At 48.5% G+C, this 461,373-nt stretch carries 471 protein-coding genes, 9 tRNA genes, 14 pseudogenes, 1 CRISPR repeat array and 1 riboswitch (2 of these 496 cut by a window edge); of the genes and pseudogenes, 281 read left to right on the top strand and 213 right to left on the bottom strand.

Translation table 11 applies throughout. The features are described 5' to 3' along the window. The 3 genes in view from FZP57_RS06700 to eif1A are tightly spaced (at most 42 nt apart) and all read right to left on the bottom strand, a layout consistent with a single transcriptional unit that may run on beyond the window. On the bottom strand, window positions 1-119 hold the 5' portion of the coding sequence (locus FZP57_RS06700) for a KH domain-containing protein (RefSeq protein ID WP_074359297.1). It extends 448 nt beyond the left edge of the window; only the first 119 of its 567 coding nucleotides appear in the window; the start codon lies at window positions 117-119; its stop codon lies beyond the left edge, outside the window. Window positions 120-161: 42 nt separating this feature from the next. Then, complete coding sequence (locus FZP57_RS06695) at window positions 162-977, bottom strand: serine protein kinase RIO (RefSeq protein WP_191216113.1); 816 nt, start codon at window positions 975-977, stop codon at window positions 162-164. A gap of 25 nt (window positions 978-1,002) precedes the next feature. Beyond that, window positions 1,003-1,302: a translation initiation factor eIF-1A gene (gene eif1A, locus FZP57_RS06690; RefSeq protein WP_191216112.1), complete on the bottom strand. Its 300-nt coding sequence runs from the start codon at window positions 1,300-1,302 to the stop codon at window positions 1,003-1,005. Between the two features lie 153 nt (window positions 1,303-1,455). Here eif1A and glp point away from each other — a divergent pair, with 153 nt between their 5' ends. Further along, window positions 1,456-2,676 (top strand): gephyrin-like molybdotransferase Glp, encoded by a 1,221-nt coding sequence (gene glp, locus FZP57_RS06685; RefSeq protein ID WP_074359294.1) that lies wholly within the window; start codon window positions 1,456-1,458, stop codon window positions 2,674-2,676. Window positions 2,677-2,797: 121 nt separating this feature from the next. Here the strand turns inward: glp and cobK are convergent, their stop codons facing one another. The 3 genes from cobK to FZP57_RS06670 form a co-directional block, all read right to left on the bottom strand. Then, on the bottom strand, window positions 2,798-3,589 hold the full coding sequence (cobK, locus tag FZP57_RS06680; protein WP_074359293.1) for a precorrin-6A reductase: 792 nt from the start codon (window positions 3,587-3,589) through the stop codon (window positions 2,798-2,800). A gap of 4 nt (window positions 3,590-3,593) precedes the next feature. Beyond that, complete coding sequence (locus FZP57_RS06675; protein ID WP_074359292.1) at window positions 3,594-6,089, bottom strand: calcium-translocating P-type ATPase, PMCA-type; 2,496 nt, start codon at window positions 6,087-6,089, stop codon at window positions 3,594-3,596. Between the two features lie 180 nt (window positions 6,090-6,269). After that, window positions 6,270-6,701 carry a UPF0146 family protein gene (locus FZP57_RS06670; protein WP_074359291.1) on the bottom strand — a complete coding sequence of 144 codons (432 nt, stop codon included), beginning with the start codon at window positions 6,699-6,701 and terminating at the stop codon, window positions 6,270-6,272. 19 nt (window positions 6,702-6,720) lie between these two features. Here FZP57_RS06670 and rimI point away from each other — a divergent pair, with 19 nt between their 5' ends. The 8 genes from rimI to FZP57_RS06630 all read left to right on the top strand — a co-directional run bounded on the left by rimI (window position 6,721) and on the right by FZP57_RS06630 (window position 15,957). Then, window positions 6,721-7,224: a ribosomal protein S18-alanine N-acetyltransferase gene (gene rimI, locus FZP57_RS06665; RefSeq protein WP_084531363.1), complete on the top strand. Its 504-nt coding sequence runs from the start codon at window positions 6,721-6,723 to the stop codon at window positions 7,222-7,224. Between the two features lie 13 nt (window positions 7,225-7,237). Continuing rightward, window positions 7,238-8,320 (top strand): glutamine-hydrolyzing carbamoyl-phosphate synthase small subunit, encoded by a 1,083-nt coding sequence (gene carA / locus FZP57_RS06660; RefSeq protein WP_074359290.1) that lies wholly within the window; start codon window positions 7,238-7,240, stop codon window positions 8,318-8,320. Window positions 8,321-8,337: 17 nt separating this feature from the next. Further along, window positions 8,338-11,517, top strand: coding sequence for a carbamoyl-phosphate synthase large subunit (gene carB / locus FZP57_RS06655; RefSeq protein ID WP_191216111.1), 3,180 nt, complete (start codon window positions 8,338-8,340; stop codon window positions 11,515-11,517). A gap of 134 nt (window positions 11,518-11,651) precedes the next feature. After that, the gene (locus tag FZP57_RS06650; protein WP_074359803.1) at window positions 11,652-12,983 is read left to right on the top strand and encodes a PKD domain-containing protein; all 1,332 of its coding nucleotides are present in this window, start codon (window positions 11,652-11,654) and stop codon (window positions 12,981-12,983) included. Window positions 12,984-13,082: 99 nt separating this feature from the next. Next, window positions 13,083-14,231 carry an amidohydrolase family protein gene (locus FZP57_RS06645; protein WP_074359288.1) on the top strand — a complete coding sequence of 383 codons (1,149 nt, stop codon included), beginning with the start codon at window positions 13,083-13,085 and terminating at the stop codon, window positions 14,229-14,231. Window positions 14,232-14,236: 5 nt separating this feature from the next. Continuing rightward, window positions 14,237-14,668, top strand: coding sequence for a universal stress protein (locus FZP57_RS06640; RefSeq protein ID WP_074359287.1), 432 nt, complete (start codon window positions 14,237-14,239; stop codon window positions 14,666-14,668). Window positions 14,669-14,702: 34 nt separating this feature from the next. Beyond that, entirely contained in the window at window positions 14,703-15,548 is an 846-nt protein-coding gene (locus tag FZP57_RS06635) for a CBS domain-containing protein (protein WP_074359286.1), read from the top strand. Then, entirely contained in the window at window positions 15,535-15,957 is a 423-nt protein-coding gene (locus FZP57_RS06630) for a hypothetical protein (protein WP_238338021.1), read from the top strand. Before FZP57_RS06635 ends, FZP57_RS06630 begins: the two co-directional genes overlap by 14 nt. Before the next feature lie 87 nt (window positions 15,958-16,044). Here FZP57_RS06630 and larE read toward each other — a convergent pair whose 3' ends face one another. The 6 genes from larE to ercA form a co-directional block, all read right to left on the bottom strand. Then, window positions 16,045-17,115: an ATP-dependent sacrificial sulfur transferase LarE gene (larE, locus tag FZP57_RS06625; RefSeq protein ID WP_074359802.1), complete on the bottom strand. Its 1,071-nt coding sequence runs from the start codon at window positions 17,113-17,115 to the stop codon at window positions 16,045-16,047. A gap of 79 nt (window positions 17,116-17,194) precedes the next feature. Continuing rightward, a complete protein-coding gene (locus tag FZP57_RS06620) occupies window positions 17,195-17,839 on the bottom strand; it encodes a TfuA-related McrA-glycine thioamidation protein (RefSeq protein WP_191216110.1) in 645 nt (214 codons plus the stop codon). Between the two features lie 214 nt (window positions 17,840-18,053). Further along, window positions 18,054-19,241 carry a YcaO-related McrA-glycine thioamidation protein gene (locus FZP57_RS06615; protein ID WP_074359801.1) on the bottom strand — a complete coding sequence of 396 codons (1,188 nt, stop codon included), beginning with the start codon at window positions 19,239-19,241 and terminating at the stop codon, window positions 18,054-18,056. Window positions 19,242-19,283: 42 nt separating this feature from the next. After that, the gene (locus FZP57_RS06610; RefSeq protein ID WP_074359283.1) at window positions 19,284-19,859 is read right to left on the bottom strand and encodes a site-2 protease family protein; all 576 of its coding nucleotides are present in this window, start codon (window positions 19,857-19,859) and stop codon (window positions 19,284-19,286) included. A gap of 126 nt (window positions 19,860-19,985) precedes the next feature. Then, entirely contained in the window at window positions 19,986-21,089 is a 1,104-nt protein-coding gene (locus FZP57_RS06605; RefSeq protein WP_074359282.1) for a sensor histidine kinase, read from the bottom strand. 62 nt (window positions 21,090-21,151) lie between these two features. Then, entirely contained in the window at window positions 21,152-22,282 is a 1,131-nt protein-coding gene (gene ercA, locus FZP57_RS06600; protein ID WP_074359281.1) for an alcohol dehydrogenase-like regulatory protein ErcA, read from the bottom strand. A 134-nt stretch (window positions 22,283-22,416) separates the two neighbouring features. Between ercA and FZP57_RS06595 the strand changes: the two genes are divergently transcribed. The 8 genes from FZP57_RS06595 (at window position 22,417) to FZP57_RS09505 (ending at window position 29,402) form a co-directional block, all read left to right on the top strand. After that, window positions 22,417-22,776: an HIT family protein gene (locus FZP57_RS06595; RefSeq protein ID WP_238337877.1), complete on the top strand. Its 360-nt coding sequence runs from the start codon at window positions 22,417-22,419 to the stop codon at window positions 22,774-22,776. 243 nt (window positions 22,777-23,019) lie between these two features. Continuing rightward, window positions 23,020-24,012 carry a Xaa-Pro peptidase family protein gene (locus FZP57_RS06590; protein WP_238337876.1) on the top strand — a complete coding sequence of 331 codons (993 nt, stop codon included), beginning with the start codon at window positions 23,020-23,022 and terminating at the stop codon, window positions 24,010-24,012. A 150-nt stretch (window positions 24,013-24,162) separates the two neighbouring features. Next, on the top strand, window positions 24,163-25,104 hold the full coding sequence (locus FZP57_RS06585; protein ID WP_074359280.1) for a type II secretion system F family protein: 942 nt from the start codon (window positions 24,163-24,165) through the stop codon (window positions 25,102-25,104). Between the two features lie 31 nt (window positions 25,105-25,135). Further along, on the top strand, window positions 25,136-25,324 hold the full coding sequence (locus tag FZP57_RS06580) for a class III signal peptide-containing protein (protein ID WP_074359279.1): 189 nt from the start codon (window positions 25,136-25,138) through the stop codon (window positions 25,322-25,324). A gap of 10 nt (window positions 25,325-25,334) precedes the next feature. Then, window positions 25,335-26,747, top strand: coding sequence for a lactaldehyde dehydrogenase (locus FZP57_RS06575; RefSeq protein ID WP_074359278.1), 1,413 nt, complete (start codon window positions 25,335-25,337; stop codon window positions 26,745-26,747). A gap of 468 nt (window positions 26,748-27,215) precedes the next feature. After that, on the top strand, window positions 27,216-28,421 hold the full coding sequence (locus tag FZP57_RS06570; protein WP_191216109.1) for a chitobiase/beta-hexosaminidase C-terminal domain-containing protein: 1,206 nt from the start codon (window positions 27,216-27,218) through the stop codon (window positions 28,419-28,421). A gap of 61 nt (window positions 28,422-28,482) precedes the next feature. Continuing rightward, complete coding sequence (locus FZP57_RS09510; RefSeq protein WP_238337875.1) at window positions 28,483-28,950, top strand: radical SAM protein; 468 nt, start codon at window positions 28,483-28,485, stop codon at window positions 28,948-28,950. Further along, window positions 28,839-29,402 carry a radical SAM protein gene (locus tag FZP57_RS09505; RefSeq protein WP_238338020.1) on the top strand — a complete coding sequence of 188 codons (564 nt, stop codon included), beginning with the start codon at window positions 28,839-28,841 and terminating at the stop codon, window positions 29,400-29,402. Before FZP57_RS09510 ends, FZP57_RS09505 begins: the two co-directional genes overlap by 112 nt. On the opposite strand, the gene FZP57_RS06560 is transcribed toward FZP57_RS09505, so the two are convergent. Further along, window positions 29,399-30,121, bottom strand: a complete 723-nt coding sequence (locus FZP57_RS06560) for a tRNA-binding protein (protein ID WP_074359276.1) — start codon at window positions 30,119-30,121, stop codon at window positions 29,399-29,401. The two genes, FZP57_RS09505 and FZP57_RS06560, sit on opposite strands and share 4 nt — an antisense overlap. A 294-nt stretch (window positions 30,122-30,415) precedes the next feature. Here FZP57_RS06560 and FZP57_RS06555 point away from each other — a divergent pair, with 294 nt between their 5' ends. From FZP57_RS06555 to FZP57_RS06540, 4 genes are all read left to right on the top strand, one after another. Further along, a complete protein-coding gene (locus tag FZP57_RS06555; protein WP_074359275.1) occupies window positions 30,416-30,745 on the top strand; it encodes a PRC-barrel domain-containing protein in 330 nt (109 codons plus the stop codon). 21 nt (window positions 30,746-30,766) lie between these two features. Beyond that, a complete protein-coding gene (locus tag FZP57_RS06550) occupies window positions 30,767-31,531 on the top strand; it encodes an aspartate dehydrogenase (protein ID WP_074359274.1) in 765 nt (254 codons plus the stop codon). Window positions 31,532-31,545: 14 nt separating this feature from the next. After that, window positions 31,546-32,289 carry a tRNA(His) guanylyltransferase Thg1 family protein gene (locus FZP57_RS06545; protein ID WP_238337874.1) on the top strand — a complete coding sequence of 248 codons (744 nt, stop codon included), beginning with the start codon at window positions 31,546-31,548 and terminating at the stop codon, window positions 32,287-32,289. A gap of 77 nt (window positions 32,290-32,366) precedes the next feature. Then, entirely contained in the window at window positions 32,367-32,774 is a 408-nt protein-coding gene (locus FZP57_RS06540) for a Mov34/MPN/PAD-1 family protein (protein ID WP_238337873.1), read from the top strand. Between the two features lie 163 nt (window positions 32,775-32,937). Here FZP57_RS06540 and serA read toward each other — a convergent pair whose 3' ends face one another. Continuing rightward, window positions 32,938-34,506, bottom strand: coding sequence for a phosphoglycerate dehydrogenase (gene serA / locus FZP57_RS06535; protein WP_191216602.1), 1,569 nt, complete (start codon window positions 34,504-34,506; stop codon window positions 32,938-32,940). Window positions 34,507-34,615: 109 nt separating this feature from the next. Here serA and FZP57_RS06530 point away from each other — a divergent pair, with 109 nt between their 5' ends. Next, window positions 34,616-35,356 (top strand): hypothetical protein, encoded by a 741-nt coding sequence (locus tag FZP57_RS06530; protein WP_074359272.1) that lies wholly within the window; start codon window positions 34,616-34,618, stop codon window positions 35,354-35,356. 171 nt (window positions 35,357-35,527) lie between these two features. On the opposite strand, the gene FZP57_RS06525 is transcribed toward FZP57_RS06530, so the two are convergent. Further along, complete coding sequence (locus FZP57_RS06525; RefSeq protein WP_191216108.1) at window positions 35,528-36,463, bottom strand: transcriptional regulator; 936 nt, start codon at window positions 36,461-36,463, stop codon at window positions 35,528-35,530. A gap of 21 nt (window positions 36,464-36,484) precedes the next feature. Between FZP57_RS06525 and FZP57_RS06520 the strand changes: the two genes are divergently transcribed. From FZP57_RS06520 to FZP57_RS06450, 15 genes and pseudogenes are all read left to right on the top strand, one after another. Continuing rightward, window positions 36,485-37,777, top strand: coding sequence for a tRNA(Ile)(2)-agmatinylcytidine synthase (locus FZP57_RS06520; protein ID WP_191216107.1), 1,293 nt, complete (start codon window positions 36,485-36,487; stop codon window positions 37,775-37,777). Between the two features lie 38 nt (window positions 37,778-37,815). Next, on the top strand, window positions 37,816-39,135 hold the full coding sequence (locus tag FZP57_RS06515; RefSeq protein WP_191216106.1) for an MmgE/PrpD family protein: 1,320 nt from the start codon (window positions 37,816-37,818) through the stop codon (window positions 39,133-39,135). Between the two features lie 48 nt (window positions 39,136-39,183). Continuing rightward, window positions 39,184-40,083, top strand: a complete 900-nt coding sequence (locus FZP57_RS06510) for a U32 family peptidase (protein WP_191216105.1) — start codon at window positions 39,184-39,186, stop codon at window positions 40,081-40,083. Window positions 40,084-40,087: 4 nt separating this feature from the next. Further along, on the top strand, window positions 40,088-40,930 hold the full coding sequence (locus tag FZP57_RS06505; RefSeq protein ID WP_074359267.1) for a fumarate hydratase: 843 nt from the start codon (window positions 40,088-40,090) through the stop codon (window positions 40,928-40,930). Window positions 40,931-40,949: 19 nt separating this feature from the next. Continuing rightward, window positions 40,950-41,792: a citryl-CoA lyase gene (locus FZP57_RS06500; RefSeq protein WP_191216104.1), complete on the top strand. Its 843-nt coding sequence runs from the start codon at window positions 40,950-40,952 to the stop codon at window positions 41,790-41,792. A 224-nt stretch (window positions 41,793-42,016) separates the two neighbouring features. Then, window positions 42,017-42,331, top strand: coding sequence for an ATP synthase archaeal subunit H (gene ahaH, locus FZP57_RS06495; protein ID WP_074359265.1), 315 nt, complete (start codon window positions 42,017-42,019; stop codon window positions 42,329-42,331). A 10-nt stretch (window positions 42,332-42,341) separates the two neighbouring features. After that, on the top strand, window positions 42,342-44,309 hold the full coding sequence (locus tag FZP57_RS06490) for a V-type ATP synthase subunit I (RefSeq protein ID WP_191216103.1): 1,968 nt from the start codon (window positions 42,342-42,344) through the stop codon (window positions 44,307-44,309). Window positions 44,310-44,314: 5 nt separating this feature from the next. Next, on the top strand, window positions 44,315-44,803 hold the full coding sequence (locus tag FZP57_RS06485; protein WP_074359264.1) for a V-type ATP synthase subunit K: 489 nt from the start codon (window positions 44,315-44,317) through the stop codon (window positions 44,801-44,803). 4 nt (window positions 44,804-44,807) lie between these two features. Beyond that, on the top strand, window positions 44,808-45,428 hold the full coding sequence (locus tag FZP57_RS06480; protein ID WP_074359263.1) for a V-type proton ATPase subunit E: 621 nt from the start codon (window positions 44,808-44,810) through the stop codon (window positions 45,426-45,428). Between the two features lie 16 nt (window positions 45,429-45,444). Beyond that, complete coding sequence (locus FZP57_RS06475; RefSeq protein ID WP_191216102.1) at window positions 45,445-46,602, top strand: V-type ATP synthase subunit C; 1,158 nt, start codon at window positions 45,445-45,447, stop codon at window positions 46,600-46,602. Beyond that, complete coding sequence (locus FZP57_RS06470) at window positions 46,599-46,919, top strand: V-type ATP synthase subunit F (RefSeq protein ID WP_074359261.1); 321 nt, start codon at window positions 46,599-46,601, stop codon at window positions 46,917-46,919. The genes FZP57_RS06475 and FZP57_RS06470 overlap by 4 nt, the downstream gene beginning before the upstream one ends. Continuing rightward, window positions 46,916-48,669, top strand: a pseudogene (locus tag FZP57_RS06465) (ATP synthase subunit A). The gene FZP57_RS06470 and the pseudogene FZP57_RS06465 overlap by 4 nt, the downstream one beginning before the upstream one ends. Before the next feature lie 2 nt (window positions 48,670-48,671). Beyond that, on the top strand, window positions 48,672-50,063 hold the full coding sequence (locus FZP57_RS06460; RefSeq protein ID WP_074359259.1) for an ATP synthase subunit B: 1,392 nt from the start codon (window positions 48,672-48,674) through the stop codon (window positions 50,061-50,063). Window positions 50,064-50,096: 33 nt separating this feature from the next. Continuing rightward, on the top strand, window positions 50,097-50,738 hold the full coding sequence (locus tag FZP57_RS06455; RefSeq protein WP_191216101.1) for a V-type ATP synthase subunit D: 642 nt from the start codon (window positions 50,097-50,099) through the stop codon (window positions 50,736-50,738). Then, complete coding sequence (locus tag FZP57_RS06450) at window positions 50,738-51,121, top strand: DUF22 domain-containing protein (protein WP_238337872.1); 384 nt, start codon at window positions 50,738-50,740, stop codon at window positions 51,119-51,121. Before FZP57_RS06455 ends, FZP57_RS06450 begins: the two co-directional genes overlap by 1 nt. 60 nt (window positions 51,122-51,181) lie before the next feature. On the opposite strand, the gene FZP57_RS06445 is transcribed toward FZP57_RS06450, so the two are convergent. Beyond that, the gene (locus tag FZP57_RS06445) at window positions 51,182-51,604 is read right to left on the bottom strand and encodes a hypothetical protein (RefSeq protein ID WP_147671653.1); all 423 of its coding nucleotides are present in this window, start codon (window positions 51,602-51,604) and stop codon (window positions 51,182-51,184) included. Window positions 51,605-51,617: 13 nt separating this feature from the next. Beyond that, window positions 51,618-51,950: a hypothetical protein gene (locus FZP57_RS06440; protein WP_147671654.1), complete on the bottom strand. Its 333-nt coding sequence runs from the start codon at window positions 51,948-51,950 to the stop codon at window positions 51,618-51,620. 62 nt (window positions 51,951-52,012) lie between these two features. Between FZP57_RS06440 and FZP57_RS06435 the strand changes: the two genes are divergently transcribed. Together FZP57_RS06435 and FZP57_RS06430 are read left to right on the top strand one after the other, a co-directional pair. Continuing rightward, window positions 52,013-52,420, top strand: a complete 408-nt coding sequence (locus tag FZP57_RS06435; protein WP_147671655.1) for a DUF61 family protein — start codon at window positions 52,013-52,015, stop codon at window positions 52,418-52,420. Then, on the top strand, window positions 52,420-52,584 hold the full coding sequence (locus tag FZP57_RS06430) for a hypothetical protein (RefSeq protein ID WP_160323049.1): 165 nt from the start codon (window positions 52,420-52,422) through the stop codon (window positions 52,582-52,584). The genes FZP57_RS06435 and FZP57_RS06430 overlap by 1 nt, the downstream gene beginning before the upstream one ends. Before the next feature lie 41 nt (window positions 52,585-52,625). Here the strand turns inward: FZP57_RS06430 and FZP57_RS06425 are convergent, their stop codons facing one another. The 3 genes from FZP57_RS06425 to FZP57_RS06415 all read right to left on the bottom strand — a co-directional run bounded on the left by FZP57_RS06425 (window position 52,626) and on the right by FZP57_RS06415 (window position 53,971). Then, window positions 52,626-53,735 (bottom strand): ATP-grasp domain-containing protein, encoded by a 1,110-nt coding sequence (locus FZP57_RS06425; RefSeq protein ID WP_191216099.1) that lies wholly within the window; start codon window positions 53,733-53,735, stop codon window positions 52,626-52,628. A 26-nt stretch (window positions 53,736-53,761) separates the two neighbouring features. Beyond that, window positions 53,762-53,833, bottom strand: a tRNA-Gln gene (locus tag FZP57_RS06420). Window positions 53,834-53,899: 66 nt separating this feature from the next. Beyond that, a tRNA-Gln gene (locus tag FZP57_RS06415) sits at window positions 53,900-53,971 on the bottom strand. 194 nt (window positions 53,972-54,165) lie between these two features. On the opposite strand from FZP57_RS06415, the gene FZP57_RS06410 reads away from it, so the two are divergent. From FZP57_RS06410 to brxL, 6 genes are read left to right on the top strand one after another with little or no spacing between them, the layout of a single operon-like run. Next, window positions 54,166-54,759 carry a DUF1819 family protein gene (locus FZP57_RS06410; protein ID WP_191216098.1) on the top strand — a complete coding sequence of 198 codons (594 nt, stop codon included), beginning with the start codon at window positions 54,166-54,168 and terminating at the stop codon, window positions 54,757-54,759. A gap of 9 nt (window positions 54,760-54,768) precedes the next feature. Next, on the top strand, window positions 54,769-55,350 hold the full coding sequence (locus FZP57_RS06405; protein WP_191216097.1) for a DUF1788 domain-containing protein: 582 nt from the start codon (window positions 54,769-54,771) through the stop codon (window positions 55,348-55,350). Between the two features lie 24 nt (window positions 55,351-55,374). After that, window positions 55,375-58,926 (top strand): BREX system P-loop protein BrxC, encoded by a 3,552-nt coding sequence (gene brxC, locus FZP57_RS06400; RefSeq protein ID WP_191216096.1) that lies wholly within the window; start codon window positions 55,375-55,377, stop codon window positions 58,924-58,926. 7 nt (window positions 58,927-58,933) lie between these two features. Beyond that, window positions 58,934-62,476 carry a BREX-1 system adenine-specific DNA-methyltransferase PglX gene (gene pglX / locus FZP57_RS06395; RefSeq protein ID WP_370518349.1) on the top strand — a complete coding sequence of 1,181 codons (3,543 nt, stop codon included), beginning with the start codon at window positions 58,934-58,936 and terminating at the stop codon, window positions 62,474-62,476. Window positions 62,477-62,503: 27 nt separating this feature from the next. Beyond that, window positions 62,504-65,008 (top strand): BREX-1 system phosphatase PglZ type A, encoded by a 2,505-nt coding sequence (pglZ, locus tag FZP57_RS06390; RefSeq protein WP_191216095.1) that lies wholly within the window; start codon window positions 62,504-62,506, stop codon window positions 65,006-65,008. 16 nt (window positions 65,009-65,024) lie between these two features. Further along, window positions 65,025-67,082, top strand: a complete 2,058-nt coding sequence (brxL, locus tag FZP57_RS06385; protein ID WP_191216094.1) for a protease Lon-related BREX system protein BrxL — start codon at window positions 65,025-65,027, stop codon at window positions 67,080-67,082. A 17-nt stretch (window positions 67,083-67,099) separates the two neighbouring features. Here the strand turns inward: brxL and heR are convergent, their stop codons facing one another. Beyond that, a complete protein-coding gene (heR, locus tag FZP57_RS06380) occupies window positions 67,100-67,924 on the bottom strand; it encodes a heliorhodopsin HeR (RefSeq protein ID WP_191216093.1) in 825 nt (274 codons plus the stop codon). Between the two features lie 131 nt (window positions 67,925-68,055). Next, window positions 68,056-69,507 carry a phosphoenolpyruvate carboxylase gene (ppcA, locus tag FZP57_RS06375; protein WP_191216092.1) on the bottom strand — a complete coding sequence of 484 codons (1,452 nt, stop codon included), beginning with the start codon at window positions 69,505-69,507 and terminating at the stop codon, window positions 68,056-68,058. Window positions 69,508-69,687: 180 nt separating this feature from the next. Here ppcA and FZP57_RS06370 point away from each other — a divergent pair, with 180 nt between their 5' ends. Continuing rightward, window positions 69,688-70,248, top strand: coding sequence for a M48 family metallopeptidase (locus FZP57_RS06370; RefSeq protein ID WP_191216091.1), 561 nt, complete (start codon window positions 69,688-69,690; stop codon window positions 70,246-70,248). A gap of 12 nt (window positions 70,249-70,260) precedes the next feature. Here FZP57_RS06370 and FZP57_RS06365 read toward each other — a convergent pair whose 3' ends face one another. Together FZP57_RS06365 and FZP57_RS06360 are read right to left on the bottom strand one after the other, a co-directional pair. Next, window positions 70,261-70,602 (bottom strand): Mth938-like domain-containing protein, encoded by a 342-nt coding sequence (locus FZP57_RS06365; protein ID WP_074359250.1) that lies wholly within the window; start codon window positions 70,600-70,602, stop codon window positions 70,261-70,263. A gap of 107 nt (window positions 70,603-70,709) precedes the next feature. Next, window positions 70,710-71,003 (bottom strand): TIGR04076 family protein, encoded by a 294-nt coding sequence (locus tag FZP57_RS06360; protein WP_074359249.1) that lies wholly within the window; start codon window positions 71,001-71,003, stop codon window positions 70,710-70,712. A gap of 65 nt (window positions 71,004-71,068) precedes the next feature. On the opposite strand from FZP57_RS06360, the gene FZP57_RS06355 reads away from it, so the two are divergent. Both FZP57_RS06355 and FZP57_RS06350 read left to right on the top strand, forming a co-directional pair. Beyond that, window positions 71,069-71,464, top strand: coding sequence for a metal-dependent transcriptional regulator (locus tag FZP57_RS06355; RefSeq protein ID WP_074359248.1), 396 nt, complete (start codon window positions 71,069-71,071; stop codon window positions 71,462-71,464). A 33-nt stretch (window positions 71,465-71,497) separates the two neighbouring features. Further along, window positions 71,498-71,788, top strand: coding sequence for a carboxymuconolactone decarboxylase family protein (locus FZP57_RS06350; RefSeq protein WP_074359247.1), 291 nt, complete (start codon window positions 71,498-71,500; stop codon window positions 71,786-71,788). Window positions 71,789-71,867: 79 nt separating this feature from the next. Here the strand turns inward: FZP57_RS06350 and FZP57_RS06345 are convergent, their stop codons facing one another. The 5 genes from FZP57_RS06345 to FZP57_RS06325 are packed head-to-tail and all read right to left on the bottom strand — an operon-like array spanning window position 71,868 to window position 75,140. Beyond that, on the bottom strand, window positions 71,868-72,305 hold the full coding sequence (locus tag FZP57_RS06345) for a hypothetical protein (protein WP_191216090.1): 438 nt from the start codon (window positions 72,303-72,305) through the stop codon (window positions 71,868-71,870). Between the two features lie 2 nt (window positions 72,306-72,307). After that, entirely contained in the window at window positions 72,308-73,039 is a 732-nt protein-coding gene (locus FZP57_RS06340) for a nitroreductase family protein (RefSeq protein WP_191216089.1), read from the bottom strand. Between the two features lie 24 nt (window positions 73,040-73,063). Then, window positions 73,064-73,795, bottom strand: a complete 732-nt coding sequence (locus tag FZP57_RS06335; RefSeq protein WP_074359244.1) for a DUF6544 family protein — start codon at window positions 73,793-73,795, stop codon at window positions 73,064-73,066. Window positions 73,796-73,831: 36 nt separating this feature from the next. Continuing rightward, on the bottom strand, window positions 73,832-74,341 hold the full coding sequence (locus FZP57_RS06330) for a MarR family transcriptional regulator (RefSeq protein WP_074359243.1): 510 nt from the start codon (window positions 74,339-74,341) through the stop codon (window positions 73,832-73,834). Further along, window positions 74,313-75,140 (bottom strand): hypothetical protein, encoded by an 828-nt coding sequence (locus FZP57_RS06325; RefSeq protein ID WP_013296122.1) that lies wholly within the window; start codon window positions 75,138-75,140, stop codon window positions 74,313-74,315. The genes FZP57_RS06330 and FZP57_RS06325 overlap by 29 nt, the downstream gene beginning before the upstream one ends. A 159-nt stretch (window positions 75,141-75,299) precedes the next feature. Here FZP57_RS06325 and FZP57_RS06320 point away from each other — a divergent pair, with 159 nt between their 5' ends. From FZP57_RS06320 to FZP57_RS06280, 9 genes are all read left to right on the top strand, one after another. Further along, window positions 75,300-75,995 (top strand): endonuclease/exonuclease/phosphatase family protein, encoded by a 696-nt coding sequence (locus FZP57_RS06320; protein ID WP_013296121.1) that lies wholly within the window; start codon window positions 75,300-75,302, stop codon window positions 75,993-75,995. 155 nt (window positions 75,996-76,150) lie between these two features. After that, window positions 76,151-76,546: a hypothetical protein gene (locus tag FZP57_RS06315; protein ID WP_048901217.1), complete on the top strand. Its 396-nt coding sequence runs from the start codon at window positions 76,151-76,153 to the stop codon at window positions 76,544-76,546. A gap of 168 nt (window positions 76,547-76,714) precedes the next feature. Beyond that, window positions 76,715-76,918 (top strand): ATP-binding protein, encoded by a 204-nt coding sequence (locus tag FZP57_RS06310; RefSeq protein WP_048175579.1) that lies wholly within the window; start codon window positions 76,715-76,717, stop codon window positions 76,916-76,918. After that, a complete protein-coding gene (gene fwdF / locus FZP57_RS06305; protein ID WP_013296119.1) occupies window positions 76,908-77,906 on the top strand; it encodes a tungsten-dependent formylmethanofuran dehydrogenase subunit FwdF in 999 nt (332 codons plus the stop codon). The genes FZP57_RS06310 and fwdF overlap by 11 nt, the downstream gene beginning before the upstream one ends. 32 nt (window positions 77,907-77,938) lie before the next feature. Beyond that, a complete protein-coding gene (locus FZP57_RS06300; RefSeq protein WP_010876558.1) occupies window positions 77,939-78,649 on the top strand; it encodes a Rossmann-like domain-containing protein in 711 nt (236 codons plus the stop codon). Between the two features lie 2 nt (window positions 78,650-78,651). Then, a complete protein-coding gene (gene modA / locus FZP57_RS06295; RefSeq protein ID WP_010876557.1) occupies window positions 78,652-79,434 on the top strand; it encodes a molybdate ABC transporter substrate-binding protein in 783 nt (260 codons plus the stop codon). A 21-nt stretch (window positions 79,435-79,455) separates the two neighbouring features. Continuing rightward, window positions 79,456-80,163: a Rossmann-like domain-containing protein gene (locus FZP57_RS06290; RefSeq protein ID WP_013296118.1), complete on the top strand. Its 708-nt coding sequence runs from the start codon at window positions 79,456-79,458 to the stop codon at window positions 80,161-80,163. Window positions 80,164-80,288: 125 nt separating this feature from the next. After that, entirely contained in the window at window positions 80,289-80,954 is a 666-nt protein-coding gene (locus FZP57_RS06285; protein ID WP_231855378.1) for an ABC transporter permease, read from the top strand. Then, entirely contained in the window at window positions 80,926-82,005 is a 1,080-nt protein-coding gene (locus tag FZP57_RS06280) for an ATP-binding cassette domain-containing protein (RefSeq protein ID WP_238337871.1), read from the top strand. Before FZP57_RS06285 ends, FZP57_RS06280 begins: the two co-directional genes overlap by 29 nt. A gap of 7 nt (window positions 82,006-82,012) precedes the next feature. Here the strand turns inward: FZP57_RS06280 and FZP57_RS06275 are convergent, their stop codons facing one another. The 5 genes from FZP57_RS06275 to FZP57_RS06255 all read right to left on the bottom strand — a co-directional run bounded on the left by FZP57_RS06275 (window position 82,013) and on the right by FZP57_RS06255 (window position 86,229). Next, window positions 82,013-83,323, bottom strand: coding sequence for a formylmethanofuran dehydrogenase subunit B (locus FZP57_RS06275; protein ID WP_010876552.1), 1,311 nt, complete (start codon window positions 83,321-83,323; stop codon window positions 82,013-82,015). After that, window positions 83,320-84,522: a formylmethanofuran dehydrogenase subunit C gene (locus tag FZP57_RS06270; protein ID WP_013296115.1), complete on the bottom strand. Its 1,203-nt coding sequence runs from the start codon at window positions 84,520-84,522 to the stop codon at window positions 83,320-83,322. The genes FZP57_RS06275 and FZP57_RS06270 overlap by 4 nt, the downstream gene beginning before the upstream one ends. Before the next feature lie 17 nt (window positions 84,523-84,539). After that, window positions 84,540-85,082 carry an FmdE family protein gene (locus tag FZP57_RS06265; protein ID WP_010876550.1) on the bottom strand — a complete coding sequence of 181 codons (543 nt, stop codon included), beginning with the start codon at window positions 85,080-85,082 and terminating at the stop codon, window positions 84,540-84,542. A 77-nt stretch (window positions 85,083-85,159) separates the two neighbouring features. Next, the gene (gene tfx, locus FZP57_RS06260; RefSeq protein WP_074359241.1) at window positions 85,160-85,576 is read right to left on the bottom strand and encodes a DNA-binding protein Tfx; all 417 of its coding nucleotides are present in this window, start codon (window positions 85,574-85,576) and stop codon (window positions 85,160-85,162) included. Window positions 85,577-85,605: 29 nt separating this feature from the next. Beyond that, a complete protein-coding gene (locus FZP57_RS06255; RefSeq protein WP_013296113.1) occupies window positions 85,606-86,229 on the bottom strand; it encodes an RIO1 family regulatory kinase/ATPase in 624 nt (207 codons plus the stop codon). 149 nt (window positions 86,230-86,378) lie between these two features. On the opposite strand from FZP57_RS06255, the gene FZP57_RS06250 reads away from it, so the two are divergent. The 5 genes from FZP57_RS06250 (at window position 86,379) to FZP57_RS06230 (ending at window position 93,219) form a co-directional block, all read left to right on the top strand. Next, a complete protein-coding gene (locus tag FZP57_RS06250) occupies window positions 86,379-88,943 on the top strand; it encodes a hypothetical protein (protein ID WP_191216088.1) in 2,565 nt (854 codons plus the stop codon). 192 nt (window positions 88,944-89,135) lie between these two features. Then, window positions 89,136-90,326 (top strand): site-specific integrase, encoded by a 1,191-nt coding sequence (locus FZP57_RS06245; RefSeq protein ID WP_191216087.1) that lies wholly within the window; start codon window positions 89,136-89,138, stop codon window positions 90,324-90,326. 240 nt (window positions 90,327-90,566) lie between these two features. Beyond that, entirely contained in the window at window positions 90,567-91,001 is a 435-nt protein-coding gene (locus FZP57_RS06240) for a hypothetical protein (RefSeq protein ID WP_191216086.1), read from the top strand. A gap of 154 nt (window positions 91,002-91,155) precedes the next feature. After that, window positions 91,156-92,997: an ATP-binding protein gene (locus FZP57_RS06235; RefSeq protein WP_191216085.1), complete on the top strand. Its 1,842-nt coding sequence runs from the start codon at window positions 91,156-91,158 to the stop codon at window positions 92,995-92,997. Window positions 92,998-93,057: 60 nt separating this feature from the next. Next, window positions 93,058-93,219, top strand: coding sequence for a hypothetical protein (locus FZP57_RS06230; protein WP_191216084.1), 162 nt, complete (start codon window positions 93,058-93,060; stop codon window positions 93,217-93,219). A 13-nt stretch (window positions 93,220-93,232) separates the two neighbouring features. On the opposite strand, the gene FZP57_RS09615 is transcribed toward FZP57_RS06230, so the two are convergent. Continuing rightward, entirely contained in the window at window positions 93,233-93,367 is a 135-nt protein-coding gene (locus FZP57_RS09615; protein WP_255477753.1) for a hypothetical protein, read from the bottom strand. Between the two features lie 712 nt (window positions 93,368-94,079). Here FZP57_RS09615 and FZP57_RS06225 point away from each other — a divergent pair. Further along, window positions 94,080-94,487, top strand: coding sequence for a hypothetical protein (locus FZP57_RS06225; RefSeq protein WP_147670837.1), 408 nt, complete (start codon window positions 94,080-94,082; stop codon window positions 94,485-94,487). Further along, on the top strand, window positions 94,488-94,745 hold the full coding sequence (locus FZP57_RS06220; protein WP_191216083.1) for a hypothetical protein: 258 nt from the start codon (window positions 94,488-94,490) through the stop codon (window positions 94,743-94,745). It begins immediately after the preceding gene. Here the strand turns inward: FZP57_RS06220 and FZP57_RS06215 are convergent. Further along, complete coding sequence (locus FZP57_RS06215; RefSeq protein WP_191216082.1) at window positions 94,720-95,043, bottom strand: hypothetical protein; 324 nt, start codon at window positions 95,041-95,043, stop codon at window positions 94,720-94,722. The two genes, FZP57_RS06220 and FZP57_RS06215, sit on opposite strands and share 26 nt — an antisense overlap. 431 nt (window positions 95,044-95,474) lie before the next feature. On the opposite strand from FZP57_RS06215, the gene FZP57_RS06210 reads away from it, so the two are divergent. The 3 genes from FZP57_RS06210 (at window position 95,475) to FZP57_RS06200 (ending at window position 97,149) form a co-directional block, all read left to right on the top strand. After that, window positions 95,475-96,059 (top strand): hypothetical protein, encoded by a 585-nt coding sequence (locus FZP57_RS06210; protein WP_191216081.1) that lies wholly within the window; start codon window positions 95,475-95,477, stop codon window positions 96,057-96,059. Window positions 96,060-96,169: 110 nt separating this feature from the next. Further along, entirely contained in the window at window positions 96,170-96,892 is a 723-nt protein-coding gene (locus FZP57_RS06205; protein ID WP_191216080.1) for a metal-dependent hydrolase, read from the top strand. A gap of 32 nt (window positions 96,893-96,924) precedes the next feature. Next, the gene (locus FZP57_RS06200; RefSeq protein ID WP_191216079.1) at window positions 96,925-97,149 is read left to right on the top strand and encodes a hypothetical protein; all 225 of its coding nucleotides are present in this window, start codon (window positions 96,925-96,927) and stop codon (window positions 97,147-97,149) included. 17 nt (window positions 97,150-97,166) lie between these two features. Here the strand turns inward: FZP57_RS06200 and FZP57_RS06195 are convergent, their stop codons facing one another. Further along, the gene (locus FZP57_RS06195) at window positions 97,167-98,654 is read right to left on the bottom strand and encodes a sensor histidine kinase (RefSeq protein WP_191216078.1); all 1,488 of its coding nucleotides are present in this window, start codon (window positions 98,652-98,654) and stop codon (window positions 97,167-97,169) included. A 16-nt stretch (window positions 98,655-98,670) separates the two neighbouring features. Between FZP57_RS06195 and FZP57_RS06190 the strand changes: the two genes are divergently transcribed. Both FZP57_RS06190 and FZP57_RS06185 read left to right on the top strand, forming a co-directional pair. Continuing rightward, window positions 98,671-98,916, top strand: a complete 246-nt coding sequence (locus FZP57_RS06190; protein WP_191216077.1) for a hypothetical protein — start codon at window positions 98,671-98,673, stop codon at window positions 98,914-98,916. Between the two features lie 240 nt (window positions 98,917-99,156). Continuing rightward, window positions 99,157-100,656, top strand: a complete 1,500-nt coding sequence (locus FZP57_RS06185) for a DUF11 domain-containing protein (RefSeq protein WP_191216076.1) — start codon at window positions 99,157-99,159, stop codon at window positions 100,654-100,656. Between the two features lie 104 nt (window positions 100,657-100,760). Here FZP57_RS06185 and FZP57_RS06180 read toward each other — a convergent pair whose 3' ends face one another. The 4 genes from FZP57_RS06180 to FZP57_RS06165 form a co-directional block, all read right to left on the bottom strand. After that, a complete protein-coding gene (locus FZP57_RS06180) occupies window positions 100,761-101,744 on the bottom strand; it encodes a restriction endonuclease (protein WP_238338019.1) in 984 nt (327 codons plus the stop codon). Between the two features lie 167 nt (window positions 101,745-101,911). Further along, on the bottom strand, window positions 101,912-102,325 hold the full coding sequence (locus tag FZP57_RS06175; RefSeq protein WP_191216074.1) for a DUF365 domain-containing protein: 414 nt from the start codon (window positions 102,323-102,325) through the stop codon (window positions 101,912-101,914). A gap of 14 nt (window positions 102,326-102,339) precedes the next feature. After that, entirely contained in the window at window positions 102,340-105,534 is a 3,195-nt protein-coding gene (locus FZP57_RS06170) for a helicase-related protein (protein ID WP_191216073.1), read from the bottom strand. Further along, window positions 105,528-109,154 carry an Eco57I restriction-modification methylase domain-containing protein gene (locus tag FZP57_RS06165; RefSeq protein WP_191216072.1) on the bottom strand — a complete coding sequence of 1,209 codons (3,627 nt, stop codon included), beginning with the start codon at window positions 109,152-109,154 and terminating at the stop codon, window positions 105,528-105,530. Before FZP57_RS06165 ends, FZP57_RS06170 begins: the two co-directional genes overlap by 7 nt. A 117-nt stretch (window positions 109,155-109,271) precedes the next feature. On the opposite strand from FZP57_RS06165, the gene FZP57_RS06160 reads away from it, so the two are divergent. Next, window positions 109,272-109,736, top strand: a complete 465-nt coding sequence (locus tag FZP57_RS06160) for a hypothetical protein (RefSeq protein ID WP_191216071.1) — start codon at window positions 109,272-109,274, stop codon at window positions 109,734-109,736. 19 nt (window positions 109,737-109,755) lie between these two features. Here the strand turns inward: FZP57_RS06160 and FZP57_RS06155 are convergent, their stop codons facing one another. After that, window positions 109,756-110,148, bottom strand: coding sequence for a hypothetical protein (locus FZP57_RS06155; protein WP_191216070.1), 393 nt, complete (start codon window positions 110,146-110,148; stop codon window positions 109,756-109,758). Window positions 110,149-111,200: 1,052 nt separating this feature from the next. Here FZP57_RS06155 and FZP57_RS06150 point away from each other — a divergent pair. After that, window positions 111,201-112,676, top strand: a complete 1,476-nt coding sequence (locus tag FZP57_RS06150) for a ribonuclease J (RefSeq protein ID WP_191216069.1) — start codon at window positions 111,201-111,203, stop codon at window positions 112,674-112,676. A 64-nt stretch (window positions 112,677-112,740) separates the two neighbouring features. On the opposite strand, the gene FZP57_RS06145 is transcribed toward FZP57_RS06150, so the two are convergent. From FZP57_RS06145 to FZP57_RS06105, 10 genes are all read right to left on the bottom strand, one after another. Next, window positions 112,741-114,807 (bottom strand): right-handed parallel beta-helix repeat-containing protein, encoded by a 2,067-nt coding sequence (locus tag FZP57_RS06145; protein WP_191216068.1) that lies wholly within the window; start codon window positions 114,805-114,807, stop codon window positions 112,741-112,743. A gap of 152 nt (window positions 114,808-114,959) precedes the next feature. Beyond that, on the bottom strand, window positions 114,960-115,598 hold the full coding sequence (locus tag FZP57_RS06140; RefSeq protein ID WP_191216067.1) for a chitobiase/beta-hexosaminidase C-terminal domain-containing protein: 639 nt from the start codon (window positions 115,596-115,598) through the stop codon (window positions 114,960-114,962). Window positions 115,599-115,753: 155 nt separating this feature from the next. Further along, a complete protein-coding gene (locus FZP57_RS06135; RefSeq protein WP_238337870.1) occupies window positions 115,754-116,284 on the bottom strand; it encodes a THUMP domain-containing protein in 531 nt (176 codons plus the stop codon). 130 nt (window positions 116,285-116,414) lie between these two features. Then, the gene (locus FZP57_RS06130) at window positions 116,415-116,612 is read right to left on the bottom strand and encodes a hypothetical protein (protein WP_074359216.1); all 198 of its coding nucleotides are present in this window, start codon (window positions 116,610-116,612) and stop codon (window positions 116,415-116,417) included. A gap of 10 nt (window positions 116,613-116,622) precedes the next feature. Then, entirely contained in the window at window positions 116,623-117,732 is a 1,110-nt protein-coding gene (locus tag FZP57_RS06125) for an aldo/keto reductase (protein WP_074359215.1), read from the bottom strand. A 73-nt stretch (window positions 117,733-117,805) separates the two neighbouring features. After that, window positions 117,806-118,237, bottom strand: coding sequence for a DUF1284 domain-containing protein (locus tag FZP57_RS06120; protein ID WP_084531246.1), 432 nt, complete (start codon window positions 118,235-118,237; stop codon window positions 117,806-117,808). Further along, a complete protein-coding gene (locus FZP57_RS06115; protein ID WP_191216066.1) occupies window positions 118,191-118,853 on the bottom strand; it encodes a biotin transporter BioY in 663 nt (220 codons plus the stop codon). The genes FZP57_RS06120 and FZP57_RS06115 overlap by 47 nt, the downstream gene beginning before the upstream one ends. Before the next feature lie 93 nt (window positions 118,854-118,946). After that, on the bottom strand, window positions 118,947-119,879 hold the full coding sequence (locus FZP57_RS06110) for a hypothetical protein (protein WP_238337869.1): 933 nt from the start codon (window positions 119,877-119,879) through the stop codon (window positions 118,947-118,949). After that, the gene (locus FZP57_RS09500; protein WP_238337868.1) at window positions 119,849-120,280 is read right to left on the bottom strand and encodes a deoxyribodipyrimidine photo-lyase; all 432 of its coding nucleotides are present in this window, start codon (window positions 120,278-120,280) and stop codon (window positions 119,849-119,851) included. The genes FZP57_RS06110 and FZP57_RS09500 overlap by 31 nt, the downstream gene beginning before the upstream one ends. A gap of 144 nt (window positions 120,281-120,424) precedes the next feature. After that, entirely contained in the window at window positions 120,425-121,366 is a 942-nt protein-coding gene (locus tag FZP57_RS06105; RefSeq protein ID WP_074359213.1) for a DUF523 and DUF1722 domain-containing protein, read from the bottom strand. A 60-nt stretch (window positions 121,367-121,426) separates the two neighbouring features. Here FZP57_RS06105 and FZP57_RS06100 point away from each other — a divergent pair, with 60 nt between their 5' ends. Together FZP57_RS06100 and FZP57_RS06095 are read left to right on the top strand one after the other, a co-directional pair. Then, on the top strand, window positions 121,427-122,815 hold the full coding sequence (locus FZP57_RS06100; RefSeq protein WP_191216065.1) for a sensor histidine kinase: 1,389 nt from the start codon (window positions 121,427-121,429) through the stop codon (window positions 122,813-122,815). After that, window positions 122,812-123,876 carry a sensor histidine kinase gene (locus tag FZP57_RS06095; protein WP_191216064.1) on the top strand — a complete coding sequence of 355 codons (1,065 nt, stop codon included), beginning with the start codon at window positions 122,812-122,814 and terminating at the stop codon, window positions 123,874-123,876. The genes FZP57_RS06100 and FZP57_RS06095 overlap by 4 nt, the downstream gene beginning before the upstream one ends. A 115-nt stretch (window positions 123,877-123,991) precedes the next feature. On the opposite strand, the gene FZP57_RS06090 is transcribed toward FZP57_RS06095, so the two are convergent. From FZP57_RS06090 to FZP57_RS06050, 9 genes are all read right to left on the bottom strand, one after another. Then, on the bottom strand, window positions 123,992-124,336 hold the full coding sequence (locus tag FZP57_RS06090; protein ID WP_074359210.1) for a helix-turn-helix transcriptional regulator: 345 nt from the start codon (window positions 124,334-124,336) through the stop codon (window positions 123,992-123,994). Between the two features lie 22 nt (window positions 124,337-124,358). Next, window positions 124,359-124,796, bottom strand: coding sequence for a universal stress protein (locus FZP57_RS06085; protein ID WP_074359209.1), 438 nt, complete (start codon window positions 124,794-124,796; stop codon window positions 124,359-124,361). A gap of 123 nt (window positions 124,797-124,919) precedes the next feature. Further along, entirely contained in the window at window positions 124,920-125,123 is a 204-nt protein-coding gene (locus FZP57_RS06080; RefSeq protein WP_074359208.1) for a hypothetical protein, read from the bottom strand. A 61-nt stretch (window positions 125,124-125,184) separates the two neighbouring features. After that, window positions 125,185-125,415, bottom strand: a complete 231-nt coding sequence (locus FZP57_RS06075; RefSeq protein WP_074359207.1) for an MTH895/ArsE family thioredoxin-like protein — start codon at window positions 125,413-125,415, stop codon at window positions 125,185-125,187. 12 nt (window positions 125,416-125,427) lie between these two features. Then, on the bottom strand, window positions 125,428-126,396 hold the full coding sequence (locus FZP57_RS06070) for a permease (protein ID WP_191216063.1): 969 nt from the start codon (window positions 126,394-126,396) through the stop codon (window positions 125,428-125,430). A 115-nt stretch (window positions 126,397-126,511) separates the two neighbouring features. Continuing rightward, window positions 126,512-127,435: a site-specific tyrosine recombinase/integron integrase gene (gene xerA / locus FZP57_RS06065; RefSeq protein ID WP_074359206.1), complete on the bottom strand. Its 924-nt coding sequence runs from the start codon at window positions 127,433-127,435 to the stop codon at window positions 126,512-126,514. Between the two features lie 34 nt (window positions 127,436-127,469). Beyond that, the gene (locus FZP57_RS06060; protein WP_191216062.1) at window positions 127,470-128,975 is read right to left on the bottom strand and encodes an ATP-binding protein; all 1,506 of its coding nucleotides are present in this window, start codon (window positions 128,973-128,975) and stop codon (window positions 127,470-127,472) included. A 26-nt stretch (window positions 128,976-129,001) separates the two neighbouring features. After that, window positions 129,002-130,147 (bottom strand): DNA primase DnaG, encoded by a 1,146-nt coding sequence (dnaG, locus tag FZP57_RS06055; RefSeq protein ID WP_074359204.1) that lies wholly within the window; start codon window positions 130,145-130,147, stop codon window positions 129,002-129,004. A 64-nt stretch (window positions 130,148-130,211) separates the two neighbouring features. Next, window positions 130,212-130,619: a toprim domain-containing protein gene (locus FZP57_RS06050; protein WP_074359203.1), complete on the bottom strand. Its 408-nt coding sequence runs from the start codon at window positions 130,617-130,619 to the stop codon at window positions 130,212-130,214. 192 nt (window positions 130,620-130,811) lie between these two features. Here FZP57_RS06050 and FZP57_RS06045 point away from each other — a divergent pair, with 192 nt between their 5' ends. From FZP57_RS06045 to FZP57_RS06025, 5 genes are all read left to right on the top strand, one after another. Further along, window positions 130,812-131,105, top strand: coding sequence for a DUF211 domain-containing protein (locus FZP57_RS06045; protein ID WP_074359202.1), 294 nt, complete (start codon window positions 130,812-130,814; stop codon window positions 131,103-131,105). A 4-nt stretch (window positions 131,106-131,109) separates the two neighbouring features. Further along, entirely contained in the window at window positions 131,110-131,769 is a 660-nt protein-coding gene (locus FZP57_RS06040) for a dimethylmenaquinone methyltransferase (protein ID WP_074359201.1), read from the top strand. A gap of 8 nt (window positions 131,770-131,777) precedes the next feature. Next, window positions 131,778-132,830 carry a UPF0104 family protein gene (locus FZP57_RS06035; protein ID WP_074359200.1) on the top strand — a complete coding sequence of 351 codons (1,053 nt, stop codon included), beginning with the start codon at window positions 131,778-131,780 and terminating at the stop codon, window positions 132,828-132,830. Window positions 132,831-132,900: 70 nt separating this feature from the next. Then, the gene (locus tag FZP57_RS06030; protein ID WP_074359199.1) at window positions 132,901-133,179 is read left to right on the top strand and encodes an H/ACA ribonucleoprotein complex subunit GAR1; all 279 of its coding nucleotides are present in this window, start codon (window positions 132,901-132,903) and stop codon (window positions 133,177-133,179) included. Beyond that, window positions 133,176-134,108 carry a transcription initiation factor IIB gene (locus FZP57_RS06025; RefSeq protein ID WP_074359198.1) on the top strand — a complete coding sequence of 311 codons (933 nt, stop codon included), beginning with the start codon at window positions 133,176-133,178 and terminating at the stop codon, window positions 134,106-134,108. Before FZP57_RS06030 ends, FZP57_RS06025 begins: the two co-directional genes overlap by 4 nt. A gap of 80 nt (window positions 134,109-134,188) precedes the next feature. On the opposite strand, the gene FZP57_RS06020 is transcribed toward FZP57_RS06025, so the two are convergent. Together FZP57_RS06020 and FZP57_RS06015 are read right to left on the bottom strand one after the other, a co-directional pair. Then, window positions 134,189-135,943 (bottom strand): MJ1255/VC2487 family glycosyltransferase, encoded by a 1,755-nt coding sequence (locus FZP57_RS06020; RefSeq protein WP_191216061.1) that lies wholly within the window; start codon window positions 135,941-135,943, stop codon window positions 134,189-134,191. A 90-nt stretch (window positions 135,944-136,033) separates the two neighbouring features. Next, window positions 136,034-137,032: a hypothetical protein gene (locus FZP57_RS06015; protein ID WP_191216060.1), complete on the bottom strand. Its 999-nt coding sequence runs from the start codon at window positions 137,030-137,032 to the stop codon at window positions 136,034-136,036. 78 nt (window positions 137,033-137,110) lie between these two features. Between FZP57_RS06015 and FZP57_RS06010 the strand changes: the two genes are divergently transcribed. Both FZP57_RS06010 and FZP57_RS06005 read left to right on the top strand, forming a co-directional pair. After that, window positions 137,111-137,899 (top strand): sulfite exporter TauE/SafE family protein, encoded by a 789-nt coding sequence (locus tag FZP57_RS06010; RefSeq protein ID WP_191216059.1) that lies wholly within the window; start codon window positions 137,111-137,113, stop codon window positions 137,897-137,899. Between the two features lie 135 nt (window positions 137,900-138,034). After that, window positions 138,035-138,514, top strand: coding sequence for a DUF308 domain-containing protein (locus FZP57_RS06005; RefSeq protein WP_074359194.1), 480 nt, complete (start codon window positions 138,035-138,037; stop codon window positions 138,512-138,514). 3 nt (window positions 138,515-138,517) lie between these two features. On the opposite strand, the gene FZP57_RS06000 is transcribed toward FZP57_RS06005, so the two are convergent. Next, window positions 138,518-138,706, bottom strand: a complete 189-nt coding sequence (locus FZP57_RS06000; protein WP_084531242.1) for a DUF2116 family Zn-ribbon domain-containing protein — start codon at window positions 138,704-138,706, stop codon at window positions 138,518-138,520. Between the two features lie 17 nt (window positions 138,707-138,723). Continuing rightward, on the bottom strand, window positions 138,724-139,398 hold the full coding sequence (pyrH, locus tag FZP57_RS05995; protein WP_074359192.1) for a UMP kinase: 675 nt from the start codon (window positions 139,396-139,398) through the stop codon (window positions 138,724-138,726). Window positions 139,399-139,552: 154 nt separating this feature from the next. Here pyrH and prf1 point away from each other — a divergent pair, with 154 nt between their 5' ends. Further along, window positions 139,553-140,776, top strand: a complete 1,224-nt coding sequence (prf1, locus tag FZP57_RS05990; protein WP_074359191.1) for a peptide chain release factor aRF-1 — start codon at window positions 139,553-139,555, stop codon at window positions 140,774-140,776. A 91-nt stretch (window positions 140,777-140,867) separates the two neighbouring features. Here the strand turns inward: prf1 and FZP57_RS05985 are convergent, their stop codons facing one another. From FZP57_RS05985 to FZP57_RS05950, 8 genes are all read right to left on the bottom strand, one after another. Next, window positions 140,868-141,743, bottom strand: coding sequence for a UbiA family prenyltransferase (locus FZP57_RS05985; protein ID WP_074359190.1), 876 nt, complete (start codon window positions 141,741-141,743; stop codon window positions 140,868-140,870). A gap of 363 nt (window positions 141,744-142,106) precedes the next feature. Next, on the bottom strand, window positions 142,107-142,715 hold the full coding sequence (locus FZP57_RS05980) for an orotate phosphoribosyltransferase-like protein (RefSeq protein ID WP_191216058.1): 609 nt from the start codon (window positions 142,713-142,715) through the stop codon (window positions 142,107-142,109). A 12-nt stretch (window positions 142,716-142,727) separates the two neighbouring features. Next, a complete protein-coding gene (locus FZP57_RS05975; RefSeq protein ID WP_074359188.1) occupies window positions 142,728-143,684 on the bottom strand; it encodes a Gfo/Idh/MocA family protein in 957 nt (318 codons plus the stop codon). Further along, on the bottom strand, window positions 143,681-144,550 hold the full coding sequence (gene hemC, locus FZP57_RS05970; RefSeq protein ID WP_074359793.1) for a hydroxymethylbilane synthase: 870 nt from the start codon (window positions 144,548-144,550) through the stop codon (window positions 143,681-143,683). Before hemC ends, FZP57_RS05975 begins: the two co-directional genes overlap by 4 nt. A 155-nt stretch (window positions 144,551-144,705) precedes the next feature. Continuing rightward, complete coding sequence (gene cfbE, locus FZP57_RS05965; protein ID WP_238337866.1) at window positions 144,706-145,992, bottom strand: coenzyme F430 synthase; 1,287 nt, start codon at window positions 145,990-145,992, stop codon at window positions 144,706-144,708. A gap of 22 nt (window positions 145,993-146,014) precedes the next feature. Continuing rightward, window positions 146,015-146,869, bottom strand: a complete 855-nt coding sequence (locus FZP57_RS05960) for an NAD(+) kinase (RefSeq protein WP_084531240.1) — start codon at window positions 146,867-146,869, stop codon at window positions 146,015-146,017. Window positions 146,870-146,924: 55 nt separating this feature from the next. Beyond that, window positions 146,925-147,770 (bottom strand): bifunctional fructose-bisphosphatase/inositol-phosphate phosphatase, encoded by an 846-nt coding sequence (locus FZP57_RS05955; RefSeq protein WP_074359185.1) that lies wholly within the window; start codon window positions 147,768-147,770, stop codon window positions 146,925-146,927. Window positions 147,771-147,788: 18 nt separating this feature from the next. Next, entirely contained in the window at window positions 147,789-148,232 is a 444-nt protein-coding gene (locus FZP57_RS05950) for a pyruvoyl-dependent arginine decarboxylase (RefSeq protein WP_074359792.1), read from the bottom strand. Between the two features lie 158 nt (window positions 148,233-148,390). Here FZP57_RS05950 and eif5A point away from each other — a divergent pair, with 158 nt between their 5' ends. From eif5A to ade, 4 genes are all read left to right on the top strand, one after another. Continuing rightward, entirely contained in the window at window positions 148,391-148,783 is a 393-nt protein-coding gene (gene eif5A / locus FZP57_RS05945) for a translation initiation factor IF-5A (RefSeq protein ID WP_074359184.1), read from the top strand. Between the two features lie 11 nt (window positions 148,784-148,794). Beyond that, window positions 148,795-149,667, top strand: coding sequence for an agmatinase (gene speB / locus FZP57_RS05940; protein ID WP_074359183.1), 873 nt, complete (start codon window positions 148,795-148,797; stop codon window positions 149,665-149,667). A gap of 76 nt (window positions 149,668-149,743) precedes the next feature. Beyond that, complete coding sequence (locus FZP57_RS05935) at window positions 149,744-150,979, top strand: TIGR00300 family protein (protein ID WP_074359182.1); 1,236 nt, start codon at window positions 149,744-149,746, stop codon at window positions 150,977-150,979. After that, window positions 150,966-152,597: an adenine deaminase gene (gene ade / locus FZP57_RS05930; RefSeq protein ID WP_238337865.1), complete on the top strand. Its 1,632-nt coding sequence runs from the start codon at window positions 150,966-150,968 to the stop codon at window positions 152,595-152,597. Before FZP57_RS05935 ends, ade begins: the two co-directional genes overlap by 14 nt. Window positions 152,598-152,681: 84 nt before the next feature. On the opposite strand, the gene FZP57_RS05925 is transcribed toward ade, so the two are convergent. Next, entirely contained in the window at window positions 152,682-153,335 is a 654-nt protein-coding gene (locus FZP57_RS05925) for a DUF447 domain-containing protein (RefSeq protein ID WP_238337864.1), read from the bottom strand. A gap of 148 nt (window positions 153,336-153,483) precedes the next feature. Further along, the gene (locus FZP57_RS05920; RefSeq protein ID WP_074359181.1) at window positions 153,484-153,951 is read right to left on the bottom strand and encodes a DUF2124 family protein; all 468 of its coding nucleotides are present in this window, start codon (window positions 153,949-153,951) and stop codon (window positions 153,484-153,486) included. A gap of 83 nt (window positions 153,952-154,034) precedes the next feature. On the opposite strand from FZP57_RS05920, the gene FZP57_RS05915 reads away from it, so the two are divergent. Both FZP57_RS05915 and FZP57_RS05910 read left to right on the top strand, forming a co-directional pair. Continuing rightward, window positions 154,035-154,595: a thiamine-phosphate synthase family protein gene (locus FZP57_RS05915; protein WP_074359180.1), complete on the top strand. Its 561-nt coding sequence runs from the start codon at window positions 154,035-154,037 to the stop codon at window positions 154,593-154,595. Next, a complete protein-coding gene (locus FZP57_RS05910; RefSeq protein ID WP_074359179.1) occupies window positions 154,595-155,599 on the top strand; it encodes an SIS domain-containing protein in 1,005 nt (334 codons plus the stop codon). The genes FZP57_RS05915 and FZP57_RS05910 overlap by 1 nt, the downstream gene beginning before the upstream one ends. A gap of 118 nt (window positions 155,600-155,717) precedes the next feature. On the opposite strand, the gene FZP57_RS05905 is transcribed toward FZP57_RS05910, so the two are convergent. The 4 genes from FZP57_RS05905 to FZP57_RS05890 form a co-directional block, all read right to left on the bottom strand. After that, window positions 155,718-156,185: an Hsp20/alpha crystallin family protein gene (locus tag FZP57_RS05905; RefSeq protein ID WP_238337863.1), complete on the bottom strand. Its 468-nt coding sequence runs from the start codon at window positions 156,183-156,185 to the stop codon at window positions 155,718-155,720. Beyond that, window positions 156,169-157,158, bottom strand: a complete 990-nt coding sequence (locus FZP57_RS05900) for an NOG1 family protein (RefSeq protein WP_191216057.1) — start codon at window positions 157,156-157,158, stop codon at window positions 156,169-156,171. Before FZP57_RS05900 ends, FZP57_RS05905 begins: the two co-directional genes overlap by 17 nt. Before the next feature lie 64 nt (window positions 157,159-157,222). After that, the gene (locus tag FZP57_RS05895) at window positions 157,223-157,792 is read right to left on the bottom strand and encodes a TIGR00296 family protein (protein ID WP_191216056.1); all 570 of its coding nucleotides are present in this window, start codon (window positions 157,790-157,792) and stop codon (window positions 157,223-157,225) included. Window positions 157,793-157,901: 109 nt separating this feature from the next. Beyond that, a complete protein-coding gene (locus tag FZP57_RS05890; protein WP_074359176.1) occupies window positions 157,902-159,269 on the bottom strand; it encodes a TldD/PmbA family protein in 1,368 nt (455 codons plus the stop codon). Between the two features lie 264 nt (window positions 159,270-159,533). Here FZP57_RS05890 and FZP57_RS05885 point away from each other — a divergent pair, with 264 nt between their 5' ends. The 4 genes from FZP57_RS05885 to FZP57_RS05870 all read left to right on the top strand — a co-directional run bounded on the left by FZP57_RS05885 (window position 159,534) and on the right by FZP57_RS05870 (window position 163,599). Continuing rightward, the gene (locus FZP57_RS05885; RefSeq protein WP_074359175.1) at window positions 159,534-161,081 is read left to right on the top strand and encodes a homocysteine biosynthesis protein; all 1,548 of its coding nucleotides are present in this window, start codon (window positions 159,534-159,536) and stop codon (window positions 161,079-161,081) included. Next, window positions 161,078-161,464 carry a 4Fe-4S dicluster domain-containing protein gene (locus FZP57_RS05880; RefSeq protein WP_074359174.1) on the top strand — a complete coding sequence of 129 codons (387 nt, stop codon included), beginning with the start codon at window positions 161,078-161,080 and terminating at the stop codon, window positions 161,462-161,464. The genes FZP57_RS05885 and FZP57_RS05880 overlap by 4 nt, the downstream gene beginning before the upstream one ends. Before the next feature lie 40 nt (window positions 161,465-161,504). After that, complete coding sequence (locus FZP57_RS05875; protein WP_074359173.1) at window positions 161,505-162,680, top strand: FAD-dependent oxidoreductase; 1,176 nt, start codon at window positions 161,505-161,507, stop codon at window positions 162,678-162,680. Window positions 162,681-162,804: 124 nt separating this feature from the next. Next, window positions 162,805-163,599, top strand: coding sequence for a succinylglutamate desuccinylase/aspartoacylase family protein (locus tag FZP57_RS05870; protein ID WP_238337862.1), 795 nt, complete (start codon window positions 162,805-162,807; stop codon window positions 163,597-163,599). Between the two features lie 107 nt (window positions 163,600-163,706). Here the strand turns inward: FZP57_RS05870 and FZP57_RS05865 are convergent, their stop codons facing one another. The 6 genes from FZP57_RS05865 to argC all read right to left on the bottom strand — a co-directional run bounded on the left by FZP57_RS05865 (window position 163,707) and on the right by argC (window position 169,484). After that, window positions 163,707-165,356 (bottom strand): pseudomurein-binding repeat-containing protein, encoded by a 1,650-nt coding sequence (locus FZP57_RS05865; RefSeq protein ID WP_238337861.1) that lies wholly within the window; start codon window positions 165,354-165,356, stop codon window positions 163,707-163,709. Between the two features lie 36 nt (window positions 165,357-165,392). Then, window positions 165,393-165,857, bottom strand: a complete 465-nt coding sequence (pyrI, locus tag FZP57_RS05860; protein WP_074359171.1) for an aspartate carbamoyltransferase regulatory subunit — start codon at window positions 165,855-165,857, stop codon at window positions 165,393-165,395. A 5-nt stretch (window positions 165,858-165,862) separates the two neighbouring features. Further along, entirely contained in the window at window positions 165,863-167,071 is a 1,209-nt protein-coding gene (locus FZP57_RS05855; protein WP_191216055.1) for a preprotein translocase subunit SecD, read from the bottom strand. Further along, entirely contained in the window at window positions 167,068-167,901 is an 834-nt protein-coding gene (locus FZP57_RS05850) for a protein translocase subunit SecF (RefSeq protein WP_370518348.1), read from the bottom strand. Before FZP57_RS05850 ends, FZP57_RS05855 begins: the two co-directional genes overlap by 4 nt. 13 nt (window positions 167,902-167,914) lie before the next feature. Beyond that, a complete protein-coding gene (locus tag FZP57_RS05845) occupies window positions 167,915-168,409 on the bottom strand; it encodes a flavodoxin (protein ID WP_074359788.1) in 495 nt (164 codons plus the stop codon). Between the two features lie 70 nt (window positions 168,410-168,479). Continuing rightward, window positions 168,480-169,484, bottom strand: coding sequence for an N-acetyl-gamma-glutamyl-phosphate reductase (gene argC / locus FZP57_RS05840; protein ID WP_074359168.1), 1,005 nt, complete (start codon window positions 169,482-169,484; stop codon window positions 168,480-168,482). Between the two features lie 268 nt (window positions 169,485-169,752). Between argC and FZP57_RS09610 the strand changes: the two genes are divergently transcribed. Next, window positions 169,753-169,887, top strand: a complete 135-nt coding sequence (locus FZP57_RS09610; RefSeq protein ID WP_255477750.1) for a hypothetical protein — start codon at window positions 169,753-169,755, stop codon at window positions 169,885-169,887. After that, window positions 169,838-170,564 (top strand): annotated as a pseudogene (locus FZP57_RS05835) (transglutaminase family protein). The gene FZP57_RS09610 and the pseudogene FZP57_RS05835 overlap by 50 nt, the downstream one beginning before the upstream one ends. Window positions 170,565-170,611: 47 nt before the next feature. On the opposite strand, the gene FZP57_RS05830 reads toward FZP57_RS05835, so the two are convergent. Beyond that, window positions 170,612-171,067 (bottom strand): adenylyltransferase/cytidyltransferase family protein, encoded by a 456-nt coding sequence (locus FZP57_RS05830; protein ID WP_191216054.1) that lies wholly within the window; start codon window positions 171,065-171,067, stop codon window positions 170,612-170,614. Window positions 171,068-171,076: 9 nt separating this feature from the next. Then, the gene (gene hisA / locus FZP57_RS05825) at window positions 171,077-171,829 is read right to left on the bottom strand and encodes a 1-(5-phosphoribosyl)-5-[(5-phosphoribosylamino)methylideneamino]imidazole-4-carboxamide isomerase (protein WP_074359786.1); all 753 of its coding nucleotides are present in this window, start codon (window positions 171,827-171,829) and stop codon (window positions 171,077-171,079) included. A 181-nt stretch (window positions 171,830-172,010) separates the two neighbouring features. On the opposite strand from hisA, the gene FZP57_RS05820 reads away from it, so the two are divergent. After that, window positions 172,011-172,598, top strand: a complete 588-nt coding sequence (locus FZP57_RS05820) for a V4R domain-containing protein (RefSeq protein WP_191216053.1) — start codon at window positions 172,011-172,013, stop codon at window positions 172,596-172,598. Between the two features lie 8 nt (window positions 172,599-172,606). Here FZP57_RS05820 and FZP57_RS05815 read toward each other — a convergent pair whose 3' ends face one another. Further along, complete coding sequence (locus FZP57_RS05815) at window positions 172,607-173,512, bottom strand: DMT family transporter (RefSeq protein ID WP_191216052.1); 906 nt, start codon at window positions 173,510-173,512, stop codon at window positions 172,607-172,609. A 174-nt stretch (window positions 173,513-173,686) separates the two neighbouring features. Here FZP57_RS05815 and truA point away from each other — a divergent pair, with 174 nt between their 5' ends. From truA to FZP57_RS05780, 7 genes are all read left to right on the top strand, one after another. Then, entirely contained in the window at window positions 173,687-174,517 is an 831-nt protein-coding gene (truA, locus tag FZP57_RS05810) for a tRNA pseudouridine(38-40) synthase TruA (RefSeq protein ID WP_191216051.1), read from the top strand. A 203-nt stretch (window positions 174,518-174,720) separates the two neighbouring features. Beyond that, window positions 174,721-176,061 (top strand): DUF460 domain-containing protein, encoded by a 1,341-nt coding sequence (locus FZP57_RS05805; RefSeq protein ID WP_191216050.1) that lies wholly within the window; start codon window positions 174,721-174,723, stop codon window positions 176,059-176,061. Window positions 176,062-176,082: 21 nt separating this feature from the next. After that, on the top strand, window positions 176,083-177,390 hold the full coding sequence (wecB, locus tag FZP57_RS05800) for a non-hydrolyzing UDP-N-acetylglucosamine 2-epimerase (protein WP_074359785.1): 1,308 nt from the start codon (window positions 176,083-176,085) through the stop codon (window positions 177,388-177,390). 16 nt (window positions 177,391-177,406) lie between these two features. Next, the gene (locus FZP57_RS05795) at window positions 177,407-178,702 is read left to right on the top strand and encodes a nucleotide sugar dehydrogenase (RefSeq protein WP_191216049.1); all 1,296 of its coding nucleotides are present in this window, start codon (window positions 177,407-177,409) and stop codon (window positions 178,700-178,702) included. Further along, a complete protein-coding gene (locus FZP57_RS05790) occupies window positions 178,699-179,658 on the top strand; it encodes an ATP-grasp domain-containing protein (protein WP_191216048.1) in 960 nt (319 codons plus the stop codon). The genes FZP57_RS05795 and FZP57_RS05790 overlap by 4 nt, the downstream gene beginning before the upstream one ends. Window positions 179,659-179,715: 57 nt before the next feature. Continuing rightward, a complete protein-coding gene (locus FZP57_RS05785; protein ID WP_191216047.1) occupies window positions 179,716-180,738 on the top strand; it encodes a hydantoinase/oxoprolinase family protein in 1,023 nt (340 codons plus the stop codon). 19 nt (window positions 180,739-180,757) lie between these two features. Continuing rightward, the gene (locus tag FZP57_RS05780; RefSeq protein WP_074359783.1) at window positions 180,758-181,423 is read left to right on the top strand and encodes a hypothetical protein; all 666 of its coding nucleotides are present in this window, start codon (window positions 180,758-180,760) and stop codon (window positions 181,421-181,423) included. Window positions 181,424-181,537: 114 nt separating this feature from the next. On the opposite strand, the gene FZP57_RS05775 is transcribed toward FZP57_RS05780, so the two are convergent. After that, complete coding sequence (locus FZP57_RS05775) at window positions 181,538-182,053, bottom strand: CDP-2,3-bis-(O-geranylgeranyl)-sn-glycerol synthase (RefSeq protein ID WP_191216046.1); 516 nt, start codon at window positions 182,051-182,053, stop codon at window positions 181,538-181,540. Window positions 182,054-182,209: 156 nt separating this feature from the next. Between FZP57_RS05775 and tes the strand changes: the two genes are divergently transcribed. The 6 genes from tes (at window position 182,210) to FZP57_RS05745 (ending at window position 187,947) form a co-directional block, all read left to right on the top strand. Further along, on the top strand, window positions 182,210-183,694 hold the full coding sequence (gene tes, locus FZP57_RS05770) for a tetraether lipid synthase Tes (RefSeq protein WP_191216045.1): 1,485 nt from the start codon (window positions 182,210-182,212) through the stop codon (window positions 183,692-183,694). A 14-nt stretch (window positions 183,695-183,708) separates the two neighbouring features. Then, complete coding sequence (locus tag FZP57_RS05765) at window positions 183,709-184,698, top strand: beta-ribofuranosylaminobenzene 5'-phosphate synthase (RefSeq protein ID WP_074359159.1); 990 nt, start codon at window positions 183,709-183,711, stop codon at window positions 184,696-184,698. Further along, window positions 184,695-185,204, top strand: coding sequence for a homoaconitase small subunit (gene hacB / locus FZP57_RS05760; protein WP_074359158.1), 510 nt, complete (start codon window positions 184,695-184,697; stop codon window positions 185,202-185,204). Before FZP57_RS05765 ends, hacB begins: the two co-directional genes overlap by 4 nt. Before the next feature lie 4 nt (window positions 185,205-185,208). Continuing rightward, window positions 185,209-185,817 carry an HVO_0476 family zinc finger protein gene (locus FZP57_RS05755; RefSeq protein ID WP_074359782.1) on the top strand — a complete coding sequence of 203 codons (609 nt, stop codon included), beginning with the start codon at window positions 185,209-185,211 and terminating at the stop codon, window positions 185,815-185,817. A gap of 168 nt (window positions 185,818-185,985) precedes the next feature. After that, window positions 185,986-186,639 carry a protein-L-isoaspartate O-methyltransferase gene (locus FZP57_RS05750; RefSeq protein ID WP_074359157.1) on the top strand — a complete coding sequence of 218 codons (654 nt, stop codon included), beginning with the start codon at window positions 185,986-185,988 and terminating at the stop codon, window positions 186,637-186,639. A 45-nt stretch (window positions 186,640-186,684) separates the two neighbouring features. Further along, on the top strand, window positions 186,685-187,947 hold the full coding sequence (locus FZP57_RS05745) for a tRNA (N(6)-L-threonylcarbamoyladenosine(37)-C(2))-methylthiotransferase (RefSeq protein ID WP_074359781.1): 1,263 nt from the start codon (window positions 186,685-186,687) through the stop codon (window positions 187,945-187,947). A gap of 378 nt (window positions 187,948-188,325) precedes the next feature. On the opposite strand, the gene FZP57_RS05740 is transcribed toward FZP57_RS05745, so the two are convergent. Together FZP57_RS05740 and FZP57_RS05735 are read right to left on the bottom strand one after the other, a co-directional pair. After that, window positions 188,326-188,398: transfer RNA gene (locus FZP57_RS05740), tRNA-Phe, on the bottom strand. Between the two features lie 4 nt (window positions 188,399-188,402). Further along, window positions 188,403-188,474, bottom strand: a tRNA-Val gene (locus FZP57_RS05735). A 377-nt stretch (window positions 188,475-188,851) separates the two neighbouring features. Between FZP57_RS05735 and FZP57_RS09490 the strand changes: the two genes are divergently transcribed. From FZP57_RS09490 to FZP57_RS09480, 3 genes are all read left to right on the top strand, one after another. Then, a complete protein-coding gene (locus FZP57_RS09490) occupies window positions 188,852-189,016 on the top strand; it encodes a hypothetical protein (RefSeq protein WP_238337858.1) in 165 nt (54 codons plus the stop codon). A gap of 113 nt (window positions 189,017-189,129) precedes the next feature. Next, on the top strand, window positions 189,130-189,570 hold the full coding sequence (locus FZP57_RS09485; RefSeq protein WP_238337857.1) for a PAS domain S-box protein: 441 nt from the start codon (window positions 189,130-189,132) through the stop codon (window positions 189,568-189,570). Then, window positions 189,545-190,591 carry a sensor histidine kinase gene (locus FZP57_RS09480; protein WP_238337856.1) on the top strand — a complete coding sequence of 349 codons (1,047 nt, stop codon included), beginning with the start codon at window positions 189,545-189,547 and terminating at the stop codon, window positions 190,589-190,591. The genes FZP57_RS09485 and FZP57_RS09480 overlap by 26 nt, the downstream gene beginning before the upstream one ends. A 45-nt stretch (window positions 190,592-190,636) precedes the next feature. Here the strand turns inward: FZP57_RS09480 and FZP57_RS05725 are convergent, their stop codons facing one another. Next, window positions 190,637-191,128 carry a rubrerythrin family protein gene (locus tag FZP57_RS05725; protein WP_074359154.1) on the bottom strand — a complete coding sequence of 164 codons (492 nt, stop codon included), beginning with the start codon at window positions 191,126-191,128 and terminating at the stop codon, window positions 190,637-190,639. 270 nt (window positions 191,129-191,398) lie between these two features. Further along, window positions 191,399-191,605, bottom strand: coding sequence for a histone HmtA1 (hmtA1, locus tag FZP57_RS05720; RefSeq protein WP_074359153.1), 207 nt, complete (start codon window positions 191,603-191,605; stop codon window positions 191,399-191,401). A gap of 152 nt (window positions 191,606-191,757) precedes the next feature. Between hmtA1 and cofH the strand changes: the two genes are divergently transcribed. Next, entirely contained in the window at window positions 191,758-192,873 is a 1,116-nt protein-coding gene (cofH, locus tag FZP57_RS05715) for a 5-amino-6-(D-ribitylamino)uracil--L-tyrosine 4-hydroxyphenyl transferase CofH (protein ID WP_074359152.1), read from the top strand. Window positions 192,874-192,977: 104 nt separating this feature from the next. Here the strand turns inward: cofH and FZP57_RS05710 are convergent, their stop codons facing one another. From FZP57_RS05710 to FZP57_RS05695, 4 genes are read right to left on the bottom strand one after another with little or no spacing between them, the layout of a single operon-like run. Further along, a complete protein-coding gene (locus FZP57_RS05710) occupies window positions 192,978-193,328 on the bottom strand; it encodes a cyclophilin-like fold protein (RefSeq protein ID WP_074359151.1) in 351 nt (116 codons plus the stop codon). Then, window positions 193,306-193,992, bottom strand: a complete 687-nt coding sequence (deoC, locus tag FZP57_RS05705; RefSeq protein ID WP_074359150.1) for a deoxyribose-phosphate aldolase — start codon at window positions 193,990-193,992, stop codon at window positions 193,306-193,308. Before deoC ends, FZP57_RS05710 begins: the two co-directional genes overlap by 23 nt. Before the next feature lie 43 nt (window positions 193,993-194,035). After that, window positions 194,036-195,643, bottom strand: coding sequence for a tRNA uridine(34) 5-carboxymethylaminomethyl modification radical SAM/GNAT enzyme Elp3 (locus FZP57_RS05700; RefSeq protein WP_074359780.1), 1,608 nt, complete (start codon window positions 195,641-195,643; stop codon window positions 194,036-194,038). A 23-nt stretch (window positions 195,644-195,666) separates the two neighbouring features. Then, window positions 195,667-196,707, bottom strand: coding sequence for a site-2 protease family protein (locus tag FZP57_RS05695; RefSeq protein WP_074359149.1), 1,041 nt, complete (start codon window positions 196,705-196,707; stop codon window positions 195,667-195,669). A 73-nt stretch (window positions 196,708-196,780) separates the two neighbouring features. Here FZP57_RS05695 and FZP57_RS05690 point away from each other — a divergent pair, with 73 nt between their 5' ends. Continuing rightward, the gene (locus FZP57_RS05690) at window positions 196,781-197,050 is read left to right on the top strand and encodes a PRC-barrel domain-containing protein (protein ID WP_074359148.1); all 270 of its coding nucleotides are present in this window, start codon (window positions 196,781-196,783) and stop codon (window positions 197,048-197,050) included. A gap of 20 nt (window positions 197,051-197,070) precedes the next feature. Then, entirely contained in the window at window positions 197,071-197,373 is a 303-nt protein-coding gene (locus FZP57_RS05685; RefSeq protein WP_074359147.1) for a DUF2098 domain-containing protein, read from the top strand. Window positions 197,374-197,471: 98 nt separating this feature from the next. Here the strand turns inward: FZP57_RS05685 and FZP57_RS05680 are convergent, their stop codons facing one another. From FZP57_RS05680 to sppA, 7 genes and pseudogenes are all read right to left on the bottom strand, one after another. Then, window positions 197,472-197,993, bottom strand: coding sequence for a DUF2115 domain-containing protein (locus FZP57_RS05680; RefSeq protein WP_191216044.1), 522 nt, complete (start codon window positions 197,991-197,993; stop codon window positions 197,472-197,474). A gap of 48 nt (window positions 197,994-198,041) precedes the next feature. Further along, on the bottom strand, window positions 198,042-198,596 hold the full coding sequence (locus FZP57_RS05675) for a DUF2115 domain-containing protein (RefSeq protein ID WP_238337855.1): 555 nt from the start codon (window positions 198,594-198,596) through the stop codon (window positions 198,042-198,044). A 5-nt stretch (window positions 198,597-198,601) separates the two neighbouring features. Then, complete coding sequence (locus FZP57_RS05670; protein ID WP_191216043.1) at window positions 198,602-200,674, bottom strand: DEAD/DEAH box helicase; 2,073 nt, start codon at window positions 200,672-200,674, stop codon at window positions 198,602-198,604. Window positions 200,675-200,686: 12 nt separating this feature from the next. Further along, the gene (gene moaC, locus FZP57_RS05665) at window positions 200,687-201,160 is read right to left on the bottom strand and encodes a cyclic pyranopterin monophosphate synthase MoaC (protein WP_074359144.1); all 474 of its coding nucleotides are present in this window, start codon (window positions 201,158-201,160) and stop codon (window positions 200,687-200,689) included. A gap of 51 nt (window positions 201,161-201,211) precedes the next feature. Beyond that, a complete protein-coding gene (gene cbiD / locus FZP57_RS05660) occupies window positions 201,212-202,306 on the bottom strand; it encodes a cobalt-precorrin-5B (C(1))-methyltransferase CbiD (protein ID WP_191216042.1) in 1,095 nt (364 codons plus the stop codon). 37 nt (window positions 202,307-202,343) lie between these two features. After that, window positions 202,344-202,600 (bottom strand): annotated as a pseudogene (locus tag FZP57_RS05655) (MJ0307 family thioredoxin). 121 nt (window positions 202,601-202,721) lie between these two features. Continuing rightward, complete coding sequence (gene sppA / locus FZP57_RS05650; RefSeq protein WP_191216041.1) at window positions 202,722-203,570, bottom strand: signal peptide peptidase SppA; 849 nt, start codon at window positions 203,568-203,570, stop codon at window positions 202,722-202,724. A 210-nt stretch (window positions 203,571-203,780) separates the two neighbouring features. On the opposite strand from sppA, the gene FZP57_RS05645 reads away from it, so the two are divergent. The 9 genes from FZP57_RS05645 (at window position 203,781) to FZP57_RS05605 (ending at window position 210,447) form a co-directional block, all read left to right on the top strand. Then, the gene (locus tag FZP57_RS05645; RefSeq protein ID WP_074359140.1) at window positions 203,781-204,641 is read left to right on the top strand and encodes a shikimate kinase; all 861 of its coding nucleotides are present in this window, start codon (window positions 203,781-203,783) and stop codon (window positions 204,639-204,641) included. Window positions 204,642-204,724: 83 nt separating this feature from the next. Next, window positions 204,725-205,021: a chorismate mutase gene (locus FZP57_RS05640; RefSeq protein WP_074359139.1), complete on the top strand. Its 297-nt coding sequence runs from the start codon at window positions 204,725-204,727 to the stop codon at window positions 205,019-205,021. 1 nt (window position 205,022) lies between these two features. After that, window positions 205,023-205,211: a 30S ribosomal protein S17e gene (locus tag FZP57_RS05635; RefSeq protein WP_074359138.1), complete on the top strand. Its 189-nt coding sequence runs from the start codon at window positions 205,023-205,025 to the stop codon at window positions 205,209-205,211. Between the two features lie 47 nt (window positions 205,212-205,258). Then, a complete protein-coding gene (locus FZP57_RS05630) occupies window positions 205,259-206,479 on the top strand; it encodes an aspartate kinase (RefSeq protein ID WP_191216040.1) in 1,221 nt (406 codons plus the stop codon). After that, the gene (dapA, locus tag FZP57_RS05625) at window positions 206,476-207,366 is read left to right on the top strand and encodes a 4-hydroxy-tetrahydrodipicolinate synthase (protein WP_074359136.1); all 891 of its coding nucleotides are present in this window, start codon (window positions 206,476-206,478) and stop codon (window positions 207,364-207,366) included. The genes FZP57_RS05630 and dapA overlap by 4 nt, the downstream gene beginning before the upstream one ends. A 15-nt stretch (window positions 207,367-207,381) precedes the next feature. Then, window positions 207,382-208,200, top strand: coding sequence for a 4-hydroxy-tetrahydrodipicolinate reductase (dapB, locus tag FZP57_RS05620; protein WP_074359135.1), 819 nt, complete (start codon window positions 207,382-207,384; stop codon window positions 208,198-208,200). A 13-nt stretch (window positions 208,201-208,213) separates the two neighbouring features. After that, window positions 208,214-209,260, top strand: a complete 1,047-nt coding sequence (gene asd / locus FZP57_RS05615; RefSeq protein ID WP_074359134.1) for an aspartate-semialdehyde dehydrogenase — start codon at window positions 208,214-208,216, stop codon at window positions 209,258-209,260. A gap of 94 nt (window positions 209,261-209,354) precedes the next feature. Next, window positions 209,355-209,825, top strand: a complete 471-nt coding sequence (locus FZP57_RS05610; RefSeq protein WP_238337854.1) for a phosphatase PAP2 family protein — start codon at window positions 209,355-209,357, stop codon at window positions 209,823-209,825. A 100-nt stretch (window positions 209,826-209,925) separates the two neighbouring features. After that, window positions 209,926-210,447 carry a hypothetical protein gene (locus tag FZP57_RS05605; protein ID WP_074359132.1) on the top strand — a complete coding sequence of 174 codons (522 nt, stop codon included), beginning with the start codon at window positions 209,926-209,928 and terminating at the stop codon, window positions 210,445-210,447. A 1-nt stretch (window position 210,448) separates the two neighbouring features. On the opposite strand, the gene FZP57_RS05600 is transcribed toward FZP57_RS05605, so the two are convergent. The 3 genes and pseudogenes from FZP57_RS05600 to FZP57_RS09475 all read right to left on the bottom strand — a co-directional run. Then, complete coding sequence (locus FZP57_RS05600; RefSeq protein ID WP_191216039.1) at window positions 210,449-211,018, bottom strand: cyclase family protein; 570 nt, start codon at window positions 211,016-211,018, stop codon at window positions 210,449-210,451. A gap of 109 nt (window positions 211,019-211,127) precedes the next feature. After that, complete coding sequence (locus FZP57_RS05595) at window positions 211,128-212,159, bottom strand: transglutaminase family protein (protein ID WP_238338018.1); 1,032 nt, start codon at window positions 212,157-212,159, stop codon at window positions 211,128-211,130. 6 nt (window positions 212,160-212,165) lie between these two features. Next, window positions 212,166-212,303 (bottom strand): annotated as a pseudogene (locus FZP57_RS09475) (hypothetical protein); the annotation flags it as partial. Window positions 212,304-212,807: 504 nt separating this feature from the next. Here FZP57_RS09475 and thsA point away from each other — a divergent pair. Beyond that, window positions 212,808-214,424: a thermosome subunit alpha gene (gene thsA / locus FZP57_RS05590; RefSeq protein WP_191216596.1), complete on the top strand. Its 1,617-nt coding sequence runs from the start codon at window positions 212,808-212,810 to the stop codon at window positions 214,422-214,424. Window positions 214,425-214,748: 324 nt separating this feature from the next. On the opposite strand, the gene FZP57_RS05585 is transcribed toward thsA, so the two are convergent. From FZP57_RS05585 to FZP57_RS05570, 4 genes are all read right to left on the bottom strand, one after another. Then, window positions 214,749-215,900 carry a thiolase domain-containing protein gene (locus FZP57_RS05585; protein WP_074359128.1) on the bottom strand — a complete coding sequence of 384 codons (1,152 nt, stop codon included), beginning with the start codon at window positions 215,898-215,900 and terminating at the stop codon, window positions 214,749-214,751. Window positions 215,901-215,912: 12 nt separating this feature from the next. Beyond that, window positions 215,913-216,953: a hydroxymethylglutaryl-CoA synthase gene (locus FZP57_RS05580; RefSeq protein ID WP_074359127.1), complete on the bottom strand. Its 1,041-nt coding sequence runs from the start codon at window positions 216,951-216,953 to the stop codon at window positions 215,913-215,915. Window positions 216,954-217,115: 162 nt separating this feature from the next. Further along, window positions 217,116-217,189 (bottom strand) — tRNA-Gly (locus FZP57_RS05575). 2 nt (window positions 217,190-217,191) lie between these two features. Beyond that, window positions 217,192-217,265, bottom strand: a tRNA-Gly gene (locus FZP57_RS05570). Between the two features lie 191 nt (window positions 217,266-217,456). On the opposite strand from FZP57_RS05570, the gene FZP57_RS05565 reads away from it, so the two are divergent. Together FZP57_RS05565 and FZP57_RS05560 are read left to right on the top strand one after the other, a co-directional pair. Continuing rightward, window positions 217,457-218,197, top strand: coding sequence for a heparan-alpha-glucosaminide N-acetyltransferase (locus FZP57_RS05565; protein WP_074359126.1), 741 nt, complete (start codon window positions 217,457-217,459; stop codon window positions 218,195-218,197). Window positions 218,198-218,355: 158 nt separating this feature from the next. Next, a complete protein-coding gene (locus FZP57_RS05560; protein ID WP_191216038.1) occupies window positions 218,356-219,753 on the top strand; it encodes a DASS family sodium-coupled anion symporter in 1,398 nt (465 codons plus the stop codon). Window positions 219,754-219,793: 40 nt separating this feature from the next. Here FZP57_RS05560 and cobQ read toward each other — a convergent pair whose 3' ends face one another. Further along, the gene (gene cobQ, locus FZP57_RS05555) at window positions 219,794-221,308 is read right to left on the bottom strand and encodes a cobyric acid synthase CobQ (protein ID WP_074359124.1); all 1,515 of its coding nucleotides are present in this window, start codon (window positions 221,306-221,308) and stop codon (window positions 219,794-219,796) included. 197 nt (window positions 221,309-221,505) lie between these two features. On the opposite strand from cobQ, the gene FZP57_RS09605 reads away from it, so the two are divergent. The 4 genes from FZP57_RS09605 (at window position 221,506) to lonB (ending at window position 224,901) form a co-directional block, all read left to right on the top strand. Further along, complete coding sequence (locus FZP57_RS09605) at window positions 221,506-221,691, top strand: PAS domain-containing protein (RefSeq protein WP_255477748.1); 186 nt, start codon at window positions 221,506-221,508, stop codon at window positions 221,689-221,691. 35 nt (window positions 221,692-221,726) lie between these two features. Beyond that, entirely contained in the window at window positions 221,727-222,446 is a 720-nt protein-coding gene (locus tag FZP57_RS05550; RefSeq protein WP_255477747.1) for a PAS domain S-box protein, read from the top strand. Then, on the top strand, window positions 222,406-222,741 hold the full coding sequence (locus FZP57_RS09600; protein WP_255477746.1) for a PAS domain S-box protein: 336 nt from the start codon (window positions 222,406-222,408) through the stop codon (window positions 222,739-222,741). Before FZP57_RS05550 ends, FZP57_RS09600 begins: the two co-directional genes overlap by 41 nt. A gap of 222 nt (window positions 222,742-222,963) precedes the next feature. Beyond that, window positions 222,964-224,901, top strand: coding sequence for an ATP-dependent protease LonB (lonB, locus tag FZP57_RS05545; protein WP_074359123.1), 1,938 nt, complete (start codon window positions 222,964-222,966; stop codon window positions 224,899-224,901). An 87-nt stretch (window positions 224,902-224,988) separates the two neighbouring features. Here the strand turns inward: lonB and FZP57_RS05540 are convergent, their stop codons facing one another. Next, entirely contained in the window at window positions 224,989-225,846 is an 858-nt protein-coding gene (locus tag FZP57_RS05540) for a ribose-phosphate diphosphokinase (protein WP_191216037.1), read from the bottom strand. 101 nt (window positions 225,847-225,947) lie between these two features. Here FZP57_RS05540 and hypA point away from each other — a divergent pair, with 101 nt between their 5' ends. Genes hypA through FZP57_RS05525 form a run of 3 tightly spaced genes read left to right on the top strand, consistent with a single transcriptional unit; the run spans window position 225,948 to window position 228,036 of the window. After that, on the top strand, window positions 225,948-226,316 hold the full coding sequence (gene hypA / locus FZP57_RS05535) for a hydrogenase maturation nickel metallochaperone HypA (RefSeq protein ID WP_074359121.1): 369 nt from the start codon (window positions 225,948-225,950) through the stop codon (window positions 226,314-226,316). 10 nt (window positions 226,317-226,326) lie between these two features. Then, a complete protein-coding gene (hypB, locus tag FZP57_RS05530; RefSeq protein ID WP_074359120.1) occupies window positions 226,327-226,980 on the top strand; it encodes a hydrogenase nickel incorporation protein HypB in 654 nt (217 codons plus the stop codon). A gap of 18 nt (window positions 226,981-226,998) precedes the next feature. Continuing rightward, window positions 226,999-228,036 (top strand): DUF354 domain-containing protein, encoded by a 1,038-nt coding sequence (locus FZP57_RS05525; protein ID WP_074359119.1) that lies wholly within the window; start codon window positions 226,999-227,001, stop codon window positions 228,034-228,036. A gap of 83 nt (window positions 228,037-228,119) precedes the next feature. On the opposite strand, the gene FZP57_RS05520 is transcribed toward FZP57_RS05525, so the two are convergent. Further along, window positions 228,120-228,193, bottom strand: a tRNA-Ala gene (locus FZP57_RS05520). 138 nt (window positions 228,194-228,331) lie between these two features. Between FZP57_RS05520 and FZP57_RS05515 the strand changes: the two genes are divergently transcribed. From FZP57_RS05515 to FZP57_RS05475, 9 genes are all read left to right on the top strand, one after another. Further along, a complete protein-coding gene (locus FZP57_RS05515; RefSeq protein WP_238337853.1) occupies window positions 228,332-228,814 on the top strand; it encodes a GNAT family N-acetyltransferase in 483 nt (160 codons plus the stop codon). Between the two features lie 73 nt (window positions 228,815-228,887). Beyond that, on the top strand, window positions 228,888-229,964 hold the full coding sequence (locus FZP57_RS05510; RefSeq protein ID WP_074359117.1) for a hypothetical protein: 1,077 nt from the start codon (window positions 228,888-228,890) through the stop codon (window positions 229,962-229,964). A 20-nt stretch (window positions 229,965-229,984) separates the two neighbouring features. After that, window positions 229,985-230,440, top strand: a complete 456-nt coding sequence (locus tag FZP57_RS05505; RefSeq protein ID WP_074359116.1) for a DUF1890 domain-containing protein — start codon at window positions 229,985-229,987, stop codon at window positions 230,438-230,440. Continuing rightward, window positions 230,440-230,748: a DUF1894 domain-containing protein gene (locus FZP57_RS05500; RefSeq protein WP_074359115.1), complete on the top strand. Its 309-nt coding sequence runs from the start codon at window positions 230,440-230,442 to the stop codon at window positions 230,746-230,748. Before FZP57_RS05505 ends, FZP57_RS05500 begins: the two co-directional genes overlap by 1 nt. A gap of 40 nt (window positions 230,749-230,788) precedes the next feature. Then, window positions 230,789-231,733, top strand: a complete 945-nt coding sequence (locus tag FZP57_RS05495) for a methionine synthase (protein WP_238337852.1) — start codon at window positions 230,789-230,791, stop codon at window positions 231,731-231,733. 12 nt (window positions 231,734-231,745) lie between these two features. Then, window positions 231,746-232,408 (top strand): thymidylate synthase, encoded by a 663-nt coding sequence (locus FZP57_RS05490; RefSeq protein ID WP_074359114.1) that lies wholly within the window; start codon window positions 231,746-231,748, stop codon window positions 232,406-232,408. Further along, window positions 232,408-233,370 carry a methenyltetrahydromethanopterin cyclohydrolase gene (mch, locus tag FZP57_RS05485; RefSeq protein WP_074359113.1) on the top strand — a complete coding sequence of 321 codons (963 nt, stop codon included), beginning with the start codon at window positions 232,408-232,410 and terminating at the stop codon, window positions 233,368-233,370. Before FZP57_RS05490 ends, mch begins: the two co-directional genes overlap by 1 nt. A 42-nt stretch (window positions 233,371-233,412) precedes the next feature. Beyond that, window positions 233,413-234,537 (top strand): DUF362 domain-containing protein, encoded by a 1,125-nt coding sequence (locus tag FZP57_RS05480; RefSeq protein WP_191216595.1) that lies wholly within the window; start codon window positions 233,413-233,415, stop codon window positions 234,535-234,537. A 194-nt stretch (window positions 234,538-234,731) separates the two neighbouring features. Continuing rightward, a complete protein-coding gene (locus tag FZP57_RS05475; RefSeq protein WP_074359111.1) occupies window positions 234,732-235,151 on the top strand; it encodes a secondary thiamine-phosphate synthase enzyme YjbQ in 420 nt (139 codons plus the stop codon). Window positions 235,152-235,348: 197 nt separating this feature from the next. On the opposite strand, the gene pheT is transcribed toward FZP57_RS05475, so the two are convergent. Beyond that, the gene (gene pheT, locus FZP57_RS05470) at window positions 235,349-237,004 is read right to left on the bottom strand and encodes a phenylalanine--tRNA ligase subunit beta (RefSeq protein WP_074359110.1); all 1,656 of its coding nucleotides are present in this window, start codon (window positions 237,002-237,004) and stop codon (window positions 235,349-235,351) included. A 506-nt stretch (window positions 237,005-237,510) separates the two neighbouring features. Between pheT and FZP57_RS05465 the strand changes: the two genes are divergently transcribed. After that, a complete protein-coding gene (locus FZP57_RS05465; RefSeq protein ID WP_238337851.1) occupies window positions 237,511-237,858 on the top strand; it encodes a hypothetical protein in 348 nt (115 codons plus the stop codon). Between the two features lie 45 nt (window positions 237,859-237,903). Here FZP57_RS05465 and FZP57_RS05460 read toward each other — a convergent pair whose 3' ends face one another. Continuing rightward, window positions 237,904-238,263: a hypothetical protein gene (locus FZP57_RS05460; protein ID WP_074359108.1), complete on the bottom strand. Its 360-nt coding sequence runs from the start codon at window positions 238,261-238,263 to the stop codon at window positions 237,904-237,906. 148 nt (window positions 238,264-238,411) lie between these two features. Here FZP57_RS05460 and FZP57_RS05455 point away from each other — a divergent pair, with 148 nt between their 5' ends. The 4 genes from FZP57_RS05455 to nth all read left to right on the top strand — a co-directional run bounded on the left by FZP57_RS05455 (window position 238,412) and on the right by nth (window position 243,549). Next, the gene (locus FZP57_RS05455; protein WP_074359107.1) at window positions 238,412-241,051 is read left to right on the top strand and encodes a valine--tRNA ligase; all 2,640 of its coding nucleotides are present in this window, start codon (window positions 238,412-238,414) and stop codon (window positions 241,049-241,051) included. Between the two features lie 11 nt (window positions 241,052-241,062). Then, window positions 241,063-242,331 carry a 3-phosphoshikimate 1-carboxyvinyltransferase gene (aroA, locus tag FZP57_RS05450; RefSeq protein ID WP_191216594.1) on the top strand — a complete coding sequence of 423 codons (1,269 nt, stop codon included), beginning with the start codon at window positions 241,063-241,065 and terminating at the stop codon, window positions 242,329-242,331. Window positions 242,332-242,444: 113 nt separating this feature from the next. Next, entirely contained in the window at window positions 242,445-242,900 is a 456-nt protein-coding gene (locus FZP57_RS05445) for an ATP/GTP-binding protein (protein ID WP_074359777.1), read from the top strand. 43 nt (window positions 242,901-242,943) lie between these two features. After that, window positions 242,944-243,549, top strand: a complete 606-nt coding sequence (nth, locus tag FZP57_RS05440; protein ID WP_074359105.1) for an endonuclease III — start codon at window positions 242,944-242,946, stop codon at window positions 243,547-243,549. A gap of 139 nt (window positions 243,550-243,688) precedes the next feature. Here nth and FZP57_RS05435 read toward each other — a convergent pair whose 3' ends face one another. Then, entirely contained in the window at window positions 243,689-245,869 is a 2,181-nt protein-coding gene (locus FZP57_RS05435; RefSeq protein WP_074359104.1) for a DHH family phosphoesterase, read from the bottom strand. A 156-nt stretch (window positions 245,870-246,025) separates the two neighbouring features. On the opposite strand from FZP57_RS05435, the gene FZP57_RS05430 reads away from it, so the two are divergent. After that, entirely contained in the window at window positions 246,026-246,793 is a 768-nt protein-coding gene (locus FZP57_RS05430; RefSeq protein WP_074359103.1) for a prenyltransferase/squalene oxidase repeat-containing protein, read from the top strand. Between the two features lie 4 nt (window positions 246,794-246,797). Here FZP57_RS05430 and FZP57_RS05425 read toward each other — a convergent pair whose 3' ends face one another. Beyond that, the gene (locus FZP57_RS05425) at window positions 246,798-247,565 is read right to left on the bottom strand and encodes a slipin family protein (RefSeq protein ID WP_191216035.1); all 768 of its coding nucleotides are present in this window, start codon (window positions 247,563-247,565) and stop codon (window positions 246,798-246,800) included. A gap of 426 nt (window positions 247,566-247,991) precedes the next feature. On the opposite strand from FZP57_RS05425, the gene FZP57_RS05420 reads away from it, so the two are divergent. Together FZP57_RS05420 and FZP57_RS05415 are read left to right on the top strand one after the other, a co-directional pair. Further along, on the top strand, window positions 247,992-249,128 hold the full coding sequence (locus tag FZP57_RS05420) for an MFS transporter (RefSeq protein ID WP_191216034.1): 1,137 nt from the start codon (window positions 247,992-247,994) through the stop codon (window positions 249,126-249,128). A 129-nt stretch (window positions 249,129-249,257) separates the two neighbouring features. Continuing rightward, window positions 249,258-249,321: riboswitch (Fluoride riboswitch) on the top strand. A gap of 33 nt (window positions 249,322-249,354) precedes the next feature. Beyond that, window positions 249,355-250,563 carry a sodium:proton antiporter gene (locus tag FZP57_RS05415; RefSeq protein ID WP_191216033.1) on the top strand — a complete coding sequence of 403 codons (1,209 nt, stop codon included), beginning with the start codon at window positions 249,355-249,357 and terminating at the stop codon, window positions 250,561-250,563. A gap of 16 nt (window positions 250,564-250,579) precedes the next feature. Here FZP57_RS05415 and FZP57_RS05410 read toward each other — a convergent pair whose 3' ends face one another. Then, complete coding sequence (locus FZP57_RS05410) at window positions 250,580-251,068, bottom strand: hypothetical protein (RefSeq protein WP_074359100.1); 489 nt, start codon at window positions 251,066-251,068, stop codon at window positions 250,580-250,582. 334 nt (window positions 251,069-251,402) lie between these two features. Between FZP57_RS05410 and FZP57_RS09470 the strand changes: the two genes are divergently transcribed. Next, window positions 251,403-251,555: a VOC family protein gene (locus tag FZP57_RS09470; RefSeq protein WP_370518347.1), complete on the top strand. Its 153-nt coding sequence runs from the start codon at window positions 251,403-251,405 to the stop codon at window positions 251,553-251,555. A gap of 22 nt (window positions 251,556-251,577) precedes the next feature. On the opposite strand, the gene FZP57_RS05400 is transcribed toward FZP57_RS09470, so the two are convergent. The 4 genes from FZP57_RS05400 to FZP57_RS05385 form a co-directional block, all read right to left on the bottom strand. Continuing rightward, window positions 251,578-251,952 (bottom strand): desulfoferrodoxin, encoded by a 375-nt coding sequence (locus tag FZP57_RS05400; protein WP_074359099.1) that lies wholly within the window; start codon window positions 251,950-251,952, stop codon window positions 251,578-251,580. Between the two features lie 10 nt (window positions 251,953-251,962). Continuing rightward, complete coding sequence (rbr, locus tag FZP57_RS05395) at window positions 251,963-252,547, bottom strand: rubrerythrin (protein WP_074359098.1); 585 nt, start codon at window positions 252,545-252,547, stop codon at window positions 251,963-251,965. 136 nt (window positions 252,548-252,683) lie between these two features. Then, window positions 252,684-254,627, bottom strand: coding sequence for a heavy metal translocating P-type ATPase (locus tag FZP57_RS05390; RefSeq protein WP_238337849.1), 1,944 nt, complete (start codon window positions 254,625-254,627; stop codon window positions 252,684-252,686). A 2-nt stretch (window positions 254,628-254,629) separates the two neighbouring features. After that, a complete protein-coding gene (locus FZP57_RS05385) occupies window positions 254,630-256,669 on the bottom strand; it encodes a thioredoxin domain-containing protein (protein WP_074359776.1) in 2,040 nt (679 codons plus the stop codon). A 160-nt stretch (window positions 256,670-256,829) separates the two neighbouring features. Here FZP57_RS05385 and FZP57_RS05380 point away from each other — a divergent pair, with 160 nt between their 5' ends. The 3 genes from FZP57_RS05380 to FZP57_RS05370 all read left to right on the top strand — a co-directional run bounded on the left by FZP57_RS05380 (window position 256,830) and on the right by FZP57_RS05370 (window position 258,832). Beyond that, entirely contained in the window at window positions 256,830-257,759 is a 930-nt protein-coding gene (locus tag FZP57_RS05380; protein ID WP_074359097.1) for a DUF2121 family protein, read from the top strand. A 142-nt stretch (window positions 257,760-257,901) separates the two neighbouring features. Next, the gene (locus tag FZP57_RS05375) at window positions 257,902-258,672 is read left to right on the top strand and encodes an MBL fold metallo-hydrolase (protein ID WP_340222428.1); all 771 of its coding nucleotides are present in this window, start codon (window positions 257,902-257,904) and stop codon (window positions 258,670-258,672) included. Window positions 258,673-258,759: 87 nt separating this feature from the next. After that, a tRNA-Thr gene (locus tag FZP57_RS05370) sits at window positions 258,760-258,832 on the top strand. A 207-nt stretch (window positions 258,833-259,039) separates the two neighbouring features. Here the strand turns inward: FZP57_RS05370 and FZP57_RS05365 are convergent. Genes FZP57_RS05365 through FZP57_RS05355 form a run of 3 tightly spaced genes read right to left on the bottom strand, consistent with a single transcriptional unit; the run spans window position 259,040 to window position 261,853 of the window. Then, window positions 259,040-260,101, bottom strand: a complete 1,062-nt coding sequence (locus FZP57_RS05365) for a threonine/serine exporter ThrE family protein (protein WP_191216031.1) — start codon at window positions 260,099-260,101, stop codon at window positions 259,040-259,042. Between the two features lie 15 nt (window positions 260,102-260,116). Continuing rightward, window positions 260,117-261,214, bottom strand: coding sequence for a chorismate synthase (aroC, locus tag FZP57_RS05360; RefSeq protein WP_074359096.1), 1,098 nt, complete (start codon window positions 261,212-261,214; stop codon window positions 260,117-260,119). 12 nt (window positions 261,215-261,226) lie between these two features. Continuing rightward, window positions 261,227-261,853, bottom strand: coding sequence for a TIGR00266 family protein (locus FZP57_RS05355; protein ID WP_238337848.1), 627 nt, complete (start codon window positions 261,851-261,853; stop codon window positions 261,227-261,229). A 161-nt stretch (window positions 261,854-262,014) separates the two neighbouring features. On the opposite strand from FZP57_RS05355, the gene FZP57_RS05350 reads away from it, so the two are divergent. The 5 genes from FZP57_RS05350 (at window position 262,015) to FZP57_RS05330 (ending at window position 267,109) form a co-directional block, all read left to right on the top strand. Then, window positions 262,015-262,722, top strand: coding sequence for an endonuclease III domain-containing protein (locus tag FZP57_RS05350; RefSeq protein ID WP_074359094.1), 708 nt, complete (start codon window positions 262,015-262,017; stop codon window positions 262,720-262,722). Beyond that, entirely contained in the window at window positions 262,715-263,542 is an 828-nt protein-coding gene (locus tag FZP57_RS05345; RefSeq protein WP_238337847.1) for a 4Fe-4S binding protein, read from the top strand. Before FZP57_RS05350 ends, FZP57_RS05345 begins: the two co-directional genes overlap by 8 nt. 84 nt (window positions 263,543-263,626) lie before the next feature. Next, window positions 263,627-264,595 carry a porphobilinogen synthase gene (hemB, locus tag FZP57_RS05340; RefSeq protein ID WP_191216030.1) on the top strand — a complete coding sequence of 323 codons (969 nt, stop codon included), beginning with the start codon at window positions 263,627-263,629 and terminating at the stop codon, window positions 264,593-264,595. Further along, window positions 264,596-265,510 (top strand): triphosphoribosyl-dephospho-CoA synthase, encoded by a 915-nt coding sequence (locus FZP57_RS05335; RefSeq protein WP_074359092.1) that lies wholly within the window; start codon window positions 264,596-264,598, stop codon window positions 265,508-265,510. It begins immediately after the preceding gene. Between the two features lie 69 nt (window positions 265,511-265,579). Next, window positions 265,580-267,109: a phenylalanine--tRNA ligase subunit alpha gene (locus tag FZP57_RS05330; protein ID WP_191216029.1), complete on the top strand. Its 1,530-nt coding sequence runs from the start codon at window positions 265,580-265,582 to the stop codon at window positions 267,107-267,109. A gap of 52 nt (window positions 267,110-267,161) precedes the next feature. On the opposite strand, the gene FZP57_RS05325 is transcribed toward FZP57_RS05330, so the two are convergent. Both FZP57_RS05325 and FZP57_RS05320 read right to left on the bottom strand, forming a co-directional pair. After that, window positions 267,162-267,641, bottom strand: coding sequence for a hypothetical protein (locus FZP57_RS05325; RefSeq protein WP_145924535.1), 480 nt, complete (start codon window positions 267,639-267,641; stop codon window positions 267,162-267,164). Window positions 267,642-267,677: 36 nt separating this feature from the next. Then, window positions 267,678-268,082, bottom strand: coding sequence for an HPP family protein (locus FZP57_RS05320; protein WP_074359090.1), 405 nt, complete (start codon window positions 268,080-268,082; stop codon window positions 267,678-267,680). Window positions 268,083-268,397: 315 nt separating this feature from the next. Here FZP57_RS05320 and nikR point away from each other — a divergent pair, with 315 nt between their 5' ends. The 9 genes from nikR (at window position 268,398) to FZP57_RS05275 (ending at window position 276,301) form a co-directional block, all read left to right on the top strand. Continuing rightward, window positions 268,398-268,820, top strand: coding sequence for a nickel-responsive transcriptional regulator NikR (nikR, locus tag FZP57_RS05315; protein WP_191216028.1), 423 nt, complete (start codon window positions 268,398-268,400; stop codon window positions 268,818-268,820). 5 nt (window positions 268,821-268,825) lie between these two features. After that, entirely contained in the window at window positions 268,826-269,578 is a 753-nt protein-coding gene (locus FZP57_RS05310) for a methyltransferase domain-containing protein (protein WP_074359088.1), read from the top strand. 190 nt (window positions 269,579-269,768) lie between these two features. Beyond that, window positions 269,769-270,248, top strand: a complete 480-nt coding sequence (hycI, locus tag FZP57_RS05305) for a hydrogenase maturation peptidase HycI (protein WP_074359771.1) — start codon at window positions 269,769-269,771, stop codon at window positions 270,246-270,248. A gap of 114 nt (window positions 270,249-270,362) precedes the next feature. Next, window positions 270,363-271,442 (top strand): ATP-grasp domain-containing protein, encoded by a 1,080-nt coding sequence (locus FZP57_RS05300; protein WP_191216027.1) that lies wholly within the window; start codon window positions 270,363-270,365, stop codon window positions 271,440-271,442. After that, window positions 271,439-272,506: a glycosyltransferase family 4 protein gene (locus FZP57_RS05295; RefSeq protein WP_074359086.1), complete on the top strand. Its 1,068-nt coding sequence runs from the start codon at window positions 271,439-271,441 to the stop codon at window positions 272,504-272,506. Before FZP57_RS05300 ends, FZP57_RS05295 begins: the two co-directional genes overlap by 4 nt. Window positions 272,507-272,650: 144 nt before the next feature. Continuing rightward, window positions 272,651-274,045, top strand: a complete 1,395-nt coding sequence (locus FZP57_RS05290; RefSeq protein ID WP_191216592.1) for a Mur ligase family protein — start codon at window positions 272,651-272,653, stop codon at window positions 274,043-274,045. A gap of 203 nt (window positions 274,046-274,248) precedes the next feature. Next, window positions 274,249-274,692, top strand: a complete 444-nt coding sequence (locus tag FZP57_RS05285) for a hypothetical protein (protein ID WP_074359085.1) — start codon at window positions 274,249-274,251, stop codon at window positions 274,690-274,692. Further along, entirely contained in the window at window positions 274,692-275,948 is a 1,257-nt protein-coding gene (locus tag FZP57_RS05280; protein WP_074359084.1) for a hypothetical protein, read from the top strand. The genes FZP57_RS05285 and FZP57_RS05280 overlap by 1 nt, the downstream gene beginning before the upstream one ends. A gap of 2 nt (window positions 275,949-275,950) precedes the next feature. Beyond that, entirely contained in the window at window positions 275,951-276,301 is a 351-nt protein-coding gene (locus tag FZP57_RS05275; protein ID WP_074359083.1) for a DUF356 domain-containing protein, read from the top strand. 134 nt (window positions 276,302-276,435) lie between these two features. Here FZP57_RS05275 and FZP57_RS05270 read toward each other — a convergent pair whose 3' ends face one another. Next, window positions 276,436-276,900, bottom strand: coding sequence for a multiprotein bridging factor aMBF1 (locus FZP57_RS05270; RefSeq protein ID WP_074359082.1), 465 nt, complete (start codon window positions 276,898-276,900; stop codon window positions 276,436-276,438). Window positions 276,901-277,006: 106 nt separating this feature from the next. On the opposite strand from FZP57_RS05270, the gene FZP57_RS05265 reads away from it, so the two are divergent. After that, a complete protein-coding gene (locus tag FZP57_RS05265; protein ID WP_074359081.1) occupies window positions 277,007-278,239 on the top strand; it encodes a proteasome-activating nucleotidase in 1,233 nt (410 codons plus the stop codon). Between the two features lie 221 nt (window positions 278,240-278,460). On the opposite strand, the gene FZP57_RS05260 is transcribed toward FZP57_RS05265, so the two are convergent. Beyond that, the gene (locus FZP57_RS05260; RefSeq protein ID WP_074359769.1) at window positions 278,461-279,186 is read right to left on the bottom strand and encodes a UPF0280 family protein; all 726 of its coding nucleotides are present in this window, start codon (window positions 279,184-279,186) and stop codon (window positions 278,461-278,463) included. A 175-nt stretch (window positions 279,187-279,361) separates the two neighbouring features. Between FZP57_RS05260 and FZP57_RS05255 the strand changes: the two genes are divergently transcribed. The 5 genes from FZP57_RS05255 (at window position 279,362) to cgi121 (ending at window position 284,288) form a co-directional block, all read left to right on the top strand. After that, window positions 279,362-280,078, top strand: coding sequence for a PH domain-containing protein (locus FZP57_RS05255; RefSeq protein ID WP_191216026.1), 717 nt, complete (start codon window positions 279,362-279,364; stop codon window positions 280,076-280,078). Beyond that, window positions 280,075-281,208 carry a geranylgeranyl reductase family protein gene (locus FZP57_RS05250; RefSeq protein ID WP_191216025.1) on the top strand — a complete coding sequence of 378 codons (1,134 nt, stop codon included), beginning with the start codon at window positions 280,075-280,077 and terminating at the stop codon, window positions 281,206-281,208. The genes FZP57_RS05255 and FZP57_RS05250 overlap by 4 nt, the downstream gene beginning before the upstream one ends. Beyond that, the gene (locus FZP57_RS05245) at window positions 281,196-282,206 is read left to right on the top strand and encodes a TIGR01177 family methyltransferase (RefSeq protein WP_191216024.1); all 1,011 of its coding nucleotides are present in this window, start codon (window positions 281,196-281,198) and stop codon (window positions 282,204-282,206) included. The genes FZP57_RS05250 and FZP57_RS05245 overlap by 13 nt, the downstream gene beginning before the upstream one ends. 114 nt (window positions 282,207-282,320) lie before the next feature. Further along, a complete protein-coding gene (locus FZP57_RS05240; RefSeq protein ID WP_191216023.1) occupies window positions 282,321-283,796 on the top strand; it encodes a 2-isopropylmalate synthase in 1,476 nt (491 codons plus the stop codon). A 21-nt stretch (window positions 283,797-283,817) separates the two neighbouring features. Beyond that, window positions 283,818-284,288: a KEOPS complex subunit Cgi121 gene (gene cgi121 / locus FZP57_RS05235; RefSeq protein ID WP_191216022.1), complete on the top strand. Its 471-nt coding sequence runs from the start codon at window positions 283,818-283,820 to the stop codon at window positions 284,286-284,288. A 202-nt stretch (window positions 284,289-284,490) separates the two neighbouring features. On the opposite strand, the gene FZP57_RS05230 is transcribed toward cgi121, so the two are convergent. The 4 genes from FZP57_RS05230 to FZP57_RS05215 all read right to left on the bottom strand — a co-directional run bounded on the left by FZP57_RS05230 (window position 284,491) and on the right by FZP57_RS05215 (window position 295,264). Continuing rightward, window positions 284,491-285,447: a DegT/DnrJ/EryC1/StrS family aminotransferase gene (locus FZP57_RS05230; protein WP_191216021.1), complete on the bottom strand. Its 957-nt coding sequence runs from the start codon at window positions 285,445-285,447 to the stop codon at window positions 284,491-284,493. A gap of 186 nt (window positions 285,448-285,633) precedes the next feature. Beyond that, window positions 285,634-286,797 (bottom strand): Nre family DNA repair protein, encoded by a 1,164-nt coding sequence (locus FZP57_RS05225; RefSeq protein ID WP_191216591.1) that lies wholly within the window; start codon window positions 286,795-286,797, stop codon window positions 285,634-285,636. Window positions 286,798-287,409: 612 nt separating this feature from the next. Next, window positions 287,410-294,052: direct repeats of the CRISPR family, unit length 30 nt; unit sequence GTTAAAATCAGACCAAAATGGGATTGAAAC. A 135-nt stretch (window positions 294,053-294,187) separates the two neighbouring features. Next, complete coding sequence (locus FZP57_RS05220; RefSeq protein WP_238337846.1) at window positions 294,188-294,922, bottom strand: hypothetical protein; 735 nt, start codon at window positions 294,920-294,922, stop codon at window positions 294,188-294,190. A gap of 15 nt (window positions 294,923-294,937) precedes the next feature. Beyond that, window positions 294,938-295,264 (bottom strand): YbjQ family protein, encoded by a 327-nt coding sequence (locus FZP57_RS05215; protein ID WP_074359076.1) that lies wholly within the window; start codon window positions 295,262-295,264, stop codon window positions 294,938-294,940. Window positions 295,265-295,480: 216 nt separating this feature from the next. Here FZP57_RS05215 and FZP57_RS05210 point away from each other — a divergent pair, with 216 nt between their 5' ends. Continuing rightward, the gene (locus FZP57_RS05210) at window positions 295,481-295,960 is read left to right on the top strand and encodes a DUF308 domain-containing protein (protein ID WP_084531224.1); all 480 of its coding nucleotides are present in this window, start codon (window positions 295,481-295,483) and stop codon (window positions 295,958-295,960) included. 176 nt (window positions 295,961-296,136) lie between these two features. Beyond that, entirely contained in the window at window positions 296,137-296,490 is a 354-nt protein-coding gene (locus FZP57_RS05205; protein ID WP_074359075.1) for a hypothetical protein, read from the top strand. Here FZP57_RS05205 and FZP57_RS05200 read toward each other — a convergent pair. The 4 genes and pseudogenes from FZP57_RS05200 to FZP57_RS05185 all read right to left on the bottom strand — a co-directional run bounded on the left by FZP57_RS05200 (window position 296,487) and on the right by FZP57_RS05185 (window position 298,977). Beyond that, the gene (locus FZP57_RS05200; RefSeq protein WP_191216020.1) at window positions 296,487-296,720 is read right to left on the bottom strand and encodes a hypothetical protein; all 234 of its coding nucleotides are present in this window, start codon (window positions 296,718-296,720) and stop codon (window positions 296,487-296,489) included. The two genes, FZP57_RS05205 and FZP57_RS05200, sit on opposite strands and share 4 nt — an antisense overlap. A 41-nt stretch (window positions 296,721-296,761) precedes the next feature. Then, window positions 296,762-297,217 carry a peptide-methionine (R)-S-oxide reductase MsrB gene (msrB, locus tag FZP57_RS05195; RefSeq protein WP_074359073.1) on the bottom strand — a complete coding sequence of 152 codons (456 nt, stop codon included), beginning with the start codon at window positions 297,215-297,217 and terminating at the stop codon, window positions 296,762-296,764. A gap of 151 nt (window positions 297,218-297,368) precedes the next feature. Next, window positions 297,369-298,294: pseudogene (guaA, locus tag FZP57_RS05190) on the bottom strand (glutamine-hydrolyzing GMP synthase). Between the two features lie 116 nt (window positions 298,295-298,410). Further along, window positions 298,411-298,977, bottom strand: a complete 567-nt coding sequence (locus tag FZP57_RS05185; RefSeq protein ID WP_191216019.1) for a GMP synthase subunit A — start codon at window positions 298,975-298,977, stop codon at window positions 298,411-298,413. Window positions 298,978-299,052: 75 nt separating this feature from the next. Here FZP57_RS05185 and FZP57_RS05180 point away from each other — a divergent pair, with 75 nt between their 5' ends. Beyond that, a complete protein-coding gene (locus FZP57_RS05180; RefSeq protein ID WP_191216018.1) occupies window positions 299,053-299,196 on the top strand; it encodes a hypothetical protein in 144 nt (47 codons plus the stop codon). Window positions 299,197-299,233: 37 nt separating this feature from the next. Here FZP57_RS05180 and trxB read toward each other — a convergent pair whose 3' ends face one another. The 9 genes from trxB to FZP57_RS05135 all read right to left on the bottom strand — a co-directional run bounded on the left by trxB (window position 299,234) and on the right by FZP57_RS05135 (window position 308,859). Continuing rightward, on the bottom strand, window positions 299,234-300,142 hold the full coding sequence (trxB, locus tag FZP57_RS05175; protein ID WP_074359070.1) for a thioredoxin-disulfide reductase: 909 nt from the start codon (window positions 300,140-300,142) through the stop codon (window positions 299,234-299,236). A 122-nt stretch (window positions 300,143-300,264) separates the two neighbouring features. Then, complete coding sequence (gene gatE / locus FZP57_RS05170) at window positions 300,265-302,115, bottom strand: Glu-tRNA(Gln) amidotransferase subunit GatE (protein ID WP_074359069.1); 1,851 nt, start codon at window positions 302,113-302,115, stop codon at window positions 300,265-300,267. A 4-nt stretch (window positions 302,116-302,119) separates the two neighbouring features. Further along, entirely contained in the window at window positions 302,120-303,427 is a 1,308-nt protein-coding gene (gene gatD / locus FZP57_RS05165; RefSeq protein ID WP_191216017.1) for a Glu-tRNA(Gln) amidotransferase subunit GatD, read from the bottom strand. Next, on the bottom strand, window positions 303,427-304,869 hold the full coding sequence (locus FZP57_RS05160; protein WP_191216016.1) for a 2-oxoacid:acceptor oxidoreductase family protein: 1,443 nt from the start codon (window positions 304,867-304,869) through the stop codon (window positions 303,427-303,429). Before FZP57_RS05160 ends, gatD begins: the two co-directional genes overlap by 1 nt. After that, window positions 304,866-305,921 (bottom strand): 3-methyl-2-oxobutanoate dehydrogenase subunit VorB, encoded by a 1,056-nt coding sequence (vorB, locus tag FZP57_RS05155; protein WP_191216590.1) that lies wholly within the window; start codon window positions 305,919-305,921, stop codon window positions 304,866-304,868. The genes FZP57_RS05160 and vorB overlap by 4 nt, the downstream gene beginning before the upstream one ends. Window positions 305,922-305,954: 33 nt before the next feature. Then, complete coding sequence (gene vorC, locus FZP57_RS05150; protein ID WP_191216015.1) at window positions 305,955-306,194, bottom strand: 3-methyl-2-oxobutanoate dehydrogenase subunit VorC; 240 nt, start codon at window positions 306,192-306,194, stop codon at window positions 305,955-305,957. Next, entirely contained in the window at window positions 306,191-307,876 is a 1,686-nt protein-coding gene (locus FZP57_RS05145; RefSeq protein ID WP_191216014.1) for an AMP-binding protein, read from the bottom strand. The genes vorC and FZP57_RS05145 overlap by 4 nt, the downstream gene beginning before the upstream one ends. A gap of 10 nt (window positions 307,877-307,886) precedes the next feature. Beyond that, window positions 307,887-308,435: a helix-turn-helix domain-containing protein gene (locus FZP57_RS05140; RefSeq protein ID WP_191216013.1), complete on the bottom strand. Its 549-nt coding sequence runs from the start codon at window positions 308,433-308,435 to the stop codon at window positions 307,887-307,889. A gap of 277 nt (window positions 308,436-308,712) precedes the next feature. Then, a complete protein-coding gene (locus FZP57_RS05135; protein ID WP_191216012.1) occupies window positions 308,713-308,859 on the bottom strand; it encodes a hypothetical protein in 147 nt (48 codons plus the stop codon). Between the two features lie 80 nt (window positions 308,860-308,939). Here FZP57_RS05135 and FZP57_RS05130 point away from each other — a divergent pair, with 80 nt between their 5' ends. Together FZP57_RS05130 and FZP57_RS05125 are read left to right on the top strand one after the other, a co-directional pair. Further along, entirely contained in the window at window positions 308,940-309,422 is a 483-nt protein-coding gene (locus tag FZP57_RS05130; protein ID WP_074359062.1) for an adenosine-specific kinase, read from the top strand. Window positions 309,423-309,560: 138 nt separating this feature from the next. Then, window positions 309,561-309,878: a hypothetical protein gene (locus FZP57_RS05125; protein ID WP_074359061.1), complete on the top strand. Its 318-nt coding sequence runs from the start codon at window positions 309,561-309,563 to the stop codon at window positions 309,876-309,878. 5 nt (window positions 309,879-309,883) lie between these two features. Here FZP57_RS05125 and afpA read toward each other — a convergent pair whose 3' ends face one another. The 5 genes and pseudogenes from afpA to FZP57_RS05105 form a co-directional block, all read right to left on the bottom strand. Then, window positions 309,884-310,459, bottom strand: a complete 576-nt coding sequence (gene afpA, locus FZP57_RS05120) for an archaeoflavoprotein AfpA (protein WP_074359060.1) — start codon at window positions 310,457-310,459, stop codon at window positions 309,884-309,886. A 196-nt stretch (window positions 310,460-310,655) separates the two neighbouring features. Continuing rightward, window positions 310,656-311,320 (bottom strand): annotated as a pseudogene (locus FZP57_RS05115) (ABC transporter ATP-binding protein). 8 nt (window positions 311,321-311,328) lie between these two features. Continuing rightward, a complete protein-coding gene (locus tag FZP57_RS09755; RefSeq protein ID WP_340222464.1) occupies window positions 311,329-311,646 on the bottom strand; it encodes an ABC transporter permease in 318 nt (105 codons plus the stop codon). A 204-nt stretch (window positions 311,647-311,850) separates the two neighbouring features. Then, window positions 311,851-312,440, bottom strand: a pseudogene (locus tag FZP57_RS09460) (ABC transporter permease); the annotation flags it as partial. A 252-nt stretch (window positions 312,441-312,692) separates the two neighbouring features. Beyond that, entirely contained in the window at window positions 312,693-313,091 is a 399-nt protein-coding gene (locus FZP57_RS05105) for a helix-turn-helix transcriptional regulator (RefSeq protein ID WP_074359059.1), read from the bottom strand. 225 nt (window positions 313,092-313,316) lie between these two features. Here FZP57_RS05105 and FZP57_RS05100 point away from each other — a divergent pair, with 225 nt between their 5' ends. From FZP57_RS05100 to FZP57_RS05015, 18 genes and pseudogenes are all read left to right on the top strand, one after another. Then, window positions 313,317-313,748, top strand: coding sequence for an NfeD family protein (locus tag FZP57_RS05100; RefSeq protein WP_074359058.1), 432 nt, complete (start codon window positions 313,317-313,319; stop codon window positions 313,746-313,748). Beyond that, window positions 313,745-314,704 carry an SPFH domain-containing protein gene (locus FZP57_RS05095; RefSeq protein ID WP_074359057.1) on the top strand — a complete coding sequence of 320 codons (960 nt, stop codon included), beginning with the start codon at window positions 313,745-313,747 and terminating at the stop codon, window positions 314,702-314,704. Before FZP57_RS05100 ends, FZP57_RS05095 begins: the two co-directional genes overlap by 4 nt. A 144-nt stretch (window positions 314,705-314,848) precedes the next feature. Beyond that, window positions 314,849-315,172 carry a carboxymuconolactone decarboxylase family protein gene (locus FZP57_RS05090; RefSeq protein ID WP_074359056.1) on the top strand — a complete coding sequence of 108 codons (324 nt, stop codon included), beginning with the start codon at window positions 314,849-314,851 and terminating at the stop codon, window positions 315,170-315,172. Between the two features lie 153 nt (window positions 315,173-315,325). Next, window positions 315,326-315,871, top strand: a complete 546-nt coding sequence (locus FZP57_RS05085; RefSeq protein ID WP_074359055.1) for a 50S ribosomal protein L15e — start codon at window positions 315,326-315,328, stop codon at window positions 315,869-315,871. Between the two features lie 55 nt (window positions 315,872-315,926). Next, window positions 315,927-316,334: an RNA-binding protein gene (locus FZP57_RS05080; protein WP_074359054.1), complete on the top strand. Its 408-nt coding sequence runs from the start codon at window positions 315,927-315,929 to the stop codon at window positions 316,332-316,334. Between the two features lie 18 nt (window positions 316,335-316,352). After that, on the top strand, window positions 316,353-317,096 hold the full coding sequence (gene rnp3 / locus FZP57_RS05075) for a ribonuclease P protein component 3 (RefSeq protein WP_191216011.1): 744 nt from the start codon (window positions 316,353-316,355) through the stop codon (window positions 317,094-317,096). After that, on the top strand, window positions 317,093-317,473 hold the full coding sequence (gene rnp2, locus FZP57_RS05070; protein ID WP_074359052.1) for a ribonuclease P protein component 2: 381 nt from the start codon (window positions 317,093-317,095) through the stop codon (window positions 317,471-317,473). Before rnp3 ends, rnp2 begins: the two co-directional genes overlap by 4 nt. Before the next feature lie 73 nt (window positions 317,474-317,546). After that, window positions 317,547-318,293 (top strand): archaeal proteasome endopeptidase complex subunit alpha, encoded by a 747-nt coding sequence (gene psmA, locus FZP57_RS05065; protein WP_074359051.1) that lies wholly within the window; start codon window positions 317,547-317,549, stop codon window positions 318,291-318,293. 4 nt (window positions 318,294-318,297) lie between these two features. After that, the gene (locus FZP57_RS05060; RefSeq protein WP_074359050.1) at window positions 318,298-318,996 is read left to right on the top strand and encodes a ribosome assembly factor SBDS; all 699 of its coding nucleotides are present in this window, start codon (window positions 318,298-318,300) and stop codon (window positions 318,994-318,996) included. A gap of 45 nt (window positions 318,997-319,041) precedes the next feature. Next, window positions 319,042-319,887, top strand: coding sequence for an exosome complex RNA-binding protein Rrp4 (gene rrp4 / locus FZP57_RS05055; RefSeq protein ID WP_191216010.1), 846 nt, complete (start codon window positions 319,042-319,044; stop codon window positions 319,885-319,887). 2 nt (window positions 319,888-319,889) lie between these two features. Continuing rightward, entirely contained in the window at window positions 319,890-320,612 is a 723-nt protein-coding gene (gene rrp41 / locus FZP57_RS05050; RefSeq protein ID WP_074359048.1) for an exosome complex exonuclease Rrp41, read from the top strand. Window position 320,613: 1 nt separating this feature from the next. After that, complete coding sequence (gene rrp42 / locus FZP57_RS05045; RefSeq protein ID WP_238337843.1) at window positions 320,614-321,417, top strand: exosome complex protein Rrp42; 804 nt, start codon at window positions 320,614-320,616, stop codon at window positions 321,415-321,417. Between the two features lie 104 nt (window positions 321,418-321,521). Next, a pseudogene (gene rpl37A, locus FZP57_RS05040) lies at window positions 321,522-321,790 on the top strand (50S ribosomal protein L37Ae). Between the two features lies 1 nt (window position 321,791). After that, the gene (locus FZP57_RS05035; RefSeq protein ID WP_048901205.1) at window positions 321,792-321,923 is read left to right on the top strand and encodes a DNA-directed RNA polymerase subunit P; all 132 of its coding nucleotides are present in this window, start codon (window positions 321,792-321,794) and stop codon (window positions 321,921-321,923) included. Window position 321,924: 1 nt separating this feature from the next. Continuing rightward, window positions 321,925-322,392, top strand: coding sequence for a Brix domain-containing protein (locus tag FZP57_RS05030; RefSeq protein ID WP_013295883.1), 468 nt, complete (start codon window positions 321,925-321,927; stop codon window positions 322,390-322,392). Then, the gene (locus FZP57_RS05025; RefSeq protein ID WP_074359046.1) at window positions 322,389-322,667 is read left to right on the top strand and encodes a KEOPS complex subunit Pcc1; all 279 of its coding nucleotides are present in this window, start codon (window positions 322,389-322,391) and stop codon (window positions 322,665-322,667) included. Before FZP57_RS05030 ends, FZP57_RS05025 begins: the two co-directional genes overlap by 4 nt. Before the next feature lie 18 nt (window positions 322,668-322,685). Next, complete coding sequence (locus tag FZP57_RS05020; protein ID WP_013295881.1) at window positions 322,686-323,051, top strand: prefoldin subunit beta; 366 nt, start codon at window positions 322,686-322,688, stop codon at window positions 323,049-323,051. Next, window positions 323,052-323,327, top strand: coding sequence for a DUF3194 domain-containing protein (locus FZP57_RS05015; RefSeq protein ID WP_013295880.1), 276 nt, complete (start codon window positions 323,052-323,054; stop codon window positions 323,325-323,327). 215 nt (window positions 323,328-323,542) lie between these two features. Here FZP57_RS05015 and FZP57_RS05010 read toward each other — a convergent pair whose 3' ends face one another. Then, the gene (locus tag FZP57_RS05010) at window positions 323,543-324,073 is read right to left on the bottom strand and encodes a GNAT family N-acetyltransferase (RefSeq protein WP_191216009.1); all 531 of its coding nucleotides are present in this window, start codon (window positions 324,071-324,073) and stop codon (window positions 323,543-323,545) included. A 329-nt stretch (window positions 324,074-324,402) separates the two neighbouring features. Between FZP57_RS05010 and FZP57_RS09595 the strand changes: the two genes are divergently transcribed. From FZP57_RS09595 to FZP57_RS04970, 9 genes are all read left to right on the top strand, one after another. Next, window positions 324,403-324,900, top strand: coding sequence for a nicotianamine synthase family protein (locus FZP57_RS09595; protein WP_255477730.1), 498 nt, complete (start codon window positions 324,403-324,405; stop codon window positions 324,898-324,900). Continuing rightward, window positions 324,846-325,205 carry a nicotianamine synthase family protein gene (locus FZP57_RS09590; protein WP_242451210.1) on the top strand — a complete coding sequence of 120 codons (360 nt, stop codon included), beginning with the start codon at window positions 324,846-324,848 and terminating at the stop codon, window positions 325,203-325,205. The genes FZP57_RS09595 and FZP57_RS09590 overlap by 55 nt, the downstream gene beginning before the upstream one ends. Window positions 325,206-325,561: 356 nt before the next feature. Next, the gene (locus FZP57_RS05000; RefSeq protein WP_191216008.1) at window positions 325,562-328,459 is read left to right on the top strand and encodes an FmdE family protein; all 2,898 of its coding nucleotides are present in this window, start codon (window positions 325,562-325,564) and stop codon (window positions 328,457-328,459) included. Between the two features lie 187 nt (window positions 328,460-328,646). Then, the gene (locus FZP57_RS04995) at window positions 328,647-333,566 is read left to right on the top strand and encodes a cobaltochelatase subunit CobN (protein ID WP_191216007.1); all 4,920 of its coding nucleotides are present in this window, start codon (window positions 328,647-328,649) and stop codon (window positions 333,564-333,566) included. Between the two features lie 195 nt (window positions 333,567-333,761). After that, window positions 333,762-334,472: a DUF2162 domain-containing protein gene (locus FZP57_RS04990; protein ID WP_191216006.1), complete on the top strand. Its 711-nt coding sequence runs from the start codon at window positions 333,762-333,764 to the stop codon at window positions 334,470-334,472. Window positions 334,473-334,485: 13 nt separating this feature from the next. Beyond that, a complete protein-coding gene (locus tag FZP57_RS04985; RefSeq protein WP_191216005.1) occupies window positions 334,486-335,166 on the top strand; it encodes a MotA/TolQ/ExbB proton channel family protein in 681 nt (226 codons plus the stop codon). Further along, window positions 335,123-335,461 carry a DUF2149 domain-containing protein gene (locus FZP57_RS04980; RefSeq protein ID WP_074359039.1) on the top strand — a complete coding sequence of 113 codons (339 nt, stop codon included), beginning with the start codon at window positions 335,123-335,125 and terminating at the stop codon, window positions 335,459-335,461. Before FZP57_RS04985 ends, FZP57_RS04980 begins: the two co-directional genes overlap by 44 nt. Before the next feature lie 155 nt (window positions 335,462-335,616). Then, complete coding sequence (locus FZP57_RS04975; protein ID WP_074359038.1) at window positions 335,617-336,300, top strand: HisA/HisF family protein; 684 nt, start codon at window positions 335,617-335,619, stop codon at window positions 336,298-336,300. Further along, window positions 336,297-337,124, top strand: a complete 828-nt coding sequence (locus tag FZP57_RS04970) for a PfkB family carbohydrate kinase (RefSeq protein WP_191216004.1) — start codon at window positions 336,297-336,299, stop codon at window positions 337,122-337,124. The genes FZP57_RS04975 and FZP57_RS04970 overlap by 4 nt, the downstream gene beginning before the upstream one ends. A 43-nt stretch (window positions 337,125-337,167) precedes the next feature. On the opposite strand, the gene FZP57_RS04965 is transcribed toward FZP57_RS04970, so the two are convergent. After that, complete coding sequence (locus FZP57_RS04965) at window positions 337,168-337,362, bottom strand: hypothetical protein (RefSeq protein ID WP_074359036.1); 195 nt, start codon at window positions 337,360-337,362, stop codon at window positions 337,168-337,170. Window positions 337,363-337,488: 126 nt separating this feature from the next. On the opposite strand from FZP57_RS04965, the gene pdxS reads away from it, so the two are divergent. Beyond that, window positions 337,489-338,370 (top strand): pyridoxal 5'-phosphate synthase lyase subunit PdxS, encoded by an 882-nt coding sequence (gene pdxS / locus FZP57_RS04960; RefSeq protein ID WP_074359035.1) that lies wholly within the window; start codon window positions 337,489-337,491, stop codon window positions 338,368-338,370. Between the two features lie 22 nt (window positions 338,371-338,392). Here pdxS and FZP57_RS04955 read toward each other — a convergent pair whose 3' ends face one another. From FZP57_RS04955 to FZP57_RS04940, 4 genes are all read right to left on the bottom strand, one after another. Continuing rightward, complete coding sequence (locus FZP57_RS04955; protein WP_191216003.1) at window positions 338,393-338,923, bottom strand: hypothetical protein; 531 nt, start codon at window positions 338,921-338,923, stop codon at window positions 338,393-338,395. 102 nt (window positions 338,924-339,025) lie between these two features. Continuing rightward, entirely contained in the window at window positions 339,026-339,364 is a 339-nt protein-coding gene (locus FZP57_RS04950; RefSeq protein WP_191216002.1) for a P-II family nitrogen regulator, read from the bottom strand. Window positions 339,365-339,372: 8 nt separating this feature from the next. Beyond that, a complete protein-coding gene (locus tag FZP57_RS04945; RefSeq protein ID WP_074359032.1) occupies window positions 339,373-340,596 on the bottom strand; it encodes an ammonium transporter in 1,224 nt (407 codons plus the stop codon). Between the two features lie 193 nt (window positions 340,597-340,789). Further along, window positions 340,790-341,128, bottom strand: coding sequence for a P-II family nitrogen regulator (locus FZP57_RS04940; RefSeq protein WP_074359031.1), 339 nt, complete (start codon window positions 341,126-341,128; stop codon window positions 340,790-340,792). 129 nt (window positions 341,129-341,257) lie between these two features. On the opposite strand from FZP57_RS04940, the gene FZP57_RS04935 reads away from it, so the two are divergent. The 6 genes from FZP57_RS04935 (at window position 341,258) to FZP57_RS04910 (ending at window position 348,491) form a co-directional block, all read left to right on the top strand. Continuing rightward, window positions 341,258-341,554, top strand: a complete 297-nt coding sequence (locus FZP57_RS04935; protein ID WP_074359030.1) for a hypothetical protein — start codon at window positions 341,258-341,260, stop codon at window positions 341,552-341,554. A gap of 72 nt (window positions 341,555-341,626) precedes the next feature. After that, window positions 341,627-342,199 (top strand): helix-turn-helix domain-containing protein, encoded by a 573-nt coding sequence (locus FZP57_RS04930; protein WP_074359029.1) that lies wholly within the window; start codon window positions 341,627-341,629, stop codon window positions 342,197-342,199. A gap of 12 nt (window positions 342,200-342,211) precedes the next feature. Beyond that, window positions 342,212-342,613: a thioesterase family protein gene (locus FZP57_RS04925; protein WP_074359763.1), complete on the top strand. Its 402-nt coding sequence runs from the start codon at window positions 342,212-342,214 to the stop codon at window positions 342,611-342,613. Window positions 342,614-342,625: 12 nt separating this feature from the next. Continuing rightward, the gene (locus tag FZP57_RS04920; RefSeq protein WP_191216001.1) at window positions 342,626-344,269 is read left to right on the top strand and encodes an AMP-binding protein; all 1,644 of its coding nucleotides are present in this window, start codon (window positions 342,626-342,628) and stop codon (window positions 344,267-344,269) included. Window positions 344,270-344,291: 22 nt separating this feature from the next. Further along, complete coding sequence (locus tag FZP57_RS04915) at window positions 344,292-346,781, top strand: DUF5814 domain-containing protein (RefSeq protein WP_074359027.1); 2,490 nt, start codon at window positions 344,292-344,294, stop codon at window positions 346,779-346,781. Window positions 346,782-346,961: 180 nt separating this feature from the next. After that, on the top strand, window positions 346,962-348,491 hold the full coding sequence (locus FZP57_RS04910; RefSeq protein ID WP_191216000.1) for a hypothetical protein: 1,530 nt from the start codon (window positions 346,962-346,964) through the stop codon (window positions 348,489-348,491). Window positions 348,492-348,661: 170 nt separating this feature from the next. On the opposite strand, the gene FZP57_RS04905 is transcribed toward FZP57_RS04910, so the two are convergent. Genes FZP57_RS04905 through FZP57_RS04895 form a run of 3 tightly spaced genes read right to left on the bottom strand, consistent with a single transcriptional unit; the run spans window position 348,662 to window position 352,249 of the window. Next, a complete protein-coding gene (locus FZP57_RS04905; RefSeq protein ID WP_191215999.1) occupies window positions 348,662-351,076 on the bottom strand; it encodes a ribonucleotide reductase N-terminal alpha domain-containing protein in 2,415 nt (804 codons plus the stop codon). Beyond that, window positions 351,069-351,764 carry a 2-amino-5-formylamino-6-ribosylaminopyrimidin-4(3H)-one 5'-monophosphate deformylase gene (arfB, locus tag FZP57_RS04900; RefSeq protein ID WP_074359026.1) on the bottom strand — a complete coding sequence of 232 codons (696 nt, stop codon included), beginning with the start codon at window positions 351,762-351,764 and terminating at the stop codon, window positions 351,069-351,071. The genes FZP57_RS04905 and arfB overlap by 8 nt, the downstream gene beginning before the upstream one ends. 2 nt (window positions 351,765-351,766) lie before the next feature. Beyond that, window positions 351,767-352,249, bottom strand: a complete 483-nt coding sequence (locus tag FZP57_RS04895) for a DUF1947 domain-containing protein (RefSeq protein WP_191215998.1) — start codon at window positions 352,247-352,249, stop codon at window positions 351,767-351,769. A 224-nt stretch (window positions 352,250-352,473) separates the two neighbouring features. Between FZP57_RS04895 and FZP57_RS04890 the strand changes: the two genes are divergently transcribed. From FZP57_RS04890 to cfbC, 7 genes are all read left to right on the top strand, one after another. Next, the gene (locus FZP57_RS04890; RefSeq protein WP_013295846.1) at window positions 352,474-352,710 is read left to right on the top strand and encodes an LSm family protein; all 237 of its coding nucleotides are present in this window, start codon (window positions 352,474-352,476) and stop codon (window positions 352,708-352,710) included. A 70-nt stretch (window positions 352,711-352,780) separates the two neighbouring features. Beyond that, window positions 352,781-352,963, top strand: a complete 183-nt coding sequence (locus tag FZP57_RS04885) for a 50S ribosomal protein L37e (RefSeq protein ID WP_074359024.1) — start codon at window positions 352,781-352,783, stop codon at window positions 352,961-352,963. Then, the gene (locus tag FZP57_RS04880; protein ID WP_074359023.1) at window positions 352,964-353,809 is read left to right on the top strand and encodes a toprim domain-containing protein; all 846 of its coding nucleotides are present in this window, start codon (window positions 352,964-352,966) and stop codon (window positions 353,807-353,809) included. 32 nt (window positions 353,810-353,841) lie between these two features. Continuing rightward, a complete protein-coding gene (gene purF, locus FZP57_RS04875) occupies window positions 353,842-355,245 on the top strand; it encodes an amidophosphoribosyltransferase (RefSeq protein ID WP_191215997.1) in 1,404 nt (467 codons plus the stop codon). 26 nt (window positions 355,246-355,271) lie between these two features. Beyond that, on the top strand, window positions 355,272-356,468 hold the full coding sequence (locus FZP57_RS04870; RefSeq protein ID WP_074359761.1) for a peptidase U32 family protein: 1,197 nt from the start codon (window positions 355,272-355,274) through the stop codon (window positions 356,466-356,468). 259 nt (window positions 356,469-356,727) lie between these two features. After that, entirely contained in the window at window positions 356,728-357,201 is a 474-nt protein-coding gene (locus FZP57_RS04865; protein ID WP_191215996.1) for a CBS domain-containing protein, read from the top strand. 13 nt (window positions 357,202-357,214) lie between these two features. After that, window positions 357,215-358,018 (top strand): Ni-sirohydrochlorin a,c-diamide reductive cyclase ATP-dependent reductase subunit, encoded by an 804-nt coding sequence (cfbC, locus tag FZP57_RS04860; RefSeq protein WP_074359020.1) that lies wholly within the window; start codon window positions 357,215-357,217, stop codon window positions 358,016-358,018. A gap of 222 nt (window positions 358,019-358,240) precedes the next feature. Here cfbC and FZP57_RS04855 read toward each other — a convergent pair whose 3' ends face one another. Next, window positions 358,241-358,663: a DUF123 domain-containing protein gene (locus FZP57_RS04855; protein WP_238337842.1), complete on the bottom strand. Its 423-nt coding sequence runs from the start codon at window positions 358,661-358,663 to the stop codon at window positions 358,241-358,243. A 378-nt stretch (window positions 358,664-359,041) separates the two neighbouring features. Here FZP57_RS04855 and FZP57_RS04850 point away from each other — a divergent pair, with 378 nt between their 5' ends. Then, window positions 359,042-359,455, top strand: a complete 414-nt coding sequence (locus FZP57_RS04850; RefSeq protein WP_074359759.1) for a DUF371 domain-containing protein — start codon at window positions 359,042-359,044, stop codon at window positions 359,453-359,455. A 152-nt stretch (window positions 359,456-359,607) separates the two neighbouring features. Here the strand turns inward: FZP57_RS04850 and FZP57_RS04845 are convergent. Continuing rightward, window positions 359,608-359,691, bottom strand: a tRNA-Leu gene (locus FZP57_RS04845). Window positions 359,692-359,838: 147 nt separating this feature from the next. Between FZP57_RS04845 and FZP57_RS04840 the strand changes: the two genes are divergently transcribed. From FZP57_RS04840 to galU, 4 genes are all read left to right on the top strand, one after another. Beyond that, window positions 359,839-360,141 carry a DUF167 domain-containing protein gene (locus tag FZP57_RS04840; RefSeq protein WP_074359019.1) on the top strand — a complete coding sequence of 101 codons (303 nt, stop codon included), beginning with the start codon at window positions 359,839-359,841 and terminating at the stop codon, window positions 360,139-360,141. 105 nt (window positions 360,142-360,246) lie between these two features. Beyond that, window positions 360,247-360,486: a hypothetical protein gene (locus tag FZP57_RS04835; RefSeq protein ID WP_074359018.1), complete on the top strand. Its 240-nt coding sequence runs from the start codon at window positions 360,247-360,249 to the stop codon at window positions 360,484-360,486. Continuing rightward, complete coding sequence (locus FZP57_RS04830) at window positions 360,479-361,123, top strand: hypothetical protein (protein WP_238337841.1); 645 nt, start codon at window positions 360,479-360,481, stop codon at window positions 361,121-361,123. The genes FZP57_RS04835 and FZP57_RS04830 overlap by 8 nt, the downstream gene beginning before the upstream one ends. A gap of 40 nt (window positions 361,124-361,163) precedes the next feature. Beyond that, entirely contained in the window at window positions 361,164-362,030 is an 867-nt protein-coding gene (gene galU / locus FZP57_RS04825; protein ID WP_074359017.1) for a UTP--glucose-1-phosphate uridylyltransferase GalU, read from the top strand. 91 nt (window positions 362,031-362,121) lie between these two features. Here galU and FZP57_RS04820 read toward each other — a convergent pair whose 3' ends face one another. The 4 genes from FZP57_RS04820 to galE all read right to left on the bottom strand — a co-directional run bounded on the left by FZP57_RS04820 (window position 362,122) and on the right by galE (window position 366,089). After that, complete coding sequence (locus tag FZP57_RS04820) at window positions 362,122-363,384, bottom strand: CPBP family intramembrane glutamic endopeptidase (protein ID WP_191215995.1); 1,263 nt, start codon at window positions 363,382-363,384, stop codon at window positions 362,122-362,124. 8 nt (window positions 363,385-363,392) lie between these two features. Beyond that, the gene (locus FZP57_RS04815; RefSeq protein WP_238337840.1) at window positions 363,393-364,406 is read right to left on the bottom strand and encodes a KAP family NTPase; all 1,014 of its coding nucleotides are present in this window, start codon (window positions 364,404-364,406) and stop codon (window positions 363,393-363,395) included. A 5-nt stretch (window positions 364,407-364,411) separates the two neighbouring features. After that, entirely contained in the window at window positions 364,412-364,930 is a 519-nt protein-coding gene (locus tag FZP57_RS09455; protein ID WP_238337839.1) for a hypothetical protein, read from the bottom strand. 190 nt (window positions 364,931-365,120) lie between these two features. Beyond that, window positions 365,121-366,089 carry a UDP-glucose 4-epimerase GalE gene (gene galE, locus FZP57_RS04810; protein ID WP_191215994.1) on the bottom strand — a complete coding sequence of 323 codons (969 nt, stop codon included), beginning with the start codon at window positions 366,087-366,089 and terminating at the stop codon, window positions 365,121-365,123. A gap of 151 nt (window positions 366,090-366,240) precedes the next feature. Between galE and FZP57_RS09750 the strand changes: the two are divergent. Together FZP57_RS09750 and FZP57_RS04795 are read left to right on the top strand one after the other, a co-directional pair. Next, window positions 366,241-366,593, top strand: a pseudogene (locus FZP57_RS09750) (EamA family transporter). A gap of 237 nt (window positions 366,594-366,830) precedes the next feature. After that, window positions 366,831-367,220, top strand: coding sequence for a GyrI-like domain-containing protein (locus FZP57_RS04795; protein ID WP_370518346.1), 390 nt, complete (start codon window positions 366,831-366,833; stop codon window positions 367,218-367,220). A gap of 144 nt (window positions 367,221-367,364) precedes the next feature. Here the strand turns inward: FZP57_RS04795 and FZP57_RS04790 are convergent, their stop codons facing one another. After that, a complete protein-coding gene (locus FZP57_RS04790) occupies window positions 367,365-367,862 on the bottom strand; it encodes a hypothetical protein (protein ID WP_074359011.1) in 498 nt (165 codons plus the stop codon). Window positions 367,863-367,972: 110 nt separating this feature from the next. Between FZP57_RS04790 and FZP57_RS04785 the strand changes: the two genes are divergently transcribed. The 3 genes from FZP57_RS04785 (at window position 367,973) to FZP57_RS04775 (ending at window position 370,210) form a co-directional block, all read left to right on the top strand. Then, window positions 367,973-368,362, top strand: a complete 390-nt coding sequence (locus FZP57_RS04785) for a GerW family sporulation protein (protein ID WP_074359010.1) — start codon at window positions 367,973-367,975, stop codon at window positions 368,360-368,362. Window positions 368,363-368,432: 70 nt separating this feature from the next. Beyond that, window positions 368,433-369,008 (top strand): DUF2953 domain-containing protein, encoded by a 576-nt coding sequence (locus FZP57_RS04780; RefSeq protein WP_074359009.1) that lies wholly within the window; start codon window positions 368,433-368,435, stop codon window positions 369,006-369,008. A gap of 398 nt (window positions 369,009-369,406) precedes the next feature. Continuing rightward, a complete protein-coding gene (locus FZP57_RS04775) occupies window positions 369,407-370,210 on the top strand; it encodes a type II CAAX endopeptidase family protein (protein ID WP_191215991.1) in 804 nt (267 codons plus the stop codon). Window positions 370,211-370,304: 94 nt separating this feature from the next. Here the strand turns inward: FZP57_RS04775 and FZP57_RS04770 are convergent, their stop codons facing one another. The 4 genes from FZP57_RS04770 to FZP57_RS09450 form a co-directional block, all read right to left on the bottom strand. Then, entirely contained in the window at window positions 370,305-371,165 is an 861-nt protein-coding gene (locus tag FZP57_RS04770; protein ID WP_191215990.1) for a sulfurtransferase, read from the bottom strand. A 126-nt stretch (window positions 371,166-371,291) separates the two neighbouring features. Next, window positions 371,292-371,681, bottom strand: a complete 390-nt coding sequence (locus FZP57_RS04765) for a hypothetical protein (protein WP_191215989.1) — start codon at window positions 371,679-371,681, stop codon at window positions 371,292-371,294. 353 nt (window positions 371,682-372,034) lie between these two features. Beyond that, entirely contained in the window at window positions 372,035-373,645 is a 1,611-nt protein-coding gene (locus FZP57_RS04760) for a sensor histidine kinase (RefSeq protein WP_238337838.1), read from the bottom strand. After that, window positions 373,621-374,304: a hypothetical protein gene (locus FZP57_RS09450; protein ID WP_238337837.1), complete on the bottom strand. Its 684-nt coding sequence runs from the start codon at window positions 374,302-374,304 to the stop codon at window positions 373,621-373,623. Before FZP57_RS09450 ends, FZP57_RS04760 begins: the two co-directional genes overlap by 25 nt. Window positions 374,305-374,364: 60 nt before the next feature. Here FZP57_RS09450 and FZP57_RS04755 point away from each other — a divergent pair, with 60 nt between their 5' ends. The 3 genes from FZP57_RS04755 (at window position 374,365) to FZP57_RS04750 (ending at window position 376,262) form a co-directional block, all read left to right on the top strand. Beyond that, the gene (locus tag FZP57_RS04755; protein WP_238337836.1) at window positions 374,365-374,820 is read left to right on the top strand and encodes a methylated-DNA--[protein]-cysteine S-methyltransferase; all 456 of its coding nucleotides are present in this window, start codon (window positions 374,365-374,367) and stop codon (window positions 374,818-374,820) included. Window positions 374,821-375,021: 201 nt separating this feature from the next. Then, window positions 375,022-375,228: a hypothetical protein gene (locus tag FZP57_RS09445; protein WP_238337835.1), complete on the top strand. Its 207-nt coding sequence runs from the start codon at window positions 375,022-375,024 to the stop codon at window positions 375,226-375,228. After that, window positions 375,228-376,262 (top strand): chloride channel protein, encoded by a 1,035-nt coding sequence (locus tag FZP57_RS04750; protein ID WP_238337834.1) that lies wholly within the window; start codon window positions 375,228-375,230, stop codon window positions 376,260-376,262. The genes FZP57_RS09445 and FZP57_RS04750 overlap by 1 nt, the downstream gene beginning before the upstream one ends. Before the next feature lie 87 nt (window positions 376,263-376,349). On the opposite strand, the gene cdhB is transcribed toward FZP57_RS04750, so the two are convergent. Then, window positions 376,350-376,862, bottom strand: a complete 513-nt coding sequence (cdhB, locus tag FZP57_RS04745) for a CO dehydrogenase/acetyl-CoA synthase complex subunit epsilon (RefSeq protein WP_074359002.1) — start codon at window positions 376,860-376,862, stop codon at window positions 376,350-376,352. Between the two features lie 152 nt (window positions 376,863-377,014). Here cdhB and FZP57_RS09155 point away from each other — a divergent pair, with 152 nt between their 5' ends. The 8 genes and pseudogenes from FZP57_RS09155 (at window position 377,015) to FZP57_RS04715 (ending at window position 382,471) form a co-directional block, all read left to right on the top strand. Next, window positions 377,015-377,413 carry a hypothetical protein gene (locus tag FZP57_RS09155; RefSeq protein WP_202879456.1) on the top strand — a complete coding sequence of 133 codons (399 nt, stop codon included), beginning with the start codon at window positions 377,015-377,017 and terminating at the stop codon, window positions 377,411-377,413. 53 nt (window positions 377,414-377,466) lie between these two features. Next, window positions 377,467-378,117 (top strand): hypothetical protein, encoded by a 651-nt coding sequence (locus FZP57_RS04740; RefSeq protein WP_238337833.1) that lies wholly within the window; start codon window positions 377,467-377,469, stop codon window positions 378,115-378,117. Between the two features lie 8 nt (window positions 378,118-378,125). Continuing rightward, window positions 378,126-378,776: a 4Fe-4S dicluster domain-containing protein gene (locus FZP57_RS09745; protein WP_202879454.1), complete on the top strand. Its 651-nt coding sequence runs from the start codon at window positions 378,126-378,128 to the stop codon at window positions 378,774-378,776. Window positions 378,777-378,914: 138 nt separating this feature from the next. Continuing rightward, window positions 378,915-379,364, top strand: a complete 450-nt coding sequence (locus FZP57_RS09740; RefSeq protein WP_370518317.1) for a hypothetical protein — start codon at window positions 378,915-378,917, stop codon at window positions 379,362-379,364. A 6-nt stretch (window positions 379,365-379,370) separates the two neighbouring features. Next, window positions 379,371-379,421, top strand: a pseudogene (locus FZP57_RS09735) (hypothetical protein); the annotation flags it as partial. A gap of 3 nt (window positions 379,422-379,424) precedes the next feature. After that, the gene (locus tag FZP57_RS04725) at window positions 379,425-379,754 is read left to right on the top strand and encodes a 4Fe-4S dicluster domain-containing protein (RefSeq protein ID WP_191216621.1); all 330 of its coding nucleotides are present in this window, start codon (window positions 379,425-379,427) and stop codon (window positions 379,752-379,754) included. Window positions 379,755-380,054: 300 nt separating this feature from the next. Next, complete coding sequence (locus FZP57_RS04720) at window positions 380,055-381,383, top strand: ATP-binding protein (RefSeq protein ID WP_074359000.1); 1,329 nt, start codon at window positions 380,055-380,057, stop codon at window positions 381,381-381,383. A gap of 65 nt (window positions 381,384-381,448) precedes the next feature. Further along, window positions 381,449-382,471, top strand: coding sequence for an adenylosuccinate synthetase (locus FZP57_RS04715; protein WP_074358999.1), 1,023 nt, complete (start codon window positions 381,449-381,451; stop codon window positions 382,469-382,471). Here FZP57_RS04715 and thiD read toward each other — a convergent pair. From thiD to proS, 4 genes are read right to left on the bottom strand one after another with little or no spacing between them, the layout of a single operon-like run. After that, a complete protein-coding gene (gene thiD / locus FZP57_RS04710; protein ID WP_370518345.1) occupies window positions 382,468-383,235 on the bottom strand; it encodes a bifunctional hydroxymethylpyrimidine kinase/phosphomethylpyrimidine kinase in 768 nt (255 codons plus the stop codon). The genes FZP57_RS04715 and thiD overlap by 4 nt on opposite strands. Before the next feature lie 5 nt (window positions 383,236-383,240). Continuing rightward, window positions 383,241-383,921, bottom strand: coding sequence for a 2-phospho-L-lactate guanylyltransferase (gene cofC, locus FZP57_RS04705; RefSeq protein ID WP_074358997.1), 681 nt, complete (start codon window positions 383,919-383,921; stop codon window positions 383,241-383,243). Beyond that, window positions 383,918-384,610 (bottom strand): hypothetical protein, encoded by a 693-nt coding sequence (locus tag FZP57_RS04700; RefSeq protein ID WP_074358996.1) that lies wholly within the window; start codon window positions 384,608-384,610, stop codon window positions 383,918-383,920. The genes cofC and FZP57_RS04700 overlap by 4 nt, the downstream gene beginning before the upstream one ends. A 12-nt stretch (window positions 384,611-384,622) precedes the next feature. Next, window positions 384,623-386,020, bottom strand: coding sequence for a proline--tRNA ligase (proS, locus tag FZP57_RS04695; protein WP_191215988.1), 1,398 nt, complete (start codon window positions 386,018-386,020; stop codon window positions 384,623-384,625). A 133-nt stretch (window positions 386,021-386,153) separates the two neighbouring features. Between proS and FZP57_RS04690 the strand changes: the two are divergent. The 3 genes and pseudogenes from FZP57_RS04690 (at window position 386,154) to rpiA (ending at window position 388,326) form a co-directional block, all read left to right on the top strand. Further along, window positions 386,154-387,196: pseudogene (locus FZP57_RS04690) on the top strand (NAD(P)-dependent glycerol-1-phosphate dehydrogenase). Further along, on the top strand, window positions 387,197-387,637 hold the full coding sequence (locus FZP57_RS04685) for a UPF0179 family protein (RefSeq protein WP_191215987.1): 441 nt from the start codon (window positions 387,197-387,199) through the stop codon (window positions 387,635-387,637). A gap of 17 nt (window positions 387,638-387,654) precedes the next feature. Continuing rightward, window positions 387,655-388,326 (top strand): ribose-5-phosphate isomerase RpiA, encoded by a 672-nt coding sequence (gene rpiA / locus FZP57_RS04680; RefSeq protein ID WP_074358992.1) that lies wholly within the window; start codon window positions 387,655-387,657, stop codon window positions 388,324-388,326. A 143-nt stretch (window positions 388,327-388,469) separates the two neighbouring features. On the opposite strand, the gene FZP57_RS04675 is transcribed toward rpiA, so the two are convergent. From FZP57_RS04675 to FZP57_RS04660, 4 genes are read right to left on the bottom strand one after another with little or no spacing between them, the layout of a single operon-like run. After that, window positions 388,470-388,676: a hypothetical protein gene (locus FZP57_RS04675; protein WP_074358991.1), complete on the bottom strand. Its 207-nt coding sequence runs from the start codon at window positions 388,674-388,676 to the stop codon at window positions 388,470-388,472. Between the two features lie 2 nt (window positions 388,677-388,678). Beyond that, window positions 388,679-389,512: a metal ABC transporter permease gene (locus FZP57_RS04670; RefSeq protein ID WP_191215986.1), complete on the bottom strand. Its 834-nt coding sequence runs from the start codon at window positions 389,510-389,512 to the stop codon at window positions 388,679-388,681. Window positions 389,513-389,516: 4 nt separating this feature from the next. Then, on the bottom strand, window positions 389,517-390,311 hold the full coding sequence (locus FZP57_RS04665) for a metal ABC transporter ATP-binding protein (RefSeq protein ID WP_191215985.1): 795 nt from the start codon (window positions 390,309-390,311) through the stop codon (window positions 389,517-389,519). Further along, on the bottom strand, window positions 390,311-391,243 hold the full coding sequence (locus FZP57_RS04660) for a metal ABC transporter solute-binding protein, Zn/Mn family (protein WP_238337832.1): 933 nt from the start codon (window positions 391,241-391,243) through the stop codon (window positions 390,311-390,313). Before FZP57_RS04660 ends, FZP57_RS04665 begins: the two co-directional genes overlap by 1 nt. Window positions 391,244-391,366: 123 nt before the next feature. Between FZP57_RS04660 and FZP57_RS04655 the strand changes: the two genes are divergently transcribed. After that, window positions 391,367-391,747, top strand: coding sequence for a CopG family ribbon-helix-helix protein (locus FZP57_RS04655; protein ID WP_191215984.1), 381 nt, complete (start codon window positions 391,367-391,369; stop codon window positions 391,745-391,747). A gap of 9 nt (window positions 391,748-391,756) precedes the next feature. Here FZP57_RS04655 and cobM read toward each other — a convergent pair whose 3' ends face one another. The 3 genes from cobM to FZP57_RS04640 are packed head-to-tail and all read right to left on the bottom strand — an operon-like array spanning window position 391,757 to window position 393,704. After that, the gene (cobM, locus tag FZP57_RS04650) at window positions 391,757-392,557 is read right to left on the bottom strand and encodes a precorrin-4 C(11)-methyltransferase (RefSeq protein WP_238337831.1); all 801 of its coding nucleotides are present in this window, start codon (window positions 392,555-392,557) and stop codon (window positions 391,757-391,759) included. A gap of 11 nt (window positions 392,558-392,568) precedes the next feature. Further along, window positions 392,569-393,453 (bottom strand): DUF166 domain-containing protein, encoded by an 885-nt coding sequence (locus tag FZP57_RS04645; RefSeq protein ID WP_191215983.1) that lies wholly within the window; start codon window positions 393,451-393,453, stop codon window positions 392,569-392,571. A 5-nt stretch (window positions 393,454-393,458) separates the two neighbouring features. Next, window positions 393,459-393,704 (bottom strand): TIGR00304 family protein, encoded by a 246-nt coding sequence (locus tag FZP57_RS04640; RefSeq protein ID WP_191215982.1) that lies wholly within the window; start codon window positions 393,702-393,704, stop codon window positions 393,459-393,461. A 289-nt stretch (window positions 393,705-393,993) separates the two neighbouring features. Between FZP57_RS04640 and FZP57_RS09435 the strand changes: the two genes are divergently transcribed. The 4 genes from FZP57_RS09435 to FZP57_RS09135 all read left to right on the top strand — a co-directional run bounded on the left by FZP57_RS09435 (window position 393,994) and on the right by FZP57_RS09135 (window position 394,753). Beyond that, the gene (locus FZP57_RS09435) at window positions 393,994-394,173 is read left to right on the top strand and encodes a nucleotidyltransferase domain-containing protein (protein WP_238337830.1); all 180 of its coding nucleotides are present in this window, start codon (window positions 393,994-393,996) and stop codon (window positions 394,171-394,173) included. After that, window positions 394,113-394,358, top strand: a complete 246-nt coding sequence (locus FZP57_RS09430) for a hypothetical protein (protein WP_238337829.1) — start codon at window positions 394,113-394,115, stop codon at window positions 394,356-394,358. Before FZP57_RS09435 ends, FZP57_RS09430 begins: the two co-directional genes overlap by 61 nt. After that, entirely contained in the window at window positions 394,355-394,525 is a 171-nt protein-coding gene (locus tag FZP57_RS09140) for a hypothetical protein (RefSeq protein ID WP_202879453.1), read from the top strand. The genes FZP57_RS09430 and FZP57_RS09140 overlap by 4 nt, the downstream gene beginning before the upstream one ends. Before the next feature lie 69 nt (window positions 394,526-394,594). Beyond that, on the top strand, window positions 394,595-394,753 hold the full coding sequence (locus tag FZP57_RS09135; RefSeq protein WP_202879452.1) for a HepT-like ribonuclease domain-containing protein: 159 nt from the start codon (window positions 394,595-394,597) through the stop codon (window positions 394,751-394,753). Window positions 394,754-394,909: 156 nt separating this feature from the next. Here FZP57_RS09135 and FZP57_RS04625 read toward each other — a convergent pair whose 3' ends face one another. Together FZP57_RS04625 and FZP57_RS04620 are read right to left on the bottom strand one after the other, a co-directional pair. Then, window positions 394,910-395,122 (bottom strand): hypothetical protein, encoded by a 213-nt coding sequence (locus tag FZP57_RS04625; protein WP_191215981.1) that lies wholly within the window; start codon window positions 395,120-395,122, stop codon window positions 394,910-394,912. Window positions 395,123-395,219: 97 nt separating this feature from the next. Beyond that, window positions 395,220-395,633 carry a methyl-coenzyme M reductase family protein gene (locus FZP57_RS04620; protein WP_238337828.1) on the bottom strand — a complete coding sequence of 138 codons (414 nt, stop codon included), beginning with the start codon at window positions 395,631-395,633 and terminating at the stop codon, window positions 395,220-395,222. A gap of 81 nt (window positions 395,634-395,714) precedes the next feature. On the opposite strand from FZP57_RS04620, the gene FZP57_RS04615 reads away from it, so the two are divergent. The 7 genes and pseudogenes from FZP57_RS04615 to FZP57_RS04590 all read left to right on the top strand — a co-directional run bounded on the left by FZP57_RS04615 (window position 395,715) and on the right by FZP57_RS04590 (window position 400,481). Beyond that, the gene (locus FZP57_RS04615; RefSeq protein ID WP_191215979.1) at window positions 395,715-396,161 is read left to right on the top strand and encodes a hypothetical protein; all 447 of its coding nucleotides are present in this window, start codon (window positions 395,715-395,717) and stop codon (window positions 396,159-396,161) included. A 377-nt stretch (window positions 396,162-396,538) separates the two neighbouring features. Further along, entirely contained in the window at window positions 396,539-396,916 is a 378-nt protein-coding gene (locus tag FZP57_RS04610) for a roadblock/LC7 domain-containing protein (protein WP_074359755.1), read from the top strand. Between the two features lie 2 nt (window positions 396,917-396,918). After that, complete coding sequence (locus FZP57_RS04605; protein WP_191215978.1) at window positions 396,919-398,094, top strand: ATPase domain-containing protein; 1,176 nt, start codon at window positions 396,919-396,921, stop codon at window positions 398,092-398,094. Between the two features lie 161 nt (window positions 398,095-398,255). Then, window positions 398,256-398,792 (top strand): annotated as a pseudogene (locus FZP57_RS04600) (RAD55 family ATPase); the annotation flags it as partial. Then, window positions 398,789-399,109, top strand: coding sequence for an RAD55 family ATPase (locus FZP57_RS09425; protein WP_238337827.1), 321 nt, complete (start codon window positions 398,789-398,791; stop codon window positions 399,107-399,109). The pseudogene FZP57_RS04600 and the gene FZP57_RS09425, both read left to right, overlap by 4 nt. Before the next feature lie 32 nt (window positions 399,110-399,141). Next, on the top strand, window positions 399,142-399,474 hold the full coding sequence (locus tag FZP57_RS09420) for a hypothetical protein (protein ID WP_238337826.1): 333 nt from the start codon (window positions 399,142-399,144) through the stop codon (window positions 399,472-399,474). Window positions 399,475-399,602: 128 nt separating this feature from the next. Continuing rightward, window positions 399,603-400,481 carry a tetratricopeptide repeat protein gene (locus FZP57_RS04590; protein WP_191215977.1) on the top strand — a complete coding sequence of 293 codons (879 nt, stop codon included), beginning with the start codon at window positions 399,603-399,605 and terminating at the stop codon, window positions 400,479-400,481. Window positions 400,482-400,560: 79 nt separating this feature from the next. Here FZP57_RS04590 and FZP57_RS04585 read toward each other — a convergent pair whose 3' ends face one another. The 4 genes from FZP57_RS04585 to metG form a co-directional block, all read right to left on the bottom strand. Further along, on the bottom strand, window positions 400,561-401,469 hold the full coding sequence (locus tag FZP57_RS04585) for a glycosyltransferase 4 family protein (protein WP_238338016.1): 909 nt from the start codon (window positions 401,467-401,469) through the stop codon (window positions 400,561-400,563). Between the two features lie 114 nt (window positions 401,470-401,583). Beyond that, window positions 401,584-402,048 (bottom strand): DUF1699 family protein, encoded by a 465-nt coding sequence (locus tag FZP57_RS04580; RefSeq protein ID WP_074358977.1) that lies wholly within the window; start codon window positions 402,046-402,048, stop codon window positions 401,584-401,586. Window positions 402,049-402,056: 8 nt separating this feature from the next. Next, entirely contained in the window at window positions 402,057-403,634 is a 1,578-nt protein-coding gene (locus FZP57_RS04575; RefSeq protein WP_074358976.1) for a DUF530 domain-containing protein, read from the bottom strand. A gap of 181 nt (window positions 403,635-403,815) precedes the next feature. Further along, window positions 403,816-405,774, bottom strand: a complete 1,959-nt coding sequence (gene metG, locus FZP57_RS04570; protein WP_191215976.1) for a methionine--tRNA ligase — start codon at window positions 405,772-405,774, stop codon at window positions 403,816-403,818. Between the two features lie 332 nt (window positions 405,775-406,106). Here metG and FZP57_RS04565 point away from each other — a divergent pair, with 332 nt between their 5' ends. From FZP57_RS04565 to priS, 3 genes are read left to right on the top strand one after another with little or no spacing between them, the layout of a single operon-like run. Beyond that, window positions 406,107-407,444 (top strand): DNA primase, encoded by a 1,338-nt coding sequence (locus FZP57_RS04565; protein ID WP_074358974.1) that lies wholly within the window; start codon window positions 406,107-406,109, stop codon window positions 407,442-407,444. Further along, the gene (locus tag FZP57_RS04560; RefSeq protein ID WP_191215975.1) at window positions 407,410-407,547 is read left to right on the top strand and encodes a hypothetical protein; all 138 of its coding nucleotides are present in this window, start codon (window positions 407,410-407,412) and stop codon (window positions 407,545-407,547) included. Before FZP57_RS04565 ends, FZP57_RS04560 begins: the two co-directional genes overlap by 35 nt. A 4-nt stretch (window positions 407,548-407,551) precedes the next feature. Beyond that, window positions 407,552-408,514: a DNA primase catalytic subunit PriS gene (gene priS / locus FZP57_RS04555; RefSeq protein ID WP_074358973.1), complete on the top strand. Its 963-nt coding sequence runs from the start codon at window positions 407,552-407,554 to the stop codon at window positions 408,512-408,514. Window positions 408,515-408,591: 77 nt separating this feature from the next. Here priS and FZP57_RS04550 read toward each other — a convergent pair whose 3' ends face one another. Both FZP57_RS04550 and FZP57_RS04545 read right to left on the bottom strand, forming a co-directional pair. Continuing rightward, window positions 408,592-410,430 carry a cobaltochelatase subunit CobN gene (locus tag FZP57_RS04550; protein ID WP_191216588.1) on the bottom strand — a complete coding sequence of 613 codons (1,839 nt, stop codon included), beginning with the start codon at window positions 410,428-410,430 and terminating at the stop codon, window positions 408,592-408,594. Between the two features lie 7 nt (window positions 410,431-410,437). Next, complete coding sequence (locus FZP57_RS04545; RefSeq protein ID WP_191215974.1) at window positions 410,438-413,341, bottom strand: cobaltochelatase subunit CobN; 2,904 nt, start codon at window positions 413,339-413,341, stop codon at window positions 410,438-410,440. Between the two features lie 553 nt (window positions 413,342-413,894). Here FZP57_RS04545 and FZP57_RS04540 point away from each other — a divergent pair. Then, window positions 413,895-414,185 carry a HEPN domain-containing protein gene (locus FZP57_RS04540; protein WP_074358969.1) on the top strand — a complete coding sequence of 97 codons (291 nt, stop codon included), beginning with the start codon at window positions 413,895-413,897 and terminating at the stop codon, window positions 414,183-414,185. A gap of 304 nt (window positions 414,186-414,489) precedes the next feature. On the opposite strand, the gene cca is transcribed toward FZP57_RS04540, so the two are convergent. The 7 genes and pseudogenes from cca to FZP57_RS04505 form a co-directional block, all read right to left on the bottom strand. Further along, entirely contained in the window at window positions 414,490-415,851 is a 1,362-nt protein-coding gene (gene cca, locus FZP57_RS04535; protein WP_074358968.1) for a CCA tRNA nucleotidyltransferase, read from the bottom strand. 49 nt (window positions 415,852-415,900) lie between these two features. Beyond that, window positions 415,901-416,455, bottom strand: coding sequence for an RNA 2',3'-cyclic phosphodiesterase (gene thpR, locus FZP57_RS04530; protein WP_074358967.1), 555 nt, complete (start codon window positions 416,453-416,455; stop codon window positions 415,901-415,903). A gap of 3 nt (window positions 416,456-416,458) precedes the next feature. Beyond that, window positions 416,459-417,388, bottom strand: a complete 930-nt coding sequence (locus tag FZP57_RS04525) for an HPr kinase/phosphorylase (RefSeq protein WP_191215973.1) — start codon at window positions 417,386-417,388, stop codon at window positions 416,459-416,461. 61 nt (window positions 417,389-417,449) lie between these two features. Continuing rightward, entirely contained in the window at window positions 417,450-418,574 is a 1,125-nt protein-coding gene (locus tag FZP57_RS04520) for a 3-dehydroquinate synthase II (RefSeq protein WP_191216587.1), read from the bottom strand. A gap of 2 nt (window positions 418,575-418,576) precedes the next feature. Then, entirely contained in the window at window positions 418,577-419,377 is an 801-nt protein-coding gene (locus FZP57_RS04515) for a 2-amino-3,7-dideoxy-D-threo-hept-6-ulosonate synthase (protein ID WP_074358966.1), read from the bottom strand. After that, a pseudogene (locus tag FZP57_RS04510) lies at window positions 419,367-419,917 on the bottom strand (class I SAM-dependent methyltransferase). Before FZP57_RS04510 ends, FZP57_RS04515 begins: the two are co-directional and overlap by 11 nt. A 226-nt stretch (window positions 419,918-420,143) precedes the next feature. Further along, window positions 420,144-421,007, bottom strand: a complete 864-nt coding sequence (locus tag FZP57_RS04505) for a pantoate kinase (protein WP_074358964.1) — start codon at window positions 421,005-421,007, stop codon at window positions 420,144-420,146. 79 nt (window positions 421,008-421,086) lie between these two features. Between FZP57_RS04505 and FZP57_RS04500 the strand changes: the two genes are divergently transcribed. After that, on the top strand, window positions 421,087-421,752 hold the full coding sequence (locus FZP57_RS04500; protein WP_074358963.1) for a histidinol phosphate phosphatase domain-containing protein: 666 nt from the start codon (window positions 421,087-421,089) through the stop codon (window positions 421,750-421,752). 179 nt (window positions 421,753-421,931) lie between these two features. On the opposite strand, the gene FZP57_RS09415 is transcribed toward FZP57_RS04500, so the two are convergent. Then, window positions 421,932-422,543 (bottom strand): Ig-like domain-containing protein, encoded by a 612-nt coding sequence (locus FZP57_RS09415; protein WP_238337825.1) that lies wholly within the window; start codon window positions 422,541-422,543, stop codon window positions 421,932-421,934. A gap of 51 nt (window positions 422,544-422,594) precedes the next feature. Next, on the bottom strand, window positions 422,595-422,774 hold the full coding sequence (locus tag FZP57_RS09410; RefSeq protein ID WP_238337824.1) for a hypothetical protein: 180 nt from the start codon (window positions 422,772-422,774) through the stop codon (window positions 422,595-422,597). Between the two features lie 306 nt (window positions 422,775-423,080). Here FZP57_RS09410 and FZP57_RS04490 point away from each other — a divergent pair, with 306 nt between their 5' ends. Beyond that, entirely contained in the window at window positions 423,081-424,034 is a 954-nt protein-coding gene (locus FZP57_RS04490; protein WP_074358962.1) for a zinc metalloprotease HtpX, read from the top strand. 188 nt (window positions 424,035-424,222) lie between these two features. Here the strand turns inward: FZP57_RS04490 and FZP57_RS04485 are convergent, their stop codons facing one another. Together FZP57_RS04485 and aroD are read right to left on the bottom strand one after the other, a co-directional pair. Further along, the gene (locus FZP57_RS04485; RefSeq protein WP_074358961.1) at window positions 424,223-424,837 is read right to left on the bottom strand and encodes a S24/S26 family peptidase; all 615 of its coding nucleotides are present in this window, start codon (window positions 424,835-424,837) and stop codon (window positions 424,223-424,225) included. A gap of 1 nt (window position 424,838) precedes the next feature. Continuing rightward, window positions 424,839-425,507, bottom strand: coding sequence for a type I 3-dehydroquinate dehydratase (gene aroD, locus FZP57_RS04480; protein ID WP_074358960.1), 669 nt, complete (start codon window positions 425,505-425,507; stop codon window positions 424,839-424,841). A gap of 189 nt (window positions 425,508-425,696) precedes the next feature. Here aroD and FZP57_RS04475 point away from each other — a divergent pair, with 189 nt between their 5' ends. From FZP57_RS04475 to FZP57_RS04460, 4 genes are all read left to right on the top strand, one after another. Beyond that, window positions 425,697-426,425, top strand: coding sequence for a hypothetical protein (locus FZP57_RS04475; protein WP_074358959.1), 729 nt, complete (start codon window positions 425,697-425,699; stop codon window positions 426,423-426,425). A 113-nt stretch (window positions 426,426-426,538) separates the two neighbouring features. Next, a complete protein-coding gene (gene sucD / locus FZP57_RS04470; protein WP_074358958.1) occupies window positions 426,539-427,399 on the top strand; it encodes a succinate--CoA ligase subunit alpha in 861 nt (286 codons plus the stop codon). 53 nt (window positions 427,400-427,452) lie between these two features. Next, complete coding sequence (gene hmgA / locus FZP57_RS04465) at window positions 427,453-428,646, top strand: hydroxymethylglutaryl-CoA reductase (NADPH) (RefSeq protein WP_074358957.1); 1,194 nt, start codon at window positions 427,453-427,455, stop codon at window positions 428,644-428,646. 109 nt (window positions 428,647-428,755) lie between these two features. After that, window positions 428,756-429,334 (top strand): TIGR00267 family protein, encoded by a 579-nt coding sequence (locus FZP57_RS04460; RefSeq protein ID WP_074359753.1) that lies wholly within the window; start codon window positions 428,756-428,758, stop codon window positions 429,332-429,334. 96 nt (window positions 429,335-429,430) lie between these two features. Here the strand turns inward: FZP57_RS04460 and FZP57_RS04455 are convergent, their stop codons facing one another. From FZP57_RS04455 to FZP57_RS04440, 4 genes are all read right to left on the bottom strand, one after another. Next, window positions 429,431-430,264: a TatD family hydrolase gene (locus tag FZP57_RS04455; protein ID WP_191215972.1), complete on the bottom strand. Its 834-nt coding sequence runs from the start codon at window positions 430,262-430,264 to the stop codon at window positions 429,431-429,433. Between the two features lie 19 nt (window positions 430,265-430,283). Beyond that, on the bottom strand, window positions 430,284-430,976 hold the full coding sequence (locus tag FZP57_RS04450) for a DUF116 domain-containing protein (protein WP_191215971.1): 693 nt from the start codon (window positions 430,974-430,976) through the stop codon (window positions 430,284-430,286). Window positions 430,977-431,054: 78 nt separating this feature from the next. Continuing rightward, complete coding sequence (locus FZP57_RS04445) at window positions 431,055-431,534, bottom strand: hypothetical protein (protein ID WP_191215970.1); 480 nt, start codon at window positions 431,532-431,534, stop codon at window positions 431,055-431,057. A gap of 2 nt (window positions 431,535-431,536) precedes the next feature. Next, complete coding sequence (locus tag FZP57_RS04440; RefSeq protein WP_145924529.1) at window positions 431,537-431,692, bottom strand: hydrogenase maturation nickel metallochaperone HypA; 156 nt, start codon at window positions 431,690-431,692, stop codon at window positions 431,537-431,539. Between the two features lie 204 nt (window positions 431,693-431,896). Here FZP57_RS04440 and FZP57_RS04435 point away from each other — a divergent pair, with 204 nt between their 5' ends. The 4 genes from FZP57_RS04435 to FZP57_RS04420 are packed head-to-tail and all read left to right on the top strand — an operon-like array spanning window position 431,897 to window position 435,426. Continuing rightward, window positions 431,897-433,951, top strand: coding sequence for a VWA domain-containing protein (locus FZP57_RS04435; RefSeq protein ID WP_074358953.1), 2,055 nt, complete (start codon window positions 431,897-431,899; stop codon window positions 433,949-433,951). Between the two features lie 39 nt (window positions 433,952-433,990). After that, window positions 433,991-434,500: a DUF367 family protein gene (locus FZP57_RS04430; RefSeq protein ID WP_115892286.1), complete on the top strand. Its 510-nt coding sequence runs from the start codon at window positions 433,991-433,993 to the stop codon at window positions 434,498-434,500. A 2-nt stretch (window positions 434,501-434,502) separates the two neighbouring features. After that, the gene (locus FZP57_RS04425; RefSeq protein ID WP_115892287.1) at window positions 434,503-434,649 is read left to right on the top strand and encodes a 50S ribosomal protein L40e; all 147 of its coding nucleotides are present in this window, start codon (window positions 434,503-434,505) and stop codon (window positions 434,647-434,649) included. Between the two features lie 36 nt (window positions 434,650-434,685). Beyond that, window positions 434,686-435,426 carry a geranylgeranylglyceryl/heptaprenylglyceryl phosphate synthase gene (locus tag FZP57_RS04420; RefSeq protein ID WP_115892288.1) on the top strand — a complete coding sequence of 247 codons (741 nt, stop codon included), beginning with the start codon at window positions 434,686-434,688 and terminating at the stop codon, window positions 435,424-435,426. Window positions 435,427-435,809: 383 nt separating this feature from the next. On the opposite strand, the gene FZP57_RS04415 is transcribed toward FZP57_RS04420, so the two are convergent. After that, the gene (locus FZP57_RS04415; RefSeq protein WP_170130282.1) at window positions 435,810-435,956 is read right to left on the bottom strand and encodes a hypothetical protein; all 147 of its coding nucleotides are present in this window, start codon (window positions 435,954-435,956) and stop codon (window positions 435,810-435,812) included. 262 nt (window positions 435,957-436,218) lie between these two features. On the opposite strand from FZP57_RS04415, the gene polX reads away from it, so the two are divergent. Beyond that, window positions 436,219-437,871 carry a DNA polymerase/3'-5' exonuclease PolX gene (gene polX / locus FZP57_RS04410; protein ID WP_115892523.1) on the top strand — a complete coding sequence of 551 codons (1,653 nt, stop codon included), beginning with the start codon at window positions 436,219-436,221 and terminating at the stop codon, window positions 437,869-437,871. A 58-nt stretch (window positions 437,872-437,929) separates the two neighbouring features. Further along, the gene (locus FZP57_RS04405) at window positions 437,930-440,056 is read left to right on the top strand and encodes a response regulator (protein WP_191216556.1); all 2,127 of its coding nucleotides are present in this window, start codon (window positions 437,930-437,932) and stop codon (window positions 440,054-440,056) included. A gap of 195 nt (window positions 440,057-440,251) precedes the next feature. On the opposite strand, the gene FZP57_RS04400 is transcribed toward FZP57_RS04405, so the two are convergent. Further along, window positions 440,252-441,535, bottom strand: a complete 1,284-nt coding sequence (locus FZP57_RS04400) for an amino acid permease (RefSeq protein ID WP_238338002.1) — start codon at window positions 441,533-441,535, stop codon at window positions 440,252-440,254. A 389-nt stretch (window positions 441,536-441,924) separates the two neighbouring features. Here FZP57_RS04400 and FZP57_RS04395 point away from each other — a divergent pair, with 389 nt between their 5' ends. The 10 genes and pseudogenes from FZP57_RS04395 to FZP57_RS04355 all read left to right on the top strand — a co-directional run bounded on the left by FZP57_RS04395 (window position 441,925) and on the right by FZP57_RS04355 (window position 458,634). Further along, on the top strand, window positions 441,925-445,137 hold the full coding sequence (locus FZP57_RS04395) for a helicase-related protein (protein ID WP_191216555.1): 3,213 nt from the start codon (window positions 441,925-441,927) through the stop codon (window positions 445,135-445,137). Continuing rightward, on the top strand, window positions 445,134-447,764 hold the full coding sequence (locus tag FZP57_RS04390; protein ID WP_191216554.1) for a DUF1156 domain-containing protein: 2,631 nt from the start codon (window positions 445,134-445,136) through the stop codon (window positions 447,762-447,764). Before FZP57_RS04395 ends, FZP57_RS04390 begins: the two co-directional genes overlap by 4 nt. A 31-nt stretch (window positions 447,765-447,795) precedes the next feature. Beyond that, complete coding sequence (locus tag FZP57_RS04385) at window positions 447,796-450,363, top strand: ATP-binding protein (RefSeq protein WP_191216553.1); 2,568 nt, start codon at window positions 447,796-447,798, stop codon at window positions 450,361-450,363. Between the two features lie 36 nt (window positions 450,364-450,399). Further along, window positions 450,400-450,684: pseudogene (locus FZP57_RS09730) on the top strand (zinc-ribbon domain-containing protein); the annotation flags it as partial. A gap of 48 nt (window positions 450,685-450,732) precedes the next feature. Then, window positions 450,733-451,056, top strand: coding sequence for a heavy metal-binding domain-containing protein (locus tag FZP57_RS09400; RefSeq protein WP_238338015.1), 324 nt, complete (start codon window positions 450,733-450,735; stop codon window positions 451,054-451,056). 68 nt (window positions 451,057-451,124) lie between these two features. Further along, a complete protein-coding gene (locus FZP57_RS04375) occupies window positions 451,125-452,183 on the top strand; it encodes a DNA double-strand break repair nuclease NurA (RefSeq protein WP_084531207.1) in 1,059 nt (352 codons plus the stop codon). After that, window positions 452,183-453,703: an ATP-binding protein gene (locus tag FZP57_RS04370; protein ID WP_074358945.1), complete on the top strand. Its 1,521-nt coding sequence runs from the start codon at window positions 452,183-452,185 to the stop codon at window positions 453,701-453,703. Before FZP57_RS04375 ends, FZP57_RS04370 begins: the two co-directional genes overlap by 1 nt. 163 nt (window positions 453,704-453,866) lie before the next feature. Further along, window positions 453,867-455,129, top strand: a complete 1,263-nt coding sequence (locus tag FZP57_RS04365) for a DNA repair exonuclease (protein ID WP_074358944.1) — start codon at window positions 453,867-453,869, stop codon at window positions 455,127-455,129. Between the two features lie 50 nt (window positions 455,130-455,179). Then, complete coding sequence (locus tag FZP57_RS04360; protein WP_238338001.1) at window positions 455,180-457,645, top strand: SMC family ATPase; 2,466 nt, start codon at window positions 455,180-455,182, stop codon at window positions 457,643-457,645. A 470-nt stretch (window positions 457,646-458,115) separates the two neighbouring features. Further along, a complete protein-coding gene (locus tag FZP57_RS04355) occupies window positions 458,116-458,634 on the top strand; it encodes a hypothetical protein (protein WP_238338000.1) in 519 nt (172 codons plus the stop codon). Between the two features lie 136 nt (window positions 458,635-458,770). On the opposite strand, the gene FZP57_RS04350 is transcribed toward FZP57_RS04355, so the two are convergent. The 4 genes in view from FZP57_RS04350 to FZP57_RS04340 are tightly spaced (at most 40 nt apart) and all read right to left on the bottom strand, a layout consistent with a single transcriptional unit that may run on beyond the window. Beyond that, window positions 458,771-459,112, bottom strand: coding sequence for a hypothetical protein (locus FZP57_RS04350; RefSeq protein WP_238338014.1), 342 nt, complete (start codon window positions 459,110-459,112; stop codon window positions 458,771-458,773). 40 nt (window positions 459,113-459,152) lie between these two features. Then, a complete protein-coding gene (locus tag FZP57_RS09395) occupies window positions 459,153-459,440 on the bottom strand; it encodes a hypothetical protein (protein WP_238338013.1) in 288 nt (95 codons plus the stop codon). Window positions 459,441-459,466: 26 nt separating this feature from the next. Next, window positions 459,467-460,018, bottom strand: a complete 552-nt coding sequence (locus FZP57_RS09390) for a thiamine pyrophosphate-dependent enzyme (protein WP_255477831.1) — start codon at window positions 460,016-460,018, stop codon at window positions 459,467-459,469. After that, on the bottom strand, window positions 460,015-461,373 hold the 3' portion of the coding sequence (locus FZP57_RS04340; RefSeq protein WP_202879481.1) for a 2-oxoacid:acceptor oxidoreductase subunit alpha. It continues 315 nt past the right edge of the window; the window shows 1,359 of its 1,674 coding nt (coding positions 316-1,674); the start codon falls outside the window, past its right edge; its stop codon occupies window positions 460,015-460,017. The genes FZP57_RS09390 and FZP57_RS04340 overlap by 4 nt, the downstream gene beginning before the upstream one ends.

Genomic DNA, 461,373 nt, shown 5'->3' with positions numbered 1-461,373 from the left:
CTGTCAATTTCAAGTTCTGTCTGGGTTAAACGTTCTATCCTGGCTTTAACCTCGCCATTTTTACCTATTAAAACTCCAACCCTTTCGCGGGGTATTTTAAGATATTCCTCGCTGGGCATTTGATTCACCTCAATGAAATAAATGATTAACTGTTAGGGTAACTAATCCTTTCTGGTTATCTGCTTCATTATCTCACTGCCATTTACAGACAGCCCTATCCTTCCAAAGTCCCTCACAATATTTTCAACATCCCTTTCAAGGAGCTCGGGGGCCAGGGGGTGTTCAAGCACCATTGCCTGGGATACATCTATTATTACAGGTTCACCCCCGTGGTTGAGGATATTGAAGAATGATAGATCACCGTGCACAAGCCTAGCACGTGTATAGAGGAGGTGCATGTACTCGACTATACGCTCAAGGACTCCCTCAGGATCTTCAGGCGGGGCCTCCCTCATTGTGGGTGCAGGAGCACCGTCATCCCCTATGAACTCCATTATCAGGATATTGTCCCTTGCAACAGTGGGTTCAGGGACACGGACACCGGCCTCATGGGCCCTTTTAAGGTTCCGGAATTCCTTGTTGACCCATGCCTGGACAAGCTGGCGTTTATTTGTTGTCCTCACCCTGAAGCGGGGGTCGCCCTGGATATAATACTGCATCTTCCTGAAGTCGGATGTGGAGACCCTGTAGATCTTAACCGCAACGAATTCATCACTCTCGGTGATGCCCTTGAAGACGTTGGCCTCCTTTCCGGTGCTCACGGCACCGTTGAGGACCGACAGGTAACCTGCATTTGCAAGCTTGTAGAGTGTCTTGAGGGTGAGCTCATCGAAGACCTCGCTTCCAACACGCCTGTCTTCAACGCTCTTAAGCCTCTTCTCGGCCTCCATCCTTCCAAGGTCAGAGTCAGCCCTGTCCACAGCCCTCGACTTAAGGGCCCTTAATTCAGGTGCGCTTCCAGCTTTTTCAGGATCCATCAAAATCAACTTCTAAAAGAAACCATTAAAGTTTAAGGTAGCCCTTCCTTTCAAGCCAGTTTGACTCTGTACGGGTGTATCTCCATACAACATCTGCCTTTTCATCGCTCTGGAATTTCCAGGGCTTTACAAGTACAACATCGCCTTCACGGATCCATATACGTTTTTTCATTTTCCCAGGGATCCTGCCAAGCCTGATATGGCCATCCGCACACCTTACCTTGAGTTTACCGTGCCCCATTATCTGTTCAACAACTCCGGGTATCTCACCCTTCCTGGGTGTTCTAACACGCCTGACTTCCTGTGTCTGATGTCCTCTACTCAAATACTCTCCTCCTGATTTTTTTAGTTGATTAACTTTGATTAGGGGAATTAAAATCCTTGTCTGCCAATCAAAGAAATAGACACTATAATTTATACCCATCAAGATATAAATAAATTGCTTAGGTATTCAGTACAACTCATTCATGGTGATTACATGGGAACAGAATTTCTTGAAATAATTGATGTTGATGATGCAAGGATGATCATAGGCGAACTGGTGGATGAACTCTACAGCAGAGGCTCTGAAGTGGTTGAAATCGGTGATGCAGCAGGAAGAGTCCTTGCAGTGGACGTGGAAAGCCCCATTGACCTTCCACCCTTTGACAGGGCATCCAGGGACGGGTATGCTGTTGTGGCAGCAGACACATTTGGGGCAGGGGATGAGAACCCGGTAAGGCTTAAGTGCATCGAGATGGTTGAGGCAGGGTCAATACCATCCCTCAGGGTTACGGAGGGGTTCTGCACCCGTATAAGTACAGGGGCACCGGTGCCTGAGGGTGCTGATGCCATCGTGATGGTGGAGTACACCGAAGCCGATGGCGATGATGTCTTCATCTATCGCCCCGCATACCCCTCACAGCATATAGGTGCAAGGGGCTCCGACATAAAGGAGGGGGAGATCCTGCTCCATTCAGGAACACTCCTTTCCCCGGATAAGGTGGCGGCCCTCTCTGCTGCAGGCATCTCCAGTGTCAGGGTCATCTCTGAGCCATCTGTTTACGTGATATCCACAGGGAACGAGCTTATAGGGCCATCAGAAACACTTGAACCGGGAAGGATATTTGACTCCAATTCAGCGGGAATTGCAGCGGCCCTGGAGGAGGCAGGGTGTTCCGTGATACATGGAGGTATAGTCAGGGATGATCATCATGAACTCAGGGAAGCCATCTCCCGGGGCGTTGAGGAGGCAGACCTTGTTATAACCTCAGGAGGCACATCTGCAGGTACGGGTGACGTGCTCTCGGATGTCCTTGAGGAACTTGGGGAGGTCCTCATCCACGGCATATCCATGAAACCAGGTAAACCTACAATAGTGGGTGTGGTATCCGGGAAGATTGTGATAGGACTCCCGGGGTTCCCTGTGGCAGCCCTCCTTGTTTTCAAATCACTCATAGACCCATTCCTGAGGAAGCTTTCAGGGATGAAAGCTTCAGAGGAATCAGTTAAGACATTCAAACTCTCTGAGAGGTTCCATTCATCCAAGGGGCGGGTCCAGTATGCCCTTGTAAGGGTTGATGGAGGATACGCCCACCCCATCTTCAGGGACTCAGGCGCCATAGCATCCCTTGCACAGGCAGACGGGTACATTGAGATACCAAAAAACGTTGAGATACTACATGAGGGGGAGGATGTCCAGGTATTCCTCTTTGAATAGCAGGGTCATGATTTCAGGACGTGTTTGCTGTGCCAGGAACCGATAGCAGTTCCAGTCCCAGTATCATTTTATTCATGGGGTTTGCGCCCCACGGACCCATCTCCTGCTGATGGACTGGATCTCAGGGCCCATCGCCCTTCAGGGATGAGAGAACACCCTCAACATACTCCACCAGGTCTTCAGGGTCACTGAACACGGCTTCACCCTCAAGATCGACACTGGGCCTTTCAACGAGTATCACGGGTATCCCCAGCTCATTCGCAGCCCGCACCTTCTCCTTAAGACCCCCTGTTTCTCCACTGTCCTTTGTTATGACGGCACCGGCACCGTAATCCCTGAGGAGGGCCCTGTTCAGCTCCACCGAGAAGGTCCCCTGCATTGCTATGATGTTCCTGCCGGGGACGCCAAGTTTCCTGCAGGCCTCAATGGATGGGGTGTAGGGGAGTACACGTACAGCGACCCTTTCAGGTCCAAGGACCCCGGTTACTTCAGGAAGGGTTGAAACACCTGCAAGGTGCATCACAACCTCACCATCATCAAGTAGTGATGATGCAAGCTCAGCAGCCTCCCTGAATGTCCCGACCCTTATCACTTCCCCGGCGTCCACAGGGGGCCTCTCAAACCTCACGTACACAGCCCCTGTTTCATGGCAGGCCTTCAGGGCGTTCCAGGTGGCCCTCACAGCAAAGGGGTGGGTTGCATCAACAAGAACACCCGCCCCCTTCTCCTCTATGAGTTCACAGAGCTCTTTTTCAGTGAGGGGACGGGATACAGTTTCTGATGCACCGGATATCCCTGCAAGTTCGGCGCCGTAGTCAGTTGTTGCCGTTGCTGTAACTTCAACTCCCCTTTCACTGAGTTTCCCTATTATCCTCCTTGCATCGGCGGTCCCTGCCATTACAATGACCCTCATCTTCTCACCTTTGATCAGCGAATCTCAGGACAGCCTCCATTATAAGGATGAGGGATGCCACAAGGACTATGAGGACCCAGTCCATGGCGGTGAGGGGCACGGTCCTGAAGATTCCCTCAAGGGGTCCCAGGTAAACGACAAGGAGCTGGAGGATGAGGGATGCCGCAACAGCGACGATAAGGGTCCTGTTTGACAGTCCGGTCCTTGATTTGCAGTTGAACACGTTGAATATCTGGAACATTACGAATACCGTGAATGCAACGGTCATGGCCCTGGCTGTCCCTGCACCAGTGGACAACATGTAACCGTAGAGTCCGAGTGTACCCGCGGCCATAACAGCACCTGCAAGGATTATCCTCAGGAGGTTCCTTCCAGGGAGTATGTCCTCGCGTTCAGGCTTCCTTAACATTATATCTGCTTCAGGGGGTTCAACACCCAGGGACTGTGCAGGGGGACCATCCATTATTATGTTTATCCAGAGTATCTGTATGGGGTTGAAGGGGACCGGTATGTTGACGAGGGAGGCGGATACTATTGTGAGTATGGCCCCAACGTTTGTTGAGAGCTGGAATTTAACGAAGCGCCTTATGTTGTCGAATATGGTCCGCCCCTCCCTGACAGCCCGGACTATGGTTGCGAAGTTATCATCCTGGAGGACCATGTCAGATGACTCCCTGGCCACATCGGTGCCGCTCCCCATGGCAACACCTATCGCCGCCTTTTTGAGTGCCGGGGCGTCGTTCACACCGTCACCCGTCATTGCAACAACATGTCCCCTGCCCTGAAGGGCCTCAACTATCCGGACCTTCTGTTCAGGGAAGACCCTTGCATAGACCTTCACATCCTCCACAACATCCATGAATTCCCGGTCATCCATCCCGTCAAGTTCCCTGCCGGTAAGGGCCAGGCCGTTCTCCATGAGGCCCAGTTCCCTCGCTATTGCCACTGCAGTGTCCTTATGGTCACCTGTTATCATAACAACCTTTATACCGGCCTTCTTACAGGTTTCTATGGCCTCAGCAGCCTCCTTCCTTGGGGGGTCCATCATGCCGATAAGGCCCACGAATACAAGGTTCCTTTCATCCTCTTCATCATCAGGGAGCCTCCTGTATGCAAGGGCAAGGACCCTCAGGGCCTTTGAGGTCATCTCATCAAGCCTTGAGAGCCATTCTTTCACTTCTTTATCCTCAAGGGGCCTTACAGCACCTTCCTCGTCGATGTAGCTGCACCTTTCAAGCACGATCTCAGGGGCGCCCTTGACAAGGAGGTAGCGCCCATCTTCGAACCGGTTTACGGTACTCATACGCTTCCTTGTACTGTCCAGGGGGATTTCCATGAGCCTGGGATAGTTCTTCTCAAGTTCCTCCCTCCTGTAACCGTGTTCCTCTGCGAACATGAGTATCGCTGCATCTGTAGGGTCCCCTATGGCCCTTTCACCTGATATGGTGGCGTTGTTGCAGAGGGCGCATATAAGGAGACCCATCTCCTCTGAGGTGATCTCTGATTCCCTCACGGTCATCCGGTTGTGGGTGAGTGTACCTGTCTTGTCAGTGCAGATCACAGAACAGGAGCCAAGGGTCTCAACTGCAAGGAGCCTTCTTACAATGGCGTTGCTCCTTGCCATGCGCTGCATGCCCAGTGCAAGGGTGAGGGTCAGTATTGCAGGGAGGCCCTCGGGTACGGATGCAACGGCCAGTGAAACCGCTGTCATGAAGGTCTCCACCAGGGGGATTCCCTTCAGGAATTGAAGACCGAAGACAAGGGCACAGACGACCACAGCTATTAATCCAAGGTTTTTCCCGAGGGATGCTATCTTCTCCTGGAGGGGTGTTCTACCTTCCTCTTCCTGTATCATCTCGGCAATCCTACCGATGGATGTATCCATACCCACAGCGATGACGGCACCCTTTCCCCGCCCGGATACAACGTTGGAGTCCATGAAGGCAAGTACATCCCTCTCGTCTTCAGGGTTTTCACAGGTCTTCTGGACGGGTATGGATTCACCTGTAAGTGCTGACTCATCTATCCTGAGGTCATAGGCCTCTATGAGCCTCAGGTCTGCAGGCACATTGTCCCCTTCCTCTATGACAACAATGTCACCGATGGTCAGTTCAGAGGAGGGTATCCTTGCGGGTTTACCATCCCTTATGACAACAGCCTCGGTTGATACGAGGCCCTTCAATTTTTCCATTGCCTTCTCGGCACGGTATTCCTGTATAAACCCTACAGTGGCGTTAACAACCACAACGAACAGTATGACTGCAGAGTCAAGCACATCACCCACAAGGTATGATGCCACGGCAGCCAGAATAAGCAGTATTATAAGTATATCCATGAACTGGGTCAGGAACAGCTTCAGTGGTCCGGCCTTTTTCTCCTCAACCAGTTCATTCCTACCATACCTTTCAAGTCTTTTACTGGCTTCCAGGGAGCTTAAACCATCCTCTGATGTTTCAAGTTCCCTCAGAACGTCCTTTATACTCATCTTAGCCCATTTCATTTTGAACACTTGAATGTGTTTTTTTCTGGAAAACTGATAAGCAGAATTATTCTGCGTTTAGCATCATGAATATTATCAATTATATGTATTATATCTTGGGTGGATACTGGGTTCATCATGGCTTATTTAGTGCCGCCGAGGAAGTTCCAAGATAGACCGAAGAATATTTCAGGGGTTTCATCATGGCTTATTTGCACCCGGCTGATGAGCCCGGGGATTTTCAGGGAGCGGTTTGTACTCATAGAAGAATGTTCTCTGAAAGTTCACAAGCTTCATCCTTTTAGGGGTGACTATATCCTCCCCTGTAAGTGGTTTAATTATCAGGCGGGCCCCTGCAGCATCGGCAACCCTCATGAGGGGGGCGTGAAGTTCAGCCGGCGGCCTTATGGAGTATATGAGGCTCGCCCCCCTGTAAATGTCCATCCTCGGGGATGTTACATCATCTTCAATGATGCCCCCATGGGAAGGTTTAATATCTGTTAGTATCAAATCAATTTTTGAATGTTTCCGGATATGCTCTGAAACATCAAGGAACCTTCCGGCACCAACCTCAACAACCCGGGCGCCGGGTTCGCAGCTTCTGATTATGTAGATTGCAAGGTCTTTCCACATGGTACCAACGGAGATACAGATGATAATAAGAGAATTCAAGCCCCAGGACCTTAAAAGGGTCCTTGAGATCGAGAAGGCATCCTTCAGGGATCCGTACCCCGCCAACCTCCTTAGGGACATCTACAACCTTGGAGCAGGCTTTCTGGTTGCTCAGGAGGACGGTAAGGTAGTGGGATTCATAATCTTCTGGATCCGCTTTGAGGATGAAGGTCATATTATTTCACTTGCAGTGGATAAAGATTACCGTCGCCGGGGTGTTGGAAGGGAACTGGTGAGGATGACCATAAGTATATTTGAAAAATTTCACATTAAAAATATTAAGCTGGAGGTAAGGGCAGAGAACAGGGTAGCCATAAGTTTCTACAGGTCCCTTGGATTCAGGGAGGAGAAGATTATAAGGGACTACTATGAGGATGGGGAGGATGCGGTGGTAATGACAATGGATATATCTGAACCAGGAGTTAAGAGGAGGTCTGCAGGCGCAGATCAGTTACGATCATCATTAAACCAGGAAGAATCATGATTATGGTGGTGAAATGTTTAAAGAAGCAAAACTCGCCTTGGAAGATGGCACTATACTTAGAGGAGAAGCCTTCGGATTCGAAACAGTCACAACAGGGGAAGTTGTTTTCGCAACAGGCATGACGGGCTACGTGGAGTCGCTCACGGATCCATCATACAAGGGCCAGATACTCATGCCAACCTATCCCCTTCAAGGTAATTATGGTGTATCAGAGGAATGGTACCAGTCAGACGGTATAAAGGCCGAGGGCCTTATCGTAAGGGAGGAATGCAGAGCACCCTCACATGAACTCTCCCAGAAGACCCTCTCAGAGTTCCTGGAGGAGTACAGGATCCCAGGGATCTCAGGGATAGATACAAGGGCGCTCACAATAAAAATCAGGGACAAGGGGGCAATGAAGGGGGCCCTGGCCACTGAAGAAATAGATGATGAGGAGCTCCTTGAACTTGCGGTTAACCAGCCGGACATAACAGAGATTGACCTTGTGGATAAGGTCTGTGTGAAGGAACCCGTGTTCATGAATGAGGATGCAGGAAGGAGGGTGGTTATAGTTGACTGCGGTATAAAGAGGAACAGTATAAACGCCCTCCTCAGGAGGGATGTGGGTGTTGTCATCGTACCCTACACCATGGAACCCGAAGAGATCATGGACCACGACCCCGACGCCCTCCTGATTTCAAGCGGACCAGGGGACCCAACAAGGGTCAGGGAGGCAATAGAGGCTGTTAAAAGACTATCCAGCCGCCTCCCGGTATTCGGGATCTGCCTTGGACAGCAGATAATCTCCCTGGCCTTCGGAGCAAGGATTTACAAGATGAAATTCGGGCACCGGGGAGTGAACCAGCCTGTCAAGGACCTCAGGACAGGTGAGGTTTCAATAACCTCCCAGAACCATGGCTTCACGGTTGACCCATCATCGGTTGAGGGCACCGATATTGAGATAACCCAGATGAACCTCAACGATAAAACACCCGAGGCCATAGAGCACAGGGAACTGCCCGTGTTCAGTGTCCAGTATCACCCTGAAGCAGGGCCGGGGCCTCATGATACAGACAGCATCTTTGACAGATTCGTGAATGTGATGAAGGAATACTGACCTTAAGTGGGGATAAAATGCCGCGGGATGAAAGCATCAACAAGGTACTTATCATAGGATCAGGCCCTATACAGATAGGGCAGGCAGCAGAATTTGACTACTCAGGTTCTCAGGCATGCAAGTCTCTCAGGGAGGAGGGAATAGAGACGGTACTCGTTAACTCAAACCCTGCCACAATCCAGACCGATATGGATATGGCTGACAGGGTCTACATTGAACCCCTCACACCTGAGATCGTTGCAAAGATAATTGAAAGGGAAAAACCCGACGCCATACTCCCGACCATGGGGGGCCAGACAGGCCTCAACGTTGCAACGGGACTTGCAGAGATAGGGGCCCTTGAGGGTGTAAGGGTTATAGGTTCATCCATTGAAACAATAAGGAACGTTGAGGACCGTGACCTCTTCGACAGCTTCATGAAGAAACTGGACGAACCAGTACCCGTAGCAAGGGCTGTTAATTCAGTTGAAGAGGCCTTTGAGGCGGTTGAGGAGATAGGATACCCTGTCATCGTGAGGCCCGCCTTCACCCTGGGAGGTACAGGCGGGGGGGTTGCCCATAACCGTGAAGAACTCGTTGAGATAGCAACAAGGGGCCTGGAGATGAGCTTCATCAACCAGGTCCTCATAGACCAGTCCGTCCTTGGCTGGAAGGAGTTCGAATACGAGGTTATGAGGGACCGCAACGACACCTGCATAATAGTCTGTAACATGGAGAACATCGACCCCATGGGTATACATACAGGGGAAAGCATCGTGGTTGCACCGGCCCAGACCCTAAGCGATGAGGACAACCAGCGGCTCAGGGATGCGGCCATAAAGATCATAAGGGCCCTGGGTATTGAGGGGGGCTGCAACATACAGTTCGCTGTCCACCCGGAGACCGGCGAATACAAGGTTATAGAGGTTAACCCGAGGGTCAGCAGGAGCAGTGCCCTGGCATCAAAGGCAACAGGGTACCCGATAGCAAAGATAGCCGCCAAGATAGCGGTGGGAATGACCCTTGATGAGATACAGAATGATATAACAAAGGAAACCCCAGCATCATTCGAACCCACAATTGATTATATCGTGACAAAGATACCCCGCTGGCCCTTTGACAAGTTCAAGGGGATAAGCAGGGAGATAGGGGTTCAGATGAAGTCAACAGGGGAGGTCATGGCCATAGGCAGGACCCTTGAGGAGTCCCTTAACAAGGCCATAAGGTCCCTTGATGTGGGTGCTGATGGCTTCGTCAGGGTGCCCTACACCATGGATGACCTTAAAACACCAACTGACCTCAGGCTCTTCCAGATCTACACCGCCCTCAGGGACGGGATGAGTGTTGATGAGATACACGAGGTAACCAGCATCGACAGGTTCTTCCTCGAGAAGATAAGGAACATCGCAGAATTCGAATCCGGCCTTAACAGGGAATCCATCACAGATCCAAGGGTCCTGCTGAAGGCAAAGAGGCTCGGTTTTTCAGATTCAAACCTTGCACGCATCACAGGGATGGATGAGTCTGAAATAAGGTCCCTGAGACTCAAAAATAATATAAAACCCGTTTATAAGATGGTGGACACGTGCGCTGCAGAGTTCGAGGCCAGAACACCCTACTACTACGGATGCTATGACCTTGAGGATGAGGTGGAGGTTTCAGACAGGAAGAAGGTCATTATAATAGGTTCCGGACCCATAAGGATAGGTCAGGGGATAGAATTCGACTACTGCTGTGTCCACGCCGCAATGGCCCTGAGGGATGATGGCTATGAGGCCATAATGGTTAACAACAACCCGGAGACAGTGAGTACCGATTATGATATATCCGCCAAGCTTTACTTCGAGCCCCTGACACTTGAAGACGTCATGGCCATCATAGAGAAGGAGAAACCTGAAGGCGTTGTTGTCCAGTTCGGCGGCCAGACATCCATCAACCTGGCGGTGCCGCTTGCAGGGGAGGGTGTGAGGATACTTGGAACCCCCCATGAGAGCATAGACAGGGTTGAGGACCGTGAAAGGTTCACAAAGGTCCTTGATAAGCTCGGCATACCCCAGGCCCCCTATGGAATCGCAAAGTCCTTTGAAGACGCCAGGGAGGTGGCTGAGCGCATAGGTTACCCTGTCCTGGTGAGGCCCTCCTATGTACTTGGCGGAAGGGCCATGGAGATAGTTTACGATGAGGGTGAACTTGAGGAGTACATGAAGGAGGCTGTGAGGGTTTCCCCGGAGCACCCCATACTAGTGGACAAGTTCCTTGAGGATGCCATAGAGGTTGATGTTGATGCCCTTGCAGATGGCAGGGACGTCTACATTGGGGGTATAATGGAGCACATAGAGGAGGCGGGCGTCCATTCAGGTGACTCGGCATGCGTAATACCGCCCCAGACAATCCCTGAGGATATAATTGAAACCATAAAGGACTACACAAGGAGGCTGGCCCTTGAACTGGATGTGGTGGGCCTTATAAACATCCAGTATGCCGTTAAACCTGGCTCTGACCCGTCGGTTTACATACTGGAGGCCAACCCCAGGGCAAGCCGTACGGTTCCCTTTGTGAGCAAGGCAACCGGTGTGCCCCTTGTAAAGATGGCCGCAAGGCTCATGATGGGTTCAACCCTCAGGGAACTTGGACTTACAGGTGAAGGCACGGTGGAACACGTTGCCGTCAAGGAATCTGTTTTCCCGTTCATAAAGCTCCCGGGCGTCGACTCCGTCCTGGGCCCTGAGATGAAATCCACGGGTGAGAGCATGGGGATAGATGAGAACTTCGGGATAGCCTACTACAAGTCCCAGCTCTCAGCAGGCATGGACCTCCTTACAGAGGGCAAGGTGTTCATCAGTGTTAGGGACCAGGATAAGGATAAGATCGAGGATATTGTAAGGAAGGCCCATGAGCTTGGCTTTAAGATCATGGCCACCAGGGGCACTGCAAGGGCAGTTGAGGGTGTTGCCGATATTGAGGTCGTGAGGAAGGTCAGCCAGGGGTCACCCAACATAAGGGACGCCATACTCAGGGGTGAGGTTGGCCTCATAATCAACACACCATCAGGTAAACAGTCAGCCGATGACGGTTACCTGATAAGGAGGATGGCCGTTGAACTTGGAATACCCTACGTAACGACACTTGCAGGTGCAAGGGCGGCCTTAAATGCAATTGAGGCTGTTCGCCTTGGAAGGATAACGGTCAAATCCCTTGGGGAATACCATGGTAGCTGATGGACCCATCTAACAGGCAGGAAGGCCATATATATTTTTACTTTTTTTAACTTTACAGAAACTGTGATGTGCTACACAAACTCCCCATGAAAACTTAATATAATGTGACATTATATGGGTGATCGGTGAAGCATATGCGATATGGAAAAATAGTCCTCGCAGTATTCATACTCTCTTCTATAATCACATTACCACTGGCAGAGGCCCACATACTTATAATAGCCAATAGTCGTTCAGACATGGGCGAAGCTTACGATGAGGCCAGGAAGGTTGCAACAACCCTTAAAAATAAGGGATACCAGGTACTTGAACTTTATAATGGCAGTGCAACCGTAAAGAATATACTCAAGGGCATGTACGGTGCTGATGCCGTGATATACGCGGGGCACGGCGGTTACATGAAGGGAAACTATGATGATAATGGAGGAGATGCAAGCCCACCCTTCTCCCTTGTGGCATCAGACGGCTACATATGGGGAGACGGTGAGATGATGCGAGTCGGGAACACATCATTCTATGCCCCATTCAAGGATGGCATACCTGTGATACTGCTCCATGCATGCTTCTCAACGGGATGGGTTGATGAATACGAGGTTAAAAATCCAGTAGAGACAATATACCACTTCTCAAGGATGTTCATGGGTTCAGGAGCCAACTATTATGCGACTGCATGGGACGGCGCAGAGATAATCTACGACTTCCTCAATGGAGCAGCAAACTTCCAGGAGGCCAACCAGAGGAACTGGGAGGTTATCAATAACAGCTCAGTCTACAATGGAACGAGGGTATGGCGCAATGAACATGGATACGCTGCATTTGTAGGTGACTGGAACGGTACATTCCCGAGGGCAAACCAGACCACAAGCTATGATGATGCGGCTGCAGAGGAATGGTACGCCACAAAGACAAGGCCGAACTTCACCGATAACCGGCCACCGGTATGTGACTTCACATACGCCTACTCAGGTTCAACAAGTATCAGGACATTAACATTCCAGTCAGCAGCATACGACCCGGACAGCGACGATATCACACTTAAATGGAAGTTCGGTGACGGCTCAACAGCCACAGGATCCACGGTAACGCACACCTATGCAAGGGAGGGCTACTACACGGTAACCCTTACAGTAACAGACAGCAAAGGAGTCATATCAGGTAAAAGGAAGACGGTTAAGGTCGGATATCCCAGGCCGGACCTTGTAGTCACCGGTGTCAGGAAATCAGGAAGCACGCTCTACATCACAGTAAGGAATCAGGGAACAGACACGGCAAGGAACTTCTACACCCGTGTATGGTACGGTAAATACTCCACAAGGAACTATAAACAGTTATACACGGGAACACTCACCCCTGGGGCCAGCGTAACACTTAAGACATACTACGGATACCGGCGGGGCACGGTTAAGGTGGACTACTTTAACAGGGTCCCTGAGAAGTCAGAGACAAACAACATAAGGACCTTCTAATAATCCTTTTTTTTTATTAATTTCTTAATCAGTTTCTGTTTTTTCCGCACCCATCATATACTGGAAACTGTTAATAGAGCCCCCAACATATAGGTCATCATGCTTGTCATTGAGAACGGCACCATCCTGAGGGGCCCCCACCTGAAACCCGAAAGGGGCAACATGGTAATAGAGGATGGTGTAATAAAGGAAATAACATCTGAAAGGATCCCCTGCAGGGACAGAATAGATGCATCGGGCCTTATAGTGGCACCTGCACTTGTGAATTCCCACGTACACCTTGGTGATACGGTTGCAATGGACGAAGGGGATGGAAGACCACTCGATGAGATAGTAAGACCCCCTGATGGCATCAAACACAGGATACTGGAGTCAAGCACACCCGATGAACTTGAGGGGGCCATGGGGTCCTCAGTGGACTTCATGATGGACCATGGCACATCCGCCTTCGTGGACTACAGGGAAGGCGGCATCGGGGGTGTTGAGGCCATAAGGCGGGCCACGGACCCCAGTCCAGTGAAGGGGCTCATACTCGGCAGGGACCCTGTAATCTTTGATGAAGATGCATCACCCGAGGAGGTGAGGAGGAGGGTCCGGAGGATCTTGTGGGTTGCCGATGGAATAGCGCCAAGCGGGATGGGTGAGATCACCGATGAGACGGCAATGATAATCACTGAAGAATGCAGGAGAAGGGGTAAAATAGCATCCATACACGTGGCGGAACACAGGAAATCCCAGATACGCTCCCTTGAAGAGACAGGGATGACCGAGGTTGAAAGGGCCCTCAGGGCAGGCTTCAGACTCCTCGTCCACCTCACACACCCAATGAGGGATGACCTTGAACTTGTCAGGTCCAGCGGGGCAGACGTTGTGATATGCCCCCGGTCCAACGGTGCACTGGCGGCAGGGATCCCCCCTGTAAAGAGGATGCATGAGATGGGTATAAACCTCCTCCTAGGCACGGATAACGTAATGTTCACCTCACCCGACCTCTTCAGGGAGATGGAGTACACCCTGAGGGTTACAAGGGGCATCACCGGCGAGTACTTCCCGCCGGTGGAGGTCCTCAGGATGGCCACTTCAAATGCGCGCAAACTGACAGGGACAGGGTGCCTGGAGGAGGGCTTCCAGGCAGACATAATGGTCACCGAGAAACCATCAGCTAACCCCTATCTCTCCCTCATCAACAGGACTGAATCGAAAAATATAATATATTTAATAATAAAAGGTAAATTAGTTAAGAGGTGAGTTCTATGTACAGTAAAATCCTGCTCCCAACCGATGGCTCAAAACATGCCAACAAAGCCGCGGAACATGCGATATGGATTGCCAGAAAAAGCGGAGCTGAAATAATTGCTTTAACAGTCATGGAGACATCATCACTGGTGAGTCTCCCGGCAGACGACCTTATAGTACGCCTTAAGGAAATGCTTGAGGAGGAAGCCTCCAGATCCCTTGAAGCCGTTAAGAAACTTGTGGAGAAATCAGGAGCAGGTGTGAAGATAACCCTGAGGACAGATGAGGGTTCACCCGCAGACGCCATACTCAGGACCATAGAGAAGGAAGAGGTGGACCTTGTTGTTATGGGGACATCAGGCAAACACGGACTTGACAGGTTCCTCCTTGGAAGCGTGGCTGAGAAGGTTGTAAGGTCTGCAGGGTGCCCTGTTCTCGTTGTTCACTAAAAACTTTTTTTATGGATCATCACCGGTGTTGATCATGCTTGTAAAGGAGATAATGTCAGAGAAAATACACTATGTAACCGTTCCAGGGAACCGTTCAACAGCCCTTGAACTGATGAGGAAGGAGAACATATCAGGACTTCCAGTTGTTAAGAAGGGCACGGAGGAACTTGTGGGTATAATAACAAGGACGGACCTTGTTGAGAATCCTGATGAGGAGCAGATAGCCCTCATAATGACAAGGAACCCCATAACGGTATCCCCTGATGATGACGTCAGGGTAGCTGCCAGGAGGATGCTTGAGAACAACATCCGCAGGGTCCTGGTGGTTGATGGATCTAAACTGGTGGGTATTGTCACAAGCTACGACCTTGTTGCCGGTGCCATAGCAGAGATGGATATATCTGACCCTGTTGAGGATTACATGACACGGAACATTCCAACGACATGGGACAGGACACCCCTCAGCGTGGCCTTTGAGATAATGAGGTACTTCAGGTTAAAGGTCCTCCTGACCCTTAACAGTCAGGGTAAACTCTCAGGGGTCCTTACAGAGACGGACTTCATAAATGAGAGTGAAGTAGTCTCGGAAAGCACCGTCCACAACACCTCAGTGGGTACCGAGGGCGACCGCTGGTCATGGGACAGCAAGAACGTCCTCTACGTTATAAAGAATCAGCTCAGGTTCCCTGATAAGGAGGTCAGGGAGGTTGCAACCACAGATATTGTCACGGCAACCACATCAACAACGGTAACCTCCTGCGCAGAGAAGATGAAGAGGAGGAATATTGAACAGATACCGATCATAGACTATGAGGGTGACCTCGTGGGCCTTGCAAGGGCCAGTGACCTTATAAAAGCCCTGATTGATGGAAATGACTGACCAGCGGATACACCTCAAGGCATCAGGGGACCTCCTCACGGTGGCTGCCAGGAACCAGGGTGAGGTCTCCATAAATGAAATACACCTGAAGCCTCTACTGGCCTACGCATGGTGGAACAACCTTCCTGTTATTGAAACGGTGCTGGATGTGGTTGAATCCACACTTAAGAAGACGGTGTATGATGTGATGCCACATGATGAACTCCTCATTGAATACACCCTGAGGACGAATGACATCCCTGATGATTCAAATGAGGTTGAGATAATCTTCAATGGGGTAAGCGCTGATGGAGTGCCCTTTGAGGTCTCAGGCGACCTCCTTCTTATGGGCGAGGATTCAAGGGGTTTTCTAAAGAGGATGACGGCATTCAGAAGAAGGACTGATGAGAATATAATCAGGGTTATCTGAGGATTTTCTTTTTTGTTTTCGTCGGTTTATTGTCTGTGGTCTGAGGATTTTCTTGCATGTGTCATCAGTTTTCTCTGCAGATCATGATTAAGTAACGGGACTGCTGTCATCAAGTCTTCTTATTATATGCGGCAGGACTTTAAGGAGGACGTCCTCTGCATCTTCCCTGTCCTTAACATTCCTTGAGACTATCTTACCGTTCCTGAAGATGGTCACGTTCCTGCCGTCAAGGTCAAGCATGATGACCCCCATCTTCTCTGAACACCTCGGCTTCATGGATTCGAGGCTGCTGCAGGTTTCCTTCACATCAATCGGGTAGGGGAGTTTAACCTCAAACATTATCCTTGAATCCGCCTCACGGCATGGCCTGTAGAGGACAAGCTCCTCCTCCCCCTTACTGTAACCTGAAAGGTCCAGCAGAACCCTTTCAAATCCGATTGCCCTGAGTTCACCCTCAATGTGCCTGAGGATGTTCTTATTCAGGAGGCCTTCAGGGTCCTCTACCTGGATGACCGCACTGTTCCCGTCATGGCGCACCCTCACGGCCCCGGCATCTGAGATGCTCCCTATAAGACTCTCAGCATATGAAACCCTGTTTATCTTCTCGGGGGTTATCTCCTCACCTGTATTTATCCTCGTTGCAAGGCATGTCGTGTTCTCCGAGTAATCAAGCCCCCTCAGTTTAAGGTACTCCAGGACGTCGCTCCTCTTCATCCCTGCATTTAGAAGGGGGCTTTCTATTCCAAGCAGGTGGTTCACAAGAACCCCGGGCCGGTCCTCGAACATGTCACTTACGGTTGTCCCGTCCACAACAACATCCAGGCCCATGGCATGCGCTTCACTCATTATGGAACTGTATATGATGTTTTTACAGACAAAGCACCTTTTCGCACTGTTTTCACGGAATTCCCGGTTATCAAGGAGGTTAAGTTCTATGATTTTATGGGGGACCCCTATCCTGGCTGCGATTTCTGAGGCCCTTTCAGTAAAGCCCCGGGGCATGACACCGGTATCAACGGTGAATGCAACCACCTCCTCTGCGACTCCCGCTGCAATATCAAGGAGCGCCGTGCTGTCGGCTCCCCCTGAAAATCCAACGGCAACACGCCTCCCCCTAAGGGATTCTTTAACCCTTCCAATCTTTTCATCAAGTTCCATGGACATCACATTACTTAGGTTATGGCAGGAGAAATCTTTCCATGCAGCTCATGAGAACCTGTTCGTGTAACCATCACGGTTAACCTCTTAGGAGTTTCCTGATGTAACCTATAACTTCAAGGGCGTCCTCCCTTTTGATATCGACACCCTCCCCTTTAATGAACTCGGAGAGCGCATCCTTCTTCCCTTCCTCCATCTCAGAATCATTCAGCACCCTCCTGTAGTTCCTGAGGGGATAGAAGAGGTTCTTCGCAGTGGTAATCAGTCTTTTGTAATCCTCTCTGGATATCAGACCCTTCCTGAGGGCACGTCTGAAGTTGTAATCCATGCTCACAAGGGAATCAGATAGTGGCTCAAGGGTTTCGGGGTCAAAGGCAACCGCAACATCATCATCTGATTCAATCTCCCCTGAAAGGTATGCCCTGAATACGCGCCCCACCCCTATCATTCCAAGTTCACTCAGCTCAGAGGCCCTGAGGGCACCCATACTCGCACCGCCAACAACCGTAACACCACTCTGCAGGGCCTCAATGATCTCCCTGTGCCCCACAGCAGGGCTCTGATGGAAAACACCGTCTATAATTCCAATTATATCCGGAGAATCAGAAAGAGCATCTGTAACATCACCCCTCCTCACAGGGGGCCTGTAGTCGGCCCTGAGGATCTCTGATGCCTCGGCATGGGAAAGTGAGGGGCCTGTGAAGATGATTATCCTTCTCTTCATGAGGGATCAGCCCTCCTTTTTCAGGTTTAATCATTAACTCTTCTAGTAAGTTGAACATGACCTATGATGCGCGTGATGATCCATTAGGGCCCATAAAGGTGTGTGTGGGTTTTGTTCTCTGAGTCCTTCGCTTGTGATGATCCGCGTAAATTGATCGTGGCTGTGGAGTGTGGCCCTGTTCAATGGGCCTCTCCTGGTGGTGATAATGGAGGCTTCATAGAGCCGACCTTAACCGGGGACCGGCACGTTCAGGGTCAACAGAGAACACCTCAAGGCCGGGTACTATTACACGAACCACTGGAACACCCACATCCCTTGTAAGGTCCGTAAAGAGGACGTCCCTGAGCCCCACCCTTCTGAGCCTTTCAAGGGTCACCTCAAGGTCCCTTCTGAAGGATCTTGTTGAGAGGTCCTCCATATCACAGATTCCGATGGTTTCATCGGCCTCCCTGAACCAGTGCCGGTTAAGGCGTTTCATGCGCTCATACCCTGCCCTCCTCATGAAAACGGCCCTTACGGTGTCCTCACGGGTCCCGTGTATCTGGGTGGCCCTGCTCTGGGCGACCTCTGTAAGGGCCCTTATAACGGCAACCTCAGGGTCAAGGTGCGTCCCGACACCCATTGTGAGGAGCGCCGGGTCCCTTAGTTTAACATCATCTGCAACTGCAGCCACGGTGGCAATACATGTATCTGATGTAAGGTCCAGGAGGGTTACCTCTATCTCCGCCCTCTCAAATCTTTCAAGAAGCCCGGCTATGATGTCATTATCGGTCCCTGAACAGTCAATTTCTATCTTAGGCCCCCTTCTGGCTTCAAAGATGCTCCATGCGTCCCTCTCAATCACTTCCATCAGTCCATGAAAAACAGCCTCCTCGGTGAAGTTCCCTGAGGCAAGACCATTGGTGTTTGACCTGAAAAGACCGATCCCATCCACTGGCGGGTTGTAGGGGTGGAAGACAGCATTTGCGGGTACAAGGACCCTCTCCATTGTTTCAATGTTTTCAGCTTCAATCCATTCAATTTCATGGTCAGGGGCACTGCCCCCTGGGAGTATGAGTGAAGATGGGTCTATGCAGTTTTCAGCCTCATCCGGATGGGCGAGGATGGTCCTATCCCCTTTTTTTCTCTCTGCAGAGTACCTTTCAAAGGCCTCCATTATGGCAGATGCCCTTGCCTGGTTTCTTGTGGCACCCTTACCCGCGTATATGCTAACCGCCCCCTCCTCTGCAGTGGGCCTTATTGCAGAGAATACCGGTATACCAACCCTGTCAAGGTGGGTTATCTCGGTTATCCTCGTGACGCCTATTGCCGGTAGTTTATCCTTAAACTCCTGCACGGTCTCGGCGGGTTTAAGGGCACGGTGCGTGCATCCAACATATTTAACAGGAATATCCCTGAACATCCTATCACTCTGGGTCATGCTAAGATTGTATCCAGCTCCATTCTAGAACATGCTGTTAAATGTGAGCGTAAATGCGGCTGCAGCTGCAGCGAGCCATATGAGGGGGTTCCACCTGAAGACCTTTGCACCGTCAAGGACCGCGATGGGTATCAGGTTGAATAATGCCAGGAAACTGTTAACAGCATAGCCGAGCATCGCCACATAGCCAAGGGGGCCGGGGAGTACCGATGATGCCATAAGGAATATGATTGCGAGGGCTATGTTTGTCAGGGGCCCTGCAATTGATATCTTACCGTTAACATCCCTCTCAATGTAGTTCCCATGTATGTAGACGGCACCGGGGGCTGCGAATACAAATCCGAAGTAGGCTGTTACAACTGCAAGTATAAGTCCCTCAACCCACAGTCTGTACTCGGCCCAGAACCCGTAATGTATAGCCGTCAGCTTGTGGGCGATTTCATGGAGGACGAATCCAAGCCCCACGGTTAAGACGGTTACAGGTAACAGGATTACCGTGGCCTGGATATTCCTCCCTGAGAAAACATAGGCAAATACTCCGGCAATCACAATCATGGAAACCAGGATGTCCCTGAGTTCCCCTCTGCTGAATCTGACCATACTCTTATATAACCCAGCCCTCCACTTATAATGGTTTCTACCGGTGATGTTTCATGGGAGTTTTTTGTTCATGGCCTTTTGGTGTGCGGTGCTGCAACCGGAATCATACCGACTTCATGGGGTTTCCTATGGCTCCATATCCATCCGGTTCCTGTAAACCGGACCCCTGAATTTTATCCTGAAGTAGCCGCCGCCTTCACCCGAGACCTTAAGGGTCCCATCAAGCTGATCTGTTAAAATTTCAACGAGCTTGAATCCCAGGGAGTCACTGTTTCTGAGGCCTTCCTCCCTGAAACCGGTACCGTTGTCCACCACTTCAAGGACATAATACAGGTCCTCCCGGGTGAATCTGACGGTGATAAGACCACCATCCATACCCTTGAAGGCATGTTTCAGGGAATTAGTTATGAGTTCGCTAAGTATAAGGCCAAGGGGGATGGCGGTTTCAAGGTTAAGGTTTATCTTATCGATTTCAAGTGAAAATTCAATGTTCTTATCGGTTGAATAGGACTTCCTGAGGTTCCGGATAAGTTCAGAGGCATATGAACTGAAGTCTATTGCACTGAAGTCTCCTGACCTGTAGAGCTGCTCATGTATGAGTGCCATTGACCTTATTCTGTTCTGACTCTCGCCAAGAAGCGCCCTGCATGTCCGGTCATGCATGTTATGTGCCTGGAGGCTCAGGAGGCTTGATATTATCTGGAGGTTGTTCTTGACCCTGTGGTGCACCTCGCTGAGTAGGATTTCCTTTTCCCTGAGGGACCTTCTGAGCTTTTTCTCCATTTCAAGCCTCTCGGTTATGTCTCTGGCAACAAGGACAGCGTATCTCTCGCCCCTGAAGTCCACCATATCCATTCCTATTTCAACCGGGATTTCCTCACCGTTTCTTTTTCTGAGAGCCCCATCGAGTTTCAGTTTTTTATCTTCACCCTGGAGGATCCTTGAGAATTCACTGTGAAACCCTTCGGGTAGAAGATCATGGATGGTGTGTCCGGGGAGGTCCTTTCTTGAGTACCCCAACCTCTCACAGGCTGAACGGTTTGCATCTGCAAGTTCACCTGTGGGGGTTTTAACAAGGAATATGGCGTCGTCTGTACAGTCAAGGAGCTTCCTGAATCTTTCAAGTTCTGCAAGGGACTCCTGAAGTCGGGGGTAATAACTCTTCCTTATTGACTTCTCACCGAAGCCTATTATCCTCCTCCGGAGTTCTTCCCAGTCCTTTCCAGGCATCAATACACACCATTTATAGTGAACTACCCCGTTCTCGCGGACGGGACTTTTTAGTGACAATGTTAAAGGGCCCTTCTGAATATCTCCTCAACATCTTCCACCCTGGGCTTCATGGGATTTGTGACAATGCAGGGGTCATTCATTGAGGTTTCTGCAAGTTCAGGGATCTCATCGGGTGTCACACCAAGATCAGAGAGGGTCTTGCCGATCCCGATGTCCTCCCTGAATTTACGTATGTAGCCTGTGAGTTCATCCCTTGATGCGCTTTCGAGGCCGAGGGCCCCTGCGATTTTTGAGTACTTCTCCTTGGCAGCAGGAAAGTTGAAGTCCATCACATGTTCAAGGAGGAGTGCGTTGGCCTCCCCATGGGCAATGTCGAGTTTACCTCCAAGGCTGTGAGCCATGCCATGAAGCAGTCCGAGGCTGGCATTTGAAAACGCGAGGCCCGCCTCGAGGCTTGCAAGCATCATGGATTCACGGACATCAAGGTTTTTGGGTTCAGACACCGCGACGGGCAAGCACCTGTTTATGATCCCTATGGAGTCAAGGGCGTTCAGGTCTGTTATATGGAAGCTTGCATTGGATACGTAGGCCTCCACTGCATGGGCGAGGGCATCCATTCCAGTTGCAGCGGTCAGCTCCCTGTCCATGGTCACCGTTGTCTCGGGGTCTATGAGGGCGGCGTCAGGGACCATTGTCTTGCTTATTATGGCCATCTTGACACTTCTCTCTGTATCCATTATGATTGCAAACTGGGATACATCGGCACCGGTACCTGCAGTTGTTGGTATACATATCACCGGTGCTGATGGGACAGGGATCATATCAACACCCTCAAACTCCCTTACATGCATACCGTTGGATGCAACCGCACCTATCGCCTTTGCACAGTCAATGGGGCTCCCTCCTCCAAGGGCAACGATGATGTCGCATTCCTCTGCCTCAAAGACCTCGGCGCCCTTCATAACCTCATGGTCCCTGGGGTTCGGTGTGACCTCATGATAAACAGAGTATTCAAGACCCTCATCATCCATACTGGATTTCAGGTCATCAAGAAGCCCGGTATCCATTATGCCGGGGTCTGTTACTATGAAAACATGTTCGCCTCCAAGATTTGAGGCGTATCTTCCTGCAAGGAACCTTGCCCCGTTCCCGAAGACGAATTCGCTTGTCACGAACTTTCTAAGTTCCATGGTTAACACCAGCTGGAGGCGACCACTGAAGGGCATCCCTATACGTATAATACTCTCTTGATGATATAAACAACTAACGGTAATATACATTAGTGTACTCCTGATGATATAAACCTTGACTGCTGGTGTTTAGAATGAGCTTCTGTGAATACTGTGGTATTGATGGCTACTATGGCCGTGAAATCCTCAGGACAGGGCACTGGATAATATACCTTGCCCCGAGTCAGAGGTACCTTGGGACATGTGTCCTTGCACTGAAGAGAAAGTGCAGGGACCTCTCGGAACTCGACAGGGCCGAATGGAATGATTTCTCATCAGCCCTGAGGATGCTTGAAGCTGCATTAAGGATGCTTTTCAGTCCGGAACTCTTTAACTGGAGCTGCTTTAAGAATTCGGCCTTCAGGGACCCGGAACCTGACCCTGAAGTACACTGGCATTTCATACCACGCTACAGCAGACCGGTGCATTTTGCAGGTGAATGTTTCTTTCACTGACCCTGACTTTGGCCACATACCACTTCCCATTGTAGGGCGCGTGAGTGAGGCTGTGATGGATAAACTTGAAAGCGCACTGAAGGATGCTCTTAGAGGGTAAACCAGGTTTATAGTGATCAGGTTAGAGTATATTTGAGGTCTACAATAACCTCAATGGCCTCTAGGACCTTTATACCTTAATCAGGGCGGTAGATCCAGCAGGCATTCAACCGGGTCATATCCCTGGTATTTAGAGGTGATACCTTGAACAGGATTGAAATGGCACTGAATAAATCCACCGAAGGTGGTAAACACATCATAACAAAAAGGGAGAACATTTACTACCTGACGGGTTTCATGCCCTCATCACTATCCATCCTGATCCTGGAGGATGAACCATTCCTCCTTGTAAATGAGATGGACCGCGAGGCCGCCACTGAAAACTCAACCGTTGAGGTGAGGACCTTCAGTAGGATGGGTGACCTGAGGGAGGTTCTTGCTGACACAGAGGATCTGGTTGTGGAGCCATCAATGACGGTTGGGCTCATGAAGAGCCTTGGCATAGGGTCATTTGAAGTGGATGACGTTGTATCGGAGCTCAGGATGATAAAGGACAGGGATGAGATAGGGAATATCAGGAGGGCACTTCAGATTGCCGAGGAGGCCCTGAAGGAACTTGAAATTGAGGGTTCAGAATCATCCATTGCAGCGAAACTCGAGTACCTGATGAGGCTTGAAGGGTCAGAGGGGGCGTCCTTCGATACTGTTGTGACTTCAGGGGCGAGGTCAAGCATACCACATGCCACTCCGACGGGTGAACCAGCAGGGTCACCGTTACTCCTAGACTGGGGTGCTGTTTACAAGGGCTACCATTCAGACACAACAAGGACGGCTGCATGGACTGAAAGGGAACAGGAAATACTTGAAATAGTGTTTGAGGCCAAAAAGGAGGGTTTAAGGACAATAAAGGATGGTGTCAGGGCATGTGAAGTTGACAGGGCCGTAAGGAGTGTTATGGAGGATTACGGTTACCTGGAGAACTTTATACATTCAACTGGTCATGGAGTTGGTCTCGAGGTCCATGAAAAACCATCACTGGCTCCCGGGGATAAAACGGTTATCAGGAAGGGCATGGTAGTTACGGTGGAACCCGGCATATACCTTCCCGGTGAATTCGGGGTTAGGATGGAGGACATGGTTGTGGTTGGAAATGGTGCTGAGGTCATAAACAGGCTGCCAGACTATAACTGGATTTGAGCGAATTTCCTGTCCGCAATCTTCCTTATCTTGCACGGATCATCACATTACAGGTGCTTCTGTATTAATCTTCCTTGCTGTGCGGACATCACCATATAAATAATAGGGTGAACAGAACATTAAACTGAAACATGGAGAAATGGTGGAAAGATGGCTGTATTACCCAGCGCGTTAAAACCGGTAAGTGATGCCTTTGAGAGTATAATCCCTGACAAGTTCCTTATAAGCGTGCAGGAGATACTTATAAGGACGGGGCTCTATGTTAAGGCATCTGATGTTATAACACTGGCTTTTCTTGGTGGGGTGTTATTTGCAATTCTTGGATCCGTTGCAGCGGCTGTCCTTGGCTTAAATGTAATCCTGGCAGTTTTAATTGGTTTCTTCACACCATCTATCCTTCTTGGGGCATACATATTTATAATGATGGAGCGGCGTATTGATGCCATTGAACAGGGCACACCCGACTTTTTAAGGCAGATAGCATCCCTCCTTAGGGCAGGTGTGGGCCTTGAAACAGCCCTTGAGGACGTATCAAAGCAGGGGGAGGGACCCCTCTATGATGAACTCAAGAGGGCTGTTATTGAGATAAAGATTGGAAGAACCTTTGATGATGCCATACTCTCAATGAGTGAACGTCTGAAATCAAAAAACCTTGACAGGACCTTCAGGATGATCCTTGAGGGCAGGAGGGCAGGAGGAAGTCTTTCAGATGTCATCGAGACGGTTGCAGAGGACCTGAGGGCTGTGCTGGCCCTTAAAAGGGAGAGGAAGGCTAATGTGATGATGTCAGTAATGTTTCTGGTTGTTGCCGCCATAATCGCAGCTCCCTTTGCCCTCGGGATGATAATGGTGTATTCAGGGTTCATGGAGTCCATAGGGCAGCCGAACCCCATGCTTGGGGCAGCTAAAACCGCTGCAGCAGGTTATATTATAATACATTCAATCATCGCAGGACTCCTTATAGGAATAATAATGTACGGGAGTGCAAGGAAGGGTGTCAAGTTCTCCATCCCCTTGGCAATAGTTGCCTACGGGATATTCTATGTCCTTGGAAACTTTGGAATGACACTCGTGAGCAGTATGGCACCATGAGATCATTTTGATTAATTAAGGAGGATTTTTTATGGATTTAAGGGGTGATGAATCAGGACAGAGTTCAGTTGAACTCATACTCCTCTTTGGAGGGGTCATAGTTGTTGTAACCTTTGCAGTGGTATGGTACCGTAACTATGTTACAGGTGCGGAGAATGCAATGACCTCCGATGTTAAGAATGTCACCAACTCCATCAGTAGCCTTAAAAACAAGTTTTAGGTGATGCGACTTGGATATGATAATCAACGGGGAGATGGTATCCGGCAGCGATACGTTCAGTGTCACCAACCCCTTTGATGAGAGCACCGTCGACAGGGTCCCTCTTGCAGGCAGGGCTGAGGCTGAAAGCGCCATTATGGCGGCACACAGTGCCAGAGATTCAATGAGGAGCCTGTCGGCACGTAAAATATCTGATAAACTATATGATGTTGCCGATGAATTGAAGGCTCAGATGGATCCCCTTGCAGAGATGATAACCCTTGAATCAGGAAAACCAATACGCTTCTCAAGGGATGAGGTCCGAAGATCGGTTGAAACTGCTATTCTATGTGCTGAGGAGGCCAGAAGACTCTACGGTGAATCCATACCCATGGATGCGGGTATAGGTGGAGGGGGCCTCTATGGTTTCACGGTGAGGCTCCCCCTGGGTGTGGTGGCAGCCATAACACCCTTCAATTATCCCCTTAACCTTGCAATCCACAAGGTGGGACCGGCACTTGCGGCGGGAAACACCGCCGTACTTAAACCTTCTCTTGAGGCACCCCTCTCTGCAATGAGACTCGTTGAGATAATGAATGAACACTTACCCCCTGGAGCTGTTAATGTTATAACAGGGAGGGCCTCTGAGATTGGGGATGTTATAATTGACAGTCCCCTTGTGGATAAGATCAGCTTCACGGGCAGCGTTGAGGTGGGGCGCTACATATCAAGGAGGGCTTCTATGAAGAAGGTCACCCTTGAACTTGGAGGCAACGACCCCCTTATTGTTATGGATGATACCGATGTTGACCTTGCGGTTGAGTCTGCAGTCAGGGGTTCATATCTCTATTCGGGTCAGGTCTGTATAGCCGTGAAGAGGCTCATTGTCCACAGGGACGTGGCAGATGAATTTGCTGATAAACTTGTGAAGAAGACCAGGAGTCTGAGGGAGGGGGACCCCATGGATCCAGAGACGGATATAGGTCCCCTAATAAATGAAGAGGCTGCCATTGGTGTTGAGAAAGCAGTACTTGATGCAGCAGATTCAGGGGCTGAAATCCTCTGCGGCGGGAAGCGGAGGGGTAACTTTGTTGAACCCACGGTACTTGACCATGTGAATCCATCAATGGACTTGGTTTCCAGTGAAACCTTTGGACCGGTATCACCCATAATAAGGGTTGCTGATGCTGATGAGGCCATCAGGATAGCCAACGGCACATGCTACGCCCTCCAGGCAGGGGTATTCACTGATAATATAAGAACCGCCCTGAGGTTCGCCTCTGAAATCGAGGCGGGAACTGTTCTTATTAACAAGCAGTCGACGTTCAGGGTTGATCACATGCCCTTCGGGGGATTCAAATGCAGCGGTATGGGTAAGGAGGGCGTTAAATATGCTGTGAGGGACATGACCCGCACCAAACTCATAGTCCTCAATACCCGGTGATGGGCCCGGGAGCTGATACTTCACTTTCACCACATTTACTTAGGAGGAAGCTGCATCGGAGAGTCATTTCTGGAGCTTCAGCGCATCAGGATTTTTAAGGATTTTTAGATTCTATTCTCTTATCGTTTCGATGTTCCATCACCCAGTCATTATCCTCAGAAATCTGAAGGCAGATCATGGGCTCTTATTTTACTTTTTTAAACCTTTATTTTTTCTAAAATTCTCTGGACTCTACACACACTAATTACTCGAGCACACTGAAATTTTTATATTACTAGTATAAAAACCAAAATATTCGATTTTTATCTAAATTATATGGTTTTATTCACCAATATAATTAATTTAAATCAATAAATTCAATAATTAATAATCAATTTCATATAAAATTTTTTATTCTATATTTTTAAAAAATTTTATATATTAAAAATTTACACATTAAGATATTGAAAGTAATAAGGAGGTAAAATATTGAACCAGAGATTTTTGCTTTCAGCGCTGGTTTTACTTGCTTTCATGGCCGGAATCTCCAGTGCATCGGCGGTAGGAGATGGCAATGGAGTACCGCCCCTACCAGATAACGCCGTTAACCTGACGATGCAGCAGAACCTGTCTGACCCAGAACAGATAATCGTTAACGTTAGCTACAGTGATGAGCTTCAGGATGTCCCCCAGGACATTGCAGTCGATGCAATGCTTGAAATCCTCGAGGGTGACATTACAGGTGCAAACATCAAATGGTACTACACAGATGATCTTCTTAATGGACCATACGCAAACTACACAGTACTGGCAGATGTAAAACAGGTATGGCTCAGCTCATTTGAAGGTGCACCTGTACCGCAGGGACAGGCAAAGCTCTACATGGAGGACGGTCGGAAATACACATGGCTCTTTGTAGTTGAAAATGCTAGGGGCAAGGTTTTCAAGATAAGGGCAAATTCAACAGCCATCAGGATGGTAGATGATAATCTTGAGGTTGTGAAAGTCCTTGTTTCAGAGGAACTAACTGTGGACCTTCAGCCACACTTCTCACTCTCAGACCTCAAAGTTGAACCGGTCAGTGGCAGCGCACCCCTCACAGTAATGGTGAGAGTCAACGTCACCAATACAGGCGTTGCAGATGACTACACAGCCGAACTCAAAATTAACGGTGAAGTGAAGAACACAACAACTCTTGTTAACCTCGCAACCGGTGAGACAAGGGAAGTGATATTCACATACGAACTCCCTGCAGGTCTCTACAACGTCACCGTCGATGACTTAACACCGGTAAGCGTCACATCAATTCCAGCAGCACCCTCTGCAAGCCCTGCATCAGGAACCTACCTCAACAATGTAACCGTTACCCTCACAGGACCTGAAGGCTCAACAATATACTACACTACCGATGGATCCACACCAACCGTTTCAAGCAATAAATACACGGCACCCATCGTCCTGAGCAGATCAGCAACACTCAAATTCATAGCAGTTGCTAACAGTGCATCATCAGCCGTTTCATCAGTAGAATACACAGTCCTGAAGCCAGCGACACTCACCTACTACGTTAAGGTGAAGGTCAAGAAGTGGTACAAGAAGTGGTACAGGTACATGGGTAAATGGAGATACAAGTGGAGATACTACTGGACCTACAGGTACGTTAAAAGGACCAGCACCTACTGGCAGATGACCTAACCCCAACTCTTTTTTACTTTTTCAGGAAAATGTATTAACCATCATCTGCACACTACTTTTTATGGATGAATTTAAGAGCTGCAGACTCTGTGGGTGGAGGTGTGGTGCTGACAGACTCGCAGGTGAAAGGGGAGTCTGCGGGGCCTCAGAGACAGAGATAGCCTACACAAGCATAAGCGATGGTCTAGGGACCTTCTCAGTAACCCTCCTTTCATGCCCCTTCAGATGCGCATACTGTAACGCCTACAGGATATCACAGTACCCTGAATCAGGATGGATTTACCGTGGCCACGTTAGCCCTGAAAAACTTGCAGGGGAGGCCATTGAGCAGCTTGAATACAGGAACCTTTCAGGGGTGAGCTTCACCGGGGGTGAGCCATCCATACACACCCATACATCGAGGAGATGGTCAGACACATCCAGAGAAAGAGGACCGACGCGGAGTTCATCCTCGCCACAAATGGATTCTGCACACCCGGAACACTCAGGAGGCTCCTTGATTTCACATCACTCTTCAGCTTTGAGATAAAGGCACTGTCAGATGAACTCCACAGGAACCTTACCGGCGCACCATCAGAACCGGTGCTCAGGAATGCAGGGTACCTTGCAGGGAAGTTCCCTGAAAGGATCAGGATCTTCAGGACGGTTGTGATACCGGGCATAAACCACCATGAGATACCTGAAATAGCAGGTTTCCTTGCAGAGATAAACCCTGAGGTCCCCTACCGCCTCATAGGATTCAGACCAAACTTCATGCTCTACTACCACAGGGGCCCTGAAAGGAGGCTCATGGAGAGACTCGTTGAGGAATGCAGGGCTGCGGGACTGGAAAGGGTTGACTACTCAGGCCACTATCCCCTCCTTAAGGCCGACCTTGAATCCATACTCAGGGGGAAGGGCTGTGACCTCCCAGGGGACTGTGGAAGCTGCAGGCACACAGTCTGCAGGGCGATGGTCAGGGAGCCCTGGAGGGATAGTTAGGATTTCAGGAACTCCTCCACAAGGTTCCTTGCCTCGTTGAGGGCCTCTAGGGGTATGCCCCTGGGCATCTCTCCGGGTTCCCCCTTAACGTCCCTGAGGACGCCTTCAACCCCCAGGAACATGCCCTCACTTGTTATCCCCATGAAGTTCTCAGGGGGCAGGAGGGCAACGGCCACCCGGTCACCCTCACGGACGTCAGGGTCATTTGTAACGACCTTAAGGGCCCTTCCCCCAATGTTTACATTGCAGACCTGCAGCTTATCCGCCCCGGGATGCCCCCCAACACTCATAACCTCACCTGCAAGGATATCAACTCCAATCACAGGGTCGGCTATCTTTCCAAGCATGAGCCTCTTCTTCAGGTTGCCGATGGTGTTCAGGAAGAACCTGACCCTTGCAATGTTCTCCTCAACCTTTTCCCGGTCATCCTTTCCGGCCTCAGAGGCGAACTTCATGGCCCAGTCCTCACCACCAAGGGCCTCCACGATGACGTCAAGTTTTTCCATGACCCCCTCTATTTCAGGGGACCCTGCAAGTTCCCCGGGTTCAAGGTAGGAGTAGAGGATGCCCTGCAGCGTCCTTTCGATTTCACCGGCTGTGGTGAGAGCCAGTTTCTTCTTCCACTGCCCCCTGAAGCTACCTGTTTCAAGGGTTCTCCTGAAGAGTTCAACCGATTTCAGTGCAACCATGAGTCTGTAATCCTTGCTGGTATCCCACATACAGTTCACCTTTCATGATAAGAAAACCTTATTGACCGGTCCTTAATCATTTTCATGGACGGTCCTTATTGGATGGGTTGTCTTCCTGTAAACATGTTTTTAATCATTTTCATGGACAGTCCTCTTAGATGATTATTATTTTCCCATAAACAGGTCCTTAATATTTTCGCGGACTATCCTGTCAGCTGATTATTAATCTTCCTATAAGTATTTAAGCTATGAACAGAAATATAAATTAAGAGTTTACGGGTTAATTCAGGGTGAATCCCTCTTTAACTGTCTGGTGGTGGAAAAATGGTTGAATTATCCAATCTCTATGGACTTGAAATATACACCTCAAGGGGCAAGTATGTTGGAAGGGTTCAGGATGTCGTCCTGAACATAAAGAAGGGACGTGTCTCAACACTCAAGGTTCGTCCCATGAGGCATGATAAGAAGAACGTTGGAATCAAGGATGTCCTGAAAACCAGTATAAGGATAGTGCCTGAATCCGATGAGATAAGGTCCATCCAGGAGGAGGGTATAATAGATATAAACTATGACAGGGTCCAGGCAGTTGGGGATATACTCATAATATCACCTGATGTTTCTGTCCAGAAGGCTGCAAGCCCCCTTGAATCATAATTCATTTTTTCCGGGATATGGATGATTGTAGGTATACTTGGTTGCGGTGCCATAGCCAACCTTATAACGGGATTCGTGAGGGATGGCAGGGTACCTGTGGAATTGGGCTTTTTCTATGACAGGGACCTTGAGAGGGCTGAGAACCTTGCCTCAATGGTTGATGGAACAGCGGTCCTTGATGTGAGGGACATGCTACCCGAGGTTGACCTTGTGGTTGAGGCCGCTTCACCGGAGGCGGTGAGGGAACTGGTCCCGGTGGTCCTGGAGGCAGGAAGGGACGTTGTGGTGATGAGCGTCGGGGCCCTCATGGACCCTGAACTCAGGAAGATGCTGGAGGAGACGGCATCACGCAACAATGCAACCATCCATGTACCCTCAGGGGCAATCGTAGGCCTTGATGGTTTAAAGGCAGCCTCCGTGGGAACTATAGAATCTGTTAAACTTGTCACAAGGAAGCCCCCAAGGTCCCTCGGGATAAGTATGGATGAAAAGAAGGTCCTCTACAGGGGGAGGGCCTCGGAGGCAGTTAAAAGGTTCCCTCTCAACATAAACGTGGCAGCCGCCCTTAGCCTTGCATGTGACAGGGATATAGAGGTTGAGATCATCGCTGACCCGGTAGTTGACCGCAACGTCCATGAGGTGACCGTCAGGGGGGACTTCGGAGAATTCAAGACAATAACCGAGAATGTCAGGTGCTCCGTGAATCCGAAGACAAGCGTGATGGCAGCATACTCTGCCATAAGGCTCCTCAAGTCCCTCAGTGAGAACATGCATGTGGGGACATAGGAGGGGAGTCTTTCATGGTCTTTGATGTGCGTTCACATGAAACCTATTCCAGTCTCAGGGTTCCCCCATCAGCAGAGGTTGTGCTCAGACTTGACGGCCGAGGATTCCATGGCCTCACAGAGAAGCTTGGATTCACCCGCCCCTACGATGAAAACTTCCGGGACATCATGGCGGCCACTTCCATGGACATCATGGAGGAGTTCAGCCCGGCATTCATATACACATTCTCAGATGAGATAAACATCCTCCTCTCAGAGGTCCCCTTTTCAGGGAGGGTGGAGAAGCTTGACTCTGTATTCGCAGCCCTCGCATCATCCTCATTCACCCTTGAAGCACTGAGCCTCGGATTCAAACTGGACCAGGCGGTTTCCTTTGACTGCAGGACCATACCCCTTGCAGGTGGTGCAGTTCAGGAGTACTTCAGGTCAAGGCAGAGCGAGGCATGGAGGAACTGCCTCAACGGATACGCCTACTGGACCCTGAGGGCTGAGATGGGAAAGGAAGAGGCTGTCAGAACCCTTGAGGGCCTTAAATCTGAGGGCATCCATGACCTACTCTTTGAGAGGGGTATAAATATCTCGAGGGTTCCATCATGGCAGAGGAGGGGTATAGGTGTCTACAGGAGGCCTGTTGAGGTTGAGGGATACAACCCCCTCCGTGATGAGAGGGTCACAGCGTCCCGGATGAGGACCATTGTTGACATGGACCTACCCCTCTTCACAGGAGAATTCTTCAGGGAACTTATCAGGACTGGTTGATTGGATTTTTTTTGGGGTTGTTACAGAAAAAAACTTATCAGGGTCGATTGATTGGGATGGGTTTAACTGATAAAATAATGGCTTCACTCTTTGGTTTCAAACCGGTAAGACGGGTCATCGTGGATTCAGGAGTTATGGAGGGTGCCCTTGAAATTGCCAGGAATTCACATCCAAGGGAGTTCGCAGCCCTACTTGAGGGCCATAGGGAGGGCGACACCCTCCACGTAACAGGTCTAATCTTCCTTCCATCCAAGACATCTGATGAGGGCGCTGTTATGGACGTCCTCATGCTGCCACCATTCACAGGGGCTGCTGGCTCCGTGCATTCACACCCGGGACCATCAAACGCACCATCACCCGCCGATATAAGGTTCTTCTCATCAAATGGCATATTCCATATGATAATAGCCTACCCCTACAGGAGGGAGACTGTGGCCGCCTACACCAGGAGCGGAGTCCCGGTTGCCTTTGAGGTTGCTGACTGAACCTGAAAATGAGCAGTTAAAAAAATGGATTCGGCCAGTAAAAAGTATTTTTCATTGATTCATGGGCATTCATCAAATGCAGGTGATTCCGGGCCCTTTCCATGGATTTCAGAATTATAAAATAAATTATATGTTGAATGATGCACCATCAGCTGTAGGGTAATTAAAGCTCTATTGATACCGCGTCATCAACGTTTTCCAGTTTCTTGATCTCCTCTATGACATCAGATGGCACGCTCTGATCCACCTTGAGGACCATGACGGCTTCGCCGCCGATTTCCCTTCTACCCACCTGCATTGTTGCAATGTTGATGCCGTGCTCACCGAGCTTGGTGCCTATGGCACCGATTGTACCCGGGAGGTCCCTGTAGCGTGCTATTATCATGGTGCCCTCGGGCTTCACATCAACCCTGTAACCGTTTATACCTATGATGGTGGGTTCCTTGATGTGGGTGGCCTCAACACTGAACTCGCCCCTGTCAGAGACGGCCCTGGCCATTATGATGGACCTGTAACCATCTGACTCGGACCTCCTGGCCTCCGTCACCATGACTCCCCTCTTCTTTGCAATTGAGGGCGCGTTTATCATGTTCACGGGCTCTGTGAGTATGGGGTTAAGTATACCCTGGAGCATGGTCCTTGTGAGGATGTCGAACTGCATATCCGCCAGTTCACCGCAGTAGGTGACGTCGAGCTTTTCTATGTTACCTGGTAGGGCCTGCACAAGGATGCTTCCAATCTTCTCTGCAAGTTCAAGGTAGGGCCTCATTAACTTGTAAGTCTCGGAGTCCATCACCGGCATGTTAAGGACGTTCCTGGGGGTTCCTCCCTGAAAAACCGTCTTTATCTCATTCGCGACGATTATAGCAGCATCCCTCTGGGCCTCTGAGGTTGATGCGCCGATGTGGGGTGTGAGGACCACGTTTTCAAGTTCAAGGAGGGGGCTTCCCTCAGGGGGTTCCTCCTCGAAGACGTCAAGGGCTGCGCCGGCTATTTCACCATCCTTAAGGGCCCTGTAGAGGGCTTCCTCATCGATTATACCTCCCCTGGCACAGTTCACAATGAAGGCGGATTCCTTCATCAGTTTGAACTCTTCATCCGAGATCAGGTGTTTTGTTTCAGGTGTGAGGGGCACGTGGATGGTTACTATATCGGATTCCCTGAGGAGGGTTTCAAGGTCTGTTACCGTGACACCCATCTCCTCGGCAGCCTCACGGCTTATGTAGGGGTCGTAGACCATTATGTCCATGCCGAAGGCCTTTGTCCTTACAACGACCTGTGAACCTATACGGCCCATGCCTATTATCCCGAGGGTCTTTCCGTTGAGCTCAATACCCATGAACCTGTTCTTCTCCCATTTACCCTCCTTAACGAATTTATCTGCAAGGGATATCTTCCTGGCAAGGGCCAGCATAAGGCCTATTGAGTGTTCGGCAACCGTTATTGAGGTTGATTCAGGGGCGTTTATCACCATCACACCCCTCTCGGTGGCGGCCTTCACATCAACGTTGTCAACGCCAACACCGGCCCTTGCGATTATCTTGAGCCTGGGGGCTGCCTCTATAACCTCACGCGTAACCTTTGTCCGGCTCCTCACAACGATGGCATCAAAGTCCTTTATTGTTTCAAGGAGTTCCTCAGGGGTTATGGTGGTGTTAACAACAACTTCCGCCACCTCTTCAAGTTCTGATATTCCCTTTTCATTGATGGAATCAGCAATAAGCACTTTCATCTCACGCATAATTATTCACCACACTTATCACAGTGATAGACATATAGAATGATATGGATAGAATCTATAGAGGTAGTGTATATTATAATTTTGGTTGGAGGAGCGGCTAATGTTCAATGGTTCGGTGAGAGTTGACGGAGTGGAGATGCCTGAGGCATTCCTTGGAAGCGCACCCTTTGTCGCTGCAGAGTACTTCGGACACCGTTCAAGGCTGTACCAGATGGATCTTAAGAGGAGGCCTGGAAACATTGCGAATGTCATGTTAGGGGCCTATGAGGCCGGTGTGAGGGGGTTTCAGCTGATCCCGGAGGACCCTGTCCTTGAGGCCCTTGTGATGGCGGCTGATGCCGGGTGTGAATTTGAGATCATGGGAACCCTGAGACCCGACCACTTCCAGGAGGACCTTGAAGTCCTCTCTGAACTCGGAGCCTCAGCAGCACTCCTTGATGAACACTACACTGATCTCATGCCGGCATCAGATGTGTCGGAGCTCCTTGATGAGATTGATGGGATGCTCAGGGGCCTTATAACAACCATGCCATCGGGGACCACCGTGAGGCTCCTTGAGGAGGGTGTTGATAACTTTGAACTCTACATGATACCCCTGAACCGTCTCGGTTACATGATGGACTTCTCCATGTTCCTTGAGGATGAACGAAGAAGGCTCGGGGAACTCCTGGGGGAACTCGGCCGGACGGTTGTTGCAGAGAAGGTCCTTGCAGCAGGGATACTGTCACCGGTGGAGGCCTTTGATTTCCTTGAAGGGATAGATTACGTTGACATGGTGACCCTGGGTGTGGCGTCACCTGCCGAGGCCCTTGAGACCTTCGGAGAACTCTTCGGGAGGTAGAAATGTACTGTTAACCTGTGAACTCCTTTAAGCTGATGGAACCCTTAAAATCATCCAGGTTATCTAATGATCAGCTGACCAGAACTCAGCTTAAAAATCAGGAAAAGTCAATTGCAGCGGGCAGCTCTGATTTCATTCTGCTATGGCTTTGAGGGTGTTCCTTCTGGGGGGTCAGTTGTAATCCTTTCTCTCTGCTATGGCTTTGAGGAATTCCCTGCTGCTCTCCATATCATTGATCTCCCAGCTCTTAATGACCGGGATGCCCTCAAGGTTTTCCTTTATCCTGGGGTTGTCGATTATGAAAACCGAGTCGGATCCACTGACCAGTGAAAGGTCCCTGAGGGGGATTGCCATCCTTTTAAGGGTCCTGGGGTCCCTCTCCTTTTCAAGGTTTGTTATAACCGTACTGTCAAGTTTAAGTTCCTTTGCTAGGGCATCGAAGGGCGTTTTACGGGTCTCGATCATGCCAAACCCTATATCCGCAAGCTTGCCTGATGGCTTTATCTCAATATCCTCCCTTTCAGGGGCCCCGAAGATGTCTATTGAGAGCGTTATCCTTATATCAAGTATCTGTTCCAGTATCATGGCTGTTTCAGGCGAGGCACGTGCAAGACCATTCTCATACTTGTATATGGTCTTTCTGGAGACATGGGCAAGGTCTGCCAGGTCCTTGAGTGAAAGGTTGTACTCCTCACGCACCCTCCTTAGGGTCTCCCCGTCGATGTGCACATAGTACCCTCCCCTGTCGGCGATTATCTCAGGGTATTCACCATCAACAACCATATTCCTGAAGGTTTCAGGTGCAACGACGGGGATGCCGTGCCTCTCATAGACCACATCCTCTTCAAGATACTCTGTCTTTGACTTAACACCCACAAGGAGTGGTGATGCAAGGAAGGTGTGTGCGATGGTCTTTATCTCATGGGCCTGCAAACTATTTATACCATCAATATTTACAAGGACCTTGAGCAATAATAGTAACAGCTTCCTCCTTGCCATGAGGTCAAAGCAGCTCCGCTCATATATACCGGAGGTTTCAAAGCCATTACTGGCAAGGAGCCCATGTATTTCCCTTAATACATGTTCCCTTCTAACAGATTTATCCAATTCAGATCACCAGGTGATGTGATGTGCAGAATTCATGTCGGTATAGATGACACAGATTCCCCCCAGGGAATGTGCACTACCTATGTATCATGTGTAATAATCCAGAAACTTAAAAGTTGCGGTTTTTCTCTTGAGGGCTACCCGCGCCTCATAAGACTCAACCCCTTCGCACCCCACAAGACCAGGGGTAACGGCGCCGTTGCTTTCACTGTGCTGGCAGCGTCATCAGGGGAGCTGGAAGTTATAAGGGACCTGGTCCTCAGGGAGGTGGAGGGGCTGGCTGAACTTGAGAACGAGAACACCAACCCCGGCGTAGTCTTCCATACAGGGGAGATCACCCATGAGATGAGGGATTTCTCCCTCAGGGCAATAAGGAGTATACTTAAAATTGATGATGCCCGGCGTGTTGCAGAGAAGGCAGGGGCGGAGGTCCATGGCTTCAAGAAGGGAAGGGGTATTATAGGGGCCCTTGCAGCCATAGGATGCCCCCTGGATGACAGGACCTATGAACTCCTCACCTACAGGGTCCCTGAAAACTATGGCAGGCCCCGCCGCATCGACCCCGACTCTGTGAGGAGGATGGATGAAATCACGGGGGATGAAACCTTCGATAACATTGACGGTGATTACCTTGCAATCGAACCCCACACACCCTGCCCCATACTCTACGGTATAAGGGGGGAGTCCCCTGAGGTCCTCATGAAGGCCATGGAACTTGTTGAGGTGGGCGAGGAGATCGAGAGGTTCTGCATATTCGAGACAAACCAGCACACCGATCAGCACATCCAGGAGGCTGACAGGATATCTGAAATGGAGGCCTTCGGATGTTACCGTGTCAGTGGGAGGGTCAGGGACACCCCCAGGGTCATCGAGGGGGGTCATGTCTTCTTCACCCTGGCCGATGATTCGGGTGAGATTGAATGTGCCGCCTATGAACCCACCAAGGACTTCAGGAGGGTGGTCCTTGAACTTGTACCCGGGGACGTCCTGACGGTCTACGGGGGTATAGGGAGACACGGGACCCTCAACATTGAGAAGATGAAACTTGAAAGGGCAGCCGAGCTCTATGTTGAGGAGAATCCCCTCTGCACCTGCGGCAGGAGGATGAAGTCCGCCGGCAGGGACAAGGGATTCAAGTGCCCTTCCTGCGGCAGGAGGGTAAGAAATTCCAGAAAGGTTAAGAGGGTCCTTGAAAGGTCACTGGTGGAGGGATACTATGAGGTCCCCACATGTGCAAGGAGGCACCTTTCAAAGCAGCTTGTGAGGATGGGGATCAGGGGATGCGGTGTTAATAAAAAACCACAGCATTCATAACAATCACGGTTATATTTAAAGGCAACATAGTAGGACCAATGATAACCCGAAGGCTTGCAGAGTTCACATCATCAATCTCATACAGTGAAATACCATCAGATGCCACTGAAATGGCCATCACATGCTTCCTGGACTTCCTTGGCGTCTCGCTGAGGGGTTCCGGTGAGAGGAGCAGCAGGATAGCCATGAAGGCCCTTGGCCCCGGTGAGGGTGAATCAACCATCATCGGACATGGATCCGGGGCACCTGAAAGGGCAGCCCTCATAAACGGGATATCCGCCCACAACCTTGACCTGGATGACGGCCACCGCCTGGCAAGGATGCACCCCGGCGCATGCGTCATCCCGGCAGCCCTCGCAGCCGCAGAGTACATGGACCTTGAATTCAGGGACCTCATCACGGCGATGGTGGCGGGTTATGAGGCGACGATCTTCATGGGGATACTTGTAAACCCTGCTCACAGGATGAGGGGATTCCACACAACAGGGACCTGCGGGGCCATTGGCGCTGCAGCAGCAGCATCAAGGGTAATGGGCCTTGACGCTGATGAAACAGCATGCGCCCTTGGACTTGCAGCAACCCAGGCCGCAGGGCTCCTGGAATCCGACCATGCAGGGACAATGGCGAAACACCTGCACGCAGGGAGGGCGGCCCAGTCAGGAATCATATCAGCCCTACTGGCATCCGAAGGGTTTACAGGCGCAGAATCAGCAATCGAGGGCCGTGAAGGATTCTTGAGGGCCATGTCGGATGGGTCGGATGCAGGGATGCCTGAACTGGGCGCCTTCCATATAAGGGGTGTTTACCTCAAGAGGTACCCTGTATGCAGGCACCTGCACCCGGCGCTTGATGCAGCAGCAGACATCATGGCAGCCAGGGGCTTCATGGCCCATGAGATAGAATCAGTCACCGTATCAACCTATGATGTTGCGGCGGAGCATGATAACTACTCACCCGACACCATTGAAGCCGTCAGGCAGAGCCTCCCGGTCTCCCTGGCGGTTCTCCTTGAGAGGGGGGAGCTGAGCGTTGAAAACCTTCAGGACGCCTTTGATGTGGGTGAAACAGCATCAAAGATCACCGTAAGGAAAGACCCCCTGATGGAGGGGTGCGGTGACAGGAGGCCCGCGGAGGTCACGGTCAGACTCAAAAACGGCGAGGTACACACCTGCCGCAGGGACCTGCCGGCTGGTGAACCAGAGGAGCCATTCACATGGGAGGACGTGGTTGAGAAGTTCTCCCGGCTCAACCCGGGTTACCGGATGGAGAAACTTGAAATCCTGCAGGAAAACCCATCAGTAACCGTCCGTGAACTCATGGATGGACTTGAACTGAAGCAGACTCCCTCAGACGTCTGATGTTTTACAGGAGTGATGCAGGGTTAGAATGAAATGGAGGTGAAGTATTTGGAAGAAACCCGCAGATACCTTAACAGTATCGGGATAGGGGAGCCTCATCTCGCTGAATCCGAGAAGAGGTTCGGTGACGGTGGACAGTACAGATTTGAGGTTCCAGGGATACAGAAACCGGGCGCCATGAGGGTCCTCATCGATGCAATGGAAGAGAACGATGTTAAGGTCCACAGGATCACCCAGACGAAGGGTATAATGCTCCTGACAGACACCGAGATCCAGGAGATGGTGGACCTTGCACTTGATGCAGGTGTTGAGCTCTTCCTGAGCGTGGGTCCAAGGGCAACCTATGACACCAGCGCCTCTGCAAGGACACCTGAAGGCGCCAGGATAGGCTACAGGCTAAGGGGATACGATAACCTTGTCTATGCAGTGGAGGATGTCAGGAGGGCCGCGGACCTGGGTGTCAGGGGCATAGTGGTCTATGATGAGGGCCTCCTCTGGGTGCTTGGAAGGATGCGCGGGGACGGGGAGCTTCCAGGCGACATGCACTTTAAGGTTTCAGCCCACTGCGGCCATGGAAACCCTGCATCCGCACGTTTACTCCAGGATATTGGCGCCGATTCAATTAACCCTGTAAGGGACCTGCAGGTACCTATGCTGGCATCAATAAGGCAGGCCGTGGACGTATCTATCGATGTGCACACCGAAAACCCCAGGTCGTCAGGAGGATTCATAAGGCACTATGAGGTCCCTGACATCATAAGGTACGCCTCACCAGTGTACCTGAAGACAGGGGGATCCGTTGCAGGGCACCATGGATGGGACACCACCGAGAGCCAGGCCCGTGAAAGGATAAGGCAGGTGGTCCTTGTAAGGGACATGATAGAACGCTACTACCCCGAGGCTGTCCTTTCATCAGGGGGGGAGCTCGCATTACCCTCACGGAGATGATAGATTGGACCTTGCAGCCAGGGTGCGTGATGCCGTTATCTCTGCAGGTACAGGTTACTCCCCGGACATCATGAGGGCATATGAGAGGGCCCTTGAAGTGGAGGAAGATGATAAATCTGCGTGGATACTTGAGCTTCTGATTGAAAATGCAAGGATAGCAGAGAGGGAGGGAAGACCCCTCTGCGATGACACCGGCATACCCCACCTGATGGTTGAGGTGGGGGAGGACGCCCTTCTACCGGCGGGCTTCTTCAGCTTCATCAGGAAGGGTGTTGAGGAGGGCCTGAGGAGCCTTCCGGGGAGGCCGATGGCTGTACGGGGGGATGAAATTGAAAGGATAGAGCAGAGCCGCGGCCTATATGATGACCCTGCAAAACTCCCGCCGGCGCCCTTCCTTGTGGAATCAGTGCCCGGGGACGGCGTCAGGATCCATGTGCTCATGCTTGGAGGAGGCCCCGAGATAAGGGCGAGGACCAGGAGGGTTTTCCACAGGCACAGTTATAGAAAAGTATTTGAGGAAGTTCTAACATGGATGAAAACAGAGGTCCCGATGCTTGGATGCACACCATGCATACCTGTTCTGGGTGTCGGGAGGACTCATTTTGAAGCCACATCCCTGATGCTCAGGGCGATGGCAACAGGAAACCTTGATGAACAATCAGAAATCGAGGAATACATTACAGAATCCCTTAACAGGATGGGAACAGGGCCCCTGGGTCTTGGGGGATCCACAACAGCCCTGGGATCCATGGTGAAGGTCGGGCCGCAGCGTGCCAGCGGTGTTAGAATAGTCTCCATGAGACTGGCGTGCTGCGTGGAACCCAGAAGGGCTACAATAGAACTTTAAATCTCAGTGAGGTGGATGAATGGCGATAGGGAAGGAATCACTGGAAAACGTATTCAGGGTGGGTTCCCCAAAGTGGAGGACTTCTATTACTTGTGTTGAGCCTAATCGTATTGTTACCAGGGGTTATTCTCAGGAGGAGCTTATTGGTGGTGTTTCTTTTTCTGAGATGGTGTATCTTCTGATCAGGGGTGAGCTTCCCTCTGAGAATGTGGCCAGGATGCTGGAGGCTGTTCTGGTTTCCTTCTGTGATCATGGTGTTACTCCTCCCAGTACTCAGGCTGCGCGTATGATTGCTTCTGCCGGTTCTCCGGTGCATGCCTGTATCGCCGGGGGGCTCCTGGCCTTTGGTAAGAACCATGCAGGGGCCATTGAGCGTTCCATGAAGCTCTTCCAGGACACCATCTCAAAATGCAGCTGTGAGGATGATATACCCTCTGCTGCCAGGGAACTGGTTGACGACCACCTCAGGAGGAACCGGAGGATTCCTGGTTTCGGTCACAGGTACCATAACGCCGATCCCCGCGCCATCAGGCTCCTTGACCTGGCCGAGGAGTACAGCTGCATAGGACCCCACACCCGCCTGGCTATGGAGGTCCAGGAGATACTTGTTGAGGAGAAGGGCGTCCGGATGAACGTTGACGGCGCCAACGCAGGAATACTCTCGGACATGGGATTCGACTGGAGGACAGGAGCAGGATTATTCATGATAGGACGCCTGCCAGGACTCATATCCCACGTATACGAGGAGAAGGTCAGGGAACCCGCCTTCAGGAAATTCTTCGACATCGAAGAAATACACTACGACGGAGAAGAAGAGAAGGATCTCCCGGTGACCACGGACTCAGAGCCGATGCCGGAATAGTCCTGATGATGCAGTGCCGGTCCAGGGGTCACCATATGCCATAAGAATCTTCAGTATCATTCAGGAGGATAATCAATTTCATCTGATAATCTAATTAACCAAGGGAGGGATTATGAAGGCTTTGTTAATGAAATAAATTTGGTTGAATATCATAAATTTCCGAATGAAATAGTAAAAGATAAATATACCACAAAATAGACCTTTGCATTATAAGGGTGGTTTAAATGACAACGATATCGGAAGCTATCACTACCATAAAAAAGGCTGAAAATGATGCTGACGGGTTAATACATGATGCCAGAGATGAATCATCCCGCCTCATTGACAGTGCCAGGATAGAGGCCCAGGAGCTCCTGGAAAAGGCAGAGAAGGAAGCCACTGAGAAGGGCGAAGAGCTCATAATGGAGGCAGAGGAAAGGGCGAGGAAAGAGGCCATCAGCATTTCAGGGAAGGCAAAGCGTGAAGTTGAAACCATGAAATCCGCGGCCATGGGCAGGGTCCCTGAGGCTGCCAGTCTTATTGTGAAAAGTATCTTGTAGCGTGAGTAACATGTTTCTACCGGCAAGGATGCGAAAACTCAAAATCATAACCCTGGATCGGTACTCGGATTCAGTGGTTCGTTCCTTGCATGAGGAGGGAATAACCCAGATCGACGACATATCAGAGCGCATCCAGCAGGATGCAGAGTGGGCTCAGATACTGAAACCCTCAAGGGCAACACCATACACAGGGAGAATATCATCCCTCCTCATGAAGACCAGCGGTATCCTGGACTTCCTTGGCTCAGTGGCAGCCGAGGAGAAGGGTCTCAGGGATACCATCAAGGAGTTCATCAACCCCCCGGTATTTGAGAAGAGGGAAGTTGAGGAACTGGACACAGAGGCCCTCATAGAAAGGGCCGAGGACATCCTGGGAAGGGTCGAGTCAAGGACCAGGGTTATGGAGGAAAAACTGAACGAGCTTGATTCAGAAAAGGCAAACGTTGAATCAGGCCTTAGCGTTGCAGAGAAATTAACAGCATTTGATATTGATTTTGGCGATCTCCATGATTCAAAGTACATAACTGCAATAGCCGGCAGGATGCCCCTGGAGCAGTTCGCCGACCTTGAAGAGAAACTATCGGAGATCACAGACGAGTTCCTGATCTTTGATGCTGAGGCAGATACAAAGTCAGAGCGCACGGTGATCATAATAACCCTCAGGAAACACGGAGACAAGGTCGCGGCACTCCTCAGGAGAATGGAATTCGAGAGGTTCGAGATCAGCGAACTCAGGGGAAGACCATCAGAGATAATCTCAAACTCCAGGAACCGCCTCAAAGAGATTAGTGAGGAGCGAAGGGAGATCATCACAGGGCTCAGAGAGGTTAACAGGGAATGGGAGGATGAACTCCTGGTCCTTAAGGAACAGCTTGAAATCGAGAAGGAAAGGAACGAGGTGTTCTCCCTTTTCGGTGAAACAGAGAAGACTGTGATGCTGGAGGCATGGGTACCCCTCAAGGAGGCTGAAAGGGCCATCAGCATAGTCGAGGAGGCATCCGAGGATCACTGCGTCACCGAGCTTGAGGAACCCGACCCTGATGAGGTCCCGGTGCTCCTTGATAACCCCCGCTTTGCAAGGCCCTATGAGAACTTCGTTGAGATGTACTCACCCCTCAGGTACAATGAGATAGATCCCACGGTCTTCATAGCCTTCGTGTTCCCATTCTTCTTCGGATTCTGCCTTACAGATGCAGGATACGGTATATTCGACGCACTCATAGGTTTAATACTCTACAGGGGACTTGGAAAGGTTAACGGGTTCATGAGGGACTTCGGTATAATACTCATGTCCTGCGGGGTCTGGGCCTTCATCCTTGGAATGGTCACCAATGGTTTCATCGGCGACTTCTTCCCCAGGTTCCTTAACATCAAGCTCCCGACGGTCATCCCCGCCATCGATGCGTTCGTTAACCCCCAGAACATACTCATAATGGCCTTGGCCGTGGGGGTGCTGCACATAAACTTCGGTCTCATCATCGGTGCAAGGAACAACATAAGGCTCGGGAACATGAGGGAGGCCCTGGGTTCCCAGATAGTCTGGCTGATACTTGAGCTTGGCATAATCCTCTACATATTCGGAGGCATGCTGCTGGGCGCCCCGCTTATCGTGCTGGCATTTGCAATGCTGCTCTACTACAACGGGCTCTTCGGCCTTATGGATGTTTCAGGGTTCCTGGGGACCCTGCTATCATATGCAAGGCTCCTGGCCCTCTGTCTATCAACGGGGGGTATAGCCATGACAGTGAACATCCTCACGGGCCTCAGCTATGACATGATACCCGTCGTGGGAGCCGTGCTGGCCCCGGTGATATTCGTCTTTGGGCACCTGGCCAACAACGCCTTCCAGAGCCTCGGTGCCTTCATAAACTCACTTCGTCTACACTACGTAGAATTCTTTGCCCAGTTCTATCTGGGCGGTAAAAACAAATTCAATGCATTTTGTGCTGAAAGAAACTTCACTAAGATAAGGAGGTAATTAGAATGGTTGAAATAGCATTAGGAACAGCTTTAGCAGCCATAGGTGCTGGAGTTGCAGTAGGATTTGCAGGTCTCGGATCAGGATTAGGTCAGGGGATAGCAGCCGCAGGAAGTGTGGGTGCAGTTGCAGAGGACCCTGACATGTTTGCGAGGGGTATTATATTCTCAGCCCTTCCTGAGACACAGGCTATATATGGTTTCCTGATAGCCATACTCCTACTGGTGTTTTCAGGTCTCCTTGGAGGAGGAAAACCACTGGATGTCACCGCGGGGCTCGTTGCTGTGGGTGCAGGTGCAGCCATAGGGTTCGCGGGTCTTGGTTCAGGTATGGGTCAGGGTATAACATCAGCATCATCAGTCGGCGCGGTTGTTGAGGACCCTGACATGTTTGCGAGGGGTATTATATTCTCAGCCCTTTCTGAGACACAGGCTATATACGGTTTCCTGATAGCCATACTCCTCATGGTCTTCGGCGGAATCCTAGGAGGCTAAATAGATGAGCTCCGGAGCCGAAAAAATTGTCTCCAGCATACTTTCAGAGGCTCAGGCAAAGAGAGATGCTATCATTCAGGAAGCTGAAAAAGAAGCTGCCAGGATACGTGAAGAAGGCGAGAACAGGGCCAGGATGGCTGCTGAACGCATACTTGAATCAGCCAGGAAACAGGCTGACATGAAGTACCAGCAGATAATCTCAGAGGCAAAGATGAACGCCCGCAGGGCGGAGCTGGAGGCAAGGGAAGAAGTAATACAGAGCGCATTCGAGAAGGCTGAAGATGAACTCAGGAAGCTCTCATCAGAGTCCTCAGAGGAGTACCTTAAAGCCCTGAGGGAGATGATAAAGGAGGCTGCAGTTGAGATAGGCGGCGGCGACCTCATCGTGAACCTCAGAGAGGAGGATTCAGGAAGAGTAGGGGACCTTGATGGCATAGCAGCCGAAGTGGAAGCTGAAACAGGTAAAAAAACAACTCTGGAAGTTGGAGACAGCATCAAAACCATTGGAGGAGCAGTAGTAAAAACCAGGGATGGTCTGGTGGAAGTCAACAACACAATAGAGGCCAGGATGTCCAGGTTCAGGAAGGCTCTACGTTCAGAGGTGGCCAGGGTCCTGTTCGAATAAAGAGGGGAGATGACAGATGGCTGACAGCATCACAACAATTGTAACAGCGCTTGGATTCCCATCAGTAGAATCTTTTATAGGCCTGCTCCTGGTAGGGGGAGCAATAATAGGTGCTATCGTGGTGATAGCAACCATAAGGCCTATATTAGATTTATTCCCCTTCGCATACCCTAATGCAAGAGTCAGGGCAAGAATAGGACGCTTAATAAATGAAAAACAGTTCTCAGAGATCCTTGAAACAGAGAACCTTGAGGAGTTCATGAACTACCTCAGGGGCCTCCCTGACTATGCAAAATACGTGGACCGCTTCCCGGTTGAAAAGGCCCTTGAAAGCCAGCTTGCAGAGACCTACGAGACAGTATCAAAGATTGCACCGGCCTCAATAAGGGAGCCCTTCAGGGTTAACCTTAAAAAATGGGATATAAGGAACATCAAGAGTCTGATAACAGCCAAAGACGCAGGTCTGGGCGCGGAAGAAACACTCAACCTCCTGGTGCCCTTCGGTGAAATCTACGAAACCCTTGAGGCACTAACAGACTCGGAGACAGTCCAGGATGTTGTGGCAGGACTTGAGGGAACAGAGTACGCCCAGGTACTGGAGGACGCCCTCTCCGAGTACGGCGAAACAGGCATGATCCTGCCCCTTGAGGCAGCCCTCGACAGGTACTACCTTGAAAACATGATGAGGGCGGTTGGAAGTCCATCAGACGATAACACGAAGCTCCTGCACACCTACTTCGGTACACAGGTGGACATCTCAAATATAAAGATAATACTCCGTGCAAAGGCAGATGGACTCAGCTACGATGACATAAGCCCCTACATGATACAGGAAGGCTACCAGTTAAGGGAATGGAAACTCAAGGACCTCATGGAAGCAGAGGATGTCAGCGGCGTTATAAGCGGACTTGAAGGGACAGACTACGGTCCGATGCTCTCAGAGGCCCTCTCAGAGTACAGTGCAACAGGATCAATCTCGGTATTTGAAAGGGTCCTTGAAGAGAACCTCAACAGGATGGCAAGGAACTTCGCACTCAAGAAGCCCTTCGGAGTCGGCCCCATGATAGGCTTCCTGAGCAGGAAGGAGGTTGAGGTGAGGAACCTCAAGGTCATTGCAAGGAGCAAGAGGGAGCCAGGGTTCCCTGAATCAATGGTTAAGGAGATGTTAGCATGACTTCAGGTATTGCAGTGGTTGGTGACAGGGACACGGTAACAGGGTTCAGGCTTGGAGGTGTCAGGGAAGGATACGTTGTTGAAGGCCCTGACGAAGCAGAAGAAACAATAAGGAATCTCATAAAGGAAGATTTTTCCATAATAATAATCACAGAAAAGATTGGTGATGAACTGAGGGAATTTATTGAGGAAACCACAAGTTCAAGCGCATTACCAATGATAATAGAGATACCAGACAAAACAGGCCCCTCAGAACGCGAAACCGATCCATTGAGGGACCTGATTAAAAGAGTTATTGGGGTTGAGATGGTAAAATGACACAGGAAGGAAGAATTATAAAGATAGCGGGTCCTGTTATCATCGCAGAGGGGATGAGAGGATCCCAGATGTATGAAATGGTTAAGGTGGGTGAAGACAAGCTCATAGGAGAAATCATTGAACTTGAAGGGGACACGGCAACAATCCAGGTCTACGAGGAAACAGCAGGTATCAAGCCAGGGGAGACCGTCGAGAGGACAGGCGGGCCCCTGTCAGTGGAACTCGGACCTGGAATACTCAGTTCAATCTTCGATGGTATACAGAGGCCCCTGGAGGACATAAAGGCACTCACCGGCGACTACATCGAGAGGGGTGTGGATGTACCGTCCCTCCCAAAGGACAAGAAATGGACCTTCAAGCCACTGGCACAGGCAGGTCAGATGGTTAAGGGCGGGGACATCATCGGTGAGGTTGATGAGACATCATCAATCACACACAAGATAATGATCCCCCGAACGTTGAGGGTAAACTCCTAAGCATAGCACCCCAGGGCGAGTACACGGTCCTTGATGACATAGCAGAGGTTGAGACAGATAAGGGTGTTGAGAAGATACAGATGCTCCAGAAGTGGCCTGTAAGGAAGGGAAGGCCATACAAGAAGAAACTCGACCCTGACGTGCCCCTCATAACAGGTCAGAGGGCCCAGGACACATTCTTCTCAGTTGCAAAGGGCGGTACAGCAGCCATACCAGGACCCTTCGGTTCAGGTAAAACCGTCACCCAGCAGCAGCTTGCGAAGTGGGCCGACGCAGACATAATCGTCTATGTTGGATGCGGTGAGAGGGGTAACGAGATGACAGAGGTTCTCAAGGAGTTCCCTGAACTCGAGGACCCCAAGACCGGAAACCCCCTCATGGACAGGACCGTGCTCATCGCCAACACCTCAAACATGCCCGTGGCTGCGAGGGAGGCCTGCGTGTACACCGGTATAACCATAGCCGAGTACTTCAGGGACATGGGCTACGACGTGGCCCTCATGGCAGACTCCACCTCAAGGTGGGCCGAGGCAATGAGGGAGATCTCAGGAAGGCTCGAGGAGATGCCCGGTGAAGAGGGTTACCCTGCATACCTGGCCTCAAGGCTTGCACAGTTCTATGAACGTGCAGGAAGGGTCATCACCGTGGGTTCAGAGGACAAGGTGGCCTCTGTCTCTGTTGTCGGTGCTGTTTCACCACCAGGCGGGGACCTCTCAGAGCCGGTTACACAGAACACCCTCAGGATATGTAAGGTGTTCTGGGCACTTGACGCATCCCTTGCAGATAAGCGTCACTTCCCATCCATCGACTGGCTGCAGAGCTACTCACTCTACGTTGACAGTGTTGAGGACTGGTGGGCAAAGAATGTGAACCCTGAATGGAGGTCCGTGAGGGACGAGGCAATGGTACTCCTCCAGAAGGAAGCGGAGCTCCAGGAGATAGTCCAGCTCGTGGGACCTGACGCCCTGCCTGACAGGGAAAGGATAACCCTTGAGACAACAAGGATGATAAGGGAGGACTTCCTCCAGCAGAACGCCTACCACGAGGTTGACACCTACTGCTCCCCATCAAAACAGTTCGAGATGCTCAGGACCATCATAATGTTCCACAGGAACGCAACAGCAGCCCTCGAGAAGGGCGCGCCTGCAGCGGACCTCATAGGGCTCCCTGTCAAGGAGGACATAGGGCGTATGAAGTACATACCCGAAGATGAATTCCCCGGAAGAATCAAGGAGATCCAGGAAAGGATCGTCAAGGAATGTAGTGAGGTGTGAAGATGAACGTAAATATCAAGACCCGTGAATACACCACAGTCACAGAGGTCTCAGGTCCTCTCATGATAGTTGAGGGTGTTGAAGGGGTTGCCTACAGTGAGATAGTCGAGATTGAAACACCCACAGGTGAAAGAAGAAGGGGACAGGTACTTGAAGTTAAGGAGGACCTTGCGGTTGTACAGGTCTTCGAGGGTACCAGCGACCTCAACACAGAGACAACAAAGATAAGGTTCACAGGCGAAACAGCCAAGATAGGCGTCTCCCTTGACATGATGGGCCGCATATTCGACGGTACAGGTAAACCCATAGACGGCGGACCCGAGATCATACCCGAGAAGGAGCTTGACATCAACGGAAGCCCCATGAACCCGGCTGCAAGGGAGTTTCCTGCTGAGTTCATCCAGACAGGTATATCAACAATCGATGGGATGAACACCCTTGTCAGGGGACAGAAACTCCCTATATTCTCAGGTTCAGGTCTCCCCCACAATGAACTGGCGGCCCAGATCGCAAGGCAGGCGAAGGTTCTGGCAGAGGAGAGCGAATTCGCGGTTATATTCGCGGCCATGGGTATCACCCACGAAGAGGCAAACTACTTCATGAGGGACTTTGAACGTACAGGGGCCCTTGAACGTGTTACGGTGTTCATGAACCTGGCAGACGACCCTGCAATTGAACGTATCATCACCCCGAGGATGGCACTGACAACCGCCGAGTACTTCGCCTTTGAACATGACATGCACGTCCTGGTCATACTGACGGACCTTACAAACTACTGTGAGGCCCTCAGGGAGATCTCAGCTGCAAGGGAGGAGGTGCCTGGAAGAAGGGGTTACCCAGGTTACATGTACACCGACCTTGCAAGCCTCTACGAGAGGGCAGGGCGAATAGTGGGCAAGGAGGGTTCAATCACCCAGATGCCAATACTCGTGATGCCTCAGGACGACATAACACACCCGATACCTGACCTTACAGGTTACATCACCGAGGGCCAGATCGTGCTGAGCCGTGACCTCCACCGTAAGGGTATCTACCCGCCAGTGGATGTTCTACCATCCCTCTCAAGGCTCATGAGTGGGGGTATAGGTGAGGGCAGGACACGTGAAGACCACAGCGGTGTCTCAGACCAGCTCTACAGTGCCTACGCCGAGGGGCGTGACCTCCGTGACCTCATGGCTGTTGTGGGTGAGGAGGCCCTCACAGAGAGGGACAGGAAGTTCCTCAAATTCGCCGATGAATTTGAGAAACGCTTCATCACCCAGGCACGTGATGAGGACCGCTCCATAGAGGAGACCCTCAACCTTGGCTGGGAGCTCCTGTCACTCCTGCCAAGATCCGAACTCAAGAGGGTCCGCGAGGAGCACATACCCAAGTACCTCCCGGGTGCCGAATAAACACCCAACATATTTTTTCAGGAGAGGTAGCAGATGGCACAGGAAATGATTGAGGGGATCAACCCAACGAGGATGGAGCTCCTGAAACTCAAGCAGCGGGAGAAACTCGCTGTTAAGGGTTACAGTCTCCTCAAGGAGAAGAGGAACGCCCTTATCATGGAGTTCTTCAACATCCTTGAGAGGGTTAAGGGTTCCCGTGAAAAGGTGGAGGAGCACCTCAGGGAGGCCTTCAGGGACCTCACAGAGGCCCAGGTACTCATGGGTGATGCCGCAGTTGAGAGGGCCGCAATGTCAGTGAGGGAGTCAGTGGAGGTTGACATAGACTCAAGGAGCATAATGGGTGTCGTCGTCCCTGTCGTGGATGCCCGCGCAACCAGAAGGACAGTGGTTGAGCGTGGCTATGGCCTTGTGGACACATCAGTTAAACTTGACGAGGCAGCCAGGAAATTCGAGGAGTCCCTGGCACTCATAATAGAACTCGGTGAGATCGAGAAGACCATAAGGCTCCTTGCCGGTGAGATAGAATCAACCAAGCGAAGGGTCAACGCCCTTGAGCACATAATAATCCCGAGACTCAAGAACACCGTCAAGTACATTGAGATGAGGCTCGAGGAGATGGAGAGGGAGAACTTCGTCAGGTTGAAGATGATCAAAAAATCCATGGAGATGGAGTGATGGTTAGGATACTTACAAGGCTCGGTCAGGTCCGTGAGGCCGAGGAGAGGTATAAGAGGGAGCTTGTTGACTTCAGGATGGGTGAGGTCTACGGCAACCTCAGAGCCATCATTGCAGACGAGGATGTTGAGGTGAGGGCCGGCGAGGCAAAGCCCGTGAAGATAAAGGAGATCAGCATACCTGCAAACCACATAGTCTTCATGTGTGCCTACGCCACGAACCCCCTGGGTCATCCAATAGCGGCCGGGGAGGAGACACCCCTGCCAATAAGCATGGACCGTAAGGCTGACCATGCTACCTTTGTGGCTGCAGTGGATGGTAAAATAAGCAGGAACGACCTCCTGGGAGTCCTCATAATCCTCCCTGTTGAGCTAACCCACTAATCTTTTTTTAATTTAAAAGAGTCTATGGTTTTATAGTTCATAGAGTAAAAAAAGGATCTTTTATCCAAGAAATGACTTCATTAACTCATAGAGTTCAATCATAAGGTCCTCGGTGTACTCCAGGAGTTCCCCTGTGTACTCCAGGAGTTCCCTGTAGGTTTCAATAAGGGCATCACGGTTTCTATGGAGCTGTCTCATGGCCTTTGTCTGGGCAGCTGCAGGGTTACCTGTTATTATTCTTTTAAGTGCGGATGAGTTCTCCTTGAGGCACTCAACCTCACTTCTTATCTCTGCCATCCGATCCAGGTAGTAGATTTGAGCCCCCCGAATATCCCTCTTTATTCGCTTCCGGATCTCAAGTAACTGTTCTCTCCTCTCAGTGAGTTCCATGAGGGATTTTCTGGTTGATGCGATGGTTGATGTGTCGATTTCACTGAAGTCTGCAAGTTCCATCAGGATGTTCCGGTAATCCTCTGGATCCATCACCCACCACCCATCAGCCAAACTGGATCCTTACCTCTATCAGGCCGTCACTGACACGGGTTTCGGTTTCAATCTCCTCGTTCTCCTTTTCAATTTCACGTATACGGTAGAATATGTTGGTGAGGGCGCCTGTCCTGAATACGCCTGTCCTGTTATCTGGCTTGGAGGATATGAGGAGGATTGAAACACCATCATCTGTTATCTTAACGTTGTAGTTAACCCCATTTATGTATATGCCGTCGGAGAGCCTCAGAAGAAGTTTTATGTACTTTATGGGGAGTCCGCTGCTACTTATTATCTCCTTTATCTTATCATTTTCCCTGCACTGCTCTATATCAATATCCAAGGTCCACCCTCCATCCAGTTAAGATATTAATCTTTTATAGAATATAAAACATAGCCTATACGATGAGAGGTGACAGGTCAGACAGGCTCATAAAGAAGGAGATCTTCAACCTCAACAAGCACCTTCCATCCAGGAGAAAGACCCTGGAGGAGCTCATGGGGGAGGACAAACCCCACGTCATTGGTTCTGATGGTACGAGGCACAGGTTCAAGTGGGCTGAACTTGAGGAGCTCAGGGACATGCTGACCCCCCAGGAGGCACGCCGTTTGAGGTTACCCATCTACATTGAGATAGAATCGGATACATCCGGTGCAAGGATAGCTGGTGAGGTTGAGGTTAAGGTGGTAGGTGAGGTTCTTGGCAGGGATGATGAGGGGGATGAGATCTACATCTACAGGCCCGAGATCAGGGTGTTGAGGGCGAGGTTTCCAACGGCAACACAGTACATATTCCTTGTGAGGGAATTTTAATGGAGGTTGATGATGTGAGTAAGGATCCGCTTAAGGAGTACCTTAAGGACCCGGATAGAAGGGCGAAACTCTTCCTTTTAATGACAGGCGGCATGATTCTGAGCACAGTGCTCATAACCATAGGCACCATAATACTGATACTCCTGCTTCTCGGCATAATATAACTATAGGTTTCATTTTCTGACCAGAAACACTCAGGTGCACCCTATTTTTTCAGGCTTATTACGGGGTTCAGTCTTTCCTGGACCATTGAGCACATCATGGATGCAGCTGAAAGTGCCCTTTCAGGGGTTTCATCTGCAGCCAGCACAGTTACTAGGGGCTCGCCCTCCTCAATTATTGCACCGGGAAATGGGAGGTCATGGACCCCGGGGATTTTTATCTCACCCACCATGCACCTTGAGGGGGCGTAGAGTATCCTCTTAACAGCATACCTGAGAGGTTCCGGCTTTTCAATGAGCTCACCCATACAGGCCATCACATGGGCCTCGGTCATGTTTATACCAAGAGATGCCTCTGCACACTCAAAGGTCCCCTGGATGCGGGGGTTCACCTCCACAACATACACTTCGGAGCCCTGAATTATGAAGTCGACACCATTGGAGCCCCTGAGTGAGAGGTCAAGTATGAGGTCCTCTGCCATCTCCTCAATCACGCCACGGGGCCCGGGTGTTATGTTACCGGCGTAGATGAACTGGCCCTCAAATCCAGGGATGTCCCTTTTGATGATCTGTCTGCTTGTAAGTACCGTCAATGCCTCAGAACCCGTGGATAGCACCGAGGCACTCACAGGCACGCCCTCAATGTACTCCTGCAGCAGGAAATCGCCGCTGGCCTCATGGAAATCCATCACACCGAAACCCCCGGCACCCCTCACGGGTTTTATGAGGTACCTCTTCTCCCCACCGGATACGATCTCCAGTGCTTCCTCGGGGTCAGTGATGAGGTGGGTCTCTGGAGTGGGGTATGAGTTCTTTATCCTCCGGTAGAGGCGGTACTTGTCCTCAACGTGGTCTGCCCGTGTGTTACCCAGCACCTTATCCTCTGGGAGTCCAGGGGCCCCTGTGAGGGGTATTATGCCATCAACCATTTCCATGAAATCCGATGCTGCTTCGAGGAGTTTCTCTGTGCTGAAGTTCTCCTGGAATCTCCCGCAGCTTTCACCCCTTCGCTCCTGGAGGATGCACCTCCTCTCCGTGTATCCACGAAAGTCCAGGGTGCAGTAGTAGGATGCAGAGTAGACACTGTAACCCGCCCTGAAGGCTGATTCAGCGACGGGTCTTGTGTTGACACCTATTATGAGAAGTTTTTCCATTCTAGACACAGAATAAGTTGATTTGATAGTCCCGAGCGGAGTCGAACCGCTGTCGCCGGGTCCAAAGCCCAGCAGGATTACCACTACCCCACGGGACTATGACAGTTAATAGGTGGTGAGGTTCATAATAAATAGGTTTCGATAAAAAGGGGGTTTTGGGGGGATAGTCCCGAGCGGAGTCGAACCGCTATCGATGGATCCAGAGTCCATCAGGATTGCCATTACCCCACGGGACTGTATGTGAAAAACAGTTCATATCGGCAGAATAAGTGTTAAGCGAAAGCCATATAAATAGTTTGCGGTTCGATTATCAAGTTGATATTGAGTAATCCTAGTCGTAATAAGGGTGGTGTCTCTTATCATGTTAAGGAAATTCATTAAAATTTAAACCGAAAAACTTTAAGATGATGCTTGATAAACCAGAACATTGATGAAGTACAGTGCAGGTATTGTTTCAAAATCATTCTGGTTTTTAGAATCACGCAAGACCGCCAGATACATAATTGAAGGTTTAAAAAGACAGGATATAATTGAATTGGCCGTTAAAGAAAACATATATCAGGTAGAATCAGAATACAGGGCCAGAAGAATGGCTAGTTCGATATATCAACGGTTGAAAAGTCTGCCTGAGGATGTCCTCAAATTACTCGTGGAGGCGGATTCTGAGACTTCAAGAATAATCGTTTTAATTTCGATTATGAAGACGGACCGTCTCTTCTTTGAATTCATGCATGAGGTATTCAGAACCAAGATAATAACGGGTGATCACATTCTCGAGGATAGGGATCTCAATATTTTCTTTGAGGAAAAGAGGATTCAGAGTGCAACAGTTGATAAATGGGTTGATTCAACCATAAAAAGATTGAAATCCGAGTATATAAGAATGTTAAGGGAAGCGGGTCTCCTTAGATATAAGGGAGATAAAAGAGAAATATTGAAGCCGTTCATCGATTCTGCTGCCAAAAAAAGACTTATGAAGGAGGATATGGCTCCATATTTCAGCACTTTAGCAGGAAGAGTGTAGGGTGACCAGATGTCAGAAATCCACGAAAGACTTGATATGATCGAACTGAAGATAAAGGATCCGGCATTTCGTGAAAACAGGGGCCTTGGTAATGAGGTTGGCTACTACATATTTGATTATGATCCGCGGTATGAACTCGAGGTCCGCAGTTACATTTCATATCTTCGGAAAAAAATCAATGAAAACCCAAACCACCCATTCAAAATCGCTGAATTTGACCTCTATGAAATCATAATCAGCATACTTAAGGAAAAGGGGTACCTATCTAAGACATTTGAGTTTGAGGAGAAGAAGGGAAGTGAATATGCAAAAAAAGCCGTAAACAAATTACTAAAACTTGGAACAGCCTCAAACCTGATTGTCTCCCACATTAAAGAGAACACTGAAGAAAACTCCGTTGTCTTTCTGACTGGAGTCGGGAAGGCCTATCCTATACTCAGGTCCCACAATGTCCTCAACAATCTCTATGAGGTTATGGATAATGTGCCGGTCATTCTATTCTTTCCGGGGAGGTACTCCGGGTCTGAACTTATACTCTTTGGAACAATCCATGACAACAATTACTACAGAGCTTTTCCTCTAGTTGAATAGTGGGATTTGGTAGGGTGAACCAAAATGAAAATTGGAGAAATGTTTGAAAAACCCATTGATAGGGATATCAAGGGTGTTATAAAGGTGGGGCAGGATGATGAAGAGAGCATCTACCAGGAACTCAATGAATATGTTGTGACAGCTGAATTATCAAAACATTTCCGCGAATTTTTTGAAAACTATAAAAAGGGGATAGATGGTCAAACCGATGAAATGGGGGTATGGATCTCGGGCTTCTTCGGAAGCGGTAAATCACACTTCCTCAAGATACTCTCATACATCCTCGAAAACAGGGAGGTCAGGGGAAGGAGGGCCATTGACTTCTTCCTTGAGGATGGGAAAATAACTGACCACACCATAATTGCTGACATGGATCTTGCAACCTCAGTCCCCACTGATGTCATACTATTCAACATAGCATCCAAGAGTTCAGGGACTGAGAGCAGCAGGGACCCGATACTTGACGTTTTTGTGAAGGTATTCAATGAGATGAGGGGATTCTGTGGCGAAATTCCATTCCTAGCTGAAATGGAGAGTAAACTGGATTCTGAGGGGTTATTTGATGATTTCAAGGCAAAGTTCCTTGAAATAAATGGAAATGATTGGCTCAGTGAACGTGAGGATTTCTACTTCATCCAGGATGATGTAGTTGAAGCACTCTCAAGTATAAACTATATGAGCCGGGAGGCAGCAAGGAACTGGGTCGAGAAGGCTGAAGACAACTACTCAATCTCCATAGAGAAATTCGCAAAGATGGTCAAGGAATACTGCGACAGCAGATCTCCAAAACATCATGTGGTCTTCCTTGTTGATGAAATAGGACAGTACATAGGTGATGATTCAGGGCTCATGCTCAACCTCCAGACCCTCGTAGAGGAGCTTGGCATACATGGTAAGGGAAGGATATGGGTTGTGGTCACCAGCCAGGAGGACATAGATTCAATCATAGACGTTAGAAAAAACGACTTTTCAAAGATCCAGGGACGTTTCAAAACCCGTTTATCACTGACATCAGTCAACGTGGATGAGGTCATCCGAAGGAGAATTCTGAAGAAAAATGAGTCAGGAAGCCAGACCCTGGAGGCCCTCTACGATAACAAGAACGCCATACTGAAGAATCTTATAAGTTTTTCCTCTGATACCTCAGAGAAGAAGATGTACGTTAATGGTCAGGACTTTGCCGAGGTTTACCCATTCATACCCTACCAGTTCAATCTTCTTGGAGATGTGCTGACCTCCATAAGAATACACGGAGCATCAGGGAAGCACCTTGCAGAGGGGGAAAGGTCGATGCTTGCACTCTTCCAGGAGGCCGCAATTTCCATCATGGAGGAGGAAGCAGGTGCTCTGGTGCCATTTAACAGGTTCTATGACTCACTGGACAGATTCGTTGATCACACCCACAGCTCAGTCATCAAGAGGGCAGCCAATAACGATAAACTTGATGAATTTGACGTTGAAGTCCTGAAGGTTCTGTTCCTGATAAAGTACGTTAAGGGAATAAAGGGTACTCCAGAGAATCTCACCACCCTCATGATTGAAAATATTGATGATGACCGTGTCGAGCTCAGGGAAAAGGTTGAGAAATCACTGGGAAGATTACTCAGGGAGACACTGATACAGAAAAATGGCGATGTATACTCATTTTTAACCGACGATGAGCAGGCTGTCTGGAGGGCAATCAAACAGGAGAATGTGGAAATAGGGGAGATTCTGAATGAAACAGCCAGGATAATCTTTGAGGATATCTACGAAGATAAAAAGTACCGTTACAATAAGCGATATAACTTCCCATTCAACAGGGCAGTCGACGACATCTACTATGGGAAACAGCATGCAGAGATAGGGGTTAGAATCATAACACCCTACCATGACATTGGGTACCCTGAGGACAGTGGACAGACAACCCTATCCCCCCACTCAGATAGACAGAGACTCACCATGGCCCTCAGGGCGATGTCTGAGGAGAAAAATGAGGCCATATTCTACCTGGGCGATAACGCACCGTTCCTGGCTGAAATCGAGGAGTTACTCAAAATCAAGAAATACCTTACCCGGGAGATGGCGTTTGATGATAAATCAAAGGCGACCATCATCAACACCATAAACGAGGAGAGGGACGAAAAGAATCAGCGAATCAGGATCTCAATAGAGAATGCACTTAAGGTGTCAGAGGTGTATGTTAAGGGTGACCGGGTGGATATCAATGACAGAAACCCTTCTGAAAGGATAAACAGCGCCCTTGAGAAACTTGTAAACAAGATATACTCAAAACTTCCTTACATGGAGTTTTCCCCGGTGGACTCTGATATACTTGAAATCCTGAGGAGGGCCAAAAATGAGACACTCACAGAAAAGCCGGAAACCAGGAACCAGAATGCAATTGATGAAATAATGGATTACATTGAAAGACAGACGAGAATACACGCCAAACCATCACTCAAAACAGTCTTTGACCGATTCAGAAGACCACCATACGGTTACATTGACGACGATATAGCATGGCTCATAGCAGTTATCTTCTCCCAGAGGAAGATATCCCTTGAGAGGAAAGGCCAGAACCTATCCTTAAGGGACTACAATCCAAATGACTTCCGGAGGTTCTTAAAGGAAAGGCGTTTCCATGAGGAGATACTGATTGATAAAAGGGAAAGCATCCCTGAATTCAAAATTAAATCAGTGAGGGAGGTATTCAGGGATCTCTTCAGCGAAACCCTATCCTCTGATGATGAGGATGTCATTATGGGGGAGTTCCAGAGGAGGACAGCGGATAAACTGAATGAGCTCGGCGAGATATTCCGGGAATATCAGAATGAAAAAAGGCTTCCCGGAAAAAACATAATAGACGAGGCAGCGGAAATGCTCAGGGAAGTCTCAGATTTAAGTTCAACCAGGGAATTCTTTGATTTCATCCACAATAATAAGGAGGAATTACAGGACTTATCTGAGGAACTGGAACCTGTAATTAAATTCTTTGAAGGAAAACAGAAAGAGATATTCGAGAGGGCCTGTGAGGATATTGATCTCTACGAGAAAAACAGGAACCTCCTTGAAAGCCATGAACTCAGAAACATTGCAGATAGAATCAGGGAAATAATCGAAATGGAAACCCCCTACTCAAAGATACCTGAACTCCCAGATTTATCCACTAAATTTGAGGATATCCACAACAGCGTTCTGGAGGAAAAAAGGGCTCCGGTAAGGGGGTACCTGAAAAATAATCTCAAAGAACTACTTGAACAACTTGAGTCCATGGGAATTGATGAAAAATTCGAATCAGATATCCGGAGGAGCTTCAGGGACCTGTGTGATAAACTGAAACGCTCAGAGTTCATACATGAAATAAACGGGATAAAGGACGAATGCGACAAAATTACAGAATCATTCCTCAATAGAATAAAACCCGATAAGGGGGATGAAACCCCTGAGGAGAAAAGGGTGAACATAAGGGACATCATAAACAGCGGCTTCATAACCATAAGGAAAAAAGAGGATATAGATGAACTCGTCACCAAAATCAGGATGCGCTTAGAGGATGAACTTGACAGTGAAACTGTCATAACTCTTAAAATTTAACGGGGGAATTCCAATAAATAAGAAGGCAATAAAGACATTTGCTGTCGAGGCAAGAAAGAAGCTGATCGATGAGATAAAATACAGGGCAAGCCTCCTGGGAATAACAGAAGAGGGAATATCCGATCCAGTGGAAAAAATTGATGGGATGGAGGTCTATGATGTTGGGGGGACGCCATACAAAATATACGACGAGGCCATAGAACAGAGGAAAAGCCTTGTTAAGAGGATAAATGAGAAGGGATTTGATAATGTCATAGAAGAGGTAGCATACACCTGGTTCAACAGGATAATAGCCATAAGGTTCATGGAGGTCAATGATTACTTACCCGGGCATGTAAGGGTACTTTCAAGTGAAAAGGAGGGGAAGATAGAACCTGATATCGTAACAATGGCCCCCGACGTTGACCTTGATTTCAGTGATGAAGAGATAGAAACAGTTTACCGGTTGAAGGATGAGAACAGGCTTGATGAACTCTTCAGGATGCTTTTCATAAAGCAGTGCAATAAGCTGAATGAAATACTACCTGAACTCTTTGAGGAGACAGCGGATTACACTGAGATACTCCTTTCAATATCCTACACAAGTGAGGATGGGGTTGTAAGGCGACTTGTGGACCTCATACCTGAGGAGGACTTCAGGGACCAGGTTGAGATCATCGGCTGGATGTACCAATATTACATCTCTGAGGTTAAGGATGAGACATTTGCAAAGGCAAAGAAGAATGTCAAGATCAGTAAGGAGAGGATACCCGCGGCCACTCAACTATTCACACCCAGATGGATTGTAAAATATATGGTTGAGAATTCTCTTGGAAGATTATGGATTGAAGGGCACCCTGAAAGCGAAATCAAAAGAAACTGGAAATACTATCTTGAAGAGGCTGAACAGGAACCTGAGGTCCAGGCCGAACTTGAGAAGATCCGGCAAGAGTATCGAAACCTTAAGCCAGAGGATATCAGGGTTATTGACCCTGCAATGGGAAGTGGCCACATACTTGTCTATGTATTCGATGTTTTGATGCAGATATACACTTCAATGGGTTACTCTGAAAGGGATGCTGCTGTTTCAATACTTGAGAATAATATTTATGGCCTTGATATTGATGATAGGGCCTATCAGCTGGCCTACTTCGCTGTAATGATGAAGGCCAGATCATACAATCGGAGAATATTAAAGATGGGAATAGAACCCCATTTATGTTCTATACAGGAGAGCAACGGCATAACCGATGAATTAATAGATTTTGTGGCATCGGGCAATGAGCAGATAAAGAGGGATCTCATTTACCTCAGGGAAGTATTTATTGATGCCAAGGAGTATGGAAGCTTAATAGATGTTGATAAAATTGATTTTGATTCCATTCTTGAAAGATTGGCCGAAATAAGAAAAACGAGATATTCTGACTTTGATTCAATTAGAAAACAGGAAGAGCTCTTTGATTTATTAAATCCTATTATAAAACAATCAATAATATTGTCTGAAAAATATGATGTTGTAATAACTAATCCTCCATATTTGGGCAGCAAAAACATGAATAAAAAACTAAAGGATTATTTGAGGAAGAGGTTTCCAGATACAAAATCAGATCTTTTCGCGGCTTTTATTGAGAAGTGCCTATCCCTTATGGGCGAAAACAGATATATTGCTATGATTACTCAGCACTCTTTCATGTTTTTATCAGCTTATAAAAATTTAAGAGAGAGGTTACTAGATTGTACAATAATTAACATGGCACATCTTGGAGCAAGGGCATTTGATGAAATTGGGGGTGAAGTTGTACAAACAACGTCATTTGTATCTGCTAATTTTTGTTTAGATGAGTATAAATCCGCTTACATGCGATTAGTAAGCTTTAAGTCCCAGATATCAAAACAAAACGGGTTTTTGAGAAAAGAAAACGAATATTTCGCTAAGAAAAAGGATTTTTTGGATATTCCAGGACATCCTTTTTCTTATTGGATATCAGACAATGTAAGAAAAATTTTTAAAGTAGGAATTCCATTAAAAAATATTGCAAAACCTGCTTTAGGTGTTTCAACCCATAAAGATGATTATTTCTTGAAATTGTGGTATGAAGTAAATTCCAACAAGATAGGCTTTGGCATAAAGGATAGATTTTTGGCTTTAAATTCTAAAAAGAAATGGTTCCCTTATAATAAAGGGGGGAATTATAGAAAATGGTATGGTAATAATGAGTATGTAATTAATTATGAGAAAGATGGTTATGAGTTAAAAAATTTTAAACGTGCTCAAATAAGTAACGAGCATAGATACTTTCAAAAAGGAATGACTTGGTCTAGAATTTCAACAAGCAATTTCAGTGTTAGATATCATGGCAATGGTTATATTGTTGGTGATGCGGGACCTTCCGTTTTTGCACCCCCTGAGAAATTTTTCTATATTTTGGGACTATTAAATACACCTATCGTCCAGACAGTTTTAAATGCGATCAACCCTACTTTCAATTATCAAACAGGCAACATATCTGAAATACCTGTTATTTTTAAAGAAAATTCTCAAATCAATTTTTTAGTTAAAGAAAACATAAAATTATCCAAAGAAGAGTGGGATTCATTCGAAAAGTCATGGAATTTCAAATGCCATCCCTTCTTCATGTTTAAAACCTCTCTTATCGAAGAATCATTTGAAAAATGGGATGAATTAACTCAGAAAAGATTTTCAAAACTTAAATCAAATGAAGAAAGGCTTAACGAAATTTTTATCAAAATATATGGTTTAGAAGACGAATTAACCCTTGAGGTCTCTGATTCTGAGGTGAGCATAAGAAAAGCAGACCTTTCAAGAGATATTAGAAGTTTCATCTCCTATGCAGTGGGGTGCATGTTCGGCCGCTACAGCCTCGATGAGGAGGGCCTCATTTTTGCAGGCGGTGAATGGGATCCATCAAGGTACTCAAAATTCATTCCAGACGAGGACAACATAATACCCATCCTCGATACGGAGTACTTCGAGGACGATATAGTCGGCAGGTTCATTGAATTCGTCAGGGTAACCTTTGGAGAAGATAACCTGGAGGAAAACCTGGACTTCATTGCAAAGGCCCTTGGAAAGAGGGGTAAAACAAGCCGTGAAATTATAAGGAACTATTTCATGTCTGAATTCTATAAGGACCACGTTAAAACCTATAAAAAACGCCCAATCTACTGGCAGTTCGACAGTGGAAAAAAGAATGCCTTCAAGGCACTCATATACATGCACAGATACGAACCAGAGCTCGTGGCAAGGGTGAGGACAGACTACCTCCATAGAACACAGAAAGCAATTGAAAACAGAATAAAACAGAATGAAAGGATTATAGAAAACTCAAAGACCAAATCAGAGATTTCAAGATTAACAAAGGAGAATAAAAAACTTATAGAACAGCTTGAAGAGATAAAGGTCTATGATGAGGCACTCGCACATATCGCCAACAGGAAGATAGAGATAGACCTTGACGATGGTGTGCAGGTGAACTATGCGAAATTCCAGGGCGTGGAAATAAAGAGAAATGGAAAAACCGTCAAGGTAGACCTCCTCAAAAAGCTTTAAGGATAATTAAAGGGCGCGGGTATTACAATGAACCTGAAATACATCCAGAAGAAGCTTAACCAGATCTTCAAGGGTGATGAAAGGCGTATAGTGGTATGGTATGATGATGACGCGGAGTTCAGGGACATCGTCAATGAACTGGAACTTGAAAACGCCAGGATTCACCACCTCAGGGACAATAACCAGTTATACACCAAGTACCTCCTGGAGGTTGAAGACACAGTAAACAGTTACCTTATATATGCACCGTTCCCAAGGCCTTCTGATGAGGAAAACTATCTGGCAGATATTGTCTACTACTCCACACCATTTGCAGCAGACAGAATATCTCTTATAATACAGGAACTTAAAATCCCTGAGCATTTCAGGCCAGTACTGGAGAAGTACAGAAAGTTCTGGAATGCAGATAGCCGCATCGGAAAATTTGAGAAGCTAAATATAGATGATTATTCTGATGAAAACATAAAAATAGGTATTCTATGCGTCCTTGCGGGTGTAAAGGTTCCTAACTTCGATGAACTCCTGAAGAAGGTCCTGATTGAGGACTTCCATGAAAACAGGCATCTTTCGAAATTTGAGAAAATGGGGATCCTTGAGGATTTCTGGGAACTCTGCAGGAAGAGGTATGGTTACAGTGCTGAGAGACCAACCATTAAGAACTTCCTCATAACACTCCTGATAACCTATACAGCGACAAGATTCAGGGGAACCATCCCTGGGGCATGGGATAAACTCATATCAGAAAGGGAAAATAATGTGACGGTCTTTATAAGCAACCTACTGAACAACACCCACTACAGGGATAAATATGATGAGGTGGCCTCCTACATCGCAGAGTCAATAAAAATTGAAGAACACATCAAAAAGATTCCCCCTGAATGCTACCTTGAATGCGACACATTTGAAGTTTTTGACAGGAAAATAATAGAACATAACATTGACCTCCTTCTGGGGACAGGTTCTGAGATAGGGGGACTCGATGATGTCTTAACTGAAAGGAAAAGGACCCACTTTTATGGTAAATACAGGAATCACTATGAGGTTCTAAAATGGGCCAACAGCCTCATAGGAATGATAAATATCTTCAGTGAGGAATCATCATCAGGTATCGATGACTTTGTTGAAAAGTACTGCAGTAGGTGGTACATGATAGACCTGGCATATAGGAAGTTTTATTACGCCTACGACAGGCTACCATCAACAGATAAACCCCATGACCTGGCCCAGCTCATTGAGAACATGTACATAAACACCTACCTATCAAAACTAAACCGCTTATGGTCGATGAAACTTAAGAATACAAGCATTGAGGACCTTAAATATGATAAGCAACATCAATTTTACAGGAAACACGTCGCACCATCCATAAATGAACACAGAACCGCAGTTATAATCTCAGATGCGCTGAGATATGAATGCGGTGTTGAACTATGCAAAAAACTCAGCAGTAATCCCAGAAACTCGGCCGAAATTCAGCCAGTCATCTCATCAATACCATCATACACGGCCCTTGGAATGGCGGCACTTTTACCCCATGATAGTATAAGTTTCACCGAGGACTGCAAGGTACTTGTGGATGGTAGAGCAACATCCAGTGTTTCGGAGAGGGGGAGGATACTTGAGGAAAAAAATGAAAATTCACTCACATGGACCCACAGTGAGGTTATGTCACTCAGGATGGAGGATCTACGTGAAAAAATTAAAAACAGGGATCTGATTTATGTCTACCACAACCAGATAGATGCACGGGGGGACAAACAGGCAACAGAGAGCGAGGTTTTCAACGCGGCCAGTGAAGCAATTGAAGAGCTACTTGAACTTATAAAGAAGCTGACAAACCAGGCGGGCATCTCCAATTACATCATAACAGCCGACCATGGATTTATCTACAGAAGAGGAGATGTTCCTGAGAGTGACAGGATCGAAATACCATACGGGGAATTCAAACTTAAAAATAAGAGGTTTATAATCTCAGAGGAGGATCCTCAGATAGAGGGGACCCTTACATTTTCCCTTGATTACCTGGGAATGGACCACATCATGGTCACGGTTCCAGAGTCACTTGAAGTATTTAAAATCAGCGGCGGAGGACATAACTTTGTCCATGGAGGCACATCAATACAGGAAGTCATCATACCCCTCATAAAGCTCAAATCCCGGACCGGAAAGACTGAGCAGAGGGTAGTGGATCTTAAACTGGTTTCAATAGATCGCAGATTAACAAACCTCAACAGTTACCTCACATTCGTTCAGACTGAAAGCGTCTCAGAAACCGTTCTACCACTTGAAGCTAAGATTTACTTTGAGGATGAAAATGGTGAAAGGATATCTAATGAGGTCATAATTCACGCTTCAAGCAAGGCAAGTTCACCACGGGAAAGGGAATTTCGGGAGAAGTTCACACTCCGACACAGAGAATATTCAAATAGGAAAAAATATTACCTTGTTATTAAAAACATGGAGAACGATGTTGAATTAGAACGATGTGAATTTACCATAGACATACCATTCAGTGATGATTTTGTATTCTGATAGGGAGGGGACCTGATTGGGAGATTATAATGACATTAACGGCGAGGATGACCTCAACACAAAACTCAACAGGTACTTTGCAGGAAGAATAGTGAGAAAGGATCTAACCAAGAAGATAAAGGAGGGTGCCAACGTCCCGGTCTATGTACTTGAATACCTCCTTGGTAAATACTGCGCCACAACCGAGGAGTCACTTATACAGCAGGGTGTTAAGAACGTTAAAAGGATCCTCTCAGAGAACTATGTACGCCCTGATGAGGCCCAGCGAATACTCTCAAAACTGAGGGAATCCGGAAGCTACACCGTCATTGATATGGTAACTGTGAGGCTGAACTATAGGGCGGACCGATATGAGGCAGAATTCTCAAATCTTGGCCTTTCAAATGTGCCGATCTCCAAGGAATACCCCTCAAAATATGAAAGGCTCCTTGGAGGTAAAATATGGTGCATGGTTACTTTTGAATACTTCTATGACGAGGCTGACCCATCAAGGAACCCGTTCATCATAAGGAAACTCGCACCGATACAGATGCCCAACCTGGACCTTGATGAGATACTTAGTGTAAGAAGGCACTTTACAAAGGATGAGTGGATAGATTTAATCCTTAGGTCATGCGGACTGGAGCCCACCCAGTTTGATGACAGGGTTAAATGGCTGCTCCTCACCCGACTGGTGCCCCTAGTTGAGAACAACTTTAACCTCTGTGAACTGGGTCCCAGGGGAACAGGAAAGTCCCATGTTTACAGGGAGATATCCCCTAACAGCATACTTGTTTCTGGTGGGCAGACCACAGTGGCCAACCTCTTCTACAACATGTCCACAAGGATGGTGGGACTTGTGGGTATGTGGGACTGTGTGGCATTCGATGAGGTTGCCGGCATAAGATTCAAGGACAAGGACGGTATTCCCATAATGAAGGACTATATGGCTTCAGGTTCCTTTTCAAGGGGAAAGGAGGAAAAAAATGCCACAGCATCCATGGTATTCGTGGGTAACATCAACCAGAGTGTCGATGTACTTCTTAAAACATCAAGCCTCTTTGATCCATTTCCTGATGATATAAGAAATGACACGGCCTTCTTTGACAGGATGCACTGCTACCTTCCAGGATGGGAGATACCAAAGTATCGTCCGGAATTCTTCACAGACCAGTACGGTCTGATCACGGATTATCTGGCAGAATTCCTCAGGGAGATGAGGAAGATATCATATGCCGATGCATTCGATGAATACTTTGTACTTGGCAATAATCTGAACCAGAGGGACGTAACTGCCGTCAGGAAGATGGTGTCAGGTCTCATCAAACTCATATACCCTGATGGCGAGTTTGATAAGGAGGATGTGAGGGAGATCCTCATATTTGCCCTTGAATGTCGCAGAAGGGTCAAGGAGCAGCTTAAAAAGATTGGTGGAATGGAATTTTACGATGTTAACTTCTCTTACATTGACAGGGAAACACTGGTTGAGGAATTCGTCTCTGTACCCGAACAGAGTGGTGGAAAATTAATCCCTGAAGGGATACTAAAACCGGGCCACCTTTTCACTGTAGCACCCGCCGATAATGGCATGATCGGCGTATTCAAAATTGAGACTGAAATGATTAATGGGACAGGTAAATTCAGCTGTACTGGCATAGGCTCAAAAAAGGAGGTCAGGGAGGCTATAAACACAGCATTCAGTTTCCTCAAGTCCAACAGCCAAAATATAAGCAGAACCATCAGCACAAAGAACAAGGATTACCTTATGCAGGTACATGACCTGAATGGTGTTGGGATGACCAGATACCTCGCACTACCAGCATTTGTGGCTCTCTGCTCAGCCGCCCTCAACAAACCTGTACTTCCCTCAACCGCCGTACTTGGAAGTTTAAGTATAGGGGGCACACTAATGAAGGTTGAGGAACTTGCCAACACCCTCCAAGTATGCCTGGATAGTGGGGCCAAGAAGGTCCTCATACCCATAAGTTCCAGTCAGGACCTCACAACAGTACCACCAGAACTTATAGGAAACTTCAGTTTAATATTCTATCAGTCTGCAGAGGACGCTGTTTTCAAGGCACTTGGAGTGGAGTGAATAAAAAAAAAATAAAATTAGAATGGTGAGAAGACCCCTATGAATACCAGCCAGGCCAGTATGGTCTTGGCAACGAGGCTCAGTATGATGTACACCCGCTCACCGTAGAGGTAGTCCTTCCATTTACCGACACCCTTATACTGGAGCAGCATGTTGATGGAGAAGGTGTTGAACATCACAAAGTAGAGGAGGAGTGCGAGGTACACGAAGTCAGGTGGCTGGGTCTCTGATGAACCAAGGGCCGCCACAAAGTATGCTGCAATTACGATCCAGGGCGTGAAACCGGAAATACAGCCGAGCAGGTAGGGTGACCAGTCGATGTTCTCGGTGTACTGGTTGATCTTCTCCATGAGGTAGCCGAACATTATCATTGAGGCGTTGAGTACAAAGATCATCACAAGGGACCAGAGGTCCCAGACACCAACGAAGGTAGCCAGTATAACGATCATTATTGAACTTGAGAGGGCATACTCGTACCACCGGTAGGGGTTCATACCCCTTTTGAGGTTCTCGATGTAGCTCTCATTCCTCAAGAATGCTATTATGAAGTGAGCGGCTGCAGATATCAGGAGGAAGGATGCCAGTATAACTCCAAGGTAGCTCACCGTGAATACCACCTCAGGGTTCGGCAGAACCTGGAATGACGGCGGGTTCAGTGAGAGCACCCTGAACTTCAGATAGAAGGTGTATATGTCCCTGTCCCAGGTCAGCAGATAACCCAGGAAAACCATCAGGAGTCCCTGTACAAGGTGCAGGGATCCGGCTGCAATGTTCAGTTTACGGAGCCCCTCAAAGGTTATGGGGGAGCTCCTTATCCTTTCAAGTCTTTCCCTGTTGTCCATAAATAAAACCCCCTACAATTTAATTATATTATCCGACCCATATAAAATTAATAAATCTGATGGGAACCAGAAAGCCTGCGGTCCCCACCACCATCAGCCATGATCAGGGGGCATCCTCCGATGCCGGTGATTTACCCCAGGAACTTCCTTATACTTGCAGCCTCCAGTATCCTGCCCTGCAGGTTACCGGTCCTGTTGAGTGCAAGGGAGTGGTTGATCTCGTCGGTCACCCTTACATGTTCAGGGTCATGGCTGATGTCAGGGAAGTGCTCCTCAATTGAGCTCCTGAGTTCAGGGGGCAGGTGGGGTGAATGGGGGTTCATGTACCTGAGGGCATCATGGAAGTCCCTCTCAAATCCAGGATAGATCTCCATTATGTAGTCAAGGTCAGGGTCCGTGAGGGAGCTGAAACCAAGTATCTCAGGGGGCACCCCGATGGAGTAGAGGGCCGCGGTGAAGGTTATGGCCCTGGGGAGGGAAACCCCTCCCATACTCCTCGAGTAACCGAAGAGTCCAATGTGGAGCTTCCTCTTCCTCCTCCCGGGGACGTGCCTTGAAACCCTGTTTATCATATCAGCGAGCCTCATGACATGCCTCCTGTACTCACTGGAGTAACGGTTCACAATATCGATTATCCTCTCCCGGTCCACATCCTGGGGTTTACCAGGCTTATGTTCCCTGAGCAGCCTCACGGCATCGCTGACCTCGGCAGGGGGATGGTCGAACTTGAAGGAGGACTGTACAGTGAAGGTGAAGGCACCAGGGTAGTCCTCAACGGCGCGGGTGTTTGATGGTTTCAGGTTGCCCCTGAAGGGCGCTGAACCCATACCTATGATGGGGCAGATCATGACACTTGTCTCCTCCTCAACCTCCCCCAGGGACTGGAGGGCGACCTTGTTGAGGAGTGTGGCCGGGATCATCCCGTAGTTCATTGCAGGGTCGGACCTTGCAAGGAACACCCTCTGATGTTCAGGGTCCTTGCCCTCAAGGTACTCGGCGGTTATCCTCCCAGCTGCCAGCATACCGTCCATGTCCTCGAAGAGGGGGATGACGTTTATCTCCTCTGGACGGAACTCCCCTATCCATTCACCCACCGTCACATCATCCTTGAGCTTCAGGTTCTCCTTCCCGGCCACGAAGTCCCTGTAGTAGTGGTAGACACGGTTAAGGCACCTGCTTGAGGCCGTCATGGGGAGTATAACCTCAAATACCGGCGGCACATCCCTTTCATAGAATAGGGCTGCCGTATCATAGGATCGGGGTATGCTCTCAAGGGTTTCAAGGAGGATCTTTGCCTCGGCCCTTTCCACCGTAGGGTTGGGGACCCTGAGTGTCAGTCTGCAGTCCTCGCCGAGGATGTTCTCCCTGAAGAATGACTCGTATTCTGTGAGGAGCTTCTTGACAACGTAACTGTCCACCTCCTTACCCTCACAGTCCCACATCTGCTCATCACAGCCAAGGTGTGAGAATACATAGTAGGCCTCCTTTATCTCATCCTCCCCTCCAAGTTCAGGGCCTGATGCAAAGAATGGGGGGTTCACGTTGTCAGGGTGCTGTGTGCTCATGCATCTTGGAACATTCATAGGTTACACTCCAGTTCTCTCAAATTTACTTACTCCCCTAAAATATCTGCTGAACAGTTATATATGTCTTGTGTACTGAAGTGTACATATAGGGTATTTACGGGGATGTTCAAGTAAACAGCTCAGAAACCCGAAAAATAGAATTCAGAAAATTTAAAGTACAACTAATAAGGTCTGAAAATGAGGAATATAAGAATAGGTGACATTGAAACGGCCTATGAGGTCATAAGGAGGCCGGTCAAGCATCCAAGGATAGAACTGAGGGATGGCGGGATAAAACTCATACTCCCACATTCCTGTGATGACCCCGAGGGCATCCTGAGGAGACACGAGGCATGGATCCACAGGAAGCTCTCCTACATAAGGGACGCCAGGAGGGAGGCTGAGGGTATCAGCCTCGAGGACAGGTCAGTGGATGAGCTCAGGGAACTCATAGAGGGCCTTGCAGCTGAACTGGCAGGGAGGCTCGGGGTTGAGTATGGCAGGATAACCCTGAGGACCATGAGGACAAAGTGGGGTAGCTGCAGCTCCAGGGGGAACCTCAACTTCAACACCCTCCTCCGCCACCTCCCTGATGAGCTTGTGGAGTACGTTGTCCTCCATGAACTGGCACACCTAGTTGAGAGGAAGCATAACAGGGACTACTGGAGGATAGTCTCATCAGTTAACCCTGCCCATGAGAGGATGGAGCACCTTCTCTCGGTTTACTGGTTCGCCATAGACCGTGATGAGGGTGAATGAGGAACCTGCATCTCAGCAGGTTACATGTATCACCGCAGCCACCCTCTCTCTTTTTATGAGTCTGTTGTACTTCTCTGCGGCTTCGCATGTTGGAAGGCTGATTATCCTGGTTTCAAGGTTCATATCAGGGACCCTGAGGGCTCCATGGACCCATGTGCCCACGATGATGACATCGGGTTCCTCTTCAAGGATCTCTGATAGTTCATCCTCGGAGAGGATGTGTGATGTCCCGTACCTTCTCCTTGAGAGCTCCTTCATTCTTTTACTGACCCTTCCATCCGTGTGTATCACAAGGTCATGGGTGTACTCCCTGCCCCTGAAATTCACCCTCCCGAAGCTGCAGTGAGAGAACATGCCGTCATACCCCCTGTCCTGGTTCTATGGTTCCAGTAACGATCCCAGGCACTTTGGAGAACATCTTATCCTACGTCCTGTCAGGGAATTAGCCCTGTCTGAACACACTATCTGATCCTCCTGCACCTGAATATGACGGTCCCGCCATGGGTGTAGGGTCTGCCCGGGTCAATGCACTGCATGTATGCGCTCTCCTCGTCCCCCTCCACAGTGAGTCCGAGTTCAAGGGGGCACCAGTTCCTCTCAAGGATTGTGGTGTAGTGGAGGATGGTTGAAAGGGCATGGGTGCAGAGGGCATCCGTCCTCTCAAGGTCTATCTTGGGGTCATCGATGACTATACGGTCCCCCTCCCTGTACACCGGGCAATTCCCCCTTATCTCATGTACCCGTATCTCAAGCATAACATCACCCGTGGTGGAGTATGAACAACAAAGCTTAAATAGGTTTTGAATATATATTCATTACCATGAGACTTACAAGGAGCATGGAAAACTACCTTGAAGAAATGTACAGGATAAGGAGCCATGGCATCATAAGGACATCAGACCTCTCGGCCAAGATGAAGGTCAAACCAGCCAGCGCAACCCAGATGCTCAAGAAACTCCACGGGATGGGCCTTGTAATCCACCACCCCTACCTTGGAGCTGAACTCACAGATGAGGGAAGGAAGCTTGCAGCGGAGGTCATGAGGAGACACATGCTGCTTGAGTGCCTCTTCCATGAGGTACTGGGCATGGACCTGGAATCCGCCTATGATGAGGCATCCCGCATGAAACATGAGCTCTTCAGGGAGACAGAGCTTGCCCTCATGAGGTACCTTGGCAATCCATCAAGGTGCCCCCACGGCATACCCATACCCTGAAGGTATTTAAGGGAAGGGTGTCAAGTTAAGACCATGAAGACAGGAGCAGACAGATTCCTAGAAGAATTACCTGCAGTTGCAGAGGCATTCAAAGGCTTTAGAGAAGCTGTAAGATCTGAGGGAAAACTCACAGAGAGGGAGAAACTCCTGATATCCGTCGCATGCGCGGTTGCGGTTAGATGCGATGCATGCACCAGAAGGCACGCTGAAGAGGCCCTTGCCCGTGGTATAGGGGAGGATGAACTTGCAGAGGCGGCAGCACTCGCCGCACTTATAAGGGCTGGTTCTGCAATGAACACCGCAGCAGGGATATTCCGTGATTGATCAGGTCCTTTGAGCCCCCATGCAGCGGTCATCAGCACTTCAAAATGATTCATCAGGAACCATCACCCTATCCACACATTCACCCGTACTTCACAATGAATTTAAGGACGAATTTGAGTCCATGGAGAAACACAGCCACGGCCATAACGATCATTGCAATTAAGAGGGCGAACCTTACAGAATAGAATATGTAGATGTTCCTGAAGGTGAATGGGAAGACACTGTAGAGTGATGAAACCATAAGGTAGCCGAGGGCGTTCAGGATTATCTGGGTGAATGACCAGAGCCACTGCTTCCTGAAGAAGATAAATACAAGGTTCACGGCCAGACCCGCAGCAACCACCAGGTTTATGAGGGGTATGAGGGTGGCGAAGGAGGGGTCAATGAAGGACAGGTTCCATCCCATGACACTGTTGACGATATAGAGGACCACCATATTGGCCACTGAAGCTGCAATGAACTCTGAAGTACTGAACTCCTTGTCCCTTAGAAATTCCCTCAGGACGTCTTTACCCATTTTTATAACTCCATGTAGCTGAAGGTCCCGGTGTACCTGAAGTTCTTAAGTTCCATGGGATCCTCAAGCACCCTGAACCCTGTTCTGTAGCCGTGGTGCTGGAGTGAGATCTGAAGGTGTGCCAGGGCTATACCCATATCGATGGGGTTCCAGCGGCCAACAAGGCGCCTCTTTATGGGTCCGGGTATTCTGCAGTAGACGTGGATCTCACCATCACCTCCTGTAAGGTACCATGGCTGGTTGTTGACTGCAGATGGAGCCAGCCTCACGGCCTCAAGCACATCATCCATCCCGGTTATATCTGTTATCTCAGAGAGGGGCTTCCTCCTGAACTCTGAGCGGCTCCTGTGAACAGGTTCACCGGCCTCTCCAAGGGCAAGGAATATTACAAATTCAAGTTCAGATTTCAGGTGACCCCTTGGTGAGGGTATCCCCTGCCAGCAGCTCCCGATTCCCATGGATGAGAGCTTCAGGTCCATCTGCTGGAGCATGAAACCGGCATTCATTTTCCCTTCATCACCATCTGCAAAGGCTGCAATGTAGTGGGGTGCCGGGCGCTGCATCCCTGTCCTGACATCATCTCTTCCAACAATTTTAAGTTCAACTTCAGAAGATAAGAGCGGCTCCAGTTCCTTGAGGCTTGCTGAAACCATGTTCAGCTCCTCTTCACCGACGGGGCCAGTGTACTTCCTTGTGGACTTCCTCCTGAAGATGAAGGGGTAAAGTTCTTTCATAACGTTCTCCTTTATCATTCATAACTAAAGTGTGTTTATGTTGAATTCTGCTTCCCCAATTCTACCATGGAAGTACTTCAGGTCACCATCAGGCAGGTGCCAGGTTGCGGTGCACTCGGATGGATACAGGAAACCACCGGTATCCTGGTAGGACAGCACCTCAACACTCCAGGGGTGCTGTTCCATGTTGAACTCTGCACAGTACCTGTCCTCGGTGTAGAACTTTATGAACCGCCCCCTGTCATCGAAGGTGAAGATGCCCCCGGCGGCGGTGCCATGGTCCCGGATTCTGGCCTCAACCCTGTTCTCATCCAGCTCTGACCATTCTATGTATTCTGCAAACAGCAGTGATGGCAGGAGCGGGGCCTCTGAGAGGATGGTTACAAGGCCTGACTGGTCCATGGGGGCTCCGCCCTCATCGGCCAGTTTAAGGAATTTCAGGGCCCTTATGATCATCTCGCCATGACCCCCGGAGTAGATATCGAGGCCCTCTACCGGGATTCCGAAGAGGCGTCCATTTATGTAAACGCTCCTGAAGGGTGTCGGGGTGTTGAACTGCAGCATATCCACATCCATCCACCCCGAGCCCCTCCTTATCCTTGAATCAGCCCACCTCATGAGGAGGTTCCTGGGGTGAGGGGGTAGACCGCAGAGGTCAAGGTACCTCATGAGGATCCCGGGGACTTCCCTATCCCCCTGCGCGTAACCTTTTCTGAGTTCTTCTTCAACTTCCATTCTGAATCTTTTTCCAAGCATCTTATCATCTTCTTTCCTTGTGGTTTTCTTCAGCTTTCATTTTGAACACCTTCTTCCACAGTATTCCAGGTACCTCTCCTTTGATGCTTCCTCAAGCTTTGCAAATATGTTAAAGAGGCTTTTGACCTCTTCATCGTCAAGTGAATCGAAGAGGGATTTCACTGCTTCAGCGTCCCTTTTGTCCCTGCCGGCCCAGAATCTATGGAAACCCTCTGCGGGCTCAAGTCGGAGCATCCTCCTGTTTTGAGGGTCAGGTTTTATCCTTATGAGCCCCTTATCCTCAAGGCGGACCGCGAGCTGCTTGACGTTCTGGTGGGTGGTGCTCATGGCATCAGCCATCTCCTGCATTGAGGGGGGCCTTTCAAAGACGTTTCCAAGGATCACCATGAAGAGCCACTGCTTTGCTGTTATGCCATCTTCGCGGAACTCGCGGCTCACTATGTAGCTCCAGCGCTGCTCGATGAGGAAGAGGGCTACCAGTATGTACCTCTCCATGGACTCCCTTGTCTCCCGGTGTTCATCCCGTATTGCCTGCATATCCTTCATCCAGTGTCAACCTCCCTGATGTGATTGCCATTCCCCGGTAGAAAATCCCGGTGACGGCCAGGCCTGTGAAGGTGAGGACCATAAAGAAGGCAGCCTGCCCCCAGCTGAATGGGACCCCCTCCATGGCCATGAAGGCCACCATTGAGAGTATGGCTGTTCCCAGTAATGATACCTTGACAAGGAATACCGGTGCAAGTATGTAGCCCCACACTTCTCTCTTCAGGAGGAAGTATGATGTGAGGAGGGCCGCTGGAACCACGACGCCGAGGTCGAGTGCCTGTATGACGAGGGTTGTGTAGCCCTCAAGGGCCCCCGGGGCCATGCCGGTTATCAGGGAATCTGTGATCATCTTGATCCACATGGCTGCCAGCATTAATCCGGTGAGGGTGAGGTAGATGGCTGTGAAGCCTGATTTTTTTTCATCAACCTTAACCCTGTAGGTGGTTGTGAACAGCTCTCCCATGAGGCCGTAGAGTGATAAGGCAAGTATGCCCACATACAGGAGGAAGAGACTGTTGTAGGATGCGAGGAAGGCCATGGAGGCATAGGTGTAGGTGAAGTAGAACATTCCACCCATCCACAGCAGCCTGGCTTTGGCCGAGGAACGGCTAAGGTATGCTGAAATGATTAGGAGGGGGATCCCTGTGGTGAGTGTCACGAGGTCCTGGCCCATCATCTGTGCAGTTGCTGATAATGAGTCGTTGATGTATGTATTCTGGTCCAGGAGGCCAGATAGTGTTGCAAAGAGCCCCATAAGTGTTATGAGGGCTGTTAGTGTATGGATCTTATTTATTTTCATCTTCTCAAAAACTCCTATGGTAATATATTACATGTTTAGGTAATATATTACATTCTTCCCATATAAATGTTTCCGGTTGTGTTTAAGTTAATGGGCATCACAATTTTCTATAGGATAACTTAAGGTTCTGACATGGAACCTGAACCTGGGGGTGATTGAATGGAACTTAAGGTTCTGACATGGAACCTGAACCGGGCATCCTACAGGCGGAGGAAACTCTGGAGTTATATGGGGGAACTGGAATTTGATGCAGGATTTTTCCAGGAGGTCTACATGATACCCAATGAGGTAAGGTGGAATTACCATACCTTCCGCGGGGAGATGAACACATTACTTCTTCATAAGGATCTCATGCTGGATTCCATGAAAAGGAACTACCTTGAAATCTCAGACAACCACTGTATAGAAGATTTTTATGTTTCCTGCAGAATAGAAATCGGAGGAAATAGTCTTTCCCTCTTTAGCATATACAATTACATTGGGCCAGCAGATAGTGACTTTTCTGAGTTCCTTGACCTCCTGTATAACTACATTGAGGAGGGAGAGGACCTGATCATAATTGGCGGTGATTTCAACATCAATAAAAACTTCAGCCCATCCCTGAGGAGGTTAGCACTCCTTGCAGAGGAGATGACCGGAAGACTCTCTGAACTTGGATTCAGGGATGTTCTCAGGGAGGAGGAAGATCCATTCACATTCATGACACCTAACGGGGGGAAATACCAGATTGATTACCTCTTTGTCCCGGAAGGAGTGAAGATCCTTGACGTCTGGCACCCTCCGGCAGGTGAAATTATAGAGACCAGGCCAAGGTTATCTGATCATATACCCCTCAGGGTAACCCTGGAGATCTAGCACCCTGTGATTAATTTATTAAATATAATTTTACATAACCGGTGCATTGAATGGCACTAAATGGCCTCTTCAGTTGATTGATCGATTCCGATTTTTTGAACATTTAAAGGGCTTTCCAGATTAACCTTTATTATGCGTGTATTAATGAGTGAGTCATGCAGTACATGAACCCGGACCTTCTCTCAAGGGTCAGGGAGAAGCTTTACGCTGCCACGAAGAGCTCAGCATTCGCACTATCCCCCGATGGAGGATCCACACCGACAGCACCATCAAATCCAGGACAGCCACAGGCACCGGGTACATCAGCAGACAAGGGGGAGCCACATCACGAGGAATCACAGGGTTCAGATGTTTCAACATCAGCACCTGGAGTGGAGGCAGCAACTCATTCCTCAGCGGGCGAAAACCAGGGTAAGGCCTATGAGGTCAGCAGCGCCTCAGGTTCAGCTAACCCGGAGACCGGGCTACCTGTCTATGCCATAGTTGGTATAGTGGCGATAGTGGGCCTTCTAGGTCTGGGGTACTTCTTTGGACCTGGAAGAACAGATTAATTTTAATTTTTTATTTTTCAGGAAATATGTGAGGATATCCATTATAACTGCGGGGGTCTTCAGCTGCCATGTAAAACAGTACTGTTTTCATGAGGTCCATTAAGAAAGATTTATATATGGACTTTTGGAATATACGATATGCAAAAAATTACATTTCGAGGTTGGTCTATGATAGTCATCAATAGGGAGAAATGTAGCGGTGTTGAAAACTGCGCGGGAAAAGGCCTCTGCATTCTCATCTGTGAAAAGGATGCAATAATTGAGGACAACGGATTTCCCCTTGTGATAAATGATAAATGTGATAATTGTAGGCTTTGCATCTCTAACTGCCCAAACGGCGCTATTTCTGAGGTAGATACTGATGTTGGTTAATGAAAGGATGGGTTCTGAAAGGAGGACACTGAATTACAATCCGGATCTATGCACGGGTTGTGGGTTATGTTCAGAGACATGCCCTGTGGACGCTATAGATATAGCTCCTCTTCTCCCAATAGCGAGGGGTTTAATCAAAATGAACAGAGTGTCCTTCAACAAGGAGAAGTGTGTTCTATGTGGGTTATGTGCTTCAGTATGCATCTTCGGAGCCATAGATCTCCAGAAGGATGGTAAAAGCATAAGGGGCGCCGATGAATATCCGTTCTGGGACTTTAAACTTGAAATTGATGACGAAAAATGCTTTTTATGCGGTAATTGCGCCGATGCATGTCCAAGGAATGCACTCTTAACCATCAGGGATCTTCCTGAACGTAAATCCCTTGTAAAAGGGGAGATAAATGTATCAATGGAAAAATGCATCTATTGTGGTGAATGTGCAGCTATGTGTCCTGTATCAGCCATTGAAATAAGCTGGAGAGACCCGGATTCATCAAATATGGCGATAGCCGATGGAATCCGGGTGGATGAGGATAAATGTCTCTACTGCGGCATATGCAAAAGGATATGTCCTGTTGGCGCCATCCGTATGAGCTGTCTGACATGCATGTATAAGGAGGAACTGAAGGCCACTGTTGAGGGTGCTGTCATAACAATTGATGAAAAATGTGCTCACTGTGGTTGGTGTATGGAAATATGCCCGGCAAATGCGATCACCGTTAAAAAACCCATCAGAGGAACCATAGGCCAGGCAGATGAGCGATGCAGGGGTGAGTCATGCCACGCGTGTGTGGATGTTTGTCCCTGTAATGCAATCAGTATAATAAATGGTACTGCCCGGATCGATGAGAAATTCTGCGTATTCTGCGGAGCATGCTCCAGTGTCTGTCCCGATGGACTCCTCTCTATTGAAAGGTCTGAACTAAGGATCAGGAATCTAAAGTCAGTGGCATGGGAACACATCATAAAGACGGCACTCCAGAAATAAATGCCCGAAATTGCCATTATACTGGTGCTATTATGATACTTGATGATATACTGGATGAGATTGAGAACATGCCTGAAATCAGAGTAAGGGATGTGGCCATAGGCAGATCATGGACGGCTGTTTGGAGCAGCTCCTGCGGTATAGCCAGTAATAATGGATTCATCAGAGATTTTGAAATTCCAGAGATGACTCATGAATTACTTGAACTTTCAAGGTCATGGGACCCATTTTATTCCAGCCTGGGAATTGCTACTGTTAACTCAGTGATCGAGGGAGGTGGTAAACGATGCAATGCATTTGATATACTGATGGAGGAATGCCGAAATCGAAAAATCGCTATGGTGGGTGAATTCCCACGCCGCTACACTGACAGGATAAGGACGGTTTCGGACGAGTTCTATATTCTGGAGATCAATCCATTTAAGGTCAATCCTAAAAGGGGTGTTTTTCCTGAAACAGCGGCTGAACAGATTATCCCCCGGGTTGATGTACTTGCAGTGACTGGCAGCACACTGGTCAATCACAGCACAGAACGTTACCTTGCACTGGCAGAACTTGATGCTTTTGTGGCTATCATAGGACCCACAACGCCAATGACAGATGTTTTTTTTGAATACGGGGTTGATATGATTGCAGGGGTTGAAATAACTGATCCTGTTAATATTCTAAAGAAAATAAGGTTCAATGAGGGCATGTTACATGAAAAAGATGGAGGAATAATCTACAGGGTAATGGAGGCCTGATCATGGATAAGAAGATAATGGCGTTTGTAATAGGGTTGCTGATCCTTTCAGCGGTTACAGGAGCGTATCTTATCACAGGAAATTCAAAGACTATGAAGGGATCAGAGATCACAGTCCTTGCAGGGGCAGGGCTCATGAAACCAATGAATGAGATAATAACTAATTTTGAGAAAAAGACAGGAAAAAAGGTTAATGTTCAGTATGGGGGTTCAGGAGAACTTCTTGCAACACTGATGACATCAAAAAAGGGCGATGTACTCATAACAGGCGAATATACGACAATGGACAAGGCAAAAGAAAAGGGTTACATAATCAATGATACCATTGTGAATGTAACCTCACATAAACCCGTCATAGCCGTTAAAAGGGGAAATCCGAAGAACATAACCTCCCTTAAAGATCTGGGTAAAGAAAACGTGAGAGTTGCGATAGGAGATCCCAAGGCATGCGCGATAGGCAAAGTCGCCCAGAAAATGCTTGATAAAGAGGGCGTAAATATAAATGAAAATTTAGTTGCAAAGACTCCAACAGTTAATCAGCTCTTAACATACATCCTCTCAGGACAGGTAGATGCAGTTATAATATGGGAGGACATGTTGACATGGAACAACAGTAAATCAAAGCTGGAAATGATTGAAATCGAGGGAGCAAAGAACCAGACAATACCCGCAGCGGTCACTTCAATTTCAGGAAACGTTGAAACATCAAAAGAATTCGTTGAATACATTAAATCAGATGAGGCCAGGGTTATATGGGAAAAATGGGGGTTCAAAGTCATTTTCTGATTTAAACCAGGATCTGATACCATGATACATGAGTTTATCAGGGATAAAATGAACTATCTGATACATTCGTCAGCCATGGAGTCCACATATGTCGAGATCTCTGTGAAGAACCCTCTCCTTGATACATCAACCATCAAGGATTATCCTCTTGTTGAGGGGAGAGAGGTCATGCTCAGAGCGACTCTTGAAGATGGTACTGTAGGGGAGTGCTTCACAGCTACTCCCACTCATTTCAGAGGAACCCTCGGGGAACTTTTAGTAAAAGGGAAACAATCGTGTTTGATAGCTACTTTCAATGCACTCATGAGGAAGAAGGGTTTCATTGATAGGACAGTTCACTGCACTGGAAACGCTCCTGAAAGGTGTGCTGAATTACTTTCAGATTACCTTGAATTGCTGGGATATGACAGAGTTGCTTTGCTTGGGTTTCAACCGGCGTTTGTAAGGAAACTTCACGAGACATTTGGAGACAGATTGCAGGTTACAGATCTGAATCCTGGAAATAAGGGTAAAAAATATGGTGTAGATGTATTTGATGCAAAAAAAAGCAATAAGAAGATAATTCATAATTCTGATGTTTTAGTGGTAACCGGTTCTACTGTAGCTAACGGTACATTTGAGGATATCATGGCCATGGCATCAGATAAAAGAGTAATATTTTATGGAACAACGATAGCAGGGTTAGCAGCACTGATGGGAGTTGAACGGTTTTGTCCATTGAGCGAGTGAGTATTTTCAGAGGTACTTGCAGATTCTTTGCGGTCATCTTTGTGGCCGCATTTTTTATAATATGTATTTCACTCTGGACAGTATCCTCTCCGCAATCCATCCTGAATTCATTCACAAGTGCTGATATGATCCACTCAGTGAAATTATCTCTTTTAACATCCACTATAACAACAGTGATTGTGATGTTATCTGCGCTGCTCATTGCTTATTCACTATCAGAGGACTCCTTCAGAGGGAAATCCATTGTTAAAACAGTGCTGGATATTCCTATAGCATTCCCTGAAATTCTTATAGGTATAATGCTTCTCATATTTCTTGGAAACACCCCTCTAAATTATATGATGGATGGACTCGGTATTCAGATAGTCTTCACGGATCTTGGAGTCATCTGTGCACAGTTCTTTGTCTCTTTACCGTATACGGTCAGAATATGTTACTCCACATTCTGTAACATAGATAGGAGACTCAAATTTGTTTCCCGTTCCCTTGGATATACAGAATTTGAGACATTCAGGAATATCATGATCCCTTTATCAAGGGATGGAATATTAGCTGCAACAATAATTACCTTTTCAAGATGCATAGGCTGCTTTGGAGCGGTACTGATAGTTGCTGGAGGTACCTATCAGAAAACAGATACGCTGCCTATATCTCTGTATCTTAATTTATCCTATGGAAACGTGGAGATGGCTGTGGCATCCGGTATCTTCCTTATGATAATTTCATTCATAACAATATTTTTCCTTGAAAAAATGGGGGCTTATGGGAATGAGTTTTCTGGATATAGATAATTTAGAAATCGACCTTGGCGAATTCGTAGTCAGGGTAGATGAACTCCACCTTTCGAGGGGAGATTATCTTGTTATAATCGGCCCGACTGGTAGTGGTAAGTCTATCTTTCTTGAGACCATCATGGGGTTCTTTGAACCGATTTCGGGGACGATATCTCTTGATGGGGCGGATCTAACCACCCTCCCACCTGAGGAACGTGATGTTAGCATAGTATATCAGGATCACTGTCTCTTCCCTCACATGACCGTGGAGGAGAATATAGCCTACGGCCTTCGTAAGCAGACAGAGATGAAGGAAAATATTCACAGACAAGTCCATGAAATCGCAGCTATGATGGGTATAGATCACGTACTGAATAGATACCCTGGAACCCTCAGTGGAGGTGAGCTCCAGAGGGCATCGATAGCAAGGGCAATCATAGTGAATCCCCGATTGCTATTGATGGATGAACCATTCAGTGCCCTTGACCAGAGAACAAAGATATCCCTAAGAAAACTTATCGCAGATATCAGGGATAATTTTGAAACCACTGTGATCCATGTTACACATGACCTTGATGATATATGGTGGCTTTCAAATAAGGTGGCGGTGATGAACCATGGAAAAATCATTCAGATGGGTAAAAAGGAGGAAGTCATCAATAAACCATCGCCCTACTTTGTTGCAGATTTTCTGGGTGCTAATATACTTGAAGGGACTGTTGAAGGCCAGGTGAATGGGCTCACCTCTGTAAATGTTAATTCAAATATCTTCAGGACAGTTGACTGCGGGGAGGGGTCTGTGATACTTTCCATCAGACCAGAAAATATAATGATAGCAGCTGATCCGTTTATGGCATCTGCACAGAATATCTTCAAGGGTACAGTTGAAGACATTATAGAAACTTCAAGGATTGTTTATGTAAACTTGAGGATAGGGGATATAGTTCTGACCTCGGCTGTAACTCCAGGCGCAGTCACTGAGCTTGGTATAAGAACGGGCGAAGAGTTTCAAGTTCTGATTAAAGCCACGAATGTCTGTATCATAGGAGAAAAAAATAAAAATGGTTAGCAGATATTTATTCGCCTTTAATTGATTTAACCCTCTCAAGGATCTGTCTAAGAGTATGTTCGTTGCTCTCTGTTTCAGGGAATGGTGATGTTGTGAATGCCTTATGGTGGATGGGAACATTGTCAAAGCGGTAGAAGGTGCCGCTGGACTCCATAGCATCAATAACTCCAGGGATCACAACATCAGATACAAGTGTTGTTGGACATGGGGCAATATCTATGCATATTACAGGAATCTCTTTCATATACTCAACGCATTCTTTGGGGAGGTGAGCTCCAAGATCTGAACATATAACGAGGACCGCATCGGATTCTTTTCTCTGGAGAAGATCGACTATAGTTGTTTCTCCGGGGTTGTAGCGTGGATAACCCCTTGTAAAATCAACACCAAAGGGGAAACCATACTCCCATGAAGCCACCTGATTAAATCCTGCAACATTACAATGACCTCTTATGGCTCCTATTGTAAATTTGGTGTGTTCATTAAGTGCAGCTACCAGTTTGAGAACCATCTCAACGTTTCTATGCTTACCTTCTGATGATGCAAGTCCAAGACCTCCATAGATGGCTCCAAACTGCGCATTCAGCATTATGTCTGCGACTTCCTTTATGGTTTCAACTGATATCCCTGTTATACTCTCAATACTCCTGTGCGGTTCATTGCCCCTTATAACTGTAAGCAGTGCTGAAAAAAGTTCATAATCTGAGTTTGGTTTCAGCTGCAGATGGATATCGGAGGCTTTAGTTGTTGCTGTTTCACGGGGATCCACGGAGATGACAGTTCTATCTTTTTTACCACGTTCTCTGAAAAATCCGCGCATGAATATGCTGTAACGTGACATGTGGCGAGGCATGGAGTCCATAACATTTGTACCCCAATAAATGATGACGTCAGCTCTATTCTTTATCTCACCTGCCGTAGCAGCGCTCTGTCCAGCTTCCTGGATTCCCATTAATGTGGGGCCATGACATATGGTTGCATTTGAATCCACCATGGCATTTAGATACTCACCAAGTTCAAGACCTGCAGCCATGGCTTCAGTTGACATCTCACTACCCATGAATAGGGTTGGTCTTTTTGACTCTGTAAGTATCTCTGCTGCAGCGTCAAGGGCTTCATCCCATTCTGCGGATCTGAAACCACTTTCAGTTTTAATCTGGGGTCTAAGTATTCTGTGGGAGCTGACCATCTCCTGAAACTTTGCATTCCCCATCCTGCAAGCATTCCTTGTTTTTATTGTTTTCCCATCATAGAGAACCTCTATGTCATCACAAGACCCTCCGCAGACGGGACATGTCACATTTTTATAGACGCTCATTTTCCCACCCCGTATTCCTCTACAAGTTCCTCGGCACTCAGGATCCTTTCACCTTGTGAAGCCTTTCTAAGATAAACCGGCACTCCTTTATACATTGGGGAACCGGTTGACTCGGTATACGGTGGCGTTAGCACATTGGCCCATATACCTCTGGGTATGAATATTGTTCCCATCTGGATTCCAGGGTCCTCAACAGCTCTCAGAACAACTTCATTTCCATGTGATGATACGACAACATTTTCGGGTTCACCTAGGAGCTTATAGTCTTCAGGACTAATACAGCAGCGTGCACATTCATCTATATAATCATCTGTGAGTTTATTGCCTCCCTTTATTATCTGCCCTTCACGGATCGTACTTCCACTGTTGTAGATTACTTTAATTCCCTTTTTTGTGATGACTCTCCCTTCATCGGTCTCATTCTCTAGAATGTGAAGGTTCTTATTATAATTGATGTATAGATTACCCTCCGGATTTTTTTCGGATAGATCTCCTTTGAATAGGATCATAAGGGATCCATCTTCTTTGAATGTTGAGATCTCCTTGAATCCCGGGAGGAGAGAGGAGATCCGTCCATGAATTTTGATGATACCTGATACCATCTCTGCTCCGGGGGCCCTTCCAGCATCCCCGCGTACTGTTATTTCACCCCCATTCATTCGGATGCCGCAGAAATTACCTGCATCTCCACCTATATAAATTTCTCCGGCCATCATACCACCCCCAATATTGTTCCCTGCATTACCCTGTATAATGATTTTACCTCCTTTCATGCCACGCCACTCTCCCCTATATGCGCAGCCAACATAATCCCCCGCGTTTCCATTAATTTTTATGGTGCCACCATGCATTTCCATGCCGATCCATGAAGAAACATTTCCATTTACCTCTATTTCACCGCCTTTCATTTCACAGCCAAGCTGGAGTCCGACATCGCCGTTTATGATGATTTTTCCGGATTTCATCCCTGAACCGATATACTTCACCCTGCTGACATCCCCATCGATCCGTATTAACTGATCTTCATGGGATGTCTCTGCTATCTCAAAAAATTCGCCTAGGGGTCTTTTGATGTTCCCTTCGTATACTTGAAGGGAACGAATTTCATCAAGATCCAGCCCTTCAAACAGATCGGGTCTTATGGTATCTGCTTCCAGAGGTATCTGGAAATCTGATTTTGGTACCAACACAAATCCCATCTTTTTTCACCTCATGTTTATCTTTTCAGACAAGCTGGACAGAGATCCAGCTCATTTCTTTTTATGAAAGGTTCGTTGCAAAGATTACAGATTTCAATTATCTTCTTTTCTTTTTCTGGAACGATCACATCAACAAAATACCAGGAATATAGATTTTCACCGGCTCTTATGAGTTCTGGATTCACTTCTTCTGCGGATACCTTGCGGGTGTTCATGTACCATTCATGTATGATCGGGTAATTGACGGTCTTTTCAGGATCCAGTATTATTCTAAGAGCCTGGACTGTTTCTCCAGGCATACCCTTTCTGTTGATGATGACAGCCATTTTTCCAGTGTCCAGGATATTCAGTCTCCCATTTCCTATTGTTGATTTGCATATGGCCTGGAATGCGTCGGGTAAACAGTTTGTCGTTTCACATGTAACATAAATTTCTTCATCGACTTCAAAATCAAGGACCTTCCTGGCTATTAGTAACATATGAGCTCCTATGACACTGCCCGGGCTTGCGAACCCACTGAAATTTTTTATTAAATCAAGGTATTCTCTGACCTGCCCCACCTTTGATCACCACACGATATGCATATATCTGCATCTCGTTGTATATGGGAGGTACTATAAAAATTTTTTTATAAATTCTAGGAATTTAGATCGACGATAATTTCTCCGTCCCTTGTCACTCCTATTTCAAAATCGCTTTTAACAACCCTGTGAACGATCCTGTGGCTGGCCTTTTCCCTTATCAGAAATGCGAGTGTAATTGAGTCATGTATTACATGTATGCCCTCTTTATTTGATTCTTCCAATAATCTCTTTATAATTTCATCAAGGGTATCCCCGCGTCTGCAAAGTATTCTTACAGGTGATTTTAGGAATTTAACAAAATCTAGAGTGTTCCGGGATTTCTCTATGTTCTCCATGGCCTTTCTTTCTATTGCTGACACGTTCTGTCTTGTGGTCTTCAATTCCCTTGCAATCTTCTTCTGGGACCATCCCCTCTCCCTCATTTCAAGAACGGTTTTCTGTCTTTCGGTTAGGAAAGTTTTTTTACTCAGAATTATCCCTCCTAGCTCGATTATTCAAATTATAACCATTTAGGAGTATGACGTTCCCTCCTTATCAGGGCCCCTTTCTTCTCGATTTCCATGTATTCAGCCACAATTTTTGGATTTACAACAGTTTTTGAGTGATCTTCATAGGCACTCAGAAACCTTTTTATAAGGTGTTTTTTGTCATTCATGGACATCTGTGAGTTACTATCCATTATGAAGAAGCATAGTTTTCCAAGATCATCATAGGGATTCCCATAGTGTATATATTCAAAATCAACCCCAAAAATTTCTTTTTCTGTGAATATGAAGTTTTTAAGATTGCAGTCACCTTTTAAAAGGGTCTTTGACTGTTTTTTTATACTGTGGATTTCTGAGAACCACTTTCCAAGGCTTTCTGTCCATGTTGTGTCTGCCCTAGATATCAGGTCTCCAATGGTTTTTCCTTCGATGAACTCCTCAATCAAGATATTCTTGGATACACCAAGTATTCTAGGCACTCTGACTCCTTTATCCCTCAGTAGTTTCACATTTTCTGATTCGAGGTAAGATTTTTCGCTGGTTTTGTGTACTTTGACGATGAAACTTTCTGTACCTGATTGGATTAAGTATACATGGTTTCTCTTACTTTCAAGTCTTTTAAATCCATGAATCATCATATCTGCATTTCACACCCAGTTATTCTTTTAAAACTGATCTTTCTCCTCGGCAGAGTACTGCAGTTCTGTGGATTCACATACCTATTTATACACGAATTACATAAAAATGTAACTCGATATTTATGATTTAAATGGAGGTGAAAATTGAAATGAAAAACAAACTTCTGACTCTAGTGATCCCAGTGCTAACAGTGTTTCTTTTTACCGGTATCAGCTCAGCGACACCACTGGAAGATATTACACACCACATCTCAAATGACGCGGAGACTTCCCTGAACATATCAAACGCAGATGATATGATCCTTATAACAAATGCCGGTTCAGCAAGGTATTCCAACACCACAACAGAAGACGCGATACAGACCGTGATGGAAACAGTTCCTATAAAATATTCAAAGATTTTTCAGATGAACCAGCCGGACCATGACCCAACCTTCACATTTGCCGTGAAAAACAGCAAGGGATATTATGCAAGGAAATACACAGTTCTTCAGTCAGGGGAAGTGCTAAAAACACCCGTAGTATACATAGGTCTTGACATGACTGAAAACCAGTTCCAGCAGGCAAAGGCGAATCTGGGTTATGATGTGCTGAGCCTGCTGAGTGCATGGAATGCTGGCGCACCCAGTGATCTTTTAAAGGTGGCTGCGTGGACTGGAAACGTTAGCCCTGGTCTTATAGGGGCATACTCCGCTTCAAAACAGTTCATGGCCAACTATCCACTAACTTCAAATGCAACATCATATCATGTGATAGTCTCCACTGGGGGTGGTGATGATGACTTGCCAATGTTTTTCATGGATTCAACGCCTTTGAAGTGGGTTACAGTAGGTTCAGACACATTTTATAACTTCAAATCAGCATACACGGATGATTCCCATGAGAACATTTACATAAGATGGGATTCTCTCTCAAGGACAGGTGTGATGTTTTACTGGACCCTCTCAGATATGACATATAATGGTGGGGAGACACTTCAGGGACTTATAAAGAATGCTCAGTGTATAGGAATGCTCGCAACTAATCCATCAGCACTCTACAAGTTACTTAAAGCAACAAACATCGACTATCAGACCTTTAAAACACTATGGGATACTGGAATTGACAGCGAATACATTTCATCCATCCCGGTAACTCCAATTGAGTGGATAAGCACAGTCAGTGTCATCCCACGTGAGGAGTACAGTGCAATGTATGCCAGTGGTATTAATGCTGTCATGGTAGCCAATAGAGCCCTTCAAGCTGCTGGTTTTGAACCGCTTGACAGTGATGATCTTCTAATAACATCTGCAGGTTACTCAGAGACACAGGGAATCTCTGCTGGCGCCATTGATGGTATAATATCAGCAACAGGCATAAAATTTAAAAACATATACTCCCTCAAAAGAGGTACGCAGACACCTCTCTGGTACGTGTTCGTTAAAAAACCAGACGAAACGACAGGTCCACTCCACGCGGTTTTTGTTGATGGTAATGGAGCCATAAGACCGGTCACATATGGAGGGACACAGTTCAATGTGTTTGATATCAGCGCTGTAAACCTTGCCGGTGCTACGGGAACCGAAGGCTATCAGAAATCCCTCGCAGTCGCGTCAACCTATGGATACAGCATTCCCCAGTACGCACAGCAGGACTACTATATTGTGAGTCTGGCGAACCAATGGGCTTATGCTATGCCCTACGAGTTCGCTCTGGCTGCCACCGGGGGTGGATGTCCAGGGTCCGGTCTGGCACAGGGATACGTGCTTGCCAACATAATCCGATCATGGCTTCCTCTATCAGATGGGCAGTACTATGCATACATCGGTGTGCCTGCTCACTGTAAGGAACAGGTGCTCATGGAGGTCCTGGGACTCTCAGCAGCGAGAGGTAACTATTTCACGACAGGAACCAGAACAGCATCAGATGCCAGTGCAGTTGGTATTGCCATAAGGTGGGATCCTGTTAAGAACACGGGAAAGGCCATACTTGTATCCTACAATAAAGATGCAGTCAACGCCATACAGCCAGCATCTAACAGTTACTACAAAACAATGTACTGGGCTCTCTGGTACATTACACAGGCATTCCCTGGTAAAGAACTCTATGGTACAGTGACGTCTGCTTATTCCATTGCAAAATCAGTAACTCTGACATCAGGAGAGTTCAAGTCATTAATTGCTGCCAGTGATCCAGTGAGCTATATTAAGGACTTTGAAGATGTTACAGCACCATCTTTAAATGTGCGAGTAGATGACTCCACACTGTACATGGATATCAATGAGGAAGGGACGATCTTCTATTCCTTTGATGGCAGAACATGGAATGTTTACAGTGCACCTGTCAAACTGGGTAAGCATGTAAAGACAGTCTATTACTATGCTGTTGATCTTGCAGGAAATGCCCATCAGGTAGGCAGTATAAGTGTTCCAGAAAACCAGGCTCAGAACACACCAGAAGTTTCCTATGGATCAGTGACAGCAGGAAAAGCTTCAGTGATTTCGTGGATCATGAAAAGAATAAGATCTGATGACTCCAGTGCTGTGGTCGAAGAGGTTACCGGTCAGGGAACATCATCACCAGTAAATCCAGCGGAGCATCCCGGCAGTGCATCATCAAGCTGGTTTATACCTGTGTATGCGGCAATTATTCTGGCTGTCGGGGGTCTGGGCATGTACCTCTTTAGGAGAAGGGCCAGCAGATCCAACGAGGCAACATGGCAACCGGGCAAATAATCCATCACCTATTTCTTTTTTTATGAACTGAATGATGCAGATGTCAGTTTTAATTTTCAGGGTCTTATGTCCGTGTGGACCTACAGCTACCTTCGTAATAGGTCACTATTACGAACGTATGGTCCGAATAAACACTATTTGTAATAAGATATTTAAGGGACAGTATTAAATAATATTTTTGGAGGAGAGTGTATGAAGTTTGGAGATTCGGACCATGTGATATTTGAGACGTGGGTACTTAGGAAGGGTTTGGAGAAGTCCACCTTCAAAACATACCTCCAGTGCCTCAAGAAGTACTGCATGGTCACAGGTATGACCCCTGCAGAACTCATAACTGAGGCTGAGGAAGAGGAGGAAGCTGGCATCAGGATGAGAAACCGAAAGATAAACCTGCATCTCCTGAAGTTCAGAAGGACCCTTGAGGATGAGGGCAAGGCCCCCTCCACCATCAGCCTTTACTATTATGCCGTAAGGTCATTCTATGAGGCCATGGACATCACAATGCCAAAACTCAGACAGCCCTCAGGGGACATCTGCCTGGAGCAGAACTACGGTAAACTCATCACAAGGGAGGAACTCAGGACACTTGTGAGTATGGCACCACCTAGGGAGAAGGCCCTCATCTACCTCATGGCACTCTCAGGTATGGCGCAGGCAGAGGCCAGGAGGCTCACCATCAGGAAGTTCCTGGAGGCTGCAGGTGATGTCATTGGTCGTGAACTTGAAACGGTTGAGGACCTCTTCAATGCCAGGGATGAAGTCATGGATGAGATCATAACCCTGGATATTGTCAGGAAGAAGGTGAACTACCGCTACATGACCTTCATCCCACCTGAGGCCACAAAGGAGATCCTGAATTACCTCAAGGAGAGAATGTACGGGAGGAATGAGAAGATACGTATCAGGAATTATGATGGGGCCCTCTTTGTTAAGAGAAATGGTGAGGATATTGATAGGGATATCATCGTAACGAATTTCAGGCGTATAGGCCTTGAGGCGGGTTTCAAGAAGAAGGATGGTGCCTACAGTTTCTGGAGGGCCCATGCACTCAGGAAGTACTTCATATCCACCATCATTAACAAGCTGGGTGACAAGGTCCTTGCGGATTTCCTTGCAGGTCATAAGATTTCTGATGTGGATAGGGCCTACTGGTACATGGATCCTGAGGACCTCAAGAGGAGGTATATGAAGGCCCTCCCATATCTTTCAATTGATGGTGTTGAGGTGAGGACCATTGAGGATAGGGATTACAGGCGCCTGAGGGAGGTTGAGAAGATTTATAACCAGATGAAGGAGGAGATTCAGAAGACCGAGAAGCTCATAAGGATATTCAAGCAGTACCCTGAGATCAATGAACTTTTGAGTAAGAGAATTCCTGACTAGGGGCCCTGTCTGGTTTTTTATTCACCATTTTTTATCACGCTTGCTTATCACACATGCTACTTTTAGTAATATTTATATAGTGTTATTTTAATACAATTATTGTAATAATTTTGGAGGTGTTGTTATGAATAATGTTGGTGAAGATGATATCAGGGAGATACTGGAGGCCATTGATGCATTTGAGAGGCTGGTTAAACTCCTGGATGATGCTGAAACACTTCTGAGGGAGTGATTACGTATATGCAGAAGGTTCTGGTCTCTGCCAGGTGCAAGCCTCAGTCCAGGGTGATCATAAAGAACAGTAATTACAGCTATGGGGATGCCATCGACTACTTTGCCAGTAAGATCAGCAGCGAGACCACAAGGCTACTTGTTGAGATTGAGCTTCTGAAGGATGAGATCGGTGAACTTGAGGATGTCCTTAAGAAAACTCAGAGGAAGATTGAGGAGAAGCGGGAGTACCTCAAATTTCTTGAGTCCAGGTACTCTGCTGATTTTGAGGTTGATGAGAAGATCCTGGAATCAATCAGGTCCATTAGGAGCATAGCTGAGGTTTTTGACTGTGATCCTATGGAGATCAATGAGTTCACAGGTAATGACACTATTGGTTTCCATGCCATGAAGTGTGGTATAACCAAACTTGAACTCGAGGAGCTCCTGAGAATGAACATTTAACCTTTATTCTTTTTGTGTAGTGTCTCAATAATTTTTTCATAGGGTATATGGTTCCTATTTGACTAGTCAGTATCCTCTTTTAACAATATCAATCACAAAATTTAATAATTCGACCAATACAAGTATTCTCAGAAATAGGGGGAGAGTGCTATTATTGAAAATTTCAAAGATTTCGTTTGAAAATTTCAGGTCTTTTAGGAACTCTAACGTCAATATAAGTGATCTTAATGTTTTTATGGGTAAAAATGACCAGGGCAAGTCTTCAATTCTTGAAGGTCTGGATGTGTTTTTCTATGATGGTAAAGGAAGTATTAAAGCGACGAAAGATGATTTGAATAAGGATGCTGTAAGCGAGGGCATTAATGAATTTGCCATAGGTGTTCAATTTGAGGAATTTCCCGATCCTATTATTATAGATGAAACGAATGAAACATCCCTAAAGGAGGAATACTTGCTTAATAAGGATGGAAAATTGGAAATTTGGAAAAGATTTAAAAATGGAAACCTTTCATCTACACAGATAAAATGTTATCATCCATGCAATGATGAGTTTCTATGTGCCCTAATAACAAAAAAGATAGGTGAACTCAGGGATTTTATTGATGAACATGGACTGGTAGTATCTGATAGAAGGAAAGCTGCTGAAATGAGGAAGGCTATAAGAGATTATTTTTCAAAAAGAGATGGTCGATTAATTTTCAAAGAGGTGTATATCCCTATTGACGGGACAGATTTGAAAAAGGTCTGGGATAAATTAAAAATGCACATGCCTGTTTTTAATTTGTTTGCAGTAGACAGGGAAAATCTGGACAGAGATTCTGAGCTACAAGATCCTCTTAAAAGTAGGATAAAAGAAATATTCTATAGAGAGGATGTCTTAAACAGATTAAATGAAGTTTCAGAGGAGATTGACAATGAAATCAGAGCATTTGCGGAGAACACAATTGAGATGTTTAGGTTACTGACTAAAAATGAAACAGAAATCACTCCGTCTATACCGTCTACAGAGGATTTGAGATGGGATTGTGTATATAAAAACATCGGATTTAACACAGAAGACGATATACCTATGAATAAAAGGGGTAGTGGTTTCAGAAGGCTTGTTCTTTTGAGCTCTCTCATTGCAAGAATAAAGGAAGAGGTAGATAATGAAGTAAATGTAATTTATGCAATAGAGGAACCTGAATCTTCTTTGCATCCAAAATGGCAGAAAAGACTTGTAAAGGCTCTTATAGAGTTAGCAGAAAGAGAAAAGTATCAGTTTTTTTTAACCACTCACAGCCCCAATATGATGCGCATCTTTGAAATAGAGTGTATAAAATATGTCGAAAGAGATTCTGAGGGATCCAAGGTTTACGATTTTAATGAAGATGTAGGAACTAAGATTATAAAAACAATGGGTCTTCTTCCAGATATAGGCAAAGTTGTTGTATGTGTTGAAGGCCCAACTGACAAGGACTTCCTTTTGAATATTAATCAAAATATTGAAGAACTAAAAAGTATTATAGACTTGGAAAAAGAGATGGAAGCTGGAACTCTAACGATTATGCCAATGAATGGATCTCGTCTCAAAGATTGGATTGTCAGTCGCGTTCTAGAAAATACAAATGCTCTTGAATTTCATTTATATGATAGTGATAGAGGTAGCGACAATGAAAATCAGTATCTTGAGGCTATTGAGAAAGTCAATCAAAGGGGAGATGGATCTTATGGAACTCTTACAGAACTACGCGAGATAGAAAATTATGTCCCAAAGGATGTAATCGAGGAGTGTTTTGGAATTGAGCTCGATCCTAGTGATGATTGGGGTGAGGATATTCCAGAACTGCTGATTAGTAAAGGCGTAAATATGGAGAAGAAAGCTATAAAGAATAAAATTTGCAACCAATGCTGTAAAGAGATTAGAAAAGATCATCTCACGAGAATGGGAACATGGAATGAAATCGAAGGATGGTTTTTGAAAATAAGGGATATGATGGAAAGATGTAGAAGATAATGTGATATAATACACTTGATTACTTCTTATTTGTGGATAAATAAAGTGAGAGGTGTTATTTTGGCTGGCAGCAGACCTGGTGGCGGTTTTAAGAACACAAAACCCGTTGTTGTGAGGCTTTACCCTGATGAGGTTGAGGCCCTGAAGAGGAGGGTCCCGCCGAGGAGCACGATGAGTAACTACATTCGGAAGATAATTCTTGATCACCTGGAAAAAGAGTAATTGGGACTCGAATCTAGTTGTTTTTGCCTTTAATGTCACTGATTTTGTCTGTTATGATTTCCTGCAGGAGTTCTTCCTCATCCATGCCCTTCAGGAGGGCCATGAATCTGAGGTCCCTCAGCAATCTCTCAGGTAGTTCTATGATCATCTGCACTTTTTTATTAGAGAACCGTCTCCAGGAATTATCCAGATTAACACCTCCTGATCTTATAATTAATTTAATAATAAAATAATCATTTTTAGTATTTATATACTCTCATTGTATATCATGATATACACATACTGTATATAACCCAGCGAAGGTCTCCTGGAGAAAACCCTGATATATATATCGTGTATATGTATATCAGGACGGCCCTACAGGCATACCTTCAGCGTATATCACCCCCACACCCCCCGATATACACACCATGTATATCGGATGATGTATTACAATATCTGTATATCGATATCAGCCCCGACTGGGGGGTACCCTCGGAGAGTTATATACACCCCATGTATATCATGATATACACATCCTGTATATCAGACATATGGGGGGTCCTGGAGTGGGGCCAGTTTTTATGGGCGCTGGATCTAACTTGTACACCCCACCCGCCCACCCCCACCAACCCCCTTCAACAATCCCATATTTATGGATGGCTTAAATGAGATTCACAGGTTTACCTGCTGTTTCTGTACCCATAAATTTTTATTACTTTTTTTATTCAGTTTAATATGAAAGTGTCGGTGGACAGGTCCCACATGCAATTAATTATGAAATTCAGATTGTGTCCCTCTCCAGCCGAATCTCCCCCCCCTCAGGGTGCCTCCACCGCTGTGGGCCTGTCCACGGCATTAAACCTTGTGGAGGTCTGGAATTGAGTGAGTATGTCAACAGTGAGGCGTTCTTGAATCGCCAGAATGACCTCAAGAGGTCCCTCATGCAGGAGAATTTTGATGTTCTGAGTATCAGGGAGCGTGAAATGCACCTCATGCTTGCAGGTGATGGTGAAACTGTTTTTCTGTTCATGGTCCTCCTGCCATACATGGAGGTCTTTGAACTCCCCAAGGCTTACATCTGGAAGCTGAGGAGACTTGCAACCAGGTTCAGGGCGAGGCCCTTTGTCACGACTCTGATACCTGAGGTGAGGCACTGGTTCTTTGTACCCCTCACGGCCCTCAGGGATGACGGGTCCTCCTTTGTCCTGGACGTGGAGTCCTGCAGGCACAGGGGTTTCTACCTGCACAGGCTGATTTCAGAGGAACTCCAGCAGAGGTTGATGTAGGTGGTGATTGGAGTGTCAGGTTCAAGGATGGTTCGCGGCAGGCTCTTCATGGATAGGATCACAGGTAATTACTATTTCTTTGTCCCTGATGAGCCTGTGTATATGGAGTGGTTTGATGAGTACCTTGCAGTTCTGTATCTGATGCCTGATGAGGCCAGGTACCTCTTCACTGAGGATGAACTCCTGGATGTTGACAGGGATGGCTTCTCATTTGTTTCAATGCAAAAAGAGGTTATTGAGGAGCTTTCGGTGTCCTAGCCACTGGTTTCAGCGTTTTCCCTATGTATTTTGATTTTGTTTTTCCGTTTTCTTTCCAGTAGGCGTACCAGTAGGGACCGTGTGGACATTTCTTACAGCCCTTTTTCCCGCAGCGTACCTTTTCAAGCCTGTAGGTTACTGAGGCAACGACTCCCCTGCTCTTACCTGAGGACTCGTCTTTGACCTCAGAGGACTGTCTTTCCAGGGCCCTGATTCTTGCATCTATGTAGTCTTTCATCTCCTGCAGGGTTTCAACGTCTTTCTGTCTGTCTACTATCGCGGTGAATGTCTTTATCATCACCATCACCATACTTTCTTATGTAACTTTTTACATATAAATCTTGTTCATGGTTACATAAGAATCGGTGGCTGACCATGACCCCCACTGCATCAGGATTATTATCAAAATAGTCGGTTCCTGCTTTGAGGTTACATGTAAAAAATTATTATTATATTAGTATCCGCCCTGAATTGACATTAGGTAGAAAGATAGTGAGAATATCCTTTTTACCTGTCGATGGAATTTTACCTGTAGTCTTCTCAATAGGTCAAAATGCACCACTGGATTATTAGGAACCTGTTTTTTAAGGCTTTTTTAGTGTGGGGGTGTTGCTGTGTGTCATGGCCATCACCACCATTAAACACCCCTCATAAATAATAATTTTAATGAGATTGCTCATAAAATATTAATACTTGATTAGTTAATAGTATCATTACAGGAGGTGGAACATGGTTGAAAACAAGATTCTGGATGCATTGAATGATGGTGAAAGTGTTGCAGTGCACCATAAGGATATCGAGGAATACCTGGACCTGGAAACATGCCATGAGAAAATATACCTCAGGAATATAAATCCTGCGAAGGAGGTTGCAGCGGAGATACTATCGGAGCTCTCCACGGCATCGAGGAACACCATATACAAGAAATACACGACCAATGAGATTGTTAACGAGATAAAAAAGAAGGCAAAGAACAGGGATGTGCTCATAGTTTTCAATGACCTGCAGCAGATGTCAAATAGCACCGTCAGGATCTTCCTGGATATCCTGGAAAATCTGCAGATCTTCTGCAGCATCAGGGGCGGGACGAAGAATCACCACAAGAGGCTCCTGAAGAAACTGGTTGTTATCAGGGACCCTGAGGATGAGATGGTGGATATAACTCTCGCCGTTATTGCCCTGATATCCATACTTGCAGCGATTGCCTACTTCAAGATCTCAATGACTTTTACAGGACCTCAGGCCTATGTGATCCTTGGATCGCTCTGGTTTGCGTTGTTAATTGGCAGGACGATGCTCTGGATAAAAGACTGAGGAGGACATCCATTGAATGATTTTGCATATCTCCTTTTACTGGGCCCTGCGGTCATCTTCTGTCTGTTTTGTGGATGGTACTTCCTCTGGCTCTACATGGCAGGGATAACGTGAGATGGCATACGCACGCCATATTCGCCGTGGTTCTCGGCGCTATAATTGGCTACATAGTTGGATCAGACCTCACGCCACGCTTCTTTGTTATGGTAATCGTATCAAGTATACTCCCTGATATTGCAGAAAGGGCGTTTTATGAGACTCACAAGAGGCAGCTGCACAACATTTTCCTCCTAATCCCCTGCGCCATCATCTACTTCTTCTATGATATTACAGTTGGGGCGGCCCTCACAGCGGGTATAATGTCCCATATCCTCCTTGACTGTCTGACACCTGTGGGCTGTCCCCTTCTGATGCCCTTTAGCAGGATAAGGTTCAGTGTCAGGTGGAGGTACAATGATGCCAGGGCAAGGGAGAAGAGGATCCTTGCAGCTGGAGTACTCTTTGCTCTCCTCGCGGTTCTGGTAATTGCAGCGCAGGGCACATCAATCTCAGCCATCTCTGCATGGGCAGGCAGGGAAGGCGCCTATGTGAATTCAACGTACCCTGGTTTTCATGTGAGTATCAGTAACCCCCAGAAGGACATGTGGTTCCATTCTTTTCCCAACGGCAGCGTCTTTATCGACGTGATTGATTCAGTGAATCCATCGCGAGGTCATTACAGAGCGAGGCTGGTGAGACCTGCAGCACTGGTGAGGTCTGGAAACAGGCCATTGAATAACGCATCAAACAATACGACTCAGTCTGCAGGTACAGGAGAAAACGGGACGGGGTGATAGTTCTGACAGGATCTGATATTGATGATTTGGTGAAATTCATATCCAAGCTTGAATATGATCACGGGAAGAAGATATTCCTCCAGAGGGTCTACCTGGACCTCCATACTGCCTGCAAGCTTCATATTCTGAGCTTCATTGAGGGGAGGTCCAGAAGCGATATCTCAAGGATGGCCATCAGGAGGATAATCGAGGAGTATGAGGATGAAAATGGGAACCTGATTAACAGGGCAAAAAGGGAGTTGATGTGGATATAAACAATTTATATTGTATTTCATCTTCTTTTTTTGTATTCCAGTTCCCTGAAGGGTATTATGACCTCGGTACCCCTATCCTCTTTTGTGAGTATCCTTAATTCACCTTCTAATTGCTGTGCAAGGCTCTTTACAAGGCTGAGACCTGTCCCTTCTTCCTTATCTGTGAGTCCTACTCCATCATCTGCCACTCTTAAGTGGTATTCTGAATCCTTTTCCTTTACTTCAATGTGAACACTTCCCTTGTTTTCTGGAAATGCGTGTTTGATGGAGTTTGTTACGAGTTCGTTTATTATGAGGCAGAGGGGCATGGCCGTTTCCAGGTTGAGTTTCAGGTCTGTGTTGATATGGAAATTTATGTTGTGTGCGTTGAACAGTGACCTCAGGTGTTCTGTTAGTCTAGATACGCATGACCTCATATTGACCATGGTATAGGTTTCAGCGCTGTAAATGGACTCCTGGATTATGGCCATGGCCTTTACTCTGGTGAGGATTGCCAGCAGGGCTTCCCGTGCCTTTTCATCTGCATCATGTAACTGTATGTTTATGAGGCTCGTTATTATCTGGAGGTTGTTCTTGACGCGGTGATGGAGTTCCCTGAGAATGGCCTCTTTTTCAGTTATGTTTGCCCTGAGGTCCTCCTGTATTTCTATGAGTCTTGTGACGTCCATTAGTGAGATGATGCCTCCCTCGTCGAGGGGTATGGCCCATCCTGTGAAGTATCTCTCATCTATTTTGAATGTGTGGATTGGCTGTGGCAGGTTTTTGTTTTTCAGGTTTTCCTTCCAGAGTTTCTTTAGATCCACTTTGAGGTTTTTCATTGCAGTGTTTATGTGCAGGGGTTCTCCATTTTTGTCAAGGACTGCGATTGCTTCTTCAAGGTTTTCCACGACTTTCCTGAAGAATTTCCAGGTCCTCTCCATCCTCTTCTGGTTTTTTATTCTTTCTGCATCTACTCTGTTGAGTCTGTAGGCTGTGAAGGTTATTATTATGATTATGAGTGCAAGGTTCAGTGCTGCGATGAAAACCTCTGCGGAGAAGGGGAGGTATCTCTTGCTGCTGATTATTATGAATGATGTGATGGTTACGGCGCCTATGATGATTGGGATGAGCATTCTCCCCGTGTAACCTCCTATGTTATGGGAGTATATTGGTTCGACGACCCCCTTTGATGGGTGGGTGCTGAGCAGTCCTACTGCCACAAATACCATCATTGCAGAGGATGTTATGCATACTCTGAACTGTGGTAATGTCTCTGATATGCCTGTGATGTTTGAGAGGAATGATGCATATGCCACTGTGCCTGCAGTGTAGCTGATGATCTGGGCTGCAGAATAGTATCTTATGGTGAACAGCACTACGGCTATTGCGTAGGCTGCGATTATTGTTGAGGTGATGGTGCAGGCTGCTGGCAAGTGGAGGTTGAGGAGTCCCTGCATGCATTTACAGTTTCCACTCATCTGCAGCAGTATCAGGAGAACTGCGAGGATTAGAGATGTTATCTTCATTGAGGTCCTCACTGTGATGATTGAGATAGCCAGAAAGATGAAACTCGTGAATACCACTGGATTTGTATCCAAGAAGTGTCTTATTTCAACCAGACTCGATGGTCCTGTTAACCATAAAATCAATGAAAGCATCGATAATATCAGGACAAAAATGCTCATTGAGAGCGTTAGTTTCCCATCAAGAGATTTTAAGTTTATACCTTTTAGCGGCATTTTAATCACCATTTCACTTATAAACCCTGATTTCATAAATATTTTTTGAAATAATCTCTAAATGGAAGATTTAAAAGTATTAACATGATATTTCCCTGTTTCAGATTATAATACCTGAAAATTCTTGATATTAGATTTATTAGAGAGCAATGCTCGATTTTTAATATTCTTATGTAACTTATGAATCTGTTGATCTGTATGGTTACATAAGACACTTTGTACCCAAAGGCATGTTTTAAAGCCTCCTGCAGTTATCTACTGTGAATAAATCTCAGGAGGTGGAAATTGCATGCGTAATGGAACACTTCTGCTTGCAGCTCTCCTTGTAGTCTTTATACTGGCAGGTTCATCGGCTGCAGCAGATGTGGGTGTTGAACTCGATAAGAACAACACGAAGCCAGTGTATAACTCGACCCTTAGGGTTAAGGTCATAGCAAAGGCAGGCAATCAGAACGTTCAGAACGCCGTTGCAACTGTTAAGGTTCCTGAGGGCCTGGTCCTCCAGGACTACTACACAGGTCAGGGCTACTATGACCTCGAGACAGGTACCTGGGAGATAGGTGATATTCCTGCATATGAGGAGAGGTCCCTGACACTTGTGTGCCTCCTCAACAGGACTGGGAACGTGACGGTGACCGCCAACGTGACTGCGGATGGTGATGAGAACCCTTCCAACAACAATGCCCAGTTGAAGTTCAGGGTCAGGGGGATTGCGGATCTTGAACTCAATGTGACCAGCAGTAAACAGAGTGCCAGGCTTGGGGATACGGTCACATTCAATGTGAAACTCAAGAACAGGGGCCCCCACGCCGCGAATAACATCAACATTGCCAACTTCTTCTCAGGCGGCCTTGCAATTCAGAGTTACAGTTACACTACAGGTTACTTTGATGATGTGGCAAGGGAGTGGATCCTTGAGACCCTTGATGCCGGTGAGGAGGCCACCCTCACAGTTGTGTGCCCTGTTAACAGGACAGGTGATCTCTCTGACTATGTTTCAGTGCGTGAGGTGGATGAGGGTGATGTGAATGTCTACAACAACATGGCCCGCGCATCAGTCGCTGTTAAGGGAACTGACCTGGACCTTGACCTTTCTGTGAGTAAACCGAGGGTCTATCAGGGTGACGTGGTTAATGTGGTCTGCCGTGTTAAGAACAATGGTCCTGAGGCCGCACAGAACGCCAGGGTCAACCTGCAGCTACCTGCTAACCTGCAGGTCCAGAATGTGCAGGTGGATAGGGGCACTTACAGTAACGGGGTCTGGGTCATCGGTGACCTTGCAGACAGTGAAGCAGCGCTCCTCAATATAACCGCAAGGGTTGTATCAGCGGGTAACTTCACAGTGAACGCCACTGCGGTTTCACCTGCAATCGACGACAGCAACCCCGTGAACAACGACGATACAGTCCTGATGTCTGCAGCGATACCAAAGAAGGCCCTCAAGGTGAGAATAAAGAATAACTCTGCGGTGACCATCAGGGTGCTCTTATATGTGAACATCAATGACCACGGCAAACTCACCAGGAAGACCTACAACTTCTACCTGAAGAAGGGACTCAACAGGGACCTCAGCCTTGGATACTTCCACCTCGGCACCACTGCACTCTTCAAGCAGTACACCTACAACACCAATTACAGGCCAAGGACAGTATCCTATGAGAACACCTACAACACCACAGATATTAAAACAAGCAGAGTCAGTGTTTCAGGAGTCAAAGGAAGGCAGAAAGCACCGGTTGTCAGAATTAACACTTTGTACTTCGATGAAAACGGATCCACATTGACATGAATTTCATAATTTTTGAATATTTTCTTTTTTCAATTAGATCAAACATAGTTACAAGTCTCTAAGCCGTTACTTCCCTCTATGCCAGGCTTTAGATATGATTGGAACTAATCCTCTATTACAAGGGCCCATATTCTCTTTAAGGGTAGCTCTGCTTGGAGACTATCGGATAAGTTATCATAGTTTTTCAGAATGGCCCTTATGAGGTCATCTGAATCCCAGAGTCTTATGTTAAAGAAGTTCAGTCTGGCTTCTTTAATCGTATCTCTTGTGAATCCACCCCATGATACTAATAATCCTCTTTCAGCCCCAAAATTAGCCATTACCCCCTGCAAACCTCTCAGAACTTTTACATCCGCTGGACTTTCGGATGATTTTACCTGGACACATATACGTGGCTCTCCAAAACCCATAGGTTCTTTTCCTGCCAATATGTCCACTCCACCATCAGGACCAGGCTTTGCATTTTCTGTAACATAACCTTGGGCCTGTAAAACAGCTTCCACAAGACGGGATAATTCGTGCCCCCTGTATTTCCTATTTACGTAGTCTACTATCTGATCTTTGGCTAAAGTTTCAATATCTACATTTTCTGGGCTAGACTCCTGGGTCAAATCATCTATGCATGTATCCTGACCATCTCTGAGTACTTTTTTTACCCTTTCTTCAGCGTTGTTCCTTTTTATCTGGCAAACTGACATGTAAGCTCCCATAGAGTATAATAAGTCTTGAGCAAAAGCGTTTCTAGGTATATCAGTGTTTAACCATTCAACCCTACGTATGTGAATAGGAAATTCTTCTAAATCTTTGTTATATTCATATGGACCTTTTATTTTACCCACAGCAATGGAAGCACGTGATTTACATGGTGATACCACAAGGTCCCCATTTTTCATTCTTTTTATGAACGTCCAGATCTGACCTATCTGATTGGCGGCAGAGTTTTTACTTGTGCCAGGGTAAACCTTCATAAATAGTTCTTTCAACTCTCCCTTTGTTTTAATCTTAGACATATCAGGCATTGCACGCCATCCTAACTCTACCACATCATTATTGAAAAATAGATCTTCTTTTTCCCCGTTTTTACCCACACGAACCAACCATAAACTCAAAAAAACACCCCCTCAAAAATTAATTTATTTTTTGCTATTTATAGAGCCTATGGCCCTATTAATACTACTTAAACTTTTTATTTCACTGGATAAGGGTAATAAACTCCGCATTTTTTATACTATAACTTAAATCAATTATTTTCCTATCAATCCTTATTTCCTTCTATCATTTTGAATTCTTCTTCGTCGATGTATTTTCCTGCCACCGTGACGAATCTTTTTGGTTTCACGGGATTCTTGAACTTTTCAAAATTTTCAAATTCGATAACGTTCATCTCTCTACGGCCTTTTGAGTACTCCCTGAACTCCTCCTCTGTTACAATTAACCTGTCGCCGTATTTTTTTAGAATATCGGCTGTCTTTTGTTTTCCTATGGATTTGATGTCTGCCCAGCCTGTGTATGCCTTAGCACCATGGGACTCGTATATTATGAATTTGTCTCCAGGTGAAACCCTCCCCAGGTAGGATTTGCCCACAAAGACGTCCTTGCCTTCATCATAGATCCTTCTGGCATATTCCGTTGGTACTGGATGTGAAACACCCATTATTTTCTTTTCCATGTTTTTTTCTCCCCCTATGAGATAAAATCAATTGTTATGAGTTTTAATTTAGATTTATCGAACTCCTCCATCTCTTGAGTGGAGTATTCAACGTATTTTGATTTAACAAATTTATGGACCTCATCGAGCATTTTCTTCCAGACAAGGTGCTTCCGGTATTCTCTCCATATTCTCCGAAGTTTCTGAAGTCTCTTTTTAGTTAATTTGATCCGGGGAAGATTACTTTCTATTTCATGAAACTTTTCTTCTAGTTCTACATCACCAGGGAACTCATCAAGATGCTCCTCTATTTCGAAGTGGAGAGTGTCAAGCATGTCTTTGATGAACTTATTGGCTGGTGAGTTTATTATTTCACGGAAGGTTGTACCTTCTTCCTTTTCCTGAAGGTATATGTTCTTGTAATCTTTTTCTATTCTTTTGATTACCTTATCGTTGATTTCATAAATTTTGTCAAAGAACTCAGGTATGTGGCGTGGTTCAGATGAGTCACAGCTTATGAAATCGAGAATCTCTGTTTTATGTGTTTTTATTTCATCGTTTTCGATATCATAGAGGTACCAGTAATGGAAGTCTTCAGCGTATTTGTAATAGAAGAATATTCCCCTTAAATTGCCTCTCCTCAGTCCACTATGAACTCCGTAGGGGATTTTTTCTATCTTGTCTATTGCGTTTTTGCGGATGAAATCCTTTAATGGTTGATAAAACTTTTCTCCGCCTGCGAAAGGTTCATTTTCAAGTTCGGATAGAACCCCTTCGTCCTTATCTCTGATTGATCTTATGACGCCGAATACTTTAGGACTGATTTCCTCGCCAAGGATGCTTCCGTCAAGGCCAAGGGATTCGTTTATATCTCTGATTTTATTTTGAAGAGTGAGTAGGAGGTTCAGGAGTTCCTCCAGTTCTTTTTCAGGGAAGAAGTTGTATATGTATATCCTCTCGTGTGGTGATCCTATCCTGTCGATTCTTCCTGCTCTCTGGATCATCCTTGTGGGGTTCCAGTGGAGGTCATAGTTTATGATGTACTTTGCAGTCTGCAAGTTCTGGCCCTCTGATAGGACATCTGTGCTGAGAAGGATGTCTATTTCACCATTGATGAATTTCTCCACGATCTCCTGTCTCTGGTTTGTTGATTTTGCGGTGGCCCCTGAACTGGAGATGGCCTCTATACGGATTTTACTGAATCTCTCATCTTTTTTGATTTCCTGGAAAAGGTAATCTAGAGTGTCTGCATAGTAGGCGAATAGGACTACCTGCCCATCTTTTGATAATTTAAGTAGCTTTTCTTTGAGTCTGGTGAGTTTGGCGTCTTCCTCTGGCTTTATCTTATCTGTCTTATCAAGGATTTTTTTGAATAATTCGATGTCCTTATTTATGTCCTCAATTAGTTCATCGTATCTATATTCTTCTTTGTTGAAATCTTCAAGTTCCACTTCGCCGTTTTCTAAACTTTCAAGGAACTCTTCTATATCTTCGGCGCTTAAAGTGTTGAATTTGTTTCTTGCTATTATTTTGGAGAATACTGATTTTGAAATGAATTTCCCTGATTCTAGGGCTCCCTTTAGGGTCTCCAGGAATTCTAATTGTCTTCTGATACTTATTCTGAATGCTTCAACGCTGCTTTCGAGTCTTTTGAGGAGTATTGTCTGGAATATTCCTCCAATGGATATCATTCGGCCAAGTTCAAATTCCTCCTCGGCCTCCCTGGTCTTTTTACGGTATTCCAGCATCCTGTAGTAGGCCATGGTTAACTCATTTGCTATTATGTTTGATATCTCAGAATACATCCCCTTGTATGTCTTTTCGAGTTCATAGTCAATGTTCTCAAGGATTCTCTGAGGAAACTTAATTTTTTTCTCCGGATCATCACCAATGTATGCATCAGGATAGTTTTTGATGATGTAATCTCTTGTTCTTCTTATGGATATTTCGTTGAGGAGGTCATTTAGGAGGGATGGATTCTTTTCGACCTTTCTGAAGAACTCAGTTAAACTGGGAATGTTTTCTTTGAGGAATGCGGAATCGTTCATTCCAAACATTAGCATTAGTTGCCAGTACAGGTCCCATGGGCTGTTGTTTATTGGGGTTGCTGTTAAAAATAGTATTTTGGGCCTTTTTCCCTTTGAGGCTATGTGTTCGTTAATTAATTCAAAGAGGTGCTCCCATCTTTTTGATAGGGGGTTTCTGAAGTTGTGACTTTCATCGACAACCACCAGTTCGATTTCATCAAGTTTGGAGCCAACTGCCCGTTTCACTCTTCTCATGTAATCGTCTGATGCGATTTCCTCCTGAGATACTATGTATTCTGGCAGTACCTTATCCTTGAGTTCCTTTTTCCATACGAGTTCCCTTATCTGTGCAGGGCAGACTATGAGGGTCCTGTTTTTCCTGTTTTCAAGGTGGAAATTTTCTATGACTTTAAGTGCAATGTAGGTTTTACCCAGACCAACGGAGTCTGCGACGATCACTCCACCATACTTTCTAAGACGCGTCATTATTCTCCTGACAGCGTCCTCCTGGAACTCTGCAAGGTTTATTTGAGTATCTTCTCTTTCTATTTCGTCCTGGAGGATTTCTTCTTTCTGGAATTCAAATAATGTCTTGATATATATTTCATATGGAGAGTATTCTTTACTTCCAAATCGGGAGTTCTCAAGGATCTCTATGAGTTCCTCTTTAAAATCTTCGCTCTGTTCCCAGAACTTTTCAAACCAGTGCTGACGTATGTAGTCGGCGTGTGGTTTCTGGAGCCAGGTGTTAAGTTCTCCTTCTCTGGTTAGCCCTCCTGCAGTGAAATTAGAGGAACCCATCACGACGCAGTCTTCAAAGATGTATGCTTTTCCATGCAGGAACCCTTTGAAGATTCTAACCTCAACCTTGTCACTTTTAAGGAATTCTATGAAGTCCTTTACCAGGACATCAGTTTCTTTGGAGAGGTCAAAGCTTTCTACCTCATCTTTAATCATTTTGAGGAGTATTTCGCCCAGTGTCGATTTTGTTTCGATTTCAGGGGCCTTTCCAAGTAGCAGCCTGAACCTTTTGACACCCTTTATGTTTTCCTTAACCATCCCAAATGACTCTATGTTAAAGAACGCTGATGCGATATCTAGGTTTGAGCTATAGTTCCGAAGTGCATGGTTAAGGAATCCTTTTAGGGTGTTGTTTTTAGTGTTATCTATTATTGGTTGCCACATGGTATCATCAACTAACATTTAAATTTCTTTTTTTTGCTATTTGATTTTTCTATTCTTTTTTTAACAAGATTAGCAACAGCCCAGTAAACTTCATTTCTTTCCTTTTTATTGAGTCCCAGCACATCAAAAATTATCTTATCGATTTCCAATCGATCTGGTAAAATGTTTGGCTTTTGTTCTCTAATTGTTTTCGATGGATCTAATCCGGATTCTTCAAATATGGAACCAATTTTTCTCCTGAATAATTTTTCTGAGCATATTTTTAGCTTTTTTATTTGTTCATCTTTTAACGAGTTTGGATTTAAAATGAAAAGATTTTCTATATCAACACCCAGAGTGCCAAGGGCACCCTGTCCTAAGTTTCTTCTGCCAAATGTTTCTTTCATCAACCAAACAAAAGTTGAGTTTAAAATTGTTGCCAATAGCCATGCGTCTATGTCTTTTGGTTTTAAAATGGAAAAGTTATCCGAAGCATGCACATCTTTTGTTGAATAATAAATTCTATGAGAATTGTGGTGAGCTCTACTCCAAAATATTTTACCTTTAATAACAGGTAAAGCCCACCATCTTTTTCTTTTGGAACAAGAAACATTTTTGTGAAAGCCTTTTTGTTCCCCCCATTCTACATAGTCTTTTATGGATTTGTCCATGTGATCCTTATTGATATTACACAAAAAGAGTTTATGTTTTAACGAATTTGAGTCCAATAGGATCTTTTTTGAATCTCTTGGTCCTCTTAAAACGTCTTTCAGATAAGTTTTATCAATTATAAAAGATTTTTTGAAAGTTTCATTTTTGGGAATTAGAATATAGGTATCTTCACATTCCTTCAAATCAAAAGTTTTATTCGGTAAAAAAAAGAATTCATTTGCACCCGTTTTTGTACCATAAATTACTTCTGCAATAAATTTTAATTGAATTAAATCTTTTGAACCTTTTTTCAAGATTAGAAAAACGATATCTGGAGCAATCAGGAATTTGCTATTCCATTTATCTTCTGCTTTCAAATATTCTTGTAGAATAGGAAAAACTCGATAATCTTCTTTAATCTGGACGTTTTTGACTATCTCTTTAATCTCATTACTAAATGCAGGTTTTGTTTTTTCTATGCAAATTAAATTATTTGCATTAATGGCGGACTCAAATGGCTTTTTGAACATTACAAATCTAGTAACGTTATTTTTAAGTTCTCTTTTTGTTTTGTTTGAGAAATAAGTAGTAAATGGTGCATGGAATAGAGATATAACAGTATTAACATCAGCATGCGAAAATGTTTTTTTGGGATTATCATAGAAACCTATGATTGGAACATGATTGGAAATGAAATGACGTAAACTGTTTCCATAATTAACATCTAGCCAAGAATTTGATGTGATAAAACACAAAGTACCCTTTTCATTTAGAAGATTAAAGCCTAGGAAATAGAAATAAATATAATAATCACTTTTACGGTCAATTTTAACGGATGGAAATCTTTCTGTTATTGCGTTAATAAGAGCGTTCTTATAATTTCTCTTATCTTCCGCTTTAAGTTCTGCTTTTAATTTTCCAGGAGGTGCTATATCCTCTTGTCTTACATAGGGTGGGTTACCAATAACAATGTCAAAGCCACCATTTTCACCAAATATTTCCGCAAAATCTATCTCCCATATAAATGGCTTTTTTCCGGGTTCATGAATTACCTCTTTTACCCTTTCAAGTCTTTTTATTTCATTTTCAATAACTTTGATTTCTCTTTTTGTTAATTTATGAACCTCTTCTTTGATTTCCCCTTCTAATGTGATTTGTTTCGATTTTGACTCTTTAGTCTTAAATTTTAATTTTCTTTTCATTTCTTGAATCTGATGATTGATTATTTCCTCAAATATATTAATTTCTGCATTTTTAAAGTCCTCAGACCTTTTTAATCTCGCGGATCTTGAGTTCTCATAGTACAACCTTTTCTGTTCCTTAAGATCTCCAAGCCTTTTTCTTATTTTTTTGCTTAGACGTCTTGTCTTGAGGTTTATGTTAACTCCGCCAATTTCTTGGACTATAGAGTCTCCTATTCTAAGGTTCAGGTCAAGATTGGGAAGTAAGGGTGATTTTTTAAGCTCTTCAGAATTTATTTCAGTTTCTATTATAAGCTGTAACCATAATCTAAGTTCTGCAGCGTGGATGGCCCAGGGCATCACGTCCACACCATATAAAGAGTGCTGTATTATTCGGAATTTTCTCTCAAAATCTGTCATTTCGTCGTTGGTGTGCTTGTAAATTATTTTGTAGAGTTCATCGAGGACGCCTAACATTCCAACAAGGAATGCTCCTGATCCACATGCAGGGTCAACCACAGAGAGTTCATCAAGAGCGTCTCTAAGGTCATACCACAGGTTCTCTCTGGTGAAGTATTTTTCACATTTGTATTTTTCCTCTGGGAGGTCGAATAGGAGGTGATAGAATTGTTCTTTTGGTACGTCTGGCAGTTTCTTTGATAGATATTCCACAAGTGACCTGCGGCACATGAAGTCAACTTCAACACGTGGTGTGTAGAATATTCCCATATCATTTCTGTCGTAGATTTCCTCTGCAACGTTTGAGAGGGATTCGTAAACGTAACCGATCATCTGGGGGTCTACAGCGACTTCCACGTTGAATGGGGCGTCTTCTTTTATTGTGAAGTTGTATTTTTCAAAGAATTCGAATATTTTCTTGAAGGTATCGTCAGATATTTTTATATTGAGTTTATCATTGTCATTTTCTGTAAATAAGCCCCCATTAAGGTAGGGAAATCCTAAGAGGACCTCTTTAACATTCTCAGGTAAGTCCACTATTTCGTCTTGTCTGTTATTGAATGCTTTGAAGAAGAGTTCTTTGAGCCATTTTTCATAGAACTCATTTGAACCAAATTTACCATTTCTTTTATACTCATCCCAGTACCACTTCATGAAGTTGGAGTACTTGAGCCACTTTTTCTTTGCTATAAAGTATGTGAACATTATCCTGTTGAGTAGCTGAAGTGTGAATTCATGAGCTTCTTTTTGTGGGATTTGCTGTTTTTTTATCTTCTCTCTGAGGTCAAAGAAAATTTCCTGATAGTCCTCGAAGAATTCTTCTGTTACCTTTTCTACACTGAATGATTTTATCCATTTTTTCCAGAGTTGACGAAAGTCTTCATTTTCGTACTGGATCTTTGAAAGTATGTGGATGACTGTGTAGTGTTCGTTTCTTTCGATAATCTCCTCCTTGTTAATGTTCAGCCTTGTTAATTTCAGTTTATATCTTCCTTCTACCTTTTCTCGGGCAGGGAGAACAAATAAAATGTCAGAGTAGTGCTTGTCAGGTTCTGCGAAAATTAAAAGGAATCGCCTGTAATTTCTATCGAATTTTTCGGTGACGTTTCTTATAAAGGATTGAGATAGTGTTTTTGTTTCAATTAAAAATACGGGTATTTCGCCTTCAATTGACATTACCTGATATATCTGGATTATGCGCTCGATGTCCTCAGATCTGAATTGGAATTCCTGTTTTTTTCTCGTGTATGTCTCGTCGAATAGATATTCCTCAGGATAGTTGAGTAATCTGAATAATTCGTAAATTCCTTTCGCTGATTCAATGGTGGATATATGGTCTTTTATTTGTTTCTTAAATTCAGTACTCATCCTCTGACCCCACTGTGAAATGTGAATATAATTTATTTATCGAGTAAATTAATATATTCTTTGGAATTAACTTACACGAAGAGTATAATAACATCATTGAAATAGGGTTCTGGGCCATTGAAGACACTAATTTATGTAAGTAGTTCAATTGAGGCAGGGATAATGATGGATAAAATAACAAAGATCCTCATTGTTGTTTGTTTTGTTTTGATCGGTTTGGTGTCCTTTATGGCAGGTATGCTGCTCAACACTTGGGCTGACCCACAGAAAGAGCCTGTAATTTATAATAATACGAAAAAGGAAGTCCCATCATCTGATAATAAAACGGTGAAATCAAAGTCAGAGCACTGGGATCAGACGAAGTGTCCTTACTGTGGAGCTCCTTTTTCATGTAGTTATGATGTGCCCTGGTACGAGAAGGATGGGATAATGTATGAAAAGCGTTATAGGGAGTACGAGTGTGGACATGTTGTCTTCATGGGGACTGACTATGTGAAGATCTATCTCTGGTCGGAAGAGGACCAGGAAAGAGTCAGAGAGGACGCTAGGAAATATCGTGGAAGACCTCCTAAAGATCTTTAATTACCCCTTTTTCTTCGTTCTACAATTTATTTAGATTTTGTAGAATTCTAATGGATTGTCGTTGTAATTCATTCATGTCTTTGATCATCTGAGGCAGTGTTTCCATGGATTGTCGTTGTAATTCATTCATGTCTTTGATCATCTGAGGCAGTGTTTCCATGGATTGTCGTTGTAATTCATTCATGTCTTTGATCATCTGAGGCAGTGTTTCCATGGATTGTCGTTGTAATTCATTCATGTCTTTGATCATCTGAGGCAGTGTTTCCATGGATTGTCGTTGTAATTCATTCATGTCTTTGATCATCTGAGGCAGTGTTTCCATGGATTGTCGTTGTAATTCATTCATGTCTTTGATCATCTGAGGCAGTGTTTCCATGGATTCCTTGGCATTTGTCTCTAAAATGTTTTTCAAGACATCAAATCGTAGTTTGTTAATTTCAAGTAGAGTTTTTAGGAGATTCCTAGTTAATGCTGGGAGATATTTCAATATTTCATTTATGTTCCTTTCAAATTCTTCCGATTCTAAACTTAATTTTTTTAATTCCGAAATTTTAACTGTCTTGTTCTCATAACCCCTTTCATTGTCCATTTTATTGGTATTCATTATATCACCACTTATATCTATGTATTTATTATTTGTATATTACATATATATTTAAATCTTTTGATAATTTAATTGAAATTACATAATAAAAATATTATCATTTAACAGAGTTATTAGTTTATTATACAAAAAAACTTAGTATGTGGAGTGGTATTCACTAAATATCAAAAGTCCAATCAAAAATTTTAAATAAAATTTCTTCAAATAGTACTACTCAAGTGTTTATTCTGACCATGTGGATTCGTAACGTCACTATTACGAATATAAAAAATTAATTCACAGGATGATGTGCAGTGATTGATGCTCTCTTCCTTAAAAAGGGGCCAATGCAGAAAAACTGACCTGCAGCTATATGGGACCCTGGCAGCGTTCATTCTGATCCCAGAAGGTCCAGTTGCTCCGCTAAAATAGGTCCAGCTCACACTCCAGATGCTAAGAGTTTCAGCTCCGGTGGGATCATCGAGGCTGTTAACAGCCAGCCCATGAAGTCGCCCGCAGGTCAAGCAGGGGCCTTCTGATGAGACCTTTTATAGACGGAAGGCTTTACAGAATATTCGAGCATAAAAAAATCGAAGTTCAGTCAGTGGCGCCTTCACAGCCATGATCTATAAAACCATTTAAATGTAAAGCTGATGAGCAAAATATTTATAAAATATGCTTAATATTAATTAATATTATTGAGCCATCATGGTTTAATCTGGACTCGCCTCTGCTGTCTCTCTGATGGTATGGGGTAGGGTACTCATAAAGGTGATTGAATGGATGATGATTGCTGTGGTGGAGTCGCTGGGTGCATGCTCTGCATGGTGGGCTTATTGATTCTCCTGGCACTCCTCACATACTGACCCCTGGTGGTTTATATGGACTTCAGGTTCTATGGTGGAGTTGATGAGATAGGCGGTAACAGGATAGAGGTATCCTGCAATGGCGATGGTATATTCCTTGACTTTGGCAAAAGATTCAATATTGAAAACCTGTACTTTGATGAATTCCTGCAGCCCAGGAGCTTCAGCGGGATCGCAGATCTCATTGAACTCGAGGCCCTCCCATGGATACCCGGACTTTACCGTGAGGACCAGGTAAGGTACCTCGGAATGAGATTCGAGGATGAGCCTGCAGTATCAGGCATACTTCTGAGTCACCCCCACCTGGACCATGCAGGATGTCTCAAATACATCCGCCACGATATACCCTTCTACATGACAGAGGAGAGTTTCCTCATCCTGAAGGCCATAGAGGATACATCCGCATTGAGTTCAGATCTCCTTCACTACAAACCCAAATTCCACTTCAAAGAAAAGAAAAGAAAAACTGGAAACACCTCACACATGAGAGACAAGAACATCAAAATAGAAAGACCCATAAAATTGCTTGAACCCTATAAAGCTGAGGATCTGGGCGAATTTGAAATCACACAGGCACCGGTTGATCATTCAGTGCCGGGGTCATGCGCCTATCTGATAGAATCCGAGGAGGCCATCGTATACACAGGGGATATCAGGTTCAGGGGCCGGAGAGATCAGGAATCCCGTAAATTCGTTAAGAAGGCAAGGAAGTTCTCCCCCACCATTATGATAACAGAGGGGACGCGGATAGATCAGGATAACAGCACCTTTGAGGAGGACATTGAGAGGAGGACCTCAGACATAGCTGTTAATCACAGGGGGCTTGTGATCATCAATTATCCCATAAGGGACCTGGACCGTTTCCTGACATTCTACAGAGCCGCCGAGAACTCGGATAGGACCCTCGCAGTCAGCCTTAAACAGGCCTACATCATTAAACTCTTCGAGGGCCTGGGTTACCCCCGGCTCAGGGACCTGGCGGTCTACATACCACGGCGGAACTGGGGACTGATAGCTGAGGACGCCTTCGTATGCTTTGATGGGGAATGGATACCTGCAGCTGACCTTCCAGAGGAATACATGGAACAGGACTACAGGGGATGGGAGCGGGCGTTCCTTGAACTTGACAACATCATAACCTGCAGGGACCTCCGGGAGGAACCTGAGGAGTACCTCTTCCAGTGCGATTACTTTGAATTCAAGGAGTTCATAGACATAAAACCGGAGGGGGCAGCCTACATCAAATCCAAGACGGAACCCTCCAATGAGGAAATGGAGATTGATGCAGAGCGTGAGAGTAACTGGCTCAGGCACTTCGGCATATACCAGTACAGAAGGTTCCACTCATCTGGCCATGCAGGGCGCTCAGACCTGATGGGGATGATACGGGATATTGAGCCAGAGTCAATATACCCGATACACACAAGGAACCGGGAAGAATTTTTGATCTTTGAGGATGAGGGTATACGGGTCCTTGACCCTGCACAATGAAAAGGGTGATCGGGAAAATTAGTCTCAGGACTTGACAGTTTTCTTATATGAAAAATTAGGGGGCTTAGCCCCTTCTTATATTTCTCTTTCTGTTACCGGTTGCACTGTTCTTTGCAAGCGTCGTTTTTTTACCTGAAGAGTATATCCCGTAGTAGGAGTTATATGATGCCCTGTTATAGGCTATAACTGCCCTGTAGGATGATGAGCTTATGCCTGAGCCCCTGTTCCTGTTTGCTGTATTGTAGTATATCTTTGCATAGCTTCCCCTTGCAGTTATACCGTCTCCACCGTTTGACTGTACCGTGTTCCTGTAGATGGTTGCTGATGAACCGGCTGCATAGACACCGTAGCCCCTGTTACTGCTGACGCTGGATGAGTATATGACTGAATTCGCGCCACCAGCATAGATTCCATAACGGTTACCATACACCGTGCACTGCTCTATCGTTGCAGTTCCCCTTGCATTCACACCGCAGTTCCTGTTGGCCGATGTTCTGCTCAGGATCATCCTGAAGCTGGCTGTTCCGTACACTCCATCGGTGTTCCTCATGGATGTGCAGTTGTATATGATGGCATTCTTACCGTAGATGGCTATCCCGCTGGCGGTGTTGTCTGTCGCATTCAAGGACCTTAGAATGGCATCGGGACCATTCACTTTGACTCCGTTCTGGCGGTTGGATGTCGTATTCCCCTCGAAAATGTAACTCCTGCCTCCTGAAATCCATAAACCATTCCCCAGGTTGTTGATTGCTTCAAAGTAGGCTATGGTCGTGTTGTACCCTGAGGAGTATATGCCGTTCCCACGGTTGAGGTTCACAGTGACGTCCAGTATCCTTGCATTTATTCCTGTCGAGTTTATACCACTGAGGGTGTTGTTGGTGGCGTTTTTAACGTATGATAGGTATAGATTCTTTCCTGAAGAATGGATACCGTTCATTCCGTTCTTTTTAACCTCAACGAACCATATATATGCATTATCACCCCGGGATGAGACACCGTTCTGTGAATTTGAGGTCACATCAAGGATGATCTGCATACTTGCAGATGGTCCGGTTGAGAGTATGCCGTTCTCACCATTGTAGGATGCGCTGGTTATATAGAAGAAGCTTGCATTTTTTCCTGAGGAGTATATGCCGTTCCTGGCGTTGAAACTGGAATCAACGTATCTGAATGATGTGTTATCCCCTGTGGAGTATATCCCGTTTTCACCGTTGTAATAGGTGTAGGAACTGCTGACGGTGCAGCCAGATCCTGTTATTTTTATGCCGTTCTTCGTGTTGTTCTGGACATAGCAGCCCTGTACCGTGGAGCCATTCCCTGCAACGTATATCCCGTCACCGCCTGAGTACTTGACGGTGTTCGAGTTTATGGTTGCATTTTTTCCTGAGGAGTATATGCCGGTTCCGTTGTTCCTGAGAACAGTGTTGTTTGTTATCACCGAGTTATTGCCGGAGGATCTTATACCGTCTCCTGAGTTAAATGATATGCTGTTTCTGATTATTGAGGCTCCAGATGCATCTGAGGTTACCCCATCACCCCCTGAGAGGTATATGGTGTTCCCCTCTGCAAGACATCCCTCCCCATGGATGAGGATTCCGCTTCCATTGCTGTTTGTTATATTGTTACCCTGGATCCGGGCATTCCTGCCATTCACAACAATTCCATGGGATGCGGAACCGTTTATGTAGCTGCTGGTAATCGTTACATTGTCCCCTGATACCATCACGGCTGAAGCAGGGTTGAGTATCCTTGAATCATTGACCCGCGAGGAATTGCCTGTGATATTCAGGGTGCCTGTGATGTTTGTGCTGCTGAGGTTACATCCGTTTCCGCGGAGGTTCACTGTCCCGTTGACACTGAAACCTGTTATGCTGGAAGGTGCAATGGCGTCAATAACACCATTCAGCTGGACCGTGCCTGATGCAACCAGGGAGATGGTCCTGTTGATCACCATGTTCACCGTATCATAGATGCCCTCCAAGAAGGTGAAGGTATCACCGTCCTCAAGGGTGTGTTCGGTCCCGTTTAGGGTGAAGGTTCCCTGCACCCCGCCGGGTGTGAATACCTGAAGGTAGGTTGTGTTATCAACGATGTAGTCTGCACCGTAACTGGATCCGCTGAGCAGTGTCATCCCAAAAAAGAGAATGAAGCCCCATTTCATTGAGTCTTTAATAATCAGACCTCCTCTTGATTTTCATAACAATAGGTTATTGTTTATCACTGAGATATAAGTTTTTAGAAAATTAACTCAGTGAGATAGAAAAAAATGGAAAGTTAAAGGTTTCAGGCGGCTGGCTGGAGTTCCTGGTATTGCTGTTTTATCTGTTTGTAGGTCCAGTAGTATCTCCACTTGTATCTCCATTTACCCCTGTACCTGTACCACTTCTTGTACCATTTTTTGACCCTGACCTTGTTGACCTTCACCTTGTTCACGAGCTTTGCCGGTGTGTTCTTGATTATACCCATGGTTGAGTTGGTACTGTTGGTCCTAAGGTATTTCATGATGGTGTTGCCTGTCAGCGCGACCGTACCGTTGTAGAGGGTTATGTTACCGTTACCCAGCTGGTAGTAGGTGCCATTGGCAAGCTGGATCACTGGTGTTTCATTGAATATGAGCAGAGGGTATGTCCTGTTTGTTATGTTGCCTGTAAGGGTGTGCTGTAGTATACCGTACTTCACGGTTCCATTCTTGACGATCATGTACTTTATGTTCACTGTCCTGTTGAGTAGGATCGGGGCACTGTACTTTGTACTGTTCCGTGATGGTATGGATCCATCGATGGTGTAGTATACACCGTCAGGGCTGGCTGCTGTCACCCTGAAGACATCACCTTCTCCGGATGTACCCCCTCCTGGCAGTTCACCTGTTAGGATATCATCTGCTGCCGCGGCATGGTTGGCTCCGAGGAGGAACACGGCCACGGATAACAGCAGAAAAGTTGCCATATTTCTCTTGATAATATCATACCTCCTTTTTTTATTTTATTACATCATATTCCAGTATTTTAGTAATATATGATATATAAAAAATATCAAATTAAAATTAACTTTAGTTTTATTAAAAAATTATTTAAGTATTATGGTTTCTTGAGGACATCCCCCGGCCTTAAAACACTCACACCGGTCTCATCACCAACAACCTCAACCTGAATTATCCAGTCCGGCGAATCTGATTCCTTGAGGGCCAGCCTATCCGCCAGGGCCTCGGAAACCCTTTCAGTAACCTCCTCTGGGGACTTTATATACCTGCGGCCGCGGAGGTCGCAGATGACCTGGAATGTCTCGCCTGGTTTAACCTTCTCCGATGCAAGTGCCAGGATCTTCTCCACTATACTATCCAGCCGGGTCCTTACCACAGCCTCAACAGGCACAACCTTGGAAACCACGGTTGTGGGTGAGTTCCTGATTATGTTAACTGCCTCAAGGGGATTCATGTCAAGGTCAAACTTTAAAACGTTTGGAAAATCAGAATCCTTAACCCTGAGCTCCCCCTCATACTGTGAAAGTGCCATTTCTATTTCCTCAAGACCAACAATCTCCTCACCTGCTGAGGCACCCTTCTGGCCACTGAGGGTCACAAGGAGATTGAAATCATCCGGAACCTTCAAAAGATCACCCCCATTATATATTATATCTATGCACATAAGTCATTATCTATTTCTCATGGGGGTATGGCCCTTTACAGGGTTTTATCAGATCTCCAGGGTGCGGATTGATGTAAAGGATGGGCTTTATTCCTCATGGTTCAAGGTCATATATCAAGAATCCGAGTATAAAACCGAATATCCCAAATCCTATAAAACCCTCAAGGGCGGAGCCAAGGACCTCCCAGTCAAGGGCCATTTTACCTATCATGCCCCAGATAAAGAGGGTCAGCGACCCGAGAACAGCCATTATCAGTGATATTTTAAGGGAGTACTGGATTCTATCAAGCAATTCATCACCTTTAACCCAGCTTTTCATGCACCCTTCTCAGTTCAGAGGGTATGTCTATCATCTGGGGGCAGGGCATGCATGAACCACAACCTGAACAGTTGGAGGCACGTTCCTCATCCTTCATTATCTTACGGTACCTGGTTTCAGCACCCCTCCTGCTCCTGAACCTGTAGATGTCATTCAGGAGCCTTAGATTCCCTGGTATGTCAACACCCTCGGGGCAGGGCATGCAGTACCCGCAGCCGGAGCACGGGACACTCTTCCTCATACGGTAGGCCCTTTTAACCTCCCTGAGAATCTCCCTGTCATCATCTGTAAGGTGGTAATCTGCAGAGGCCAGGGCCGTGTTCTCCTCAACCTCAGCCACACTGCTCATACCGCTAAGGACAACATCCACATCATCCATATCCCACAGGTACCTGAGACACCATTCCACAGGTTTCATGGGATCCTCTGCAAGGTCATATATCTCCTGGACCTCCACTGGAATGTTCCTTACAAGCGAACCTCCCCTGAGGGGTTCCATTATAACAGTACCGGCACCCCGGGACCTGGCATATGCTATGCTCTCTGGATTTGCCTGTTCATCATCAACTATGTTGTGCTGTACCTGCACGATATCCCAGTCATAGGAGTCCATTATGTCAAAGAATACACCGACATCGTCGTGGAATGAAAAACCTGTATATATACCCTGACCCCTGACCTCATCAAGGAAATCAAGGACCCCCAGCCCCTTAAGGTGCCTCCAGGAATCTTCCCTAAGATTATGGAGTAAGTATATGTCAATTTTACCCTTTAATCTTCTGCTCTGCTCCTTGAAATAGCAGTACATGTCATCCTTCTTTCGGACCAGCCATACCGGTAGCTTGGTTGCAACCGTAACCCTCTCAAGGTGTTCAGGGTGTTTGCTGAGGAATTCGCCTATGAACCTTTCACTTTCACCCCCATGGTAGGGGTAGGCCGTGTCTATATAATTCACACCCCCTTCAAGGGCGCGGCCCAGTATCCTTTCACCGGCCTTCAGGTCCAGTCTTCCATGGACTTCAGGGAACCGCATAACCCCTATCCCGAGTATGGATGCAGAGATGCCTGTTGAACCAAGTGTCCTGTACTTCATGAATACCACTTATTCAGAATTGACAGCTTTAACAGTCCTTTCACGCTTCTTGGTTGAGTTAAGGCCTTCAGAATCAATTTTCCCTGTCACTGTGCAGGAGGCAGACATCAATCCAGGAGCAGTCACCGCAGACCTCCCGTATAAGGGAGGCTTCCATGTTTTTAAGCTCTGATTCAAGCTCACTGTAGTCCCTGATATCTCCGCTCCTGATTCCAAGGATCTCCATGAGTTTACTGTCCATCCCCTTAACGGACTCATCCCCCATCATGCATGCTTCCCCATCCATGAAGGGGCAGGCAGTGCAGATTTCATCGGCAGAATCAACGATCATTACGGATACTGAGGGCCGGGATCTGAGTTTTCTGATAACCAGCTCCATGTTTTCAGTAAATTCCTCACTGTAACCGTAACCCTGAAAGCCCTGAATACAGAGGAGGTGATGGGCCCTGATGGTAATATCAGGGCAATCTCCATTCAGCCGCCTTTTCAATGTCAACCTCTTCACCGTAGGGCTCTTTGGGTGTTATGGCCCTTGTAAGTGCCGCTGCACCGGTTATCTTGACAAGGTCGCCTGCTATGAAGGGCAGAAGACCCATCACCAGGAGTTCCCAGACCCCTGGGAATGACCCTGTGGTGGTGTACATCCAGAGGCCAAGGACCATGAGTCCTGGTATGTATATGAGGGCAAAGTTTGCAAAGAGCATCAGTCCAAGCATGGGCATGAACTTCCTTGCACGTATGTACCTGTCAACAAGGTGGCCCAGGAAAAGGGCTGCCAGTACGAAGCCGATAAGATATCCTCCCGTGGCACCCATTATGACGTCGATGCCTCCGCTCATCTCCGCAAACCAGGGTATGCCTGCGGCGCCCACTGCAATGTATATTAACTGGCTCAGGCCACCCCAGTACCTTCCAAGGAGAACACCTGACATGAGAACAGCAAATGTCTGGGCGGTTATCGGGACCGGTGTCCATGGGAGGGGTATGACGATCTGGGCCATCACACCGGTAACGCATGCCATGAAGAATGCCATTATGGTCCTGTTGATGAATGTCTGTTCATTTCTCCATCTGAATAGACTGTAACGTATCCTGTAGTATCCTTCCAGGTTAATGTTCATTGATGAAAACCTCCATGAATTTATGGATAAAAGCTTAATGAATATCCCTAAAATAGTTGATCGGGATAGGATAAAAACTTTTTTGATGGATCATCAGGACCCATCCAGGCCTTCAACCCGCTTCACATACTCCATTATCCTGAATTTTCTCTCAAGTCCACGGTCATTCATATACCTTACCTTACCGAATATCTCCCTCTCACCCCAGGCCCTGTCATGTTTTCCAAAGCACCAGGCAACACCTGCAAAGCCATTGGGGTCACGGCCATCAAGCTCATATTTATTGTTAAGGTACAGTGCAATATCATAGGCCTTTTCAGGGTGATCTGTCCATTCAAGGATCTTTTTACCCCAGTACATCCTCATGTATCCATGCATCTTCCCGGTTATAACCATCTCCTTCTGGGCTGCGTTCCAGTAGGGGTCGTGTGTCCTGGCATCCTCAAGTTCCCTGAGGCTGTACTCGTACTCCCTGGGGTCTCCTGCATGCTCCTTGAGGGTCATGAGGGCCCAGTTTGGAAGACACTCTATTGAATGGTAGTTATCACTGTAATGGACGAAGTTTATGCTCAGCTCCCTTCTCACAATCAGCTGTTCAAGGAACTCAGGACATTTCCCGGCCTTTGAAGCCTTAAGTGCAAGGTAAAGGGGGGATATCTGTCCAAAGTGAAGGTAAGGGCTCATGTTGGAGATGCAGTTTTTAGTGGGGTCATTGCGGTGTTCTTTGAAGCACCTCAGTTTTGTTTTAAGGAATTCATCAAAGAGTTCCAGGGCCCTTGAGGTGCCGCCCCTGAAGAATGATGGCCCTGCATCACCCCCTGAAATGAAACCCCTGAGCACCCCTTCAGGGTCAGGACCAGGGTCAAGGTCTGTCTGGAATTTCGGTGTTCCTTTCTTCATCGGGACCATGAATTCAGGAAGCCTCCGGGTTATCCTTGGCCTGAACGTCCCTGCTGAGTATTCTTCCTTGACTGAGGCCTCCTCAACGGGTACAATTATGTTACCCTCAACTGGACAAGGGGGCATTCAAGGCCATCCCTTAAAGGATGGATCCAGCCATCCTCGATGTCAAGGTACCCCATGTCTGTTATAACCGCGGCCGCTTCATCAGAGTATTCCATGACCACATCCGGTGGGTCGCCCTCCTCCACAACAAGGGGGACCCCCACTGATTCAAGGGAGGCCCTGACCTCCAGGAGGCCCTCGGCCATGAATCTGTAGTGGCGTGGACAGGCATCAGGGAAATCCCGGGTAAGTCCGAAAAGGGTTATGAGGGGTTTTCCCAGATTATTGGCGGTTTCAATGGCGTATTCAAGGGCGGGGTTCCAGTGCGTCCTCTGTGATGCGTGCATCCAGTAGAGGACGTATTCACCCTTCCTGTTCACGGCCTCGCTGTTGAGGTGCCGTATCCTTTCCTTCTCTATCATCACCGGACCCTCATAGTGTTCTGTTCTCATGGGGTGCTGCCCCCACTGGCTGTACCATTATACCCTTAAGTGAATTCGTCAGTGAAGGCTTTCCAGTTTTTGGCTAACCCGCCACTGGCTGTCCCATTATAGCCTGAAGTGCCCTCATACTATGAGGGTTACGGGGACCAGTTCCCGGGGGTAGGGTTCAAAGAAGGTCTGACCCTTAAGGTATTCATCATCGAACCTGATAATCCATGATTTAAGGAGACTTATGGGTACTATGAGGGGAAGCAAACCCTTCCTGTAACCCTCAAGGGATTCAAGGAAGTAATTCTTCTCTTCATGGGTCAGTTCTGATGAAAAATGGCCAAAGGCATGAAGAAGTGTGTTGATGTTTCTACCAGGCTTCAGGGATTTCCTGGTTGCCATGCAGAGCATCTTCCGGTACTCTGAGAGCACGGTATCGAAGTCTTCATGGTCCTGCTCTGCTATTATCCGGCCAAGTCTCGCCTGGATGGCGGGGTCATAGGACATGAGGAGCATCTTGTTCTCTGTGTGGAATTCTATAAGGTCCCTGAGTTTGCCAACGGCCCTGAAGTCCCTCATGAGGTATATCTTGATGAGGAAGTCCTCCCTTATCTGCAGGTTCCTCAGGCGCCCCTCATCTTCAACTGCAAGGTACGGGAACCTTTCCTTCACTTTCCTGCCGAAGAAACCCATCCCATCGGTTCTTGATCTGGGGTTATCATCACGGTAGACCTTAACGTTTTTTATCCCGCATGAAGGCGACTTATTCTTTAATATGAATCCATCTATAATTTCAAGGGAGTCTAGGAAGGAGTCTATGAATGAATTCATGTCATCGGTGATGTCACGACCGGTTTCCGGCTGGACGAGCCTCAGGACACCATCCTCTTCAGTTATATGTATCGGTGATCTCGGGATGCCAAGGCCCACCTCCACCTCAGGGCATACCGTTATAAAATCAGCGTATGCAGAGAACTGCCTTACGAAGGGACTTGAAATCATGGACCCATCATACCTGCAGTGGTCATGTTCTATGCACCGGCTCAGGACGATGAGGGGTCTTCTGAACTTTCTCATGAAAGTATATTTAGCTAATATGATAGATAAATTTCACCAGGGAGATCTTCAGCTGATAAAATGACATGCAGAATACTCATACTTGAAGACGTCCCCTTTGACGTCGAACTCATGGAAAGGGAGATAAGGCTTTCAGGGATAGAATTCACATCAATGACGGTTGATAATGAGAAGGACTACCTTGAAGCCCTTGAAAACTTCAAACCTCATGTTATACTCGCCGATCATTCGCTCCCATCCTTTGATGGCCTTTCAGCCCTGAAAATTGCACTTGAAAGGTGTCCGAACGTTCCATTCATCTTTGTCAGCGGTAAGATAGGGGAAGAATTTGCGGTTGAAGCCCTTAAAAGGGGAGCGACGGATTATGTCCTGAAAAGCAACTTTTCAAAGGTCCCCATAGCCATAAAAAGGGCTTTAAGAGAGGTTGAAAAGCAGAAGGAACTTGAAAGGGCGAGAAAATCCCTGATTAAGAGTCACTGGCAGCTCAGGGAGGCCCAGAGGATAGGTAAAATTGGAAGCTGGCACTGGGACATGGAAGCCGACAGACTCTCATGTTCCGAGGAGGGGATGAGGATACTGGGGATAAAGCCCGATGAATTCAGTGGCAGCATCCATGAACTCATTGACAGGATACACCCGGATGACAGGGAGGACTTCAGGAGGCGGGTCATGTCAATGGAATCCTTTGAAGGTGAATACAGGGCTCTGATGGATGACGGTTCCATGAAAATCCTTTTATTCAGGGCCAAGGTTATCAGGGGACCCGGCGGCAATCCGGAAACCCTGATTGGAATAAAACAGGATGTAACTGAGGAGAAAAGGATAAGGGAATCCCTTGAGGCATCCCTGCAGGAGAAGGAGTTTCTTCTTTCTGAGGTTCATCACAGGGTTAAGAACAACCTTCAGCTCATATCAAGCCTCCTGAGACTGCAGTCACGATACATAGATGATGAGAAGTCCCTTGAGATATTCGGGGAGTGCCAGAACCGTGTTAAATCAATAGCCCTTGTACATGAAAAACTCTACGGTTCAAGGGATAACTCCAGGGTTAACCTGCGAGAATACCTTGAGGAACTGGTTAACGAAATCAGGGGGATGTGTAACGGTAAGAACATCATCTTCAACCTCCAGCTGGAGGACATGGATGCTGAAATAGATGTGGCGGTATCCATAGGCCTCATCGTTAATGAACTTGTAACAAACTCCATAAGGCACGGGATTTCCTATGAGGGTGCTGTAACGGTTAAACTTGAAATTATGGATGATGGAGCTATTCTTAAAGTTTCAGATACAGGGAAGGGACTCCCTGAAGGCTTTGATATTGATGAATCTCAGGGCTTCGGTTTAAGGCTCGTTAGGTTCATGCTTGAAAGGATAAATGGAAGTATAAGCCTTGAAGATGGTGATGGATGTAATTTTGTGGTCACCTTCAGGAAGGGTGGGTTATGATGAAGAAGAGGGTGGTTATTGTAGAGGATGAGGAGCTGGTTGCCCAGGACATAAAGGCCATCCTTGAAGATTATGGTTATGAGGTCCCTGCCATATTCCATTCTGCAGAGGATCTGATTGATAACCTTGAAAGGATAAAACCCGACTCTGTGATAATGGATATAATGCTTGAGGGATCCATGGATGGCATAGAGGCTGCAGGTATCATCAGGAAGAAGCATGATGTCCCGGTGATATACCTCACGGCCTACAGCGGTGATGAGATAGTTAAGAGGGCCATGGAGACAGAGCCCTATTCATACATCCTCAAGCCATTCCATGAGAGGGACATCCGCGTCAACCTTGAGATGGCCCTCTACAAGCATGAGGCGAAGAAGAACAGGGTGAGACTTATACAGCAGAGGACCATAAACGAGTACCTTAAGAAATCCATAGCCGAGAAGGAGCAGCTCCTCAGGGAACTCCATCACAGGGTTAAGAACAACCTCCAGCTAATCATAAGTCTCCTCTCCCTTCAGATAAGGTACATCGGCGACCCGGTGATGGAGGAATTTTTCATTGATTACCTCAACCAGTTACGTTCTATTTCCATGATCCATGAACGGGCCTACCCCTCAGGGGGCAGCTATATTATTGATTTTATTGATTATGTGAGGAGTCTCTCAATGCAGCTACTGGAATCACACGGCAGGACATCCGATGTTAAAATAAGAATCCATGGGGATCATGTGGAGCTTAACATGGACACAGCAGTCCCCCTGGGCCTTGTGATTTCAGAGTTAATATCAAATTCACTCAAACATGCCTTCACTGATGGGGGAGGTGAGATCTCCATTGAACTTGAAAAACTTGATGGAAGATACAGACTAATATTCGCCGACAACGGGCCGGGCTTGCCAGAAAACGTTAAATTCCCGGATGGAGGATCCTTCGGGTTCAGGATGATTGATAATCTTTCAAAACAGCTCGGCGGACACCTTGAAATCAGGAGACCTCCAAGGGGGACCATATTTATATTTGAGTTCAGTGAGCAGGTCTACAGTGAGAGGATAGATACCTGAGGATGTTTCTGGGTTTTTTTGCTGTAGTGGAGGGGATAGATAGTTAAGGGGGGGTGTTTCAGGGATATGGAGAGGACAGTTACATGCCATTTCAGACTGTAACTGTCCTTTATCTTTATATCATATTAAGAATCTCATCTATCTTTCCAGGTAGCTTCTCGTCTGCAAGGCTGTAGTGGACCCATACACCAACCTTTCGTGATTTAAGGATGCCGGCCTGCTTTAATACATTTAGGTGGTGTGAAACTGTTGGCTGTGGCTTTTCAAGGGCGGCCATTATCTCACATACGCAGAGCTCCCCACTGGATAGGAGGTGGACTATAAGGAGTCTTGTGGGGTCTGCAAGGGCCTTCAGAATTTCAGACTTTCGGGCTATATCGTCCTCAGATAGTTTTTTCAGTTTCTCCTTAAGGAGCCTTATATCTTCAGGGTTCGGGTTCCCTGGTTTACATGAAGTCATAACAATTACCTTAATTTCTAACCTATTTTCTGTGAACTACAAGTACCGGGACCTTTGAATTCCTCACAACTCTTTCTGACACGCTCCCCATGATGAATCTTTCAAGGGCGTGTTTGCCTGAAAATCCGACAACGATGAGGTCGGCATCCTCATCCTCTGCGACTTTAAGGATTGAATCAGCTGCCTTTCCCTCAACACTCTTTAAAGTGAATTTCAGACCTGACTCTTTTTCTTCTATCCTTTCTTTTACGTGTTTCAGGGCTCTTTCTGATTCCTCCCTGAAGAGCTTGATCACCTTACGGGTCAGTTCTTCAACCGGCAGTTCCGCAACAGGGTATATCTCAGTCACTGTCAGGACTATTAACTCTGCATCATTCTGTTCAGCTATCCTGATGGCGTGTTCCGCTGCGATATTGGAACATTCAGATCCATCTGTAGCAAGCAATATCTTCCTGTACAATTATAAAACCTCCATTTTTTCGTGTCCAGGGGATGAAGATCATGCTGAGGGCATGAAATCAGGGGTCCGCCTGTATTTGGCTGTATCAGCGCTCTGATGCCAGGGTTATAAAAGGGAAGGTCTTCACCTGCTCTTCAGTTTCTTCTCACAGTCATAACAGTACTCTGTGTCTCTATCGGTTTTGAAGAGCTTACCGCAGCCCTTACAGTTCACGTATCTGAGGCCTGATTTCTTTTTCTCAAGGATACCTGTCTGGCAGGCGCAGGCCCTTGAGTTAATCATGGCCTTTATCTTACCCTCAAAGCCCTTCTCTTCATCACTAACCATGATTCTCACCTTGAATGGATTATCAGGGTATCAGCATTAACATGATTCAAAATTAAATGGATTATGAGAGGATTTTTTTGATCTCGTCCTTTGATGCGACCCTCCCCATAATCTTAAGTTCACCGTCAACCGCAAGTCCCGGCAGGGCTGTAAGTCCTTCTTCGAGTATCTTATCCATGTCCTTTATCTTTTCAAAGTCAGCGTCGATTCCAAGTTCCTTAACAGCTTCTCTGGCGTTTTTCTCAAGCATTTGGCAGTTGGCACATCCAGTGCCGAATATCTGTATCTTCATATTTTCACCTCTCTAGATTATAAGGTTAAAGATGTAACCTGTTAGCGTTATTGAAACTGCCAGTATGGCTATGAAGGTGGCGAGGAGTTTTGGTTTCATAACCCTTCTGAGGATTATCATCTCAGGGAGTGATAGGGCTGTTATTGACATCATAAGTGCAAGGGCCGTCCCTGCAGCCATACCCTTCTCTATGAGGGCCGATATCAGTGGTATGGTCCCGGCGGCATTCGAGTAGAGGGGGACGCCTATGAGCACGGCCATGGGGACCGCGAGGATATTGTCACTTCCAGCATAATCCAGGAGGAAGTCTGATGGGAGATATCCGTGTATCCAGCCGCCGATGGCTATTGCGATGATGATGTAGGGTGAAACCCTCCTCAGTATGTTCACTGTTTCATTCTTTGCAATGATGTATCTTTCCCTCAGATCCGGTTGAGGTAGCTCCACATCTGCGGCCCCAAGGGCCTTCATCTTTTCAACAGTTTCATAGACGTAATCTTCCAGTTCCTTCTCCATCCTCAGTTTCCCGATAAGTATTCCTCCGAGGATGGCGATTATGAAACCGGATATTATGTAGAAGGCTGTTATCTCCCAGCCAAAGAGTCCGAGGAGGAGTATTATCGCTATCTCATTTATCATGGGGGAGGATATCAGGAAGGAGAAGGTCGCGCCTAGAGGGACACCAGCCTCAACGAATCCTATGAAGAGGGGGACAGCTGAACATGAACAGAAGGGGGTGATTATCCCTACGAGAGCAGCCAGAAAGTTTCCGGTATATTTATGGCGTTTTTCAAGGAGCTCCCGCACCCTGTTTGGGGGGATGTAGGTTCTGAGGAATGATATAACAAATATTAGGGTTATGAGCAGTAGGAATATCTTTATGGTGTCATAGATGAAGAAGTTAACCGCACTTCCAAGGTGGGATGATGGTTCCAGCCCGATGAGGCTGTATGTGACGTAGTCTGCAAATTCCTGTAGCAACCGCTAACCTCCATTCAAATATTCAAATTCATGGATATATTGTAGCTGAAGCTACATATAAACTTTTTTTATCTGGATGAATCTGAAATCAATATAAGGTATTAATAAAAAACAATTAAAGGAGTTTAGCACGGTCATAGACATTTTTAAGGGTCTGCATGTCCACACTCGTATATATCTGCGTGGTTGAAAGGTTTGAATGGCCGAGGAGCTGCTGTATAGCCCTTATATCCACACCATTCTTCAGGAGGTGGGTTGCAAAGGAATGCCTCAGGATGTGAGGAGTGACCTTCTTGTTTATACCCGCCTTACGGGCATAGTTCTTTATCATCATCTGAACGTACCTTGGAGTCAGGGGGTCGCCGAAGCGGTTTAAGAAGAGGTAATCACTTTCATAGACTCTTTTCTGGAGATAGTCCTCAAGCAGATGCCTGGTGTTCTCATCAAAGAGGACTATACGGTCCTTATCCCCCTTACCTCTTATCCTGATGGTCCTGTCCTGAAGGTCTATATCATTTATCCTCAGGGAGACGAGTTCAGAGACACGGAGTCCCGAGGAATAGAGGAGTGAAAGTATGAGACGATCACGGGTCCTGATGAACACATGAAGCTCTGAGCCGTCATCAGAGACCTCAACAGCATCTATCAGTTTCCTTACATCCTCTTCACTGAGGGACTTTGGTAGCGACTTGGTCCTCTTGGGAGCTTGGACCTCCTCAAGGCAGTTTATTTCACTGAATTCAAAGAACTTCTTCACAACAACGGTTACAAGATATATGTAGTTCTGGGTGACGTTTTTATCCCTTTTAAGATACTGTATGTACCTCTTGAATGATCGAAGAACCCTTCTGTCGTCGTAGAGGTCACCCTCATCCATTAAGAATTCATAAAAGTTTTTAATAATTGATTTATAGGTTTTTATTGTGTTGGGGGAATAATTTCTGATTTCAAGTTCAATTAGATACTCCTCAATGAGTTCAGGGAAATTATAACGTTCAAGAAGGCTCTGGTTTTCCTCTGCAGCTCCATTCATGTTCATTGTATCTACCAGAAAGCCCACTTAAATCTTGCGATTACATGTAACTGCGGTCTATGTTTTCATTGCTGTATCTGTGCTGTGACATGCGCTGTGAACTTGAAAGGTCCTTCTCAAGGGCCTTTTCAAAGCTCTTGTACCTTCTTATGATCTGGTCCTCAACGGAAACAGCTTTCCTCACGGCAACCTCCATGTGCTTGCTTTCAATGTATTTGCTGCCATCCATAACTGCAAGGTCACCGGCCATCCTGACAACGCCTCCAAGGTCACGGAGTCTGAGTGTAAGGGCATCATTTGTGTCATCAATTACCCTTGCACGGCGTCTGGCTTCCTCAATGAGTATCTCAACGGCAGCGGCACGTGCATGGGGTATCTTCCCATCAAGTTCAATCTCCTGTGCAACAAACTGGACTATCTTTGCCCTGTTCTCGTCAGTATCAGGCATTGTGGTGTTAAGGAGAAGTTCATAGCCCTCGCCCTGCACACGTGACCTCAGCGGAGGGAGTATGTACTGCAGGTCTGCAATGTTACATGCCCCCACGAATATGAAGTCGCAGGGGACCTCATCAACCTTCACGGAGCTCCCTGCACTCTGGGGGTTCCTGCCCACAATCGGGAAGGTCTTATCCTGCATTGCACTGAATATGAACCTCTGGAGTCCTGCAATATGGACTATCTCGTCTATGAAGAGGACGCCCTCATGGGCCTCATGGACGGCCCCCGGGACTACCCGTTCATAGGGATGTGAACCGAGGTCCGGGTGGCCGCCGTAGGGGTCGTGGCGGACATCACCAAGGAGTTCGGTTTCACTGGCCCCTGTTGCTTGGACAAAGGTTTTCCTGTCAAGGGGTACTATGACGTTCCTGGGTTTCTCCTCAACCATCTGTCTTCTCTTTTCAAGGGCGCTCTGGTCAAGGACCTTGATTTCATCACCACCGACCCTCTCATAGATAACAACCTCCTCGACACCATCAATGATCCTTGTGGTGGTAACCCTCTTCTGGGGAACGCTTAGGTGACCTGAACTCATCTCAAACATTCCGAGGAGATCCCCTATATGCTTTCGCCTGGCCTTTATGTGTGAAAATTTGTCCCCGCCACATTTTGGGCAGAGACTGCTGTATGCACTGCTGTACTCCCCGCAGTGGATGCACTTGAATCCAAGTCTCTCTGCAACGGCATCCGGAACGCTTTGGGGGTCTATGAGTTCTCCCTCAGCCCTTTCAATTTCAAGGATTTCATTTTCTATTTCCTTGCGGCTTTTAACCTCAACAAAGGGTCTTTCGGGCCTCTCAGGGTTATGAACGACCGTTATCTCCTCGGAGGGTTCCGGCAGATGAAAAGAAAGGGCCTGGGCAAGGAGGGACTTTCCTATGCCCGGCGGCCCAACGAGAAGCAGGTGTCTTCGCTGCTTTGCAGCTATCTTTATCATTGGCATTACATCGTCATGGCCTATAACCCTTTCAAGGGGATCCTCAGGTATCCTGACGTCCTCTGTGGTATTTATGTCCTTCAGATACTCCCGATTCATATCAACATACATTTTTCATGCCTTCTTTCATGGATGGGTCATGTGTGGCCTGTTATCAGTTTCAGGCTGTGGGGTTTTTTTACTATGTCCCCGCTCCTCACGGCCACAAGGTACTTTAGCCCCTTCTCAAAGGAGATGTCCACGAGGCGCTGTGTTATGACCCCATCAAAGACCACTGCGTAGGGGTGGTTGTTGACCCTGCTCAGTTCATCGTAGAGGTTTTCCACCTTCACCTCCTTCAGTATGTTCAGGGCATCATCCAGTATCTCCGCGTTCCCTGTGCCCTCAAGTTCCTTGAGTATGTTCTTCAGGAGGACCAGTTTATCCTCTGTTTTTTTCTTTGAGGGCTGCATTCCGAGTTCATGGTAGAACTGTTCAACAGGGACCTTGTTCCTCAGGGCCATCATTATCTCATCCTTCTCAAGGTCCTCAACCTCCTTTCCGCGGGGCGCCCTTGTCACATAGTCTATCTCTCCCACCTGGAGCAGTTCCTTGAGTATTAATTCGCCTCCGCGGTCACCGTCAACAAAGGCCGTGACCGTTTTCTTCTTTGTGAGATCTGCAACGGTTTTCGGTACACTGACACCCTCAACCGCGATTGCATTCTTTATACCGTACTTGAGGAGGTTTAGCACATCTGATCTGCCCTCAACAACGAGTATCGCATCGGATGTCTCAACGTTTGGGCCTGCTGGAAGCTTCTCCTCACCGTACTCGGTGATTTCATGGACCCTCATAGCCTCCTTAACTTCCTCTATCATCCTGAGGCTTTCAGGGGTCACTTCCTCCATCATGCTGGCGTAGATCTCCTTGGCCCTCTCAACCACCCTTTTTCTTTTAACGGCCCTGACATCCTCCACCTTTGTAACCTGGATGTAGGCTTCGCAGGGACCAACACGGTTGATGGTTTCAAGGGAGGCTGCGAGTATGGCTGTCTCAACACGGTCCAGGCTTGACGGGATGATGATCTCACCCTTTGATTTACCCCCCCTTGATGTTATGTTGACCTTGATTCTACCGATTCTCCCTGTCTTCTGAAGTTCCCTGAGGTCAAGGTCGTTGCTGAGAAGGCCTTCGGTCTGACCGAATATCGCCCCAACGACGTCGGGTTTCTCAACGATTCCATTAGCGTTAATCTGAGCGTGAATAAGGTATTTAGTTGTACTTATCTCTTCTTTTCCCATGTAAACCCTCCTTTTGAGGAATGATGGTTATCAAATTAAATGTAATGATAACTGTCAGATATTATCAGTAGAGGTAGGGGCTGACCTGAAACTTCAGCCTTTCAATGTATGAAGGCAGGCTCTGTATGTCCTTGATGTATCTCCTTGTCATGCCCATGAGTCTGCGGCGTATGCTGAGGTCCGGATATGATCCAAGGCTCTGTATATCCATGTAAAGTCTCCTTGCAAGTTCACTGCCCTTCCTATCAAAATCTGTGAGTATTATGACCCTTGAGGACATGGCGGCCCTAAGGGCGATTTCAGAGAGATTCAAACTGGACCCTGAAACCTTTATGAAGGGTCCGTTGACTCCCAGTTCCCTGAGGGCCTCCTCATCCTTCCGGCCTTCTATGAGAATGGGCACTCCCTGCTCTCCCTGATATTTAAGTTCATCAATCTCATCGTTTATCTGCTGAAGCTTCATAAGAGACATTTTAAGCCCTTTTATAACCTTGATAATATCTATATTTTATATGGAGATACTGATATATAAAATAATCACAGAAGCAATCCAATACAATTATGATTTTTACGGCACCCCTTCTCCGGTATCATGGGGGGTTATAATTTAAATATACTTTTCATCATAATACTTATATCATTTTGATAAAAGAATGGAGGAAAGATGGTGGCTAAAGGCCTTATAAGGATTGTTCTGGATATACTGAAACCCCATGAACCAATAATACCTGAATATGCCAAGTATCTCAGTGAACTGCGGGGTGTTGAGGGTGTTAATATAACCCTCATGGAGATTGATAAGGAGACAGAGAACATTAAGGTGACGATTCAGGGGAACGACCTGGATTTTGATGAGATAACAGAGGCAATCGAGAGCTATGGTGGTTCCATACACAGTGTTGATGAGGTTGTAGCTGGAAAAACCATGGTCGAAGAGGTTACAACTCCTCAGGACTGATTTTATGGTTCGAAGGGGTATAAAACCCATTGAACGTCTCAGGGGTCTTGGCGCTGTGAGGGACCCCACCAGGCTCCTGAAGGACATATCCACCCCACAGCTTTCTGATGCGGTGAAGAGTGTAACCGGTGAAAACAGGGCCATCACATCTCTGAAATCAGTTAACGGGCTGATGGTGGCCGGTCGCGCTGTAACCGCAGAGACATCCAGCCGCGACTGGGGCACTTCAGTCCTGGCGGTTGATGCTGCGGACTCAGGGGATGTTATCTTCATAAGGACCGATGGCGATGAAATGGCTGTATGGGGTGAACTCACATCAATGGCTGCCATGAACATGGGGATTGCAGGGGCGGTTATCTATGGCTCATGCAGGGATCTTGATGCCATCAGGGGTCTTGATTTCCCGGTATTCTCAAGGAGCCATGTTCCCTGCGCAGGGGAACCCCTTGCAGAGGGATCCATAAACATGGCGGTGGAGTGCGACGGTGTGACGGTTGAGCCAGGTGATTTCATCATGGGGGATGAATCAGGGGTTGTTGCTGTACCCTGGAGGCTCATCGGTGATGTTGTTAAGGAGGCCCTCAAGATAAAGGAGAAGGAGATCCTCATAAAGGATGCCTATGGAAGGGGTTTAACCCTCTCTGAGATTCTTGGCTTGAAGTAGTTGATTTTATGGCTGAGAAGGATGTCTTTGCATATCTGAGGGAGAACAGGAAGACCATAATATTCTCCTTCCTTGCCGTCGCAGTCATAATATTCCTTATAAGTTTTTTTGCAGGTTTCGGGGATATACTGGCAGCCCTTGAGGGCACCAGCATGTATTTCCTGGCCCTGAATTTCCTTTTTGAGGCCATGATCCTTTTACTCTGGACCCTCAGATGGAGGCTTATACTTAACCTGGTTGATGAGGCACCGGCCTTTCCAAGGCTCTTTATGATGCTTCTTGCAAGCATATTCGGGAACAACATAACCCCGGGGGCTGCAGGGGGTGAGCCGCTGAGGGCTTACCTCCTCCTGGAGGTTGAAGGGACACCCTTTGAGATTGGCTTCGCATCATCAACTGCTGACAGGGTCTTTGAATTCGTGCCCTTTGCTCTGATATCCATACTCTCGGCGGTACTCATAATGACATGGGATATATCTTTATGGACCAGGCTCACCGTCAGTTTCCTTATATTCACAACCATTGTCATCTTTTCCCTCGCCATCTATGTGGGTATGAACACAAGGATAGCCCAGAGCATAGCCATTTCAGTCACCCGCAGACTTGTCTCATGGATATCCCGTTTCAGGGCAGAGGATATCAAGTTCTCAGGGATACATGACAGGGTGATGTTCTATATAAAGAGGTTCACGGATGGTTTCTCAATGACCCTCAGGGACCGGAGGGTCTTTGTCCTGGGGTTTTTCATATCCCTGATGATGTGGTTCCTTGATGTCTGCCGCCTTTACATATGCTTCATGGCGGTGGGGGTTTCACCACCCATGGTCCCCCTTATCATTATCTATACTGGGGGGATCCTCATATCCCTTCTTCCCCTTCTTCCAGGCTCCCTTGGTCTCAGGGAGGGCATACTTGTGGCCCTATTTGCTGTTGCAGGTATAGGGGCTGATTATGTGATGGCTGCAAGTGTCATTGACAGGATTGCAAGTTACGCTGCACCGACCCTTGCGGGCCTTCTTGCGGCCCTCTACTATGGAAGGCACATCGCAGATAGCCACTGAAATATATAATTATCGAAACATTTATATATGAGTAAATCGAGAATATTCTATATAAAATTTTCGGTGGATTATGAAGATTTTAGGGAATATTTCACATATCTCCAACAGGGGAAGAATCATAGCACGCTCAGAGAGAACACCGAAGCTTGGAGCACCTGTTTTTACTTCTGATGGAAAGAGGATTGGAAGCGTCCATGATATCTTTGGTCCAACACGGAAACCATACATATCCATCAAAACAGGTCGTGCAGTAAACACAGAAAAGTTTGAGAACCGAGTTGGAGAGACTTTATACGAGGGTATAAAGAATGTGAAAAAATGGGGGCGAAGGAAACGAAGGAAAAAATGAGGTCTGATGTTTCTGAAATAGAGAAGGAAACAAAATGCCCTGAATGTGGCTCCGAAGATCTCAGGGGCGACTACGAAAGGGCTGAAATTGTCTGTGGGAAATGCGGGCTTGTCATAGATGATAACCTGGTTGATATGGGTCCTGAGTGGAGGGCCTTTGACCATGAACAGAGGGACAAGAGGACAAGGGTAGGTGCACCCATAACCTACACCATACACGACAAGGGACTCTCCACAATGATAGACTGGAGAAACAAGGACATATACGGAAGGGACATACCGGCAAGGAACAGGGCCCAGTGGTACCGTCTCAGGAAGTGGCAGAGGAAGATAAGGATTTCAGGCGCCACAGAGAGAAATCTTGCATTTGCTCTCAGTGAACTTGACAGGGACTCATCAAGGCTTGGCCTCCCCAGAAGTGTGAGGGAAGCCGCCTCAATGGTGTACAGGAGAGCGGTGGAAAACAAACTCATAAGGGGAAGGAGCATTGAAGGAGTTGTTGCAGCATCACTCTACGCGGCATGCAGAAGCTGCAACGTCCCCAGGACACTTGATGAGATCGCTGAGGTATCAAGGGTAAGCAAGAAGGAGGTTGGAAGGACCTACAGGTTCCTCACAAGGGAACTGAACATAAAACTTCCCCCAACATCACCCGTTGACTACGTTCCAAGGTTTGCAAGTGAACTGGGACTTTCAGGGGAGGTCCAGTCCAAGGCCATCGAAATAATTGAAATGGCCATGAAGAACGGTTTAACATCTGGAAGGGGCCCTACAGGTGTTGCAGCGGCAGCACTGTACATAGCATCTGTTCTTCTGGGTGAGAGGAAGACCCAGAGGGACGTTGCCGAGGTTGCGGGTGTAACCGAGGTAACAATAAGGAACAGATACAAGGAGCTCACAGAGCAGCTGGATCTTGGTGTAACACTCTAGCTGCACCAAACCCCTTTTAAAGGATTTTTGAATCATTTAACTCATCAGCATCCAGGATTAACTTATTTTTAACTGATTTGTTAACATCCCCCTGCGCACTCCCTTATTGTTTTTTTAAGGGCATCTATTATCTCATTGTTACCATCATCGTATCCTTCAAGGTTCTTTCTGTAGATGTCCAGGCGGCCAAGGAACTCTTCAATGGATTCCCTGCGTGTTTCCTCGTGGAATTCACCGTAACCCAGCCTTTCAAGGTAAACAGCATTGAGTATCTGCTCAAACTGGCTCCTGACAGGGACGCTGTAGACGGGCTTCTTAAGGTGGAGGGCCTCGCTTATAAGGGTGAAACCACCGTTTGTGATGACCGCAGCGGCAGATTCAAAGTCCCTGAAGAAGCGGTCCTCATTGAATTTCCTGAAGAGGAGGTTCCCCTCCTCTCTGTCGACATCAAATCCATAGACGATAAACTTCCTGTCAATGCTTCTGAGTATTTCAAGGAGCTTCTCATTGGATTTACTTGTCTGGTAGACCAGGACATGGTCACCATAGTACGGCTTAAGGTTCCTTATCTCCTCCCTCAGTACCGGGGGATACATGGACACCCTCTCAGGGTCCCTGACCTCGGGGAAGAAGTAACTTGTTATAAGGTATCTCCTCGGCCTGACGATAAAGGACCTCACCACGGCCTCGGCCTTCAGCTTGTCCTTCCTGAACCTATCAGGGTACTCGATCCTGCACTTGGTTATAACATGCATGTTGTCTATGCTTATGAGGGGTATTCGAAGCATGTTACTTATGAGGCTGGCATAGAATTCAAAGTCAGAGACAACAACATCCGGTTTAAAGTCCCTTGCTGTGCGGTAGAGGAGCTTAAGGTTCTCCTTCAGGTCCCTGGGGAATGTCCTCATGGCCCTGACAAATGTTTTAACATCATTAACGGAGTTGTCCTCATAGACCGTGTTGAAACCGTATATCTCATGGACGTTATCGAATTTGCTGCTCAGGTATCTGTAGGCGCGGTCACTTGCAAATATGAGTACCTCATGGTCCTTTACAAGTTCTTCCAGGATCACACCGCTCCTTATAGCATGACCCATACCCTCACCGCAGACCGAGTAGAGGACCCGTGGCTTTTTATCATAACCGAATTCGTAGTTGAGGTCCTCTGCACTGAGCCTTTTTCCCATGAAATCATATATCGTGCTCCTGGTGTACTTGAATGCAAGGTTCCTGAGTCCCTCCTTTTCAAGTCTACGGATGGATACAAGCACCCTCGGCTTTCTGAGGACCTTGAATTTACTTATTTTCCCTATCCGTTCTATGTAGTCGGTGTCCTCGCCGAAGTCAAGGGACTCATCAAAGCCCCCAACCCTTTCATGAAGATCCCTCCTGGCCAGTATACCGTAGCAACCGGCACCATGGGGCTTTATGGACTCAACAAGTATCATGAACCTGTTCGCAAATTCATGGAGTATCTTATCCCTTTTCCTTGTTGAAAGTGGTATCATCTGGGTTATTGCTATTCCAAGGCCCTCTGATTCGAACTCCTCAACGGCGTCCCTGAGGTAGCCGTCTGTGAGTACAAGGTCAGCGTCAAGGAAGAGGAGGAGTTCGCCGCGGGCGACGGCAGCGCCACGGTTTCTTCCAGCTGCCGGCAGTCCTCCGTCAACAACACGGCAACCGTAATCCTCAGCTATCCTTAGGGTATTGTCGGTCGAGTCTGCATCTGCAACTATGACCTCGTAGTCCCTGAAATCCTGCCTTTTTATACTTTCAAGGAGTCCTGGAAGGTATTCCTCCTCATTGTAGGTTGGTATGATTATACTGAGCTTCATGTATCAGCCTCCATTGGGGGGATGAGGTGATTTCATATGGTTATAGTGCAGCGAAGGGTAGTTCCACACGGTTTTATACTGAGCTTCATGTCATCCCTCCCTGAAGAATGAAAAGAAGTTCCATGTCATGAAGAAACCATCACACCTGCCCTCAAGGCGGGATGTGAGTTCATCCAGAACATCCATCTCATTCTGGCCTGGCGGCAGCCTTAGAATGACCCTGTCCCCGGTCCCTTCAGCCGATACAACAGGGAGGCCCTGGAGGTTTAGGTCGCCCCGGGGCTCTATAACGGTGACCTCATAGTACTCCGGCACCGAGCCAAGCATTCCCAGCGCAACCCTCAGTACTATGAGGGATGCTATTATTATTGCAGGGATTTTAAGGTTCCATGGACTGAAGGGCACCCTCAGGGCGCTCATACCCAGGATCCCTGAAAGACCCACAAGGGCGGGGGTTGAGAATAGACCGCCATCTATTATTCCTATTATGGTTGAAACTATGGCGAATATCACTATCGCCACATGGAAGTCCCTCCTGTCCCCTGTTGAAAGAAGGCCGAGGATGTATATGGAAATAACCGTGAAAACAAGCCATGGAAGGACGAATCCTGGGATGTAACCTGCAAGTGAAGTGCCCGTATGGATCCCGGATGATGGGGGGATTATTATGGATGTGAGGGGGCTCATTGAAGCCTTGAAGACATGTGAATGGATGATGCTCGTTGATGCAGGCGGGTTAAGTGCCATGAATGTTGTGAAGGGGGATACGCCCATCCCCATTCTGATGACGATCTCCACTAAAAGGCCGGCGGTGTATGTGATGGCTACAAGGATGGCTGCAGCGTAGAGGTAGGTGTTCTTGTCAAGGGTCATGAGCCGATTAAGGGACCCTCCATCTCCAAAGAAGGGTGCAAGGATGAACATGGTGCCCATAAGCGTAAAGAATATCACATCCTTACCCTCAGATGATCCCATCAGGAACACATGGGTGAAGGGTGTTATGATGGAGTCAAGGGCATCAGTTTTAAAGAGGATGATGGCCAGCACGATGAAAACGACACCTGTAAATATGAACCTATCAGATCTCACAGTCATTCACCTAGAAGAAAATTATTAACCGGCAGACACAGATATAGATTTCTCCACTTATAAACTTCGGGGTTTAAAATGGATTTACTGCTCTACACCATGGTACTCCTCATCACGGGGGCGACAGCAGGCCTTGCAACAGGACTCCTTGGTGTGGGAGGGGGCTTCATAATAGTCCCTGCCCTCTACTTCATAATGGAATCCATGGGGATACCCATGGATACTGCCATAAGAACAGCCTTCGGGACGAGTCTTGCTGTGATCCTCCCGACGGCCCTGAACGGTGCCAGGTCACATTACCGGAGGGGATTTCTGGACCTGAAGGAGGCCGTACCCATAGGGGTCCTTGGATTTCTGGGGAGCATGGCAGGAGCATACACGGCAGGCATTTTCAGTGCAGAGGTCCTCAAATCCTTTTTCGGATCACTACTACTTTTTATAGCACTTCAGATGATATTCTCAGGGAAAATTGATCGGGGAAGCAAACTGAGGGGCGCAGCACCCCCCCTAGGATTCATTACAGGCCTGCTTTCAGGCCTTCTGGGGATTGGTGGGGGAGTGGTCCTTGTACCCCTCCTTGTGATGGTGGCGGGATTCGATGTCCTTGAAGCGGTAGGCACATCATCCATTGTCATCGCACTGACAGCAGCAGGAGGCACGGTCTCATACATATACAGTGGCATTGGAAAGGCCTCACTCCCCTTTTCTGCAGGATACGTGAACCTCTTGCAGTTCATGGTCATAGTCTTCATGAGCATACCCTTCTCATGGATCGGGGCCAGCCTGGCCCACAGTGTTGATGTGAGGTACATAAGGTATCTTTTCATCGTCATGCTCCTTTTAACGGGCCTCAGAATGATTTTTTAAACCTTGAAGGTGGTCCGTGGCATTCGGGAGGTTTCTGGCTACTTAGGATCCTTTGAAGTGCTTTCCTGATGATATCCTCATTATTTAGCAATATATATAAAATAAAATGAACATAATAAAAATGGAGGTGTTGAGTTGCTGAAAAAATGGGCGGGTCTCTTTTCTCTTATACTGGGTATAATATTTCTCATATCCCCTGTCTTAGGGGTTACAGCGATAAGCATTCTCACGGGTCTTGTACTCACGGCTCTGGGGGTCTGGATGCTGCTTAATGGCCTCATGGCAAGGAAGTACATGGAAGTCAGCATACTCTGGATAGTATTCTCGCTGATAGCCCTTGCAGTTGGCATGATTCTGGCATTCAGAGTTGTACTCATAAATCAGATTGCAGGGGCATGGTTCTATGTTACAGGCGTCCTTCTTATAGTGGCGGGTGTCATGATACTTTCAGCAGGGTACGAGAACTACATAAAAAGAAATGCAGGGATAATAAGCGCCATATTCGGCCTTATCTACATAATAGCTGGTTTTTTAGCCTTTAACCCGGTTTTCATCGGTGTCCTTGTGGGCCTGATACTCGTACTGCATGGGGTTATGGTGCTGAGGTCACCATGAACCCTACCCCCGCAGGGAGAATATAATCCATACAATCACAAAAACAGCGAACACGACGTAGAAGAGCGTCCTTGTCCTCCTCACCCTCTGCTGGTTTCTGGAAAGTATCTCCTGGCATCTCTCTGAGCATGTCCTTTCATCCAGGGGTATCGGGTTACCGCATACCGGGCAGTGCTTGTGCGGGTCAATCATTATCTACACCTCCATTATCATTCAGGAATAACAGCAGTACCTATATCTCCATCAAGGGCCCTTAAAAGGTTTTCAGGGTCCCTCCCATTCACTATAAGTGTCTTCACACCGGACCTCTTTATCATCTGTATGGCTGTATGATCAAAGAACTCATAGGTACCGGCCTTCACATCACAGCCAATAAGGTGCTCCAGCATTTCACTGGCTGTTATCTCCGGGTAAAACCTTGCATCAGGGTGCTTTTCAGGGTCACGGTCATAGAAGCCATCAACAGATGTAAGGTTTATCATGAGGTCCGCGCCTACCGTCTCTGCCAGGATGGCCCCGACGGCATCCGTACTGTGGGCCGGCTCGGTGCCACCCATAACAACTATCCTCCCTGATGTTGAGTACCTCAGCGCTTCCCTGAAGTTCTCCGGAACAGAGGGGTATGCGCTTTCACCTAGGGCTGTTATGAGCATCCTTGCGTTGAGCCTTGTAACATCTATACCTATATCATCACAGAGGGCCTCACTCGCCCCCAGCTCCCTCGCAACCCTTATATAGTCCCTGGCGGGTTTACCTCCACCTACAACAATAAAGAGTTCATGTTCATCCCGCAGTGAATTCAGGACATCCGCGTAGGATCTGAACATTTCATGTGTGAATTCACTTATAATGATTGATCCTCCGATGGTAATCACAATCCTCATATTAAATCACCGTGAAAATCAGCTGGCTGTCTTCATTTCAGTTATGATCAAATCCCCTTATATCTTTTTTCTGCAGACTACCAAAACTTTATAATTACCGGCCTCCATATACACTTACAGTTTATTTTATCATTTTTATGAGGAGTGATTCACAGTGAGTGAAGTATCATCAAAGGAACTTTATGAGTTCAAGAGGACCCTCCAGGAACTCTCAGAAAAGAAGGGGAGGGGGACTGAACTCGTATCGGTCTATATACCCCCTGACAGGCAGATCAGTGATGTTGCCAAGCACATGAGGGAGGAGCTCAGCCAGAGCGCCAACATTAAAAGTAAACAGACAAAGAAGAATGTCCAGTCAGCCATCGAGGTTATAATGCAGCGCCTGAAACTCTTCCCGAGGCCCCCTGAGAAGGGCCTGGTCATGTTCGTCGGCATGATACCCCGGGGAGGGCCGGGGACAGAGAAAATGGAGACCTACGTCTTTGAGCCCCCTGAACCAATCAAGACTTACATCTACCACTGTAACTCAGAGTTCTACCTTGAACCCCTCCAGGAGATGCTTGAGGAGAAGGAAACCTACGGCCTAGCCGTCCTTGACAGGAAGGAGGCCACCATAGCCACATTGAAGGGTAAACGGATCGACATACTCAAGACCCTCGCAAGCGGGGTGCCTGGTAAGCACAAGGCAGGCGGACAGTCACAGAGGAGGTTTGACCGTCTGATAGATCTGGCGGCCCATGAATTCCTCAAGAGGATAGGGGACCATATGAATGAGGCCTTCCTTCAGATAGAGGACCTTAAGGGGATTATACTTGGAGGACCTGGCCATACTAAGGATGAGTTCCTTAACGGTGATTACCTCCACCATGAGCTGAAGAAGAAGGTAATCACAACCGTTGACACATCTTACACCGGTGAGTTTGGTATCAGGGAGGTTATAGACAAGTCAATGGATGTCCTGAGTGAAATAGATGTCATGCGTGAGAAGAAGCTCGTCCAGAGGTTCCTCCGGGAACTCATAAATGAGGATGGACTGGCATCCTACGGTGAGAGGGAGGTCAGGAACCACCTCCAGATGGGTGCGGTTGAGATCCTGCTCCTCTCGGAGGACCTTAAATATCAGAGGGGGACCTATGAGTGTGCTTCATGCGGACATAGAATGGAAAAAACAGGAAAGGACCTTCCAGACACCGATAAGTGCCCTGCGTGTAACGATCAGATGAGGATAACCGAGAGGCGCGACATGATAGACGACCTTGTTGAGATGGCCGAGGAGGTCGGAACCGAGGTTGAGATAATATCCACCGAAACAGAGGAGGGTATGCAGCTCCTCAGGGCCTTCGGAGGGATAGGGGCCATCTTAAGGTACCGTCCATAGTCCCTGCCTGCGTTACCTTTTTTTGCGGTGAGGTTGCTGCTGTGCTTACTAAGGTACCGTCCATGGCCCCATGTTTTCCCCTTACCGCGGGTTAAACTACTGCCAGCAGGAGAAGGAGGTGCAGCGGCCCCTCAAGGTCCGCCACAAGGGTTGCGTTTTCTGTGCCCATTGACTCTTTAAAGTGAAGGTAGAGTGCTGTGTATAGGCAGAGGACCACGGCAGGAGATGCAGCTAGGGGTATCCCTGCAAGGAAGATCCCTGAGAGTAATATGGCTGCATTAACGCCATTTATAATCTGAAGCACCTTCAGACTCTTTCTTTCACCGTAAACTACAGGAAGCGTCCTTAGACCTCTGAGGGAGTCGGATTCAATGTCCTTGTAGTCACTGAAGGCTGTGTTTATGTAGACCTTCAGGAAGATGAAGATGAACACTGCAAGTGAGGAAGGCCAAGGGAAACACTGGTTCTGGATGAAGAGGGGTGTAACCGCCCATGAACTCCAGATAAGTCCAAGGTATATGTTCTTGAAGCCGGTGATCCTTTCTGTAAGGCCCTTGAAGAGCCCTGCATAGAGTATCCCTGTTACGAACATGGCGGCCGAGAGGATGATCATCCATATGTTCATGCAGCATATGAGGAGGGCTATAAGGAGTAAGAGATAGGTGACGGTCAGCTTCATGCCCCATCTGCTGATGAAACCGCATCGTTCAGGGTTTGTTGCAGCGTCATCTTCAAGGTCCGCGAGGTAGTCATAGGCGTAGACGGTGAGGGGCAGCATGAAGGATATGGCTGCAGTGACAGGCTGGCATGGTATTCCCATGAACACCGAGGATGTTACAAGAAGGGATGGTCCCCAGAGGGCCGGGATGAAACCTCCGTATAGGAAAAGGTTCCAGAGGGTTATAAAAAAATCCCTTAAAGGGGTGGCGTTTTTAAGAATATGGTTTTCATATCTGTTTGCTGACATAGTATTAACTATGTCTCAGCTGGCAGTTATCTTATAACAGCAGATAAATTTAGCTGAAAATTTTTCATTTTTTTTAAGGGTTATGGTGGTATTTTGATGCCTGTTCGCCTGGTCCAGGGGCTTCTAGGGTGCGGTCGGCGTCCTTATTGGAGGGTATGATGCTTTATGTTCACTGGAGCCTGGAAGTTAAGGGAAGGGGGTGTCTCTAATGTCCCTTCAATGAGGAAAAATCTATTAGAATGAGCTTTTCCTTCCATGCCTGAACCATATTGTGAACCGGATGATTCCCGGAAAAATAGAATTTGAAGGGGGCTTGTGGTGGATTCAGTGGATTGTTTCTGGAAAAATTAGAATTTGAAGAGTTTATCCCAGTCTCCTGACCCTTATCAGGGACTCAACAGGCACACCTGCAACCTCGGATATGCCCTTCTTATCGATGAGAACGGTTACAGCTACAGGAGTGGCTCCCTGGGATTTAAGGACCTCAACAGCCTCCCTTATGGTCCTCCCGCTGGTTATAACGTCATCGACCACAACAACACGCTTACCCTTAACCCTTGCAAAGTTACTGCTTATGGCTCCCTTAGCTTCCTCATCCTTCCTGTGTTTCACAGGGTGAAATACTGCAAGGGATGTTTCAAGTCCGGTTTCAACACCCATAACATCAGCCATGAGGGTTGCGAAGGGCACGCCGCTTATGGCGATACCGAGGACCACATCAGCAACACCGTACTTGAGGGCCATGTCGGCCATGGCAGCAGAAACATACCTCATACGGGATGAGCTGCCACCAAGGCTTTCCCAGTTAATGGCAAAATCCACAGGGGCCTCCTTCTTTGACATGGAGGTGGTTGTCTGGAGTGTAAGCCACCTTGCGGTGTCCTTTGACACGTTAAGTTCATCGGCAATCTCTCCAGTTGTAAAGCCCCTGTTTCTGAGTTCCTGGGCCTTCTTTATAAGTTCATTTTCCATAGCAGGCACCTCTTAAATATCTCCATTAAGTTTTATGGGTCTGTGCTCCCTGGCAGACTTCATTGCAGCAAGCACGGTCCTCAGGGCATATATACCGTCTTCACCGGTGATTTCAGGTTCCTCATCATTTATGACGGATGAAAGGAATGATTTAATCTCATTCTTCAGTGGTTCCTCATGCTTTATCTCTATGTCCTGTGCGAATTTACCGTAAACATCGAGTTTCTGGTCAATGTAGTCCACATTGATTATGCCGTCGGTCCCTGTGATGGCCAGCTTCCTTCTCTTGTAGGGTGTTAACCAGTTAACCTCAAGGATCCCGGTTATCCCGCTTTTGAATTTGGTCATTATCTCTGCATGGTCCTCATACTCACATTTTTCAAGTATGCTTCCCATGACAGCGTATACCTCTGCAACGGGTTCACTGAAGAGGTAGTGCATAACGTCAAGGTCGTGTATGGCCAGGTCAATTGTAACTCCAACATCCTTTATCCTTGGGGGGAAGGGACCCACCCTCTTTGCTGATGCTGAAACCACGTCTCCAATCACATCATTTTCAATGAGTTCCTTCGCCTTCTGCACGGCAGGGTTGAATCTTTCAACATGCCCCGTTCCAAGCTTCAAACCCTTTTTACGGGCCGTGCTCACCATCTCCATGGCTTCTTCTATTGTGAATGCGATGGGTTTTTCAACAAGGACGTGCTTGTCATGTTCAAGGGCATCCATCACTACCCTGTAGTGGTGGGTGGTTGGCACGCAGACACTTACAACATCTATTTCAGGTATCTCAAGGAGGTTTTCATAGTCCACGTATCCAACAGCGTCATACTTGTTGGCGACCTTCTGAAGGGTCCCCTTCATGATGTCTGATACAGCTATAAGATTCGCGTTTTCAAGTCTGTGGTAAACTCTGGCATGGTTGTAACCCATGGCTCCGACACCGATTACACCCACATTTATCTTTTTCAAATATAATCCTCCATTTCCTTGGCAGCTTTTTTACCGATATCTTCTGCTTCACCCAGAGATCCTTCAACACTCAGCTTCCTGAGTATCTCACCCTCCCTGGTTAAAAGGACAGCGTAGAGTCTGAGTTTTCTGTCCACGGCCCTTGCAATGACCCCCAGCGGGCACTGGCACCCAGCACCCAGCTCCCTCAGGAGGGTTTTCTCGGCGGTGACCTCCTGGATTGAGGGGTAGTGTGTGATCCTTTCAACATCACCCCTGATGTCACTGTCTCTTCTTGTTATAACTGCGAGGGCCCCCTGGCCTGCGGCGGGTGTGAAGTAGTCAAGCGTGAATCTCCTTTTAATGAATCTCTCAAGCCCAAGACGTTTTAAACCCGCCTCGGCCATGATGGTGGCGTCAACCTCGCCTTCCATAACCTTTCTTATCCTTGTATCTATATTTCCTCTTAGGGCCCTGAGCTTAAAATTTTTTTGGTGATGGTTGCAGAAGGCCTCCCTCCGCAGGCTGCTTGTCCCGAGACCTGAACCCGGTGGAAGTTCATCCCAGTCCATCCGTGATATCAGAACCTCATTTGGGGATTCCCTCACAGGGACTCCTGCAATCACAAGGTCAGGGTCCAGTTCGCTTGGCACGTCCTTGAGGCTGTGGACGGCAAGGTCAACCTCCTCCTCCAGGACTGCCAGGTCCAGTTCCCTTGTGAAGAGGCCCCTTGAGTCAATATTGTAAAGCTGAGAATCCTTTATCCTGTCACCCTTCGTTTTTATGATCTTCCTTTCTATGTCTTCACTGCAGATCTCCTGGAGCATCCCGATAACCTGATCTGTCTGTACCAGGGCCAGGCGGCTTCCCCGTGTTCCAACTATCAATGAATCATCTCCGGTAAACATTAATCACTTGAAGAATTTATGATGTCCCCTTTAATAATTTTTTTAAATGCACTGTAGGGTGCATCCAGGTTCAGAGGCTGAAGTCTGTCTGAGTGAAATCAGGGACCCTTCACTTTCTAATTATCTCCGAGGGTTCACCTCCTTGTAAGGTCACCGTACACTGACCTGTAAATCATGAGGACCGTGTCGTGCTTCATCGCAATCCTGAGGGCGTCTTCAGGTCTCCTGAAATAAACAGCATCGATTCCCATCCCCTTCATGAGGCTGTATCCAAGTTCATCAACAAAAATGAACTGGAGGTCACTTCCTTTGAGGGTCCTGATAAGTCTTTCCTCGTCTATTTCTTCACATGTAACCCCGTATCTGCCCCCGATGATCACAACGGGGTCTGTGAGTTTTTCCACCATTTCAAGGGAGTACTCAACTGCCCTGACATTGAGGCCCGGGTTTATCTCCTCAATGATGGTTGTGCCGTTGAACTCACGTATCGAAGTCCTTCCAGGTATGCCCCTGAAGTTCCTAAGACCCTCCTGAATCCTCTTCGGATCTTTACCAAGGGTTAGGGCCGCGCTCACCCCTGCAAGGACATTCTGGAGGTGGTGTTCTGCAGGTGCAAATGTTTCTACACTGAACTCGGTTTCAATAACATCACCCTTCAGTGTTTCGAGTCCATCGATAATCAGGGTGGCCGATGTTGATTCAAGGCCATATTCAACATCGGATGCATGGACACAGGCACGGTCATCGGTGACAGAGAAGGTGTTTGTAATATCCCAGAACCTGTCATAGTATCTCCTGAAGGCTCCGTACTCACAGCAGACTCTCCTGCTCCTGAATATCTGTGATTTTGCCCTGCTGGCACTTGAGGTGCCCTGTCTTATGGGATAGTCCTCGGCTATGTTCGTCAGGACACCAACATCTGCAAGTCCTGTTCCTCCAAGGGAAACCTCGAATATGGCGGTCCTGCAGTCACATTCACCTGCAAGGCGTACAGTTTCAATCATATTTGCAGGGGTTATGCTTATATCCCTTTTAAGGAGATCATCACCGGCATAGGATCCAAGGCTGCTGAGAATGAGGGGCTGAAGGTCCCTGAGGATCTCCCTGAGGATCCATACGGTGCTGGTCTTGCCCTTAACACCTGTAACCTCCACCAAAGGGATTTTCGCTGATCTTTTCCATGATTCAAGGAGACGACCAGTTATCTCATGATGGGTCATGTCAGTTCTTTCCAGGGGGCAGTGGACAGGTGCTATGACCGGCGAACCGGTATCAGGACCCGTTACAAGTTCGATGCCATTATCGGTCAGGAGTTTAAGGTCATCCTCACCAAGCGTACCGTATATATCCCAGGCAAGCACCCTGTCAGATTCCCTCTTCAGTTCAAGGGCTATTGTAACACCGCCATGAGTAAGGTCCACCACGAGGGGGCTGGCTGAAGCGTCAGTGGCCCTTGATTGAATCTATACCACCCTCTATTAGTTTTTCACGGACCTTACGGTAGAAGTCCTTACTCAACCTTACAAAATGGGCGCAGCTATCTGATTTCCTGAATATGACCTCATCCATATGGTTTATCTCCTCCTCATACTGGCCGTCAATAACTGCAATGGCCTTCTTTCCCTTCCTGAGTAGTTTGACCTTTATGGTGCTTTTATTTGAGACCACTATGGGCCTCGCGCTGAGCTTAAAGGGGCATATGGGCACTATGAGGAAGGCCTCCACGCGGGGGTCTACTATGGGCCCGCCGGCTGACATGGAGTAGGCTGTGGAGCCGCTTGGAGTTGCGATGATTATACCATCGGCCCTGAGCTCCTCAACGATTTCATCATCCACAGATATTTCAATGTGGAGCATCTTGGCGGGTTTACGCGTCATCATAACCACCTCATTGAGGGCCAATGGCAGTTTACCGTTATGATGGACGCTGAGGAGGGTCCTCTTTTCAACAGCATACTCACCCATCAGGACGTCTTCAAGGGCTGAAAAAACATTCTCAGGGTCTACTTCAGTCAGAAAACCAACAGTGCCCATATTTATGCCCAGTATAGGTATCTCCTTACCCTCTATAAGGCTCTGGGTTCTTAGTATCGTCCCATCTCCGCCGATGGTGACTATCATGTCTGCATCCATGTCCCTTATATCCGCACCATACTCCCTGAGGATGGGGAGTTCCTCTGTGAGTTTAAGGTCGACTGTGAGCTCAACACCCCTGTTGAGGAGAAAGGATGCAACTCTACCTGCAAGCTCAACGGCTTCAGGCATGTCAAAACGGGCAACAAGGCCTATACGCATTATATGACCTCCAGAGTCTTTACTGTTTTCTTGTGGCTGGTTGAGGGGCCTGTATGCATTATATGACCTCCAGGGTCTGCATTATTTTTCTGTGAAGGTTAACGTTACCCGCAGCGATAAGGGAGGTTCTTGCCTTGACGTTAAGAAGGCCGTTTATAACTTCCCCCCTTTCATCTGTCACCACACCACCTGCCTCCTCAACGATGAGCTTTGAGGCGGCAATATCAACTATCCTGAGGTTTTCCCTGAGGTCCATGAAGGCGTCATAGGACCCGTTCGCCACGTATGCCAGTTCAAGGGCAACAGAGCCCAGTATACGCATACGGCGTATAACCCGGCATATGTTATCAACCCTTTTGAAGCGGGTGCCGTAGATGAATGCACCGAGAGATGTCCTTTCAAGGGAACTCTGTGATGATGACTCAATCCTTTTATCATTCATGAACGCCCCCTGGCCCCTTATGGCCCAGTAGAGGTCACCCGTTGCAAAGTTCTTAACAAAACCCATCCTGACATCCTTCATTGAGGGGAGGTCGCTTCCAGGAATATATTCTGCAACTGCAATGGATATCCCGTAGAAGGGTATGTTCCTTATGGCGTTGCTTGTACCATCAAGGGGGTCCACCACAAAGATTATCCTGGGCTCATCATCACCGTCCTGGTTTATGTGAAGGACTCCTATCTCTTCACTTATTATTGTAACGGGCCTCATGGTGTTTTCAAGGACACCTATGGCCTCGTCCTCTGCAACGAGGTCTATGAGCTTTGTAGGTGTTCCATCAGCCCCCATTTTGATTATCTCACCTGCATCTTCTGTCCCCACAAGGGGAGCTATGGCCCTCTCAACCTGGTCTGCCATCCGCATGGCAACGCCCTTCCAGTAATAGGTATCTGATTCTTCCATGGAACCCCCTTCCTGGTTTCAGTCAAGGTATACGAGTGCAGATACTGCGGCACCACACCTCTCAACAGTATGATTTATCTCTTCAACTATTAATTCCTTTATTTCAAGGCCCCTCACAGACATCATATACTCAACCATTGATACGGCCTCCCTCCTCACATCCTCAGGGTCCCTGTTCACCCCGGAGTTCTCAACCACACATCCAAAGTCACCGGATGTTGCCGCGGCGATGGCTGCAGATATAAGGTCTCCCCTCCTGTCGGATATCTTCCGGGAGAGGACGCAGTTAACCATTGATCCGGGTTCAAGTTCTGGAAGTTCAACTATCCTGGTGTCCCTTGGAAGTATACTTGACACCCTGATGAGATTGACATCCCCTATCCCTGCTTCAAGGAGTGCGTTGTCAAAGGCATTCAGTCGGGTGGGTCCTTCAGCAGCACCTGATGTTATAGCAACCTTCATGTTCATCACATCGCAAGAGTCTCATCCTTCTATAAGTTTTTATATACATGTCGGCTTACTAAGAGTCTCATCCTTCTATAAGTTTTTATATATGTGCACCAGATTAATAGATATACACTGAACCACCATATCACTCATTTTGACGGAGGTAAAGATAAATGTCAAAGAAAGTAGTTGAAGTTAAGACGCTTAAGGTTGGAAAGTACGTGATCATTGACGGAGAGGCATCAAAGATCACAAACATCTCAACATCCTCCCCTGGTAAGCACGGATCAGCCAAGGCCCGTGTCGAGGCAGTGGGGATATTCGACAACCAGAAGAGGAGCTTCGTAAAACCAGTGGACTCAAAGGTGGACATACCCATAATCGACAAGAGAACAGCACAGGTACTGGCCATAATGGGAGAGGACGTCCAGTTAATGGACCTTGAAAACTATGAGACCTTTGAAACACCAATACCAGATGAACTCCGCGACCAGCTGGTTGAAGGTGTTGAGGTTGAATACATAGAGGCCCTCGGCCAGAGAAAACTCATGAGAACCAAGGGATAGGGCCCTTAAACATGCTTCTACACACACAGAACCCACTGAAATTTGCTTTTTCCACAGAGGACCCTGATAATATTCCGGAGCTTTCCTTCGGAATAATAGGGGTCCCCTTTGATTCCACTGCAACATACCTCCCGGGGACGCGATTCGGTCCCCAAGCCATCAGGGAGGCTTCCTACAGCTTCGAATCATACAACCTCAGGTTTTCAGGTAATGTGAAGCTGAACAGTTTTGATTTTGGTGACGTTAATGTCTCCCACGGTAACTTCAGGTCAACCTCAAAGTTTATCAGGAGCTCTGTTTCTGAGATCCTTGAAATGGGACTCAAACCCATCATACTTGGCGGTGAACACACGGTAACCCTCCCGATGCTTGAAGAGTTCAGTGAAGGGGGGCTCATCCATGACCTTACGGTGATCCACATCGACGCCCACATGGACATGGCCGACACCTATACCGGTGAGAGGTACTCCCATGCCACCGTCATGAGGCGGGTTCATGAACTCCAGCCATCGGGCATACTGCAGCTGGGGGTCCGGTCGGCATCAGAGGAGGAGGTGGAATTCGTCAGGGAGAACGGGATAGAATACCACACAGCCCATGAGATAATGGACAATCCAGAGGGCGCCCTCCGCGCCATCAGGAGGATCAGGGGACCCGTGTACCTTTCCGTGGACATTGACGTCCTTGACCCGGCATACGCACCATCTGTTGGGAACCCCACACCCTGCGGACTCACACCCTTCATCATGGAGGAGCTCACTGCCGCGGCAGCGGAAAAGGAGCTCCTTGGATTTGATGTTGTGGAGGTGGCCTCAGGGACTAGGGGTGATCAGACATCCATAAACGCTGCCAAGATAATCTACGACATCCTCACCATCACCTGAAAACCGGTGAAGCTGCCAGCAGATTTTTATATTCCCCAGTCCAATTCTAACCTATCAAGCTAAAATGGTGTTTGCTATGAATTCTCGAGAGGTGGAACTAAGGGGTCACATAATCGACAGTCTCATACTCCCCAGGGCCCTTGATATAATAATGGATATGGGTGGAGATTTCCAGATACTTGAGATCGAGATAGGTAAAAGGAAATCGGATCCAAGCCATGCAAGGATACTGGTGGAGGCAGAGACACCCACACTTTTAAACAAGATACTTGATGAACTGAGTGAAATAGGGGCCTCCATTGCTGAGATAAAGGAGGTCCAGCTCAGAGAGGCTGAAATGGACAGGGTGCTCCCTGAGGACTTCTACTCAACAACAAACCACCAGACCTTCATATATTATGGTGGTGAATGGGTGGAGGTTGAGGGAATTGAAATGGACTGCATGATAGTGGTTGACCCCAAAACCCGAAGGGCCAGATGCAAACCCATAGGCAGGATAAAAAAAGGCGACCTTGTCGTTGTTGGCAGGGAGGGTATAAAGGTTGTTCCACCCGAAAGGCCCAGGGGGAAGCAGGGCGTCTTTGAATTCATGGGCAGCGATGTTTCAAGTGAAAAGCCCCTGGTAACCACCATAAAAAAGATAGCCTCCGAGATAACTGAGATAAAGAGGCGCGGGGGTAAGATAGGCCTCGTTGGAGGACCTGCAATTGTACACACGGGCTCAGCCCCCGTCATCGCCGAAATGATAAGGGAGGGCTTCATAGATGTTTTATTCGCAGGCAACGCCCTGGCCACCCATGACATAGAAAATGCACTCTACGGCACATCCCTGGGCGTGGACATAGAAAGCGGTGAATCAGTGAGCAGAGGACACAGACATCATATAAACGCAATAAATGAGATAAACCGTGCAGGTTCAATAGGCGATGCCGTGGAGAAGGGTGTTCTAAGGTCAGGGATAATGTATGAGTGTGTTAAGAATAACGTCCCCTTCGTCCTTGCAGGTTCAATAAGGGATGACGGACCACTCCCTGATGTTATAACAGACGTTATAGAGGCCCAGGAGGAGATGAGGAAATACGTCCAGGACCTTGACATGATCATAATGATAGCCACCATGCTCCACTCCATCGCAACGGGCAACATACTCCCATCAAGGGTGAAGACGATATGTGTTGATATAAACCCTGCAACCGTCACCAAGCTATCTGACAGGGGGAGCTCACAGGCCGTGAGTGTGGTGACCGATGTGGGCGCGTTCCTGCCCATCCTCCTCCATGAACTCAAGAAGATGAACAATGATGGGGATTGAATTGATAAGGGGCAACATCCTCAATGTCTTCACAGGTGACATCTACCCCGCTGAGATCGAAATAGAAGATGGAATAATAAGGGCCGTCAGGAGGATAAGGGGGGAGTACGACCACATCATTCTACCCGGATTCATAGATGCCCATGTCCATATTGAGAGTTCAATGCTCACACCATCATCCTTCGCATCCGCAGCGGTACCCCACGGGACGGTGGCGGCTGTCTCAGACCCCCATGAGATAGCAAATGTTATGGGTGTTTCCGGGATCGACTTCATGATATCTGATTCATCAGAAGCACCCATGAGGTTCTACTTCACTGCACCATCCTGCGTACCTGCAACTCCCTTCGAGACAGCGGGTGCAGAGATATCAGCCGGTGAAATAATGGAGCTCCTTGGAAGGGACTCCATCGTCGCCCTGGGGGAGATGATGAACTTCCCAGGGGTGATAGCAGGGGATGAGGAGGTCACAGCAAAGATAGAGGCTGCAAAGGCGATGCGCAAGCCCATTGACGGTCATGCACCCCTCCTCTCAGGGGACGACCTCTGCACATACATCGCCGCAGGCATATCAACCGACCATGAATGTGTGACAGCCACTGAGGCCATTGAAAAAAGGGAGCTCGGCATGAAGATCATGGCAAGGGAGGGTTCAAGTGCAAAGAACCTCAGGGACCTTCTGCCTGCCGGCTGCGATTTCCTGGTATCCGATGACATCCACCCCGGGGATCTTCTGAGGGGGCATTTGGACCTTGCACTCAGGAGGGCGGTTGAGTATGGCGCGGATCCTGTGGAGGCCGTCCAGATGGTAACCATAAACCCTGCATCACATTACCGTCTGGATACAGGCGCCATAGCCCCTGGGATGCATGCAGACCTTGCAGTGGTGGATAACCTGAGGGATTTCACTGTCAGGAGGGTCTACATTGGCGGTGAACTGGTGGCTGCAGACGGCAGATGCACCTACCGGATGAAGAAGTCAGCCCCCATCTCAGTGAACAGGATAAAGGTTAAGGAGTTCAGTGAGGAGGACCTTGAGGTTGAATCCGATGCCGATGAGGTCACCGTCAGGGTGATTGATGTCATGGATGGCCAGATAATCACGGAGGAGTCAAGGGCAGGGCTTGCTGTTGAGGATGGTTTCGTGGCCCCGGATCCATCGGCTGATATACTCAAGGTGTCGGTCATAGACCGTTACGGTAAGGGGAACATTGCAAATGGATTTGTAAGGGGCTTCGGATTAGGGGAGGGTGCCCTTGCATCAACCGTGGCCCATGACTCCCACAACATCATCGTGGTCGGCACTGACTCAGAAAAGATGAAGGGGGCGGTTGACCTTTTAAGGGAAAGTGGAGGCGGACTTGCTGCTCTTTCAGATGACAGATGCATGGTGCTTGAATTACCAGTAGCCGGTCTCATGACAGACAGGGAGGCATCTGAGGTCGCAGAGGAACTTGAAGAGATCAATGATTTTGCATATGAACTTGGATCACGACTTGGAGCACCCTTCATGACAATGTCCTTCCTTTCGCTCCTTGTAATACCTGAACTCAAAATAGGGGATCGCGGACTATTCAGTGTTGATAGGTTTGAATTTGTGGATGTTATTGTTGATTAATCAAGGTGAAACAGAACCTTAATGAGCTAACCATGTTTGAATTTGTGGATGTTATTGTTGATTCATGATCCATGATGAGGGTTTTCACTGGCCAGGCGATTTCCGGTGGTTGACCTTTGATTCAAGTTCTTCAATTATTCTTTTCATAGCCTCCTTCTCCTGGGGTCCTCCAACCTTCCGGGCAACCCTGTTCATCTCCCGCACCCTCTCCATGACCTTCACAGGATCAGAGATTTCTGCGCGGGTATACTCGATGAGGGACTCTATAACAGCGTATATCCCCCTGTTAAGCGCGATACGAAACCCATCACCCTTCATGACCTCACGGACCCCTGCCCTGACAATTGAAACCGGGGACTCCCTGAATCTGTCCCTCTTCACAACCTCCCTCACGGATTCCACTTCTGCTGTGAAGAATGCATCGGCACCCTTCAGGTACAGGTAATCCTGGTGCTGGGAGAACATTTCATCATCGAGGTCAGCAAGGGCGGATTCTGTAAAGAGCAGTGGGTCGAGGGTTATGTTAGCGGTGAATCTCCCTGTTTCAAGGATGTTCTGGAGTGTATGTGTCCCGTGGTAAAGATAGAGGGTAACGCTCCTCTTACCGGTGCACAGGACACCGATGGGAGCTGCATTCCCCTTCATGGACTCATCCCAGGTTACAGTGATTGTCTCATACAGTCTTCCCCTCTCCATATCAAGGGCTTCAAGGTCTTCGCATACTCTGTAACGATCCAAGGAAACAACCTCTCATGAGTTATAGGGCCCGGGCTGCAGGGTTCATACCTGTGGATGAACCTAGGTTTGCAGGTTCAATCAGCTGCAGGATTTAATATCTTTTTATATGTACTGGCCCTTAGGGTGTGTGTTCAACAAGCTGCAGGATTTATTCCTGTTTCCTGAGGACAAAACCCTCTATGTCTGCGTTTATGACGCAGTCAAAGTCCAGGAGATCATACCATCCTGCCTTCCTGAACATGTCCATGTAGCAGAGTCCCATGAGCTTGCCATCATCCTTAAGGGCCTTCCCTACCAGTTCCTTAACGTCCTCGATATCTGAGCCTATCCCTGGCATTGAAAGTCCGCCGAGGAGCACCAGCACATCAACCCTCCCCGGGTTGACTTCTCCAAGTTCAACACCGTAATCTGTCAGCTCAAGGGTCCTTGCCCTTTCAAAGTCAGTGGATGGAATGAAAAGGTTCTCCTTATCCCTCACAGCATAGGCAAATAACTGTGCAAAGGGAGTGCATACTCCGGGGACCCCTGCAAATCCTATCCTCTCAGCCTTGGCGGTCTCCTCCCTGAAGACCCCAAGGTGTCCCTTTATACCTCTAAAATCCTTCACCTTCTCCATGAGAAACACCTTTAAGACTTATGGTTATAAATTACCGGTCCACATATAACTATTTTCTGGAAGGTTTCAGATGGAGTGATAGGATGGAGATAGAAAACCTTAAAAGGGCCCTTGAATTACTCTCATCATCGGATGATTTTGGACTGCTGGTCCCTGAGGTCAGATCAAACATTGTAATGGCACGTGAAGGTGCTAAAGACACTGAAGACGTGGCAGCAGTACCCGGGAGAATCACTGAGTTCCGTGGAAAGGCATTTGCATGCCGTGAACCAGAATACGGTGCATCGTCCCACATGGCACGTTTCATACTGACCTTCATGAGACACAGACCGGAAAGGAGGGCAGCCATTAATATTAAGTTCGATGAAAGTATAATCAGGATATGTGAGAAGGCAGGGCTTGTGGTTTCCTGCTATGACAGGAGCAGGGAGCCAGCCAGTGTAAGGGATTCTGAGGGCGGAACCATACCGTGGGGTGTGGAGGAGGCCTTCAGAGACTCAGAGTCACCCCCGGATGTCATATACCACAGGGGAGCCTGGGGTAAGGAACCCATGGTTGTATTGACGGGTAAGGACGCCGTTGAAGTTGCTGAAACCGCCCTTAAGATTGCAGAGGAATACAGGATTCTGATGGAGAGGATTTGATGAAGTATAAAATGTATGATGAGCTCATGGAACAGCCAGAGTCCCTCAGGAGGACGATGAAACTTGAAGGGGAACATATGGACAGCATATCCTCCGATATGGTGGACTGCAGGCACATCTACCTTGTGGGCTGCGGAAGTTCCCTTTCAACATGTTACAGTGCACGCGACGCCCTGTGCATGAACTATGAAACAGCAATCACCGTCATGACAGGGTATGAATTCTACTATCATCAGAAGATCAGTAACAGGGACTCTGCGGTGATATTCACATCACAGTCGGGTGAAACAGCAGATACCCTGGCAGCCCTCAGGAAGGCCAATGAACTGGGCCTTAAAACCATAACGGTTACGAATGAACCTGAAAGCAGCATGGCATCCGAGTCATCCGAGGCCGTGATAACCAGGTGCGGTCATGAGGAGGCCATACTCGGAACAAAGACCTACATGACACAGCTCATGTCCCTCTACAGGATTCTCTTCGGGATGTACAGGGATGAGATGGCTGAAGGGGTGCTCCTGGAACTTGAAAGACTGCCAGTGGAAATTGAAAGGCTCCTCAAGGACACCCGGGACCAGTGCAGGGACCTTGCAGAGGAATATTCCGGTGAGGAAATCTTTTACTGCATGGGGAGCGGCCCCAATTATGGACTGGCATACAAGCTTGCAATGACCATGCTGATGGAGGGGGCCCTTAAACATGCATGTCCCCTCTATTCTGGTGAATTCAGGCATGGACTTATTGAGAGGGTTGAGGCGGGTGTCCCTGTAATATTCCTTGAAGCAGGGTTTCCCGGTGATGAGCTCACATCAAGGGCAATTGCTTTCTGTGAAAAGCTGGGCGCCAGGAACATCGTATTCAGGATGTCTGATTATTCTGATCTTGAATCCATCCTTTCACCCTTCATACTTGCGGTTCCCCTTGAATGGTTTGTCTACTACCTTGCCCATTACAGCGGGGAGGACCCGGGCAGCACAAGGCACATTGGCAAGGTCAGGTACTGATAGCTGCCCCCTTTCCAACGATTTTTATGAAAAAAGCAGTAATAAAAGAATAAGAGATACATGGAGAGTGAAAAGACGGGAAATGACTGAATGAAAAATCTAAAATTAAAGGGTGGGTTTATTCCACCTTGAGGGTCTGTTTCTTTTTGACCTCAACCTTCGGGAGTTCCACGGTAAGGACACCGTTCTCAAATTTGGCTCTGGCATCCTCGACCCTGATCTTTTCAGGCAGCCTCATCTCCCTTCTTGCTTCACCGTACTTCCGTTCCTTCCTGACAAAGTTTGCCTCTTCGACTTCAACTTCCTCTTCGAAGACGGCTGATATTGATATTGAGTCCTCTGTGAGCTCTATGTTTATGTCCTCCTTTTTAACACCCGGCAGATCTGTTTTAATGATTATGGTGTCATCTGTTTCCATGACGTCCATGCTCAGTTTCTCTGGTATTGTCTCGGTGTACTCGGAGATCTTCTTCTCAAACTCCTTCTGCATCTCCTTCATGTTGCTTATCATCTCATCTATCATCTTCTCAGCCATCAGCCTTCTTTTCTCCAGCATGGTCATTGGCTTTTCAAGTTTCTTCTTCATACAAACCCTCCAATCTTTCAATTATCCTGGAGACCCCTCTGCCCTGGAACGCAGAAACCATCAGCGGATCTTCAACTTTATTAATATATTCCTCCAGATACTTAACATTTTCTGCAAGGTCCATCTTGTTGAAAACCGTCACCACAGGAATATCAAAGACACTCCTTATCCCAAGGTAGAGGCTGTACTGACTCTCAAGTGAGTAGCCGCAGGTTTCGGATGCATCGAAGATGAAGAGTATCACATCGGCTATGTTTTCAAGGGCGACCATGGCCTGGAGTTCAATATTGTTCATATCCTCAACAGGGCGGTCAAGGAGTCCCGGAGTGTCGATGACCTGGATCTTCCTCCATTTCCTCTCAAGGTGGCCTATCTGTATACCCTTGGTTGTGAAGGGGTAATCCGCAACCTCTGGCTCGGCACCCGTCAGGGTCCTGAGGAGGGTGGACTTACCAACATTGGGGAACCCGGCAATAACCACGGTGAAGGCATCGAAATCAACGGTTGGCATATTCCTGAGCCTGTTCTTTGCAAAGTCAAGGAAGTCAAGGTCACCCTCAATCCTCTTCACAACCGATGATATCCTTCCAAAGGCCTCCCTCCTCAGCTGGGCAGCATCAGAAGGCTTCGAACGCTTTATACGTGCCATGTAATCTGCTTCAAGCTGATTTAAAATTCCAGCAGCCCAGTTAAGGGCTCCGAGGGATTTTTTAAGTTCATCCACACCGACGGTGACGTCAATGTAGTCCTGGTAGAATTCTGGCAGGGATTCTATATCCGGTATTCTCTTGATGATCATATTCAGACGGTCCCGTATAACCTGACAGGCCGTCTGAACACGGGTTGATTCAATCACCTTGGCCTTCTTCTGGCCTGGTATCTTTGAACTTCTCTTGAGGGAGGCGGCCTTCCTGGCCCTCCTGAATCCCTTATCAAGGAGTTCATCTGTTGTTGGAACTGTTGGTATTATCATAAATCAATCACGCTTCCTGTTAACTGATAAGTATCTTCAGGGATAAGATCTTTATTACAATGCTTTAATTTTCCTCTTCATTGAATATCTGAGCCTGGAACCTGTAAACTCTTGTTTCAGGGTCATAGAAGCAGTCAGGGGGTAGCCCCGCCTTCATGCATGTGTTGCAGAGGAACTCCTCAGCATCCCATCCCCATTCAGGGGCAACCTGGGGGAGGAGGAGTCCGCGGGCCCATCCCCTTTCAACTATCAGTCCATCAACACCCACCCTTATATGTTCAGGGTAATCAGAGGGCCTTTCAACCTCAAGGGGTTCGGGCACGGTGAGCACACTGACCTCAACGGTTATGTCCTCAAGTTCCTCTGGTTCAACCGGAGGGAATCTGGGGTCCCTGGTGGCGGCTGAGATGGCGGCGTCTATCAGTGCCTCTATAAGTGGCTTCACGGGTTCAGGGTAACCTATACACCCCCTAAGAGCCCCATTTTTTTCAAGGGTCACGAAGACACCCCTCTTCTCCATCAGGGTTTCAGGGATGTCTTCATCCAGCTCAAACTTCTCGGAACCCTTTAAGTGTTCTTCAATGGCTCTTCTTGCAATTTTTACCAGTAATTTACCATCCTCTTCTGAAATCATGGAGACACCTGCATCTGGTGATTATCCTTCAAGGGAGCAGGGTGCGCATGGAGAGGGTGCGGCTGAACATGAACTTCCAGAGACCACGTTAATGATCGAACCGGTGAACCTAGCCTGTCCCGCCAACCATGGCATTCATGATCCTTACGTGGGGGCCGCCATCACCAACGGGCACACTCTGCCCTGATTTACCGCAGAATCCGATTCCAAGTTTAAAGTCGGATCCAACACCATCGATGTTTTTGAGGGTCTCAAGGACGTTTCCTGAGAGTGAAACATCCTTCAGAGGTTCCCTGACTTCACCATCCTCTATCCTGAAGGATTCAGCTGCATTGAACTGGAATATCCCCTTACCGGTGTCGACCTGACCTCCACGCGAACCCCTAAGGTAGACCCCGCTCTTCATGTCTTCGATGAGTTCCTCAAAGGATAATTCGCCGGGTTCAAGGTATGTGTTGCTCATTCTGACGATGGGCTGATCGGCTATGGATGAACGGGCATTACCTGAGGGTTCAAGTCCCAGTTTAAAGGAGGTCTCCCTTGAATTCAGGAGTGATTTGAGGATGCCGTCCTCCACAAGGACGGTCCTTGAGGCCCTGACACCCTCAGCGTCATAGGTGTAGCTTCCAAACCCATCCATGGTAGGGTCATCCACCACCGTAACCTCCTCGGAGGCAACATGATCTCCAAGCCTCCCCTCAAGGATGGAGTCACCCTGCAGTATGAGGTCTGCCTCGGCAGCATGTCCTAGGGCCTCGTGTACAAGGACCCCGGTTAGTTCCGGGTCCGTGATTACATTGAAGCGCCCTGATGGGGGTGAACTTGCAGATAGAAGCCGGACAGCCTTTTCACCAACCCTTCTACCGAATTTTTCAATATCCTCAGCCTCAAGGATTTCGAAGCCCCCGGTGCCTCCGCAGCTACCGTGACCGAACTGTATTCCGGTGCCGTCGGAGGCAACCGCGTTGAGGAAGAGGGCGACCTTAACATCACCGGTTTCAATACATGAACCCTCAGAGTTCAGGAACACCGCTGAGCTCTCAAGGTCAACGTAGCTGACGGTGGTGCTCACCACACCATCAATGGATGCTGCCTGATGCGCTTCAAATACAATGTCCCTCTTCTCTTCAGCAGAAACTTCTGATGGGGCCTTAAGGGTTTTGACTGATGTCTCATCCACTTCGGGTCCCAGGGATCCCACCTCCACATCCCCACTGAGGGATCCGGCCATTTTAAGAGCCCTCTCTGCCATCTCATCAATTCTTCCAGGTTCATCCGTGAATGCAAAGCCCCATGAACCGTTTTTAAGTACACGGATCCTGAATCCTGTGTCTGAACCTGATTTAACCTCCTGGAGTTTGCCGTCCTTCAGGAGAATCGAGTTTGTACTTGAATACCCTGCCCTTATATCAACGTATTCCGCGCTTTCATCTATACTCCTGATTATACCTGCAAGTTTATCAATGTCGAGTTCCATTTCCCATCAGCCTTCACACGTTTCTCTTGAATTATCTGTTCACCCAGACTTATGATTCTTTTGCATGGTATGGTAATGATATGCATTTTTTCTGGTTTCGTCATTCTCTTGCTTCCATGTTTCTGCGGTGATTCTGCCAGCCTTATGGCAGTTCGATGGTTTTTGCAATTCTCGCGGTTGCTTACAATAACCTTTTTATAATAAACATTTATATACTATCTAACCAGTATTTTATGATTACAGATAGCACCGGATGTGATTGTATTGAAGACAATTGAGGAGATAAACCAGAAGATCAGGGACGGAGATGCTGTGGTTGTAACTGCGGCAGAGATGACCCGGATAGTGGCCGAGAACGGTCCTAAGGATGCTGCAGATGAAGTGGATGTTGTTACAACAGGTACATTTGGTGCTATGTGTTCATCAGGTGCTTTCCTCAACTTCGGACATTCGGATCCACCCATAAAGATGACCAGGACATACCTCAATGGTGTTGAGGCCTACTCTGGTCTTGCTGCAGTGGACGCATACCTCGGCGCCGCACAGCCAAACCGCGACCCTGAACTGGGACTGGATTATGGGGGAGCACACGTAATAGAGGACCTCATAAGGGGCAGGGAGGTTGAACTGGTTGCAGAGGCCTACGGTACAGACTGCTACCCCCTGAAGAATGTTGAGACACTTATAAGTCTAGACACCATCAACCAGGCGGTCATGGTCAACCCAAGGAACTGCTATCAGAACTATGCTGTTGCGGTTAACTCCACACCCGAGACCCTCCACACCTACATGGGGACCCTTCTTCCAAATTATGGAAACGTGACCTATTCAAGCGCAGGTGAACTTAGCCCTCTGATAAACGATCCCTACTTCCAGACCATAGGTACAGGGACCAGGATTTTCCTCTGCGGCGCCCAGGGTTACGTGGTGGGTGAGGGCACCCAGCACTCAACGGTGGGGGACAGGAGGAACGGTGTACCGGTCTCGGCATCAGGCACACTCATGCTCAAGGGTAACATGAAGGAGATGGACCCTGAATATGTGCGTGGAGCCACAATGCCAAGGTACGGGCCGACGCTCTACGTCGGTGCAGGGATCCCCATACCGGTACTCAATGAGGACATAGCCGCTGCAACAGGAATCTCAGATGAGGATATAGTCTGCAGGGTTATTGACTACGGCGTCCCCAGGAGGTCCAGGCCGGTTGTCATGGAGACCAATTACAGGGAACTCAAGACCGGTAAGATAGAGATAAACGGCGTGGAGGTTCCAACATCCCCACTGTCATCAATCAGGAAGGCCCATGAAATTGCAGAGGAACTTAAGTCATGGATTGAGAGGGGCGAGTTCCTCCTCACCGAGCCCGTTGAGAACATACCATCAAGGGGATGCTCCACAAAGCCCCTTGAGATAAGAAAGCCATCCATTATGGTGAGGGAACTTGAAAGCAAGCCCGTCATAATAACACACGAGGATGACAGACTCAAGGACGTGGCGAGGAAGATGGTTGAAAACAACATCAACCACATACCCGTCGTTGACAGTGAGGGTATCCTGAAGGGTATAGTGACATCCTGGGACATTGCAGACGCGGTTGCAAGGGGCAAAACAAGGCTTAGGGATGTGATGACCCGCAAGGTAATCGTGGCAGGGGAAAATGAACCCGTTGATGTCGTGGCGCGGAGGATAGATAAATATAACATCTCAGGTCTGCCAATAGTTGATGAAGAGAACCGTGTTAAGGGAATAGTAACAGCCGAGGATATATCAAGGCTTATTGGAAAGATAGAGAACAGGGGAGAGTCAATATGAAGGCATGGCTTAAATTCTCACCGAGGATTGTTAACAAGTCAATAATCTCAGAGGCCATAAAGAAGTATGACATTGACTTCAACATCCTCAGGGCCAACATCACACCCCGGGGAGGTAAGATGCTGGTTGAGATCAGCGGCCCTGATGAGGGAAAGGGGATCAAATTTATAGAGGAGGCTGGAATCGAAGTACAGCCCGCCATGAGGGTTGTTAAGAAGGACAGGGATAAATGTGTGGACTGCGGTGCATGCCTCTCACTGTGCCCTGTAAACGCCATATGCATGGAGGACGACTGGGAAGTGAAAATCGATGACCAGAAATGCATCGGCTGCAGTTTCTGCGTGAACTCATGTCCAACAAAGGCCATAATGCTCTTTGAATAAATTCGTAACATTTTTTTATTTCTGGACCGGGGAATGCTGAATGGTTTTAATAGTTGGCTCGGGTGCTGCGGGTGCAACAGCAGCCAGGGAACTTGCATTCAGGGGCTTTGATGTAACGGTCATTGAAAGGGGTCCATGCATTGAGGATAGGGACGCCTTCAGGTGCTACGATGAAAGTACAGGAACCCCAGACCTCCTGAGCACAAGCTGTGTTGGCGGATCAACCCTTGTCGCCGCCGGAAACGCTGTAAGGGTACTTGAAGACCGCCTCAAGGACTATGGTGTTGATATCAGCAGGGACCTTGACGCCCTTGAAGGGGAACTGGGGGTGTCTGAGCTGCCCGAAACCCATATCGGTAGAGGCACAAGGCTAATCATGGATGCTGCGGAGTCAATGGGCATCAGGGTAAGGAGGATGCCCAAATTCATAAGGCCATCCGAATGTAAACCCTGTGGTAAATGTTCCTTCGGCTGTCCCAGGAGTGCCAAGTGGTCGGCGAGGGAGTTCATTGTTGAGGCAGTGGAGCATGGGGCTGAACTTGTCACAGGGACTGAAGTAACTGGTATTATAGTTGAGGATGGTGCCGTAAGGGGCGTTACGACATCAGGGGGCAGTTTCTATGATGAAAGGGTTATTCTGGCAGCCGGGGCAATTGAAACACCACGGCTCCTTATGGGGGCAGGTATAGGTGCAGGTAAAACATTCTTCATGGACACATTCATAACCGTGGGGGGCCTCCTTGATGATGTGGGGTTCTGTGATGAGCTGCAGATGGCTGCCCTCATTGAAATGGAGGACTTCATATTATCACCCCACTTCTCAACCCTCCTCTTCCCTGGGGAGATGAAGAGGAGCGTTCTTGGCCTGATGGTCAAGATCGCGGATGAGGCCTCTGGCCGTGTTGAACCAGACAGGGTGGTGAAACACCACACTGAAGCCGATGTGAAGCACCTCTCTGAGGGGGCTGCCCTTGCAGGTTCAGTCCTTGTTGCTGCAGGTGTAAGGCCGGACACACTGAGGTCAACACATCCAAGGGGCGCCCACCCCGGTGGAACAGCACCCATAGGCCGTGTTGTGGATGAGAACCTTGAAACTTCTCTGCAAGGCCTCTTTGTGGCTGATGCGAGCGTTCTACCCGAGGCACCTGGCGCGCCCCCGATACTTACAATAATGGCACTTGCAAGGCGACTTGCACGCCATATTTCATCAGATTAGTTTTTTATGGGGCATCATCAAAATTGGATCCCCAACACTCCATTTCATCCAGCAGGGGACACTGCCAGACCAGCATCAAAGATTATAAGTTTGATAAAAAATAGAGGATATATAAGGTGAAAGGATGAAATGGAAAATTTTAAAACCCTTAACGCTGGCCTTTGCACTCATAATGCTTTTTTCAAATGTACAGCTTGCAGCGGCCCTCCAGACAGAGATAATATACACAGGTACCGGGGGAGATGTGGCAAGGAACTATTATGTCAAAAAGTATTCCCCGAAGACTTCGTTAACATCCCAGGTCTTCCAGGAGGCCAGGAAGGGAACCCCCATGTTCGTGTTTGGTAATGGCAGCGGAAGAAAGGTTATAATTGTTGCAGGGGTCCACGGTAACGAGCTCCCTGCATCAATCGCTGCGGTTAAACTTATAAATTACCTTTCGGGCAGGAAGATCAACGGCACAGTCTACGTTGTCCCCTTCCTGATACCATCATCCACTGCAAGGAGTTACAGGTACTGGAATGGCAAAAACCCCAACAGCATAGCCAATATCCCGGGCACACCCACAGGCAGGATAGTCCAGATTGCACGTGAGAGGAACGTGAAGGCTGTGGGGGACTTCCACTCAACAAGGCCCGGAGGCGTACCCGGCCGGACATCCATCCTCTGCACGAGGAGACCAACATATGAAAGCTACACCATGGCATCCTATATGAGCCGCTACAGTGCTTCAGCACTCATACCGTCACAGTTTGCAGGCAGGGACTATCCAGGGGCCCTTGAGGATGTCTGCAACCTCCAGGGGATACCTGCAGTGACCGCTGAGGTCAGATCACCCCATGGCTATGCATCATCAACCACCGTTGCGAAATCCTACAGCCAGATGATAGGGTTTCTGAAGTATAACAGGATAATTTAAACATGATGGTGACGGGAGGCGGATTAGTTCCTGAAGTATAACAGGATAATTTAAACTCTTTTTTGAGTCATGGGGTCCCTATTTGGTGTTAACCATGAAAAAATAAATTATGTGAAGATGTCCCTGATGAAATCAAGGGCCCTGTCGATGAGGCTTTCACCCATCTTCACGGATGATGGGAACACCATTTTGCTCCTTTCTGTGTGGTTCTGTATTATCTCCGCGAAGATGAGGGTGTAGTCATCCCTGCTGAGCCTTTTATCCCCCACCTGGACGTATGATGGAAGTCTCCTGTTGGTCCTTGCAAACTCATAGACCCTCCTTGCCACGTCACGGTACTCTGACCTTGACAGTGTCCCTGTATAGGTGCTCTCCATGCTTCCCGGGGCGTCGGATATTGTGGTGGTGTTCCTCTTTATGGGCAGCCCTGCGATGTACTGCGATGAAAGATAAACCCATTCCTCTCTCTTCATCAGGGGTTTAGTCCCGTTCACTATGCGCCTTGCGTCACATGAGAGGCCTGTGGGGTCTACCTCATGCCTTGCCACGTATCCTGATGAGTTAAGGCTCCTCAGATGCTCTCCATCTGCAGAATAGGCGTAATCTATGAGTTTACCTGCAATCATACGTGGTCTCTGGTCCTGGGCAACGGTTTTCGGTTCAATCAGCAGTATGCCGGCATCCTGGAGGTACCTGGCAGGGTTGTTGATACCTGCAAAGTAAACATTTGAGAAGTTGTCGTCCCAGGCCCTGGCAAGGTAACCGGTTGAGGCAAGGTTAAGGCTTCCATAGTTCACGTATACAACACCATCAAGGTCTGAGGCATATGACCTCAGGTAACCGGTCTTTATACCTGATATGGTGCTGTGCATTGTACCGGCACATGCTGCGGCTATGTAGACCGCAAGGGACCCTGGAGGAGCATTCTTTATGGCCCTATCCGCTTCCCCTGGTGCCGGTGATTTCTGGTCAAGGATAACCGTCGCTGAACCCCCTATCTCCCTCTTGATGGCCTCCATGAAGGATTTTCCATTAACACCGTTCAGGTTGTCTGAGCTTATATAGATTTTCTCAGGGTCCCCTGAGGCGTAACGGTTCATTATAACGGATGTGGTCTGCCTTGAGGATGACCAGAGAGCTGTGCCGTTTACGGTAACGGTGTCCGATAACCTGAAGGTTGCATTCTTCCAGAGTGTCATTGCAACCGGGAGGAGGGGTCCTGGAGCGGTGACAACGGTTTTAGAGTCCCTCTGAAGGGCCCTGAGGGTTGCTGAGTCGCTGCCATACCAGACCCTCTGCCAGGGAACTCCAAGTCCCCTGAGGGATGATGCAGGCACCCTGGACTCGGGGGCGCAGACGATTATCCTGGATGGCTTCAGACGCTTTATCTGGGTCCTGGTTGCTGATGGCATGGTCTTCCCGGTTACAAGCAGAGGGGCATCATTTCTGATGGCAATGTATGCCGCTGAAACTTCATTCCCGGTTCCAAGGACCACCACATTGCTTTTCTTCCAGTAAACTGCAAGGGATGATGTCCTTGCAGGTATCCTTGTGCCTTTAATCTTAAGGTCACCGACAACGACCACGTCCTTCCCCTTCAGGTGCTTCTGCACGGACTTCTCAGGAGTGTAACTGCTTAAAACAAGGGGGCTGCCTGTATGGGCTGCTGCGGGAGCCGTTATGATTGCATGGGATGGGTCGGTTACGAATACAGCTGCAGATGCCGGAGAAACCAGAAAGATGAATGCAATGAGCATGGCAGCTGCCTTCAGTGCTTTTATACTATCACTCTCCTAGAACTGTGATTCTATTTCATCACCCTCGATGATGCGTTCACAGTAATAACACCGCAGGGTCACGGGTTCCCTGGATGTGACATAGAAACGGTTCTCAACACCCTCATCACTGTTGGTTATACAGTTGGGGTTGGGGCACCTGAGTATCCCCCTGACCTCACTTAAAAGCCTTACCTTGGCCTTTTCAACTATTTTATAGTCCCTTATAATGTTTATGGTTGCCCTGGGTGCTATGAGGGCTATCTGATCCACTTCATCCGGTTTCAGTTCCCTGTTCTCTATCTTTACTATGTCCTTGGACCCCAGCTGGGATGAGTCCATGTTCATTGCAACGGTAACCCTGCTCCTTCCATCGGGAAGACCCAGTATGTTAAGGACGTTGAGGGCCCTGTTTGCGGTTATATGGTCAATGACGGTGCCGTTTTTTATGGGTTTAACCCGGAGTTCAACTGGTTTTTTCATTTTGATTACCTTCTCCCCACATTGAAGATTTCAATGAACTTTGCATAAACCGGCCTTGTGATGAATACGCCTATAAGCACACCTATGACCGTGGTGAAGGCGAAACCTGCAAGGAGACCTATACCTGTGGCACCCCTTGAGAACCCGACGTAGGCCAGGGGCAGCATGGCAGCTATAAGGGTGCCGGCGGATGCGAATATTATGAAGAAGGCGTCCTTTATCCGGAACTTCCTCCGGGTCCTCCTGCCATCACCTGCAAGGACCTCATCGGTCATTATGATCTGGTCATCCACACCGGTACCTATAACTGCAAGTATACCTGCTATGGCTGCAAGGTCTATGTTCCACCTTATCACGGCGGCCACACCCAGTGTCAGTATGACCTCGGCCAGTGCCGTGAAGAATATTGGCAGAACAAGGATGGGGGTCCTGTAATGTATTATGAGGATTGCCACGATTGCGAGGATGGCGAGCAAGCCTGCGATGAGGGCGCCCCTCACGAACTGGTCTCCGAGCTCTGCTGATACACTGCTCACACCAACTATCCTTACCTTGACGGGAAGAGCCCCTGATTTCAGCAGGGTCTCAATCTCCTTTGCCTGGGCCTCGGCCTCGGCCCTGCTGTTCTCAGCCCCGGTTATCATGACGTCTGTTGTGGGCCTTCCTGTTGCAACCTCTGCCGAGATCTCGGGTGATGTTATAAGCCTGTCGTCAAGGTACATGTTAACTGGCTGACCCGCTTTACCTCTCGCGGCCTCAGCAAACTTCTGGGCTCCTGATGTTGAAAGCTTGAAGGGGACCTCCCACTGTGTATCTGTGATTATGGGTGCCTGGACACTCACAATATCCTCACCGGTCAGCACGGTTTCATTGCCGATCTTGGCCTCAAATTTACCTGGAGTTCCAACTATCCTTGACACCTGGTCTGGCTGAACACCGGCGATTTCAACTATAACATTCTGATCACCGCTTGCACGGACCTTAACGTCCTTGACACCGAATATGTTAAGCCTCTTGTCAAGTACACTGATTACCGTGTTCATGGTTGCAGAGTCAACGGGTTTTTCAAGCTGTATCTGTATCAGTGACCCCCCGCGGAGGTCAAGTCCCTGCTGGATCCCAAGGGTTGATATTGCAGTGATGCTCCCTGCAACAAGGAGTATTAAAAGGATAACCTGGTAATCTTTAAGGAATTTTGAAACCTTCCTGTTCATGCTTTAGCCTCCAAGTACCACTTCAGAATTCCAAGGTTCATGAGCCAAGTTGTAAGGATGTCCCCTGCAAGGCCTATTATCAGGACCGCGGCGATGTTACTCAGAACCCTGGCCTCAGGTATGATGAATAAAGTGACAAGGTAGAGTGCTGTCATCGAGGCGATGGCCGTTATTGACATGGTAAGGCCGGTCTTCATGGCACCGAATGCCCTCCTGTTGATTTCACCCTTTCGCTGTTTAAGAAGCCTTGTTGTAAGGAGGATGTCTGTGTCCACACTGTAACCGATGAGCATAAGTATCGCACCAATCGATGCCAGTGAAAGGGGGATCCCGAAGACTGACATCCCACCGAGGGCTATTATTATGTCGGATACTGCTGCAAGGATAACGGCCACCGAGGGTATCGGGTCCCTGAAGATTATGAAGACGGTTATGGACATGAAGAGGAATGCGAAGCCTATGGCCCAGTAGATCTGGTTGAGCGCCTGTTTACTGAGCAGGGGACCAACAGACCTGTAACTGTTTATCTTCGCCACCCCATCCAGTGCATCGGTAACCTTCATGACATCCACACCGGTCCCGAACTGGACGGTGACCCTGTTACCTGCAGCTGAGATAACTTTAACATCATCCAGCCCCAGTTTTTCCTTAAGGATTGATTCAAGCTCCGCGTTACTTATACTCTTTTCCAGTGTCAGATCTGCGAGGGAACCCCCCCTTAGATCAACACTCTCATTGAGTCCGTTGAAGACCACGATGAGCAGTGCAATAACTGTGATTGCCACGGGTATTGCTATCAGCGGCCTGTATGATCTGAAGAGTTTATCCATCAAGCATATCACCCTAGGATTCATAGATGAGGAGGTCCTTTTCGGATATAACCCTTAAAGTGTCCTCCTTAACTTCAATGAGTTCTTTTCCACCGGTCTTTATCATGAAAGAGTTTATTATTCTGCCTCCACGGGCCCTTATCTTCTCGCCCATCCTCTCTATAACACCCTCGCCTCCCTGGCGGCTCATGGTTGTGAAGAGGATCACATCCTTACCCATAAAGTTGAGGGTGTCTATGAGGGTTATTACTGCAGGGGCGGGTTTACCGGCCCATGTGGGGGAACCAATGTATATGAGATCATAATCATCCATGTCCACCTTTCCGGGACTTATACGTGTTTTTGATTCCCTCATGGCATCTATTGATGATTTAAAGCTGCTTAGAAATCCTTCACGGTCTTTCAGATCTTTAATTTCTATTATGTCCGCTCCAAGTTCCTCTGCAAGTGTCCTTGCAACCATTGCAGTGTTACCTGTCCTTGAATAATATGTTATGCAGGTCTTCATCATATCACTCTGATCCATCAGCCATTAAAGGGCTTGGGCCTTATTTATAATATAATTTTCTGTCATATTATCACGGGTGCATTCCAGGGAAGTCAAGACCCTCAACCTCATTGAGTCCGCACATGATATTCATGTTCTGGACGGCCTGACCCGAGGCCCCCTTAACAAGGTTGTCTATGGCCGATACTATAACCGCCCTCTGGTTTTCATCAACCTCAAAGCAGCCTATATGACAGAAATTGGATCCCCTGACAGCACTTAACCTTGGGATGCCATCAACGACCCTTACGAATGGTTCCCCATCATAGAATCCCGTGAATATCTCCATCAGCTCATCACTTTCAAGGTCCTCCCTGAGGAAGGTGTGGGCTGAGGTGAGTATGCCCCTTGTTACGGGTACAAGGTGGGGTGTGAAGCTGAGCCTTACCGGGTTTATCCTTGAGAGTTCCTGCCTTATTTCAGGTGTGTGCCTGTGGCTCGTGACATTGTAGGGTATCACATTGTCGCTGCATTCAGGGTAATGGGTGAGTGATGTCGGCTTGACACCAGCACCGCTCACACCGGTCTTTGAATCGATGATGAAGGTGTCTGCGATTTTTTCATAGACAAGGGGGAGGCATGCCAGTATGGCCCCTGTTGGGAAGCATCCGGGATTTGCAACCAGCTGAGCCTTTCTGATTTTCTCCCTGTGGATCTCGGGAAGCCCGTATACCGCATCAAGGGGGTGCTCATGTTTCATGCCGTACCATTCCTCATAGACCCCGGTATCCTCAAAGCGGTAGTCTCCGCTGAGGTCCACCACCATGATGCCCCTTTCAATTATCTCGGGGACTATCTTCATGGATGCCCCGTGGGGCGTGGCCGTAAATATCACGTCCGCATCCATCCTCCCGGGGTCCATGTCCTGGAATTTAAGGTCAGTGTCCTGCAGGTGGGGGTGTACCCTTGAGACAGGAACACCGCTGTACTGCCTTGAAGTTGCATGGACGACCTCAACATCCCTGTGATTTTCAAGTAACCTTAAGAGTTCCCCGCCGGTGTATCCACTGGCTCCGATAATACCCACGCTGATCATATGCTAATCACCTTCACTTCAGTTAAGATAATATATTAATAACTATTAAATAGTGTTTCTGGATGTTTATAGTGTACGGTTCCTTTTCGATGTATTGTATTGAACATCATCTGGACCCTACCGTTAAAGGTATATTATATAGGGATTATTTAAAGGGCAAAAATTTATAAATGTGTGCACAGACATTTTTAGCTGATCATGAGGGGATTTCAAGTGACTTCCCTTCATGCATGGAGGCGGTAAAATTAAGCGTCACTCGATGTTTGCGATGCTGCTACTTCTTGCAGTGGCGGTATTGCCTGCCGGTGTAAGTGCCGTTGACTCAAACACAACGGCTTCAAATGTAACAGCAAATGCAACAAGTAAATCCGTTGCATCCAGCACATCAGCATCCGGTGGTTAACTACACATACAATGAATACGTGCCCTACAAGGTTAGGGTGAAGGTCTCCTACATGAAACCATATACTGTGAAGGTCAGGACCCCTGTTAAGACCTACTACTATAAGAAGGGTAAATACAGGGTCCGCTACGTCTACAGCTACAGCTATGTGACAAGGTACAGAAAGGACTATAAGTGGGTTACAGAGACCCGATACAAAAAGGTTTCAAGGGTTGGCTATGCTAAACTTGGGGATTACCTGCAGGAAACAGATAACTGCCAGGTTTCAGATGATGAAATAGTTTCTTTAAGCCAGAGACTCACAGCTAACGCGACTTCAGTCTATGAGAAGGCTGTGAACATTTTCACCTATGTACGTGATAACACCGACTACAGTTTCTACTACAACACAAGGTACGGTGCCATCGGGACACTCAGGTACAGGACAGCCAACTGCTGTGACCACACACCTTCTGGTGGCTCTTTCAAGGGCTGCAGGGATACCCGCAAGGTACATGCATGGAAACTGTGTCTTCAGGAGCGGGAACACCTATGGGCATGTCTGGGGACAGCTGTATATCAATGGAAAATGGTATGATGCTGATGCAACAAGCTTCTCCAATACACTGGGATCAATAAAGAACTGGGACACTTCAAGCGTATTCATAAAGGGTGTTTATGCTGAATTACCCTTCTAAAATACACACCCCTTTATTTATTTTTAATGGTTTCTGAGTGCAGGAGTTTAACAGTTTCTGAGGGAGTTCTCATCAAAGTCCATGCTCCTGATTTTTTTGATTATCTTGCACGTGCTGTCAAGTTCTGATTTCAGGTATGCGCTGACCCGTTTAACCTCACATTCAAGTCCCCTTTTCCTCAGCTCATCCCTGAGTTCATCAACATCAAATTTCTGATCAGGGCCGATGGCAATGATGTCGGGTTTTATCCTGTGGACGATTTCAAACATGTCGGTTTCACTGCCAAGGTAGGCCTCATCAACGGGTTTAAGCATCCTTACAACTTCAAGTCTCTGCCTTTCACTGATTATAGGTGTTCTCTTACGTGCACGAACCGTTGAATCCCTTGCAAGGACCACAACGAGTTTAGCATCCCTTCCACCGAGTTTCTTTGCCTCCTCAAGGAAGAATCCATGGCCTGGATGGATTATGTCAAAGGTACCTGTAGCCATGACGGTCTTCATGAACCCACCTCATTCATCCCTGATACCCGGATCCTGGTACCTGAGGGCCTCCTGGAAGTCTATTTTTTTCCTGTAGATTGCGGAGCCAATAACAACCCCTGCAACACCTGTTCCACTTAAAAGTTCAATGTCTTTGATACTGCTGACCCCCCCGGAGTACACAACGGGTATTTCAATGGATTCAACAAGTTCAAGGACCGGTTTAACGTCAAAGCCCTTCAGAAGCCCTTCAAAGTCAACATTTGTAAAGAGTATGCTTCCGGCACCCTCCTCCTGGAGCCTTCCAGCCAGTTCCACGGGAGTGAAGGGGACCTTCTCTGTCCAGCCCTTTATCACGACCCTGGAGTCCCGGCTGTCGAGGGAGACCATTATGTGTTCGGATCCGTACTCTTCTGCAAGCTCCTTCACGGTCCCTGGTTTCTCAATGGCCATCGTCCCGATTATTATTCTTTCAAAGCCCATTTCAAGGAGTTTGCCTGCATAGTCACTGTCCCTTATACCTCCACCAACCTGAAGGGGCACAGAAACCCTTTCCACTATCTCCTCAAGGATGTCGGTATTCTTATCTGAGCCGAGGGCACCGTCAAGGTCCACGACGTGAATGGTCTCCGCACCGAGGGACTCCCATTTCTCTGCAACAGAGGCAGGATCATCAATCACCACCTGCTCTGTTCCGGGCTTTCCCTGCACAAGCTGAACGCATTTCCTGTTTTTGATATCCACAGCGGGTATTATAAGCATTCTGTCTTTCTGAAAACTCATCCTATCACTGCCACCATTACTTTTAGGGTTAGGTTCACACCCTACATCCATGAGCATAACCAGATGAAAAGATATTTAGGAATCCATAGGATAAATATAACAGTAGAGATATGTGGGTGGAAACTGCTGAAGGCAGGATCATCAATGTGATAAATGTAACAGTAGATGCAGGGGACGCACCATGCAGGGGTTAAGGGGGATAATTTCACACTACCGTAAACTTTCAGACAGGGAGATAATGGCTGAAACCTCCAACGGCATCCTTATGGGTCCCAGGAAACCATTAAAGGATAAAATAGAGTTCAAAGACCTTATGAAGCCAGAGAGGAACTTCTTTTCAGAATCGGAACATGATGCTGATTATGTCTCAAGCTTCCGGTTCGGACACTTCAACATTCCGGACATAATTGCAGGATCCGCCAGGGGGGTCTCCTACATTGGAGGGATGAACCTCGGTTCAGGTCTTATCAGGGAGGGACTCGTGGATGACCTGGAATCCCTCAGGGATTTCATGGTTGAAAAGAAACTGGGGATCCTGGATGTTGTCTCCAGGGAGGAGGATGAACACCTCAGGATGGATGTGAGGGTCTATGAGTGCATAGAGTGTTCGGGCCTTCCAAACATCGGGAGACCTATCTGTTTCTTTGAAGCGGGTATTATCAGCGGCGCCCTCTCAGAGATCCTTGGTTTAAGGGTTGATGCCTATGAAAGGCGCTGCTGGACCAATGGATACTCCTTCTGCCAGTTCGATGTCGTTGCCGAACCATGATCATTTCATTATCTACCATTCCAGTAGAGTATGAATACACCTGCCAGCATCACAGCCCCTGAGATACCATCCAGGACTGTTAATGGCTCCTGGAGTATGATGGCTGCGAATATGGCTCCAAAGAGTGAGGATAATGGAAAAAGAGCCCCCACCATTGATGCGCCAAGCTCCCTTATTGCAGTGTAGATCAGTATAAATGAGCAGCCAATACTGAATACAGCCACGGCGAGTGCATATGGAACCATATGCAGGGGCATTCCAGGGTTAAAACCAAGGAGGGGGATAAGGAGCAGGAGTATAACTCCGCCAAAGAGGCTTTTAATTCCAGATACGAGTACCAGATCCCTCTTTTTACTTAAGAATTTACTGAGAACGGTGTCAAGGCTCCAGAAAAAGGCAGCCCCGATAACAAGGATATCACCCATCAGGATCATGTCGACATGGGGGATGTGGCCATCCGTTACGAGGAGCACTGCACCGGTTATAATAAGTAATATGCCTGTGATATCCTTTGACCTGAGCACCTCCCTGAAGATGATGTAACCCAGGATGATTATGAACAGGACCTCAACGTTCAGAAGAAGTGATGCATTAACCGCCGTTGTATCGTTAAGACCATTGAGGAAGATTATGGGGGCAATCACCGTTCCAAGGAGGGAAGTGATAAATAGTACAGCATAGTCCCTTCTGGTGATATCACTTTCTGAAAGGGTTTCACTGTTGAGTATGCTGATTATACGCTCACCGAGGGGAGACTGCCGGACTGAAAACAGGAATAAACCTGCAATGATGTAGGTGTAGGCTCCAATAGTGACAGGGTGCATCTCAGAGAGCATGATCTTGTCAAGGGTTGCTGAAATCCCAAAGAAAATCGTTGCAGTGATGATACTCAGATAGCCCCATAGACGTTTCATTATAACACCCCATCATCCCATACTGTAACTTGATGTTCAGGTGTCAGCTTCAGATAACATGGAGATTTGTACAGTAGGAGATTACCGTTTACATGTTGGACCACATACTGTTATTAGTTATTGCCCTATAAAATCTGATCCATATGCTACATCAATTACAGGAGGGTGACCTGTATGAGGAAGATACTCTTGAGGGTTGCATACATCGGGACAGGTTATCATGGATTTCAGAGACAGCCAGATGTGCCGACAGTAGAAGAGAAGCTCCTGGACGCCCTTAAAGAGGCGGGTCTCATTGAGGGCCCCTGGGATTCGCGCTTCCAGATAGCTGGAAGAACAGACAGGGGTGTTCATGCCCTAGGGAATTACGTGACCTTTTTCACAGAGGAGGATGTGAGGGTTAACCAGATAAACGACCTTCTACCTGCAGATATAAGGGTGCTTGCATGGGCCTCAGTAATGTACCCCTTCAAGGTCAGGTACCCCCTGGAGAGACATTACAGGTACATCCTCCACAAGGACCATGTAGAGAAGCTTGATGCAATGATGGAGGCTGCAGGGTACTTCAGGGGGACCCATGAGTTCAGCAACTTCTCCAAGAGGTCTGAAAGGAACCCTGTGAGGAAGGTTAATGATGTCAGAGTATCATCCTCTGGGGAGGCGGTAGTCATCGATGTTTACGGTGAGAGTTTCCTCTGGCAGATGGTCAGGAAGATGGTCAGCGTACTTTTAAGGGTCTCAGGTGGTGAAATGTCACCTGAAGAGGTGGCTTCACTCCTCGATACAGAGGAGCGAATATTCATAGAACCTGCACCGCCGGGGAACCTCATACTAATGGACATGAAGTACGGGGTTAAGATAAAGCTCCGCCACGATGAATATGCAATCAAGAGGTTCATGTCACAGCTTGAAGCAGAATTCATGGAATACCGGGACATGTCCATGGTAAGGGGCGCAATGCTTGATGCTGCAGGGGAACTAAAGCAGATGTTACCTGAAGATTAACCCAATCAGGAATCATGGAAGTGAATGTACCTCTCCGGAAGTGTTTGTGTATCTGGAACTCTAAATGTTGGTGTCGGGTCCCTTTTGTGGGACTGTTTGTGTATCTGGAACTCTAAATGTTGGTGTGGGTTTCTCTGCGGAGTCTTTGTGTGTCCCGAAACTCTAAATATTTTATTGGACAGAGTATCATTCACAAGCACAGCATGGAAATATTATGGAGGAGTAATAAGCTGCAGGATAAAGGCCCTGAAAGATTTGAAAATGGAAAACCCTTCATCATTGCAGGCATCGACCCGGGACTCACGGTCGGACTTGCAATAATTGACCTCAGGGGCAGGCTGCTCTACCTGGGGAGCATGAAGGAGGCCTCAAGATCGGATATTATAAACAGGATAATAGAGCATGGAAGGGCGATCGTGGTGGCATCAGACGTCCACCCGGCCCCTGAAGCCGTTAGAAGGATAGCTTCAATGCTCAATGCAAAACTTTACACTCCTGAAAGGGTCCTGACGATATCATTCAAGAACGAGCTTGTATCGGAGTTCCTGAGCGACTCAGAATCCACCCCTGAGAACTCCCATGAAAGGGATGCCCTTGCAGCAGCGGTAAGGGCCTACAGGCACCATGAAATGAAACTCAGGCAGATCGAAAAAAAACTTGAGGATCTGGATATAGGTGAGGCTGATGAACTGAAGATCAAGGGCCTTGTTATAACAGGTAAACCGGTAGCAGAGGCCATAAAGCTTGTAACCGACAGGCAGGAACCCGTGGAGGTTATCAGGGAGCAGGCGGGGGAAAAACCAGAGGCTGACATAGATAAACTTAAAAGGACCCTGAGGACCCAGAGGTCAACCATAAAGCACCAGAGGCTGCTTATCGAGAAACTTGAAAATGAAAACAGGTCACTCAAAAAGAGGATCCGGGAACTGAGGGATGAGAAGTCAAGGCTGAAGTCAAAGCTTGATAGACTCCACTATGAATACTCAAGGGACCTTCTACTGAACAGGGAACTTTCCCATAAGCTCAAGGTCATAGACAAGCTCCAGAAGAAGTACAATGAGGAAAAATCCAGGAGGATGGCCCTTGAAAGGAACCTGGACTCTCTCCTTAGGATAAGGGACATGGAGTTTTCACCTGATAAAACACCGGTCAAGATAATTGACACCTTCACAAGGGACGGGATCAGGAGGGCATGCTCGAAGTGGAAGATAAAGAGGGGTGACGTCCTCCTCCTGCGAAGCCCGGAGGGTGGAGGTTCACAGACAGCAAGCATACTGCGGGATATAGGTCCAAGGGCAATAATCACAGAGGATAAAATGTCACACCAGGCCCTTGAGGTCCTTGAAGACGGCGATATCCCTGTAATATCTGCCAGATCAATCGATGTAGAAATATACAACGACTTCGGTTCGGTCAGAACTCAAGATTTAAATACTGAAATAAAAAAATGGAAAAACAGATTGAATGAAAAGAGAAAGAAAAGGGAAGAAGAAGAGCTACTTAAACTGATAGATCAGTACAGGGCTCAGAGAAGGAGAAAATAAAAAATGCATGATGTGATTGACATGAAGATAGCTGTTGTTCTTGGAACAAGACCCGAAATAATCAAGATGGCGCCGGTCATAGATGAAATCAGGAGGCGCGGCCTTGAATTCACACTCATCCATACAGGTCAGCACTATGACCATGAAATGTCTGACCAGTTCTTCATCGACCTTGAACTCCCATCACCTCACCACAATATAGGGGCCGGGTCAGGGAGCCATGGTGAAATGACTGCAGAGATGCTCAGGGGCATAGAGGAGGTCCTTGCAGAGGAAGAACCTGACATAGTAATGGTCCAGGGGGACACCAACGCGGTACTTGCAGGTGCCCTTGCAGCGGTGAAACTCCACATCCCGGTGGGGCATGTTGAAGCTGGCCTCAGATCCTTTGACAGGACCATGCCAGAGGAGATAAACAGGATGGTTGCAGATGCCTGCTCAAAACTCTACTACGTCCCGACTGAGGAATCAGGCATAAACCTCCTCATGGAGGGCGCTGACCCGGATAACGTCTTCATAACAGGGAACACCGTGGTCGATGCATGTTTAAGGAACATTGAAATCGCCTCCAGGAGTTCAGAGGTCCTTTCAGGATTTCAGGATGATGAGAAGCTGGTGGTGCTCACCCTCCACAGGGCAGAGAATGTTGATAACCCTGAGAGGCTCAGATCGATCATTGAGGCTGTCCTTGAACTCAGGGAATTCAGGATAGTATTCCCTGTCCATCCAAGGACAAGGAAGAACCTTGAGGAGCAGGGACTCTACAGGAAGCTCATGGAGGCTGACCATGTCTCCATCCATAAACCCATGGGTTACCTTGACTTCCTTCTCCTGCTCTCAAACTCATTCATGATCCTGACTGACTCAGGGGGGCTCCAGGAGGAGGCCATAACATTCAATGTACCCTGCCTGACACTCAGGTACAACACAGAACGTCCCGAGACCGTTGATGCAGGGGGCAACATCCTAGTGGGAGCAGACAGGGATAGAATCATATCAACGGCCAGGAAGATACTGGAGGACCCTGAATTCAGGGACAGGATGATGGAGGCTGATAACCCCTACGGTGATGGTCACGCATCAGAGAGGATACTTGATGAAACCATTAGGCTTTACAGGGAGGGAAGACTTGGAATGGAGCCTCCCCGTGAGGTTACAGGGTCTTTCAGGAGGAAACTTGTCCGGGTTGATGAGGACGTCACGGCAGGAGAATTCAGAAGGAGACATGATGCGGTTATAAGGATGATATACGATTGTGAGGGGGAACCCGTTTTCCCTGCTGAAGGGGTGAACCTTAGGGGAACCCATGTCCTTATTGAGACGCGATAATCAGGGAGGTATTATCTTGGATGATTACAGGATAGCAGTATTCGGACTGGGCCACATAGGTCTTCCAACGGCAGCACTATTTGCAAGGGCAGGATTCAATGTCACTGGTGTTGATATAAACAGTGAGACCGTTGAAAAGGTGAACATTGGAAGATCACCCGTAATGGAGCCCGGACTGGAGGAACTCGTCATGGAAGTCGTTGGAATGGGGAGGCTCCAGACGACCACAGATGGTGCTGGGGCTGCAAGAAAATCAAATGTCATGATAGTCGTTGTACCCACACCCGTAAACAGTGATAAAACCTCAGACCTCTCCGCGGTCATATCAGCAGCCGAGACCATCTCAAAGGGTCTTAAAAAAGGGGATCTTGTTATAGTGGAGAGCACGGTGCCCCCTGGCGCATGTCAGGAGGTCGTACTGCCCATACTTGAAAGTACGGGTCTCAGGGTTTCAGAGGACTTCGGCCTTGCCTACACACCGGAAAGGGCCCTCCCCAACAACACCCTCTATGAAATGCAGCACAATGCAAGGGTGATAGGAGGGATTGACAGGAAGAGTTCTGAGAGGGCGGCTGAACTCTACAGGAGGATGACCTCGGGTGAGGTGATAATTGTTGATGATATAATGACAGCTGAGATGGTTAAGCTCATGGAGAACACCTACAGGGACACCAACATCGCCCTTGCAAATGAACTGGCCGTCATATGCGAGGCCCTTGGCGTGGATGCCATAAGGGCAATAGAGGCAGCCAACCACCACCCCAGGGTCAACATACACACACCGGGTCCGGGAGTGGGCGGCCACTGCCTCTCAATAGACCCCTACTTCATAGTTGAAATGGCCGAGAGAAGGGGTGCCGAGGCCCGCCTTATAAGGACAGCCAGGGAGGTCAATGAATCAATGCCCTTCCATGTCCTTGAAATCATCAGGGATGCCCTTAAGGCTGCAGGCAAGGATCTTAGGGGTTCAAGCGTCGGTGTGCTTGGAGTTGCATATAAGGGTGATGTTGCGGATGCAAGGGAGACGCCATCAAAGCCACTTGTAGCATCACTGCTTGCAGAGGGCGCTGAGGTACTTGTAAATGACCCCCATGTTAACCCTGAATTTATAAGATCCATGGGTGCCGAGCCCGTCACCCTTGAGGAGGCCCTTGACTCGGACTGCGCCGTCCTGATGACGGACCACAGCGAATACCTTGATATAACCCCCGAAATGATAAAGAGGGGAATATTCATATGCACAAGGCCCGTGCTGGACCCTGAAAGGTTCAGGGAGGCTGGTATAACCTTCAGGGGTGTGGGGCGTCCTTGAAGCTCCTTGTATTTGAATACGCCACAGCCTCAGGTATTGATGACCCTGAGATATTCCCTGAGGGGAAATCAATGCTCGAGGCCCTTCTTGCAGACTTCAGTGAGTTTGATGTGGAGTTCCTGCTCTCGGAGAGGTTCTCTGACATTGAACTGAAATCACCCTTCAGTCCGGTACTCATCGACACCCCCATTGATGCATGGCTCAGGGAGAACCTTGAAGGCTTCGATGCATGCATATTCATAGCCGCTGAGGAGGACATGGAACTTTACAGGCTGACAAGGATCATTGAAGACTCAGACGTGCTTCTCCTGGGATCGGACTCGGAGGCTGTGCGATTGTGCTCGGATAAATCAGAGACCTTCAGGGTGCTCAGGGGAAAGGTGCCGCTTCCAGAGACCTACGGTACAGATGATCTCGGTGAAGTGGACTCCAGGGTCATAGTGAAACCATCCGATGGAGTAGCATGCCAGGGCATAAGGATACTTGAACCTGGAGAAGGGATCGATGTCCAGGATAACATGATAATCCAGGAGTTCATTGAGGGGGAGGCTGTGAGCGTCAGTCTGCTGGCAGATGGCAGGAGGGCGCTGCCCTTCAGCCTTAATAAACAGAACATCATCATGAATAACGGTTCACTGGAGTATGATGGTGGATACACACCCATGGACCATGAGATGATGGAGGAGGCCTTCAGGGTGGCCGCCAGGGCGGTCGAGTCAATAGGGGGTCTGAGGGGATACGTTGGAGTTGACCTTATCCTTGCAGACAGGCCATACCTTATTGAGATAAACTCAAGGATAACAACACCCTACATAGGCCTCAGAAGACTCACTGACAGGAACATGGGGCGCATGATAATCGATGCTGCAGGGGGCAGGCTCCCTGATAGGGTTGAGCTCAGGGGAAGAGCATCATTCAGGAAGGGACCCTCAGGGATGCTGGTCCGTGTTGAATAGATGAATCAGGCTTAAACTGGAACCTGGAATTTTATGACATAATATTGGGTTGATTTCATGAAGATCGCCGGATTTGATATTGGAGGAGCAAACACTGACATGGCCATAATAGAATTTGGCAGTGATGGTGAGATGGAGAAGGTGAGGGTGGACTTCAGGTACCTCCCGATGTGGCTTAAGAAGGATGAACTCTCAGAAACACTCCTGGAGATGATTGGAGATGACATCCAGGACCTTGACGGTGTTGGGATGTCAATGACAGCAGAACTGGTTGACGCCTACCCGAGCAAGGCCATGGGCGTTATCGACATCGTTGACAGGGTTGAGGGGACCTTCGATGTGCCGGTGGCCTACGTGAGCCTATCAGGCATGGTTGATGCTGAGGGGGCGGTTTCAGACCCCATGAACATCGCAGCGGCGAACTGGGTTGCCACCTCCCAGATAGCCTCTGCAATGAGCAGCGACTGTATAATGGTTGATGTGGGCAGCACGACAACAGACATAATACCGATAAAGGACGGCTTCGAGGCTGCGAAGGGACGGAACGACCTTGAAAGACTCGGAACAGGTGAACTGGTCTACACGGGGACCCTGAGGAGCAACGTGGCAACCATAGTTGACAGGGTCCCCCTGGGGGAGAGATGGTTCAGGGTTTCCTCCGAACTCTTCGCCATCACGGCTGATGTGCACAGGGTCCTGGGAAACATCAGGGAGGAGGACTACACCTGCAGCACGCCTGATGGTGCGGGCAGATCCCTTGAGGACTGCATGCTGAGGATCGCAAGGGTCCTCTGCGCGGACCTTGACCTGCTCCAGCCAGAGGAGATCCTTGAAGTATCGGAGTACATATACCATCAGCAGATACTCAGGATAGCGGAGGGGATTGCAGAGGTATCGGAACGTGAAAACCTTGAGGAGGTCATAGCCACTGGCCTTGGAATGAACGTCCTTGCTAAAAGGGCTGCTGAGGTACTTGAACTTGACTGCAGGACCATGGACGAGTTCCTGACTGAAGCGGAATGTGTTGTGGCCCCAGCCGTCGGCACAGCCCTTCTGATGGAGGATTACCTCCAGGACTGATTTGGATGGGAGGTCAGGTTTGAAGCACTTAAAAATTTTGATCTTCATCATTTTACTGTTACTGGCACCCCTTGTCCTGATGAACCTTTCAGATCACAGCCTCATAGGAGAGGATGGTAGGGGATACGTTACAAGGGATATTTATGCCCATTACGGTGATAGGGACCTGAAAATAGCTGTTGTGACAGGGATACACCCGCGGGAGACTGTTTCCATTGCACCGGTCCAGTGGGCTTCAAGGGTATTCGCCCTCCTACCTGTTGAGGTTGTGCTCTACACCATAGTAGTTGAGGACAGCCCCATGGACTTCAGCAGGGGAAGGGCCAACGGGGAGGGCCTTGCAGCCACCTACATACTCCAAGATATAAAGGGATCTGACTGTGACCTTGTCATAATCGCCCACGCCCATAAACCCGGTTATGGTGAGGGCTTCTACGTTGCAACCCCCCAGATGGACGCCGCATCAGTGGAGATCGCGCGGAGGCTTGAGGGGGCTGGATTCAACTATTACCCTGTCCCATCAGGGACACGTTACAGGAGTTCATCCGGGAGGCTATTCTCAAGGCCCCTTGCAGCCGCAGGCTACCCCACCCTGGTCTATGAGGTCCCTGAGTGGTCTTCATCATGGGAGGTGTTCATGAAGACACTTAAACTCCTCATGGTCTCGGGTGAGGACCTTAAATGATGCCCAGTTCCAGTTTTTGAGCCGGAACCCTTATCCCCTTAATCTCGAGGGGGCTGATGTTAAATGTAAAAAGGAACTGATGGTCTGCTGAAGAGAATCATGGCTGAAGGTTCTTCAGTACCAGACATCCTTCATACCCATGAGGTATGCTACTATATTGGCTGAAAGGTGAAGCACCACGGTGATTACCATTATAAGGACGATATAATATAGCGGGAGGTTTACGAGGGGTGAGACAAGCAATAGGGCCCCGAATACAAAATCAAGCTGGTCAAGGATGGGGGCGGGACGCCCTCTCTCTATACCAATCCTCCTTTTAATGAAACTTCCAGCAGCATCACCCAGAAGGGCTCCAAGGCCAAGTAGCAGACCAGTAAGTGCACATGCAAGCACCGAACCTGAGATGAAACCCTGAAGTCCTCCCACAATTAGACCTACACATGTCCCTGCACCTGTACCCCTCCAGGTTGCCCCGTCTCCTATGAGACGCTTGCCATCGGCAAGGGCGACCCCCATATCAAGGGGTTTACCCCCACCAAAGACAAGGGCACTCATATTGGCCAGGTAGGCCGGCAGCATAAAATATATTACATGGAGAACATCTATAATATTGATGATATCGGTATTCAAAGCTACACCTCACATAAATTTTATTAGGATCATCGTAAAAACACCATTAGGTATCAGTTTAGAGACTATGAATCTGTAATTTCACAGATCAGCTATATAATCTTTGCCGATGGAAATTGATGATTTTTTGATACTCAGATTAAACAGGTGACTGTTGTGGTAATAAAGAAAACAAAGAGCCTATGCCCCGAATGCCTCAGACCGGTTGATGCAGAGGTCCTTGAGGAAGAGGGCAGGGTTCTTATAAGAAAGGAATGCCCGGAACATGGAGACTTTGAAAATGTTTACTGGAGCAATTCCAAGATTTACAGGAAGGCAGAAGAATACGATGAGGAGGGTGAAGGCCTCTTAAATCCACAGACAGACCCCCTGAAGGGCTGCCCCCTTGACTGTGGGCTCTGCCCGGAACATAAGAGTCACACGGTCCTTGGTCTTATTGATGTCACCAATCGATGCAATCTTAAATGTCCCATCTGTTTTGCCAATGCAGCCGTGTCAAATTACCTCTATGAACCGGAATACGAAGAAATAAGGGAAATGCTTCGCAACCTTCGAAGGAACAGGCCGGTCCCGACACCTGCGATCCAGTACGCCGGAGGAGAGCCCACGGTAAGGAAGGACATAGTCGACCTTGTGAAACTCGCAAGGGAAGAGGGATTCACACATGTCCAGATAGCCACAAACGGCGTGAGACTTGCAAGGAAGCCCGAACTAGCCGCTGAACTCAGGGAGGCAGGACTCAACACGGTTTACCTCCAGTTTGATGGTGTCACAGAGGAGCCCTACATCGTATCAAGGGGTAAGAATCTTCTTCCACTGAAGCTGCAGGCCATAGAGAACTGTAGAAGGGCAGGGCTAGGGATAGTACTTGTGCCAACCCTGGTAAGGGGCCTTAACGATGACCAGGTCGGGGACATCATACGCTTTGCAGTTGATAACATAGACATAATAAGGGGTGTTAACTTCCAGCCAGTGTCCTTTGCAGGAAGAACACCCGCCGACAGGGTGGAGGAGCAGAGGATAACAATACCCGACTTCCAGAAACTTGTAGAGGCCCAGACAGGCTCAGAAATAGCAGTCGATGACTTCTACCCGGCATCATCTGTACGTCCCATATCTGATTTCGTAGCTGCAATTGAGGGAGAACCCCAGGTTACATTCACATGCCACCAGCACTGTGGAACAGCGACCTACATATTCATAGAGGATGACAGGATAATCCCAATAACAAGGTTCATTGACGTTGACAGGTTCTTCGAGGTCCTTGAAAAGGGTAAAGAGGAGATTGAGAAGGGAGGAATAGCTGCAAAGGCGAAGGTAATTGCAAGGTCAACCATTGAACTCCCGAAGACCCTTGACAAATCAAGGGCACCTGAATCAGTGGATATAAAGAGCATACTCACATCAATCTTCAGGGAGAGGTCCTACAGCGCCCTCGGCGAATTCCATTACAACACCCTCCTGATTTCCTGCATGCACTTCATGGACCCATGGAACTTTGACATAGAGCGGGTTAGAAGGTGCGTGATTCACTATGCACTTCCAGATGGAAGAATAGTCCCCTTCTGTACAATGAACTCCATACACAGGCAAAAGGTTGAGAGGCAGTTTGCAAAACCCTTAAAACCATCAGACAATTAGGAGTGGTAGTCGAATTGATAATAAACACACCATCCCGACTCCACCTGACCCTCATAGACCTCAACGGTGAGAGGGGCCGCCTTGACGGTGGAGTCGGGATCACCATAAAAGAACCGGAACTGGTAATAAGGGCAGAAGAATCCGATGCCACGATGGTTAAATTCCCCCATGATACCTCTGAGGCACTGCAGCGGGAGTACGCCTCAAAGATAGGGGATGCTGCCGAGAGGACCCTCAAGTACCTTGGGAGTGATGAGCACTTTTTATTCAGTGTCGAGGAGATGTTCCCATCCCATTCAGGGCTGGGTTCAGGGACCCAGATAGCCCTTGCAACCGCAAGGCTCATAGCAGAGCACCATGAGGTGGAATTAAATGCAGAGGAGCTTGCCAGGATAGTTGGAAGGGGAGGGACATCAGGCATCGGCGTGGCATCCTTTGAGTATGGTGGATTCATAGTTGATGCCGGTCACAGCAGGAAGGAGAAAAAGGATTTCCTGCCGTCATCTGCATCGACAGCCTCACCACCCCCTGTCATTGCAAGGTATGAGTTTCCTGAGGACTGGAAGATCATCATTGCAATTCCCGATATAGACAGGTCGGTCTCGGGGAGGAGGGAGGTTAACATATTCCAGGAATACTGCCCCTTACCCCTTTCAGAGGTTGAGAAGCTCTCCCACATCATCCTCATGAAGATGATGCCGGCCGTTCTGGAGGGTGACATAGAATCCTTCGGTGAATCAGTAAACGAGATACAGACAACAGGATTCAAGAAGATCGAAAGGGAACTTCAGGATCCACTGATAGACAGGATAATAGATAACATGATATCCGCAGGGGCACATGGTGCAGGTATGAGCTCCTTCGGCCCGGCGGTGTATGCGGTCACAGACGAGAACCCCGGGGACGTGCTGGGGGCTGCAAGGGAAGCGATGCCCGGGGGCCAGGCATTCATAACAGGCGGCCGTAACAGCGGTGCCATGATAGGTAAAGGAGGCATACCATGAATTCAGTGATAAAGGGAAGGGTTTGGAGATTCGGTGATAACATTGACACTGACATAATAATCCCTGGACGCTATCTGAGGACCTTCAGTCTCGATGAACTCGCATCCCACGTAATGGAGGGGATAGACCCTGAATTCGCATCAAAGGTCCGGAAGGGTGACATCATAGTTGCCGGGCGAAACTTTGGATGCGGCTCATCAAGGGAGCAGGCTCCGGTAGCCCTTAAACATGCAGGGGTATCTGCCATCATCGCAGAGTCCTTTGCAAGAATATTCTACAGAAACGCAATAAACATTGGCCTGCCTGTTATAATGGCTGATGTTGATGCAGAGGATGGTGATGAGATCAGGGCTGACCTCAGGGAGGGTGTCATCGAGAATATCACCAGGCAGAAGAAGTACAGGATGAAGCCCTTCAACGATTACATGCTATCCATACTTGAGGACGGGGGTCTTGTGAAACACTACCTCAGGACCCTTGGAGTATCTGAAGAAGATGAGGGGTAATGAAATGCAGTGCCCGATATGCGGATCCACATCATTCAGGGTCCTGAAGAGCAGGACCGATGAATCAAGGACCCGGAAGGTAAAGCACCTGGTGCTTGAATGTGATGAGTGCGGAACGGTCTTCAGGGACAGGCTGGTAATTGAAAATCCCGAGAAACACCGTGTAATCATAAGCGAGCACGGTGAATCCTACAGGGATTACGTGGAACTGTACCCTGATGAGGAACTCTCCACAGGCGACGCCATAACTGTAGGGGGTAAACTTGTTGAAATAACCTCCCTTGAACTCAAAAGCGGTAAGAGGGTTGATAAATCCACAGCATCCGAGGTTGAGACCGTCTGGGCAGCATCCCTTGAGGCCCCTGCAAGGGTGGGTGTATCTGTGGACCTTCATGGCAGGGTCTACTCAAGGAAGGTGGAGGTTGACAGGGACTTTGTATTCAGGGTCGGTGATGTCATGAAACTCGGGGAACACGTCTTCAGGATCAGGGCCATAAAGACATCCGAGGGAATGATAAGGAGAGGCTCTGCAGAGGCACATTCTGTTAAAAGGGTTTACGGCCGCCCTGTTAACCTTCGATTTAAACATGACCTCACAGGCAGGATGATATAATATGCTCTCAGGCTTACAGTGGGGAGAAATGGGTGTGAACCTACGCACAGGCAGGATGATATAATATTTTCTCAGGTCTGATGATTTATTGATATTTACCCGCTGTCGCCAGACAAGATATGGTTCTAAGAGAACAGGTATCAGGGAAGCAGCAATTCAAGTGGTTTGATGATTGATGAGAGAAGGAGGATGGTTCAGGAACTCATTGATAAGGGTTACATAAGGTCAGAGCCGGTAAGGCGGGCAATGGAGAAGGTCCCCAGGGATGAGTTTGTCCCTGAGGAGGAGAAACACAGGGCCTACATGGACATGCCCCTCCCGATAGGTGAGGGACAGACCATATCAGCACCCCACATGGTTGCAATGATTGCAGAGATACTGGACCTCAGGGAGGGGATGAAGGTCCTTGAAATTGGGAGCGGCTGCGGTTACAATGCGGCGGTGATAGCCGAGATTATAGGGAAGGATGGCCACCTCTACACCATTGAGAGGATAAGGTCCCTCTATGAAAGGGCCAGGAGAAAGCTCAGGGAACTTGGCTATGACAACGTGACAGTCATACATGGTGATGGAAGCCAGGGGTGGCCGGAGGAGGCCCCCTATGACAGGATATATGTGACTGCAGCAGCACCCTACGTCCCTGAACCCCTCATGGAGCAGCTGGGGCTTGGGGGTAAACTTTTAATACCTGTTGGTTCTGATAAATTTTACCAGGAACTTGTTTTAATTGAAAGGATCTCTGATGAGGATTACCGGTCAGAGAACCTTGGCGGTGTTGCCTTCGTACCTCTGATAGGTAAACATGGCTGGAAATTCCACTGAAATCATCTCAGGGATCATAAGTCTTTACAGAGGATTGATATGGATCTGAAGGTTTATATTGAGACATTCGGATGCACCTTTAACCAGGCCGATTCCGAAATCATGGCAGGATTCCTCAGGGAAGAGGGAGCCAGGCTGACGGATATTGATAGTGCTGATGTTATAATCGTTAACACATGCTATGTTAAGCACCCCACGGAGCATAAGGTGATTAACAGGATAAAGAAGCTCCAGGAACTCTACCCTGATAAGGGACTGGTGGTGGCAGGTTGCATGGTTGAGATAGACCCCGGGAAACTTGAAGCCATATCAGGGGACGCGTCATGGCTTGGACCCCACCAGCTTAAAAGGACCCCTGAGGCTGTTAAGGCAGCATGGAGGGGGGATTTAAGGCGCATTACTGGCTTCACATCAGACCTGAAGGTGGGTGTTCCAAAGGTAAGGTCCAACCCCCTTATACACATCCTCCAGATATGTGAGGGGTGCAACGGGAGCTGCAGTTACTGCTGCACAAGGTTTGCCAGGGGCAGAATCCAGAGTTACCCCTCAGATCTCCTCGTTGAGGAGGCGGAAAGAGCTATCTCTTCTGGATGCAGGGAGATACAGTTAACAGCCCAGGACACGGCTGCCTACGGTACTGATACCGGTGAAAGGCTCTCAGACCTCATCAGGAGGATAAGTGAGATCCCCGGTGACTTCAGGATACGTGTGGGTATGATGCACCCTGCCAGTGTCCTCAGGGACCTTGACGGCCTGGTGGAGGCATACACCTCAGAGAAGGTCTACAGTTTCCTCCACCTCCCGGTTCAGAGCGGCAGCGACCGGGTCCTGGCTGACATGAGGAGGGGGCATACTGTTGATGAGTTCCGGATGATAGTTGAAAGGTTCAGGGAAGTGATACCCGACATCTCCATCGCAACAGACATCATTGTCGGTTACCCCACTGAGGATGAGGAGGCCTTTATGGATACCTGCAGGCTCCTTGAGGAGGTTAAACCGGGCTTCATACACCTTTCAAAGTACAGGCACAGGCCAGGCGCCCTCTCATCGTCACTGGATGAGATTGACTTCAGGGACCTTAAGAGGCGTTCAAAGACGATAGAGGAGCTCAAGGGGAAGATAACAGAGAATGAAAATCGTGAACTTGTTGGAACACTTCAGAATATCCTTATAATTGAAAAGGGAAGAAAGGGGGGATTTATAGGTAGAACAGACTCTTACATACCCGTTGTAACCGGGGATGGTGAGATGGGTTCCTTCATGAGGGTTAGGATAAGGGATGCTACCGGGACTTACCTTATTGCTTGACCGATATTAAGATGCAGGGTTTCACACGGTCATAGAAACAGTGCTACCGTAACGTACCTTATCTCCCGATCCCTAACCTATTATGGGTCTCCTGCCTTTTTTTGATGCTTCATCCATTAATATATTTGTTGTTTCTGCAGTGGTGGAGTGTGGAATGGTGGTGCCGTCCTGTGCACTCATTAATCTTTATGGTGCTTCAGTGGACCCTGGAAGTGACACCATTACGGGCATCTTTTAATCTGTGGTGCTGCAGCACGGCTATGGAAGCTCTTACATTTTCCAGCCCTTTACACATGGAGAAGATAGACTTTAGAAAATTCAGCGGTATAATGATTAATGATTTCATAAAAGATTTCATAAAAAGAGGTGGTTTTTGAGTGCCGTGGGCCGGACTTGAACCAGCGACATCCAGATCTTCAGTCTGGCGTTCTCCCAACTGAACTACCACGGCATGATGGGCCGGACGAGATTCGAACTCGTGATCACCTCCGTGTCAGGGAGGTATCATACCCCTAGACCACCGGCCCTCCTTGGTCCTTCTAAACTATGGAAGTAGTCATATATAACCTTTTCCCTTTATCCAATGTATTCCATTAAAATAGCCTGTTTAATTGAGATCCTAAAGCCAGGCAGGTATATTTGGATCCATGAAGCTGCCATGTTTTGAATATTAGGGAATGAAGGATTTTAATTTTTTTTATATAATAATTCCAGGATCCTAAAGGGTTTTCAATGCGAAGGCTTTAATCGTAAAAATTTTTATCTGCCAAGAGAAAATAGAATAATTAAGTTAAATCTCTGTTCTATAAGGCCAGGAGGGGAGACATAAACTGTGGGATCACAGAAGGATTCATCAGGTATGTGATGTTATTTATTGAAGAAGCATGGAGTCACAGGTGATCAAGTGGTATACAGAACAGTAGCTGAAAAACTCCAGTTCTACTGGAACAGGAACGCCAGAATTATTATAGTGGCCCTTCTGACACTCTTCTGTTCCATCATGACCCTTTACTTTCACCTAATACTCGGTGTGGGAGTTGTCTTCACCCACGTATTCTACATACGATAGTCCTTGCAGGGATATGGTTCAGACAGAATTCCTTCATCGTAACGGTATTCCTCGGCGCTGTTCTGATAGCAAGCAGCATTTTATCATCTATCGGAGGTCTTACGGAGGATTTTATGCGTTTATCCGTTATGTTCTTTGTCAATACCGTTACAGTGCTCCTTTCAGAGTCGCTTCTGGAATCAGAGGAGGCGGTGAGATACAGTGAGGAGAAATACAGACGCATAATTGAAACTGCAAGGGATGCCATCATTACCGTTGATTCTGATGGCATGGTGGTCTCCTGGAACAGGGGAGCGGAGGACCTGTTCGGTTACTCCTCAGGGGATGCAGCAGGAAAACCCCTCGAGACATTCATACCTGCAGAGCACATCGAAAAGCACAGATTCAATGAGGGGAACCTTGAGGGTATTTCAAAATTCATAGATGATGTTGAAGCGACAAGGAGGGATGGAAGCCGATTCCCTGTGGAATTAACCGTTGTGGGATGGCATTACATGGATGGCGACTATGTAACGGCGGTTATAAGGGATGTATCAGAAAGAAAAAAAGGCTGAAGCCAGGCTAAGGGAGAGTGAGGAGAAATACAGGGCACTATTCAACCTTTCACCGGAATACATAATACTCCTTGACGTGGATGATGGAAGGATACTTGATATCAATTCAACCCTCGCCGGTAAACTTATGATTCCAAGGGAGAGGATGATAGGAAGATCAGTTTATGACCTTGAGTTCATCAGCGAGGATGCCCGGAGGGAATTCCAATCAAAACTTGAAACAATAAAAAGGGAGGGGTCGGTTGAACCCTACGAGATGGAACTGGAGGACCCTGCGGGTAATAGATACACAGTGAGGATCTACAATAAAAGGATCCATGCAGGGGACAGGGACTCGGTCATCGTGGTCCTCAGTGACATCACGGACCTTAAGAGGACCCAGGAGATGCTTGAAAGGTCCCTTGCCGAGAAGGAACTCCTCCTCAAGGAGATCCATCACAGGGTCAAGAACAACCTCATGATAATCTCAAGTCTGCTGAGCATGCAGTCAAGGCAGATAAAGGATGAGGACACCCTCGAAATCTTCAGGGAGAGTGAGAACAGGGCAAGGTCAATGGCACTGATCCATGAGAGGCTTTACCGCTCAGAGGACCTTAAGAATGTTGATATATCAGAATACATACGCACCCTTGGGGTGGAGATATTCAACAGTTACAATCTGGACCCCTCCATGATCAGGCTCAGCTTTGACATGCAGGAGTTTAGGGCGGATATTGAGACGACAATACCCATTGGACTCATTTTCACGGAGCTCATGACAAACGCCATAAAACACGCCTTCCCTGATGGCAGGGGAGACATAAAGGTTTCACTTAAAAGGAGCGACGGCACCGTGACCCTTGAGGTGAGTGATAATGGCGTGGGCCTTCCAGGGGACCTTGACTGGGAGAGCACACCTTCACTTGGACTTCAGATTGTAAGGGGCCTCAGTGATCAGATAGATGCGAGGGTTGATGTAATATCTGATGAGGGAACCACATTCCGTATAAGCTTTGAGGAACTGGGTTTTAAGAATCAGTGAATTGGTATTTTAAATTTTAAAAAGAAATTATGGGGTCATGAATTCTCAGTCTATCTTTTTGAATTCATCCTTGGGGGCGCCGCAGATAGGGCATCTGTCAGGGGCTTCCCCTTCAACGGTGTTACCGCACCAGTTGCAGACGTAGTAGTCCACCTCAACATTTTCACCAAGGCTCTCAAGGGCCTTACTGTACAGTTCAGCGTGGATCTCTTCAACCTTGTTTGCAACTTCGAAGCTCCAGAGTGCCTGATCTTCGCCTTCAGCCCTGGCCTCTTCAATGAATTCAGGGTACATTTCCTTGAATTCATGTGTTTCTCCTTCAATGGCTTCTTTAAGGTTTTCATCTGTACCCTTAATGGCCTTCATGGCATCAAGATGGTTCATTGCATGGACCGTCTCTGCTGCTGCGGCAGCACGGAACAGCTTGGCCACCTGGTGGTAACCTTCTTCATCGGCCTTCCTTGCAAAGGCAAGGTACAGTCTGTTGGCCTGGGATTCGCCTGCAAAGGCTTCCTTGAGGTTTTCCATTGTTGACATACATAACCACCTCCCTTTACACTTTATTTTTTCATTTATATAATTTTTTCATGGAATGTCAGGGATCATGATGATTCCCAGAGCTTTGAGGATTGCATGGAAACCTTCAGGTCTTTAATTCCATGAAACAGGGAGAGGCATGAAAAATTATCCCTCAGGAATTTTAAAATCTCAGAAGTTTTTAATGGTTACGGAAACGGATTGAATGTATGGTGCGTATAAAGAGCCTTAAGACATTAAAAATAAATAAACAATTGAAAATAGAGTCTCCTATAACTGTTCAGCGGCCATTTTTATGTCAGCGGCTTTAACAGTTTTTCTGCCGGCGTGCTTTGCAAGTTCAACGGCTTTGCGTGAGATTTCTTCACCTGTTTTTTCAAGTGCCTCTGCTAAAGCCTCTTTTGCATCGTCACTTATTCTCTGGGCACCGGCATTTTTTATAATTCTACCGACTGGTGCAATTGGTAATTCAGCCATAATTTCACCTCCAAATTAAGCTGGTAATCTCTACTATTTAAATTTATTGGTTCTGGCGGATTACTGGGCCACAGAGTCAATATGGGGAGAGTTGGATATGAATCTCATCAGAACCAAAAATTTTAAACATATAAAATCAGATACTAAATCGCATGTTTGGCACAGCAGGAATCAAAACCCGCACAAGGAAAATACTTGAAAAGGCGGTTGATGAGCCTATAGGTACCGAGGATGCGCTGTACCTGATGGATGTAACTGGAAGGGACCTTCAGGCCCTTTTAATGGTTGCGGACATTGTCAGGGAATCGGAATGCGGGGACAGGGTCACCTTCATAGAGAACTGGAACATCAACTTCACCAATATCTGTTCAGGAAAGTGCGGGTTCTGCGCCTTCAGAAGGGATGAAATGGATGATGATTCCCACTACCTTGAAACAGAGGAGATCATTAAAATAGCAGAGAAGGCCGTTGAAAATGGTGCCAGGGAGCTCTGCATACAGGGAGGCCTCTACCCGGGACTTGACACATACTTCTACGAGGATCTGATTAGGGAGATAAAATCAAGGTTCCCGGATGTTCATCTTCATTCATTTTCACCAATGGAGGTTTACTATGGAGCACGCAACGCAGAACTCTCCATTGAGGAGGCCCTGAGGATACTGAAAAGGGCAGGTCTTGGTTCAATGCCTGGAACCGCAGCGGAGATACTGAATGATGATGTGAGGTCAGTCATCTGCCCCACCAAACTGAGTACCGGTGAATGGGTTGAGGTTATAGAGACAGCCCACCGTGTAGGCATACCCACAACCTGCACCATGATGTACGGCCACATAGACACCCCTGAGCACAGGGTTGAACACATGGCAATCCTAAGGGACATACAGGAGAGGACAGGGGGATTCACCGAGTTCGTACCGTTACCCTTCATGCACCCCAACGCCCCCATATACCGTGATGGTGATGCAATGCCCGGTGCAACGGGCGCCCAGGACCTCAAGGTTTATGCGATATCAAGGCTCATGTTCAGGGGATTGATAAGGAACATACAGGCCTCATGGGTTAAACTGGGCTTCAAATTCGCCCAGATAGCACTCCTCTCAGGGGCCAACGACTTTGGAGGGACACTTGGAGAGGAGAACATCTCAAGGTCTGCCGGTGCATCCTATGGTGTCAGGACAGAACCCTCTGAGATAGTGAGGGTTGTCAGGGATATAGGCAGGATCCCTGCAAGGAGGGACACACTCTACAGGGAGATCATTGATGTTTAATTATCAGTTTCTCCTCCAGCGCCTGTTTTAGGGGGCACTCTTCTATAATTGTTCAATTCAGGATGTGTCCTGTTCCCGGTTATCTGCAAGTCCTGATTACTGGATCATATTTTTTCTATGATTATCCTGTCGCCCTCATCAACCCGGGAGAAGAGTTCAAGGTTTTCCATGACCCTGCCGATATGGTTGACCTCGGAATAGGGCTGGGTTGATCCAAAGAATATGCAGAGGGCGTATCCAGGCGGCCAGTAGGAGATGTCCCCAGGGGACGCCGTCCCTGAGGGGTTCTCATAGTCAAGGGTTACAGGTATGTCAAAGTAGACCTCCTCCATCCATAGAAGCGCCCTTCCTTCAATGGGGAGGCTCTCATAGATCCTCCTTGCGGATTCAGGGTTCCTGTCATCCAGTTCTCCAATGGCCTGTCCCTTGCCCTCAACGGTTATCCTGATCCTCAACCCTGAATCCCTCCACTATCTCTACACCCGTTGATGTTCCTATACGATCCGCGCCGGCCTCAAGCATCGCAAGGGCTGTTTCAAAGTCCCTTATACCCCCCGCGGCCTTAACACCCATATCATCACCAACGGTCCTCCTCATGAGTCTAACATCCTCTACAGTTGCCCCTGGAAGCCCCCCGTAGGCTGTTGAGGTCTTCACAAAGGCAGCCCCGGCGTCCCTGCTTATAATACACGCCTTCACCTTTTCCTCATCGGTGAGGTAGGCTGTCTCGAGTATGACCTTAACGGGTACTCCCGCAGCCTCAACAACGCCACTCACATCCTCATGGACAAGTTCGGTGTCCCCGGCCTTCATGGCGCCTATGTTCATGACCATATCTATCTCCTCGGCCCCGTTTTCAACGGCCTCCGAGGCCTCAAGGGCCTTCACTGAGGGCGTGCTGACCCCTGCAGGGAAACCAACAACCGAGCATACCATGACTTCAGAGCTGCTCAGGAGTTCGGATGCAAGCCTGACATTTGTGGGTGTTACCACGGCACAACGGAACCCGTATTCTTCAGCCTCCCTGCAGAGCCTCTCAATGTCTGCGGGGGTTGCATCTGCCCTGACATTGGTATGGTCTATAAGGGATGCCAGTTCTTCCTTGCTTTTTATCTTCATCTTTCAATCACCTTCCTTAATGGATGACAGATCTAAAGTTAAATCAAAGCCTTTTTGCCATGTAGGGGCCTTCTCTTTCATAGCCGAACTTCCGGTAGTATTCACGGGCACCTATCCCGCTTGTGACAAGGATACGATCCATTCCGTTTTCCCTTGAGATCTCCTCTGCCTCTGAGAGCAGCTCCTCACCGTAGCCCCTGTGCTGTCCTACGGTTTCGCGCTGTTCACCTATGGGTATCATTGAACCGTAAACATGAAGCTCCCTCACGAGGGCTGTTCTGGAATCAACCTCAGGGCGATGAGCCCTCTCTGATGGGAACCTCAGCCTCAGGAATCCCACGAGAACATCGTTCACAGGGTCCTCCTGGGAGAGGAAGAACTCCCTTCCACCCGTTGCCATGTAATCCTCAACCATGAGGGTCACGCTCTCTTCATCGACTTCAGCACCCCTCCTGGAGAGGTGACCCACCTCACGGCACCTTATGCACCTGCACCTGAAGCCCTCCTCCTCCAAGCGCCGGTAGACCAGTTCACCAAGGTTGGACTTCCTTACACCGTCCACTATGAGCTGTGAGGGTATGTCCCTCTGTATCCTCATTGTCCTGACCCACTTGGGGAGCATCTTCTTTATCTCGACGATGAGGTCAACGGCCTCCTCAGTTGAGTAGGGCCTGTATTCCCCCTTCTCCCACATCCTGTAGAGTTCACTGCCCCTGGTCACAAGGCAGGGGTATATCTTGATCATATCCGGCCTGAAGGAGGGGTCATTGAAGATCCTCCTGAAGATCCGGAGGTCCCTTTCAAAGTCTGAGAAGAGTCCGGGCATAAGGTGCATGGCCACCTTTATGCCGGAGTCCCTGAGTATCCTGTTGGATTCAATGACATCAGCGACACTGTGACCCCTCTTTATCCTCTGGTAGATGTAATTGTAGATGGTCTGAACACCCAGCTCCACCCTTGTAACCCCCAGTCCAAGCATCCGGTCAACGTCCTCCTCACGGCAGTAGTCGGGCCTTGTCTCGAATGTCATGCCCACGCACCGGACAGGGGATGATTCATTGTATTTCTGGGCATCATCCACCTTCACGTAGCCATTATAGCCGGGTATGGTTACCTTCAGGTCCTTCAACTCTGACCCGAAGTCCACCATGGCCTCAAGGCACTTTGAGATGAACCATTCCTGGTAGCAGAGGCTGTGGGAGGGGAAGGTCCCGCCCATCACTATGAGTTCAACCTTGTCCACAGGATGGCCTATGCTGTGAAGCTGTTCAAGCCTGCTGTATACCTGCCTGTATGGATGAAACTCGTGCATCCTGGCCCTCAGGGCTGCGGGCTCCTCCCCTGTGTAACTTGGAGGCGCCTTATCGCTTTCAGGGCAGTACAGGCATCTTCCATGGGGACATTCATGGGGCTGGCACATCACAGCCACCACAGCCACACCCGAAATGGTCCTGGTGGGTTTCTTTCTCAGGATGTCCTCAACAAGTTTCTTCTCATCAGGTTCAGCGTATTTAAGGATTTCAGAGTTGCTCATGAACTTCTTAAGTTTGAATTCTCGGCATGCCCTGTGCTTTGCCCTTTCAAGGTCCTGTCCTGTTTTTATTTTTCCTGAGATTATATCATCGATTATCAGACGGCAGGCATCTCTCATGTTCTTCACCGGAGGTTTGCACATCAATTTTCACGCTTCATTTTCTTATTTCTAAGGAGGTTGAGTGTCCTGAGGATGTCTGTCCTTGAGATTATCCCCCTGAGTCTGCCATCACCCATGACAGGGAGCCTTCCAAGGTTCATGCTGTTGAGCTTTTCAAGGGCGGATATGAGCTCATCATCCTCATTCACGGTCACAACGTCCTCTGTCATGACCTCCCTAACATTTCTGGTTCTTTCTGCATCTGAGAGGTCATGGAAGGTCACTATGCCTATCATTTCATCCCCCTCAACCACAGGGTAGCCCATGTGCTTTTTGCTCATGACGAATTCAAGGGCTTCATCCACGGTGATATCGGGGTCCATGGTCACCGGGTCCCGGGTCATGACATCGGCCACGGTCACACCCTCAAGGAGGGATGATATGAGGGTCGCCTGGTACTCCTGCTCGGCCCCTATGTAGATGAAGAGTCCTATGAGTATGAGGAAGAAATTGTAGAAAACCCCGAGGACAGCCATGAACACCGCGATGATCTTTCCAAGGCTGGCGGCGATTTCAGTGGCCCTCATGTGGCCCATCCGCTCCGCGAGTATCGCCCGGAGTATCCTGCCACCATCCATCGGGAATGCGGGTATCAGGTTGAAGAGGGCAAGGAGGAGGTTAACCGCAAGGAATTCCCCTGCAAGGCCGGTAAGGGGTCCTGTCACATCCAGGAGGATCGGTACAGATACCAGCATTGCGATTAGGATGTTTGTTAGGGGACCTGCAATTGATATGAGGAACTCCCCCCTGGGGACCCTTGGTATCTCCTCCATCCTTGAAACACCACCAATGGGGAGGAGGAGTATGCTGTTTATCTTAACACCGAACCCCATGGCAACGTATGAATGGGCGAGTTCATGTATCACCACCGTTACAAAGACGAGGGTTATGAGGATCGCCAGCTGCAGGGAGACGAATCCAAGGTAGGCGAGTATGTATATGAAGAGCATCAGCAGGAGGAATGAGAAATCCAGTTCAACGGGTATTCCGGCAACCCTGAATATTCTTATTGAATTGGTCATACCCCTATCTATGGGTATCCATGAATAAATTATTTTTTATACCATGGGATACATAGAATACAGTGGTGTTAATATGAAGGTGACGGAGTTCCTAGGACGCAAGGTGCTGGATAAAAACGCGATGGAGATAGGTAAGGTCTCTGACCTGGAAGTGGACCCTGAGAAGGGTGTTATAAATTCCATTATCATATCAAAGGGTGAACTCTCCCTCAAACAGAAGACCTTCATTGTGGGAATGGACAGGGTTGAGAAGGTAGGGGACTACGTTATTATCAGCATATCTGCAGAGGAGGCAGAGGAAGCCCCTGAGGAAGAGGAAACCATTGAAATATCCCCTGAATAAACCACTGTGCGGGGATTGTTATGGAGGTTAAGGATGCTGGTGGCAGGGTGCTCACCGTGGGCATGACCGTACGCTACACAGGGACCGGGACCACCGGTGAGATCTCAGCCATAAAGGTCGAGGATGATAAGGGATGGGCACGCCTTGAGGATTCAGATCTCTGGTACAGCACAGACTACCTTGAAGTGGTGGATAAATCAGAACTGAAAAAACGTGCCGGGAAAAGAAGAGGTCCTGAGGAGACACTTGAAAAGGTCAGGAAGATGAAGGAGGACCTTGAGGATATCGATATGGGTTCAGAGGTCTGTGATGGTGGGGGATGAGCTCCAGACCCCTAATCCATCATACTATTATTTTTCATGTTCTAAATCAGGCTTCAGGGTGTTTCCGGGTCCCGGGTATTCCTCATCAACGGCCATGATCAGACTTCAGGGTCCTGGATGCTGACACAGAAACGGCAAAGTGCCGATGGCGTGTTTACCTGTTTGTCCTTCACAGGACAGTAATAAACGTCCCCATCCCTCCGCACCGTGAGGCCACCGGGGAAACGGGTTCCAACAGGATGCACGGGTTCCTCCCTTATAAAGGTTACATAAATGGTTATTATACGTGCAATCTTCTGGAAGCACTTCTCAGGGACTTCAACGGCCTTCTGGAACTGATCATCAAGGAATTCAAGGAACTCCCTCAGCTTGCCGGTGTCAACTTCACCAGGGTAGGTGTTTCTGTCATTCTTTATATCCCTTATCCTGTTGAAGAAGGCCCTTGTGAACCTCTCTATGAAATCCTTCTGCTCCCTGGGCGGCATATACCTTGCATCATCTCTGAGATACACAGAAGCATCCATTATATCCTTTATATGGATGGAGGAGGCTTCCTTTTTAATAATCTCAAGTAACCCCATTTTTGTCATCTTGGATGGAATCCTATCAGCGCTGATCATATTCCGGACCTCCTTCATATCAGTTCAGGAACTGGTTTATCTATTGTTTTAATTTTTCGGGATCCTTGCACTGTTCTGATGATCATGATACCCCTTTAATTTGGGTGTCTGTCTTGCTATGCAGATGTCGCAGAGGGCCCGGGGATTATCCTTCTGCCGGTCCTTAACCGGACAGTAATAAACACCGTTAACCTCTTTAACAGAATCTCCACCAGGGAAGGGGGTTCCCTCGGGGTGAAGCGGTTCTTTCCTGATGAGGGTTCGGTGAAGAACTGTTAAACCTGCAAGGAGGGGTGTTCGTGTTTCATTCAGCCTCCTCAGGACCCATAATGTGTTTTCTTCATCATGATCTGCGCGGAGAGGGCTGCCTTTCTTCAGTTCAAGGACCGAGTCAACGACCATTCCGGTGTAGATATCGATGTATCTCTTCCTGTACCTCTCCTGGACATGTTCACAGCTCCTCTCAATGAAGAGCCTTACCTCCATGAGATCAGAGACACCTACCCCTGCAGCCGCATCCCTCAGGAGACATGTGATGGATGGGGCATCATGATACATTTCAAGCCAGTCAATGTTTCTCTGGTGCGGCTGGATGGATTTCATCCCCCCTAGCACCTCTCAGCATACCTCTTAACGGCCTCAGCGAGTTTTTCACCTATCCCATCGATGCGTTTGAGGTCCTCCTTCCGGACGTATCTCAGGTCATCACCAAATGTTTCAATGATCTTACGGGCCCTCCTTCTTCCAAGGCCCCTGACACCAACAACGAGGGGTATCAGGTCCTCACCCACACCATAATACAGCCTTGCAGAGAGCACCTCCAGCTGACCGGAATAACCGTAGACCCCCATAATCTCACATATCCTCCCGAAGAACTTAACAAGCCTTGACGCTTCATAGGCCACTCTCCGGGTGGATGCAGCGTAGACGTTGAAGGCGTTTTCTATTTCATGCTCTGTTCTCTCATTGATCCATTCTATAAGGGCTGCTGCCGTGGCCTCCTCGTTCCCTATGTCCATGACAAAGAGTCCGTGGTCCATGAGCCTCTCCCTGACAGGGTCCCTGCTCTTCGTGGCCTTGAAGGATATGAGGGGCATGTCAGGGGTCCTTGTTATCTCATAGATCAGCCTGTAGATGTTGAGTTCATCCATCTCTGAGGCAAGCTGGTTTAACTTGATGGCGGTCTCAACAGAGTAGTTTGAATTTGCAATGAGCATGCCGAATTCGGTTGCAGCAAAGCCATCGGGCCCTGGATAGAGTATCCTGTTCTTCACAAGGAAATCAAGGGCACCCTCAAGTTCATACTGAAGGTTATCCATGCCGAATGAGTTCATGTAGGGGTTCTCCATGAGCTGATAACCGTAGAATGTCCCTTTGAAGAATTCGATGAGTTCATCAGGGTTCCTTGAGAGTCCTGATGCCACCTGTACTATTATCAACCGGTAGAAGGCGTCCCGGTTTTCAAGGACGCGTGAAGAGGTCCTCTCAACCTCCCCATTGACGTAGTACTCCTCCAGTTCAAGGGCCTCGGCATGGCTCTTTGCTATGAGGTATGAGTATCCTGCATCATCGTACTGTGGCCGGCCGGCCCTCCCTGACATCTGTTCATAATCGAATACAGGGATCCTCTGCTGACCCCTGCCTGTCCAGCGGGTGTAGTCCCTTATAACCACGGTCCTTGAGGGGAGGTTAACACCGTACATGAGGCTGGGTGTTGCAGTTATCATGAGTATGTTGCCCTTCCTGAACTCGTCCTCTATTATCTCCCTCTGCCTGTTGAAGAGACCTGCATGGTGGAATGCTATCCCTGAGGCGGCACATTCAGCGAGTTTCATGCACGTCGAGGTGGGACGGGACCCTGCGGCCCCTGGAACCTCAAGGAGGCTCTCTGCAACCGTCCTGAATCTTTCCTTCATATCTTCAGGGATCCTCCCACGGATATTTTCTGCAAGGTAGGATGCAAGGGACTCGGTGAATCTCCTTGTGGATACGAATGCGAGGGTCTGGCTTTCCTCCTCAATGGATTTTTCAAGTATCTTCAGGACAACCTGGTTCTTGTCCCTGGCACCGAACATCTCGGTGTCAAGGACCTCCCTGTGGAGGGGTACCGGCCGGTAGTCATGCTCCACGACACGGGCATCAAGCCACCCCGCAATTTCGTCCATGTTGGAGAGGGTTGCTGAGAGGGCCACGATGCGCATGGAGGGGTTCAGCTGCCGGGCCCTTGTAACTGCAGATTCAATCACCGGGCCCCTGCTGTATTCCCCTATCATGTGGAACTCATCAACGATGAGGAGGTCCACCTCCCTTAGAAGGTTCCATGAGAAACGTGTGAGGGTGTCGAAGGATTCAAACACCATAACTGCAAGGTCTGAGGTTTTAGGATCCTTACCAACCTTTATGCCATGTTTTTCGAGTTTTTTGAACTCCTTTATCTTTTCGTTCTGAATTGAGATGAGTGGAACGGTGTAAACGACCCTGCCACCATCAAGGATGGTTTTAAGGGCTGCCAGGAGGCCCAGCAGGGTTTTACCGCTTGCAGTGGGGATGGCTATGATGTAATTTTCATCGGACTCAAGGTATCCTGATTCAATGGCACTCCTCTGGGCCGGGTTCAGTTCCCTTATGTGGGGGTAGCAGTCCTCCACAATCATCCTCAGTTCAGGCTTGACGGTGTACATAGAATCACCGCTTCAAATTTCATCCTTTTCTTTCCTGATGACCCGTATATTCCTTATCCTGGTGTGTGGGTACTGGCCATCCTGGTCCTTCTCAACGCTTTTAACCATATCCCATACTGTAAGGAGGGCCACCGAGACTCCTGTAAGGGCCTCCATCTCGACTCCGGTCTTCCCGTCACACTTCACGGCAACCCTCACCTTGATCCTGTCATCATCCACAAGGAACCTGACATCGACACCGGTAACAGGAACCTGGTGGCAGAGGGGTATGATGTTCCAGGTGTTCTTAACGGCCCCTATGGCTGCTATCTGCGCCGTTGCGAGGACGTTACCCTTCTTTATCCTGCTCTCCCTTATGAGGTCCACAGTCTTCTTATCGAGGAGGATCTCGCCCTCGGCGATGGCCGTTCTACGGACAGCGGACTTATCCCCCACTTCCACCATATGAACCCCGTCATCCTTAAGGTGTGTGAATTCATCCTTCATGGTATCAACTCTACTTTTCTCTGTTTTTTAATCCAGGAATCCCACGGTGCTTCAACGTCCATCCACTGTATGGATATCGTCCGGGACCCTGAAATTTGAGTTAAGGATCCTGCCATCCATGGTGGTGATCAGGACCTCCATGGGGACACTGCAGCGCCCCCCGCACCTCTCCTTTATGGCATCCGCAAGCCGGTTGAAGACCTTCTCGGTGAGGCCTGTCCTTTCAAGGTGTTCTATCATCTCCTCGGTTGTCCCTGCAGAGTACATGGCCTCAAGGACAGCCCCGGGGACACCCTCAAGGGCCGAGTATGCGATCATGGTCTCCCGGCGCCCATCAGCCACACTGTTTTTCGTGTTGAATATTCCTGCTGCAAGCTTGATGAGCTTCCCTGCATGCCCCAGGAGTATTATTCTTCCAACACCCCTCCTGCAGGCCTCAGCAAGCATGTAGCCTGGAAAGTTACCCATCTGGATGATGGCATCAGGGTCAGTGTCCTTAAAGTACTCCCTGGCAATCCCTGCACCTATGTTCCCGGGCACCATGATGACGGTTCTGAATCCGCGGGCAACGGCTATGTCTAGCTGACAGGCAAGGGACTCCCTGTAGGCCTTTGAGGACATGGGCCTCGCAATCCCTGTGGTTCCAAGGATGGATATCCCTCCCATTATGCCGAGGCGGGGGTTCATGGTCCTTGAGGCCACCTCCTCACCCCCGGGGACAGAAATAGTTACCGCCACACCTTCATCCTCATCAAGGTGCTCCTCTAGGTTTTCCATTATCATTTTCCTGGGGACCGGGTTTATTGCCGGTTCACCGGGGGGTACCTGGAGTCCGGGCTTTGTAACGGTACCGACCCCCCTACCACCCCTTATCTCCACACCGGGGCTTCCTTTAAGTTTTACCGTTGCCACTATTTCAAGGTTAACCGTGACGTCGGGGTCAGGGTAGGGTCTCTTCACAACCGATGCCCGGGCGGTGTCCATGCTGAGGCGTTCAACAGACTCCACATCAACTTCAATAGCACCTGCAGGGGCCTTAACAGTGACGGTCTTAACAGTTTCGCCCTTAAGACAGAGCAGGGATGCGAGGGCCGCTGCAGTGGCGGCTGTCCCTGTTGTGATTCCAGAAACCCTCTCATCCTTCATCAGAAAAAATCCCGGAAATTCAATAAAAAAAGATTGATTATTTCATTTCATCCCTTATGGCTTCAAAGAGTTCCTCCTTGCTGGGGGCACCCACGAACCTTACAACACCATTCATGGCTATTGCAGGCACTGCCATGAGTCCATAGTCAATGGCCTTCTCCCTGTCCACCATTATGTCAATCTTTTCAACATCAATCTCGTCCCGAATTCCTTCTTGGCTTCCTCAACAACCTCAATTGCCATGGGACAGTATGGGCAGGTTGGGGATGTGAAAACCTCTATTTTAACAACCATTTCTTAACCTCCATGAGCATGATATATTATTTTCTCATGTTTTTCAATAAATACTTATCTTCCAATGAAAGCCCTTCTGCAGGCACTCTGGAGGTTGGCTTTCATGGCTCAACATCTGCATTCAGAGCATGGACGTGGAGGTGGTGTTGCTGGAGTACCCCACCTTTGATAGCATGCTTGATATTAGCTTCAGAAGTCCGCCTGATGGTGCCATGGTTACGGTGTCATAGTCTTTTATACCTGCAAGTCCTGCTGCAACTTCAACTGCCCGGTCCCGTCCACCGGTCAGGTCAACAAGCCTGTTTTTCATGGCCTGACGCCCCGTGAATATCCTACCCTCTGCAAGGCTCCTGACATAGGATATGGTGAGGTTACGGTTGGCGGCGACGGTCTTGATGAAGTAATCGTATTCTTCATTCACCATTGACTGGAGCATCTCCCTTTCCTCATCCGTCACCATACGGTAATCTGCACCCATATCCTTGTATTCCCCTGCCTTTATGGCGTACTTGTTTATACCCATCTGCCTGTACATCCCTGAGAGGTCCGTGAGGTCCAGTATAACCCCTATGCTCCCCACCCATGCAGATGGACTTGCGACTATCCTGTCAGATGCGGAGGCTGCAAGGTAGGCTCCTGATGTGCCTGAATCACTTATCCAGCTCACAACCGGTTTTTCAGATTTCTTTATGGCATCCATGAGTTCCTCACTGGCCACGGGGGTGCCTCCTGGACTGTTTATGTCAAGGACTATCGCCTTGATTGAGGGGTCATCGTTGGCCTTCTGGATGAGTTCCTTTATATCATCGGGGCTGACGCCCTCAATACTTGTGTCATAGGCTATTACTCCGTGCACCGGGATGATGGCTATGGTGCCGGATCTTTCCACTGACCCTGAAATTGAAAAGAGTATCCCTAAAACCGTGAGGGCTCCTATGAGTCCCGCGACTATTTTGCTGTTCCTTTCCATGGTATCATACCTTCGGTGAAATTCACCATCCACCTCTTAAACTTTCCATTATTTGTATTAATCTGTAGACTGTAATCTATTATATAAATGTTTCAGATATATTAAATGAGGTTAGTGGTGTCTGTGTCTGCAGCCGGCTCATCAGACCCTTAGGGTGTTTCTCTATCTGCAGCAGGCTCATGAATGATAGACTGGTAATGGAGTGATAGGTTGAAAAGGATTGTAAGATCCCCTGGATCGGCAACGGTCGTGAATGCCATTGCCACGGGGAAGGGTTCAGCATTCGGAATAGGCCTCCATGTGGAGGCTGAAGCTAAACTTTCAGGGTCAGGGATAAGCTGCATTTCCCGTGAAGGTGCCGACACTTCGCTGATAGAACTCTGCGCGGGGATGGTAATTGACCGCTACGGTGTGGATACTGGTGTGGAGATCATAACAAGGTCAGAGCTTCCTGTTGCCAGCGGACTCTCAAGCAGCAGCGCAGCATCCAATGCAGCAGTCATGGCAGTTTCCAGTTTGATTTCGGATGAATTCCAGGTTGAAGCAATGTCTGATGAGGAAATACTTGACATGGCAGTGGACGCATCCCTCAGGGCCGGTGTAACGGTGACAGGGGCCTACGATGATGCAAGCGCATCCTTCTATGGGGGTCTAACGGTCACAGATAACACAGCAAGGGAGATAATCTCCAGAAGGGAAATGGAAAATCAAAAGGTATTAATATACATGCCGGACAGAAAATCACTGACTGCACAATCGGATGTCCCGAGGATGAAACTCCTTGCTCCATGGGTTGACATGGCCTTCAGGGAGGTTCTCAACGGGAGGGTCCACAGGGCCCTTACACTGAACGGGATACTGTATTGTGCATCCCTTGGATTCGATCCGGGAATAGCCCTCGACGCCCTTGAAGCGGGAGCAGCGGCAGCTGGCCTTTCAGGTACAGGTCCATCATTCGTTGCCCTGGCTGATGAGGATTCGGTTCCAGGAGTCATCAATGCATGGGAATCCCTTGAAGGGAACCTTATCATCACCTCTGTGGATAACAGGGGGACCTTTGTGGTGGAATAACCCTGATCATCAGAGAACCGGCCTCTGTGGATTAACAGGGGGTCTTTATGATTGAATAACCCCATCATCAGGGAGGAATTGCCATGGATGAGTCCACAGCCAGAGAAATCCTTAAAAGATCCAGAGAGGAAATAGATAAGATAGACAGGGACATCCTGGACCTTATAGCTGCAAGAATATCCCTTGCAGGGGAGATCCTCGAGGCCAAGAGGGTGCTGGGCATGGATATACTGGACCCTGAAAGGGAGCGCCAGATAATAGAGAGGACCCGGAAGATTGCAGGGGAAAATGGAATCAATGAAGATAAACTTGTGCAGTTAATGAAGATTCTGATGGATCTAAATAAAAATGAACAGAAAGAACTGTTAAGGAGGAACTGACATGGGAAACATAAGAACATCCTTTGTAAAAAGACTGGCCAAAGAACTGATAGAAACTTATCCTGGAAGATTCACAGCTGATTTTGATGAAAACAAGAAACTGGTGGAGGAGTTCTCAACAGTAAGCACAAAACACCTCAGGAACAAAATAGCAGGTTACATTACAAGGATCATCAGCCAGCAGAAATAACCTGATTTTTTTATTTTTTTTCAACATTTAAAAGGTTGTGAAGGTTAATGGAGTTAATAGTTGCTAAATTTGGCGGTACATCTATAGGAAATGGCAGAAGAATAAAAAAGGCAGCCCGTTCAGTAGTGAAGGAGTACATGAAGGGTAAGAAGGTCGTTGTCGTTGTATCTGCCATAAACAAGACAACGGATGAACTCCTTCAGATAGTTGACGAGGCAATGGAAGATGCTGTCACAGAAAAGCAGCTGGCTGAAATAGTATCCATGGGCGAAATGACCAGTGTGAGGATATTCTCATCTGCAATAGAGGCCCTCGGGGTTAAATCAGAATACATAGACCCCTTCATGAATGAATGGCCAATAATAACCGACAGCAACCTTTTAAATGCTAAGGTAGATTTTAAGGCGACTGAGGAAAAATCAAAGGAGCTCCTGAAACTCCTTGACCAGGGAATAATACCCGTGGTATGCGGCTTCCTTGGAAGGGACCCCAATGGTTACATAACCACCCTGGGCAGGGGTGGCAGTGACATAACAGCATTCCTCCTTGGCCACTGCCTCAAGGCCGATGAGGTCATAATCGTAAGCGATGTGGGGGGTGTGATGTCCACAGACCCCAACAAGCTTCAGGGTGCAAAGAAGCTGGATAAGATCTCTGTAGAGGAAATGAGGGACCTCGCAACCCATGGGGCTCAGGTCCTCCACCCACACGCCCTCAAATACAAGGACCCAGATATAAATGCAAAGATAATAGGCTTTGAACACGGGGACCTCTCGGCACCGGGGACAGAGATAATCGGACCGTCAAAGAATAAGATGCTCCGGACAACAACCCTCAACCCGGATCCAATATCCGTTGTGGCTGTGGTGGGTGAAAAGATCCTTAACAAGCCAGGCATACTTGCAAAGTTCACCTCAAAGCTTGCAGAGAATGATATAAACATAATAGGCATTTCAACCGGGCAGAACTCAGTCACAATATTTGTTGATAAGAAGGACGCTGACGAGGCACACCGCCTGCTCCATGACGTTGTTATCGCGGATGACAACCTCAGCTCACTCTCACTTGGAAGGGACATTGCAATGATAACAATCTCCAGCCCCGATTTCATTGACACACCCGGCATAATATCGGATATAACAGAACCCCTCCGGGATAACGACCTCAATATAGTTGAAATTTCATCCTCACAGACATCTGTGGTTATATTCGTTGACTGGAATGATGGTAAAAAGGCATATGAACTTGTAAGGGGTGTTCTTGAATGAAGATTGAAGGCACGATAGTGGCCATGGTCACACCATTCACGGAAGATGATGAGGTGGATGAGGCCGGCCTGAGGGAGAATATAAATTACCTTATAGAGAACGGGGTGGACGGACTTCTTGTTGCGGGCACAACAGGTGAATCAGCCACAATAACCCATGAAGAACAGAGAAAGTTGATCGACATCCTCGTGGATGAGGTTAACGGCCGTGTTAAGGCAATCGCAGGGGCGGGGAGCAACTCATCCAGGGAGGCCCTGGGACTTGTCCAGTACGCTGAATCAGCAGGTGCAGACGCCGCCCTGGTGATAACACCCTACTATAACAAACCCCAGCCACATGGACTCATATCCCATTACACCATGCTTGAGGAATCCAGCGACATACCACTCATAATCTACAATGTCCCCTCAAGGACCGGGACGGATATAGACGTTGACACGGTGATCAAACTCGCCCGCCTTGACGGGATAATAGGGATAAAGGAGGCGAACCCCGACCTTGACAAGGTATCCATGCTCAGGTCAGGGCTCATGGCCGAGGGGATCAGGGACTTCACGGTGCTCTCAGGCAACGACAACCTCACACTTCCCATGATATCCATGGGGGCGGAGGGCGTTATCTCGGTACTCGCCAATGTTGACCCTGCAAGGATGAGCCGCCTCGTTAACGAAGCCCTTTCAGGCGACTTTGAAGCCGCACAGGAAACCCACTATGAACTCTACGACCTCATGAAGGCACTCTTCATTGAGAGCAACCCGGTACCCGTTAAGGAGGCCCTTAACATGATGGGAAGACCCGCGGGTCATGTGAGGATGCCCCTAGCACCCCTCAACGAGGCCAGCCGCGATAAACTCAGGATGGTCCTTGAGGAACTGGCCCTTATCTAAGAGGAGAGATATGAAATGATCAGGGTAGCTGTTACCGGGGCCTGTGGACGCATGGGCTCAGGGATAATAGGAAGAGTACTTGAACAGGACGACATGGAACTTGTGGCGGCCATTGAGGCACCAGGGACACCCCTCAGTGGAAGGGACGTGGGTGAGCTCACAGGAAGGGGCCCGGTGGGGGTCATGGTAACCGAAGCATCAGCACTGAAGGACACCCTGGCTGAAACAGAACCCGATGTCCTGGTTGACTTCACAATAGCAACAGCCGCCGTTGAAACAATAAAGACAGCGGCGGAAGCAGGGGTTAACCTTGTCGTGGGGACCACAGGTTTTTCAGATGAGCAGATGAAGATAATAGAGGACTGCATTAAGAGGAACCGTGTGAAGGCCGTTATCTCACCGAACATGGCGGTGGGTGTCAATGTCTTCTTCAAGGTACTCAGGGACCTTGCACCGGTCCTCTCAGACTATGATGTTGAGATAATAGAGGCGCACCACCGCCACAAGAAGGACGCTCCCTCAGGAACAGCTGTACGTGCACTTGAGGTTATTGCAGAGTCAAGGGGTGTAAGCCCCGAGGTTGCCGTACATGGAAGGAATGGCCTTGTCGGTGAGAGGACCGATGATGAGATCGGTGTGCATGCAGTGAGGGGAGGGGACATCGTGGGAGACCACATCGTCCTCTTTGCAGGTGATGGTGAACGCCTTGAGATAGTCCACAGGGCCCACAGCAGACAGGCATTCATAAGTGGAGTTATGAGGGCGATAAGGTTCATTGAAAGCGCAGAACCAGGATGCATAGTCGATATGGGGGATGTGCTTGGCATAAATTGATGAAGGTGATATGATGGTTAATGTGGGTGTTTTAGGAGCTACAGGGATGGTTGGGCAGCGCTTTATTGAGATGCTTGAGAACCATCCGGAATTTGAACTCACCACACTGGCTGCATCGTCAAGGTCCGCAGGGAAACCCTACAGTGAAGCTGCAAACTGGTACCTTGACAGTGAGATGCCAGAATCTGTAAGGGACATTGAGGTCGTCGAGACCGACCCATCAAGTGTGGGTGATGTTGAAATACTCTTCTCAGCCCTACCTGCAGACATTGCAAGGAAGGTCGAACCCAGATTCGCAGAAAAGTATATCGTGGCATCCAATGCAAGTGCCATGAGGATGGAACCCGACGTGCCCCTTGTGATACCCGAGGTGAACCCGGAGTTCCTAGACCTCATCGAACTGCAGCAGAAAAAGAGGGGATGGGATGGATTCATAGTCACGAATCCCAACTGCTCAACCATAGCCCTCACACTGACACTCAAACCCATCTATGATAACTACAGTATCAGGAGGGTCTATGTGTCCACCATGCAGGCAGTTTCAGGGGCAGGATACAGCGGGGTGCCGTCAATGGCGATACTGGACAACCTCGTGCCCTTCATAGGTGGTGAGGAGGAGAAGATGGAAACAGAAACCCTCCACCTCCTGGGTGAACTGGATGAGGGTGTTGTAAAGCCCGCAGGCTTCGGTGTCAGCGCATCCTGTCACCGCGTCCCTGTTGTTGACGGGCACACGGAGGCAGTCTTCATAGAACTTGAGGATGAATTTGAACTTAAGGATGTCAGGGAGGCAATGGAGACGTTCCAGGGCCTTCCACAGAAACTTGGGCTCTACTCAGCCCCTGAAAAACCTGTAGTGGTGATGGATGAGGAGAACAGGCCCCAGCCAAGGATGGACCGGGACCGGGATGGTGGAATGGCTGTCACGGTGGGAAGACTCCGTGAGGACGCTGCATTTGAGAACAGCTTAAGGTACGTTCTTGTGGGTCACAACACTATCAGGGGTGCTGCAGGAGCATCCATACTCAACGCCGAGCTCATAAAGGAGATAATACTCTGAGAGTGGAATGCGGCCTATCCCGATGACATCCATTGATACATCCATCCTCTATTTTTTCAATGTAACCTTAAGCGCACCTCTTCTGGATTTCTTAATGCCGGTTATAACCTTTGCAGGCACACAGATCTTCTGGGTGATTTTATGTTCACTCATCTACCTCTTCGGCGACCATGAGGCAAAGGAAGCGGCATTCATGGCCATAGTAGCCCTCATGATAGGATTCCTTTTGAGTGAACTCCTCAAAGTGATGATTGCAAGGCCAAGGCCCTATGAGGTTATGGAATGGATAAGGTACTCCGGGGCTGCCGGCGGATACTCGATGCCATCCGGGCACACCGTTGCCGCCTTTGGAGGGTTCCTTTCACTCTCATTTAAACTTGGGAGGACGGCACTTTTCATTGCAGCAGCATCCCTTGTTGGCATCTCAAGGTTGTACCTTGGTGTTCACTACCCAAGTGATGTGGCTGCAGGTGCACTCATTGGAATTCTGTGTTCATTTATAGCCCTCCGGATAAATGAGAGGGTTAAATGTTTTGGTCTGTGCCGTTTTGAGATGTTGAAATGAATTCAGAAAACTTTTTAAGGTTAAATGCAAAATTTATATTAAAAGAGAAGCTAGTATCAGCGGATTCAATGGATATTCATGGTATATCGGGGAATAGGGTATGAGGTTCATCAGGGATTCAGAAAAGGAACAGCTCAAACTTCTTGTTAAGGCGTGCATGCTTGAGATAAGTAAACTCAAGATGGATCTCAGGAAGTGCCGTGAAGAATCAGACGACTGCAGCAGGGTCCGGGAGCTTGAGGAAACCCTGAAGATAAGGGAAAGGCGAATAACTGAACTTGAAGGGATCCTTGATGAGAAGGACAGAATAATAAAGGACCTCAACACCATTATAGCCGAGAGAGAGTCCTTGATAGCCGACCTGAAGAAATACAGGGATTATTTCCATGCCCTCACAGAGAAGCCTGAAAGGGACCTTACATCATTCCAGTCACAGATCTACCGGCTGCTGCCTGATGAAAAATCAACTGCAGAGGAACTGCTCAGCTTCATAAACGGAATAGGATTTAAGGACCTTAAACTTGAGAACATGGTCCAGATACTCAGGAACCTTGAGAGGAAGGGTTATTTCAAGTCATACAGGAAGGGTGATGAGACCCTCTGGGAGAAGGTGAAGAGGTAGATTATTCCAGCACTGCGAATACACGTGCAGGGGATGCTTCAGCCGCGGCGGCAAGGGGGACAGCAAACAACCTGAACCTTTCAGGGAGAAGCTCCGTGTTTTTTATGTTTTCAATTATCCACACACCATTTTTAAGGAGTTTCCTGTGTATCTCCATCTCGCCATGCCTGTCAACACTGGGCCCCTCCATGCAGACCCCCTTCACATCAGCATCCAGAAGTTCATCTGCAATTTCCATGCTCAGGAAGGGGTAGTTGATGAAGTAGTCTTCTGATCCCCATCTCGAGCTCCAGCCGGTCCTGACCACGGCAATACCCCCCGGGACATGACTTTTGATCCCCTCAGGGGATGTCAGAAAACCTGTTCCTGTGAGCCTCTCAAGGCTTATTGTTTCAACTGTCCCGGGGTATCCTGCATGCCTGGGGGCATCTATATGTGTGCCTGCGTGCATTCCCGCTTCAATCCTGCTAAGGATGTAATCATTCCGGGTTTCAAGTATCCTGACATGGGGGTCGCCTGGAAATACGGGCATCCCATCCTCAAACCGGTGGGTGAGGTCTATGAACTTCATGTTCCCTATTTTCTTCAGAGTAACACTTATTATTTGCTGTAAGGCTCTGATGGTTTATTCCTGCTTGCAGCATACTGCCTTCAGAGGCTGTACTCGCGGAGGGTTTCTTTCACTTTGAAGCGTTCCGGTCCCAGTTCCTTACACAGCCAAGGGTATTTATTGTATGTGTTGTGTCTGCTGTCACCCATCCACGTCCACGTATCCATATCTGGACCCATACATGGGAGTACCAGTTTCCGCTTATGAACTTACAGTAACCGCGCACGTAACGTGCGGGTATACCGCTGGTCCTTGCAAGGGCCACCAGAAGGTGTGCCTGGTCGACACAGTTCCCGGTCCTGTATTTCAGTGTGCCTGTGGCACCGTAACGTGTCCTGTAGTAGAATGAGTAGTCAATGCTGTCACGCACCCATCTGAATATACTGTCCCCGGTGGCGTATGTTGTGTTCTCTGAGAGTTCACGTGCAAGGTAAACGATGTTGGGGTCGGTGACACTGCAGTGGGCTGTGGTTTTGAGGTACACCCTGAGGCTGGCTGGAACGTACCATGGTGAATTTTTAAGGTCCCTGTAATACCTGAGCTGTTTCTGGAGTGATGTGAAGGTGCTGTTGAGGGACCTGTACCTTGCCTGCAGCCTGAGAAGAGTGTTCCTGTTCCCTGTGAGCTTCATTTTCCTGAGGGTTGCATCCATCACTTTCCTGGTTCTTTTAAGTTTCAGTGTGATGCTCTTTATCCTGAGGTCAACGGTGTTTGAGTCCAGGCGGTATGCAACCCTGGGGATGGGGGTTTTGATGTTAACCTTCCCTGGCATTCCACCCTTACTGTACTTCCATGCACCGGTCTTTGAGAGGAGGTATACAGTGTTGTAGAAGTCAACTGTTCCACCATTGTAGCTTATGGTTGAGGGGCACCTGTTATGGGTTGCTGTGAAGTCACGGAGTTTGGAGGCTATCTCAAGGCACTTGCTGCGTGTAAATGTCCCTGAGATGCGCCTGATGTTAAGTGGAGGCGTACCCGGAGAGATCACCTTCACGGTAGCTGATCCGGTAAGTGCCCTGCTGAGGGCATAGGTGTAGGATGCAGGGTCAAGGGTACTGTTACGGACGGTTATGGTTTCAGGGAGTCTCTGATTTTTCTCCATAAAAGAGGTGACTCTGACGCTGGCTTCGAGAATTTCGGAGCTGTTTAAAACTTCTGAACCGTTTTCAACGGCACATGCACCTTCCAGGAGGATTAATATAATCAGGATCACAGGAAGGCATGCTTTTGTGGTCTTTTTTAGCATGTTACCACAAATTATATTTAAGTTTCATGATGGTGATAAATGTTTTTGAAAGGCTTTCAGACGGAACGCTGGAAAGAGGTTAATTTTGAAATTTATGATCTAACCGGGCGATTTTTCCGGTTCCTAGTTCCTATAATGATTAAAAGCATCATAGAGAATTTTAAGATGATTAAATTACAGAATTATTATTCAGTCCTGGAGTAATACCCTCTTTACTACTCTCTCATCTACTTTAAATATCCATCATCAGGGAATCATTGATGAGAATTTATTATCTTCCAGGAGAGGGGGTCATCATCCACCTGAGAGCCCTTAAGATGAGAATTATAGTCACGATCAGGGAGTTGCTGAAAAGAATAGTTCAGAGGGATCTGGGCGCAGTGGGAGTTTCAAAACTGCCGTATGTCATTTATCTTTCATTACCACATGCACCGTAAAATATTTATAGAACCTCTAACCCATTGATAAATGCACATACTTACTGAAAAATTGAGGTGATTTATGATGGCACAGGAACAGCAGCCAATTCTTGTACTACCCGAAGGTACAAGCAGGTACCTTGGAAGAGACGCACAGAGGATGAACATACTTGCAGGTAAAATCCTTGCAGAAACAGTAAGGACAACCCTTGGACCAAGGGGTATGGACAAGATGCTGGTTGACTCCCTTGGGGACATCGTCGTAACAAACGATGGTGTTACAATACTCAAGGAGATGGACATCGAGCACCCTGCAGCAAAGATGCTGGTGGAGGTCGCCAAGACCCAGGAAGACGAGGTGGGTGACGGGACAACCACAGCAGTCATAATAGCCGGGGAACTACTCAAGAAGGCAGAAAACCTCCTTGAAATGGAGATCCACCCAACAATCATTGCAATGGGTTACAGGCAGGCCGCTGAAAAGGCCCAGGAAATACTCAACACAATTGCAATTGACGCAAGTGACAGGGACACACTCATAAAGGTCGCAATGACCGCAATGACAGGAAAGGGTACAGAAAAGGCAAGGGAACCACTTGCAGAACTCATAGTTGACGCTGTAAAACAGGTTGAGGAAGACGGCGAAGTTGAGAAGGATCACATAAAGATAGAGAAGAAAGAAGGCGCAGCCGTAGACGACTCAACCCTTGTACAGGGTGTAATAATAGACAAGGAAAGGGTACACCCAGGAATGCCTAAGAAGGTTGAAAATGCAAAAATAGCCCTCCTGAACTGTCCAATAGAGGTTAAAGAGACAGAAGTTGACGCTGAAATCAGGATAACAGACCCATCACAGATGCAGGCCTTCATTGAACAGGAAGAACAGATGATCCGTGACATGGTTGACAAGATAGTCAGCACCGGTGCCAACGTCCTCTTCTGCCAGAAGGGTATCGATGACCTTGCACAGCACTACCTTGCAAAGGCAGGCGTCCTTGCTGTGAGAAGGGTTAAAAAGTCTGACATGGAGAAACTATCCAAGGCAACAGGTGCAAGCATCGTTACAAACATTGAAGACCTTAGCGAAGAAGACATCGGTGAAGCAGGAGTGGTCTCAGAGAAGAAGATCTCAGGCGAAGAGATGATCTTTGTTGAGGAATGCAAGGAACCAAAGGCAGTCACAATACTTGTCAGGGGTTCAACCGAACACGTTGTAAGCGAAGTTGAAAGGGCCATTGAAGACGCTATAGGTGTCGTGGCTGCAACAGTTGAAGATGGTAAGGTTGTAGCAGGTGGTGGAGCACCAGAAATAGAGATAGCCAAGAGGCTCAAGGACTACGCTGATGCAATAAGTGGAAGGGAGCAGCTGGCAGTTTCAGCCTTTGCTGAAGCCCTTGAAATCGTTCCAAAGACCCTGGCAGAAAACGCAGGTCTTGACAGCATCGATGCACTGGTTGACCTCAGGGCAGCCCACGAAACCTCACCATACATGGGACTCGATGTCTTTGAGGGTGACATCGTTGACATGAACAAGGCAGGGGTCATTGAGCCACACAAGGTCAAGAAACAGGCAATACAGTCTGCAGCTGAAGCAGCTGAAATGATCCTGCGTATAGATGACGTTATAGCCGCATCATCTTCAGGTTCCTCTGATGAGGACATGGATGAAATGGGCGGCATGGGCGGAATGCCTCCAATGTAAGGGACATTCCCCACTCCCTTTTTAAATTTTTTTAGCGGCACTGTTTTTATCGGGTTCATGGATCTTTTTTATTGCTTCTGTGAAGATTAATCCGATTAAAAGGACCCAGGTTTTTCCTGGAGCTTATTTTGAGGGATCAGCCACATAATGGCCTCAGCTGATTAGCTGAATCTGATAGTATAAGAACAGGTCCTTCATGGTATTCTTCACATGAATCCTGCAGATATAAAAAATAAAATGCCGGCAGGGAATTCCCTATAAAAAGGAAGAAGCCTGCATATCTATTAAAAAAAAATGATAATCCTGGAGTTTCACTACGGTGAATCACCTTGTGAATATGTGAACCGCTGCGGTTCCACCGGTTCCACCAATGTTGTGGGTCATACCAACCTCAGCACCCTCAACCTGTCTTTCACCGGCTTCACCACGGAGCTGCCAGACCACCTCTGCTGCCTGGGCTATCCCTGTAGCTCCGAGGGGGTGTCCACGTGCCTTAAGGCCCCCTGATGGGTTCACGGGTATGTCACCGTCAATCCGTGTCATGCCCTCTTCAAAGGCCCTTCCACCTTCACCCTTCTCAACAAAGCCCAGATCCTCAACTGCAAGTATACCGTTTATACTGAAACAGTCATGGACCTCCACAAGGTCAATGTCTCCTGGTGTTAGATCAGCCATTTTAAACGCCCTGCGGGCAGCATGAACCGTTGCATCTATCCTTGTTATGTCCCTGCGGTCGTGGAGTGCAATTGTACCTGAAGCTTGTGCAGAGGCCTTAACATAGACGGGGGTGTCCGTGTACTCCCTCGCCATCTCAGCAGGGCAGAGTATGACGGCTGCGGCACCATCAGATATGGGTGAACAGTCAAGCAGTCTCAGGGGATCCGCAACCATGGTTGAACTCATAACCTGTTCAAGGGTGACCTTCATGGGGAACTGCGCCCTGGGGTTCTTTGAGGCGTTCTCATGGTTTATAACCGATACCATGGCAAGCTGTTCCCTGGTTGTACCGTACTCGTACATGTGCCTCCTTGCCATCATGGCATACAGTGAAGGGAAGGTGACACCCTGCTGGGCCTCCCATTCCTGGTCAGAGGCTGTTGCGATTGCCGGGGTGGGGTCAACGACATCGGTCATCTTCTCCACACCTGCAGCTATCACTATATCATGGTACCCTGAGGCAACGGCCATCACACCGCTCCTGAGTGCAAGGCCCCCTGAGGCACACGCAGCCTCAACCCTTGTTGAGGGTATGGGTGTGAGACCTGCATGGTCAGCGATGAGTGAGGAGATGTGTTCCTGTTTGATGAAGAGGCCGGCTGACATGTTACCCACGTACATGGCCTCAAGGTCAGCACCCTCAATGCCGGCGTCCTCGATTGCTCCGAGGCCGGCCTCTGTTATCATGTCCCTGAAGGAAACATCCCAGAGTTCTCCAAATTTTGTCTGTGAAACTCCAATAACTGCTACATCCCTCATTTTATCACCATATTAAGCCATCCTGAGTTTGCCCTTGAACTTGGCATAAACTGCATAATCAACATACCTCTTCTCTTCAATAACCTCACTTACAGAGGGCGCCAGTTCACGCTTCTCCTCAATTCCATCGGTCACCTCGATGATGAAGGCGTCGCTTCCAGCCCCTGAACCATAGGATACTGCAAGTATCCTGTCACCCGGGGATGCCACGTCAAGGGTTGCTGCAAGTCCGATTGGTGTTGCACCTGAGTAGGTGTTACCTATCACGGGTGTGAGGAGACCCGGTTTTACCTGCTCGCTTTCAAATCCAAGCTTCTTCGCAGCCTTGAGGTAGAATTTACCGTTTGGCTGGTGGAAAACAGCATAATCAAAGTCTGATGCGCTCATCCCGCTTTTCTCCAGCATGCCCCTGGCAGCTCCAAGGACGTGTTTGAAGTAGGCCGGTTCCCCTGTGAACCTTCCTCCATGCCTGGGGTAGGGCATGCCCTCCCTCCTGTAAAAGTCTGGTGTGTCTGTTGTGAAGCTGTATGTATCTGTTATCTCTGCAAGGGTGTCTTCCTTTCCGATAACGTAGGCTGCTCCACCTGCTGATGCCGTGTATTCAAGGGCATCGCCTGGAGCTCCCTGGGCCGTGTCCGCACCAACCGCAAGACCATACTCAACCATATCTGAGTCTACAAGTCCCATACATGCCTGTATACCCGCGGTGCCTGCTTTACATGCGAACTCAAGGTCCGCAGCCGTCATCTGTGGTGTTGCTTCAATAGCCTCTGCAACGATTGTTGCTGTTGGTTTAACTGCGTAGGGGTGGGACTCTGAACCCACGTAGACAGCCCCGATCTTTGATGGGTCTATCTTACTTCTTTTAACAGCATATCTTGCAGCTTCAACTGCTATTGTGGCGGTGTCTTCATCCGGGCCAGGCACGGATTTTTCCTGCACCACAAGCCCCCTTGATATGGCCTGGGGGTCATCTCCCCAGACCCTGGCGATTTCTTCAACCTTTATTCTGTATGATGGAACGTAAACTCCATATCCAACGATTCCAGCCATGAGTATCACACCATAATATTAGTCTGGATCTTATTATTATCTAAAACCAAAGTATTTATCCCTTGCTCTACTATCCTACCTTCTACTATATATAGGTAGCAGCATAAAAGGAGGGGGTCTCAATGTATATGGTGCAGAAAATCAGAACAGAAACAGTTTTTATGCGGTTGCCGGGATTTGAACCCGGGTCGCGGGCTTGGAAGGCCCGAGTCCTAACCAGACTAGACTACAACCGCTATGCGGCGTCCGGGATTTGAACCCGGGTCGCTGGCGTGGCAGGCCAGTGTCTTAACCAGGCTGGACTAACGCCGCAAATTCGTAGGCATAGAAAAGATTTGAAATCATCATATATAAAGTTTTCTATTTATTCTCTCTGCCCCGACATGATAAAGGAGGGGCCACCATAAATAACAGATGCAGCTGAAGAGGAGGGCGCCGGATGCTGGAAAGGTATAAACTAAATAATCGGATGCTCGATAGGTTAGCCCTTCAGTAGTTCTGGGATGGTTAATGAGATGAATGGGGGAAAAAGATTTGTTGAGGTCGATGCCCTGAGGGGAATCGCTGTCATTATGATGGTGGCATATCATGCACTCTTTGACCTCGATTTCTTTTCAGTAACAGAGATAGACATGTCATCGCCACCTCTATGGCTTGCAGGGAGGCTGACAGCATTCCTCTTCATATTCATCGCAGGCCTCTCACTGAGCCTGAGCCATTCCCGCCGGATCCTTGAGGGAGATGCATCGTTCAGTGCCTACCTTAATCGGGGACTCAGGATTTTCGGGTACGGCCTCATAATAACCCTTGCAACATGGATATACCCAGGGGATGGTGTGATACTATTCGGGGTCCTCCACTTCATCGGAGCCGGGATTATACTCTCATACCCCTTTATGGGAAAACCATGGTTAGCCCTCATGGCAGCCTCTCTGTCCATCGCAGCTGGAATGATCCTCTCAGGTTTCAGGGCGGATTATCCATGGCTTTTATGGGCGGGGCTGAGACCACATAGCTTCTACAGCCTTGATTACTTTCCACTCTTTCCCTGGCTGGGCGTCATGCTGACCGGGATGAGTGCAGGGGATGTCCTTTACAGGGGATACAGAAGAAGATTTGACCTGGACACAGGGGCATTGCCCCTCAGCAAACCCGCACTTCTTGGCAGAAACTCTCTGAAAATCTATTTTATCCATCAACCGGTTATAATAATGATTATATTGGTATTAAACAGTTTTAGATAAGCTCTTCAGAGCCTGGAACGCATGCATTGGAGTATTCCATCTTCAGATCGCAGTTTCCAGCCTGAAGATGGAACGTTAGCGGCTCCATCTTAAAGACTTATATATTGAAACGTGTATATAGAAGTTTCTCAAAAACTGGGATTAATGTTTTTTTTGAGATGAAAAATACTGTTAAGGGAGGTAATAGCACGGATACAAAGAAAGGATTTATCCTCAGCATTCTAATTGCACTTGCAGTTTATATAATACCCATGCCTGGTCTGAAGGCCTCAGGACATGCGGCTTTATCGCTTCTTGTTTTTGCGGTTTCAATGTGGGCAACCGAGGCCCTGCCACTCCCTGTAACCTCACTGATAATACTCTTTGCTCAGCCACTTATGGGTGTTGAGAGCTTTGAAAATGCGGTTATAGGCTTTGCGAACCCCATAATCTTCCTGATGATAGGCGGATTCATAATGGCTGAGGCCATAAGAAAGAGCGGTCTTGCCCAGCGCTTCACATATTACCTCCTGGGGAGACTTGGAGCCTCCCCTGAGAGGGGCCTCATGGTAAGCATATTCTCAACCGGTATCCTCTCTGCATGGATTGAAAACGTTGTTGCCTTTGCAATGCTGCTGCCCATCATAAAGGAGATAGTTGACCTCATGGGGTGCAGGGATCCCCAGCATGGAAGGAGTAACTATGCAAAGGCCATGATACTCGGAGCATCCTTCGGATCCCTTGCAGGGGGCTTCGGGACAGAGATAGGAACAGCACCCAACCTCATGGCAGCCGCATACACAGGAATACCCTTCCTTAACTGGATGATCTTCGGGTTACCACTGTCCCTGGTCATGCTGGCCGTTATATGGTTCCTACTGATGAGAATATTCCCCGCAGAAGTAAAGGCCATTGAGAACATCCAGGAACTCATCGGCGACAGGGTTCAGGGACTTGGAGCAATGGGCAGACAGGAAAAACTCAGTGCAGCCATCCTGCTTTTCGCAATATTCCTCTGGGTTACGGCATCCTGGACAGGGATTAACAGCTACTCTGTTTCACTCATCGCCGCGGTCATGTTCATATCATCCGGTGTGATAACCTGGAAGGATGCCCAGAAGAACATTGACTGGGGCCTCATAATATTCTTTGGCGGCGCCCTCTCCCTGGGAAGCGCCCTTCTAAAGACAGGGGCTGCCGCATGGCTTATCAATGACATTGTAAGGATGCTGGGCTCCAGTCCACCAGTCCTCCTGGTCATGCTGCTGCTGATGACCGTGGCGGTACTCATAACCCAGGTGATGTCAAACATAGCACTCTCAGCCATACTCGTACCCCTTTCCGTGACCCTTGCAGCTGCACAGGGACAGCCAGCAGGAATATACGCCGTTCCGGTTGCAATAGCATGTTCACTCTCATTCATGCTCCCGATGGCGGATCCAACAGTTGCAATGGCATACGGTACAGGATACGTTAAGCTGAGGGACATTCCAAGGGCAGGGATACCCCTAATAATTGTAGGCGTCATACTTACGGTGCTTGTCATAACGACACTTGCAACTCCATTCCTGGGATGAAATTGGATCCCTGCCTGATTTATTCATTTTCAGCCGTTAATTAATTTTTAAGGAGCTCCTCAACGGGTGAGAGGTCCATGTTGTTCTCCACTATCTCAGCCAGTCTGTCAAGGGAGAACCTCCGGGAGTCCCTGAAATCATCCCTGTCATAGTCAAGGGGTTCCAGGCCCCTCTGCTCCCTGAGGATGTTTGTGAAGTACCTCCTGAACCTGAAGTTATGGAATATGCCATGGAAGTAGGTTCCCGCAACATTTCCATCAACGGCACCATCAAAGCCGCCGTCACGCAGGTTCCCTGAACCCTTCTCCACCCTTATAAGGGGTTTCACGTCACCCAGAACTGTGGTGCCCTCATGAAGCTCATAGCCCTCAACGGTTTCACCCCCCAGACCATGGAAGAGGCCTCCCCCAATGATTTCACCGTGGCTCTGTGAGATTATCTTACCATCCCCTGTAAAGACGGTTTCACAGTCAAGGAGGCCAAGTCCCTCCACGGTTCCATGGGCTGATTCATGGCCACCATCATCAACCACTCGTCTGCCGAGCATCTGAAACCCGCCACATATACCGAATACCGGTATATCCTGGCTCAGTTCCATGATTTCATGGGCAAGGCCCGTCTCATGGAGGTGGATGAGGTCTTTTATGGTGTTCCGGGTCCCGGGGATTATGATGGCATCCAGGTTGTGGAGGCTGTCACCGGCCTCGATGAGTTTCACTGAGACATCCTCTTCATATTCAAGGGGGTCGATGTCCGTGAAGTTCGATATCCGGGGGAGCCTGATGACACCAACCTTTATTTTTCCCTTCCCGCGATATTTCCTGTCTGCCAGGGATGCTGAATCCTCCTCAGGGAGTCTGAGGGCCTCATCGTAGGGCAGGACACCTAGGACAGGGACACCTGTAATCTCCTCTATCCTTTCAATACCGGGCATGAGGATGTCCAGGTTGCCCCTGAATTTGTTTATAACAACACCCTTTATCCTTGACCTGTCACGTTCATCAAGGAGCATGAATGTTCCTGCAATGGATGCGAAGACACCTCCACGGTCTATATCCGCAACAAGGATGACATCTGCATCTGCAAGGTGGGCTATCTCCATGTTGGCAAGGTCCCTGTCCCTCATGTTTATCTCTGCAGGAGAACCCGCACCCTCAATTACAATGAGGTCATACCTGGACTTCAGGTATTCAAGGGACTCCTTTATGGCTTCAAGGGCTGTTCCCCTGAAGTCCACCTGGTATTCATTGAAGTTCATGTTCCCTACCGGCCTCCCATGAACTATGACCTGGGATGTGAAGTCCTCCTTGGGCTTGAGGAGCACCGGGTTCATGTGATGTGATGGCTCTATGCCAGCTGCTTCAGCCTGAAGGACCTGGGCTATTGCTATCTCCCGGTTCTCGGAGGTTGTGAATGAATTGAGTGACATGTTCTGGGATTTGAAGGGGGCTACACGATACCCTCTCCTTGAGAATATGCGGCAGAGGGCGGCGACAAGGACGCTTTTACCTGCACTGGATGATGTGCCCTGAACCATTATACACCTTGAACTCATGGATACACCACTTGGTAGGGGGTTATTTAATCTGGTGGTTCTGTCGCATTCCTTAAATCAACAGCAACAGATACACTACTAGATGATTACTAGTCTGAATTTGTGGGTTCCTGATATAAAACTTCAGTGTCTGACATCAATCTTAAATACTAACTAACACAATAATTATTAACAGGATATGGATGGAGGTTTATGAGATGTCCAATGATTCTGCTGAAGTTCTATCATCCGATGAGTTACTATCAATCTTTAAGACCGTTATAATGAACAGCCCCGACGGGATAATCACGGTCAACGAGGACGGGGTTATTATCTTCTCAAATCCATCTGCAGATAGAATGTTAGGCTATGAAACCCTCATGGGTAAAAAATTGATGTCATAGTCCCTGAGGGCCTCAGGGATGACCTCCACCAGAAGATGAGGGACTACAGGGCCCGGGGCGAACATGAACTGGCAGGCAAGGTCTTTGAAACCGTCTCATTAAGGGCGGACGGGACAGAGTTCCCTGTTGAGATGAGCCTCAACCCCTCAAGAAGTCAGGGGAGACTCTTTCTAACTTCAATCATAAGGGACATCTCAGAAAGAAAAAAGATGGAACTTGAGGTCCTTGAAAGGGAGGAACAGTTCAGGGACCTCTTTGAGAATGCCAATGACATGATACAGGCCGTTACCCCTGATGGAAAATTTTTATACGTTAACAGGGCATGGAAGAAGACCCTCGGCTACACTGAAGGTGAACTTGAGAACCTGACAATCTTTGATGTGATACACCCTGATAAGGTGGATGAGTGCCGTGAACTCTTCAGGAGGGTCATGTCAGGCGAGAACATCCCAATCATTGAGACGGCCTTCATAACAGCTGATGGCGAGAAGGTATTCGTTGAGGGTAACGTCAATGTTAAGATGAGTAACGGGACCGTGGAGTACAGCAGGGCAATATTCAGGGATGTTACAGAGAGGATGAAGTTTCAGAGGGAACTTGAAAGGATGGCATCCATTGTTGAATCTGCAGGGGATGCGATTGTCAGCTATGACCTTGATGGCAGGATAATGGACTGGAACAGGGGTGCTGAAGAGATATACGGTTACGGTGCAGATGAGATTAAGGGAAAAAAATGTCTCCATCCTCATGGATGATGAGGAGTTTGAAAGGCTCAGGGGCCTCATTGAGGAGGTGAAATCTGGCGGAGTGGTTTCAAACTTCGAAGCAAAACGTATAAGGAGTGATGGTGAGACGATCTGGGTCTCAATTTCCATGTCACCCCTCAGGGATTTTGAGGGTAACATAATTGGCGTTTCCACCATTGCAAGGGATATAACAGAGATTAAGAGGACCGAGGAGGCCCTCAGGGCAAGTGAGGAGAAGTACAGGAAGATAGTTGAAAAGTTCATACAGAACGCCCTTGCCCTGATATCTGAGATTAACCGCTGATATTCCCCTATCCGGATCCAGCAGGGTCCTTGAAATGTTTCCCGCCTATCTGGTTCTAATTCAGGGAGCGTAATCAGGACGGTGATGGATACCTTTATAAGTGGAAACCCCATATATTAAAATAAAAATTTGTAAGTAAAATATTTTAAGTAGAAGAAGGTGACTATTATACATCGTGACTTTATTTTAACCACTTCACTTAATGGAGGCATTTGAATAGAAATGAAAACCACCATTAAAAACTCCAGAGTTGAGGAAAAGGTTTCATATGAAAGCAGTGACAGTAAAAAAGAAGAGTCACAGGCATCCCTTTCATATGAAACATCAAAGGATATAAATGTCCCTGAAAGGCTTATAAATCAGATTATAGGTCAGGAAGAGGCAGTCGAGACCATAAAAAAGGCTGCTGAACAGAGACGTAACGTACTTTTAATAGGTGAGCCTGGTGTGGGTAAATCCATGCTTGCAAAGGCAATGGCCGAGCTGCTGCCACGTGAAAGGCTCCAGGACATACTCGTATACCCTAACATAGAGGACCCTAACAACCCCCTCATAGGAACCGTCCCTGCAGGTGAGGGGAGGAAAATCGTAATGAACCATAAGAACAAGGCAAGGGCACAGGATGAGAAGAAGAATCTCTTCATGATGCTCATAATATCCTTCATCCTTGTCCTTGGCTTCATGGTTCAGCAGTTCCTTGCAGCCATCATAGCGGCAGGCATAGTCTTCCTTGCAATGCAGCAGTTCAGGCCAAGGAAAACCGTGATGGTCCCGAAACTCCTGGTGAACAATGAGGGCCGTCAGGTAGCACCCTTCGTGGATGCAACCGGTGCCCATGCCGGCGCCCTCCTGGGGGACGTGAGACACGACCCCTACCAGTCAGGCGGCCTTGGGACACCGGCCCATGAACGTGTGGAGGCAGGGATGATACACAGGGCCAACAAGGGTGTTCTCTACATTGATGAGATAGGCACAATGAAGATGAAGACCCAGCAGGAGCTCCTCACAGCCATGCAGGAGAAGAAATACTCCATCACGGGTCAGAGTGAAACAAGCAGCGGTGCAATGGTCCGTTCGCAGGCAGTACCCTGCGACTTCGTCCTGGTGGCCTCAGGGAACCTCCAGGTACTTGAGGGGATGCACCCCGCCCTCAGATCCAGGATAAGGGGATATGGATACGAGGTTTTCATGAAGGATTCAATGCCCGACACACCTGAAAACAGGGATAAGCTCGTCCAGTTCGTTGCACAGGAAGTTGAAAAGGACGGAAGAATACCCCACTTCAGCAGGGAAGCCATAAAGGAGATAATAAGGGAAGCCCAGAGGAGGGCCGGTAAGAAGGACTCCCTCACACTCAAACTCCGTGAACTCGGCGGCCTTGTGAGGGCAGCTGGTGACATTGCAAAGAGCAGGGGAGCCGAAATCGTTGAACCAGAGGATGTGGTGGAGGCCAAGAAGCTTTCAAGGACCCTTGAACAGCAGATTGCCGACAGGTACATTGTACAGAAGAAAAAATACAGCGTCTTCAAATCAGAGGGCGGCGAGGTCGGCAGGGTTAACGGCCTTGCAATAATCGGTGACCGCAGCGGAATCATACTTCCAATAGCGGCCGAGGCAGCCCCGGCCCAGAGCAAGGAAGAGGGGAGGATCATAGCCACAGGGAAACTCGGTGAGATTGCAAGGGAGGCCGTGCAGAATGTCAGCGCACTCATAAAGAAATACACGGGCACAGACATATCCAACTACGATATACACATACAGTTCCTCCAGGCCTATGACGGTGTGGAGGGTGACAGTGCAAGTGTCTCGGTTGCAACCGCAGTCATATCCGCCCTTGAGGAGATACCAGTGGACCAGTCGGTGGCACTTACAGGGTCACTGAGCATAAGGGGGGATGTGCTCCCTGTTGGTGGAGTTACAGGTAAGATCGAGGCGGCTGCAGAGGCAGGCATAAAGAAGGTCCTCATACCGGCATCCAACATGGGGGATGTTATGATAGAGAAGAAGTATGAGGATAAGATTGAAGTAGTCCCTGTTGAAACCCTCGGGGACGTCCTTGAACACGCCCTCATAGGCAAGGGCAAGGAGAGCCTCCTTGAAAGAATGCAGAAGATAAGTGACATGGTGCCCTCAATAATTAAGAAGCCCGCCATGCACTGAATTCAGGGATATCTGTCCCTGATAAATTATTTTTTCTGGATTAAGTGGTGAATTTTGCTATTCTTAGGCTATGCCATTAAAATTAATTTATTTCAGGGCCCCTGCAATCAGTGGAGCCACAGAGATGTCGCTGACCTCAGACGTCAGTGTGTCCGTTGCAATAACATCGTCCACCCCTGCGGAGAATATCTTTATGAGGGCATCCTCGACAAGGACCGGGTGGACGCAGCAGACGGTTATGCTTGATGCCTGGTTTTCCCTCAGTATACCGGCAGCGTTCACTATGGTGCCACCTGTACTTATGATATCATCCACCACCACAGCGTCCATACCTGCAACATCAAGGTCCTTCACACGGGTCTCAACGACCTCGGGTGAGAGCCGCACCTTCTCCATATAGTCGCATTCACAGCCAAGTATACCGCTCACCTCCCTTGCATGTCCAAGGGCGCCCCTGTCAGGGGCTATCACAACAGGGTCATCCAGAAGACCCGAAATGTGGTCTGCGATGAGGGGCATTGCAGAGAGTTCCCTTACAGGGATGCTGAAGAATTCACTGAGGCAGTTCTCATGGAGGTTAACGGTAACGAGTTCATCTGCACCGGCAGCTTCGATCAGCTCTGCAACAATCCTTGCAGAAACCGCCTCCCCGCTCTTGAAGCGCCGCTCCTGCCTCCCGTAACCAAAGTAGGGTATCACTGCACGTACACGCTCAGCTCCAAGGTCCCTGAGGTTCTTTATCATGAACAGGAGTTCCATGAGGTTCTCATCCTGGGGGTGCCCTGTTGACTGTATAACCGTGACCTCACCCTGGACATCCCCCTTCACCCTGATGTAACGTTCACCATCAGGGAATTTACGGGTCTCAACCGGACATAGATGATCATCAAGTAAATCTGCAACCTTAGCAGCGAGTTTCTGCGATGCTGAACAACCTATTATCATAAAAAACCACCTTGTAATCATTGACAATTTTTATATACATACTTTTATTAATTCTAATTATAAAATTTTGTCAGATATTACCCGTCCAAGAGGTGAAGTGCTTGCATGAACTATCAATGGCCGATGCAATTGTAAGGACAGTTATCGATGCAGCCGAAAAGAATGATGCCGTGGAGGTCCTTGAGGTTACCGTTGAAATCGGCCAGATGACCCTTCTGAACCCGGAACAGATAAAATTCATGCTGGATGTCCTCAGTGAGGACACCATCCTTGAGGGGGCCCGGTTCAACATAGAGGTCGTTCCGGTTGAGATCGAATGCACCTGCGGATATGAGGGTGCTGTGGATACCGATGAACTTAACCATCTGGCCCCTGTGGTGAGCTGTCCCAGCTGCGGAGGCCATGAATTCCATGTTAGGGCTGGAAGGGAGTGTAACGTTAAAAATATAAAGATAGAAAAGAGGGATTAGGAGGAATTCAATGCACAAGATAGCAGAGGTTGAGATTCAGAATGATATTCTCCTTGCAAACAGAAAACTCGCAAAGAAAAACCAGAGACGCCTTGACAGGGCAGATGTATTCGCGGTCGACTTTCTCGGGGCCATAGGGTCCGGGAAAACAACACTCATCGAGAAGTTAATTGAGAACATGGACCGGAGGGTTGCTGTTATAGCAGGGGACGTTATAAGCAAATTCGACGCAGGAAGATTCGAGAAGTACGGAGTCCCGGTGGTGGGGCTTAACACAGGGAAGGAGTGCCACCTGGACGCACACCTCGTTGAACACGGACTTGATGACATCCCCCTTGAGGAGGTGGACATCCTCTTCATAGAGAACGTGGGAAACCTCATATGTCCCGTTGACTTCGACCTTGGATCCCATATGAGGATTGTTGTTGTGAGTTCAACCGAGGGTGATGACACCGTTGAGAAGCACCCCCTCATATTCAGGGAGGCTGACCTTGTAGTTATAAACAAGGCGGACCTTGCAGATGCCGTGGGGGCTGACATCGATAAGATGGTGGATGATGTTAAAAAACTTAATCCTGATGTCAGGGTAGTTAAAACAAGCCTTAAGACAGGTGAAGGACTTCAGGATGTTATTGAATCAATTGAAGAGGCAATGTCCAATTAATTCATTCTTTTCAGGCCGGTGGTTCGATTGAAGATATGGATTGATATCACAAACGCCCCCCATGTAAGGTTCTTCAGGGATGTGATCACCCACTTCCAGGATGAGGGAGAGGATGTGATCATCACCGCACGGAAGTTCGGGGATATACACAGGCTCATGGACCTCTTTGGATTTGAATTCACATCCATAGGTAAACACGGGGTTACCCTTGATGAGAAACTCATTGAGAGTACAAGGAGGGCTTATGAGCTTTCAAAGTTCATCTCCGAGGAAAAACCGGATGTCGGTCTGTCAAAGCATTCAATCGAACTGCCAAGGGTCACCTTCGGTCTGGGAATCCCCAGCGTATATGTGCTGGATAATGAACATGCCCTGGCAGCAAACAGGCTCACCCTTCCCCTCTGCGATCACATCATCATGCCCGAGGTCATAGACCTCTGGGATATAATGAAGACCGGCGGGGATCCCAACGTGATAACCAGGTACCGGGGCACATCAGAGATCATACACTTCCAGAACTTTGAATACAATGAGAACATCTTTGAGGACCTTGGACTTAAACTTGAAAGGGAGAAGACCATACTGATGAGGCCGGAGCCCTCCCTTGCATCATACCTTGATGCCGACTGCCATGAATCGGTACTCACCCCAATAGTTGAGATACTCAAGGACTATGCCAACATACTCATAATCCCCAGGTTTAAGGAGCAGGCGGATATATTCAGAGGATATGACAACGTGACAATAATCAGGCCCCCGGTTGATACATTCAGCCTCATGAAGAGGTGCGACCTTGTAATCGGTGCCGGGGGGACCATGAACCGTGAAGCAGCACTCCTGGGGACACCTGTGATATCATGTTACCCTGGAAAGCCCCTCTCGGTGGATAAATTTTACATCGAGAACGGTTTGATGGTGAGATCAACCGATGTTGATGAGATTGTTAACACTGCACTGCGGCTCCTTGTATCCGAGAAGAAGGCAAAGGAGATTAAAACAGACGACCTCTTCAGGATAATAGTTGAAAGTGTCTATGCCGCGGCTGATAACGAGTAGATGCTGTGTATAGGGACTCTGAAAGCAACTGATACGAAATATTGTCCTTATTAACAGCTTAAATCTTAGAACTAGAAATGGAATGGACTGGCCGGGATTTGAACCCGGGGCCTCCGCCATGCCAAGGCGACGCTCTACCAACCTGAGCTACCAGCCCTAACAAAGTATACATTAAGTCTTTTCATATTTAAACTTAATGCTTCATGGTGGCATTACAGGCCTGTGCTTAATATGATATGGATGCATGGATGATGAGTTCTGATAATCGGACAGGTTATGATGGAGAGTTTGTGGGGTGTATGAATTGATAATAAGAAATGTCAGGGAGGATGACTTCCTGGCCATAGCCGAACTTGCAGAGAAATGTCCCCCCATGGTGACGGAGAGGAACTCAATTTACCATATATTCACAAGGTTCTTCAGTGAAACATCCTTCATAGCCGAGGATGATGGTGCTGCAGGGTTCATCCTGGGTTTCATATCACAGTCTGACCCTTCTGAAGCCTACATCCACCTACTCTGCACCGCACCATCCCACAGGGGAACCGGACTTGCAGATGAACTCCTCCAGACCTTCATTGACACGGTCAAATCCAGGGGCGCCGGGAAGGTCCTCCTGATAACAAAACCCGTAAACCAGAGAGCAATAAGATTTTACCTCAGGAATGGCTTTGAACATGTTGAATCAGGCAGGATGGTTGAATCAGGCCCTGTTAGGGCTATAGCTGATTATAACGGTCCTGGAGAAGACATGGTCCTTTTCAGGAGGTTTATATGATCCCGGAAAAAACTTTTTATTGTGGTCATCAATATATGATGTAGATCAGAAAACAATTATCCGGAGGATTAAATTGGCCCTTATACCGCAGAATCATCTTCAGTTGATAGTCGAGGTCGGCATCATACTCTACGCTGCAATGATATTCCTGCTTAACCTCGCCCCGATTTCCCTGAGCCTTGTACTCTTCATCTGCATCGTACTGGGGATAGGATTCAACGTAATATTTGGACTGGATGTTGTGGCACTCTTCATGTCCTTCGGCCAGAGCGAGTTCACCCATCCCTTCGGACCCATAGCCCTCCTTGCAGCAGTATCATCACTTTCAGCCCTTGCAATAATGGAGGATGTGGGGGTGGATACCGGTGGACTCCGTGGCTTTGTATACATACTTATGCTGGGCATAACGGTATTCGGGGGCCTCATGCACAGGTCATTCCTCCTTCTGTGGCTCCTGGGTCTCATGGTGGGGCTTTTCCTCATCTCAAAGTCCATGAGGAGCAGGTCAATCATAACATTAAAGAGGGTGGCTGCCTTTGCACTGGTGGCAGTTGCAGGGTTCGGGGGCCTTGAACTGCTTTCAAGGATCCTTGGGATGCCTGTTCTAAGCCCACTCCTCCGCCTTGAGAGGCTTGAGAATTTCTCAGTACCCAGCATCAAGATGGTGATTAAGAACACTACACTACTGGGCCATAATCCCATGTCATCCTACTGGGGTGAACTATCCAGGGGATTTGCCGATGGTTACATCTCACTTCCACTCCAGCTCATACTCTTTTTCGGCCTTCCCTTCCCGGTCTTCTACGGCATACTGGTTAACAAGAAGGATGTAATAGATTACATGGTCCCGGGCATATTTGGATGGGCATACGACTTCGGTTATGTTACCCTCTTCTTCCTTTTAATCTGGTGCATGGGCATCATTATCCTGGGCCTCAGGGTGCTCAGCATGTACCGTGAGAAGAGGGAGAAGGGTGTTAGAAGTTACCTTGGCAGGGAGGCTCTCCTCACAGGGGCCCTTGCAGCCTTCATATCCCAGGCCATAATAGGACTCTTCATAATAAACAGGACCATAAATGGAACAGCCCTCCTGACATTCATATTCCTGAGTTCACTCATATTTGCAAATTCCTTTGGACTGAAAGAATAAAATAAATAGGGAGCTTATAGATGAAAAAAACTTTAATCTTACTTGGATGTCCTGAGTCACCTGTCCAGATCCCCCTGGCACTTTACACATCACACAGACTCAGGGAGAAGGGGTTCAGTGTTACACTCACAGCCAACCCCGCGGCGATAAGGCTAATCCAGGTGGCTGACCCAGAGGGGATATACACTGGGGAACTCAAGGACCTTGAATCCTGCCTCGAGGGATTATCTGAGGGTGACTACGAATTCCTTGTGGGATTCGTGCCCAATGATGCTGCGGCAGCATACCTCATAACCTTCGCAGGCATACTGAACACACGGACCCTGGCAGTTGTATTTGAAAGGGATGCAGGGGTCCTTGAGGAACTTGTGGATGAGATAATGGATGGCTCGGATGCAGAGGTGATAGCCGCAAGGGCGCACCACAACCCGGCTCCCCTCAGGGTTAGGATAGACAGATTCATGGAGGAACTCTGATGTCATTCTGCATAGAGACCTACCTGCAGCAGTCCGAGGACTACGAGATACACCTCTCAAGGGCTGGATTCAGGGAATGCGCAAGACTCATCGAGGAGAAGGCGAAGACAGTTATACACATAAAACCCGGTGAAAAGATCCTCGGCGCAAGGATAATAGGCATACCCCCGGTCCCCATAGGCATAGACACTGGAAGGTCAACGGTGATGATGCCATACACCAAGCCATGCTATGGAACCGCGGTTATCGAGGTACCCGTGGATGAGGATGAAATCAGGAAGATACTCCAGATGGGAGAGAAGGAATAAAAGGTGAGGGCAGTTTCCGGTGGCGTGGGAGTGGAGTATCATGGGGTTGGAGGATAAACTGATCACAACGGTCGTTGGAAGTTACCCTGCGGTTCCCAGGGGACCGCGGACCCTGATGGAGAAGATAAGAAACATAACAGGGTCCTATGACCCCTTCAGGCCCGCGGTGAGGACCGCAGTTGAGGACCAGGTCAGGGCTGGCATCGATATAATCTCTGATGGACAGGTACGCGGGGATATGGTCGGATACTTCGCAAGGGAAATAGGGGGCATGATGATAGAGGACGGAGTCCCGGTCATATTCTCAAGGATAACACCACCATCACACCCCATAGGTGCCGATGACCTCATATACGCATCAAAAATCTTAAGAAAACTTAGAAGGGATGAATCAGGTGGTGTTAAGGGTATAGTGACAGGCCCATCAACCATGGTCCATGCATCAAGGATAGAGGGATTCTACGACACTCATGGAAGAGAAAGGGCAGTAATGGACATGGCGGAGGCCCTCAGGTATGAGGCCATGAGCCTTGAAGCCGCAGGCGCATGCATGATACAGATAGATGAACCCTTCCTATCAACAGGGATGGTTGATATGAAAACCGCCAGGAGGGCCGTTAACCACATAGCAGACTCCCTGGAGGTTGAAGTAGCCCTCCACGTCTGCGGAGATGTAAGGGGAGTCCTTGGGGATCTTCTGAGATTCAGGGTGGATCTTATAGACCTTGAATTCGCAGGAAACCCATCCAACATTGAAGTCCTGGCCGATAAATGGAGGGGTGATAAAAAACTTGGCCTTGGATGTGTTGATACAAGGACAGAGAGGATTGAACCGGTGGATGAGATAAGGAACATTATAAGGAGGGGTGCCGATATAGCTGGAGAGGAGAACCTCCATGTGGATCCTGACTGCGGGATGAGAAAACTCTCAAGGGACGCGGCACTCAACAAACTTAGAAACATGGTGAAGGCGGCTTCCATGTGAGGTGGGTTCCAGATGGCCTATGAGATAACGGTTGATGAGATTGCAGATGGATGGAAGAAACTGGTAAGGATGATAATGGATGAGGGAAGGGAGATAAGGGATGAGAGAGGATCCCTTACAAGGGAACTCATGAATACGGTTGTAACCATAAGAAAACCCCTCGGCAAATCCGGGGACTTCTACCACATCCCTGCAGGTTCACCTGCAAATATAAGGGTCCCTGAGGGTTACTTCTGGAGCGGTGAAAAGCTCGAGAAGTACTCCCAGCAGTTCCTGTCACCTGAAAGGAAGGGATTCATATACACCTATGGCAACCGCCTCAGATCCTACTTCGGAGTGGACCAGGTTGACGAGGCAATAAAGAGGCTTAAAAACTGTGGAGAGTCAAGGAGGGCCACCATGGTAACATGGGACCCTGTAAAGGACACGGGATCCGATGAGGTCCCCTGCATGATCCTCGTTGACTTCAAGTTAAGGGATGGTAAGCTCCATACCACGGCCCTCTGGCGAAGCCATGACATCTACGGTGCATGGTTCCCCAACGCAGTTGGACTGGCATACCTTGCAGATTACGTTGCATCCGGGGTCGGTGCCGGGGTCGGCCCCATAACAATACATTCAATTAGCGCTCATATATATGAGGTTAACTTCAAAGAAGCAGAAGAGGTGATTTAATGGTAAGTGTGAACATGGAGGCAAAGAAGATCGTTGACAGAATGATAGCAGGTGCAGATGACCTTAAAATAAATGTGGACACCCTTGAGAACGGTTCCACGGTCATTGACTGCGGGGTTAACGTTGATGGAAGCATAAAGGCAGGTGAACTGTACACAGCGGTATGTCTCGGAGGCCTTGCAGACGTGGGCATATCAATTCCAGGCGACCTCTCGGAGAAGTTCGCCCTCCCATCAGTCAAGGTTAAAACAGACTTCCCTGCAGTATCAACCCTGGGTGCCCAGAAGGCAGGATGGTCAGTGAGCGTAGGGGACTTCTTCGCCCTCGGATCAGGACCAGCAAGGGCACTGGCACTCAAACCATCAGAGACCTATGAGGAGATAGGATACAGGGATGAAGCAGACACAGCCATACTCACACTGGAGGCAGACAAGCTACCAGGAGAGGATGTTACCGACATGATTGCAGAGGAATGTGATGTCTCAGCAGAGAACGTCTACGTACTGGTTGCACCAACATCATCCCTTGTTGGCTCCATACAGATATCAGGCCGTGTGGTTGAGAACGGTACCTACAAGATGCTTGAAGCCCTCCACTTCGATGTTAACAAGGTCAAATACGCTGCAGGTATAGCTCCAATAGCACCGGTAGACCCTGACAGCCTCAGGGCAATGGGTAAAACCAATGACGCCGTCCTTTTCGGTGGAAGAACCTACTACTATGTTGAATCAGGGGAAGGAGACGACATAAAGTCCCTTGCAGAGAACCTCCCATCATCAGCATCAGAGGGCTATGGTAAACCATTCTACGATGTCTTCAAGGAAGCAGACTACGACTTCTACAAGATCGACAAGGGCATGTTCGCACCCGCAGAGGTTGTTATAAACGATCTCAGGACAGGGGAAGTCTTCAGGGCAGGATTCGTTAATGAAGAACTCCTAATGAAATCCTTCGGGTTATAAAACCCTATAATCATTTTTTATTTTTCAGGGGCCTTGAAAGGGATGAAGCCCATCTCCATATCCCGGTGCACCTCCTATGACCCTGATGAGGTGGAGACGGCAATCAGGGAATGCCTCCAACTCCTGGGCGGAGCAGGAAGGTTTGCATCAAGGGGGGACAGGGTACTGCTCAAACCAAACATGCTGATGGCGGCAACGCCTGAGAGGCATGTTACAACACACCCAGCAGTCGTTGAGGCCACGGCCAGGGTCTTCATTGATACCGGTGCAGAGGTCAGAATTGGTGACAGTCCAGGAGGATCCTTCAGGAACATAGAGAGGTTCTGGAGGGCCACCGGAATGCTGGATGTTGCAGGGCGGCTTGATATTGAACTTGTGAACTTCGAGGCTTCAGGTTCATACATCATCCAGGGCTACCCGGTATCAAGGCCCGTCATTGACAGTGATGTGGTGGTGAACCTCCCCAAGATAAAGACCCACAGCATGACCATCTTCACATGTGCGGTTAAGAACATGTACGGCGCCGTCCCTGGATTCAGAAAGGCGGAATACCACAGGGAACACCCAAGGCCCTCTGATTTCGCTGAGAGGCTCCTTGAGATCTACAGGATCACGGCACCGTCCATCACCCTCGTTGATGGGATAACAGGCATGGAGGGTAACGGGCCATCAGGCGGAACACCCAGGGATATAGGCCTTATACTCGGATCAGAGGATGCCATGGCCCTTGATGTCTACATACCATGGATACTGGGGATGGATCCTGAAAGGATACCTGTTAATGCAGCGGCCAGGAGGATGGGTCATCACAGGGACCCTGATGACGTGGAGGTCCTTGGTCATGAACCAGAAAGGATTGAAGATTTCAGATGGCCATCAAACATTTACTACACACTTGACCTCCTTCCCTCGGGACTTGCAAGGGCCCTTATGAGGTTATGGTGGTCAAGACCAGCCATAGACCCTGATAAATGCAGAAACTGTAACCTGTGTGTTGAGAGCTGTCCGGTGGATGCATTAAGTCCTGGGGTGATAATCCCAGAGTTTGATTACGGTGAATGCATCAACTGCCTATGCTGTATGGAGGTCTGTCCCCATGCAGCATTCTATCAGGATAAGAGCTTACTCTACAGGCTCACAGGAAGGTTCTCAGGGATACTTAAATAGGAGCACTCAGCACCCTTTACAGTTGTTTATGCACCTGTATTGGATAGGAGTCTTTCAGTGCCCGGGGCGGCAGGGATGATAAATATTATTAGATTTTTTACTTCCTCAGTGTTCAGCGACAAAACGGTAGAACTGCGGCAGGGATGATAAATATTATTAGATTCTACAGCTAAAATATGGTTGGAGGTGCTTTAATGGAATTCTATACAGAGGAAATTCCCTTAAGGACATCAAAGAGGCTTGAACTCATTGACGTAACATCAAGGGTCTCTGAGGTTCTTAAGTCATCCGGAATAGGAAACGGAATATTGAATGTGTTCTCAAGGCATTCAACATCAGCCATATTCATAAATGAGAATGAGACACGGCTTACCGGTGATGTTGAGTCCATACTCAAAACACTTGTCCCGGAGGATTCATCCTATGGACATAACATCATTGATAACAATGCAGATTCTCATCTGAGGGCGGTGCTCCTTGGAGGAAGCCAGACAGTACCTGTTATCAATGGATCACTGGATCTTGGCACATGGCAGAGCATATTCTTCGCTGAATTTGACGGACCCCGGAACCGGAAGATCAGGGTCTCGGTTGCAGGTAAACCAATGGAATAAGGTTTTTATCAGGGATTATGCCTTGATACCCCTAAGGGCGCTTTCAGCAGGGTAATCGGATTTCATGGGATGCTCTGACCAACCCATGGTACTGCAGGGAGGATGTTATCCAGCCAATCATGGTTCATAGGGACCCTGCAGGTTGCAGCCCCCGGAACGCTGCAATCACCCCCATTTTCCATAATAAAAATTAATGTTCAGTTTTCCCTGAACTCTATTTCAAGGGCGATGACAGGGTACTCGAGGCCGAAGCCTTCAAGGACCTCGGGGTGTATTTCACCGAAGAATCCTGTTATTGATGATGATTCACCCCTGGATTCAATGGAGGCGCACCGGCCCCCTATGAAGGATGGATGATCCATGGCCTCTATCCTGAACTCATATCCAAGGTTTTCAACCACAGCGGCTGCAATTGATTTCATCTCGGTGAAACCTGCACTGGAATGGGTTACCGCACATGCAAGCTTCTTCACAACCCTAGTCCCGGTCTCCATCTCAGGGTCAGGGTAGACAACATCACCCACCTCAAATATCCTCTGGGGGAGATCCTCATGCTTGTTATCCTCAAAGAACTCCAGCAGACCATTCAGAAGACTCTTCCTGAGCATGGTCCTGTCCTGTGATATTGGCTGGGCCACCTCAACCCTTTCATCCACCTCAAGCCTCATCTTACTGTAGTGGTTCTCCTCATTTGTGAGCATGAGGCTCATGACCTCCTGGAATCCCAGGCCTATCATAACCTCCCTTATGAATTCATCGGCCCGGTTCCAGCTATCCTCCTCTGCAATGGTGGCGATCTCTGGCAGTTCAGGTTCAATCCTCCCGATACAGTACTGTACTGCAATGTTCTCAACAAGGTCCACTTCATGGAGGACTTCAACCCTGTAGGCGGGGATGGATGCAAGTACCTCATCCTCAGAGACAATCTCTGCATCCATACGGGCCTTCATCAGGAGTTCCCTGACGGTTTCAGGGTCCAGTTCAAGGCCTGTGAGCCTGCTGGCCCTTTCCACTGAGACGGTCATATTTTTTGGTGAAAGGTCAGGGGCCCTGAATTCACCGTCGGGGCGTTTTATGGTGACAGATTTTATGCTCCCCCCTGCCTCTGCAAAGGAGGTGCATATGATGTTGAGGGTCTGCTGCACAGCCCTTTCATCAGTACCCGTAACATCCACCAGTATCCTTTCCGTTTTCTCGGTGAGCTTGGTGAGTTCACCGTTGATTATGGGGGGTATGGAAAGGACATTGCCACGGGAGTCCGTTATAAGGGGGTACCTTTCATGTTCCCTAAGGAGGTGCGCGTACTTAACACCCTTGGGGTGTTCCTCCAGTATCTCCCTGGGTGTCATCTCACATACACTGTCCAGCGGCGTGAAGGAGACAGCCTCAGGTTCCACACCCTGATAGGTGAAGGGGCCCCTGACAGCGTCAAGGTCATGGATGCCTATGGCGACCTTCTTACGGTCCCTTCCTATAACCCAGTGGAGGTCCTCCTGGAACTCCATGACCTGTTTCAGTTTTTTATCATTGAATCTAACGCCGTCAATGACTGCCATTCCAATGTACGGCCTCACCCCAAGGACGGTTTCATCCACGGTGACCTCAAGGCCCGAGTCCCTGACCTCATACTCAGGCATCCCCTTCTCAATACCCAGGAACCCCCTGAGGCTCCTTGCAACACCCTCAACAGAGAGGAGGTCCGGTCTGTTCGGGAAGAACTCAACCTTAACACCTTCATCATCAAAGTCCTCAATGTCACTCCCCATCATAGGGAGGACCTCTATGAGTTTCTCTTTATCAATATCAATGCCCAGTTCCTTCAGATCCTCATAATCAAATGTTATAACTGGCATGGTGGTCTCTCCGGTAAGTATGATAAATTAACTTATCATTTCTATACAAATAAATAATTAACCCGGCTGTTATTCTGCCGATATTTTTGTATTCAAGGTGTCTGCTGTTGTTGATGGTTTCCCTATTACAGTATCAACCCAGGTACAGGTTTCCTGTGGGCCTGCAGGGAGTTAACATATAACTTCTCAACTATATAAAGGGGGAACTCCATAAATAAGAAAACAAGGGGGGGTGTTTTCATGAAACTCTGTTTTCTTCTAATTTTCATTCTCATATTCTATGGAGGACTTTTGGGTGCATCGGCTCTTGAAGGGTCCACCTCCTCCAACTCCAGCTGGCACCAGTGGAAGACGGGTTCAGCTCGCCATGATTCATTCAGGGGTTCTTCAGATTGCTGCTCCGTCATCGTGAATGTTAACGATACCAGCGCGGTCTTCGCATACCGAAGGGACTCGACTTATGCAGCAACACTCAACAGGGTTACTCAAGACTTTCAACCTTCAGGATGAAACCCGGTGAATTTGTAAGTGTCCCTAACAGTCCAGGATACTACCGTAGGGGTTACTATTCACGCTGGAGCACTGACCCGGCAAGGGCTGCCGTTTATGCTGCTGGGACTGACAGTTGGGGTGTTAACAGGAGGAACATACTCACATATGAGGTCCATGCAGGCGAAAATTCAACTTCCATGAAGGTGTATGCAGGCTTTGATGGTGGAAGGCTCATCGGAAGGTACCGCGGAAGACCCGACAATGTGGTGTTCCTTGGAAAATTTATAGGTGCATCAGCAATCCCACGGATACCATCAATGAAACTCCTGGGGTCAGTGAGCCTTGCAGTGAAGACATTATAATCCCTGGAACCTTCTTTTTTCTGTTAGATGAGCTAAAATAAGGAATCAGAGTGTTGAAAATATCATGATGAAGAACAGGGATTCAACGGTGAAATGCAGTGCCCTGTGGTACAGCCAGCCATGATCAACACCGGTGGCCTGATGGTAAAGGTCAACGACGAGGTGAATCAGGGCCGCAAGGAACCCTATCTCCACCGATATAAAGACAAGTGACAGTACGATGAAGTGGAAGAGCGCCTCAAGGCCCTCATGGACCAGCCAGAGCTGTATGTTTGATGAGACCGTCTCCTTGATGATTCCAGCTAAAAGTATATAAAAGTCAAAGAACACATTCCAGAGTATCTTTGTATGTATCTCATCACTTATTGCAAGGAACAGGGCTATATAGAACCATATTAACTCCATTGGTATTCACCATTTCCTTCCAGGAACTCTTTAACTCAATTCTTCTACAAACTTAGAGTATTCGAACATCTTTATAAAGATTGGGTAGCGAATTATTATCATATGATGCTTTCAGGATTCACACTTCCATAGCAGGGAGAGAATAAAAATGACCGATAATCAGATTCCAAAGGATTACGACCATAAAAACGAGGCTAAATGGCAGAGGAAATGGCAGGAAGATGACATCTACCGTTTCGTGGGGTCAGGGACAAAACCGAGGTACATAATAGACACACCACCACCGTACCCTACGGGTTCAATTCACATGGGCCACGTCCTCAACTGGGTCTACATGGACATAATAGCACGTTTCAAGAGGATGCGGGGCTTTGATGTCCTCTTCCCCCAGGGATGGGACTGTCACGGCCTCCCCACAGAGGTTAAGGTTGAGGAGACCCACAATATAAGGAAGAGCGACATACCCAGGGATGAGTTCAGGAGGCTCTGCGTTGAGCTCACACAGGAAAACATAGCGACGATGAAGGAGCAGATGCAGCGCATGGGCTTCAGCCAGGACTGGAACCGTGAATTCATCACCATGACCCCCGAGTACATGAGGAAGACCCAGCTATCATTCCTTAAGATGTACAGGGAGGGACTCATATACCAGGGCGTCCACCCTGTTAACTGGTGCCCCCGCTGCGAAACAGCAATAGCCTTTGCAGAGGTTGAATACACAGAAAACGAGACAAACCTCAACTATGTCAGGTTCCCTGTTGATGGTGCAGATGAGGATATAATGATAGCAACAACAAGGCCAGAACTCATGGCAGCATGCGTGGCCGTTGTTGTACACCCCGATGATGAGAGGTTCACAGGATTTGAGGGCAGATCCATAGAGGTGCCCATCTTCGGACAGAAGGTTAAACTCATAAAGGACCCTGATGTGGATCCCGAGTTCGGTACAGGGGCTGTCATGGTATGTACCTTCGGGGATAAAACGGACGTATCATGGGTCAACCGGCACGGCCTCGATGTTATAGAGGCCATAGATGAAAGGGGCTACATGACAGAAGCCGCAGGGAAATATCAGGGCTTAACCATAGCCGAATGTAAGGAGAAGATAGTTGAGGACCTTGAAAGGGAAGGCTTCCTTGTGAAGAAGGAACCCGTGAAACAGAATGTGGGGACCTGCTGGAGGTGCAAGACCCCCATAGAGATCCTTGTCAAGAAGCAGTGGTTCGTTGCAGTCAAAAAACTCATACCACTGGTGAGAGAGGCTGCAGATGAGATGAAATGGATACCTGAACACATGAAGACAAGGCTCCTTAACTGGACTGGTTCCATGGACTGGGACTGGTGCATCTCAAGGCAGAGGATCTTCGCAACACCAATACCAGTATGGTACTGCACCCGGTGCGGAAGGGTCCATGCTGCCAGTGAGGACATGCTGCCAGTGGACCCTACAAGGGAAAAACCTGAAATGGTCTGTGAATGCGGATCCACAGAATTTGAGGGGGAGGAGGATGTCCTTGACACCTGGATGGACAGCTCCATCTCACCCCTTGCAGTGGCAGGCTGGCCCGACCCATCCTTCAGGGAACTCTTCCCGGCAGACCTCAGACCCCAGGGACATGATATAATCAGGACATGGGCATTCTACACCATACTCAGATGTATGGCACTTACAGGTGAGAAGCCCTTCAGTGAGATAGTTATAAACGGTATGGTCTTCGGTGAGGACGGCCACAAGATGAGCAAATCAAGGGGTAACGTGATAGCACCCGAGGAGGTCCTTGAGGATTACGGTGCAGACGCACTGCGCCTCTGGGCTGCAGGGAGCGTCCCTGGCTCAGATGTTCCCTTCGCATGGAAGGATGTTAAATACGGCTACAAGTTCCTGAGGAAGTTCTGGAACGCCTTCAGATTCATAAGCATACACCTCAGGGAAAACAGGGATGATGCAAGGCCAGGCCCCCTTGACAGGTGGATACTATCCAGACTCATGGGCCTTGTAGGGGATGTTACAGGTTACCTCGAAGACTACAACTTCGCCCCGGCGGTTAACAGGATACAGTCCTTCATCTGGCATGACTTCTGTGATGAGTACATAGAGGCCGTCAAGCACAGACTCTACTCAGATGACGACCCTGAATCAAAGAGGGCGGCCCAGAACACCCTGAGGACGGTCCTTGAAACCTGCCTGAAGCTCCTGGCACCAGTAACACCCCACTTCACAGAGGAGGTCAACCAGCATATCAACGAGGGTTCGATCCACCTCTCAGAGTGGCCCGAGTACGCGGAGGAACTCGTTGACCCTGAAATTGAAGCCAGCGGCGACCTGGCGGTTGAGGTTATAGGTGAGATAAGGAGGTTCAAATCATCATCCAAGATGCCCCTCAACAGTCCCCTGAAATCAGCCACCATCTACACCGAGGATGATGGGGTATCAGGGATGCTTGAACCCTTCCTCGAGGACATCGCAGGGACAATGAACATCGCCGAGATAAAACTTGAAGAGGGAAGGCCTGAGATAACTGAGAGGGCAGTTGAACTCACACCCCGAATGGATAGGATAGGACCCGAGTTCAGGTCGGAGGCCCCTGCAATAATATCCTACCTCACCGGGGCAGACACCCAGGAGATCTATGAGGAACTTAAGAGAAATGGTGAAGTTGATATTAATGGAAACAGGGTCACCATGGAGCATGTGGCCTTCAGGAAGGAGGTTATAGGCACCGGAGGGGAAAGGGTGGATGTCCTCAGCATGGACCAACAGGGGATCATCATAGAGATAGTCAGATAAAAGGTGTGATGATGGATCTTATAGTTGAAAGGTCAGAGGGTCTTTCAGGGACTGTTAAGGCACCCCCATCAAAGAGTTACACCCACAGGGCTGTTATAGTAGCATCCCTTGCCGAGGGCCGGTCCATGATAGCCGATCCCCTGGTATCTGAGGACACCCTCTCATCCCTGAGGGCGTGCAGGGCCTTCGGTGTCCGGATCCATGAGGAGGCCCAAGGATGGATGGTTCATGGGAGCGGGGGCGCCCTTGAAACCCCCGAGGATGTGATTGATGTGGGGAACTCAGGGACAACCCTCCGTATAATGACCTCGGTGGCAGGCCTTGCAGAGAACTACACCGTCTTCACAGGGGATGAATCACTGAGAAAGAGGCCCATGCAGCCATTACTGGATGCCCTCCGCCCCCTGGGCGTCACTGCAGTGTCCTCAAGGATGAACGGACTCCCCCCTATAATAGTCAGGGGAGGCTTCAGGGGCGGTGAAACCTCAATTGATGGCCGTGTGAGCTCACAGTTCATATCATCCATACTGATTGCAGCACCCCTATCAGGGGGTGTTGAACTCTCTGTTGAGGGGGAGTTCATATCCAGGCCCTACGTTGACATGACATTGGATGTTATGGGGAGGTTCTCTGTCCCTGTAAGCTACTCTGATGGCATCTTCACCGTGGAACCATCGGTCTACAGGGCAGTGGATTACACGGTTGAGGGTGACTACTCATCTGCATCCTACCTTGCAGGTGCGGCTGCCGTTGCAGGAGGAGAAGTAAGGATACAGAACCTCTTCAGGGATTCAAAACAGGGAGACATGCTGATACTGGACATCCTTGAGGATATGGGTGCCGATGTGAGGAGGGGAGATGACCATGCTGTGGTTTCATCCACAGGTGAACTTGAGGGTGTCAGCGTAGACCTCCACAACGCCCCTGACCTCCTACCCACGGTGGCGGTCCTCGGCGCCATTGCAGAGGGCAGGACTGAGATAAGGGGTGTTGAGCATGCAAGGTACAAGGAGACGGACCGTATAGGGACATGCGCGGCTGAACTCAAAGCCCTCGGGCTCCAGGTCAGAGAACTTAAGGACGGCATGATAATCCAGGGTGATATCACGGGAAAAACAGTTAAATCCCATGGAGACCACCGCCTTGCAATGGCATTCACCCTCATAGGCCTCAGGAGGGGTATAAGGATAAAGGATGGTGATGTTTTCAGCGTATCATTCCCTGACTTCATTGAGAAGATGAACTCACTTGGCTGCAGGTTAAGGTTAGCTGAGCTTTAAACCTTCATTCCCCTCCTTAAGGCATTCCTTAGGCATTAAATATAAAATAGATGCCGACAAATATTTTGGATGTTACACTTAAAAGATATTATGGAATCTGTGAGTTGATTCAGATGAAGAAAAAGGAAACAAAGGTTGTAATCTTTGGGGATTATGATACAGGTAAGACAACCACCCTTGAACAGCTCTGTGACAGGATAACCAAGGTTGAATACAATGGAACAACCGTTGCACTGGATTATGGTAACTGCATGGTTGGTGGTGAGAAGATACACCTCTTTGCAACCCCCGGCCATGAAAGGTTCAAGTTCATGCTTGAGATAATATCCCATGGCCTTGACGCCGCGGTGATAGTGGTTGACAACTCAAGGGGAGTCACCCTTGCAGAGAAGGAGATAATGACAGAACTGGAAGAGAAAAACATACCCTACGTTGTCTTCTCAAACAAACAGGACCTTGACGATTCTGAACTGGAGATTGACAGGGAAGTTGAGGTCATACCAACAGTTGCAACTGAGGGCACAGGCCTTATGAAGGGCCTTGAGATTCTCCTCGAGAAACTCAACTGAAGCCCTAATTTTCGGTGATCCTATCAGGGATATTGAAGGAATAATGGATGGCCTCAGGAGCATCTATTCCCCCAGGGTATTCGAGGACAGGGACCCCTACCGGGTGCTTATAAGGACCATACTGTCCCAGAGGACCCGTGATGAAAATACAGATGAGGCAACGGCAAGGCTCTTTTCAGAGTACCCCTCGATTGAGGATGTTGCCAGCGCACCCCTTGAAAAACTTGAGGAGCTCATCAGAAAGGCAGGGTTCTACCATGTTAAGGCCCGGAGGATAAGGGAGGTTTCAAGGATACTCCTTGAGGAGTACAAGGGGAGGGTCCCTGATGATATCGGCGAGCTCCTGAAACTTCCAGGTGTAGGGAGAAAAACAGCAAACTGTGTACTTGCCTATGCCTTCGGAATACCTGCAATCCCGGTTGACACCCACGTCCACAGGATATCAAACAGGCTGGGACTGGTGGATACAAAGACCCCGGAGGAGACCGAGAAGGCCCTTATGGAGGTAATTCCCGAGGAATACTGGATAGAGCTCAATGACCTCATGGTCCAGTTCGGTCAGGATATATGCAGACCAATAGGACCACGACACGAGGAGTGCCCCATAGCAGAGTACTGTGATTACTACAGGAACCTTACCGCTGATTAGGGATTCTATTTTTAAGGGGCTGGTGAATTTCATGTTCCATGGGTGTCATGGAGTCCGGTGATTGGGGATTGTGTTTTAAGGGATGGGAGGGGATGGATGCTTCGCCCCGCAGGATCAGGTGTTTAAATTTTCTGTTTTTTCATGCTTCCTTTAGAGCAGCAATCTTTTCTGCGAAGGCGCCAAGGACCTTCTTTGAGAGGCCCTCAACATATTTAAGGGACCCTGCACACTCATGCCCTCCACCATCAATAACCGCTTCAGGTATCTCCTCGGCCAGCTCCCATACGATCTCATTGAGGTTGAATTCGAATTTCTCATTAACAGCATCCGTGGCCCTTATAACCCCAAAGTCAGGCCCATAGGCCAGTGTTATTATAGGTCTTTCTTCACCATGCTTCTGGACCATGTAGTCGTGGACGAATCCACATGTCTTTCCAGGGGCAGGGAAGGTGAACCTGTGGGAGTACTTCTCAACGTCAAGGACATTCAGGAGTATGCCGTTGGGGAGCTCAGTTGATTTCAGGTTGGGTATGGCCGCCCTTAACTGGGTGTCAACCTTCCTCTCATATTCCCTGTAAAGGGCATCCACAAGCTTCTTATGCTTATCAAGGCTTCCAAGTCCAAGTATGGTGTCAATTATCCCCCTTCCATTCATGAACCGCAGGTAGAAGGCCTCAAAGTCTATGCAGGCGGCTATCCTTTCAAGGTCCTCCCGGTCATAGCCGCGTTCAGCAGCAAGTTCAATGTAGGATTCAGCCTCCTCGGACCTGGCATGGTCCCCAACGGCTGCAATACCTGGAAGGTGCAGGATCCTCTCGGCGATCTCGGGGTTTATCATCTTTGCTATTTCAACCGAGAGGGCCCCGGCGGTGATCTGGGAGTCTCCACCAACAAGGTAGGGGTTCACGTGTGTATCAATGTATTCATCCACGTCCACACGTCCATCAAGGACCTCACCGGGGTAGTGGTGGTCAACCACAACGATCTCGATGTCATAGATCTTGGCCTTCATAAGGGCCAGTATGTCCTCCTCTGTTGACCCGTTATCAAGGAGCACGAGGAGGGGGAGCTTCTGGCCGTGCCTTTCAAGGTCCTCAAGGGCATAGGAGAGGTCCTTCACAACGTCCTCCAGTTCATAGAAGGGGGCCTTGCTGGGAGCCCTCTTGAAGTAGTGCCACTCAGCGTCCGTGCTCGGGTTAAGGTCCCTCAGGAGGGGCAGAACTGCCTTTTCAATCGCCACACCCGCACATATACCGTCCGCATCTGCATGGTGCCTTACCAGTATGGATCTGCCATCATATATTGCCCTTCTTATGGCCTTGGCGGCTTCAACCATCTTCGGCCTCAGTTTTTCAAGGGTTTCGCTTTCAATCAGGAGGTCCTTCCTCTCGGGCTCAGCCCTCCTGTCTATGGCCTCGTCTATGAGGCGCCTGGCCTCGGCAGCCTCCTTACCTATGAGGCGTTCTATTGACTCTGACTCTATCTGGATCTTGCCGGTGTGCTGGTTAACCTCACCTATAACCTCAACTATGTGGCCTATCTGTATATGGGGGTATACCCTTATACCTGGCTCGTCAAAGGCAGCGGCCCAGGTGGTGCCGGTCTCATCGGAGATGGTGAATATGGTTGGACCGGAGGTCTGCTGAATCTGTATGACCTCACCCACTATCCTCACGGTTTTACCAAGGCTCCTGGTGTCGATATCATCTATCCTTGTCCTTGGAAGGTCCTTTTTTAACTTTATAACCTCGTAGGGGCCCTTTATACTGGCGGGGAGCATGTCAACTTCCCCCTTATGGGGTTTAACATGGGACACCCTCACGAAGATTTCATCCCCCACCTTGTAGTCAGGGAAGAGGCCCCTCATGAGTCCCCAGACGTGGCTGTTCAGACTTACAAATACCCCGTACCTTTCTATCCTTGTGATCTTCCCACGGTATATGCTTCCAACTTCAAGGTCATCCATGGTGCATGCAGGGTGCAGCACATAGACCTTCTCCTTTTCCTGGCAGTCAGGGCAGTATTCCTCCTTACCTTCCAGTTTCTTACCGCATGACGGGCAGATGTTAACCTCACCCCTGCCTCCACAGGCAGGGCACTGCTCCCTTACCTCAACTTCACCCTTCCCCCTGCAGACCTCGCAGGGGACCTCATGGGATTCTTCAAGGTCAAACCTCTGCCTTGCACTGTTTGAAACGCCCTTGAAATGGTCCTTTATATCCTCTGTTGATCTGTAACCTGTTCCATGGCATGCGCTGCATATCTTGTAGGATTTAACACGGTAACCTTTACCCTTACATTCACTACATGACTGAATCATGGTATTCCTCATAGAAACGATTAAATGATAAATCAGTTTATTTATAATGGAGCGGATTATTATTTATATTTGATTGTTACGGTTAGAGTAGGGTGAACCTGAACCCTGATGGTCCAGGAGGATCATTATTTATATTTGTTACTTGGTGGTGGGATCATGGATGATCACAGATTAGGGGATTCCATCAGAGAATTCCTTAATAAAAGGAGACACCCTGATGGTGGTTATACCCTGTTTGAGGGGCTTCCTGATACAAAGAACACCTATTATGCCCTGAGGTCCTTTGAACTTCTGGGTGATGAACCCGGGGGACTTGAGAAGACCCTTGACTGGCTTGAAGATGTCCACAGCAGGGGGAGCTTCGCGGCCCAGGGACTCTTCTACAGGTGCAGTGTGCTGAGGGATTATGGCAGGGACTTTTCAGTGTCCGATAAATTCATCGACCTCCTGAAGGCATCCTACAGGAAATCGAAACTGGAGATAACATATTATATGGATTCTGTCCTCAGGATGCATGGCGAGTACCTTGAGGAGGTACCTGAATGGGTCCTCTCCCAGCAGAACCCTGATGGCGGTTTTGGCAGGTATGGTTCGGATATAATCAACACGTACTTTGCCGTTGAGGTGCTCAAGGGCCATGAAGTTGATGTACCCGAGGGGGTCCTGGAATTTACTGATGGATGTTTCAGTGGAGGTGTATGGAACTTCACCCCCATCTCCTATCCGCCATACATTGAAACGGTCCATGCAGGATTCCGGATCAATGAGATGCTCAGGGGGTCGGGGCTTGATGTGTCTGATTTCGTCATGGGACTAAGGAACCCCGATGGTGGCTTCAGGAGGTCTGTTTATATGGGGATCTCTGAGCCTGAATACACTTACAGGGCACTCTACATGATAATAAAATCTAAAAAAAGGTTATAAGGGGCTAGGGTTTCATTTCCTTTTCTATGAACCTTTTTATATCATTTACACTTGACATGAACTGGGCTGGGAAGATTATTGTGGAATTTTTTTCAGCGGATATTTCACTGAGCACCTGGAGATTCCTTAGCTGTAATGCTATTGGGTGTTCTGCCATAATATCAGCTGCTTCCCCAAGTTTTGCAGCAGACAGGTATTCACCTTCTGCGGTGATAATCTTAGCTCTCTTCTCCCTTTCAGCCTCTGCCTGTTTAGCCATAGCCCTCTGCATACCTTCAGGTAACTTAATGTCCTTTATTTCAACTGTTGTAACATTTATCCCCCATGGTTCGCTGTGGCTGTCAATGATCTCCTTTATCTTCTCATTAATCCTTGCGGTCTCTGAGAGTACCTCATCAAGGGCGAACTGTCCTATAACATTCCTTACCGTTGTCTGGGATATCTGGTTTACTGCTCCGTAGTAATCCTCAATTGCAACAACGGCCTTGAGGGGATCCATGACCTTAAAGTATGCTACCGCCGCAACATCGATGGAAACATTGTCCTGTGTTATTATCTTCTGTGAGGGTATTGGCATTGTCACAATCCTCAGGGAAACCTTGACAAGCCGGTCTATCAGGGGGATTATAAGACGCAGTCCAGGCTCCCTCACACCTATAACCCTTCCCAGTCTGAATACAACACCCCTCTCATACTGGTTAACTATTTTTATGGATAGTGCAGCTATTAACAGCACTATTCCAGTAATTACTGCAAGCAATATATAGTCCATTATAACAACCTCCCACTTACTGTAATTTCTCTTTTATTATTCTTATACTTAGAGAGGGACCTATCATAATATGGAGAATATTACCGAAACTTTTGGATAGACTTCATGAAGAACTGCTACTACTGTTGAAGGGGGTTAAAATAGGGCGTTCCAGGAGTCTTTAAGTGTTCTGGTTAGCATATTATTACTCCTGCTTAATGTTGTCATGGAATCCCATATGGAATGGCCTCAGAGCATCAGGATAATTATACAGGAGCCATACCTAAATATATGGTCTAGATACTCGGGAGGTTGTGAAGAACGCGCAGGGGGTCATGGAGCCATACTTAAATTAGGTCTTGAATAAAAACAGTGCAACAATTTAATATTTCCTTGTTAATGTAATTTTCTGAATTCAAACTCCGCTTCGGAAAGGAGGACTTATCAATGAAAAAATCCACAAAGTTCATAATAATCCTTGGAATTGTAAGTCTGTTTGCTGATATGACATATGAGGGTGCCAGGGGTATAACGGGCCCCTTCCTGGGCTTTCTCGGCGCCAGCGCATTCATGGTTGGATTTGCAGCCGGCTTCGGGGAGCTATCAGGTTACCTTGTAAGGTTCATTTCAGGCCAGATCTCAGAGAGGACAGGACGTTACTGGCTTATAACCTTCACAGGCTACCTCGTTAACCTCATAGCTGTCCCACTACTTGCACTTGCAGGCAACTGGCAGGTAGCAGTTTTACTGATAATACTTGAAAGGCTGGGTAAGGGCCTCAGAACACCCCCCAGGGATGCCATGCTATCCTATGCAGCCTCTGAGATGGGTCATGGAACAGGCTTCGGAGTACATGAAGCCCTGGACCAGATAGGGGCGGTTGCAGGTCCGCTGGTGGTGTTCGCAGTACTGGCCCTTGGAGGGGACTGCAGGGACGGTTTTTTAGCCCTTGCAGTCCCTGCGGTTATTGCTATTTCTGTCCTGGCCCTCGGCTACCTTACCTTCCCACGTCCACGTGAACTTGAAGCATCAACAGAACTTGAGTACAGGGAATTCAGGGGATCCTACTGGATCTACATGGCGGCGGTATGCTTCATAGCACTGGGATATGCGGACTTTCCACTGGTGGGCTATCATCTCGGGATAACAGGGACAATGGAAGCCTCACTGATACCCCTCATATACTCAACCGCCATGCTCATGGATGCCGTATCAGCAGTTCTTTTTGGCAGATACTTTGACAGGTACGGTTTCAGGGTAATGGCCCTGGCGGTCCTTGTCTCAATGTTTTACGCACCATTATCCTTCCTTGGAGGCCCGGCCCTTGCCTTCACTGGCGCCGTCCTCTGGGGTGTGGGTATGGGTGCCCAGGAGTCAGTTATGCGGGCTGCTGTTTCAAGGTTTTCACCTCCAGAGAGGAGGGGTTCTGCCTACGGCACCTTCAATACGATCTTTGGGGTGGCATGGTTCTCAGGGAGTCTCATTATGGGATACCTCTATGGTCTATATTTGCAGGGACTTGTGATTTTCTCAATCACCATGCAGACCGCAGCAATTATCATCATACTCTCCTTGAGAGAATAAGGACTTGAAGGCTTTCTTCAGCAATCAGGGGTGTAATGAGCAACTGGAGCTGAATGATGTTAAATTTTTTTATTCTTTCATGAAAGCCTTCAGAACCGAAAGGTTTATATGAGATTTCATAGAAGTAAGATACCTCGAGGTGATGGAGTCCACCTTTAAATGCTCTTTTTTGGCTGATGACTCCTGGAAGAAAATTTAGGAGGATCTTCCATAAAGGAGGCATTAAATGGAATACGTTGCATTTAGCGTAGCTATTATCATACTGCTTGGACTTCTATTCAACAGGATCTTCAGCAAAATCAAACTTCCGGGCATACTGGGGATGCTGATACTGGGTATCATAATAGGTCCCCATGGACTGGACCTTATATCAAAGAGCATAATGGAGATTTCGCCCGACCTGAGGGTTATAGCACTTATAATAATTCTGCTGAGGGCAGGGTTCGGTATAAACCTTGAAAGCCTAAGGAAAGTGGGGATGACTGCGGTCAAGATGAGCTGCATACCTGATATCACCGAGGGTTTTGCGGTGATGCTGGCAGCACACTACCTGCTTGGTCTGCCACTTGTTGAGGCCGGAATTCTGGGCTTTGTTATAGCGGCAGTTTCACCTGCAGTTATAGTCCCCCAGATGCTTTCATTCATTGAAAGGAGAATGGGAACAGCCAAGGGGATACCCACCATCATACTTACAGGGGCTTCAGTGGATGACGTGGTTTCGATAACTCTCTTCTCGGTTTTCCTTGGAATCTACCAGGGACAGCAGGTCAACCTGCTGGTGGAGGCCATTGGTGTACCTTTATCCATACTTATTGGCATAGTCTCTGGTCTGGCCATGGGCCTTTCACTGGTTTACCTCTTCAGAAGGTTCAGCATAAGGAACAGTGAGAAGACCCTTATAATTCTCGGAGCCGCCATTCTACTTAAGAATGCGGGGGACATTATCAGCGCCTACATCCCGGTAGCTGCACTTATAGGTGTAATGGTAGTTGGCCTTGTTATTCTTGAGAGGATGCCGGATACTGGGATGCAGTTATCTAAAAAATTCAACAAGGTCTGGATCTTTGCTGAGATACTGCTCTTTGTCCTGGTTGGTGGACAGGTCGATATCAGGCTTATAATCCAGCTGGGCTTTGCCGGTCTTGCTGTGATAGTCCTTGGACTTGCAGCAAGGAGCATCGGGGTACTGATGTCCCTGAAGGGTTCAGACCTCAACCTTGGAGAGAAAATATTCTGTGTTGCAGCATATATACCAAAGGCAACTGTGCAGGCAGCTGTAGGTGCAATACCCCTTGCAGCGGGAGTCGCGGCAGGTGAAACCATACTGGCAATGGCTGTACTTGCAATAATCTTCACAGCACCCCTGGGGGCCATGGCAACAAGGGTTGCCGGAGAAAAATTCCTGACAGTCGATGAGGACTATGAGAGGCCCTGATTCTCAGCCCCCCTTTTTACTGGAACCTGTCAGGATTTTTCCTGACAATCTCCTGCCTTTCACCTTCAAGTTCCTTCGCACTCTTCATGTAACTGTTTGCCAGTTCTATATTTGAGTTTCCTTCTTCGGTCTGGTTGAGCCTGAACATCTCGATGGCACTTTTAAGTTGAGAAGTCGCGTTTATCTTCGCCTCAAGTTCAGATACAAGGAGTTCAATGTAATTGATTATAACAGGGTCGCCATCGTTCCTGGCATAACCAAGGGCCTCAGACGCGAGGTTCCTTGCAGAATTGTATTCTGAGGCTGCAAGTTCACACTTTGAGAGGGCATCATCAAGTTTAAAATCATTGGCTGCCATGGCTGATTCATTGAAGTAGGAGTCACCATTCTTTATATGCTCGTTTATCTCGGGTATCAGCTGGTTAATGTTACCTTTACCTGAGTCTATACAGCCACTCACACCTACAATGGCAAGAAGCAGTACCAGAATATGGATCCTTTTCATGGAGGAGATTTTTGGTGTTTGGGAAATAAAAGTTTTGGGTTGGAACTCCCACAGGCCTTGGGATTCATCCAGGCCCCTCTGATTCATTAGAAAACTTATAATGCATGGAACAATAGATGATCATGGGGTAGTGCAATGAAAATCAGATACACCACATTAATTGTAAAGGATATGGGGGAGTCAGTCGCCTTTTACACGGGGTCATGGGCTTCAAGGTGGACAGTGAATATGATCTGGGACCTCATGGAAGGATCACCCTCTTAAGGGTGAAGGAGATACCTTCATTGAACTCATAAGCAACCCTGTGCATGAACCCGGCCTGTTTTCAGTGGACATGGAGGTTGATGACCTTGAGGGTACATTAAATGAACTTAAATCAAGGGGTGCAGGGGTTACCATGGAGCCCGTTAAGATAAGCGTGGGATACCTTGCATTTATAGAGGACCCAAATGGAGTCAGAATAGCACTGATTCCAGCACACCGATAGATGAAGAAAAAATTAGGTGGTTTTAGTACCACAGTCCATGTATGTTGCAGTAGGCCCTGACCATGAAGTCTGATTCCGGGTCAACACTGAATTCAGCCTCTGCCCTATCCCCTGGTTTCAGGTCAGCCCTGCAGACACCCTCAGATGTAACCAGTTCTATCCACTGTATATGGTGGTTCTCCTCCATCGGATGGGGTACCTCACCAACCTTTACATGAACACCACTTTCGGTCTTTTCAATGACCGGCACATGCTTCTCAGGTCCAACATCGGTTCTCCTTGCAACCAGGAGTTCCATGGGCTGGTTGCAGCATACAAGCTGTCCATGGCCTGGATTCAGGATCTCAACTATGTTCCCGCATACACTGCAGCGGAATATCTGGTTCCTTTCTGTCATTCACAACCCTTCAGTATTCCTCACATTTAACCTGGAAGTACCTGGCGGGGTGATCACATGATGGACATTTCTCTGGGGGCTCCGTGCCCTCATGGGTGTAACCGCACTTCCTGCACACCCATGTTACGGGTTCATCCTTCCTGTATACCTTTCCTGTTTCAACAAGTTTCAGGAGCTTTCTGTAGCGTTCTTCATGGTGTTTCTCTGCATCAGCTATTGCCCTGAGCCTCTTTGCAATTTCAGGGTACCCCTCCTCCTCTGCAGTATCTGCAAATTCAGGGTACATTTCAGTGTTCTCATAGTGTTCGCCTTCAATGGCGGCTATGAGGTTCTCATCGGTGGTTCCCAGGGTCAGGGGTGCTTCAGCATCCACGACGATTGAGTTAAGATCCTCACCGGCCTCCTTTTTGAGGTCATTTATCATGCGGAACAGCCACTTGGCATGTTCACGTTCATTGTCTGCGGTGGTCAGGAATATTTCTGATATCTGTTCAAATCCTTCCTTCTTAGCAATTTTGGCATAGAAGGTGTACCTGTTCCTTGCCTGACTCTCACCAATAAAGGCCTTTGTAAGGTTCTCAAGGGTCTTTTTCATAGTTTTCACCCATACCTATTTACAGATTAAGATTGTCCCTTATTCTATAAATATTTATCTCATGATTTTTTTATTAAGCAGGGGCATATGGGTTTATTTTAATATTCCTTCGCTCAGGTTCATCTAAAGGGGGAAGTCACCTGGCAGAGCCCCTGAAGGTGAAGGTCCTTGCATTGAGGGCGACTATCACGGTACTTGCCGACATTAGTATGGCCCCCATTGCAGGTGTGAGCAGTATGCCCTGCTGGTAGAGGACCCCGGCTGCTAGGGGCAGTGCTATTGCATTGTAACCCGTTGCCCAGATGATGTTTTCCTTCATCTTACTGTAGGTTGCCCCTGCAAGGTCCATCAGGTCAACGAAGTCCAGGGGGTTGCTCCTTACAAGCACTGTATCAGCACTCTCAATTGCAACATCGGTACCCGCCCCTATTGCAACACCGATATCTGCCTGTGCAAGGGCAGGGGCATCGTTCACACCATCCCCCACCATCGCAACCCTCCTGCCATCCTCCTGCATCCTCCTGATGACCTCATACTTCTCCTGGGGTGTAAGCTCCGCATGGTACTCCTCCAGGCCGAGCTCCCCGGCAACCCATTCGGCAACCCTCTGACGGTCACCCGTTAACATGACGCACTCCACGCCCCTTGATTTAAGTATCCTTATGGCATCGGCTGCCTCAGGCCTTATGATATCTGCAAGTCCAATGCAGCCGACGGGTTCATCGTCAACCGTGACAATTACAAGGGTCTTCGCCTCCTCCATGAGGTCGTTGATGATGGTTTCAGGGATGCTGAAACCCAGCTTCCGGGCGTAAGCGTAACTCAGGACCTTGACCCTGGAATCATTAACGTAACCCATAACACCCCTACCAGGGATTGTGCTGAACCTATCAACAGGGAGTAATTCGTCAACGGCTTCAACTATCCCCCTTGCTATGGGGTGGCTGGACTGGGACTCAACGGCCGCAGCGTAACTCAGCACCTCACCCTCATCGGTTTCAGGGCTGAAGGATATGACGTCTGTTATCCCCAGCTCACCCACCGTAAGGGTGCCTGTTTTATCAAAGACCACTGTATCGACTTCCCTGGCACTCTCAAGGGTCTTTCTGTTTTTTATCAGTATACCCCTCCGCGCTGATATTGCGGTGGATACCGCCACCACCAGGGGCACTGCAAGGCCAAGGGCATGGGGGCAGGCGGTGACCATGAGGGTTACCGCGCGTTCAACAGAAAACAGGGCCCCCATTCCAAGGAGGTACCATACCATGAAGGTTAAAAATCCACCCCCAAGGGCTATTAGGGTCAGCCAGAAGGCAGCCCTGTCTGCAAGGACCTGGGTCCTGGTCCTGCCCTCCTGGGCCATCCCCACAAGTTCAATCATCTGTGAGATGAATGATTCCTCACCCATACGTTCAACTTCAATGGTGAGGGACCCTCCGGTGTTAACCGATCCACCGATGACCCTGTCCCCCCTGGACTTTTTGACGGGAGAGGATTCACCGGTAAGCAGTGATTCATCCACATGGGACTCCCCCTTTATAACGGTCCCGTCTGAGGGCACCCTCTCACCGGACCTTACAAGTACAAGGTCTCCTAGCTTCAGGGATTCGATGGGCACATCAATGACTTTCCCATCACTCAGGAGGTGGGCTTCAGCCGGCAGGAGCCTCGCAAGCCCTGCAATGGTATCTGAAGCCCCCTTGACGGATTTCATTTCAATCCAGTGTCCCAGGAGCATCACATCAATAAGGGTTACAAGTTCAATGAAGAAGACCATACCCTCAACACCAGCTGCAACAGCGAGGCTGTAGATGTATGCAACAGTCACTGCAACCGCAATGAGGGTCATCATACCCGGGCTTTCTCTCATTAACTCCTCCAAAGACCCCCTGAGGAAGGGGTAGCCCCCGTAGAAGAATATGATTGATGAGAGTACAGTTACAGCCAGTTCGCTACCGGGAAAACTCAGGATAACGGTCCCTGTTGGAAGCTCACCAAGGAGGATTACGGGCACGGTGAGGATAAGGCATACTATGAATCTTTTCCTGTAGTCCATGGCATGGTGATGGTGCATATCCATATTCAAACTCCCCTTATGTATTCAAGTATCTCATTATCATCCGTGGATGGTGGATAACATTTTTCAGGGTCACAGAGGTAGTAGGTGCATTTACCATTAACCATCCCCTTGCTCCTGAGGTGCCCTGGTGCAAAGGACCAGTCAGAGGCCTCATCCTTCAGGGTGATGGTGAAGTCAGGGATCAGCTCCCTCCTGAGACCCTCAAGGATCCCTGGGGTATGGGGGCAGATCACGGTGAGGGATCTTCCACCCTTCAGGGCCCATTCCAGGTGGCTCAGGAGGAAGGTGTGGGCTGATGGCGCTGACTTAATCCTTGATGCGAAGGCCGATACTATTCCACGAGCCATCCCGGTTAATTCATCATCCTCCAGTATTGAACCAAGCCTGAGGAGGTTTAACATATGCACCGAGTTACCTGAGGGGATTGCACCCTCAAGGCTGTCCTTCCTCCTCACAATAAGGCCGCAGGAGTCATTGGTAAAGTAGAAGCCCCCGTCAGGGGCCATGAAGTTTTCCTTAAGGACTTCTGAGAGCTCCAGCGCCATTTTAAGGTACTTCTCTTTGAACGTTGCATCGTACATCTCAAGGAGTCCCCATATAAGGAAGGCATGGTCATCAAGGCTGCCCCCTATGGCTGCTTCACCTTCACGGTAACGGTGCATAAGCCTCCCATCAACCCACAGATTATTTCTTATGAACCCGAGGCACTTCCTACTGGATTTCAGGGCTTCAGGGCTTCCGGTGATCCTGTGGCACCTCGCAAGGGCCCCTATCATGAGGCCGTTCCAGTCGGTAAGCACCTTATCATCCCTTGAGGGCGGGGTGCGCTCAAGCCTCCTTTCAAGGAGGACCCTTCTTGCATTATCTATCCTCTCCCTGAGTTCATCGGTGGTGATCCCATACTCCTCAGCCACCTTCTCAGGGGATCTTACGTGTAATATGTTCTCACCCCTCAGCTCCCCTGCACAGTTCCCGTCCTCAAGGACATTGAAGTAGCTCATCACCAGGGGCGCCTCATCACCGAGGAGTTCCCTTATCTCGGAAGCCCTCCAGAGGTAGTATTTGCCCTCAACACCCTCACTTTCAGCGTCCTCTGCAGAATAAAAGCCCCCTGCGGGTGACTGCATATCCCTTAACACGTATTCAGTTATTTCAAGGGATGTGTCCCTGTAGAGTTCTCTCCCTGTAACCGAGAAGGCGTCGAGGTATGCTGTGAGGATCAGGGCCTGGTCATAGAGCATCTTCTCAAAATGGGGTATGGTCCATGATGGTTCAACCGCATACCTGTGGAATCCATAACCGAGATGGTCGTATATGCCACCGTACCTCATCCTCTCAAGGGTCAGGTTCACCATTTCAAGGGCCACTTCATCCTTCCTTTTAATATGGTGCCTCAGGAGGAAGTGGATGTGCTGGGGCACCGGGAACTTCTGATCGGAACCAAAACCTCCATGTGTCCTGTCAAACCCCCTTTTCAGAGCTTCGAAGGCCCTTTCAACGATTTCCAATCCCACATCCCCGGGCCTGGATTGTTTCTTAAGGGCCCTCACAACGTCCCCTGCAGTTTCAATTACGGTTCCTGGATCCCTCTCCCACAAGAGGGCCACCCTCTCAAGTATGGTTTTAAGTCCGGGCATCCCTGCCCGGTCCTCGGCTGGAAAGTAGGTCCCTGCAAAGAATGGTTCGCCTTCAGGTGTTGTGATAACGGTGAGGGGCCATCCCCCTGTCCCTGTCATCATCTGACAGGCCTCCATGTATACGGCGTCGATGTCAGGGCGCTCCTCCCTGTCAACCTTAACCGCAACAAATTTTTCATTAAGCATATCGGCGATTTCAGGGTCCTCAAAGGACTCCCTTGCCATCACATGGCACCAGTGGCATGTTGAATAACCTATGGATAGAAAAACTGGTTTATTATGTTTCCTGGCAGTTTCAAACGCCTCTTCACCCCATGGATACCAGTTAACAGGGTTATGGGCGTGCTGCAGGAGATACGGACTTTTCTCATGGATCAGGCGGTTTGTGAATTTATCATCCTTCATGGGTTCCCCCCTCAGGTTCATTTATGTTTATCAAGGGTTATTAATATTAACATGGCCCTCCCATAATCCATTTACCAGTCAGTAAAATCCCCCTTCTTTTCGAATCATTTATTTATCCGTCCGGTCAAAACATCCTTAGATAATGGATGCAGGTGATCCTATGAGTCTCATAGTAACCTATATAAGCACCAGGGGATGCGTTATAATCGGAGATAAACGCAGAATAGCCTACTTCGGTGACAGGTCAGCCAGGGAAAAACTTGAGGAGGAACTGTACAGCGGCAGGATAAAGAGTGATGAGGAACTTCAGAGGAGGGCATCCGAGCTCGGCCTCAACATAAAGGTCACTGACGATGCATGCAAGGTGAGGAGCATAGGGGATGTTGTTGTTGGTGAGATAAGCCAGAAGACACCCTTCGAGACAAAGAGGAGGAGGATCTATGCAACAACAGGCGCCTACCAGATAATCGAACTTACAGGGTCAAGGATAACCAGCATGGAGAAGGGTGATACAGCCATAATAGTCTTCGGAAATAGGATAGCCAAGGAGATCACAAACGGTTTCCTCAAAAAGAGGTGGAAGACCAGGACAACCCTCAAGGAAGTTTCAGAGCTTCTCACCGAGCTCATGGAGCATGTTTCATCAAGGACACCATCGGTCGGAAGCAAATATGACCTTTTCATGAAAAGCCCTGCCCTGGATAAGAAGAGCGCCCACAGAATCCTCAGCGAGACCATCGTAAGGGACGTGAAGGTGCTTCAAAAGTGGAGGGCTAAACTCAGACAGGAAATGCTTGAAAGGAGCGAGGAAATCAGACTTGCATCTAGGATACTTACCGAGGGCGAGGTTGGAAGGGTTACCGGCCAAGATGGCAGACACATTGAGGTTAAACTTTCAGAGGGTGTTGAGGCCTATGACACCCGCTGGAAGCATGTTGCAGGTGCCGGTGAAAAGGTACTCATGAGAATTCCTGGTGAGGGCAACGTGGATGTGGGAGACAGGGTCGTTGTGAAGGATGAAAACCTCTGCGTTGACGGGAAGGACCTGAGCCTTGAATGTGATGTTATAATCTGCAGGAAAGAGTCATAATAGCCCTCTGATGTCCCTCAATGGCTGATGGGTCCTCTGAACCGGTTTGCGGTCTCAGCCCCCCAGGGAGAAACCTTTATAGATGCTTTTACAGAATTAAAGGAAGGTGATCAGATGAAGTTAACATTTCTTGGAAGTGGTGGTGGACGATTTCGCCACCATAACACAGAAGAGGATGACCGGCGGATTAAGGCTTGATGATATTGCCGGGATGAACATCCACATCGACCCCGGCCCAGGAGCCCTTGTAAGGTCCTACCAGTTCGGCCTTGACCCCAGGAAGCTTGATGCTGTGATGGTATCACATTCACACACAGACCACTACACCGATGCAGAGGTGCTGATAGAGGCCATGACCCGCGGGATGACACGCCACAGGGGTGCCATGATCGGGAGCCTGAGCGTCATGGAGGGCTACCGGAGCTGGGGGCCGTGCATATCAGATTACCATAAGGGAAGATCTGAATGCCTGACCCTTGCCCCTGATGAGACCCTCAGACTGGGCGGACTTGAGATCAGGGGTACCGAAACGGTCCATGGCGACCCCACAGGGGTAGGTTTCCAGCTGAAGACAGAGGAGCTTACGGTCTCATACACATCGGATACAGAGTACTTTGATGGTCTTCCAGAGGAGCACATGGGTGCTGATGTCCTTATCTCAAGCGTGATAAGACCTGAAAATGAGCATATAAGGGGACACATGTGCACGGATGACTTCATAAAACTCGTGGAGGAAGTGAGTCCAAGGGTTGCCGTAATGACCCACCTTGGGATGAAGATGATACTTGATAACCCGGAAGGGGAGGCGATGAGGGTTCAGGAGGCCACGAAGACGCGCGTACTTGCAGCCAGGGATGGTATGTCCCTTAAATTTGATGATGGAGACCTGGTGGATGTCCATGTTAAACTGTAGTATTTATCCTTTTCATTGTGACGTGGACCCCCCGGTCCCCATCCAGGGGAAAATTTTATTAAACAGAAACTATACTGATTCAATCATGCCTCGATAGCTTAGGTGGTAGAGCGCGGGATTCGTAATCCCGAGGTCGCGGGTTCAATCCCCGCTCGGGGCTCTATTTTTTTCATGCAGCGGCTCTGTTAAAAGGGCTCCTACCAGTAACCCAAGGGCTATTGCAACAACTGTCATTGCAAATAGGCCAATCTCTGCGATAGATGTCAGATAATTCTTTCCAATCAGATTTGCAAGTCCTATGAACCCTATTGATCCGGGTGCAAGGAACCAGAACGCCGGGTAAAGGGTGACAAAGTGGGATGTTTTACTAAACGAGCCGCGGGGGGCTCTCCTGGATGAGAACGTGGTAAAGGGTGACAAAGTGGGATGTTTTACCCGCAATTTCAATGCCCCTTGCAGTGACCGTCATTGACAGGGCGCCAAGGAAGGCCCCCAGGAGCCCCCCAGCAATAAGGTTACCTATCTGCTGTCCCAGGAGAGCTGTGTAGAGCACAAGGAGAATCCAGGGGAAGTCACTCCTCCTGACTGACAGGAACAGGTATATGCCTGTTGCAAAGAGGACAGCTCCCAGGTAGGGGCTGTAGATGAATGAACTGGTGATTTTGATTGCTGTAAATTCCTGCTGGGGGAACCCGTTCAGCTGCATCCCCATCAAAACTCCAAAGAGTAAAAGAAGAAGCAGCATACACGCATATATAACCCTGCTTGACCCTGAAACCAGTTCCTGGCTTGCAAGTTCATACATACCCGTGGTGATGGTAACCCCCGGGATGAAGTATATGAGGGGAGGTACAAGGAGGCTCAGGTTGCCTGTCATGAGGCCCTCACAGATCATGAAGAACGCAACACTGGACACTGTAAATGATGCAAGGACAGGCATTATAAGGGATAGCCTCTCGTTACCATAGCTCATGACTATGAGAAAACCTGCAATCAAACTCAGGAATGATGAATAGGTTATCAGGCTGAGGTCAGGCTGTATAAGGAATGCTATCCCCACCGAGAGGAGTATGTAGCCTGAAAACATCCCCAGCCTTCCAGAGCGGTGAGGACTTCTTCTTATACTAACCAGTTTATCCAGGGCAGATTCAGGGTCAACATGTCCCTCCTTAACGTCATCGATGAGCCTGTAGATCTCCGTGACCTGGTGCAGGGGAATGAAACCAGGGGACTGGGCCGCCAGGCTCATCCTTGAGACATCCCCTCCCATCTTTATTATCAGCATGGTGGGGAGGACAGAGACCTCCACCATGACACCCAGGGACCCTGCAATGGACCTCAATATCCTCTCTGTCTCGGTCACAGAGTTCCCTGATGCTATAAGGGCTCTGCTGAGCTCTTCAAGGAACTCCATCAGCTTCCCGGTCATTCTATCCATCGTACCCTATCTGTTTATGTCTGTGGGGTGTATGTAGCCGGCCCTTATCATGTGGTCAGCAAGGACCATTGCAACGGATGCCTCGGCCACCGGGACAACCCTGGGACATATGCATGGGTCATGTCTGCCATGGATTTCAATCTCGGTCTCTTCCATGGTTTCAAGGTCCACCGTCCTCTGGGGGAGTGATATTGATGGTGTCGGCTTTACGGCTATCCTTGCAGTTACAGGCATCCCGCTGGATATGCCTCCCAGTATACCGCCTGAGGTGTTCGTGTTCGTCTTTATGGTTTCACCGTCAAGGTAGTACTCATCGTTTATTTCACTTCCACGGTGCTCCGCAACCCTGAATCCCATCCCTATTTCAACACCCTTAACGCTCCCTATTCCCATGAGGATGCGGGCAAGGTCAGCGTCTAGTTTGCCAAAGACAGGATCCCCGAGGCCAGGCGGCACACCCGTTGCAACCACCTCAACCACGCCTCCAACAGAGTCACCCCTCTCCCGAGCCTCAAGGATAAGTTCCTCCATTAGCCTGGCTGCCTTCGGGTCAGCGCAGCGCACAGGGTTCTTCTCGGCGTATTCACCTATGAGTTTAAGGTTAACCCTGCTGGCCCTTATATTCCCTATCTGGATTACATGGGCATTTACACGGACACCCCACCTTTCGATGAGCTTCTTTGCAACGGCTCCACCGATCACATGGCCCACTGTAACCCTTCCACTGCCACGGCCACCCCCACGGTAGTCGTAGTGTCCGAACCTGGCCTTCCATGTGTAATCACCGTGCCCGGGTCTCGGCCGGTTTTTCAGGTCAGTGTAGGCTGATGAGTCAACGTCCCTGTTTCGCACGATACCTGTTATGGGGCTTCCGTCGGTTTTACCCTCGAACACGCCGGACAGTATCTCCACCCTGTCAGTTTCACCCCTGGGAGTTGTTATGCTGCTTGTACCGGGCCTTCTCCTGTCAAGTTCCCTCTGGATGTCCTTTTCAGACAGTTCAAGACCGGCGGGGCAGCCGTCAATAACGGCTCCAAGGGCAGGGCCATGGCTGGATCCAAAGGTGGTCACCCTGAAGATTTCACCTGTACTGTTCCCTGCCAACAGGAAGCACCCCTAATTTCTTGATGGCAGCATGGGTATTAACCAGCCAACAAAGCTGTCAACACTCCTTGTCTGCATGTAAACGGTTCCGGTACCCTCAAACTCAGCAACAAGGCCCTCGCCACTCAGGAGGGTGCTCTTAAGTCCGCCGACCTTCCTGATTTTGAAGTCAAGACCTTCTGTGAATGCAACTATATGTCCTGTGTCAACCACGAACCTTTCATTGTTCAGTTCACGGTTATAGATGGCACCGAAACTTGAAAGGAAGACCGTACCCCTGGCTGTGAGTTTAAGAAGGAAAAGTCCTTCCCTTCCAAGCAGTGTTTTAACTCCACCGAACTTTGTATCGATATCCATGTCCTCCGGTCCCGCAAGGAAGGAGCCGCTCTGGGCATAGATTGTCCCGTTCACATCAAGGGCCTCTATGTCACCGGGGTAGGATGGGGCCAGCTGTATGCTCCCATCACCCCTGGACCTGAAGGTGTTGAGGAATATGCTTTCCCCTCCAAGCAGGGATCTTTTAGCAGCCCCGAAGAGGCCCCCTGTCTCTGTCTGGATCTCTATGCTAGGGCTCATACTAACCATTGCACCTGCCTCGGCCTTTATGGCCTCCCCATCCGAGAGTTCAACATCCACCATACTGAAACTGGGTCTATCTGTGATTTCATATCTCATAGAGTTATTTCTGTCTCTGCTGGTTAATATAACCTATTAATGTTCTATGGAGATGAACGCTTCCATGTCCTGTCTCTGGATTTTATGGAAAGCTTTAATTTGCTGTTCGTATCTACCGGTATAATATGAGGATTATATGGAAGGTCTATTCCTGGCTCCTTGACCATTATGGACCCCAGGGGTGGTGGCCCCTCCTTGACAGGGATACCATGACACTAAGGTACCATCCAGGGGACTACACTCCACCCTCAAACCCTGATGAGGTCTTCCAGGTGATGGCAGGGGCTGTCCTGACCCAGAACACATCATGGAATTCTGCGGCAATGGCACTCATCAGACTGGCTGATAGGGGTGCCCTTGATGCCCGATCCATCCTTGAAATGGATGACCATGAACTTCAGGAGGCCGTTAGATGCGCAGGATTCTACAGGCAGAAGTCCTCCTACCTCAGGGGGGTCGCGGAGTTCTTCCTCTCCCTTGATGGATCATCACCCACAAGGAAGGAGCTCCTGGGTGTGAGGGGTGTTGGGGAGGAGACCGCTGATTCAATCCTCCTCTACGGATACAGGAAGCCGGAATTTGTTGTTGACGCCTACACCAGGAGGATATTCTCCCGCCTCGGAGTTATAGGTGGGGATGAGAGATACTCCAGGATAAAGGAACTCTTTGAGGGATCACTTGAAGCTGACTTCAGGGTCTTCCAGGAGTACCATGCACTCATTGTCAGGCACGGGAAGACCCATTACAGAAATAAACCCTACGGCGAGGGAGACAGACTCCCCCTGCAGTTAAAGGGGGTAGAAGCCCCTGATTCAGGGGTCCGGGGTGATTAACCTGATTGACTTCACTGACATCAGCGTGGCCATCATAAAGAGAACATTCAAGGGCAGGTTCCGGCTTGCAGCACTCACAGGAAGGTCAGGGATCTTCAGACGGATCGTAGACAGGCTCTTCTTTGAAGGTGATGATATACAGGTCATACCGAGGAACGCCTCCATTGAGATAAACAGGAGTATCCCGGGGGCTCAGGGCACGGTTGTTCCTTCCGATGTCCTCAGGGAGATGATAGGGCGCTCAAAGTACATATTCAGGATGGACTTCTGCATCTGCAGGGAATCCTCTGGCTGCAGCAGGTACCCCCGGGACCTTGGGTGCATCTTCCTTGGCAGGGGAGCTGCAAGGATATCCGATAAGGTTGGAAGCCTTATTTCAGCCAGGGAGGCCCTTGAACATATAGACAGGTGTCAGGAGGCGGGCCTGGTCCACATCATAGGCAGGAACAGGATAGACTCGGTATGGCTTAACACGGGCCCTCATGATGAGCTCCTCTCCATCTGTAACTGCTGTGAATGCTGCTGCCTCTGGAGGATGACACCCTACCTGCATGAAGACATCACATCCATCACACCAATGGAGGGCGCGAGGATGCTTGTTGACGGTGAGAGGTGCACCGGCTGCGGTGCCTGTGAAGAAATCTGCTTCACGGGCGCCATAAGAGCGGGTGATGGAATTGAACATGACCGGGACAGATGCCTTGTATGCGGGCGCTGCGCTGAGAGATGTCCTGGAAAGGCCCTCAGGGTGGTTGTTGACCCTGAAGCGGTTGATGAAGCCATAGGGAGGGTGGAGGTCCTTGTTGATGTTGAGTCGTAGAAGGGGTATGTTTTTTTACCGGGATGTCGTAATAAAGAATAGGTCTAACAGATCCCGGCCATAATTATACCTGTGAGTGATAGTATGGAGTTTCCCAGAAAGAGGATGCGAAGGTTGCGAAGAAGTCCGCAGATAAGAGAAATCATTAGAGAGACCCGTATTCATCCATCAGACCTTATCTACCCCCTCTTTGTGAGTGAAAGGCTGAAAAGGGGTGAGCTTGAAGAGATAGGGACAATGCCAGGACAGTACAGGTACTCTGTGGATGACGCAGTTGCCGAGGCATCCCGACTTGAGGACATGGGCCTCTCATCCGTCCTTATATTTGGAATGCCTGCAGTTAAGGATGAACTCGCATCATCGGCCCATGAACCGGATGGTGTTGTTCAGAGGACCGTGAGGAGACTGAAGGAAGAAACAGACCTTGTTGTCATGACGGATGTGTGCCTCTGCCAGTACACAAGCCACGGGCACTGCGGGGTTGTGGTTGATGGAGAGATAGTTAATGATGAAACCCTTGAAATAATCTCAAGGATAGCCCTCTCCCATGCAGAGGCCGGGGCGGATGTCGTGGCACCATCGGACATGATGGACGGACGGGTTGCCGTCATAAGGAAGACCCTTGATGACGCAGGATTCCAGGACACCCTGATAATGTCATATGCGGTTAAGTATGCATCATCATTCTATGCACCCTTCCGTGATGCAGTGTCATCGGCACCTTCCTTCGGTGACAGGAAGTCCTATCAGATGGACCCTGCGAACCTTGAAGAGGCTGTCGTCGAGGCCGAACTGGACCTGAAGGAGGGCGCTGATATAATCATGGTGAAACCGGCCCTTCCCTACCTTGACGTGATAAGGACCCTCAGGGATAACTTCAGGGCCCCCATCGCAGCCTACAATGTCAGCGGGGAATATTCGATGCTCAGGGCAGCCATAAGCATGGGCTACCTTACCGATGAATCAATACATGAGGTGCTCCTGTCAATAAAACGTGCAGGGGCGGGTCTTATCATTTCCCACTTCGCACCGGACGTGCTGGAGGTGATCTAGATGGACCCCCTCTATGTTTCAAGGATCGCCCAGCTTGCAGCTGTACTGGAGGTGAGCGGATACCCCAAGCCCGGAAACGTCCACAGGACCCGTGACTTTGATGACATGGTCTTCGAGGACTTCCTTGTAAGCGGGGTAATCATTGGGGATACCATGAGACTTGCAGCAGAGAGGGGTGAGGACCTCAGTGACCTAACAGACCTTTCAGTGGCAGGCATTGGAGAGCTGATACTCAGGGCTGTTGAGGAGACCCGCAGCTGGGTTTCCACCAACACGAACCTGGGTATAGTCATGCTGCTCACACCGCTCTCTGTCGCCGCAGGAATGGTTGATGACAGGGACCTCCAGGGTTTAAGGGAACACGTTAACAGGATAATCCTCCAGACCACCTCTGAAGACGCTGTTAACCTCTACAGGGCCATTTCAATTGCAGACGCCGGTGGCATGGGTGAACATGAGACCCTTGACGTCAATGACCCGGAGTCACAGGAGAGGATACTTAAGGAGGGGATAACCCTCTTTGACACCCTGAAGATGTCGGCCCCATGGGACCTCATCGCAAGGGAATTAACATCCTCCATGCCCGTAACATTTAATGTAGGGTTCCCTGTATTCAGGGAAACAGTAGGGGAGTATGGGATGAACCTGGCCGTTGTCCAGACATTCATGACCATACTCTCAAGGTTCCCTGACACGCTCATAGCAAGAAAGTACGGTGAGGATGTTGCAGAGGAGGTCAGGGAGGAGGCCTCTGATATTGTTGAAAGGGGAGGCGCTCTTACAGATGCAGGCCTCAGGAGGGTTGAAAGGTTTGACAGGAAGCTCCACAAGAACGGCTGGAACCCGGGGACAACAGCCGATTTAACGGCATCATCCCTGATGGTGGGGCTGCTTGACTATTATTCGGATCAGTGAATGTATCACCTGAATTCAGATGATGAAGGCGTATGTAAATTAGATCGTTGAAAGGAGTAGAGGGATTGTATGGATACTGACAGGATCATTGACCAGCTACACATCTATGAAAAAAAGGTCTTGAAGGCATTTGAAGACTCAGACAGGCCATTAAAACCTGAAGAGATAGCAGAAAGTCAGGAAATGGATATAAAATCTGTTATGAGTGCAGTGGGGGCCCTTGAATCGCGTGGATTTGTGAGGGTCATCAAGGATGTCCAGGAATACGTATCACTCACCGATGATGGGCGGGTCTATGCAGAGGAGGGCCTTCCCGAGAGAAGACTCATTGAGGTTCTTGCAGGGGAGGGTGAGCTTGATGTGTCAGAGCTTGCTGAAAGGGCGGGCCTTGACAGAAAGGAGTCAGGGATTGGTATTGGCTGGCTCATGAGGAAGGGGTGGGCAAAGATAGATGATGGCAGGGTTTCCCCGGTCCAGGAAGGGACCCCAGGGAGGGGTGCTGATGAGGAGCTCCTCCAGATTCTCCTCAGGGGGCCGGTAAGACCCGATGAACTTGATGACAGATTAAGGGCGGCCTACAGGGACCTTGCAGGAAGGAAGGGGATAATTGATATCCGGAAGGTCAAAAGTCACACCATAGAACTCACACCCGAGGGCAGGAGGCTCCTTGAGAGGGGTGTTGAGATTGTTGAAGAGGCAACACAGCTCACCCATGAGCACCTGAAGACAGGGAAATGGAGGGAACTCCACTACAGGGGATATAACGTTGATGCAGAGTATCCTATGGTCTATCCGGGCAAGATACATCCCCTGAGGCGTATAATCAATGAGATCAGGTCAATATTCCTGGCCCTTGGATTCACGGAGTCACGCGGACCCGTGGTTGAATCCGCCTTCTGGAACTTTGACTGTCTCTTCCAGCCCCAGGACCATGCTGCAAGGGAGATGCAGGACACCTTCTATGTGAAGAACCCACCATTCGCCCAGCTCCCCACTGATGACCTTGTAGGGAGGGTTCAGAGCGTCCATGAGGATGGTGGATCAACCGGTTCCGAGGGATGGCAGTATGAATGGGACGTTGACGTTGCAAGGCAGAGCGTCCTCAGGACCCACACAACATGCGTATCTGCAAGGTTCCTCACTGAAAACAGGCCGCCCCTCAAGATGTTCTCTGTGGGAAGGGTCTTCAGGAGGGAGACCATAACCTACAAGCACCTGCCAGAGTTCCACCAGGTTGAGGGAATCGTTGCAGGTGAGGATGTGAACTTCAGGAACCTCCTGGGCATCCTGCGGGAGTTCTACAGAAAACTTGGATTCAGGGTGAGGTTCAGGCCGGCTTACTTCCCCTACACTTACCTCTCCACTGAATGTGAGATCTACCTGCCTGATAAGAAGAGCTGGATAGAACTCGGCGGAGCAGGAATGTTCAGACCCGAGGTGCTGGAACCCCTGGGGGTTGAAACACCTGTGGCTGCCTTTGGCCTAGGCATAGAGAGGCTTGCAATGATAAGGCTGGACATAAGGGATATAAGGCAGCTATATCAGAGCGACCTTGGATGGCTGAGGAAACTCCCGGTCACAGGGGATCTCCAGCTATAATAAATTTATTTATTAAATGGGTTTCTGATGATCCCGGCGACCTCAATTGTATTCATTTTGATGCCTGTGGCTCACTGATAAGGTAGTACTCCCCATCATCACGGAGAGTCCTCCTGATTAGTCCCTTGTTCTCAAGGGATACTATGATACTGTACATCCTCCTGGTGCTGAGCTTAAGGGGCCCGTAGAGGAGGTGGCCCTCAAGGATGTATCTTGGAACGGCCCCGTCTGCTGAGATTTCTTCTATTAGCCTGAGGGCTTCCTCCTCGACGTGGTTCAGCTCGGCTTCCCTGACCTCACTCTGGGTCTCCATCACCTTTATCTCTTCATCCAGGTTCTCCGCCTGAATCTTACCATTATCCCTTGAAACGAGCCCCTTCCTTTCAAGGTTAAGGGCTATTTCATGGTATTCATGTTCAGGGAGGTCAAGGTTCCTTCTGAGCATCTCCTCGGATACGGCCGTGTTCATGTCCATTTGCATGTACTTTAGTTCCCTGTAAACCATGTTCTCCTTTCTTGTTATGATCTTCAACTGGAGCCTCCCTTAAGGGTTGTCACGTAGGGGGGATTATGCCGGTACGAGTATCTCCGCTGCCACCAGCCTGCAGATGTCGGTCTTTGTTATTACACCCACGGGTTTATCATCTTCCATCACCAGCAGGCCTGAAATATCCGCCCGCAGCATGAGGTTTGCAGCATCCTCTATGTTGTCGTCTGCTGAGATGGTTATGACCTCGTCAACCATTATGTCCCGGACCTTCAGGTCCCTCTCAGGGTGTTCGCTGTCAGGTTTTATGGATCCAAGCACCCCTATAAGGTCAGTGTAGGATACGACACCAGCAGGGTTACCTTCATCATCAAGGACAAAGAGTCTGCGGACCCCATGTTTGTACATCTTCTCAAAGGCTTCAAGGGGCCTTGTATGGAGGCTTATCGTTATAACCTCAGGGTTCATTGCTTCTTTAATCTTCATTATCATCCCTCAAAAGTTTGGATGTAATTAATATGTTGTCGTGTATTCATATGTTTTGTGATGTTGCCTCCATGACCAGAGCAGACAGGCGCCACCGGAAGTCTATTCGTATGTTTTGTCATGTACACCTCCAGTAGATTTGGAGTTCCATCCGGTCACCGGCTGGCAGCGCCATACCATTATAAATAAAGGAGACATATTAAGGTAATAATCTGTTGTTTTCTGAAGACAATATTGCATGATAACAAAAGTTTAAATATGACTTTAGATTATTAATATAATAAGTTAATATAAATCTAATCAGAGGGTAATAGTATGATGAGAATAAGCATGTCTCTACCAAAGAAGTTGCTGAACGAGTTTGATGAGGTTCTAAGGGACCGCGGATACCAGTCAAGGTCAAAGGGTATAAGGGACGCCCTTAAAGACTACATCGTCAGGTATCAGTGGATGAATGAAATGGAAGGAGAAAGGATAGGTATCATTGCAGTCATCTATGACCACCACTACACGGGGGTCATGGAGGACCTTGCAGACATACAGCACGACTACCGGGAATACATCAACGCAGTCATGCACGTCCACATGACCGAGAAGCACTGCCTTGAAGTCATCGTGGTCAAGGGTGATGTTGCAAAGATCAGGGAACTCACAGAAAAGATGATGAGGCTCAAGGGCGTAGAACACGTGAGGCTCACCAGCACATCAACAGAACAGAAGATAGAACACGAGCACTAGTATCAATGAGATTCAGGGTCACACCCTACCATCATAACCTTCTAATGGACCACCAGCGCCTCTCAGCCTTTTATGAAGCAATATCCTCCAGTGCACGGGGAGTGACATATGACCTTGGCGCTGGAAGCGGGGTCCTTTCATACTTTGCAGCGGGAGTCTCGGAGAAGGTCATAGCGGTTGAAAAGGATCCGAAGATAGCAGCCTGTGCATCAGAGAACCTCTCCCATCTTGAGAATGTCAGGGTTGTCAACCAGGACGCCCTGGAATTTGAGTTCACCGAACCTGCAGATACCATAATCTGTGAGATGCTTGACACGGCACTCATAGATGAAGAACAGGTGCCGGTCCTTCAGAGGGCCATGGATTTCCTTAAACCTGACGGTAGGGTTATACCATTAGGGATCCTAAATGCAGCTGAACCCGTCCTGATGAATTCTGATAACATAATCTATGATGAGCGGGGATCTGATTCCAGGTCTGCTGGTCCACTGAGGGTCTACAGCCGTGTTAACTTTAAGGGGAACCTGGATGACAGGTTCAGGGGACGGTTGAAGCTCAGGGCAACAGGACCCTTCAACGGTATCAGGATAACAACCTTCACCATCCTCCAGGATGATATAATCTGCGGACCAACACCCATGATGAACCCACCCCTCATGATACCCCTGGGTTCGGCTGAAGAACCTGGAGAGGCTGAAATAGAACTCTCATACAGGATGGGCGGGGGTCTAGGTTCCATCAGGGCCGAGGTCCTCTGAGTGCCGGGTTATAGGTTGGAGTAACGGCTGGCTGAAGGGGACTCTGAGTTGGAAGCCGAGACCCCTTCATGGGGATGTTCACAGACAGGTTCCGGTAATCCCATGCCCGTGACAGCCTATTATAAAGAGTTCGGGGTTATTTCCGCAGCTTGTCCAGATAAGATTCCAGTTTATGATGGCGGTCTTTTCCATGTTAAAGAAGAAGCTTGATGATTTCCTCACAGACTGCAGAAGGCTCCTTGTACTTACAGTCGGGAATGAACTGAGGGGAGACGATGGTCTCGGACCCTACCTCGCATCCCTCCTCAGGGAGCCCCTCACAGGGATGGGCCATGTACTCATAGATGCAGGCACCGTCCCTGAAAACTTCACAGGGAGCATAAGGAAGGAGAAACCCAGCCACATCCTCATCGTCGACGCGGTTCAGATGGAGGCTGAACCAGGAACATCAGGCTTCATTGAAAGGGAACGTATCTCAGAGTACAGCATCTCAACCCATGCCATGCCCATCTCATTCCTTGTAAAGTACCTTGAGGAGCAGGGAGATTACAGGATAGCCCTCATAGGAATACAGCCAGAGAACCTTGAATTCGGGAGGGGACTATCCCCACGGGTTGAAGGAGCCGTCCATGAGCTCGCATCCCTAATCCTGAAGGCCCTCGAATCATAACTTCAGGGCCTTTACTCATAAATTAACTTTTTATGGGATCCCCCATAATAGATAATTAGTTTCAGGGATTAACCTCCTATAGGTTGGTAAGTGATAGTTTATTTACGTGATAACATGAAGATCCTCTTTATCGGTTCAAGGCTGTTCAATGATGTTGCCGGCTACGCATCAGGGATGGGTGTCACGACCATACTTTCAGAGTCAAATCCCAGGGCACCGAACCTGGAACTTGCAGATGAATTTTTCATACTCCCCAGGGGAATGGAGGCCCCCATGGAACTTGCAATCCATGAGGATGTTGATGCGGTCATCCCCCTCATCGGGGTTGACGGCCCCCTCAGGGAGGTTGCCTGGATGAAACAGGAACTTGAGGGTGAATACGGGATCCCTGTGGTGGCATCGGGTCCAGAGGCAGCCTCCATATCAACAGATAAACTGAAAACCAAGGAATTCTTCACAGAGAATGATATAAGGACCCCTGAATACAGGTTCATATCATCCCCCCATGTGAAGGCTTTACCTGCAGTCCTGAAACAGAGGGAGGGCCAGGGAGGATCGGATATAAGGATAATAAGCAGTGAAGCGGAACTTGAGGACTACCTCAGGGTCCATGGATCTGCAATCATGGAGGAATACATACAGGGCCATGAAATCTCTGTGGAGGTGCTCCGCTGGAAAGGCAGGTCCCTCCCCCTGGTGGCCGTGGACAAGGGACTGACAAGCACTGAGGGAATACATCCCCTCAGGAAGATAAAGAGGGCCCCTGCAGCCATCAGGGGATTTGATAATTCAGCCGCCCTTGAAATGGCCTGCAGGATAACCGACCTCTTGGGTGCAGAGGGGAACACGGATGTTGACATGATACTCTCAGACGACGGTGAACTCCATGCAATAGAGGTCAACACAAGGCCCAACGGTACAAGGTACATTTCAGGGGCTGCAACAGGGATAAACCCGATGCACAGCCTTGTTGACATGGCCATTGGCAACTGGGCCCCTGAAAGGCTGGAGAGGAAGGCCTACCATGCCGTGGAGATACCTCTGGGCAGCCCTGACACAGAACGCGTATCCAGGATCCTGGGGGATGCTTCATGGACACTCCATGGCCCTGAAAATCACAGAAGGATAACAGTATGGGATAGGAGACCGGAGAGACTTGAAGAGGTTGTTGAAGAACTCAGGGTGATATCATGAAGACGGAGTTAATGGTACTCATTGTAAGCGCCGTTGCATCGGCCTTTTTCACGCTTTTCATACGGAATGTTCTGAGGAGTGCAGGTATAGGGGATAAGCCCATCGTCACTGAACACAGCCACAAGGCAGGCACACCCACAATGGGTGGACTTGGAATGCTCATGGGACTTCTCCTTGCAGCCATATTATACCGCGGAAACCAGTACCTGGTCATAACAGCATTCATAATGCTCACGGCAGCAATAATCGGCCTCCTCGACGACCTCCTGGGACTGAAGGTTAAGGAGTTCCAGAAGATCGTCAGGAACGTTTCAAAGAAACCCGTGGAGATAGGGCAGCTTGTTCTTGGACCTGGAGAGGAGGCGAGGGCCGCCACCAGGAAGGCAAGGTCAGATCTTAAGGCGCTGCTCTCAGAGGGCCTCGTGGAGGTTGTTGGGGAGGCACCCATAAAGAATGAGGTCAGTGAGGGTGAGAAGATACTGGCCCAGTTAATGATAGCACTCTTCCTGGTCATCTCAGGCACCATTACAGAGCTTGGAGGGTTCTACCTGGGCATTGCCGCTGTTCCCTTCATCATAGGGGGTATTGTGGGGGCCATAAACGCGGTTAACCTCATCGATGGCATGGATGGAATGGCTGCAGGCATCATACTCATTGCATCAGCATCATGCGCAGCATTCATTGGGATTTCAGGGGGCTCCGCCGGGACGGTTCCCTTCATGGTCCTTGCAGGCATATCACTGGGATTCCTTGTATTCAACAGGTACCCTGCAAGCATATTCATGGGTGACACTGGTTCATTTGCACTGGGGGCAGGATACGCCACCGCAGTCATGCTGACAGACACGGTATACTTTGGTGTTCTTGCACTGTCAGTCCCCATAGTCTCGGTAATCGTGAGCCTCCTTCACAGGGCAGGGGTAATAAGGCTTCCGGTTGAACCGCTCCACCACACACTCCACTACAGGGGGATGTCCGAGAAGAAAATCGTCCTCCTCTACTGGCTCATAACCCTCTGTGTATGTGCACTGGGCCTTTACTTCCATGGAGCGTTCCCTGCATGAAGTTTCTGAATGGCGTGGGCCCTTGAGGGTTTGAGATGGTTATGGGCTGAAGTGCCCTGAGACTGAGAATGGCAGGGCTGGAGATTGTTATAGGCTAGGGTGTCTGGAGGGGCCGTGAAAGACTTAATAAGGTTGGAGATGGTTATGCGTCTTGGGGAACTTGCAGAGAAGGTTTCAGGGAAACTCATAGGGGATGACGCCGAGTTCAGGGGTAGGTTCACCACCCTTGGAGGCGCCAGAGAGGGGGACGTGGTCATAAGGCACTGGATTGACGATAAAGGAGTTAAAATTGCCTCAGAGAAGGGAGTCTCTGCAATAATAACCCAGTACCCCAGGGGAGAGGCTTCTGAACTCCATGAAGTCCCTTTGATACTCGTGGACCGTATTGAAGTTGCCAATGCCTTCGCCCTCTCCTGGTCTGTGAAGAACTTTGCACCTTCATCACGCAGAGTGATCGTAACGGGTACCAACGGTAAATCAACAACCACCCACATGATCACCCATATACTGAGAGAATCCGGGAGATCCGCCTACACAAACACGGATTTAAGATCAGAATTCAACACCCTCATAGACCCCGTGGTTTCACAGCAGATATCCGAATCAGGAAGCCCTGAATTCCTCATAATAGAGGTTTCAGAGGTCCAGGGATGGCTTGGAAGGGTTATGAGGGACCATGCATACATGATGGCCTCTGCAGTTGAACCCGAGATGGCGGTCATCACCAACGTTGCAATGGACCATATAGGACTCGTTGACTCTCTGGATGATGTTTTCAGGGAGGTATCAGGAGCTGTTAGGGCCCTGAAGGAGGGAGTGGCTGTTCTGAACGCCGATGATCCAAGGGTCCGGGAGATGGCGGACATCAACCCCCACGCCAGGGCCGTGTTCTATGGTTCGGGCACGGAGGTGAGGTACGATGAAGGTATCTACTGCGGGGATGAACTACTGGTGTCTCCCCATGAACTCCCCCTAAGGGGTGAGCACTTCATACAGAACACCCTGGCAGCGGTTGCAGCATGCAGGGGACTCCGGTTATCCCTTGATGATATCAGGGATGGTGTAAGGACCTACAGGCCGCTTAAGAGGAGGTTCTCGGTTCTGATGGAGAAACCACTTGTCATCGATGACTTCGCCCACAACCCGGATGGTATAAGGTCAACGGTAAGGAGCGCCCTGAAAACCCTGAAGGGGAGGCTCTGGGTTGTTAATGCCATAAGGGGGTCGAGGGGTGAGGAGATCAACCTCCTGAATGCAGGGGCCCTTGCAGAGTCATTGAAGGGTGCCGGGGCAGAGCTCATAGTAACCGCAAGCAGCGACCTTGTGGACAGGCAGAACACGGTGCTTGAAAATGAGAGGAGGGCTTTCCTGGGCGTCCTTGAGGATAACGGAATAGAATACAAGTATATTGAAACACTCAGGGAATCCCTCAAAACGGTTCTTGATGCAGCATCACCGTCTGACACGGTACTTCTCCTTGGAGCCCAGGGTATGGACCCGGCATCCAAGGTTCTGAAGGAAATAATGGGAAATTCATGATCTGAATCCATCTCCCATGAATCATTTTTTATTCATGATTCAGGTCGATCCCACCATAAGTTTATAATGAATGTTCATACTTGCAGACATAACTAAAGTTCCTATAAGAGGCTGCCACCATAAGTTTATAATGAATGTTCCTAAATAACTAGTCTCCAGAGCTCAAACATAATACAAGGAACCATAAAACAAAGGTGAAGCCGATGTTCATAAAGATCAGAAGGGATACCCTTGTGATACTCCTGCTGGCATTCATCCTCATCCTATCGGGTCGTGTGATGACCTACCTTGCCTATGCATCATCAACAGAGGATGTGAACGGCGTGCCCATAGCAGGCATAATCGTTAAGGGTAATGATATAGTCCCTCTATCATCAATAAAGGCCAATATATATGAATCAGGACTCAGGCCTGGAAGCTACATCAAGGGAGATGTGCTTGTAACTTCAAAGAGAAAGATCCCTCTCAGTGAAGCCATTGAGAATGCTGAAAAGTTTGTCAAGAAAACAACCATACCCGGTACGCGCGTGACCCCGATAGCCGCTGCAGATGTTAAGGTGGATACGAAAACAGGCATAGTAACGGTTAATGTTATTGAAGACTTTGCAACAGTAAAGATTACCAACAGAACCGGAGGTAGTGGTTAATGCAGAAATTTAGCAAGTTACTGCTGCTTCTAATCATATTCAACCTGCTCATAGGGCCGGTGTCTGCAACGATGAACGTCATAGTTATAACCGATCCTACAGGCGCCGACCCCAATGGCGCGGCTGCAGGGAGTATGTCCTTTGCCCAGAACATGTTCCAGTCAACCTTCCTCATGTCAAAGGAGAAGAGATTCGCTGTTCTCTCAGGGGGTGAGGGTGCCTCCACTCCAAGGCTCATGGCCATCATGGATGTTATAAATCGACTTGAGAATGGTGCAACAGCAGCAGAGGCAGCATCCGCAGCCAACAGTTATCCCGGTATAAGGGTCATGTGCGGAGGTCCGGGCATAGGGGCGGCAGTCGGTGGTTCCTTCGATGCCTACGTCGTGATTGTGGAGGATGATGGCACCATAACCGTCACACCCTACTCAGGGGGCCTTGCAGTGCTGCCGCCTGGAAAGAAGGGTGCCATCATACACCTCAGGAACACCCATGGCAACCCCAAGTACGGTACGGCCACCCGTGTAAGGCAGGAGACAGCCATTAACATCGGTAAGATGATAAGGGATGGTTACTCCGCCACCTACATTGTCGGTAAGGTCTTTGAGGAGGTTGCCAAGGATGCGGGTGAGAAGTATGGTGGTGGTGCGGTTAACCTGGCCTCCGGTGTATCAACAGGGGACATGTTCACACCCGAAAACCTCAATGAGACAGGTTACCCCATGGATGAACCCTATGTGAAGGTCTGTGATGAGTGCGGCTGGAGTGTGGGGTACCCTGCAGCCGAAAACTATCAGGTATGTCCGGTGGATGGAAGCAAACTCAAGGTAATATACGCATATGAGGCCCTCAAGAACGCCATAACGGTAACCAATGGATCAGTCTCGGTTTCTGTTTATGGAACCGACGAGGCGGGAGTGGTGCAGACGACACAGGAGATTGTAAGGGCATCGGTGAGGAAGAACGGTTACAGCTCAGAGGCAATAGCACGCTCGATAAACAGGGCCATAAAAAACGGGTTCCTTGTGGGGGTGAATTATGTTGAACCAAAGGACATCAATGTGAAGCCCAGCTCAAGGGCCGTGGGGGTTTACTACACGCCACTTCCCGGTGAAAGGACCTCACCGCCCATGGAGCTTCCTGTAAGCTCGTCTCTCCTTGAGGCGCTGGGGAACATACAGACAGCCCTCGGTTTCATCATGGTGCTCCTTGTGCTCTTCAGGAGCAGCCTTATAAGTTCATTCAGGAGGAGCTAGGGATGTCTCTTATAATCATAAGGGCTGACAGCAATGAGAAGATCCTCAACGCCATAGCTGACCTTGAACGTCATGGCGGACTCAAGGTCATCGGAAAACCCCGCCTGATGCGGAGGGAGCTGGCTGACAGGCTGGCATCCTCCATACTTGGAGGTCCGTTAAGGAGCCGGGCCTCTGCCGCTGCAGTTGTGGAGGTTGAGGAGGATGATACAGAGAGCATAATGGCCGTCAGGAGGATACACCCCCCGGCGCATCTGATCGTTGTAAGCAGCGAGTACGATGAGTACGGTGAGCTCAGGGATATATTCAGAAACCTCAGGGTTATGAGGGGATATTATTCCCATAAGGGGTAGAATAAGTTGTTTTTTGATTCATAATATCCTGCACTGGTCCGGTCCTGGGGCATAAGGGGTAGAATGGGTTGTTTTTTGATATTTTTATTCCCTGAGGACGATTTCATCCTGTAGGGGATAAAATGAGGGGGTTATCAGCTCCTCTTTATCCTGGCAATATCACCTATGGTGGCTCCCCTGAAGCCTCCAGCCTCAATTTTATCGGTTTCATCCCCCTCGAACTTCTCAAGTAACTGGATATTAAGGAGCCTTTCAAGTTTCTTTGCGAGTTTAATATCAGGTTCCATCCTCTCGGATTCGATCCTGTTTATAACGGATACCTTTTCATTTATCCTTTCTGCGAGATCCTCCCTTGACCATCCCCTTGACTCACGCTCTGCCCTTATGATCTTCCCATAATCCTCAACAACTTCATAGATGGGTTCAGGTCCTCTTGAACGTGCGGGTCTTCTTTTCACAGGACTCTTTCTGGGTTTACGTGGTTCTCTCTGGACTTTACCGAACCTTGAGCATTCCTTGCAGACATCCATAACTGAGCTATCGATTTTTGTCTTTATAGGTTTTCCAACAATTCTTTTACCGCAAATCTCGCATCTCATGAAGATCCCTTTTTATTTTATTCTAGATTTATTCCACCCCAATATTTAAATATTACTAGGGACAAGATAGTATACAACAAAATTTAAATAGGAGTGTTCTAAAATCATGGAAAATAACTCCCAGAATGTAATGAAAAAGATTGAAGACCTCAAAAAAGAAATTAGAATGCTTAAAGAGGAAAATTCCAAGACAAAAAGGAATCTGATGTGGAAAATCAGAAAACTTGAGAAGGATAAACTTTTAATTGAAAATGAGAAGACAAGGCTTGACAGGGAAGTTAAATCCCTGCGTGGTGAGATAGAAAGGTTCAGGACACCACCACTGGTCATAGCCACAATCACAGAAGTACTTGATGATCACAGGGTCGCAGTAAAGAGCAGTACCGGCCCCCACTTTGTAATAAATTATTCAAGATTCATTGACAGAAAACAGCTCGAGCCAGGTGCAAGGGTTGCATTAAACCAGCAGACCTTCAGCATAGTTGATGTGCTGCCATCAGAGAAGGACCCTGTTGTAACTGGCATGGAAGTTGAAGAAAAACCAGAAGTCTCCTACGATCAGATAGGCGGCCTTGAAGAGCAGGTCAGGGAAGTCAAGGAGACGGTGGAGCTTCCACTTAAAAAACCAGAACTCTTCGAGAAGATAGGTATAGAGCCACCTAAAGGCGTGCTTCTCTACGGCCCGCCGGGTACGGGTAAAACACTCCTTGCAAAGGCGGTTGCACATGAAACCAACGCCACATTCATAAAGATAGTTGCATCTGAATTCGTGAGGAAATACATCGGTGAAGGTGCAAGACTCGTCAGGGGAGTCTTTGAACTTGCAAAGGAGAAGGCTCCGAGCATCATATTCATAGATGAGATTGATGCAGTGGCAGCTAAGAGGCTTAAGAGTTCAACAAGTGGCGACAGGGAGGTTCAGAGGACCCTCATGCAGCTCCTTGCAGAGCTTGACGGGTTTGAGTCAAGGGGTAACGTCGGTATTGTCGCTGCAACCAACAGACCTGACATCCTTGACCCTGCCCTCCTGAGACCTGGAAGGTTTGATAGGTTCATAGAGGTCCCGCTTCCAAATGAGGATGCCAGGAGGGAGATCCTCAAGATACACACATCTGGGATGGCCCTTGCAGAGGAGGTCGACATAGAACTCCTTTCAAGGATCACTGACGGAGCATCAGGCGCTGACCTCAAGGCGATATGTACCGAGGCAGGTATGTTTGCAATAAGGGAGGAGCGCGATGAGGTCACAATGGCCGACTTCATGGACGCCGTTGACAAGATAATGGGTGTTGAGAAGGAAGAGGAATACAAACAGGAAACCGGAGTAATGTTCGGTTAATCACCGATTATGGCCTGTGATGAACCCTATGAGCTCTGAAAAGTGATGATTGATGGGCGATCTGAGGCTGTAATCATAAAACACCTTTTTTCTGATAAATTCTGACATGGAACGTCCTGTTTTTTTTGATATTCTTTTTGATCAAGTTAAATTCTGAAGTTAATCTGATTTCATTCGCAGATTCGTTCCGAGTCTCTAATTATGAGCTTGTTTTCAGGAATTCAGACTTCCTCCCAGAGGCTTCCAAGGACGGCTTTCTTCCTGGTTTTAACTAGTTTAGGGATCCTTCCAGCAGTCCCTGCATGCTCCCCAACCACAACCATAACCCCCCGGAAGTGCTCACGGAAGTCATCAGCCCTTTCAAGGGCAGACTCAACAGCAGACCTCTCATCAGGGCCCCTTGCACTGTTCGCTATTGATGTGGCCAGGGCATCTGCTACGCTGGCTTCAGATGCAAACACGGTCACAGAATCCGCCCTCCCGAAACTTATCGAGTGACCCACTGTTCCCGATGAGGTGCAGATCCCCCGCGCCTTTCCGGGCTTTATAAGGAAGCCCACCTCACCTGAAAGGGATGAAGAACCCGCATAGAGACCTACGGTAACCTTACGGTCATTTATAAGGGCTATGTCGCCTCCGTTATCAACTATCGTGCATCTTGAGCCGAGCTTCATGGTGTGCATCAGTGAGAGCTGTGATATGGTCCCTGCAACTGCAGCCATCGGGCCGACCTCAGCCTTCCTCGCAGCCCGGGACATCATCCTCACAATAAGGGGGCCCTCCTCAACATGCACCGGCTCAAGGGAGGTTAGAAATTCCGGATCCCTCCTTATGTATTCCTTGAGGAGCATCCTCTCCCCCAGAATAAACCCGGCAAGACCATGGTCAGTAACGTCTGTTACAAGTTTTATCCTTGTCTCATCAATATTTATCTTCTCACTGATCATCATATCAACCAGCATATTAATTGAGGCTGTTTCATCATCAAAGAGTCGGGGTACACCAGCATAATTTCAAGACCCCAGCATCCGCCCATACCAGTAAATATAAAAAGATGAACCACATACCTAATCTTAGTCAGCTAACTGTTTTACAGAATATCTTGGCTTCACTGTGATTAATATGTTTGGCAGAGACAGATTCTATCCTGGTGAAAGGATCCTCTACGAGGCACATCCAAGGTTCATTCTAAACTCCAGATCAACGCTTATTAAGGTGATACTCTCACTCATAATAGTCTACTACTTCCAGAGGACGGTTGAATTCGCAGGGAGCCTCTCAAGGGTATTCCTTGAAAGATACGGGTTCAACTTCGCCAGCACTGCGGTGATCATCCTCCTATCAGTGCTGTTCATATTACTTATCAGTATAATGTGGGACGTGCTCTCCTGGAGGAACAGGAGATACCTGGTGACGGACCAGAGGGTTATTGTTGAATCAGGCGTCATCAGAAAGAAAAGGTTTTACATCCATCACGATAAAATAGTTGACGTCGTATTTTCACAGGGCCTCACCGAGAGGCTGCTTAACTCCGCTGACGTTGAGGTCTACGGGGGCCATGAGGGGACGCACATAGTCCTTGAGGACGCACCATCACCCTCAAGGATAGAGAATTATATCAACAGATCCACCGGAGGAGGGACAGCGGACCATGCAGCCGAGATAATAAGGGAGCTCTCAGATGAGACCCCGGATAAACCAGGATTCTCAGACCCATCCTTCTGGGAGTCCGATGAGGAAGAGGAACAGGAAGAAGAGTACGCAGATAAACCAGGGTCCGTTATGGAGAGACATTCAAGGAAATTTAAAAGGTTAAGGGAAGAGGATGGTGAAGAATGAGGGACTATGATGTTATCATAATGGGGGCAGGACCGGCCGGATCAACCCTTGCAAGGCACCTGGCAGAGAGGGGATTCAGGGTATGCATCCTTGAAAAGAAGAAAATAATAGGGGTGCCCCTCCAGTGCGCGGGCCTGGTCTCACACAGGATAAGGGAGGTTAACATGCTCCCCGATGAAGTCATAATAAACAGTGTAAGGGGCGCCTTCCTCCATTCACCCTCCGGGGTAACCCTTAAGGTTTCAAAGGACAGGCCGGAGGCACACGTCATTGACAGGACAGCATACGACCAGTACCTTGCAGACCTGGCCCGTGAAGCAGGGGCAGAGATCAAACTCAAAACACATGTCAGGGGCTTCAAGGAGAAAACAGGAACGGTATACGTCAACGGCCAGGAGTTCAGTGCAGGTGTAATAGTGGATGCCAGGGGGTCCAGGGCAGCCAGAGGGAAGTACCATGCACTGCAGTGCCTTGTAAGGTTCAATGACCATGAAATGGACACCGACTTCGTTAACCTGAAGGTGGACTCCAGACTCTCACCGGGTTTCATCTGGAGGATACCCCTGGATGAGAGAACCGCAAGGGTGGGGCTTTTCGGACCCTTCAGGGGTGCAGGAGACATCCTCAGGGATTTCCTCTCAGATATCAGTTCGGACTTCCAGGTCCTTGAACGGTACCATGGCTTCATACCCATCCATGATAATAAAACGGAAACCGTAAGGGACAGGCTCCTTGTCATAGGTGACGCCGCAGGACAGGTTAAACCCACAACCGGCGGCGGCATAGTCCTCAGCTCAAGGGCAGCCCTTGCCGCTGCAGAAGCAATCCAGATGGCCCTTGAGGATGACATAAAGCTACTTGAAACCTACAGGGATGGGTGCAGGAGAATCTACAGCGAGGAGATAAAGAACCAGTTAAGGGTCCAGAAGACCTTCGCCATGCTCTCAGACGATGACCTGGACCACATATTCAGGAAGATGAAGGAGTACGGTGCAGAGGATATAATATCAAGGTACGGTGACATGGACATACAGACACCCCTCATAAAGGAGTTCATAAGGAGAGGGCTCCTCTTCAGGATCATCCCATCATTCCTTCTTAAAAGGGTGGCCGGCATATGGAAATACTAGTGATACTCTCACAGGAACACCCCAGCCTCCCCCTGGCAGAACTCAGGGCAGTCCTTGAGGCAGAAAAGATCAGCTTCCGCATAAAGGAGGCAGGGAAGGGCCACGCAATTATAGATGCACCCCCCCAGGCCCACAGGATCCTTAAGGAGAGACTCGCATATGCACATGAGGTATGCCAGCTCCTCACATCCTCAGGGCTCGATGATAGTGAGGACGCCTTCAGATCAATCCACTGGAAGGACATCATCGAGGGCAGCTTCGCGGTGAGAATAAGGAAACTTGACGGGGACATCGATTCGCAGGAACTTGAAAGAAGACTCGGAGCCATCATTAAGGAGGATACCGGTGCAGCCGTTGACCTTGAGGATCCATGGACACTCATAAGGCCCGTGCTTGCAGGTGAAAGGTTCCTGATAACAAGGAGGCTTGCAGAGATCACCAAGGACCACTTCAACCAGGCAAAACCCCATCTGAGGCCCTTCTTCTACCCCGGCTCCATGAGCCCCAAGCTTGCAAGGTGCATGGTTAACCTATCAGGTGTCAGGGCCGGTGACAGGGTGCTCGACCCCTTCTGCGGCACCGGAGGCATCCTAATAGAGGCAGGGCTCATGGGAATCCACGTCATCGGGGCGGATATAGACTGGAAGATGGTTGAGGGGACAGAGCAGAACCTCAGACACTACGGGATAACAGACTTCAAGGTTATAAGGTCCGATGCAAGGAACCTGAAACTCCAGGAACCTGTAAATGCCATAGTAACAGACCCCCCCTACGGCATATCCGCTTCAACAGCAGGCGAGGAGAGCGAAAAACTCTACAGGGAGTTCCTTGACTCGGCACACCCACTTCTAAAGGATGAGGGGACCATATGCATGGCTGCCCCCCACTACATAGACCTTGAGGCCCTCATGGATGAAAGGTTCCATGTAAGGGAAAAATACAGTATAAGGATGCACAGGAGCCTCACACGGGTTATAAGGGTTATTGAGAAGATCTGAACACACAGTTACCCTGCCCGGGAAGCTGTGAATGGATGATATCTACATTTATATAGACTTACAAACTAAGAGATTCCCATGGAAACATTTATGAAAACTTGAAAGGGGATGCAATTGCAGGTTAGAGTACTTGACACCACACTGAGGGATGGAGAGCAGACACCGGGGGTATCCCTGACCCCCGAGGAGAAACTTAGAATAGCACTTAAGCTCGACTCACTGGGCGTGGACATCATCGAGGCAGGCTCAGCCATCACATCAGAGGGTGAAAGGGAGGGCATCAGGATGATCACCTCCGAGGGCCTTAATGCAGAGATATGCAGCTTCGCAAGGGCTGTCCAGGATGACATAGACGCGGCCATCTCATGCGACGTTGACAGCGTGCACCTGGTGGTGCCAACCTCTGACCTGCACCTCCAGCACAAGCTCAGGAAGACCGAGGAGGAGGTCCTTGAACAGGCAGTGCAGTGCACAGAGTACGCTGCAGAACACGGCCTCACCGTGGAGCTCTCTGCAGAGGACTCAACAAGGAGCAGGATGGAATTCCTCAGGAGGATATTCACCGAGGGGATCCAGGCAGGGGCAGATAGGATATGTGCCTGCGACACCGTCGGCATGCTGACACCCGAACGCTCCTATGAATTCTACGGTGAACTCTCAGGACTCGGAGCACCCCTCAGCATCCACTGCCACAACGACTTCGGACTGGCGGTTGCAAACTCCCTTGCAGGGCTGAGGGCCGGCGCCTCAGAGGTCCATGTAACCATAAACGGTATAGGTGAAAGGGCAGGGAACGCAGCCCTCGAGGAGGTGGTGGTGGCCCTCTACTCACTCTATGATGTGAAAACAAACATCAACATAGAGATGCTCTATGAAACATCAAGGATGGTTGCAAGGATGACAGGGGTCTACCTCCAGCCAAACAAGGCAATAGTCGGGGAGAACGCCTTCGCACATGAATCAGGGATACACGCCGATGGAGTGCTTAAAAAGGCCGAAACCTATGAGCCCATAACACCCGAACTGGTAGGGCACAGGAGAAGGTTCGTCATGGGCAAACACATAGGCAAACATGCCCTGAGGAAACGTCTCGATGAGCTTGGCCTCAAGGTGAGCGATGAAAAGCTCATGGAGATATTCAGGAGGGTGAAGGCCCTGGGGGATATGGGTAAATGCGTCACCGACGTGGACCTCCAGGCAATAACCGAGGACGTGCTCGGACTGATGGAGGACAAGGTGGTTGACCTTGAGGAGGTCACCATAGTCTCGGGTAACAGGGTTACGCCGACAGCATCCGTTAAACTGAAGGTTGACGGTAATGAGGTCCTTGAGGCAGGCACAGGTGTTGGACCTGTGGACGCCGCCATAGTGGCCATAAAGAAGAGCCTCGCTGACTTTGCAGATATAACCCTTGAAGAGTACCACGTGGATGCCATAACAGGGGGTACCGACGCCCTCATCGATGTTATCATAAAACTTAGACGCGGGGACAGGATAATAAGTGCCAGGAGCACACAGCCAGACATCATCATGGCAAGTGTGGAGGCATTCCTCAGCGGGGTTAACCGTCTCCTTGCCTATGAGGACTGAGACCATTCATGGTGATTGAGGGTGAAGATAGAAGTTGCAGGTTACAGGGGGAGAATAGGGAGTGTTGAGGGCATACTCTCTGAACTTAGGAAGTTCAGGGGCACCGTCCAGCTACTTGATGCCAGGGCAGTGGCAGGGAGGGACCACGCCCTACATGGAGCCCTCCATGCAGTAAGGGCCTTTGAGAGGGGTAACAACATATCCTCTGACACCGGTATTGAGGTCTGCCTCAGGATAGCCGGGATGAGGCAGATAAGCAGGGCCCTTGAACTCCTGGGTATACGTGAAGGTGAAATGGAGATCTGCGCGGTCCTCATTGACTGTGATGAGGGATTGGAGTTCCTTGATTCAAGATTCCAGAGGGATGACGGTGTCCTTGAACCTGATGAAGAGTACCTCAGGAGGCTCTACGGCCTTGGCGCTGAAGCGGATCTTCTTGGAGTTGAGGACGCCCTCATCGAGAGGACAACCATGCTGATTATTGATTCATAGGTCCTCTTTCCATGGTCTTATGTGGATTCTCATGCTACGGGTTCAGTATCCATGAGATAGTCTACGATTACCTTTCATGATCTTTTCATGTGGATTCTCATGCTGATTATTTATTCATATGGGTAGCTGTATGGGATGTTATGATGGTCCTGGGGAGAAAAACAAACAAAGAAACAAAGAAAAAAAGGAGCTGTATGGGATGTTATGATGGTCCAGGGATGACGCCCCTGATTATCTCAACAAGCCCCTCAAGGTTTTCATCTGTAAGGCACCTGACATCAAGGTTTTTAACCTCAACCGCAACCGCATCCTCAAGAACCCTGTCATAGAGGGGGCAGGCAGTGAATATGCTTCTACCATCAGCATTCACAAGGCCCCTCAGCACCCTGGCATCCCTCCTCGGATCCTCCGAGGGGATGATAACATTCACACCCCTCCTTTCAGGGTGCAGGGCCCCTTCAAGGTTCTTCTTAAGGTAACTGCACGCCCTCAGTGTCTCCCTGAGGTTGACCCCGGCACTTTCAAGTTCAAGGGTGACGGCAGCCCTCACATAGGGGTCTGCCCTGAGGCATGAGACAAGGGCGTCCCTGTCAAGGAAGCCGGGGATGGATGTTGATACGAATCCGCCGCCACCAGCATTGACGGTCTTGGGGGAACCCGTTGATGCAAGGATGATGTCACTGTACCTCCCGTTGCACAGCCTCCCCTCAGGGTCCGAGACGCTGCCTGAGGCATCCTCCACGAGGATGGCGCCATGGGATCTGCACACCTCCCCCAGTTCCCTGATGGGCTGTTCAGCGGTGTAACCTGCGAAGCTTGTTACAAGGAGTGCCGAGGCCCCTGTCTCTTCAAGGGCCGATTCAAGGGTCTCGGGGCTGATCAGACCCCTTTCTGTCTTAAGGGGGATGGTTTTCCTTCCAGGTATCGGGGGGATCCTCCTGAAGCCACGCCACCCACCCTGGTCCGGTATAAGTATGGAACCCTCGAGGCGTGATGCAACAAGGAGTATGGTTGCGCTGCCACTGTTCACCAGGAGGGCAGCCTCATGTCCGGTGATCTCCTTTATCCTCTCTTCAGGGTTGGGTATATCATCGTAGAGCGCTGCCCTGCAGACAGCCCTCCTTGTTTCAGGGGATGGTCTTCTGAATCTAAGTTTCATGTTCATCACATTCTTTAAGGGTTTTTCCTGGAGACAGCCCCCTAAAGGCCACATATTATCATCAAATTTTCGGGTCCTTAATTGCTCCTGCAGAGGTCGTTCAGGAATTCTATCATCAAATTTCTGGATCCTTAATACATGAAGTGAGGTCTAATTTTCCTTTGAATCATGGGGGTCCCGTCGGGGTCAGCTGAAGAATGAGTCCAGCGTGGTCTGCCTTGAAGCCCCCAGGTCCTTAAGGAGGCTGCTCCTCTTCATGAAGCTTTCAAGTCCAAGTCGCAGTTTACTGTCCATGACCTTAAGGGCGTCTTTAAGGTCATTGAATATGAGCGGCTCCTCCTTCATGGCATTCTTGACGTTCTCCCTGACGTTGAAGACACCCAGCGGCACGTATCCAGGGTATGCCTCCCTGAGTATGAATGCGCCTGCCTGTCTCCCGATCCTGTCAAGGGCCTCAAGGACGGCCATCTTTGCACTGTAGTAGCAGCCACCCACCCTTGAGTACTCCCTCTTACCGGGTCCTGTTTCATGGTCCGAGAAGATCATTGCATGTTTATCAGACTTCATGAAGGCCTCCATCCACTCGTACTGCCATTCTGATGGTGTCAGGAGTACCAGGTAATGGTTCTGGAGGCTTTCAAACTCGTAGAGGTGATATGCATCCAGGACTTCATATTCGACCACCCTTTTCATGAAGTGGTCTGCCAGTGTGCTGTCACAGGCGGTTATGGACCACCTTGTGGGGACCAGCCTCCTTCTCCTGCCATCACCGAGGGCACCCACCGAGAGGGCCTTCTGGACGGCTGAAAATGGTACCTCCCTGCTGTGGAGTTCTATTATGGCTTCCGAGGCCTTCAGGTCGGTGTCATAGTAGGCCCTTTCAAGCTCACGGTCCCAGCGGACGTTATCTATCTCGAAGTTTTCTATGACTGCGCTTGGACCGTGGGGGGTCTGTTCCTCACTGAAGAATAGTCCCCTGGGTTTTTTCCTGAATCTTGCTTCGCTTTCAATAGCCCCTGATGAGAGGGATATCTCCTGGAGCTTCTCGACGAGTTTAGTGTCAAGGTCCCTTACCCCCACAAGCTGTTTTCCCCTTACAAGGTTGAGTCGGTAGTCTATGATCTCCTCCTGGGTCTTCTCTTCAGGTATCCATCGTTCAGGGGAGTCGAATATCTCCACTTCCCCCTGGAGAGGGGCTATCATGGGCCCGGCGTATACCTTCGGGTAGTTCCAGCTTCCTATGAACACCGATGGAGGTGTTGCACCCTCCAGTTCCTCACCCACACTGGTTGATTTCATCTTAAGGTCCCTTGTTAGCCTCTGGAGGAATGCGTACTTTGATTTTATCATCATATGAAGGTTTCAGCTGAGGGGTTATATCTTTTATGATGCGCTTCCCTCCTTTTATCTGTCCTGAGTTTAAGGGAGTTCACCATTAACTGATGGTCATGTAAGTCCTGATAACCCCCAGGGAAGCCTATGAATGCTCAGGGCTCTGGATGATGCGGATTCAGATTATCTGATTGACCTTCAGGGGTTACTGGATGACTTTGATGATAATCTGAGCTATTAAAAATGCCTAATTGATTTAAATATCCCCTTGCACGTTTTAATTCTTTTATTTTTATTTTAAGGTGTTATTGACTGTTTATTGGTTATTTTAAGATCTCTGGTTCAGTCGTCTATCCCATGAAAATTCACAGGAAAATTTTAATAACAATAAGTTATTTTAACTCCTTTTTAACTGTAAAAGTTTGAACAGGCACCAGAGATTATTTATCTTGTCATAATTATTTTAAAATTGTTTTAGATTATTTTTGTGTCTTATTTTTTTATTTGGAGATGTTTTGTTGAGTCGTCTGCCTTTATAAATGGAGTGCATTATTGGGGGTCGACAAATTTATATATCTGAAAGGAGAAATTTCATAGCGTTAAGGGTCAAACAGAGAAAAAATCCGCCCTGTTAAAATCAGACCAAAATGGGATTGAAACATTAGATAGAAAAGGTAAACAAAATATAGTCAACTTGTTAAAATCAGACCAAAATGGGATTGAAACGAAGAATAACCAATTAGAAGAAGTTAAACCGGAAAACGTTAAAATCAGACCAAAATGGGATTGAAACGTTATAGTAGCATTAGACGGTATGCTACTAAAATCGTTAAAATCAGACCAAAATGGGATTGAAACCGCTGGACATACACAGTACAATTATTCGGAATAATAGTTAAAATCAGACCAAAATGGGATTGAAACTTAGCTGTAGTTGTAGTTTTTTTACCACCAAACAAAGTTAAAATCAGACCAAAATGGGATTGAAACACCATTGAGTGGTATCATGAAATTCTTTATTTCTTTGTTAAAATCAGACCAAAATGGGATTGAAACGTGGTGAAGGTATAAATACTAATCGTAAAACTGCATAGTTAAAATCAGACCAAAATGGGATTGAAACTATCCATGCTGAAATGCAGTAGTATCAAAGGTTTTAGTTAAAATCAGACCAAAATGGGATTGAAACCAATTAGACTATATACATGATATGTATTTAATCATGTGTTAAAATCAGACCAAAATGGGATTGAAACATCCTGATTCTCTAGTGAATATCCTAGAAAATCGTGTTAAAATCAGACCAAAATGGGATTGAAACTTGGAAGTATATACATCCAGATAGCAGTGTAGATAGAGTTAAAATCAGACCAAAATGGGATTGAAACTATTTATCACCCATTTTTTTGGTAGATACAAATTTAGTTAAAATCAGACCAAAATGGGATTGAAACAAAAAAGGCGGTGAGTGGACAAGGAGACTTGAAAAGGTTAAAATCAGACCAAAATGGGATTGAAACTAAAACGCCTGGAAATAGCTTATTCATCATAAAGGTTAAAATCAGACCAAAATGGGATTGAAACCTTCAACTCAAGGAATTCATCTATATCAAACCTGGTTAAAATCAGACCAAAATGGGATTGAAACTTCACCGTCTCATCTGGGGCTTCTATGACTAGTTTCGTTAAAATCAGACCAAAATGGGATTGAAACTTTTATCACCGGTCACAACTGTATTTTCCGTTTACAGTTAAAATCAGACCAAAATGGGATTGAAACACTAATATTAGCGGCACCTGCAGCTGCAGTTTTCACGTTAAAATCAGACCAAAATGGGATTGAAACATTTTTTTGTAATAATGTAAATGGGTTTATTTATAGTTAAAATCAGACCAAAATGGGATTGAAACATGCTCGCCATTTCAAGAGTACCGAATCCAGCGATAGTTAAAATCAGACCAAAATGGGATTGAAACCAAAGGAAGTGGGGAAACTCAGCAAATCATTTAAGGGTTAAAATCAGACCAAAATGGGATTGAAACTCTGCGTGAGGCCCCCGGCCGCTCCAATGAGACCGGGTTAAAATCAGACCAAAATGGGATTGAAACTTCGTGTGATGGTATTCGAGTCCTGGGCAGGCTCGTTAAAATCAGACCAAAATGGGATTGAAACCTTCTTCTATTGGGTGATCAGCAGCGTCCCACATAAGTTAAAATCAGACCAAAATGGGATTGAAACTTTAGTGCATATTCAGATACAAGACCCTGTAAGTAGTGTTAAAATCAGACCAAAATGGGATTGAAACCAAAGGAAGTGGGGAAACTCAGCAAATCATTTAAGGGTTAAAATCAGACCAAAATGGGATTGAAACGCGGAACCACCGGCGTACCCAACATCCCCTCAGTGAGTTAAAATCAGACCAAAATGGGATTGAAACGACTTTTTTGATACACAAGATAGGAGTAAAAGGTTAGCGTTAAAATCAGACCAAAATGGGATTGAAACTTGAAGGTTAAGCTGGGTGTTAAGATGTTCAACTGGGTTAAAATCAGACCAAAATGGGATTGAAACTCCAATTACACTACACTTGAATTATATAAATGTGTAGGTTAAAATCAGACCAAAATGGGATTGAAACTTACAAAAATAATGAACACTTTGCACACGTATCAAGTTAAAATCAGACCAAAATGGGATTGAAACCACGCCGGCTGAGGCCAGGGGAGTTATGAAGCAGTAGTTAAAATCAGACCAAAATGGGATTGAAACGTGTACTCAGAGGGTAGGGCCTTAAGCATACTGTCGAGTTAAAATCAGACCAAAATGGGATTGAAACAGGTATGCAGTCACGGGGAGAACTGGACTGGAACCGTGTTAAAATCAGACCAAAATGGGATTGAAACCTGAACACAATAAGTTTAGGTATCCCTAAAAATTCGTTAAAATCAGACCAAAATGGGATTGAAACGCCATGATCGGGGTTCTAGTATGATTGTGGGGTCGCTGGTTAAAATCAGACCAAAATGGGATTGAAACTCAACGCCAAAGTCAAAGCCGTGAGCCTCGCATTAGTTAAAATCAGACCAAAATGGGATTGAAACCCAGATGAAGCCACAGTGAAAGAGAAATTAGACCTCGTTAAAATCAGACCAAAATGGGATTGAAACCGTATAGCCCATATAGTCCATATTTGTCGTACAGGTTAAAATCAGACCAAAATGGGATTGAAACTCACATACTCCACTATCGCTCCAGTCTCATCCACTTGGACCGTTAAAATCAGACCAAAATGGGATTGAAACTTTTTTATGTGGAGCATGTATGAGTATGCTCCACGTTAAAATCAGACCAAAATGGGATTGAAACTCAATAATCTGGATAGTGCAACGGGGGGTTGGGCTTGTTAAAATCAGACCAAAATGGGATTGAAACCTACGAACTTAACGGCGTGTTTTAATGATTCGTCCAGTTAAAATCAGACCAAAATGGGATTGAAACCTATACTAGATGTTGGTGTGGAGCCCTTGATGGATGCGTTAAAATCAGACCAAAATGGGATTGAAACATCCGTGGGTGGCTTCATTCAGGCTGATGAAAGCCTGGTTAAAATCAGACCAAAATGGGATTGAAACGTGCATCTTCTGCAGTGGGAGGATCTCCGTCCGAGGGTTAAAATCAGACCAAAATGGGATTGAAACTTATTTGCACCATTTGCAAGGTCACCACACGATTGGTTAAAATCAGACCAAAATGGGATTGAAACAGGTGCCTGGCCACTGCATCGATGATCCCTGCAAGTGTTAAAATCAGACCAAAATGGGATTGAAACCAGAATCTTGAGGAACGGGCTGGTTATAACCACATAGTTAAAATCAGACCAAAATGGGATTGAAACAATTCTGAACATTTTTTATTTTCTTACTTTGGGTTAGTTAAAATCAGACCAAAATGGGATTGAAACTAACAGACACAGACACAGACATCCTCGAGGAGATCAGGTTAAAATCAGACCAAAATGGGATTGAAACAATATATACAAAAAAGATATATATATAATATTACATGTTAAAATCAGACCAAAATGGGATTGAAACAAAATAAGGCTCAACCTCACCCCACCAACCCCAAAGTTAAAATCAGACCAAAATGGGATTGAAACTTAAAATCCTTTTCAAGGGCATCCAGAACCAATTGTTAAAATCAGACCAAAATGGGATTGAAACGAATCAAGGTCAGTACCCAAATCAATTTTACAACTGGTTAAAATCAGACCAAAATGGGATTGAAACAAGTTCTTAGCGGCGTCGAAGGCCTTCCCAGGGGCCGTTAAAATCAGACCAAAATGGGATTGAAACAGCGACGTAGAATACAAGTTCGTAGTCCCCATTCTCGTTAAAATCAGACCAAAATGGGATTGAAACCGCGATACTCCTCGCGATCTGATCAGCCCTGAGACGGTTAAAATCAGACCAAAATGGGATTGAAACTTTTTTATTCTTAAGTGGGTATGTAGTGGGTATGTAGGTTAAAATCAGACCAAAATGGGATTGAAACTTTTCATTTTATTCATCTCCAAATTCCACTATATTAGTTAAAATCAGACCAAAATGGGATTGAAACATTTCTGTTTCTCATCTACTCTTTTCATCACAAGGTTAAAATCAGACCAAAATGGGATTGAAACTCAATGTTAATAAATTATACTAGAGCACCTAAAAGCAGTTAAAATCAGACCAAAATGGGATTGAAACGCGTAGTAGTTCAGCAGATTGTTCGCCCGCATCATCGTTAAAATCAGACCAAAATGGGATTGAAACGCCTCTTCGCTGGCGCTGCGGGCGGGGCTGGCCTCGTTAAAATCAGACCAAAATGGGATTGAAACGGTGTTCCCTCTGTGAAGGAGCCCCCTGTGACCGTGTTAAAATCAGACCAAAATGGGATTGAAACATGGTGACTTGGAAGGGAAGGCTGTGGTAGTCGGTGTGTTAAAATCAGACCAAAATGGGATTGAAACTCGTAACGTGTTTATATGGCTTGTGCTCCCTGTTTTCGTTAAAATCAGACCAAAATGGGATTGAAACTAGGAAGTTCACGAAATTCTGCACGAACCGCACCCCGTTAAAATCAGACCAAAATGGGATTGAAACGCATCTTGAAGGATCATGTTGACTATCTGGGCCAGGTTAAAATCAGACCAAAATGGGATTGAAACAGGTCATCATGAGAAAAAGAAGGAGAAGGCGCAGATGGTTAAAATCAGACCAAAATGGGATTGAAACCCCTATGGAGGGCGCTCACTTCAACTCTTCTCATTCGTTAAAATCAGACCAAAATGGGATTGAAACCAAGCACGGAGGTGACATCAATGAAAACGAAAAATAGTTAAAATCAGACCAAAATGGGATTGAAACTAAAAACAGAAATAGGTGATAGATATGGTAGAAATAGTTAAAATCAGACCAAAATGGGATTGAAACTCATTTTTTTCACCTTCAAGGAAGTTTTTTTTCATCGTTAAAATCAGACCAAAATGGGATTGAAACCAGGATCTCTTTCATCATTTCCCTTTCACCTCCTTGTTAAAATCAGACCAAAATGGGATTGAAACTGTTACTTTGTTACTTTGTTACTTTTATTAATTTATTGTTAAAATCAGACCAAAATGGGATTGAAACCAAGGTGCATCATGATGAAATACTGGGCAGGAGAAGTTAAAATCAGACCAAAATGGGATTGAAACCAGTTATGGCCTGGAGGAGGGCCTCACGACCCTCGTTAAAATCAGACCAAAATGGGATTGAAACATGAGAGAAACAGAAAGGAAGAGACACGGAAAAGAAGTTAAAATCAGACCAAAATGGGATTGAAACGGAACCCAGACGGGGAAGAAACACTCATCCGCGTCAAGTTAAAATCAGACCAAAATGGGATTGAAACGCCTCTCTATCGTCTTCGTTTTCATTGATGTCACCTCCGTGTTAAAATCAGACCAAAATGGGATTGAAACTATCTATCACCTACCGTTTTGATGTGGTTGTTTCCAAGTTAAAATCAGACCAAAATGGGATTGAAACAAATTTGCCAAATTGAACAGTTGTAAAATTGATTCGGTTAAAATCAGACCAAAATGGGATTGAAACAACGTAGCAGTGACATAGTACTACACCACTGCCAGGTTAAAATCAGACCAAAATGGGATTGAAACTGTAGTCGCTATTGAAATGCGACAGGCTGAAAAACAAGTTAAAATCAGACCAAAATGGGATTGAAACTTAGTATCTACCCTTTTCTATCATATCTAATGTGTGTTAAAATCAGACCAAAATGGGATTGAAACGGTATGATTATTATTATGGTGATAGGTTTAGTAATGCGTTAAAATCAGACCAAAATGGGATTGAAACTGAAACGAATACAATTGTTCACATTGAACCGTGTAGTGTTAAAATCAGACCAAAATGGGATTGAAACGATGATATCCGTGATGATGATGAGTTCCTCCGCAGGGTTAAAATCAGACCAAAATGGGATTGAAACTACCTTCCTCGCCAGCGCTGAATATGATATGGTCCTGTTAAAATCAGACCAAAATGGGATTGAAACTTTTCCTTCTTGAAGAGGTTGTAGCGGCGTTGCATGTGTTAAAATCAGACCAAAATGGGATTGAAACACACCACCTCTATCCTATCTCTTTTTCAGCGTATCAGTTAAAATCAGACCAAAATGGGATTGAAACTAGAGGTATTGGCGTGTTTTCACGCCTTTATACTCGGTTAAAATCAGACCAAAATGGGATTGAAACATTTCGACCCCTCCATCACCTACAAGGTGATCCGGACGTTAAAATCAGACCAAAATGGGATTGAAACACCTGATAAACAACAGGAACCGGCAGATCAAAGCACCCGTTAAAATCAGACCAAAATGGGATTGAAACTGATGTACTTGTCATAGGATAGCCGGGAACTGTAGAGTTAAAATCAGACCAAAATGGGATTGAAACCCTCTTGTAGGAGGTCTCTACACCTTTCGTAATATGGTTAAAATCAGACCAAAATGGGATTGAAACGCATCCATGATTTTCTCTACAGCTTTTTCCATCTCAGTTAAAATCAGACCAAAATGGGATTGAAACACGCACAACCATCCACGACGAAGAAGGAAACCGGATAACCGTTAAAATCAGACCAAAATGGGATTGAAACTAGAGTAGGAGCCATGGGAGGAAGTCTTTGCCTTTCTGTTAAAATCAGACCAAAATGGGATTGAAATTTAGTTCGCTATACCGTTCTATTACGAAGATATCCTTCTGTAATTATACATCTTCATGAACTACCACTGCAGTTCCTGTGGCAGTCACTATAACAGCACTCCCCTGCAGTCCACCAACAGAGACATGGTCTATTATCACTTCAACAACGGCATTGGCGCCCTTGATGCAGCCCTATCAAGCATCACAGAGATGGCATCTCTACGCGCCTCCGTCAGTTTGAACCTGTTCTGGGAGGGTGGTTCAATGATCCTCATGAGGTTTGCGAACCTCCCCTCATACCTCACCTCTTCAGCCACGGCTTCACCGGCTACAAGACCCAGATAACTCTTTATCTTGTCCCCGTTCACACCAGGAACAGATACCAGAGGCATTTCCATCCAAAGATCATCCAGACCCTCAGTAACGCTATGGGGACCTGTTTCAGGAGCCTTAATCAACCCGAGTCTTCCTAAAAATTGTATTAACCTGTATACGCTGCCTTTGAAGGTCACAATGAGAACGTAATTTACCAGTGTGGGGAATGCTGCCTGCAGAGTCAGTACTATGGCGATTAATGTGATCAGACTCAGTGTAACGGGTTCCTTTGTGGGGTCAATGCGCGTGGCAGGGATGAACCATCCATACAGGTTGATGATGATGAAGATTAGAAGTGCGCTTATCGCCCCGGTACTCCTCCCGTACTTTTCCCGGGCTATCATGGTTTCGATGAACCCTGCAAGAAGAGGGGATATGATGTACATGATGTTGAATCCAAAGATAACAAGGCCCCAGATGATGCAGAGGTAGGCTGAGATGAACCCTGCAAGAAATCCGAGGATAACAGCTGCAAGCCCCCATCTCTTTTCAATCAAGACCCCTAAACTGGCCATGGAGTCACCCCTGCATCAGTCCCTGTGGGAAACCGCCGTCCCTGTGATGGTTACGAGTATAGTGTTCCCCATGGTACCCCCAAGGTTATGATAGGTCACGCGGGTCCCGATGACCGCAGTGGCACCCATATCCTCAGCCTTCCTGGCCATGCTCTCCATTGCAATTCTCCTGGCGGCTGCAAGTTCCTCCTCATACCTGGAGGTCCTCCCACCCACAACGTCCCTCACCCCGGAGAACATGTCCTTGTAGAGGTTTGCACCTATGAGGGCGTCTCCGGTTACAAGGCCATGATATCGGGTTATCTTTTTACCCTCTATGGTGGGTGTTGTCAGTATCAGCATATGATCCTCCCTTTACTCAGAATAAATGTTTATATTCTATCATGGTCCCTATATAAGAATTTTATACTTTTCTGACAAAATATAAATATTACCATGATTATATAATTAATATAGGACATCATTATATCATGGGGGTGGTGGATGATACGAGGGATGGATCCTTCTGGTGGTATACTGGAGTTGATTTTCCTATCTGAATTGAAGGGGGTGTAGGTTTTGCAGAAGAATGCTGCTGCACTGTTAATGGTGCTTCTGGGTCTCATAATACTGGCTTTCCCACTGCTCGGTATTGTTCCATTCAGTCTGATAAGTGGATTCATAGTACTCATGGTTGGTATCGGTCTCATGCTGGCCGGAATAGCTGAGATGGGTGAAAGTGCAGGTTTAGGTATACTGGAGCTTGCCCTGGGCCTCATAGCCCTTATAATCGGTCTTGGCTTCATATTCAACCCTGCCCTGTTCAGCTGGCTCATCGGATTCCTTGTCTGGATTGTGGGGCTTCTCATCATAGTTGCGGGTGTAGGTGCTGCTGTCACAGGATCCGCAGGTAGCAGATGGAATGGGGTTATAGCCATAGTAATAGGTCTCATATACATAATTGCAGGGACTTTCCTTGCCAACCCGCTTGTTCTGGGGACCCTTATAGGTTTATGGCTTATAATCAATGGTGCAGTCATGTTCATGGCCCGGGACTGAACCATGAACCTTTTTTATATTTTTTTAGAGTAACCGGTTTTCAGAGGAGGATGATCCCTTCCCGGCATCAATGGAAGTATTGTTGTGGAGTATCCTTTTATTTGGTTGTATGAGGATATCAAGCATAATGAATTGCTATATCACAATGGAAATATGATAATGAGGGGTGCTTTCACTTGTATTCGAAGAGGATGGAGAGGAATGTCCAGAGGATAGGTTACGCTGTAAACAGATTCAGGGGGAACCTTCTTCTTATAAGGGGAGGTACGGATCCTGAGGAAGTCAGGGATGAGTTTGCTGAGGTTGAACGCATCCTGAGGGATGTTTATGTGGATATAATGAATGAAACACCTGACCCTGGACTTGAAGGTATCCATAGAAAGATCCTTGAAGCTGCAGGGACCTATGTTGAGGCTGTTGAGGAGTTCATGAAGTTCTATGATGAACATGATGATGATCACTTCGTATACTCTGGCCTGAAAATAAATGAGGCGAATGAGCTCCTGAATCAGGCGGCTGCAATGTTCTAATCCTTTATAAGTTTTAAGTAGATTACCTCTATGAGCCTGCCGTAGATCCATGGTACGAGGATAAAGAGCAGTATCCCCACGGCCCCTGTAACCACGCCGGCGAACCATTCAGGACGGAGTCCTGAACTGTAATTTCCGGTTATTGATGTCAGGGTGTTCACGGTCCCCGTTATTATGGCGAATACCAGTCCAGCCACCCAGTACCTTCCAAAGTGTTCTCCAGGTCCCATTTAAATCACGGATTTCATTTTTTTTTCATTTTACAGGCCTTTCAGTGCACCTGGTTTCTTGGAATGAACTTCAGGGCCGCGGAGTTCATGCAGTACCTCTTCCCTGTGGGTTCAGGTCCATCATCAAAGACGTGCCCGAGGTGAGCACCGCACCTGGCACAGAGGACCTCGCAGCGCACCATCCCCAGGCTGAGGTCCTTCCTGAGTTCAACATTGTGAGGGGATATCACATCATAGAAACTCGGCCAGCCGGTCCCTGAATCAAACTTGGTCTCTGAGTCAAAGAGGTCCGTGCCGCAGCATATGCACCTGTAGATACCATCACCATGGAAGTCATGGTACTCACCTGTGAATGGTGGTTCTGTGCCGCCGCACCTTGCAACACGGAAGGCTTCAGGGTCGAGGATCTCACGCCACTCATCCACTGGGAGTTCAATCCTTTCAACCATCTCAACCCTGTTCCTGGCTGCAGAGAATATCGGGATTTTTTCTTGCATATATTAATTTAGGCCCTCAAAGTATATAATTTAATAAGCAGTGCCTGCGGGTTGATGGCAGTTAAACTTAACCACCATCCTTCAAGGTAAAACCGGGACTTCGGCCATAATAAAATAAATTATGGATTAAGATATAAGAGCCGCGAGCTCTTCAGGCAAATTCAATGGTGCTCGGTGGCTTATCACTTACAGAGAGCGCCACATGGGTTACCTCCGGTATCTCGGCGGTTATACGTTTTGAGATTGTTTTTATAAGGTCCCAGGGGAGTTCAGGGACGCTTGCAGTCATGGCGTCAAGGGATTCAACCATCCTTATAACCACAAGGTATCCGAAGTCCCTCACATCCCCCTTAACACCTGTGACCATCGTATCGGTGAGGACGGCGAAGTACTGCCACAGGCTCTCATGGAGGCCGCTACCTACAACCTCCTCCTCAACGATGGCATTGGCCCTCCGGCATATCTCGATCTTCTCCCGGGTTATCTCACCCACTATCCTCACTGCAAGTCCCGGACCTGGGAAGGGTTGCCTCCGGATCATCTCCTCTGGAAGTCCAAGTTCAAGTCCTATCTCCCTGACCTCATCCTTGTAGAGCTCCCTTATGGGCTCCACAATCTCAAGGACCAGTCCATGGGGAGGGCAACGTTGTGGTGCGACTTTATCTGACCCTCACTCTCAATCCAGTCAGGGGCTATGGTGCCCTGGACAAGGTACTTTGCCCCTATCTCCTCGGCGACCCTCTCAAAGACCTCTATGAACACCCTCCCGATTATCTTACGCTTCTCCTCGGGGTCCGCGACTCCTTCAAGCTCCCTGAGGAACTCATCGGAGGCGTCAATGTAGCGGAAGTTGAGGCGCTCACTGAAGGTCCTCTTCACGTAATCTGCCTCACCTTCACGTAGCAGTCCGTGGTCAACGAATACTGCTGTCAGGTTGTCTCCAATGGCCTTACCTGCAAGTACTGAGGCCACCGAACTGTCAACCCCTCCTGACAGGGCTATTATAGCCTTTTCATTACCAACTGTTTTCCTTATCTCTTCTACCGCTTCCTCAATAAAATCAGACGGATTCAGCATGAATATCACCGATAAAAATGATTTATATAATATTGGATCTGGTGATATTTATATTATGAATGTTTTTCCATGATCCGGAATTCAATAAAAAATGAGGTGTCTGCAGGTAAGTGGGTTCATTCACCTTTAAGGGAGCTGCAGACTTCATGGAAGTTCTCAAAGACCATGTGGCCGTTCTCTGTATGGTGGACCTCGGGATGGAACTGTATACCATATACAGGCTTTTCATGGTGCTTCATGGCCTCAACATTACATATACTGGACCTTGCAAGGACATCGAATTCCAGGGGGAGCCTTCTGACCTCATCCCTGTGGGATGCCCATACATTCATCCTCGGGCCGAGACCCCTGAAGATGTTATCCTCGTCAAGTATCTCGATTTCTATGCGGGCGTAGCTCTCTGCCTCGGCCGTTGCAACCTCTCCCCCGTAGGCCTTTGCAATGAGCTGGTGTCCAAGGCATATACCCAGGATGGGGATTTCAAGTTCCTGGATGTACTCCACACAGTTACCTGACCTTTCAAGGGACGGACCCCCACCCAGTATCAGGCCCACTGGATCCCTTGAAATGATCTCATCAAGGGGGGTTGTGTTGGGTACAAGCTCCGAGGGTATGCCCAGGTATCTCAGTGTCCGGTGTATCCTGTGATTGTACTGGCCATGGTTATTGATGATGAGTATCATGCATATTCTCCTAATTAATGGTTTTAGAGTTCTTAACCTGAAAATTATTTATAATGAATCATCTAATTAAGTATTATGGAGTCTGCTGATATAATCTACATCGTGGTGGCGGTGGTACTTGCTGTTGTGGCTTTCTATGTACTTATATGGATCCTCCCTGTTATAGTCATCCTGATAATTGCATATATCATCTACCTCTTTCTCAGGGACCGTGATTAGTGCTGATAGGTGCTGAGGGCGTTTGAGGGGGCTCTGTTCAGTACTTCTGTATCTCCCTGTAGGCATAGGTTGCTGCAACTGCACCCTCTGCACAGGCCGTGATCCACTGGTTGAGGCCGCCGGTTATGTCGCCTGCGGCGTAGACCCGTGGAATGCTGGTCCTCTGGAATTTATCCGTTATGATGTAGCCGGCGTCATCCACCTTAACCCCCATGTCCACTGCAAGCTGGTTGATGGGTTCCTCACCTATCGCTATGAATATCCCGTCAACCTCCAGCACAGTATCCTCGCCGGTGACCCTGTTGTGGATTACAACCTCCTCAACCCTGTCATGGCCCCTTATCTCCTTTACAACGGAGTTCCAGATTACAGGTATTTCCATTTCCTTCAGCTTTTCCTGCAGGTACCTGTCAGCCCTTAACTCATCCCTTCTGTGGACTATGCTGACGTCGCAGCCTATGTTCTTTAGAAAAACAGCTTCCTGGGCTGCGCTGTTACCCCCACCGACCATCAGCACCTTCCTGTCCTTGTAAAGGGGGCCGTCACATGTTGCACAGTAAGAGACTCCCCTCCCGAGGAGGTCGTTCTCACCAGGAACCCCCAGCTGCCTGTGTTTGCTTCCAGTTGCAAATATCACTGCATCTGCAGTGTATTTCTCCCTTGATGTCTCCACACTGAAGACATCATCCCGGTCCACCCTGTAGACTTCCTCCATCTCCCTGAGCTCAGCGACCTTCGTTGCCTGTTTTTTCATTTTGGTAACGAGGCTCATACCGGCTATCATCTCAAAGCCAGGGTAGTTCTCCATCATGTGGACCTCAAGGCCAAGTCCACCTGCGGGTCCCTTATCAAGCATCAGCACACTGCTGCCCTGCCTTCCACCGTATATCCCTGCGGTAAGACCTGCAGGTCCAGCACCAATAACGATTATATCATAGTGGGTCATGGGATTCACCTTATATCAGTATCTCTCTTTCATGTTTTCTGTATGTCTGCCAGTATCCTTTCCGTTAATTTACCCATATCAGTATCTCTCTTTTAGGGTATAAAATAAATTGGGGGGATGGTTCAGAGCCTCTCCTGGATCTTCTCCCGGAGTATCCTGTTAACCATCTGCCCGTCGGCCCTTCCACGGAGCCGGCCCATGGCCTGCCCCATGAGTGGCCCCATGGCACCCATACCCCTCTCGGAGATCATATCATGGTTGGCCTCGATGATCTCATCTATAACTGACTCAACCTCCTCCTGACTGAGGAGTAGCAGGTTCAGCCTCCCTGCAGCCTCCTCTGCAGCGGTTCCTTCATCTGCCATTGAGGCTATTATGTCCCTGAGGGCGTCCTTTGATACCTTACCGTCCTCCAGGAGTTTAAGGGCGTCCTCCAGGTCCACGGAGTCAACGTCATGCCCTTCCCTCCTGAGCTCCCTGAGGGTGTAGGCGAGCAGGGATGCGATGACGGTCCTGTCAACCCTGAACCGGCAGAGGGACTCGAAGTCCTCCACAAGGTTTCGTCTGACGAGCTGGGATGCGAGGTCATCACTTAACCCGTATTCCCTCATTATACGCTCCTTCTTCTCTGATGGCAGCTCGGGAAGGTTATCCCTCACCCTTTCAACGAATTCCGGTTCTATCCTGAATAGGGGTATGTCTGTTTCAAGGTACATCCTGCTTGATGTGGGAAGCGGCCTGAGGTACTGGGTGTTCCCATCGGAGAGGGCCTTCCTTGTCTCCTCAGGGACTCCCTTGATGGCAATCTCAGCACGCCTTATAACCTCCCTGAGGGCCTCCTCGGCCTTGTCACGGTCATGGGCAACCAGGACCACTGCGTCATCATCGGAGGCTTTCAGTTCTCTCCGGAGCTCCTTAACTTCATCCTCGCCTATCCCGTAGGCAGGGAGTTCATCGGTGTGGAATATGCCGCTAACACCCCTCTTTTTGGCATAGTCCGCCATCTCGGTTCCGAGGCGTCTTCCAGGCTGCAGTTCGGTTCCTATGATACCATCAAAGCCCCTGAGTTTAACAGCAAGGACAGACTCTGCTGAGGATATTATCCTTGATTCGGTGTCCCTGAATACTCCTGAAACATCATGGATTTCATCCAGGACCTCGGCACTCCTTTCCTGGAGTTTTCTGCTTATCTCGACGAGTTTCAGCTGCCTCTGAACCTCCCTTTCAACGATTTCAGGTATGAGGTCAAGGTCCTGGACACCCTTCACCTCCACCCTTGCACCGTCCCTTATGGATATGTTGAGGTCCTGCCTTATGGTCCCCAGGCCCCTCTTGACCCTGGTGCTTCTGAGGATCTGTCCTATCTGGTAGGCGACGTCCCTTAGCTGGTTGGGGTCCCTTATTGAGGGGTCGGTTGTTATCTCAACCAGGGGTATCCCCAGGCGGTCCAGTCTGAAGACCACGCCGTCCTCTGTTTCCATGATCCTCCTTGCAGCGTCCTCCTCGAGGCAGAGGTTCTCTATCTTCACACGTCCCCTAGGGGTCTCGAGGTGGCCGTCTGTTGCAACAAGACCTGTCCTCTGGAAGCCCCCGGTGTTGCTCCCATCGATCACCTGCTTCCTCATGGTGTGGAACTCATCAACAACCCTCATTTTAAGGAGGAGGGCCACGGTGACTGCGATTTCAAGGGCCTCCCTGTTGAGGGGGTGAGGTGGTTCCTCATCAGCCTCAACGAGACATGTGCCATCATTGTAGTTTTCATAGTGGAAGTGGAGCTTCCTCATGGCCTCCTCGAAGGCTGCCCTGTCAAATTTTCCAAGTTCACTCTGGGTTGGCCTCAGGTTCCTCTCTATTATATGGTCCGGTTCGGTGTCCATGAGTTCTGTGGGGCAGGGGCAGAAGAGTTTGGATTTACTGTCAAGCTGCTGGTGGATTTCAAGGCCCATCTTGAGTCCGATTTTCTCCCAGTCCACATGATCACCCCCTGAAGTAGGCTATGGAGGATCTATCCTGGAGTTCCCCTGCCATGTTCTTCATCATCATTTCCCTTACCTCATACTGGTCGTCTGTCTGTCCGAGGACCCAGCACATCTTCACGTAGGCCACCTCCGGGAGCATGTCACCGCAGGGTATAACACCGGCACCAAGAAGCCTGCGGCCTGTACTGTAGACGTTCATGTTAACCCGCCCGTTGAGGCACTGGGAGGTCATTGCAACGGGGACTCCCCTGCTCTGGGCCTCCTCAAGGACGGGTATCAGGCTGTCGGGGCAGTGGCCGAGGCCGGTGCCCTCCACTACGATCCCCCTGTAGCCGTCTTCAAGGTACCATTCAATTATCTCGGGCTGTATGCCGGGGTAGCTCTTTATGAATGCCACCCTTTCTTCAATCCTGTCCATGATTTCGGGTTCCTCCGAGCTCCTTTCACGGTAGTTTCCATCGATTACCCTGATCTCATGGGGTGATACCTCTGCAAGGGGGAGTGAGTTTATGCTCCTGAAGGTGTCCCTCCTTGATGTGTGCATCTTCCTTGCCCTGACCCCCCTGTGGAGGTGGCAGGTCCTGTCATCCATGGTTGCATGCATGCAGAGGGTTACTTCGGCAATATCTGACGCAGCGGCCCTCACAGAGCACTGTATGTTGAGGGAGGCGTCCGATGATGGCCTGTCAGAGCTCCTCTGGGCCCCTGTGAAGACCACCGGGACCGGGGTTTTGAGGATGAAGCTGAGGGCTGCTGAGGTGTAGTGCATGGTGTCTGTTCCATGGGCGACCACAACTCCATCTGCACCATCCCTGATCTCCCTGAAGACGGCCCTTGCTGTTTCAACCCAGTACTCTGGTTTCATGTTTTCACTGAGGATGTTGAAGACGGCCCTGCCCCTTATGTTGGCGGTGTCCAGGAGTTCGGGGTTTGCCCTCAGGAGGTCATCGGCGGTGAAGGCGGGGTGCACGGCACCGGTACGGTAGTCTATTATGGATGCAACGGTACCACCCGTTGATATGATTGATATGTCAGGGAGTTCCGGGTTTTCGGTCACCTCAAGGGGCGGGAGCTCGATCTTCGGCGCGGAACCCCTTTCGAGGAGTTCTATGCTGGCGTCGCTGATCTCGACTCCGATGTTGTATCCGCTCCTGAGTTTCAGGACTATGTGCCTGTCGTCGGCATCATCTGCACGGTCCAGTACCATGCCCTCGTAGGTGACATCTGGTTTCTTTATCCTTACGGTGTCTCCGACCTCCACTGAGGCCGATTCAAGGAATCTTTTCGCTTCTCCATGGTAGACCATCAATCAGCACCCCCACTTTCAATGTTTTCCCTGGCCCATTCTGCTCCTGCTTCGAGGATTTTGAGGTTCATATCTATGATTCTGTCCTTTCCTGAGAATGTGAATCTTATGGCGTCCCTGAATGAGTCTTCATCCAGTCCTGTGAGGTCCATGGCCATCAGCACCCCGAGCATGACGGTGTTGGCGGCCCTTACGGTCCCACCATCCTTCGCTATCCTCAGGGCAGGCACCCCTATGGCCCTGACGTTCTCAGGGCCGGTGAATTCCACCGTTGTTGAGTCATAGATTATCACTCCCCCCTCACGGACTTCCCCTCTGAACTCCTCGAGGGAGGGCTGGTTGAAGGCGATGAGGACGTCGGGTCTGTCGACTGCAGGTGAACCTATCCTTTCACCTGATATCACGACACCGCAGCTTGAGGTACCTCCCCTCTGTTCGGGTCCATAGGCAGGGTACCATGATACGTGTCTTCCCTGGCTGCAGGCTGCCTGTGCAAGGGTGAGGCCCATGCTGAGGACTCCCTGACCCCCGAAGCCGGCGATCTTAACCCGGACCTCAGGGAATTCAGGGTCGTCCACGGGGTCGGGCACCGAGTCCTCATGGATCTGGAATATCTCATCAAGCCTCTCCTTTGAGAAGTCACTCTCCGCCCTATGGAGGGGTTCTGTTTCCCTTGAACGGTCCCTGAAGTTCTTAACAGGGAATTCCTTTTCCATTTCCTCTTTTATGAACCTTTCAGCCCCCTCGGCGTCCTGTCTCAGGTTTGTCGGGCAGGGCGCGAGCACCTCAACGAATGCGTAGCCCTTACCATCCCTCTGGATTTCAAGGGCGCGCTTAACAGCCCTTTTAGCCTTCCTTATGCTCTTTATGTCTGCAAGGGACACCCTTTCAATGAATACCGGTGCCTGGAGGTTGTCGAGGAGTTCGCACATGTGGAGGGGGTAACCTGCATAACGGGGGTCCCGGCCACCGGGGCATGTTACCGTGACCTCACCGACCAGGGTTGTGGGTGCCATCTGGCCCCCTGTCATCCCGTAGACCGTGTTGTTGACAAAGAAGACGGCCAGTTTCTCGCCGCGGTTAGCGGCCTGTATGGTTTCATTGAGTCCTATGGATGCAAGGTCCCCGTCGCCCTGGTAGAGTATGACGACAGCATCATCCTCTGCGCGTGATATTCCTGTCCCGACGGCGGGTGCGCGTCCATGGGCTACCTGGACGTTTCCACAGTCAAAGTAGTAGTAGGCGAAGACCGCGCACCCCACGGGGCTTATCATTATGCTGCGTTCCTGTATCCCCAGTTCATCAATCGCCTCTCCTATGAGCTTGTGAAGTATGCCGTGGCCGCAGCCTGCGCAGTAGTGGGTTGCTGTCGGGGCGCTTCCACCCTTCCTTTCAAAGACTTCATGGAGCGAGTCAGGTTTCCTGATGACCCTGTCCTTCATCTTCTATCCCCCGCAACTTTTCGGATCTTCTCAAGAACGTCCTTCAGTTCAATCATGTTACCGCCCATCCTGTTCACGAGTTCAACGTCCCTGCAGCCGGAGGCCATTTTAATGTCTTCCCTCATCTGACCGCTGCTCATCTCAACGGATATGAAGCTGCAGTTTCTCTCTGCAAGTTCAGCTATCCTTTCTGATGGGAAGGGGAAGAGCGTGATGGGCCTCAGGAGCCCGGCCCTTATACCCTCTGACCTTGCAGTGTCAACTGCGGTCTGGGAGACCCTGCTGCTTATACCGTAGGATACAAGGACTATCTCTGCATCATCCAGGAGGTATTCCTCGTACCTGACCTCCTTTTCCTCTATCTCACCGTACTTCCTCTGCAGACGGAAGTTGAACTCTTCAAGTTCATCGAAGTCAAGGAATATTGATGTGACCAGGTTCTTCATGGTCTCCCTGTTACCGCAGACAGCCCAGGATGTGTCTGGTTCATGTTCAACCGCCCTCTCCGGGAAACGGAGGGGTTCGGCCATCTGGCCCAGGACAGCGTCTGCCAGGACCACGGCAGGGTTCCGGTATCGGTCTGCAAGTTCAAAGGCCTCCATTGTCAGGTCACACATCTCCTGTACACTGTTTGGGGCCAGGACTATGTTCCTGTAGTTCCCGTGTCCCCCGCCCTTCACCAGCTGGTTGTAGTCTCCCTGTTCAGGGCCGATGTTACCGAGACCTGGACCTGCACGCATCACATCAACTATCACTGCAGGAAGCTCCGCGCCTGCAAGGAATGATATTCCCTCCTGTTTGAGGCTTATACCGGGACCTGAGGATGCTGTCATGACCCTGTGGCCTGCTGCTGCGGCACCGTAGACCATGTTTATGGCGGCCTCCTCTGATTCTGCCTGGACGAATTTACGCCCGACCATGGGGAAGTACCTTGAGGCTTCATGGAGTATCTCGCTTGCGGGTGTTATGGGGTATCCGAAGTAGCAGTCGCAGCCTGCGTACATGGCACCTATGATGACTGCGGTGTTGCCCTTAACCATCTGTGTTGCCATCATCACACCTCTCTATATGCTACTGTGCTGCCATTAGCAATCTGTGTTGCCATCATCACACCTCTCTATATGGACCTCGATTGCATTGATCTCGGGGCAGGTGTAGTAGCAGTTCCCGCACCCGTTGCAGCCCTCGCCCCTGTATTCAACGTAGTGGTAGCCGCGTTCATTGATCTTACTGCTCATGTAAAGGACGTTCCGTGGGCATGCGATTATGCAGCGCTCGCAGGCCTTGCATTCGAGTTTGTTTATAAGAGGGTAAGCCTTCTTCATTGGTTTCCACCGTCTCCTTCAAGGTCATGCTCCCTTATCTCAACCCGCCTTATCTTACCGCTTATGGTCTTGGGGAGTTCATCCACAAATTCAACTATCCTGGGGTACTTGTAGGGGGCCGTCACCCTCTTCACATGGTCCTGTATCTCTTTTTTGAGTTCCTCTGAGGGTTCATAGCCCTTTGCAAGGACGATTGTTGCCTTGACGACCTGTCCCCTTATGGGGTCAGGGTAACCTGTAACCGCACATTCAAGGACAGAGGGGTGTGATATTATGGCGCTTTCAACCTCGAAGGGCCCTATACGGTAACCTGAGCTTTTGATTATATCGTCGGTCCTGCCAACAAACCACATGTACCCGTCCTCATCCATCCAGGCTGTGTCACCTGTATGGTAGTAGCCGTCATGCCAGACCTCCGATGTCTTCTCGGGGTTCCTGTAGTACCCGTTGAAGAGGCCTATGGGTTTCCCACTGGAGGTGTCTATAACTATCTCTCCCTCCTCACCCACATCAACCGGGTTGCAGTCCCTGTCAACCAGTTCTATCCTGTAACCCGGGGATGGTTTTCCCATTGACCCTGGTTTAGGTTCCATCCATGGGAAGTTTGCTATGCAGACAACGCATTCTGTCTGACCGAAGCCCTCCATGAGCTTCAGGCCCGTGTGTTCCCTGAACATGTTAAAGACCTCGGGGTTGAGGGGCTCGCCTGCTGTTACAGCGTACTCTATCCCTGAGAGGTCGTACCTTGATAGGTCCTCCTTTATCAGGAACCTGTAGATGGTCGGGGGGGCGCAGAATGTTGTGATATCATATTTTTCCAGCTTTTCAAGCATCTTCTCGGGGTCGAAGCGGTCATAGTCATAGACGAACACGGCGCTCCCTGCTATCCACTGGCCGTAGATCTGACCCCACATGGCCTTGGCCCATCCGGTATCTGCAACGGTGTAGTGGAGGCCGTCCTCGCGGACGTTCTGCCAGTACTTTGCTGTTATTATATGCCCCAGGGGGTATGTGTGGTCGTGTTCTATCATCTTGGGCATCCCTGTAGTCCCTGATGAGAAGTATACAAGGAGGGTGTCGCTGCCGCCGGGATAATCATCCCCCTCGGGTTTCCTGAATTCGGAGGGGACAACTTCAAGTTCAGACCTCAGGTTGAGCCAGCCATCCCTGTCTGTTTCACCAACGATGACCCTTTTAACGTCGGCTCCAAGTTCGCTGATGGCTGCATCGAAGACCTCCGGGACTCCATCCTCTGCTATGCAGACAACCATCTTTATATCGGCTTCATGTATCCTGTAGATTATGTCCTTTTCCTTGAGCATGTGTGTTGCGGGTATTGCAATGGCGCCTATCCTGTGGAGTCCAAGGAGGCAGTACCAGAAGTCGTACCTTGCCTTGAGGGTTAGCATTACGGTGTCTCCCTTCTTGATACCCTCCCTCATGAAAAAGTTCGCGGTCCGCTCTGATTTCTCCCTGAGTTCCCTGAAGGTTATCCTTTTTTCATCGCCGCTGTCGTTGCACCAGACTATGGCGGTCTTTTCAGGTTCCATCTCAGCGTAGCGGTCCACAACATCATAGGCGAAGTTGAAGTTCTCAGGCACCTTTATCCTGAAGTTCTCATGGAAGTCCTCATATGAGTCGAATTCCACGCGATTCACGAATTCATTGATTAGTGAAGTCATTGATACACCTCTACATGATTATTGCAAGGAATCTGGCCCTTTTACCGTCAAGGGCCTCCATTGCATGCTCATATGATGAGTCAAAGAATATTGAGTCTCCCTCGTTGAGTATTATCTCATTGTCGTGTATGTAGAACCTTATACGGCCCTCAAGCACGTAGTTGAATTCCTGGCCGGGGTGGCTGTTTGTTTTTGGCTTCCCATCCCTTGGTTCAACGGTGACTATGAAGGGTTCTGCCTTTTTGTGTATGAATTTCTCTGCAAGGTTTTCATAGCGGTACTGTTTTCTCCTTTCAACCTCCACTCCTTTACCCTTCCTTGTAACCGTGAAGATGTGCATCCTTGTCTCCTCGCCTGTGAGGAGAAGGCCCATGTCAACGCCAAGTTTGTGGGCTATCTCAAAGAGTATGCTTGCGGGTATGTCATCCTCACCGCTCTCATACTTCATGTAGCTTTCAACGTCGATTTTGAGGTAATCAGCCATTTCCTCAGGGCTGATCTCGGAGAGTTCTCTGAGCTCCTTTATGCGGGAACCGATTTCCTTACTTTTCTCTTTCATGGTTACACCTCATCAGTGTCAGGAAAAAAATAATAATGATTATTAATGATAAATGTCTTTTTCTTTAAATATATTTCCCCACGTCCCATGGAGTGTTCCGTAATTAGTTAATTGAATTCCAGTAATTTATATGTGTGAGTCGCCCCTTCTAAATAATCTATCATCATCCCAGAACTTTACCGGCCACCCATCTTCTGTTAAATAGGTTAAGCTTGTTTAAACTGGATCTATGGGTTCTCTGATCTTTTCATGATATCTTAAGCTTCACCTTGAGCCTTCAATCAAAAAGTCCGGTTCCAAAGAAATCATCCAGACAGAAGCCATCCCCTCCCATATGCTCCAGGCAGTAACACATACCGCATACCATGCACCTTCCAATGGCGGGTTTGCCGCAGAAATCACATCTCTCACACTCTTGCTCCATGTTTACCATTCCTTTGAAGATCTGATGCATTAATAATTTAAGCCCCTGATAATAAATAATTCTCCACAGGAGGGGTTGACTTGGAGATAAAGAAGATAGGTATAGAACCCGGAGAGGATGTTAACATAATACTTGGACAGAGCCACTTCATCAAGACGGTGGAGGACATATACGAGGCAATCGTGAACACGGTGCCCCAGGCAAGATTCGGAATAGCCTTTGCAGAGGCCTCAGGGGACTGCCTTGTCAGGCATGAGGGGAACGATGAGGAACTCGAGGAACTGGCATCAGAGACCATGCTTGAAATCGCAGCAGGACACGCATTCATAGTGTTCCTCAGGAACGCCTTCCCAATAAATGTACTGCAGCGCATAAAGGACGTCCCGGAGGTCGTGAACATATACTGTGCAACAGCAAACCCCGTTGAAGTTATAATAGCAGAGACCGAACAGGGGAGGGGTATTATAGGTGTTGTGGACGGCCAGAGCCCCGGAGGAATCGAGGGCGAGGAGGACAAGGCGGAGAGAAAGGAGTTCCTGAGGGTTATAGGCTACAAGTTCTAGTCCAGTGGGATGTGCCGGTGTCCTTTGAGGTCCGTGCCGGGTCACGGTTTCCGGTAAATCATGGAAAGATGTGCCGGCTCATGAAGTCTAAAGATATATTAAACAGAAACTCCAATATTATTATCCGGGGTTGTTAAAATGTCAGAGAATGTTGTATTTGTTAGGGAGACCGGGAACAGGGGAGAGCAGACCTTTGAGATAAACCAGAACAGGGTGAGGATGAAGGAGAAACAGAAAGGAACCTACTCAATAACCTTCGAAAGCCCTGATAAGGAGGACATTGAGAGGGCCATGGCATTCTTCGAGTCAATGACAGACATTGAGCCACTCACAATGAACATTGCAGACACAGGTGAGATAAAGGCTTACTTCAAGGGCACAGCACCCTTCAGCCAGAAAAAGGAGGAAGGGATGACGGTATACACCTATGGTGTCACCATCCAGGAGATACAGTGAACATCCTATTTTTCTTCTTTGGGGTAGGTCCATTTCTCAAAGATCTTGTAGATATGGTGGGGGTCACTGAAAACCTCGGTGTCGTCCATCCTTGAGATCCTCTTAACGTGTTCCACATCCTCCCTTGTTATCTTCAGCTCAAGCTTTTTACCGTTGGGCAGTGTTGTTACAACAACCCCCTCACTGTAGTCTGATGGCATTATATAAACGGGCACGGAGGCCTTCTGGGCCATTATCACGGCGTTTGTTATGAGGGTATCCGCGATCCTCAGGGATATCTTGGCAGTGCTGTTGGATGTGCATGGAGCCACAAGCACGAAGTCGTACTTACCCAGCTGCACCTGCCCTGCAAGGAAGGGGGAGTTTGCGTTTATCTCAACCCATTTCCTGTCAAAGCTGGTTTCAAGGTCCCTGTAGAGGCCATAGTACTTTACAACCTGATCCCCTGCCTTTGAGATGAAAACGTTTATCTCAACCCTGTCACCGTAGAGGTTCTTTATGTCCTTCATTATGGCGTATGTTTCTGTCAGTTTCTCCCCAGCCCCGGTAATGCACCAGGCAACCTTCAGTTTTTCAGTCATGTAGCATAATTATATTGGAGGTTATTAATCAAGTTTTTGGAAAATCCAGCCGTTCCATGGGAACACCCACCAAAAAAGTGAATATTCCAGAAAAATGTTTATCAGACCTGGTTTATTCAAAAAAATTTAAAGATGGTAGGGGAGTATGCAGTAGGTCTTATCTTTGACTTTAATCCCAATGATGAGGGAGCATGCACTAGGCATCATCGCTGATTATAACCCCATCCAGTATCCTGACTATCCTTGAGGCCATTGAGGCAACATCAGGGTCATGGGTAACCACAATGAGGTCACGCCCTCATCCTCCTGAAGCTCCCTTAGACCCTCCAGTATACGCTTGCCTGTCCTTGAGTCAAGGGAGCCTGTTGGTTCATCTGCAAGGATTATTGATGGATCGTTTGCAAGGGCCCTTGCAATGGCAACCCTCTGCCTCTCACCACCCGAGAGCTCTGTTGGTTTCCTGTCAGCCTTATCTGCAAGACCAACATAGTCAAGGAGTTCCATGGCCCTCCCCTCCATATCATCCCATTTAACTGCAAACATGGGTATCTCAACGTTCTCAAGGGCCGTCAGGTTGGGTATGAGGTTGTGGAGCTGGAAAACAAATCCTATCTCCTCAGCCCTTAAACGGCTTAGATCCCTTTCATCCTTAAGGTCCCTTCCAGCAACCTTCACTGTCCCTGAGTCGGGCACGTCAAGTGCGCCTATCATGTTAAGGAGTGTTGATTTCCCTGACCCTGAGGGACCCATGATTGAGACGAACTCACCATGGTCAACGTCGAGGTCAACACCGTTAAGGGCTTTTATCCTCCCACCGTCAAAGCTCTTCCTGAGGCTCCTTATCTCGATGATCCTTTCCATGATATCACCTACTCGTATCTGAGGGCCTCTGTGGGGGCGAGCCTGGATGCCCTGTATGCAGGGTAAAGTCCTCCAAGGATGCCCACACTGAAGGCAACCCCGAAGGCCCTTATGAATATCTCAGGGGTATAGACGGGTTCAATGAACCCCTTCATCCCCAGTTCAAGGAGTACCTGTATCGCTGCAACACCAAGGACGGATCCTGCAATGGCTGCGATGACGGTGATAACTACAGATTCACCGAGTATCATGGCCAGTATGCGTCTGTCCTTCCAGCCAACTGCCTTGAGCACCCCTATCTCACGGGTCCTCTCGAACACGGACATTATCATGGTGTTTATAACACCTATCCCTCCGATGATTATTGCAAGGAGGGATATGGCCCAGGTGGCGGTGTCAACTGTCTGAAGCCCCTGGTCAACGCTCTGGAGGTCCTCAAGGGATGCTATGGTTGTAAGGTCACCGTATTTCTCCTCAATCCTTTCTGTAACATCATCCACATCTGCATTTTTATCTATCTTCACGTAGATCATGGTGACCTTATCCTCCTTCTCTTCAATCTCCTGAAGCTTTTTGAGGGATATGAAGGCGCCGGCGTCTTGCTGCATGTCACCGGACTCGAATATACCCACAACAGTGTAATCATGGTTCTTTATCTTATGGTGTCCCCAACGCTCCTGTTGTGGTTCTCTGCAGCAACCTTACCCAGTATCACCTCATCAGCGTCAGGATCGGTGAGGGTCCTTCCTGAGGTCACCTTTATCTGGCTCATGTTGATCTTTGAGGGTTCAATTCCTATGAGCACGAAGTATGGGTTGTCGTCAAGGGGCTGCACCGCCATGAGGATCCCGACGGCATCCTCAACACCGCTCACGTTCCTGACCCGGTCCACGTATTCCTGGTCTATCTTACTGAAGAACATGTCCGAGACATTGGACTCCACAATGGTAAAATCAGCTCCACCAGCCTTGAGGGTGTTCTCGGTTGACGTCTTGAGCCCCTCTGTTATCACACCGAGGGTTACTATGGTTGCAATCCCTATCGCGATCCCTGTAACTGCAAGGAGAGTCCTTGCACGGTTTCTGAAGGGATTCTTGAGGATGAGTGTTATGAATCTCATGGAGTCCATTATGATGTTAAGGGGTATTAATGGTTTGCATGGAGTTTCTCTTCCTTTAATTCTCTGAAATTATTATTCACGGTATTCATGAACATGGTTCCATCATGTCTGAACTGTATATAGGTGAGAAAGAGGACACTTTATGAACTCATCATGATATGAAGAGGGCTATGGGGTTACTCTAAAAATGAAGATGGGGTTCGGGACGATATGAAGAGGGTCATGAGGTTACTTTAAAAATAAAGATGGGGTTCAGGACATTTTACCTGCCCTTAAAACCTCGAATGCATCCATTTCAACAGCTCCAAGGATACCGTAACGTTCTGGTTCATCCATCCCTTCAAGTTCGTCCCTGCTCACGTACTTCATCCTGTCAAGACCCTGAATAAAGTACTTGAATTCTGTTCCAAGCATTTCCCTGAGCCTGTAACCCCTTCCAATGTTTATGAAGTGCCTCTTCTGCACCTCATATTCGCCTGTAAGATCCTCAATCTTCTCCATCAGTTTCCTTGTAGGGTGCCTGTAGGTCCCGTTTTCCATGGCTATCACTATATCAGGGGGTACTCCGAGTTCATCGGCAAGTTCCCTCTGAGTTTTGCCGGAATGGACCCTGTAGCCCAGGATCAGGAATTTGAGGTCGTCTTCCCTCACATTTCCACCTCCATTTATTCACTGGATATACCTATGAACACCATCATATAAATATATTTTGAGATTAATTTATTACTAAATATCATTTTTACAGATAAATAATATTAAATATAAATTAAAATTTATTAAAACAGTATATCTATGTTAAGGACCAATCTATTATCAGGGAACAAAAACAAAAGTAATAATAAAGCATCTGCAGATTATTATAACAGTGGTGGGAAAATGTCGCCGGATTCATGGATTATAATAGCAGCCATCTGCCTGATAGGGGAGATGCTCACAACAGGATTCTTCCTGTTATGGTTTGCATTTGGTGCCATAGCAGCAGCGGTACTCAACTACCTTGGATTTGACACGACGGTACAGTTCACAGGCTTCATCTTGGTGTCAGTCATACTCCTCGGAGTATCAAGGCCCTTTGCAGCAAGGATAACAGGTGAACCATCAAAGAAGGCAGCATCAGACCGCCTGATAGGTAAGGAAGCAACGGTGACCCTGGAGATCACCCCGGATACATCTGGACTTGTTAAGGTTGATGGGGAAACATGGAGGGCCCGATCCAGTCAGAGGATAGCTGAGGGTGAAAGGGTCCGGGTGGCTGCCATTGAAGGCGTGAAACTGGTCGTTGAAAGGATAATGGAGGAATGTGATTGATACTTGAAATCATAATAGTACTGGTTCTTCTTGTACTCGCCTTTAAGAGTTTAAAGATACTCCGGCCCTATGAGAAGGGTGTTGTTGAGAGGCTGGGTAAATACCAGAGGACCGTTGAAAGCGGACTTGTAGTCATAATACCCTTCATTGAGGCCATAAAGAAGGTTGACATGAGGGAGCAGGTGGTTGATGTACCTCCCCAGGAGGTCATAACAAAGGACAACACGGTGGTTGTTGTTGACTGTGTAATATTCTATGAGGTCGTGGACCCCTTCAATGCAGTCTACAACGTGGTTGACTTCTACCAGGCAATAACAAAACTCGCCCAGACCAACCTCAGGAACATAATAGGTGACCTTGAACTCGACCAGACCCTCACATCAAGGGAGATGATCAACACACAGCTAAGGGAGGTCCTTGATGAAGCCACAGACAAATGGGGAACCCGCGTTGTACGTGTTGAGATACAGCGTATCGAGCCTCCAGGAGACATCGTTGAGGCCATGTCAAAGCAGATGAAGGCAGAAAGGATGAAGAGGGCCGCCATCCTCGAGGCAGAGGGATACAAGCAGTCAGAGATAAAGAGGGCTGAGGGTGACAAGCAGGCAGCCATCCTTGAGGCAGAGGGTAAGGCCGAGGCCATAAAGAAGGTTGCAGATGCAAACAAGTACCAGGAGATAGCCATAGCAGAGGGTCAGGCAAAGGCCATACTTTCAGTATTCAGGGCCATGCATGAGGGGGACCCTACCAGTGACATAATAGCCCTGAAGTACCTTGAAGCACTTGAAAAGGTTGCCGATGGAAGGGCAACGAAGATACTTCTACCTGTAGAGGCCACAGGAATCCTCGGATCAATTGCGGGTATAGCAGAGATGCTCTCCGATCCTGAAGCCCAGAAGCTTGTTCAGGAGAAACCTGAAGAAAAGACAGGTAAATCTGTTCAGAAAAAACCTTAAGGCATCATGAATTGATCAGAACCCCGGTCCAGGGGCATATATTTCCTTTTAAGTTTTTTATCTGTCTGGTTGCAGAGGATCCCTTCTAATCTCCAGTTAGCTATATAAATCATCCATGACATACATAAAGGTGGAGGTATTTATATGAAGGAAGACGTTTTCTATGGAAAGGGAATGGTCCATGTTAAGAAGGACTACCCCGACATCTATGAGGCTGTTGTTAAGCTCAACGAGGCAGCCTACACAGGGAAGGCCCTGGACTATAAGACACAGAAGCTGATAGCCCTGGGTATAACCGCTGCAAACTCCGATGACCGTGCGGTTAAAAAGCAGATACAGAGCGCCATAAACGAGTTCGGTGTTACAAGGGATGAGATAGTGGACGTGCTGAGGGTCGTGCTCCTCACATCAGGCAACCCACCCTTTGTGAAGGCAATGAGGATACTCTACGAGGTCCTTGAGGACTGAAACAGCCCCTTCATTTTTTCCTCTTAAACCCATCATTTCTGGCAGCTGACAGCAACCTTTTTAAATGATTACTCTAAAACTAATATCACCTATTTTTCCGGGATCACGATCCCATGGATGTGGCGTAAAGCTGAACAGATAGAGGTGTAATTAATGTACAAGTATGTTAGAGACGCATGGAAAAACCCTAAAAAGTCCTATGTAAGGGAACTGATGTGGGAGAGAGCCCCACAGTGGAGAAGGGATCCTGTAATCAAGAGGATCGAAAGACCAACAAGAATAGACCGTGCAAGATCACTCGGTTACAAGGCAAAACCAGGATACATCGTTGTCAGGACACGCGTAAGGCGTGGAGGCAGGAGGAAGAGCCGTTTCAAGGCAGGTAGAAGGCCTAAGAGGATGGGTGTCAACAAGATAACCCCTGCAAAGAGCATTAAAAGGATTGCAGAGGAAAGGGTTGCCAGGAAGTACCCTAACATGGAGGTACTCAACTCCTACTGGGTATGGGAGGATGGAAAACACAAATTCTACGAGGTCATCCTTGTAGACCCGCACCACCCTGCAATAAAGAACGACCCCAACATAAACTGGATCTGTGAAAAACAGCACAGGGGAAGAGTATTCAGGGGCCTCACAAGTGAAGGTAAAAAGAACAGGGGCCTCCGAAACAGGGGTAAAGGGGCTGAAAAGGTAAGATAGGCCCCCCTTATAATTATTTTTTTTATCCTTACCGTCTGCTGAAAGGGTTCATGTCATGATCCATAACATTTCATACAGACTCATTGTCTATGGAACAGAGGACGAGGAGAAGGTCCTTGAGGCCCTCAGGAACATACTGCCAGGTGCAGCGCCTGAAAGGGAGGAGGCCGAGGGTTACCATGGAAACCCCATAACCGTGCTCAGGGGCAGGATAACCAGGAGGAGAGCCCTCAGGGAATTCATGGAATCCTTCAGGGAGATCTTCAGGGGTCGGATGGATGAACTGAAGGACAGGTTTGATGATAACGGCAACCTCTTCCTGAGACTTGACAAACAGGAGGCTCTGAAGGGGAAATGGCAGCCGGTGGAGCATGGTGATGCCATACACCTCAAGATCAAGGTCGAAGCCTACCCTGCAAGGAGGGAGGTTGCAGCAGAAAACATCAAAGGCTTCCTGGAATAATTATATTCTGATGATTAGATGAAGTTCCTTGACCTCCACATTAAGGGCAGCGACCATGACAAGGACCTCAGACTCCTCCTTGAGGCCTCCAGACTGGGATATGATGGCGCAGCCCTCATTTACCCCTCCACCAAATACAGGGAACTCAGGGAAACTGCAGAGAAGCTCAGGAATAACAGTGACCTGGACCTTGAAGTAGCCACCGGTGTGATGATAGATGCAGGAAACCCCTCCGAGATGAGGAGGGCCGTGAACAGGTTCAGGGGCAGGGTCGATATAATCCATGTATCCGGAGGCGACCTCAAGATAAACCGTGCAGCCTGTGAAAACTCCCGTGTTGACGTTCTTTCAGCCCCCTACGCATCAAGGAGGGATGCAGGTATAAACCACGTCCTTGCAAGGGAGGCTGCACGTAACAGTGTCGCTGTTGAGCTCAGACTGAGGGATGTGATCGGCTCATGGCTCAAGGTCAGGGCAAGGATTCTGGAGTACTTCAGGGACATCATAAAGCTCCACAGAAAGTTCGGGTTTCCACTGGCACTTACAAGCGGAGCATCAACAATATACGACCTCAGAAGACCGCGGGACATCATAAATTTCACAGGCTGCTTTGGCCTCAGGGAGGAGGAGGCTATAGCTGCACTTACATCCACCCCGTGGTCCATCCTGGAATACAACAGGAGGCGTCCCATGATGATTGCAGAGGGCGTGGTACTTCTGGACTCTGACGGTAGAGAAGGATCCCCTGGAGGCTCCAGATGAAGATGAAGATACTCCCGCCGACACTGAGAAACCCCAGAAGGTACATTGCCTTCGAACTTATCAGTGAGAAGGAACTTGGAAGGGATGAAATAATATCCGTGATCTGGGAGAGCTGCCTGAGGCTCCACGGTGAATGTGAAACATCAAATTTCAGGCTGTGGCTCATGAAGCTCTGGAGTTTCGATTTTCCCGACGCGGTTATGACCCTGGGTGTTCTCCAGTGCCAGAGGGGATACGAGGGGAAGGTGATGGCTGCACTTACCTCTGCACACCACCATGGCGGGAAGAGGCTGGCCTTCCATGTGCTCGGCATCTCAGGGACCATACGCTCCGCAACACAAAAGTTTATTAAACCTTTGGATAAAGATAAATACTGATTATTCACCCTTCACATGATGAATGTAATCAAGTAACTCAGAATTATTTTATCAATAAAGAGAGGTTAAAAAAATGCAACCACTTCAAAGTGCAGGATATGATAGGGCCATTACAGTATTCAGCCCGGATGGCCGGCTATTCCAGGTAGAATACGCAAGAGAGGCGGTTAAGAGAGGAACAACATCTCTTGGAGTTAAATCAAAGGATGGAATAGTTCTTGTTGTGGATAAGAGACCCACAAGCAAGCTGGTTGAACCAAAATCAATAGAAAAGATATTCCAGATCGATGAACACATAGGGGCTGCAACATCAGGGCTTGTGGCGGATGCAAGGGCAATAATTGAGAAGGCGAGACTGGAGGCGCAGATAAACAGGATAACCTATAACGAGCCAATAAGGGTTGAGAGCCTCGCCAAGAAGATATGTGACATGAAACAGATGTACACCCAGCACGGCGGTGTGAGGCCCTTTGGAACAGCCCTGATAATTGGAGGCGTCAATGGTAAGGGCTGCAGACTCTTCGAAACAGACCCTAGCGGTGCGCTAATAGAGTACAAGGCCACAGCCATAGGGGCTGGAAGACCCGCTGCAATGGAAGAGTTTGAGAAGAAATACCAGGAAGGAATGGACCTGAATCAGGCGATAGAACTGGCTCTTGACGCGGTTTATGAGGCCACAGAGGGTAAAACAACACCTGAGAGTGTTGAAATAGCAATTATAGATTCAGAGGAAGGCAGATACCGCAGGCTCAACGATGATGAGATCAGGGATCATGTTGAGGAACTCCTGATAAGGAAGGAGAAGGAGGAAGAGGAGTAGAAAAATGGTTAGCCTTGAAGATGCGGTTATCGCCCGTCTTGAATCCCATGGAGAAAGATTTGAGATCCTTGTAGACCCTGACCTGGCAGCTGAATTCCGGAGGGAAGACTCGGATGTTAGTGTGGAGGATGTCCTGGCAGTCCAGGAGGTCTTCAGGGACGCCAGGAAGGGTGATAAGGCATCTGAGGAGGCAATGAGGAAGGTCTTTGAAACCTCAGACCCCCTGGAGGTAACACCAATCATCCTTCAGAAGGGGACGATACAGCTCACTGCACAGCAGAGAAGGCAGATGATAGAGGATAAGCACAAAAAGATAGTCAGTAAAATAGCCCGTGAAGGTATAAACCCCCAGACAGGGCTTCCTCACCCTCCAAAGAGGATTGAAAGGGCGATGGAAGAAGCCAAGGTTCATGTTGATCCATTCAAAACGGTTGATGAGCAGGTCAACATAATCCTGAAGGCAATAAGGACAAAGATACCCATCAAATTTGAAAAGGTCAAGGTGGCCATAAAGATACCCGGTGAAAAGGCTGGTTCAGCCTACGGTGTAATATCCAGTTTCGGGAAAATAAAGAATGAGGAGTGGCAAAGCGACGGTTCATGGATAGCGGTGGTTGAGATACCAGGCGGCCTTCAGGACAGTTTCTATCAGAAGCTCAGTGAGCTGACCGGGGGCAACCTTGAAACAAGGATCATCAAATAAAACCTTCCTCTCCTTTTTTGCCTTCAAAAAACAGGGAGGCATAATGTGATACTTGTAAAGGATAAGGACCTGGTTGTTCCAGGTCAGATACTGGCAGAAAACGATTACTACCCTGGTATGGGCACCTTCAAGGAGGATAGCAGGATATGCTCCTCCCTTGTTGGACTCGTTTCTGTGAGGAATAAAAGGATAAACGTGATACCCCTCCAGAGCAAATACATCCCCAAGAGGGGCGACGTTATTATAGGTGAAATAACAGATATAAGGTTCTCAATGTGGGGCCTTGACATAAACTCCCCCTACACAGGCATGTTGCCGGCATCAGAGGTTTTTGGTAAGGATAAGAGGGAGCTTGAAAAGGTCTTTGAGATCGGCGACGTTCTTCTTTTAAGGGTAGTGGACGTTGATGAGGTTAAGAAGGTTAAACTCGGCCTTAAGGGAAGAGGTCTTGGGAAATTCAGGGACGGCATACTGGTCTACATAACACCCACCAAGGTGCCGAGGCTCATAGGTAAACGCGGCTCAATGATAAACATGGTAAAGGAGAAAACCGGCTGTGACATCGTCGTGGGCCAGAACGGTGTTGTCTGGATCAAGGGAGACCCCCAGATGGAGAGGATAGCTGAAAAGGTTATACTCATGATAGACCGTGAGGCCCATACATCAGGGCTCACAGACAGGATAAGGGAACTCCTTGATAAACTCACAGTGTCAGAGGAGGAAACTCCCACCGAACATGAAGGAGAAACTTATCATGAATCCGGGGAGGCTCCACCTGAACCTGAAAGCACTGAAGAGAAAATGGAAGAGGAAGAATCCCCTGATCTTGAGGAAAGGGATGAGGAGGAGACCTCTGAAGGGATAGAAGAGGATAGTAAGTCTGATGAGTAGAGGTGGTTCATATCATCACACAGGATCAATCAAAAACCCCTTCCGGTGTAAGGGAGGATGGAAGGGCCTTCGATGAACTCAGACCCATTAAAATCGAGGCAGGAATCCTTGAAAGGGCTGATGGTTCATCTTACATGGAATTTGGTGGTAACAAAATACTGGTAGCAGTCTATGGGCCAAGGGAAGCCCAGATAAGGAAACTGCAGCGACCCGACAGGGCTGTGATAAGGTGCAGATACAACATGGCACCCTTCTCTGTTGATGAGAGGAAGAGACCCGGCCCTGACAGGAGGTCCGTTGAAATCTCTAAGATAACTGCAGAGGCACTCAGGCCCGCACTGCTCCTTGAAAAATTCCCCAGATCAGTTATAGACGTCTTCATAGAGGTCCTTGAGGCAGAGGGAGGTACAAGGTGTGCGGGTATAACAGCAGCATCGGTGGCCCTTGCAGATGCAGGCATACCCATGAGGGACATGGTCGCTGCCTGCGCCGCGGGTAAGATAGATGACCAGGTAGTCCTTGACCCCTCTGAGAAGGAGGATAAGGAGGGCCAGGCAGACGTCCCCGTGGCCATACTTGCCAGGTCAAAGGAGATAACACTGCTCCAGAGCGATGGAAACCTCTCTGAGGATGAATTCGAAAGGGCCCTTGACCTTGCAGTTGAAGGTTGCCTCAGGATACATGAAGTGCAGAAAGAGGCCCTGAGAAAGAGGTATGGTGAGTAAAATGAATATAATACCCGAAATAACAAGGAAAAGCATAACCAACCTTATAAACAATAAGGAGAGGGCTGATGGAAGGTCACTTCATGAATTCAGGGACATATCCATTGAAACAGGCGTCATATCAAAGGCAGAGGGGTCTTCAAGGGTTAAACTGGGCAACACACAGATAATAGTTGGTGTGAAGCCCCAGATCAGAGAGCCCTTCCCTGACACCCCCCAGATGGGTGTTATACTCACAAATTCCGAGCTACTCCCCATGGCATCACCAACCTTTGAGCCGGGGCCACCCGATGAACGCTCGGTGGAACTCTCAAGGGTGGTTGACCGCTGCATAAGGGAGAGCCAGATGATAGACCTTGAGAAGCTCTGCATAGTTGAGGGTAGCAAGGTATGGATGCTGTTCCTTGATCTCCACATAATAGATTACGACGGCAACCTCTTTGACGCTGCCGTCCTTGCAACCGTGGCAGCCCTCCTTGATGCAAGAATACCCACAGCAAGGGTTGAGGACGGAGAGGTTGTCATTGACACCGAGGAAATGCAGCCGCTGCCCATCACAAGGAAGGCCCTCATGTGCACCTTTGCAAAGATCGGTAACGAGATAATCCTTGACCCCTGCCTTGAGGAGGAGGATATACTGACGGCAAGGCTATCCATAGGTGTAACCGCAGAGGGTAACATATGCGCCATGCAGAAGGGTGGTGAAGGCCCGCTGACACGCGATGATGTCCTCAGGGCGGTTTCAATTGCAAGGGAGAAGGTGCCCCAGCTCATAGAGTACCTTGAGAATTCCATGTCCCCCTGAGTCTCAGGGCATGATCCAGGATATCCATGGGGCCCTATGGCTCCCCAAATCTTAAATACTGATCTGACAATATCTATAACATCAGATTTACTGGAGTGATACAAATGGCAAGAACAAAGAAAGTAGGTATTACAGGACGTTTCGGTCCACGTTACGGTCGTAAAGCTAAAAGAGCAGTCAAGAAAATCGAAGAGGAGATGAAGAAGAAGCACATATGCCCGCGCTGTGACCGTCCCGGTGTTAAGAGGGAGAGCAGGGGCATATGGAAATGCAGAAAGTGCGGTGCTGTCTTCACAGGCGGCGCCTATCTGCCTGTAACCCCCTGGGTAAAACAGCAGCCCGTAACATCAAGAGGATAGTTGGAGGTAAATAGATTGTATAGATGCGCCCAGTGCGGAACCCTGATAGACCCCAAAAAGTACATGGAGAACAAGTGCCCGCGCTGCAGGTACAGGATCCTCTTCAAGGAGGTGCCTCCTGTTAAGAGGACCATAAGGGCACGGTAGGATGCTTCTTACAACCTCAAGGAAGCCATCCCAGCGCACAAGGTCCTTTGCCCAGAGGCTTGCAAGGATCCTCGGATGGACCTACATAAACAGGGGGAAGATGAACCTGCGCGAGGTCCTCATCGATGCAGGGGGTCCTGCCGCAATCCTCTTTGAGAGACATGGTAACCCTGCAAGGATAACATTCCTTGATGAAAGGGGCCATGAACTGGGTTACATCCTCTTCAACGCTTCCTTTGACCTTAAACCCGTCAGTCTCAGGGGCGCTGCCAGAAGTGCAAGGTCCTGTCCTGATGATCTCCACACAATCTGCCGGCTCATGGGCCTTGAACATGACCCGTCGGTTAGGGAGGGTGCATGGGATATAAGGCCTGCCGGTGATTACAGGGGTGTGATGGAACTCATTGATTCGGAGGGCAGGCCCTCTGGCTTTAAACTTATCATAAAGGATATCAGGATGGGTGAGTGACCTTGGCATTGAGGAGCATCCAGGGTGAAATCGAAGTTTCCACAGGGGACCCTGAGACGGCCCTTGTTATTTACAGGGCGGTTAAACCTGAAGTTGAGGATTCACCCTCTGAAAGGTCCTCAATGTCCATTGACCTTGATGATGACCTGATAACCATAAGTATAAGCGCCACTGATTCGGCGTCATTCAGGGCGACCCTTAACTCATCAATCCGATGGGTTAAACTGTCCATGGAGATGATTGATACACTTAAATCCCTGGATTTATCCGATTAAATATTTGAAGGTGATATTATGGAACTTCCACAGAATGTACAGCATCAGCTGGCTCAGTTCCAGCAGCTGCAGCAGCAGGCACAGGCAATATCTGTGCAGAAACAGACGGTTGAAATGCAGATTAATGAGACACAGAAGGCCCTTGATGAACTTTCCAAGGCTGCAGATGATGCAGAGGTATTCAAGAGCTCAGGGAACATCCTCATCAAGGTTGATAAGGATGAGATTACAGAGGAGCTCCAGGAAAAACTTGAAACCCTACAGTTAAGGGAGAAGACCATTGAGAGGCAGGAAGAACGCGTCATGAAGAAACTCCAGGAGATGCAGGTTAACATCCAGGAGGCAATGAAGGGCGCTGGAATCAACCCGGGGATGGGTAATTAATTGACTCTGAGACGGTTATCCCGGAGGGATCTGGATGAGATATCCATTTTCCTCCATAACACTGTTTCTGAATACATATTACAGAGGGTGCCGAGGAAGGAAATAGTCGACCTTGACGTCTCTGTCAGGGTTGAATATGATGATGAACTCAGTGTTGATATCAGTGCTGAGGTCTACCTGGATGAACTCTCCGATGCAGATCCCTCCATAGTTGATGAGGCGGTTGACCTGGCCTATGAGAGGCTTGAGGACATCCTTGAGGATTACAGGGAATAATAAGTTTTTTTCCTTTAATCGGGGACGCTGCTTCTGATTTATAATTACTGAATTTTACCTTACTCTATCCCGGTGAATGGTTTAATACTGAAAACCTTTTCACTTAAAATGAGTAATAATTTTTTTTCAAAAAGTATTTATATATCCTCTGCCAAGTATATCTCTGAGCATGAATTCCTCCTAGGATATCAACGGAAGCCAGCTCAAACAGGGCATCAAGCAATCCTTTCGCTCAAAAAAAATGTCATCTGATGCCCTGTTCCTCCTCTTTTTATGGTAGAACAGGTTCCACTGAAATCCTGGTTTCCCATTGAACTCCTGTTAAGGGACTTTTCCATGTGGACGGTTCCAAGTTCATTGTCAGTGTCAATAACTATGCTGTAACCCTTTGAGAGCCAGAATTCAAGGGCACCCTCAACGTGTTTATGAGTGTGAAGGTAGATACGGGTATAGCCCTTCTCTGCTGCAAAGGATTCTGCAATTTCCACAAGGTATGATGCAACACCCATCTTCCTGCAGTCCTCATGCACAAAGACCCTCCAGAGGCTGGCCGTCCTTTCAGGGTCGTAATTGAGGCCCTTGAATTCACGGTCATAGGCGCGGAGGCCGAGGGTTCCAACCAGCCTGTCACCAATGCAGGCAAGGAGGAAGGTGTTCCTTTCAGGTTCCAGGTAGTATTCTTCAAGGTTGACTATGTCCCTGTGGTACTCGGGTATGTAATCAAAACCGAACTCCCTCTTTATCATCCTGAAGAGAAATCCCTGACTGATTTAGGATCCTACTCTTCTCCCGGTGTCGTTACTCTGATAATAAACACCACCCCACAGTAATACTTTATCACGGTTTTAAGGATTATATGTAATACTACATTCCTTGTGTATAATATGTATCCATATCTCCTATAAATACCATGGCAAAACTAATATGTGCCGGCGAATAAAGGATGCCTGTTCATGATAACATTATTGGATCTGTTATTAATTCAGATCTGGAATGGGGATCATCCGTAAACCTTGGATCCGTTTATTAATCCAATTAAAGGAGCATCGTCCACAAACTACATGGAAGTATATTCATGAGCTGTTACATCTACTGGGATAGGATCAGGTCGATAGCATCAAGACTTGAGGGTATGGATTATGGGATACATGGGATGAACGTTGAAGCCGTAATCCCACTCCTTGATGAGATTGAGGAGATAGCCCATGATGAGTCCATTGACTTTGAATCTGCAAAGCACATCCTTGATGATCCAGGGATGAATCATGCCCTCAGGGTAATAAGGAGATTCTACGTCAACCTCGGGATGAAACTCGAAATTGAAAAGGCTGAGGAGGTCCTTGCCTCAGAGGACCCGTGGGAGACGCTAAGGTCGTTCTACTTTTACCCTCGCTACATCGAGCTCCTTAAAAATGAGGCAACCCTTGGCAGGTACAGGGAGGGTGAAAGAATAGTCTTTATTGGGGGAGGGCCCCTCCCCTCACAGGGATTCTCCTGGCAAGTGTCCATGGCATGGGGGTGTCGGTTGTTGAAGTTGAACCCGAACTGGCGGAACTTGCAGGAAGGGTCATAGAGAAACTTGGACTTGAAGGGGATGTTAGGGTAATCAACGGTGATGAGACAGCAATAAGGGACCTTGAATTCGACATAGTGCTTGTGGCGGCCCTTGCAGAGCCAAAGGAGAGGGTTTTCAGGAACATCCACCGCTATGTTGATGGGGATACAAGGGTCATTTACAGGACCTACACCGGGATGAGGGCCATACTCTACTCACCTGTAGGTGATGAGGATGTAAGGGGTTTCAGGAGGGCAGGCATTGTTCTACCATCGGGTAAGGTTAACAATACATCTGTACTTGTATTCAAATCCCCTGATTAGGACCTTCAATCCAATCAAGCTCTCATGAGTTCAATTAAACTTCTGATGGGTTGATTATTACTGTGGAATCCTCAGGAACCCATTAATTATTAATACAAATGAAATAGTAAGTGTTAAATACTCATCATATTTTAGATATAAGTGTAACACCAGTACGGTGTTGGATATTAAGTTTTTCCCTCCAGCAATCAGTTCATGGGGTTTCCCCATGAATCCTTTTTTATCAAGTAAAATTGAGTATTACTTTTATCCCTTCACGACAGGTAAAGGTATTAACAAAATGATTATATATGTTATTACTTCCATTATAGTTCTGTAAATTATTAATAATTAAAGATAAAAGGAGGTGAAATGTTATGGGAAGACAGTATTTCATGGTTTTCATGATTCTTCTCTTTGCTGTTGCACTGACGGGCTCTGCTTCAGCAGTAACGCCAGAATGTGAGGTGGGGGTGAATGTCACGTATGAATTCGCAGATGACAACACCCGCATCAATCCAGACATAAACTACATCAGTGATGAGAACGGTGAAAAGCTTAACTTCACAAAGAGGTTTGACCCGGCAAGCAACATGACAAAGATAACCTTCAAGGCCCCTGTGGTTACGGAAACAACCAGGTTCACAATAAAAATAACAGCCCCCGGCTACAAGGACATTTTACACCACTTCACACTATCCAGGAACCCCTACGATAACTCTGATCCGAACTACTATGCACACCTCTCATTCAAGATGAATGCAACCGACGCCTACAGGCTCGGAAGGGAAATAACAAAGAAGGCAGATGAGATCCTCAACTTCTCAAGTGGAAATGTCCTTGTAATCACAACAGCAGGCATTGTCAAGTACAGGGGCGACACATCAGAGGATGTGATTGAGGGCATACTGAACCAGGCACGAGGAATTGTCACCTACGGTAAGGGCAACCTCCTGATGATCAGGAAGACTCCCGTGGATCCCCTGGACACGTTCTTCATTCTCCAGAAGGGGAACACGTTAACTGGAGTGTTCTTCAAGAATGCAAGCACAACCCCCGTTGTTATCAGAACAGTCAATGGGAAACCGGTATACACCATCGACCTCTTAAAGAACATGACAGAGGCCAACTGGAACCTTCTTGTAAGTAAATACGGGGAACACGCATTCCCTGTTGCAAGCCTTGCCAATGCATGGATGCAGGGTGCTCCAGCAGACCTCCTGAGGGCAGCGGCCTTCCACGGGCACATGTGCCTCGGTACCATAAGCGGTTACGCAATGAGCCTCACACTGCTCAAGTACTACCCACCGGTCATGGACATCACATCACCGGGCTCTCCAGGTGAGATAACAAACTACATCACCATAGGTGTCCCGGGCGACTCAGACGATGACTCCCTGCTCATGTTCCTTGACACAACACCGGGTAAGGGAGGATCATACAGCGGTTTCAACACAACAGCCACAGGTGCGGACACAAACCTTGTTGGATTCATCAGATGGAACCCAAAAACCCTCAAGGGCGACCTTATAATCATGAAGTTCGACAAGGAAGCCCTGAGGCAGCAGTTCCAGCAGGAGACCGGTAAGAGGACAGAGCTTGAATTCAACGCATGGCTCATAAGTAAACTTAAACAGGACCCGACATCCCTCGTCACCATAGTAAGGGAACTTTCCGACCTCAACGTAACCCACTACTACTATCTCCTTGGTTCAGAGAAGGACACGACAGTCGGGGATGCGAATGGAAATGTGTACAATATAAGCGCCCAGAGGGCCCATGGCCTTGACATGGCATACATTGACAGTCTTGGACTTCCAAATGCAACACGTGAAAACAATCCACTGCCACAGGGCACCCTGACCTACGAGCAGATAAAGAAGATCGGTGCTGATGCTGCAAACCTTGCTAAGCAGTTATTCCTTCAGGAAAAGGGTATAAACCTTGAGAAGGATGACAGGGACCTTGTTGTACTCACATCAGCAGGTTATTCAAGGCTCAACGGACAGGATACGAGCGCTGCATGGGATGGAATATTTGATGTTCTCGGATCAAGGCTCAGCAGGGCAACGCTCCTACCAATCCACAGGCCGCTCTGGAAGCCGCTCTGGTTCACATTCGTACTCAGGGGCTATGATGGAGTTACGATGGATGCGGTGTACATCTACTATGACCCTGCAACGGGACAGCTAGTTGCAAGCAATGCATCAGACGGCAAATACGTGAACGACATCGGTCCAAGGACCCTTAACAGCACAGCGCTTACAGGCAAGGTTTCAAAGGTCTTTGCAATGGATGGATGGTTCAACATCCAGAGCATAGCAAACGCATGGAGACACGACCCGCCTTACGACCAGATACTCACATACCTCTTCCATGACCATGCATGTCCAGGTGTATCACCGGGTTACATCATAACCGAGCACATATTCAACAACTACCCACTCAATGAGAACGAGAGCTACATCTACCTGGGTAACACCATCTACTGTAAGGACGATGCAATAGTCTACAGGCTGGGAGTCTCACCTGGACAGGGAACCTACTTCAACCTCAGGCTTCCTTCCCCGGAGAACCGGCCTGAAGACTATGATGGTGGAAACTACAACATGGAAGGCATACTTGTGGTCTGGGACAATGTGAACAAGGTTGGAAAGGCTGTTATCATTAACTTCAAATGGCCTACCTTTGATGTGAGTGACTGCACAACCAATGAGGCCAAAAGAGAAAAACAGATAGCAGGTTTCATAAGCCTCTACAAGGGTGAAACACCATCTTACATGACAGCAGCCCCAGTCGTGAAAATAGAGGCAGAGAGGTACATAACCGAATCTGAACTTCAGATGATACTTTCAGGTGCAGATGGTGGCAGTCCACTTGCCTTTGTTAAGGGCATACCTGCAGACAGGACACTTGCAGACATTTTACCCCAGGTACCTGTGGATGGCGGCAACCAGGGCGGAATTCCTGGTGGAGTTCCAGGAGGCCTTCCAGGTGGTTCAACCGGCGGTGTCCATGGGTCAACCGGAACTACAGGAAGGACAGGCGGTGTTTCACCTGGCCTTTCAGCAAGCGTGGCATCACCTGCAGAGGTTGGCGCTGCTTCAGAATCCACAGAGGAACCAGCCCCTGCCAGGGCCTATGAGGTTGAAAACGTAACCTCCTCAGGTAGCGGCAGCGGTTCATCAGCATGGTACGTCTACGGTATCGTCGGGGTTCTTGTTGCAGCAGGTCTCGTGGCATTTGGATTCCTGAGAGGCGGAGCAGGAAAATAAAACCTCCCCTTTATTTTTTTATTTCAGGTCAATTATTACTTTTCTCAGGGAATTATATAAATTAAGTAATAATAGAAATATAATAATACTAATTTTTTATATATCCCTGATTTAATAATAATAAATGTTTTTCTATGATTACAGCATAATACTATTTGAATAAAAAAATGAAGGGAGGTGAAAAGTTATGAGAAAACATCTGATGACAGTAACAGCAGTTCTTCTCATGGCAATGCTCTGCCAGACCGTGGCAGCAGCAGACAACAGTACGGAGGTTGATACAGATCCTTTGACAGTAAATGGCACGGATCAGATTAAAGACCCTGTGGTGCTTGTGATACATTCATCTACAAGTTCCAAGATGACCAATGACGCTGCAAAGAAGGTCATGGACCTCATAAATCCATCACAGCCGGGTTACGATCCAGGGAATAAATCTACATGGACGGTACGCTTTGAGGTGAGGACCACAGCGCAGATAGCCAGCATGAACCCCGAGGAACTCAGGGCGCTTATAGAATCCGCAGATATAGTGATTGCAGAGTGGCTCTTTGACTCAGGAAACTTCAGGAACGTCATGAATGCCTACCCTGAAATAGCATCCAACAAGCCAAACAAGATATTCATGGTCCTTGAAAGCGACCCTGACCTTACCAGCATGTCACAGATAAAAGGAGTCAGAATATTTGACGGTATTCCATCATCAGTCATAGGAAACACCGACACAAAAAACACAATCCTGTACGACCTTAAAAACTCCAATGAAGCCCGTCTAATGGCATACGTGAACACATACCCCCAGCTTGCCCCATGGGTAGCCTACGGTCTCTACTATGCAAAGAAGGGGACCATCAACTATGAAAACCAGTTCAAGCTCCTTCTCAAGAACTTCACGGTGATGAATGGAGGGACCTGGCCCTCAGCATGGGAACCATCAGCACCCGTAACTCTCCCTGCAGAGATGCTCTACAGGGACGGCAGGGTCTTCACCAGCCTCGCAGAGTACCTTGCAGCATACCCCCTTGACCCATCAAGGCCCACCATTGGAATCGCGGGACTCGACAGCGTACTCCTCTCAGGGGACATGGCCCACTTTGACAGCATAATAGCAAAACTCACTGAACGTGGAATGAATGTCATACCCGTGGTGGGTGCCTATTCAGGTGTTAACGGGACACAGCCACTAAACATCTACTCAGCCATGGTCAAGTTCTTCACCTACGACCCGGCAGACCCATCAAGGGTTGTCACCGCAGCAGAATACGAGGCAAACCCTGATTACTACAGGTACAGGATAGATGCCCTTGTAAGCTTCACAACATTCACCCTTGGCTCAGGATTCGTCAATCAGACCGCTGCTCTACTTGAGAAGATGAATGTGCCTGTCTTCAGGGCCATGATATCAACCAAGAGGGAGGAGGGTGAATGGCTGCTCTCGGATGACGGGCTGCTCTGGAGCGACACCTACTACCAGATAGCGATACCCGAGACACAGGGGATCATTGAACCCATCTTCGTCGCAGCACCCGCAAAGAGCATTGACCCGGTAACAGGGGTTGAAATCGTCGCATACACTCCGATAGAGGAGCAGATGAATTACCTTGCAGACAGGATCGGTAACTGGGTCAGGCTGAAGTACCTCACCAACTCTGAGAAGAAGATAGCACTCATATACTACAACTATCCACCGGGAAAGGGCAACATAGGTGCAAGCTACCTCAACGTCCCGGAGACTATAGTTGAAATCCTTAAGGCACTGCAGAGCGCAGGGTACAGTGTTTCAGGGTTCCCTTCAACGGCTGATGACCTTGTCAGACTCCTGGTTGAGAGGGGCATTAACGTTGCCATCTGGGCACCCGGTGAACTTGAAAGGCTTGCAGATGAACCCCAGGTCATACTCTGGGACGCTGATGAGTACTATGCATGGTTCCAGACCCTCAACCCGGTTGCCCGTAAACAGGTAATCGAGGGACCCGTGGGCTACATTGAAGAGATGGTCAGACTTGCACTTGACTACATATCAAGTGACACGGCATACACCGCAGCCATCAAAACCATCGATAAATGGACCTCAGAGATGATATCCCTTGCAAACAGTTACCCTGAAAAGGCACAGCAGGCAGTTAGACTGATAGGGAATATGACAGAAGCACTTAAAGCAGTTCTGGAGAATGCAAAGACTGGTAAGAGCACTGAAGCATCATGGAACCTGTTCTATCAGTTTAAGAATGAATTCCAGAGCCTTTCAGTCCCTGGATTCAACGGATGGGGCGAGGCACCGGGAAACATCATGACGGTTGAAAGGAACGGTAAGAAGTACATCGTAATTCCAGGTATACTCTTTGGCAACGTCTTCATAGGACCGGAGCCCCAGCGTGGCTGGGAGGCGGATGTTGAGAAGCTCTACCACAGCACGGTCGTTGCACCACCACACCAGTACCTTGCATGGTACGCATGGGTTAACACGGTCTTCAATGCCGATGCACAGGTCCACATTGGAAGACACGCAACCTACGAGTGGCTCCCGAGGAAACAGGTAGCCCTGAGCAGCTTTGACTTCTCACAGATATGTGCCGGTACAAAGCCCTCAGTATACATATACATCGTTGACGGTGTGGGTGAGGGCATACAGTCCAAGAGAAGGGGATACGCCGTTATAGTTGACCATCTAACACCACCACTTAAGACAACCCAGCTCTACGGTGACCTCCTCGAACTCAGTTCACTGATAGACACCTACTCAAGAACACCGGATGCAAGCCCCCTTAAGGCTGAGTACCTTGAGTCCATAAGGAACATGGTTATAAAGCTAAACATCGCCCCGGAGATCAACATAAACCCTGAAAACTTCACAGAGGACGACGTTGAAAAGGTTGATGACTACCTTGTGATGCTCCAGCAGACCCTCATGCCTGTCGGGCTACATACATTCGGCCTTACCTGGACCGATGAGGAGGTGGCTCTGCTTGCAGCAGCCATAGTATCCGCAGACGGAGGACCATCCAGCCCTTCGCTACAGAGGCTTATAGCCTCCAGTATGGGTCTGGACTTCGATAAACTCACGGCGATCCAGGCAGATGAGGTTAACAACAGGACAGTGGACTGGATACTCCAGATAATAAGGGGAAGAGCACCTGAGACCCTAACAGACGATGCACAGATAATAGAACTCCTTAACAGGGCAAAGGGATACGCTGACCTTATAAATCAGAGCTTCGGTTCAGAGATGAACTCGCTTCTCGATGCCCTTAACGGAGGGTTCATAACACCACGTTCAGGTAATGACCCCATCAGGAACCCCCTGGCACTTCCAACAGGCAGTAACTTCTATGCGGTATCAGAGAACCTCATGCCGACAAGGACGGCATGGAACCTGGGTAAGAGGCTGGCTGACATGGCACTTGCACAGTTCGATGTCATACCTGAGAAGGTGGCTGCCGTTGTATGGTGTGTTGAAACTGTCCGTGATGACGGTACAATGGTATCCTTCGTACTCAGACTCATGGGTGTGGAGCCAACATGGTCATCAACGGGTTCGGCTGGAAACATAAAGGCAACACCACTATCACAGCTACTCACGGATCTCAACACGGTACGTGCGGCTTCAGGGCTCCCTGCTCTGACAGAAAGACCCAGGGTGGACCCGATTGTAACAACCAGCGGACTCTTCAGGGACCTCTTCCCGAGGCTCCTCATAAACATGGACAGGGCCTACAGGGTTGCCCTTGCAGCCTCATACAGCAGGATTGTTGAGGAGCACCCGGAACTCAGGACATCCCTGGACTACGTGCTCCAGACCCTTGTTGATGCAAAGTACACCAACTTCAGGGGCAACGAGTCACTGGATACCAATTACATCGCAAAGCACTGGATCAGCGATACCCTGAAATACATGGCCATGGGACTGAACGCAACAGAGGCCGGTGAAATAGCCATTACAAGGATCTTCGCCCCGCCTGTGGGTGACTATGGTGCGGGTGTCAGTAAGGGCGCCGAGATGTCATGGACCTGGAATGACAGGAGCGAACTTGCAGAGATCTACTTCAACAGGATGAGCCACGCCTACAGTGAACGTTCCTGGGGTGTTTCAATGCCGGATACATTTAAAGAACTCCTGAAGGGTGTTCAGACGGCTTACCACAGCAGGAGCACGAATCTGTATGGGGTGGCTGACAACGACGACTACTTCGACTACTTTGGCGGACTTTCAATGGCCATTGAAATGATGAACAATGGAAGGGCCCCTGATCTCTATGTGCTCAGGTACTCCAACCCGGCAAACCCGGCAGTCATGACCCTGAAGCAGTTCATAGCGATGGAGTACAGGACAAGGTACCTCAACCCTGAGTGGATAAGGAGCATCCTCAGTGAGGGCTACTCCGGGCCAAGGACCATAGCGAAGTACACTTCCCACCTTGTGGGATGGGAGTACACCGTACCGGATCTACTTGACAGCGCCTTCTGGGACGCATACTTCGATGCAGTTGTTGCAGACAGGTATAACCTTGGAATCAGCGTGGCCTATTCAAGGAACCCCTACGCTGCAATGGATATCCTGGCCCACTTTGCTGAGATGGCGAACAGGGGCCAGTGGGATGCCAGTCCACAGAAACTCGCCTACATTGCAGAGGCCCTTGGATCCTATGTGGCTGAGCATGGTGTTTCATGTTCAGGGTCAATCTGTGGTGACAGGGAGCTCATGAAGTGGCTGAGCCAGTACATGTCCGCCGATGTTAAAGGGAAATTCACATCAGCACTGTATGCAGCAACCGGTGCGGCGGTATTTGCCCCTGAACCTGCTTTGGATCCTGGTGAAAATCCAGTTACGGGTCCTGTCACGGGTCCTGTAAACCCATCACCTGGTGGTTCGTCAGGTGGAATGACGGGTTCGTCAGCAGGTGCTTCAGCAGCATCCGCAGGAATGGAATCAGGTTCGTCGGCAGGTGCTTCAGAAGGTGGAACAGGTCCACAGAAATCCTATGAGGTTAAAGAGACTCCTGAAACACTAAATGAGAAGCAGGATTTCCCTGTTTACGGAGTCATAGGTATTGTGGCGCTACTTGCCCTTGTAGGAGTGGGCTACTTCCTTGGACCTGGAAGGAGGTGAATACCTCCTTCACCAATTTTTTCCGGAAAATATAAATATCAGTTTTATTTTATTTTTTATAAAAATTGATTGAATAAGGTTTCGGGTTCTTCCAGATGGGAGTATTAACTTCATGCTCTGATTCCTGGTTTGAGTAATAATTTAATTTATATACTAATTAATCATAAATGCTATGTGAAAGAGAAGGTGTGGATCATGGACATTGCAAACCTACTATGGCAGGCTGGAATACTCTCGGTTCTCCTGATATTTGGAGTTAAAATTGGGCTGGCAATGGGATTTGCCGGACTCTCAAAGAAGATGGCGGCCCTTGTAACAGCAGGATACGGTCTTGGAGTTTTTGGTCTATCGGCCCTTGCAAACGCATACATCAGCTCAGTTCAGGGATTCTTCAACACCTACAGTTCACTGATAACCATAATCATGGCAGCGATCCTCATATTTGCAGGTGTACACACCCTCCGTGAATGGAAGGAACACCGGCGGGACACTGCAAGGACGGCATGCGTTGCAATGGTGGCTCCATGCCCCTGCTGCTTCGGGGCGGTGCTGGTCAGCATAATACTCATCTCACCCATAATCGGTGTTTCAGCGGTGACCCTCGGCAAATATTCAGGCGTCATACTCGCAGCATTCATAGCATTCTTCTATATCTTTGCCAATGGAATCTCCAGGGCCATAGATAAACCTTACCCTGTACTCCTAGGTAACTTCATGCTGTTTGCAGGCCTTTACTTCCTCACGGCCGCCATCGTACTTCCAAATGTCAACAGTGTCATGACAATGAAAATGACACCCCTCACGGTGCCGGGTATAGATACGATTATCTACGTTGTCCTGGGGACACTGGCACTTATAGGACTTGGAATCTACCTTAACAAGAAAAAAAGCACTTTTATAGAATGAGAGGTGAATTAGTATGGTTGCAGTACCAGGCAGTGAAATACTTAGCGGTGCCCTGCACGTTGTCTCCCAGAGCCTCCTCATACCTGTTATAGCAGGGCTTCTGGCATTCATGGTATACGCCATAGTAACACTGGGTGGCATGATCTCAGAGTACTCCGGAAGGATAAGGACAGATGTGAAGGAAATAGAATCCGCCATAAAGTCAATATCAAACCCGGGGACACCTGAAAGGATAATGGAAGTTGTTGATTCAATGAACATACCCCAGAGCCAGAAGGATGTTCTAAGGGACATTGTAAACACAGAAAATCTTGGAACAAAGTCAAGGGAGGCCCTTGCAAGGAAACTCATAGAGAATGAGGAGCTCAGGGCTGCCAAGAGCCTTGAGAAGACGGATATAGTAACAAGGCTTGGCCCGACCCTCGGGTTGATGGGTACCCTCATCCCCATGGGCCCCGGCCTTGCAGCCCTCGGGGCGGGTGACATAAACACACTGGCACAAGCCATCATAATAGCATTCGATACAACGGTCGTTGGACTCGCATCCGGTGGTATAGCCTATGTCATCTCCAAGGTCAGGAGGAGATGGTACGAGGAGTACATGTCAAACCTTGAGACCATGGCCGAAGCTGTACTGGAGGTGATGGAGAATGCCGCTGAGGCGCCGGCGAAGACTCCTGTCGGATCAAAATGAAGAGGATCCAATGGCAGGGAGCGCAAACCTTGTTGATGCAATGCTGGTACTCTCAGTCGGATTCCTCATATTCCTTGTGCTCTCCTGGAACATGCAGAACGTTGTCTTTGCAGACATGACACCACAGGAGAGGCAGGAGACCATGGAGGCCATGAAGAAGGCGGTGGAGGTCCAGAGGGGCCAGGAACTCAACGACACACCCCAGACCAGTTCGGGTTCAGGTCAGGGCTTCGTTGAGATGGGAACCGTCTACAGGGACCCAAAGACAGGTAAACTCATCATGGTGCAGGGTTAGAGATTCCCCCCTTCCTTTTTTCGCTGGAAAAGGTTTTTTTCTGGATCAAAACTATTTTTATCTCTTCAGAGCAGATAGTGTTCTGTTCATCGTCTGAGGTGATGGCGAGCATATTTTATTCCTTACCAGATTATACTATAAGTTACGGTGATACCATGGAGATCATACCCGTCCTTGACCTTATGAATGGAATGGCAGTATCCGGTAAATCAGGTGAACGTGAAAACTACAGGCCCCTTGAGACGGTCTTCTCAGACACACCGGACCCTGTGAGCATAGCCCTCTCCCTGAAGGCCATGGGTGCAGGATCGGTTTACATAGCTGACCTTGACGCCATTGAAGGTAAAGGCCACAACCTTGATGTGGTGGGGAGGGTGAACCATGTGCTCCCGGTAATCCTTGATGCGGGGGTTAAGGATTCTCAAACATTCGGATTCTTCCTTGAACACGCTTCCATGGTTGTGGCTGCAACCGAAACCCTATCATCATTTGAGGAACTTGAAGAGATAATCAGAAGGTACCCGCCTTCAAGGACCGTGATAAGCGTTGATGTGAAGGACATGGAGCTCTACTCAGCCGGCATTGACCTTGGACTTGAGGAGTTGAGGGACAGACTCCTCGGGATGGAGACCGGTGACATAATACTCCTTGATATCAGCTCGGTGGGTACGGGTGCAGGGTTTAACAGGGAACTCCTTGAGGTCTTCAGGCCGCTCATTGACAGGATCGTCCCTGGGGGAGGCGTGCTACCTGAGGAGATCCCTGAACTTGAGGCCATGGGGGTTAGAAGGGTCCTTGCTGGAAGGGCGCTCCATGAGGGGAGGTTGATGCCCGGTTGAAGGCAGGAGAGAGATACCTCCTTATCGGCCCCGTGAGCAGGGACCGGATAATAAGGGGGGAGAGGGTATCGTTAAGGACAGGTGGAGCTGTATACTATTACGCAAGGCTCCTGTCCTATCTCGGGGTGGAGCACACCGCCGTCGTGACCATTGCAGAGGAGGATCTTCACCTCCTTGAGGCTTTTCCAGAGGACACTGAAATCATCCCTGTATACAGGGAGGCAACGGTTGAATTTGAGAACATATACAGTGACGGGGACCCTGATGACAGGATCCAGAGATCAAACTTTGCTGAAAACCCTTTATATGTAGATGATATTGTGGAGATGGCGGGAGAGGGGTGGACCGCTGTCCTTGCAGGGCCACTGTTGCCATCGGACATACCCATCAGCACCCTTAAATTTCTGGGAGAAGGGCACAGCCTCTACACGGGACTGCAGGGCTACCTCAGATTCCAGGGGAACCCTGGTGTTTCACTTGGATTCAGCAGGAAAATCTGGAGTGTCCTTGACTGTTCAGATGCGGTCTTTCTTGATGTGAATGAGCTTGGAGTAATAGCAGATGAGAGGAGAAGGGCCCTTATGCTCATGGGTGAACATGTTGATGAGGCTGTGGTGACCCGAGGAAGCAGGGGTTCTTTTATATACCGCAGGGGCCGTTTAATGGAGGTAAAGGCTGTGGAGGCAGTCAGGGAACTTGAACCAACGGGCCTGGGGGATACCTACATGGCGGCTTACGTCTATATGAGGCAGCGGGCGGGGCCACTGGATGCAGGTAGATTCGCCTCAATGATGGCCACGGGAAAACTTGAAGGTAAAATTTAAAAAGAGCTGACTTTGTGCATGATAATAAACCGTTTACCCGGGATCAGATCCCGAGGATGAGGGGCAGTATGATGAATGGGAGGAGTCCCGCTGCAAAGAAGAGACCCACACCCCCAAGTAACTGTTCCCTGTTTTCATCCATGACCCCGTTACATATGAGCAGCATGCTGATGAATCCAAGGACTGCTGGGATTCCATGTGAGTAGATTACTGATCCTGTGAATGTTCCGGCAACCATTTCAACCACGCCAGTTTTTACATTTATATGTTGAGGGGTCCACTTAAATATTTTGGGATCCGCAATAGCTATTTAAAGACCGACATTCATAAATGTTAATGATTATTCTAATGGAGGAGATTGATCATGCTGCATGGTACAGAAGTACTCAAGAAAGGATTTGCAAAGATGACCAAGGGCGGCGTTATAATGGACGTTGTGAACGCTGAACAGGCAGCCATTGCAGAGGATTCCGGTGCAGTCGCTGTCATGGCCCTTGAGAAGGTCCCCGCTGATATAAGGGCCTCAGGTGGAGTTGCAAGGATGGCTGATCCCAACAAGGTCCAGGAGATAATGGACGCGGTGTCCATACCTGTCATGGCCAAGGTAAGGATAGGACACTTCGTTGAGGCCCAGGTCCTGGAGGCCCTCGGTGTTGACATGATAGACGAGAGTGAGGTTTTAACCCCTGCGGATGAACGCTTTCACATTGATAAGAAAAAATTTACCGTTCCATTTGTTTGCGGTGCAAGGAACCTCGGCGAGGCACTCCGGAGGATAGATGAGGGGGCTGCCATGATAAGGACCAAGGGCGAACCAGGGACAGGTAACATCGTTGAAGCCGTAAGGCACATGAGGATAATGATGAGTGAGATCAGGGAGATAGGGAACAAGGAGGAAGAGGAGCTCTGGGAATTCGCAAGAAAGATTGAAGCACCCCTTGAACTTGTCAGGGAAACAGCAAAGCTTGGTAAGCTTCCTGTGGTTAACTTTGCAGCAGGGGGTGTGGCAACACCTGCAGACGCGGCCCTCATGATGCAGCTTGGTGCAGACGGCGTCTTTGTGGGTTCAGGTATATTCAAGTCAGATAACCCTGAGGGTTATGCAAGGGCCATAGTTGAGGCAACAGCTCACTATGATGATCCCGAGGTTATAGCGGAGGTTTCAAGGGGCCTTGGAACCGCGATGAGGGGCCTTGAAATCAGTGAGATCCCTGATGAGGCCAGGATGCAGGACAGGGGATGGTAGTCTCCCCTAAAATTAATTTTTTTTAGATTGCCTGGTATATGATTCTGGTGCTGTATGTACCTGGATCTATGAAGGGTGGAACTGTTATATGGTAATTGATTGGTATTTCCACCTCTGTATTTCCATTTCTCTGCCAGAACAGGTAGGGTGTGGTTGTGAATGATTTTTTTTCCACCACTATCAGTCCATATGGGCTGTTATAATTTATGCTGTACTTTAGGTTTGATATGGGTATTTCCTGGTTATCTGTACTCATGAGACTGTCTGATTCTGAATAAACGTATAATCTAAGCTGGCCTCTCTGGGATGCGGTTAAAAATGTAACCTCATAGTAGCTTCTTTCGATACCATCTGGCTCCACTGTTCCAAGATCAAGGTAGGTAGGGTTTATGGTAATAGAGGCTTCAGTTGCCATTGGCTGAATCAGTGCATTGTTTCCTGTATTTTTAATGGTTACATTCTCTGCGGTGGTGTTCTCAGTTGTGTTGGCACCTGCACTGGTAAAAACTGTTATGAGAATGAATATCAGTATAAATGGTGTGATGTACCTCAAGTTATGTAATCCTTTTTGTTCATATGTCTGTATATGGATGGTAAAAAGGTTTCTTTTTTGTCCCTGAAAAATTAAAAGAAAGAATAAGAATATAAAATACTTTTAAACAGCTTTTTTACCACTTTCACCTGTCCTTATCCTCACAACATCCTCCACACTGGATATGAATATCTTCCCGTCACCTATGTCCCCGGTCTGGGCGTTTTTGACTATTGTTTCAATCACCCTGTCGACTTCTTCATCGTTGACAACTATTTCGATCTTTGTTTTCGGGAGAAGGTCTATCCTGTAGTCCCTTCCACGGTAACTCTCTGTTACGCCGAGCTGCCTTCCCCGTCCCCTGACCTCTGTAACCGTCATTCCATGGCATCCTGCTTCTTCAAGGGCGTTTTTAACTTCTTCAAGTTTTTCAGGCCTTATGATGGCAACTATTTCCTTCATACTATCACCTAAATTCGGTAACCTGACTCCTCATGGAGGTTGGTGTCAAGACCCTCTATCTCTTCCCTGTCACTTACCCTGAGACCTACTGCAATGTCAAGGATTTTACCTATCACCAGTGTTACTATGAATGAGTATGCGGCCACCACGGCAACTGCTATTACCTGTGCTGTGAGCTGTCCTGGGTTACCGTAGAAGAGCCCTGTTCCAAGTTCATTTATGAAGGGGGCTGCGAAGAGTCCTGTTGCAACTGAACCCCATATACCTGACATTCCATGTATACCAAAGACGTCAAGGGCATCATCATATCCTACCCTTGGTTTGAGGTATGATACTGCAAGGTATGATACTATACTTGTTGCAAGCCCTATGATTATCGCTGCAGGTACTGTTACAAATCCTGCTGCAGGTGTTATTGCAACCAGACCCGCAACTGCGCCTGATATACCGCCAAGTACGGTGGCTTTACCTGTTTTAAGGTAGTCAAGAATTGCCCATGATACCATACCCGCGGCTGCAGCCGTGTTGGTCACAAGGAATGCTGATGCAGCCAGTCCTCCTGCTGTCAGGGCTGATCCTGCATTGAAACCGAACCAGCCGAACCATAGCAGTGCAGCGCCTATAACTGAGTATCCAAGGTTGTGTGGCAGCAGTCTTGTGTCCTTTCTCTTACCGAGGAGGTATACAAGTGCCAGTGCAGCCATACCTGAGTTTATATGGACAACCGTACCCCCTGCAAAGTCAAGTGCTCCCAGCTGGGCCAGAAATCCTCCACCCCACACCCAGTGGGCTACAGGGACATATACTAGGCTTACCCATAGTACTATGAAACCCAGCCATGCTGAGAATTTCATCCTTTCAACAACCGCACCTGATATCAGTGCTATTGTTATTGCAGCGAAGGTTAGCTGGAATGTTATGTAGATGAAGCTTGGGACTGTTGGTGCAAGTTCCGCGAGGTTCTCAACTCCTATTCCGTTCATGAAAAGATTCACGGGACTTCCTATGAATCCCATTATATCAGGTCCGAAGGCAAACTGGTAGCCGTAGAGGACCCATATGAGACTTGTCACTGAGAAGGCTATCAGTGACATGAACATCGTGTTTAAAACGTTTTCTTTTTTTGTTAAACCCCCATAGAAGAGAGCAACGCCTGGAACTGTCATGAGCATTACAAGGGCTGTTGATATGAGCAGCCAGGCCGTGTCCCCTGAGTTTAATACCGCGTCCATTAAATTCCTCCTTAACCAAATCAATACCGGAAAGCAGAAGCAATCTTCCGACAGTATGATGGTGGGTGATAATTCTATATAAACCTTTCGGTATTCTCTAATTATATTTTCAGAATATGATTCAATAAAAATTAATATATTCAGATAAAATAGAAGACTAATGAAATTAATTAACCTCTATTATGCTTACGTGTCAGATGGCTTTTTCTCCCCTTTCACCAGTCCTTATCCTCACAACATCCTCCACATCGGATATGAATATCTTGCCATCACCTATATCCCCTGTCCTGGCATTCTCAATTATTGTTTCAACTACCCTTTCAAGGTCCCCTGAATCTACAACGATCTCAAGTTCCACCTTGGGAAGAAGATCAACACAGTAATCCATTCCACGATAGCTCTCCCTTATCCCCATCTGCTGGCCCCTTCCCCTCACATCCGTAACCGTCATCCCCTCTATACCCTCAAGTTCAAGGGCATACTTAACATCCTCAAGTTTCTCTCGCCTGATAACAGCAGTGATCCTCTTCATGACAGTCACCTTTATGTTCCTCTATTGGATTAGATATTTAAGACTAGAGTCAGAGTCGCCTCCTAACATACCGTCTGAAGCCAACATTAAAATACAATAAAGTCAATAGAATCTTAAAGAGGTGTTAAGTTGAATTCAACAAAGAGGGGACGATTATTCGCGGTTCTCATGATTGCACTGATTGCCTATGGCTTTTCATCATCGGTATGCATGGTTCTGAAGCCATCCTTTGCGGTTGAAATCCCCACCCAGATCCTCCCGGCGGAAGAACGCATTGAAACAGCCGGTAACCCTGGCTTCCAGCCGGTAACCCTCAGGAAACACGTCATGAACATCACAAACAACACAACAGCCAATGAAACCCAGGAACTGATATACATAAACACCACTAAATCCCGCAATAACACCCGCTGGAACACGGACTAGGGTCCAACAGCAATTTTTTTAAAGGGATTATCCCAGAATATTAATTCAGATGCAAATTTTTAAGGTGATTGCGTGCCCGAGAACACGGTAGGAGAGAGAATAAAACAGCTCAGAGATAACCAGAACATCACTATCCAGGAACTCGCAGAGAGAAGTGGTGTTAACCAGGAACTCATAAGTAAAATAGAGGAGGGCGACGTTCTCCCCTCACTGACACCCCTCATAAAGATCTCAAGGACCCTCGGAGTCCGGCTTGGAACGCTCCTTGATGACAGGATACAGGATGAACCCATCATAGTCAGGAAGGGTAAGACCCGGAGGGTAATACACTTCTCAGGACGTGAAGATGAAACAGGATCAAGCAACCTCAACTTCCACTCCCTGGGAGCAGGCAAAAGTGACAGGCACATGGAACCCTTCATCATAGACGTTGAAATCCATGAGGACGACTTCAAACTATCATCCCATGAGGGTGAAGAGTTCATCTACGTCCTTGAGGGTGAAATCGAGGTAATCTACGGCCAGGACACCTACACCCTCCAGGCCGGTGACAGCATATACTACGACTCCATAGTACCGCACCACCTCCATGCAGCAGGAGAAGAAAAGGCAAGGATACTGGCAGTTGTTTACACACCATTCTAGATGGATGATAGGATGTTCAAAATAACAGTAACACCCCGCTTCGGGGATATTGATGGACTCAGGCACGTTAACAACACTGTTCTTGCAGTATGGTTTGAGAAGGGAAGGAACCCCATATTCAGGATGTTCACACCGGACCTGGACCTCAGCTATGAGAAATGGAAACTCATCCTCGTAAGGACAGAGTTCGATTTCCTTGCACAGATGTACTACGGGAGCGACGTTGAGATCAGAAGCTACATAACCCATATCGGAAACTCATCCTTCACCATCGGACATGAAGCCTGGCAGGACGGAGAGCTCAAGGCAAGGGGCAGGGCGGTCCTCGTTCACTATGACTTCATCGAGCAGAAGAAGAAACCGATACCTCCAGAGATAAGGGCTCAGCTGGAGGAACACCTTGTAGAGGAATGAAAGGGTGGATTTATGGTTTTCACAGAGGATACAATAGGAGAATTTTTTGAAAAACAGGTTGAAAGGTACGCTTATAAGGAATTCATAGTTTACCCAGACAGGGACCTTAGATTCACCTACAGGGAGTTCAATGACAGGGTCAACCTCATGGCCAAGGGCCTCCTGTCTATAGGAATAAAGAAGGGCGACCACGTGGGTATCTGGGCCACTAACGTTCCGGACTGGCTCACATTTCTCTTTGCAACAGCAAAGATCGGCGCCGTCCTTGTAACGGTAAACACAGCCTACAGGAGCCATGAACTGGAATACGTCATGAAACAGTCTGATATGAAGGCAATAGCAATCATAGATGGCTTCAGGGATGTTGACTACATTCAGACACTCTACGAGCTCGTCCCTGAACTTAAAACCCATGAAAGGGGCCACCTCAGGAGTGAAAGGTTCCCTGAACTCAGGAGCGTCATCTACATAGGCGCCCAGAAACACAGGGGAATGTACAACACCCACGAACTCATGCTCCTTGGAAGACACGTCCCTGACAGTAAACTTGAGGAGGCGGCTGCAGAACTCAGGAACACGGATGTGATCAACATGCAGTACACCTCAGGGACAACAGGGTTCCCCAAGGGGGTCATGCTGACACACAGGAACATACTCAACAACGGCTACTACATCGGTGAGAGACAGAGGTTCACAGAGGAGGACAGGCTCTGCCTCCCGGTCCCCCTCTTCCACTGCTTCGGGATAGTGCTGGGTGTGCTGGCCATCCTTACCCATGGAGGCACCCTGGTCATGATAGAACTCTTCGACCCCCTCCTGGTCCTTGCAGCTGTTGAGAAGGAGAAGTGCACGGCCCTCTACGGCGTTCCCACAATGTTCATAGCAGAATTCACACACCCGATGTTTGACATGTTCGACCTCTCATCACTCCGTACAGGGATCATGGCAGGTTCACCATGCCCCATCGAGGCAATGAAACGCGTCATGAACGACATGAACATGAAGGAGGTAACCATAGCCTACGGACTCACAGAGGCCTCACCTGTATTCACACAGACAAGTGTTGATGACCCCATAGAGAAACGTGTCGAAACCGTGGGGACACCCCTCCCCCACATAGAGGTCAAGATAGTTGACCCCGAGACCGGGGAGGAACTTGGACCCGGAGAGCCGGGTGAGATCTGCTGCCGCGGCTACAACGTCATGAAGGGCTACTACAAGATGCCCGAGATGACGGCCGAGGCCATAGACGAGGATGGATGGCTCCACAGCGGAGACCTTGTGGTGATGGATGAGGACGGCTACTACTCAATCGTGGGCCGTATAAAGGACATGATCATCCGCGGCGGCGAGAACATTTACCCCAGGGAGATCGAGGAATTCCTCCACACCATGCCGGGTGTAAAGGACGTGCAGGTAGTCGGTATACCCGATGAGAAGTACGGTGAAATAGTAGGGGCCTTCATCATAAAGGAGGATGACGCGGATCTCCTTGAAGAGGACGTCCGGGACTATGCGATCCAGAGGATAGCAAGGTACAAGGTCCCCAAGCACGTGTTCTTTGTGGATGAGTTCCCACTGACTGCAAGCGGGAAGGTCCAGAAGTTCAAACTCCGTGAAATGGCAGTTGAGCTTCTAAAGAAGAAGGAAACCTAATATTTTTTTCTTGAGCGGTAGAATGATAATTTTAAACAGGAGAAAAAGGTCAGTTGATTTTATCCCTGCAGGAAAACCCAGCGGAGCCCTCAACACCCGCAGGAAACCCCCATTCTGGGGGAGGTTAAAGGTCCAGAAGACAGGGTCCGGTCCAAGGATAGCGAGGTTCACCATAGAAAGGGATGGGAAGGAAAGCCTCAGGAAACCCTCAGAGGCACTTAAACTGATGAAGAAACAGGCAGTCTTCCTCACGGGCCATGATGAGGAACTCGAGGAACTCCTATCAGCCTACGGTATCAGGTACAGGCACACAAGGGTCTGCCAGCACTGCCTCCATGAGGGGTACGTTACTGTTGTGAATTCAAGGTCATCAACGGTGTACTCCGGCCAGAGGATATGCTCAAGGTGCGTTGATGAGGTGATCAAGAGGGAACTCAGGTACTCGGGCCTTGATGTCTTGGTATACAGGAATCTCAGGAGGCTCATCAGGAGGGGGATACCCCTCGAGGAGGTCCTTGAGGTCATATCACCCCGTTTTGACCCCCTTGATAACAGGAGATTAACCCTCTATGATACGGTCACCTCAGGGGCTGACAGGACACCACAGGTCCCGGTGGATAAACTGGGGATTCCCGAGGGATTCATAAGGATACTTAAAAGGGAGGGTAACCGTGTACTGAGGCCGGTGCAGGTACTTGCGGTTGATTCGGGCCTCCTTGAGGGTGAGGATCTCATGGTGGTATCTGCAACTGCAAGTGGAAAGACACTAATAGGTGAACTTGCAGGCATACCCCGGGCAATGGCCGGTGAAAGGTTCATATACCTCACACCCCTCGTGGCACTGGCAAACCAGAAATACAGGGACTTTAAGGGGAGATACTCACGTCTCGGTCTTAAAACAGCCATAAAGGTTGGTATGAGCAGGATAAGGGCCCGTGAAGAACTGAAGATTCCGGAAACCGATCCGTCATCTTCTGACATCATAGTGGGTACCTATGAGGGCTTTGATTATATCCTGAGGTCAGGAGGGGCTGAGAGACTTGGCAGGGTAGGGGTGGTTGTGGTGGATGAGATACACACCCTTGAGGATGAGGAGAGGGGTTCGAGGCTTAACGGGATGATAAGGAGGATAAAGGGGTTATTCCCTGAGGCCCAGATCATAGCACTCTCTGCAACCGTGAAGAACACTGAGGAGATAGCCTCGGATTTTGGTCTGAGACTCGTTGAGTATGATAGAAGACCCGTACCCCTTGAGAGGCACATTGTATTTTCAAGGAGCCCTGAGGAGAAGAAGAACCTCATACTCAGGCTTGCAGAGCGGGAGTTCTCCCTGAAGTCAGAGAGAGGATTCCATGGCCAGACCATAATCTTCACAAACTCACGGAGGAAGACGAGGCTCATTGCAGAATACCTTACAAGGAACAGGGTCAGTGCAGCTGCCTACCATGCGGGTCTATCCTACAGGGAAAGGCAGAGGATAGAGAAGGCGTTCGCCTCCCAGAAGCTTGCTGCCATTGTAACAACAGCCGCCCTTGCAGCTGGAGTTGATTTTCCAGCATCACAGGTTATTTTTGAGACGCTCCTTATGGGTAACCGGTGGCTGACGGCCAACGAGTTTTCACAGATGCTTGGAAGGGCCGGGAGGCCATCCTATCATGACAGGGGAATTGTATATGTCCTTGCAGAGGCTGGAATGGAATTTGATGGAGAAACAGAGGAGGTGAAGGCCCTTGAACTCCTTGAAAGCGGACCGGACCCTGTTGATGTCCACTATTCTGAGGAGGATGTTCTTGAACACATCCTTGCAGATGTAAGTTCAGGGGCACTCAGGAGGAGGTCCGATATCTCGGGGGATGGCTCATGGATCCTTGAACCCGGAAGAGCCCTTGAAATCCTTGAATCCTATGGTATGATCACCACAGAGAGTGGAATTGAGGTCACACCCTACGGTATGGCCGTATCAAGGTCCTTCATCAAACCAGGGGACGCCGAGTACATCAGGTCAAACCTCCAGGGGAACCCCCTTGACGTTGCCCTTGAAATGGAACCCTTCACATCAGCGTACCTTTCAGGGAGACTCCACAGGAAGCTGAGTCAGGCAGTGAAGGCTAAATTTTCAACGAGGCTGATGGCAGATTCAACCCTTGACATACTCTCAGGGGGGGATAACCTTGTTAAACTGGATAGCAGACTCCAGGAGGCTGTTCTGAAACTTCAGATGGACTTCCTATCATGTGAGTGCAGGGAAAGGCCCTTCTGTGGCTGTATCCAGAGTAAACTGTCCCGTCATATAATAGACAGGAGGCTGAGGGGGGAGGACCCTGCTGATATAAGCAGGGGACTTCTATCAGGATATCAGATCCAGGCCTATCCAGGGGATATATTCAGCTGGCTTGACTCAACCGTACGGACCCTTGAGGCGGTTAAAAGGATTGCATCAGCATTCCGGAAGAAAAAGACTGTAAGGGAGTGTTCAAGGATCATAAGGGGTATAGAGATGGGGCGGATATGATAATCTGCCTTATTTTTCTCTCCACACATCATCTTTCAATTAATGCTGCCTCATGATGCAATTTTATATGGAGTCCATATCTGCAGGAATTCTGCAAGGATCTCATCAGTATCTGCTCATGATGTAATTTTATATGGAGTCCATATCCATATTTAAGTCAGCATTCTGGAAGGTGTCATCATGTTAAATAGAGACCATGGTAAGTTCCTTTATATTATACCAGCATTATGCGCATTTATAATAGGAATCCTCGTCACGGTGAGGTATCAGTGGCCCATTGGATGGGATATATACTACCACATACACCTTGCAAGGGTTTACATGCTGGAGGGGCTGACGTTGCATGATCCTCTCTATAATGCTCCTTCAGGAAATATAATCAATTATCCTCCAATCTTCCACCTCACCCTGATCCTTGTATCATATATCCTTCAGACAGGTCTCTTCGAGGCCGCCAGGTTCATGCAGCCTGTTCTAATCTCAGCAATAGTCCTATCGGTTACCATCGTGGCTTCCAGGTTCTATGAGGACAGGTATACTGGTCTGGCCGCAGGGATACTCTTCATCTCAGGCTCCGTTGCCGTAAGATCCGTCTCACCCATACCCGAGAACATGGCCCTCATTATACTTCCCTTCAGTATCTACATGTACTATGAGTTTTTCAGGGAGGAAAGGGATAGATTAGTATCCGCCCTTTTATCAGGGGCTCTCATGGGCACCGTTGCACTTATACATCCTGCAGCAACTGTGTGCCTTGTATTTTCTGTTACATTAATAACAGCTGCAGTTGCAGTCGCGAATATTGTTTCAGGTAGTGTGTGTGCTCTTAAGAGGACGGCCACCGGCTACCTTGCATTTTTAATCGTAGGAATCATCATAGCATCCATCTGGTGGCTTCCGGCCCTTTATGTTAAGAGTACGGGTGGAGCTGGTGGTGTGAGCACGGGTCTTCAGTTTTCAAGGGGTATGAGTATTCTGCATTACCCCGGTGCATTCGGTTACCTTACTGCCCTCCTCTCAATTCCTGGATTGGTCGCTGCAGTCAGAAAACGAGGTTTAAGGGACCTTTTCATAGTATCATGGATCCTTTCCATGTTGATACTCTCAAAGGGATACTACATCGGTATCAATGTTATATCCTACAGGGTCCTCATTTACATGATGATCCCCCTCAGCATCCTGGGGGCAGCGGGACTCAGATACTGTTCAGGGATCATCGAGAGGAAGAGCAGGGTGGCTGCAGGAATATTTTTCGTATCAGTCCTCTTTGTGGCACTCTTCCAGGGATATGCACACATAACATCTCCAAAGACAGCTGATTATGGTGCAATGACGCCCTATGGGCGTATACAGATAGCCCCCCCATCCGAGTCTGAGTATGAACTTGCAGAATGGTTCAGGGAGCAGGGAGGAGTCGCAGCATTTTCTAACTACTATACCATGGGTTTTGTCGCGGCATACTCTGATCAGAAGGTTAACCCCATCCTGTTCACGGATCCCGATGCACTGAAACCATCCAAACTCCATGAGAAGAGAATAAAGTACCTTGTATTTGACAGGAGACTGAAGGCTGATGGGAACTTCACCTTCAGGGCCAGGGATAACTTCCTGTTCTATGGCAGCAAGACCCGGGTAGATAGACTTGAATATCCATACCTCAGGAAGGTCTATGAAAACGGGGATTTTGTTGTTTACCTTGTTACAGCCTGAAACTATTCCCATGAGTGAACCGGCGGTCTTCTAGCCGCCCCCGATATCTTTATAAACCACGGGTAATAAAATGGAAGGTGGAGGATTATGAAGGTTATATGGTGTCCATTTTATCACCTTCTAATAATCCTCCCATCTTACAACTGATTCAGGATATTCGTTCATGTTCTCTAATTGGGACATGTCATATCCCTGCAGGAACCTGCATACTCTGGAAACTGGAGAACCTCCTTCCTTTTACTGCCATACCTGTAGACGGTCACACCCTTACATCCAAGTCTGTATGCCGCCATGAACACCCTTTCAACGTCTGAGGGTGTTGCATTCTCCGGGAGGTTAACTGTTTTTGAGACGGCATTATCAACGTGTCTCTGGAAGGCCGCCTGCATTTTAACATGGAAGACGGGGTCTATCTCATGGGCGGTGACAAATAGCCTCCTCATTGATTCAGGTACGCCGGGCATGTCCCTGAGCGTTCCCTTTGAGACTATCCTCTTCAGGGTCCCGGTGTCAAGGCCCTCCCTCAGGGCCGCTTCCCTCAACAGGGGGTTAATTTCATGAAAAACCCTGCCCATGATGTTCCTTTTAAATGAAACCGCGAATAGGGGTTCAATGCCGCTGCTGACACCTGCTATTATACTGAGTGAACCGGTGGGTGCGATTGTTGTCAGTGTGGCGTTCCTCATACATTCAAATCCCTCAAGGTCCCATCTGCTCCCTGAGAATGCAGGGAAGGAACCCCTTTCCACTGCAAGTTTCATTGAAGCACTGCGGGCCTCCCTTTCTATGAAGGCCATAACCCTCCCGGCAACCCTGAGGGCGGCGTCTGAACTGTAGGGCACCCCGAGCCTTATCAGCATGTCGGCAAATCCCATAACACCAAGACCGATCTTCCTGGTCCTCCTGGTGGTCCTCTGTATCCTCCTCAGGGGGTAACTGTTAACATCAATCACGTTATCAAGGAAGTGCACGGCCCTGTGGACGGTCTTGGCAAGCCTGTCCCATTTAACACCCCCGGGCCCAGCCATTAACCCGAGGTTTATTGATCCCAGGTTGCATGATTCATAGGGGAGGAGCGGCTGCTCTCCACAGTTATGGACCAGGAATCCATTGGCAGCGAAGGCGTTGATGCCTGGGACACTTGCATCATAGACCTCCTCCACACCCCTACTTTTGAGTCCGGAGAAGGTGGAGAGGACCATCATTTCACCGGAACCTGGATCTTCATCCAGAAGGATGTTCCCGATGGATCCTTCACTTTCATGGGTCGCGGGCTCCTGTTTATCATTTATTGGTTTATGGTTCACAACAGGTAGGGTGGTGCGTACTGCCTCTACCAGCTCCTGTTTATCATTTATTGGTTCACGGTGCCCTGAATTTCCTGCAGCATTGAAGCTATTCACTTCATCCCTGCGTTCATGGTTCCATAAACCCCACCCAGCCGCCCTACTGTTCATGACAAGAAGGTCACCCCTTTCAAGGTCACCGGCAGCCCGCCAGACCGGACCATCATCCATTACAAGGATCCTGTGGTCATCTGTCAGTCTCAGACTGCAGCCCTCCCTGGTCCTGAGTTCATAGACATCCCGGACTCCCGTCTTAAAGAAACCTGAACTGCACGGGTACAGATAGCCGTTCACTTCAGCAAGGAATGGTCTTCCTATGAGTTCAGCGACCCTCAGGGGTCCTTCTCCTGTCATGACCATGGTTTCTGCTGTCACGCAGGGATTTGTGGCTTCTATCCTGCCAAGGGATGGGGTGGGGTTGTAACGGTTTATCCGGTCCTCAAATATAACCCCGGGGTCTCCGCACCTCCAGGCAGCCTTCACCATCGCCCTCAGTATGGTCCCTGAGGAAAGGGAGTCAACGGTTTCACCCGTCCGCGGGTTTATGAGGTCGACTCTGCCAGGCCTCTCCATGAAGCTGTCAGGTACGGAGACAGAGAGGTTGAAGTTACTGAGGGGTCCCTCGGATGTCTTGGCATCTATGAAACCGAGTATGTCAGGGTGGTTAACCCGCAGAACACCCATATTGGCACCCCTCCTGCGCCCGCCCTGTTTTATAACGTCAACTGCAACATCAAATATCCTCATAAATGAAACAGGACCTGAGGCCACACCCATGGTTGATGCAACAACATCGCCCTCAGGTCTCAGATCAGAGAAGGAGAAACCAACACCACCCCCTGACCTGTGGATTATGGCCATATCCCGGAGCGAGTCAAATATGCCCTCAATTGAATCAGGAACCGGGAGAACAAAACATGCTGAGAGCTGGTTGATGGATGTCCCTGCGTTCATGAGTGTGGGGGAGTTTGGGAGAAACTCCAGTCGGGACATCATGGAATAGAAGGTTTCCTCAGCCTTTCTGACATCCTCACCATAGAATTCATCTGCAAGTGCAACGGCCCCTGCAACCCTCCTGAACATGTCCTCGGGTGTCTCTACAATATCGCCATTCTCATCCCTCAGAAGGTACCTTTCCTTCAGCACGCTGAGGGCCGTTCTGCTTAAGGGTATCATCATGAAGCTGTATTCAACGGACCCTCCGATGACATCGGAGTGGCCTAGATTCCTTTCAGTCAATAAGGTCAAGAAGGTTCTTTATATCCCTTACAGCACTCTCAACAGCATCTTCAAGCAGCCTCTGGCCGAGGACAGGGTCAGGGTTTATACCCTCCTTTTCACAGGTCCTCGCAGCCCGGTCAATTTCCCTGTTAGATTCACGGGCCTCCTTAAGGCCTATCATCCCTATTTCAGGGTAAAGTTCGGGTCTGCATTCATCCAGCCTTCCTAAATCCGCAATTCCAAGGATTAAACCTGCGGATAACTCACCGCTTCCTGCATGGGGGCCCTCAATTTCAACCATCCTGCTGTTCCAGACGATCTCAAGGTCCAGTTCCTCCATGAGGTCCTCCATGTAATCTTCAAGGTCGTTACCGCCGTGGGCATTCACGATAACCACGGCATCAAGCTTCAGGAGTCTTCTGGCCTTCCTGAGAGTCGGTTTGAGTTCCTTCTCAACCAGTTCCTCCGGTTCCATGTGGATTCCATGTTTAACGTAGGGGAACTCTGCCGCACCGTAGATCACACCCAGGAACCTTGCTCCTGTGCGCAGAGCAGCCTCAAGGGCTATGTATGATGCTATCTTGGAGTCGGTGTCAATGGGGAGTGCAGGGCCATGGTTTTCAAGGTGGGAGCCCAGTGCAATCACACCTATCCTGTGGACCTTCTCTGAGAGGATGTTCCCCGCGTCAAGGTTCAGCCGAACCACCTTCAGACCTCCAGATTCCAGATCCTATCCCCTATATAGTGTATGGTTTTAACGGCTTTCCCTGAATCCTTCTCAACCATTTCAGGCCCGCTCATAAGGCTTATACCCACTGCGAGGGGTTTGCGGTGTTTCTCATCAACCACGATGACCGTGTCATTCTCCCCTATCATGGGGTCAGCATCAACGATACCAGGGCTCATAACATCGGCTCCGTTTGCAAGGAACCTCACAGCGCCCATGTCAACCACAACGTAGCCCTTCTTAATTTCAGTTCCAAGGGCACCCTTCAGTGTGGGGAAGGGTTTATCATCGATGAGCATGACCATGGGCCTGCCATCCACCAGGATCAGGTTTTCATCATCGGTTTCCAGGATCTCAACGGTGGCCCTGTCGGGTATTATCCCGGCATAGTCACCGAGCCCTTCCTTAATCTCCCTGAGCTTCTTTTTCTTCAGATGATACCTCTTTCTTACCTTCACATTCACACCCTTTCACTGTAGATTTCACAGGCAAACAGATTATACCATTATATGTTTAAGGTGATTAAAATCAGTTTACCCACACATGGCAGATCTATGGGTCCTGGGGGTAAGAAACCTATATATACTATTAGAATAGAAAAATGGAGTATCTGACCGCAAGATTTCAGATGTCCAGTTAGGTTTAAATATAATCTTGGCAGATCTTAATCTAAGGATAGGTGATAGATGTGAGTTCACAGAGAGTTAATGTACAGAGACCACTTGATGCCCTTGGCAATTCACTGAACTCCCCTGTTATAATCAAGTTGAAAGGCGACAGGGAGTTCAGAGGGGTTTTAAAGAGCTTTGATCTCCACATGAACCTCGTGCTCAACGATGCAGAGGAACTTGAGGATGGGGAGGTCACAAGGAGGCTTGGAACCGTCCTTATCCGTGGAGATAATATAGTGTACATATCCCCCTGAGGGACGCTAATTTATATCTGAGGAAGACTGAATTTTACATTAATGGAACTTGTTTTAGGAGGATTAAAAGATGAAAGGTACTCCATCATTTGGTAAGCGTAATAAGAATCTTCATATAAGATGCAGACGCTGCGGTAAAAACTCATACCACGTGCGTAAGAAGGTCTGCGCCGCCTGTGGCTTTGGAAGATCAAGCCGTATAAGGCGTTATAACTGGCAGAACAAGAAAATTACAGGCCAAAGGTTGAAATAAATGGATAATAAGGGCCCTGTTGATGTGCGGATAATCGTTGAGGGAGCCTCTGATGTTGAGAGCGTTTCAAGGGCGCTCCAGAAGGTATCCCTCGGGGCAAAGTACCATATAACTGTCTCATCCATAGTGCCGACAACAAGCCTCGAGATTGCCATGAAGGCGGTTGAGGGCGCTGATATAGTCCTTATAGCAACAGATGTTGATCAGACAGGAAGAGAACTTGCAGATAAATTCCGCGAAGCCCTGAAGGGTATTGTCGGGCACATTGAAAGGATGAAACTCCCCTACGGTCACGACGTGGAATACCTCGACCCGGAACTCATAAGGGAAGAAATAGAAAACGCCATCATAAGGGCCGGGCTCCATACAATTTCAGGTGTAAAGGACCTGAGGGACATGGAGCATGCGCTCAATGAGTGCAATGGGAAGTTAGAGGAGTTATCCTCTGAAAACAGCGCCCTTAAAGAGGAAAATAAGAGACTCAGGGATGAAATCGAGACTGAGAGGGCGACTCTGAATTCCCTTAAGGATGAACTGATGGGGGTCAGGGAAAAACTCAGGGCCCTTGAGGAACAGTACTCTGAGCTCAAAACTCGTTTTTCTGAAATTGAAGAAAAGAATCTTCTTGAAACCTTTTCAATAAGGGAACTCTGGAATGAGGCCTTTGATGAGGATCCAGGGGACCTTGAAAGGATTTATTTTGTAACGGACCATATAAAACCCGATGGCATTATAATGGGTCAGGGATCCATTGCAGCACCATCACGGGATGATGCCATTGAATGGCTCAGGATTATCAAATCAGCTCTGGTTTTTGTTGAGAAGGATGATGAATCACCGGAGTGACCCTAAAAACCTTCTTGCAGGGAGAATCTAAAGTGAGAGATAAATGCGGTATTGTAGGGATTTACTCAGCAGATAAGAACATCAACGTGGCCTCCCAGATATACTATGCACTCTACGCACTCCAGCACCGCGGACAGGAATCTGCAGGAATTTCAACCTTTGACGGTGATGAGATGCGGACCCACAGGGGCATGGGGCTTGTCTGCGACGTCTTTGACCCTGAGAAACTCGCAGAGCTCAGGGGAAGTGTGGGTATAGGACATGTCCGCTATTCAACCACTGGAAAGTCAAGGATTGAAAATTCACAGCCATTCTGGAGCGAATTCCAGGGAGGAAGGATAGCAATAGCCCACAATGGAGACATAATCAATTCAATGGAGCTAAGGGCTGAACTGGAGGATGAAGGCCACAGCTTCATATCAACAACAGATTCTGAGGTGATCTGCCACCTCCTGAGCAGGGAATACGATAAAAACCCTAACATGGTGGGGGCGATAAAGCGGGTTTCAGAGCAGCTCATAGGCTCCTATTCACTTGTGGTGCTCCTGAATGATGACCTCTACGTTGTAAGGGACCCTGTGGGTATAAAGCCCCTGGCCTTTGCAAGGAAGGGACCCGTGCAGATGGTGGCATCAGAGACCGTGGCCTTTGATGTTATAGGAGCCGAACACGTGAGGGATGTCCAGCCAGGGGAGATACTCCACCTCAACAGGGGAAACTCCCACTGGGTTGCCAATGCACCGGACACACGGAGGGCCCACTGCATGTTTGAATACGTGTACTTCGCACGCCCGGACAGTGTCATCGATGGCCGTAACGTTTACAGGGTCCGCCTGAACATCGGGGAGGCCCTCTACAGGGAGCACCCCGCCGATGCAGACGTGGTTGTCCCGGTCCCTGATTCATCAATACCTGCTGCTATCGGCTATTCAAGGATCTCAGGGATACCCTACGGGGAGGGCCTCATCAAGAACAGGTACGTTGGCCGCACCTTCATAATGCCCACACAGGAGGAGCGTGAAACCGCGGTTAAACTCAAGATGAACCCCATAAGGTCTGAACTTGAGGGTAAAAGGATAGTCCTTGTGGATGACAGTATTGTGAGGGGGACCACCTCAAGGGCCCTCATCGATATCATAAGGGATGCGGGGGCAGAGGAGATACACCTGAGGATAGGATGTCCACCCATAAAGTCCCCATGCTACTACGGTATAGCAATGGCAACCAAGAGGGAACTTATAGCATCCGACAGGGATGTTGAGGAGATAAGGAAGATTATAGGTGTTGACTCACTGGGCTACCTCAGCATAGAATCCCTGGTTGAATGCATAGGTATCAAGAAGGGCTTCCTCTGCACCGGATGCCTTGACGGTGACTACCCCACACCCCTCCCCAGGAATATCAGGGAATACGAGTCAGTAAGGTCATGCCTCTGATTCTTTCACATGAATCTGTGGTTACCATGCCTGAACTTCTATCACCTGCAGGAGACTTCCCCTCCCTCATGGCTGCCCTGAAGGCAGGTGCTGATGCTGTCTACCTTGGCCTGGAGGGCTGCAATATGAGGGCAAGGGCAGGGAACTTCACGGTCCATGAGATAGAGGAGGCCGTTGAGAGGGCCCATGGTTACGGTGCACGGCTCTATGTATGCACCAACACCTCCCTCAGGGATGAGGATGTTGAGAGGCTTGAACTCATACTCCCTGAACTTCATTCTGCCGGTGTGGATGCTGTCATAGCATCTGACCTTGCAGCAGTTGACCTTGCAGCAGATAACGGTCTGGATGTCCATGTGAGTGTCCAGGCAAACATATCAAACACCCGCAGCCTCCATGTACTGAAGGATATGGGTGTGTCAAGGGTTATACTGTCAAGGGAACTTTCCCTTAATGAGATCTCCGGTATAGCATCATCATCACCCATCGAGGTGGAGGTCTTTGTCCATGGAGCCCTCTGCACAGCCCTGTCAGGGAGGTGCTACCTGAGCTCATACCTCTATGGGAGGAGCGCCAACTGTGGCGAGTGCCTGCAGCCATGCAGAAAGAAGTGGAGGCTTGTATCCGAGGATGGTGAGTTTGAACTTGAAACAGATGCCTCAGGTTACATAAGAACTTACCTCCTAAGCCCCAGGGACCTCTGCATGATTGAACACATCCCAGAGCTCCTGGATGCAGGTGTATCCGCCCTCAAGATAGAGGGGCGCGGCCGGCCCGCAGATTATGTGGGGACCGTTACGGGTGTGTACAGGGAGGCGGTTGACAGGTACCTTGAGGGTGAATGGAGGTTTGAGGAGAGGTGGCTCCGGGAACTTAAAAAGGTGTTTAACAGGGGCCTTGGAAAGGGATTCTATTTCTCAGAGCCCGAGGCAGGGAGTCCGGGCAACGTCTCGGATTATGTTAAGCTCGATGTTGGGGAGGTTGTGAACTACTACCGGAAGGCAGGCGCGGCCGAGGTGCGACTCTGGAGACCCCTAAAGCTGGGGGATGAGATAATAATCCAGGGCAGAACCACCGGCGCCCTGATACAGAGGGTTGAGTCCATCCAGGTAGACGGCTGCAGTGTGGAGAGGGTTGAGGATGGACATGCAGGGATCCTTGTATCAGGGAGGGTCAGGGAGGGGGACCTGGTCTACAGGAGGGTCCCAAGGGACCGGGGATGATCCCAGGGCTTACCCTTTCTTTATTTTCGAGGTGCCGCAGCCCTCCCATGACTTCTTCAGCCCTTGAGGCTCTGAAGGTTCATAATCTTATTTATCCCTTGGTGCGGTCTATAGCAGTTTAATGCTTCTTCAGCCCTTGAGGCTCTGAAAAGCCCAATGACCCACTTCACTGCTCACTGATCTTCAGCTTCATGGGGATATCCGGCAGGGAAACTGTTATTTTTCAGGTCAGATAAAGTACTGTTAATGGGGTGAATAGATGATAAAGGTAAAGGATGCAATGCAGAGTGATGTTATAACCGTTAAGAGGACGAACAGTATCCATGAGGCTGCCAGGGTACTCAGGGAGAACAGGATCAGCGGGGCTCCTGTTGTTGATGATGACGGGAAACTTGTGGGTATAATAAGTGAAGAGGATATAATGAGGCTCCTGGAGGTCCATTCACCAAGGCTCAACCTTATACTCCCATCCCCACTGGACCTTGTGGAGCTTCCCATCAGAATGAAGCATGAGTATGATGAGATAGCCAAGGGGATAAGGAAGGCTGCGGTGATGCTTGTTGAGGAGATAATGAAGGAGAAGGTCATCACGGTCTCCCCCGAGGCATCTGTCTCTGATGCAGCTGAACTCATGGATAAGCATGATATAAAGAGGCTCCCTGTTGTTGATGAGGATGGAAACCTTGTAGGGATAATCACAAGGGGAGATGTTATAGGGGCCTTTGTTAAGTGAGCAGGGTGTGCCAATGAAGAGGATAGCCATTTATGGTAAGGGAGGTATAGGCAAATCCACCATCGTATCAAACATGGCAGCAGCCTACTCATCAAGCTACAGGGTCCTTGTGATAGGCTGCGACCCCAAGGCAGACACCACCAGGACCCTGTATGGACAGAGGATCCCTGCGGTCCTCGATATCATGAAGGAGAACCGGAAACCTGATGTTTCTGATGTGGTCCATGAGGGCTTTGGTGGTGTGAGGTGCGTTGAATCCGGGGGTCCTGAGCCGGGTGTGGGATGTGCCGGGAGGGGTGTTATCGTTGCAATGAACCTCCTTGAGAGGCTGGGTGTCTTTGATGATGACCCTGATATAATCATCTATGATGTGCTGGGGGACGTTGTCTGCGGAGGATTCGCGGTTCCCCTCAGGGAGGAATTTGCCGATGAAGTCTACATTGTGACATCAGGTGAGTACATGTCACTCTATGCTGCAAACAACATTGCAAGGGGTGTAAGGAAGCTCAAGGGCAGACTTGGCGGGGTTATATGTAACTGCAGAGGTATAAGGGATGAGGTTAAGATTGTGGAGGCCTTCGCATCCAGGATAGGATCCAGGGTTATCGGTGTTGTTCCAAGAAGCCCCCTTGTGCAGGAGAGCGAGCTTGAAGCAAAGACTGTTGTTGAAAAGTTTCCTGATTCAGACCAGGCAGCTATTTACAGGGAACTTGCGGATGAAATCTATGGTAACACAGACTTCACGGTCCCCGAGCCCATGGATCAGGACGAGTTTGAGGAGTTCTTCAGGAGATTCATTTATTCAAAGGATAATTAATTATGGGGAGGTGTTTTTTGGAGAGATATGTTCAGCTTGGCATATTCCATGCCATTACAGGGTCCTGATTGTTCTGCCGGCCGTCTGTCATTCTATCCCTGGGGGCATCATCGGCCCCGTGCCTCCATGGTATTCTGTCCTGAAGCTAATATTTGGGGTTCTGATGCTTGGCGCCGGCATTAAACTTTTAAGGACATGATGCCGGGCGTCTGGAGCATGTGATCACAGGTTCCATTCACTCACCCTGGCGCCGGAGCCCTCCATTGCCTCAAGCACGGCACCTGTAGCATCATCAAGGCTTTCGAAGTAGTGGAGGTGTGAGCTGCACCGGCAGTCCGAACACCCGAAGCCAGTTACTGAGGATGGACCATGGAGCTTCTCTGAGATGGTGCATTCAAGTCTTCGTTCATCTGTGGTATAGAGGACCCTTTCAACCACAGCCTCCCTGAGAAGGTAATCTATATGCCACCTCAACCTTTTTTCCTTCTTAAGGTGCCTCCTTATCCGTCCTTCAAGGGAACCGAAACCTGAACCAACATAGACATAGAATCCCTTCTGGAAGACCCTTCTACCAAGCCTTCCCACATCCATCTCTGATCCATCGGACCTTATGATGAGGCAGTATGTACCCTTCATATGAATCATATAATAATCATGTTCAGACATCTATCAATTAAGTCAATCTGCTCCCGTTGAAGTAATACTCTTCCATGGTATTATCACAGCAAGAAAGTTTTAGTAAAATTTATATTTTTCATCGGTAATAACTTATTCTGGTTTCTGCAGGGTTAATCTGGGTGATGCCTTGTGGTGGCAGATGGTTGCTTTAGATAACAGTGATAAGCATGGTAATGATGGGGCAATGAAATATCAGTTTCCCACATAGGGAAGTGGCAGGACGCGCTTCAATGAAAAATTATCCAGGTGGGGGCCTGTGGGGAGGTGTAATGATGTGTCCTGTCTCTTAACTGTTTCTGAACCCTGCAGAAACCCCATGTTTCTGGAGGTGGTTAAGTGGGAGGGATGAGATATACCCTGAGGGCTAGGGGTCATCCGAATGTTTCTGCCAGGCACAGGACAACCCTTGAGGTTACTGTGGACCCGCAGATAGGGAAAACAGCCGACTGTATTATAGGTGTTTCATCATCTGATTCAGTATCAACAATTCCTGAGGAAATTAAAAGGGCCATAAGGGATCCTTCTGCAAGGATAAGACTCGTTTTACGTACTGAAAATGGATTCGATGAGGTGAGGGGTTACGGGCACCCTGACTTAACCCTGGACCATCCCACCGATATTGTCTGCCGCAGGAGCAGTTACATATGCGGCAGGACCCTCATGATAGGGGCTGATAAGGCAGCCTGTGATCTCAGCGAGGAACTTGTAAGGGATCTCATGGAGGGCAAGGAGCTTACAGTGGAGATAATAGTTGAATGAGCTGCCTGGATATTTACAGTTGTTGTGGTATTTTTTTCCTGCTCATCAAAGAAACAGTTACTTTAATTTTTTTATTTGTGACTTAATGGTTTGGTCCAAGAAATAGTTACTTCATTTTTTTTATTTCCCACTTAATGATAGTATTTGAATAGTGCAGGGGACGGGATTCGAACCCGCGAAGGGACTCCCCCACTAGGCCCTCAACCTAGCGCCTTTGACCGCTCGACCACCCCTGCATATGAGAATGAGTGCTGATCGGGGAGTGAAACAAAGTATCTACATTTTTATATTTAAACTTTGCGGTGCCCCGGCACAGGTTTTTATACGTGGCATGTAAAATTTTTATCATAAACCAAGCAGATCAAATATCTGGATGGATCAATATGGAGCCTGTAGCATTGGATGCTCTGAGAAAGGCAGGGAATGATCTCCTGGTGGATATTGAGGTATCACCGGGTTCTGGAAGATTTGAAATAGCATCATATGATGAATGGAGAAAGAGACTTGTGGTTAAGGTAAAATCACCCCCTGAGAAGGGAAAGGCAAACAGGGAGATCATGAAGGAGTTCTCAAAGATTTGCGGTAAAGATGTTGAGATCATATCAGGTCATAAAAGCCGACATAAGACCCTCAGAATATATGGTATGGATCCTGAAGCCTTTCTCAGCCTGCTGCAGGAGTTCTGAAGTAATATCTGGCTCATGAATGTATATGATTCATTTAAGTGTAAACAATTTTCATGGAAAAATATATTAGTAAGGTTTTAGAGAAGATGTAACTGGAGGTTAGACATGATTTCAACAGTTACAACGACAACAACCACCACCGTGACGACTGCAGATGTCATGACATACAGTATAATAGCAGTGCTTGCCCTTATAGGGTTCCTTGCTGTGAAGGAGGTTCTGGGCTCCGATGAAACAGGAAGCGAAAGGATAAGGGCTCTGGTTTCAGGTTCGAATATAGCCATTCTACCGTTGCTAATAGTCTTCGCAGCCATCGTCATCTACAGGGTTCTTACAATTGTCTAGGAGGATTATGATGAACAGGAACGCTATAATATTGGTGATAGTCGCCATCCTTATCATTGTGGGTGCCGCGGCTTTCATGATGAGACAGCCAGCAAATACAGGTACAGTGACGGCAGGAGACACCCTCCTTGCAATTGATAACCATGCAGCCGACCATCAGATCCATGCGGTGATGGTCATAGAGAATGTTTCAAAGGCTGACGGGACCCTTACAAACATCTACGCTGATTCATGGATCCAGCCCGGCGGTAAGGTCCAGATGGATATTTCAAAGGAGCTCGGCTATAATGGGTCACTGCCATCAGGAACAAGCTTCACAATGAAGATGTGGTGCGACCCACATGGAAACGGCACAGGGAATGCAACACTCAACATGACCGTCCATGGGGGAACAGCAGACAAACTCATGGATGAAACCAGGGCATATCTGCTTACAGCATCCCATGAATTCTATCCACTCTCAAGTATAACTTCAGACCAGATTAACACGACCCAGGACCCTGCTAAGGGGGCGGAGTTCCTCAAGGGGATACAGTCAATCTATGTTGAGTTACTGATAACAGTAAATCCCGATGGAACAGTCACGATAACGCAGCTCACACCTCCAGTCCTATGCAGTCTCGCAGCAGGTGGTTAAAAAAACTTTTTATTTTTTTTTAAGTATAAGGAGGTTTTTTATGAAGGCAGTTATACCAGCGGCTGGCCTGGGAACCCGTTTTCTCCCTGCAACCAAGGCACAGCCCAAGGAGATGCTACCCGTATTTGACAAACCCACAATACAGTACGTTGTAGAGGAGGCAGTGGCTTCAGGTATAGATGATATCCTGATAATAACCGGTAAGGGTAAAAGGTCAATTGAGGACCACTTTGACCGTTCCTTTGAACTTGAATACTTCCTTAGGAAGAACAACAAGACAGAATACCTTGACGAGATAGAGGCAATATCTGAACTGGCAGACATCTACTTTGTCCGCCAGAAGGAACAGAAGGGCCTGGGTGATGCAATATACTGTGCAAGGAAACATATAGACGGCGAGGATGCCTTCGCAGTCCTCCTGGGTGATACCATAACCTCGGCGGAAACACCCTGCACACGCCAGTTAATGGACATCTATGAGAAACATGGTGCCTCTGCGATTGCAGTTGAGGAGGTACCACGTGACAGGGTTGAAAGGTACGGTATAATCGATGCAGAGCACCTGGGCGGAAACCTCTACAGTATAAGGGACATGGTTGAGAAACCGGCCGTCAGTGAGGCGCCATCAAACCTTGCGATAATGGGGAGATACGTCCTTGAAAGCGAAATTTTTGATCATATAAAGAATATACCTCCAGGTTTTGGAGGGGAGATACAGCTGACAGACGCCATGAGGTGTCTTGATAGGGTTTATGGATGCGTTTTCAGGGGCAGGACCTATGATATAGGTAACAAGGTTGACTGGCTCAAAACATCCCTAGAATTCGCACTCCTTGATGATGATATAAGGCCAGAACTCATGGAGTATCTTGAGGACCTCATGCAGGTACTGAAAAAATTTTATTGATCAACCTTCAATGGTTTTTTTCTTTTCCATGGTTGAGTTTTGTATCTCTTCCCATTACCATCCTCCACCTGATTTTGCATCTCCCGGCCATCTAGAGGAAAGGCATCACAAGGAACAGAATAGAGTTTGATATCCCGTGGGAAACTGTTATACCGGATATGCTGTCGGTTCTCTGGAAAGCGAAACCATAAACAATGGCCACACTGAAGACAAATATAAGGTCGTAACCGGACTTCCAGCCGACGTGAAGGGCTGTGAATAACAGTGATGCATACAGAAGCCCAGGCAGCGGCCCCATGACCTTCTCAGCATTCCTCTGAAGTATACCCCTGAAGAGGAGCTCCTCTGCAAATCCGGTCCCTATCAGCATCACAAGAAAACCCGTGAGGAAGTTGACCGGGCTGAGGGATGGTATGAGGGCATCGGGTCTCAGTATCTGGTATTCAATATAACCCATGGGGAACCCTGTAAGTGCAACTGGCACCTGCCATCGCAGCTTCCTCAGGTTTAACCCAACCTCATCCATTGTAAGTTTCTGAATCCTCATGAGGGCCCCCGATGCAGCAAAGAGGGGCAATGCTATGATGATGTACCAGTAGAGGTGTTTCACCGCTCCAAGGGGCATTGAAAGACCTATGATCCTTATGAGGGGGAGCATCATCATGGTGGCAAGAAGAACCCTCATCCTCTTCTTTGAGAGGGATGAATGGATGAAGAGGGCAAATAGAAGTCCGGTATGGAGTACAAGGCCAGCCTTGAAGCTGATGAATGATGTTAAATACTCTGCGAGTATGATTAATGCCAGATAAAGCAGCAGAACCGATGTATTGTATCTTATAATTTCAGATGAAAGCTGCTCCTCAAGGTCCCTTATCTTGGCGTAGGTTACAAGGGCCCTGACCTTATCCTGTGTCTTCATGCAGATCCTGTTATAGTACTGGTAGGCCTCAAGGGCTTCATCATGTTTCCCAAGCTTTTCAAGGACCTTAGCACTTCTAATAATAGCTTCTGACTCATTTTTAATGTCATTCATCCTCCTGAACCTGGATGCAGCCATATTATAGAACCAGTGGGCCTTCCTGAGCCTCCCCTCCATTTCATGGGCCCTTCCAATGCACAGTGAAACATGGGCCTCCATAGGGTCCCCCTCTTCCCTGTAGAGTTCAAGGGCGTTCTCATAGTTTTCAAGGGCAAACCCTATTTTCTTAAGCTTGTGGTACTCCCTGCCGATCCTGAAAAGGGTGTCGGCGGTTTTTTTAACATCTCCGGCTTCAGCGAAGTCCTCTGCCATCCTCTGCATGTTTTTAAGCCTGTTAATGTAGTTTTCAGGCTTTATAATCCGTCTTCTCTCCAATTTATCACCTAATTTTCCATGACCATCCTATGGAAAAGCTCACCATCCACGTGCAGATCAAGCTGACCCGCAGGTGGCAGGGATGACTTTTCGAACCTTTTAACATCCTGGAGGATACTCATATCAAGTATCGCCTCCATGGACCGCACACCGTGCCTGTACTCTGGTATCTTTAGGAAGGCGTTTAAAACTTCCCTGTCTATCTGATGAAATGCATCAATAAGGTCTTCCTCGTCCCTGAACTGTGATATGTTGAAGTTCAGGTGCTCGATCCTTTCAGGGTCAACACTTGCAGCCAGCTGTTTCACTGCAAATGATTTACCTGCACCGGGCGGTCCGAATACTCCGATGCACAGGGGTCTTTCAGGATTCTCAGTCTTAAGGTACTCAATCATAAGGTTCCTTATGCTCTGATAGCCCTCAATTTCTGTCCGATCAGCGGTTATAAGTTTTCCAAAGTGTGCTATTGGAAGCGGACATCTCCTCTGCCTGTAACCGTTGATAACAATGTGCCTGGAAACTGATTCTATGTCAAATATCGGTGGAGAATCCGCGATTGTCCAGAGATCCCTGCCCTGGTGGGGTATCTTAACGGATCCTATCCATGAAATGTCCCCTGCCTTGAATATGTTCAGGGGATAATCGGGTTTTCGTGTGAATCCCTTCCGGTGGAGGTTCATTGATGCCGTCATCCCGCTCCGTACGGCATCATCAATGTCATGGCCCCTACATATTGACTCTGTGAAACCCGCGGTGAATGCACAGCCATAGCCCTGCATTTTTCCAGGGGACCTTTCAAACAGATTCCCCTCAAAGAGGTGCGGGTGGTAGAATAAGCGCGCATCACTCCCACTGTAGTGCACCGCACCTTCAAGTCCTATCCTCACGACCATGTTAAGGTCCCTTAGATCTGCCATGGCTGGGTTGTTGTTCATCTGCCACATGAAATCCTCTGCTGTCTTCTCCCATGACAGCCTTCTGCTTATGTTTGCACCGAACTCCCGCAGGTCATCCACGGTCACGATCGTTATAAGGTTTCCCTGTGATTATCAGCGAGGTAACGCCAGAGGCTCCCTGTGAAGAGGGGTGATGACATCTTGAGTACTATGAGGGTTTCTTCGTTCCTTAATGAAGAGGGCCATTTATCATTCATTTCCCGGAAACCATTCCCTGCATCATCAATCACAAGGATATCTGCTTCAGAGTCCCTGAATTTAAATGGCATCCCTGGAAGGCCATCTTCAGGTCCAGTGTAACCTAGGAAACGCTTCACATGATAGCCTTTACCTGAATCCTCAAGTTCTGCGAATGAATGTATAAACTCCGATGGATCTGTATTTTCAGGTTTAACCTCCAGTTCCAGATGATTAACCCTTAGGGACGTACTCAGCATGTCTGCAAGAAGAAGAGCTCCTCCCCTGAGGGCTTTTCTTTTGAATCCCAGGTGACTCTTCCAGTTGAACCTGGAAACATCGGCATCCTCTTTGACCGGCCACTGGATCCAGTCAACGGTTATATCCCCTGTTACGGTAACATTCAATGTCATCACCCCTTCTAGCAGTTTTTATATATTCAGAATTCCATGTACCTATTATTGACCCATATGGTAATGTTTTTTTGCTCAGGTAGGTGATCAATTTCTGGCAGAAAAAAGAGGATTTTTGCTGCGATGGATGTTCTCTGGCAGCAGGTGGTTGGGGTGCTGTTTTCTCTGAGTAAACATTTTTATCGTTACTTCATCGGTTTCTGCTATTGTGCCAGGCCCAGGCGGTTTCGATGATCCTCTCAAGTTTTCTGAATTCGGGTTTCCACCCAAGGATCTTCACGGCCTTCACGGAGCTTCCTATGAGTTCAGGCGGATCCCCGGGTCTTCGATCATCCTCAACGACCTTTATTTCTTCACCTGTAACTTTCTGGCATGCCTCTATAACCTCCCTGACAGAGAAGCCCCTGCCGTTACCCAGGTTGAATACTCCTTTTTCTTCCCTTTCCAGGTATTCAAGGGCCTGGCAGTGGGCATCGGCCAGGTCCATGACGTGTATGTAGTCCCTTATACAGGTCCCGTCAGGTGTGGGGTAATCTGTGCCGAAGATTTTAACGGACTCCCTCCTGCCCATGGCAGCGTCAAGGACTAGGGGTATGAGGTGGGTTTCAGGGTCATGGAGTTCACCCACATCACCCTCAGGGTCGGCGCCTGCGGCATTGAAGTAGCGGAGGGAGACGTAGTTCAGGCCATAGGCTTCATGGTAGTCCCTGAGTATCTCCTCAACCATGAGTTTGGATCTTCCGTAGGGGCTTATGGGGTTCAGGGGGTGTTCCTCTGTTATGGGAATCTCAATGGGGTTCCCGTAGACGGCACAGGTTGATGAGAACACGAAGCCGGACACACCGTTCTCCATCATGGAGTCAAGGAGGTTCATGGTGTTCATGACGTTGTTCCTGTAGTATGCCCCTGGGTCCTTAACAGATTCACCAACATCTGTAAAGGCCGCGAAGTGCATGACAGCATCAACATCGTATTCCCTGAAGACCCTGTCAAGCAGGGATCTGTCTCCAAGGTCGCCCTCCACCAGCCGCCCCCATTTGACGAATTCCCTGTGCCCCCTGCTCAGATTATCAAGGACAACGGTCTCGTAGCCCATGGATGATAGAAACTTGTTTACATGTGACCCTATATATCCTGCTCCACCAACGATGAGTATCATGATTTTTCACCTTTCAGTTTTTATATAAGATCGTGTTTATAAAAAGGATATGGCCCCTATGTTATCTAAGTGGTGAGGTGTGACTGTGAATTACTACATATTCGCCCTTCTGGCAGCCTTCCTCTTTGGAGTGGCCCCTGTATTCAGCAAGATGGGTCTTGAGGGTGTTAACCCTGGCGTGGCCCTCACGATAAGGAGTTCGGTTATAACGTGTGTCATGCTCTTCTGGGTGATGCTGATGGGAGGTCCTGATATGCTCTCGGAGGTAACCCCCAGGGGCTGGGTTTTCCTGGCCCTTGATGGGATATCTGCAGCCCTCCTGGGCCAGCTCTTCTATTACTATGCCCTCAAGTCGGGTGAAGCATCAATAGTGGTGCCCCTGTGGCATCATTCCCTGTCTTCACATTTATAATAGCACTCTTCTTCCTGGGGGAGAGGTTAACGGCCATGAAGGCAGGTGGACTTGTCCTTGTTGTACTGGGAGTTATACTCCTGAGGGTTTAGGTAATCCCAGAATCGGCGAAACACTCCTCTATGAGGAGAGTGCTCCTTTTAATTTTCGGTTCGTGATGAGATGAAGGTTTTTTGCGGGGCTGCCTGTTTTTTTGGTTAATGGATAGATAGATTTTTATAATTTCACCCTGATAATAAAAAATGGGGAGGTTTTTATGGATATAACTGAAAAGATGGTTGAAGGAGTGAAGGTGGCCTTCAGGAAGTGCAGGGGGAAGCTACGAACGCATCCCGGAGTACATTGAGGAAGTTGCAGGATGGGTTATAGGGAAGGGGCTTCAGATGACCGGCAGGGTCTACGGGACCTACTATAACAGTCCTGATGAGGTCAGTGAGGAGGAACTCAGGTATGAGATAGGTGTCTCCTTTGCGGGTGAAGCAGAACCTGAGGGGAACATAAAAATAAAGGAGTTACCGCCAATGATAGTTCTGGCAGCCCTTCACCAGGGACCCTACACTGAGGTCGGCCCTGTTATACAGGGGATAGTTGAGCATGCCCTCCAGAACAGCTATGAGATCACAGGACCCGTCACCGAGGTTTACCTCAACAGTCCCATGGAGGTTGATGAATCCGAACTTTTAACAGAGGTCCAGATCCCTGTTAAAAGAAGGGGATAGTGTACTTTTATTATCTTTTAAGGTGTTGGGGTTCTTGTTAAAAGAAGGGGATAGTGTACTTTTATTATCTTTTAAGGTGTTGGGGTTCTTGTTAAAAGAAGGGGATAGTGTACTTTTATTATCTTTTAAAAATTGGATAGGGGTTCATGGACTTGGAGGGACCCCTATCAGTTTGATTTCTATTGAATTGGCTGTTATTGAGTGTTTTCCTGTTACATCGGTGTACTGAACACCAAATCCTCCTATAAAGAATGGGTTTGAGAGTGTTGCATCATCACCGAAGTCCATCTTGATCTCCTCTTCGGTGGGTATGTATATTAGGGCCTGGAATTCAACCTCATCGCCGGCCTCGATAATTTCAAAGGATTTATCAAAGTCCTGGGATGAGACCTCAATCTTCCTGGCTGGCCCGCTTCCTGTATTCTTTATCCTGCAGGTTATGGTGACATTTGTCCCTGGCTCTGCACTTTCAGGTCCGCTCTGTGTTGCGACGAGTTTAGCCGCACCTATTGTTTTATTAACCCGCGTCCCGTTTTCAGCTGTCTGGTTGTCTGCTGTTTCACCTGGCCCTGAGAGGAGGTAGGCGCCGGCTGCAGCAGCAACAACCACCACAAGGGCCAGGATAGCAATCTTACTGTCCATAATAAACACCTCCAGTTATGGTATGATGCAATTATAATAAAACCCTTTTGAATAATTTTCAGTGCCAAAGTGGATATACCTGGATAAACATAAATTATGGTGTGATTTAAATGAAAATTGAAGAACCGATTAAAACTACAGTTGAGGAGCTGAGAAGGCTCCTTGATGTGAAGAACCTTGTTGGAGAACCCCTTGAGACAGAGGATAAAATTCTCATCCCTGTAATGAAGATGGGTGTCGGTTTCGGGGCAGGTATGGGTGAAGGAAGGTCTTCTTCCTCTGAAGGAGGCGCTGGAAGCGGTGCTGGAGCAGCTGCAGGCGTTGAACCCATCGCGGTCATTGTCATACTGAAGGATGTCAGGGGCCCCGATGGTGTACGTGTCATCGACCTCAGATCCGCAGGCACCGGCAGAATCATACAGGAACTGGGATCCACAGTTACAGAGGTTATAAAGGAACTCTCAGATAATAAGAAATCTGAGGAATCATCTGAGGAATGAATCCAGAAGCCACGGGAAATCTGATTTCATGCCCCTGAAGCGCCTATGAGGGATTAACATTTTTGAAAGAGTGATCTGGTGGATTTTCACTTCACTGGCCCTCCTGGCAGTCCTCATCATAGTCCTCCTCCTCTTACCCTACAGGATCAGACTCACCGGTTTAAGGGATGGTGAGGGAACATTCCTAACACTTCAGGTGGGAGTATGGAATTTAAGGTTCTTCAGGAAGAGGCTCGGTCCTGATGCTGCTGGTGGGGCTGGAAAAAGGCAGGCCCCTGATATTAAGGCCATGAGGGATTTCACATCAAGGCTCCTGGGTGCAAGGGGTCAGATTCTGCACCTCACAGGGAGGGTCATATCATCGGTTAACCTGGTCTTTCTCAGGGTCCATCTTAAACTGGGGCTGGGGGACGCTGCTGACACGGCCATGATAAACGGGTACCTGTGGTCCATTGGAGCCATTACAGGGGGATCAGGGAAAATTGAAATAACATCTGAACCAGATTTTTTTCATGATGATGTAACTGGAAGTATCGATGTTGAAGTTGAGGTAAGGCCATTTATACCTGCCGTTACCTTTATCCGGCTTCTGGGTAAGAGGCCCTTCAGGGAATTCTTATCCGGCCTTAGAAACCCTGGAAAATAGGAGTTAAATCAGCTTGAGGGTGGATGGGATCGATGGTGACCGGGATGAAAAAACATTACATCCAGAGTCACCGGGTGATAACAGGGGGTCGGGTCTTAAGGGTGGTTATATGGGGAGTATCAGAGGATTGATGGCAAACAGTCACTTGGAGTAGCGGTGTATATGAGGAGTATCTCTGCAACCTGTCCTGCTGAGTTCAATGCAGGGGATAGGAGGATTTTAATATTCTTCAGGCTGACATTTACTTTAATGGGTGAAAATATAAATGTCATTTCAGCTGAACCTATCATGTGTATAGTCTTTGAGGATGAGATGATGTATCCTCTTTGCCTTTGTTGATTGATATGATGATGGAGGGGATGCACCTCTTTGCTGACCGATATGATAAGGATGATAATATGAAGCAGGAGAAGCTTTCAGCCTTTTTCATAATAGCATTTGTCTTTTCATGGATACTCTGGATACCAGTTGCACTGATATCTGCGGGCTTCAGTTTCACAGGACCGGTGGACGCCTTCCTGAAAGGTCCCTACAACCCTGCAGCCTTCGGACCGACACTTGCAGCAATCCTTTTAACCTTCCTCTACGGCGGAAGGGATGAACTTCTAAGCCTCCTCAGGAAGGGTTTTAAAAGGGATTTCCATGGTTTCTGGTGGATTATAATCCTCTTCTTGTTCCCACTCATCACGGGACTATCAGCATTCCTCGGCGTCCTCTGGGGGGACGCTCCACCATCCCTTTACTGGGTCTCCCAGCCATGGATCATCCCCCTGGCCTTCCTTTACATATTCTTCCTTGGAGGTCCGCTACAGGAGGAGTTCGGCTGGAGGGGCTATGCTCTCCCGGGACTTCAGAGGAAATATTCACCGGTCTACGCCGCCATCATACTCGGTTTCATATGGGGCCTCTGGCACATACCCCTCTTCTTCATACAGGGAAGTATACAGTCACAGGTCCCCTTCTGGAGCTTCATGATCCTGATAATCTCGGCATCCATAATATATGCATGGGTCTACAATTCAACCGAGAGTATACTGGCAGTTCTGATCATCCATACCACAGGAAACCTCTCATACTTCCTCTTCCCGGTACAGACAACCATTGCCGGCGGAGTCTTCCTGATGATCCTTAATGTAGCAGCAGCATTCATCGTGCTTTTATTCGCAGGCTCAGAGCTCAGGACAGATTTCAGAAAAAATTAATAATTTTTTAACAGGCAGCACCCTGTTTGGAGATGGTTAGTCCGGTGTCTGTGGCAGGGGTGTGTGTCCGTAAATCGCCGTTTTTATATTTGCTTCAGTAGGGGTCAGGACCAGTTACCGTTGGGTTGTCCTCTATCTGGGTCCACTCGGTGAATGAACCCTCATATATCCTGACATCAGGGTAGCCAAGATACCATTTGAAGAGTATGAATTCATTGGTTGCCTCCCTCCCGGTTCCACAGCTGCAGATTATGGTCTTATCCTCTGATGCTCCTGCAGCCTCCAGGAGTTCAAGTATCTCCTCTTCAGGTTTAAGGAGGGTTTTATTCTCATCATCCATTAGGGACGCCCATGGGAGGTTAACCGCTCCAGGGATGTGTCCTGGTTTTATCCATGGACCCTGCCCCTCATAGACCTCCCTTGGCCGGGCGTCCAGGACAAGCACGTCATCATGGTCCTTTATTTTCTTGAATTCAGGGTATTCAATGTAGAAGTCCTTCTGTGTCTCTGCAGAGAAGTCTGACTCCTCAACCTCAGGGAACACCTTTGTCACATCACCACCGGCCTTCTTCCACTCAGGGAGCCCCCCGTTTAGTACAAGGACGTTACGGTGGCCGAACCTTGCAAGACTGTAGGCCAGCATTGTCTGCTCAAGGCCATCACCCCACCCCTTGACCTCACCGGGTCCGGTGTACACAACCGTGGGCAGGTCTTCAATGCCTGCCTGATGGAATATCAGTTCAACGGCTCCTTCAGGGATGTACATTGCAGGCGCCATGCCCCGGGGCTCCCGGAAGAGGCCCTCGTTAAGGTATACTGCTCCAGGGATGTGTTCAAATATGTAGTCATGGATGTTTGGCTGGCAGTCAACAATTTTAACCTCATCCATGTTATCCATGAGCCATTCAGGTGTAACCCACCTTACACGGCCGTCTCCCCCGCCATATGGTTCCATAGAATCACTCCAGGCATTTGATAAAAAATATATGGTGATTATTACATATATATTTTGGCTCATAGGGGGAAAAATAGGAAATTGTTCAGAACTGAATGGATGCTGATTTAAATTGATCAGCCAGGTCTATTTTCTGAACCTTTCATCATAGTAGATAAGGCTTTCAGGCTTTCTGCCCCTAACCCTGTCGGCGAAGCCCTGGCACCGGAATTCCTCAACAACCCTTTCAAGGACATCAAGACGTTCTCTGGCCTCATCAAGGAGTCCCTTGGTGATTTCTATCCTGTGTTCAAGGCGGTTGTTCTCATCCTCAAGCCTCTGAACATCCCTCAATTTAAGGTCAAGTTTCAGTACGGTGAGACGGTTAACCTCATCCTGCAGAGAACGGTTTTCGGATCTGAGCTCCTTAACACGACCCCTGCATTCTGCAAGTTCCAGCCTGAGGTCATCTATGATTTTATCCCTCTTCTTTATCTCACCCTTCAGGATTTCAATTTCATCTTCAAGTTCACTCATCCTCTGGCTCCTCCATACTATTAAACTAATATAATGCCTGCTTCTCAGGGGTATGTAGTGTATTCTGGTGGTCATGCGGAGGGCTGAGTCTTTCCCCTTCGCATTTGTTTCTCAGGGGTATGTAGTGTATTCTGGTGGTCCCGTGCAGATCCGGTTAATTCCCATGGATCGTAACCCGGACAGGATGAAGTCCCGGGATCCGGGACAGGTACCGGTTAATGGTCATGGACCCGTTTAAATCTACCGTGCGGGGTATATCGTAAGGGTCATTTCCTGGAAGATAGTTGATAATACTCCTCCCCATCATGGTCTTAACGGGTCTTGTGAGTTTTACATCACCTTCAGCCTTCATCTCAGTATCTCTTCTCATAGCTCAGTTCATGGAATCTTATCCTGATGGAGAGACCACCATCGGTTTCAATATCCATCTCACCGTCCAGCTGGTCTATAAGTGCCCTTATAAGGTACCATCCCATGCTCCTGGACCCTGTGATGACATCGGGTGATTCAACACCCCTGCCGTCATCAGCGACCCTCAGTTCGAATTCTCCATTCAGTCCTTTAAGCTCAACATAGATGTTGCTGGCTTCGGCATGTTTCAGTGAATTACTTACAAGTTCATTAACGATTAAACCCACCGGCAGACTCGTCTCAAGGTTGAACTCGAGGTCCTCAATGCTTGTGTGGATCCGCGGAACACCTGAAGAGGTCTGTCCCTGTGTTATCTTCGAGATGAGGTTTTCAAGGTACCCCCGTATACTGACAGTGGAAAGATCTGTTGAATGGTAGAGGTGTTCATGGACGAGTGCTATGGACCTTATACGGTCACGGCTCTCTGCCAGGATATTCCTGAGTTTCCTGGATTCGATCTGACGTTCCTGGATGCTCAGGAGGCTTGATATTATCTGGAGGTTGTTCTTGACCCTGTGGTGGATCTCCCTCAGCAGGAGTTCCTTCTCCCTGAGGGACTCCATTATCTCTGTCTGATCTTCAATGATGACTATTTCCTCATCACATATACTTGTAACGCGGATATTCGCGTATATGAGACGACCCGACCTGCTGATGAGCCTTCCTAGACCCTCAGTTTCACCTTTCAGGTCATCCGGGTGCATGAGATCCTTCATATTCATCCCCTGGAGTTCTTCGGCGCTGTATTCAAGGACCCTTTCCGTGGCGCTGTTACAGTCCCTTACTCTGCCATCATGGTTAAGTGATATTATAGGAACCGGGGCGCCTTCAAATATGCTCCTGTAACGTTTTTCACTTATTTCAAGTTCCTCCCTGGCCTTCTTTATATCGGTGATATCATCACCTGCTATTATGCTCCCTCTTAATTCACCATTTTCCCTGAGGAACCTCACATTCCATGAAACAGTCTTTCTTCTGCCTTTAAGGGTCAGTATGTCGCCTTCAAGGCGGTAACTATCATCCCCCTGCTTCAGGTGATCCTGATACAGTTTTAGGCGCCATTCTCTATCCTCTGGAGGTACGAAGGTGAGGAACCAGTGTTTCCCGGTTATCTCATCCCTTTCACCTTCAAGGATCTCAAGGCCCCGCCTGTTTATGAGCTTAACACGGTCCCGTTCATCAAGGACCATTATAAGGGACCCTGCAACATCAAGGTACATCTCTGCAGTTTTCCTTTTAGATTCAACATTCTCAAGGAGTTTGATGTTCTCCTTCATTGAGAGGTGCTGTCTTCCGGTGAAAAGAAGTATGATGAGCCCATACGCAATTATAACCTCCTCTGCGAATCCTATTTTGCTTAGTATGAAACCACCCACTTCAAATATTGCAATTGTGGTCATGATATAGAATAAGAGGACAAAGATTTCAGGAAGGTATGCCGTGATCCTTCCTTTCACTGGACTGTAAACTGGCCTTGACCAGTCCTCCTTGAAGAATTCCATGGCTGCAAGGACTAATATGAGGTAACTTACCATCCACCAGATGTCAGGCATGGTTCCCGCAGGTCTATACCGATTGTTCTGGTGTATGTGAAGATTATGTCTGCCAGGAGGAGGACGGCTATGCTTATCATGAAGAGGTTAAGCGTCCTAGATCTTATGAATCCCATTTTATTTACGGCAAGTTCGAGGAGCATGAAGAGGACCAGTACATCCCCTATGACATACAGGGTTGATATGAATACCTCTGTGAATTCTCCACCACTGAATATGATGGGTTTCAGGAGGAATATCCACAGGAGCGTCAGGGTGCTGACTCCAATTATTGAAAGGTCCACAGCCGTCCGGATCCTTTCAACCTGTCTTTTTATGGGTATGAGGAAAATACCAGCTGCAAAGAGAGGATAATAGAGGAGGTAGAATAGATCCGCAATTGAGGGGTAGGGGTTCTGTCTCAGGATGGACTCGATGATGGTCCAGGTAAGGTCACCAAGGAATGAGAAGAACTGTGCAGAGGTGAGGAGGATGAGGGCCGGGAAAAATTTCGGATAGAGCTTCTTTGAATAGATGCTCACATACAGAAGCCCGATGAAGGCTGCAAGGTTTGCTGTGGGGGTCAGGACGTTAATGATATCCCCCCTGAACTCGGAGAGCTGGGCTATGAGGGCCAGGAAAATCGATGCCGCCACGAAGATCTTCACATACTTTTCCATGGAACCACACCTTGATTATAGTGTATGTTCATAATATTTAAGGGGTTTGAGTTGATTTCAATGAGGATCATGCTGGATCATCCACTGGTTAATGCGGTGATAAGATTTGATGGTGAGAGGATACTGGGTGTTTCACTCTCAGGGGACCATGATGACAGGATAAGTGAAGGGGTGCCGGAGTTTGTCCGTGAGACAGTATTAAAGATGGAAAGGTTACTTGATGGGGAGATGGTTGAGTTTGACCTTTCACGGGTTGATCTTTCAGTCTGCACACCCTACCAGCTGAGGGTGCTCCGGGTTGTCTCAGGGATCCCCTGGGGGTCCACCATGAGCTACGGTGAACTTGCAGAAGCTGCCGGCGGAAGCCCAAGGAGCGCGGGCTCTGCCCTTGCAGCCAATCCCTTCCCCATCATAATACCATGTCACCGTGTTATAAGGAGTGATGGATCGCCTGGCGGCTATCAGGGCGGAACCGAACTTAAGAGAATCCTCCTTAAAAAGGAGGGAGCACTTTAGACAGGAGTTCTGATGTTTATATTTCTGTGGCTGCAGAAAGCTGAGGAAGTTCGGCCCAATGTTAATATGTTTGCTGAAGGCATGGTTCAGTATCTTAATATGTTCGTTATAGGTAAGTTTAACGAAGATAAAGAGGAGATTCAAACCATGGGACAAGGTAAATAACGTGGTAAATATAAACTATATGGTGGAGGGGGAAATATGAAGGGGGATTTTGATCTTTCATCAAGGGCCTACTGGGAAAAGATGGGCTGGGGGATAGTGTTAGGTTTAACCGGTGCTTTAAGTGCTTTGATGTTTGTTTCTGCTGTAACTGTCGGTCATAGCTTTATAATGCCCTATACCGGTGATATTTCACCTTTTTCCGGATCCCCGTGGATTGTTGTTCTCATGACGGGAGCCGGTTGATGGTTGGCATACTGAACCGTTATACACCGGCTGGAGAGATGGATGTCTTCGAAGCATTGAACAGAGGGTATTTAGACCCTGAACCTGTGCCATCCTCTGTCATGGTATCACTGATATCACTGGTTGGTGGTTTCAGTTTAGGACCCGAAGTTACCACGGGTATGCTGGCAGGCGGTACAGGAGCATGGATTTCAGAAAAACGTAAGCTGGATCCTGAAAAGACAAGGATTAATGTTATAAGCAGTATTTCCGGGGCCTGGTCCGGTTTATTTACATCACCCTCTGTCATGATTCTGGTATTGCTGGAATCAAAGCATAAACAGTCAGTGGTCTTTTACGGGACATTACTCATAGCTTTAATTTCAGCTGTGATCGGTTTTGCTATTTTCTATGTGCTCCAGGATTACAATTATGCCCATGTTCTGGGACTTTTATCTCCTCCGGTTTATAAACTGGAGATATGGCACCTGGGAGTAAGTATATTGCTGGGCATACTTGCTGTTCCTGTCGCTCTGATTTTCATAGTCCTGAATAAGATTTTTAAACGCTTCATAATGCCATTGAAGGGTAAACCTGTAATACGCAGCACCCTTGGCGGGTTTTTAATAGGATTACTGGCCGTGGCAGTACCCACTACCTTTGGTTTAGGTACAGAGACAATACCTGTTATTACAGAGCAGGCGGCAGAGATAGGTTTCATTCTCCTCCTGGTTTTCGCATTTACCAAACTGGTGGCATTGAGCGGAGCATTGAACTTTGGTTTTATTGGAGGACCAATATTTTCTCTTCTTTTCGCTGGTTCATGTCTGGGCAACGCCATCCATCAGATATTCTCCCAGATACCCCCTGGACTGGCACTGGGATGTATGATGGTGGCGGTCCCTGCTGCACTTGTGCCTGTTCCCCTCTCTCTGGCGATACTGGTCATTCTTGTAATCGGTCTTTCGCCCCTGAATGCCCTTCCAGTATTCCTAGCAGCTTTAGTTGCTTTTTCTATAACCCGTGGATTATTATTAAAAGGAGTGGAAGAATGATATGCCGGAGTTTGATATTAGAATAGCTGCCTGACGCTGGTTAAATAAGTAGATAACTCAAGAAATAAAAAATAAGAAAGGATTTCCTCACGTTTTAAGTGACCCTTCAAGCTCTGAAAGCCACTTAACCCATTTTTCGTATTCCATGTTTGGAAAACTCATATCTGCATTGGGGTGCATGTACCTGCACAGGGTCAGTGTTCTTATGTGTGGTGCGAAGTGTTTGAGGGTTGAGAGTCCCTGGGATCCAAGGTAGTAGGGAACTCCTATAAAGATCACAAGATCATAGTTTCCCTTACCATCAAATCCTTTCCATTCCGGATTTTTGAGGTTGTTGACTATCTCTATAGCACCTATGACGTTGAAATCATTTAAACCGGCCTTTTTAAGGGCTGAAGCCGACCCTCCAGTTGCAGCTACAGTTATTCCTCTTCTTTTAACGATTTTAACAACTCTTTCGGTTATTTCAGGAACACTGTTAAGAAGTGATCCTATTACGAAAAGGGGTCTCCTTGATTTCTTTATGCTGAGTGCCGTCATCTCAGGGGACCAGACACTAGCCTTTTTTATACCACCATGGGCAGGGTTCCATCCCATCATATCACCGGTTACATTTATATATCATGTGTGACCACTACATATGTAATGATTAATAATGATAATATTTAAAGTTGATGTTGGTTAGCACCACCATCAATAAAAAGTGAAGGGGTTAAACTTTGCCTATGGAAAAATCTAAGATAGGGGATGGGATGAAAATAAAAGGCTTCAACATGTCCTTTGAGGACATAGACTCATTCATCCAGCATAAAAAGAAGGTGAGAAGGGCCCATGAAAAAGAAGTGAGTCTGGACTACCCAGAACTCCGTAAATGGGATATGAATCTCCTATCTTACTTTAAACCATTCTACGCGCCACTATGTGACATGTGCTGCCTCTGTACCTATGGCAGATGCGATCTTTCAACCAACAAGAAGGGTTCATGCGGAATAAACCTTGAGAAACAGCAGGCAAGAACCATCCTCATGATGTCATGCATAGGTGCATCGGCCCATGCAGCCCATGCACGGGACCTTGTGGACATGCTCATGGAGGAAGATCCAGAAGGGAACTCAGATATGACAGTTCAATTGATCTGGTTTCACCCATAATCACAGCGGTCACCGGTCTTAAACCGGAAACAGTCCATGATCTTGACAGAATAATGGCAGCCCTTGAAAGGGAGCTCACAAACCTCATGGCATCGGTACACACAGGACAGGAAGGAGACCACCTGGAATTTGAATCAAAGGCACTTCATGCAGGGATGATAGACACCATAGCCCTGGAGGTTGCAGAGATAGCCCAGATCAACCTTTATGACTTCCCAACAGGAGAAGCAGATACACAGCTGCAGGAAATAGGTATGGGTGTTATAGACAGAGATAAACCAGTAATACTCTGCATAGGCCATAATGTGGCTCCAAGCACAGAAATAATAGATTACGCTGACACCACAGGGGTACTCGAGGACCTGGAGATCTGCGGTCTATGCTGCACAGCACTTGATCAGGGCAGATACTCCCTATCATCAAAGATAGCAGGCCCCATATCCAGGCAGCTCATGTTCATAAAGACAGGAATACCCGATGTTGTTGTCCTTGATGAACAGTGCATAAGACCGGACATACTTGAACTATGCAGGGAGAGGAACATATCAGTAATCACAACAAGTGATAAATGCTCACTTGGATTAGAGGATAGGACAGATGATAACCCCTACAGGATAATAAGGGATATTGCAGAGGGAAAGATACCCGGAGCACTTATAAGGGACAGGGAGAAGGTGGAAGGATTGCTGTTGAACTGGCATTAAAGAAGTCCATGCAGAAATCCTTCAGGACATCTGAAATCCCATCACTCACAGAGTGCAGTCCATGCACAGACTGCAGACCTGGCTGCAATGAAACACCCCTAAATACAGAGAAGGTCACATCCTTCCCTGAAAAATCACTTGAAGACTGTACAGGATGTGCACAGTGCGACAGGACCTGTCCTGCCATGCTACCAATATCTGAAGCCATCAGTGAGGCAAGGGAAGGAAATCATGAAGCTCTTGAGGAACTCTACAGGGCATGCACAGGATGCGGGGTCTGCATTGAGTCATGTCCAGAGAAAATACCCATACTCAACCTTATAATGCACGGGGCTCGTGAAAGGATAAGAAAGGAAAGATACCTTATAAGATCAGGCAGAGGCCCTATTCAGGATATAGAGATAAGACGCGTTGGAGCACCCATAGTCTTCGGTGACATACCAGGAGTCATACTACTTGCAGCATGCTCCAATTACCCTGATGGTGAGGAAGATGTTGCGAAAATTGCCGATGAGTTCCTTAAAAGGGGTTACATAGTCATGGCTGCAGGCTGCGCAGCAATGGACATAGCACTCTACAGGGATGAGGAAGGAAAAACCCTGTACGAGAAATATCCCGGTGACTTTGACAGGGGAGGGCTTCTTAACCTTGGACCCTGAGTTGCCAACTCCCATGCCATAGCAAGCGCCATAAAGATATCCAACATCTTTGCCAGGGTACCCCTTGAAAGGAACTTTAAGGAGATATCAGACTACATCCTGAACCGTATAGGTGTCTGTGTTATAACATGGGGTGCCATGAGCCAGAAGGCCTTTGCAATAGCAACAGGCGCTAACAGATGGGGAATACCCGTCATAACAGGACCCCATGGATCCAAGTATCGCAGACTATACCTTGGAGAAGAAGAAAGGGTTATAAATGACAGGAGAACAGGGGAAAGGGTTGAATCAGAACCAGGTCCCCCGCACCTCATCTACACAGCCGAAAGCCTGAATGAATGCATGGTGACGGTGGCAAAAACATGTATAAGGCCCAATGACACGCCACGCGGAAGGATGATAAAACTCAGTAACTACATAGATCTGCACATGAAATACTATGGATGCCTCCCCCAGGATCTGCACCTTTACATAAGGGAGGATAATGAGATACCATTCAAACACAAGGATGAAATCCTTAAAATCCTTAAAAAAATGAACTGGAAGCCAAGGAAAGCCCCTGCTGAACCCTCAATAATCTACCAATGATCTGATATGATATCAATAAAATTAAAGGATCCTGAAAGATGCTCTGGATGCGGTCTATGTGTGGTAGCATGCAGAAGGATCCATGGAAGGGAGAGAATAAAGATCTCAGACCAGAGCCCTGTTGTCTGTGTTCAGTGCGAAGACGCACCATGCATGAATTCATGCAGGGTCGGAGCAATCAGCAGGGTCAACGGAGTAACGATAATAAACAGGGACCTCTGTGTTGGCTGCAAATTATGCATGGAGGCATGTGAATACGGCGCAGTTCACATGGATGGTCTTACAGCAGTAAAGTGCACGGTATGCATAGAGTCAGATAACATCATGCCAGCATGCATAGAATCCTGCCCTGATGGTATCCTCACGGTAAGCCTCAATGAGGAACCATGATTTATTTTTTTCCAGGTCCTAGAGGGCATCCCCATTCATCAGGATGGGGCAGCCGCTCGCAAAAATTAACTGCAGGTTTTCAATCAGCGCGGATCCTGCTGATCTGACACCCATGAATCAGGATTTGCCTCACATGATAATAACCTTAAGGGCACATTTTTGACCGTTAACAGCCCCCATAACGGACCTTGCTTATAGCATCCATCAGATAAAGCGGACCCCCTCTATCTTAAGGGGTCAACTTTAATATTATCAAGTGACATAGGTCTACTAGTCACAGATTATACCTGGAGTGGTTCAATGGATTATTACCATGATGAAAAGATGCAGAAACTCTTCGAGATGCTCAAACAGCCCAAGACCATTGAAGAGATTGACTTATCGGTTAACTTCATTAAAAATCTTATCCTGAAGGTTATAGCCACCTATGGGAGTGTGCAGGTCAGCAGGATCCATGAGATAACAGGGCTCCACGTCGATATCCTTGAGGAATGCCTTAAGGAGATGGAAAAGGATGAACTCTGCGCCCCAACCGGTGGAGGATTCCTCTTTCCAAGCGTAACCTACACCATCAAGAAACAGGGCCAGAGCCAGGCCTCAAAGCTCCTTAAGGAGAACCCCTACGTTGGAATGGCCCCCGTAAGCTATGAACTCTACTTCAAGATTATGGGTGAACAGCTGGAGGGCAGATTCCCGATAAACATACCCGAGGAGGTCATCGAGAAGGCCTTCAGGGATGTGGTGGGGAACGAAAGTGCCAAGAAGACCCTTATAGAGGGTGCGATTGGAGGTAAGGGGCTCTTCATCTACGGACCCCCAGGTACAGGTAAAACCTTTATAACCAGCAAGATGTCCGACCTCCTGCCACCCATAGTTATACCAAGATACGTTGAGTTCAGTGAACAGATAATCCAGTTCTACGACCCTGATTTTCATCGAATGTGCCCTGAACAGCCTGAGGACCCGCGATGGGTTAAGATTTACGCCCCATTCGTGTTCACGGGTTCTGAGCTTACAAGCAGGAAACTTGACACCAATTATGATCCCAACAAGGGCGTCTATGAGACATCCCCCATCATAAAGGCCAACGGCGGAGTTCTTCTTGTGGACGACCTTGGAAGGCAGAAGGAGGACCATAACGCCCTCCTCAACCGCCTTATCTTCCCCCTTGAGAACAAGAAGGACATGATCTATGTCAAGGGATCACCGGTCGTTGTCCACACACACTTCATCCCCGCCTTCTCAACAAACCTTGATATAACCATCATGGACGAGGCCCACCTTCGAAGGGCTCCGCTGCACGTGCACCTTGAAAAACCAGCCGTGGAGGAGATAGTTGAGGTCTTCAAGCGCAACCTTGACTCCATGGGCGAGGAATACGACCCGGAAATCCTTGAACGATTCGCCCTTGTATATAAACCGATAGCAGAGGGAGGGGAGGGCCTGCAGCCCACCTTTGCCCATGCAAGGGACATAGCCCAGATAGCCCAGGCAGTGAGGATAAGGAAGGGCGAGGACAGGATAACCCTTGAGACAATGGAGGACGCCCTCCAGCAGCATGTGCTGATAGCCCTCCAGCGCCGATTCACACCGATGCTCTTTGAACGCATAATAAGAAGGAAGGTATGATTTGGAAAAATTTTTATTGGATACCCTGTAATATATGAGAGGCATAAATCTAAGGAGTAATAAAAATGACATGCACTGTTCTAGTTGGAGGAGGATGGGGTGACGAAGGCAAAGGAAAATGCATCACCTACCTATGTTACAATGATAAACCATCAATAATTGCAAGGGCAGGGGTCGGTCCAAACGCAGGCCACTCAGTGGAGTTCAGGGGTGATAAGTACGGACTCAGACTCACACCCTCCGGCTTCTTCCACAGGGATGCAAGGCTCCTTATAGGTGCAGGTGTCCTTGTTGACCCTGAGGTCTTCCTTCATGAAATGGAATACCTATCAAAGTACAGTGTTGCAGAGAGGACAGGGGTCGACTACCGCTGCGCAATAATAGAGAAGAAGCACAAGGAACAGGACCAGTCCTCAAGTTACCTTTCCAAGAAGATAGGGAGTACGGGTACAGGGTGCGGACCGGCAAACGCCGAACGTGTAATGAGGACGGCAAAACTGGCTGGTGAAGTGGAGGAACTCAAGGATTTCCTTGCAGATGTACCCCTGGAGGTCAATGAGGCACTTGATAACGGTGAGGACGTCTTTGTTGAGGGATCACAGGGCTTCGGACTCTCCCTCTATTACGGTACCTACCCCTACGTCACCAGCAAGGATACCACTGCAAGCACAGCAGCTGCAGACGTGGGCCTTGGCCCCACAAGGGTCGATGAGGTCATCGCGGTGTTCAAGTCATACATAACAAGGGTTGGTGAGGGTCCATTCCCCACAGAGATCAGCCAGGAGGAGGCCGAGGAGATGGGCCTTGAGGAGTACGGTACCGTTACAGGTAGAAGAAGAAGGATTGGCCTCTTTGATATGGAGATGGCCAGGGAGTCCTGCATGATCAACGGGGCAACCCAGATCGCTGTTACCTGCGTGGACCGGCTTTACCCTGAATGTGAACGTGTACGTGATTATTCTGACCTCTCAGCCGATGTTAAACGGTTCATCGAGGAGATTGAATCCGAGACAGGCGTTCCGGTCACCATAATCTCAACGGGTCCATCACTGGAGGACACCATAGACCTCAGGGATGAACTCCTCTAATCTGGTTTTTCCTTTTCCTCAAGGGACCAGAACTGGTTGAGGGTCCCGTACCTGCCATGCCTTATGGCTTCCCTGACAAAAGCATCGGCCATTTTAAGGGACTCATGGAGATCGAAGCCCCTGGATAGGTAGGCTGCTGCTGCAGCAGAAAATGAACATCCACTCCCATGGGTGTTGCTGGTCTCTATGAGTTCCCCTTCAAGGATGCTGATCTCACCGTCAAGGAGGATTATATTTTTACCTCCAAGATGACCCCCAGTAATAATAACATCACAGAGGTCACCTATAACCCTCGCAGCCCTGCGGGCATCATCGACTGAGGATATCCTGACACCTGAGAGTTTTTCAGCCTCTGCAACGTTTGGAGTCACTATCAAAGCCTCAGGGAGAAGGTACCTCTTCAGGGCATCAACAAATCCTTCAGATGAGAGCCTCCCACCGGATGCCGCCACCATTACAGGGTCAACAACCATTCTGAGCCTGTATTCCCTTATTTTCTCAGCAACTACCCTGATTATGTCCTCACTGTAGAGCATCCCTGTCTTACCATGGACCAGAGGGAGGTCCTCCATAACAAGGTCGATCTGCTCCCCGACAAAGTCAGGGGGCACCGGAAGAACCCCTGAAACCCTCTTCACGTTCTGTGATGTCAGTGCTGTTACAGCAACCGCACCGTAGACCCCCAGGGCCGAGAAGGTTTTTATGTCACCCAGTATCCCGGCACCCCCTGATGGATCTAGACCCGCAACCGAAATCGCCATCACAACCATCACCCCAGGTGGAATGTCCTTGAAACCTCCAGCCTCGCAGAACCCCTTGAGGGTTTAACTGAAAATTCAAGGCCCTTAAGGTACTCCTTTGTATGTGTACCCTCACCGTGGAGTATGATCTCACCCAGGTCCTCGGCGGTGTTCACGTCAAGGGAGAGGTAGAATGAATCATAGACATGGACACTCATACCTATCCTTTCGGCCTCCATCACGTGCTCAAAGAAGCTGCAGTCACCGAACTTCAGCCCCATGCTGCCTGGTTCAAGGATGAGGGTGTTTGTCCCCCCTCCCTTGGCCGGTGCTATGACGAGGTCGAAGGTCTCTGACCTCTTAAGGAGGTCCCTGACTTCAGCCTTCCCTATCAGGGGGACGTCAGATGGTGTTATAATTATCCTATCAAATTCTGAACTGCAGAAATCCGCCGCCTGCTCAAGGGCCCCGTTAAGGTCCTTCTGACCCTTCTCCTCAAGGATATCCAGGCCAAGGCTGTAGGCGTATTCAAGGACGTCCTCATCTGCGCTGATTACAAGGACCCTGTCAACATGGCTCCGCAGGGCCTCTGAGACGTCCCTGAGCATGGCCCTGAGGAGTCCCTCCCTCTCTGAGGGTGATAGGGTCGGAGATAGTCTTGTCTTTGCATGTGAAAATCTTGATACGGGTATTATGGCGCAAGTCTTCATTGTCCCGCTCCAGGGTAAATTGTTTTAATGAGTGAAAGGATCCTAAGGGGTGAGCTCCTGTTAAGGATTGGGCTGTTGATGTCAGCTGCTGAGAGTTCATCATCTGTAAGCCCGTAATCTGCTTTAAGCTCAGCCTTCACAGCTTCAAGGCGCTCCTTGAGCTGGTAGAACCTCATGTCCCTTTTTTTAACTGCAGCGTACACCTCGCCACGGTATATGTCCAGTTTATCACCCCTTGCAAGTACCCAGATCTTAAGCTGGGTCTTCATGGCCTCATCAGGGTTATCAGGGTTTGAGGATGAGATAACGTCCCTTATGAGGCCGGGTGCCTGTCCTGTGGGTTTCAGTTTGCTCCCGGGGACTGTTCTTTTTTCAGGTTCAGTGCTGTAGGCAGGCACCTCCACCGATGAGCCTGCAGGTACGGTGACGGTTGATGCTATGACAAGACCCCCTGAACCGTCCCCTGTAAGGAGTGTGCCCGAGAGCACCCTTACGGGCCTGTCCCACGAGTTTTTCACTTGAACTGTGTGTGGTATTTCCCCTGCCTGGGTCTTCTGCACAGCCTCTGCTTTACCATTCTGGTAGGCTGCTTCAAGGTCCGGTCCACCCATCACCAGGTAGCATATTCCTCCCGATGATACTGCGAAGAGGAATATGAGGCCTACCACGAGCACTATTTTCAGGTTCATCCAATCTACCGTTTAATATGTTCTTGCAAGGAATGCTCTGTGTTCTGCTTCTCTGCCACAGTTTATACAGGTTCCGGTTCCGCCTTCCTGTATTCCAAGTATATCCACCCTGACCTTCTCTTCGATGTCCTTACCGCATTCCTCATCACCGCACCACATGAAGGATATGATGCCCCTCTTCTCTTCTATGATTTCAGCCGCCTCCTCAAGGGTTTCAGCTTCCCTTATCATGGAGTTCATCCTCTCCCATGCACGTTTCCGGATGTTCTCAAGGATGTCGTCCATGAGCTCCCTCAGGGTGTCCTCTATGCTTTCAAGGTCCGCGGTTGTCTTCTCCCCGGTGTCCCTCCTTGATATGACTGCGGAGTTGTTTTTAAGGTCCCTGGGGCCGATTTCGATTCTGAGGGGGACTCCGCGCATCTCCCATTCATAGTACTTCCTCCCGGCCCTGAGGTCCCTGTCGTCAAGGTGGGCCCTGAAACCTGCTGATTCAAGCCTCTCCATGAGGCCTCTGCAGGCGTCAAGGACCTCCTCCTCGGCGCCCCTGAATATCACAGGGACTATAACCACATGGTAGGATGCAACCTCCGGGGGGAGGCAGAGACCGGATTCATCTCCATGAACAGCTATCACCGAGGCTATAACCCTGTCAGAGAGACCGTAACAGGTCTGGTGGACGTATTCATGTTCACCGTCAGGGTTTTCGAATTTTATGTCGAAGGTCCTGGCGAAGGTCTGGCCAAGGTTGTGGACAGTGCCTATCTGGAGGGTTTTTCCATCGGGCATGATGGTGTCAAAGGCCATGGTGTAATCTGAGCCAGGGAACTTGTCCCATGGGGGCCTCTTCGTGATGAGGTATGGGATTCCAAGGGCGTCAAAGAATTCCCTGTAGATCTCTATGGCCCTTTCAACCTGTTCCTCGGCTTCAGCGGCACTTGAATGGATTGTATGGGCCTCCTTGAAGGTTGTTATTTCACGGACCCTTATAAGTGGCCTTGTATGTTTTGTCTCGTACCTAAAGGTGTTAACCACCTGGTAGAACCTCATGGGGAGGTCGCTGTGTGAACGCACCCAGAGGGCGAACATTGGGTACATCACGGTTTCGCTTGTCGGCCTCAGGGCCAGTTTCCTCTGGAGCCTGGTGAGGCCGCCATGGGTCACCCAGTATACCTCGTCCTCAAAGCCCTTTACATGTATGGACTCCTTTGCCAGTTCATCCTCGGGTACAAGGAGGGGGAAGAGGACCTCCTCATGGTCCCTGTCAAGGATGTCCTTCAGGATTTTAAGGGTGTTCTTCCTGATCCTGAAACCGTGGGGCATCCAGACGTGCATTCCCTTCACAGGATACCTCTGATCAATAATCTCAGCTTCCTCTAAGATGTTATGGAACCATTCACTGAACTCTGTCATTTTTTCACCATGATAACCGTTAGGGTCTTCTTGATAATTTCACAAAAAATATATCCTTTCGCGGGAGATAAACACCAATCAGAAATTATTTTATCACCAGTACTTAAATAATATACTCCATCAGAGGGTTAACATGGATCCAAGGAAAATTCAGTTACCGAGGGAGATATACACGGGGCCGGGTGTTATAGGAGAGACCGGTAAGATATGCAGTGAACTAAGATTTAAGGGGAGGGTTGTGGTTGTAACAGGCCCCACAACCCTTAAAATAGGGGGTGAAGCTGCAATTGAGAGCCTCCAGGATGAAGGCTTTGAGGTTGATCAGGTAACCGTCAGGGAGGCGAGTATGGGTGATGTGAAGGATGTCCAGGATCTTCTGGACACGGCATCCCTTGTGCTTGGCGTGGGGGGCGGTAAGGTCATTGATGTTGCCAAGATGGCCGCAACCCTCCAGGGCATCCACTTCATAAGCGTCCCAACAGCGGCATCACATGACGGGATAGCCTCCCCCAGGGCCTCCATAAAGAACGGTGAGGGCACAGCATCCCTTGAGGCCAGTTCACCGATAGGTGTGATTGCAGACACCGAGATCATAAGCAGGGCGCCCTTCAGGCTCCTTGCATCGGGGTGTGCGGATATAGTGTCAAATTACACGGCCATCATGGACTGGAAGCTGGCCCACAGGCTGCTCAATGAAAGGTACAGTGAATCTGCAGCGGCTCTTTCACTCATGACAGCCAAGATGATAATCAGATCTGCCGATGCAATCAAGGAGGGCCTTGAGGAGAGTGCAAGGCTCGTTGTAAAGTCCCTCATAAGTAGCGGGATTGCTATAAGCATCGCTGGAAGCAGCAGACCCGCAAGTGGCTCCGAGCATAAGTTCAGCCACGCCCTTGATGTCATCGCACCCAGACCAGCCCTTCATGGTGAGCAGTGCGGAGTGGGAGCCATCATGATGATGCACCTGCACGGGGGGGCTGGCAGTTCATAAGGGACGCTCTCTCAAAGATGAACGCCCCTACCAACGCATATGAACTGGGCATAGACCCTGAGTACATCATAGAGGCCCTCACAACAGCCCATACGATCAGAAGGGAGCGTTACACAATCCTTGGAGACAGGGGTTTAACCCGGGAAGCAGCTGAGAATCTTGCAAAGATAACGGAAGTGATATGATTGATAACTCTTATAGGTGAAAAGCTTGCAAGGAAGGGCGTCAGGTTCCTTTACTGCGGACCTGCAGAGGAATGCGAGAACTGCAGGTTCAGGTCCACGTGCATAAAACCCCTTGAGGAGGGGCACATGTACATTATAAGGGATGTTAAGGACAGGGACCAGAGGTGCCCGGTTCATGAGGGAGAGAAGGTAGTTGTGGTGGATGCTGAAAGGGCCAGTATCGAGACACTCATAGACTCAAGAAGGGCCTTTGAAGGGTCGATAATATCCTTTGAGGCTCCTGACTGCAGCAGGGAATGCAGGATGTATGATCTCTGCCACCCCGAGGGCCTCAGGGAGGGGGACAGGTGCAGGATTGTAAAAAATCTGGGAAAACCTGATAAAAAGTGCCCTGAGGGGCATGAACTGAGGAGGGTTTTACTCCAGCTTACAGATAAATAACTTTGAAGGAGGTTTACATGAATCTTAAGAAGATGGCCGCATTGAGGGCGGCTCATGAGATAAGGGATGGGGATGTTGTGGGCCTTGGCACGGGTTCAACAGCACACTACTTCATCAGGGAACTCGGGAGGAGGGTTCTTGAGGAGGAACTTGATGTCATGGGCATCCCGACATCCTACCAGTCAATGTTCCTTGCATCCAGCTCAGGTATAAGGATCACTGGCCTCAGTGAACACGACCCTGATGTTGCGGTTGACGGGGCTGATGAGGTGGACCCCCAGCTGAACCTCATAAAGGGTGGAGGTGCAGCCCACACCCTTGAAAAGATAGTTGACTCTGCTGCAGAAAGATTCATAGTCATTGTGGATGAATCAAAACTTGTTGATAGACTCGGAGCATTCCCGCTCCCTGTCGAGGTCATACCCGCGGCCTGCAGACCTGTAATGGAGACCCTTGAGTCAATGGGCGCCGATGTTTCCATCAGATCCTGTGAGGGGAAGGACGGTCCCGTGGTGACCGATAACGGCAACTTCGTCCTCGATGCATCCTTTGGGGTTATCCATGAACCAGGGGACCTTGAGGTGAGGCTTAACAGCATACCCGGCGTGGTTGAGAACGGCATATTCTCAGGTCTTGCAGATATGGTAATCGCCGGAACATCCGATGGCTTGAAGATCATGAAGCCATAGTCTATAATGATGGCTTTTATGGAGTCTCGTGGACCTTAAGGTATCCGCTCCGTTTTATCCTTGTGGTTATTCTGCCATCACATTAGAGGGTTACTGTCACGATACGTGCTCTATTTTATCTTGGTGGTTATTCTGCCATCACATTAGAGGGTTACTGTCACGATATGGGCCAGGGGTATTATAACGGTTGTTGTGGTCTTACCACCCCTCAGCTTCAGTTCAAGGCTGAGGTAATCTGTTTCAACCCTTTTAACCTCCCCATAATAGGTCTTTCCAGTGATAAGCGTGATGCTGAGGTAATCTCCTACTGAGGATTTAAGCGTATCCCTGAGGTCAGAACCGCACTTCATGTTTAATGATTCTGCATCCTCTTTAATGTATTTTTTTCTTTCAGATAACCGAAAATCTGGGTTATGCCGAAGAGTGCTGTTAGAAGGAGGACTATTATTGCCCCTGATGAAAGGTTGAACTCATATGAGATCCATAGACCTGCAAGTGCCGTCAGGACACCTGTCAGGGTTGCCTTGACCATTATGTCCTTCATGTTCATGCTGAAGTTCTTTGCAATGGCTGCAGGGATCGTGAGGAGTGCTATGACGAGTATTATACCAGCGGCCTTTATGAGTACAACGACACTGAGGGCGACGAGGGCAAGGAGGTAGAGGTAGAAGGTGTCCACAGGCACCCCAAGGACCTCAGCGTACTCCTCATCAAAGCATAGGGCCAGGAACTCCCTTTCGAAGAGCACTGCACTTGAGATTATGATGAGGTCAAGGATCAGCATGGTCCAGAGATCAATGGGGGTTACCATAAGGATGTTCCCAAAGAGGTAACTGAAGAGATCAGGGGCATAGCCCGGGCTGAGGTTTATGAAGACTATACCAAGGGCCATGCCTGCGGACCAGAGTATTCCTATGGCTGTATCCTCACTGATCCCGGTTTTCCTTGTAACGGCACCCATGGAGATGGCCGCTCCCACTGTGAAGGGTATGGCCGTGGTCACGGGGCTTACACCCATCAGGTATCCGAGCCCAACACCCCCGAAGGCTGCATGGGATATACCGCCACTTATGGAGACTATCCTCTTTGTGACAACATAGCTACCAACAACACCGCAGGCGATACTTACAAGCACCGCCGCGACAATGGCGTTCCTCATGAACTGGTACTGGAGTATCTCCATCATAATCTCACGGCTCCCTGTGTCTTTCAAGGACCCTGTGGGGTATCCCGTGGGCAATAAGTTCAACCGGGCAGCTGTATGCATCCTCAAGGCATCCAAGGGCCTCCTCAACAGTCCCATGCACGAATATCCTGTGGTTGAGGCATGCGATGCTGTCAACGTGCTGGGCAACCGTTCCGATGTCATGGGATACCACGATTATGGTCACATCACCCCTGAGTTCATCGATGATATTGTAGAATGAAGCCTGGAATGCAGGGTCAACACTGCTTGTTGGTTCGTCAAGTAGGAGCAGTTCCGGTTCCCTTACAAGGGCCCTTGCCAGGAAGACCCTCTGGAGTTCACCCCCTGAGAGGTCATCGAGTTTCCTGTCACTGTACTCCAGCATACCAACCCTTTCAAGCCATTTAAGGGTCCTTTCCCTGTCCCTGTCCGTGTAGGATTCAAGTTTTCTGTATGCACCCATAAGGACTGTCTGAAATACGTTTATGGGGAAGTCAGTTTCAAAGTGGCTCCTCTGGGGAAGGTAACCTACCCTGTGCCGTGCATACTCCGGCTTCATCCCCAGGACCCTTACGGTTCCACTGGATGGCTTTATCTGTCCTGTTATGAGCCTCAGGAGTGTTGTTTTACCCCCTCCGTTGGGTCCTATTATGGCCGTGAGCTCTCCTGAGGGTATCCTGAGGTTTATCCCATCAAGTATCAGCTTTCCCCTGACAGCGTAGCTTACATCCTCTATTTCAACTGCAGGAATCTTTATCCCCTCCTTCCGTGGAAGTCTTTTCTTTCTGATTGCAGCCATCAATCCCCCTGATGGGACCACCCATTCTCCAGGGCCCTGAGTATCTTCTCCATGTTTTCAATGTAGTTCTGGTTCAATGGATCCACCACCACAACCTCCGCGCCGATCTCATCTGCAATCATCTCGGCGTTCTTCCTGCTGAACTGGGGTGATACGAATATGACCTTTATACCGGTCCTCCTGGCTTTCCCTATTATATCTGACAGCGTTCCGGGTCCCGGTTCCTTGCCTTCCCTTTCAATGGCCACCTGCCTCAGCCCGTATTCAGAGCAGAGATACCCCCATGCAGGGTGGTAAGCGAGTATGGCCTCGCCCTCCCTCCCTTCAAGGGTCTTTTTCATCTTGGTGTCCAGTTCCCTCAGTCTTTCAAGGTAGAGGTTGGCGTTGTCCTGATAGTACCTGCTGCCCTGGGGGTCTATCCTTTCAAGGCCTTCAAGGGTATTCCTGACCATTATCATGGCATTTTGTGGTGATGTCCATACGTGGGGGTCGTAGGGACTTTCAATGTCTTCGTGGTGTTCATCCCCTCCCTGGGTGGGTATGAACCTGATCCCCCTGGAGGTGTTCACGATAAGCATGTCCGGGTTGATGGATCTGAGCCTGTCAAGGTACTGGGTCTCGAATTCAATTCCGGATCCCACAATGAAGTAGGCGTCCGCCTCTGAAACCCTTTTAAGGGTTCCGGGGTCCGGTTCATAGGTGTGCGGGTCTGCACCTGGAGGTACCAGCACCGTGACCTCTGCACGTTCACCTGCAACGGCCTCTATAAATTCCTTCTGGGGCATTATCGTCGCCACCACCACCAGCTTTTCATCACCACCCCCTGGGGGTTCTGTACCTGTGAAGAGGTACATTGCTGTTACAGAGAGGACCGTGATGATGACAAGTCCCAGTATTTCCTTAAGACGGTGACGGATCATCTTAGCGGTCACGTGTCACACCCCATTTCATGGTTTTATTCCACCCAAGTATACTCTATTCTTATTAATATTTAAGATTTGTTTTAATAAAATTTAACATAATCCATATAAGTAATTATTAAAATATAGTTCTGTATGGTGGTTGTAAGTGTTTCAATCGGTGAAAAACTCCTTGAGGAGATAGACAGGATCAGGGATGACATGGGTTTTTCAGGAAGATCCGATGTGATAAGGACAGCTGCAAGGAGGTTTATAGATGAAAAAAAGAACTTGGATGAGTTAAGTGGAGATATAAATGCTGTGATATTTCTCATACACCATAAAAGGGTTGAGGACAGGGTAAACAACATCAAGCATGACTATGAGGATATTATAAACACCCAGGTCCACAGCCACCTCAGGGACGGGAACTGTCTGGAGATATTCATCCTTGAAGGTGATGCTGAAAGGATAACTGAACTCGCGGACAGGTTCCATGGCTGTGGAATGAAACACATAAAACTCATCACGGTCTGATGGACCGGTTCACTCTGATGTCCCTTCACGGTACTCATGGCTGAAGCCGGCATCATATAGCTTTGAGGCCCTGAAATCTCCTGGCTCAAGGACCCTCCCCACGATTATCATGGCAGTCTTCCTTACACCGGCAGCCTTAACCTTTCCTGGTATATCGGTCAGGGTGCCCCTGATGATCTCCTGATCGGGCCATGACGCCCTCTTAACAACGGCGGCGGGTGTGTCGGGGGGGTAATACTCAAGGAGTTCCCTGCAGACATCCTCAATCATGTGGACACCAAGGAAGATGCACATGGTTGACCTGTGGGCTGCAAGTTCCCTGAGACTCTCACCAGGGGGTACCGGGGTCCTGCCCTCGGGGCGTGTGATTATAACGGTCTGGGATATCTCAGGGAGGGTTAACTCAGCTCCAAGGGCCGCTGCCGCTGCAAATACAGAGCTGACACCCGGTATGATCCTGTAGGGTATGCTGTTCTCCTCAAGCACCCTTATCTGCTCCTTTATTGCACCGTATACTGAAGGGTCACCGGTGTGTACCCTTGCAACCCTCCTGCCCTCGGCACACGCCTTCACCATGATATCGGTGATCTCATCAAGATTCATGTATGCACTGTTGTGAACCTCCGCGTCCTCAGGGGCGTATTCAAGGATTTTCTCATTTACAAGGGAACCAGCATATATAACAACATCCGACTCCCTAAGGACCTTCAGGGCCTTAAGTGTTATGAGTTCAGGGTCACCTGGACCGGCTCCAATGAATACAACTTCACCATTCTTCAGATTACCATCTCCCGGACTACTTTCTATCAATTTTGATCATATCAGGACCTGTAATCCTGTCCGTCTATGAGTTCTATTGCCCCGTAGGGACACTCCTTAACACACCTGCCGCATGCACCGCAGGAGAATGGATCTATAACCGCATGTTCACCCATGGTAACGGTATCATGGGATAACCTCACAAGGGGGCATACGTCCCTGCAGAGAAAGCCGCACTCGTATCCCTGGCAGACCTCAGGATCCACCACTGCATGGGCTCCAGGGATACCTGTGGCCCTCTTAACAGCCTCCCTTGTGAGGTAACCTGCAATGTGGAGGTGTGTATCCCCGAATCCAGGGTCTGTATCCATGGATGCCAGACAGGGATAGTTATGGAGTTTCTCACCTGCAAGGATCTCCGCATCTTCAGGTGCTGAACCAGAAAGTTCATCTGCAATGTAGAAGGTTGAACCGCAGGGAGCGCTCCTTTTAACCCTTACGGATCCTATCCTTGCACCGGATCTTATCTCGAGGAGGGGCCTTCCGAGGCGCTCCGCAAACTCATCAATGTATCTGTCTCCTGAGGGTTCAAGGGAACAGAATGGAACAGGAAATGCAATTCTACCCCTGAACATGCTTTTAATTTCATTTTTAAGGCCATCGGGTAGCTGTGTCGGTGTGTGTGATTCAATGATAAGTGACTCTGCACCTGATTTTGCTGCAATCTCGGCGGCCACAAGGTTAAGGTCCCCCTTAAGACCGGCAGCCACGGTTAGATCAGCATCAGACACCGATTCAGGGACCAGGGATGAAGGGTCATCAAGGAATTCAGGTGTTTCATCAGGATACTCAAACACGGCGACCATACTGGATGCGAAGCCATGCTCAGCCACCGTGTTCACCACCCTCTTCCCGTACTCTCCTCCGCTCACCATTATTATCCTCATGGTAACTACCTGTAGAACAGAATGTATGCCACAATCATCAGTATGATGGCAAGGACAGCGCCGGTCACTGCCATGTTCCTGTCGCTGCCAAAGATTATGGGCACAGGTCCTATCATCACAACACCTGCAGCCTTCACCTCACCCTTCTCCTTTGGCTGTGAAGCTGCAGTGAGGGCTGTGCCAATGAATGTTAGAAGCACACCGACCATTATCAGGATGATACCTGCAGTTATGATTATCTCTCCCCTCATAGTATCCTCCAGGACTATCTATCTGAAACTTATTCCTTATATGCTATTACCCTACCTTCAGCTTAAGGTGCACAGGATGAAAGGTCTGCAGGTAGGTCTTAATATGCTCTCCACCTTCAGTGCGGGCTAAGAGTATGCGGAGAGATCAAAACCGGATTTCAGGCATCTGGATGGGGATGCAACCATTGATATTTTATGCATAAAGGACATAACTATCATGGGGTTGATCTAATGGCCGATTCAAATCTTGAGGTCAGACTTAAGGAATTTTTTTAAGGATAAGGATTACGTGTATTTCGCCTATCTCTTCGGGTCGGCAGCCAGAAAACGTACGGGTCCCCTCAGTGACGTTGACATTGCGGTTTTCATTGATGAATCCTGGATAAACATGAAAGTTTCCGGATTCAGATGGAGCTTTTTGATGGCCTCGTATCCCTCCTCAGGACAGACAGGGTCGACCTTACCATAATAAACGAAGCTCCTCTCCTTTTAAGATACAGTATAATAAGGGACGGCATCCCCATTAAGGATGATCCTGCAAGAAGGTTAAGGTTTGAAAGGAACACCATGAGCTGCTATCTCGACAGAAAATATTACATTGAAAGGCACACAAGACTGGCAATCAGGAGGATTGCAGGAAAAGGATTGATATGAGGGATGAGATCCTGTCCAGACTGGAGAAACTCGGGGAATACATCAGAATACTTGAAGATTATCAGAAACATAGCCTCTATGAAATCAAAGGGGATCATACACTCAGGGCCGCAGTTGAGAGGTACCTTGAGATTTCCATCGAGTACTTCTGGATATGGGGGAGATGATCATTTCAATGGAGGGCGAGGCGACCGGAGACCTAAAGGGAAGTTATAGAGATTCTTGGAGAGCTGGAAGTGCTTCCAGAGGATTTCGTCCCTAAATTCGCGCCTGCAGCAGGCTTCAGGGACATACTTGTCCATATGTACACTGATATAGACGTTGAAAGAGTATATGGATATTTACAGAAAAATCTGGACGATATAAAGCTGTTTGGGAGGTTGGTCGCCCTTTAACTTGAAAAAAACCAGATGTTGGTTTGATATAGGATTTTTTTTGGTTGGTTTCTCTCTTTCTGGGAAAAACAGATGGTGGTTTGATATAGGATTTTTTTGGAGTTTGGTTGCCCTTTACCTTGAAAAAACAGATAATGAACCTCTCAGGGGGGCCATCTAGAGGTACTCTATTGAGACACATTCCCATGGCTGTACATTGGTGTCTATCACTGCATAGATCTCCCTTTCAGGGTCCCTGAAGAGGTCCTCACATCCGAACTCCAAGCCCTCAGACAATTTCACGGGGTAGATCCGGCCCCGGTTGCTCTTCACTATCACTTCTCCTTCCCGGCTTATACCAACTACGAGCTGTTTTATTTCATCCGCCATTTAATGTCCTCCAGATATTTGAGATAATTAAGTCTGAGGTATAATAAAAACCTTTAGAGGCCATGCCCTTTTTCAGCATGTTTTCCTGAAGAACCACTCAGTCCCTCTTCAGCCGGTACTGGGTTGAGCCACCCTGTTTTCGGGATTCAAGGAGCTCGGTTTCAACCATCCTTTCAAGGACCTTTCCTTCAAAGGGGAGGTCCTCCCCCTCTATCCATGATTCTGTACTTGCAAGGGTGTCGTATACCTCCAGGCACGCCATGAGGATCTCTGAGGTTTCAGGTCCCGGGCTGACCCTCTCAACCTCACCCTTTATTCTTCTGGCCGTCCTCTTTAGTTTCTCCTCTTCGGCCTCCGGGACGACACAGAGGACCCTCAGTTCGTTCCTGAGGAAATAGGAACCACGATTCACACTGAATACGTCCTTACGGATCACAAGGCCGCCGGCGTCATCCACAAACTCCTCAAATTCATGGAACCGGTGGGGTCCTCCCCTGAAAACCACCACCATGTACATGACTTTCTATATGTAATTCAAACTACTAATACCTGATAGTAATATTTATATTAAAATTATTATTAAAATAGTTTCATGGATACGAGGGGTGTTCTAACGGCAGATGCCGTAATCTCACTGTTCCTCATCATCCTCCTCACAGGCCTTATCATGTCCACGGCAGCCGAGAGACTTGATGGGGTCTACAGGAGCAGGTCAAACCTTGAGTCAAGGCTCCTCATGGACAGAACAGCCCATCAGATAAACCTTGCAGCTGCAGGAGGACCGGGACACCAGGTCCTGATTGAACTTCCAGGGAGGCTGAACCATACATGTGATTACAGCCTCGATGTAAACTCCACAGGGGTCTATGGCTGGTTCGATGGACGCAGGGGTTTTTCATCCATCCATCCAGTCATCATCCTTGACGGTTACGGTAACCCTGGAAGGGTACGCCTCCAGCCAGGAAAGAGATACCTCCTTAGGAACACCCCCAGGAACGGCAGGACTGCTGTGATGATAATGGAACTTAAGGGTGTGTGAAGATGCACGGCCAGGTAACCGCAGAGTTCCTTATACTGACAGGTATAGGAGTTCTTATTGCAACGGTGATGGCAGCCCAGGCATCTGAACAGATGGAGTTAATCACGGCGTTATCAGCTGCAAGGACAGGTGCTTCAGAGGCGGTATCAGCGAACACCTATGCGGTTTACCCGGCAACCACATTCGATGAGTACAGCAGAGGAAAACCAGAACTCCTCTTTCCTGGGAAGGTAAGGGTAATGCGTATTGAAGTCATCGATGAGGGATACAGTGCCACATACGGGAGGAGGAAGTACAGGCTGAGGGCGTGGCTTTCAGGCCCCCCGCTACCATCACAGCTAAGGGAATCCCTCTCAGACAGGGTGAACTATGTATGCATGACAAAGACAAAGAAGGAAAAACTTGATGATGTGCTTTCTGCTTTTATGCAGGTGGGCCAGATAAGGGCTTCGGGTATCGTTTCCAAGGAAGGACTGCTTATAAATGCAAGGACACCCCCTGACGTTGATGCAAGGATATTCTCAGCCCTCTGTTCCACGATTATGGGGGCCGCAGAGGCCGCCTCAGGTCAGATGAATACCGGAGCTGTTAATGAGATAAGCGTAAGGACTGAAAAGGGCATAATCATACTCAAACCAGCAGGGGAAAAGGCCATATTCACGGCCCTTGCAGAACCTGACGCCCAGCTGGGGCTCCTTCTCTTTGAGATGGAATCACGGGCGGCCCAGGTGGAGGAGATACTCAAGGAGATGTGAACATGAAGAAGACGTACATTCCAAAGCTGGACGACCTTCTCGGCGGAGGAATAAAGGAAGGGTCCTCCATAATGTTCTCAGCCTCTCCTGGAGTTGACTATGAGGCCTTCGGCTATCAGATGCTCAACGGCCGCGTTGAGGAAGGCGACAGGGGCTTTATATTCACCAATGTTTCTGAACCCGACAACATAGTATACGAATTCACATCCTATGGCTGGGACCTCATGAATTATCTTGATGATGACAGTGTTTTCTTTGTTGATGGCAGCTCCCCATTCCTCGGCATGCCATCAGATGCGCGTTACATTGTTGATGACTACTCAAAGATAAAGGAAACCGTGATGGAGGCAATTGATGAAGTACCCGGAGGAATAGCGGTCATAAACAACCTTTCAGTAATAATAGATTATCTTGGCAATGGCGATACCCTTGAAATTGTTGAGGAATGGAACCGGAGGGCTGCAGATAGGAACGTCAACATGGTCTACCTCTTCACGGAATGGGACTATGAACGCGAACTCGTGGATAAACTGAGGGGCATCATGGACTGTGTTGTTGACCTCAAGACCATAGAGGAAAGGGTTATAATAGGACAGGGATTCATGGTGGCCAGTTCAGCATGGTCGGATCCATCAGACACCATGGTGCTGTTCTTCGTTGTTCAGCCAGGAGGCGTAAGGGTCTATGTGCCAAAGATACTTGTAACGGGACCCTACAATTCAGGAAAATCCAGCTTCGTTAAGGCCATATCAACAAAGTCTGTTTCAGTTGATAGAAAGGCCCTCTCAGCGTTCCCAACAACAATAGCCATGGACATAGGACACCTTGAATATAAGGGATTCATGGCAGACATCTTCGGAACCCCTGGACAGGAACGCTTCGACCTCATCCTTGACGTGCTATCAAGGGAAGCTGTAGGAGCATTCATAATAGTGGACTCAACAGCACCCGAGACCTTTGCACGGGCCAAGGAGATGATAAGGAAAACAAGGGCCGAGGCAATACCCAAGGTCTTAATTGCAAATAAACAGGACCTCCCCGGCGCCCTGTCACCGGAGGAGATAAGGGAGAAGATGAAAATCAGCCGTGAAGTGCCGATAGTACCGGCAGTTATAACCGAGGGTAAGGGTGTTGAAGAGGCCCTTGACACGCTCCTCGGACTTCTTTATGGTGGTTGAATGATTGTTAGAATTTCCTCCGGGATCAGGGGATTTGATGACCTCTTCGGGGGTATGGGCTCACTGCCAGAGAACACCGTCACACTGCTCTACGGCCCCCCAAGGTCGGGAAGTCCCTCTTCTCCTATGCATTTGCAGCTGGGGGAGCAGACAGCCAGGAGCCATGTCTCTACATATCGGCAGATTACGGGATCGCTGACCTTAAAAGGAACATGGAGGTCCTTAACATGAACCCTGAGGCACTGATTGAGAATGAACTCCTCTACGTTATAGATGCTGCATCGAGCATCTCAGGGTCCGCGGCAGAGGAGGGGAACACCTACCTCCCATCATCTGTACATAACCCCACAGACATAATGGTTAAAGTTGGAGTTGCCACAAGGAACATCACCCGGCGTTACACCATGTTCCGCTCCGTACTGGACTCCCTCACAACACTTATGGCCTTCAATGATGAGATGCTGGTTGTCAGGGTCCTCACAGCCTACATGATGAGGATAAAGGATGCCGGGGGAACAGCCCTTGTCACCTACACCGAGGGTTCAGCGGACCAGAAGGTTGAGACCATGCTCAAGGCCGTGGTTAATAACATAATACACCTTGATGGCTCCAGGCTGACCGTTGAGGCCATGGTTGGAACAGGAAGACTGACGGCATCCTACACAATTGATGAAGAGGGTATAACTGTCCAGCCATGAGGGATACCATGAGCGGAAACTACACCACGGGTATCAGTGGCCTTGACGTTCTACTGGGCGAACTGGAACCCGGATCAGTTATGATACTCACGGGACCGCCAAAGGTGGGTAAATCTGTGCTTGCAATGGAGTTCATGTACAGGGGCCTGCAGAACCAGACACCCTGCCTCTTTATAGCAGCAGAGTACGGTTATTCTGATCTGCAGAGAAATGCCATGACATTTAACTGGTTCCTCCAGTCATTCTCTGATGATCTGCATGGTATTGATCTCCCCACACGCCTTGCAGGCGGAAGACCCAGGATTCAGGTAACATAAGGTACTCTGCACTCCAGAACACAACAGACATCATGGTGAAGGTTGGTATAGCCACAAGGACGCTCTTCCAGCAGTCAGGCATATTCACCTCGGTCCTTGACTCAGCATCAATCCTCCTGGCATTCAACCCTCCAAAACTTGTCATCAGGGCACTTAAGGCCTACAGCAACCGCATAACCGAGGCCAATGGCATTGCCCTTATCACCTACACCGAGGGAGTTGCAGACCCTGCGCTTGAGGAGGAAATCAAGGAACTCTTTGACATCCACCTCCACATGGACGGCTCCACCCTCTCTGTAGCAGGGGCTGATGGTGTTAATGAGGCACCCTACCGGATAACCGATCAGGGCATGCTCATAGGGTGATTCAGTTTTTCCTGATTATCCAGGGGTTGATATGAGGATAGGTGACGGAAGGACCGACTTGTAATGAAAGATATTTATCCTTCAATTTCTATAATTAATGCTATAATAGTTTCAGGGGCGCTATTTCCATGATATTCACTGTTATAGGGATATTTGATTTTTTAACCGGAGGTGATGAGGGTGACTCCCTCGAGAAGCAGCTCAGAAAACTTGAAGACATCCTTGAGGAGGAGTTCAACACACTTGTAACCATTGCAGGATACTACGCTGATATGGGGGAGAGCCAGGAAGCCCTTGATTACCTTGAAAGGGCCTACAGGGTAGCATCCGAGATGAATGATGAAGAACTCATGGCATTCGCCCTTGACTCCATGGGGGATGTTTATCTGAGTAACCGGAAGGTTAAAACAGCCATGGAGTACTTCAGGGAAGCCCTGCGCATCTACACCTCCGTGAACTCGCCCCTGAAGATGGACCTCCGGGAGAAGATAAAGGAAGTTGAGAAGATCCAGGAGGCCATGGACATCGCAAGCATCAGCAGGCTGCAGGAGGAGGTTGAAGAGGGCGTTGAGGTTGATGTGAAGGCCATAGAACCATTCCTGGACAGACTGGTGGGTGAGGTTGATTCAGCAGGACTCTATTCATCCCATCCTGATAAGGATGCTGTATCTAGGATCAGGGAGGCCTACCAGATTGCAAGGGACATAGGCGATACACCCACAGAGGCCTCCCTCCTCCTGCTCCTTGCAGCATATTCAATAAAAAATGAGGACTTTGAGGAATCCCTGAAGCACATTAAAAAGGCTGAGGATCTTTTCAGGGAGAATAAAAATGATAAAGGTCTTGCCATCTCCCTTGTACTTGAAGGTGTTGTTGATTTCATACTCAACTCCCCTGAGGGTGTTGCATCCACTTTCAGGGAGGCCGTTGAGATCTTCCAGAAACTGGATGAGAAGGCGCTTGAATCAACCACACTGGAGCTCCTCAGTAGGCTCTACAGTTTCTGAGAGGGGTTTATGTGCTTACAATACTGGAGCTCCTCAGTAGGCTTTCTGAAAGGGTTCTTTTTCTTGTTTTTCACTGTTTCTAAAATGGATCAAGTGGAAGTATGAAGGCCAGCATGACACCCAGGAACCCGAAGAAGACACCTATGGACCATACCACCATTACAACTGTTTTTTCCCTCATTGGGCGTCTTAGAATCCACCTTATAAGTGAATTGAATCCCTCAGGGGGCGCGATGAGTTTCCCGTCCTCAGATACCCTTGTTGGCTGGTGCCTGTGCCTCTCAACAACACCTGCACTGTAGAATTTCAGGAGTCCATCGATGATGTTGGGGAGGAGGACTATAAAGGCTATTATCTTCACACGGCCTATGAATGCAACCGAAGCTATACAGGCACCTATTATCAGCGTCCCCACATCACCGGGGAATACCCTTGATGGGTACCTGTTGTATATAAGGAACGCCAGGAGGGCCCCCAGCATGGCCATGGTTATTATTGAGACATCATATTTACCCATTATTATACAGGAGAGTGTGAGGGCCGTCATTGCAATTGAACCAAGCCCTGATTCTATACCATTGAGGCCTGCAAGCATGTTTGTGAGGTTCGATGCGATTGAAACAGCCACCGGCATCATTATCATGTAGAGTATACCCACCTTTGGCGGCGCCACCCATATTATGGGGAGGCCGGCGAGAAACAGAAGGATGAGTTTTTCGCGTGATGATAACCTCACAAGGTCATCCACCATCCCAACGATACCCACAAGGAGGATCACAAGGAGGGTGACCATGAGTTCATACTGGAGGGTGGGGAAGGTGTACATGCCGATGAACATTCCAATGGTAAAACCGAAGAGTATCCCTATACCACCCATCTCTGCAACTATGGGCTTTGATATCTTATGTATGTCGTTCCCAACAACGTTGGCCTCCTTCAGCTTCCTTATCAGCCTTGGCATAACAAGGTAGGTTGAGAGGAATGCCATGAGACAGCATATGATTGAAACAACTATTACCGATGAATATTCCGGTGAAAGACTGGTTAACAATTAAACCACCATTATCCCTATCCTTTAAACTCTGACCCTTTAATCTAATCTTCAGCCCTTCTTAAGTATATAGTATACTGTCCTCAGGGGTATCCCTAGTTTCTGTGATATCATCCTTGCAGGAACACCCCTGTCAGCCATTTCACGGACTCTTAGCCGTGTGTTTTTATCATACTTTCTCTTCTTACCCCTTTTAAGCTTCATATCCCCCTTGAGATAGTAGACAGTTTTAAGGGGAAGGTTGGTGATCCCCGAAACCTGTTTTGGTGTTTTACCCTCCTTCAGGAGGCTCTGAACAAGTTTAACATCCTTCTCGGCATACTTCCTCGGCCTCCCCATCCTCTTTACGGGTTCAACCTCCACTCCAAGTTTTTCAAGGGCATCCAGGTACTTCCTGGAGGTCCTGTGGTAGAGGCTTACCGGACATGTGATCTTCTTAAGATCAGGGTTCTTCTCAAGAATCTCAATTATCCTTCTTGAAGTCAGTGGCTGGTTCACATGGATAGTCTCCGCCATAAAACCACTCAGTCACCTTTAATAATATCAAGAAACATTCTAGCCTTGTCCGTTGATGGTTTACCCAGGTTCTCAATGCTGGCCTTTTCATGAAGAAGTTCATCCACCGTGACATTGAAAAGACCCGCGCAGAGGTCCATGTCGAGTCCGGCTTCCATGTGGAGTACGGCCGCGCCGAAGGCAGCAGGGTTGGGTTTCATGTGAAGCCCCTTCATCTTCTCCTCAATCTCAAATTTCTTGAGGAGCACATCGCCAAGGTTTTCAATGTAGACCATCCCATCCATCCAGTACCTGTTGAGGAGCTCCACGGCACCCTCACTGAACTCATTGAAGGTCCTGGCCTGGTTCCTGTCAAGGACCGGTCTGAGGTTGGGGAAGGGACCCGAGTACTTTGATCTCCGGTCATAGGATGTTCCAAGGTAGTATCGGGCAACATCCCAGAGCACAAGGTTCACTGGCACATCCCTGAAGAGCTCCCTCTTTATCCGGTCCATGGCTTTAAGGTCCCTCTCCAGTGAGGGGATCAGTCCACCATCAGGGCCAGCCAGGCCGGAATCATGGAGCAGCTGGTGTAACTTCTGGATTCTGATCTCCCTGAGCTCATCCTCTGAACCCGTGAATTCAGGAGAGTAGGTCCTGGCCTCAAATACCATCTCCCTGTATCTCCTGACGGATTCATAGTCCCCGAGCCTCTCATGGTAGACATCATCCCTTATTTCCCTTATTATGTCATAGGACAGTCCTGCGTAGGCGATTGCAAGGGAAGCCCGGGTGTAGCGGTCATTGATTATACTCGACTTTTTCCTGTGGAACTGCATGAACTCGATTCTAACATCCGGCCCATACTTCTCCCGGAGCATCCTCTCATAATCATCGTCATCGCTGTCAATGGTGATTCTTCTCCTTATCCAGCGGCCGTCCTCAAGGACCCTTATCACCAGGGTGGCTGATTTCACGGCCCCCTTCTTCTCATTCTTAAAGAGCCGCATTATCTTCTTGAAGGCCTCCCTGGCCCAGAGGCTCAGCTCGGACATCTTAACCATGTAGTCCCCTGAGAGGGGGAGGTATGGTATTATCTCAACCCTGCAGATTGCCGATGAACTGAAAACCGGTTCAAGGGAACCTGAACCACAGGGGCACTCCATCCCATCATGTATATCATCCAGTTCAAATTCACCAAGCCGCATCAGCCTTGAGCACTCGCTGCACCTGAGGAGACCGTACTCCTCGAGGTTACCCAGGGCTATCCTGTGGGATGATATCGCAGAGTTAACCCTGTCAAGGAGGTTCTTCTTGGCAGAAGCCTTCATCCTGAAGTACTGGGCGTGCCTTTTAATGTCATGTATGTCCTCTGCAACTTCACCGGAGTACTGTGCACCGTAACCTGATATTGAACGGAAGGGATACTTGAAGCCCCTGAGCTCCATGGTCTCCTTGAGGTCCTGAAGTTCATCAAGGTTCCCCCTCAGGTACCTGTAAATTTTGAAGAAACCCTCACGTGACCTTATCTCGTCCAGTGTGACGGGCCTGGATTTTATACTTTCAAGGAACCTTTCTGATCTTGCAATGAGACCTGATTCATTCATGGCTATTCTCCACTCAGGCTTCAGGCTGGAGCCCCTGGCCTGTTATCCATCAATATCCCTTCATAGGTTGAGTTCTTGGGGATGGTAAGGACTCATGTCGCTTTTATCCATCAACATCCCCTCAGACGACAATCATCATTCACCGCATCACCCCTCCTATGGGGTTCTGCCGGCCAATGCTTCACATTATCCTTTCACCGACCTCAGCAGCCTGGGGGTCCAGTATGTTCAGTGTCTTACCGGTTGCAAGTACCATGCCCTCTGATTTAACACCGAAGAGCCTGGCGGGCTTGAGGTTAACCAGGACGGTCACCTTTCTCCCCTCAAGCTCCTCTGGACTGTACTTCTCTGCCAGGCCTGCGACAACCTGTATTTCCCCATCACCTGTGTCTATGATAAGCTTCAGCAGTTTATCGGATCCCTCTATCTTCTCGGCTGACATCACCATGCCGACCCTTATATCCATCCTTGCAAAATCGTCAATTGTTACCTCTTCAGACATTGCTTCATCCTCCGCTTCAAGTTTTGATTTCTCCTCCTCAATCGCCTCATCCGGGATCTTGGAGAAGAGGGGCTTCGCCCTCCCTATGACCTGTCCGGGTTCAAGTTCATGGAAACCCCAGGGTCCACCGGAAAGGTTCATGGTCTCAAGGATCCTCCCTGATGATGATGGCATGAAGGGCTCCAGGAGCCTCCCCAGGTTGGCTGCCAGGAGATTGCAGAGGTAGAGGCATGTTGCGGCCCTCTCCGGCGACTCCTTAACGGCCTTCCATGGTTCCTGGTCATTGAAGTACTTGTTACCCTTCTTGGCAAGCTTAATTATGAACATGAGGGCGTCCCTGAACCTGAATTCATCGATGAGTTTCCCCACACTTTCATGGGCATCCCTTATGGAGTCAAGAAACTCAAGGTCATCCTCGGTGTATCCTGAGGGTTCAGGCACCTTCCCATCAAAGAACCTTCCAGTGAATGAGAAGGTCCTGTGGAGGAAGTTGCCGAGGACATCTGCAAGCTCATCATTAACCCTCCTCTGGAAGTCATCCCATGAGAAGTCAGTGTCCCTTGTAAGGGGAGCATTAACGGTCAGGTAGTACCTTAGGAGGTCCTTATGGAATTTTTCAAGGAATTCAGATGTCCAGACCACCCAGTTCTTACTTGTTGACATTTTACTGCCTTCAAGTGAGAGGTACTCCCCTGCTATTATGTTCTCGGGGGTCCTGCAGCCGTAGGCCATGAGGAGGGCCGGCCAGAATATGGAGTGATGGTATATTATGTCCTTCCCTATGAAGTGGATGGCGCCGTCATCCCAGTACTCCCTCCAGGGCTTCCCGGTCCTCCTGCTCCATTCAACCGCAGATGAAATGTATCCAAGGAAGGCCTCACCCCACACATAGATGATTTTGCCATCGTTCCCCTCAAGGGGTACCGGGACTCCCCAGTCCATGTCCCTCGTGAGTATCCAGTCCCTGAGGCCCTCACGGAGCCACTGGAGAGCATAGTTCTTGACGTTGGATGGCATGTCCGAGCCTTCAATCCACTCCCTGATGTCGTCCTGGAAGCTGCTCAGCCTGAAGAAGTAGTGCCTCGACTTCCTCACCTCCGGACTGGAACCGCAGACCATGCATAGGGGCTCCTCAAGCTGGAGAGGCTCCAGGTGCCTTCCGCAGGCTTCGCAGTGATCTCCCCTGGCACCCTCGGCACCGCAGTAGGGGCATTTCCCCTCAACGTACCTGTCAGGCAGGAAACGTTCACATTCACCACAGTAAAGTTGCTTTATATCCTTCTCATATATGAATCCCCTTTCATAGAGTTTCAGGAAGAAGTTCTGGGCTATCTCATAGTGGGTTCTGCTGGTTGTCCTTGAGAAGTTATCAAAGGATATGTCGCAGTCCTCAAGGTCCCTGCGTATCATCTCATGATACCTTGTCGCGATTTCAATGGGCTTTTTACCCTCCTTTTCAGCCTTCACAGCTATAGGGGTTCCATGCTCATCTGTTGCACATACAAAGAGAACATCATCCCCCCTGAGCCTGCGGTACCTTGCATATATATCCGCGGGTATGTAGGTTGACCTCAGATGACCGAGATGTGTTGGACCGTTGGCATATGGAAGTGCGCAGGTGATGAATACTTTGCTCAACTTAAACTCCTCCTTGAATCCTGAACCGGATTAGAATAAGGCTTTAATGCTCAGAGTAATATAAAATGATTTAATCCAGTCTAATTTTACTGTTTACTTCTATATAAATTTATCATGGGTCCTTCATCAGATCAGTCAGGGTGGTTCCCGGCACTTGTTCCCTTTATTCATCGTACCGTAGGATTTCCACTAGGCACGGTATTCTGGACTCATCAACCAGTATCCTTTCTTCATCAGGGTATGGGGGCTCCCCTCTTACAATCATCTCATCACCCTGTTAACATGATCTGTACCCATCATTTTTTATAACCATTCACCACAGATCAGTATATATGGTATCTTCACTCTTCATAAACCCCTTCTCGGAGGATGCAAGGGAGCTTGTAAGGAACTACGGGGCCCTTGATGGGATAGCCGACACCAGCGAGGAACTCCAGGAGATCGTGAAACACACCGACGGCCAGAACATTGATGACAACTCCCTCATACCAGGGAGTATAATGGAACTTGCAGTTAAACGTCTTGAATGGTACCTTAAAAGAGAAAAACGGGAATTCAACCATGGAGACTACGCATACCTCCTGAACCCTGAGATCCAGGAGTACGATGTCCTCGCCTTCTATGTACTGGCCCAGGCAACAGGTGCAAAGTTCAGACCAGTCTCCAGGGAGGCCAGGCTGGTGGTTGAATCCACAGGCGCCCTTATCGAGGAGAGGTTCAGGGTCCTCAGGGAGGGTGAGCGTGATGAGATAACAGGCCAAGTCCTCCATGAGCTTGGATCTGGGGACCTGCGCTGGATTGAACTTGAAGAGCTCCTGAGGACCAGGAAACTGAAACTCACAGACATCATACTGGACAGGGGGAGGGTTATAATTGAGGGTGATGACTTCATGGAAACCTTCCAGGATCGGATAAGGGACAGGAGGCCTGAGAGACTCTACCAGCTCCTTGTAGGTTCAGGACTCAAGGAGACAATGATATCGAGGATGATAATGCAGAGGACCGAGGACTACATTGCAAGGGTGCACGAGATGAGGTCACGGGTCCAGCCACACCCCCTCATCCTTGAGGCTGCAGAGCTCATCGCATCCAGGGTATCGGAGGAGATGTTCGCATTCACAGGGACAAGTGTTAAATCCGCAGGCCCGGGTAAACTGGTCCCTGAGGCATTCCCACCATGCATAAAGGGCGCCATGGAAGGTGTGAAGTCAGGGAGCAGGAACGATGCCATAGTTCTGCTACTCACATCCTTCATATCCTATGCAAGGCTGTACCCATCGATATTCAGGGACCGCACCCCAATGAAGGTATCCGACCTTGACCCTGACCTGAGGATAACAAGGGAGGAGATACTCCCCCTCATATATGATGCTGCAGAGAAGTGCGAGCCGCCACTCTTTGAGGACGACCCCCAGGAGAAGCTCAACATAACAGCGAAGCTGGGATTCGGGGTTCATGAGGAACCGGAACCTGAAAATGAAGGCGAGAGCCGATGGTACACCCCCATGAGCTGTGAAAAGATCAAGATACACCTCCCTGACCTCTGCCACCCTGACAGGATATGCGCCAGAATCACAAATCCACTATCATACTATAACAGGATGAAGTGGATCATGAAATCAGAGGGGAAGGGAGATGAAGGTGGAGATGAGGAGAAGGATTCAGAATAGGAATCTGATGGAGTTTCCTGTTGAAAGGACGGACCTGAAGGAGATAACGCTGACAATGGATTCAGGTAACCGTTACGGAGGCTCCATGGTCCTGGAGGCATGATAGGATATTTGAACCCGCAACACCCCAGGAGAGAAGGAGATACTACCGTGAGGAGTGGAATGTAAGGGACCTCCCTGACTTTATAAGGGAGGACATCCATATGAGGGAGTTCGGATTTGACCACCACGGCAGGGGCCCCAATGACAGGTACAGGGTTTTCAGTGATGAGAGGAGGCTTTCTGTCTTCATGAAGGCAAGGTTCCCCTTCGCAGCCTACTCCTCAGTGGCATTCTACAGGGACCCTGGCAGGAGGAAGGGGTGGCAGAGGTCGGAACTCATATTCGATGTTGATGCAAAGGACCTCCCTGTAAGGTCATGTAACTGTGGGGGTGTCTGTGAGGAGTGCCTCAGCCAGGCACTTGAACTCGTCCTCATGATGGTTGACACCCTGAGGGGTGACCTTGGACTTGATGACATCCATGTGATCTACTCGGGAAGGGGGTATCATATAAGGGTGCTTGACCCTGAGGTCATGGAGATGGAGTCCGAGGTGAGGGCAGAGATACTCAGGTACACTGCAGGTGCAAGGGAACCCAGGAGGGAATTCAGCGACAGCACAGGAACCTATGAACTGGAACACTTCACCATACCCGTCGGATATCACAGGGTTTTCACGGAGAGGGCCAGGCATCTCTTCCTCCATATGGGGGGTGATGAGGAGATTGAGGGTGTCACGAAAAGGACAGTGAAGGAGATAGTGAAGAACAGGAACCTTATCAGGGATGGGGAGTGGGGTGTATTTAAACGAAGGATAGGGCCAAGGGTCTATCCCAGGCTCGTTAAGGGTGTTTCAAAGATCAATATGCGGATGGTTGATGCGAAGGTCACAATCGACCTCAAGAGGATCCTCAGACTCCCAACATCCCTCCACTCAAAGGTCAGCATGATATGCATGGAGGTTAAAAACCCTGAAACCTTTGATCCCCTGGATAGCGCTGTTCCAGGGTTCGTGTATGAGAGGAAATAGGAGCCGGTGATGCTTTTTGAGGAGAAACTAGAGGACATGATGTGTTTAAATACAAAAAAGGAAAGAGAAAAAAATTTTCATGGTTTTTTGAGGAAGTAACCTGCACCTAAAAGGGCTACTAGAGCTATGACTCCAAACACAGCATATAGCGGTAGTCCTGTAGCTGATGCTGATGATCTTCCCATTTCACTGACCTCGTATGCCCTTCCCTGACCAGAAGGTGCTGTTTCACCTGTTTCTCCGGGCGTGGCTGACTGGCTGGCTGCTCCAGGGGTGGCTGGACTGCCACCTGTCTGTGAGGATCCTGATGGATGGGTATTCCATGTTTCACCGGGTGAAACACCACCATGCTGACCTCCAGGATTTGAGGATGTGTCCGGATTCCATGTATCAGGAGTTTCCTGTGATGCAAAGGCAGCGCTTCTTGTGGCGGCATATATCTGAGCTTTGACCCTTGCAAGGAGGTCAGGGTTCACATACTGCATGGCCCACTGCATCATGGCAATGTTACCGCAACTGCAATCACAGCAAGAAACACCATGCTCAGCTATCAGTTTAGCCCATGTGTTAGCCACCAACCTGAGAGTTCCATCATCCGTATGCCAGAAACCTTTGTGCGCCATTGTTAAGAGTTTACCTGTGATGCCAATCATTGCATAGGCATTGTTACCTATGGACAGCCATTCTGTGACTCCAAGATTGTATTTATCTTTTAAATAGATGTCTACGACGTTGTTCCACATTTCATCGGTGATTGAATCTGGTCTTAGCACCTCCCAGCCCACCATGTTGTCAATGAATTGACCTGAGAGGTATGATGCCCCTGCATAGCCTTCCTTCATCATTTCAATGATCCACTGGGGATTGTAAAGCTTTGTCTGCAGGTCCCTGTTGATGAATTTACTTAGTGTCTCCACGTGTGGTTCAGCGCCTATCTGGTTAAGTATGAATAGTTGCGGTGCTTTACCACTCATCTTTTCCACTGCGATACCGAATCCCCCAAGGAATTCATAATTGTGGTCCAGGTCGAGTATGCCCCTAACATTGGTGGATCTTGAGTGATATACTCCTTCCACGTCTGACAGTCTCATTGTGAATACTTCTCCAAGGGGTGTTGCTTGTTCGTCTTCTCTGTAAGCGTATTGCATATCGTGGATGTAGGTGTCTGCAAGTTCGAGGCGGTCGTTCCACGTCCATGCTAGCTGTGGTCCTTCACGCACGCCCTTAGCTCCCCATTCTCCAATCGCAGGTCCGAATATCCGGGATATAGCCATCTTACCCGCATCTTCTGCTGGTACGCCTGCCTGTAATAATTTTTTCGTATCTTCCAGCCAATGCTTTGCAATGTAGTTCATCTCAAGGGGGTCACTTCCAGGCACGAATAAACCAGCCTTCTGGATCGTCATCATGGTTGCATTTAATGCTGCTTTGAGTTGCTCGGCTATTGTTTCCTTGTTTATTTCAGCGAGGAGGGTATTATATGATGCTGCGACTGCAATTCTGAAGGCCCTGTCAAGCAGAACAGTGCACTGTGGGAATGTCTCCCTGAATATACCTGAGATGGTTACGAGGACATCTACTCTTGGTCTTCCAAGCTCACTGAGTGGTATGGCCTTTACACCAAGGACATTGCCACTCTGGTACCCTTGCTGATAGATTGGTTCAAGTCCCATTAGGTACAGTATGAAGCCTATGGTTGCGCCGCTGTCCCTCTGGGTTTCAGTGGCCCATAGTACGACGCCAAGCTGTGATGGTGTTGTATTGTAACTTTTCAGGGCTTCTTCTGCCATTTTCTTGCCATTGAGGTAGGCATCCCAGTAGGGGATTTTCTGCGGGTCAAGACCATAGAGGTTACCGCCTGTTGGAAGTGCATCCGGTGTCCTTACTGGATCGTTACCACGGACCGGGGGATGTATCCACCACTTAGGGCTCTAAGTAGCATTTCACGTTCTCTGGCCGGACTTGTTTTAACATCATTGACGTATCTGTAGATGTTCTGGAGGCTTTGAATTTCTGTTTCGGTAAGGTTCCTCCGGTACTGTTTTGGAGATAATTTATTATCTCATTGAGTCCCATATTATCATAGAATTTTCCTATGATATCTGTGAGATTCGCTGGCATGCCTTCAATCACCATCGCCGGGGTAGTGAAGTTATTGGAGCCCAGTGCTATGGAACTTATCTTTTTTGCCATGGTCGTGACGAGGGAGGTAACCTGTTCTCGGGTCCAGTCCTTACCGAATACATGTAAACCGAGGGGCGTGGCAGTACTCTCTAGTTCTATAATATAATCATGGATTTTATCGGCGATTTCAGCTCCTGAGGCATTTAAATCTATAAAGGTATCTAGGTTGAGCTTTCTTGCAGACTCTTTTATCATTTCAAGCAGTTGTATTTTCTGAGAATCATCCGTACTTGTCATGTACCTCTCTGTGAGTGTTTTAAGGGCTAGAAGATCGTCATTTAATGCTGTCAGTGCAAATGGCTGTGTTAAATGGCTGATGCTAACTGCCAGACCTCTTCTTTTGGCGTGTAATACTTCTCCTACACCGTCCATTGTGTAGATGTAGATTGATGGCATGGTCCATATGCAGATGTCAGGGTAATCTGCCCCGGAGAGGGCCACATCCTTGCCAGGTAACCATTCATAGGTCCCGTGCCTCCCAAGGTGTATAACAGCATCGGCGCTGAATTCTGTCTGTAGATACGCGTAGAATGCAAGGTACTGATAATTTGGAGGGACTATAGTGCTGTGGTATAACATGCCTGGATCTGTGTATCCTCTCTGTGGTTGAGGTCCCAGGAAGATGTTTCCAAGCCGTATGCCGGGTATTACAAAATATTTTGTACCGTTCTTTTCAACAACCATCATATTTCCTGGTGGGGCGCCCCATCCACAGAGCCCTGGTATCTGCAGTGCAATGAACTGGTTTTTAATAATTTGTAGTTCTGTTAAGCTGCCGGAATTGACCAGGAGACCTTGTAATATCTCATGCGTCCTTTCAACGAGGTTTTTTGCATCTGATATCTTTTCACTGGTTAGCATTGATCCCATTTCATCGATGGTCGAGAGCATTGCCTTATACCAGTGGTCAATGAGGGTATTTGCAGTGTCGATGAATGAGGATGTTCTATTTTCTGTTGCGATTATCTTTTTTGCTATGCACTCTATATAACCAAAGGGACCTTCTTCCATTTGTTTTCTTGTTATCTCCGGGAGTTTACTGTACCATTCCATGAAACGTTCCACAGGGTAAAGTGTTGCGTCTTCTGCTAATTTTCCGAGTTCTCCTGGAGCCCATGTTGCAATGGTTCTCCCCTTTGTCATGAGGAGGTTGATGAGTTCATCAACATTCTCCGGGATCCCTGTTACGTTGTATCCGTTCTCTTTTAATAGGTTAAGTATTGTAAGTATTGATTCTAGGCCGTTGAGTGAATCGGCACCGGCAATGTTCTGTTTACCTGGCGGATAATTATAGTAGATCAGTGCCGCCTTCTTTTCTGTATTTGGCAGATATCGTAAATTTATCCAGTTTTTCACAGTCTCTATGAATTTGGCTATTCTCTCATCTACTGGTTTGGTCAAGCTCATGAGGAGGCCTGTGTTTGGGCAGATTATATTTTGCTGTGTAGCTATGATAATAGGTACTATTTGTCCCTGGGTTTCTTTAAGTGCCATGGTGGTTGCTGTTGACCAGTCACCGCCCTCTGAAATTTCCCATGTGTCAATATCCATGTATGATGTTATAGGCTCAAATACCAAGATACCGTATCTGTTTAGTAGTTCATCAATAGCTGCTCGTGAAGTTTCACCGCCAAGGAGCCATGTGAAATGTATTATCCCATCGACACGGCTTTTATTTGTTTCATTGTCGATGAAATATTCTTTAATCCCATTTAAAATATGATTACCCTGTGTGGGGTTTCCCTGGCCAAATAGGACCATTACGCTGGCTCCTTGTTTTTCAAATTCCCTGATGAGGGAATCATACAACTCAAGATCTCCCTTTTCCCATGTGGTGGACATCCATGCCACTATACCAACGGTTGGTCTCCCTGGTTTGAGGTGGAGCTGTGTGTATTCAGTGAGGTTGGTGTAAAGTTTACGATCCCTGTAAATTCCGTATAATGTTCCGGGTACTGGTTCTTTGTACTGGAATCCAAGTCCTGGAAATGCGGTTGCTAACATGTAGAGTAACTGTTGCATCCTGTTTTCTGTACATGCCATTTCAGCAGTCCAATATTTTCTGATCTGGAGTAGTGAATAGAGTCTTGGGTATCTTTGCTGGAAACCCGCCAGTACCTGTAGGCTATTGGGGGAATATGATATTGCTGTATATATCTGCTGTATCTGCTGATCTGTGAGGGGGGTTCCGTTTATATCCACGAATTCTGTGTTGTTGATGTTTGTAAGGCGGATGATAGGGTAACAGAAATAGGGGAGGGGCTCTGCCACGATTGTTTTTCCATGAAGCCTGCCACCTGAATTTAAGTTTAAGATCGTGTTAGCCAGTGCACCTGATTGGATATTGTTAAGGTAGATGAGATGCGCCCAATCAATGAGTTCTGGGATTTCACTTAGATTTTGATTGGCCTGTGAAACACTTCTAATCTGGATCTTTACATTAGGATATTCTTTCATCACGTTTTCTGCAGGGATCTGGTACTGTCCAGCGCTTGTGTCCCATGATAATATTAGGCAATGTATCTCAGAAGAGTTCAGCCCTGAACTGTTGTTCGTACTTCCCTGTGAATCTTCTGCTGCCACGGTTCCTGTGAATGCCAGTATGAAGAATGCCGTTAATAGTAAAATCACATGTCTTCCCATACATTTTCACCTCCTTTAAATTTGTTTTCTATTATTTTCCCCTCTGGAGAGGGGTTTCCTGCTTAGACGACACTAAGTCTCAGCAGGGGTAATTTTTCGGTGTTTTCAATGCAGGTCTGCCAGCACTCAGGGCATGGCAGACATGAAGGGTTTTATTACTTAAAATCCTTCCTTTATTCAGTAAAATCTTCAAAGAATAAATATTTTACTATATAAAAATAAAAAAGTAATACTAATTTACAGTGGAATAAAAATAAAGTATGATCATGGGTATCAGGAGGATGATTCTCTCACTGACATATGGAGAATACAGCTTATGGCTCACTGAAGATTACTTATGAATCATGAACCTGTGGTGAAATCCTCAAGACATGGACACCAAAAGCCATCTATATCTGCACCTATGTTTAACCATCCGGCCTCAGCTCAAAGGAGTCCTCAAGGAAATCAACCACATCATGGAACACTAAATTAAGGTTCCTCCAGTATCAGGACACTGGAATTAAAAGAGTGAGCACTCATTTCACCTTATTTTTTGAGACAGGGTGTTACAATGAAAAGGATTAATATTGTGTTTTTTCGGGGTATCTGTTTCAGTTTCTGCTCCTCAAGTGTTACTATTAAAAGGATTAATATTGTGCGGTCAAAGATTTTAGTTATAGGGAGAGGAATTTATAACTGTTGGGAACAGGCAGAAAAGGACTTTGAGGGCGCTGCTAAAAACCTTAAAATCAATGAATATTATATAACAGCATTTTTATCACAGCAGGCCGCTGAAAAAAGGGCATTGAAGGCACTGTATATCCACAAAAAAGAGCATCCCCTGGTTCCACAAATTATCTGATTTTCCTGGAAAATGAACTTAACATGCCAGAGGAATTTATGAGGGGTCTCAGAAGCTGAATCTGATATCATTATCCCGCGCCATCCAGACGCTGCCCAGGGACTCCCCTATAAACTCTATGACAGGGAAAGAGTAGAGGAGAGACTTGAAATCGCGGGTTAAGGTGATGGAATGGGTCAGGAAGGAGCTGGAGAAAAGGATTGTTTTTTTGTTTCATGGATCGTCGGGGAAAAGTCAATTTATCCTTAAAAAACTCTGACCTTAATCTCATGAAAAAAATTAGAGATGACTTTTTATCCAGCAGTTACTGCCTTATCAGTCTCTTCCATGGGTTCAGGAAGGAGTCAAGGAACATTATGAAGCCGGGCCCCGCTGATTCAATGAAATCCTCAAGGACATGGACACCGAAACCCCTCCTTATCTCTGCACCTATGTGTTTACCCATCCTGAGCCTCTCCGGACTTGAAAGGAGGTCCTCAAGGAAATCCACCGCGAAACTGTGTCTCCTTGGTGAATCAACAGCAAGCCTTGAACCCTCAACCCAGACCATTTCATTCCTTTCAAGGAACCTCTCTGAATGTTTGCGGGCCCATACAGGGGGTCCGTATCTCTTCCTGTATGATGGAAGCATCCAGACCTCCATTTCAAGGATTATAACAGCAACCTTTTCCTCATCACTCCAGTAATCAGCGTTCAGAACCCTGAAGCCCTCCTCCTCCAGTCTCCTGAGCAGGGAGTCCATGGTCTTCCTGAGCTGGGGGTACAGGGCATCTGCAGGTATATCAGGCACCCCCATGGACACCAGGATTACCTTTGAGCCCCTCATCCTGCAGGTCTCCATGATGGCTTCAGGATCCGATGCGTACTCCGGTCCGGTGAAGTATTCCTTCTTCCCTGACCTGAGGAAGTTCCTAGCAGCGGTTATAAATTCAGACATCCTCTGGAGTGTCAGGGCCGCTGCCACGTTCCTGTTCCTGTCCACGGGGTCAACCACAACCAGGGGCTCCGTGAACCTTTCACCGGTCCCGTGACCCTCAATATCAATCACATGGCCGGGCCTCCATTCAAGGGCCCCCTCCAGGACCCCCTCAAAGTCATGGTAGTGTATTATGAGGAGCTCTGCAAGGTAACCTGCAAAGCCACCGACGCGGAACTCTGAACCATAGGTACCTGTTGACTTCATGAACTGCTTGAGGAGGAGCACCTCATCCCTCTGCTCTTCCCTGAGCCTTGTCTGGATGTACCTGGTGTGGAGGATTGTCCGGTCAACAGCTGATCTGAGCTCTGAAGCATCCTCTATACGGTAGCAGGGGACGAAGTCAACCTCGTATCCATCTATGTGCCCTGTAACGTAGGGGTGTGATGCGTAGCGCTCCTCAGGGGTCCCGTGGAACCTCCTTATACATTCATGTCCCAGGTGGAGGCCGGTGGTTTTGAGTTCCTCCTCAGGGGTATCCAGGGGGAAGTGGATGAATATGTCTATATCGGCGCCGCCAGAGAGCCATGTACCCTTGGCAACCGAGCCCACAAGGACGGCCTCTGCATCCAGGCCCTCCCCTGATGCCAGTCTGTTTATGCATCCGGTTAGTTTCCCTGACAGGTTCATAACACGCTGATATTCCTCTTCATCCGGTTTTATGTCATCGAGTATATCCCTGTAGTCCATGGTAAACACGCTCCAAAGGTGTACTGGACACCTTTAACTTAGAAGAAGTTTAAAGCCTGAAGACCCGGATATCCGAGTAGAGGGGTCCTGCAGGTGTGAGTTCACTCTTCTTGAGTGCTATCTCCCTGACCTCCATGGACCCGATATCCACTTCCTCAAGGTCTGAGATTATATCCGCAAGCTTTTCCCTGTTCCTGGGACCCTTAACCCTTCCAATGGTGAGGTGGGGTACGTAGTCCCTTTCGGGTCTGAAGCCAATCCCCCTGAAACCAGTGTCAAGGTGTTCCTGAAGTTTGGAGAATGTTTCAGGGTCTTCAACACCGAGCCAGACCACACGTATGTACCTGGGGTTCGGGAAAACCCCGGCACCCTTTATATGGATTCTGAATGGCTCATATTCACTTATGGTTTCATCCACGATTCTCCCTATCCTTTTAAGTCTGTTCTCACCGGTGTCCCCGAAGAATTTCAGGGTGAAGTGGAGGTTTTCGGGTTCAACGAATTTGATCTGGGCATCGGCACCCTTCAGTTTCTCCTGGACCTCAATTATCCTGTCCTTCAGTTTCTCATCAACATCGACTGCAAGGAAAGCCCTTACCTTCACTGCTCACTCCTCCAGGTTTTTAAGTCTTTCAAGGCTCTTGTGGGGTGTTTCAATGGTGTTCAGCATGTAAAGTTCCACCCTGCCGAAGAGCTCCCTGAAGAACATCTTCCTCAGTTCCATCTTCCTAGGGTCCCTTACAAGCTGGTGTGGGTTGCAGAAGTCCTTCTCAAGCATGTACCTCAGCCCGGCCTCAGGGTTCAGCCTCCTGAAGGGCGGCTCTCCAGGGGTCCTGTCAAGGAGTACAACCCTTCTGAGGGTGGTTGATTCCCTTATACTGTCACCGAAGAGTCTGCTGATATCCACGATTCCCCGGCCCTTCCTGTCAAGACTCACATCCTCTATGATCTCAGAGTACTCCTCCCAGACACTGCCTATATCATCACGTATGTAGGAGTTCTTCTCTGAGGCATAGGCAAGGGCGCCGTTCTCAAAGAGTCTTGTGAAGAACCAGTCATCTGATATGTAACTGCAGGCATCATCAAGGAGCATCCCGTAGGTAAGGGTTGTCTTTCCGGTACCGGGAGGTCCTATGATGGCGAGACCATGACCCTCTACATCGATGACTGAGCCATGGACAGAGTAGCGGAGGTGCTCTGAATGGTACTCCTCGAAGAAGTCAGCAACGGCTGCAAGGGCTATGCTCTTAACCCATCCATAGTAGTCCATGTTCTTGATTATAACCGTCTTTGAGACCGGTTCATAGGACACGGATAGTTCCCCACCATCCGAGACAGCGAATACCTTTGCATGGGGCCTGATATCATCGCTCATGAACCTGAAGTTATCCTCCCATTCCTCCTTGAAGGATAGGTCATCTGTAAGGAGCTTGACACAGGCACCATGCAGGTTTGCCTTCCTCTCAATGAGCCGTGTGTCTATTTCAGCAAGTAGCCTGTCCTTCTCCAGGGGTGTGATGATCCTTACGCTGTACATGTTAGGCACCATCACCTCAAGCCATTATTCATGTTTGATGGTCCTTACGCTGCAAGGTGGTTCACTTCTCAATTATGGTCTCGGTGATGGCCATGCCGAAGTGCCTTGCTGAGTCCTCAAAGTAAACAAGGACCCTGTCTCCCTCAGATATTTCGCTGACAGAGACAGCTTCCCCCTTATCATTCACGAGTCTTATGGTTTCAGCGTTCTGGAGGAGCGTCCTCACACGTCTATCCTCGTACTCTGCTTCAACGAGTATCAGGGGCCTCTTCTCTATTTTAACCCTTCCAACCACAGCGACCCGTGACCTGCCCTTGGAGTCAACCACCAGGACCTCATCGCCGGTTTCAAGCTCTGAAAGGTACTTTGTCTTCCCTCCGGGGGTCATGACGTAGGCCTGGACCGGTCCTGCGTTGACACGGAAGGGCCTTGATGCCACGTATTCGCTTTCAAGGGACTCGCTGTGGACAAGGAAGAGTCCACCGGAGTAGCTTCCAACCAGCATGCCCTCGCCGGGGACCATCATTGAACATGTGTCCACACAGACCCTGTCACCTGAACCAACAGGCTCCACACGGGTAACTGTCGCCGGTTTGAGGCTGTACTTTTCGCTTTCAATCTCCTCAAGGAGTTCTGCTATGGCCTTTATCTGTGATATTTCTGCAGGTTCTATAAGGACACCGTCTGTGCCGTGTTCAAGGGTTTCAAGGGCCACCCTGGCCTCCTCTTCATCAGCCACGGCCGCCACGAGTTTAACATCCTCGCCCTGAAGGTCCGCGATTATGTTCTCAAGGGGGATGATCTTCCAGTCCTCACCCACCAGTATCAGGTAGTCCACCGTGCGCCCAAGTCGCCTTGCAAGTTCCTCATGGGCCTTGCTCCTTATCTCAACATAGGCGGCAACCCTCTTACCCTCACCCTTGAGTTCGAATGCTATTTCAGCGTCCCTTGAGTATTCAAGGGATTCCGGGAGTTCAAGGGTCCCGTCACCCTCACCGTTAATCCCTACAAGGACTATGTCGGCATCCTCATCGGGTGATATGATGGTGAGGTTTCCAAGTTTCCTTATCTTCTCTGCATCTGAAACATCAACGATGTGGTCTATCCCTGATTCAAGGGCGGCTGTTATGAAGGTCTTCTTCTCATCCCAGTAGGTGTCGGGTGCCATTAACCAGGCGAATTTCATCCTCAATCGCCACCCCTGAGTATCTTAACGGCCTCTTCAACCTCAATCCCCTCATGGACTATCCCTGCAATGGCCCTTGTCATTTTTTCAGGCGAATCTGCCTGGAAGATGTTCCTTCCTATTGCTACACCGGCTCCTCCAGCGTCAACGGAGTTTTTAACCATCTGGAGGAGTTCCTCCTCGGTTTCAATCTTAGGGCCCCCTGCAATGACCACCGGGACGGGGCATCCCTTCACAACCTCCCTGAAGGTTTCAGGGTCACCTGTGTAGTTTGTCTTTATTATGTCTGCTCCGAGCTCAGCGCCTGCACGCGCTGCCAGTTTAACAACTTCAGGGTCGTGTTCATCCTTTATCTTCTCACCCCTGGGGTACATCATGGCTATGAGGGGCATTCCCCAGTCGTCACAGATCTCGGCAACGGTACCCAGCTTTATGAGCATCTCAGGCTCCCTCTCAGAGCCAACATTCACATGGACAGAGACGGCGTCAGCACCGAGTTTAAGGGCCTTCTCCACCGAGGTGACGAGCACCTTATGGTTCGGGTCAGGGCCAAGGCCCGTGCTTGCAGAGAGATGTATTATAAGTCCAATATCCCTCCCGTATCCCCTGTGGCCGCTTTTAACCATCCCCTTGTGCATGAGGACGGCGTTGGCACCGCCACTTGCCACGTCATCTATGGTGCCTGCCATGTCTATTATTCCACGGACGGGTCCGATGGATACACCGTGGTCAAGGGGCACTATAACGGTCCTGCCGGTTTTCCGGTTTATTATCCTCTCAATTCTAATCCTTTTACCTATCATCAGCACCCTCCTTGTAGATCCTGCTGGACCAGAGTTTGAATTCCCTGAGCCGAGGGGGATGCCGGCATCCCCGCTTGACTCAAGCCATCCATACCTTGAGGTGATTGACTCTTCAGTCATGGATGAGCATACAAAGTCCAGGAGTCCCCGGTTCCTTATTATCGAGGTCCCTGGTTTAAGTGTGGATGACCATATGAAGTAGACCTTGAAGGTTGTATCAGGGTGATAACCACCGCCAAGGTCCACGCTGAGGACATCACAGGATTCAATCATTTCACAGACCCTTTCAAGGGTTTCATGAAGTCTAACATCCCCTGATATGAATTCAACGTTCCCTGTCTTCCTGCTGAGGTCCTCCATTATGCTGATGGCTTCGGGACTGTTATCTATGGCTATGACCCTTCCCTCGGGTACAAGGTCTGAGATGATGCGGGTGGAGTTCCCCACATGGCATCCCAGTTCCACCACTGTGTGGTGGGGTTCAAGGATCTCCCTGAGGACCTTCCTGTAAACATTGATGTCATAGGTTATCCTGATCATCGGATCACTTCTTTCCTTCTGTGATAGGGTCCGGTCACTGGACTGGTTCCTTTTTCCTTGCCACTACTTTCATGGTCCTTCCTACCGATACTATGGCGCTGACCACCCATATAGTTTCCCTTTCATGGGTGATCACACCCCATAACTTTTTATAACCTTCTAATTTAAAGTGGTTTCCCCTTAAATCCACATATATGTTCATTATAATCAGTAATGGCCTCCAGATTCAGTCTATGAACCTTGCACCTGAAAAGTCGATCCCTGATACCGTCGCACCTTCAATTTCAGTGTCAGGGTTCTCTGAGAGTGCGAACACCGTGTTGCCGAGCATGGCCATTGAGGCCCCGACTGTATCCTCAGCCATTGAATCAGCCATCTCCCTGAGTTCAGGGTTTATAAGTCCTGTTCTCTCTGCGAATTCACGTGAGAGCCTCATGAAAAGTTCAGGGGAGGGTTCCTTCAGGAGTTTCTTCATCATCCCCGAGGCCGTCCTGTTTATGCGCTCCACGTGGCCGGCATCGGTGATTATGGATGATGTGTCAAGCTCGCCAAGGGTCAGGGATATGACATGGAGGCCCTGGTCAACTATACGGTCCGTCACACCATAGCCTGGGGGTCCCTCCCTTGTCCTTATAACGATGCCCCCTGTGAGTTCAGCTATAAGGTCTCCGAGGCCTGTCCCAAGCTCCACCTCCACCCTGTGGGCGATTGCACCTGCAGTGTTCACGGTTACCGGCAGTTCAAGTTCCCTTACAGCTGCAAGGATGGTTCCAAGTGCACAGGCAGCCGATGTCCCGAAACCGCACCCCACAGGGACCTGGATTTTATGGCAGACCTTGATACCGCCCCTGAAACCGGTATGCTCCCTTAGCAGTTCAACCGCCCTGCGGGTGACGGGGTCATCCTTAACGGTTCTTCCGTTTATCACGACCCTGGTTTTATCCTCAGACCTTAACGCCCTGACCCGGGTCATGACACCCCTGTCAAGGACAACGCCGGCCCCCCGGGACCCTGTCCTGAGGGGGTCATCCTTCCTTATGATTTCAAAGAAGCCTGTTATGTGTGATGGTACAAAGACAGCAGCCTTCATTTAAATACTTCCATGAACAGAATCTAACTGTTAGGTGATATATTCATAAGGTAATATAATTGTTAGGAGGGGCATTAAAATTAGGAAGAGGATAGATCTCCACACCCACAGCCTTCTGAGTGATGGCGAGCTCCTGCCATCTGAACTGGCAAGGAGGGCGTGTGTACTTGGACATGAGGCAATCGCGGTAACGGACCATGTGGATGCATCAAACATAGGCACCATCGAGGGGCTTATAGATGCCGTGTCCGATATAAGTGATAACTGGGACATCAATGTGGTCCCCGGGGCTGAGATAACCCATGCCCCTGTTGAGATAATTGATAAACTTGCTGTGAGGGCAAGGAGGCTGGGGGCTGAGGTTATAGTTGTCCACGGGGAGACCCTCGTGGAGCCGGTGATACCCGGGACCAACCATGCAGCCGTTAACTGTCCAGAGGTTGATATACTGGCCCACCCAGGGCTTATAAGTGTGGAGGATGCTGAAGCTGCACTTGAGAATGATGTCACCCTTGAGATAAGCGCAAGGAAGGGGCACTGCCTTGGTAACGGTCATGTGGCGGTCACAGCAAGGGAGGTTGGTGTGCCTGTTGTCATTGACACGGACACCCATGCACCCGGGGACCTGCTTGATTATGACATGGCAGAGAAGGTGGGCCTCGGGGCCGGGTTAACAGAATCTGAGGTTGAGGATGCCCTGGTAAGGAACCCCCGGAGGATACTTAAAAGGAATGGTATTCTGTAGGGGATTGGGTTTTTTTAGTTATAAGAAAGGTTTTTATTTTTTCTGTTTCTTTTCTGAGGAATGGTGTTCTGTAGGGGTGTGGAATCTGTTTTATTTGGAAGAAGGTGTTTTTTCTGTTTCTTTTCTGAGGAATAGGATTCTGCATGTGAACAGAATCCCTTTACTGATAAAAAAAGTTTTTATTTTCTCCCTGTCCTGAAACTGACGCTCCAGGTTTTTATCGGGGAGCTGCCTTTCACGGCCTCGAAAGGAACTGTGAGGGTGTAAGATGTGTTTTTACTGAGCATGGATGGTTTTATATAGAGCGTGTTACCCTTCACCCATTTTTTAATGTAGACCCTTCGACCGCGCTGGTTTTTAAGTACGATCCGGTTCCAGTTTTTGCCACTGCTGATCCTCTCTGAGAATCTCACCTTTATCATGGTTCTTCGTGGAGTGATTGCACCAGTGGTGGGGTAACTTGATATGACCTTTGTTTCACTGACACTCACCCTTTTAAGGCTGTCAAGGGATTCTATTAACATTGCAGCTTCGCAGAGCTTCCTTTCAGAGGTGTCGTAGGCGTAGGCCTCATATATGATGGTACTGTATCCCATGGATGCGATGGGTATGGTGACGTAGGCCGGACTTGTGGATTGTGGAGGTGTGTAAATCCTGAGGAATGGCATCCTTGATACAATCTGGTTTCCATAGTTCATGGTGGCGGTACCCTTTGATATGGGGTATATGAACCTTGGATACGCGTATCCACTTTCCATGTAACGGTTTTCATGACAGTCAACAACAAGCATGGGTTTTTCATTCCCATAGTATGAGACAAAGTCTCCAGCCTCCCTTGAGTGTCAACAACAAGCATGGGTTTTTTCATTCCTGACATCAGGTACCACGAAGTCCCTTGCAGGGAGCTGACCCCTCATAGGCCCTCCTGAGAAGCTCAGGGGGTTTCGTGTAACATGTACATGATACACGTATCTCTTCTTCAGTTTGCTCTTCCTTAACTGGTATTTTAGGGCGTTATGCACACAGTATTCCCCGGGTGGACGTCTATTATGATTGCTATGGTTTCATTGGAGCTCTTGTTTCAAGAGTGCTCCTTTTCCATGCAGCCATAGTTTCCCTCACCAATCTTAACTGCATGTGAGCAGCCAGCAAGTGCAAATACAATCAGGATTATACCCAGTCTCAGGTTATTCACCACATCACCCCCAAACATTTATATGGTGTTTCTCGTTGATAAACCAGGTTAATAAAACACGAAAAATTTATATTAGCCTTGAATAAAATAACAGTTTGTAACTAATATTTGCTGAACGGAGGAAAACCCCAAAATGAGAAAACTCAGCACATGGAAACTTAAACTCAGAATGTTCCTTGCCACAGCACTCCTATTTGGAATAATCTACGCCATACTGATTGCCATAGGAGCCTTCATGGGCTTTGGAGGCCCCCTCTTCTACGCCCTCCTGGGCCTTGGAATAGTATTCATCCAGTACCTCATATCCCCCAAGATAGTGGAACTCACCATGAACGTACACTACGTTACAGAGGCGGAGGCCCCGAGGCTCCATGCCATGGTGTCGGAACTTGCAATGAACGCAGGGATACCAAAACCAAGGGTTGGTATAGCTGAGATAGACGTGCCGAATGCCTTCGCCTTCGGAAGAAGCAAATCAGATGGAAGGGTGTGTGTAACAAGGGGTATACTCAACCTCCTTGATGAGGAGGAACTCAGGGCAGTCCTCGGACATGAAATATCCCACATAAAGCACAGTGACATGATAGTAATGACCCTTGTGAGTGCGGTTCCACTCATATGCTACTACATCTTCTGGAGCACACTCTACAGCAGGGACGATGATGCAAGCCTGATTGGCCTTGCAGCGCTACTGGCATACTTCCTTGGCCAGCTCATAGTCCTCTTCATCTCAAGGACCAGGGAGTACTATGCGGACCAGGGGAGCATTGAAATTGGGGGTCAGCCCCACAAACTTGCAAGTGCACTCTACAAGCTGGTCTATGGATCTGCAAGGTTTGACAGGGACGACCTCAAGCAAATTGAAGGCGTGAAGGCCTTCTTCCTCAACGACGTCACGGATGCCAGGAACGAGATCAACGACCTCAGACAGCTTGACATGGACATGGATGGGACCATAAGTCCAGGGGAACTCCAGAGACTGAAGTACACAGGCGTCAGGGTCGGTGCAGGTGCAAGGATACTTGAACTCATATCAACACACCCGAACATGCTTAAAAGGATACAGAGGCTCTCTGAGTTTACTTAGGGAACCTTAATCTGTTAAGAAGATACGGAGGCTCTCTGAGTTTACTTAGGGAACATTTCAATCCTTGGACATGCTTCTGGAGTTCACCAGGGGAACATTTTAATTTTTAAGCAGATTCAGAAGGAGATTCCATCCACATACACTTATATTTAAAAAAAATGAAATCAGAAAAATAGGTAAGGAGCTTCTCAGTACTTCTTCACAACACCAACAATGGCTGAGCGTGGCACCCATGTATTCAGGGGTGTCCTCACAATCACTGAGGTTGGAGTGTAGATTCGCTCCACCTTCTTGTTATCACTCATGAGGTAGACCCTTGATCCTTCAATCTTACCCACCCTCTTTACTATGAGGCCATATTCGGGGTGCTTTGCGATTACAATGTCACCGACCCTGTAATCATCGGTTTTAAGCACTATGAGTTCCTGTCCATCCCTGAGTGTCGGGTACATTGAGTCACCGCTCACAACCGCGGGCATCGGCAGCTGGTCGACACCGAACTGGGATTCTATCCTCACATCAATCTTCCTGTAACCGTACTCTTTAGCTATTTCCTTCACATCAGCCTTTATCGAATCAACGGTACTGTCAGGGTCGTTGATCACATCCGCCATGTAATTACCGATCTCCTGCTCCATTGCAGTAGGGGCACTTGTGAACATCATTGTCCTGGCCTCAACTGTAATGTTAACCCCATCCGTCTTTATGGTGATATCGACCGCATCGGCGTTCTCAGCATAATAAAATATGCCTGCAGCTGCAATCAGGATAACCGCGATAAGAGCAACAGCCAGCTTCTTCATTCTAATCATCCTCCAGTATCAGGTTCTCGATAAGGGTCCGTGTCCTTTCAAGGTCCATCTGCCCGGGGGCTGTTGAGGCATCAAGGGATGCGAAGGTTATGGGTGAGCCGAAGAGGGCGCAGACGGCCCTGGTGTAGCTGCCCATCTCCCCCATGGATATGGCGATGGTTTCATCCTCAACTGCAAGTAACTGGAGAACCACCAGGGTATCTGCCATGTTTTCTGGCATCACAGCCACCTTTGCCATGTTCCCCAGTTCCTTTTCCATTTTGACAATCCTCAGCAGGGCATCAAGGGATGGTGTTTCATTGAAGTTGTGGTAGGAAATTATACTCCTCTCGGCCTTCCCTGTAACCCTCATGATGTGCTCCTGGTCCGTTCTCAGTTCGACATCAACATAATCAGCAGCCTCTGCAGCGGCCTCAAGGAGGACTATCCTTTCATCCTCACCACCCCTGTACTGGCCGCCCTCTGATGGCGGCCTGCAGGTTGCTATCACCGGAAACCCTATATCATCTATCAGTTCCTTCACAGAGTCAGGGTCAGGTTCTCTGAGGGTGTCAATTCTTATTTCAAGGAGATCAGCCCCCTTATCAATGGCTCTGCCTGCTGATTCAAGTGCAAGTTCAGGTGTTCTTTCGGATACTGGGACGCAGATCCTGGTTTTCATTTTAAATGGTTCTCCTTCCTTATGGTTATCTGAGAAATAAAGATTTTCTGCAAATCTATATATGTCCTTTGCGGTAATAAAATTTTACATATCCCTCATGGGCCATCACATTCTCACTGAAGAAGGGTGATTTCTTTGAATGTGAAACCTATTTATCTCTTCACTCTAAATTAGGTTAAGGTGATTTCTTTGAAGATAACTTCAATAGGCGCAGACATATCTGACAATGATACGAGCTGCAGCATGGAACTTATAAGGTCACTGGAGGCCTCCATACCAGGTCTCCTTGATGCAGGTGCAGAGGGCGCAGCACTGACAAACATAACAGGGGATGATGTGGTAATAAGCGCCTTCGTACCCGATGATAAACTTGAAACCGTCAACAGGGCAATAGTTGAGATACTGAGGGATTCATCAGAGAGTCTTGGGGACCTTGAAGGCATATCAGATGAACCCGATGGTGCAGGGGAGGGCATATCATATGCCGAGGCGGTGATAAGGCAGGACCGCTACCCCGATGCAGTTATACTCGCCTTCGATACCTATGGTGGTGAGGACTTTGTTGCTGACGTTGCAAATTCAGCAATAGAAGCCGCGAGGGGTATGGGGGGTGTTACCGATGTCAGTGATGAGATAGCTCCAGGGGTCAGGGAAATCCCCGGTGTGGGCTATGTTTCAGATAAGACAGATGACCCTGTGGTTGTTGCGACCATAGAGGACATTGAGAGCGTTGGTGTCGCAGCAGGGGCAATGATCGGGGCAGCCCTTGGACACAAGAACGTCTACCTGGTGAAGAGGGGGTCGCCCTCCTATGTTATACCCGGAAGCGTGATAGTATCTGCAACAGCATTCCTTAACGGTAATCTCATAGACCTTGCAGTGCCCTTTGAGGAGAGGACGAGGATACTCAGGGTATGAAAGAACAGGAATCAATCCGCAGCGCGCCCCGGTTTTAGGGTCTCACAGGACCTGTGTATATAGAGAAATAATTATTATTATGTCCATCCAATATACTCTGGAGGGGATCTATCATGATACTGCTTGATGAAGATACCAGATGCCTGGTTCAGGGCATAACAGGTAAACAGGGATCATTTCACACTGAACAGATGCTTGAATACGGTACAAGAATCGTTGCAGGCGTAACACCCGGGAAGGGTGGTCAAGAATTCCTGGGCCTCAACGTCTACAACTCGGTCGAGGAGGTCACCGAGGAGATGGATGTCAACGCGTCCATAATATTCGTACCGGCACCCTTTGCAAAGGACGCGGCCTTTGAGTCAATAAGGCACCTTGACCTTGTTGTTATCATCACAGAGCACATACCGGTCCACGACTCGATGCAGATAATGGAGTACGCAAGGAGGATGGGTAAGACTGTTATAGGTCCCAACACTCCGGGCATAATAACACCAGGTGTGGGTAAGCTTGGCATCATGCCAACCCACATATTTGATGAGGGCAGGATAGGGATAGTCTCAAGGAGCGGCACCCTCACCTATGAATTCGCCGCCCAGCTCACCGAGGCGGGCTTCGGCCAGAGCACATGTGTGGGTATAGGCGGAGACCCTGTAACCGGGCTTGGATTCATTGACGTCCTTGAAAAATTCGAGGAGGACCCTGATACAGACGCAGTGGTCCTCATAGGCGAGATAGGTGGTGATGCAGAGGAAAGGGCCGCCGATTACATAAGGGAGCACATGTCAAAACCGGTCCTTGCCTTCATCTCAGGCGCAACAGCCCCGCCGGGTAAACGGATGGGCCATGCTGGTGCAATAATCGAGGGTGGAAAGGGAACCGCCAGAAGCAAGAGGGAGGCCCTTGAGGCTGCAGGGGCTGTGGTGGTTGACCAGCCCTCAGCAGTGGTGGAACATATCAGGGAGATCCTTTAGGGCTCTCATGTTACTTGATGAAAAACTTTAGCTGATTGGAGGGTTGGTTTATCATGTCACTTATTGATGATCTTCTAAATGGAAGGATGAAACTCCATGAACTTGAGAGGCACCTCCCGGCTGATGAGGCCGTCAGGGTAAGGAGGGAGTTCATAGAAAGGGTCTCGGGGGCCAGCTTAAGGCACATAGCAAATTACAGTATAGACATGGAGAGGGCCTCCGCAAGGAACATAGAGAACCCTGTGGGCGTAATCCAGATACCCCTCGGGGTTGCAGGGCCCCTTAAGATAAATGGTGAGCACGCTGATGGAAGCTACTACGTACCCCTGGCAACATCTGAGGGCGCCCTGGTTGCATCGGTAAACAGGGGCTGCTCCGTCATCACGGCTTCAGGCGGGGCCACCGTGAGGGTAACAGGGGACTGCATGACCCGGGCCCCGGTTATAAAGACTGGTTCTGTTGCAGAGGCCCTTGAACTGAGGAAATGGATGCAGGATAACATTGAAGCCCTCAGGGAGGAGGCGGAGTCAACTACACGACACGGTAAACTCCTCAAGATAGACCCCATCATCGTGGTGGGATCCTACGTCTACCCCCGTTTTGTATACAGTACAGGTGACAGTATGGGGATGAACATGGTCACCATAGCCACAGAGAAGGCCCTTGAACTCCTCACAGAGAAGACCGGAGCCCATGTCATAGCCCTCAGCGGAAACGCCTGTGTTGATAAGAAACCATCAGCCCTTAACCTTGTTGAGGGTAGGGGTAAGAGCCTTGTTGCCGAGGTCACGGTACCCGGGGAAACTGTTGAGAGGGTGCTGAAGGCAACACCGGAGTCGATAGCTGAGGTTAACACAGCAAAGAACCTTGTTGGGTCTGCAGCTGCAGGGAACATGGGGTTCAACGCCCACTACGCCAATATCATAGGTGCAGTATTCCTTGCCACGGGGCAGGACGAGGCCCATATAGTTGAGGGTAGCCTTGGCGTTACCCTTGCAGAGGAACGTGATGGGGACCTCTACTTTTCGGTGTCCCTCCCCGATGTCCCCCTGGCAACCGTCGGGGGCGGTACCGGACTTGAAACAGCCTCCGAGTGCCTTGACATAATGGGTGTGAGGGGTTCGGGTAAGGTCCATGAGTTTGCAGAGATCGTTGGCGGCGCCGTGCTTGCAGGGGAGCTTTCACTTATGGGCGCCCTTGCAGCGGGACACCTTGCACGTGCCCACAGGGACCTTGGAAGGGGATAGGATCTGCTGATGGATTTATGGTGTCTGAGGATGGAGCCGGGAAGGTCATGACGGGTCCCCTGTGAATTGAAGGAAATATGCTCTTAAGTCATGCGTGGTGAAGGTTATGATGGATCTGCGTGAATTTATAAGGGAATACATCAATATGAGCCGCTATGTGGCGCTTGGAACCCTTGATGGTGTCCTTGCAGTTATGGGGGTCACCCTCACAGCCAGTGGAGTTGCCGGTGCAGGGGGATTTGCGGTTGACAACTACCTGATAGGCCTGACGGGTCTAAGCGGAGGCATAGCCCTGGCGCTCTCCAACGCCTTCGGTTCATTTATCGGGGAAAGGGCGGAGGAGACAAGGACCATGAGGGAACTTGAAAGGAAGATGATGATGGCTGAGGGTAAACTGGACGATACCATAATCCACCAGCAGGCAAGGAGGAGGGTCTACATGAGCATGTTCACCCATGGGTTCTCAAGCTTCATGGGGGCCTTTGTACCCGTACTCCCCTTCCTTCTGATACCTGACCGGGTCACGGCAACCATGGTCACGGTCATACTATGCCTGATAGCCCTGGTGGGCCTTGGCCTATACCTTGGACGTGTTTCAAGGGAGAACATCTACAAAACAAGCCTTGAGATCGTTATTATAGGCATACTGATAGGCATTGTAAGCTTCATACTGGGAGGATCCCATTAAAAAAAGGGTATTCTTTTATTTGGGGTGGAGTTAAGCTTGTTTTATCAGATCAAGAAAGGGTATTCTTTTATTTGGGGTGGAGTTAAGCTTGTTTTATCAGATCCCGTAGAGACCCTCAACGGTGTCCTGGTGTATCCTGTATGCATCCTCCTCACTGAATATCCCCTTATCCAGGAACTCAAGGGTCCTCCTTGGCACGGTCTTTGGTCCCAGGACGGCTCCAGGTCTTCCCCTGTCATCCAGGTAGTCTGTCTCCATGAGGAAGCAGCCACCCTTCTCTATACCCTTTTTCACCACATCTCTTGATGCTATCAGGGATGGGGTTAGTCCATGGTTCTCCTCCCTCCTGGTGCAGGGCCCTGAGAAGTGCTTTATCACCATGGACCTCCTGATCCCTGCCCTGTCAGCCATCTCTGCAAACTCCCTGAACTCCTCCGGCCCGGAGCTCTCGGTGTGGAGCTGTACCGGACAGGAGGCTTCGGCTGCGAATTCCATGGCAAGGAGCATGAGCCTGTTGTGGGCCTCCAGTTCCTCCTCACCCACAGGGTAGTGGGGCCTTCCAACCTCACCTATGGCAACGGCCCTCCCCTCGAGTACAAGGGACCTTGCATACTCAAGGCCCTCCATTATCATCTCCTCAGCCTCCCTGAGTTCCTTACCGGCCTCAAGGAGCCTTGATAGCTCTGCAGGGTGGAGGCCGACGACCGCGTATGCATCAACCTCAGTCTCCCTGTTTATGATGTCAACGTACTTCAGTACGGTGTCCATGGTCTTCCTGTAGTCTGTCCCGGCATTCACGGTCCATGACGGCTTGTTGGGTATTATCATCCTCCTGCCGCCGGCCCTCTGGAACTTCCTGGCCACCTCCAGGGGGCCCTCACCATTAATTGCATCAACATGTATATGGTTGTCTGTGATTGGTATGTCCATGGTTTCACCGTGCTGAAATTTATTCAGTGGGGGTTTCCCTGGATGGATTGCTCATGCAGGATCTTGGTCTTTTGACTTCGGCCTCAACCCCCATCTTCTCGAGGACGGTCCTGAAGTCAACCTTTGTTTTGAAGCATCCGTCCCTCAGCAGGGGGACCCCCTGGGGCGAGAACTTTGACAGCTTCATCATTGCAAGGTTCAGGTCCTGGTAGCAGGCAACACCCAGGACGGCCCTGAAGCGGTGCTCCTCAAGGATATTCTTTATGAAGGTGGAGCCGGGGATGATGAATACCCTGTAACCTATCCCCTCAGCCCTCTCCTTGAGCTTCCCTATGATGCAGCGGTTGCAGCCGGTGCAGACAAGCCCCACCCTCTCAAGGCGGGCCTCACAGTGGGGGTTTCTGAGGCAGTGGGGTAATATAAGGGCCTTGTCCTCGGGTGGTATTGATTTGAACCTCTTCTCGTTTATCTTGTTCCTCACCTCAACGCCTATCTGGTCAACGATTCTGCTGTTAAGCCCCAGCGATTCTGAGAACTTCTTGAAGGGTCCGTAGAACATGTCAACTGTGATAAGAAGGAGTTTAGGGAATATGAGCCTGTCCTCCTTCAAAAGCAGCCTTCCAAGGAAGAGGCTTGCTGCCAGCATCAGGAGTAGGCAGACTCCTGCAAGGAATACGAGCTGTCCGAAGATCTGATAGAATTCAGTTATCATAATGTTTCACATTTATAGGTTCTGTAACTTGAACTTAAATATTTTCATCTGTGAAGACAGAGTCCCATGTCATGCTCTTCATGGCCACCGGAGCCTCATGGAATGAACCCTAACGGTTTCCGGGAGGTTCTTCAGGTGTATGTTGCCATCGCTCCCGGTTATCTCCACCCCTGTAAGTTCAGGGCAGGAGCAGAGGAGGTGATGGTCCGGGTGGGTCCCTGGTGTTATGCTGCAGTCCAGGTTTATGGTGTCGGCTGCGGATACAACCATCCTGAGTCTCCCTGAACCTGGATGGTTCTCGGGGAGCACCACCAGGGGGTTCTCCATTTCAAGGAGGAGGTATGCAAGGGCCATGATACCCCTCCTTGCCCCTTCACCAGACATGAAGGCGGATATAACTATAAGGTCATTGGGTTCAAGGAAGAGGGCTATCTCATCTTCAGGGGTGTTCATAAACAGTGTTCTCTGCCTTCCAGACTGTATAACACCCACTGTACCGTTCTCGGCCTCGATGAATAGGATTTCGTCCTCCTTTATCCTGAAATCCAGTGCCCTCACCCTTATCCTTCACATTCCACGTTGTCTGACTGGCAGGACGGGCATATCACCCGCCTTCCAACACCCTTAAACTCGTTTCCACAGTCAAGGCATTTACACTTCCTTGTCTTCATCTTCTTGATGTCTATATCGGCCATTGGACCTCCAACGGTACACATATCTACCACCTTTGAATTCTATATCTTGCATCATTTATCTACTTTACCCGGATGTACTCCTGGCTGAGGGATATTTACTGGTCTTCAGTGTTGAGTTCGTGCTCATGGATTACCCGTGGAGAATACTGTAATACAGGGGACCGTAAAAACTTATTATTCAGAACCGGTATAGAATATTACAGGTCCATATGACCGGGTGAGTTAATGAAGAACCTTGTTTTTCCATTCACAGCAATAGTAGGACAGGAAAAGGTGAAAAAGGCCCTTGTACTTAACGCTATAAACCCTGCCATCGGCGGGGTTCTTATAAAGGGGGATAAGGGTACCGGTAAGACGACGGCTGTAAGGGCACTTGCGGATCTCCTGCCATCCATCCGGACGGTGAAGGGCTGTCCCTTCAACTGCGACCCGGATGAACCTGAATCAGCATGTGATCTGTGCCGTGAAGGCGACTTTGAGGTTGAATACCGGAAGATGAGGGTGGTTGAACTCCCCCTCGGCTCAACCGAGGACAGGGTTGTCGGATCCCTTGACATCAGGAAGGCCATAAGGGAGGGTATAAAGGCCCTTGAGCCAGGGATACTTGCAGAGGCGAACAGGAACATACTCTACGTGGATGAGATAAACCTCCTGGACGACCACCTCGTCGACGTCCTCCTTGACGCAGCAGCCTACGGTGTGAACACGGTTGAAAGGGAGGGCATATCACTCCAGCACCCCTCCAGGTTCATACTGGTGGGGACCATGAACCCGGCTGAGGGTGAACTCAGGCCCCAGCTCTCGGACAGGATAGGTATACATATAAATGTGGGCACAATCAGCGACATAAAAAAACGCGTCCTTATCATGAAGAGGCGTGATGAATTCGAGCAGGACCCTGAGGGCTTCATTGAGAGGTTCAGGGACAGCCAGAGGGAACTCCTTGAGAGGATAATGGGTGCAAGAAAACTCCTTCCTGCAGTCACCATAGATGACTACCTCCTTGAACTCATAGCAAGGGTCTGTGTGGATGCCGGTGTTGACGGCCACAGGTCGGACATTGCAATCGTACGCACCGCCAGGGCCCTTGCAGCCTTCAGTGGAAGAAGGAGGGTGCATGAGGAGGATGTTGAGGAGGCAATAATCCTTGTCCTGGGGGAGAGGATCCCGGGTAAGACATACAACCGTGAGAACACACGAAGAGAAATGCAGAGGGCCAGGGAGGAGATGGAGAAGGAGTCAGAGGATGATGGGGGTTCTGATGATGATTCCAGAGGGGATGAATCAGATTCCTCCCCTGAAGGTGATGAATCAGGGTCACCCCCGGAGGCTGAGGATCAGGGCCCGGGTGAACCCGAGACACCACCTGATGATACCCCTGAAGAAGGGGACACAGGGAGTACCGGAACCGGCGGAAGGGGCATGGCCCTCACCACGGAGTCAGGGAGAACCCCTGAAACTCAGGATGTGGATGTTGACATAAAGAAACTCCTTAAACTGAAGGGTAAGAAGAAGGAGAGGCTGTACGGTAGCAGGGTTGAATCGAAGACCCGCAGGGGAAAATACGTCAGGAGCAGGTTCCCCAGGGGAGACCATACTGATGTGGCCATCGATGCAACCATAAGGGCAGCTGCCGCCCACTCCAGGGGTGACATAAGGGTCAGGGATGAGGACATCCGCCAGAAGATAAGGAAGCACGGTGCAAGGGCATCCATAGTCCTGGTGGTGGATATAAGCGGTTCAATGTTCTCAGAGAGGAAGGCCTCCATGGTCAAGGGCCTTATAGAGAGGTTCATAGAGGACGCCCAGCGGCACCATGACAGGATAAGCGTCGTTGGATTCCGGGGGCGGGACGCCGAGGTTATAATACCATCAACCTCCCACGGCGCATCCTTCAGGGAGGTGGTTGACGGTATAAGGGTGGGGGGCACCACCCCCATGGCCCAGGGGATAGAGAGGGGCCTTGAGATACTCAGGGCCGAGAAGAGAAGGAAGGAATACGTCCCCCTCATGGTCATACTCAGTGATGGAATGCCCAACGTCGGCCTTAACAGGAACCCCAGGAGGGAGGCCCTTGATGCCGCATCAAGACTCAGGGATGAGGATATACCATCAATCGTGATAAACTTTGAGAGGGGTGTCAGGGGCGGAAGGGACTTCAACATGGAGGTGGCCCTCGCATCCGGTGGGAGCTACTATGACCTTGAAAACCTTAAAGACCCATCAACAGCCATTGAGAGTATAATGGAACATGAGAGGGCTGTCTTCCAGGCCCGCTGAATCCAAATTATTTATAGCTGGACAGACAATATCAGCCTGATGAAGATTGTGGTCTACCATGCAGAGGAATGCGACAGGAAGAAATGCACAAGCCTCAAGCTTGGCAGGAAGGGAAAATTTAAAATAGTTAACAGTCTAAACCAGATACCGAGGGGTGCCCTTGTACTCAACCCCTTCGCAGAGAAGGCTGTCTCACCAGAGGACAGGGACATGGTACTCAGGAGGGGTATCGCAGCACTTGACTGTTCATGGAAGAGGGTCAGGAAGTCTTCTGTCATATTCCAGACAGCACGTAACCACAGGGCCCTCCCCTTCCTTGTGGCTGCAAACCCCACAAACTATGGCAGACCATGCATACTTTCAACTGCAGAGGCTGTGGCAGCAACCCTTTATATAGTTGGACTGAAAGATATAGCCTCTGACATAATGTCATACTTCAAGTGGGGTCCTCATTTTATAGACCTCAATCGTGAACTGCTTGAAGCTTACTCCAGGGCATCTGACAGCTCTGAGGTTGTAGAGATTCAGAAAAAATTCATAGGAGGCTAATTATGGCAAGGTTTGAAGAAGCAGAGAACAGACTGTTCAATATCAAGATCTGCCTTAAATGTAACGCAAGAAACCCACCAACTGCAAGGACATGCAGGAAGTGCGGTTACAAGGGATTAAGATACAAGGCAAAGGAACCAAGGGGTTAAAACAGCCCCTACCCACTATTTTTTTGAGTGTTCAGAATGAAGGTTGAAGAATACTTCCACGACGTCCTCAGGGAGAGGAAGATGCACCTGACACTCATCGACCCCCAGGAGCAGAGCCCTGAGGAGGCTGTCAGGATTGCGGAGGCAGCCATAAGGGGAGGTACCGACGGCATAATGCTTGGAGGATCAACCACAGATTCCCATGAACTTGATGAAACAGCCAGGGCACTCAGTGAGAGGATAGATGTACCAATAATACTCTTCCCGGGCAACACCACGGGTGTCAGCCGTTACGCCGATGCTATCTTCTTCATGAGTCTTCTTAACTCCACCAACCCCTACTGGATAATAGGTGCCCAGGCCCTTGGAGCCGGGGCGGTCAGGAAGATGGGTATCGAGGCCCTTCCAATGGGCTACCTTGTTGTTGAACCTGGCGGAACCGTTGGATGGGTGGGTGATGTTAAGGCTGTTCCACGAGGAAAACCCGATATTGCAGCGGCCTATGCAATGGCAGCGGAGTTCCTGGGTATGAGGCTCTTCTACCTTGAAGCGGGTTCAGGGGCACCTGAACACGTGCCAGAGGAGATGATATCCCTTGTTAAGAGCTGCACGGACCATATACTCATCGTTGGTGGGGGTATAAGGACAGGTGAGGATGCTGCAAGGGTTGCAGGGGCCGGTGCTGATGTAATAGTCACCGGTACCGTGGTTGAGAACAGTGACAACGTGGAGGACAAGATCAGGGAGATCGTTGAGGGTATCAACGGGTCCCTATGACTTCACTTTTCTTATTTTAACCGGTTTTATGTCTTAATCTGTCTCATCCTGTTACTATTCTTTTTTAATCGTTCTTTATTTATTAATCCTCTTAATTCACTTATTTCAATTGGATCTTTTACTTAGTTCAGGATTTTCTTCTTTTTTCTGATGATATTTTAAAAAAATATATAGTGATCACTTGCAGAGATAATCGTGCTCCTGGTGCTTTTACTTGCCATCTACATCCTCAGGGGAAGGTATGGGAGACTAATGAGGATAAGCCTGAAGATAGAACGGTATCTGATCATTTATCCTTTTTTATAAACATTTAATGGCTGATTGATTTCTGGGCGGGGCCGGGACTACTCAAATTAAAATTTTTATTCTTCCAGGAGTGGACTTTATCCTTTGAAGGGGTCAGTCGCTGAATTCACATCCGGCCAGCCCTCCTCCACGAGTTTCAGGCCAGATTCAGAGTATCTTTCACCTGTGTTAAGGAATACCAGATCCCAGAATGTCCTGAGCCCATAAAATGTATCTTTATCCATCTGAAGCAGATAATAATCCTTTCAAGCTACTAGCGCACCGTAAAGAGCTTATTTGAAACTGATACACCCCTTCAGGTTTTACCTTAAGGATTCAGGTGAACGTCCTGAGGCAGGGAAAGACCTGCTCACCGTTTTTTACTCATTAACTGAAAATCCAGTTCTCAGCAGGTTCTCTGTCTCTGCATGTAGTGGTGTGGTAACCTGTAAAATAAACGGTACCCGGATGAACAAGTGATATATGCATGGGGACATAATTAATAATATGAAAAACAGGCTTGTGGCCCAGATACTTAACAGGGTTGCCGACTTCATGGACCTCAAGGGGGATGAGTTCCGCTCAAAGGCCTACAGGCGAGCTGCAAGGACCATAGAATTACTCGGTGAGGACATAGAGGAAGTCGCAGCCCAGGACAGACTCCAGGAACTCCCAGGGGTGGGCAGGAACATCGCATCCAAGATCAGGGAGATACTTGACACCGGTTCCCTCCACCTACTGCATGAGCTCATGGAGGAGTACCCTGTTGACTTCGACGCCCTGCTCTCGGTTGAAGGTGTGGGTCCGAGGACCGTGAAGCTCCTCTATGAGGAACTCGGGATAAAGACCCTTGACGACCTTGAATACCAGGCAAAAAGGCACAGGATAAGACGCCTCAGGGGTATGGGTGAGAAGAAGGAGAAGGCCATACTCAGGAACATAGAACTTGCAAGAAGCAGGATAACAAGGAAGCCCCTGGCCTACATAGTGCCCCTGGCCCAGAGGATAAAGTCTGAGATAATGGACCTGGAGGGTGTCCAGAGGGTTGAGGTTGCAGGTTCCATAAGGCGTGGAAGGGAAACCGTAGGGGACATTGATATCCTTGTAACCGCCAGGGACCCTGAGATGGTCATGGATTACTTCACATCCATGGAGACCGTCAGGGAGGTTGTTGTCAGGGGGCCGAGGAAGTCCACCGTCCGCCTTGTGGAGGACCTGGACTGTGACCTCCGAGTATTTGATGATGGGGTCTTCGGCTCGGCCCTACTTTACTTCACGGGTTCATGGGAGTTCAATGTTGAACTGCGCAGGATAGCCCAGTCCATGGGGATGAAGCTCAGTGAATACGGCCTCTTCAGGGGCGATGAGAGGGTGGCCGGTAGGACCGAGGAGGAGGTCCTGGAGGCCCTGGGACTCACCTACATTGAACCGGAGCTCAGGGAGAACCGTGGAGAGATAGAGGCCGCCAGGGAGAGAAGGCTCCCTGAACTGGTATCCTCCGAGGATGTCAGGGGAGATCTCCATATGCACAGCCTCCACAGTGACGGAATCGACTCCATAGCCGACCTTGCATCCTATGCAGAAACCCTTGGAAGGGAGTACATAGCTGTAACGGACCATGCACGCTACATATCTGACCCTGACTCCTACTTGAGGTCCATTGAAGGGGTGGATGAGATCCCTGTCCTGGCGGGTGTTGAGGTCAGCATACTTGCCGATGGCAGCCTTGAAGTCCCTGGGGACGTCCTTGAAGACTTTGACCTTGTGGTTGCAAGCGTGCACGACGGCTTCAATGTTACCGAGAGGCTCCTGGGGGCCATGGACCATGACGTGGTTGATATAATAGGACACCCCACTGGACGTGTGCTGGGGACCAGGGAGCCGGTGGTTGACATTGAAAGGGTTACCGAAAGGGCGGCCGAGGCAGGGGTGGCCCTTGAGGTGAACTCAAACCCCCTCAGACTGGACCTGCGGGACACACACATCAGGATGGCCATAGAGGCCGGCTGTAAACTTGCAATAAACAGTGACGCCCACTCAAGGGGAGGCCTTGAAAACATCAGGTGGGGAGTGCTGACTGCAAGGCGCGGATGGGCCAGCTCTGATGATGTGATAAACACCCTCAGCTTCAGGGGACTTAAGAGGTGGCTTGAAATCTAGCAGGTGGTTATCCTTGATGATTGATCCTTAAAATGGGGATAAGCGGGTGGAGTGAAACTTGAAGACCATATTTATAGTTGAGGATGAGGCCCTGGTCGCCCTTGATCTCAGATCAAGGCTAGAGGCCCTTGGCTACAGTGTTGCAGGAACAGCATCTTCGGGCAGGGAGGCTGTCATGAAGATAGCCGAGACCAGGCCCGACCTTGTGATAATGGACATAGTCCTGCAGGGGGAGATGGACGGTATTGAGGTTGCTGAGAGGATAAGGGACCTTAAGGTGCCCGTGGTGTTCCTCACAGCATACTCCGACCCTGAAACCATAGGGAGGGCAAGGCGTGCAGGTGCCTACGGTTACCTCCTGAAGCCCTATGATGACAACTCCCTGAATGTGACCGTTAAAACAGCCCTCAGGAGGTACGAGGCAGATTTAAGGGGTCTGGGGAAGAAGCCGCCCCTGATTGATGAGAGGGACCGGAGGGTCCCGGAGATACTTGTGGTGGAGGATGAGGCCATAATCGCAGCCGACCTCAAGGAGAAGCTTGAAGGACTGGGCTACAGGGTCTCCGGGGTTGAGGATACTGGTGAAGGCGCCGTGGAGGCTGCCGGGGAACTGAAACCGGACCTTGTCCTCATGGATGTCTATCTTCGGGGTGAAATGGATGGTATTGAAGCTGCCAGGATGATACAGGGCCGCTACAGGATCCCGGTGGTCTACCTGACAGCCTACTCCGATGATGAAACCCTCTCAAGGATACTTGAAAGCGAACCATACGGTTACCTCCTGAAACCATTCAGCAGGGAACAGCTCCAGGCAGAGGTAGAGGTCACCCTGGAGGCATTCAGTGAACGCCTCCATGAAATGGAAAGGTTTCATGAGATCATAAGCACCAAGGAGGAGGAACTTAAAATCGAGAAGACCGGTGTCTTCTTTGTATCCTCGGTCCTGATATCCCTGGCCCTTTACGGGTTCATAACAGGGAGCATGACCTGGCTCATGTACCTCCTCTTCATACCGGTGGTGTACAGTTTCATCCACCTCTTCATGAGCATCGGACCCCGATGGAAGCCCCCAGAGGACCATGAGAGGCCCATGGTCAGCATAGTTGTCCCGGCACATGATGAGGAGAACACCATAAAAAGCTGCGTGGAGACCCTATCATCCCTTGACTACATGAAGGAGGGGGAGCGGAACTATGAGATAATCGTCGTTGATGACGCCTCCCGGGACAGGACAGGTGAGATCCTCAGGGAACTTGCAGGGTCCCTCAGCCACCTCCATGTCGTAACAAGGAAGCCCCCCTTTGCCTTCACGGGTAAGGGTTACGCCCTTAACGATGCCCTTACGGTGGCATCGGGTGATGTCGTGGCGGTCTTTGATGCAGATGCAAGGGTTGAACCGGACTTCCTTGAGAGGACGGTCCCCTACCTTGAGGGGGAGGACGTTGCAGGTGTCCAGTCAAGGGTTAAGATGTATAACCGCGGGAGGAACCTCCTCACCATGATGCAGCACATAGAATTCGCGGTCTTCGGTAACCTCATACTGGAGTCAAGGATGAGGATGGGTGTCCCTGCCTTCCTTGGGGGTAACGGTCAGCTGGTGAAGAGGAAGGCCATCGAGTCCATAGGCGGCTGGGACGGGTATGCGATAACCGAGGACCTTAACATGAGCATAAGGCTGATGCTTGAGGGCTATAATATAAGGTACTGTCCTGAGGCAGCTGTATGGCAGGAGGCGGTCCCTCAGTGGGACGCGTTTTTCAGGCAGAGGGTCAGGTGGCTCACTGGGAACCTTGAAACACTCTTCATTTACCTTGCACCCATGATAGACGCCCCCATCCCCCTCCACAGGAAGCTTGACTCAATCTTCTACCTTTTCGGCATGCTCTTCATCGGCTTTGTGATGCTGGGATACATAGTGTTCATCCTCAACGCGGCACAGATATACCTCTTCCGGTTCGAGGCACCCCTCATAATAGGCCTGCTCTCAACGGTGGCATTCTTCCCCCTGACCATGGCTGGGATACTCCGTGATGGATACAGCGTCCCCAGGAGCCTTTTACTCTCACTGGAGTACTGGGCCTACTGCCTCTACCTCATACCACTGTTTATAATGGCCTTCATCTACATGATAAGGAGGCATGAGAGGCGATGGGCGAAGACAAGGCACCATGGGGATTCAGGGTAGCTGCTGACCTCCAGGGGGAATCATGGGGTGATCACTGTTTCACCTTAAATAGTATCCAACCAACACCCACTAGTAAAACGTCATGGGGTGAGCATTGATTCACGTTAAAAGGGTAATTCATCCATGAGCATGACTTCTGGGCATATCTTTTCTTATTCCTTCTCCTGTACTTACCCATGAGCATGACTTCTGGGCCTATCTTTTCTTATTCCTTCTCCTGTACCTGAGGTAGACCGGCACCCCTGCGGCTATAAGGAGGGAGCCTGCAAGTATGGTGCCTGTACCCGTATTTGCAAGTAGATACAGGCATATCAGGACACCGAGGATGCTCTTCAGGGGTACCCCGGCATCCCGGTAGCGCCTCCTCCTGAGCACAGGAAGTGAAACACAGGTTGACATGTAGGCAAGGAGCAGTGTAAGGACAGAGAGTTCAATAAGACCCGCCGCGGTTCCTGTTAGGGCTGCCACGAGCGCCGTCAGGTTCTGGACCAGTATGCTCAGGTGCGGGGTCCTGAAGCGTGGATGGATCCGTGACAGCCACCCCGGGAGGAACCCGTCAAGGGACATGACATGCAGAAGTCTGGCGGTTGTGAGCATACCGGCCTCCTCAGAGCCCGCGATGGATATGAGGGCCCCGAGGGTCAGTATAAGAGCACCCGCACCCCCCAGGGCACTGTAACCTGCAAGTGTGAGCGGTGCAGTGGAGGATGCAAGGACCACCCAGGGGACGAGTCCAAGTATCACGAAGTTTGTCAGGAGATAGAAGACCATGACGAAGACCATCCCAATGATTATTGCAAGGGGTATGATCCTCCCGGGATTCTTAACCTCACCGGCAGGGACCGTTACAAGTTCAAAGCCCACATAGGCCCAGAAGACCAGGACCGTCACGCTGCCCAGGGCACCGAGGCCCATGGGTGCGAAGGGAGTGTAACCGGATAGAAGGCCGGAGGGGTCCCATATGAATCTCAAGATGCCAGTGACAACCAGCAGGATCAGGGGGGCTACCTTGAGGACTGTGAGGACGTCATTAACCTTACCGGCCCTCCCCACACCTGAAATGTTTATGGCTGTCAGTGAAAGGATGAAGATGACCTTGATGAGGGCCTCTGCAGTGGGGCTGAGGCCGATGAACTGGGAGAGGTAGTAGACGAAGGCCACCGGGAAGACGGCTATGGCTATCCAGGATGATACCCAGAGGGACCAGCCGGTTATAAAACCCGCGAATTCTCCAAGGGCTTCCCTTGCATAGGAGTAGGGGCCCCCTGTCCTTGGCATTATGGCCGATGCCTCTGAGAATACAAGGGCGAGGACCATTGCCATTAGACCCCCAATTATCCATGAGAGTATGGATGCGGGTCCAAGGCTCCCTGCACCGTAGGCTGCAACTATGTAGATATCCGCGCCCACAATGGTTCCGATGACGAGGCTCACGGCATCAAAGAATGTGAGCTCCCTTCTAAGACCTTCACTCATCATATAACCATCCATCATTCCACGGGTCGGGTTGTTTTTATATAATTATGTCTCAGTTATTATTTCAGAAACCTATAACATTCACGGTCTGTTTTCACATTTCTTTTAAATGAAGATTCCACAGGGTATGTTAATTATTGTGAGTAAGGCAGTTCATCACTAACATAAGGACGTGGCGCCCCAGTGATAGCATTCATACAGTGCCCTGTAATAGGTTGCATCACCTGACTGAGGATATGCAGCTTAACACAATCCCTGAAGTGAATGGAGGGGCTTGGATCCATCAGATTATCCATGAATGTGAAGATAAAAGTCAACCTTTAAATAGTGCCCCTATCAATCTATGAAATAGGGATATATTCACATGGAAACTCTGGACAGTGGTGAGTTCTTTGATAAGGAATGGAACAGTGATTGAGGGTCCTTTATGGCCAGAACCGGTGGAGATAAAGAGTGTTTCAAGGATAGGTGAAAACTTACGTATCATAGGCGCCCTTATAAACTCAAACGAGCACATAGACCAGATACTCACCCCTGATGAATGCAGGAGGATCAGGGGCGGTGAGGTGAAACTTGATTTTTCAGCCTCCGGGGAGGAGTTCTTCCTTGCCCTTGAATCATACCGTTACAGGAACGCGTCGATCTTCGATCCATTCCTTGCAATGAACAGTTCCAGAATAGACCCCCTACCCTTTCAGCTTGACGCTGTTTATCTTCACGCCCTCAAAATGCCAAGGCTCCGCTACATGATTGCAGACGACCCGGGGGCCGGTAAAACCATAATGGCAGGCATCATAATAAGGGAACTTAAACTCAGGGGCGTCGCGACAAGGATCCTGATAGTCTCACCGGGCCATCTGAGGGAACAGTGGAGGAGGGAGATGGCTGAAAAGTTTGATGAGAGATTCATCATGGCTGACAGGGGATTCTTCAATTCCCGGCGTGGGGAAAACCCATGGCTCACCGGCAACCAGTTCATAACATCAATGGACTTCGCAAAGCAGGACGACATCCTCAGGTCACTGGGAGCCGTGCGATGGGATCTCGTGATAGTAGACGAGGCCCACAAACTATCAGCCACATTCTCTGGGAAGATTAAGAAGAGGACAGAGAGGTACAGGCTGGGTGAGGTCCTATCAGGGACATCGGATAATATGCTCTTCCTCACAGCAACACCCCACAGCGGGAACCCTGAAAGCTTCAGACTCCTCCTGGATCTACTTGAACCTGGCTTCTTTGCAAACAAGGGACTCATAGAGGAGGCTAGGAGAAAGGATGAAAATCCCCTCTTCATAAGGAGGACCAAGGAGGAGCTCAGGGACTTCCAGGGCAACCCCATCTTCAGGAAGAGGTTCACCTACACCCACAGCTTCAGACTCTCTGAAAAGGAGATTGAACTCTACAATCGACTATCAGAGTACATAAGAAAGGAGTACAGAAGGGCGGAAGGTAGTGATGGCAGGATATACATATTCGCACTCATGCTCCTCCAGAGGAGGATGGCATCAAGCATCTACGCCCTCAGGGAGAGTCTGATAAGGAGGAGGATTCGGTGCCAGGAGATGATCAGGTCCCATGACCTGGAAGAACCAGAGATAAACATCAGTGGAATCGAGGATGAGGATGAGGCGACACGGTGGAGGGAGGAGGAGAAACTTGAAGGGACTATAATTGTAAAGAGCAGGTATCAGCTTGACGAGGAGGTTCAGACACTCACAGAACTCATCAAAATGGCAGATGACATCTTGGCGGCATCCGAGGACACAAAGCTGGGTGAACTAAGAAAGATACTTGATGAGGTGGGTGATGAGAAGCTCCTCATATTCACAGAATTCAAGGACACCCTCGACTACCTTGTGGATAAACTTGAGGAATGGGGCTACACCGTGAGCACCATACACGGCCAGATGAACATGGAGGAACGTATAGCAGCCGAAAAGGAGTTCAGGGAGAGCACCCAGATCATGGTTGCAACCGAGGCAGCCGGTGAGGGTATAAACCTCCAGTTCTGCCACCTCATGGTGAACTATGACATACCATGGAACCCAAACCGCCTCGAGCAGCGGATGGGACGTATACACAGGTACAAGCAGAGTAAGGACGTCTACGTCTATAACCTTGCAGCTGAAAACACGAGGGAGGGTCTGGTGGTCACAAGGCTCCTTGAAAAACTTGAAAGGATAAGGAAGGACCTCGGCTCAGACAGGGTATACGACGTTGTGGGTGAAATATACCATGAAAAGGACATCCAGGAAATAATAAGGGAAGCCATCTCAGCAGGTATAAGCCCTGATGAAATCGACAGGAGACTGGAGCCACCATGGGATATACTGGATGATGTTCTAAAGGAACAGCTCGCAACACCCGTTAATTATGCAGAGATAGACAGGATAAGTCAGAGGATCAGGGAACGCAAACTTGCACCAGAGTACATAGAGGAGTTCTTCAGGAAGGCAGCCCAGCACTACCGCTGGGAACTTAGGGAGAGGTCCACCGGAACCTATGGTATGAGAACGCCACCGGAACTTCTAAGGGTATGGACAGACAAATACAAAAACAGGTACGGTGACCTGCAGAGGAACTACCCTGTCTTCAGCTTTGAGAAGACAGAGGATGATGATGTAGACTTCGTATCCTTCGGCCACCCACTCTTCGAGGCAACCCTCCTCTACATAGGCCAGGAACTTGCATCGGACATATACCGTGGCGCCGTCTTCAGGGACCCCACAGGCAGATATGATGGTGTGATATGGTTCTTTGAGGGTGCCGTCAGGGATGGTTCCGGTAAGATAGCGGGCAGGAAGATATTCGGCGTCCTCAACAACGGCCGGGAGATGAGTATAGTTGACCCATCAGTCCTCTGGAACCTCATACCAGATTCAGGACCATCTGAAGCTGAATATGACAGTGAAGGGGTCATGGAATTCGCAATAGAGGAGATGAAGAGATTCAGACATGAACTCCTCAGGGAAGCAGAAAAGAGGGCGGAGATAAAGAGAAACTATGGTGTAAGGTCACTTGACTATAGTATAAATGAATCAAACAGCAAGCTAATTGATTATGAGAGGCGTCTTGGACTCGGAGAGGACCTTAAACTAGCAATCAGAAATGAGAAGGAAAGACTCAGCGAGTACAAGGAACGCCGGGATAGTCTCATTGATGAGATAGAGAGGGAGAAGACCCTCAGCATAAACATGCCCAAACAGATAGGAGCAATCATTGTCAGGGGGGAGATGGCAGAGGACCCTGCCATTGAGAGGATAGGGATGGATATGGCCATGAAGTATGAGCTTGAACATGGAAGAATCCCTGAGGATGTCTCAGGGGAAAACCTGGGTTTTGATGTCCGCTCATCAGGTCCCGATGGGACAAGGTACATTGAGGTCAAGGCAAGGAGTGGTGAGGGTAACGTTGAACTCACACAGAATGAATGGCTGAAGGCCAGACGATTCAGGGAGTCCTACTGGCTCTATATCGTGAGCAGCGCAGCTACAAGCCCCAGACTGCACATCATAAGGGACCCCCACAGTAAACTTAAACCCATAATAAGGGAAGAGGTAAGGTATGTGATACCGGCCAGTCAATGGAAGGAGGCAAGTCAATGAAAAAAGCGCTAATAGAGAAGACATTCCCCCTGAGGGATGTGAGTGAAGAATCAGCTAGGGAGAAGAATATAAAAAGCGGTCACATCTCAACACTCCACATCTGGTGGGCAAGAAGGCCCCTTGCAAGCAGCAGGGCCACAATATACGCGAGCCTCGTGGGGGCTGGAGATGAACTGGAGGAGATCAAGAGGCGGGAATTTATAAAGAAGCTCTGTAAATGGGAGAACACCAATGACCTGAACACCATAAGCCGCGCCCGGAAGGACATACTCCATGAGCACGGCCACCCCCCCAGGGTCCTTGACCCATTTGGTGGAGGCGGCAGCATACCCCTTGAGGCCCTCCGCCTTGGATGCGAGACACACAGCATGGACTACAACCCAGTGGCTGTCCTGATACAGAAGTGCACACTTGAGTATCCCCAGAAGTATGCTGGATCAGGCACCGGCTGGTCTGAGGGTGAGAACAGACTCGTAAGGGATGTGAAGAGGTGGGGTGAATGGGTCTTCAGGGAGGCTGCCGGGGAACTCAGAAGGTTCTATCCAGCTGATGATGATGGGTCGGTTCCTGTCGCCTACATATGGGCAAGGACACTACCCTGCCAGAACCCATCATGTACTGCTGAAATACCATTAATGAGACGTTTCTGGCTTTCAAGGACGAATAAAAATAAAATAGCCCTGAAAACAGTGATTGAGGGAGACAGGATTGACTTTGAGATGGTGGAGGACCCTGATTTCGACCCTGGAAAGGGGACCATATCCAGGGCCATCGTAACCTGCCCAGTATGTGGTTCAACAATAAAGGCAGATGACACCAGGAGACTCTTCCAGGAGGGTAAATCCGGTGAGAGGCTCATAGCAGTGGTAACAAGCCACCCGGATAGGAGGGGTAAGGAGTACAGACTCCCCACAGAGGATGACATGAAGATATTCCTGGAAGCAGAAAAACACCTTGAGAAGAAAAGGGAGAAACTGATGGATGAGTGGCTAATAGACCCCATACCAGATGAACCCATACCTCCTGAGAATAGAAGAAGTGTCAACGTTCCGGGGTATGGCATGTTAAAATGGGGCGATCTTTTCAACCCACGACAGAAACTCAGCCTCATCACATTTATAGAAATGATACGAAACGCATATGAAGAGATGATCAGGGAAGGATACGATGAAGAATATGCAAAGATCATCACAACATATCTTGCAATGATACTTGGCAAATTAGCGGACTGGAACTCTGCTTTGTGTTATTGGAGACCTGATCAAGAAAGGAATGCGGATGTATTTAGGAGACACGCTGTACCAATGGTATTTGATTATGGTGAAAGGAACCCCTTAATGGGGAAGTTGATGAGGCCAGAGACGATCAGTAAAGTTCTTGATAATCTCTCTATGATCCCTGAAGTTAAAGGCCACACCCCTAATGTAGTTAAGGCCTCCGCCACTTCAATCCCATATCCAGATAATTATTTTGATGGTATTTTCACGGATCCACCATACTATGATAATGTACCCTATTCATACCTCTCAGATTACTTTTACGTATGGCTCAAAAGGGCCCTGGGTGACCTTTACCCTGAACTCTTCCTCACATCCCTCACCACCAAGGCTGATGAAATGGTTGCATACACCCATGAAAAGTCCAAGGCAGAGGCCAACCAGCAATTTGAGGACATGATCCGGAAGTCCTTCCAGGAGATACACAGGATCCTCAAACCAGGAGGCATAGCCAACATCGTCTATGCCCATAAGACCGCCGCCGGCTGGGAGACAGTAATAAACGCCCTCCTTGAATCAGGCCTCACAGTAACAGCCTCATGGCCCATAAACACAGAAATGAGGGCACGTTTGATGGCCCAGAAGTCAGCCGCCCTCAGATCATCAATCTACATAGTGGCCCGTAAACCCGATGAGGAGAAGGGGACCGGCTTCTATGAGGAGGTGAAGGCTGAACTCAAGGAAAAACTCCATGAAAAACTTGAATCCCTCTGGATGGAGGGGGTTTCAGGCCCTGACTTCTTCATATCAGCTATAGGAGGGGGTCTTGAGGTTATAGGCGGCTATGACAGTATATTAACCTACAGTGGTGAGAAGGTCACGGCCTCCCGTTTACTTGAGGACATAAGGAGTCTTGCAGCAGATTTCGCCATAAAGCAGATCCTTGAGAATGGATTCGCCGATGAACTTTCACCCTTAACCAGATTCTACCTCTTCTATAGGTGGAACTTCGGGAACAACAAGGCGGACTTCGATGATGCAAGACTACTTGCAAGCAGCCTTGGAATAGACCTCCAGAATGAGAAGGATGGGTTCATAAGGATAAGCGGTAGCAAGGTCACAGTCCTTGGACCTGATGAAAGAAAACCTGATAAGATAAAACCCAAGGACCTTATAGACGTACTGCACCTTGCCTGTATCCACTGGAGCAGGGGTGAAACCGGGAGGATGGAATCAGTACTCACAGAATCAGGTTACGGGTCCATGGACAGCTTCTACAGGGTCGCCCAGGCCCTTATAGAATCACTGCCCGACTGCAGTGAAAAGAAATGGCTTGAAGGACTCACATTAAATCGTGAGGAACTCATGAGAAAAACAGCAGAGACAGAGAGGCAGCAGAAACTCCCATAAAAGATTCTTAAAATCTAAAGGAGATGATAAGATGAAGCCCTTTGTTAGTGTGGCTGAACCGCATGATGATATACTTGGAGAGGAACTAACCCTGGATACCTTCGCAGCAAACCTCTGGAGCGTCCACATGGGAGAGGCACCCGAGGAGTACCAGAACCCCGATGTCTTCTGGGAGAAGACCTACACTACCAGGGGCCTCAAGAACATAATGGAAACCGTGAAAAGGAGGCTTGAAGGAGGGCCCGGGGACCCTGTAATACAGTTACAGACACCCTTCGGTGGGGGTAAGACCCACACCCTCATATCCCTCTACCACATGGCATCAGAGATGGATGCCAGGGTTGTTGTTATAGCTGGAGACGCCCTTGACGCCGCCGAGACAACACTGTGGGCAGAACTCGAGAGGCAGCTGAGGGGGGAGAACAGGGAATTCACAAACGAGACGTCCCCAGGCACAGAAAAGCTTAAGAGACTCCTCCAGGAGACGAGTCCCGTCCTGATACTCATGGATGAGGTCCTTGTTTATGGACAGAAGGCTGCAGGTGTCATTGTTGGTGACTCCACCCTTTCAGAGCAGATAGGACCCTTCATTCAGGAGCTCACAGAGGTGGTTTCATCCCTCAGGGAGGTTTCACTGGTTGTAACCATCCCATCAAGCCACCTTGAACACTATGGTGAGGCCGCAGAGAGGCTCTACCAGCAGATCGCAAAGGTCCTGGGCAGGACCCATAAGATAATCGCGCCGGTTGAGAACGATGAGATCTATGACGTCATAAACAGGAGACTCTTCAAGAGGATACATGAGGATGAGAAGAAGTCTATAGTCCATGAAATAGTTGACTTTGCCTATGATAACGGGTTGCTCCCGGAGTCCATGGAGAAGTCAGAGTACAGGGAGTTATTCCTCAAGAGCTACCCTTTCCAGCCTGAGGTCATAGACGTCCTCTATGAGAGGTGGGGGTCCTTCCCAAAGTTCCAGAGGACCAGGGGTGTTCTCAGGTTACTGGCACTTGTTGTAAGGTCACTCAGCGACTCAACGAGGCCCTTCATAAGACTTGCAGACTTCGACCTCTCACTGGGGGATATAAAGAGGGAGTTCATAGAATTCACAGGCAACGAGTTTGACAGTATAATAGCATCTGACATCACATCACCCGATTCAGGTGCAGTCGCGACGGATGATAAACTGCAGAGCTACAGGCCCTACAGGCTCGGCACATCGATAGCCACAACGATATTCCTCTACTCCTTCGCCGGTGGAAGTGAAAGGGTTGGTGCGGGTATCAGGGAGATTAAACTCTCATGCATAGACCCGAATCTTCCGGTGAGCATAGTAACCGAGGCGCTGGAGATGATGAGGAAGAGGCTCTTCTACCTCCATGAGAGGGACGGCCTCTACTACTTCAGCAGCAAACCCAACCTTGAAAGACTCATAGTGACACGGAAGGAGAACGTATCAGAGGATGATATCAGGGAAATGGAGGAGGACTTCATCAAGAAGATAGTGGGTAAGAAGAAGTTAGAGGTGCACATCTGGCCAGGGAAATCATCGGACATCCCTGACACCATGAAACTCAAACTGGTGGTCCTCAGGGATGACTCAGAGGTTGATGAATTCATAAGCAATAAGGGTAAACATCCAAGGGTCTACAGGAACTCCCTGATCTTCCTCCTACCAGCCCCCGACGAAAGACCCGCATTCAATGAATTTGTAAGGACACAGGCAGCACTCAAAAGCATATACAATGACAGGACCCTCCAGATGGATGAGAATGAAAGGAAAGGAATAAAACACAGGATCCGTGAAAATGAGAAGGATTCAAATACGCGTACAAGGAACCTCTACCGTCATGTTATCATACCTGCAAAGGAGGGAACAGAGAGGTTAGACCTTGGAAGGCCAGCCTATGGTGTGGACACACCTGTGGAGTACGAGATAGAATCCCTCCTGAAACAGGAGGATAAACTTGTAGATAAGCTCAACCAGGACGTGCTGGCAGCAAGATACCTTAAGGGTGATTACGCTGAGACAGCAAGGATACTGGAATCATTCTACAGCGTACCTGGGGAGATAAGGATAACCGGCGAGGATGTCCTCAAGAAGGCCATAAAGCTTGGTGTTAAGAGAGGATCCTTTGGTCTGGGGGTTCTGGTTGATGATAAACCAGAATGCACCTTTATTGAGGAGGACTGCAGCCCATCGCTTTCAGATGGAGAAATAATAATAAAGCCCCACCTCTGCGTGAAGGAACCCATGGAAGAAGAGAAACCAGCAGGGGAAGAGGCACCCCCCGCACCCATGAAGAGTGCCGAAATCGTCGAGAAACCTGAGGAACCAGAGAAGATGGAGTTTAAACAGGAACCCGACAAAACAGAAGCTATAAGATCCATCAGCCTGGAATTCAGAATCCCCGACCAGGAAATGATACAGATAACGAATATCAGGAGAGTACTCATGAAGTACTTCAATGATGTTCAAGTGGAACTCGATGTCACCATACGCTCAGCTGATGGTGAGATGCCTGAATCAGAATACAGAAACATCAAGGACTTCTTCAATGAACAGGGTATAAGGGTGCGAGAGGATAGGAGGGCATGATGAACATTCCCTTATTCTGAATTTTCAGCTGAATAGATGGTGCTGCTGAATCAGGAATACCCCCACATTAATTCAGATTTATTGATGTGGGGTGAGGAGAAAAAAAGCCGAGACCAGGAAGTCATTCAAACTATTTATTGGTTAATGTATAAAGATAGAACCGGTGTTTATATGGTTACAAGTGAAGAGATGAAGAGGAGACTCGCCGAGAAGAAGGGCGGGACTGTTAGGAGAGAGACCGCGCCTGCATCAGAGAAGTTCTGCCCAAACTGTGGCAGGGAGTATGATTCAAGGTCAAACTTCTGTGATGAGTGCGGTACAAGGCTTGAGGAGAGGACCGCAACCCCGGCGGTCCATGAACACGGGGACATAATATATGTAACAAGCAACTACGTCCCGGGTTACAGGGCTGTTGAGGTCCTTGGATTCGTCTATGGCCTTACAGTGAGGAGCAGGGGTCTTGGAGGTCAGATAGGGGCCGGTTTAAGGTCAATTGTGGGTGGTGAGATCAAGGAGTACGTTCAGATGATGGAACACTCCCGTCAGGAGGCCCTTGACCGTATGATGGACCATGCAAGGGAACTGGGCGCCAATGCAGTTATAAGCGTGCGCTTTGACTCTGACTCAATCTCCGATATCATGCAGGAGATCCTTGCATACGGCACCGCGGTTATCATCGAACCCGAAGAGTAAAATCACAAATTATTTATACTACATCTTTTTTTATTCTACTTTAAAGGTTTACAGTGGAGGATTTTTCATTGAATGTCCTGGAAGAAATTGCAGATTCCCTGAAGGGCACCGTCAGATGTGAAATCGGAAGGCCAGTATTCAGGTCCAGCAGATACGAGGTCCATGAGTTCAGAAGGGAAAACTTCAGACCCCTCAGGGTGCCGGATGACACTCCACTCCTTGCATTCATTGATGGTGGAAACAGCCCGGTAATCACCGGACCATCATTCTCGGTGCAGCTTAACAGGGTCGCCGCGGGCATCTTCAGGGGAGAAAGGCGTGAGAACATGGAACTCCCATCAAGGCTCGAGTTCCTCTCACTCATGAGGCTTGATGCAGAGAACTCCAGGTACACCTTCAATTTACACCCCCTCGACCCATCATACAGGGAAATTCTCCCTGACGAGGACCGGTTACAGATAGAGATCCCCATGGTGGAGGGGATGGACCCCTCAAACATCCAGGGACTCCCAAGGCGTTTCGCTGAATGGACCATGGCCCTGGAACTCATGGGGGAACTCGGTGAGGGGGACATACTCGTAACCGATGGTTCGCTCCAGGCATCCTTTGAGAATGAGAACCCCTACATACATGAGCTCATGGAGGAGGGTAAGAGGAGGGGTGTGTACGTTGCAGGCTTCTCAAAGACATGCAGCCTCTACACCACCACCTCAGCATCACTCCTCGGAACAGTGAGGAAACTTGCAGAGAGATACGGTGCCGGTGAAAGATGGTGCTACAGTCCGGTTGCCGTGAGGATGGACCGCCCAACAGTCATAACAGTGGTGAAACTCAACCCGGCCGGCAGGATATTCCGCCTCGACATACTTGGAGAGGAAACTGAGGAATCACCTATCAGGGTGGCATCGGGACTCCTCAGGAACTCTGCAGACGCATGCTTCCCGGGCTACCCCTACGGCCTGGTGGACGTGGATATGAGGGCGCGCGTCTCCCGTGATGAGATAGAGATCTACAGGAGAAGGATCCTGGCTGAGATTCCAGAAAGAGAAATCCTTAAAGACGTAGTGTATGAGGCCAAGAGCCTTGATTTCCATGATGAACTCAACAGGTATGCAGGTGAATACTGATGGAAGCTGCAGGGCAGATAATCGGTGGTGAAACAGCCACAATACTGATAAGGGAGAAGACAGGCTCCAGGATTGAGATCGGCGACCTCCTTGTTGCGGAGGATGATGGCAGGATAATACTCCAGGTTAAGGAGCTCAAGTACAGGTCACAGATACCCATGGGGATGCATGAACTGGCATCGGGCCTTGAACTTGAAGGACAGGGGGGTGAGGTGGAGTTCCTTGAACCTGAACTCAGAAACTACATCATCGCCGAGGCCCGCCCCATACTCCATGTAAAGGATGAGGGGCCAGTACTCCCCAAGCTACTACCCGGCTTCTTCAGGTCGGTCCGCAGGATACATGAGGGGGACCTTGAATTCCTTGAAAGACCTCAAAGGCCCATCTACCTCGGTAACGTGAGGAGCGGGTCCAAGGTCCTTGAAACACCAGTACACCTTGATGCGGAGAGCGCAATAACCCACCACATCCTCATCCCAGCAACAACAGGGAGGGGTAAGAGTAACCTTGTGAAGGTCATGCTCTGGAGCCTCGTGGAGATGGACAGTGTGGGCATGCTCGTCTTGGACCCCCACGACGAGTACTACGGGAGGAACGATGAGGGACTCGGCAGCCACCCGGCAGCCGGTGAAAGGATAGAGTACTACTCCCCTGACGCCCCGGTGGGCGGCAACACCCTCATAATAAACCTGAAATCCCTGAGGCCGGAACACTTCGACGGGATCATAGATTTCTCAGGCCCCCAGGAAGAGGCCATAAGGGCGGCACGTAACAGATTCGGTGATGAATGGATAGCGGGAATCGTCAAGTCAGATGAGATAATGAACGTCCACCATTCAACCCTCCGTGTTCTCAAGAGGAAGTTCGATAACATACTGGGTGTCTACATGGAGGACGGCGAACTCAAATCCCGGGGAGGTGTCTTCAGGGAATCAGGGGGTGAATCCACAATAAGGGATATCATAGGCCACCTTGAGGATGGTAAAACGGTCATCATTGACACATCCCGACTCATGGGTGAAGCAGAGATCCTCGTTGGAAGTATCATAGCAGGGGCCATCTTCAGGAGGTACCAGAGATACAAGGCCGAGAACAGGCTCAGACGCAAACCGGTCATAGGGATAATTATAGAGGAGGCTCCCCGCGTCCTTGGAAAGGAGGTCATCGAGAACCAGGGACACAACATCTACAGCACCATAGCCAGGGAGGGCCGTAAATTCAACATCGGACTTGTGGCCATCACACAGCTCGTGAGCCTCATCCCCAGGACCATACTGGCTAACATGAACACCAAGATAATCCTGGGGAATGAGATGGCCCAGGAGAGGGCTGAGATAATTGCAAGCGCCTCCCAGGACCTCTCAGATGATAACAGGACCATAGCAAGCCTTGATAAGGGTGAAGCCATAGTGAGCAGCATATTCACAAAGTTCGCTGTTCCGGTCAAGATCCCCCTCTTTGAGGAGTTCATAGAATCAGAGAAGAAGGATGATGATGCACCACCACTTGAATTTGTATAGGTGCAGCAGGGGATAGGAGTTCAATGATGTTCCTTTTTTGATCTTAAAATGGGTGTGGGATTTGAACTGGGAATTTGATGATTCCCTCCCTGAATACTGGAGGACCATTAATGGATTTTAATAGAAATCATGTTTCAACCGAACCTGTAAAGGAGGCTGACTGATGTACAGATTCGCCCATCTCTCTGACTGCCACCTTGGAGCACAGAAACAGGCGATGCTCCAGGAACTGGAAGGCAAGGCCTTCAGGATGGCAATAGATGATGCGCTAGACAATGATATTGACTTCATGATAATAGCAGGCGACCTCTTCCACTCAAACCTGCCCAACATGAAGACGGTGAAGATGGCCACCAGGGAGCTCAGGAGGGTCAGGGATGAGGGCATCCCGGTATACGTCAACTATGGGAGCCACGACTACAGCCCATCCCACACATCAATGATAGACATCCTTGAAAGTGCAGGTTTAATAGAGAATGTTGTCAGGCCGGTCCCGGGAAGGAAACTTGGACTTGAATTCACCGAGGATGAGGCCACGGGTGCAAGGATCACGGGACTCTCAGGGAGGTCGAGGAACCTTGAGAAGGACTACTACATGATGCTTGACCGTGAAGCACTTGAGGTAGAGGAGGGCTTCAAGATATTCGTCTTCCACAGCGCCATAACCCAGTTCAAAACCGAGGAAATTGCGGATGCGGAGTCCATAGACCTCAACCTCTTCCCCAGGGGCTTCGACTACTATGCCGGTGGACACGTGCACAAAAGAAGCACCCACAATGAGGACGGCTACGGGTGCATGGTATTCCCTGGGGCCCTCTTCGGATCCTATGCAAGGGACCTTGAAGACACTGCCCGGGGTGAGATGAGAGGATACTACCTTGTTGATTTCAATGAAACCCTAAGGGGCCTTGAATTCAGGGAGATAATGCCTGCAGGATTCGAGTACATCGAGGTTGATGTTGATGGAATAACAGCCCGTGAGGCCATGAGGAAGATAGAGTCATGTATAGCCGAACATGACGTGAGGGGAAGGGTGGTCATGCTCAGGATCCGGGGAGGTCTCAGCTCAGGGAAGACATCAGAGATAGACTCGGGGGTTATAAGGAGGATCCTCAGGGATAGGGGAGCCCTCACGGTTAACATAAACAGACACGGGATAAGACCCCCTGAGATAGAGAAGGTAAGGGTCTCTGAGACTGAAATACCAAGGATAGAGGAGAAGATACTCAGGGAAAAACTTGCAGGCCTCGGGGTGAAGAACATGAAACTTAAATCAGCATCAGGCCTTAAAATGGCATCAGAGGTCCTTAAAAGGATCCGGAATGAGAAGAGGGAGGGTGAAACCAGGGAGGACTATGAGCAGAGGATAATTGAAGATGCCCTTGAGGTCCTTGGACTGGAGATCGAAGGGGGTGACGGGGCCTGATAATCGAGTCACTTGAACTCCGCAACATAAGGAGTTACACATCAGAGTCAGTGGACTTCAGGGAGGGTGTGACGCTCTTTGAGGGGGACATAGGATCAGGGAAATCCACCATACTCCTTGCAATAGAATTCGCATTATTCGGCCTCGGGGACCAGAAGGGCGCAAGCCTACTGAGGACTGATGCAAATTCAGGGTCGGTCAAACTCAGATTCAGGGTGGATGATAAGGTCTACACAGCCTACAGGGAACTTAAAAGGACCTCAAACACCATACAGCAGCAGAACATCTACCTTGAGACCTCCAGAGGGAGGAGGAAATTATCTGCGAATGAGATGAAGGAGGCCGTTCTTGAGATCCTGAGGTATAATGAACCATCAAACCCCCGTGCAAAGAGCCACATCTACCGCTACGCGGTCTTCACACCCCAGGAGGAAATGAAGACCATAATAGAGATGAACCCCAAACACCGGCTTGAAAGGCTCCGGAAGGCCTTCGGTATTGAAGAGTACAGTGTGGCAGTGGAAAACGCCAGGTTAATCCAAAGGAGGATAGAAAGACTCTCTGAGAGACTCAGGGACAGGTCGTCAGGCCTTGAAGATGACAGGGAAAAACTGAAGAGGCTCAGGGAAGAAAAGGACAGCCTCCTTAAGGAGAAGGCGGGAATTGAATCCAGAAGAGAGGCCCTTGAATCTGAACTTGAGGGTCTTGAAGGGGAATTTGAAGCTCTTAACGATAAGAAAAAGCGGATTGAGGATGCAATGGCCAGACTGGCTTTCCTTGAAACGGAGATAAAGGCTATAAACAGGACAGTGGACTCCCTGAGGAAAAGGAATAAAAACCTGGAGAAGGAGTACAACAGGACCCTCGAGGAGATTGAGAACTGCGGAAAGAAAAGGGATAAGCTATCAGAGGAACTTAAAAGGTTCAAAGATGAGATAGATGCCCTCCAGAATGATATGGAGACTCTCACTGATGATTATGAAAGGTTTAAGAGGGCGGGCCTTGAACTCAGGCACCTTGAGGCCACGCTGAATGAGAAGACAGGGGACTGCAGGAGGCTTAATTCTGAGATCAGGGAACTTGAACTAAAAATAGGAGAACTTAATTCTGAGATCAGGGAACTTGAATCATTAATGGAGAGGCCATCAGTCACAGAGGAAGAGGTCAATGAGAAAATCAGGGAACTCAACGCTGAACTGCGTGAAAGGGAGAATGAAAGGGCAAGACTTGAGGGAAAACTTGAGGACTACGCTAACATAAGGAGCAGCAGCATATGCCCCACCTGTGACAGGAAGGTTGACCCGGCGGAAGTGGAAGAGAAGATAGCCTCAGCAGGTGAGAGGATCAAAGAAATTAATGGGGAGATTGAGGAACTTGAGGCTGAAAAAGGGGATCAGGAAGAACTACTCGATGATATAAGAAGGTTCAGGGTTATTGAGGACCGACTCAGGGACCGGATGAGAACTCTGAAGGAAGAAGAGGAGAAACTCAGAAAAAAGAAGGACGATCTTAAGGAACTCAAAGTCAGAATAAAGGATATAGAAAATCAGATAAATGAGAACAGGAAAACTGTGGAGGAACTCGGGGATACAGCATCCAGGATGAATGAACTTAAAGAGAAACTTGATGCTGCACGGGAAAGGGAGAAGGAGATTTCAGGCAGGATCTCAGGTATTGATGGGAAGATCTCAGAGATGCAGGGGAGGATCAGGGAACTGAACCCTGAAACCAGCAGGGAGTACAGGAAAAACCTTGAAGAGATTGAACTGAAGAAAAGGGAGATTGAAGAGAAGAAACGTGAAATCAAAGGGCTTCAGGAGATCATATCATCCCATGATGAAGTTGAATCCGCCATAGAGCGGCTTGAATCTGAGATAAAGGAAAAAAAGAAGTCACATAATAGTGTAATTTCCCGCCTCGGGGAGATCAAAGGTTCAATCAGGGAAAAGGAAAACCGTATAGATGACCTCAGATCGGTGGTGGAGACCAAGGGGGGCTACCTGAAGAGGGCTGATGAACTGGATGATTACGTGAAGTGGCTTGCCGAGTACTTCATACCAGCCCTTGATGATATTGAAAGGCATGTCCTTGCATGGATCAACCAGGAATTTGACAGCCACTTCAGGAAGTGGTTCGGGATGCTGGTTGATGACCCTGACAAGTCGGTGAGGATCGATGAGGACTTCACCCCGATGGTTGAACAGGACGGCTATGAACAGGACCTCAGGTACCTCAGTGGTGGTGAGAGGACAAGCGTCGCCCTCGCCTACCGCCTTGCACTGAACAAGGTCGTTCAGGGCCTTTCAACAACACTGAAGTCCGATATACTGATACTTGACGAGCCAACAGATGGATTCAGCAAGGAACAGCTCTACAAGCTCAAGGACATCTTTGATGAGCTTGATTCACCCCAGATAATCATAGTATCCCATGAGGAGGAGCTTGAAAACCTTGCTGACCATATATACCTGGTGAACAAGGAATCAGGTGTTTCAAGGATAGAGGAGGTCCTCTAGGATTTTCCACCCATCCCGGGGTTTCCCCACTACCCTTTAAGGTCTTAACATCATTTCAATGCGGATTCACACTCCATTATCCTTTTAAAAATCTTTAAGCAATTAGCATGTCCCCTTATAGCTTTTAATTCCTTTAATTTCTTTTCGGGTCCAGATAAGGCACGTGGTCACCGTTCTATATACTGTTTCACATTCTGGCTGCTTCTGCATCTTCTTTATATAATGCCTCTGCAGATAAAAAGGGATTCGGATGACGGTCCTTTATTCAAACAGAGCCATGGAGATCCTCAATCACTGCATGAATGTTAAATGAGCATTCTGAGGGATTTTTTCGATTAAAGGAGCTCTCAGAGCTTTTATTTTATAGAAATATTTATATACTATGATGATGTAACAGTTGACTCAGTGTCCTTAGCGACCTTAGGGTTAATATTGGACATGGAGGCGATAGAATTACGCGATTCAAGACAGTGTCAGTGCTCTTTGCACTGATGTTTGCAGTGGGTTCAGTGCCCATTGCCGATGCAACAAATATCGAAACCGAAAACGCAAAAATTGTTAATGAAAAAGGAAACTTGAAGGTCGAACCTGTTAAGGTTGAGGCCGCCTACAAGAAAACGAAGTACAAGAAGTACAAGAAGACCTACCGGAAAAAGGTCAGGGCAAGCTACCGTACCAGTGTAAGGAAAAGGTACTCAAGTAAGTACTATAAGAAGAAGAGGGTGCGGGCTGCCTACAGCACCAGCACATACCACTATTCCAGTATAGGAGATTGCTGGGCTATGAGCGAATATCTGTATAAGAAACTCACAGCATCCGGTGAGAAGGTCCGTATAATACAGTACGCCACGAGCATGTCACCAAGGCACCGTACTGTACAGGTGTACAGGAACGGTGGATGGGTGGACTACAGCTACAGTGGCTACAACAAGATATACTGGCCGACAAGGAGCAAACCCGGCATGTTTGTGGTTAAATCATCGGCTTAATTATAAGCCACCCCCCTTCTATTTTTTTAAATTCTTATGTCCAGCAAGCACTTCTGACGTATTCTGCTGCATCTGTAACCGAAACTTCTCTTCTGATTGTATTGAGTCTTCTACCGCCTCTGCAGTACGGTGGGGATTAGGAAGTTCTTTTCTGATCTATTGAATCCTCTATTGCATCTGCAATACAGTAGGGGTTCCAGCCAACGATCTCGTCACTCCTATCCTCAAGTTCAGGGGGGACGTTTTCAAGGCCATAGGGCCTTACGGTTATCACGGGCCTTGAGGACCTCACCGCATCATCAAGGACGGCCCTGATTTCATCCGGGCGGTCCCTCCAGAGGCCGGCAAGTATGATGACCACGTCTGCATCCCCTGGCCCTGTCTTCTCCCATTCAATTCCTGACCGGTTAAGCTTCTCAAGGAAGACTTCATAGTCCTCTATCTCACCCTCGGTTATGTAGATCCTGATCTTCTCCATCACATCTTCTCCTCAAAGACACCATCAATTAAATTACAGGTTAAAGCTTTCTCTTTGATTCTACAAGGGCCTTCAGTTTATCTGGGTCATGGCGCCTCTTCCAGAGGGGTTCAGAATCATCCCGATATACACTCAGGTTCTCCTCAAAGCTTTGACCACCCTCAGAATGGTATATGATCCCCAGGGGGAACTTCCCTGAATCATAACCCTCAAGGGACTTCTCAAGGGCGAGCATCCGGTCCGAAGCATCATGGTCAGTGTAGTAGGTGTGCTCACGGAACCACTGGAAGGTGTTGACCTTGTTGAAGGTTACGCATGGCTGGAAGATGTCAACCAGTGAATAGCCATGATGCCCTATGGCCTCAACAAGGATGTCCCTGGTCTTCTCAACATCACCGGCAAAGGCCCTGGCAACAAAGGTGGCCCCCAGGGAAATGGCAACTGCCAGGGGATTGAATGGTTTCTCAAAAACCCCATGGACCTGTACAGGAGTTTTAAGGCCCGCTGACTTGTTGGCGATGCCTGGCCCTTCGTGAGGCCGTAGACCATGTTATCATGGACTATGTTGGTGATGTCAGGGTTTCTCCGGATGTTGTGTATGAAGTGGTTACCGCCCTCACCGTACATGCACCCATCCCCGCTGACATCGATGACCGTGAGTTCAGGGTTAACGGCCTTTATGGCCACCGCTGCAGGGAGGGAACAGCCATGGAGACCGTTGAAGTAGTTGCACCTTAAATACTGGGGCAGCTTCCCTGCCTGACCTATACCTGAGACAAGGACCAGCCCCTCGGGTGGAATATCAAGCTCTGCAAGGGCCATCTTCAGGCTCCTCAGGATCGGGAAGTTACCGCATCCAGGGCACCATGCCACGTCGGCTTCAACATCATAGTCCTCGGGTTTCATTCTCCCACCTCATCCAGGAGGCCCTTTATCTCTTCGACACTGAAGGGCATCCCGTTATACTTGTTGAATCTTTCATGGACCTCAAATCCGAGTTCAAGTTTAAGGAGGTCAGCGAACTGTCCTCTGTAGTTGTTCTCAACCACAACGGTCCTGTCAAAGGACTCAAGGAGTTCAAGGACGTCACCGGGGATGGGATAGACCTGGCTGAAGTGCACCATGCTGACCTCTGCATCCGATTCCTCAATGGCCTCCCGCACCGGCCAGTAATTTGAACCCCAGCATATCACTGCAGAGGAGTCGTCACCGTAGACCTCCGGCGGCAGCGCCTCCTCCCTGAGCATGTCAAGGCGCATGTTCCTCTTCTCAACCATCCTCCTCCTCACATCAAGGTCCTCTGTTATGAAGCCATCCTCATCATGTTCATCAGAGTCCACACGGACAAGACCTTCACCATAACCCGGCACACCCCTCGGGGAGATTCCGCTATCTGTGAATTCAAACCTTCTGTAGTCAGGCCCTGTTTCGGTGATATGCTCCTCTATTTCAGCATCAACATCAATTTCAGGGATGTTGTAGTAGAGGTCTGCAAAGTACTGATCAGAAAGGATGAAGACAGGGATCTGGTACCTGTCTGCAAGGTTAAAGGCATGAGCAGCTATCCCTGGCGCGTCTTCAAGTCTTCCAGGTGCGAATATTGCCCTTGGAAATTCCCCCGGCCCGGAATAGAGTGCAAGGTTAAGATCCTCCTGGGCTGTCCTTGTAGGTAGCCCCACGGCGGGTCCCGGGCGCTGACCGATATAGATAACAAGGGGTGTCTCCATCATCCCTGCCAGTCCAACAGCCTCCTCCATGAGGGCGAATCCACTGCCTGACGTTGCAACAAGGGACCTTGCACCGGCATAGGATGCGCCGAGGCACATGTTTATGGCTGCAATCTCATCCTCCGCCTGCTCAAAGACCATGTTGAATTCATCAGCATTCTCTGATATGAAGACCTGGAGGGGTGTTGAGGGTGTCATGGGATAGGATGACATGAACCGGCATCCCCCTGCAATGCACCCCATACCCGTAGCCTCGGTGCCGTTAAGGAGCAGGTGGTCCCTGACAGCAGGGTCGGGTTCAACCATGACATGGAGGTGGTTCCTGAGTTTCTCTCCAATTTCATAGCCGATTCTACCCGCCTCAAGGTCTTTCCTGAGGATTTCAGGACCCTTACGTTCAAAGAGTGACCTCACAGCATCATCAAAGACCTCCTGCTTCACCTGGAATAGGCTTGCAGCGGCTCCTGCAGCTATCACGTTGGCAAATATGGGTCCGCCGAGTTCCTCCGCCCTTGAGATTATGGGGAGGGCCAC

Origin of the sequence: Methanothermobacter sp. THM-1, from assembly GCF_009914355.1 — an archaeon.
Classification (GTDB): domain Archaea; phylum Methanobacteriota; class Methanobacteria; order Methanobacteriales; family Methanothermobacteraceae; genus Methanothermobacter; species Methanothermobacter wolfei.
This window is presented reverse-complemented; position numbering and strand designations above follow the sequence as displayed.

Bases quoted from the DNA above. Each gene is read 5' to 3' on its own strand.
- FZP57_RS06695 (WP_191216113.1), bottom strand. From the start codon at position 977: ATGGATCCTGAAAAAGCTGGAAGCGCACCTGAATTAAGGGCCCTTAAG.
- glp (WP_074359294.1), top strand. From the start codon at position 1,456: ATGGGAACAGAATTTCTTGAAATAATTGATGTTGATGATGCAAGGATG.
- cobK (WP_074359293.1), bottom strand. From the start codon at position 3,589: ATGAGGGTCATTGTAATGGCAGGGACCGCCGATGCAAGGAGGATAATA.
- FZP57_RS06675 (WP_074359292.1), bottom strand. From the start codon at position 6,089: ATGAAATGGGCTAAGATGAGTATAAAGGACGTTCTGAGGGAACTTGAA.
- FZP57_RS06670 (WP_074359291.1), bottom strand. From the start codon at position 6,701: ATGTGGAAAGACCTTGCAATCTACATAATCAGAAGCTGCGAACCCGGC.
- rimI (WP_084531363.1), top strand. From the start codon at position 6,721: ATGATAATAAGAGAATTCAAGCCCCAGGACCTTAAAAGGGTCCTTGAG.
- carA (WP_074359290.1), top strand. From the start codon at position 7,238: ATGTTTAAAGAAGCAAAACTCGCCTTGGAAGATGGCACTATACTTAGA.
- carB (WP_191216111.1), top strand. From the start codon at position 8,338: ATGCCGCGGGATGAAAGCATCAACAAGGTACTTATCATAGGATCAGGC.
- FZP57_RS06650 (WP_074359803.1), top strand. From the start codon at position 11,652: ATGCGATATGGAAAAATAGTCCTCGCAGTATTCATACTCTCTTCTATA.
- FZP57_RS06645 (WP_074359288.1), top strand. From the start codon at position 13,083: ATGCTTGTCATTGAGAACGGCACCATCCTGAGGGGCCCCCACCTGAAA.
- FZP57_RS06640 (WP_074359287.1), top strand. From the start codon at position 14,237: ATGTACAGTAAAATCCTGCTCCCAACCGATGGCTCAAAACATGCCAAC.
- FZP57_RS06635 (WP_074359286.1), top strand. From the start codon at position 14,703: ATGCTTGTAAAGGAGATAATGTCAGAGAAAATACACTATGTAACCGTT.
- FZP57_RS06630 (WP_238338021.1), top strand. From the start codon at position 15,535: ATGGAAATGACTGACCAGCGGATACACCTCAAGGCATCAGGGGACCTC.
- larE (WP_074359802.1), bottom strand. From the start codon at position 17,115: ATGGAACTTGATGAAAAGATTGGAAGGGTTAAAGAATCCCTTAGGGGG.
- FZP57_RS06620 (WP_191216110.1), bottom strand. From the start codon at position 17,839: ATGAAGAGAAGGATAATCATCTTCACAGGCCCCTCACTTTCCCATGCC.
- FZP57_RS06615 (WP_074359801.1), bottom strand. From the start codon at position 19,241: ATGTTCAGGGATATTCCTGTTAAATATGTTGGATGCACGCACCGTGCC.
- FZP57_RS06610 (WP_074359283.1), bottom strand. From the start codon at position 19,859: ATGGTCAGATTCAGCAGAGGGGAACTCAGGGACATCCTGGTTTCCATG.
- FZP57_RS06605 (WP_074359282.1), bottom strand. From the start codon at position 21,089: ATGCCTGGAAAGGACTGGGAAGAACTCCGGAGGAGGATAATAGGCTTC.
- ercA (WP_074359281.1), bottom strand. From the start codon at position 22,282: ATGGAACTTAGAAAGTTCGTGACAAGCGAATTCGTCTTCGGGAACGGG.
- FZP57_RS06595 (WP_238337877.1), top strand. From the start codon at position 22,417: ATGAGCTTCTGTGAATACTGTGGTATTGATGGCTACTATGGCCGTGAA.
- FZP57_RS06585 (WP_074359280.1), top strand. From the start codon at position 24,163: ATGGCTGTATTACCCAGCGCGTTAAAACCGGTAAGTGATGCCTTTGAG.
- FZP57_RS06580 (WP_074359279.1), top strand. From the start codon at position 25,136: ATGGATTTAAGGGGTGATGAATCAGGACAGAGTTCAGTTGAACTCATA.
- FZP57_RS09510 (WP_238337875.1), top strand. From the start codon at position 28,483: ATGGATGAATTTAAGAGCTGCAGACTCTGTGGGTGGAGGTGTGGTGCT.
- FZP57_RS06560 (WP_074359276.1), bottom strand. From the start codon at position 30,121: ATGTGGGATACCAGCAAGGATTACAGACTCATGGTTGCACTGAAATCG.
- FZP57_RS06555 (WP_074359275.1), top strand. From the start codon at position 30,416: ATGGTTGAATTATCCAATCTCTATGGACTTGAAATATACACCTCAAGG.
- FZP57_RS06550 (WP_074359274.1), top strand. From the start codon at position 30,767: ATGATTGTAGGTATACTTGGTTGCGGTGCCATAGCCAACCTTATAACG.
- FZP57_RS06545 (WP_238337874.1), top strand. From the start codon at position 31,546: ATGGTCTTTGATGTGCGTTCACATGAAACCTATTCCAGTCTCAGGGTT.
- FZP57_RS06540 (WP_238337873.1), top strand. From the start codon at position 32,367: ATGGCTTCACTCTTTGGTTTCAAACCGGTAAGACGGGTCATCGTGGAT.
- serA (WP_191216602.1), bottom strand. From the start codon at position 34,506: ATGAAAGTGCTTATTGCTGATTCCATCAATGAAAAGGGAATATCAGAA.
- FZP57_RS06530 (WP_074359272.1), top strand. From the start codon at position 34,616: ATGTTCAATGGTTCGGTGAGAGTTGACGGAGTGGAGATGCCTGAGGCA.
- FZP57_RS06520 (WP_191216107.1), top strand. From the start codon at position 36,485: ATGTGCAGAATTCATGTCGGTATAGATGACACAGATTCCCCCCAGGGA.
- FZP57_RS06515 (WP_191216106.1), top strand. From the start codon at position 37,816: ATGATAACCCGAAGGCTTGCAGAGTTCACATCATCAATCTCATACAGT.
- FZP57_RS06500 (WP_191216104.1), top strand. From the start codon at position 40,950: ATGGCGATAGGGAAGGAATCACTGGAAAACGTATTCAGGGTGGGTTCC.
- ahaH (WP_074359265.1), top strand. From the start codon at position 42,017: ATGACAACGATATCGGAAGCTATCACTACCATAAAAAAGGCTGAAAAT.
- FZP57_RS06490 (WP_191216103.1), top strand. From the start codon at position 42,342: ATGTTTCTACCGGCAAGGATGCGAAAACTCAAAATCATAACCCTGGAT.
- FZP57_RS06485 (WP_074359264.1), top strand. From the start codon at position 44,315: ATGGTTGAAATAGCATTAGGAACAGCTTTAGCAGCCATAGGTGCTGGA.
- FZP57_RS06480 (WP_074359263.1), top strand. From the start codon at position 44,808: ATGAGCTCCGGAGCCGAAAAAATTGTCTCCAGCATACTTTCAGAGGCT.
- FZP57_RS06475 (WP_191216102.1), top strand. From the start codon at position 45,445: ATGGCTGACAGCATCACAACAATTGTAACAGCGCTTGGATTCCCATCA.
- FZP57_RS06470 (WP_074359261.1), top strand. From the start codon at position 46,599: ATGACTTCAGGTATTGCAGTGGTTGGTGACAGGGACACGGTAACAGGG.
- FZP57_RS06460 (WP_074359259.1), top strand. From the start codon at position 48,672: ATGAACGTAAATATCAAGACCCGTGAATACACCACAGTCACAGAGGTC.
- FZP57_RS06455 (WP_191216101.1), top strand. From the start codon at position 50,097: ATGGCACAGGAAATGATTGAGGGGATCAACCCAACGAGGATGGAGCTC.
- FZP57_RS06450 (WP_238337872.1), top strand. From the start codon at position 50,738: ATGGTTAGGATACTTACAAGGCTCGGTCAGGTCCGTGAGGCCGAGGAG.
- FZP57_RS06445 (WP_147671653.1), bottom strand. From the start codon at position 51,604: ATGGATCCAGAGGATTACCGGAACATCCTGATGGAACTTGCAGACTTC.
- FZP57_RS06435 (WP_147671655.1), top strand. From the start codon at position 52,013: ATGAGAGGTGACAGGTCAGACAGGCTCATAAAGAAGGAGATCTTCAAC.
- FZP57_RS06430 (WP_160323049.1), top strand. From the start codon at position 52,420: ATGGAGGTTGATGATGTGAGTAAGGATCCGCTTAAGGAGTACCTTAAG.
- FZP57_RS06425 (WP_191216099.1), bottom strand. From the start codon at position 53,735: ATGGAAAAACTTCTCATAATAGGTGTCAACACAAGACCCGTCGCTGAA.
- FZP57_RS06410 (WP_191216098.1), top strand. From the start codon at position 54,166: ATGAAGTACAGTGCAGGTATTGTTTCAAAATCATTCTGGTTTTTAGAA.
- FZP57_RS06405 (WP_191216097.1), top strand. From the start codon at position 54,769: ATGTCAGAAATCCACGAAAGACTTGATATGATCGAACTGAAGATAAAG.
- brxC (WP_191216096.1), top strand. From the start codon at position 55,375: ATGAAAATTGGAGAAATGTTTGAAAAACCCATTGATAGGGATATCAAG.
- pglZ (WP_191216095.1), top strand. From the start codon at position 62,504: ATGAACCTGAAATACATCCAGAAGAAGCTTAACCAGATCTTCAAGGGT.
- heR (WP_191216093.1), bottom strand. From the start codon at position 67,924: ATGGACAACAGGGAAAGACTTGAAAGGATAAGGAGCTCCCCCATAACC.
- ppcA (WP_191216092.1), bottom strand. From the start codon at position 69,507: ATGAATGTTCCAAGATGCATGAGCACACAGCACCCTGACAACGTGAAC.
- FZP57_RS06370 (WP_191216091.1), top strand. From the start codon at position 69,688: ATGAGGAATATAAGAATAGGTGACATTGAAACGGCCTATGAGGTCATA.
- FZP57_RS06365 (WP_074359250.1), bottom strand. From the start codon at position 70,602: ATGTTCTCTCACTGCAGCTTCGGGAGGGTGAATTTCAGGGGCAGGGAG.
- FZP57_RS06360 (WP_074359249.1), bottom strand. From the start codon at position 71,003: ATGCTTGAGATACGGGTACATGAGATAAGGGGGAATTGCCCGGTGTAC.
- FZP57_RS06355 (WP_074359248.1), top strand. From the start codon at position 71,069: ATGAGACTTACAAGGAGCATGGAAAACTACCTTGAAGAAATGTACAGG.
- FZP57_RS06350 (WP_074359247.1), top strand. From the start codon at position 71,498: ATGAAGACAGGAGCAGACAGATTCCTAGAAGAATTACCTGCAGTTGCA.
- FZP57_RS06345 (WP_191216090.1), bottom strand. From the start codon at position 72,305: ATGGGTAAAGACGTCCTGAGGGAATTTCTAAGGGACAAGGAGTTCAGT.
- FZP57_RS06340 (WP_191216089.1), bottom strand. From the start codon at position 73,039: ATGAAAGAACTTTACCCCTTCATCTTCAGGAGGAAGTCCACAAGGAAG.
- FZP57_RS06335 (WP_074359244.1), bottom strand. From the start codon at position 73,795: ATGCTTGGAAAAAGATTCAGAATGGAAGTTGAAGAAGAACTCAGAAAA.
- FZP57_RS06330 (WP_074359243.1), bottom strand. From the start codon at position 74,341: ATGAAGGATATGCAGGCAATACGGGATGAACACCGGGAGACAAGGGAG.
- FZP57_RS06325 (WP_013296122.1), bottom strand. From the start codon at position 75,140: ATGAAAATAAATAAGATCCATACACTAACAGCCCTCATAACACTTATG.
- FZP57_RS06320 (WP_013296121.1), top strand. From the start codon at position 75,300: ATGGAACTTAAGGTTCTGACATGGAACCTGAACCGGGCATCCTACAGG.
- FZP57_RS06315 (WP_048901217.1), top strand. From the start codon at position 76,151: ATGCAGTACATGAACCCGGACCTTCTCTCAAGGGTCAGGGAGAAGCTT.
- FZP57_RS06310 (WP_048175579.1), top strand. From the start codon at position 76,715: ATGATAGTCATCAATAGGGAGAAATGTAGCGGTGTTGAAAACTGCGCG.
- fwdF (WP_013296119.1), top strand. From the start codon at position 76,908: ATGTTGGTTAATGAAAGGATGGGTTCTGAAAGGAGGACACTGAATTAC.
- FZP57_RS06300 (WP_010876558.1), top strand. From the start codon at position 77,939: ATGATACTTGATGATATACTGGATGAGATTGAGAACATGCCTGAAATC.
- modA (WP_010876557.1), top strand. From the start codon at position 78,652: ATGGATAAGAAGATAATGGCGTTTGTAATAGGGTTGCTGATCCTTTCA.
- FZP57_RS06290 (WP_013296118.1), top strand. From the start codon at position 79,456: ATGATACATGAGTTTATCAGGGATAAAATGAACTATCTGATACATTCG.
- FZP57_RS06285 (WP_231855378.1), top strand. From the start codon at position 80,289: ATGATCCACTCAGTGAAATTATCTCTTTTAACATCCACTATAACAACA.
- FZP57_RS06280 (WP_238337871.1), top strand. From the start codon at position 80,926: ATGGGAATGAGTTTTCTGGATATAGATAATTTAGAAATCGACCTTGGC.
- FZP57_RS06275 (WP_010876552.1), bottom strand. From the start codon at position 83,323: ATGAGCGTCTATAAAAATGTGACATGTCCCGTCTGCGGAGGGTCTTGT.
- FZP57_RS06270 (WP_013296115.1), bottom strand. From the start codon at position 84,522: ATGGGATTTGTGTTGGTACCAAAATCAGATTTCCAGATACCTCTGGAA.
- FZP57_RS06255 (WP_013296113.1), bottom strand. From the start codon at position 86,229: ATGATGATTCATGGATTTAAAAGACTTGAAAGTAAGAGAAACCATGTA.
- FZP57_RS06250 (WP_191216088.1), top strand. From the start codon at position 86,379: ATGAAAAACAAACTTCTGACTCTAGTGATCCCAGTGCTAACAGTGTTT.
- FZP57_RS06245 (WP_191216087.1), top strand. From the start codon at position 89,136: ATGAAGTTTGGAGATTCGGACCATGTGATATTTGAGACGTGGGTACTT.
- FZP57_RS06240 (WP_191216086.1), top strand. From the start codon at position 90,567: ATGCAGAAGGTTCTGGTCTCTGCCAGGTGCAAGCCTCAGTCCAGGGTG.
- FZP57_RS09615 (WP_255477753.1), bottom strand. From the start codon at position 93,367: ATGATCATAGAACTACCTGAGAGATTGCTGAGGGACCTCAGATTCATG.
- FZP57_RS06215 (WP_191216082.1), bottom strand. From the start codon at position 95,043: ATGATAAAGACATTCACCGCGATAGTAGACAGACAGAAAGACGTTGAA.
- FZP57_RS06210 (WP_191216081.1), top strand. From the start codon at position 95,475: ATGGTTGAAAACAAGATTCTGGATGCATTGAATGATGGTGAAAGTGTT.
- FZP57_RS06195 (WP_191216078.1), bottom strand. From the start codon at position 98,654: ATGAAGATAACATCTCTAATCCTCGCAGTTCTCCTGATACTGCTGCAG.
- FZP57_RS06190 (WP_191216077.1), top strand. From the start codon at position 98,671: ATGATTGAGATAGCCAGAAAGATGAAACTCGTGAATACCACTGGATTT.
- FZP57_RS06185 (WP_191216076.1), top strand. From the start codon at position 99,157: ATGCGTAATGGAACACTTCTGCTTGCAGCTCTCCTTGTAGTCTTTATA.
- FZP57_RS06175 (WP_191216074.1), bottom strand. From the start codon at position 102,325: ATGGAAAAGAAAATAATGGGTGTTTCACATCCAGTACCAACGGAATAT.
- FZP57_RS06170 (WP_191216073.1), bottom strand. From the start codon at position 105,534: ATGTTAGTTGATGATACCATGTGGCAACCAATAATAGATAACACTAAA.
- FZP57_RS06165 (WP_191216072.1), bottom strand. From the start codon at position 109,154: ATGAGTACTGAATTTAAGAAACAAATAAAAGACCATATATCCACCATT.
- FZP57_RS06150 (WP_191216069.1), top strand. From the start codon at position 111,201: ATGGACTTCAGGTTCTATGGTGGAGTTGATGAGATAGGCGGTAACAGG.
- FZP57_RS06145 (WP_191216068.1), bottom strand. From the start codon at position 114,807: ATGACACTGCTCAGCGGATCCAGTTACGGTGCAGACTACATCGTTGAT.
- FZP57_RS06125 (WP_074359215.1), bottom strand. From the start codon at position 117,732: ATGAAGTACAGGACACTTGGTTCAACAGGCATCTCTGCATCCATACTC.
- FZP57_RS06115 (WP_191216066.1), bottom strand. From the start codon at position 118,853: ATGAACATTAACCTGGAAGGATACTACAGGATACGTTACAGTCTATTC.
- FZP57_RS06110 (WP_238337869.1), bottom strand. From the start codon at position 119,879: ATGCCCCCTTGTCCAGTTGAGGGTAACATAATTGTACCCGTTGAGGAG.
- FZP57_RS09500 (WP_238337868.1), bottom strand. From the start codon at position 120,280: ATGATAGAGAAGGAAAGGATACGGCACCTCAACAGCGAGGCCGTGAAC.
- FZP57_RS06105 (WP_074359213.1), bottom strand. From the start codon at position 121,366: ATGAGAAAGTTCAGAAGACCCCTCATCGTCCTGAGCCGGTGCATAGAA.
- FZP57_RS06100 (WP_191216065.1), top strand. From the start codon at position 121,427: ATGACATGCAGAATACTCATACTTGAAGACGTCCCCTTTGACGTCGAA.
- FZP57_RS06095 (WP_191216064.1), top strand. From the start codon at position 122,812: ATGATGAAGAAGAGGGTGGTTATTGTAGAGGATGAGGAGCTGGTTGCC.
- FZP57_RS06090 (WP_074359210.1), bottom strand. From the start codon at position 124,336: ATGACTTCATGTAAACCAGGGAACCCGAACCCTGAAGATATAAGGCTC.
- FZP57_RS06080 (WP_074359208.1), bottom strand. From the start codon at position 125,123: ATGGTTAGTGATGAAGAGAAGGGCTTTGAGGGTAAGATAAAGGCCATG.
- FZP57_RS06075 (WP_074359207.1), bottom strand. From the start codon at position 125,415: ATGAAGATACAGATATTCGGCACTGGATGTGCCAACTGCCAAATGCTT.
- xerA (WP_074359206.1), bottom strand. From the start codon at position 127,435: ATGAACATGAATGGAGCTGCAGAGGAAAACCAGAGCCTTCTTGAACGT.
- FZP57_RS06060 (WP_191216062.1), bottom strand. From the start codon at position 128,975: ATGTATGTTGATATGAATCGGGAGTATCTGAAGGACATAAATACCACA.
- dnaG (WP_074359204.1), bottom strand. From the start codon at position 130,147: ATGGGAAAAGAAGAGATAAGTACAACTAAATACCTTATTCACGCTCAG.
- FZP57_RS06050 (WP_074359203.1), bottom strand. From the start codon at position 130,619: ATGTCTCTTATGAAGCTTCAGCAGATAAACGATGAGATTGATGAACTT.
- FZP57_RS06045 (WP_074359202.1), top strand. From the start codon at position 130,812: ATGGTGGCTAAAGGCCTTATAAGGATTGTTCTGGATATACTGAAACCC.
- FZP57_RS06040 (WP_074359201.1), top strand. From the start codon at position 131,110: ATGGTTCGAAGGGGTATAAAACCCATTGAACGTCTCAGGGGTCTTGGC.
- FZP57_RS06035 (WP_074359200.1), top strand. From the start codon at position 131,778: ATGGCTGAGAAGGATGTCTTTGCATATCTGAGGGAGAACAGGAAGACC.
- FZP57_RS06030 (WP_074359199.1), top strand. From the start codon at position 132,901: ATGAAGATTTTAGGGAATATTTCACATATCTCCAACAGGGGAAGAATC.
- FZP57_RS06025 (WP_074359198.1), top strand. From the start codon at position 133,176: ATGAGGTCTGATGTTTCTGAAATAGAGAAGGAAACAAAATGCCCTGAA.
- FZP57_RS06020 (WP_191216061.1), bottom strand. From the start codon at position 135,943: ATGAAGCTCAGTATAATCATACCAACCTACAATGAGGAGGAATACCTT.
- FZP57_RS06010 (WP_191216059.1), top strand. From the start codon at position 137,111: ATGGATTTACTGCTCTACACCATGGTACTCCTCATCACGGGGGCGACA.
- FZP57_RS06000 (WP_084531242.1), bottom strand. From the start codon at position 138,706: ATGATTGACCCGCACAAGCACTGCCCGGTATGCGGTAACCCGATACCC.
- pyrH (WP_074359192.1), bottom strand. From the start codon at position 139,398: ATGAGGATTGTGATTACCATCGGAGGATCAATCATTATAAGTGAATTC.
- FZP57_RS05985 (WP_074359190.1), bottom strand. From the start codon at position 141,743: ATGTCAGCAAACAGATATGAAAACCATATTCTTAAAAACGCCACCCCT.
- FZP57_RS05980 (WP_191216058.1), bottom strand. From the start codon at position 142,715: ATGGAAAATGAACTTATAAAGAAGGCCCAGGAACTCAGAAACAGGGGC.
- FZP57_RS05955 (WP_074359185.1), bottom strand. From the start codon at position 147,770: ATGGAAGAATCAGATACCTATTACTGGAAGGGCGTTGCCATGCGGATG.
- FZP57_RS05950 (WP_074359792.1), bottom strand. From the start codon at position 148,232: ATGAAGGTTGCTATAACATCAGGTGCTGCTGAAGGACCCACCCGACTG.
- eif5A (WP_074359184.1), top strand. From the start codon at position 148,391: ATGTCAAAGAAAGTAGTTGAAGTTAAGACGCTTAAGGTTGGAAAGTAC.
- speB (WP_074359183.1), top strand. From the start codon at position 148,795: ATGCTTCTACACACACAGAACCCACTGAAATTTGCTTTTTCCACAGAG.
- FZP57_RS05935 (WP_074359182.1), top strand. From the start codon at position 149,744: ATGAATTCTCGAGAGGTGGAACTAAGGGGTCACATAATCGACAGTCTC.
- ade (WP_238337865.1), top strand. From the start codon at position 150,966: ATGATGGGGATTGAATTGATAAGGGGCAACATCCTCAATGTCTTCACA.
- FZP57_RS05920 (WP_074359181.1), bottom strand. From the start codon at position 153,951: ATGGAGAAGGTGAAGGATTTTAGAGGTATAAAGGGACACCTTGGGGTC.
- FZP57_RS05915 (WP_074359180.1), top strand. From the start codon at position 154,035: ATGGAGATAGAAAACCTTAAAAGGGCCCTTGAATTACTCTCATCATCG.
- FZP57_RS05910 (WP_074359179.1), top strand. From the start codon at position 154,595: ATGAAGTATAAAATGTATGATGAGCTCATGGAACAGCCAGAGTCCCTC.
- FZP57_RS05905 (WP_238337863.1), bottom strand. From the start codon at position 156,185: ATGAAGAAGAAACTTGAAAAGCCAATGACCATGCTGGAGAAAAGAAGG.
- FZP57_RS05900 (WP_191216057.1), bottom strand. From the start codon at position 157,158: ATGATAATACCAACAGTTCCAACAACAGATGAACTCCTTGATAAGGGA.
- FZP57_RS05895 (WP_191216056.1), bottom strand. From the start codon at position 157,792: ATGATTTCAGAAGAGGATGGTAAATTACTGGTAAAAATTGCAAGAAGA.
- FZP57_RS05890 (WP_074359176.1), bottom strand. From the start codon at position 159,269: ATGGAACTCGACATTGATAAACTTGCAGGTATAATCAGGAGTATAGAT.
- FZP57_RS05880 (WP_074359174.1), top strand. From the start codon at position 161,078: ATGAAGGCATGGCTTAAATTCTCACCGAGGATTGTTAACAAGTCAATA.
- FZP57_RS05875 (WP_074359173.1), top strand. From the start codon at position 161,505: ATGGTTTTAATAGTTGGCTCGGGTGCTGCGGGTGCAACAGCAGCCAGG.
- FZP57_RS05870 (WP_238337862.1), top strand. From the start codon at position 162,805: ATGAAATGGAAAATTTTAAAACCCTTAACGCTGGCCTTTGCACTCATA.
- FZP57_RS05865 (WP_238337861.1), bottom strand. From the start codon at position 165,356: ATGCTCATTGCATTCATCTTTCTGGTTTCTCCGGCATCTGCAGCTGTA.
- pyrI (WP_074359171.1), bottom strand. From the start codon at position 165,857: ATGAAAAAACCAGTTGAACTCCGGGTTAAACCCATAAAAAACGGCACC.
- FZP57_RS05855 (WP_191216055.1), bottom strand. From the start codon at position 167,071: ATGAACAGGAAGGTTTCAAAATTCCTTAAAGATTACCAGGTTATCCTT.
- FZP57_RS05850 (WP_370518348.1), bottom strand. From the start codon at position 167,901: ATGGATAAACTCTTCAGATCATACAGGCCGCTGATAGCAATACCCGTG.
- FZP57_RS05845 (WP_074359788.1), bottom strand. From the start codon at position 168,409: ATGAAGACCTGCATAACATATTATTCAAGGACAGGTAACACTGCAATG.
- argC (WP_074359168.1), bottom strand. From the start codon at position 169,484: ATGATCAGCGTGGGTATTATCGGAGCCAGTGGATACACCGGCGGGGAA.
- FZP57_RS09610 (WP_255477750.1), top strand. From the start codon at position 169,753: ATGCTGCTACTTCTTGCAGTGGCGGTATTGCCTGCCGGTGTAAGTGCC.
- FZP57_RS05830 (WP_191216054.1), bottom strand. From the start codon at position 171,067: ATGAAGACCGTCATGGCTACAGGTACCTTTGACATAATCCATCCAGGC.
- hisA (WP_074359786.1), bottom strand. From the start codon at position 171,829: ATGAGTTTTCAGAAAGACAGAATGCTTATAATACCCGCTGTGGATATC.
- FZP57_RS05820 (WP_191216053.1), top strand. From the start codon at position 172,011: ATGCAGGGGTTAAGGGGGATAATTTCACACTACCGTAAACTTTCAGAC.
- FZP57_RS05815 (WP_191216052.1), bottom strand. From the start codon at position 173,512: ATGAAACGTCTATGGGGCTATCTGAGTATCATCACTGCAACGATTTTC.
- truA (WP_191216051.1), top strand. From the start codon at position 173,687: ATGAGGAAGATACTCTTGAGGGTTGCATACATCGGGACAGGTTATCAT.
- FZP57_RS05805 (WP_191216050.1), top strand. From the start codon at position 174,721: ATGGAAATATTATGGAGGAGTAATAAGCTGCAGGATAAAGGCCCTGAA.
- wecB (WP_074359785.1), top strand. From the start codon at position 176,083: ATGAAGATAGCTGTTGTTCTTGGAACAAGACCCGAAATAATCAAGATG.
- FZP57_RS05785 (WP_191216047.1), top strand. From the start codon at position 179,716: ATGAAGATCGCCGGATTTGATATTGGAGGAGCAAACACTGACATGGCC.
- hacB (WP_074359158.1), top strand. From the start codon at position 184,695: ATGAATTCAGTGATAAAGGGAAGGGTTTGGAGATTCGGTGATAACATT.
- FZP57_RS05755 (WP_074359782.1), top strand. From the start codon at position 185,209: ATGCAGTGCCCGATATGCGGATCCACATCATTCAGGGTCCTGAAGAGC.
- FZP57_RS05750 (WP_074359157.1), top strand. From the start codon at position 185,986: ATGATTGATGAGAGAAGGAGGATGGTTCAGGAACTCATTGATAAGGGT.
- FZP57_RS09485 (WP_238337857.1), top strand. From the start codon at position 189,130: ATGCGTTTATCCGTTATGTTCTTTGTCAATACCGTTACAGTGCTCCTT.
- FZP57_RS09480 (WP_238337856.1), top strand. From the start codon at position 189,545: ATGTATCAGAAAGAAAAAAAGGCTGAAGCCAGGCTAAGGGAGAGTGAG.
- FZP57_RS05725 (WP_074359154.1), bottom strand. From the start codon at position 191,128: ATGTCAACAATGGAAAACCTCAAGGAAGCCTTTGCAGGCGAATCCCAG.
- hmtA1 (WP_074359153.1), bottom strand. From the start codon at position 191,605: ATGGCTGAATTACCAATTGCACCAGTCGGTAGAATTATAAAAAATGCC.
- cofH (WP_074359152.1), top strand. From the start codon at position 191,758: ATGTTTGGCACAGCAGGAATCAAAACCCGCACAAGGAAAATACTTGAA.
- deoC (WP_074359150.1), bottom strand. From the start codon at position 193,992: ATGAAGATAAAAAGCAAGGAAGAACTGGCATCCCTTATAGACCATACC.
- FZP57_RS05700 (WP_074359780.1), bottom strand. From the start codon at position 195,643: ATGAGAGATGCCTGCCGTCTGATAATCGATGATATAATCTCAGGAAAA.
- FZP57_RS05695 (WP_074359149.1), bottom strand. From the start codon at position 196,707: ATGACCAATTCAATAAGAATATTCAGGGTTGCCGGAATACCCGTTGAA.
- FZP57_RS05690 (WP_074359148.1), top strand. From the start codon at position 196,781: ATGAAGGTGACGGAGTTCCTAGGACGCAAGGTGCTGGATAAAAACGCG.
- FZP57_RS05685 (WP_074359147.1), top strand. From the start codon at position 197,071: ATGGAGGTTAAGGATGCTGGTGGCAGGGTGCTCACCGTGGGCATGACC.
- FZP57_RS05680 (WP_191216044.1), bottom strand. From the start codon at position 197,993: ATGATCAGCGCTGATAGGATTCCATCCAAGATGACAAAAATGGGGTTA.
- FZP57_RS05675 (WP_238337855.1), bottom strand. From the start codon at position 198,596: ATGAAATCCATCCAGCCGCACCAGAGAAACATTGACTGGCTTGAAATG.
- FZP57_RS05670 (WP_191216043.1), bottom strand. From the start codon at position 200,674: ATGTACACCGTCAAGCCTGAACTGAGGATGATTGTGGAGGACTGCTAC.
- moaC (WP_074359144.1), bottom strand. From the start codon at position 201,160: ATGAAGGATGAATTCACACACCTTAAGGATGACGGGGTTCATATGGTG.
- cbiD (WP_191216042.1), bottom strand. From the start codon at position 202,306: ATGAAGGATGAGAGGGTTTCTGGAATCACAACAGGGACAGCCGCCACT.
- sppA (WP_191216041.1), bottom strand. From the start codon at position 203,570: ATGGAAAGGAACAGCAAAATAGTCGCGGGACTCATAGGAGCCCTCACG.
- FZP57_RS05640 (WP_074359139.1), top strand. From the start codon at position 204,725: ATGGATGAGTCCACAGCCAGAGAAATCCTTAAAAGATCCAGAGAGGAA.
- FZP57_RS05635 (WP_074359138.1), top strand. From the start codon at position 205,023: ATGGGAAACATAAGAACATCCTTTGTAAAAAGACTGGCCAAAGAACTG.
- FZP57_RS05630 (WP_191216040.1), top strand. From the start codon at position 205,259: ATGGAGTTAATAGTTGCTAAATTTGGCGGTACATCTATAGGAAATGGC.
- dapA (WP_074359136.1), top strand. From the start codon at position 206,476: ATGAAGATTGAAGGCACGATAGTGGCCATGGTCACACCATTCACGGAA.
- dapB (WP_074359135.1), top strand. From the start codon at position 207,382: ATGATCAGGGTAGCTGTTACCGGGGCCTGTGGACGCATGGGCTCAGGG.
- asd (WP_074359134.1), top strand. From the start codon at position 208,214: ATGGTTAATGTGGGTGTTTTAGGAGCTACAGGGATGGTTGGGCAGCGC.
- FZP57_RS05610 (WP_238337854.1), top strand. From the start codon at position 209,355: ATGCCGGTTATAACCTTTGCAGGCACACAGATCTTCTGGGTGATTTTA.
- FZP57_RS05605 (WP_074359132.1), top strand. From the start codon at position 209,926: ATGAGGTTCATCAGGGATTCAGAAAAGGAACAGCTCAAACTTCTTGTT.
- FZP57_RS05600 (WP_191216039.1), bottom strand. From the start codon at position 211,018: ATGAAGTTCATAGACCTCACCCACCGGTTTGAGGATGGGATGCCCGTA.
- FZP57_RS05595 (WP_238338018.1), bottom strand. From the start codon at position 212,159: ATGGAGAAAAATCAGAGACTCCCTGAAACCATAACCGTCCGTAACAGT.
- thsA (WP_191216596.1), top strand. From the start codon at position 212,808: ATGGCACAGGAACAGCAGCCAATTCTTGTACTACCCGAAGGTACAAGC.
- FZP57_RS05585 (WP_074359128.1), bottom strand. From the start codon at position 215,900: ATGAGGGATGTAGCAGTTATTGGAGTTTCACAGACAAAATTTGGAGAA.
- FZP57_RS05580 (WP_074359127.1), bottom strand. From the start codon at position 216,953: ATGGCTGGAATCGTTGGATATGGAGTTTACGTTCCATCATACAGAATA.
- FZP57_RS05565 (WP_074359126.1), top strand. From the start codon at position 217,457: ATGGTTAATGAGATGAATGGGGGAAAAAGATTTGTTGAGGTCGATGCC.
- FZP57_RS05560 (WP_191216038.1), top strand. From the start codon at position 218,356: ATGAAAAATACTGTTAAGGGAGGTAATAGCACGGATACAAAGAAAGGA.
- cobQ (WP_074359124.1), bottom strand. From the start codon at position 221,308: ATGAGTTCAAGGTGTATAATGGTTCAGGGCACATCATCCAGTGCAGGT.
- FZP57_RS09605 (WP_255477748.1), top strand. From the start codon at position 221,506: ATGTCCAATGATTCTGCTGAAGTTCTATCATCCGATGAGTTACTATCA.
- FZP57_RS05550 (WP_255477747.1), top strand. From the start codon at position 221,727: ATGAGGGACTACAGGGCCCGGGGCGAACATGAACTGGCAGGCAAGGTC.
- FZP57_RS09600 (WP_255477746.1), top strand. From the start codon at position 222,406: ATGAGATTAAGGGAAAAAAATGTCTCCATCCTCATGGATGATGAGGAG.
- lonB (WP_074359123.1), top strand. From the start codon at position 222,964: ATGAAAACCACCATTAAAAACTCCAGAGTTGAGGAAAAGGTTTCATAT.
- FZP57_RS05540 (WP_191216037.1), bottom strand. From the start codon at position 225,846: ATGATAATAGGTTGTTCAGCATCGCAGAAACTCGCTGCTAAGGTTGCA.
- hypB (WP_074359120.1), top strand. From the start codon at position 226,327: ATGCACAAGATAGCAGAGGTTGAGATTCAGAATGATATTCTCCTTGCA.
- FZP57_RS05505 (WP_074359116.1), top strand. From the start codon at position 229,985: ATGAAAAAAACTTTAATCTTACTTGGATGTCCTGAGTCACCTGTCCAG.
- FZP57_RS05500 (WP_074359115.1), top strand. From the start codon at position 230,440: ATGTCATTCTGCATAGAGACCTACCTGCAGCAGTCCGAGGACTACGAG.
- FZP57_RS05495 (WP_238337852.1), top strand. From the start codon at position 230,789: ATGGGGTTGGAGGATAAACTGATCACAACGGTCGTTGGAAGTTACCCT.
- FZP57_RS05490 (WP_074359114.1), top strand. From the start codon at position 231,746: ATGGCCTATGAGATAACGGTTGATGAGATTGCAGATGGATGGAAGAAA.
- mch (WP_074359113.1), top strand. From the start codon at position 232,408: ATGGTAAGTGTGAACATGGAGGCAAAGAAGATCGTTGACAGAATGATA.
- FZP57_RS05480 (WP_191216595.1), top strand. From the start codon at position 233,413: ATGAAGCCCATCTCCATATCCCGGTGCACCTCCTATGACCCTGATGAG.
- FZP57_RS05475 (WP_074359111.1), top strand. From the start codon at position 234,732: ATGGAATTCTATACAGAGGAAATTCCCTTAAGGACATCAAAGAGGCTT.
- pheT (WP_074359110.1), bottom strand. From the start codon at position 237,004: ATGCCAGTTATAACATTTGATTATGAGGATCTGAAGGAACTGGGCATT.
- FZP57_RS05465 (WP_238337851.1), top strand. From the start codon at position 237,511: ATGAAACCCGGTGAATTTGTAAGTGTCCCTAACAGTCCAGGATACTAC.
- FZP57_RS05460 (WP_074359108.1), bottom strand. From the start codon at position 238,263: ATGGAGTTAATATGGTTCTATATAGCCCTGTTCCTTGCAATAAGTGAT.
- FZP57_RS05455 (WP_074359107.1), top strand. From the start codon at position 238,412: ATGACCGATAATCAGATTCCAAAGGATTACGACCATAAAAACGAGGCT.
- aroA (WP_191216594.1), top strand. From the start codon at position 241,063: ATGGATCTTATAGTTGAAAGGTCAGAGGGTCTTTCAGGGACTGTTAAG.
- FZP57_RS05445 (WP_074359777.1), top strand. From the start codon at position 242,445: ATGAAGAAAAAGGAAACAAAGGTTGTAATCTTTGGGGATTATGATACA.
- nth (WP_074359105.1), top strand. From the start codon at position 242,944: ATGGATGGCCTCAGGAGCATCTATTCCCCCAGGGTATTCGAGGACAGG.
- FZP57_RS05435 (WP_074359104.1), bottom strand. From the start codon at position 245,869: ATGATTCAGTCATGTAGTGAATGTAAGGGTAAAGGTTACCGTGTTAAA.
- FZP57_RS05430 (WP_074359103.1), top strand. From the start codon at position 246,026: ATGGATGATCACAGATTAGGGGATTCCATCAGAGAATTCCTTAATAAA.
- FZP57_RS05425 (WP_191216035.1), bottom strand. From the start codon at position 247,565: ATGGACTATATATTGCTTGCAGTAATTACTGGAATAGTGCTGTTAATA.
- FZP57_RS05420 (WP_191216034.1), top strand. From the start codon at position 247,992: ATGAAAAAATCCACAAAGTTCATAATAATCCTTGGAATTGTAAGTCTG.
- FZP57_RS05415 (WP_191216033.1), top strand. From the start codon at position 249,355: ATGGAATACGTTGCATTTAGCGTAGCTATTATCATACTGCTTGGACTT.
- FZP57_RS05410 (WP_074359100.1), bottom strand. From the start codon at position 251,068: ATGAAAAGGATCCATATTCTGGTACTGCTTCTTGCCATTGTAGGTGTG.
- FZP57_RS09470 (WP_370518347.1), top strand. From the start codon at position 251,403: ATGGAGGTTGATGACCTTGAGGGTACATTAAATGAACTTAAATCAAGG.
- FZP57_RS05400 (WP_074359099.1), bottom strand. From the start codon at position 251,952: ATGACAGAAAGGAACCAGATATTCCGCTGCAGTGTATGCGGGAACATA.
- rbr (WP_074359098.1), bottom strand. From the start codon at position 252,547: ATGAAAAAGACCCTTGAGAACCTTACAAAGGCCTTTATTGGTGAGAGT.
- FZP57_RS05390 (WP_238337849.1), bottom strand. From the start codon at position 254,627: ATGGATATGCACCATCACCATGCCATGGACTACAGGAAAAGATTCATA.
- FZP57_RS05385 (WP_074359776.1), bottom strand. From the start codon at position 256,669: ATGAAGGATGATAAATTCACAAACCGCCTGATCCATGAGAAAAGTCCG.
- FZP57_RS05380 (WP_074359097.1), top strand. From the start codon at position 256,830: ATGAGTCTCATAGTAACCTATATAAGCACCAGGGGATGCGTTATAATC.
- FZP57_RS05365 (WP_191216031.1), bottom strand. From the start codon at position 260,101: ATGACCGGGAAGCTGATGGAGTTCCTTGAAGAGCTCAGCAGAGCCCTT.
- FZP57_RS05355 (WP_238337848.1), bottom strand. From the start codon at position 261,853: ATGGTGGATGTTGAACTCTCGGATGGGGAGGCCATAAAGGCCGAGGCA.
- FZP57_RS05350 (WP_074359094.1), top strand. From the start codon at position 262,015: ATGAGGATTATATGGAAGGTCTATTCCTGGCTCCTTGACCATTATGGA.
- hemB (WP_191216030.1), top strand. From the start codon at position 263,627: ATGGAGTTTCCCAGAAAGAGGATGCGAAGGTTGCGAAGAAGTCCGCAG.
- FZP57_RS05335 (WP_074359092.1), top strand. From the start codon at position 264,596: ATGGACCCCCTCTATGTTTCAAGGATCGCCCAGCTTGCAGCTGTACTG.
- FZP57_RS05330 (WP_191216029.1), top strand. From the start codon at position 265,580: ATGGATACTGACAGGATCATTGACCAGCTACACATCTATGAAAAAAAG.
- FZP57_RS05320 (WP_074359090.1), bottom strand. From the start codon at position 268,082: ATGAAGATTAAAGAAGCAATGAACCCTGAGGTTATAACGATAAGCCTC.
- nikR (WP_191216028.1), top strand. From the start codon at position 268,398: ATGATGAGAATAAGCATGTCTCTACCAAAGAAGTTGCTGAACGAGTTT.
- FZP57_RS05310 (WP_074359088.1), top strand. From the start codon at position 268,826: ATGAGATTCAGGGTCACACCCTACCATCATAACCTTCTAATGGACCAC.
- hycI (WP_074359771.1), top strand. From the start codon at position 269,769: ATGTTAAAGAAGAAGCTTGATGATTTCCTCACAGACTGCAGAAGGCTC.
- FZP57_RS05300 (WP_191216027.1), top strand. From the start codon at position 270,363: ATGAAGATCCTCTTTATCGGTTCAAGGCTGTTCAATGATGTTGCCGGC.
- FZP57_RS05295 (WP_074359086.1), top strand. From the start codon at position 271,439: ATGAAGACGGAGTTAATGGTACTCATTGTAAGCGCCGTTGCATCGGCC.
- FZP57_RS05290 (WP_191216592.1), top strand. From the start codon at position 272,651: ATGCGTCTTGGGGAACTTGCAGAGAAGGTTTCAGGGAAACTCATAGGG.
- FZP57_RS05285 (WP_074359085.1), top strand. From the start codon at position 274,249: ATGTTCATAAAGATCAGAAGGGATACCCTTGTGATACTCCTGCTGGCA.
- FZP57_RS05280 (WP_074359084.1), top strand. From the start codon at position 274,692: ATGCAGAAATTTAGCAAGTTACTGCTGCTTCTAATCATATTCAACCTG.
- FZP57_RS05275 (WP_074359083.1), top strand. From the start codon at position 275,951: ATGTCTCTTATAATCATAAGGGCTGACAGCAATGAGAAGATCCTCAAC.
- FZP57_RS05270 (WP_074359082.1), bottom strand. From the start codon at position 276,900: ATGAGATGCGAGATTTGCGGTAAAAGAATTGTTGGAAAACCTATAAAG.
- FZP57_RS05265 (WP_074359081.1), top strand. From the start codon at position 277,007: ATGGAAAATAACTCCCAGAATGTAATGAAAAAGATTGAAGACCTCAAA.
- FZP57_RS05260 (WP_074359769.1), bottom strand. From the start codon at position 279,186: ATGATCAGTGAGAAGATAAATATTGATGAGACAAGGATAAAACTTGTA.
- FZP57_RS05255 (WP_191216026.1), top strand. From the start codon at position 279,362: ATGTTTGGCAGAGACAGATTCTATCCTGGTGAAAGGATCCTCTACGAG.
- FZP57_RS05250 (WP_191216025.1), top strand. From the start codon at position 280,075: ATGAGGGACTATGATGTTATCATAATGGGGGCAGGACCGGCCGGATCA.
- FZP57_RS05245 (WP_191216024.1), top strand. From the start codon at position 281,196: ATGGAAATACTAGTGATACTCTCACAGGAACACCCCAGCCTCCCCCTG.
- FZP57_RS05230 (WP_191216021.1), bottom strand. From the start codon at position 285,447: ATGAAACTTAGATTCAGAAGACCATCCCCTGAAACAAGGAGGGCTGTC.
- FZP57_RS05225 (WP_191216591.1), bottom strand. From the start codon at position 286,797: ATGATAAAATCAAAGTACGCATTCCTCCAGAGGCTAACAAGGGACCTT.
- FZP57_RS05220 (WP_238337846.1), bottom strand. From the start codon at position 294,922: ATGGCCAGTTTAGGGGTCTTGATTGAAAAGAGATGGGGGCTTGCAGCT.
- FZP57_RS05215 (WP_074359076.1), bottom strand. From the start codon at position 295,264: ATGCTGATACTGACAACACCCACCATAGAGGGTAAAAAGATAACCCGA.
- FZP57_RS05200 (WP_191216020.1), bottom strand. From the start codon at position 296,720: ATGGGACCTGGAGAACACTTTGGAAGGTACTGGGTGGCTGGACTGGTA.
- msrB (WP_074359073.1), bottom strand. From the start codon at position 297,217: ATGCAAGAAAAAATCCCGATATTCTCTGCAGCCAGGAACAGGGTTGAG.
- FZP57_RS05185 (WP_191216019.1), bottom strand. From the start codon at position 298,977: ATGATACTCATCATCAATAACCATGGCCAGTACAATCACAGGATACAC.
- FZP57_RS05180 (WP_191216018.1), top strand. From the start codon at position 299,053: ATGGAGTCTGCTGATATAATCTACATCGTGGTGGCGGTGGTACTTGCT.
- trxB (WP_074359070.1), bottom strand. From the start codon at position 300,142: ATGACCCACTATGATATAATCGTTATTGGTGCTGGACCTGCAGGTCTT.
- gatD (WP_191216017.1), bottom strand. From the start codon at position 303,427: ATGGTCTACCATGGAGAAGCGAAAAGATTCCTTGAATCGGCCTCAGTG.
- FZP57_RS05160 (WP_191216016.1), bottom strand. From the start codon at position 304,869: ATGAAGGACAGGGTCATCAGGAAACCTGACTCGCTCCATGAAGTCTTT.
- vorB (WP_191216590.1), bottom strand. From the start codon at position 305,921: ATGGCAACACAGATGGTTAAGGGCAACACCGCAGTCATCATAGGTGCC.
- vorC (WP_191216015.1), bottom strand. From the start codon at position 306,194: ATGAAGAAGGCTTACCCTCTTATAAACAAACTCGAATGCAAGGCCTGC.
- FZP57_RS05145 (WP_191216014.1), bottom strand. From the start codon at position 307,876: ATGACTTCACTAATCAATGAATTCGTGAATCGCGTGGAATTCGACTCA.
- FZP57_RS05140 (WP_191216013.1), bottom strand. From the start codon at position 308,435: ATGAAAGAGAAAAGTAAGGAAATCGGTTCCCGCATAAAGGAGCTCAGA.
- FZP57_RS05135 (WP_191216012.1), bottom strand. From the start codon at position 308,859: ATGGAGCAAGAGTGTGAGAGATGTGATTTCTGCGGCAAACCCGCCATT.
- FZP57_RS05125 (WP_074359061.1), top strand. From the start codon at position 309,561: ATGTCAGAGAATGTTGTATTTGTTAGGGAGACCGGGAACAGGGGAGAG.
- afpA (WP_074359060.1), bottom strand. From the start codon at position 310,459: ATGACTGAAAAACTGAAGGTTGCCTGGTGCATTACCGGGGCTGGGGAG.
- FZP57_RS09755 (WP_340222464.1), bottom strand. From the start codon at position 311,646: ATGTCCGTGTTCGAGAGGACCCGTGAGATAGGGGTGCTCAAGGCAGTT.
- FZP57_RS05100 (WP_074359058.1), top strand. From the start codon at position 313,317: ATGTCGCCGGATTCATGGATTATAATAGCAGCCATCTGCCTGATAGGG.
- FZP57_RS05090 (WP_074359056.1), top strand. From the start codon at position 314,849: ATGAAGGAAGACGTTTTCTATGGAAAGGGAATGGTCCATGTTAAGAAG.
- FZP57_RS05085 (WP_074359055.1), top strand. From the start codon at position 315,326: ATGTACAAGTATGTTAGAGACGCATGGAAAAACCCTAAAAAGTCCTAT.
- FZP57_RS05080 (WP_074359054.1), top strand. From the start codon at position 315,927: ATGATCCATAACATTTCATACAGACTCATTGTCTATGGAACAGAGGAC.
- rnp3 (WP_191216011.1), top strand. From the start codon at position 316,353: ATGAAGTTCCTTGACCTCCACATTAAGGGCAGCGACCATGACAAGGAC.
- rnp2 (WP_074359052.1), top strand. From the start codon at position 317,093: ATGAAGATGAAGATACTCCCGCCGACACTGAGAAACCCCAGAAGGTAC.
- psmA (WP_074359051.1), top strand. From the start codon at position 317,547: ATGCAACCACTTCAAAGTGCAGGATATGATAGGGCCATTACAGTATTC.
- FZP57_RS05060 (WP_074359050.1), top strand. From the start codon at position 318,298: ATGGTTAGCCTTGAAGATGCGGTTATCGCCCGTCTTGAATCCCATGGA.
- rrp42 (WP_238337843.1), top strand. From the start codon at position 320,614: ATGAATATAATACCCGAAATAACAAGGAAAAGCATAACCAACCTTATA.
- FZP57_RS05030 (WP_013295883.1), top strand. From the start codon at position 321,925: ATGCTTCTTACAACCTCAAGGAAGCCATCCCAGCGCACAAGGTCCTTT.
- FZP57_RS05020 (WP_013295881.1), top strand. From the start codon at position 322,686: ATGGAACTTCCACAGAATGTACAGCATCAGCTGGCTCAGTTCCAGCAG.
- FZP57_RS05010 (WP_191216009.1), bottom strand. From the start codon at position 324,073: ATGATAAAGAGGGAGTTCGGTTTTGATTACATACCCGAGTACCACAGG.
- FZP57_RS09595 (WP_255477730.1), top strand. From the start codon at position 324,403: ATGAGCTGTTACATCTACTGGGATAGGATCAGGTCGATAGCATCAAGA.
- FZP57_RS05000 (WP_191216008.1), top strand. From the start codon at position 325,562: ATGGGAAGACAGTATTTCATGGTTTTCATGATTCTTCTCTTTGCTGTT.
- FZP57_RS04995 (WP_191216007.1), top strand. From the start codon at position 328,647: ATGAGAAAACATCTGATGACAGTAACAGCAGTTCTTCTCATGGCAATG.
- FZP57_RS04990 (WP_191216006.1), top strand. From the start codon at position 333,762: ATGGACATTGCAAACCTACTATGGCAGGCTGGAATACTCTCGGTTCTC.
- FZP57_RS04985 (WP_191216005.1), top strand. From the start codon at position 334,486: ATGGTTGCAGTACCAGGCAGTGAAATACTTAGCGGTGCCCTGCACGTT.
- FZP57_RS04980 (WP_074359039.1), top strand. From the start codon at position 335,123: ATGCCGCTGAGGCGCCGGCGAAGACTCCTGTCGGATCAAAATGAAGAG.
- FZP57_RS04975 (WP_074359038.1), top strand. From the start codon at position 335,617: ATGGAGATCATACCCGTCCTTGACCTTATGAATGGAATGGCAGTATCC.
- FZP57_RS04965 (WP_074359036.1), bottom strand. From the start codon at position 337,362: ATGGTTGCCGGAACATTCACAGGATCAGTAATCTACTCACATGGAATC.
- pdxS (WP_074359035.1), top strand. From the start codon at position 337,489: ATGCTGCATGGTACAGAAGTACTCAAGAAAGGATTTGCAAAGATGACC.
- FZP57_RS04950 (WP_191216002.1), bottom strand. From the start codon at position 339,364: ATGAAGGAAATAGTTGCCATCATAAGGCCTGAAAAACTTGAAGAAGTT.
- FZP57_RS04945 (WP_074359032.1), bottom strand. From the start codon at position 340,596: ATGGACGCGGTATTAAACTCAGGGGACACGGCCTGGCTGCTCATATCA.
- FZP57_RS04940 (WP_074359031.1), bottom strand. From the start codon at position 341,128: ATGAAGAGGATCACTGCTGTTATCAGGCGAGAGAAACTTGAGGATGTT.
- FZP57_RS04925 (WP_074359763.1), top strand. From the start codon at position 342,212: ATGTTCAAAATAACAGTAACACCCCGCTTCGGGGATATTGATGGACTC.
- FZP57_RS04920 (WP_191216001.1), top strand. From the start codon at position 342,626: ATGGTTTTCACAGAGGATACAATAGGAGAATTTTTTGAAAAACAGGTT.
- FZP57_RS04915 (WP_074359027.1), top strand. From the start codon at position 344,292: ATGATAATTTTAAACAGGAGAAAAAGGTCAGTTGATTTTATCCCTGCA.
- FZP57_RS04910 (WP_191216000.1), top strand. From the start codon at position 346,962: ATGTTAAATAGAGACCATGGTAAGTTCCTTTATATTATACCAGCATTA.
- FZP57_RS04885 (WP_074359024.1), top strand. From the start codon at position 352,781: ATGAAAGGTACTCCATCATTTGGTAAGCGTAATAAGAATCTTCATATA.
- FZP57_RS04880 (WP_074359023.1), top strand. From the start codon at position 352,964: ATGGATAATAAGGGCCCTGTTGATGTGCGGATAATCGTTGAGGGAGCC.
- FZP57_RS04870 (WP_074359761.1), top strand. From the start codon at position 355,272: ATGCCTGAACTTCTATCACCTGCAGGAGACTTCCCCTCCCTCATGGCT.
- FZP57_RS04865 (WP_191215996.1), top strand. From the start codon at position 356,728: ATGATAAAGGTAAAGGATGCAATGCAGAGTGATGTTATAACCGTTAAG.
- cfbC (WP_074359020.1), top strand. From the start codon at position 357,215: ATGAAGAGGATAGCCATTTATGGTAAGGGAGGTATAGGCAAATCCACC.
- FZP57_RS04855 (WP_238337842.1), bottom strand. From the start codon at position 358,663: ATGATTCATATGAAGGGTACATACTGCCTCATCATAAGGTCCGATGGA.
- FZP57_RS04850 (WP_074359759.1), top strand. From the start codon at position 359,042: ATGAGATATACCCTGAGGGCTAGGGGTCATCCGAATGTTTCTGCCAGG.
- FZP57_RS04840 (WP_074359019.1), top strand. From the start codon at position 359,839: ATGGAGCCTGTAGCATTGGATGCTCTGAGAAAGGCAGGGAATGATCTC.
- FZP57_RS04835 (WP_074359018.1), top strand. From the start codon at position 360,247: ATGATTTCAACAGTTACAACGACAACAACCACCACCGTGACGACTGCA.
- galU (WP_074359017.1), top strand. From the start codon at position 361,164: ATGAAGGCAGTTATACCAGCGGCTGGCCTGGGAACCCGTTTTCTCCCT.
- FZP57_RS09455 (WP_238337839.1), bottom strand. From the start codon at position 364,930: ATGACATTGAATGTTACCGTAACAGGGGATATAACCGTTGACTGGATC.
- galE (WP_191215994.1), bottom strand. From the start codon at position 366,089: ATGATACTCATCGTTGGTGGAGCAGGATATATAGGGTCACATGTAAAC.
- FZP57_RS04790 (WP_074359011.1), bottom strand. From the start codon at position 367,862: ATGGACAGTAAGATTGCTATCCTGGCCCTTGTGGTGGTTGTTGCTGCT.
- FZP57_RS04785 (WP_074359010.1), top strand. From the start codon at position 367,973: ATGAAAATTGAAGAACCGATTAAAACTACAGTTGAGGAGCTGAGAAGG.
- FZP57_RS04775 (WP_191215991.1), top strand. From the start codon at position 369,407: ATGAAGCAGGAGAAGCTTTCAGCCTTTTTCATAATAGCATTTGTCTTT.
- FZP57_RS04770 (WP_191215990.1), bottom strand. From the start codon at position 371,165: ATGGAACCATATGGCGGGGGAGACGGCCGTGTAAGGTGGGTTACACCT.
- FZP57_RS04765 (WP_191215989.1), bottom strand. From the start codon at position 371,681: ATGAGTGAACTTGAAGATGAAATTGAAATCCTGAAGGGTGAGATAAAG.
- FZP57_RS04760 (WP_238337838.1), bottom strand. From the start codon at position 373,645: ATGCCTGACATCTGGTGGATGGTAAGTTACCTCATATTAGTCCTTGCA.
- FZP57_RS09450 (WP_238337837.1), bottom strand. From the start codon at position 374,304: ATGGAAAAGTATGTGAAGATCTTCGTGGCGGCATCGATTTTCCTGGCC.
- FZP57_RS04755 (WP_238337836.1), top strand. From the start codon at position 374,365: ATGAGGATCATGCTGGATCATCCACTGGTTAATGCGGTGATAAGATTT.
- FZP57_RS09445 (WP_238337835.1), top strand. From the start codon at position 375,022: ATGAAGGGGGATTTTGATCTTTCATCAAGGGCCTACTGGGAAAAGATG.
- FZP57_RS04750 (WP_238337834.1), top strand. From the start codon at position 375,228: ATGGTTGGCATACTGAACCGTTATACACCGGCTGGAGAGATGGATGTC.
- cdhB (WP_074359002.1), bottom strand. From the start codon at position 376,862: ATGATGGGATGGAACCCTGCCCATGGTGGTATAAAAAAGGCTAGTGTC.
- FZP57_RS09155 (WP_202879456.1), top strand. From the start codon at position 377,015: ATGAAAATAAAAGGCTTCAACATGTCCTTTGAGGACATAGACTCATTC.
- FZP57_RS04740 (WP_238337833.1), top strand. From the start codon at position 377,467: ATGGCAGCCCTTGAAAGGGAGCTCACAAACCTCATGGCATCGGTACAC.
- FZP57_RS09745 (WP_202879454.1), top strand. From the start codon at position 378,126: ATGCAGAAATCCTTCAGGACATCTGAAATCCCATCACTCACAGAGTGC.
- FZP57_RS09740 (WP_370518317.1), top strand. From the start codon at position 378,915: ATGAGCCAGAAGGCCTTTGCAATAGCAACAGGCGCTAACAGATGGGGA.
- FZP57_RS04720 (WP_074359000.1), top strand. From the start codon at position 380,055: ATGGATTATTACCATGATGAAAAGATGCAGAAACTCTTCGAGATGCTC.
- FZP57_RS04715 (WP_074358999.1), top strand. From the start codon at position 381,449: ATGACATGCACTGTTCTAGTTGGAGGAGGATGGGGTGACGAAGGCAAA.
- cofC (WP_074358997.1), bottom strand. From the start codon at position 383,921: ATGAAGACTTGCGCCATAATACCCGTATCAAGATTTTCACATGCAAAG.
- FZP57_RS04700 (WP_074358996.1), bottom strand. From the start codon at position 384,610: ATGAACCTGAAAATAGTGCTCGTGGTAGGCCTCATATTCCTCTTCGCA.
- proS (WP_191215988.1), bottom strand. From the start codon at position 386,020: ATGACAGAGTTCAGTGAATGGTTCCATAACATCTTAGAGGAAGCTGAG.
- rpiA (WP_074358992.1), top strand. From the start codon at position 387,655: ATGAATCTTAAGAAGATGGCCGCATTGAGGGCGGCTCATGAGATAAGG.
- FZP57_RS04675 (WP_074358991.1), bottom strand. From the start codon at position 388,676: ATGAAGTGCGGTTCTGACCTCAGGGATACGCTTAAATCCTCAGTAGGA.
- FZP57_RS04670 (WP_191215986.1), bottom strand. From the start codon at position 389,512: ATGATGGAGATACTCCAGTACCAGTTCATGAGGAACGCCATTGTCGCG.
- FZP57_RS04665 (WP_191215985.1), bottom strand. From the start codon at position 390,311: ATGGCTGCAATCAGAAAGAAAAGACTTCCACGGAAGGAGGGGATAAAG.
- FZP57_RS04655 (WP_191215984.1), top strand. From the start codon at position 391,367: ATGGTGGTTGTAAGTGTTTCAATCGGTGAAAAACTCCTTGAGGAGATA.
- FZP57_RS04645 (WP_191215983.1), bottom strand. From the start codon at position 393,453: ATGAGGATAATAATGGTGAGCGGAGGAGAGTACGGGAAGAGGGTGGTG.
- FZP57_RS04640 (WP_191215982.1), bottom strand. From the start codon at position 393,704: ATGAGGGGAGAGATAATCATAACTGCAGGTATCATCCTGATAATGGTC.
- FZP57_RS09430 (WP_238337829.1), top strand. From the start codon at position 394,113: ATGGAGCTTTTTGATGGCCTCGTATCCCTCCTCAGGACAGACAGGGTC.
- FZP57_RS09140 (WP_202879453.1), top strand. From the start codon at position 394,355: ATGAGGGATGAGATCCTGTCCAGACTGGAGAAACTCGGGGAATACATC.
- FZP57_RS04625 (WP_191215981.1), bottom strand. From the start codon at position 395,122: ATGGCGGATGAAATAAAACAGCTCGTAGTTGGTATAAGCCGGGAAGGA.
- FZP57_RS04620 (WP_238337828.1), bottom strand. From the start codon at position 395,633: ATGGTGGTGGTTTTCAGGGGAGGACCCCACCGGTTCCATGAATTTGAG.
- FZP57_RS04615 (WP_191215979.1), top strand. From the start codon at position 395,715: ATGGATACGAGGGGTGTTCTAACGGCAGATGCCGTAATCTCACTGTTC.
- FZP57_RS04610 (WP_074359755.1), top strand. From the start codon at position 396,539: ATGACAAAGACAAAGAAGGAAAAACTTGATGATGTGCTTTCTGCTTTT.
- FZP57_RS04605 (WP_191215978.1), top strand. From the start codon at position 396,919: ATGAAGAAGACGTACATTCCAAAGCTGGACGACCTTCTCGGCGGAGGA.
- FZP57_RS09425 (WP_238337827.1), top strand. From the start codon at position 398,789: ATGAGGGATACCATGAGCGGAAACTACACCACGGGTATCAGTGGCCTT.
- FZP57_RS09420 (WP_238337826.1), top strand. From the start codon at position 399,142: ATGGTGAAGGTTGGTATAGCCACAAGGACGCTCTTCCAGCAGTCAGGC.
- FZP57_RS04590 (WP_191215977.1), top strand. From the start codon at position 399,603: ATGATATTCACTGTTATAGGGATATTTGATTTTTTAACCGGAGGTGAT.
- FZP57_RS04585 (WP_238338016.1), bottom strand. From the start codon at position 401,469: ATGGCATTCCTCTCAACCTACCTTGTTATGCCAAGGCTGATAAGGAAG.
- FZP57_RS04580 (WP_074358977.1), bottom strand. From the start codon at position 402,048: ATGGCGGAGACTATCCATGTGAACCAGCCACTGACTTCAAGAAGGATA.
- FZP57_RS04575 (WP_074358976.1), bottom strand. From the start codon at position 403,634: ATGAATGAATCAGGTCTCATTGCAAGATCAGAAAGGTTCCTTGAAAGT.
- FZP57_RS04565 (WP_074358974.1), top strand. From the start codon at position 406,107: ATGGTATCTTCACTCTTCATAAACCCCTTCTCGGAGGATGCAAGGGAG.
- FZP57_RS04560 (WP_191215975.1), top strand. From the start codon at position 407,410: ATGAAGGTGGAGATGAGGAGAAGGATTCAGAATAGGAATCTGATGGAG.
- FZP57_RS04545 (WP_191215974.1), bottom strand. From the start codon at position 413,341: ATGGGAAGACATGTGATTTTACTATTAACGGCATTCTTCATACTGGCA.
- FZP57_RS04540 (WP_074358969.1), top strand. From the start codon at position 413,895: ATGAAAAGGATTAATATTGTGTTTTTTCGGGGTATCTGTTTCAGTTTC.
- cca (WP_074358968.1), bottom strand. From the start codon at position 415,851: ATGGACTACAGGGATATACTCGATGACATAAAACCGGATGAAGAGGAA.
- FZP57_RS04525 (WP_191215973.1), bottom strand. From the start codon at position 417,388: ATGTACAGCGTAAGGATCATCACACCCCTGGAGAAGGACAGGCTACTT.
- FZP57_RS04520 (WP_191216587.1), bottom strand. From the start codon at position 418,574: ATGAAATTCGCCTGGTTAATGGCACCCGACACCTACTGGGATGAGAAG.
- FZP57_RS04515 (WP_074358966.1), bottom strand. From the start codon at position 419,377: ATGATAGGTAAAAGGATTAGAATTGAGAGGATAATAAACCGGAAAACC.
- FZP57_RS04505 (WP_074358964.1), bottom strand. From the start codon at position 421,007: ATGAAGGCTGCTGTCTTTGTACCATCACACATAACAGGCTTCTTTGAA.
- FZP57_RS09415 (WP_238337825.1), bottom strand. From the start codon at position 422,543: ATGCTTGTTGTTGACTGTCATGAAAACCGTTACATGGAAAGTGGATAC.
- FZP57_RS04490 (WP_074358962.1), top strand. From the start codon at position 423,081: ATGAGAAAACTCAGCACATGGAAACTTAAACTCAGAATGTTCCTTGCC.
- FZP57_RS04485 (WP_074358961.1), bottom strand. From the start codon at position 424,837: ATGAAGAAGCTGGCTGTTGCTCTTATCGCGGTTATCCTGATTGCAGCT.
- aroD (WP_074358960.1), bottom strand. From the start codon at position 425,507: ATGAAAACCAGGATCTGCGTCCCAGTATCCGAAAGAACACCTGAACTT.
- sucD (WP_074358958.1), top strand. From the start codon at position 426,539: ATGATACTGCTTGATGAAGATACCAGATGCCTGGTTCAGGGCATAACA.
- hmgA (WP_074358957.1), top strand. From the start codon at position 427,453: ATGTCACTTATTGATGATCTTCTAAATGGAAGGATGAAACTCCATGAA.
- FZP57_RS04460 (WP_074359753.1), top strand. From the start codon at position 428,756: ATGGATCTGCGTGAATTTATAAGGGAATACATCAATATGAGCCGCTAT.
- FZP57_RS04455 (WP_191215972.1), bottom strand. From the start codon at position 430,264: ATGGACATACCAATCACAGACAACCATATACATGTTGATGCAATTAAT.
- FZP57_RS04450 (WP_191215971.1), bottom strand. From the start codon at position 430,976: ATGATAACTGAATTCTATCAGATCTTCGGACAGCTCGTATTCCTTGCA.
- FZP57_RS04440 (WP_145924529.1), bottom strand. From the start codon at position 431,692: ATGTGTACCGTTGGAGGTCCAATGGCCGATATAGACATCAAGAAGATG.
- FZP57_RS04435 (WP_074358953.1), top strand. From the start codon at position 431,897: ATGAAGAACCTTGTTTTTCCATTCACAGCAATAGTAGGACAGGAAAAG.
- FZP57_RS04430 (WP_115892286.1), top strand. From the start codon at position 433,991: ATGAAGATTGTGGTCTACCATGCAGAGGAATGCGACAGGAAGAAATGC.
- FZP57_RS04425 (WP_115892287.1), top strand. From the start codon at position 434,503: ATGGCAAGGTTTGAAGAAGCAGAGAACAGACTGTTCAATATCAAGATC.
- FZP57_RS04420 (WP_115892288.1), top strand. From the start codon at position 434,686: ATGAAGGTTGAAGAATACTTCCACGACGTCCTCAGGGAGAGGAAGATG.
- FZP57_RS04415 (WP_170130282.1), bottom strand. From the start codon at position 435,956: ATGGATAAAGATACATTTTATGGGCTCAGGACATTCTGGGATCTGGTA.
- polX (WP_115892523.1), top strand. From the start codon at position 436,219: ATGAAAAACAGGCTTGTGGCCCAGATACTTAACAGGGTTGCCGACTTC.
- FZP57_RS04400 (WP_238338002.1), bottom strand. From the start codon at position 441,535: ATGATGAGTGAAGGTCTTAGAAGGGAGCTCACATTCTTTGATGCCGTG.
- FZP57_RS04390 (WP_191216554.1), top strand. From the start codon at position 445,134: ATGAAAAAAGCGCTAATAGAGAAGACATTCCCCCTGAGGGATGTGAGT.
- FZP57_RS04385 (WP_191216553.1), top strand. From the start codon at position 447,796: ATGAAGCCCTTTGTTAGTGTGGCTGAACCGCATGATGATATACTTGGA.
- FZP57_RS04370 (WP_074358945.1), top strand. From the start codon at position 452,183: ATGGAAGCTGCAGGGCAGATAATCGGTGGTGAAACAGCCACAATACTG.
- FZP57_RS04365 (WP_074358944.1), top strand. From the start codon at position 453,867: ATGTACAGATTCGCCCATCTCTCTGACTGCCACCTTGGAGCACAGAAA.
- FZP57_RS04350 (WP_238338014.1), bottom strand. From the start codon at position 459,112: ATGGAGAAGATCAGGATCTACATAACCGAGGGTGAGATAGAGGACTAT.
- FZP57_RS09390 (WP_255477831.1), bottom strand. From the start codon at position 460,018: ATGAAACCCGAGGACTATGATGTTGAAGCCGACGTGGCATGGTGCCCT.